The 457,247-nt window shown below is 66.7% G+C and carries 393 protein-coding genes, 4 tRNA genes and 14 pseudogenes (2 of these 411 cut by a window edge); 191 read left to right on the top strand and 220 right to left on the bottom strand.

Going from position 1 to position 457,247, the window contains the following annotated elements; all coding sequences use genetic code 11:
* The 4 genes in view from QFZ47_RS21160 to QFZ47_RS21145 are tightly spaced (at most 34 nt apart) and all read left to right on the top strand, a layout consistent with a single transcriptional unit that may run on beyond the window.
* On the top strand, positions 1-420 hold the end of the coding sequence (locus tag QFZ47_RS21160; protein WP_307657496.1) for a P1 family peptidase. Its footprint begins 630 nt before the window's first position; the window shows 420 of its 1,050 coding nt (coding positions 631-1,050); its start codon lies beyond the left edge, outside the window; it ends in the stop codon at positions 418-420.
* Positions 421-427: 7 nt separating this feature from the next.
* Entirely contained in the window at positions 428-1,822 is a 1,395-nt protein-coding gene (locus QFZ47_RS21155; RefSeq protein ID WP_307657495.1) for a TAXI family TRAP transporter solute-binding subunit, read from the top strand.
* A gap of 34 nt (positions 1,823-1,856) precedes the next feature.
* Positions 1,857-2,357 (top strand): MerR family transcriptional regulator, encoded by a 501-nt coding sequence (locus QFZ47_RS21150; RefSeq protein ID WP_307657494.1) that lies wholly within the window; start codon positions 1,857-1,859, stop codon positions 2,355-2,357.
* Positions 2,266-2,727 (top strand): carboxymuconolactone decarboxylase family protein, encoded by a 462-nt coding sequence (locus QFZ47_RS21145; protein ID WP_307657493.1) that lies wholly within the window; start codon positions 2,266-2,268, stop codon positions 2,725-2,727. The genes QFZ47_RS21150 and QFZ47_RS21145 overlap by 92 nt, the downstream gene beginning before the upstream one ends.
* A 3-nt stretch (positions 2,728-2,730) precedes the next feature.
* Here QFZ47_RS21145 and ettA read toward each other — a convergent pair whose 3' ends face one another.
* Positions 2,731-4,392, bottom strand: a complete 1,662-nt coding sequence (gene ettA, locus QFZ47_RS21140) for an energy-dependent translational throttle protein EttA (RefSeq protein ID WP_307657491.1) — start codon at positions 4,390-4,392, stop codon at positions 2,731-2,733.
* 309 nt (positions 4,393-4,701) lie between these two features.
* Here ettA and QFZ47_RS21135 point away from each other — a divergent pair, with 309 nt between their 5' ends.
* On the top strand, positions 4,702-6,543 hold the full coding sequence (locus QFZ47_RS21135; RefSeq protein WP_307657490.1) for a DEAD/DEAH box helicase: 1,842 nt from the start codon (positions 4,702-4,704) through the stop codon (positions 6,541-6,543).
* Between the two features lie 72 nt (positions 6,544-6,615).
* Here QFZ47_RS21135 and QFZ47_RS21130 read toward each other — a convergent pair whose 3' ends face one another.
* Positions 6,616-7,344: a YajG family lipoprotein gene (locus QFZ47_RS21130; protein WP_307657489.1), complete on the bottom strand. Its 729-nt coding sequence runs from the start codon at positions 7,342-7,344 to the stop codon at positions 6,616-6,618.
* A gap of 9 nt (positions 7,345-7,353) precedes the next feature.
* Positions 7,354-7,716 (bottom strand): hypothetical protein, encoded by a 363-nt coding sequence (locus QFZ47_RS21125; protein WP_307657488.1) that lies wholly within the window; start codon positions 7,714-7,716, stop codon positions 7,354-7,356.
* 258 nt (positions 7,717-7,974) lie between these two features.
* On the opposite strand from QFZ47_RS21125, the gene QFZ47_RS21120 reads away from it, so the two are divergent.
* Entirely contained in the window at positions 7,975-8,988 is a 1,014-nt protein-coding gene (locus QFZ47_RS21120) for an endonuclease/exonuclease/phosphatase family protein (protein ID WP_307657487.1), read from the top strand.
* On the opposite strand, the gene QFZ47_RS21115 is transcribed toward QFZ47_RS21120, so the two are convergent.
* The 5 genes from QFZ47_RS21115 to QFZ47_RS21095 form a co-directional block, all read right to left on the bottom strand.
* Positions 8,985-10,052, bottom strand: a complete 1,068-nt coding sequence (locus QFZ47_RS21115) for an ABC transporter ATP-binding protein (RefSeq protein WP_307657486.1) — start codon at positions 10,050-10,052, stop codon at positions 8,985-8,987. The genes QFZ47_RS21120 and QFZ47_RS21115 overlap by 4 nt on opposite strands.
* A 19-nt stretch (positions 10,053-10,071) precedes the next feature.
* Positions 10,072-10,923 (bottom strand): carbohydrate ABC transporter permease, encoded by an 852-nt coding sequence (locus QFZ47_RS21110; protein WP_307657485.1) that lies wholly within the window; start codon positions 10,921-10,923, stop codon positions 10,072-10,074.
* Positions 10,920-11,801 carry a carbohydrate ABC transporter permease gene (locus QFZ47_RS21105; RefSeq protein WP_307657484.1) on the bottom strand — a complete coding sequence of 294 codons (882 nt, stop codon included), beginning with the start codon at positions 11,799-11,801 and terminating at the stop codon, positions 10,920-10,922. Before QFZ47_RS21105 ends, QFZ47_RS21110 begins: the two co-directional genes overlap by 4 nt.
* Before the next feature lie 36 nt (positions 11,802-11,837).
* Positions 11,838-13,223 carry an ABC transporter substrate-binding protein gene (locus QFZ47_RS21100; protein ID WP_307657483.1) on the bottom strand — a complete coding sequence of 462 codons (1,386 nt, stop codon included), beginning with the start codon at positions 13,221-13,223 and terminating at the stop codon, positions 11,838-11,840.
* 99 nt (positions 13,224-13,322) lie between these two features.
* Positions 13,323-14,066: a FadR/GntR family transcriptional regulator gene (locus QFZ47_RS21095; RefSeq protein ID WP_307657482.1), complete on the bottom strand. Its 744-nt coding sequence runs from the start codon at positions 14,064-14,066 to the stop codon at positions 13,323-13,325.
* Between the two features lie 150 nt (positions 14,067-14,216).
* Between QFZ47_RS21095 and QFZ47_RS21090 the strand changes: the two genes are divergently transcribed.
* The 5 genes from QFZ47_RS21090 to QFZ47_RS21070 all read left to right on the top strand — a co-directional run bounded on the left by QFZ47_RS21090 (position 14,217) and on the right by QFZ47_RS21070 (position 18,752).
* Positions 14,217-15,953: an IlvD/Edd family dehydratase gene (locus QFZ47_RS21090; protein ID WP_307657481.1), complete on the top strand. Its 1,737-nt coding sequence runs from the start codon at positions 14,217-14,219 to the stop codon at positions 15,951-15,953.
* A gap of 1 nt (position 15,954) precedes the next feature.
* Positions 15,955-16,863: a 2-dehydro-3-deoxygalactonokinase gene (locus QFZ47_RS21085; protein ID WP_307657480.1), complete on the top strand. Its 909-nt coding sequence runs from the start codon at positions 15,955-15,957 to the stop codon at positions 16,861-16,863.
* Complete coding sequence (locus QFZ47_RS21080; protein ID WP_307657479.1) at positions 16,860-17,501, top strand: 2-dehydro-3-deoxy-6-phosphogalactonate aldolase; 642 nt, start codon at positions 16,860-16,862, stop codon at positions 17,499-17,501. Before QFZ47_RS21085 ends, QFZ47_RS21080 begins: the two co-directional genes overlap by 4 nt.
* Positions 17,502-17,535: 34 nt before the next feature.
* A complete protein-coding gene (locus QFZ47_RS21075; RefSeq protein WP_307657478.1) occupies positions 17,536-18,273 on the top strand; it encodes an aldolase in 738 nt (245 codons plus the stop codon).
* A 158-nt stretch (positions 18,274-18,431) separates the two neighbouring features.
* Positions 18,432-18,752, top strand: a complete 321-nt coding sequence (locus QFZ47_RS21070; RefSeq protein ID WP_307657477.1) for a hypothetical protein — start codon at positions 18,432-18,434, stop codon at positions 18,750-18,752.
* A gap of 33 nt (positions 18,753-18,785) precedes the next feature.
* On the opposite strand, the gene QFZ47_RS21065 is transcribed toward QFZ47_RS21070, so the two are convergent.
* The 3 genes from QFZ47_RS21065 to QFZ47_RS21055 all read right to left on the bottom strand — a co-directional run bounded on the left by QFZ47_RS21065 (position 18,786) and on the right by QFZ47_RS21055 (position 21,988).
* Positions 18,786-20,192 (bottom strand): MATE family efflux transporter, encoded by a 1,407-nt coding sequence (locus tag QFZ47_RS21065; RefSeq protein ID WP_307657476.1) that lies wholly within the window; start codon positions 20,190-20,192, stop codon positions 18,786-18,788.
* A 61-nt stretch (positions 20,193-20,253) separates the two neighbouring features.
* Entirely contained in the window at positions 20,254-21,489 is a 1,236-nt protein-coding gene (locus tag QFZ47_RS21060; RefSeq protein ID WP_307657475.1) for an MFS transporter, read from the bottom strand.
* Entirely contained in the window at positions 21,482-21,988 is a 507-nt protein-coding gene (locus QFZ47_RS21055) for a MarR family winged helix-turn-helix transcriptional regulator (RefSeq protein WP_307657473.1), read from the bottom strand. The genes QFZ47_RS21060 and QFZ47_RS21055 overlap by 8 nt, the downstream gene beginning before the upstream one ends.
* Before the next feature lie 55 nt (positions 21,989-22,043).
* On the opposite strand from QFZ47_RS21055, the gene QFZ47_RS21050 reads away from it, so the two are divergent.
* The 8 genes from QFZ47_RS21050 (at position 22,044) to QFZ47_RS21015 (ending at position 30,056) form a co-directional block, all read left to right on the top strand.
* A complete protein-coding gene (locus QFZ47_RS21050) occupies positions 22,044-22,589 on the top strand; it encodes a PaaI family thioesterase (protein WP_307657472.1) in 546 nt (181 codons plus the stop codon).
* 196 nt (positions 22,590-22,785) lie between these two features.
* Positions 22,786-23,847: a Fe(3+) ABC transporter substrate-binding protein gene (locus QFZ47_RS21045; protein WP_307657471.1), complete on the top strand. Its 1,062-nt coding sequence runs from the start codon at positions 22,786-22,788 to the stop codon at positions 23,845-23,847.
* A 79-nt stretch (positions 23,848-23,926) separates the two neighbouring features.
* Positions 23,927-25,579 (top strand): ABC transporter permease, encoded by a 1,653-nt coding sequence (locus QFZ47_RS21040; RefSeq protein WP_307657470.1) that lies wholly within the window; start codon positions 23,927-23,929, stop codon positions 25,577-25,579.
* On the top strand, positions 25,576-26,259 hold the full coding sequence (locus QFZ47_RS21035) for an ABC transporter ATP-binding protein (RefSeq protein WP_307657469.1): 684 nt from the start codon (positions 25,576-25,578) through the stop codon (positions 26,257-26,259). The genes QFZ47_RS21040 and QFZ47_RS21035 overlap by 4 nt, the downstream gene beginning before the upstream one ends.
* Before the next feature lie 102 nt (positions 26,260-26,361).
* Positions 26,362-27,042 (top strand): glutathione S-transferase family protein, encoded by a 681-nt coding sequence (locus tag QFZ47_RS21030; protein WP_307657468.1) that lies wholly within the window; start codon positions 26,362-26,364, stop codon positions 27,040-27,042.
* A gap of 44 nt (positions 27,043-27,086) precedes the next feature.
* Positions 27,087-27,527 carry a lactoylglutathione lyase gene (gloA, locus tag QFZ47_RS21025; RefSeq protein ID WP_307657467.1) on the top strand — a complete coding sequence of 147 codons (441 nt, stop codon included), beginning with the start codon at positions 27,087-27,089 and terminating at the stop codon, positions 27,525-27,527.
* Positions 27,528-27,828: 301 nt separating this feature from the next.
* Positions 27,829-28,998 carry a hypothetical protein gene (locus QFZ47_RS21020; protein WP_307657466.1) on the top strand — a complete coding sequence of 390 codons (1,170 nt, stop codon included), beginning with the start codon at positions 27,829-27,831 and terminating at the stop codon, positions 28,996-28,998.
* On the top strand, positions 28,995-30,056 hold the full coding sequence (locus tag QFZ47_RS21015; protein ID WP_307657465.1) for an acyltransferase family protein: 1,062 nt from the start codon (positions 28,995-28,997) through the stop codon (positions 30,054-30,056). The genes QFZ47_RS21020 and QFZ47_RS21015 overlap by 4 nt, the downstream gene beginning before the upstream one ends.
* 12 nt (positions 30,057-30,068) lie before the next feature.
* Here the strand turns inward: QFZ47_RS21015 and QFZ47_RS21010 are convergent, their stop codons facing one another.
* The 4 genes from QFZ47_RS21010 to QFZ47_RS20995 form a co-directional block, all read right to left on the bottom strand.
* Positions 30,069-30,797: a haloacid dehalogenase type II gene (locus tag QFZ47_RS21010; RefSeq protein ID WP_307657464.1), complete on the bottom strand. Its 729-nt coding sequence runs from the start codon at positions 30,795-30,797 to the stop codon at positions 30,069-30,071.
* 7 nt (positions 30,798-30,804) lie between these two features.
* Complete coding sequence (eda, locus tag QFZ47_RS21005; protein ID WP_307657463.1) at positions 30,805-31,440, bottom strand: bifunctional 4-hydroxy-2-oxoglutarate aldolase/2-dehydro-3-deoxy-phosphogluconate aldolase; 636 nt, start codon at positions 31,438-31,440, stop codon at positions 30,805-30,807.
* Between the two features lie 45 nt (positions 31,441-31,485).
* Positions 31,486-33,396 (bottom strand): dihydroxy-acid dehydratase domain-containing protein, encoded by a 1,911-nt coding sequence (locus QFZ47_RS21000; protein WP_307657462.1) that lies wholly within the window; start codon positions 33,394-33,396, stop codon positions 31,486-31,488.
* Positions 33,397-33,552: 156 nt separating this feature from the next.
* A complete protein-coding gene (locus QFZ47_RS20995; RefSeq protein WP_307657461.1) occupies positions 33,553-34,104 on the bottom strand; it encodes an OmpA family protein in 552 nt (183 codons plus the stop codon).
* Between the two features lie 48 nt (positions 34,105-34,152).
* On the opposite strand from QFZ47_RS20995, the gene QFZ47_RS20990 reads away from it, so the two are divergent.
* Both QFZ47_RS20990 and QFZ47_RS20985 read left to right on the top strand, forming a co-directional pair.
* The gene (locus QFZ47_RS20990; RefSeq protein WP_307657460.1) at positions 34,153-34,980 is read left to right on the top strand and encodes a gamma-glutamylcyclotransferase; all 828 of its coding nucleotides are present in this window, start codon (positions 34,153-34,155) and stop codon (positions 34,978-34,980) included.
* Entirely contained in the window at positions 34,977-35,519 is a 543-nt protein-coding gene (locus tag QFZ47_RS20985) for a superoxide dismutase family protein (protein WP_307657459.1), read from the top strand. Before QFZ47_RS20990 ends, QFZ47_RS20985 begins: the two co-directional genes overlap by 4 nt.
* Before the next feature lie 4 nt (positions 35,520-35,523).
* Here QFZ47_RS20985 and QFZ47_RS20980 read toward each other — a convergent pair whose 3' ends face one another.
* Positions 35,524-36,090, bottom strand: coding sequence for a nucleotidyltransferase family protein (locus QFZ47_RS20980; RefSeq protein WP_307657458.1), 567 nt, complete (start codon positions 36,088-36,090; stop codon positions 35,524-35,526).
* Between the two features lie 46 nt (positions 36,091-36,136).
* Here QFZ47_RS20980 and pdxH point away from each other — a divergent pair, with 46 nt between their 5' ends.
* Positions 36,137-36,814, top strand: coding sequence for a pyridoxamine 5'-phosphate oxidase (gene pdxH / locus QFZ47_RS20975; RefSeq protein WP_307657457.1), 678 nt, complete (start codon positions 36,137-36,139; stop codon positions 36,812-36,814).
* 109 nt (positions 36,815-36,923) lie between these two features.
* Here the strand turns inward: pdxH and QFZ47_RS20970 are convergent, their stop codons facing one another.
* A complete protein-coding gene (locus QFZ47_RS20970; RefSeq protein ID WP_307657456.1) occupies positions 36,924-38,135 on the bottom strand; it encodes an OmpA family protein in 1,212 nt (403 codons plus the stop codon).
* An 18-nt stretch (positions 38,136-38,153) separates the two neighbouring features.
* On the opposite strand from QFZ47_RS20970, the gene QFZ47_RS20965 reads away from it, so the two are divergent.
* Positions 38,154-38,516: a hypothetical protein gene (locus tag QFZ47_RS20965; RefSeq protein ID WP_307657455.1), complete on the top strand. Its 363-nt coding sequence runs from the start codon at positions 38,154-38,156 to the stop codon at positions 38,514-38,516.
* An 89-nt stretch (positions 38,517-38,605) separates the two neighbouring features.
* On the opposite strand, the gene QFZ47_RS20960 is transcribed toward QFZ47_RS20965, so the two are convergent.
* The 4 genes from QFZ47_RS20960 to msrA form a co-directional block, all read right to left on the bottom strand.
* The gene (locus QFZ47_RS20960; RefSeq protein WP_307657454.1) at positions 38,606-39,556 is read right to left on the bottom strand and encodes an AEC family transporter; all 951 of its coding nucleotides are present in this window, start codon (positions 39,554-39,556) and stop codon (positions 38,606-38,608) included.
* Positions 39,557-39,933: 377 nt separating this feature from the next.
* Positions 39,934-42,042: a TonB-dependent receptor gene (locus QFZ47_RS20955; protein ID WP_307657453.1), complete on the bottom strand. Its 2,109-nt coding sequence runs from the start codon at positions 42,040-42,042 to the stop codon at positions 39,934-39,936.
* A gap of 77 nt (positions 42,043-42,119) precedes the next feature.
* The gene (locus QFZ47_RS20950; protein WP_307657452.1) at positions 42,120-42,518 is read right to left on the bottom strand and encodes a hypothetical protein; all 399 of its coding nucleotides are present in this window, start codon (positions 42,516-42,518) and stop codon (positions 42,120-42,122) included.
* Between the two features lie 26 nt (positions 42,519-42,544).
* Positions 42,545-43,096, bottom strand: a complete 552-nt coding sequence (msrA, locus tag QFZ47_RS20945; RefSeq protein WP_307657451.1) for a peptide-methionine (S)-S-oxide reductase MsrA — start codon at positions 43,094-43,096, stop codon at positions 42,545-42,547.
* A gap of 100 nt (positions 43,097-43,196) precedes the next feature.
* Here msrA and QFZ47_RS20940 point away from each other — a divergent pair, with 100 nt between their 5' ends.
* From QFZ47_RS20940 to QFZ47_RS20925, 4 genes are all read left to right on the top strand, one after another.
* Positions 43,197-43,874 (top strand): TetR/AcrR family transcriptional regulator, encoded by a 678-nt coding sequence (locus tag QFZ47_RS20940; RefSeq protein WP_307657450.1) that lies wholly within the window; start codon positions 43,197-43,199, stop codon positions 43,872-43,874.
* Between the two features lie 90 nt (positions 43,875-43,964).
* Positions 43,965-44,642: a protein-L-isoaspartate O-methyltransferase family protein gene (locus QFZ47_RS20935; protein ID WP_307657449.1), complete on the top strand. Its 678-nt coding sequence runs from the start codon at positions 43,965-43,967 to the stop codon at positions 44,640-44,642.
* A 14-nt stretch (positions 44,643-44,656) separates the two neighbouring features.
* Positions 44,657-44,995 (top strand): rhodanese-like domain-containing protein, encoded by a 339-nt coding sequence (locus tag QFZ47_RS20930; protein WP_307657448.1) that lies wholly within the window; start codon positions 44,657-44,659, stop codon positions 44,993-44,995.
* Positions 44,996-45,016: 21 nt separating this feature from the next.
* The gene (locus QFZ47_RS20925) at positions 45,017-46,552 is read left to right on the top strand and encodes a TolC family outer membrane protein (RefSeq protein ID WP_307657447.1); all 1,536 of its coding nucleotides are present in this window, start codon (positions 45,017-45,019) and stop codon (positions 46,550-46,552) included.
* Between the two features lie 128 nt (positions 46,553-46,680).
* Here QFZ47_RS20925 and QFZ47_RS20920 read toward each other — a convergent pair whose 3' ends face one another.
* Both QFZ47_RS20920 and QFZ47_RS20915 read right to left on the bottom strand, forming a co-directional pair.
* Positions 46,681-48,063 carry a 3-deoxy-D-manno-octulosonic acid transferase gene (locus tag QFZ47_RS20920; RefSeq protein WP_307657446.1) on the bottom strand — a complete coding sequence of 461 codons (1,383 nt, stop codon included), beginning with the start codon at positions 48,061-48,063 and terminating at the stop codon, positions 46,681-46,683.
* Positions 48,064-48,068: 5 nt separating this feature from the next.
* Positions 48,069-49,451, bottom strand: a complete 1,383-nt coding sequence (locus QFZ47_RS20915; protein WP_307657445.1) for a phosphomannomutase/phosphoglucomutase — start codon at positions 49,449-49,451, stop codon at positions 48,069-48,071.
* A 112-nt stretch (positions 49,452-49,563) separates the two neighbouring features.
* On the opposite strand from QFZ47_RS20915, the gene QFZ47_RS20910 reads away from it, so the two are divergent.
* From QFZ47_RS20910 to QFZ47_RS20900, 3 genes are read left to right on the top strand one after another with little or no spacing between them, the layout of a single operon-like run.
* Entirely contained in the window at positions 49,564-51,162 is a 1,599-nt protein-coding gene (locus tag QFZ47_RS20910; RefSeq protein WP_307657444.1) for a DNA-3-methyladenine glycosylase 2 family protein, read from the top strand.
* A 6-nt stretch (positions 51,163-51,168) separates the two neighbouring features.
* A complete protein-coding gene (locus QFZ47_RS20905) occupies positions 51,169-51,663 on the top strand; it encodes a methylated-DNA--[protein]-cysteine S-methyltransferase (protein ID WP_307657443.1) in 495 nt (164 codons plus the stop codon).
* A gap of 31 nt (positions 51,664-51,694) precedes the next feature.
* A complete protein-coding gene (locus tag QFZ47_RS20900) occupies positions 51,695-52,666 on the top strand; it encodes a DMT family transporter (protein WP_307657442.1) in 972 nt (323 codons plus the stop codon).
* Here the strand turns inward: QFZ47_RS20900 and QFZ47_RS20895 are convergent.
* Positions 52,641-53,294 carry a DUF1345 domain-containing protein gene (locus QFZ47_RS20895; RefSeq protein ID WP_307657441.1) on the bottom strand — a complete coding sequence of 218 codons (654 nt, stop codon included), beginning with the start codon at positions 53,292-53,294 and terminating at the stop codon, positions 52,641-52,643. The two genes, QFZ47_RS20900 and QFZ47_RS20895, sit on opposite strands and share 26 nt — an antisense overlap.
* Before the next feature lie 223 nt (positions 53,295-53,517).
* Here QFZ47_RS20895 and QFZ47_RS20890 point away from each other — a divergent pair, with 223 nt between their 5' ends.
* The 3 genes from QFZ47_RS20890 to QFZ47_RS20880 all read left to right on the top strand — a co-directional run bounded on the left by QFZ47_RS20890 (position 53,518) and on the right by QFZ47_RS20880 (position 56,099).
* On the top strand, positions 53,518-54,357 hold the full coding sequence (locus tag QFZ47_RS20890; protein WP_307657440.1) for a hypothetical protein: 840 nt from the start codon (positions 53,518-53,520) through the stop codon (positions 54,355-54,357).
* A gap of 206 nt (positions 54,358-54,563) precedes the next feature.
* On the top strand, positions 54,564-55,346 hold the full coding sequence (locus QFZ47_RS20885) for a phosphate/phosphite/phosphonate ABC transporter substrate-binding protein (protein ID WP_307657439.1): 783 nt from the start codon (positions 54,564-54,566) through the stop codon (positions 55,344-55,346).
* Between the two features lie 48 nt (positions 55,347-55,394).
* Positions 55,395-56,099 carry a glutathione S-transferase N-terminal domain-containing protein gene (locus QFZ47_RS20880; RefSeq protein WP_307657438.1) on the top strand — a complete coding sequence of 235 codons (705 nt, stop codon included), beginning with the start codon at positions 55,395-55,397 and terminating at the stop codon, positions 56,097-56,099.
* A gap of 34 nt (positions 56,100-56,133) precedes the next feature.
* Here the strand turns inward: QFZ47_RS20880 and QFZ47_RS20875 are convergent, their stop codons facing one another.
* The 5 genes from QFZ47_RS20875 to QFZ47_RS20855 form a co-directional block, all read right to left on the bottom strand.
* Entirely contained in the window at positions 56,134-58,509 is a 2,376-nt protein-coding gene (locus QFZ47_RS20875) for a penicillin acylase family protein (protein WP_307657437.1), read from the bottom strand.
* 59 nt (positions 58,510-58,568) lie between these two features.
* Positions 58,569-58,808, bottom strand: coding sequence for a hypothetical protein (locus QFZ47_RS20870; protein WP_307657436.1), 240 nt, complete (start codon positions 58,806-58,808; stop codon positions 58,569-58,571).
* A gap of 141 nt (positions 58,809-58,949) precedes the next feature.
* Positions 58,950-59,468: a TolC family protein gene (locus tag QFZ47_RS20865; protein WP_307657435.1), complete on the bottom strand. Its 519-nt coding sequence runs from the start codon at positions 59,466-59,468 to the stop codon at positions 58,950-58,952.
* 249 nt (positions 59,469-59,717) lie between these two features.
* Positions 59,718-61,019 carry a lysine N(6)-hydroxylase/L-ornithine N(5)-oxygenase family protein gene (locus QFZ47_RS20860; protein ID WP_307657434.1) on the bottom strand — a complete coding sequence of 434 codons (1,302 nt, stop codon included), beginning with the start codon at positions 61,017-61,019 and terminating at the stop codon, positions 59,718-59,720.
* A 48-nt stretch (positions 61,020-61,067) separates the two neighbouring features.
* Complete coding sequence (locus tag QFZ47_RS20855) at positions 61,068-62,765, bottom strand: cyclic peptide export ABC transporter (protein WP_307657433.1); 1,698 nt, start codon at positions 62,763-62,765, stop codon at positions 61,068-61,070.
* Between the two features lie 205 nt (positions 62,766-62,970).
* Between QFZ47_RS20855 and fhuF the strand changes: the two genes are divergently transcribed.
* The 4 genes from fhuF to QFZ47_RS20835 all read left to right on the top strand — a co-directional run bounded on the left by fhuF (position 62,971) and on the right by QFZ47_RS20835 (position 68,119).
* Entirely contained in the window at positions 62,971-63,795 is an 825-nt protein-coding gene (gene fhuF / locus QFZ47_RS20850) for a siderophore-iron reductase FhuF (protein WP_307657432.1), read from the top strand.
* A 70-nt stretch (positions 63,796-63,865) separates the two neighbouring features.
* On the top strand, positions 63,866-64,693 hold the full coding sequence (locus QFZ47_RS20845) for a formyltransferase family protein (protein ID WP_307657431.1): 828 nt from the start codon (positions 63,866-63,868) through the stop codon (positions 64,691-64,693).
* A gap of 32 nt (positions 64,694-64,725) precedes the next feature.
* On the top strand, positions 64,726-65,808 hold the full coding sequence (locus QFZ47_RS20840; protein WP_307657430.1) for a GNAT family N-acetyltransferase: 1,083 nt from the start codon (positions 64,726-64,728) through the stop codon (positions 65,806-65,808).
* A gap of 145 nt (positions 65,809-65,953) precedes the next feature.
* On the top strand, positions 65,954-68,119 hold the full coding sequence (locus QFZ47_RS20835) for a TonB-dependent siderophore receptor (protein ID WP_307657429.1): 2,166 nt from the start codon (positions 65,954-65,956) through the stop codon (positions 68,117-68,119).
* 119 nt (positions 68,120-68,238) lie between these two features.
* Here QFZ47_RS20835 and QFZ47_RS20830 read toward each other — a convergent pair whose 3' ends face one another.
* The 11 genes and pseudogenes from QFZ47_RS20830 to QFZ47_RS20780 form a co-directional block, all read right to left on the bottom strand.
* Positions 68,239-69,075: a thioesterase domain-containing protein gene (locus QFZ47_RS20830; protein WP_307657428.1), complete on the bottom strand. Its 837-nt coding sequence runs from the start codon at positions 69,073-69,075 to the stop codon at positions 68,239-68,241.
* Positions 69,075-78,659, bottom strand: a complete 9,585-nt coding sequence (locus QFZ47_RS20825) for a non-ribosomal peptide synthetase (RefSeq protein ID WP_307657427.1) — start codon at positions 78,657-78,659, stop codon at positions 69,075-69,077. Before QFZ47_RS20825 ends, QFZ47_RS20830 begins: the two co-directional genes overlap by 1 nt.
* 13 nt (positions 78,660-78,672) lie before the next feature.
* Positions 78,673-79,650 carry a non-ribosomal peptide synthetase gene (locus tag QFZ47_RS20820; protein WP_307658984.1) on the bottom strand — a complete coding sequence of 326 codons (978 nt, stop codon included), beginning with the start codon at positions 79,648-79,650 and terminating at the stop codon, positions 78,673-78,675.
* A gap of 121 nt (positions 79,651-79,771) precedes the next feature.
* Positions 79,772-81,715: pseudogene (locus QFZ47_RS20815) on the bottom strand (AMP-binding protein); the annotation flags it as partial.
* Between the two features lie 71 nt (positions 81,716-81,786).
* A complete protein-coding gene (locus QFZ47_RS20810; protein ID WP_307657426.1) occupies positions 81,787-87,648 on the bottom strand; it encodes a non-ribosomal peptide synthetase in 5,862 nt (1,953 codons plus the stop codon).
* Entirely contained in the window at positions 87,645-92,243 is a 4,599-nt protein-coding gene (locus QFZ47_RS20805) for a type I polyketide synthase (protein ID WP_307657425.1), read from the bottom strand. The genes QFZ47_RS20810 and QFZ47_RS20805 overlap by 4 nt, the downstream gene beginning before the upstream one ends.
* The gene (locus tag QFZ47_RS20800) at positions 92,243-97,552 is read right to left on the bottom strand and encodes a non-ribosomal peptide synthetase (RefSeq protein ID WP_307657424.1); all 5,310 of its coding nucleotides are present in this window, start codon (positions 97,550-97,552) and stop codon (positions 92,243-92,245) included. Before QFZ47_RS20800 ends, QFZ47_RS20805 begins: the two co-directional genes overlap by 1 nt.
* A 9-nt stretch (positions 97,553-97,561) precedes the next feature.
* A complete protein-coding gene (locus QFZ47_RS20795) occupies positions 97,562-98,284 on the bottom strand; it encodes a thioesterase II family protein (RefSeq protein ID WP_307657423.1) in 723 nt (240 codons plus the stop codon).
* A 5-nt stretch (positions 98,285-98,289) separates the two neighbouring features.
* Positions 98,290-98,550: an MbtH family protein gene (locus QFZ47_RS20790; protein ID WP_307657422.1), complete on the bottom strand. Its 261-nt coding sequence runs from the start codon at positions 98,548-98,550 to the stop codon at positions 98,290-98,292.
* Positions 98,551-98,767: 217 nt separating this feature from the next.
* Positions 98,768-99,028: a DUF4880 domain-containing protein gene (locus QFZ47_RS20785; RefSeq protein ID WP_307657421.1), complete on the bottom strand. Its 261-nt coding sequence runs from the start codon at positions 99,026-99,028 to the stop codon at positions 98,768-98,770.
* Between the two features lie 88 nt (positions 99,029-99,116).
* Positions 99,117-99,650, bottom strand: coding sequence for a sigma-70 family RNA polymerase sigma factor (locus QFZ47_RS20780; protein WP_307658983.1), 534 nt, complete (start codon positions 99,648-99,650; stop codon positions 99,117-99,119).
* Positions 99,651-99,972: 322 nt separating this feature from the next.
* On the opposite strand from QFZ47_RS20780, the gene QFZ47_RS20775 reads away from it, so the two are divergent.
* The gene (locus QFZ47_RS20775; RefSeq protein WP_307657420.1) at positions 99,973-100,773 is read left to right on the top strand and encodes a 4'-phosphopantetheinyl transferase family protein; all 801 of its coding nucleotides are present in this window, start codon (positions 99,973-99,975) and stop codon (positions 100,771-100,773) included.
* A 30-nt stretch (positions 100,774-100,803) separates the two neighbouring features.
* A complete protein-coding gene (locus QFZ47_RS20770) occupies positions 100,804-101,649 on the top strand; it encodes a ParB N-terminal domain-containing protein (protein ID WP_307657419.1) in 846 nt (281 codons plus the stop codon).
* A gap of 30 nt (positions 101,650-101,679) precedes the next feature.
* Here the strand turns inward: QFZ47_RS20770 and QFZ47_RS20765 are convergent, their stop codons facing one another.
* A complete protein-coding gene (locus QFZ47_RS20765) occupies positions 101,680-102,264 on the bottom strand; it encodes a BPSL1445 family SYLF domain-containing lipoprotein (protein WP_307657418.1) in 585 nt (194 codons plus the stop codon).
* 323 nt (positions 102,265-102,587) lie between these two features.
* Between QFZ47_RS20765 and QFZ47_RS20760 the strand changes: the two genes are divergently transcribed.
* The 5 genes from QFZ47_RS20760 to QFZ47_RS20740 all read left to right on the top strand — a co-directional run bounded on the left by QFZ47_RS20760 (position 102,588) and on the right by QFZ47_RS20740 (position 111,144).
* Positions 102,588-104,381, top strand: coding sequence for a hypothetical protein (locus QFZ47_RS20760; RefSeq protein WP_307657417.1), 1,794 nt, complete (start codon positions 102,588-102,590; stop codon positions 104,379-104,381).
* A 190-nt stretch (positions 104,382-104,571) separates the two neighbouring features.
* Positions 104,572-106,677, top strand: a complete 2,106-nt coding sequence (locus tag QFZ47_RS20755; protein WP_370880644.1) for a TonB-dependent siderophore receptor — start codon at positions 104,572-104,574, stop codon at positions 106,675-106,677.
* Between the two features lie 82 nt (positions 106,678-106,759).
* Positions 106,760-108,055 carry an ArgE/DapE family deacylase gene (locus QFZ47_RS20750; protein ID WP_307657415.1) on the top strand — a complete coding sequence of 432 codons (1,296 nt, stop codon included), beginning with the start codon at positions 106,760-106,762 and terminating at the stop codon, positions 108,053-108,055.
* A gap of 83 nt (positions 108,056-108,138) precedes the next feature.
* Positions 108,139-109,377 (top strand): phosphatase PAP2 family protein, encoded by a 1,239-nt coding sequence (locus tag QFZ47_RS20745; protein ID WP_307657414.1) that lies wholly within the window; start codon positions 108,139-108,141, stop codon positions 109,375-109,377.
* 387 nt (positions 109,378-109,764) lie between these two features.
* A complete protein-coding gene (locus QFZ47_RS20740) occupies positions 109,765-111,144 on the top strand; it encodes a tyrosine-type recombinase/integrase (RefSeq protein ID WP_307657413.1) in 1,380 nt (459 codons plus the stop codon).
* Here QFZ47_RS20740 and QFZ47_RS20735 read toward each other — a convergent pair.
* From QFZ47_RS20735 to QFZ47_RS20670, 14 genes and pseudogenes are all read right to left on the bottom strand, one after another.
* Entirely contained in the window at positions 111,072-111,425 is a 354-nt protein-coding gene (locus tag QFZ47_RS20735; RefSeq protein ID WP_307658982.1) for a helix-turn-helix transcriptional regulator, read from the bottom strand. The genes QFZ47_RS20740 and QFZ47_RS20735 overlap by 73 nt on opposite strands.
* Positions 111,426-111,807: 382 nt before the next feature.
* A pseudogene (locus tag QFZ47_RS20730) lies at positions 111,808-112,081 on the bottom strand (aldehyde dehydrogenase family protein); the annotation flags it as partial.
* Positions 112,082-112,096: 15 nt separating this feature from the next.
* Positions 112,097-113,446: an allophanate hydrolase gene (locus tag QFZ47_RS20725; protein ID WP_307657412.1), complete on the bottom strand. Its 1,350-nt coding sequence runs from the start codon at positions 113,444-113,446 to the stop codon at positions 112,097-112,099.
* A 43-nt stretch (positions 113,447-113,489) separates the two neighbouring features.
* A complete protein-coding gene (locus tag QFZ47_RS20720; RefSeq protein ID WP_307657411.1) occupies positions 113,490-114,173 on the bottom strand; it encodes a cysteine hydrolase family protein in 684 nt (227 codons plus the stop codon).
* The gene (locus QFZ47_RS20715; protein WP_307657410.1) at positions 114,170-114,523 is read right to left on the bottom strand and encodes a nitrile hydratase accessory protein; all 354 of its coding nucleotides are present in this window, start codon (positions 114,521-114,523) and stop codon (positions 114,170-114,172) included. Before QFZ47_RS20715 ends, QFZ47_RS20720 begins: the two co-directional genes overlap by 4 nt.
* Entirely contained in the window at positions 114,520-115,113 is a 594-nt protein-coding gene (nthA, locus tag QFZ47_RS20710) for a nitrile hydratase subunit alpha (protein ID WP_307657409.1), read from the bottom strand. Before nthA ends, QFZ47_RS20715 begins: the two co-directional genes overlap by 4 nt.
* Before the next feature lie 3 nt (positions 115,114-115,116).
* Positions 115,117-115,794, bottom strand: coding sequence for a nitrile hydratase subunit beta (gene nthB, locus QFZ47_RS20705; RefSeq protein ID WP_307657408.1), 678 nt, complete (start codon positions 115,792-115,794; stop codon positions 115,117-115,119).
* An 8-nt stretch (positions 115,795-115,802) separates the two neighbouring features.
* Complete coding sequence (locus QFZ47_RS20700) at positions 115,803-116,555, bottom strand: ABC transporter ATP-binding protein (protein ID WP_307657407.1); 753 nt, start codon at positions 116,553-116,555, stop codon at positions 115,803-115,805.
* Between the two features lie 2 nt (positions 116,556-116,557).
* Positions 116,558-117,349 (bottom strand): ABC transporter permease, encoded by a 792-nt coding sequence (locus QFZ47_RS20695; RefSeq protein ID WP_307657406.1) that lies wholly within the window; start codon positions 117,347-117,349, stop codon positions 116,558-116,560.
* Entirely contained in the window at positions 117,346-118,020 is a 675-nt protein-coding gene (locus QFZ47_RS20690; protein WP_370880600.1) for an urea amidolyase associated protein UAAP2, read from the bottom strand. The genes QFZ47_RS20695 and QFZ47_RS20690 overlap by 4 nt, the downstream gene beginning before the upstream one ends.
* A gap of 12 nt (positions 118,021-118,032) precedes the next feature.
* Positions 118,033-118,836 carry an urea amidolyase associated protein UAAP1 gene (locus QFZ47_RS20685; protein WP_307657405.1) on the bottom strand — a complete coding sequence of 268 codons (804 nt, stop codon included), beginning with the start codon at positions 118,834-118,836 and terminating at the stop codon, positions 118,033-118,035.
* A 2-nt stretch (positions 118,837-118,838) separates the two neighbouring features.
* Positions 118,839-119,828: an ABC transporter substrate-binding protein gene (locus QFZ47_RS20680; RefSeq protein WP_307657404.1), complete on the bottom strand. Its 990-nt coding sequence runs from the start codon at positions 119,826-119,828 to the stop codon at positions 118,839-118,841.
* 126 nt (positions 119,829-119,954) lie between these two features.
* Positions 119,955-120,896 (bottom strand): LysR family transcriptional regulator, encoded by a 942-nt coding sequence (locus QFZ47_RS20675; RefSeq protein ID WP_307657403.1) that lies wholly within the window; start codon positions 120,894-120,896, stop codon positions 119,955-119,957.
* Between the two features lie 141 nt (positions 120,897-121,037).
* A complete protein-coding gene (locus QFZ47_RS20670) occupies positions 121,038-121,274 on the bottom strand; it encodes an Arm DNA-binding domain-containing protein (RefSeq protein WP_307657402.1) in 237 nt (78 codons plus the stop codon).
* Between the two features lie 349 nt (positions 121,275-121,623).
* On the opposite strand from QFZ47_RS20670, the gene QFZ47_RS20665 reads away from it, so the two are divergent.
* A complete protein-coding gene (locus QFZ47_RS20665; RefSeq protein WP_307657401.1) occupies positions 121,624-122,205 on the top strand; it encodes an IS3 family transposase in 582 nt (193 codons plus the stop codon).
* Positions 122,206-122,335: 130 nt separating this feature from the next.
* Here the strand turns inward: QFZ47_RS20665 and QFZ47_RS20660 are convergent, their stop codons facing one another.
* Entirely contained in the window at positions 122,336-123,283 is a 948-nt protein-coding gene (locus QFZ47_RS20660) for a LysR family transcriptional regulator (protein WP_307657400.1), read from the bottom strand.
* Positions 123,284-123,597: 314 nt separating this feature from the next.
* Between QFZ47_RS20660 and QFZ47_RS20655 the strand changes: the two genes are divergently transcribed.
* The 5 genes and pseudogenes from QFZ47_RS20655 to QFZ47_RS20630 form a co-directional block, all read left to right on the top strand.
* Positions 123,598-124,500 carry an NAD(P)H-dependent flavin oxidoreductase gene (locus tag QFZ47_RS20655; RefSeq protein WP_307657399.1) on the top strand — a complete coding sequence of 301 codons (903 nt, stop codon included), beginning with the start codon at positions 123,598-123,600 and terminating at the stop codon, positions 124,498-124,500.
* 10 nt (positions 124,501-124,510) lie between these two features.
* The gene (locus tag QFZ47_RS20650; protein ID WP_307657398.1) at positions 124,511-124,900 is read left to right on the top strand and encodes a tautomerase family protein; all 390 of its coding nucleotides are present in this window, start codon (positions 124,511-124,513) and stop codon (positions 124,898-124,900) included.
* Positions 124,901-125,015: 115 nt separating this feature from the next.
* On the top strand, positions 125,016-125,261 hold the full coding sequence (locus QFZ47_RS20645; protein ID WP_307657397.1) for a DUF485 domain-containing protein: 246 nt from the start codon (positions 125,016-125,018) through the stop codon (positions 125,259-125,261).
* Positions 125,258-126,846, top strand: a pseudogene (locus tag QFZ47_RS20640) (sodium:solute symporter family transporter). Before QFZ47_RS20645 ends, QFZ47_RS20640 begins: the two are co-directional and overlap by 4 nt.
* Positions 126,847-126,983: 137 nt before the next feature.
* A pseudogene (locus QFZ47_RS20630) lies at positions 126,984-127,178 on the top strand (transposase); the annotation flags it as partial.
* 128 nt (positions 127,179-127,306) lie between these two features.
* Here the strand turns inward: QFZ47_RS20630 and QFZ47_RS20625 are convergent.
* From QFZ47_RS20625 to mdeB, 23 genes and pseudogenes are all read right to left on the bottom strand, one after another.
* Positions 127,307-127,588: a DUF2274 domain-containing protein gene (locus QFZ47_RS20625; RefSeq protein ID WP_307657394.1), complete on the bottom strand. Its 282-nt coding sequence runs from the start codon at positions 127,586-127,588 to the stop codon at positions 127,307-127,309.
* Entirely contained in the window at positions 127,588-128,901 is a 1,314-nt protein-coding gene (locus QFZ47_RS20620) for a TraB/TrbI/VirB10 family type IV secretion system protein (protein ID WP_307657393.1), read from the bottom strand. The genes QFZ47_RS20625 and QFZ47_RS20620 overlap by 1 nt, the downstream gene beginning before the upstream one ends.
* The gene (gene trbG / locus QFZ47_RS20615) at positions 128,898-129,938 is read right to left on the bottom strand and encodes a P-type conjugative transfer protein TrbG (RefSeq protein WP_307657392.1); all 1,041 of its coding nucleotides are present in this window, start codon (positions 129,936-129,938) and stop codon (positions 128,898-128,900) included. Before trbG ends, QFZ47_RS20620 begins: the two co-directional genes overlap by 4 nt.
* Positions 129,935-130,651 (bottom strand): conjugal transfer protein TrbF, encoded by a 717-nt coding sequence (gene trbF / locus QFZ47_RS20610; protein ID WP_307657391.1) that lies wholly within the window; start codon positions 130,649-130,651, stop codon positions 129,935-129,937. The genes trbG and trbF overlap by 4 nt, the downstream gene beginning before the upstream one ends.
* Positions 130,652-130,677: 26 nt before the next feature.
* Positions 130,678-132,056 (bottom strand): annotated as a pseudogene (gene trbL, locus QFZ47_RS20605) (P-type conjugative transfer protein TrbL).
* Between the two features lie 4 nt (positions 132,057-132,060).
* Positions 132,061-132,369, bottom strand: a complete 309-nt coding sequence (locus tag QFZ47_RS20600; protein WP_307657390.1) for an EexN family lipoprotein — start codon at positions 132,367-132,369, stop codon at positions 132,061-132,063.
* Between the two features lie 9 nt (positions 132,370-132,378).
* Entirely contained in the window at positions 132,379-133,107 is a 729-nt protein-coding gene (trbJ, locus tag QFZ47_RS20595) for a P-type conjugative transfer protein TrbJ (RefSeq protein WP_307657389.1), read from the bottom strand.
* On the bottom strand, positions 133,104-135,596 hold the full coding sequence (gene trbE, locus QFZ47_RS20590) for a conjugal transfer protein TrbE (protein ID WP_307657388.1): 2,493 nt from the start codon (positions 135,594-135,596) through the stop codon (positions 133,104-133,106). Before trbE ends, trbJ begins: the two co-directional genes overlap by 4 nt.
* Before the next feature lie 30 nt (positions 135,597-135,626).
* Positions 135,627-135,911, bottom strand: coding sequence for a VirB3 family type IV secretion system protein (locus QFZ47_RS20585; protein ID WP_307657387.1), 285 nt, complete (start codon positions 135,909-135,911; stop codon positions 135,627-135,629).
* Positions 135,908-136,240 carry a TrbC/VirB2 family type IV secretion system protein gene (locus QFZ47_RS20580; RefSeq protein WP_307657386.1) on the bottom strand — a complete coding sequence of 111 codons (333 nt, stop codon included), beginning with the start codon at positions 136,238-136,240 and terminating at the stop codon, positions 135,908-135,910. The genes QFZ47_RS20585 and QFZ47_RS20580 overlap by 4 nt, the downstream gene beginning before the upstream one ends.
* Positions 136,237-137,217, bottom strand: a complete 981-nt coding sequence (gene trbB, locus QFZ47_RS20575; RefSeq protein WP_307658980.1) for a P-type conjugative transfer ATPase TrbB — start codon at positions 137,215-137,217, stop codon at positions 136,237-136,239. Before trbB ends, QFZ47_RS20580 begins: the two co-directional genes overlap by 4 nt.
* Positions 137,218-137,278: 61 nt before the next feature.
* Positions 137,279-137,749 (bottom strand): CopG family transcriptional regulator, encoded by a 471-nt coding sequence (locus QFZ47_RS20570; RefSeq protein WP_307657385.1) that lies wholly within the window; start codon positions 137,747-137,749, stop codon positions 137,279-137,281.
* The gene (locus QFZ47_RS20565; protein ID WP_307657384.1) at positions 137,746-139,746 is read right to left on the bottom strand and encodes a conjugal transfer protein TraG; all 2,001 of its coding nucleotides are present in this window, start codon (positions 139,744-139,746) and stop codon (positions 137,746-137,748) included. The genes QFZ47_RS20570 and QFZ47_RS20565 overlap by 4 nt, the downstream gene beginning before the upstream one ends.
* 256 nt (positions 139,747-140,002) lie before the next feature.
* Positions 140,003-140,890, bottom strand: coding sequence for a LysR family transcriptional regulator (locus QFZ47_RS20560; RefSeq protein ID WP_307657383.1), 888 nt, complete (start codon positions 140,888-140,890; stop codon positions 140,003-140,005).
* A gap of 277 nt (positions 140,891-141,167) precedes the next feature.
* Entirely contained in the window at positions 141,168-142,373 is a 1,206-nt protein-coding gene (locus QFZ47_RS20555) for a trans-sulfuration enzyme family protein (protein ID WP_307657382.1), read from the bottom strand.
* A 63-nt stretch (positions 142,374-142,436) separates the two neighbouring features.
* Positions 142,437-143,177 (bottom strand): amino acid ABC transporter ATP-binding protein, encoded by a 741-nt coding sequence (locus tag QFZ47_RS20550; protein WP_307657381.1) that lies wholly within the window; start codon positions 143,175-143,177, stop codon positions 142,437-142,439.
* Positions 143,178-143,218: 41 nt separating this feature from the next.
* The gene (locus QFZ47_RS20545; RefSeq protein WP_307657380.1) at positions 143,219-144,337 is read right to left on the bottom strand and encodes an amino acid ABC transporter permease; all 1,119 of its coding nucleotides are present in this window, start codon (positions 144,335-144,337) and stop codon (positions 143,219-143,221) included.
* 1 nt (position 144,338) lies between these two features.
* Entirely contained in the window at positions 144,339-145,511 is a 1,173-nt protein-coding gene (locus tag QFZ47_RS20540; protein ID WP_307657379.1) for an amino acid ABC transporter permease, read from the bottom strand.
* 87 nt (positions 145,512-145,598) lie between these two features.
* Positions 145,599-146,618: an amino acid ABC transporter substrate-binding protein gene (locus tag QFZ47_RS20535; RefSeq protein WP_307657378.1), complete on the bottom strand. Its 1,020-nt coding sequence runs from the start codon at positions 146,616-146,618 to the stop codon at positions 145,599-145,601.
* 268 nt (positions 146,619-146,886) lie between these two features.
* On the bottom strand, positions 146,887-147,729 hold the full coding sequence (locus QFZ47_RS20530; protein WP_307657377.1) for an aldolase: 843 nt from the start codon (positions 147,727-147,729) through the stop codon (positions 146,887-146,889).
* A 395-nt stretch (positions 147,730-148,124) separates the two neighbouring features.
* Positions 148,125-149,363, bottom strand: a complete 1,239-nt coding sequence (alr, locus tag QFZ47_RS20525) for an alanine racemase (protein ID WP_307657376.1) — start codon at positions 149,361-149,363, stop codon at positions 148,125-148,127.
* 249 nt (positions 149,364-149,612) lie between these two features.
* A complete protein-coding gene (locus tag QFZ47_RS20520; protein WP_307657375.1) occupies positions 149,613-150,524 on the bottom strand; it encodes a LysR family transcriptional regulator in 912 nt (303 codons plus the stop codon).
* Positions 150,525-150,616: 92 nt separating this feature from the next.
* Positions 150,617-153,280 (bottom strand): alpha-ketoglutarate dehydrogenase, encoded by a 2,664-nt coding sequence (gene mdeB, locus QFZ47_RS20515; protein ID WP_307657374.1) that lies wholly within the window; start codon positions 153,278-153,280, stop codon positions 150,617-150,619.
* A 105-nt stretch (positions 153,281-153,385) separates the two neighbouring features.
* Here mdeB and QFZ47_RS20510 point away from each other — a divergent pair, with 105 nt between their 5' ends.
* A complete protein-coding gene (locus tag QFZ47_RS20510; protein WP_307657373.1) occupies positions 153,386-153,856 on the top strand; it encodes an Lrp/AsnC family transcriptional regulator in 471 nt (156 codons plus the stop codon).
* Here the strand turns inward: QFZ47_RS20510 and QFZ47_RS20505 are convergent.
* The 8 genes from QFZ47_RS20505 to acuR all read right to left on the bottom strand — a co-directional run bounded on the left by QFZ47_RS20505 (position 153,848) and on the right by acuR (position 161,631).
* Complete coding sequence (locus QFZ47_RS20505) at positions 153,848-154,159, bottom strand: hypothetical protein (RefSeq protein WP_307657372.1); 312 nt, start codon at positions 154,157-154,159, stop codon at positions 153,848-153,850. The two genes, QFZ47_RS20510 and QFZ47_RS20505, sit on opposite strands and share 9 nt — an antisense overlap.
* Before the next feature lie 3 nt (positions 154,160-154,162).
* Positions 154,163-155,407, bottom strand: coding sequence for a CaiB/BaiF CoA transferase family protein (locus QFZ47_RS20500; RefSeq protein WP_307657371.1), 1,245 nt, complete (start codon positions 155,405-155,407; stop codon positions 154,163-154,165).
* Positions 155,367-156,557: an acyl-CoA dehydrogenase family protein gene (locus QFZ47_RS20495; protein WP_307657370.1), complete on the bottom strand. Its 1,191-nt coding sequence runs from the start codon at positions 156,555-156,557 to the stop codon at positions 155,367-155,369. The genes QFZ47_RS20500 and QFZ47_RS20495 overlap by 41 nt, the downstream gene beginning before the upstream one ends.
* The gene (locus QFZ47_RS20490) at positions 156,554-157,162 is read right to left on the bottom strand and encodes a 2-hydroxychromene-2-carboxylate isomerase (protein WP_307657369.1); all 609 of its coding nucleotides are present in this window, start codon (positions 157,160-157,162) and stop codon (positions 156,554-156,556) included. Before QFZ47_RS20490 ends, QFZ47_RS20495 begins: the two co-directional genes overlap by 4 nt.
* A 108-nt stretch (positions 157,163-157,270) precedes the next feature.
* The gene (locus QFZ47_RS20485; RefSeq protein ID WP_307657368.1) at positions 157,271-158,293 is read right to left on the bottom strand and encodes a Bug family tripartite tricarboxylate transporter substrate binding protein; all 1,023 of its coding nucleotides are present in this window, start codon (positions 158,291-158,293) and stop codon (positions 157,271-157,273) included.
* The gene (locus QFZ47_RS20480; RefSeq protein ID WP_307657367.1) at positions 158,284-159,924 is read right to left on the bottom strand and encodes a thiamine pyrophosphate-dependent enzyme; all 1,641 of its coding nucleotides are present in this window, start codon (positions 159,922-159,924) and stop codon (positions 158,284-158,286) included. Before QFZ47_RS20480 ends, QFZ47_RS20485 begins: the two co-directional genes overlap by 10 nt.
* Positions 159,925-159,961: 37 nt before the next feature.
* Positions 159,962-160,945 carry an acrylyl-CoA reductase (NADPH) gene (gene acuI, locus QFZ47_RS20475; protein WP_307657366.1) on the bottom strand — a complete coding sequence of 328 codons (984 nt, stop codon included), beginning with the start codon at positions 160,943-160,945 and terminating at the stop codon, positions 159,962-159,964.
* Positions 160,946-160,965: 20 nt separating this feature from the next.
* Positions 160,966-161,631, bottom strand: coding sequence for an acrylate utilization transcriptional regulator AcuR (gene acuR / locus QFZ47_RS20470; protein ID WP_307657365.1), 666 nt, complete (start codon positions 161,629-161,631; stop codon positions 160,966-160,968).
* A 275-nt stretch (positions 161,632-161,906) separates the two neighbouring features.
* Between acuR and QFZ47_RS20465 the strand changes: the two genes are divergently transcribed.
* The 4 genes from QFZ47_RS20465 to QFZ47_RS20450 are packed head-to-tail and all read left to right on the top strand — an operon-like array spanning position 161,907 to position 165,466.
* The gene (locus QFZ47_RS20465) at positions 161,907-162,890 is read left to right on the top strand and encodes a Bug family tripartite tricarboxylate transporter substrate binding protein (protein WP_307657364.1); all 984 of its coding nucleotides are present in this window, start codon (positions 161,907-161,909) and stop codon (positions 162,888-162,890) included.
* 28 nt (positions 162,891-162,918) lie between these two features.
* On the top strand, positions 162,919-164,118 hold the full coding sequence (locus QFZ47_RS20460; protein ID WP_307657363.1) for an acyl-CoA dehydrogenase family protein: 1,200 nt from the start codon (positions 162,919-162,921) through the stop codon (positions 164,116-164,118).
* Positions 164,115-164,777 carry a CoA transferase subunit A gene (locus QFZ47_RS20455; protein WP_307657362.1) on the top strand — a complete coding sequence of 221 codons (663 nt, stop codon included), beginning with the start codon at positions 164,115-164,117 and terminating at the stop codon, positions 164,775-164,777. The genes QFZ47_RS20460 and QFZ47_RS20455 overlap by 4 nt, the downstream gene beginning before the upstream one ends.
* On the top strand, positions 164,774-165,466 hold the full coding sequence (locus tag QFZ47_RS20450; protein ID WP_307657361.1) for a 3-oxoacid CoA-transferase subunit B: 693 nt from the start codon (positions 164,774-164,776) through the stop codon (positions 165,464-165,466). Before QFZ47_RS20455 ends, QFZ47_RS20450 begins: the two co-directional genes overlap by 4 nt.
* Before the next feature lie 67 nt (positions 165,467-165,533).
* Here the strand turns inward: QFZ47_RS20450 and QFZ47_RS20445 are convergent, their stop codons facing one another.
* From QFZ47_RS20445 to QFZ47_RS20440, 3 genes are all read right to left on the bottom strand, one after another.
* Positions 165,534-166,082, bottom strand: coding sequence for a helix-turn-helix domain-containing protein (locus QFZ47_RS20445; RefSeq protein ID WP_307657360.1), 549 nt, complete (start codon positions 166,080-166,082; stop codon positions 165,534-165,536).
* 126 nt (positions 166,083-166,208) lie between these two features.
* Positions 166,209-166,436, bottom strand: coding sequence for a 2Fe-2S iron-sulfur cluster-binding protein (locus QFZ47_RS28910; protein ID WP_370880598.1), 228 nt, complete (start codon positions 166,434-166,436; stop codon positions 166,209-166,211).
* A 98-nt stretch (positions 166,437-166,534) separates the two neighbouring features.
* The gene (locus tag QFZ47_RS20440; RefSeq protein ID WP_307657359.1) at positions 166,535-167,062 is read right to left on the bottom strand and encodes an XRE family transcriptional regulator; all 528 of its coding nucleotides are present in this window, start codon (positions 167,060-167,062) and stop codon (positions 166,535-166,537) included.
* 107 nt (positions 167,063-167,169) lie between these two features.
* On the opposite strand from QFZ47_RS20440, the gene QFZ47_RS20435 reads away from it, so the two are divergent.
* From QFZ47_RS20435 to QFZ47_RS20420, 4 genes are read left to right on the top strand one after another with little or no spacing between them, the layout of a single operon-like run.
* Complete coding sequence (locus tag QFZ47_RS20435) at positions 167,170-168,159, top strand: Bug family tripartite tricarboxylate transporter substrate binding protein (protein WP_307657358.1); 990 nt, start codon at positions 167,170-167,172, stop codon at positions 168,157-168,159.
* A gap of 30 nt (positions 168,160-168,189) precedes the next feature.
* Positions 168,190-168,840, top strand: coding sequence for a glutathione S-transferase family protein (locus QFZ47_RS20430; protein WP_307657357.1), 651 nt, complete (start codon positions 168,190-168,192; stop codon positions 168,838-168,840).
* 4 nt (positions 168,841-168,844) lie between these two features.
* On the top strand, positions 168,845-169,651 hold the full coding sequence (locus QFZ47_RS20425) for an aldolase (RefSeq protein ID WP_307657356.1): 807 nt from the start codon (positions 168,845-168,847) through the stop codon (positions 169,649-169,651).
* 44 nt (positions 169,652-169,695) lie between these two features.
* Positions 169,696-169,809, top strand: a complete 114-nt coding sequence (locus QFZ47_RS20420) for a helix-turn-helix domain-containing protein (RefSeq protein WP_307658979.1) — start codon at positions 169,696-169,698, stop codon at positions 169,807-169,809.
* Here QFZ47_RS20420 and pdxR (QFZ47_RS20415) read toward each other — a convergent pair.
* Entirely contained in the window at positions 169,806-171,308 is a 1,503-nt protein-coding gene (gene pdxR, locus QFZ47_RS20415) for a MocR-like pyridoxine biosynthesis transcription factor PdxR (RefSeq protein ID WP_307657355.1), read from the bottom strand. The genes QFZ47_RS20420 and pdxR (QFZ47_RS20415) overlap by 4 nt on opposite strands.
* 84 nt (positions 171,309-171,392) lie before the next feature.
* Between pdxR (QFZ47_RS20415) and QFZ47_RS20410 the strand changes: the two genes are divergently transcribed.
* The 5 genes and pseudogenes from QFZ47_RS20410 to QFZ47_RS20390 form a co-directional block, all read left to right on the top strand.
* On the top strand, positions 171,393-172,025 hold the full coding sequence (locus QFZ47_RS20410) for an FMN-binding negative transcriptional regulator (RefSeq protein WP_307657353.1): 633 nt from the start codon (positions 171,393-171,395) through the stop codon (positions 172,023-172,025).
* A 22-nt stretch (positions 172,026-172,047) separates the two neighbouring features.
* Positions 172,048-172,392 (top strand): antibiotic biosynthesis monooxygenase family protein, encoded by a 345-nt coding sequence (locus QFZ47_RS20405; RefSeq protein ID WP_307657352.1) that lies wholly within the window; start codon positions 172,048-172,050, stop codon positions 172,390-172,392.
* A gap of 71 nt (positions 172,393-172,463) precedes the next feature.
* On the top strand, positions 172,464-172,784 hold the full coding sequence (sugE, locus tag QFZ47_RS20400; protein ID WP_307658978.1) for a quaternary ammonium compound efflux SMR transporter SugE: 321 nt from the start codon (positions 172,464-172,466) through the stop codon (positions 172,782-172,784).
* Positions 172,785-172,960: 176 nt separating this feature from the next.
* Entirely contained in the window at positions 172,961-174,085 is a 1,125-nt protein-coding gene (locus tag QFZ47_RS20395; RefSeq protein WP_307657351.1) for a trans-sulfuration enzyme family protein, read from the top strand.
* Between the two features lie 47 nt (positions 174,086-174,132).
* Positions 174,133-174,246, top strand: a pseudogene (locus tag QFZ47_RS20390) (helix-turn-helix domain-containing protein); the annotation flags it as partial.
* Between the two features lie 82 nt (positions 174,247-174,328).
* Here QFZ47_RS20390 and QFZ47_RS20385 read toward each other — a convergent pair.
* Positions 174,329-175,924, bottom strand: a complete 1,596-nt coding sequence (locus tag QFZ47_RS20385; RefSeq protein ID WP_307657350.1) for an IclR family transcriptional regulator domain-containing protein — start codon at positions 175,922-175,924, stop codon at positions 174,329-174,331.
* Positions 175,925-176,097: 173 nt separating this feature from the next.
* Here QFZ47_RS20385 and QFZ47_RS20380 point away from each other — a divergent pair, with 173 nt between their 5' ends.
* The 6 genes and pseudogenes from QFZ47_RS20380 to QFZ47_RS20360 all read left to right on the top strand — a co-directional run bounded on the left by QFZ47_RS20380 (position 176,098) and on the right by QFZ47_RS20360 (position 180,166).
* Positions 176,098-176,907: an RraA family protein gene (locus QFZ47_RS20380; RefSeq protein ID WP_307657349.1), complete on the top strand. Its 810-nt coding sequence runs from the start codon at positions 176,098-176,100 to the stop codon at positions 176,905-176,907.
* 13 nt (positions 176,908-176,920) lie between these two features.
* Positions 176,921-177,373: a nuclear transport factor 2 family protein gene (locus QFZ47_RS20375; protein ID WP_307657348.1), complete on the top strand. Its 453-nt coding sequence runs from the start codon at positions 176,921-176,923 to the stop codon at positions 177,371-177,373.
* A complete protein-coding gene (locus QFZ47_RS20370; protein WP_307657347.1) occupies positions 177,370-177,663 on the top strand; it encodes a Dabb family protein in 294 nt (97 codons plus the stop codon). Before QFZ47_RS20375 ends, QFZ47_RS20370 begins: the two co-directional genes overlap by 4 nt.
* Before the next feature lies 1 nt (position 177,664).
* Complete coding sequence (locus tag QFZ47_RS20365; protein ID WP_307657346.1) at positions 177,665-179,260, top strand: aldehyde dehydrogenase (NADP(+)); 1,596 nt, start codon at positions 177,665-177,667, stop codon at positions 179,258-179,260.
* A pseudogene (locus tag QFZ47_RS28905) lies at positions 179,238-179,786 on the top strand (aldose epimerase family protein); the annotation flags it as partial. The gene QFZ47_RS20365 and the pseudogene QFZ47_RS28905, both read left to right, overlap by 23 nt.
* Positions 179,787-179,875: 89 nt before the next feature.
* On the top strand, positions 179,876-180,166 hold the full coding sequence (locus tag QFZ47_RS20360) for an aldose epimerase family protein (RefSeq protein WP_307657345.1): 291 nt from the start codon (positions 179,876-179,878) through the stop codon (positions 180,164-180,166).
* A 17-nt stretch (positions 180,167-180,183) separates the two neighbouring features.
* On the opposite strand, the gene QFZ47_RS20355 is transcribed toward QFZ47_RS20360, so the two are convergent.
* Positions 180,184-181,155, bottom strand: a complete 972-nt coding sequence (locus QFZ47_RS20355; protein ID WP_307657344.1) for a LysR substrate-binding domain-containing protein — start codon at positions 181,153-181,155, stop codon at positions 180,184-180,186.
* Between the two features lie 93 nt (positions 181,156-181,248).
* On the opposite strand from QFZ47_RS20355, the gene QFZ47_RS20350 reads away from it, so the two are divergent.
* From QFZ47_RS20350 to QFZ47_RS20315, 8 genes are all read left to right on the top strand, one after another.
* Complete coding sequence (locus QFZ47_RS20350) at positions 181,249-182,277, top strand: NAD-dependent epimerase/dehydratase family protein (RefSeq protein ID WP_307657343.1); 1,029 nt, start codon at positions 181,249-181,251, stop codon at positions 182,275-182,277.
* The gene (locus QFZ47_RS20345; RefSeq protein WP_307657342.1) at positions 182,274-183,353 is read left to right on the top strand and encodes an Ldh family oxidoreductase; all 1,080 of its coding nucleotides are present in this window, start codon (positions 182,274-182,276) and stop codon (positions 183,351-183,353) included. Before QFZ47_RS20350 ends, QFZ47_RS20345 begins: the two co-directional genes overlap by 4 nt.
* A gap of 42 nt (positions 183,354-183,395) precedes the next feature.
* Positions 183,396-184,220, top strand: coding sequence for a transporter substrate-binding domain-containing protein (locus tag QFZ47_RS20340; protein WP_307657341.1), 825 nt, complete (start codon positions 183,396-183,398; stop codon positions 184,218-184,220).
* 32 nt (positions 184,221-184,252) lie between these two features.
* Entirely contained in the window at positions 184,253-185,065 is an 813-nt protein-coding gene (locus QFZ47_RS20335; RefSeq protein WP_307657340.1) for a transporter substrate-binding domain-containing protein, read from the top strand.
* 237 nt (positions 185,066-185,302) lie between these two features.
* Positions 185,303-185,986: an amino acid ABC transporter permease gene (locus tag QFZ47_RS20330; RefSeq protein WP_307657339.1), complete on the top strand. Its 684-nt coding sequence runs from the start codon at positions 185,303-185,305 to the stop codon at positions 185,984-185,986.
* A gap of 13 nt (positions 185,987-185,999) precedes the next feature.
* Complete coding sequence (locus tag QFZ47_RS20325) at positions 186,000-186,647, top strand: amino acid ABC transporter permease (protein ID WP_307657338.1); 648 nt, start codon at positions 186,000-186,002, stop codon at positions 186,645-186,647.
* Complete coding sequence (locus QFZ47_RS20320) at positions 186,631-187,359, top strand: amino acid ABC transporter ATP-binding protein (protein ID WP_307657337.1); 729 nt, start codon at positions 186,631-186,633, stop codon at positions 187,357-187,359. The genes QFZ47_RS20325 and QFZ47_RS20320 overlap by 17 nt, the downstream gene beginning before the upstream one ends.
* Before the next feature lie 20 nt (positions 187,360-187,379).
* Positions 187,380-188,192 (top strand): transporter substrate-binding domain-containing protein, encoded by an 813-nt coding sequence (locus tag QFZ47_RS20315; protein ID WP_307657336.1) that lies wholly within the window; start codon positions 187,380-187,382, stop codon positions 188,190-188,192.
* A 46-nt stretch (positions 188,193-188,238) separates the two neighbouring features.
* Here QFZ47_RS20315 and QFZ47_RS20310 read toward each other — a convergent pair whose 3' ends face one another.
* From QFZ47_RS20310 to QFZ47_RS20290, 5 genes are all read right to left on the bottom strand, one after another.
* Positions 188,239-189,330, bottom strand: a complete 1,092-nt coding sequence (locus QFZ47_RS20310; RefSeq protein ID WP_307657335.1) for a mandelate racemase/muconate lactonizing enzyme family protein — start codon at positions 189,328-189,330, stop codon at positions 188,239-188,241.
* Positions 189,327-190,181: an NAD-dependent epimerase/dehydratase family protein gene (locus QFZ47_RS20305; protein ID WP_307657334.1), complete on the bottom strand. Its 855-nt coding sequence runs from the start codon at positions 190,179-190,181 to the stop codon at positions 189,327-189,329. Before QFZ47_RS20305 ends, QFZ47_RS20310 begins: the two co-directional genes overlap by 4 nt.
* Before the next feature lie 39 nt (positions 190,182-190,220).
* Entirely contained in the window at positions 190,221-191,033 is an 813-nt protein-coding gene (locus tag QFZ47_RS20300) for a transporter substrate-binding domain-containing protein (protein WP_307657333.1), read from the bottom strand.
* A gap of 149 nt (positions 191,034-191,182) precedes the next feature.
* On the bottom strand, positions 191,183-192,379 hold the full coding sequence (locus QFZ47_RS20295) for an L-talarate/galactarate dehydratase (RefSeq protein WP_307657332.1): 1,197 nt from the start codon (positions 192,377-192,379) through the stop codon (positions 191,183-191,185).
* A 52-nt stretch (positions 192,380-192,431) separates the two neighbouring features.
* Positions 192,432-193,400 (bottom strand): Bug family tripartite tricarboxylate transporter substrate binding protein, encoded by a 969-nt coding sequence (locus QFZ47_RS20290; RefSeq protein ID WP_307657331.1) that lies wholly within the window; start codon positions 193,398-193,400, stop codon positions 192,432-192,434.
* 212 nt (positions 193,401-193,612) lie between these two features.
* On the opposite strand from QFZ47_RS20290, the gene QFZ47_RS20285 reads away from it, so the two are divergent.
* The 7 genes from QFZ47_RS20285 (at position 193,613) to QFZ47_RS20255 (ending at position 200,504) form a co-directional block, all read left to right on the top strand.
* Positions 193,613-194,656 (top strand): LacI family DNA-binding transcriptional regulator, encoded by a 1,044-nt coding sequence (locus QFZ47_RS20285; RefSeq protein ID WP_307657330.1) that lies wholly within the window; start codon positions 193,613-193,615, stop codon positions 194,654-194,656.
* A gap of 183 nt (positions 194,657-194,839) precedes the next feature.
* The gene (locus QFZ47_RS20280) at positions 194,840-195,658 is read left to right on the top strand and encodes a helix-turn-helix transcriptional regulator (RefSeq protein WP_307657329.1); all 819 of its coding nucleotides are present in this window, start codon (positions 194,840-194,842) and stop codon (positions 195,656-195,658) included.
* 91 nt (positions 195,659-195,749) lie between these two features.
* A complete protein-coding gene (locus QFZ47_RS20275; RefSeq protein ID WP_307657328.1) occupies positions 195,750-196,262 on the top strand; it encodes a VOC family protein in 513 nt (170 codons plus the stop codon).
* Positions 196,259-197,581 (top strand): fumarylacetoacetase, encoded by a 1,323-nt coding sequence (gene fahA, locus QFZ47_RS20270; RefSeq protein WP_307657327.1) that lies wholly within the window; start codon positions 196,259-196,261, stop codon positions 197,579-197,581. Before QFZ47_RS20275 ends, fahA begins: the two co-directional genes overlap by 4 nt.
* Before the next feature lie 46 nt (positions 197,582-197,627).
* Entirely contained in the window at positions 197,628-198,575 is a 948-nt protein-coding gene (locus QFZ47_RS20265) for an MBL fold metallo-hydrolase (RefSeq protein ID WP_307657326.1), read from the top strand.
* Positions 198,576-198,585: 10 nt separating this feature from the next.
* The gene (locus tag QFZ47_RS20260; RefSeq protein ID WP_307657325.1) at positions 198,586-200,304 is read left to right on the top strand and encodes an FAD-dependent monooxygenase; all 1,719 of its coding nucleotides are present in this window, start codon (positions 198,586-198,588) and stop codon (positions 200,302-200,304) included.
* Complete coding sequence (locus QFZ47_RS20255; RefSeq protein WP_307657324.1) at positions 200,301-200,504, top strand: DUF2783 domain-containing protein; 204 nt, start codon at positions 200,301-200,303, stop codon at positions 200,502-200,504. The genes QFZ47_RS20260 and QFZ47_RS20255 overlap by 4 nt, the downstream gene beginning before the upstream one ends.
* 36 nt (positions 200,505-200,540) lie before the next feature.
* On the opposite strand, the gene QFZ47_RS20250 is transcribed toward QFZ47_RS20255, so the two are convergent.
* Positions 200,541-201,344 (bottom strand): helix-turn-helix transcriptional regulator, encoded by an 804-nt coding sequence (locus QFZ47_RS20250; RefSeq protein WP_307657323.1) that lies wholly within the window; start codon positions 201,342-201,344, stop codon positions 200,541-200,543.
* Positions 201,345-201,452: 108 nt separating this feature from the next.
* Between QFZ47_RS20250 and QFZ47_RS20245 the strand changes: the two genes are divergently transcribed.
* From QFZ47_RS20245 to QFZ47_RS20225, 5 genes are read left to right on the top strand one after another with little or no spacing between them, the layout of a single operon-like run.
* Positions 201,453-202,433, top strand: coding sequence for a Bug family tripartite tricarboxylate transporter substrate binding protein (locus tag QFZ47_RS20245; RefSeq protein ID WP_307657322.1), 981 nt, complete (start codon positions 201,453-201,455; stop codon positions 202,431-202,433).
* A gap of 3 nt (positions 202,434-202,436) precedes the next feature.
* Positions 202,437-203,165: an alpha/beta fold hydrolase gene (locus QFZ47_RS20240; protein ID WP_307657321.1), complete on the top strand. Its 729-nt coding sequence runs from the start codon at positions 202,437-202,439 to the stop codon at positions 203,163-203,165.
* Between the two features lie 10 nt (positions 203,166-203,175).
* Positions 203,176-203,574, top strand: coding sequence for a 5-carboxymethyl-2-hydroxymuconate Delta-isomerase (locus QFZ47_RS20235; protein ID WP_307657320.1), 399 nt, complete (start codon positions 203,176-203,178; stop codon positions 203,572-203,574).
* 3 nt (positions 203,575-203,577) lie between these two features.
* Positions 203,578-204,471 carry a DODA-type extradiol aromatic ring-opening family dioxygenase gene (locus tag QFZ47_RS20230; protein ID WP_307657319.1) on the top strand — a complete coding sequence of 298 codons (894 nt, stop codon included), beginning with the start codon at positions 203,578-203,580 and terminating at the stop codon, positions 204,469-204,471.
* Positions 204,437-204,736 (top strand): aromatic ring-opening dioxygenase subunit LigA, encoded by a 300-nt coding sequence (locus QFZ47_RS20225; protein WP_307657318.1) that lies wholly within the window; start codon positions 204,437-204,439, stop codon positions 204,734-204,736. Before QFZ47_RS20230 ends, QFZ47_RS20225 begins: the two co-directional genes overlap by 35 nt.
* 754 nt (positions 204,737-205,490) lie before the next feature.
* On the opposite strand, the gene QFZ47_RS20220 is transcribed toward QFZ47_RS20225, so the two are convergent.
* The 10 genes and pseudogenes from QFZ47_RS20220 to QFZ47_RS20175 form a co-directional block, all read right to left on the bottom strand.
* A complete protein-coding gene (locus tag QFZ47_RS20220) occupies positions 205,491-207,440 on the bottom strand; it encodes a DUF3363 domain-containing protein (protein WP_307657317.1) in 1,950 nt (649 codons plus the stop codon).
* A 375-nt stretch (positions 207,441-207,815) separates the two neighbouring features.
* Positions 207,816-208,349, bottom strand: a complete 534-nt coding sequence (locus tag QFZ47_RS20215) for a S26 family signal peptidase (protein ID WP_307657316.1) — start codon at positions 208,347-208,349, stop codon at positions 207,816-207,818.
* Entirely contained in the window at positions 208,346-208,891 is a 546-nt protein-coding gene (locus tag QFZ47_RS20210) for a DUF2840 domain-containing protein (protein ID WP_370880643.1), read from the bottom strand. The genes QFZ47_RS20215 and QFZ47_RS20210 overlap by 4 nt, the downstream gene beginning before the upstream one ends.
* Positions 208,891-209,154: a chromosome partitioning protein ParB gene (locus QFZ47_RS20205; RefSeq protein ID WP_307657314.1), complete on the bottom strand. Its 264-nt coding sequence runs from the start codon at positions 209,152-209,154 to the stop codon at positions 208,891-208,893. Before QFZ47_RS20205 ends, QFZ47_RS20210 begins: the two co-directional genes overlap by 1 nt.
* Entirely contained in the window at positions 209,151-209,909 is a 759-nt protein-coding gene (parA, locus tag QFZ47_RS20200; RefSeq protein WP_307657313.1) for a ParA family partition ATPase, read from the bottom strand. The genes QFZ47_RS20205 and parA overlap by 4 nt, the downstream gene beginning before the upstream one ends.
* A gap of 203 nt (positions 209,910-210,112) precedes the next feature.
* Positions 210,113-210,934 (bottom strand): annotated as a pseudogene (locus QFZ47_RS20195) (replication initiator protein A); the annotation flags it as partial.
* 26 nt (positions 210,935-210,960) lie between these two features.
* Entirely contained in the window at positions 210,961-211,257 is a 297-nt protein-coding gene (locus QFZ47_RS20190) for a helix-turn-helix transcriptional regulator (protein WP_307657312.1), read from the bottom strand.
* Positions 211,258-211,349: 92 nt separating this feature from the next.
* A complete protein-coding gene (locus tag QFZ47_RS20185) occupies positions 211,350-211,790 on the bottom strand; it encodes a DUF2285 domain-containing protein (protein ID WP_307657311.1) in 441 nt (146 codons plus the stop codon).
* A gap of 112 nt (positions 211,791-211,902) precedes the next feature.
* Positions 211,903-212,142, bottom strand: a complete 240-nt coding sequence (locus tag QFZ47_RS20180) for a transcriptional regulator domain-containing protein (RefSeq protein ID WP_307657310.1) — start codon at positions 212,140-212,142, stop codon at positions 211,903-211,905.
* A 126-nt stretch (positions 212,143-212,268) separates the two neighbouring features.
* Positions 212,269-212,610 carry a DUF2958 domain-containing protein gene (locus tag QFZ47_RS20175; RefSeq protein ID WP_307657309.1) on the bottom strand — a complete coding sequence of 114 codons (342 nt, stop codon included), beginning with the start codon at positions 212,608-212,610 and terminating at the stop codon, positions 212,269-212,271.
* 233 nt (positions 212,611-212,843) lie between these two features.
* Here QFZ47_RS20175 and QFZ47_RS20170 point away from each other — a divergent pair, with 233 nt between their 5' ends.
* Positions 212,844-213,134, top strand: a complete 291-nt coding sequence (locus tag QFZ47_RS20170) for a helix-turn-helix domain-containing protein (RefSeq protein ID WP_307657308.1) — start codon at positions 212,844-212,846, stop codon at positions 213,132-213,134.
* A 30-nt stretch (positions 213,135-213,164) separates the two neighbouring features.
* Here the strand turns inward: QFZ47_RS20170 and QFZ47_RS20165 are convergent.
* Positions 213,165-213,428, bottom strand: a pseudogene (locus QFZ47_RS20165) (DUF2958 domain-containing protein); the annotation flags it as partial.
* Positions 213,429-213,474: 46 nt separating this feature from the next.
* Entirely contained in the window at positions 213,475-213,816 is a 342-nt protein-coding gene (locus QFZ47_RS20160) for a DUF2958 domain-containing protein (RefSeq protein ID WP_307657307.1), read from the bottom strand.
* Positions 213,817-213,958: 142 nt separating this feature from the next.
* Between QFZ47_RS20160 and QFZ47_RS20155 the strand changes: the two are divergent.
* Positions 213,959-214,265: pseudogene (locus tag QFZ47_RS20155) on the top strand (helix-turn-helix domain-containing protein).
* A 24-nt stretch (positions 214,266-214,289) separates the two neighbouring features.
* Here QFZ47_RS20155 and QFZ47_RS20150 read toward each other — a convergent pair.
* From QFZ47_RS20150 to QFZ47_RS20130, 5 genes are all read right to left on the bottom strand, one after another.
* Positions 214,290-214,637 (bottom strand): DUF2958 domain-containing protein, encoded by a 348-nt coding sequence (locus tag QFZ47_RS20150; RefSeq protein ID WP_307657306.1) that lies wholly within the window; start codon positions 214,635-214,637, stop codon positions 214,290-214,292.
* A gap of 624 nt (positions 214,638-215,261) precedes the next feature.
* Positions 215,262-215,570 carry a DUF736 domain-containing protein gene (locus tag QFZ47_RS20145; protein ID WP_012747205.1) on the bottom strand — a complete coding sequence of 103 codons (309 nt, stop codon included), beginning with the start codon at positions 215,568-215,570 and terminating at the stop codon, positions 215,262-215,264.
* Between the two features lie 498 nt (positions 215,571-216,068).
* On the bottom strand, positions 216,069-216,530 hold the full coding sequence (locus tag QFZ47_RS20140; protein ID WP_307657305.1) for a thioesterase family protein: 462 nt from the start codon (positions 216,528-216,530) through the stop codon (positions 216,069-216,071).
* Positions 216,531-216,820: 290 nt separating this feature from the next.
* Positions 216,821-218,863, bottom strand: a complete 2,043-nt coding sequence (locus tag QFZ47_RS20135; RefSeq protein WP_307657304.1) for a ParB/RepB/Spo0J family partition protein — start codon at positions 218,861-218,863, stop codon at positions 216,821-216,823.
* Positions 218,864-219,289: 426 nt separating this feature from the next.
* Entirely contained in the window at positions 219,290-219,820 is a 531-nt protein-coding gene (locus QFZ47_RS20130) for a JAB domain-containing protein (protein ID WP_307657303.1), read from the bottom strand.
* A gap of 289 nt (positions 219,821-220,109) precedes the next feature.
* Here QFZ47_RS20130 and QFZ47_RS20125 point away from each other — a divergent pair, with 289 nt between their 5' ends.
* Complete coding sequence (locus QFZ47_RS20125) at positions 220,110-220,289, top strand: hypothetical protein (protein WP_307657302.1); 180 nt, start codon at positions 220,110-220,112, stop codon at positions 220,287-220,289.
* A 52-nt stretch (positions 220,290-220,341) separates the two neighbouring features.
* On the opposite strand, the gene QFZ47_RS20120 is transcribed toward QFZ47_RS20125, so the two are convergent.
* The 3 genes from QFZ47_RS20120 to imuA are packed head-to-tail and all read right to left on the bottom strand — an operon-like array spanning position 220,342 to position 225,605.
* The gene (locus QFZ47_RS20120; protein ID WP_307657301.1) at positions 220,342-223,464 is read right to left on the bottom strand and encodes an error-prone DNA polymerase; all 3,123 of its coding nucleotides are present in this window, start codon (positions 223,462-223,464) and stop codon (positions 220,342-220,344) included.
* Between the two features lie 10 nt (positions 223,465-223,474).
* Positions 223,475-224,821, bottom strand: a complete 1,347-nt coding sequence (locus QFZ47_RS20115; RefSeq protein ID WP_307657300.1) for a Y-family DNA polymerase — start codon at positions 224,819-224,821, stop codon at positions 223,475-223,477.
* Complete coding sequence (imuA, locus tag QFZ47_RS20110; RefSeq protein ID WP_307657299.1) at positions 224,763-225,605, bottom strand: translesion DNA synthesis-associated protein ImuA; 843 nt, start codon at positions 225,603-225,605, stop codon at positions 224,763-224,765. Before imuA ends, QFZ47_RS20115 begins: the two co-directional genes overlap by 59 nt.
* Before the next feature lie 167 nt (positions 225,606-225,772).
* On the opposite strand from imuA, the gene QFZ47_RS20105 reads away from it, so the two are divergent.
* On the top strand, positions 225,773-226,696 hold the full coding sequence (locus QFZ47_RS20105; RefSeq protein ID WP_307658977.1) for an SOS response-associated peptidase family protein: 924 nt from the start codon (positions 225,773-225,775) through the stop codon (positions 226,694-226,696).
* 395 nt (positions 226,697-227,091) lie between these two features.
* On the opposite strand, the pseudogene QFZ47_RS20100 reads toward QFZ47_RS20105, so the two are convergent.
* The 7 genes and pseudogenes from QFZ47_RS20100 to QFZ47_RS20070 form a co-directional block, all read right to left on the bottom strand.
* Positions 227,092-227,187 (bottom strand): annotated as a pseudogene (locus QFZ47_RS20100) (integrase); the annotation flags it as partial.
* A gap of 176 nt (positions 227,188-227,363) precedes the next feature.
* On the bottom strand, positions 227,364-231,155 hold the full coding sequence (gene dsr1 / locus QFZ47_RS20095) for an anti-phage defense-associated sirtuin Dsr1 (protein ID WP_307657298.1): 3,792 nt from the start codon (positions 231,153-231,155) through the stop codon (positions 227,364-227,366).
* Between the two features lie 490 nt (positions 231,156-231,645).
* Positions 231,646-233,706: a GAP1-N1 domain-containing protein gene (locus QFZ47_RS20090; RefSeq protein WP_307657297.1), complete on the bottom strand. Its 2,061-nt coding sequence runs from the start codon at positions 233,704-233,706 to the stop codon at positions 231,646-231,648.
* A 7-nt stretch (positions 233,707-233,713) separates the two neighbouring features.
* On the bottom strand, positions 233,714-234,571 hold the full coding sequence (locus QFZ47_RS20085; protein ID WP_307657296.1) for a TRAFAC clade GTPase domain-containing protein: 858 nt from the start codon (positions 234,569-234,571) through the stop codon (positions 233,714-233,716).
* The gene (locus tag QFZ47_RS20080) at positions 234,568-235,617 is read right to left on the bottom strand and encodes a TRAFAC clade GTPase domain-containing protein (protein ID WP_307657295.1); all 1,050 of its coding nucleotides are present in this window, start codon (positions 235,615-235,617) and stop codon (positions 234,568-234,570) included. Before QFZ47_RS20080 ends, QFZ47_RS20085 begins: the two co-directional genes overlap by 4 nt.
* Positions 235,614-236,717, bottom strand: coding sequence for a GTPase-associated system all-helical protein GASH (locus QFZ47_RS20075; protein ID WP_307657294.1), 1,104 nt, complete (start codon positions 236,715-236,717; stop codon positions 235,614-235,616). Before QFZ47_RS20075 ends, QFZ47_RS20080 begins: the two co-directional genes overlap by 4 nt.
* Complete coding sequence (locus QFZ47_RS20070) at positions 236,701-238,035, bottom strand: metallophosphoesterase (RefSeq protein WP_307657293.1); 1,335 nt, start codon at positions 238,033-238,035, stop codon at positions 236,701-236,703. The genes QFZ47_RS20075 and QFZ47_RS20070 overlap by 17 nt, the downstream gene beginning before the upstream one ends.
* Before the next feature lie 716 nt (positions 238,036-238,751).
* Here QFZ47_RS20070 and QFZ47_RS20065 point away from each other — a divergent pair.
* The 3 genes from QFZ47_RS20065 (at position 238,752) to QFZ47_RS20055 (ending at position 243,565) form a co-directional block, all read left to right on the top strand.
* Complete coding sequence (locus QFZ47_RS20065) at positions 238,752-240,254, top strand: HNH endonuclease (protein WP_307657292.1); 1,503 nt, start codon at positions 238,752-238,754, stop codon at positions 240,252-240,254.
* 163 nt (positions 240,255-240,417) lie between these two features.
* Positions 240,418-242,148, top strand: a complete 1,731-nt coding sequence (locus QFZ47_RS20060; protein WP_307657291.1) for an ATP-dependent nuclease — start codon at positions 240,418-240,420, stop codon at positions 242,146-242,148.
* Positions 242,138-243,565: a UvrD-helicase domain-containing protein gene (locus QFZ47_RS20055; RefSeq protein ID WP_307657290.1), complete on the top strand. Its 1,428-nt coding sequence runs from the start codon at positions 242,138-242,140 to the stop codon at positions 243,563-243,565. The genes QFZ47_RS20060 and QFZ47_RS20055 overlap by 11 nt, the downstream gene beginning before the upstream one ends.
* A gap of 280 nt (positions 243,566-243,845) precedes the next feature.
* On the opposite strand, the gene QFZ47_RS20050 is transcribed toward QFZ47_RS20055, so the two are convergent.
* Entirely contained in the window at positions 243,846-244,478 is a 633-nt protein-coding gene (locus QFZ47_RS20050) for a hypothetical protein (RefSeq protein ID WP_307657289.1), read from the bottom strand.
* A 434-nt stretch (positions 244,479-244,912) separates the two neighbouring features.
* Between QFZ47_RS20050 and ku the strand changes: the two genes are divergently transcribed.
* Complete coding sequence (gene ku, locus QFZ47_RS20045) at positions 244,913-245,848, top strand: non-homologous end joining protein Ku (RefSeq protein WP_307657288.1); 936 nt, start codon at positions 244,913-244,915, stop codon at positions 245,846-245,848.
* Positions 245,845-246,717 carry a tetratricopeptide repeat protein gene (locus QFZ47_RS20040; RefSeq protein ID WP_307657287.1) on the top strand — a complete coding sequence of 291 codons (873 nt, stop codon included), beginning with the start codon at positions 245,845-245,847 and terminating at the stop codon, positions 246,715-246,717. The genes ku and QFZ47_RS20040 overlap by 4 nt, the downstream gene beginning before the upstream one ends.
* Before the next feature lie 15 nt (positions 246,718-246,732).
* On the opposite strand, the gene QFZ47_RS20035 is transcribed toward QFZ47_RS20040, so the two are convergent.
* Positions 246,733-246,912 (bottom strand): DUF3606 domain-containing protein, encoded by a 180-nt coding sequence (locus QFZ47_RS20035; protein WP_145746479.1) that lies wholly within the window; start codon positions 246,910-246,912, stop codon positions 246,733-246,735.
* Between the two features lie 179 nt (positions 246,913-247,091).
* Between QFZ47_RS20035 and ligD the strand changes: the two genes are divergently transcribed.
* Entirely contained in the window at positions 247,092-249,674 is a 2,583-nt protein-coding gene (gene ligD / locus QFZ47_RS20030) for a DNA ligase D (protein ID WP_307657286.1), read from the top strand.
* A gap of 442 nt (positions 249,675-250,116) precedes the next feature.
* Here the strand turns inward: ligD and QFZ47_RS20025 are convergent.
* The 9 genes from QFZ47_RS20025 to folC all read right to left on the bottom strand — a co-directional run bounded on the left by QFZ47_RS20025 (position 250,117) and on the right by folC (position 257,423).
* A tRNA-Asp gene (locus tag QFZ47_RS20025) sits at positions 250,117-250,193 on the bottom strand.
* A 69-nt stretch (positions 250,194-250,262) separates the two neighbouring features.
* Positions 250,263-250,338 (bottom strand) — tRNA-Glu (locus QFZ47_RS20020).
* A gap of 51 nt (positions 250,339-250,389) precedes the next feature.
* A tRNA-Ala gene (locus QFZ47_RS20015) sits at positions 250,390-250,465 on the bottom strand.
* Positions 250,466-250,536: 71 nt separating this feature from the next.
* Entirely contained in the window at positions 250,537-251,928 is a 1,392-nt protein-coding gene (gltX, locus tag QFZ47_RS20010) for a glutamate--tRNA ligase (RefSeq protein ID WP_307657285.1), read from the bottom strand.
* 7 nt (positions 251,929-251,935) lie between these two features.
* Positions 251,936-253,165 (bottom strand): O-succinylhomoserine sulfhydrylase, encoded by a 1,230-nt coding sequence (locus QFZ47_RS20005; protein ID WP_307657284.1) that lies wholly within the window; start codon positions 253,163-253,165, stop codon positions 251,936-251,938.
* Between the two features lie 11 nt (positions 253,166-253,176).
* Complete coding sequence (gene purF / locus QFZ47_RS20000) at positions 253,177-254,679, bottom strand: amidophosphoribosyltransferase (protein WP_307657283.1); 1,503 nt, start codon at positions 254,677-254,679, stop codon at positions 253,177-253,179.
* A gap of 12 nt (positions 254,680-254,691) precedes the next feature.
* Positions 254,692-255,177, bottom strand: a complete 486-nt coding sequence (locus QFZ47_RS19995) for a CvpA family protein (RefSeq protein ID WP_307657282.1) — start codon at positions 255,175-255,177, stop codon at positions 254,692-254,694.
* An 18-nt stretch (positions 255,178-255,195) separates the two neighbouring features.
* A complete protein-coding gene (locus tag QFZ47_RS19990) occupies positions 255,196-256,053 on the bottom strand; it encodes an SPOR domain-containing protein (RefSeq protein WP_307657281.1) in 858 nt (285 codons plus the stop codon).
* Positions 256,054-256,115: 62 nt separating this feature from the next.
* Positions 256,116-257,423, bottom strand: a complete 1,308-nt coding sequence (gene folC / locus QFZ47_RS19985; RefSeq protein ID WP_307657280.1) for a bifunctional tetrahydrofolate synthase/dihydrofolate synthase — start codon at positions 257,421-257,423, stop codon at positions 256,116-256,118.
* Between the two features lie 57 nt (positions 257,424-257,480).
* On the opposite strand from folC, the gene QFZ47_RS19980 reads away from it, so the two are divergent.
* The 4 genes from QFZ47_RS19980 (at position 257,481) to argG (ending at position 260,329) form a co-directional block, all read left to right on the top strand.
* Entirely contained in the window at positions 257,481-257,837 is a 357-nt protein-coding gene (locus QFZ47_RS19980; protein WP_307657279.1) for an ArsC family reductase, read from the top strand.
* A gap of 58 nt (positions 257,838-257,895) precedes the next feature.
* Positions 257,896-258,507, top strand: coding sequence for a hypothetical protein (locus QFZ47_RS19975; protein ID WP_307657278.1), 612 nt, complete (start codon positions 257,896-257,898; stop codon positions 258,505-258,507).
* A 134-nt stretch (positions 258,508-258,641) separates the two neighbouring features.
* Complete coding sequence (gene ppnP / locus QFZ47_RS19970) at positions 258,642-258,968, top strand: pyrimidine/purine nucleoside phosphorylase (protein ID WP_307657277.1); 327 nt, start codon at positions 258,642-258,644, stop codon at positions 258,966-258,968.
* Between the two features lie 20 nt (positions 258,969-258,988).
* Entirely contained in the window at positions 258,989-260,329 is a 1,341-nt protein-coding gene (gene argG, locus QFZ47_RS19965; protein WP_307657276.1) for an argininosuccinate synthase, read from the top strand.
* Positions 260,330-260,400: 71 nt separating this feature from the next.
* On the opposite strand, the gene QFZ47_RS19960 is transcribed toward argG, so the two are convergent.
* Positions 260,401-261,240, bottom strand: coding sequence for a glycine-rich domain-containing protein (locus QFZ47_RS19960; RefSeq protein WP_307657275.1), 840 nt, complete (start codon positions 261,238-261,240; stop codon positions 260,401-260,403).
* A 4-nt stretch (positions 261,241-261,244) separates the two neighbouring features.
* Positions 261,245-262,298 (bottom strand): annotated as a pseudogene (gene murB, locus QFZ47_RS19955) (UDP-N-acetylmuramate dehydrogenase).
* Positions 262,299-262,342: 44 nt separating this feature from the next.
* Here murB and QFZ47_RS19950 point away from each other — a divergent pair.
* Together QFZ47_RS19950 and QFZ47_RS19945 are read left to right on the top strand one after the other, a co-directional pair.
* The gene (locus tag QFZ47_RS19950; RefSeq protein ID WP_307657274.1) at positions 262,343-262,828 is read left to right on the top strand and encodes a YajQ family cyclic di-GMP-binding protein; all 486 of its coding nucleotides are present in this window, start codon (positions 262,343-262,345) and stop codon (positions 262,826-262,828) included.
* A gap of 7 nt (positions 262,829-262,835) precedes the next feature.
* A complete protein-coding gene (locus tag QFZ47_RS19945; RefSeq protein ID WP_307657273.1) occupies positions 262,836-263,480 on the top strand; it encodes a retropepsin-like aspartic protease family protein in 645 nt (214 codons plus the stop codon).
* Between the two features lie 8 nt (positions 263,481-263,488).
* Here the strand turns inward: QFZ47_RS19945 and QFZ47_RS19940 are convergent, their stop codons facing one another.
* The 4 genes from QFZ47_RS19940 to QFZ47_RS19925 form a co-directional block, all read right to left on the bottom strand.
* On the bottom strand, positions 263,489-263,842 hold the full coding sequence (locus tag QFZ47_RS19940) for a RidA family protein (protein ID WP_307657272.1): 354 nt from the start codon (positions 263,840-263,842) through the stop codon (positions 263,489-263,491).
* Between the two features lie 5 nt (positions 263,843-263,847).
* Entirely contained in the window at positions 263,848-264,483 is a 636-nt protein-coding gene (plsY, locus tag QFZ47_RS19935; protein WP_307657271.1) for a glycerol-3-phosphate 1-O-acyltransferase PlsY, read from the bottom strand.
* A 72-nt stretch (positions 264,484-264,555) separates the two neighbouring features.
* Positions 264,556-265,047: an aminoacyl-tRNA deacylase gene (locus tag QFZ47_RS19930; RefSeq protein ID WP_307657270.1), complete on the bottom strand. Its 492-nt coding sequence runs from the start codon at positions 265,045-265,047 to the stop codon at positions 264,556-264,558.
* A gap of 22 nt (positions 265,048-265,069) precedes the next feature.
* The gene (locus tag QFZ47_RS19925) at positions 265,070-266,131 is read right to left on the bottom strand and encodes an aldo/keto reductase (protein WP_307657269.1); all 1,062 of its coding nucleotides are present in this window, start codon (positions 266,129-266,131) and stop codon (positions 265,070-265,072) included.
* 115 nt (positions 266,132-266,246) lie between these two features.
* Here QFZ47_RS19925 and QFZ47_RS19920 point away from each other — a divergent pair, with 115 nt between their 5' ends.
* Positions 266,247-267,176 carry an alpha/beta fold hydrolase gene (locus QFZ47_RS19920; protein WP_307657268.1) on the top strand — a complete coding sequence of 310 codons (930 nt, stop codon included), beginning with the start codon at positions 266,247-266,249 and terminating at the stop codon, positions 267,174-267,176.
* A gap of 17 nt (positions 267,177-267,193) precedes the next feature.
* Here the strand turns inward: QFZ47_RS19920 and QFZ47_RS19915 are convergent, their stop codons facing one another.
* Complete coding sequence (locus QFZ47_RS19915) at positions 267,194-267,886, bottom strand: aspartate/glutamate racemase family protein (protein ID WP_307657267.1); 693 nt, start codon at positions 267,884-267,886, stop codon at positions 267,194-267,196.
* 246 nt (positions 267,887-268,132) lie between these two features.
* On the opposite strand from QFZ47_RS19915, the gene QFZ47_RS19910 reads away from it, so the two are divergent.
* The 6 genes from QFZ47_RS19910 to QFZ47_RS19885 are packed head-to-tail and all read left to right on the top strand — an operon-like array spanning position 268,133 to position 275,770.
* Positions 268,133-270,523: a type VI secretion system Vgr family protein gene (locus QFZ47_RS19910; protein WP_307657266.1), complete on the top strand. Its 2,391-nt coding sequence runs from the start codon at positions 268,133-268,135 to the stop codon at positions 270,521-270,523.
* 14 nt (positions 270,524-270,537) lie between these two features.
* The gene (locus QFZ47_RS19905) at positions 270,538-271,005 is read left to right on the top strand and encodes a hypothetical protein (protein WP_307657265.1); all 468 of its coding nucleotides are present in this window, start codon (positions 270,538-270,540) and stop codon (positions 271,003-271,005) included.
* Positions 271,002-273,608, top strand: a complete 2,607-nt coding sequence (locus tag QFZ47_RS19900) for a DUF2169 family type VI secretion system accessory protein (RefSeq protein ID WP_307657264.1) — start codon at positions 271,002-271,004, stop codon at positions 273,606-273,608. The genes QFZ47_RS19905 and QFZ47_RS19900 overlap by 4 nt, the downstream gene beginning before the upstream one ends.
* 7 nt (positions 273,609-273,615) lie before the next feature.
* Positions 273,616-274,665 carry a pentapeptide repeat-containing protein gene (locus tag QFZ47_RS19895; RefSeq protein ID WP_307657263.1) on the top strand — a complete coding sequence of 350 codons (1,050 nt, stop codon included), beginning with the start codon at positions 273,616-273,618 and terminating at the stop codon, positions 274,663-274,665.
* A 38-nt stretch (positions 274,666-274,703) separates the two neighbouring features.
* A complete protein-coding gene (locus tag QFZ47_RS19890) occupies positions 274,704-275,348 on the top strand; it encodes a DUF3540 domain-containing protein (RefSeq protein WP_307657262.1) in 645 nt (214 codons plus the stop codon).
* A 29-nt stretch (positions 275,349-275,377) separates the two neighbouring features.
* Positions 275,378-275,770 (top strand): DUF4150 domain-containing protein, encoded by a 393-nt coding sequence (locus QFZ47_RS19885; protein ID WP_307657261.1) that lies wholly within the window; start codon positions 275,378-275,380, stop codon positions 275,768-275,770.
* Between the two features lie 34 nt (positions 275,771-275,804).
* Here QFZ47_RS19885 and QFZ47_RS19880 read toward each other — a convergent pair whose 3' ends face one another.
* From QFZ47_RS19880 to QFZ47_RS19865, 4 genes are read right to left on the bottom strand one after another with little or no spacing between them, the layout of a single operon-like run.
* Positions 275,805-276,158: a hypothetical protein gene (locus QFZ47_RS19880; protein ID WP_307657260.1), complete on the bottom strand. Its 354-nt coding sequence runs from the start codon at positions 276,156-276,158 to the stop codon at positions 275,805-275,807.
* A 22-nt stretch (positions 276,159-276,180) separates the two neighbouring features.
* The gene (locus tag QFZ47_RS19875) at positions 276,181-277,002 is read right to left on the bottom strand and encodes a MetQ/NlpA family ABC transporter substrate-binding protein (RefSeq protein WP_307657259.1); all 822 of its coding nucleotides are present in this window, start codon (positions 277,000-277,002) and stop codon (positions 276,181-276,183) included.
* 34 nt (positions 277,003-277,036) lie between these two features.
* A complete protein-coding gene (locus tag QFZ47_RS19870; RefSeq protein ID WP_307657258.1) occupies positions 277,037-277,699 on the bottom strand; it encodes a methionine ABC transporter permease in 663 nt (220 codons plus the stop codon).
* Positions 277,692-278,561, bottom strand: a complete 870-nt coding sequence (locus QFZ47_RS19865; protein ID WP_307657257.1) for a methionine ABC transporter ATP-binding protein — start codon at positions 278,559-278,561, stop codon at positions 277,692-277,694. Before QFZ47_RS19865 ends, QFZ47_RS19870 begins: the two co-directional genes overlap by 8 nt.
* A gap of 237 nt (positions 278,562-278,798) precedes the next feature.
* On the opposite strand from QFZ47_RS19865, the gene QFZ47_RS19860 reads away from it, so the two are divergent.
* From QFZ47_RS19860 to QFZ47_RS19835, 6 genes are all read left to right on the top strand, one after another.
* Positions 278,799-279,620 carry a MetQ/NlpA family ABC transporter substrate-binding protein gene (locus tag QFZ47_RS19860; protein WP_307657256.1) on the top strand — a complete coding sequence of 274 codons (822 nt, stop codon included), beginning with the start codon at positions 278,799-278,801 and terminating at the stop codon, positions 279,618-279,620.
* Positions 279,621-279,817: 197 nt separating this feature from the next.
* A protein-coding gene (prfB, locus tag QFZ47_RS19855; RefSeq protein WP_307657255.1) for a peptide chain release factor 2 occupies positions 279,818-280,922 on the top strand; the annotation gives its coding sequence in 2 pieces (ribosomal slippage) (positions 279,818-279,898 and positions 279,900-280,922; 1,104 coding nt in all).
* Between the two features lie 3 nt (positions 280,923-280,925).
* Positions 280,926-281,615: an HAD family hydrolase gene (locus tag QFZ47_RS19850; RefSeq protein ID WP_307657254.1), complete on the top strand. Its 690-nt coding sequence runs from the start codon at positions 280,926-280,928 to the stop codon at positions 281,613-281,615.
* Positions 281,599-284,325: an aminopeptidase N gene (gene pepN / locus QFZ47_RS19845; protein ID WP_307657253.1), complete on the top strand. Its 2,727-nt coding sequence runs from the start codon at positions 281,599-281,601 to the stop codon at positions 284,323-284,325. The genes QFZ47_RS19850 and pepN overlap by 17 nt, the downstream gene beginning before the upstream one ends.
* 23 nt (positions 284,326-284,348) lie before the next feature.
* Positions 284,349-285,365 carry a class 1 fructose-bisphosphatase gene (locus QFZ47_RS19840; RefSeq protein ID WP_021008448.1) on the top strand — a complete coding sequence of 339 codons (1,017 nt, stop codon included), beginning with the start codon at positions 284,349-284,351 and terminating at the stop codon, positions 285,363-285,365.
* Between the two features lie 25 nt (positions 285,366-285,390).
* Positions 285,391-285,466 (top strand) — tRNA-Thr (locus QFZ47_RS19835).
* A gap of 338 nt (positions 285,467-285,804) precedes the next feature.
* On the opposite strand, the gene QFZ47_RS19825 is transcribed toward QFZ47_RS19835, so the two are convergent.
* Positions 285,805-286,860 carry an HNH endonuclease gene (locus QFZ47_RS19825; protein ID WP_307657252.1) on the bottom strand — a complete coding sequence of 352 codons (1,056 nt, stop codon included), beginning with the start codon at positions 286,858-286,860 and terminating at the stop codon, positions 285,805-285,807.
* A gap of 38 nt (positions 286,861-286,898) precedes the next feature.
* On the opposite strand from QFZ47_RS19825, the gene QFZ47_RS19820 reads away from it, so the two are divergent.
* Both QFZ47_RS19820 and QFZ47_RS19815 read left to right on the top strand, forming a co-directional pair.
* Positions 286,899-287,939: a bifunctional enoyl-CoA hydratase/phosphate acetyltransferase gene (locus tag QFZ47_RS19820; RefSeq protein ID WP_370880597.1), complete on the top strand. Its 1,041-nt coding sequence runs from the start codon at positions 286,899-286,901 to the stop codon at positions 287,937-287,939.
* 179 nt (positions 287,940-288,118) lie between these two features.
* Positions 288,119-291,121 (top strand): transglycosylase domain-containing protein, encoded by a 3,003-nt coding sequence (locus QFZ47_RS19815; RefSeq protein ID WP_307657250.1) that lies wholly within the window; start codon positions 288,119-288,121, stop codon positions 291,119-291,121.
* A 7-nt stretch (positions 291,122-291,128) separates the two neighbouring features.
* Here QFZ47_RS19815 and QFZ47_RS19810 read toward each other — a convergent pair whose 3' ends face one another.
* Positions 291,129-291,434, bottom strand: coding sequence for a hypothetical protein (locus QFZ47_RS19810; RefSeq protein ID WP_307657249.1), 306 nt, complete (start codon positions 291,432-291,434; stop codon positions 291,129-291,131).
* 308 nt (positions 291,435-291,742) lie between these two features.
* Between QFZ47_RS19810 and QFZ47_RS19805 the strand changes: the two genes are divergently transcribed.
* From QFZ47_RS19805 to QFZ47_RS19790, 4 genes are read left to right on the top strand one after another with little or no spacing between them, the layout of a single operon-like run.
* On the top strand, positions 291,743-292,507 hold the full coding sequence (locus tag QFZ47_RS19805; RefSeq protein ID WP_307657248.1) for a 2Fe-2S iron-sulfur cluster-binding protein: 765 nt from the start codon (positions 291,743-291,745) through the stop codon (positions 292,505-292,507).
* Complete coding sequence (locus tag QFZ47_RS19800) at positions 292,504-293,496, top strand: FAD binding domain-containing protein (protein ID WP_307657247.1); 993 nt, start codon at positions 292,504-292,506, stop codon at positions 293,494-293,496. The genes QFZ47_RS19805 and QFZ47_RS19800 overlap by 4 nt, the downstream gene beginning before the upstream one ends.
* Positions 293,493-295,670, top strand: coding sequence for a xanthine dehydrogenase family protein molybdopterin-binding subunit (locus QFZ47_RS19795; protein ID WP_307657246.1), 2,178 nt, complete (start codon positions 293,493-293,495; stop codon positions 295,668-295,670). The genes QFZ47_RS19800 and QFZ47_RS19795 overlap by 4 nt, the downstream gene beginning before the upstream one ends.
* Before the next feature lie 55 nt (positions 295,671-295,725).
* On the top strand, positions 295,726-296,655 hold the full coding sequence (locus tag QFZ47_RS19790; RefSeq protein ID WP_307657245.1) for an SMP-30/gluconolactonase/LRE family protein: 930 nt from the start codon (positions 295,726-295,728) through the stop codon (positions 296,653-296,655).
* 25 nt (positions 296,656-296,680) lie between these two features.
* On the opposite strand, the gene QFZ47_RS19785 is transcribed toward QFZ47_RS19790, so the two are convergent.
* The 3 genes from QFZ47_RS19785 to QFZ47_RS19775 form a co-directional block, all read right to left on the bottom strand.
* Entirely contained in the window at positions 296,681-297,613 is a 933-nt protein-coding gene (locus tag QFZ47_RS19785; RefSeq protein ID WP_307657244.1) for a dimethyl sulfoxide reductase anchor subunit family protein, read from the bottom strand.
* Between the two features lie 4 nt (positions 297,614-297,617).
* Positions 297,618-298,346 carry a 4Fe-4S dicluster domain-containing protein gene (locus tag QFZ47_RS19780; RefSeq protein WP_307657243.1) on the bottom strand — a complete coding sequence of 243 codons (729 nt, stop codon included), beginning with the start codon at positions 298,344-298,346 and terminating at the stop codon, positions 297,618-297,620.
* A 101-nt stretch (positions 298,347-298,447) separates the two neighbouring features.
* Complete coding sequence (locus tag QFZ47_RS19775) at positions 298,448-301,393, bottom strand: molybdopterin oxidoreductase family protein (protein WP_307657242.1); 2,946 nt, start codon at positions 301,391-301,393, stop codon at positions 298,448-298,450.
* 82 nt (positions 301,394-301,475) lie between these two features.
* Here QFZ47_RS19775 and QFZ47_RS19770 point away from each other — a divergent pair, with 82 nt between their 5' ends.
* Positions 301,476-302,417: a LysR family transcriptional regulator gene (locus QFZ47_RS19770; RefSeq protein WP_307657241.1), complete on the top strand. Its 942-nt coding sequence runs from the start codon at positions 301,476-301,478 to the stop codon at positions 302,415-302,417.
* Positions 302,418-302,432: 15 nt separating this feature from the next.
* Here the strand turns inward: QFZ47_RS19770 and QFZ47_RS19765 are convergent, their stop codons facing one another.
* Positions 302,433-303,128 (bottom strand): GntR family transcriptional regulator, encoded by a 696-nt coding sequence (locus QFZ47_RS19765; protein WP_307657240.1) that lies wholly within the window; start codon positions 303,126-303,128, stop codon positions 302,433-302,435.
* 202 nt (positions 303,129-303,330) lie between these two features.
* Here QFZ47_RS19765 and QFZ47_RS19760 point away from each other — a divergent pair, with 202 nt between their 5' ends.
* The 5 genes from QFZ47_RS19760 to QFZ47_RS19740 are packed head-to-tail and all read left to right on the top strand — an operon-like array spanning position 303,331 to position 307,822.
* Positions 303,331-303,612, top strand: coding sequence for a UxaA family hydrolase (locus QFZ47_RS19760; protein ID WP_093135268.1), 282 nt, complete (start codon positions 303,331-303,333; stop codon positions 303,610-303,612).
* A 52-nt stretch (positions 303,613-303,664) separates the two neighbouring features.
* Positions 303,665-304,840, top strand: a complete 1,176-nt coding sequence (locus tag QFZ47_RS19755; RefSeq protein ID WP_307657239.1) for a UxaA family hydrolase — start codon at positions 303,665-303,667, stop codon at positions 304,838-304,840.
* 25 nt (positions 304,841-304,865) lie between these two features.
* The gene (locus QFZ47_RS19750; RefSeq protein WP_307657238.1) at positions 304,866-305,795 is read left to right on the top strand and encodes a hydroxyacid dehydrogenase; all 930 of its coding nucleotides are present in this window, start codon (positions 304,866-304,868) and stop codon (positions 305,793-305,795) included.
* Positions 305,792-306,793, top strand: a complete 1,002-nt coding sequence (locus QFZ47_RS19745; RefSeq protein ID WP_307657237.1) for an Ldh family oxidoreductase — start codon at positions 305,792-305,794, stop codon at positions 306,791-306,793. Before QFZ47_RS19750 ends, QFZ47_RS19745 begins: the two co-directional genes overlap by 4 nt.
* A gap of 36 nt (positions 306,794-306,829) precedes the next feature.
* Positions 306,830-307,822, top strand: a complete 993-nt coding sequence (locus QFZ47_RS19740) for a Bug family tripartite tricarboxylate transporter substrate binding protein (RefSeq protein WP_307657236.1) — start codon at positions 306,830-306,832, stop codon at positions 307,820-307,822.
* Here the strand turns inward: QFZ47_RS19740 and QFZ47_RS19735 are convergent.
* Together QFZ47_RS19735 and xsc are read right to left on the bottom strand one after the other, a co-directional pair.
* Positions 307,806-309,011, bottom strand: coding sequence for an acetate/propionate family kinase (locus QFZ47_RS19735; protein ID WP_307657235.1), 1,206 nt, complete (start codon positions 309,009-309,011; stop codon positions 307,806-307,808). The genes QFZ47_RS19740 and QFZ47_RS19735 overlap by 17 nt on opposite strands.
* Positions 309,008-310,831, bottom strand: coding sequence for a sulfoacetaldehyde acetyltransferase (xsc, locus tag QFZ47_RS19730; protein ID WP_307657234.1), 1,824 nt, complete (start codon positions 310,829-310,831; stop codon positions 309,008-309,010). The genes QFZ47_RS19735 and xsc overlap by 4 nt, the downstream gene beginning before the upstream one ends.
* A gap of 159 nt (positions 310,832-310,990) precedes the next feature.
* Here xsc and QFZ47_RS19725 point away from each other — a divergent pair, with 159 nt between their 5' ends.
* The 8 genes from QFZ47_RS19725 (at position 310,991) to QFZ47_RS19690 (ending at position 320,695) form a co-directional block, all read left to right on the top strand.
* Positions 310,991-311,824 (top strand): IclR family transcriptional regulator, encoded by an 834-nt coding sequence (locus tag QFZ47_RS19725; protein ID WP_307657233.1) that lies wholly within the window; start codon positions 310,991-310,993, stop codon positions 311,822-311,824.
* Positions 311,825-311,885: 61 nt separating this feature from the next.
* The gene (locus tag QFZ47_RS19720; RefSeq protein ID WP_307658976.1) at positions 311,886-312,833 is read left to right on the top strand and encodes an AAA family ATPase; all 948 of its coding nucleotides are present in this window, start codon (positions 311,886-311,888) and stop codon (positions 312,831-312,833) included.
* Entirely contained in the window at positions 312,830-314,581 is a 1,752-nt protein-coding gene (locus tag QFZ47_RS19715) for a cobaltochelatase CobT-related protein (protein ID WP_307657232.1), read from the top strand. The genes QFZ47_RS19720 and QFZ47_RS19715 overlap by 4 nt, the downstream gene beginning before the upstream one ends.
* A 250-nt stretch (positions 314,582-314,831) precedes the next feature.
* The gene (locus QFZ47_RS19710; protein ID WP_307657231.1) at positions 314,832-315,644 is read left to right on the top strand and encodes an IclR family transcriptional regulator; all 813 of its coding nucleotides are present in this window, start codon (positions 314,832-314,834) and stop codon (positions 315,642-315,644) included.
* A complete protein-coding gene (locus QFZ47_RS19705; protein ID WP_307657230.1) occupies positions 315,641-316,633 on the top strand; it encodes a tripartite tricarboxylate transporter substrate binding protein in 993 nt (330 codons plus the stop codon). The genes QFZ47_RS19710 and QFZ47_RS19705 overlap by 4 nt, the downstream gene beginning before the upstream one ends.
* Positions 316,634-316,651: 18 nt before the next feature.
* A complete protein-coding gene (gene sauS / locus QFZ47_RS19700; protein WP_307657229.1) occupies positions 316,652-318,088 on the top strand; it encodes an acylating sulfoacetaldehyde dehydrogenase in 1,437 nt (478 codons plus the stop codon).
* 2 nt (positions 318,089-318,090) lie between these two features.
* Positions 318,091-319,611 carry an AMP-binding protein gene (locus tag QFZ47_RS19695; protein WP_307657228.1) on the top strand — a complete coding sequence of 507 codons (1,521 nt, stop codon included), beginning with the start codon at positions 318,091-318,093 and terminating at the stop codon, positions 319,609-319,611.
* 13 nt (positions 319,612-319,624) lie between these two features.
* The gene (locus tag QFZ47_RS19690; RefSeq protein WP_307657227.1) at positions 319,625-320,695 is read left to right on the top strand and encodes a DUF2272 domain-containing protein; all 1,071 of its coding nucleotides are present in this window, start codon (positions 319,625-319,627) and stop codon (positions 320,693-320,695) included.
* A gap of 30 nt (positions 320,696-320,725) precedes the next feature.
* Here QFZ47_RS19690 and QFZ47_RS19685 read toward each other — a convergent pair whose 3' ends face one another.
* Entirely contained in the window at positions 320,726-321,541 is an 816-nt protein-coding gene (locus QFZ47_RS19685; protein WP_307657226.1) for an IclR family transcriptional regulator, read from the bottom strand.
* A gap of 96 nt (positions 321,542-321,637) precedes the next feature.
* Between QFZ47_RS19685 and QFZ47_RS19680 the strand changes: the two genes are divergently transcribed.
* Both QFZ47_RS19680 and QFZ47_RS19675 read left to right on the top strand, forming a co-directional pair.
* Entirely contained in the window at positions 321,638-323,296 is a 1,659-nt protein-coding gene (locus QFZ47_RS19680) for a GMC family oxidoreductase (RefSeq protein ID WP_307657225.1), read from the top strand.
* A complete protein-coding gene (locus QFZ47_RS19675) occupies positions 323,293-324,606 on the top strand; it encodes an MFS transporter (RefSeq protein ID WP_307657224.1) in 1,314 nt (437 codons plus the stop codon). The genes QFZ47_RS19680 and QFZ47_RS19675 overlap by 4 nt, the downstream gene beginning before the upstream one ends.
* A 15-nt stretch (positions 324,607-324,621) precedes the next feature.
* Here the strand turns inward: QFZ47_RS19675 and QFZ47_RS19670 are convergent, their stop codons facing one another.
* On the bottom strand, positions 324,622-325,122 hold the full coding sequence (locus QFZ47_RS19670) for a response regulator transcription factor (RefSeq protein ID WP_307657223.1): 501 nt from the start codon (positions 325,120-325,122) through the stop codon (positions 324,622-324,624).
* A 253-nt stretch (positions 325,123-325,375) separates the two neighbouring features.
* Here QFZ47_RS19670 and QFZ47_RS19665 point away from each other — a divergent pair, with 253 nt between their 5' ends.
* Both QFZ47_RS19665 and QFZ47_RS19660 read left to right on the top strand, forming a co-directional pair.
* The gene (locus QFZ47_RS19665; protein ID WP_307657222.1) at positions 325,376-325,600 is read left to right on the top strand and encodes a DUF1059 domain-containing protein; all 225 of its coding nucleotides are present in this window, start codon (positions 325,376-325,378) and stop codon (positions 325,598-325,600) included.
* 152 nt (positions 325,601-325,752) lie between these two features.
* Positions 325,753-326,787: a LysR family transcriptional regulator gene (locus QFZ47_RS19660; RefSeq protein WP_307657221.1), complete on the top strand. Its 1,035-nt coding sequence runs from the start codon at positions 325,753-325,755 to the stop codon at positions 326,785-326,787.
* Here the strand turns inward: QFZ47_RS19660 and QFZ47_RS19655 are convergent.
* The 4 genes from QFZ47_RS19655 to pdxR (QFZ47_RS19640) all read right to left on the bottom strand — a co-directional run bounded on the left by QFZ47_RS19655 (position 326,705) and on the right by pdxR (QFZ47_RS19640) (position 331,672).
* A complete protein-coding gene (locus tag QFZ47_RS19655; RefSeq protein WP_370880596.1) occupies positions 326,705-327,586 on the bottom strand; it encodes an ABC transporter permease subunit in 882 nt (293 codons plus the stop codon). The two genes, QFZ47_RS19660 and QFZ47_RS19655, sit on opposite strands and share 83 nt — an antisense overlap.
* Positions 327,579-328,367: a taurine ABC transporter ATP-binding protein gene (locus QFZ47_RS19650; protein WP_307657219.1), complete on the bottom strand. Its 789-nt coding sequence runs from the start codon at positions 328,365-328,367 to the stop codon at positions 327,579-327,581. Before QFZ47_RS19650 ends, QFZ47_RS19655 begins: the two co-directional genes overlap by 8 nt.
* A gap of 5 nt (positions 328,368-328,372) precedes the next feature.
* Positions 328,373-329,398, bottom strand: a complete 1,026-nt coding sequence (tauA, locus tag QFZ47_RS19645) for a taurine ABC transporter substrate-binding protein (protein WP_307657218.1) — start codon at positions 329,396-329,398, stop codon at positions 328,373-328,375.
* 750 nt (positions 329,399-330,148) lie between these two features.
* A complete protein-coding gene (gene pdxR, locus QFZ47_RS19640) occupies positions 330,149-331,672 on the bottom strand; it encodes a MocR-like pyridoxine biosynthesis transcription factor PdxR (protein WP_307657217.1) in 1,524 nt (507 codons plus the stop codon).
* A 137-nt stretch (positions 331,673-331,809) separates the two neighbouring features.
* Here pdxR (QFZ47_RS19640) and QFZ47_RS19635 point away from each other — a divergent pair, with 137 nt between their 5' ends.
* The 3 genes from QFZ47_RS19635 to QFZ47_RS19625 all read left to right on the top strand — a co-directional run bounded on the left by QFZ47_RS19635 (position 331,810) and on the right by QFZ47_RS19625 (position 334,215).
* Positions 331,810-332,208, top strand: coding sequence for a nuclear transport factor 2 family protein (locus QFZ47_RS19635; RefSeq protein ID WP_307657216.1), 399 nt, complete (start codon positions 331,810-331,812; stop codon positions 332,206-332,208).
* Between the two features lie 27 nt (positions 332,209-332,235).
* Positions 332,236-333,684, top strand: coding sequence for an NAD(P)/FAD-dependent oxidoreductase (locus QFZ47_RS19630; protein WP_307657215.1), 1,449 nt, complete (start codon positions 332,236-332,238; stop codon positions 333,682-333,684).
* A 66-nt stretch (positions 333,685-333,750) separates the two neighbouring features.
* Positions 333,751-334,215 (top strand): GNAT family N-acetyltransferase, encoded by a 465-nt coding sequence (locus QFZ47_RS19625; RefSeq protein ID WP_307657214.1) that lies wholly within the window; start codon positions 333,751-333,753, stop codon positions 334,213-334,215.
* Between the two features lie 28 nt (positions 334,216-334,243).
* On the opposite strand, the gene QFZ47_RS19620 is transcribed toward QFZ47_RS19625, so the two are convergent.
* Positions 334,244-334,591 (bottom strand): hypothetical protein, encoded by a 348-nt coding sequence (locus tag QFZ47_RS19620; RefSeq protein WP_307657213.1) that lies wholly within the window; start codon positions 334,589-334,591, stop codon positions 334,244-334,246.
* A gap of 262 nt (positions 334,592-334,853) precedes the next feature.
* Here QFZ47_RS19620 and QFZ47_RS19615 point away from each other — a divergent pair, with 262 nt between their 5' ends.
* Positions 334,854-338,090 (top strand): autotransporter outer membrane beta-barrel domain-containing protein, encoded by a 3,237-nt coding sequence (locus QFZ47_RS19615; protein WP_307657212.1) that lies wholly within the window; start codon positions 334,854-334,856, stop codon positions 338,088-338,090.
* Between the two features lie 33 nt (positions 338,091-338,123).
* On the opposite strand, the gene QFZ47_RS19610 is transcribed toward QFZ47_RS19615, so the two are convergent.
* Both QFZ47_RS19610 and QFZ47_RS19605 read right to left on the bottom strand, forming a co-directional pair.
* On the bottom strand, positions 338,124-338,783 hold the full coding sequence (locus tag QFZ47_RS19610) for an FABP family protein (RefSeq protein WP_307657211.1): 660 nt from the start codon (positions 338,781-338,783) through the stop codon (positions 338,124-338,126).
* A 39-nt stretch (positions 338,784-338,822) separates the two neighbouring features.
* The gene (locus QFZ47_RS19605) at positions 338,823-340,133 is read right to left on the bottom strand and encodes a hemolysin family protein (RefSeq protein ID WP_307657210.1); all 1,311 of its coding nucleotides are present in this window, start codon (positions 340,131-340,133) and stop codon (positions 338,823-338,825) included.
* Positions 340,134-340,156: 23 nt separating this feature from the next.
* On the opposite strand from QFZ47_RS19605, the gene QFZ47_RS19600 reads away from it, so the two are divergent.
* The gene (locus QFZ47_RS19600; RefSeq protein ID WP_307657209.1) at positions 340,157-341,008 is read left to right on the top strand and encodes a symmetrical bis(5'-nucleosyl)-tetraphosphatase; all 852 of its coding nucleotides are present in this window, start codon (positions 340,157-340,159) and stop codon (positions 341,006-341,008) included.
* Positions 341,009-341,014: 6 nt separating this feature from the next.
* On the opposite strand, the gene QFZ47_RS19595 is transcribed toward QFZ47_RS19600, so the two are convergent.
* Positions 341,015-341,731 carry a GNAT family N-acetyltransferase gene (locus QFZ47_RS19595; protein WP_307657208.1) on the bottom strand — a complete coding sequence of 239 codons (717 nt, stop codon included), beginning with the start codon at positions 341,729-341,731 and terminating at the stop codon, positions 341,015-341,017.
* Between the two features lie 114 nt (positions 341,732-341,845).
* Between QFZ47_RS19595 and QFZ47_RS28900 the strand changes: the two are divergent.
* A pseudogene (locus QFZ47_RS28900) lies at positions 341,846-342,023 on the top strand (PLP-dependent aminotransferase family protein); the annotation flags it as partial.
* A gap of 12 nt (positions 342,024-342,035) precedes the next feature.
* On the opposite strand, the gene QFZ47_RS19590 reads toward QFZ47_RS28900, so the two are convergent.
* The 8 genes from QFZ47_RS19590 to QFZ47_RS19555 form a co-directional block, all read right to left on the bottom strand.
* The gene (locus tag QFZ47_RS19590) at positions 342,036-343,010 is read right to left on the bottom strand and encodes an ABC transporter substrate-binding protein (protein ID WP_307657207.1); all 975 of its coding nucleotides are present in this window, start codon (positions 343,008-343,010) and stop codon (positions 342,036-342,038) included.
* Positions 343,011-343,045: 35 nt separating this feature from the next.
* Positions 343,046-344,209 carry a c-type cytochrome gene (locus QFZ47_RS19585; protein ID WP_307657206.1) on the bottom strand — a complete coding sequence of 388 codons (1,164 nt, stop codon included), beginning with the start codon at positions 344,207-344,209 and terminating at the stop codon, positions 343,046-343,048.
* 1 nt (position 344,210) lies between these two features.
* Complete coding sequence (locus tag QFZ47_RS19580) at positions 344,211-345,005, bottom strand: ABC transporter ATP-binding protein (protein ID WP_307657205.1); 795 nt, start codon at positions 345,003-345,005, stop codon at positions 344,211-344,213.
* Positions 344,999-346,081 (bottom strand): ABC transporter permease, encoded by a 1,083-nt coding sequence (locus QFZ47_RS19575; RefSeq protein WP_307657204.1) that lies wholly within the window; start codon positions 346,079-346,081, stop codon positions 344,999-345,001. The genes QFZ47_RS19580 and QFZ47_RS19575 overlap by 7 nt, the downstream gene beginning before the upstream one ends.
* The gene (locus QFZ47_RS19570; protein WP_307657203.1) at positions 346,078-347,091 is read right to left on the bottom strand and encodes an ABC transporter substrate-binding protein; all 1,014 of its coding nucleotides are present in this window, start codon (positions 347,089-347,091) and stop codon (positions 346,078-346,080) included. Before QFZ47_RS19570 ends, QFZ47_RS19575 begins: the two co-directional genes overlap by 4 nt.
* A gap of 22 nt (positions 347,092-347,113) precedes the next feature.
* Complete coding sequence (locus QFZ47_RS19565) at positions 347,114-347,938, bottom strand: class II aldolase/adducin family protein (RefSeq protein ID WP_307657201.1); 825 nt, start codon at positions 347,936-347,938, stop codon at positions 347,114-347,116.
* 134 nt (positions 347,939-348,072) lie between these two features.
* Positions 348,073-349,182: an LLM class flavin-dependent oxidoreductase gene (locus QFZ47_RS19560; RefSeq protein ID WP_307657200.1), complete on the bottom strand. Its 1,110-nt coding sequence runs from the start codon at positions 349,180-349,182 to the stop codon at positions 348,073-348,075.
* A gap of 30 nt (positions 349,183-349,212) precedes the next feature.
* On the bottom strand, positions 349,213-350,202 hold the full coding sequence (locus tag QFZ47_RS19555) for an ABC transporter substrate-binding protein (RefSeq protein WP_307657199.1): 990 nt from the start codon (positions 350,200-350,202) through the stop codon (positions 349,213-349,215).
* Positions 350,203-350,312: 110 nt separating this feature from the next.
* Here QFZ47_RS19555 and QFZ47_RS19550 point away from each other — a divergent pair, with 110 nt between their 5' ends.
* The 5 genes from QFZ47_RS19550 (at position 350,313) to QFZ47_RS19530 (ending at position 355,121) form a co-directional block, all read left to right on the top strand.
* Entirely contained in the window at positions 350,313-351,545 is a 1,233-nt protein-coding gene (locus QFZ47_RS19550; RefSeq protein ID WP_307657198.1) for an acyl-CoA dehydrogenase family protein, read from the top strand.
* A complete protein-coding gene (locus QFZ47_RS19545) occupies positions 351,542-352,522 on the top strand; it encodes an ABC transporter substrate-binding protein (RefSeq protein WP_307657197.1) in 981 nt (326 codons plus the stop codon). The genes QFZ47_RS19550 and QFZ47_RS19545 overlap by 4 nt, the downstream gene beginning before the upstream one ends.
* Positions 352,519-353,136 carry a cysteine dioxygenase family protein gene (locus tag QFZ47_RS19540; RefSeq protein WP_307657196.1) on the top strand — a complete coding sequence of 206 codons (618 nt, stop codon included), beginning with the start codon at positions 352,519-352,521 and terminating at the stop codon, positions 353,134-353,136. Before QFZ47_RS19545 ends, QFZ47_RS19540 begins: the two co-directional genes overlap by 4 nt.
* The gene (locus QFZ47_RS19535; protein ID WP_307657195.1) at positions 353,133-354,758 is read left to right on the top strand and encodes a rhodanese-related sulfurtransferase; all 1,626 of its coding nucleotides are present in this window, start codon (positions 353,133-353,135) and stop codon (positions 354,756-354,758) included. Before QFZ47_RS19540 ends, QFZ47_RS19535 begins: the two co-directional genes overlap by 4 nt.
* A 141-nt stretch (positions 354,759-354,899) precedes the next feature.
* Positions 354,900-355,121 (top strand): hypothetical protein, encoded by a 222-nt coding sequence (locus QFZ47_RS19530; RefSeq protein WP_307657194.1) that lies wholly within the window; start codon positions 354,900-354,902, stop codon positions 355,119-355,121.
* 129 nt (positions 355,122-355,250) lie between these two features.
* Here the strand turns inward: QFZ47_RS19530 and QFZ47_RS19525 are convergent, their stop codons facing one another.
* From QFZ47_RS19525 to QFZ47_RS19500, 6 genes are all read right to left on the bottom strand, one after another.
* Positions 355,251-356,711 (bottom strand): DEAD/DEAH box helicase, encoded by a 1,461-nt coding sequence (locus tag QFZ47_RS19525; RefSeq protein ID WP_307657193.1) that lies wholly within the window; start codon positions 356,709-356,711, stop codon positions 355,251-355,253.
* 131 nt (positions 356,712-356,842) lie between these two features.
* Entirely contained in the window at positions 356,843-357,730 is an 888-nt protein-coding gene (ypfJ, locus tag QFZ47_RS19520) for a KPN_02809 family neutral zinc metallopeptidase (RefSeq protein ID WP_307657192.1), read from the bottom strand.
* 97 nt (positions 357,731-357,827) lie between these two features.
* Positions 357,828-358,394 (bottom strand): dCTP deaminase, encoded by a 567-nt coding sequence (gene dcd, locus QFZ47_RS19515; protein WP_018905384.1) that lies wholly within the window; start codon positions 358,392-358,394, stop codon positions 357,828-357,830.
* 89 nt (positions 358,395-358,483) lie between these two features.
* The gene (gene guaD / locus QFZ47_RS19510) at positions 358,484-359,770 is read right to left on the bottom strand and encodes a guanine deaminase (protein ID WP_307657191.1); all 1,287 of its coding nucleotides are present in this window, start codon (positions 359,768-359,770) and stop codon (positions 358,484-358,486) included.
* Positions 359,771-359,847: 77 nt separating this feature from the next.
* Positions 359,848-360,831, bottom strand: coding sequence for a hypothetical protein (locus QFZ47_RS19505; RefSeq protein ID WP_307657190.1), 984 nt, complete (start codon positions 360,829-360,831; stop codon positions 359,848-359,850).
* Entirely contained in the window at positions 360,828-361,433 is a 606-nt protein-coding gene (locus tag QFZ47_RS19500; protein ID WP_307657189.1) for a short chain dehydrogenase, read from the bottom strand. Before QFZ47_RS19500 ends, QFZ47_RS19505 begins: the two co-directional genes overlap by 4 nt.
* A 100-nt stretch (positions 361,434-361,533) precedes the next feature.
* Here QFZ47_RS19500 and QFZ47_RS19495 point away from each other — a divergent pair, with 100 nt between their 5' ends.
* Positions 361,534-362,415, top strand: a complete 882-nt coding sequence (locus QFZ47_RS19495; protein ID WP_307657188.1) for a LysR family transcriptional regulator — start codon at positions 361,534-361,536, stop codon at positions 362,413-362,415.
* Here the strand turns inward: QFZ47_RS19495 and QFZ47_RS19490 are convergent.
* Both QFZ47_RS19490 and QFZ47_RS19485 read right to left on the bottom strand, forming a co-directional pair.
* Positions 362,412-363,513 (bottom strand): annotated as a pseudogene (locus QFZ47_RS19490) (BMP family ABC transporter substrate-binding protein). The gene QFZ47_RS19495 and the pseudogene QFZ47_RS19490 sit on opposite strands and share 4 nt — an antisense overlap.
* Before the next feature lie 89 nt (positions 363,514-363,602).
* The gene (locus QFZ47_RS19485) at positions 363,603-364,550 is read right to left on the bottom strand and encodes a LysR substrate-binding domain-containing protein (RefSeq protein ID WP_307658975.1); all 948 of its coding nucleotides are present in this window, start codon (positions 364,548-364,550) and stop codon (positions 363,603-363,605) included.
* Positions 364,551-364,648: 98 nt separating this feature from the next.
* Between QFZ47_RS19485 and QFZ47_RS19480 the strand changes: the two genes are divergently transcribed.
* On the top strand, positions 364,649-365,947 hold the full coding sequence (locus tag QFZ47_RS19480; protein ID WP_307657187.1) for an MFS transporter: 1,299 nt from the start codon (positions 364,649-364,651) through the stop codon (positions 365,945-365,947).
* Here QFZ47_RS19480 and QFZ47_RS19475 read toward each other — a convergent pair.
* From QFZ47_RS19475 to QFZ47_RS19465, 3 genes are all read right to left on the bottom strand, one after another.
* A complete protein-coding gene (locus tag QFZ47_RS19475; protein WP_307657186.1) occupies positions 365,908-366,969 on the bottom strand; it encodes an adenosine deaminase in 1,062 nt (353 codons plus the stop codon). The two genes, QFZ47_RS19480 and QFZ47_RS19475, sit on opposite strands and share 40 nt — an antisense overlap.
* A gap of 122 nt (positions 366,970-367,091) precedes the next feature.
* Positions 367,092-368,276: an amylo-alpha-1,6-glucosidase gene (locus QFZ47_RS19470; protein WP_307657185.1), complete on the bottom strand. Its 1,185-nt coding sequence runs from the start codon at positions 368,274-368,276 to the stop codon at positions 367,092-367,094.
* The gene (locus tag QFZ47_RS19465; protein ID WP_307657184.1) at positions 368,263-369,261 is read right to left on the bottom strand and encodes a GlxA family transcriptional regulator; all 999 of its coding nucleotides are present in this window, start codon (positions 369,259-369,261) and stop codon (positions 368,263-368,265) included. The genes QFZ47_RS19470 and QFZ47_RS19465 overlap by 14 nt, the downstream gene beginning before the upstream one ends.
* Before the next feature lie 44 nt (positions 369,262-369,305).
* Here QFZ47_RS19465 and QFZ47_RS19460 point away from each other — a divergent pair, with 44 nt between their 5' ends.
* Positions 369,306-370,457 carry a DJ-1/PfpI family protein gene (locus QFZ47_RS19460; RefSeq protein WP_307657183.1) on the top strand — a complete coding sequence of 384 codons (1,152 nt, stop codon included), beginning with the start codon at positions 369,306-369,308 and terminating at the stop codon, positions 370,455-370,457.
* A 9-nt stretch (positions 370,458-370,466) separates the two neighbouring features.
* On the opposite strand, the gene QFZ47_RS19455 is transcribed toward QFZ47_RS19460, so the two are convergent.
* Genes QFZ47_RS19455 through QFZ47_RS19435 form a run of 5 tightly spaced genes read right to left on the bottom strand, consistent with a single transcriptional unit; the run spans position 370,467 to position 375,444 of the window.
* On the bottom strand, positions 370,467-371,429 hold the full coding sequence (locus QFZ47_RS19455) for a Bug family tripartite tricarboxylate transporter substrate binding protein (RefSeq protein WP_307657182.1): 963 nt from the start codon (positions 371,427-371,429) through the stop codon (positions 370,467-370,469).
* Positions 371,430-371,453: 24 nt separating this feature from the next.
* Positions 371,454-372,326, bottom strand: coding sequence for an amidohydrolase family protein (locus QFZ47_RS19450; RefSeq protein WP_307657181.1), 873 nt, complete (start codon positions 372,324-372,326; stop codon positions 371,454-371,456).
* A gap of 10 nt (positions 372,327-372,336) precedes the next feature.
* Positions 372,337-373,530 carry a CaiB/BaiF CoA transferase family protein gene (locus QFZ47_RS19445; RefSeq protein WP_307657180.1) on the bottom strand — a complete coding sequence of 398 codons (1,194 nt, stop codon included), beginning with the start codon at positions 373,528-373,530 and terminating at the stop codon, positions 372,337-372,339.
* An 18-nt stretch (positions 373,531-373,548) separates the two neighbouring features.
* The gene (locus QFZ47_RS19440; RefSeq protein ID WP_307657178.1) at positions 373,549-374,541 is read right to left on the bottom strand and encodes a tripartite tricarboxylate transporter substrate binding protein; all 993 of its coding nucleotides are present in this window, start codon (positions 374,539-374,541) and stop codon (positions 373,549-373,551) included.
* 33 nt (positions 374,542-374,574) lie between these two features.
* The gene (locus tag QFZ47_RS19435) at positions 374,575-375,444 is read right to left on the bottom strand and encodes an HpcH/HpaI aldolase/citrate lyase family protein (protein ID WP_307657177.1); all 870 of its coding nucleotides are present in this window, start codon (positions 375,442-375,444) and stop codon (positions 374,575-374,577) included.
* Positions 375,445-375,521: 77 nt separating this feature from the next.
* Here QFZ47_RS19435 and QFZ47_RS19430 point away from each other — a divergent pair, with 77 nt between their 5' ends.
* Positions 375,522-376,418, top strand: coding sequence for a LysR family transcriptional regulator (locus QFZ47_RS19430; RefSeq protein ID WP_307657176.1), 897 nt, complete (start codon positions 375,522-375,524; stop codon positions 376,416-376,418).
* A 51-nt stretch (positions 376,419-376,469) separates the two neighbouring features.
* Here QFZ47_RS19430 and QFZ47_RS19425 read toward each other — a convergent pair whose 3' ends face one another.
* The 12 genes from QFZ47_RS19425 to QFZ47_RS19370 form a co-directional block, all read right to left on the bottom strand.
* On the bottom strand, positions 376,470-377,642 hold the full coding sequence (locus QFZ47_RS19425) for a BMP family ABC transporter substrate-binding protein (RefSeq protein WP_307657175.1): 1,173 nt from the start codon (positions 377,640-377,642) through the stop codon (positions 376,470-376,472).
* Positions 377,643-377,691: 49 nt separating this feature from the next.
* The gene (locus tag QFZ47_RS19420) at positions 377,692-378,612 is read right to left on the bottom strand and encodes an ABC transporter permease (RefSeq protein ID WP_307657174.1); all 921 of its coding nucleotides are present in this window, start codon (positions 378,610-378,612) and stop codon (positions 377,692-377,694) included.
* Between the two features lie 336 nt (positions 378,613-378,948).
* Positions 378,949-380,094, bottom strand: coding sequence for an ABC transporter permease (locus tag QFZ47_RS19415; RefSeq protein WP_307657173.1), 1,146 nt, complete (start codon positions 380,092-380,094; stop codon positions 378,949-378,951).
* Positions 380,087-381,619, bottom strand: a complete 1,533-nt coding sequence (locus QFZ47_RS19410; RefSeq protein WP_307657172.1) for an ABC transporter ATP-binding protein — start codon at positions 381,617-381,619, stop codon at positions 380,087-380,089. The genes QFZ47_RS19415 and QFZ47_RS19410 overlap by 8 nt, the downstream gene beginning before the upstream one ends.
* 94 nt (positions 381,620-381,713) lie before the next feature.
* The gene (locus tag QFZ47_RS19405; RefSeq protein WP_370880595.1) at positions 381,714-383,114 is read right to left on the bottom strand and encodes an NCS2 family permease; all 1,401 of its coding nucleotides are present in this window, start codon (positions 383,112-383,114) and stop codon (positions 381,714-381,716) included.
* Between the two features lie 78 nt (positions 383,115-383,192).
* Positions 383,193-384,185: a LysR family transcriptional regulator gene (locus QFZ47_RS19400; RefSeq protein ID WP_307657171.1), complete on the bottom strand. Its 993-nt coding sequence runs from the start codon at positions 384,183-384,185 to the stop codon at positions 383,193-383,195.
* A 126-nt stretch (positions 384,186-384,311) separates the two neighbouring features.
* The gene (gene xdhB / locus QFZ47_RS19395) at positions 384,312-386,762 is read right to left on the bottom strand and encodes a xanthine dehydrogenase molybdopterin binding subunit (protein ID WP_307657170.1); all 2,451 of its coding nucleotides are present in this window, start codon (positions 386,760-386,762) and stop codon (positions 384,312-384,314) included.
* A gap of 2 nt (positions 386,763-386,764) precedes the next feature.
* Positions 386,765-388,375, bottom strand: a complete 1,611-nt coding sequence (gene xdhA, locus QFZ47_RS19390; RefSeq protein WP_307657169.1) for a xanthine dehydrogenase small subunit — start codon at positions 388,373-388,375, stop codon at positions 386,765-386,767.
* 252 nt (positions 388,376-388,627) lie between these two features.
* Positions 388,628-388,837 (bottom strand): MbtH family protein, encoded by a 210-nt coding sequence (locus tag QFZ47_RS19385; protein ID WP_307657168.1) that lies wholly within the window; start codon positions 388,835-388,837, stop codon positions 388,628-388,630.
* 28 nt (positions 388,838-388,865) lie between these two features.
* Positions 388,866-390,185, bottom strand: a complete 1,320-nt coding sequence (locus QFZ47_RS19380; RefSeq protein WP_307657167.1) for a glycosyltransferase — start codon at positions 390,183-390,185, stop codon at positions 388,866-388,868.
* An 18-nt stretch (positions 390,186-390,203) separates the two neighbouring features.
* On the bottom strand, positions 390,204-397,697 hold the full coding sequence (locus tag QFZ47_RS19375; protein ID WP_307657166.1) for a non-ribosomal peptide synthetase: 7,494 nt from the start codon (positions 397,695-397,697) through the stop codon (positions 390,204-390,206).
* A 382-nt stretch (positions 397,698-398,079) separates the two neighbouring features.
* Positions 398,080-398,985, bottom strand: coding sequence for a LysR family transcriptional regulator (locus QFZ47_RS19370; protein ID WP_370880594.1), 906 nt, complete (start codon positions 398,983-398,985; stop codon positions 398,080-398,082).
* A gap of 128 nt (positions 398,986-399,113) precedes the next feature.
* On the opposite strand from QFZ47_RS19370, the gene QFZ47_RS19365 reads away from it, so the two are divergent.
* The 9 genes from QFZ47_RS19365 (at position 399,114) to mgtA (ending at position 410,072) form a co-directional block, all read left to right on the top strand.
* Positions 399,114-400,313, top strand: a complete 1,200-nt coding sequence (locus QFZ47_RS19365; protein WP_307657164.1) for a PQQ-dependent sugar dehydrogenase — start codon at positions 399,114-399,116, stop codon at positions 400,311-400,313.
* A complete protein-coding gene (locus QFZ47_RS19360) occupies positions 400,310-400,963 on the top strand; it encodes a c-type cytochrome (protein WP_307657163.1) in 654 nt (217 codons plus the stop codon). The genes QFZ47_RS19365 and QFZ47_RS19360 overlap by 4 nt, the downstream gene beginning before the upstream one ends.
* Before the next feature lie 109 nt (positions 400,964-401,072).
* A complete protein-coding gene (locus QFZ47_RS19355; protein ID WP_307657162.1) occupies positions 401,073-403,232 on the top strand; it encodes a thiamine pyrophosphate-dependent enzyme in 2,160 nt (719 codons plus the stop codon).
* Positions 403,233-403,240: 8 nt separating this feature from the next.
* A complete protein-coding gene (locus QFZ47_RS19350; RefSeq protein ID WP_307657161.1) occupies positions 403,241-404,857 on the top strand; it encodes an indolepyruvate oxidoreductase subunit beta family protein in 1,617 nt (538 codons plus the stop codon).
* A gap of 34 nt (positions 404,858-404,891) precedes the next feature.
* On the top strand, positions 404,892-405,881 hold the full coding sequence (locus tag QFZ47_RS19345; RefSeq protein ID WP_307657160.1) for a Bug family tripartite tricarboxylate transporter substrate binding protein: 990 nt from the start codon (positions 404,892-404,894) through the stop codon (positions 405,879-405,881).
* Between the two features lie 42 nt (positions 405,882-405,923).
* Positions 405,924-406,358 carry an acyl-CoA thioesterase gene (locus QFZ47_RS19340; RefSeq protein WP_307657159.1) on the top strand — a complete coding sequence of 145 codons (435 nt, stop codon included), beginning with the start codon at positions 405,924-405,926 and terminating at the stop codon, positions 406,356-406,358.
* Between the two features lie 9 nt (positions 406,359-406,367).
* Entirely contained in the window at positions 406,368-406,571 is a 204-nt protein-coding gene (locus tag QFZ47_RS19335) for a hypothetical protein (RefSeq protein ID WP_307657158.1), read from the top strand.
* Between the two features lie 320 nt (positions 406,572-406,891).
* On the top strand, positions 406,892-407,101 hold the full coding sequence (locus QFZ47_RS19330) for a hypothetical protein (protein WP_307657157.1): 210 nt from the start codon (positions 406,892-406,894) through the stop codon (positions 407,099-407,101).
* A gap of 205 nt (positions 407,102-407,306) precedes the next feature.
* Positions 407,307-410,072 carry a magnesium-translocating P-type ATPase gene (mgtA, locus tag QFZ47_RS19325; RefSeq protein WP_307657156.1) on the top strand — a complete coding sequence of 922 codons (2,766 nt, stop codon included), beginning with the start codon at positions 407,307-407,309 and terminating at the stop codon, positions 410,070-410,072.
* Positions 410,073-410,425: 353 nt separating this feature from the next.
* On the opposite strand, the gene QFZ47_RS19320 is transcribed toward mgtA, so the two are convergent.
* The 4 genes from QFZ47_RS19320 to xdhC form a co-directional block, all read right to left on the bottom strand.
* Positions 410,426-411,868 (bottom strand): NAD-dependent succinate-semialdehyde dehydrogenase, encoded by a 1,443-nt coding sequence (locus QFZ47_RS19320; protein ID WP_307657155.1) that lies wholly within the window; start codon positions 411,866-411,868, stop codon positions 410,426-410,428.
* A 183-nt stretch (positions 411,869-412,051) separates the two neighbouring features.
* Complete coding sequence (locus QFZ47_RS19315; RefSeq protein ID WP_307657154.1) at positions 412,052-413,392, bottom strand: glycerate kinase type-2 family protein; 1,341 nt, start codon at positions 413,390-413,392, stop codon at positions 412,052-412,054.
* 76 nt (positions 413,393-413,468) lie between these two features.
* On the bottom strand, positions 413,469-414,674 hold the full coding sequence (locus QFZ47_RS19310) for a urate hydroxylase PuuD (protein WP_307657153.1): 1,206 nt from the start codon (positions 414,672-414,674) through the stop codon (positions 413,469-413,471).
* A gap of 191 nt (positions 414,675-414,865) precedes the next feature.
* Complete coding sequence (xdhC, locus tag QFZ47_RS19305) at positions 414,866-415,672, bottom strand: xanthine dehydrogenase accessory protein XdhC (protein WP_307657151.1); 807 nt, start codon at positions 415,670-415,672, stop codon at positions 414,866-414,868.
* A gap of 52 nt (positions 415,673-415,724) precedes the next feature.
* Here xdhC and QFZ47_RS19300 point away from each other — a divergent pair, with 52 nt between their 5' ends.
* Positions 415,725-416,231 (top strand): hypothetical protein, encoded by a 507-nt coding sequence (locus QFZ47_RS19300; RefSeq protein ID WP_307657150.1) that lies wholly within the window; start codon positions 415,725-415,727, stop codon positions 416,229-416,231.
* 125 nt (positions 416,232-416,356) lie between these two features.
* On the opposite strand, the gene uraH is transcribed toward QFZ47_RS19300, so the two are convergent.
* Entirely contained in the window at positions 416,357-416,707 is a 351-nt protein-coding gene (uraH, locus tag QFZ47_RS19295; RefSeq protein ID WP_307657149.1) for a hydroxyisourate hydrolase, read from the bottom strand.
* 82 nt (positions 416,708-416,789) lie between these two features.
* Between uraH and QFZ47_RS19290 the strand changes: the two genes are divergently transcribed.
* From QFZ47_RS19290 to QFZ47_RS19270, 5 genes are all read left to right on the top strand, one after another.
* Entirely contained in the window at positions 416,790-417,464 is a 675-nt protein-coding gene (locus tag QFZ47_RS19290) for a GntR family transcriptional regulator (protein WP_503169954.1), read from the top strand.
* Positions 417,465-417,471: 7 nt separating this feature from the next.
* Positions 417,472-418,443 carry an allantoinase PuuE gene (gene puuE / locus QFZ47_RS19285; protein WP_307657147.1) on the top strand — a complete coding sequence of 324 codons (972 nt, stop codon included), beginning with the start codon at positions 417,472-417,474 and terminating at the stop codon, positions 418,441-418,443.
* Positions 418,440-420,218 carry a 2-oxo-4-hydroxy-4-carboxy-5-ureidoimidazoline decarboxylase gene (gene uraD / locus QFZ47_RS19280; RefSeq protein WP_307657146.1) on the top strand — a complete coding sequence of 593 codons (1,779 nt, stop codon included), beginning with the start codon at positions 418,440-418,442 and terminating at the stop codon, positions 420,216-420,218. The genes puuE and uraD overlap by 4 nt, the downstream gene beginning before the upstream one ends.
* Positions 420,219-420,229: 11 nt before the next feature.
* Entirely contained in the window at positions 420,230-421,456 is a 1,227-nt protein-coding gene (locus QFZ47_RS19275) for a M20 family metallopeptidase (RefSeq protein ID WP_307657145.1), read from the top strand.
* A gap of 93 nt (positions 421,457-421,549) precedes the next feature.
* Positions 421,550-422,461, top strand: coding sequence for an alpha/beta fold hydrolase (locus tag QFZ47_RS19270; protein ID WP_307657144.1), 912 nt, complete (start codon positions 421,550-421,552; stop codon positions 422,459-422,461).
* Here the strand turns inward: QFZ47_RS19270 and QFZ47_RS19265 are convergent.
* Both QFZ47_RS19265 and QFZ47_RS19260 read right to left on the bottom strand, forming a co-directional pair.
* Positions 422,424-423,740, bottom strand: coding sequence for an aminotransferase class V-fold PLP-dependent enzyme (locus tag QFZ47_RS19265; RefSeq protein WP_307657143.1), 1,317 nt, complete (start codon positions 423,738-423,740; stop codon positions 422,424-422,426). The genes QFZ47_RS19270 and QFZ47_RS19265 overlap by 38 nt on opposite strands.
* Before the next feature lie 2 nt (positions 423,741-423,742).
* A complete protein-coding gene (locus QFZ47_RS19260) occupies positions 423,743-424,636 on the bottom strand; it encodes an amino acid ABC transporter substrate-binding protein (RefSeq protein WP_307657142.1) in 894 nt (297 codons plus the stop codon).
* A gap of 141 nt (positions 424,637-424,777) precedes the next feature.
* On the opposite strand from QFZ47_RS19260, the gene QFZ47_RS19255 reads away from it, so the two are divergent.
* From QFZ47_RS19255 to QFZ47_RS19230, 6 genes are all read left to right on the top strand, one after another.
* Complete coding sequence (locus QFZ47_RS19255) at positions 424,778-425,698, top strand: LysR family transcriptional regulator (RefSeq protein WP_307658973.1); 921 nt, start codon at positions 424,778-424,780, stop codon at positions 425,696-425,698.
* A 31-nt stretch (positions 425,699-425,729) separates the two neighbouring features.
* Positions 425,730-426,200, top strand: coding sequence for an SET domain-containing protein (locus tag QFZ47_RS19250; RefSeq protein ID WP_307657141.1), 471 nt, complete (start codon positions 425,730-425,732; stop codon positions 426,198-426,200).
* A gap of 228 nt (positions 426,201-426,428) precedes the next feature.
* Positions 426,429-427,931 carry an NCS1 family nucleobase:cation symporter-1 gene (locus QFZ47_RS19245; protein ID WP_307657140.1) on the top strand — a complete coding sequence of 501 codons (1,503 nt, stop codon included), beginning with the start codon at positions 426,429-426,431 and terminating at the stop codon, positions 427,929-427,931.
* Between the two features lie 25 nt (positions 427,932-427,956).
* Positions 427,957-428,694: an aspartate/glutamate racemase family protein gene (locus QFZ47_RS19240; protein ID WP_307657139.1), complete on the top strand. Its 738-nt coding sequence runs from the start codon at positions 427,957-427,959 to the stop codon at positions 428,692-428,694.
* A gap of 49 nt (positions 428,695-428,743) precedes the next feature.
* Positions 428,744-429,499 (top strand): GntR family transcriptional regulator, encoded by a 756-nt coding sequence (locus QFZ47_RS19235; RefSeq protein ID WP_307657138.1) that lies wholly within the window; start codon positions 428,744-428,746, stop codon positions 429,497-429,499.
* A gap of 142 nt (positions 429,500-429,641) precedes the next feature.
* Positions 429,642-431,129 carry a nucleobase:cation symporter-2 family protein gene (locus QFZ47_RS19230; protein WP_307657137.1) on the top strand — a complete coding sequence of 496 codons (1,488 nt, stop codon included), beginning with the start codon at positions 429,642-429,644 and terminating at the stop codon, positions 431,127-431,129.
* Between the two features lie 7 nt (positions 431,130-431,136).
* On the opposite strand, the gene QFZ47_RS19225 is transcribed toward QFZ47_RS19230, so the two are convergent.
* On the bottom strand, positions 431,137-431,994 hold the full coding sequence (locus QFZ47_RS19225; protein ID WP_307657136.1) for an aldo/keto reductase: 858 nt from the start codon (positions 431,992-431,994) through the stop codon (positions 431,137-431,139).
* A gap of 121 nt (positions 431,995-432,115) precedes the next feature.
* On the opposite strand from QFZ47_RS19225, the gene QFZ47_RS19220 reads away from it, so the two are divergent.
* The 3 genes from QFZ47_RS19220 (at position 432,116) to QFZ47_RS19210 (ending at position 436,377) form a co-directional block, all read left to right on the top strand.
* Positions 432,116-434,260, top strand: a complete 2,145-nt coding sequence (locus QFZ47_RS19220) for a sensor histidine kinase (protein WP_307657135.1) — start codon at positions 432,116-432,118, stop codon at positions 434,258-434,260.
* Positions 434,257-434,871: a response regulator transcription factor gene (locus tag QFZ47_RS19215; protein ID WP_307657134.1), complete on the top strand. Its 615-nt coding sequence runs from the start codon at positions 434,257-434,259 to the stop codon at positions 434,869-434,871. The genes QFZ47_RS19220 and QFZ47_RS19215 overlap by 4 nt, the downstream gene beginning before the upstream one ends.
* A gap of 147 nt (positions 434,872-435,018) precedes the next feature.
* Entirely contained in the window at positions 435,019-436,377 is a 1,359-nt protein-coding gene (locus QFZ47_RS19210; protein WP_307657133.1) for an MFS family transporter, read from the top strand.
* Positions 436,378-436,399: 22 nt separating this feature from the next.
* On the opposite strand, the gene QFZ47_RS19205 is transcribed toward QFZ47_RS19210, so the two are convergent.
* From QFZ47_RS19205 to QFZ47_RS19170, 8 genes are all read right to left on the bottom strand, one after another.
* On the bottom strand, positions 436,400-437,329 hold the full coding sequence (locus QFZ47_RS19205) for a porin family protein (protein WP_307657132.1): 930 nt from the start codon (positions 437,327-437,329) through the stop codon (positions 436,400-436,402).
* The gene (locus QFZ47_RS19200; RefSeq protein WP_307657131.1) at positions 437,326-438,663 is read right to left on the bottom strand and encodes a glycosyltransferase family 2 protein; all 1,338 of its coding nucleotides are present in this window, start codon (positions 438,661-438,663) and stop codon (positions 437,326-437,328) included. Before QFZ47_RS19200 ends, QFZ47_RS19205 begins: the two co-directional genes overlap by 4 nt.
* Before the next feature lie 186 nt (positions 438,664-438,849).
* The gene (locus tag QFZ47_RS19195; RefSeq protein WP_307657130.1) at positions 438,850-442,146 is read right to left on the bottom strand and encodes a pilus assembly protein; all 3,297 of its coding nucleotides are present in this window, start codon (positions 442,144-442,146) and stop codon (positions 438,850-438,852) included.
* Positions 442,147-442,163: 17 nt separating this feature from the next.
* Positions 442,164-442,715, bottom strand: a complete 552-nt coding sequence (locus QFZ47_RS19190; protein WP_307657129.1) for a pilus assembly PilX family protein — start codon at positions 442,713-442,715, stop codon at positions 442,164-442,166.
* A complete protein-coding gene (locus QFZ47_RS19185) occupies positions 442,712-443,767 on the bottom strand; it encodes a PilW family protein (protein WP_307657128.1) in 1,056 nt (351 codons plus the stop codon). Before QFZ47_RS19185 ends, QFZ47_RS19190 begins: the two co-directional genes overlap by 4 nt.
* Positions 443,768-443,778: 11 nt before the next feature.
* A complete protein-coding gene (gene pilV, locus QFZ47_RS19180; RefSeq protein ID WP_307657127.1) occupies positions 443,779-444,396 on the bottom strand; it encodes a type IV pilus modification protein PilV in 618 nt (205 codons plus the stop codon).
* Positions 444,397-444,876: a GspH/FimT family pseudopilin gene (locus tag QFZ47_RS19175; protein ID WP_307657126.1), complete on the bottom strand. Its 480-nt coding sequence runs from the start codon at positions 444,874-444,876 to the stop codon at positions 444,397-444,399. It lies immediately after the preceding gene.
* Entirely contained in the window at positions 444,867-445,352 is a 486-nt protein-coding gene (locus QFZ47_RS19170) for a type IV pilin protein (RefSeq protein ID WP_307657125.1), read from the bottom strand. Before QFZ47_RS19170 ends, QFZ47_RS19175 begins: the two co-directional genes overlap by 10 nt.
* Positions 445,353-445,606: 254 nt before the next feature.
* Between QFZ47_RS19170 and QFZ47_RS19165 the strand changes: the two genes are divergently transcribed.
* From QFZ47_RS19165 to QFZ47_RS19145, 5 genes are all read left to right on the top strand, one after another.
* On the top strand, positions 445,607-446,944 hold the full coding sequence (locus QFZ47_RS19165) for a C4-dicarboxylate transporter DctA (RefSeq protein ID WP_307657124.1): 1,338 nt from the start codon (positions 445,607-445,609) through the stop codon (positions 446,942-446,944).
* Between the two features lie 5 nt (positions 446,945-446,949).
* Positions 446,950-447,654, top strand: coding sequence for a GntR family transcriptional regulator (locus QFZ47_RS19160; protein ID WP_307657123.1), 705 nt, complete (start codon positions 446,950-446,952; stop codon positions 447,652-447,654).
* Between the two features lie 91 nt (positions 447,655-447,745).
* Entirely contained in the window at positions 447,746-448,828 is a 1,083-nt protein-coding gene (locus QFZ47_RS19155) for an AI-2E family transporter (RefSeq protein WP_307657122.1), read from the top strand.
* Positions 448,829-448,990: 162 nt separating this feature from the next.
* Positions 448,991-449,422: a DUF2141 domain-containing protein gene (locus tag QFZ47_RS19150; RefSeq protein WP_307657121.1), complete on the top strand. Its 432-nt coding sequence runs from the start codon at positions 448,991-448,993 to the stop codon at positions 449,420-449,422.
* Between the two features lie 10 nt (positions 449,423-449,432).
* Complete coding sequence (locus tag QFZ47_RS19145) at positions 449,433-450,929, top strand: carotenoid oxygenase family protein (RefSeq protein ID WP_307657120.1); 1,497 nt, start codon at positions 449,433-449,435, stop codon at positions 450,927-450,929.
* 19 nt (positions 450,930-450,948) lie between these two features.
* On the opposite strand, the gene QFZ47_RS19140 is transcribed toward QFZ47_RS19145, so the two are convergent.
* Positions 450,949-451,851 (bottom strand): LysR family transcriptional regulator, encoded by a 903-nt coding sequence (locus QFZ47_RS19140; protein WP_307657119.1) that lies wholly within the window; start codon positions 451,849-451,851, stop codon positions 450,949-450,951.
* Positions 451,852-451,963: 112 nt separating this feature from the next.
* Between QFZ47_RS19140 and gcl the strand changes: the two genes are divergently transcribed.
* From gcl to QFZ47_RS19125, 3 genes are read left to right on the top strand one after another with little or no spacing between them, the layout of a single operon-like run.
* A complete protein-coding gene (gene gcl / locus QFZ47_RS19135; protein WP_307657118.1) occupies positions 451,964-453,757 on the top strand; it encodes a glyoxylate carboligase in 1,794 nt (597 codons plus the stop codon).
* Positions 453,758-453,771: 14 nt separating this feature from the next.
* Positions 453,772-454,551, top strand: coding sequence for a hydroxypyruvate isomerase (gene hyi, locus QFZ47_RS19130; protein ID WP_307657117.1), 780 nt, complete (start codon positions 453,772-453,774; stop codon positions 454,549-454,551).
* A gap of 28 nt (positions 454,552-454,579) precedes the next feature.
* The gene (locus QFZ47_RS19125) at positions 454,580-455,488 is read left to right on the top strand and encodes a 2-hydroxy-3-oxopropionate reductase (RefSeq protein WP_307642181.1); all 909 of its coding nucleotides are present in this window, start codon (positions 454,580-454,582) and stop codon (positions 455,486-455,488) included.
* A 3-nt stretch (positions 455,489-455,491) separates the two neighbouring features.
* On the opposite strand, the gene QFZ47_RS19120 is transcribed toward QFZ47_RS19125, so the two are convergent.
* Positions 455,492-456,829: an NAD(P)/FAD-dependent oxidoreductase gene (locus QFZ47_RS19120; RefSeq protein ID WP_307657116.1), complete on the bottom strand. Its 1,338-nt coding sequence runs from the start codon at positions 456,827-456,829 to the stop codon at positions 455,492-455,494.
* Positions 456,830-457,050: 221 nt separating this feature from the next.
* On the opposite strand from QFZ47_RS19120, the gene QFZ47_RS19115 reads away from it, so the two are divergent.
* Positions 457,051-457,247: the 5' end (the start) of an NADP-dependent malic enzyme gene (locus QFZ47_RS19115; RefSeq protein WP_307657115.1), read on the top strand. The gene runs 2,107 nt beyond the window's last position; the window shows 197 of its 2,304 coding nt (coding positions 1-197); its start codon is at positions 457,051-457,053; its stop codon lies off the right edge, out of view.

Here is a 457,247-nt window from a genome sequence, read left to right as displayed (position 1 = left end):
GGCGCGCGCACCGAAGACGGCCTTGCGCTGCTCGACACGCGCCGCGCCCTGCTGCGCGGCGAGCCGCCCAAGCCGCTGCTCGCGGGCACCAACACCACGCTCGGCGTGATCGCGACCGACGCGGTGCTGACCAAGGTGCAGGCCAACCGCCTCGCCAGCGTGGCGCACGACGGCCTCGCGCGCGCCATCAACCCGGTGCACACGATGAGCGACGGCGACACGCTGTTCGCGCTGGCCACCGGCCGCGTTCCGCTCGAAGGGCCCGCGTCCGAATCCAGGCCCGGCATGACCGTGCTCGGCACCATGGCCGCCGAAGCGGTGGCGCGCGCCACCTTGCGCGCGGTGCTGGCGGCGCGTTCCGTCACCGTTGGCGAGCTGCACGTCCCGTGCGCGGCCGACCTTCCAGCAACGAAAGTTTGAGCTCCCCATGGCCATGCCCAAGACGCTGAAACTGATCCTGCTGTCGATCCGCGACCTCATCGCCTCGGCAGGCCCGGTCGTGTTCCTCGTGATCGGCCTGCTGATCGCCGCCTACTGGTGGCTGGAGCCGCAGCCGCCCAAGCATGTGACGCTGGCCACCGGACCGACCGGCAGCGCCTATTCGCAGTTCGGCAAGCGCTATGCCGAGCTGCTCAAGACGAGCGGCATCGAGGTGGAACTCAAGGCCACCACGGGTTCTTCCGAGAACCTGGAACTGCTGCGCAGCGGCGGCGCCGACGTGGGCTTTGTGCGCGGCGGCAGCGCCGATCCGGTGGCCGACGAGAAAGCCGGGCTCACCTCCCTCGGCAGCCTGTTCTTCGAGCCGATCTGGCTCTTCTACCGCGCCGACAGCGCGCAGAAGATCGACCGCAAGACCGCCACCCTGACATCACTCGCCCAATTGCGCGGCCTGCGCGTGAATGTCGACCTGGCGGGCAGTGGCCTGCCCGAGATCATGGAAAGGCTCTTCAAGGCCAACCATCTCGAGCCCGAGGCGCTGCAGCTTTCCAACCTCGAACAGGCGGCCGCGGCCGAAGCGCTGCAGGCCGGCCTGCTCGACGCCATCGTGCTGGCTTCGGCGCCGCAGTCGCCGCAGGTGCAGCGGCTGCTGCGCGCGCCCGACATCAAGCTGATGGACTTCGGCCAGGCCGATGCGTACTCGCGGCGCTTTCCGTTCCTCTCGACGGTGACGCTGCCGCGCGGCGTGGTCGACCTGGCCAAAGACCTGCCGCCTACGGACGTCTCGCTGCTCGCGGCCACCACCTCGCTGCTCTCGCGCGACGAGACCCATCCCGCGCTGCGCCAGCTCTTCGCGCAGGCCGCGCAAGGCGTGCACAGCGACGCCGGCTGGTTCAACCGCGCACGCGACTTCCCCAACACGCGCACCAGCGAACTGCCCGTGAGCCCCGAAGGCGACCGCGCGATCAACGGCACGCCGCCGTTCTGGCAGCGCTACCTGCCGTTCTGGGCCAGTAATCTGATCGAGCGCATGTGGCTGGTGCTTGGCGGCCTCCTGGTGCTGATGCTGCCGCTGAGCCGCGTGGTGCCGCCGCTCTACCAGTTCCGCGTGCGGCGCCGCGTGTTCCGCTGGTATGCGCGGCTGCGCGACATCGAGACCAAGGTGGATACCCGCCAAGGCGGGCGCGACGAATTGCTCGACGAACTCGAGGAGCTCGACCGCGTGGTCAACAAGGTGGCCGTTCCGCTGTCATACGCGGACGAGCTCTACGCGCTGCGCAACAACATCCACACGGTGCAAAGGCGCGTGCAGATGCGCTGGCCGCAGCCGGGCGATTTCGCGCCCCGGACGCCGCCGCCCGCAGAAGCCGCAAAAAGCGCTTGACTTGGAGTGCGCTCCAACTTCGAGAATTCCCGCCATGGAAGCCCACTTGACCATTGCGGAAGTCGCGCGGCGCACCGGCCTCACGGCCGACACGCTGCGCTACTACGAGCGCATTGGACTGATCGCCGCGGTGCCTCGTGCACCGGGCGGCCAGCGCCGCTATGCGAGCGCCGACCTGGACTGGCTGGCCTTCCTGTTGCGCCTGCGCGAGACCGGCATGCCCATCCAGGGCATGCAGGCCTTCGCCAGGCTTCGAAGCCAGGGGGACGCCAGTGTCGGGGAGCGGCGCCAGATGCTCGAACAGCATCTTGCCGATGTCCAGGCCAAGGTGGCGGCGCTGCAGCAATCCATGCAGGCGCTGTCGCTGAAGATCGAGCACTACCGTGCCATCGACAGGAAGCGTCCCTCGTCACCGGGCACAGCCCCCGAAGGAAAGACGAGCAATGACCCAAGCACAAGCGGCAAGCCAGCACCGCAACGACGACAACCTGCGCTACGAGCGCGGGCTCGCCAAACTCCAGCAGATCGACGGTGAAGGCGGCGTCAAGGTCGTCGAAAGCCTGGCCGGCATCGCCCCTGATTTCGCGCGCCTCTTGATCGAGTTTCCGTTCGGCGACATCTACTCGCGCCCCGGCCTCGACCTGCGTTCGCGCGAGATCGCGGTGGTGGCCGCGCTCACGGCCATGGGCAACGCCGCGCCGCAGCTCAAGGTGCACATCCAGGGCGCGCTCAACGTCGGCGTCACGCGCACCGAAATCGTCGAGACCCTCATGCAGATGGCCGTGTACGCGGGCTTCCCCGCCGCACTCAACGGCCTGGCCGCAGCGCGCGAGGTGTTTGCGGCCGACGATGAAAAAAGCGCACGGCCCCTTGCGGAACCGCGCGCTTTTGCGGAAACGGCCTGAGGCTTACTTGAGCGCCTTGTAGCGCATGCGCTTGGGCTTGGCCCCTTCTTCGCCCAGGCGCTTCTTCTTGTCGGCTTCGTACTCCTGGTAGTTGCCGTCGAAGAAGGTCCACTGGCTGTCGCCTTCGGCCGCAAGAATGTGCGTGGCAATGCGGTCGAGGAACCAGCGGTCGTGGCTGATGACCATGACCGTGCCGGCGAATTCGAGCAGCGCGTCTTCGAGCGCACGCAGGGTTTCCACGTCCAGGTCGTTCGACGGTTCGTCCAGCAGCAGTACGTTGCCGCCCGCGATCAGCGTCTTGGCCAGGTGCAGCCGGCCGCGCTCGCCGCCCGACAGCGTGCCGACCTTCTTCTGCTGGTCGGCGCCGTTGAAGTTGAAGCGGCCCGCGTAGGCGCGGCTCGCCATCTGGAACTTGCCGACATTGATGATGTCCAGGCCGTTCGAGATGTCTTCCCACACGGTCTTGTTGTTGGCGAGCTCGTCGCGGTGCTGGTCGACGAAGGCCATCTTGACCGTCGAGCCGATGATGACTTCGCCGCTGTCCGCCTTCTCCTTGCCCGCGAGCAGCTTGAAGAGCGTCGACTTGCCGGCGCCGTTCGGGCCGATGATGCCGACGATCGCGCCCGGCGGCACGGTGAAGCTCAGGTTGTCGATCAGCATGCGGTCGCCGAAGGACTTGCTGACGCCGTGGAACTCGAACACCTGCTGGCCCAGCCGCTCCGCCACCGGAATGAAGATCTCCTGCGTCTCGTTGCGCTTCTGGTATTCCAGGTCGCTCAGCTCCTCGAAGCGGGCCAGGCGGGATTTGCTCTTGGCCTGGCGTGCCTTCGGGTTCTGGCGCGACCACTCCAGCTCCTTCTTCAGCGCCTTGGCGTGGGCTTCTTCGCTCTTCTGCTCCTGCGCCAGGCGTTCGCCCTTCTGCTCGAGCCAGGTGCTGTAGTTGCCCTTCCAGGGAATGCCGCGGCCGCGGTCCATTTCCAGGATCCACTCGGCCGCGTTGTCGAGGAAGTAGCGATCGTGGGTGATGGCCACCACGGTGCCCGTGAAGCGCTGCAGGAACACTTCGAGCCACTCCACCGATTCGGCGTCCAGGTGGTTGGTCGGCTCATCGAGCAGCAGCATGTCGGGCTTGGACAGCAAGAGGCGGCACAGCGCCACGCGCCGCTTTTCGCCGCCTGACAGCAGGCCGATCTTCGCGTCCCACGGCGGAAGGCGCAATGCGTCGGCGGCGATTTCGAGTTGATGTTCGGAATCGGTGCCGGCGGTGGCGATGATGGCTTCGAGTTGGGCCTGCTCGGCCGCCAGCGCGTCGAAGTCGGCGTCTTCGGCGCCATAGGCGATGTACACCTCTTCGAGGCGCGCCTTGGCCGCAAACACCGCACCCATGGACTCTTCGACCGATTCGCGCACCGTGTGCTCGGTGTTGAGCTTGGGTTCCTGCTCCAGATAGCCGATCGTCATCCCCGGCATGGGCAGCGCCTCGCCCTCGAACTCCTTGTCCACACCCGCCATGATCTTGAGCAGCGTGGACTTGCCCGAGCCGTTCAGGCCGAGCACGCCGATCTTGGCGCCGGGGAAGAAAGAAAGCGAAATGTCTTTCAAGAGCTGCCGCTTGGGCGGCACGGTCTTGCTGACGCGGTTCATCGAATAGACGTATTGAGCCATCTGTGAGGGTTACCTTGGGTAGCGGGATTCGGGAAAAATCGGAGAACGGCGCCGGCGCCCGAAGGAAGCTTTCGGGCGCGGCAAACCATGGATTATCGACTCATGCGACAATACACACCGTTGCCGGGTCCAGTTGCCCGCAACACCGGCTCTCTGCCGGGGACGAAGAAAGCGCCTTTCAACCCTCTTGCGAGGGCGGACTTTCCGGCTCCCACCCCTGACCTTCATCAGCCTTGACTGGCTCGGCGTCACCAAAAGACGCCAAGCGGGCCGATGCCACTGCGCCGTGTATGGCGCTTATTGTTTCCAATGAATTTTGACGAACTGAAGCTGGCTCCCGCCATCTTGAAGGCTGTGCACGAGCACGGTTACGACACCCCCACCCCCATCCAGGCGCAAGCCATTCCCGCGGTCCTCGAAGGCCACGACCTTCTGGGCGGCGCCCAGACCGGCACCGGCAAGACCGCTGCGTTCACCCTGCCCATGCTGCACAAGCTCAGCGTGGGCGCGAGCGCCACCAACAAGTTCGGCGGCATCGGCATCCGTGCGCTGGTGCTCACGCCCACGCGCGAACTCGCGGCCCAGGTCGAGGAGTCGGTCCGCACCTATGGCAAGTACCTGGAGCTCGACTCGACCGTGATCTTCGGCGGCGTGGGCATGAACCCGCAGATCAGCAAGCTCAAGAAGGGCGTCGACATCCTCGTGGCCACCCCCGGCCGCCTGCTCGACCTGCAGCAGCAGGGCATGCTCGACCTGAGCCAGGTCCAGATGCTGATCCTGGACGAAGCCGACCGCATGCTCGACATGGGCTTCATCCATGACGTGAAGAAAATTCTTGCGCTGGTGCCCAGGGAAAAGCAGAGCCTGCTGTTCTCGGCCACCTTCAGCGACGAGATCCGCGACCTGGCCGCCACGCTGCTCAAGAACCCGCAGAGCATCCAGGTCACGCCGCGCAACACCACCGTGCAGCGCATCACCCAGGTGATCCACCCCGTGGGCCGCGGCAAGAAGAAGGCGCTGCTCGCGCACATCATCAACGAGAACAAGTGGAGCCAGGTGCTCGTGTTCACGCGCACCAAGTTCGGTGCCAACAGCGTGGCCGAGTTCCTCACCAAGAACGGCATCGAGGCGATGGCGCTGCACGGCAACAAGAGCCAGAGCGCGCGTACGCAGGCGCTGGCCGGCTTCAAGAGCGGCGACATCCGCGCGCTGGTGGCGACCGACATCGCGGCCCGCGGCATCGACATCGACGAGCTGCCGCACGTCGTGAATTTCGAGATCCCGAACGTCAGCGAAGACTACGTGCACCGCATCGGCCGCACCGGCCGCGCCGGTTCGAGCGGCGAGGCCGTGAGCTTCGTCTGCCTGGACGAAGAAGGCTTCATGCAGGAAATCGAACGCTTCACCAAGCAGACGATTCCGGTGCAGTTCGTCGAAGGCTTCGGCCCTGAGGACGGCGAGCGCGCCGAACCGATCGCAATGGGTCGCCAGACGATCTGGGGCGGCGCCGGCCGTCCGCCGAGCCGCGACGTGATGCAGGCAGCTGCCAAGGCTGCCCGCACCGAAATGCTGTCGCGTATTCGCGAGAACAAGGCTGGCCAGGGCGGCGGCGAGCGCGCTGGAGGTGGTGGTGGTGGCGGCAACGGCGGCGGCCAGCGCCGCGGTGGCGGCCAGGGCGGCGGCGGTGGTCAAGGCCGCAACGCCAATGGTGGCGGCCAGGGACAGGGCCAAGGCCCGCGCAGCCAGGGCGCCCGCGCGCCGCAAAGCCGCGGACCGCAGGGCCCGGCACGCACGCCGCACCATGCACCTCAGCATCAACAACAGAATCATCTGCCGCATGACGAGCGCCAACCGCGCCATCACGGCAACAGCCACAGCCCGACGCAGGCCAACCAGGTGGCGCACCTGCGCGCCGAAGCAGTCGCGGGCGGCGACGGCCAGCCGGATCCGTTGCGCACGAGCGTCGACCACATGGGTGGCGGCCGCGGTCGCGGACGTCCGGGCGGTGGCGGTGGCGGCTACGGCGGCAATCGTTCGGGCGGCGGTGGCCGTTCGGGCGGCGGCGGCGGTGGTGGTTACGGCGGCGGCGGCGGTGGCAACCGCTCCGGCGGCGGTGGCGGTGGCGGTGGCGGCCGATCGTTTGGTCGCTGATCAGCGCCGCAGGTAGAACACCTGCCTCGCAAATGAACAAAGGGCACCTCGGTGCCCTTTGTCTTTTTTCCGTCAGCGCGGCGGCGCCGTGTTGGCCCGGATGTTCTTCGCGATCCTGATGGCCAGCGCGGCCACCGCATCGTCATAGCTGCGCGCCACCTCCTGCGGCTGCGCCACCAGTTCGCCGAAGCTGCCCCAGCGATCGCGCGCCTTCGCGGGCACGCTGCCGGAAGAATCGCCGCTGGCATCGGCACCGTAGTAGATGGTCTCGGAATACACGGTGTCGCCGTCCTTGGCGGTCATCAGGTAGGCGCTCAGGTTCACGCGCGGCACATAGTCGGTCGAGAAGCGCGCCGAATACATGCCGACCTCGTTGAAGTAGACGTGCAGCACCGGCTCCGAAGTCGGCAGCATTCCGTAGTCGATGTTGTCGGGCGAAGCCGCCGGCCTGGAAACGCCCTCGAGCGCCTGCGCCTGGTAGCCCTGCGCATTCAACTGCGCAACCAGTGCGGCCGTCATCTTCGGCCCCATGTCATTGCGGACGGCTTCCATGCGCTCGTTGAATTCGGAGCCCTTGACGCGATCGGCAATCGACTGCCACAGCACGCCGAGCGGGATGCCCTTGTTCTCGGTGTGAAGCTTCTTGATCGGTGCCACGGGGATCACCATGACGCGGGTGACGGTGGGAAGTTCCGGCACAGTTGCGGGCCTGGAGCCGCAGCCCGCGAGCACCAGGATGCCGGTAAGGGCCAGGGCCAGCACGACGCGGCGGGACGGCAGGCTGCGATCGACAGGCTTCATCGGCTTGCCTCAGAGCTTTCCGCTGTCCGCCGGGTTGTGCACGATCTGGATCAGCACGTCGGGCGTGTAGGCTCTGGTGCGCGAGATCTCGGCGATTTCGCCTCCTGCCGTGCCCGCGAAGACCAGCACGCCCTGCCCTTTGTAGGCCAGGTAATGGCGCCACCGGTCCGTTCCGTTGTAGGTGGGGATCCAGGCCTTGCCTGTGTTCCGGACCGTTTCGGCGTTCGGCTTGCCTGCGATCCTGACCGCCTCCGCATAGGTCATGCTGGGCCGAAGCTGCGCGAATGCCGTGCCGGGCACCGGCTGGCCAACCACGGTGCGTTCCTCGTCTTCCTGCGCCGCAACCAGAGCGCGCCGGCCGGGCTCGTACAAGGGGGCCGATTGGCAAGCGGCGAGCGTGAGGCACGCCAGGAGAACGGAACAGCTCGATCGAAATTGCATTTTTTCTCTTCCAGGAAGGACGCCGGATTGTCGACTTGCAAGTGCCGACACAAACGTTGGAGGATCACAAATCCAACACGTTTTCCGCGCTTTTTGTCAGCCAGGCAACACCCACGAAGCCGCGCTCTCGTGTTCGTTAATGCGAAAGGCGTCATCTCGCGCGAACCCGTGCGAACACAATTGCAAGCCATGCAAGACATCCCGCCCAACTACGCCACCCTCTTCGTCGCCACCTGCAACCTGCTGAATCTCGCCAACCCGCAACGGGTGTATTACGAGAACCAGGATGCCTACGACGAGCGCGAATACGAACGCAAGATCGCCTGGACCGGCGAGCGCTTCCACGCGCTCAATGCCGACGTGCTCGCGGTGCAGGAAGTCTGGGACGAGAGCGCGCTGAAGGCCGCCATTGCGCGCAGCGGCCTGCGCTACGACTTCGTCTCGGTGCCCGGCGCCGAGAACACGCCGCCGCACAACGGCGCGCAGGGCACGCCGCGGGTCGGCATCGCCACGCGGCTGCAGGTGGACCATGTCCAGTCATTCGTCGACTTTCCGCCGGGCTTCGGGGTCGAGGTGCCGGGCCTCGGCCCGCACACGCGCTTCGAGCGCCCGCCCCTCCTGGCCACGCTGCGCATGAAGCACGGGCAGCAGGTGCATGTGCTGACGGTGCACCTCAAGTCGAAGCGGCCGAAATTCCTGCAGGACGCGCAAGGCAATGCCCTGGAAGACCGGGAGGACCGCAAGGTCGGCGCAATGGCTTCGCTGCGCTCGCTCGTCATGCGGGGCGTCGAGGCGGCGGCCCTGCGCTGCATCGTGATCGACCTGCTGCAGGGCACGAACACGCCGCTGGTGGTGATGGGCGACTTCAACGACGAGCCGCACAGCGTCACCACGCAACTGGTGGCCGCCACCTCCGAGGTGGCCTACGACAAGGCCGCGCGCGACGTGGCGCTGTTCAATGCCTACGAGATGCAGGGCGAATCGGCGCTCAAGAAAGACGTGGCCTATTCGCACATCCACCAGGGCTTTCCGGCCGTGCTCGACCAGATCTTCGTGAGCGAGGAGTTCGTTGCGACGAGCCGGCGCAGCCTGGGCGACGTGCGCCGGGTCGACTACTTCAACGACCACCTGCACGAAGGCCGCGACCGCTCGCGCTCGGACCACGGCTTCGTGCGCGCGCTGCTCCGGCTGCGCACCGATTAGGGCATGCGCCGGCCGCTCTGGCGGTCGAACAGGTGCACGCGGTCGGCATCGATGGCCAGGCCCACGGTCTGGTCGGGCTGCGCGTCGACGCGGCCGTGCACCGCCAGCACCAGCTTCGCTTCGCCGACCTGCACCAGCAGTTCGGTCTCGGCGCCCGTGGGCTCGACCACGATCACCTGCGCATCGACGCCGCTGCCGCCGCCCAGCGTGATGTCGCCGGGACGGATGCCGTAGTGCACCGGCTGGCCGTCGGGTGCCGAGGTGGCCGGCGGCACGGGCCAGCGCGCGCCGTGGGCCTCCACCCAGCATTCGCCACCCGAGCGCCGCACCGTGCCCTCGATCACGTTCATCGACGGTGAGCCGATGAACTGCGCGACGAACAGGTTGTCGGGGCGGTCGTACAGGTCGAGCGGCGTACCGATCTGCTCGACGATGCCGTCGTGCATCACCACGATGCGGTCGGCCATGGTCATGGCTTCGATCTGGTCGTGCGTCACGTAGACCGTGGTGGTCTTCAGGCGCTGGTGCAGCGCCTTGATCTCGGCGCGCATGGCCACGCGCAGCTTGGCGTCGAGGTTGGACAGGGGCTCGTCGAACAGGAACACCTTGGGGTCGCGCACGATGGCACGCCCCATGGCCACGCGCTGGCGCTGGCCGCCCGACAGTTCGCGCGGATAGCGTCCGAGCAGCGCGTCGAGGTTGAGGATCTTCGCCGCCCGCGACACGCGCTCGTCGGTCACCGACTTCTCGGCGTTGCGCAGCCGCAGGCTGAAGCCCATGTTCTCGCCCACCGTCATGTGCGGATAGAGCGCGTAGCTCTGGAACACCATGGCGATGTCGCGGTCCTTCGACTCGAGGTCGTTGACCACGCGGCTGTCGATCATGATCTCGCCGCCGCTGATGTCTTCCAGGCCCGCGAGCATGCGCAGCAAGGTCGACTTGCCGCAGCCCGAAGGCCCGACCAGCACCACGAACTCGCCGTCGGTGATGTCGAAGCTCAGGCCCTGGATGATCTGGACCTTGCCGAAGGATTTCTGGATATTGCGAAAGGATACGGATGCCATTTTTATTCCCAGGGTTCGCTCAGCTCTTGACGGCACCAGCGGTGAGTCCGCCCACCATGTAGCGCTTGAAGGCGTAATAGATCGCCGCAGGCGGCAATGCGTAGATGAGGCCGGTGGCCATCAGCAGCTCCCACGGCGAATCGTCGGCCGACAGGAAGTTGCCGAGCGCCACCGCGAGCGTCACGCTCCTGTCGTTCGACAGCAGCAGGAAGGCGTAGAGGTATTCGTTCCATGCCAGCAGCAGCGAATAGGTGCCCACCGCCACCAGCGACGGCACCATCAGCGGCAGGTACACCAGGCGGAACAGCTGCAGCGGCGAAGCACCGTCCATGCGCGCGGCTTCGTCGAGTTCGTAGGGCAGCTTGTCGGAAGCCTGCTTCAGCACCCAGATGCAATACGGCGAGGCGATGGTCACCATGGCGAGGATCAGCGACCACTGGCTGTTGAGGAGACCATAGTTGCCCATGGTCTTGTACATGGGCACCGCGAGAAAGGCCGCGGGAATGAAGTAGGTGAAGAGCGCCAGGTTCATCACCGTGCGCCCGCCCCTCACGCGCAGCCGGCTGATCGCGAACGCAGCCGTGGTCGCGACGAACAGCGTGAGCGCGCCGACCGACACCGCGATCAGGAGCGAGTTCCACAGCTGCAGCCAGAAGTGGTCGAGGTAGAAGTGCTTCTGCTGGAACACGATGCGGAAGTTGTCCAGCGTCGGGTTCTTGGGCCACAGGTGGCCCGAGGTCGCGGAGTCTTTCGACGAGATCGCGAACAGCACCATGTGATAGACCGGGATCAGCGTCCACAGCAGCACCGGAATGCCAATCAGCAGCAGCTTGGCCTCGGTCGCTATGGCCTTGGGGGTCCAGCGTTTCATTTCGAGAGCCTCTTCATCATGAAGTAAACAAGCGGCAGAACCAATGGCAAGGCCACCACGATCGAAGCCATCGACAGATCCACCTGATCAAGGCGCAGATAGCGGATGCCCAGCGTCGCAAGCACATGCGTCAGGTCGGCAGGTCCGCCGCCGGTCAGCAGGTAGACGCTGTTGAAGTCGCCCAGCGTCCAGATCATCGAGAGGATCAGCGAGGTGATGTAGAGCGTCTTCAGCGCCGGCCAGCTCACGAAGCGGAATTTCTGCCATGACGAGGCGCCGTCGACCGAGGCCGCTTCGTACTGCTCGGTGGGAATGGCCAGCCGGCCGGCCACGAGGATGAGCGTCCAGAACGGCAGCGACTTCCACACGTGCACCACCATCGCGAAGGTGAGCGCCAGCGCCGGGTCGTTGAGCCAGTTGGGGCCGTCGGCGCCGGTCAGGCGGAAGATGGTGCTGTTGATCACGCCCCACTCCGGGTTGAGCATGAAGCGGATCGACAGGATGGTTGGAATCGAAGGCATCGCCCATGGCAGGATGAAGATCGCCGAAATGATCTTGATCCACCAGCGCGATGTCACGAAGAAGCCCGACAGCACCAGCGCGACGAGCATCTTGATGTTGATCGCCACGACCAGGAAGATGGCCGTGTTGATCACCGAGCGGAAGAAGATCGGGTCTTCGACCAGCTTCACGTAGCTTTGCGGATGGCGGGCGAGCCACAGCCCGTAGCCCACCGGGTACAGCACGAACACCACGAACACCAGCAGGTAGGGCACGACCATGACCGCGCCCCAGAACTGCCAGCGCGCATGCCGCGCTCCAAGATTGACGAGAGGCGCCGGAAGCGGCGCGGCGGTAGCGGTGGCAGTGGAGCTCATGCGAGTCAGCCCGGTGAAGGTGGTTCCGAGTGCGGCTTACTGTGCCGCCACCGTCTTGATGCGCGCGATCATCTCGTCCACGGCCTTGTCCACCGGCACCTTGTCGGTCACGACGCGGCTCATGGCCTTGGCCCAGACGTTCTCGTTGTTGAGCACGGTGAACTTGTAGTTCTTGGTGAATTCGAAGGTCACGGTGCCGGCGGCGTACTGGTTGAAGACCGAGAGGCGGTGCGGGTCAGCCTTCCAGAAGTCGCGCTGCTGCCCGGTCTTGGTCACGGGGAACCAGCGGCCCAGCGAACCCTCGACGTACGGCGTGAGGTTTTCTTCCTGCAGCAGGAAGGCCACGAACTCCTTGGCGCGCGCCTTGTTCTTGGCGTCCTTGAACACCACGCCGGTCTTCACCGCGCTGCGATAGACCATCTTGCTGCCGTCGGGCTTGCTCGGGAAGCCGGCCGTGCGGATGCGCTCGGTGTAGTTCTTGCGCGCTTCTTCGCGCTGCTCGGGCGTGAGCGAGGCGTTGTTCGAATCGTCGAGCCACTTGGCGGCAATGGAGATGGTCGCGTTGTGCGTCATCACGGTCGTCTTGTTGTGGAACGCGACGTTGTTGTCCGGGTCCTTCCAGCTGGTGGAAGAAGGCGGCGTGCAGCCCTTGGTGTAAGGCGCGGTGTAGTCGGTCAGCGCGCCGATCAGGCCGGTGCGCACCTTCGGGTCGTCGACCAGCAGCTTGCCGTTGTCGTCCACCAGCTTGACGTTGTAGGCGTCCATGAAGGTCAGGAACGAATAGAAGGAGTCGCTGGAGTCCACGCCCATCGGCATGCCGATGCCGAAGCTGCGCTTGCCGCTTTCCTTGCGGCTGGCGGGCTGTACCTTCTCGCACCAGAACGACCAGTACTCCTTCCAGGTGCCCGGAATGTCCGATTCCTTGAAGCCCGCTTCCGCCAGCATGTCGCGCCAGTACTCGACGTGCATCGTCTGCTGCTTGATCGGGAAGGCGTAGTAGGCCTTGTTCTTGGTCTGGTCGTTGTAGAGATAGGTGGTCTCCAGCGTGTTGGGCGCGAAGCGCTCCTTCATGGGCGCGAGCACGCTGCTGATGTCTTCGAGCTTGCCGTCGAAGGCCCACTTGCCGGTGACCTGGAAGTCGTACACATCGGCGTACGCCACGTCGGGCGGGCTGCCCGAGTCGAGCGCAGACACGGTCTTGGGGATCATGTCCTGGATCGGGTACTGCGACAGCTCGATCTTCACGTTCTTGTTCTTTTCCTCGAACTTCTTGATGGCGGCGAACAGCGCATCGTCCTCGGCCTTGTAGAAGCCCTTGACCCACCAGACGGTGAGCTTTTCCTGCGCGGCAGCGGGACCTGCCGCCGCCAACAACCCCAGCGCGAACAACGTCGGCGCTATCAGCGACTTGACGACTTTCATGGTGTCTCCTTCTTCTTCGGTGGAAATGCTCGAACACGAGCGTGGGTGAAAAAATCTGTTGCAACCTGCGCCGGCCGGCACCTGAACCCGGGCTGCCGGCTAGTTCGCTTTGAGCCGCGGCGGCGGACGGCTGAGCCGCGGCAGCCGGCGGCGCGAGCCGATCACGTCGTCGATGTCCTGCCGCGCGCCGTCGATCAGGCGGATGACCGCCTGCTCGGCCTTCGGCGGATCATGTGCAATCACCGCGTCGAGCACCGCGCGGTGCAGCGGCAGCGAAAGCGCGGGACCGTCGGGCTTGCTGGTCGAGATCTCGAAGCTGGTGCGAAGCAGCGCACTGAGCGCCTTGCTCATCTGCGCCAGCATCCGGTTGCGCGCCGCGCTCAGGAGGCCGGTGTGAAAGCGAAGGTCGAAGGTGACATAGTCGCCGCCGTTCTCCACGGCTTCCTTCATGCCGGCATAGGCGCGCTCGATCTCTTCGATGTCCTGCGTGCTGGCGCGCTCGGCCGCGAGCCGCACGGCCGCCGGCTCGACCACGCGCCGCAGGTCCTGCAGGTCGCGCAGGAACTCGGGCGTGAGCCCGGCGCGCGACTGCCAGGTGATGACATCGGGGTCGAACCAGTTCCACTTGTCCTGCGGCAACACCCGCGTGCCGACCTTCGGCCCCGTCACGATCAGGCCCTTGGCGGCAAGCGATTTGATGGCTTCCCGCACCACGGTGCGGCTCACGCCCAGTTCCTCGCCCAGAATGGGTTCGGCCGGTATCGACGCCCCGATCGCATAACGGCCGGCCACGACAGCTTCGCCGAGCAATTCGAGCGTGCGACCGTGGATGTTCTTGATCATGTGCGTGATGTGAAATTTGATATGCCGACGCTCGAAAACACTAAGGGTCCGGCCAGTTCTTCGCACTTATCATATGATGATTGAAATGGCCGATCGGCAGGACAAACCCTGAGGTTTGGGGCCGCAAGCGGTCGTAAATGGAGACAACCGATGAGCACTTCCCCCAAGAAAAAATCCAGCGACCTGCGCAGTCAGCAATGGTTCGGCCGCAACGACCGCGACGGCTTCATCTACCGCAGTTGGGTGAAGGGCAAGGGCGTGCCGCACGACCAGTTCGACGGGCGCCCCGTCATCGGCATCTGCAACACCTTCAGCGAGCTCACGCCCTGCAACTCGCATTTCCGTACGCTCGCCGAGCAGGTGAAGATCGGCGTCTACGAAGCGGGCGGTTTCCCTCTTGAGTTCCCGGTGATGTCGCTCGGCGAGACGCTGCTGCGCCCCACCGCCATGCTGTATCGCAACCTCGCGAGCATGGACGTGGAAGAAAGCATCCGCGGCAATCCGCTCGACGGCGTGGTGCTGCTCATGGGCTGCGACAAGACCACACCCGCGCTCATGATGGGCGCGGCCAGCGTCGACCTGCCGACTATCGGCGTCTCCGGCGGGCCGATGCTCTCGGGCAAATGGCGCGGCCAGGAGCTGGGCTCGGGCACCGGCGTGTGGCAGATGAGCGAGCAGGTGCGCGCCGGCACGCTCAAGCTGCAGGACTTCTTCGAGGCCGAGAGCTGCATGCACCGCAGCCACGGCCATTGCATGACCATGGGCACCGCGAGCACCATGGCCTGCATGGTCGAGTCGCTCGGCATCGGCCTGCCGGGCAACGCGGCCTACCCGGCCGTGGATGGCCGGCGCAACGTGCTGGCGCGCATGGCCGGCCGGCGCATCGTCGACATGGTGCATGAAGACCTGAACATGTCGAAGATCCTCACGCGCCAGGCGATCGAGAACGCCATCAAGGTCAATGCGGCCATCGGCGGCTCCACCAACCTCGTCATCCATCTGCTGGCCATTGCGGGGCGCATCGGCGTGGACCTTTCGCTCGACGACTTCGACCGGCTGGCGTCCGACCTGCCCTGCCTGGTCGACCTGCAGCCTTCGGGCCGCTTCCTGATGGAAGACTTCTGCTACGCGGGCGGGCTGCCGGTGGTCATCAAGGAGATCGCGCAGTACCTGCACAAGGACGCCATCACGGCCAACGGCCAGACGCTGTGGGACAACGTGAAGGACGCCGAGAACTACAACCCGCAGGTGATCCGCCCGCTGGCCGAGCCCTTCAAGGACAAGGCCGGCATCTGCGTGCTGCGCGGCAACCTTGCGCCCAACGGCGCCATCATCAAGCCCAGCGCCGCCACGCCCGAACTGCTGGTGCACAAGGGCCGCGCGGTGGTGTTCGAAAACGCCGACGACCTGCACAAGCGCATCGACGACGAGAACCTCGACATCGACGAGCACTGCGTCATGGTGCTGAAGAACTGCGGCCCGCGCGGCTATCCGGGCATGGCCGAGTCGGGCAACATGCCGCTGCCGCCGAAGGTGCTGCGCAAGGGCATCACCGACATGGTCCGCATCAGCGACGCGCGCATGAGCGGCACGGCCTACGGCACGGTGGTGCTGCATACGGCGCCCGAGGCGGCCGCGGGCGGGCCGCTCGCGGTGGTGCAGGACGGCGACATCGTCGAGCTCGATGTGCCCAACCGCAAGCTGCATCTGCATGTGAGCGACGAAGAGCTCGCAAGGCGGCTCGAGAAGTGGGTCGCACCCAAGCCGCCGCTCGACTCGGGCTATTGGAAGCTGTACGTCGACACGGTGCTGCAGGCCGATCAGGGCGCCGACCTGGCCTTCCTGCGTGGTCGCCGCGGGGCCTTCGTGCCGCGCGACAATCACTGACATGACAAGACTGGTCGCCATCGATTGGGGCACGAGTTCGCTGCGCGGCGCATTGCTCGATGCCAACGGCAAGGTGCTCGAAGAGCGCAGCGATGCGCGCGGCATCCTCAAGGTGCCGCAAGGCGGCTTCCCCGCTGTCTTTGAAGCGCTGTTCGGCGACTGGATGCATCTGGAAGGCGCGCGCTGCCTGATCTCCGGCATGGCCGGCAGCAAGCAGGGCTGGGTCGAGGCGCCGTACTGCGCCTGCCCGGCGGGCCGCGTCGAAGTGGGCCGCAGCATCATCGACATCGACGTGCGGCCGGGCTCGCGCATCTCCATGGTGCCGGGCCTCAGCGACGAGCATGACGGCGTTCCCGATGTCATGCGCGGCGAAGAGGTGCAGATCTTCGGCGCCATGTCGATCGCCGGGCTGGACGAGGGCGTCTTCGTGCTGCCGGGCACGCACAACAAGTGGGCCACGGTCAAGAAAGGCCGCGTCGCGGGCTTTCGCACCTACATGACGGGCGAGTTCTACGCGCTGCTGAGCCAGCACTCGATCCTGGCGCGCACGCTCGACGCGGCGGCGCCGCTCGACGAAGCGGCCTTCCTCGACGGCGTGACGCGCTCCGAGAACGGCCACGGCCTGCTGCACAACGCCTTCGGCACGCGCACGCTCGCGCTGTTCGAGCGCATGGCCACGCAGGAACTCTCCAGCTATCTCTCGGGCCTGCTCATCGGCGAAGAATTGCGCACGCAGTCGCTGCAGGCGGCCGGCGAGGTCGTGCTGATCGGCTCCTCCGCCCTCACCCAACGCTACGCCCTGGCGCTGCGCGCCACCGGCACCGCCACGCGCACGCTCGGCGCCGAAGCCACCTGGGCCGGGCTGCATGCGCTGTCCGGCTTTCTCGACGCAGACAGAATTCCGCCATGACCACACCGCAACAAAAATTCGAGGCCGCGATGCGCGAGCTGCCGCTGGTCGCCATCCTGCGCGGGCTCACGCCTGCCGAGGCCGCCGAGGTGGGCGATGCCATCGTCGAGTCCGGCTTCCGGCTGCTCGAGGTGCCGCTCAATTCGCCCAAGCCCTACGCCAGCATCACGCTGATGCGCACGCGCTTCCCGCACGCCCTGGTGGGCGCCGGCACGGTGCTCGACGTGCAGCAGGTGCGCTATGTGCATTCGGCCGGCGGCGAGCTGATCGTGTCGCCCAACTTCAATGCCGACGTGATCGCCGAAGCCATGCGGCTCGGCATGGTCTGCCTGCCCGGCGTGATGACACCGACCGAAGCCTTCGGCGCGCTGGCCGCGGGCGCGACCGGGCTCAAGCTGTTCCCGGCCGAACTGGCATCGCCTGCGGTGGTGAAGGCCCTGCTCGCGGTACTGCCCCAAGGCACGCCGCTGATGCCCGTGGGCGGCATCACGCCCGCCAACATGGCCGAATGGCGTGCGGCCGGCGCGGCCGGCTTCGGCATCGGCTCCGCGCTGTACAAGCCGGGCAAGCAGGCATCGGCCGTGCGCGCCGATGCGCAGAAATTCGTCGCGGCCTTCACGGGCGCGACCGCCATCTGAAAATCTTCTTTCCAACGTCCACGAGGGAGCGTCGATGTCCGCCGATTCAGCCTACGCCAGCCCCGCCATCCGCAAGCTGCGCGAAGACCTTGCGCTTGCATTGCGCGCCGCCGCCCACCACGGATTGTCCGAAGGGGTCTGCAACCATTTCAGCGTGCTGCTGCCCGGCGCACAGGACCGCTACCTGATCAATCCGCGCGGCCTGCACTGGAGCGAGATCGGCCCTGACGACATCGTGCTGATCGATGTGCACGGCGAAGTGCTGGCCGGCCGCCATAGGGTGGAGCCGACCGCCCTCTTCATCCACGGCGCGGTGCACCGCCTCACGGGCCACGCAGTCGTGCTGCACTGCCACATGCCCTACGCCACGGCACTCACGCTCACGGCCGATCGTGCGCTCGATCCCACGCTGAGCCAGAACGCGATGCGCTACATGAACCGCATCGCGATCGACGGGGTCTACAACGGCCTTGCGCTCGATGATGCCGAAGGCGAGCGCATCGCGCGCGCCATGGCGGGCAAGGACATCGCCTTTCTCGCGAACCATGGCGTGATCGTGGCGGGCGCCTCCATTGCGCATGCCTACGACGATCTCTACTATCTGGAACGCGCGAGCCTGCACCAGGTGATTGCGCAATCGACCGGGCGCCCCCTGGTCCCCGTCGATGCCAAACTGGCCGCGCATGTCGCGGCACAGATCCAGGGCGAGCGCGAGCAGTCGGACCTGTTCTTCGAGGCATTGCGGCGGATGCTGCCTCCGCCACGCGGCTGAGGTCCGTTCGGCCGATTTCGAATCGCAAAAGGGCGGCGCAGCATCGCGCAATGGGCGCGCAGCGGCTTACAGCTCTTCATCCGATTTCGCTCCAGCCTTACACAGCGTTCACATGGGGCCGCGACGATAGGGCTTCCAACCACTCCATGGGAGTCGCCATGAAAAAGCTCACTTACGCGATCGGCGCCGCAGCCCTGCTGTCGCTGGCTGCACTCAGCGCCCCGGCACAGGCACAGACCGGCGGCCGCTTCATCCAGGCCCAGGTCTACGTGGTGCCCGCACCGCCGCCGCGTCACCACTACTACGCGCCGCCGCCCCCGCGGCATCACTACTACGGCCCCGGCTACTACCACGGGCGCGACCGCTACGAGCATCGGCATCGCCACTGGGAAGAGCGCCGCCATGGCCGCAGAGACTACGACGGCGACGGCGTGCCCAACCGCTACGACCGCCGGCCCGAGAATCCCTACCGCTACTGATCCCGGAGGAGCGGCGCGGCGCTCGAAAGCAGCTCAGGCCCGCGCCACGCGTTGCAGCAGGCCGCGCGTCGTGCGCGGCCAGCCCACGCGGCCGAACCAGGCGCCGCCGGCGATCGCCGAGGCGATGACGATGCCGTACACCACCAGCGCCACGGCCTGTGCCGCGAACACGCCGGCCAGTCCGCCGCTCCAGCGCAAGGCCAGCCAGCCGCCCACGCCGGCCACCGCGAGCCGCGCGATGTTGCCGAGCACCGGCCACAGCAGGCGCCCGGCCCCCTGCGAGGCGAAATACAGCACCAGGCCGACGCCGAAGAAGCCGTAGAGCGGTCCCACCACGCGCAGGTAGTGCGCGCCGGTTTCGAGCATGGCGGGGTCGCTGCCGAACAGCAGCAGCCAGGGCCGCGGGAACAGCGCCGCGGCGAGGCCGATGGTTTCGGTGAGCGCAAAGGCCAGCGCCGCGCCGGCCCAGGTGGCGCGCAGCGCACGCTCGCGCTGGCCCGCGCCCATGCAGGTGCCCACCATCGCGACCAGCGGCGCACCAAGGCCGAACACCAGCGGCACCAGCAGGTACTCGAGCCGCGAGGCGGTGCCGTAGCCCGCCAGCGCGCCCGAGCCGAAGTGCCCGGTCAAGGCCGTGGCAATGCCGATCGACAGGTTGGTCGCCACCGTCGACACCGCACCCACCAGCCCGATGCGCAGGATGTCGCGGAACAGGGGCCAGCGCAGCTTCAGTACGGAGAGCGTGGGGCGCAGCAGGCTGCGCGGCGAGCGCAGGTAGACGATGAGCGCGATCGAACCCAGCAGGTAGTACAGCAGCAGCGCCATCGCGCCGCCCGCGATGCCCATGCCCGGCAGCGGTCCCCAGCCGAAGATCAGGAGCGGCGATGCCGGAATGAGGAACACCACGCCCACCACCGTCACGTTCGCCGGCACCGCCATGTTGCCAGTGCCGCGGATGATGGCCGAGAGCGAATTGAAGAGCCACACCAGCACCGCACCCGCGAACACCCAGTTCGAATACGTCAGGGCCGCGTCGAGCGCCGCGCCGGTGCCGCCCATGATTGCGTAGAGCCATCGCCCGCCGGCCAGCAATGCAAGCGAAAAGCACAGGCCGAATCCGATCGCGATGACCACCGCATGCCACACCAGCGCATCGGCGTCGCCGCGGCGGCGCGCGCCCAGCGCACGGGCGATCGACGAGGCGATGCCGCCGCCCACGGCGCCGGCCGAGGTCATCTGCATCAGCATGACGATGGGGAACACCAGTGCCATGCCGGCAAGCGCATTGGTGCCCAGCTTGCCGACGAAGTAGGTTTCGATGAGCCCGACGGATGCCTGCGCCACCATCACGAGCACGTTGGGCGCGGCCAGGCGCAGCAGGGTCGCCACGATCGGCGCTTCGAGCAGCATGCGCGTGCGCGGATCGAGTCCTCCGCTCATTGAAGAACCTCCGCGCTATGCGCTGCGGTGCGAGCCCCCTTCGGAGCGGCCGGGCGGGGGCTCATGCCACCACCAGCTTCGCACGCGCCAGCCGCGCTTCGCGGATCGGCAGGTGCACCAGCGCCGCGCCCGCGGCGAGCGCGATGTCGATGTACCAGACGATGTCGTAGTTGCCCGTGGCCTGGAAGACGTAGCCGCCCAGGTACGCGCCCAGGAAGCCGCCGACCTGGTGCGCCAGCATCACGATGCCGAACAGCATCGCCATGTTGACCGGCCCGAACATCTTGGCGACGAGGCCGGCGGTCGGCGGCACGGTCGACAGGAAGGTCACGCCCATCACGGCGGCGAACACCAGCATGACCACGGTCGTCTTCGGCGCCAGCAGGAATACCAGCACGGCAATGCCGCGCGTGGCATAGAGCAGCGACAGCAGCGACTTCATGCGCCAGCGTCCCACCGCCCAGCCCATGGCAAGGCTGCCGACGATGTTGAACAGCCCGATCATCGCGAGCGCCCAGCCACCGACCTCGGCCGGCAGTCCGCAGGCCGCGACGACGCCGGGCAGGTGCGTGGCGAGGAAGGCGACATGGAAGCCGCAGACCAGGAAACCCAGGCTCAGGTAGCGGTAGCTGGGTGTCGCGAGCGCCTGGCCGATAGCCTGGCGCGCACTCAGCGGCTTCATGCCCGATGCGGCCGCCGAGGCCGCGGCCATCGCGTTCGAATTGCCCTTGAGCACCCATGCGGCCGGCAGCGCCAGCAGCACCAGCACGCCGAGCCACTGCATGGCACCGGCCCAGCCCACGGCTGCCGTCAGGCCGACGGCGATCGGCGCCATCGCGAACTGTCCGAAGGAGCCGCCGGCGTTGACCATGCCGGTGGCCAGGCCGCGCTTTTCGGCCGGCACCAGCCGCGTGGTCGCGGCCATCAGCACCGAAGGGCCTGCCATGCCGGCACCGCCGGCCGCGAGCACGCCGATCGCGAAGATCAGGCCGGCCGTGCTCGTCATCAGCGGCGTGATCAGGGTGCCGACGGCGACCAGCAGCACGCCCAGGAACACCACGCGGCCGGTGCCGATGCGGTCGGCCACGGCGCCCGCGAAGGGCTGCGTGAGGCCCCACCAGAGCTGCCCGAATGCGAACGCCAGGCTGATGCTGCCGATGCCGAGCGCGGTCGAGGTGTTGAGTGCCGAGAGGAACAGGCCCATCGTCTGGCGCACCCCCATCGTGAGTGCGAAGGCGCCCGCGGCCGCCAGCAGCACGAGCCAGAGCGCATGGCGCCGCAGAAGGGTTTCATTCATTGCCGGCTCCCGTTGCGTCTTCCGGCTGTCCATCGCCCAGCCCCGCGCGTTGCAGCAGTTCCAGGCTCTCGTCGAGCAGGGCATGCAGCGCCAGCACGCGTTCCGTGCCGAGGATGTCGTTGAGCGCCAGCTGCGCGCCGTGCCACAGGCGCTGCGCCTCGGCTCGCTTCTCGCGGCCTGCGTCGGTGATCGCCAGCATGCGGCTGCGCGCGTCGGGCCCCTCCGTCTGCACCAGGAAGCCCGCCGCCAGCATCGGCTTGAGGTTGCGCGTGAGCGTGGAGGCGTCGACGTTCATCCCGCGCGCCAGGTCGACCGGACGCAGCGGCCCGAGATGCAGCACGTGCGAGAGCAGCGAATACTGCGTGGTCTTGAGCCCGCTGGGCGCAACGTGCACGTCATAGAGGCGCGACGCCAGCCTGGAGAGCCGGCGCAGGCGGAAATTGGTACATCCTTGGGGCTTCAACTGAGGCTTCAGCCGGGGCTTCAGAGCGGTGTTCATGCCGTTCATTGTAGCTACAATGGTTGCACCTACAACTATCAAGGAGCTTTTTTCCATGACCGAGTCCCATGCCATCGACGCCTGGATCGCCCAGGAGGCCGAGGTCGTCGAACGGCTGAACGCGGGGCCAGGCCCTGGCCTGGCCCGCCCAGAGCAGATCGCCGGCAAGACCGGGCTCCAAATGATGCAGGCCATGCTGAACGGCGACATCCCTTTTGCGGCCATCGCGAAGACGCTCGACTTCACGCTGCTTTCGGTGAGCCCCGGCGTGGCCGTGTTCCAGGGCACGCCCCTTGCGCAGCACCTGAACCCGCTGGGCACCATCCACGGCGGCTGGGTTGCCACCCTGCTCGATTCCGCGCTGGGCTGCTCGGTCCACGCCATGCTGCCGGCCGGGCGCGCCTACACGACCGCCGAGCTGAGCGTGAACTATGTGAAGGGCCTCACGCCCAAGGTGCAGCGCGTGCGTGCCGAGGGCAAGGTGATCCACTGCGGCCGGCAGCTCGCCACCGCTGAGGCGCGGCTGTTCGGACCCGACGGCACGTTGTACGCGCATGCCACCACGACCTGCCTGGTGTTCGAGATTCCCTCGTCACGCTGATCGGACGTCGCGCGCAGGGCTGGATCAGGTTTGCCGATGGGTGGATTAATCAACTAACCGGCGCCCTCGAGCAATCCTTGTAAGTGCAAGGACATAAGAAACCGCCGCAAGGGCAGTGATAATTGTTCGCATCGGCGCCGCAGGCCGGCCGCCGATGTTTCCCGAAGAACACATCACCGCTCCTGGAGGATTTTTCATGACCGAACGCTCTGGCGCTCAAGCCCGCGCCGCCCGCGCACTGATCGGCGTCACCGCCGCCTGGCTGGCCGCCGCCGCCCTGCCCGCCCACGCCGCCAACGACGAACTCACGCTCTACACCACGCGCGAAGCCGCGTTGATCCAGCCGCTGATCTCGGCGTTCAGTGCGCAGAGCAATATCAAGGTGAACACGGTGTTCGTGAAGGACGGCCTGCTCGAGCGCGTCAAGGCCGAGGGCGCGCGCTCGCCGGCCGACGTGCTGATGACGGTGGACATCGGCAACCTGATGGACCTGGTCGACGGCGGTGTGACGCAGCCGGTGAAATCGGCCGCGCTCGAATCGGCCGTGCCCGCCAACCTGCGCGGTGCCGACGGCCAGTGGTTCGCGCTCTCGCTGCGCGCGCGCGTGCTCTATGCCGACAGGAACCAGCCGCTCACCAGCTTCCGCTATGAAGACCTGGCCAACCCGAAGTGGAAAGGCAAGGTCTGCATCCGCGCGGGCCAGCATCCCTACAACACGGCATTGATCGCAGCCATGATCGCGCACGACGGCGAGGCCAAGGCCGAGCAATGGCTGCGCGGCGTCAAGGCCAACCTGGCCCGCAAGGCCACGGGCGGCGACCGCGACGTGGCGCGCGACATCCTGGGCGGCATCTGCGACATCGGCCTGGCCAACTCCTACTACGTCGGCCAGATGAAGAGTTCCAAGGAAGGCACCGACGCGCGCAAGTGGGGCGACGCCATCAAGGTGGTGCGCCCGACCTTTGCCAGCGGCAAGAGCGGCGGCACGCACGTCAACATCAGCGGTGCGGCCGTGGCCAAAAATGCGCCGCAGCGCACCAACGCGGTCAAGCTGCTCGAATTCCTGGTGTCGGAGCCGGCGCAGGCGCTCTACGCGCAGGCCAACTACGAATATCCGGTGCGCAAGGGCGTGGCGCTCGATCCGATCATCGGGGAAACCATCGGCGAGCTGAAGGTCGATCCGCTGCCGCTCACCGAGATCGCCAAGTACCGCAAGCAGGCCAGTGCGCTGGTCGACAAGGTCGGCTTCGACATGTGATGTTGCTCGCCCCCAGGCTTCGCGCCGGTTCCGTGGTGTTTTCCGAAGGAGCGGGAGCAATGGGAGGCCAGTGTTCTGCATGAGTTTCGGCGGCCTGCAGGCCGCGGGCCCGGTCTGGCGCTGTGCCTCTTTCGTCGTCGCCATTGGCGTGCTCGCGCCGGTGCTCATGCTCGCCTGGCTCGCCTTCGGCTCCGGCATCGCGCACTGGGGGCCGCTGTTCGCCCACGTGCTGCCGCAGGCCGCGCTCAACACGGCCCTGCTGCTCGCGGGCGTGGGCGCGCTGGTGCTGGTGATCGGCACCGGCTGCGCATGGCTCGTGACGGCCTGCGATTTTCCGGGGCGCCGCGTGCTGAACTGGGCGCTGCTGCTGCCGCTCGCGATGCCGACTTACATCGTCGCCTTTGCCTACCTGGACCTGCTGCATCCGATCGGCCCGGTGCAAGGCGCGATCCGCTGGGCGCTGGGCTTCGACAGTCCGCGCCAGTTCCGCCTGCCTGACCTGCGCTCGATGCCGGGCGCGATCTTCGTGCTGGGCTTCGTGCTCTACCCCTATGTCTACATGACCGCGCGCGCCATGTTCATGACGCAGCCCGCGCATCTGATGGAAGCGGCGCGCACGCTGGGCGAAAGCCGGCGCGGCGCCTTCTTTCGCGTGGCGCTGCCGCTGGCGCGGCCGGCGCTCGCGGTGGGCCTGAGCCTGGCGCTGCTCGAAACGCTCAACGACATCGGCGCCTCCGAATTCCTGGGCGTGAACACGCTCACGGTGGCGGTCTACACCACGTGGATCACGCGCTCCGACCTGGCCGGCGCGGCGCAGATCGCCTGCGCCATGCTGTTCGTGGTGGTGGCGCTGGTCTGGCTCGAACGCAACGGGCGCCGGCACCAGCGCTTCGGCTCGGCGCAGCGCATGCGCGCGATGCAGCCGCGGCGCCTGCACGGCAGCACCGCCTGGCTCGCCACTGCCACCGCGGCGCTGCCGGTGCTGATCGGCTTCGTGGCCCCCGCCCTCTACCTGGTCTGGGAAAGCGCCAAGCGGCTGCGCCAGGGCGGTGGCGTGTCGCAAGGTTTGCTGGCGAGCCTCGGCAACACGATCACGCTGGCCGCCGGCGTCACCGTGGCGGCCGTGGCCGCGGGACTGGTGGTGGCGTGGGCCACGCGCAGCCAGGGATCGCGCCCCAACCGCGCAAGGTGGCAGGCGCGCGCAGCCACGCTGGGCTATGCGCTGCCGGGCACGGTGCTCGCCATCGGCCTGCTCACGCCGGCGCTTGCGTTCGACGCCGCGCTTGCCGGCATGCTCGGCCTGCAGGGCTTGCCGCTCATGGGCGCGGGCATCGTGCTGGTGGCGGCCTGCGCGATCCGTTTTCTCGCCATGCCGGTCGGCGGCATCGAAGCCGGGCTCGCGCGCATTCCGCCCGCCATCGAGCAGGCTTCGCGGCTGCTGGGCGAGACCAGCGGCGGCACGCTCAGGCGCGTGCACCTGCCGCTTCTGCAGCCCGCCATTGCCACGGGTGCGCTGCTGGTCTTCGTCGATGCAATGAAGGAACTGCCGGCCACGTTGCTCTTGCGGCCGGCCAATTTCGACACGCTGGCCACCTGGCTCTATGCCGAGGCCGCTCGCGGCACGTATGAAGAAGGCGCGATTGCCGCGCTCGCCATCGTGGCGGCCGGCCTGCTGCCGGTGGTGCTGCTCGCGCGCAACCAACTGGGCACGCCAGCTGCAGAGACACAATGAGTTCCCCTCTTTCCATCGAATCGATCCACCTCGCCTACGAAACGCCGCGCGGCCTGCATGCCGTGGTCAACGACTTCTCGCTTTCGCTGCGGGCGGGCGAGATCGCGTGCCTGTTCGGCCCCTCGGGCTGCGGCAAGACCACGGTGCTGCGGGCGATTGCGGGCTTCGAGCCGCTGCGCGCGGGCACCATCCAGCTCGGCGAGGTGCTGCTCTCCTCGACCCGGGTGCACCTGGCGCCCGAGCAGCGCCGCGTGGGCATGATGTTCCAGGAGTACGCGCTGTTTCCCCATCTGTCGGCAGGCCAGAACGTGGCCTTCGGCCTGCGCCGCTCGAGCCGTGCGCAGCAACAGGCGCGCGTGGCCGAGATGCTGGCGCTCGTGGGCCTGGCCGATGCCGGCGAGCGTTTTCCGCATGAACTCTCCGGCGGCCAGCAGCAGCGCATTGCGCTCGCGCGCGCGCTGGCGCCTTCACCCGCGCTGCTGCTGCTCGACGAGCCGTTTTCGAACCTCGACGGCGGCACGCGCGAACGCCTCACGGCGCAGGTGCGCGGCATCCTCCAGCGCGCCGGGCAAACCGCGATCCTGGTCACCCACAACGAGGCCGAGGCCCATGCCATGGCCGACCGGATCGGCGTGATGCATGCGGGCCGCATCACGCATTGGCTGGACACCGGCAAATAGCACAAGCCGCCCGTTCGGCGAATGGGCTTTTCGGGAAAAGGTTGTTCGGGGCCGCAAGAATTGCCGCGGTCCCACTTTCAACTTTTCCGGAGCGCCAACGCCATGTCCAACAAGCCCCTCACTCTCGTCAGCCACCTGCTGTGCCCCTACGTGCAGCGCGCCGCCATCGCCCTGGCCGAAAAGAACGTGCCCTTCGAGCGCGTGGTGATCGATCTTGCGAACAAGCCGGACTGGTTCGTCGCGATCTCGCCGCTGGGCAAGGTGCCGCTGCTGCGGCTTCAGCGCCCCGATGGCAGCGAGGCGGTGCTGTTCGAGAGCAATGTGATCTGCGAATACCTCGAAGAGACCCAGCCCGGACCGCGCCTGCATCCCGAAGACCCGCTCACCCGCGCCGAGCATCGCGCGTGGATGGAGTTCGGCTCGGCGGTCCTGGGCGACCTGTGGGGCTACGAAACCACGCGCGATGCCGAAGTGTTCGAGCAGAAGCGCCTGGCGCTTGCCGCCAAATTCGAGCGCGTCGAAGCCGCGCTCGGCGCGGGCCCCTACTTCGCTGGCAAGGACTTCAGCCTGGTCGATGCGGTGTTCGCGCCGATCTTTCGCTACTTCGAGGTGTTCGACGAAATCAGCAATTCGCACATCTTCGATGCCTTGCCCAAGGTGAATGCATGGCGCCGCGCGTTGGCGGCGCGGCCGAGCGTGCGCAGCGCGGTGGTGCCGGAGTATGCGCAGCACCTGCGCGAATTCCTGCGCAAGCACGAGTCGCACTTGCTCGCGCTCGCCTAGAACCGACAATGGAAATTCTTCCCCGCAACCACAGATCCCACGAGATGCGACTCCTCCACACCATGCTGCGCGTCGGCAACCTCCAGCGTTCGATCGACTTCTACACCCAGGTGCTTGGCATGAACCTGCTGCGCACTTCGGAAAACCCCGAGTACAAATACAGCCTCGCCTTCGTCGGCTACGGCGGCGGCAACCCCGACCAGGCCGAGATCGAGCTCACCTACAACTGGGGCACCGAAAACTACGAACTCGGCACCGCCTACGGCCACATCGCGCTGGGCGTGCCCGACGCCTACGCGGCCTGCGAAAAGATCAAGGCCGCCGGCGGCAACGTCACGCGCGAAGCCGGCCCCGTGAAAGGCGGCACCACGGTGATCGCCTTCGTGACCGATCCGGATGGCTACAAGATCGAGCTCATACAAGACAAATCGAAGGCTTCCGGCGACGGCCGCCCGGCCACGGCGGACGCCCTGCGCGCATCCTGACCGGGATATTGTTCGATTCGTGAAAGGACGCGGCACCCCGCCACGGTGCCGGCGCCCGGCTTCCGCCTGCGCGCAGCGGGGGCCGAATTGAGGATACAAATGATCACCTTTTAAAGGCGATCGGCATATTCTTTGCTGGTATTTTCAAGGGGTAGTGCTGATGCAGGACGCATCACATTCTGATACCCGGAATCGCGATCAAAGAGCTGCACAGTTCAGCAAGATTGCCCATTCGGATGTGGCTCCGAATGCTCCTTATTCTTTGAACTATCTTCTACATGAGCGCTTTCTTCCAAGCGGAATGACATTGACCATTCTGAGCATACGCGGCAAGCCCATTGATCCGGCCATATCGCTGATCATCTTTTTCTTTTCCGCCCTGATTGTCGGCGTCATTCCGTTTCTCTACCACGACACGGCGGCTCAGAATTTTCCGGATGAAGAAACGCTTCTCAGCTTTTATGGCGCGGATTTGTGCCAGCTCACGTCCACCACGATCGAGGAAAGAAATTCCTATGCGTGCAGCGCATTCCTGCTGGAATCGGCCGGGCTGAGCGCCAAAACGGCGCCCATTGCCGGTGCGCTGCTGAGCGTCACGTTGACCGTCATACCCATACTCCAGTTCAGCCGAATACCCCTTGGCGTATTTCTGGTGTCGCTCGCATGGGGGTTCATCAGAGCCATTTTCCTGTCGGTCCTTTCGAAGGACATGCTGTCGGCCTGCGTGGTGCTGCTCTCGGTCGTGGCCGCGCAGCACAGCGGGTTCGGGCTGACGTGGTTCCTGTCGTCGACGATCTATGGCTGGGTGGTCAGAAAGTATTGGCTGTTGGTGAGTGCCGTCTGGCTCGGACTGCGGTTGATAAGAAAGCAACTCACCGTGTTCAGGCTCTTGGTCATCATCGTCCTGGTCTATATCGCGCTCGCGCTGACGTTCCAGATCGCACTCGGCGTCACCCTGGACTTTGCCCGGGCCACGGTCAACGAGAACCGCGACGTCGGCGCCGAAGGCTCGCGGACGGTCATCGAGGCGGTCATCGCTTCCGACAACGCCCTGCTGCAGGCGCTCAACGCCACGATCACATTCTTCCGGCTGGCGTTTCCGCTCGAACTTCTGCGCTTCGGGTCGGTCAGCCAACTGGCGTTCATCTCGATCATGCCTTTCACGTTCGTATGGATGGTGAAAGTCATTGTCGAAGGCGCCAAGTCGAGCAACAAGAGCCTGATCCAGGCGGGCAAGGTCGCCCTTGCGCCCCTGTCCTTCCTGATCATCGAAGGGGTGTTCGAGCCCGACTTCGGCTCGTTTGCTCGCCACTTCGCCATCGTGAGTCCGCTCGTCTTTTCTGCCATGGCGCTGGCGCAGAAAACCGAACTCGCCGAGAAGAGGCTCCTCCTGCGGCGCAGGCGGGCCGCCGCTGCCGTTTCAAGCAGCCCGCTCTTTGTTCGCCCCACCCATCAGGATCGCATTTCGTGAAATCCCAATCCATTGCGGTCGATCAGCCACAGTACGTCGAATCCATTCAGGCAGGCAGAGGCATTGCCGCGCTTCTGGTCGTGATTCACCATGCAGCGCAGAAAGCGCATGCGCTTTCTGGCGGCGCCATTCCGCTGTTCGATTTCGGGATCATCGGCGTCGACATATTCTTCATGATCAGCGGCTTCATCATCTACTTTGTCACGGCCAACAAGACCATGACCCATGTGGAATTCATGGAGAAGCGGATCGTCCGGGTGTTTCCCCTGTATTGGGGACTGTCTTTGCTGGCGCTGCTGGTCTTCATCTTTGCGCCGAAGCTGATCAACAGCAATGCCCAGTTGCCCACCGACATTGCCGCGTCGTTCTTTTTGTGGCCCACATCCGCCCCGTACCTGGTCAACAACGGATGGACGCTCACCTACGAGATCATTTTCTACGGCTTGTGGGCCTTGGTCGCACTGCCGAGCGCAAAGCCGAAGAATGCCTACCTCGCATGCCTGGTATTGGCCGCCGCATCGTTCACTGGATTGCTTTCCGGCATCGACTACAAGGTAATGAATTTTTCATTGTTTTTGGAGTTTGCATTCGGAGTGGCAATTGGCGTGGCGTTCAAGAAAGGGCTGATCCGGCGGAGCACGCCGGCATCCATCGTCTTGATGATCGCCGGGGCCTTTCTTGCGCACCTGGCAATTTCCGAAGGCCTTGGAAACAGCGAACTCAGAGGGTTTGCACTGGCGATTCCCGCCGCAATGATCTTCTTCGGGCTGATATCGCTTGGATCGTTCTGGGCCAGGCTGCGCGTGATACTGGCCATTGGGGACAGCTCGTATTCGCTGTACCTGTTTCACCCATTCATCCTGGTTGCGATTCCGCTCACGGTCAAACTGCTCGGCTTCGGCTCGGTGCTTCAGATCCTTGCCATTTCCGTTGCGATCTGTATCGCGTCGATCTGGGCTTCGCACATGGTCTACAGGTTCGTGGAATTCCCGCTCACGCAGATGATGCGCGGGATGATCAAGTCCGCGAAATCCTTCAACGCGGCAAGGGCAAGGTGATTGCGCCGCGGTTCAGCAGCCCAGCAGATCGGCCAGTTGCCTGATGTCGCGCGCGTGCAGGCTGTTGTCCGGATGCGGCGAAACGTCCTTCGGCTTGGCGCGGCCGAACTCGTGCGGACGCTCGATGTAGGCAGTTTTCAGGCCGCACACGCGCGCGGCGGCCAGGTCGTCGTGGTGTGCGGCGGCCAGCATCACCTGCCCCGGCGTTGCGTCGAACACGCCCGCCACGCCCAGATAGGTGCGCGGATCGGGCTTGTAGGCCTTGAACACTTCGGCCGACAGCACGCAGTCCCAGGGCAGGCCGGCGCGCTTGGCCATTTCGGTCAAGAGGCCAATGTTGCCGTTGGAGAGCGTGCAGATGGTGAATTTCTTCTTGAGGCGCGTGAGCCCCTCCACCGCATCGGGCCAGGCGGGCAGGCGGTGCCAGGCCCGGCTCAGGTCGCGCTTGGCGGCGGTATCGAGCCGGTCGGCCAGGCTGAAGTCGTGCAGCACCTGTTCGAGCATGCTCAGGTGCAGCTCATCAAGCAGCGTGAAGCCGCCCTCGCCCGCCGCGATGCGCTCCATCACGGATTTCATGGCGGGCTGGTAGCCCGCACGCCAGGCGAGCGCAAAGGCGGCGCCGTCGACGCCTGGCAATGCCCGCTCGGCCTCGGCGGCGATGCCGCTGTGCCAATCGACCACGGTGCCGAAAACGTCGAAGGCAATGACCTTCAGGTCACTGGCGTCGAAATCCGCGCGCATGGCCGGATCAGCGTGAGAGTTGGCTCGCCGCGCGTGCGAGCTGTTCGATGCGCGCCCAGTCGCCGTTGCGGATGGCGTCGGCCGGCACGATCCACGAACCGCCCACGCACGCCACATTCGAGAGCGCGAGAAACTCGGCCGCGTTGTCCGCATGGATGCCGCCCGTCGGGCAGAAGGTCACGTCGCCGAACGGGCCCTGCCACGCCTTCAGCATCGGGATGCCGCCCGCCTGCAGCGCGGGAAAGAACTTGAGTTGGGTGTATCCGTCTTCCTGCGCGGTCATGATCTCGCTGCCGGTGGCAACCCCGGGCAAGAGCGGCAGGCCGAGGTCGTGGCAGGCCTTGCCCACGGCGCGCGTATAGCCCGGGCTCACGCCGAACTTCGCGCCCGCCAGCGCCGAGGCCTGTGCGTCGGCCGCGCTGCGGATGGTGCCCGCGCCGGCCACGGCATCGGGCACGTCCCGGGCAATGGCCTCGATGCATTCGAGCGCCTGCGGCGTGCGCAACGTGACCTCAAGCATGCGGATGCCGCCAGCCACCAGCGCGCGCGCCAGTGGAATGGCATGTTTGACGTCGTGCAGCACGATCACCGGAATGACCGGTGCGTCGCGCATGACCTCGAGTGCGGTGAGTTTGTCTGTCATTTCATTGCTCCATTACGTGACGCATGCCTTCGGGCCTGAGCTTGCTCACAGCCATGAGCATGCGCCTTCTTCGGCGGTCAATGCATTGCGGCGCATCCCTGCGAACAGCTCGCGGCCGAGTCCATGGCCGTCGTCGATGCGCTTGGCCTCGGGCAGCTTGGCGATCTCGCGTTCGGCCCATTCGTCGTCGGGCACCAGCACTGCAAGCGTGCCCGCCACGGCGTCCAGGCGCACGACGTCGCCATCGCGCACCTTGGCCAATGGGCCACCCGCGGCGGCTTCCGGAGAAACGTGGATGGCGGCCGGCACCTTGCCCGAGGCGCCGCTCATGCGGCCGTCGGTGACCAGCGCCACGCGAAAGCCCTTGCCCTGCAGCACCGACAGCGGCGGCGTGAGCTTGTGCAGTTCGGGCATGCCGTTGGCCTGCGGCCCCTGCCAGCGCACCACGCAGACCACGTCGCGCTCCAGCTCGCCGGCGGTGAAGGCCTGGTGCAGCGCGGCCTGCGAATCGAAGACGCGCGCCGGCGCCTCGATCACATGGCGGTCGTCGGGCACCGAAGACACCTTGATCACGCTGCGCCCCAGATTGCCGTTGAGCAGCTTCAGGCCGCCGGTGGCGCTGAAGGGGCTCTCGACAGGCCGCGCGACGGTGTCGTCCTTGGACGGCGCGGCGGAAGTCCAGACCAGGCGCCTGTCGTCCGCAAGGGAGGGGATGTTCGCGAACTCGCGGATGCCGCCGGCGCGCACGGTCAGCACGTCGGCATGCATCAGGCCGGCGTCGAGCAGTTCGCCGATCACGAAGCCCGGACCGCCCGCGGCCTGGAACGCATTCACGTCGGCGCTGCCGTTGGGATAGACGCGCGTCAGCAGAGGGATCACGTCGGAGAGCCGGGAGAAGTCGTCCCAGTCGATCACGATGCCGGCCGAGCGCGCCACCGCCACCCAGTGGATCAGGTGATTGGTGGAGCCGCCGGTGGCCAGCAGCGCCACCATGGCATTGACGATGCAGCGCTCGTCGACCATTTCGCCGATAGGAGGGCAAGACCAGGCCCCCACGCTCGGCACTTCGTGTCCTCGCTGCCCCCCGAGGGGGCGCTCGCTTGCTTGGGGCGGCCCGGCGCGGCGCTCGACGCCGCCCACGCCCGACTTGCCCAGCACGGTGCGCACAGCCTCGCGCGTGAGCGTTTCGCGCATGGCGTCGCCGGGCTGGATGAAAGCGGTGCCGGGCACGTGCAGGCCCATGGCCTCGAGCAGCATCTGGTTGCTGTTGGCGGTGCCGTAGAAGGTGCAGGTGCCCATGGTGTGGTAGGCCGCCATCTCGGCGTCGAGCAGGCCCTGCCGGCCGACCAGGCCCTGCGCCGCCTGTTCGCGCACCTTCGACTTCTCGCCGTTCGACAAACCCGAGGGCATCGGACCGGCGGGCACGAACACCGTGGGCAGGTGCCCGAAGTGCAGCGCGCCAATCAAAAGGCCAGGCACGATCTTGTCGCACACGCCCAGCAGCAGGGCGCCGTCGAACATGTCGTGCGTGAGCGCGATGGCCGTGCCCATGGCGATCACGTCGCGGCTGAAGAGGCTCAGCTCCATGCCGGGCGTGCCCTGGGTCACGCCGTCGCACATGGCGGGCACGCCGCCGGCCACCTGCGCGGTGGCGCCGAGGCTGCGCGCTTCTTGCTTGATGATGTCGGGGTAGCCCTGGTACGGCGCGTGGGCCGAGAGCATGTCGTTGTAGGCGGTGACGATGCCGATGTTGGGCGCGCGCTCCGTCACCACCTTGAACTTGTCGTTGGCCGGGATGCCGGCCACGGCATGCGCGACGTTGGCGCAGCCCATGCGGTCGGAGCCCCGGTCGCGGCTGCGGATTTCCGCCAGCCGCTGGAGGTATGCGCTGCGCGGCCCCCGGCTGCGTTCGCGAATGCGATCGGTGACGTCAAGGACGGTGGAATGTGTGCTCATGGGGATGGTTTCGGTCGCGCTGCCGGCATCCGGTCACTGTCGCTTTTGCGACCTTCGACGTGGGAGTCAATGGTACCAAGACGCCACGGCCGAGGCCGATGGAAATCCGCACCCCGGCAATACGGATTGGCGAATCCGGATCTGCTGGCGGCCGGCTCAGTCGACCAGCTTGACTTCCACGCGCCGCGCCTCGGCGTCGTTGCCCGAACCCGCGGTGATGGCGGGCCTCTGCAGGTCGACCTTGCCGGCCGGCACACCCAGGCCCACCAGCACGTCACGGATTGTTTCGGCGCGTTTCTTCGCAAGCTGCTCGTTGATGGCCGCGTCGCCGGTGGTGTCATGAAAGCCCGAGACCACGGCCTTGCGCCCGCTCTCCACGCCCTTGATGACGGTGGCCAGCGCCTCGGCCGCGCGGGGCGCCAGGTCGGCGCTGCCGGTGGCGAAATAGAAGTTCACCACGCCGTCGGCCACGCGGATGCTGGCCCCGTCGGGAATGACGACCGTCACCGTCTCGGTCACTTCGGCTACTGTGGTGTTGGTGGCCGGCCCCGCGGCCACCGCCGCCACCGCGACGGCGGGCATGCCGGCCGCTGCCGGCCCATGGCTCTTGTGCCAGAGCACCACGCCCAGCACGAAGAAAATCACCAGCGCGATCAATGCCAGGAGAAATCCGAGGATGAAGTTTTGCTGGCTGTCGTCGTCGCTCATGAGGGGTCGTACTCCGTAAGAAGAGAGAGGTCGGTAAATAATGGTGCGGTGAACCATGATCGCGAAATTGTAGGCGCCGGCCCCTCGGGCCCCGCACCCGATCCCGGACCGCCGGGCCTGGACCCGCTGCCCAGGCCGCTGCGCGACCCGCAACCCATGCTCGAACAGGCCATTGCCGACTGGGGCGGCCGCGACGACCTCTGGCTCTTCGGCTACGGCTCGCTGATCTGGCGGCCTGAATTCGACTTCGCGGAGCGCCGCCCGGCCTGGGTGCATGGCTGGCACCGCGCACTCAAGATGTGGAGCCGCATCAACCGCGGCAGCGTCCAGACGCCTGGCCTCGTTTTCGGCCTGCTGTCGGGCGGCAGCTGCCGCGGCATGGTGTTCCGGGTGCCCTCCGCCCATGGGCTCGAAACGCTTCGCAGGCTCTGGCTGCGCGAAATGCCCACCGGCGTGTACGACCCCAGGTGGCTGAAATGCACCACGCCGGAAGGCGACGTGCGTGCGCTCGGCTTCACGCTCTCCAGGCGCAGCCCCAACTTCACCGGCGAGCTCAGCGATGAGCGCTATCGCCACATCTTCACGCATGCCGTCGGCCGCTACGGAAGCTCGCTCGACTACGCGCGCCAGACCCTGCTGGAACTGCGCCGCCATTCGATCCACGATGCGGCCCTGGCACGGCTGGTGGCGCTGGCCCACGAGAGGCAGGAGGAACAGGAGCGGCAGGAGGCACAGGAGCGGCAGGCAGAGGCCGGGACGGCGGCCGATTGCGGGATGGCGCCGGCTCCGGTATATGTTCCGGGGTCTCCGGACAAATCTCCTTTTTCCTCTTCCCTTCCCCAACAATCCTCCGGACCGTCCAAGGAAAAACCATGAACCATCGTCTTCTCGCCGCCACCGGCACCGCCCTTCTCGTCAGTGCCCTGCTTTCGGCCTGCGGCAGCATGATGGGCGGCAAGCCGAGCACGGCCGCCGAACTGATGCCTACCGCCGCGATCTCGCCCAACCCCACGCGGGGCACGGTGACCTTCACCGCGCTGGACCATGGCGTGCGCGTGGCGGGCGAGGTGCGCGGCTTCGCGCCAGGCAGCGAGCACGGTTTCCACATCCATGAAAAGGGCGACTGCGGCGACAACGGCAACGCCTCGGGCGGCCACTTCAACCCCGCCGGCGGCACGCACGGCAAGTTCAGCGCGCCCGGCAGCCATGCCGGCGAACTGCCGAGCCTGGTGGCCGATGCGAGCGGCGTGGCGCGCTTCAGCGTCGACGTGCACACGATCTCGCTGACCGAAGGCGCCGCCAACAACGTGGTGGGCCGCGCGCTCGTCGTGCACCGCGACCGCGACGATTTCACCACCCAACCGGCCGGCAACTCCGGCCCGCGCACCGCCTGCGCGGTGATCGCGCGGCGCTGACCGGCTAGCCCGAGAAGCGCTCCAGCCAGAGCGCCTCGGCGGCTGCCAGGGCCTCCGGCGTGTCGATGTCGGTCACGATGCCGACGTCGTCCACCACCAGGTCGGCCACCGCATCGATGGCGCGCATCGCCTTCAGGATGGAGGATGCGCCAAGCGTGCCCCTGAGCGCCGCGAGCTGCGCCCCGCAGCCGGCCGAAAAACCCACCGGATGGCCGCGCTCGCCCCTGTACTGCGGCTGCACCGCGCGCACCCGGCCGGCCAGCGCCCCCGCCACGGCGCGCAGCGTCTCCGGGCGCACCAGCGGCAGGTCGCCCGGAAGAATCAGCCAGCCGGCGGCGTCCGGCGTGGCGCGCACCGCGGCCGCAATCGAGTCGCCCATGCCCGGATGCCCGGCGTCTTCAACCCGCCACGGCAGGCCGCTCGCACGCACCGCGTCCAGCGTGCGTTCGAGCAGCGGCTTGCCCGCCAGCGGCGCCTGCAGTTTGGGGCCGGTGCCGCCGGCCGCGATGAAGCGCTCGCCGCGGCCCGAGGCCAGCACGATCACGCACGGAGAATTCGCCTTTGTCGCCATGCGCCGAGTATGTCCGCGGAACGCCCGCAGTGCCGCGCGGCGGTGCATGCGCAACAATGCCGGCATGAGTTCTTCTTCTCCAACAACCAACGAAACCCTGGCCGCGCTGCGCAAGAGCTACGAGCGCTCCGAACTCGGCGAAACCCACAGCGCCGACGATCCCCTCAAGCAGTTCGAGCGCTGGCTCGGCGAAGCCATCGACGCGCAGGTGCCCGAGCCCAATGCGATGACCCTGTGCACCGTGGGCGGCGACCTGCGGCCTTCGAGCCGCATCGTGCTCATCAAGGGCTATGACGCGCGCGGCATCGTCTGGTACACCAACTACGAAAGCCGCAAGGGCCGCGAGCTGTCGGGCAATCCGTATGCGGCCTTGCAGTTCCATTGGGTCGAGCTCGAACGCGTGGTGCGCATCGAGGGCCGTGTGGAAAAGGCGAGCGCGGAGGAAAGCGATGCCTACTTTGCGAGCCGCCCGCTCGATTCGCGCATCGGCGCCTGGGCCAGTCCGCAGAGCGAGGTGATCAGCGGCCGTGAGGTGCTGGTCAAGAACGCGGCCGTGGCCGCCGCCAGGCACCTGCTCTCGCCGCCGCGCCCGCCGCACTGGGGCGGCTACCGGCTGGTGCCGGACCGCTGGGAATTCTGGCAAGGCCGCAAGAGCCGCCTGCACGACCGGCTGCGCTACCGGCTCGAAGGCGCCACCTGGGTGCGTGAACGCCTGGCCCCTTGAGCTTCCCCGCCTTTTTCGCGGAACACCGCGGAACCGGCTTTGCCGGGCCGCAGGTGTTGCCCCCTTGAGGGGGAGGCGGCTACACGAAGTGAGCTGCTACGGGGGTGGGTCAAGTTTCGCAAGGCGCGACCTTGAACTCGACGCGGCGGTCGAGCGCATCGCTGGCATCGTCCGCACCCGTGCCCACGATGTTCTCGCGGAATCCCATGCCGGACTCGCGCAGCTTCTTCGACAGCGGCGGCGCCTCGCCCACCAGCCGGGTCTTCACGCTGACCGCGCGCTGCAGCGACAGGCGCTCGTTGACCGACTCCGAACCGGTGCGGCTCGTATGGCCCGTGACCACCACGCAGGAGTCGATCTGTGCGGCCTGGCGCGCGATCTGCCGCAGCCACATCGGATAGGCGGCGCTGATCTTCGGATCGGCCAGGAAATCGGTCGAGCCGGGCTTGAACAGGAACTTGACGCTCAGGTTGTTGGTTTCCAGCCCGAGCCGCGCCAGGGTGCCGAAGGTTTTTTCCGCATCGGCCGTTCGGCCGAGCTGGGCCTGCGTGAGATACAGGCCGCTGTAGATGCGCAGCTGCTGGCCGTCGGGCCGGCGCGAAGCGGCCTCATAGCGGCTGAGCGCCTCGCTCATGCGGCCGGCCTCGTAGGCGGTGGTGGCTTCCTGCAGCACGGTCGCCGTGGGCAGGCGCTCCAGGTAGAGCGCATCGGCGGCTTGCCCGGGCTGGGTTTCGGCGGTGCGGATGTAGCCTTCCACGCCGCGGTCCTTGCCGTTCACCGGGCTGTCGCGAAAGAAGGCCGTGGGACGCGTGTCGAGCGTCGCGTCGCTGATGCGCGCCACCGATTGCGCAATGACCACGCCGCTCTTGATCTCGGTCAGCGCCAGGTTCAGCCGGTAGCGCCCGTCGGTCGAATCCTTGTCGCGCACCAGCGTGCCGTTGAGCACGTACTGCGCGCGCTCGATTTCGGCGTTGTTGAAGGGCGTGACGGTGAACTGCTTGAACTGCGACTGCATGCGCTGCACGATGCGCTGCTCGGCCACGCGCGTGACTTCGGTCTGCTGGCCGCTCGCGCCTTCGAGCAATGGGTCGATCACGATGCGGCTCTGCTTGATCGACGATTCCACCTTGGCCAGGAAGGCCGGCAGCTTCTGCGTCTGCACGATCAGGTCGTCCACGGCCTGATCGACGGCCCGCTCGAAAGGCATGGCGTTGCCCGGCGCCGGCCGGTGCGCGCACGCAACGCAAAGCAGCGCGGCGCACGACAGCGCCAGCGCGCGCATGGCCGTGCGGATGGGGTGGGTGGTCTTCGTCATCAGCATTGGCTCCTCAATATCTTCATGTCCTCGTCCGACAGCGGCTCGCCGACCGCGGCACGCATGTTGATGTCGCTGCAGCGCCTGGAGAGCGGCTGCCTTTTGGGGGCGGCGGCCTTTTCCACCTCCGCTGTCGGCGGCGACGGCGGCGCAGCCACGGCAACCGCCTGCGGCCTCGGCTTGGCGCTCGGCCGCGGGGCTGCGACAGGCGCCGGCCTGGGCTCCACCGGGGCGGTCGCGGGCGCCGGCTCGCGCGGCACGGCGGCGGACAGGCATGGCGTCCGGCATGGCTTCGTCTCGGCCGCCGCCGGCATGGCGCCGGCGCACAGCGCGATCACCATCGCAATCGGCGCCATGGCGGAAAACGGCGAAGACCGCGGCGGGTAAATCATCAGCGGGCAAATGTAGAGCGAGAGGCGCCGCCCGCCATCTCGCCAAATGGCCACCCTGCCGAATGGCCTAGTGCTACGAAAGCATCAAGGCAGCCACTGCACCAAGGTCATGACCAACGTCAGAGTCGCGAGCGCAAGCACCGTCGACACCGCGACGCTGGCCGTGACCAGGTCTTCCGATGTGCGGTAGCGCTGCGAAAAGAGAAAGACATTGGCGCCGATCGGCAGCGCGGCCGCCACCACCATCACGGTGAGCGGTATGCCGCGCACACCCAGCAGCCAGCCGATGCCGGCCACCAGCAGCGGATGCAGCAGATTCTTCACCAGTGCCTGCACCATGGCATCGCGCCAGTGCCGCCCGATAGGCGTCAGCGCGAGCGTGATGCCCACCATCACCAGCGCCACCGGGCCGAAGGCCTGGCCGAGCAACGCGATCGGCTTGTCGAGGAATTCGGGCATCGCGAGCCCGGTCTGCGCGAACAGCAGCCCCGCGATGATCGGCATCGGCACCGGGTGGATGATGGCGTTGCGCAGGGCGCGCAGCACGGTGCCCGCCATGGAGCGCTTCTCTTCGCCGCTCACCGCTGCATGCTCGCGCGCCACGGCCAGTTCGAGCACGACCGTGGCGCTGGTCAGGAGCACCAGCGAATGCAGCGAGATCAGCGTGAGCAGCACGACCATGCCCGCCTCTCCGTAGGCGAGGCCGACCAGCGCGATGCCGATCATCACGGTGTTGCTGTAGGTGTTGGCCAGCGCGATGACCGCGGCCGTGCGGTTGAATCCGCGCAGCGCGAGCGTCGCCGCGAACAGCAGGCCGGAGGCGATGAAGTAGGCCGCCACGGGCTTGAGGCTGAGCTCTTCCACGTGCACCGTGCTCATCGCGCGGAACAGCAGCGCGGGCGCGAGCAGCAGGAAAATGAGGTTCGACAGGTCCTTGACGGCGTTACCGCCGATCCAGCGGCGCCGGCCCGCGAGGTAACCCACGGCAATGAGAAGAACGACGGGGAGCAGCGAGGAGATGACGAAAGAGTTCACGTCATCGAGGATAGCGTCTTGCTCTTTCTCGCTGCGACGAGTTCGCAGAGCTTGCGTTCTGGGTGCTTGTGTTCGGGGCGCTGTTGTCCAGGGCGCGTGCACAGGCCACCGGGTACTCCCCTCCGCGAATGTCCCCCGCCTTCGGCTCCTCCTTTATTTCGCTGCGGGGAGCACCCGATGCCCTGTGCACCAGGGCACGCTCTGGGTGCACAGCTGATCAACAACCGCTCTGCATAACGCTCCCGTCGATGGGGTGCCTTGCGCAGCGAAATAAAGGAGGAGGCCGCAGGCCGGGGGACATTCGCGGAGCAAGGTACCCCGTCGGCGGGAGCGCGCCCTGAACAGAGCGCAGAGCGCCCGCCGGCGCAAGACAAGGATCAGAACGTCACGCGCAACCCGACCTTCAGCGAACGCCCCGGCAGCGGCGCATTCGGGTACACCGTCGTCGTCAGGATCGACGTCGGGCTGTAGGCCAGCTTGTTCGTGATGTTGTCGATGCGCGCATACCAGGTGAGGTTGGCGCGCTGCACCTTCATGCGGTAGGAAATCGATGCGTTCCACAGCGTGTAGGCATCGGTCTCGCGCGCGCCGACGCTGGGCACGTGGCGCTGCGCCGCGTTGTAGTCGAAGCCGAAGCGCGCGCTCCAGGGGCCATTGCCGTAGGCCAGCGTCGCGCCCGCGCGGAACGGCGCGACGCGCGGCAGAGGCTCGCCGGTGTCGAGGTTCTTCGCACGCACCACATCGCCGCGCCATTCCAGGTCGAGCGTCGAGGCGTCCGCCAGCCGCGCGAAACCGTCGGTGCCCAGCAGGCGCAGGGTGCCACTGGCCTCGATGCCGGTGAAGCGCGCGCGCACGCCGCTGTAGAGGTACTCGGCCAGCGTGTCGGTGGCTTCGGGGTCGGTCACCACCTGGCCTTCTTCATCGAGCGCGCGGCCCGATGCCGTCAGGCCGATGTAGTTGCGAAACTGCGTGACGTAGGCGTTGACGCGGGCCGTGTTGGCGCCCGACTTCCATTGCGCGCCAACGTCGAAGCCGGTCGACTTTTCCTTGCCGAGGTCCGGATTGCCGACTTCCCACGCGGCCGTTGCCACGTGCGGGCCGTTGGCGAGCAGTTCGTAGTCCTTCGGTGCCCGCTCGGTGTAGGCCAGGTTCGAGGTGAGCTGCCACTGCGGCGTCAGGTTGACCAGCGCGCCCACGGCCGCGCTGTGCGGGTTGAACGTGCGTTCGCCAACGGCAAAGCGCGTCACCGTCGGATCTTCCGGATAGCCGAGCGAAGTGACGCGGACCTTCTCGGTGCGCGCGCCAAAGCTCAGCCGACCCCAGGAGGTGCCGAGTTCCTCGTACAGGAACAGCGCATTGGAGCGCGTGCGGCTGTGCGGCGCAAAGGCTTCCTCGCCATCGGCGGCGAAGCGGTTGCTTTCGCTCGCAAAGCCGACCAGGCCTTCGAAGTTGCCGATCTTCCGGTGGCGCGCCTCGATGCGCAGGTCGTTGCTCATGTTCGAGAAGGTGGTGCCGGCCTCGCCGCCTTCGTACTCGGTGTGGCGGTAGTTGGTGTGGCTGGCCTTGGCGTGGATGCTGCTGATGAAGCCGCCCGGGCGCCACTCGCCTTCGATCGCCTGGCGGTCGGACTTCATGCCGATGGTCACGTCGTCCTCGGCCACGGTGCCGTAGGTGCTGCGGTAGGTGCTGGCCGAGGCGCCGATCCAGCCCTGGTCGAAGAACAGCGTGCCGCCCACTGCGCCGCCGCGCGCCTCGTTGGCCGAATTGCAGATCTTGCGCGCGCGCCACGGCGAGCCGGGCTTGCTGCATTCCAGGTCGATGGGCACCGAGACGTCCTTGGAGTCGCGGCTGAACGCATCGACGTGCAGCGCGAAGCGGTCGTTGCCGCCTTCGAGCAGCACGCCGCCGTTCTTCTCCTTGTTGCCGGTGGAAAAGCCCAGGTCGGCGCGGCCGCCGAAGCCGTTGATCGGCTCGCTCGGAATGCGGTTGTCGATCACGTTGACCACGCCGCCCACCGCGCTGCCGCCGTACTGCAGCGCGGACGGGCCGCGCAGCACCTCGACGCGCTCGGTGACCAGCGCGTCCATCGGCACCGCATGGTCGTAGCTCAGCGACGAGGCGTCGGGCGCGCCGCCGCCGTTCTGCAGGATGCGGATGCGGTCGCCGTCCAGGCCGCGGATGATCGGCCGGCTCGCATTGGGGCCGAAGTAGCTGCTGCTCACGCCGGGCAGGTTGTTGAGCGTCTCGCCGAGCGTCGATTCGGAGCGCATCAGGAGCCGGTCGCCCGAGAGCGTGGTGGTGGGAGCGATCAGCTCGCTCGCGCCCAGCGGATTGCCGGTGACGGCGATCTCCGGAAGGGCTGGCGCAGCGGCTTCGGCGGGCTGCGCCTGGAGTACCGGCTGGGGCTCGGCCTGGGCCATGGCCGCGACGGAAGCCAGCAAAAGAACGGCAGCGCCGATGGCGTTGCGACGGAAATTGGGAATCATGATGAACACTCGTTGAACCAAGGGGCGATCGCCGCCATCCGCATCAACGCGGGGCAGCAACCGGAACACAGGGGGATTCAGCGAGTGGAAGGCGGGCCGCGCGCGTCGAACAGCGCAACCCAGCGGGCGACGGCTTCGCCCTGAAGGTAGGCAAAGGTGGCCGACGGCAGCAGCACCGGCAGCACCACCATCGGCACGCCGGGCGCGCCCGAACCATGCGACAGCTGGTCGTAGAGCCGGCATTCGGCGTCGGAGTGGTCGCCGAACAGGCCGCCGATGCCATGGGCCGCATGCGCGTGCGCGCCCTCCGGATGGGCCGCCAGCGCAGCCGCATGGGCCTGCGCCAGGCCGGGCACGTGCAGCGTCCGGTGCATCAGCCCCAGCGTGCCCGCGAACCACAGCGCAAGCACCAGCGCGATGGCGATCGCGCGGGTCGACGCAATCGTCCGGTTCGGGGCGGGGCTGGCGATGTGCACGGGAAGCGGGGCCTATAGGAGATCGATCAGGCCTTGACGCGCGAGGCGAAGGTCTTCTGGAACTTCTCGACCTTGGGGCCGACCACGAAGGCGCAGTAGCCCTGGTTCGGGTTGTTCAGGAAGTAGTCCTGGTGGTAGGCCTCGGCCGCCGAGTAGTTGGCGAGCGGCGCCACCTCGGTCACGATGGGGGCGCTGTAGGTCTTGCTCGCCTCGATCTCGCGGATGACCTCCTCGGCCACCTGCCTTTGCGCATCGCTCGTGAAATAGATGCCGCTGCGGTATTGCGTGCCCACGTCGTTGCCCTGGCGGTTCGGGGTCGTGGGATCGTGCACCACGAAGAAGATCTCGAGAATCTCGCGCAGGCTGATGGCCGCGGGGTCGAATTCCACCTTCACCACCTCCGCATGCCCGGTGCGGCCGGTGCACACCTGCTCGTAGCTGGGGTTGACCGCCTGGCCGTTGCAGTAGCCCGATTCGACGTCCACCACGCCCTGCACGCGATCGAACACGGCTTCGGTACACCAGAAGCAGCCTCCGCCAAGCACGATGGTTTCAGTGGGCGACGGTGAAGAGGACATGGCTGCTCCGGCAGGTGGGGAAAAAGCGAACCCGATATTGTCGCGGCTTGACGGGCCGGATGCCGGTCACTACATTACTAACCCGTTAGTCATTAATATCATGCCCACCCCCCGATTCTTTGCCGACAAGATCTGCCCGGTGCGCACCAAGCGCGAGCGCCGCAAGGAGGCGCGTCCGGGCGAACTGCTGGCGGCGGCGCTCGACCTGTTCGTCGAAAAAGGCTTTGCCGCCACCCGTGCCGAGGAAGTGGCGGCGCGCGCGGGCGTCTCCAAGGGCACGCTCTTTCTTTACTTTCCGAGCAAGGAAGAACTCTTCAAGGCCGTGGTGGTCGAGAACCTCGGAGGCCGGTTTGCCGAGTGGAACGACGAGTTCGAGGCCTTCGAGGGCACGACGGCCGACATGCTGCGCTACTGCATGCGCGTCTGGTGGGAGCGCGTGGGCATGACCAAGGCCTCGGGCCTGACCAAGCTCATGATGAGCGAGGGCGCCAATTTTCCCGAACTGGCCGAGTTCTACCGCAAGGAGGTGGTCCGGCCGGGCCACACGCTGCTGCGGCGCATTCTGCAGCGCGGCATCGATCGCGGCGAATTCGCGCCGGTCGACGTCGACCACGCCATCTACGCCGTGGTGGCGCCGATGATCTTCCTGATGCTGTGGAAGCACTCGGCCATGATCTGCGTCGACGGGGAAGGCTCGTTCGACCCCGAAAAATACCTTGCCACGCAGGCCGAGACCGTGCTTTACGGCCTCACGCGGCCGCCCGGAGCCGCGGCATGACGCGCAAATGCATCGCCGGCCAGCCGCGCGCCCGCGCCGCGCAACCTAAAATTGAAGGTTTGTCCTGAGCCCCACAAGGAAAAGCCTCCCATGAACCCCACCCCCTCCCTCGAGCGCCTGCGCTTCAACATGATCGAACAGCAGATCCGGCCCTGGGATGTGCTCGATCTGGAAATTCTCGACCTGCTGGCCGCGATCCGGCGCGAAGACTACGTGCCGCCCGCCCACCGCGCGCTGGCCTTCTTCGACATGGAACTCCCGCTGGGCGACGGCTCCGTTCCCGGCCAGGTGATGCTCTCGCCCAAGGTCGAGGCACGCATGCTGCAGGACCTGCATGTGCAGAAGCACGAGTCGGTGCTCGAGATCGGCACCGGATCGGGCTTCATGGCCGCCCTGCTCGCCCATCGCGCGGCCCAGGTGCTCTCGCTCGAGATCGACCCCGCGCTGGCCGCCCGTGCCGCCGAAACCCTGCGCCAGAACGGCGTGGCCAATGTCGAGGTGCGCAACGCCGACGGCGCCGTGCCGCTGCCGAGCGGCCCGAGCTTCGACGTGATCGTGCTCAGCGGCTCCGTGGCGCGCATTCCGCAGAACCTGCTCGGCTCGCTCAAGGTGGGCGGCCGGCTCGCCGCCATCGTGGGCGATGAACCGATGATGCGCGCCCACTTCGTCACCCGCAGCAGCGAAAGCAAGTGGGACACGGTCCAGCCCTGGGACACCGTGGCGCCCCGGCTGCTCAATTTCCCCGAGCCCTCGCGCTTCTCGTTCTGAACGGACGGCTCCGAATGATCGATCAAGTCCGCCCCGCCGATCTCGCTGCCTGGTTTGCGCAAAACCCCGGCGCGGCGCCCGTGCTGCTCGACGTGCGCGAACCCTGGGAGCTGCAGACGGCGAGCGTCGCGCCCCAGGGCTTCACGCTAGTGGCCATTCCGATGAACGAGATTCCGGCGCGGCTTTCCGAGCTCGAAGAAGGCCAGCGCATTGCGTGCCTCTGCCACCACGGTGCGCGCAGCCAGCGCGTGGCGGCCTTCCTGAGCCAGAACGGCTTTGCCGAGCTGGCCAACGTGGCCGGCGGCATCGACGCCTGGTCCGCACAGCACGATCCCTCCGTGCCGCGCTACTGATTCTTTCTTCAAGGACGTTCAATGCCTTTCAGGCCCAGGCTTTTGCCTCTTTCCGCAGCGCTCGCAAGTCTCTTTGCCACCCTGCTCGCGCTGCCCGCCCAAGGCCAGACACTGAACGAACTCTACGAATCCGCACGCGGCTTCGACGCCACCTACCAGGGCGCGCGGGCCCAGTACGACGCGAACGTGGCGCGCGCGGCCCAGGCCAAGGCCGGCATCCTTCCCGCCGTGGGGCTCACGGCCGGCGCCACACGCAACAACCTGGACATCGACACGCTCACCGGCGCCGGCCGCGGAACGACCACGCCGCGCGACTTCACCACGCAGAACATCGGCATCAACGCCACGCAGCCGCTCTACCGGCCCGCCAACTGGGCCACCTACGAGCAGGGCAAGCGCCAGGCCGAGATCGCGCAGGCGGTACTCACCATTGCCGAGCAGGACCTGATCGTGCGCGTGAGCCAGGCCTACTTCGACGTGCTCGCGAGCCAGGACAGCCTGGCGCTGGTGCGCGCGCAGAAGGTGGCCGTGGCCGAGCAGCTCGCGTCGGCCAAGCGCAACTTCGAGGTTGGCACCTCCACCATCACCGACACGCGCGAAGCCCAGGCCCGCTACGACCTCGTCATTGCGCAGGAGATCGCCGCCGAGAACGACCTGCAGGTGAAGAAGGTGGTGCTCGACCAGCTGGTCGGCCGCCCTGGCAGCGTGCCGGTGCCGCTGGCGCAGCCGGTGGTGCTGCCCACGGCCCTGCCGGCCAACATCGAAGCCTGGGTGGCGCAGGCCGACGAAGCACACCCGGCCATCCGACAGGCACGGCTCGGGCTCGACGTGGCCGGGCTCGAAATCCGCAAGGCCGAAGCCGGCCACAAGCCCACGCTCGACGCCAACCTGGGCTACAACATCACGCGCAATCCGGACGGCACCAGCACCAGCACCGTGGGCACGCGCATCAACGCCGCCTCCGTGGGGGTGGTGTTCAACCTGCCGCTTTTTGCCGGCTTTGCCACCGAGAACCGCATCAAGGAAACGCTCGCGCTCGAAGACCAGTCGCGCAGCGTGCTCGACGGCACCCGCCGCAGCGTGGCGCAGGCCACGCGCGCCGCCTACCTCGGGCTGGTGTCCGGCGCGGGGCAGGTCAAGGCCTTTGAAGCGGCCGAGGCTTCGAGCCAGAGCGCGCTCGATGCCAACCGGCTCGGCTACCAGGTGGGCGTGCGCATCAACATCGACGTGCTCAATTCGCAGAGCCAGCTGTTCCAGACCAAGCGCGATCTCGCGCAGGCGCGCTACAACGTGCTGCTGGGCAACCTGAAGCTGCGCCAGGCCAACGGCACGCTCACGGTCGACGACATGAACGCGATCAATGCGACGCTGGCAAAGAATGGCAGCACGGCTGCGCCATCGCTCGGCGAGCAGCCGCAAGCCGCGCCTTCGGTGCCGGTCACGCCGCCGCCCATTCCCGTGGTGCCGCCGGTCCCGGTGCCGCCATTCAATCCGCCGGCGCCGATGATGCCGTCGGCACCGGTGCCGCCGGTGATCCTCAATCCGCCAGTGCGCTGAGGATTTCTCCCTCCCCTCCCGGGGGAGGGCCGGGGTGGGGGCACGACGGCCTCGGCCCGATCATGGCGCTCGTTGGGCGCTCGCCCCCATCCCAGCCTTGCCCCAGCGGGGGAAGGAGCCATGCACACTCAGTCGAGTGTGGGTTCGGCGCGCGGCGCTTCGCTTTCGAGCGGCGCGTGTTCCGACGCCACAGGGTCCGCGGCCTGCGCGATGGCCAGCACCGCAACGGCGGTGCGCTCGGCCGCGCCGCGGTTCGATGACGAGAAAGCCAGCGCAGCCTCGGCCATGACGGCGCGGCGCTCGGGGTTCTCGACCAGCTTGAGCGCCGCGGTGACCGCCTGCTCCATGTTCTCGACGCGCAATGAGGCCCCGGCCGCCAGCGAAAGCTGTGCCGCTTCGGCAAAGTTGAAGGTCGAGGGGCCCATGACCACCGGACAGCCGCAGGCGGCCGGCTCGATCAGGTTCTGGCCGCCCAGCGGTTCGAAGCTTCCGCCCAGCAGCGCGACATCGGCCAGGCCGTAGTAAAGCGCCATTTCGCCGAGCGAATCGCCGAGCCAGATCTCGGCGTCGGAGGGCTCGCCCGCGGCGCTGCGGCGCGCCACGGCAAAGCCTTCGGATTCGATCAGCGCAGCCACCTCGTCGAAGCGCTGCGGATGGCGCGGCACGATCATCCACTGCACGTCGTGCACGCGCTTGGCAATCGAGCGGATGGCGCCCTGCTCGGGCGGCACGGGAGAGGTGGCGCCGAAGCGCCTGAGCACGTCGAGCAGCATGCGCTCCTCGCCGTCGCGCGAGCTTGCGAGCACCACCATCGGCTTGGGCAGCCGCTCGCGCAGCGTCACGGCCGCGGCCAGCTGGCGCGCGTCGGGCGAGGCGTCGAACTTGAGGTTGCCGTAGATGCCGGCCACCTTGGCGCCCAGCGACACCAGCCGATGGGCGTCGGCCTCGGTCTGCGCCCACACGGCGGCCAGCGCCGAATACGCGGGCCGCGCGAGCCAGCCGAGGCGTTCGGCCGCGGCCAGCGATTTTTCGTTGAGTCGCGCATTGGCCAGCACCAGCGGGATGCGGCGCTCGGCGCAGGCGGCGGCCATCTCGGGCCAGACCTCGGTTTCCATCAGCACGCCGATGCGCGGCTGGAAACGGTCGAGAAAACGCTGCACCGCGCCCGGCATGTCCCAGGGCTGCCAGACCTGCGTGTCGCCGGGTTCGAGCAGCTTGGCGCCCTCCTCGCGGCCGGTGGCCGTGCCGTGCGTCAGCAAGATCGGTATGCCCGGATACTGCCTGCGCAGTTCCTCGATCAGGATGGCGGCGGCGCGCGTTTCGCCGAGCGAGACCGCATGCACCCAGCACTGGCCCTCGCCGGTGGTGGCATCGTCGTAGTAGCCGAAGCGCTCCTCGACGGCCACGCCGTAGCCGGGCTCGGCCACCGCCCGGCGCCGCAGCTTGCGGCGGACCAGCGGTTGCACGACGGTGGTGAAGGCGCCGTAGAGACGCAGCAGCAGCGAACGCACGGGACTCAGTGCGACGCTTCGGCCAGCGTCGCGTCGGCTTTGACGGTTTTGAGGAGCGCGAGCATTTCGGCTTCGATGCGCTTGAGCGCCGCATCGGTCTGGCCCTCGAAGCGCAGCACCAGCACCGGCGTGGTGTTGGAGGCGCGGATCAGGCCAAAGCCGTCGGGCCAGTCGACGCGCAAGCCGTCGATGGTCGAGACCACCGCGGGTGCCGCGAAGCTCGCGCCTGCGACGAGTTTCTCGACCACCGCATGCGGCTCGCCTTCGGCGCACTTCACGTTGAGTTCGGGCGTCGAGAAGCTCGTGGGCAAGGCGTTGAGCGTGTCGCTCGCATTGGGCGTCTTGCTCAGGATCTCGAGCAGGCGGCAGCCCGCATAGGTGCCGTCGTCGAAGCCGAACCAGCGCTCCTTGAAGAAGATGTGGCCGCTCATCTCGCCGCCCAGCGGCGAATCGATTTCCTTCATCTTGGCCTTGATCAGCGAATGGCCGGTCTTGAAGATCAGCGGCTTGCCGCCCGCGGCCTCGATGGCCGGCGCCAGGCGCTGCGAGCACTTCACGTCGTACACGATGGTGCCGCCGGGCACGCGCGAGAGCACGTCCTGTGCAAAGAGCTGCATCTGCCGATCGGGGTAGATGTTCTGGCCGTCTTTCGTGACGATGCCCAGGCGGTCGCCGTCGCCATCGAAGGCCAGGCCCAGTTCGGCGTCGCCTTCGGCCAGCGCGGCCATCAGGTCCTTGAGGTTCTCGGGCTTGCTCGGATCGGGGTGGTGGTTGGGAAAGTCGCCGTCGACCTCGCTGAACAGTTCGGTCACTTCGCAGCCGATGGCGCGGAAGATGGCCGGCGCCGTGGCGCCCGCAATGCCGTTGCCGGAATCGACCACGATCTTCAGCGGGCGGGCCAGCTGGATGTCGCCAACGATGCGCTTCGTGTAGGCGTCGGTCACGTCGACCTTGCGCACGCTGCCGCCGGGCGCCAGCCTGGCGGTTCCTTCTTCCATGACCTTGCGCAGGCCCTGGATCTCGTCGCCGTAGATGGCGCGCCCTGCCAGCACCATCTTGAAGCCGTTGTAGTCCTTGGGGTTGTGGCTGCCCGTGACCTGGATGCCGCTCGTGCACAGCGTGTGGGCCGCAAAGTAGAGCATGGGCGTGGTCACCGCGCCCACGTTGATCACCTCGATGCCGGTCGCCATCAGGCCGCTGATCAGTGCTTCGACGAGCGCGGGCCCCGAAAGGCGGCCATCGCGGCCCACGGCCACGGTCTTTTCACCGGCGGCGCGGGCGGCGCTGCCGAAGGCCCGGCCGAGCGCTTCCGCGACCTCGGCATCGAGCGTGACGGGCACCACGCCTCGGATGTCATAGGCCTTGAAAATCGACGCACTGAGTTGCATGAAGAGGCATTCCCTGTAGGTTCTTGAGAACGGGCCATTGTAGGCACGCGCTCCGGCACCCACATGTCCGGAAACGGCCAGTTGAAACGAGTCGAAACCGTATCATTTGCCCATGCCTACCTCCCACGCATCCACCGAAGCACTCGAGAGCGACGCCTGCTACCTGGCGATGAAGACGCACGATGCGCGCTTCGACGGCTCGTTCTTCACCGCGGTGACCTCCACCGGCATCTACTGCCGGCCGGTCTGCCGCGTGAAGCTGCCGCGGCGCGAGAACTGCCGGTTCTTCCGCCACGCGGCGCAGGCCGAGGCCGAGGGCTTCCGCCCCTGCCTGCGCTGCCGGCCCGAGCTCGCGCCGCGGGCGGCGAGCTGGTCGACCGAAGATGCCTCGCGCATCCTCGCGCTGCAGGCCGCGCGGCTCATCGACGAGCCCGATGCCTGGTCCGAAGACGGGCCGGGCGCAGCACGGATCGCCGCACGGCTCGGCGTGAGCGACCGCCATCTGCGGCGCATCTTCGAGGTGCAGTTCGGCGTTTCGCCCTTGCAGTACCTGCAGACGCGCCGCCTGCTGGCCGCCAAGCAGCTGATCGCCGACACGCGGCTGCCGATGACGCAGGTGGCGCTGGCCAGCGGCTTCGCGAGCGTGCGCCGCTTCAACGCCGCGTTCCTGGAGCACTACGGCCTCAACCCGAGCGCGCTGCGGCGTGCCGGCGGCGCCGAGGGCGGCGAGGGAAAGGCCATCGAGGTGCGGCTGGGCTTTCGTCCGCCCTACGACGTGGGCGCGATGCTCGGCTTCTTTGCGCGGCGTGCGCTGCGCGGCGTCGAGGTGGCCACCACGGCCGATGGCAAGGAGCCCGCCAAGGGCAGCACGCCCACCTTCGTTCGCCTGGCCCGGACGCTGCGCGTGCAGCAGGGCGGGCAGACGCACGCCGGCTGGCTGCAGCTGCGCTTCGACATGGAACGCGAGCAGATGCTGCTGTCGGTCAGCGACTCGCTGGCCGCAGTGCTGCCGATCGTGATCAGCCGCGCACGCGCCATGCTCGACCTCGATGCCGAGCCGATGGCCATCAACGCCGCGCTGCACGAGGCCTTTCCGCACGGCGACGGCTTGCGCGTGCCCGGCACGGTCGATGGTTTCGAGCTGGCGGTGCGCGCGGTGCTGGGCCAGCAGGTCACCGTGGCCGCGGCGCGCACGTTGGGCTCGCGGCTGGTGGAGGCTTTCGGCGAAGCCATCGCCACGCCCATCGAAGGGCTGAACCGCCTGTTTCCCACGCCCGCGGCATTGGCGGCCGCGAGCGGCGATGCACTCGGCAAGCTCGGCATCGTGCGGCAGCGGCAAGCCGCGCTGCAGGCCATCGCCAACGAGGTCGCCTCCGGCAGGCTGGCATTGCATGCGGGCGCCGACGTGCCCTCGACCATCGCCGCGCTGCAGGAGCTGCCCGGCATCGGCGCCTGGACCGCGCAGTACATCGCAATGCGCGCGCTGCGCTGGCCCGACGCCTTCCCCGCGGGCGATGTCGCACTGCAGAAGGCACTGGGCGTGAGCACCGAACGCGCGGCCAGCCAGGCATCGCAGGCATGGCGGCCCTGGCGCAGCTATGCGGTCCTGCGCGCCTGGCATGCGCCGTCTTCTTCCGCTGCCGCCGCAACAGCCCCCTTGGCGGCGGCAGAACCTTTCAACAACCTCACAACGGCAGGCGCCTCCGCCTGAAATGTCATGAAGTTCAAGAGCAAAGTCATCTACACCTCGCACATCGACACGCCGCTCGGCGGCATCACGATGGCCGCCACTGACGAAGGCCTGGCCGGCGTCTGGTTCGACCAGCAGCGCCACTGGCCCGACACCACGGGCTGGCAGACCAGGGGCGACCATCCGGCGCTGGTCGAGGCCGGCGCCCAGCTGCGCGACTATTTCGCGGGCAGGCGCGACACCTTCGACGTGAAGCTCGATCTCTCGCACGGCACCGCGTTCCAGCAGAGCGTGTGGCAGGCGCTGCTGGCCATTCCGGCCGGCAAGACCATGACCTACGGCGCGCTGAGCGCGAACGTGGGCAACCCGGCCGCGGTGCGCGCCGTGGGCGCGGCCGTGGGGCGCAACCCGATCAGCGTGATCGTGCCCTGCCACCGCGTGCTGGGCGCCGACGGCTCGCTGACCGGTTACGCTGGCGGGCTCCATCGCAAGACCGCACTGCTGGAACTCGAAGCGAAATAGAGCCCGCCGCAGGGCCGCGAGGAACATATCCATGAGCACAACGACAAACGACAACACCGCCGCCACCCCATCGCCGAAACCCAAGGCCTGGCTCGTCGACCTCGTGCTGCTCGGCGCGCTCTGGGGGGCGTCCTTTCTTTTCATGCGCATCGGCGCGGCCGAGTTCGGTGCCTTGCCGGCAGCTGCCGTGCGCGTGGCGGTGGCCACGCTGTTCCTGCTGCCGCTCTTGTTCATGCGCGGCCACGGCGCGGCGCTGGCGCAGCACTGGAAGGCGTCGATGGCCATCGGCGTGCTGAATTCGGGCATTCCGTTCGCGCTGTTCTGCTTTGCGCTGCTGACCATCAACAGCGGCCTGGCGGCGGTGATCAACGCCACGGTGCCGATGTTCGGCGCGCTGGTGGCCTGGGCCTGGTTCCGCGACCGGCCCGATGGCTCGCGCATCGTCGGCCTGGTCATCGGCTTCGCGGGCGTCGCCATGCTGGCGAGCCGCAGCGCGGGCCTGCACGCCGATGCCGGCGGCAACGCCGCGCTGTGGGCCGTGCTGGCCTGCCTCGGCGCCTGCGCCAGCTATGGCGTGGCGGCCAGTGCCACGCGGCGCTACCTGGGCGGCGTGCCCGCGCTGGCCACCGCCACCGGCAGCCAGATCGGCGCCACGCTGTTCCTCGCGCTTCCCGCGCTGTGGTTTTGGCCCGCGCAGATGCCCAGCCTGCGCGCATGGCTGGCGTTGCTGGCCCTGGGCATCGCATGCACCGGCCTCGCGTACATCCTGTTCTTCCGGCTGATCGCCAATGCGGGACCGGCGCGCGCGCTGACCGTGACCTTCCTGGTGCCGGTGTTCGCGGTGTTCTACGGTGCCGTGTTCCTGGGCGAGAACATCACGCAATGGATGCTGATCTGCGCGGCCGTGATCGTCTGCGGCGTGGCGCTCTCCACCGGCATCGTGAAGCTCTGGCCGCGCGCGGACGGTAGCGCGGCCGCTACATCGCCGCCGCGACCACGTTGACCGACAGGGCGAGCACCAGCATGTTGAAGGCGAAGGCCAGCACGCTGTGCACCAGCGTGATGCGTCGCATCTCGCGCGAGGTGGCCTGCACGTCGGACACCTGCGAGGTCATGCCGACCACGTAGGCGTAGTAGAGAAAGTCGAAATAGTCCGGCTCCTGCTTGCCTGGAAAATCCAGCCCGCCGTCGGGCGAGCCGTCGCGCTGGTCGATGTAGTAGCGATGCGCGTAGTGAAAGGCGTAGATCGTGTGCATCGTCAGCCACGATCCCACCAGCGCCACCAGTCCCAGCGCAATGTGGCCCGCGCGCGCCGGCCCGCTCATCAGCTTGACCTGCTGCAGCAGCATCGCGATGGCCACCACGCTCGCCGCAATGACCACCAGCATCGACACCAGGATCACCACATTGGGCTGGTCCAGCGACTGCGCGCGCTTGCGGGTCTGCGCTGCGTCGAAGGTGCCGGCCAGCCACCACGCGAGCAGCAGGAACACCGCGGTGCCGGTGCACCAGCCCGCGAGTCCGCGCGCCATGGCGTCGAGCGTCCAGGGGATGGCCGCGGCGGCGGCGCCCGCCACCCCGGCATAGAGAAGACGCTGCGGGCCGGTGGTCGCGGAGAGATGTTTGCGCATCTCCAAAGCTTACCGTGAGTACTTTTTCAGGCGCGCGAACGCCGGGGTCGCCATCGTCCTACATGCACAGCGGCAATCGGCGCATGGGCTTTGCGCGAGGGGGCTATTAACTTGGCGGTCATCAATAGGGAGCAACCGCCCGGGAGCCCGGCGCGCACACAAATTGCGTGTCGAGCCCGAGGCGTATTTTTTTGTCTTCTTTCTTCCTCTTAAGGATCTCTCCATGCTGTTGCTCCGCTCCTGCCCGCTCGCCGGCCCCGCAAGGCTGACGAAGCTGGGCGCACTGGCTGGCGTCGGATTTCTTCTTGCTCCCGCACTGGCCTGGGCCGACCCGTCGCCCGCGCTGGACCGCTTCAGCTTCTCGGCCGGGGCCTTCAGCGCCGATCCCAAGTTCAATGCATCGGTCAGCTCGCCGTACGGTGCGCTGCGCACGCGCGACCTCGAGCCCGGCCGCGTGACCATGCCGCGCATCACGGCCGACCTGCTGATCGGCGACAGCCACGGCATCTCCTTCGACTACTACCGCTACAAGCGCGACTACTTCGGCCAGGCGGCGGGCAGCGATTCCTTCGGCGGGTTCGGCACCGTGACAGCGCTGGGCAATGCCAACCTCAACGTGAAGCTCGACTTCGCGAAGCTCTCGTACAAATGGTGGCTCGGCTCGGGCAACACGGTGTTCGGCCTGGGTGCCGGCGCCGCCTACTACCGCATCAACGTGGGCGCAAATGCCAATGTCGCGGTGAACGGACGGATCGGCACGCTGAACGAAGACTCGAGCGACGACGCCATCGCGCCCCTGCTCGAGGTGGGCGTGCGGCACGCCATCAATCCCGACCTGCGCCTCTTCGCCGACCTTTCCGGCGTGCGCAAGGGCGGCGGCCGCTTCCACGGCAACATCTACAACGCCAGCGCGGGCGTGGAGTGGTTCCCGGTGAAGAATGTCGGCCTGGTGCTGGCCTATGGCGTCACCAACATCGACCTGGCGCGCGAGACCAGCACCGCGGAGACCCGCGTCAAGGTCAAGCTGCACGGGCCTTCGGCCTTCGTCAAGGCGCGGTTCTGACGCCCCTTCGGCGCCGGCGCCATGCCACGGGCCGGCGGCTGAGCGCATAGGTGCTTGCGATCATCGGCGGCCGCGTCCCGGGCAACTATGATCTTTCGATGTACATCCCAGCCCCAATCCGCTCCGGCAAACCCGATGGATGCGCCGCCAGCGCGCGCCGCACCCGCCATCCACGCCCCCTTCGCCTTGCCGCCCCGGCGGCGGCGATGCTGCTGCTGGCAGCGGGCGTGCCGGCCCATGCGCTCGTCATCGGCGTGACCGAGGGCGTGAGCTACCAGGCCACCGAAAGCCAGATTGCACCCCGCTTCGAGCCCATTGCCGAAGTGCTGAGCAAGGCGCTGAAGCAGCCCGTGACCATCAAGGTGCTGATCTCCTACACCAGCGCGCGCGAAGCCTTGAAGGAGCAGCAGGTCGACCTGGCCTTCATCCATCCGGCCCATGTGGCGCTCGAAGCCATCAAGAGCGGCCGCTACCAGGCGCTGGCCTGGACCAGCGGCTTCACCGCGTACAAGGTGTCGCTGCTGTGCAAGGAGCCGCAGCCCATCTCCAACTGGAAGAGCATCGCGGGCAAGGGCCTGGTCATGCCCGACGCGGATTCGATCACCTCGGTGATCACGCGCGCCATGCTGCGCGAGCAGGGCCTGCAGCCCGCCGCGCTCAAGCTCACCAACACGCGCTACCAGGACGCAGTGCCCTTCTACGTGCAGAACGGCTTTGCCGCCTACGGCGCCACGGCGGCAGCGGGCGTGGTCAAGACCTGGAAGGATGGCGGCGGCAATGTCTGCGCGGAATCGCGCGCGGTGCCCATCAAGCAATGGCTGGCGTCGCGCAAGCTCGATGCCGCCACGGCCAGTGCCGCGCGCGAAGCCCTGCTCGGCCTCGCACAAAGCGAGGCCGGCAAGCGCGCGCTCGCCACATCGACCTACACTGGCTTTGTCGCACCCTCCGCCGAGGTCGAAACAGCCTTGATGACCTGGCTTGGCATCTGAAACCGGCGGGCGCGGCGTTCTCCCAACTCCGCTTTCGATGAACCACGCATGACCGACCTGTCCCGCTTTCCCATCACCAAGAAATGGCCCGCGCTCCAGCCCGACCGGCTGCAGCTGTATTCGCTGCCCACGCCCAACGGCGTGAAGGTGTCGATCATGCTGGAGGAAACCGGCCTTGCCTACGAGCCGCACCTGGTGAGCTTCGAAACCCACGACCAGATGTCGCCGGAGTTTCTCTCGCTCAGTCCGAACAACAAGATTCCCGCGATCCTCGATCCCGATGGGCCCGGCGGCAAGCCGCTGGCGCTGTTCGAATCGGGCGCCATTCTTCTGTACCTGGCCGACAAGACCGGCAAGTTCATTCCCGAAGACGCGGCGGGCCGCTACGAAACCATCCAATGGCTGATGTTCCAGATGGGTGGCATCGGGCCGATGTTCGGCCAGCTCGGCTTCTTCAACAAGTTTGCCGGCAAGGACTATGAAGACAAGCGACCGCGCGACCGCTATGTGGCCGAAGCGAGGCGGCTGCTTGGCGTGCTCGACAAGCACCTGGCCAACCGCGCATGGATCATGGGCGACGACTACACCATCGCCGACATCGCCTCGTTCCCGTGGATCCGCAATCTGATCGGCTTCTACGAAGCGGGCGATCTGGTGGGCTTCAGCGAGTTCAAGAATGTGGCGCGAGTGCTCGAAACCTTCGTCGCGCGGCCGGCCGTCGCCAAGGGCTTGGGCATTCCGAAGCGGGGCTGAGCCCCGCCGTGCCACCGCGCCGCGATCCGGAAATTCAGGGTTGCAGCTTGCGCCGCCGGAGCGCGGGATCGCGTGCGATGTCCTCCTCGCGGAACGGGAAGCGCAGCCAGTCCTTGCGCGCATAGCGCGCCACCGGCGCGATGCCCTCGCCGTTCGTCACCGCGGTTTCGCGTTCGCCGTGCGCGAGCAGCGTGCGCGCCTGCACGCCATGCCGGTCGAAGTACACGACCTGGAGGTAGGTGTTGCCATGGGAGCGATCGCCCATGGTGTAGTCGCCCTCGTTGGCGCAGGAGACGGTGAAGTAGCCCTCGGCATCGCAGCCGCCGAACAGCGGCACCTGGCGGCCTTCGCTGCGGGCGAAGCGCAGCGTGCCCAGCGGCGCGTCCAGCGCCCAGCCCTTCTGCTGCATGTCTTCGACCGCGCCAGCGAGCGCGCGCGCCACGCGCGGGTCTGCGGCATTGACACCGCCCGGCGTCTGCAACGGCGCCACGGCCGAGAACGCCTTCGTGTAGAACTCCCCCGCCGGAATCTTCTGCAGCCGGGTCCAGAAGGCGTCCCACAGCAGCGCGCCGCGGTCCTGCGCACCAGCGCGGTTCGACCAGTTGCGAAGCACCTGGCAGGCCTGCTGCAGGTCGAGTGCCGGCGCCCCTTCGCCCGAGGATTCACACGCCATGTCGAGCAAGGATTGCTTGAACTGATCCGCGGTATATGAACGGGCCTCCTGCGTCTTGTGCATCAAGCGGTCCGCCAGCAACTTGGCCGACGTGGCGCCCGCGCCCGCGAGTTCACCCGCGATGCGATGCCCTTCCCTCCCGCGCATCGAGAGCGCCCGCCCCTCGCCGCCGAGGATCGATGCGAAACCCGTCAACGGCTGCGCCGGGTTGGTCAGCCAATAGCTGTCGTTCAGGTTGGCAACATAGTCCTCGCGCAGCATGCTGGGCAGGCGGTCGGCGGGCATGCGGCCGGTTTGCACCGAAGCCTGCTCGGTTCGCCATTCGCATGCCGCCCGGCTGCCATCGAGCAGGGGCGTGTTCGGATCGATCGCGGCAAAGGCCTTCGACAGCGGTGTCGCGCAGGCCGCGCGCAGGTCGTCGGGCACGCCGGGCACTGCGCCGATGTCGGCATACCAGACACGGCCGTCGCCCCGTCCGATCGCAGCGGTGTTGACCCATGGCATTGCGCTCTCCTGCTTCTGGATCTCGATGAATTCGTCGAGCGAGTGCGCCTGGTCCCAGCGGAAGAAGTTCGGGAAGATGCGCGGGTTGTTCGCATTGACGTCACGCATGGCCAGCGCCTTGTGGGCGCTCCAGCCGAGCGCCGGGTTGCGCGCCCCCAAGTCGACCACGGGTCCAAAGCGCGTGCGGTAGAGCGTGCGGCGAATCTCCTCGAGCGTTCCGTCGGGTCGGCGCACCTCCACGGCCACCGGCTGGGCCTGCATGCGCTCGGACACGCCGTCGACCAGGTAGCGGGTGGGGTCCGCGGGGTCCAGCGCGAGCTCGAACAGCCCGAAGCGCCGCGCGGCCGACACCGTGTGGCTCCAGGCGACGTCGTTGTTGAAGCCGATCATGATCACCGGAATGCCGAGGAAGGACACACCCGCCACGTCCATCTTCCCCGGCAGCGTCAGGTGCGCCTGGTAGAAGCGGTCCGGCCCGCCCCAGTACCAATGCGGGTTGCCGAACAGCACGCTGCTGCCGCGCTCGCCGGTCGCTGCCTGGCCGAAAGCCAGCACATTGCTGCCGATGCCGCGCGCGTCGCCCACGGGAATCTCGAGCCAGGACGACAGCGAGAGCTTGTCCGCAGGTGCGGGCGGTGCGGCCGCGGCAGGTTTCGCATTCACGATCTCGGAGACGAAACGCGTGTACCCGCCTGCCAGCGCGGCAGCGATCATGCGCCGGTAGACATCGTCCGGCCCGATGGTCCGCACCCACGGTGCCCCGCTGCAGGCATGCCGTGCTGCGCCCTTGCCGCCCTGCTGGAGCGAGCGCACATGGCGGTTGTAGCCCTCCGCGTAGCCGGCAATGAGTTCGCTGAGATCGGCCGGCTGCTCCCGCTTGAGAGCCTCGATCGAGTCCGGGCCTGCAAAGGCCTTGAAGAAAAGGTCGAGATCGAGATTGACGGGATTGCCGAAGGTCGAGCGCGTGACCGGCCTCTTGTCGGCGCCGAAGTACAGGGAGCGCTGGCCGCTGTAGGTCACGAAGGCGTCAGCCAGCGTGCACAGCGCGTCCTCGGCCTGTACCTGGCCGTAGCCGATGCCCAGACCTCGCCAGGTGGTGGCGCGCACATGGGGGATGCCGTCGCCGGTGCGGCGTATTTCGATCGACGCCACCGGCGCTTCACGCCGGGCCCACGCTGGAGCGGCGCCGACGAATATGCCAGCCAGGGCGATGGCGGCGACGCAGCGACTCAACGCACGCGTTCCGGGTTTGAAGGTTGTTTTCACTTTTTTTTGAACAGTTGCCAGCTTGGCTATTGCAGATCGGAGCTGCTGTGCTGCGCTCCTTCCAACACGGGACTCAACAGGGCGGCGCCCGCGAGCGCCCACAGGGTGAGCGCCTCGTCGAACGCCCGCACATGCCGGGGGTCTTCGCCGAGCCACTGGACAAGCTGATCCGCATGGATGCACGAGGGGGCGTTGTGCAGCCGGCAGAAAAGCTCCCAGGCCCGGTCGACGGCGGCCTCTGGGGAAATGGAAGTTTTGGTGGCCATCGTCGACTGCGTTGAATCTGTGCCCGGGTTGGCTTCGTCTCTCGTATTGACGCAGCACCCACACATATGTTCATTCCAGCCAGTTCCGAAGAAGCAGGCGCTCACGTGGCGTGCGATGAGGGCAGCATTGGGCGAGAGGTTTCACCGTTCGCCCTGCGCGAGCAGGCGGTCATCGTCGCGCCATCCGCCGCCCAGCGCGCGGTACAGCGCAACGCGCGCCTGCAACCGGGCCTGCCGTAACTGGATTTCCAGGTCCTGCGCGGCATACAACACACGCTGCGCATCGAGCAGGACCAGCAGCGTCTCGGCGCCCGCCTCGTAGCGCAGTTCCGAAAGCTCCGCCGCGCGGCGCGCCTCCCGCAGTTCGTCGGCCTGCGCCGATGCCTGCGCATCGATGCCCCCGACCGCATGGAGCGCGGATTGCGCATCGGCGAAAGCGGCAATGACCGCGGCGCGGTAGGCGCCGAGCAGTTCCTCGCGCCGCGCCTCGGCAAGCTCGCGTGCGCCCGCGAGCCGGCCGCCGTCGAAGATCGGCGCCGCGAGTCCCGCGGCAAGGCTGTAGAGCGGATTGTCGAGCAGCCCGCCCGGCGCCTGTCCCTGCAGGCCGATGGAGGCGCTCAAGGTGACGCGCGGCAGCAGCGCCGCGCGTGCCGCCTGCACGTTCGCATTGGAGCGTCCCGAGCGCGGTGACGCTGGATTCGATGGTCGAGCGCACCACGGGTACGGAGTCGACCGCAGCGGCGGGACGACGCGCCCAGAGCAGCCCGGCACCGACGATGACCAGAAGAAGAACAAGAGCGAAAGGAACGATTCTGCGCATGGAGGGGGAAGCGGGACGTTCGGGCGCTCCCCGCCGCCGAAGCGTGGCACGCCCCGGAACAGGGGAGGAGACCCGCGGCTGGGCCGGAGCTAGATCTGGACGGCCTGCGGCGCGTCGCGCACAGTGCTGCGCGCACGGGACTGGGCGGCGAGCAATGCATTGCCGATCTCCCCCGTGCGAACGGAGGTCACTGAAAGCAGCGTGTCGCTCAGGCCGTGGCTGTCCTCGCAAGCGCCCTGCAGGTAGATGCCCGGGTGGAAATCGGGCGTGCCGTTCAGGCGGTAGTAGCGATCGACGTCGTGGTCCCCGAGGTACGGCGCGAGCGGCAGCAGCAGGTCCCTGTGCTGGTCGCGCGCATAGCCGGTGGCGAGCACCACGGCGTCGTAGCGAACCGTACTCTCGCGCCGCACGTCGCGGTCCAGCAGCGTGAGATGGACCCCATCCGAAGCGGCGCGGACCGCGCGCACATCGTGCTGGCGCAGCATGCGCAGGCGGTTGCCGCGCGCCACTTTCTGGTCATAGAAGACCTTGTAGATCTGCTGGATCAGGTCGAGGTCGGCCACCGCGTAGTTGGTCTGCGAGAACTCGTCGAGCAGCGCGGCGCGCTCATCGCTGCCGCGGCTGTACATGTAGTCGGTGAAGTCGGCATTGAACACTTCGTTCACGAAGGGGCTGTCGTCCGACGGCCGGATGGAGCGCGCACGCATGATGAGGTCGACCTGCGGCGCGCCCGCGCGCCCCTGCAGGTCCATGAAGATCTCGGCCGCGCTCTGGCCCGCGCCCACGATGGCGATCCTGCGCGCCTGCGGATGCCCTGCCATGTCCTTCAGGTAGCTGCTCGAATGGAACACGCGCGGATCGTCGCGCAGCCCCCGGAAGCCCTCGGGAATGTTGGGCACGCCGCCGATGCCGACCACCAGGTTGCGCGCGAGCCGCTCCTGCACCCGGCCGCCGGCGTCGCGCGAGCGTACGCGCAGCAGCGACACCTCGCCGCCCTGCTTCTCAGGCAGCACTTCAAACACTTCCTCGCCGTAGCGGCAGGCCTCCTCGAACTGGCCCGCGGCCCAGCGCAGGTAGTCGTTGAACTCGTGGCGGCTCGGAAAGAAGCTCTTGAGGTTGATGAAGTCCGTGAGCCGCCCCTGTTCGTGCAGGTAGTTCACGAAAGTGAAGCGGCTCGTGGGATTGCGCAGCGTCGCGAGGTCCTTCAGGAAAGAGATCTGCATGTGCGCCTGGTCCAGCAGCATGTGCGGGTGCCAGGCGAAGCTGGGCTGCCGCTCGATGAACAGCGCGTCCAGCGGCTTGCCGCCGTGGCGCTTCTCGTCGAGCGCGATGGCCAGCGCAACGTTCGACGGGCCGAATCCGATCCCGATCAGGTCATGGATGTGTTGCATGGGATGTCAACTCCTCTGTGTGTTGGATTGGGGCGGGCAGGCGCCCTCTCAGGCGGCCAGCCCCTGCGGTGCGCGTGCGCGGTCTTCCTCGATGCGCCCGGCCTTCATGGTGATCACGCGGTCGGCCAGGTGGAAGTAACGGTCGTCGTGCGAGATGACCACCAGCAGGTGGCCCTTGGCACGCAGCTCGGGAAGCAGCTCGGTGTAGAAGAGGTGGCGGAAGGTCGGGTCCTGGTCGGCCGCCCATTCATCGAACACCAGCACCGGACGGCCTTCGAGGTAGGCATGCACCAGCGCCAGCCGCTTGCGCTGGCCGGTCGACAGGTCGACGGTGCTGAACGAGCCGTCCTTGATGCTCACCTTGTGGGCGATCTCCAGGCGCTGCAGGTAAGGCAGCGCGGCTTGCGGCAGCGCGTGTGCGCCCTCTTCGCCCTTCTCGTTCGCGACCAGGTTCTCGAACAGATAGAAGTCGGAGAACACCGTCGTGAACAGCTGCCGGTAGTCGTCGCGAAACTCGGGCGTGACGACGGCGCCGTCGCGCAGCACTTCACCCTGCTGCGGCGCGTACAGGCCCAGCAGCAGCTTGATCAGCGTGGTCTTGCCGGAGCCGTTGTCGCCCACCACGAACACCATCTCGCCGCGCCGCAATTGCAGGTCGATGGGCCCGAGCACAAAAGGCTCGCCGCCATCCGGCGCGTCGAATGCATAGCGCACGCCGCGCATGCCGATGCCTTCGGACAGGGTCTGCGGACCGCCCGTGCGCTCCAGGTGCAGGTGCGGCTCGGGGCTTGCGAAGCGCGCCGACAGGTCGGCGATGCGCATGAAGGCGATCTTGGCCCGGCCCACGTTGGGCAGCGAGCGCGCGATCTGGTCGATCGGCCCCTTCAGGAACAGCAGCACCAGCACGAAGCCGCTGAGCACCACGGGCTCGGTCGTGCGGAATGCGGCCCACCCGAGGATCAACGCGATCAAGAGAAAGAACATGGCCGAGCCGAACGAGGTGGCCAGCACGAAGACGTTGATGGCACGGCTGTTGACGCTGCGGATGCTGTCCACGATGCGCTCGATCTGGCCGCCGAACATGCGGGTGCGGCGCTCGCGGTGCATGCGCAATTCCTTGGCGCCCTCGCTGATCGCCTGGTAGGCCTTGTGCAGCAGGTCTTCATGCTCGCGCGCCTTCCAGAAGCCGACCTCGGCGCGCGTCTGCGCCACGGTCTGGAAGGTGGCGCCCAGCACGAGTGCCACGAACAGCAGGCAAAAGAGCGGCAGCGACAGCCAGGCCAGGTAGGCCAGGCAGCCCAGCGCCACGGCCACCGCGATCAGCGCGGTGGACAGCACGAAGGCGGCGTCGCTGATCATGTCCACGTCCTGCGACAGCACCGGCATCAGGCGGTGCGTGCGGTAGCGCTCCAGCGCATCGATGGGCGCCGAGAGAATTTTTTGCGCGAGGCTCTTGCGCACCTGCGCCACCAGTTGCTGGCCGACGAAATTGGTGGAGATGTCGGACGCCATGCGGCCGAACAGTGCCACCAGGCACAGCCCGATGAAGGTCAGCAGCAGCCCGCCGGCCATGCTGCCCTGCTGGTTCAGCACCTGGTTGATGGTGCGCAGCAGGGCCACGGTGGCAATGCCCGCAAAGACGCCCGTGACCACGGACAGCAGGATCCACGGGAGAAAAGGTTTCAGCAGGCGCGCGACTTCCGCGCGATTGCCGCTGCCGGCACCAGTACCACTGGAAGATGTCATGCAAGGAGTCTTTCCGCCCATCGGGGCGATTGCGTTCATGCGGCGCGATGCCGCTCCTTGCATAGACGACCGGGGCCCGCCGATGTTCATGGCGATGCCGGCCCGGGGCTCTTCGATGCGTGCTCCTGTGAACATGCGGGCCGCTCGCGCGTCTTGAAGGCATGCACCCTGAGCGACGCCTCGCTGCGCTCTTGCGAGCCGGCCCATGATCCCGCTGCTGGCGCCCATCTTCCGGGGCGAACTGGCGCCGCTCGGCGAAGGGCTCCAGTGCGCGCCAGCCCCTCCCGCCGACGCCATGCGCGTGGCCGACCTGCTGCAGCCCGGCCCGCGCCTGGGCGAAGTGCTGCGCCGGCACGCGCGCTTCAGGGGCGACGCCGGCAGCGACCTGCGGGCTGTCGCCTCGGTATGGAGCCTCCGGTATCTCGAGGTTCTGCTGCCGCCCGTCGTGGCGGGGGCGAGCGTTCTGCAGCATGTCTTTCCGGTCTCGGCCGCGCAGGTCTGGGTACGGCTCGACGGCAACGGCGATGTGCTCGGTTTCCACATCGTCGAACTCGGCGAATCGCGGCACGGCGCCGCAACGTCGGAGCGCTACGGGCCGTTGCTGTGGCGGCACCTCGCACCACTGTTCGCTGAACTCACGCGGCTGACGCCGCTGGCGCCCAAGATCCTCTGGGGCAACGCGGCGCGCCGCCTCGAACCCATCCTTCAGCAGGGCCTGCAACTGACCGGCGGCTCGGCCACCATCGCGCAAGACCAGGCCCACCTGCTGCACACGGCCGCCTGGCCGGAAGCCGCCGACGGCCTCAACCCGCTGCACGGGCGCCAGCGCGAAGTGCCGTGGCACCACGAAGGCCGCACCGTTGCAATGAAGCTGCACCGGCACTGCTGCCTCTACCACCTGCTGCCGGGTGAGGGCTATTGCGGCGCCTGCCCGCTGGCGCCGCAGCATCGCCGGGGCAACGACGGCAACGGTGAAGACGGCGGTGAAGACGAAAACGCGGCCGAGGTCGGCGAGGCCAGAGGCGGGTGAACAGATTGCCGGGTATTTCGTCTCCCTCGGAGACCCGAACCATTCATCCCACGCCGACACCCCCACTTCCATGCCCAAGGCCAAGCTCGTCTACGTCCTCTCGCTGAGAAATGCCGCCGCCGACAAGGCGGGCCAGAACATCGACTACAGGGGGGAACCCCGCTACATGAAGTCGCCGCTCGAGTACCTCGCCGAGGCGCTCGACACCACGCCGCTCGGCGACGCCTACTCGCTCGAAGGCATCGTGTTCGACGACGACCCGCAGTCGCCGCGCGACCAGGCGGCGCTGGCGGACTACGGCTTTGCATGGCACCCCGAGCGAAAGTGGATCTTCCCGGGCGAGTTGCGCGCGCAAGGCCGGCTGCTGAAAGACATGCTGCACGCGGTGCCCTCGTCGTACCGGCGCCTGCCGATGAATTCGGCCGAGCGCGTGGCGGGCAAGAGCACCTTCGAACGCGCGCTGCTCGACAAGCTGCTGACGCTGCGCGCCGACGCGGTCGTGCTCGACGGGCTGCTGGTCATCCTCGACGAGCTGGTGCGGCCCGGTGCCCGCTTCCACCGCAAGATTGTCAACATCCACCCGGGCATCACGCGCCTCGAATCGCCGTTCCAGCGCCGCGGCGCCTGCGCCACGCTCGATGCGCTGCACGGCGCGCGAGGCGAGAAGGTGGTGGACTGGCAGACGATGGCCAAGGTGGCCACGAAGCCGGTCGTCAAGACCGGCGCGTCGCTGCACTACGTCGACAACGGTATCGATTCGGGCGAGGTCATCTTCGATGTCCTGGGCACCGACATCGGGCCGGAGGATTCGATTCTCGAGCTGCGCTGGAACAACTTCAACCGCAGCCTCTTCCCCGCCATGCACCAGGGCCTGGCCCTGCTGGCACCTCACCTCTGAGCCCATCCGACTCGGTTCACCCAAGGAGACATATGACGCTTGCCACCACGCGGCCCCCGGCGGCCCCTGCCCAGACCCGTTCGACCTCACCGCTGACCACTTACGTGGACGGTGCACCGCACGACGTCACGTACGACGGCCGCAGCCTCATGGTCCGCAACCGCACGAGCGGCTCGCAGTCGCAATGGAAACTCGACGGCACCGGCGACGGCTTGGTGCTGGCACAGGTCGAAGGCGAGGCGTCGAGCGCCACGCCGCACGTGCTCGCCGCGCTCGAAGCCGCGTTTGCGCACCACCCCGGCAGCAAAGCCCTCACGCTCGCCGGCGCCGACCTCTTCGATGAGCTGGCGCATGCCGGCGTGCTGCTGCCGGCAGAAGACGGCAGCGCGCGCGCCTACTGCGAACTGCTGTGGCAGCAGCCCAGGCTCTGGCTGCCCAACGTGCACACGCCAATGGCGCAGCAGTTCGTGCTGACCCACGGCAAGTACCACCCGCGTCGCCCGCCCAAGCCGCGCGGCACGCTCTACCAGCGGTTCATTCCCTGGCTCGGCAAGACCTTCTCTTTTCGCAGCATCGACTTCGAGCGCGACCTGCCGCTGTTCAACCGCTGGATGAACGACCCCGACGTGGCGAAGATCTGGGAAGAAGAAGGCGACCTCGACAAGCACCGCGCCTACCTCACGGCCATCGACCGCGATCCGCACATGTACTCGATGATCGCCAGCTTCGACGGCGAGCCCTTCGCCTACTTCGAGATGTACTGGGCCAAGGAAAGCCGCATCGCCCCCTTCTACGACGTGCAGGACTACGACCGCGGCTGGCACGTGCTGGTCGGCGACCCCGCATTCCGGGGCAAGGCTTATGCCACGGCGTGGCTCACCTCGATCTCGCACTACATCTTCCTGTGCGACCCGCGCACGCAGCGCGCCGTGGGCGAGCCGCGCATCGACCACGTGCAGCAGATCCGCAACCTCGACAAATCCGGCTACGCCAAGCTCAAGGAATTCAACCTGCCGCACAAGCGCGCGCAGCTGGTGGTGATGCTGCGGGAGCACTACTTCTGCGATGCCCTCTGGCTGCCGCGCGCGCCCGAAGCTGCAGCGCACGGCGCATAGCCGCGAGCGCCAGCGCCCCCGGCCTACGACGAACAAGAGAGCGGGATTTCTGTTGCTGCGGCACAACTGGGTTGTGAGAATTGAATATTAATAAGAACCATTCTCATTAAAATTCGCGAACCTAACTATTCGGGAGTCCTTTTTCATGCGTCCTCTTTCCCTGCCCCGGCAGCGCCTGCTGAACGTTTCGCTCATGGCCGCCTTCGGAACCGCAGCAGCGTTCTGGAGCCTCTGCGCCTCTGCCCAGACGGCCTCCCAACCCGAAGGGCAGCAGCCCAGGCTCCCGGCTTCCGCCGCGTCGCCGGGCACCGGCGGCAACACGCTGCCGGTGGTGACGGTGCGTGAAGAGCCGGAGGTCGCGAACGGTCCGGTGCAGGGCTACGTGGCACGCAGCAGTGCAACGGGCACGAAGACCGATACGCCCCTGATCGAGACGCCCCAGTCCATCTCGGTGATCGGCCGCGAGGAACTCGACGCACGTGGCGTGCAGAACGTCATGGAAGCCGTGCGCTACACCCCCGGCGTGGCCGTGGGCAACTGGGGCTACGACGCCCGCGGCATCGACTGGCTGCTGCTGCGCGGCTTCGACGCCACCAACGCGATGTACCGCGACGGCCTGCTGCTGCCGGCCTTTTCGCTGACCGAACCCTACGGCCTGGAGCGCATCGAAGTGCTGCGTGGCCCGGCCTCGGTGGCCTTCGGCCAGTCCGACGCGGGCGGCGTCGTCAACCGCGTGAGCAAGATGCCCAGCGCCACGGCCGTGCGCGAAGTCGAAGTGCAGCTCGGCAGCTTCGGGCGCAAGCAACTGGGCGTGGACCTGGGCGGCGCCATCAGCGACACGCTGAGCTACCGTCTGGTCGGCGTCGCACACGACAGCAACACGCAAGAGACCTACCCGAACGGCAGTGCCGTGAAGGTCAAGCGCGACTACCTGGCGCCTTCGCTGCGCTGGCAGCCCTCGGCCTCCACCTCGTTCACGCTGCTGGCCGAATTCCTGCAGAGCAAGGCCGGCGACGACACCGGCTACGTGGTCGGCCTGCGTGGCGTGCCCACCTGGGTCAAGGAAGGCGAGCCGCGCTACAGCTGGATCAAGCAGAAGCAGAATGCGCTCGGCTACATGTTCGAGCACCACTTCAACGACAGCTGGACCGTGCGCCAGAACGTGCGCTTCAACGACTTCGACACCGACAAGAACCACATGCGCACGGCCCTGCAGGCCGATGGCCGCACGCTCCTGCGCACTGCGCGGGCTGACCCTGAACGCGTCCACCAGCTAACGGCCGACACCAACGTGCAAGGCCGTGTGCGCACCGGCATCGTCGACCACGCGCTGCTGTTCGGCGTCGACTGGACCCGCATCAACTACTCGACCAAGTCGCTCACCGGCCCGGCGCCGAGCCTCGATCTGCTGTTCCCGGTCTATGGCCTGCCCGTTGCCGAGCCGACCAGGGTCGGCCTGAACGCCTCGCAGACCACCGAGCAACTCGGCGTCTACCTGCAGGACCAGATCAAGATCGCCGACCGCTGGGTCGTCACGCTCAGCGGCCGCCAGGACCATGTGAAGACCGACGCCTTCGATCGCCTGGCCGGCAAACCCAGCTCGCAGACCGACGACAAGTTCAGCGGGCGCGCGGGCCTGACCTACCTGTTCTCCAACGGCTGGGCGCCCTACTTCAGCTACGGCGAATCGTTCCTGCCGACCAGCGGCGTCGACGTCAACAGCCAGCCCTTCCGCCCGAGCCGCGGCAAGCAGTGGGAAGCCGGCGTGAAGTTCCAGCCTGAAGGCGCGCGTTCGCTGTTCACGGCCGCCGTGTTCGACCTGCGCAAGTCGAACGTGGTCACCTACGACCAGCAGACTTTCGAATCCCGCCAGATCGGCCGCATCCGCTCGCGCGGCATCGAGCTCGAAGGCAAGACCGAGATCGCGCGCAACCTGAACCTCACCGCTTCCTACACCTGGCTCGACATGAAGGTGCTCCAGAGCGCGGACACCAACGAGCTGGGCAACACTCCCATCCAGGTGCCCAAGCAGACCGCATCGCTGTGGCTCGACTACACGATGGACAACGGCTGGGGCGTGGGCGGCGGCATGCGCTACATCGGCCGCCGCTACAACGACGTGGCCAACACCTCGGCCGAGGGCGGCGTGACACTGCTGGACGCCACCGTGCACTACCGCCAGGGCCCGTGGCGCTTCTCGCTGAGCGCCACCAACTTGGCCAACCGCAAGTACGCGGCATCGCGTGCCTACGGCGGCTACTACCCGGGCAACGACCGTGCGCTGGTCGCGAGCGCGAAGTACCAGTTCTGAGAACGGGAGCGCCGGCTCCGGCCGGCATCCGCTCCTGAAGCAGCACAGGCCACGTGGCGCCCATCCGGCGCCACGTGGCCTGTTCCGTTTTCAAACCGCGAGGGCGGGCTGCGCGCAAGCTAGATGCGAACGCCCGCCTCTTTTTCTTCAGTCTCCACCGCTTCGAGTTCGCGCAGCACGGCCGCATGCAGCGTGCGATCGGCCAGCACGCCCGCGTGGTCGCTACCGGCGATCACTTCAGCGCCCTCGGTCCGCGCACCGGGACCCGCCGCCATTTCCTGAGACATCCAGCGGCGCACCGGCGCAGGCATTTCATCGCCCACCGCATGCACAATGCCCAGCCGCAGGCAATTGACGCGGCTCCAGAGCGTGTGCTCCTGCGAGCCGGCCGCCGGCCCGTCGACCGGCAGCGCCGCGCCGAAGGCGCGCACCACCTCGCGAAGGAACATATCGTGTTGCGGCCGTGCCATGCGGTCCAGCGTCTCCTGCCAGAGTCCGCGCATGGCCGAGCGCGCCATCCACTGCCGCAGCGCGGCGTCCAGCGGCTCGCGCTCAGCGGCATCGAGCGGCGGGGCACCGGCGAGCGCGGCGCGCATCTGCGGATAGGCCGCGATGTCGACGGCGCCCACCCACGCGATGTCGAAGCGTTCGCGCAGCCGGCGCGCGACCTCGAGCGCCACGAGCGCCCCCACGGAGTATCCGAACAACGCGATCGGACGCCGCTTCGCCTGCTCCCGCGATGCGATGGCATGCGCGTAGCGGTCGGCCATGGCGTCCACCGAATCGCCGGCCCAGTCGGCCTCTGCGCCGGGCTCGCTGACCACGGCAAGCGCCGGCACGGCATCCTGCAGCGCCGCGTATTCGTCGCGCTTCCAGGCGCGCGCAGGAAATGCATAGAGCGCAACACGTGCGGACGTCGCAGTCGCGGCCTCGTCAAAGACAGGTTGCCGGGTCATCAAAGAGTCTCCTCGAGAGTGGCCAGGGGCGCGGTGCGGCCCTCGTACGGATTCGCTCGCTCCCCCGGCAGGCACAAGGCCGCGGCCAGCTCGTCGAGCACGGGGTGTTCGAACACGTCGCGCAGGTGCATCGCGCCGGCCGGCAGGCCTTCGCGCTCCACCCGCTCGTTCCATTGCATGACCAGGCGCGCGGCCAGCAGCGAATCGCCGCCGAGCTCGAAGAAGTGCGCGCGCGGCGCCGCGGCAGGTGCCGACAGCACGCTGCGCCACACCTCGGCCAGCGCCGAGAACGCGACCGCTGGCAGTGCCCTGCGCGGTGCACCCGCAACCACGTCTTGCACCGGCGCACGCATCAACGCTGCGCGAGCGGCCGTCGGCGCCTCCAGCAGCGAAGCCACCGTGCGGCCGGTGCCTTGCAGCAGCGCCTTCATCGTGCGTTCCATCTGCGCCGCAAGCTCGGCAATGCCCTCGGGGTCGAACACCTCGCGGGCATGCTCGAAGCTCAGCCACATTTCCTCGCCCTTCGTCTCGACGATGAGCACCAGCGGCACCCCAAGCGTGCCGCGGCCCGACGAGGCCTGGATGCCGAGGCTCGGCCCCGCGCCACGCGAAACCGCTTCGTCCACCGGGTAGTTCTCGAAGATCACCAGCGTGTCGTACAGCGGCTGCCCCGGCGCGCCGAGCCAGCCTTGCACGACCGGCAGCGGCGCATGCTCGCGCTGGCGCAGCGCCAGGTTGGCCGAGACGATCTGCCGCAGCCATGCACCCACGCCCATCGCACCCGTCTCGCCGTCGAGGCGCAGCATGAGCGGCAGACTGTTGACGCACAGGCCCACCACGTCGTCGATGCCCGGCATCTCGAACGAGCGCCCCGACATCGTCACGCCGAAGCACACGCCCGGCCGTCCGGTGCGCTGCATCAGGAGCAGCGCCCACGCAGCCTGCACCAGCGTGTTGAGCGTCACCTGCTCGGCCTGCGCCATGGCGCGCAGCGCGCGGGTGGCGTCCGCATCGAGCACCACGCGGCGGCTGTCGCAACCGGCCGGCGCCCAGCGCTGCAGCGGCACGCCGCACAGCAGCGTCGGCGCGCGGCCAATATCGGCGTAGCGGTCCCGCCAGTAGGTCTTTTCCTCGTCCTTCGCGTCGCGCCCGTTGCGCACCGCGGCCACGAAATCGGCATATGGCTGCAGGGGCGACGCCACCTTTCCGCCCGCATACAGCGCAAACAGTTCGCCCATCACGCGCGACACGCTCCAGCCGTCGAACAGGATGTGATGCCAGGTCCAGGCCAGCCGCCAGGCGTTGTCGTCCACGCGCACCGCCATCCAGCGGGCGAGCGGCGGCCGGTCCATGTCGAAGCCGCGGCGGCGCTCTTCCTCGCACAGCACGTCCCAGGCCTGTTCCAGTGCCGCCTTGTCGCGGTGCCGGCCGCGCCAGTCGAGCAGCTGCACCGGCGCGTCGACCTGCTTCAGCACCACCTGCATCGGCGCACCGTCGGGCAGCCAATGGAAACCGCTTCGCAGCGCGGCATGGCGCGACACGGTGGACTGCCAGGCCGACTTGAGCCGCACTGGATCGAGGTCCACCATGTGCACCAGCGTCTGCACGACATTGATCTCCGTCCCCGGCGCAAGGGTGCTTTCGAACAGCATGCCCTCCTGGCCCGGCGTGAGCGGATGGATGTTCTCGATCTGCGTCGTGGCCTCGGGCAGGCGCGCCACCAATGCGTCGAGCGAACCTGCCTGCAGCGCCGCCAGCGGAAAATCGCTCGGCGTCACGCCCTGCGCATCCGCCAGGCCGCTGGTGCAATGCGCGATCAGCGCCAGCAGTTCCTGCCTGAAGCGGTCGACCCAGCCCTGGACGCTGGCCGTGTCGTGGCGCGCGCGGCTGAACATCACACGCAGCGCGAGTTCGCCGGCATACACTTGGCCGCTCACCTGAAACTCGTGTCCCATCGGTGCGCCTTCGTTCACCGCGACGCCCATGCCCTCGGCCGCCAGCGTCCATCGTGCTTCTTCGTCGAAGTCGCCGTCGAACTGGCCGAGGTAGTTGAAGACCACCTGCGCGCCCCGCGGCGCCGGCGTTCCCAGTGCCTGGCGCTGGCGCAGCAGGCCGAATCCCAGGCCCTTGCCCGGAATACCGCGCAGGCTTTCCTTCACCCGCATGAGCGCAGCGCCCGACTCGCCCAGCGGCGCGAGCGCCACCGGGAACGCACTGGTGAACCAACCCACCGTACGCGTGAGGTCGATGCCGTCGAACAGGTCTTCGCGGCCGTGCCCTTCCAGGTCGATCAGGATGCGCTCATGCCCGCTCCACGTGCAGAGCGCACGGCCCAGCGCGGTCAGGAGGATGTCGTTGACCTGCGTGCGGTAGGCGGCAGGCGCGTCCTTCAGCAGTGCCTCGGTGGCGGCCTTGTCCAGCCGCAATTCCACGCTCGACTGCTCGGCCGTGGTGGCCGCGCCCGCCGGGCGGTCGCACGGCAGTTGCAAGGGCACTTCGGCTAGCGAGCGCCAGTGCGCGAGTTCGCGTTCGTCCTGCGCGAGCTGCGACGCATGCGCCTGCAGGGCCTGCGACCAGTCCTTGTAGCTGCTGGTTTTTTCTGGCAGCACGATGGCCTCGCCGCGCAGCGCCTGCGCGCAGGCCGTGCCAAGGTCTTCGAGCAGGATGCGCCACGAGACGCCGTCCACCGCCAGGTGATGGACGGCGAGCAGCAGCCGCTGGCTGCCGTCGTCGACCTCGATCGCCAGCGCGCGCAGCAGCGGACCTTGCGCGATGTCGAGACTGCGCTGGGCTTCGTCGCACAGCGCCTCGATGTGCGCGGCGTCGCGCGCCTGCCGCACCCAGAGCAGCTCGTGCGCCGGGTGGCGCGCACTCGCGCCGTAGCGCTGCGTCCAGCGGCCCTGCGCATCGCGAACGAAGCGCAGCCTGAAGGCATCGTGGTGCGCAACCACGGCTTCCAGTGCCTTGCCCAGCGCGGCCAGTTCCACCGGCGTGCGCGGCTGCAGCAGCACCGACTGGTTCCAGTGGCCGGGCACGGGCAGGCCCGCATCCAGAAAGTCGGCCTGAATCGGTAGCAGCGGCACCTCGCCGTCGAGCAGGCTCGTGCGGCGCTGTGCCTCGTTGTTCACCGTCTGCGCGACGATGCCCAGCAGTGCCACCGTCTGCCGCTCGAACAGTTGCTTGGGGGTGATGCGCCAACCCGCCTTGCGCATGCGCGCCACGATCTGCAGGCTCAGGATCGAATCGCCGCCGAGTTCGAAGAAGTTGTCCTGCCGCCCCACGCGCACCACGCCCAGCACCTCGGCCCAGCTTTGCGCAAGCGCCGTCTCGGCCTCGCCCTGCGGCGCTTCGTAAGCTGCTTCGGCGCTGGCGGCCGTCGGTGCGGGCAGCGCCTTGCGATCGATCTTGCCATTGGCGTTGAGCGGCAGTTTGTCCAGCACGACGATGGTGCCAGGCACCATGTAGTCGGGCAGCGCCTCGCCGAGCGCCTGCTTCAGGCCCGGCACGTCCAGCGCCTGTTCCGCCCCGACATAGCCCACGAGCCGCGCGCCGCCCTGCCCCTCGAGCGCCACCACCACCGCCTGGCGAACGCCGGGCTGCCGCAGCAACTGGGCCTCGACCTCGCCAAGCTCGATGCGAAAGCCACGCACCTTCACCTGGTGGTCGATGCGCCCCAGGTACTCCAGCTGGCCGTCGCTCCCCCACTGCACCAGGTCGCCCGTGCGGTACAGGCGACCGCCCGGTCCACCGAACGGATCGGCCACGAAGCGCTCGGCCGTGAGGCCGGCGCGGTGCAGGTAGCCGCGCGCCAGGCCCGCGCCGCCCAGGTACAGCTCGCCGGGCACGCCGCGCGGCACCCGGTTCAGGTCCGCGTCGAGCACCAGCGCGCTGCGGTCGCCGACCGGCCGGCCGATGGGCGCATAGCCCGGCGCGCAGCGCTCGTCGGCGCCCACCTTCCAGAGCATCGGCGTCACCACCGCTTCGGTGGGGCCGTAGCCGTTGATCAGGATCTTCGGCTTCAGGTAGCGGCATACCGCCTCGAAGCCTTCGCGCGGCATCGCTTCGCCGCCGAACGAGTACAGGTGGATGGGCGGGCACTGCCCGCTGTCGCGCGCCTCGTTGGCCAGCTCGCGCAAATACACCGGTGGAAAGCCCGCGTTGGTCACACCATGGCGCTGCATGGCGGCCAGCGTCTGCTCGGGCGTCCAGAGCGAGTCGTCGCGCACGACCAGGCTGGCGCCGCAACCGAGCGCGGTGTGCAGCCGCTCGTGCGCACCGTCGAAGGCGAACGATAAAAAATGCAGCTCGCGTGAATGCGGCCCCATCTCGTAGAGCACGGCCGTGTCGCGGCAGTGCATGTCGAAGGGGCCATGCATCACGCTCACGCCCTTGGGCTTGCCGGTGGAGCCCGAGGTGTAGATCACGTAGGCCAGGCTGTGGCCGTGCAGCGGCACGCCAGGGTCGTGCGCGGGCAGGGCCGACAGGTCTTCGCTGTCGACGCGCAACACGGTGTCCTCGCCCTCGGGACGCGGCATCCGGCCCGCCAGGCTTTCGCTGGTCAGCAGCAGTCCGATGCCGCTGTCCTGCACCATGTAGGCCAGCCGCTCGGCCGGGTACGCCGGGTCCATCGGCACATAGGCGCCACCGGCCTTCAGGATCGCCAGGATGCCCACCACCATCTCGAAGGACCGCTCCAGCGCGATGCCCACCCGTGTCTCGGGCTTCACGCCCAGCGCGATCAGGCGGTGCGCAAGACGGTTGGCGCGCGCGTTCAGCGCGCCGTAGCTCAGCGCCTCCTCGCCGAAGATCACCGCCACCGCATCGGGTTGCGCCTGGGCCTGCGCCTCGAAGCGGCGGTGCACGGCACGCGCTTCATTCGCGGCGGCGGATGCGACGGCCGGCTCGGGCGCGTTCTCGCCCCACTGCATGAGCAGCGCCAATTCGTCGGCCGGCAGCACCTCCAGCGCGCTCATGCGCGTGGCGGGGCGCTCGGCCAGCGCCATCACCAGGCCGCGGATCGTCTCGGCCATCAGGCCGCACAGGCGCCGCGCGCCGACCGCCGCGGTGACCTGCGCACCGATCTTGAAGCCCTTTCCCTCGTCGTCCACGGCAATCGCCACCGGGTAGTTGCTCCGCTCCCGGCTGCCGAGCACCTCCATGCCCTCCCACGCAGCGGGCACCTCCCCCTCAATGGCTTCGGTATAGCGGTAATTGAACAGGACGGAGAACAAGGGCGTGCTGCCGATCAGTCCGCTGCAACGCTGTGCGCGCGACAGACTGGCGTGCTCATGGTGCAGGAGACCCGTGAGCGCCTTGTGCGTCTGCCGCAGGCATTCCTCGACGCTGTGCGTGCCCAGCCGGATTCGCACCGGCAGCGTGTTGATGAACATGCCCAGCGCACGCCCCGCATCTTTTCCGCTTTGCATCCGACCCAGCAGCACCGTGCCAAAAACGACGTCATCTTTCCCCGTTGTCCTGCCCAGCAACACGGCCAATGCGAGATGAAACAACGCCGCCGCAGTCACCCCATGGCGCTGCGCCTGGCGTCGCACCTCTTGCGCCAATGCGGTGTCCATCGGTTCCCGCGCCTCTTCTGCGTCCGTACCGTCGCCTTGTACGTTCAGCAGATCGAAGGGGGCCGTGGGCTCCTGAACGTCCGCGAGCATTTCCGAGAAGAAAGCATCGTGCGCGGCCTGGCTCACGCCAAGGCGTGCTTGCGCGACGTAGCGCCTGTAGGGCACGGGTTGGGGCAACTCGGCGTCACGGCCCTGCTGGACCAGCGCGATCTCTTCGACAAGCAACTCGAGCGTGGTGTGGTCCAGCACCAGGTGATGCGTCAGGAGCTGCAGCTGCCAACGCTTGCGGGCTGCGGAAAACGCCCCCATGGCGTGAATCATGGGAGCCTCGCGCACATCGACACGATGCTCCGCCCGGCGTTCGCCGTTCTCGAGGCTGCTCGCGCCGTCGCGATCTTCTTGCGCCCATTGCAGATGCAATCTTGCTTGCCTTTGAACGACCTGGACCGGCTCCCTCAAGCCCTCCCATAGCACGGCGGTACGCAGGATGTCATGCCGTTCGATGATCGTGTTGAAACTCTCGACAAAACGTTCAAGGCGCTCCCGGCTGTCGAAGCTCAGCACATGCTGCGTCACATAGGCATCGCCCTCGGTTTGCAGCATGTGGTGAAACAGCATGCCTTGCTGCAGAGGCGCCAGGGAATAGATGTCCTGGATGTTCGCGGCGCCACCAACAACCGACGCTTCGATGCTCTCGATCTGCCTGTCGTCGAGGTCGATCAAGGTCAGCATTTCCGGCCGGATCGCCTCGCATCCCATCGGAATGCCGTTCTCCGGAACAACGACTTCATCTCCCCCTCGCTCCTGCGCCAATGCCTGCACGAAAGCCGCGAAGCGAGGTTGGCGGAACAGCGTGCGCACCTGCACGCTCCACCCATGCGCCCGCATGCGCTCCAGCAGGCCCAGTGCAAGCAGGGAGTGCCCGCCGAGTTCGAAAAAGTTGTCGTTGCGCCCCACGCGAGGAACGCCCAGCGTTTCTGCCCAGATCGCGGCGAGCTTGATTTCCACATCGCCCTCGGGCGCTTCGTAGCTGCGCTCGTTCGCAAATTCCGGCGCGGGCAACGCCTTCCGGTCGACCTTGCCGTTCGCATTCAACGGCAGGGATGCCAGCACGACCACCGTGCCCGGCACCATGTAATCGGGCAGCGCCTGACCTAGCCTCTGCTTGAGCTGGGCCACATCGACTTCCTGCCCCGCGTGCACCGACAGGTAGCCCACCAGGCGCCCGCCCGCGGGGCCGTCGGCGATCACCACGGCAGCCTCCCGAACGCCTGCCTGGGCCAGTATCTGTGCCTCGATCTCGCCCAGCTCGATGCGAAACCCGCGCACCTTCACCTGGTGATCGGTACGACCCCGGTACTCCAGCTGCCCTTCGGCGTTCCAGCATGCAAGATCGCCGGTCCGGTACAACCGCAGCCCCCCGTCCGTCGCAATCAATCGCTCGGATGTCAGGTTGGCGCGGTTCAAATAGCCTCGCGCAAGGTTCACCCCGCCCAGGTACAGCTCACCCACAACGCCCACAGGGGCGGGATTCAGGTCCGCATCGAGCACCTTTGTTTGCGTCGCGTTGATCGGCCGGCCGATCGGCACCTGGCTCCGCCCGTCCTTGCGACAGGTCCAATGCGTGACATCGATGGCCGCCTCCGTCGGCCCATAGAGGTTGTAGAGCGTTGCCTGCGGCAGCCGCATGAAAGCCCGGTTCTGCGTCTCGGCAGGCAAGGCTTCGCCGCTGCAAACGATGCGACGCAAGCTCGTGCACGCCTCCACATCCTCATAAGCCAGAAAGGCCTGCAGCATCGACGGCACGAAATGCAGGGTGTCGACCTGGTGCTTCCTGATCAACGCCACCAGCCGCTCCGGCTCGCGATGATCACCGGGATTCGCCACGACGAGGCGGGCGCCGAACATCAAGGGCCAGAAGAATTCCCACACCGAGACGTCGAAGCTGAAGGGCGTCTTCTGCAGCACCGTGTCGCCTTCGCCCAACTGGTAAGCCTCCTGCATCCAGACGAGGCGGCTGCACAGCGCGCGATGCCTGTTGGCCGCGCCCTTCGGCTTTCCGGTGGAGCCCGACGTATAGATGACGTACGCAAGACTGTCGCCATGCAGCTGAATCTTCGGGTCGCTCGCCGGCTCGGCACGGGTGTCCAGCGTGTCCAGCGTGTCCAGCAGCAACATCCGCGAGCGGCCCAGCGTCGACATCCGCTCTGCCAGATGACCCTGCGTCAGCAGCAACTCGATGCCACTGTCCGCCATCATGTAGGCCAGCCGGTCCGCCGGATACTCCGGGTCGAACGGCACATAGGCACCGCCGGCCTTCAGGATCGCCATCAGTGCGACAACCATTTCAATCGAACGCTCCGCGGCAACGCCGACTAGGCTCTCGGGACCGACGCCTCGCCCCGTCAAATGGTGCGCAAGGCGATTGGCTCGCCGGTTCAGCTCGGCGTAGCTCAGCGTCTGATCGCCGAAGACCAACGCGATCGCCTCCGGCCGGGCAGACGCTTGGCGTTCAAAGAATCGATGCACAGGTTCGAAATCCGGGGTGCCTTTTTTTCCGTTCTCCCACTCTTTGAGTTGTTGGCGATCGGAAGCGTCTACGAGATCGAAATTTCCGATGCGGCAATCGGCGTCGGTCGCGAGCTGATTCAGCACCTCAAGGTAGGCTTTCGCCATTCGATCCACGGTGGTGCGTTCATACAGCGCCGTGTTGTATTCGAGCTGGGCCGTCACACCCGATCCAGAAATCGTCAGGTCCAGCGAGAGTTCGAACTTCGCGCTGCGGTGCGGTCTCTCCATCTGTTCGACATCAAGGCCTTCCAGGACGGGGCCCTGGGCGCCGTCTTCCATCTGCAGGCCGAACATCACCTGGAACAGCGGGCTGCGCCCCGGTTCGCGCCGGTCCGTGCGGCTCGTGAGCAACACGTCGAACGGCAGGTCCGCATGGTCGAGGCCGGCCAGCACGTCGGCACGCACCTGCCGGCAGGCCTCGCGCAGCGACATCCGTGGCGAGAGCCGCGCGCGGAACACCTGCGTGGTGACGAAGAAGCCCAGCAGCCCGTGCAGCTCTTCACGGTGCCGGCCCGCCGAGGGCACGCCGACCGCGAAGTCGTACTGGCCGCTGTAGCGCGCGAGCAGCACCTGCCACGCGGCGAACAGCACCACGAATGGCGTGCTGCGCTCGGCGCGGCAGAGCTTCATCAGTGCTTCCGATAGCCGCGCGTCGAGCGCGAAATGCGCCACCGCGCCGTCGAAGCCCAGTTGCTCCGGCCGCGCACGGTCGGTCGGCAGGTCAAGCGCGGGAACCTCGGTGCCCAGGTGCGCGTTCCAGTGGTCCAGGTCGCGCTGCATTGCGCCGGCGGCCGCGCGCGCGCGCTGCCAGCAGGCGTAGTCCGCGTACTGCAGCGGCAGGGCCGGCAGGCGCACGGGGCCCGGCGCGCGCAATGCGGCGCCATAGGCTTCGGCCAGGTCCTTCGCAAGGATCGGGTTCGACCACGCATCGGAAACGATGTGGTGCAGGCAGATGGCGAGCACGTGCGTCTGCTCGTCGAGCCGCACGAGCCGCGCCACGAGCGCGGGCGCCGTTGCGAGATCGAACACGTGCGACACCGTGCGGCGCACCGCTTCGTCCAGCTTCTCCTGGCGCGAGGCGGCCGCCTCGCCGCGCAGGTCGATGCGCTCGATGCCGAACGCGGCCTCTTCCTGCACGGTCTGCAGCGCCGAGCCGTCGCGGCTGAAGAAGCGCGTGCGCAACACCGCATGGCGCACCACCAGCGCCTGGAACGCGCGCTCCAGCGCGTCGGCGTCGAGCGGGCCGGTCAGGCGGAACACGCGCGGCAGGTTGTAGGCCGTCAGCCGAGGCTCGAGGTTCTGCAGGAACCACAGCTGCTGCTGCGCGAAGGACATCGCCACCGCCTCCCCGGGCACCGTGCACACGGTAATGGCGTCCGGGCCTGCTTCCGCTTCCCACTCCTGCAGCTTTTGCGGCATCTTCGTCGTCTCGTTCATCAAGCGTTTCCGTTCAAGAAGGTGTGGCCCCGGCTTCGAGGCGCCAGGTGTCCGCGAGTTGTTCGGTCTGCGCGAGGTCGGTGCTCGCCACGCGGACGGCCTGCGCCAACGTCGAGACGCTCGGGTGGTCGAACACCAGCCCCGGCGCAATGTCCACGCGCAGCAGTCGGCGGATGCGCGCGGCCAACTTGATCACCAACAGCGAGTGCGCGCCGAGCTCGAAGAAGTCGTCGTCCACGCCGATGGACGCGCGTCCCAGCAGCCCGGCCATGGCGCTGGCCAGCAGGTGCTGCAGTGCGTCGGTGGGCACGTCCGCCTCCCCGGATACCTGCTCGGGTGCGCTGGCCAGTGCCACGAGCGCGAGGCGGTCGACCTTGCCGTTCGCCAGGCGCGGAAACTCCACTACCCCGACGCAACGCGCCGGCACCATGTGGGCCGGCAACAGCGCGGCCAGCCGGTCGCGCAGCGTCTCGGCCACGCCGGTTTCGGCGACCAGGCAGGCCGCAAGTTCCACGTCACCCGCGGCAGTGGCAACAGGCAGGACCACGGCCTGTCGCACACCCGCCAGCGCCAGCAGCGCGGCCTCGATCTCGCCGGGCTCGACGCGAAAGCCGCGCACCTTCAACTGGTGGTCCGCGCGGCCGGCGATACGGATCGCGCCATCCGGCAACACGCACGCCAGGTCACCCGTGCGGTAGAGCCGCTCGCCGGGCAGGAAGGGGTCGCCCACGAATGCATCCGACGACACGCCGCCAAGGTAGCCGCGGCACAGCTGCGCACCGCCGACGTACAACTCGCCCAGCGCGCCCGTGGGCGCGAGCCGCAAGGCCGCATCGAGCACGCGCACGCGGTTGTTGGCCAGCACCTGCGACAACGGCAGCACGTCGGGAAAGGCGGCGCCGGCATCGAGCCGGTGCACCATCACCCCGACCGTGGTTTCGGTCGGTCCGTAGTGGTTGAACACCGTGCACCCCGGTGCGAGACGCGCGATGCGCGCCAGCAGCGAACGCGACGTCGCCTCGCCGCCCCAGTACCAGCAGGCGCGGCAGCACCGGCGCCTCGGCCTCCAGCAGCGCCTCGAGGTGCGAAGGCACGATCTTGAGCGCGTCGATGCGCCGCTCGGTCATGAAGCGGGTAAAGCCGGCGGCGTCTTTCGTGGCCTGCGCATCCGCGACCACGAGGCAGGCGCCGTTGAAGAAGGCACCGAACAACGCGGTGTTGCCCAGGTCGGCCGCCACCGTGCTGGTGAGTGCCCAGCGCCGGTAACCCTCGAGCTGCATCGCCGAAGAAACAGTCGCCACGTAATTGAGCAGTTGGGCGTGCTCGATCGCCACGCCCTTCGGACCACCGGTCGAGCCGGAGGTGTAGAGCACATAGGCCAGGTCGTTCGGACTCGCCGGCACGTCGGGTGCGGTGGCGTCGAAGCCCGACAGGTCGATGCCGCCAACCGCCGCCACGCGCCATGCGGGGGCTTCGGCGCTCTGCACAGCGTCCACCTGCAGCAGCAGGACGGGTTGCGCATCGGCCAACACCGCATGGCGGCGCGCCGCCGGCCATTCGGGTTCGAGCGGTAGGTAGCCCGCGCCAGCGCGCCAGGCCGCCAGCATCGCAACCAGCAGGTCGAGCGAACGCGGCAGCGCCAGCGCCACCAGCGCGCCGCGCTGCACGCCCTGCGCCTGCATCCAGCGCGCCAGGCGGTTGATGCCGGCGTCCAGCGCCGCATAGCTCAGGTGCTGTTCGCCGTCTTCGATCGCCGGGGCATCGGGCGTGGTTCGCGCCCAGTGGGCAATGCGGTCGGCAATGCCTTGCGTGCCCACGTCGAGCGTTGCGCCTTCCAGCGCGAGCAAGGACTGGCGTTCTGCGTCGTCGATGAGCGGCAGGTCTTGCAGGGGTGTGGCGGGGTTGTCGGCCACACCTTGCAGCAGGCGATGCAACTGCTGCAGCAGGCGCGCGAGCGCGGCCTCGCTGTAGCGGCTTTCATCGGCATGCAGGGAGAGCGCGGCGCACTGCGCCGACCATTCGGCTTCCAGCGCCAGTTCGAAGCAGGGCAGCGGCCCCGGTCGCTGCACCACCGGCCAGGACGACAGCGCGCCGTCCTCGGGCACATGCAGTGCGAAGCCGACGGCGAGATGCGGCGCATCGGCAAGACCGTCGAGCACGCAGTACTCTTGCGCCTCGACATGCGAACGCAACTGCGCAACCAAGGAGGAGAGACAGTCCGCGAACAGCTGCTGCGCATCGACCTCCACTCGCATGGGCAGCACCTTCTCGTAGACGCCGATGGCGACCTGCATCACCTCGTAGTCGCGCCGGCAGTCGTGCTGCCAGCCGGCGGCGAAGCAGGCAAAGCCGGTCAGGCGCGCAAGCAGCACCCACCACGCGGCCTGCAGCAGTTCGGGCGTTGCCACGCCTTGCGACCCGGCCAGCACATCGAGGCGCGCGCGCAGGCCGGTATCGACAGTCCGCGCCACCACACAGCGCGCGGGCGACCGCGAGGCATCGGCAGCTGCATCGGCGGCGGTCTGCCGCACGGCCAAGCGCGGCGCGGCCAGGGTTGCGGCGTTGTTCGTGTCGCCGGCCCAGTACGCGCGCCCCTTCACGGCGTCTTCTTCGTCGTCTTGCGCGAGCGACTCGCGCCATGCGGCGAACTGCGTGTACTGGAATGGCTTTTCCGGTTCGGCGGCAACGGGCGCATCGCCGCGCACCGCATCGGCGATGCGCGCGAGCAGCATCGCGAGACTCGTGCCGTCGGCGGCCAGGGGATGCGCCGACAGTGTCAGGCGATGGCGCGAAGCACCGAGGCGCTCCAGCCCGAGCCGGACCATGCCGCCCTCTTCCGGCCGCATCGGCGCATCGGCCTGCGCATGGGTGGCCGGCAGCGTGGCGCGCGGCTGCTGGCGCCAGCCGCTGGCGTCGGGCGCCTCGCGCAGCGCAAGCCGAAGCGACTCGTGGGCCTGCAGCACGTTCGCCGCGGCGGTGCGCAGGCGTGCCTCGTCGAGCGCACCCTCGATCTCCACCGCCATCGCGATCGGCCGCAACGCACCACCGCCGTGCATGGCCAGTACCGCGCGCTGCTCGGGGCTCAGCGGCAGGGCCGCCTCGAAATTCTCGAACCGGTCTTCCATCGTCATTCGCTCCCCGCGGTTTCGGCCACCGCCGCGGTGCCTGCCGCTTCGGCGGCCAGCAGCGTGGCGCGCTCGAACATCGCGCCCATGGCCACGACGATCTTGCGTGGCCCCTGGTAGGGGTCGCGCGCGTGGGCCGCGAGCATGTTGTCGAGCATGACCACGTCGCCCTTTCGCCAGTCGAAGCGCACCGCGCACGCCTCGTAGGTACGGCCCACGATGGCCATGGTCTCGTCGTCAATGGGCGTGCCGTCGCCGTAGCAGACGTAGCGCGGCATGCGCTCGGTACCCACGAGCGCCAGCAGGTCTTCGCGCACGTCGGCTTCGAGGCAGGCGGGGTGGTGCAGCTGCACCTGGTTGAAGAACACGCGCTCGCCGGTCAGCGGATGCTTCATGACGGCCGGGCAGTGCGTGCGCGTCTGCAACGTGTCGGGGTCGAGCCAGCGCCATTCGACGCCGCCGGCGGTGAGGCGGGCCTCGACTTCGACGCGCTGGTCGGTCTTGAAGAAATCGCGCCAGCTCACGTCCAGGTGCGGCGTGAAGGTTCGTACGTAAGTCAGCGCCTTGCGCTCGAAAGCCTCGACGATCTCCGCCGGCAGGCGGCGCAGCATCTCTCGGCAATCGACGATGGGTGTCGCGCCGCCCACGGGCGACGGCAGCTCGCAGTAGAACCACTGCTTGCGTGGCCAGCGCTCCATGTGCGAGCTCTCGTTGTGGTACAGGATCATCTGCCGCTCGGGGTACGGCGTGGAGCGGTAGGTGCGGCGTCCGCCTTCCTTCTTCGGAAGATCGCCGTAGCTGCCGTAGAGCTCGGGCTCGACGTTCTCGGCAAAGGCCTCGAAGTCCTGCGGCGTCTGCAGGCCGAAGTTGCGGAACAGCAGGCCGCCGTGGCGGGCCAGCGCGTCGTCGACGAAGTCACGGTGCCCGCGCACCCAGGCGAGCGCGTCGAAGTCGCTGCCCATCGCCTCGACGACGAGCGGAAACTCGCGGTCCGCGGACAGGAACGAGGTCTTGACCGGCGGCAGCGCCGTGGCGGGAATCGATGAGGTTGCAGGCTCGGCCGCAGCCGTCGCGATTGGCGTCTTCGCCGCGAATTTCTTGAGCTTGTCCAGCTTGCCGAGCTGGGGCGATGGCATCGGATTCATTGAGGATTCCTTGCGAGCAGGTGATGAAAATAGTTGCTCGACCCGCGCGTCGGGCGAGATGACCCATTGCCGCAGCAGCGCGCACCAGTCGGCAGCCCAGCGCCTGATCGATTCGCCGCGGTAAAGGCCGGTGTCGTAGACCCATTCGGCCGTCCACTCGGCCGGTCGGTCGCGCGGGCCTTCGTGCACGAAGACCGCGATGTCGAACTTCGAATGCCGCACGCGCTGCGGCACGACGTCGATGCGCAGGCCCGGAATCTCGAAGTGGCTGGCCGGCGTGTTCTGCATGACGAACAGCATCCGCACCGGCCCGCCCTGCGCGCGCGAGATGCCGGCGGCATCGAGGATGCGGTCGAACGGCACGCTGCCGTGCGCCAGTGCCGATTGCGTGGAGGCGTGCACCTGCGCCAGCCACTCGGTGAAGCGGATGTCGGCGTTGCGGCGCGAGCGCAGCGGCACCACGTTCACGAAGAAGCCCATGAGCTTTTCGAGTCCGGGGTGGTCGCGCCCCGCGACGTCGGTGCCGATGACGAGGTCGTCGACACCAGCCTCGCGGTGCACCAACGCCAGGAAGGCCGCAAGCATCACGGTGAAGCGCGAGGTCTTGTTCGCCAGCGCCAGCGGGTTGAGGGTCTCCACCAACGCGCCCTCGATCGGCACGCGCAGGCTGTCGCCGGCGTGCGCGGTGACAGCCTGCATCTGCTCGTCCGCAGGCAGGCGCGAGCCCTTGGGCGCGTTGTCGAGGTAGCGCCGCCAGAACGCCGTGTCCTGCGCGCGCGTGGCTTCGAGCATGCGGGCGTGCCAGACCGCGTAGTCGGCGTACTGAACGCGCAGCGGCGGCAGCGTCGAAGGACGGTCATCGCGCAGGGCCGCGTAGGCCGCCACGAACTCGCTCGCGAAGATCGCGCCCGACCATCCGTCGAACGCGATGTGGTGCACGCAAAGCAGGAGCGCATGGCGCCCCGGGCCCAGGTGCAGCAGCGCGGCGCGCAACGGCGCGGCGGCAGCCAGGTCGAAGGGTTCAGCCGCCATCGTGTCGAGCGCCGTGTCGATGCGGGCCGCTTCGGCTTCGGGCGCGACCGACGAATCGATCCACGGCAGATCGAACGCGGCCATGGGAGCGATGGTCGCGACCGGTTCGCCCTCGTCGTTCTCCGGGTAGGCCATGCGCAGCACCTCGTGGCGCGACACCAGCGTTTCCAGGGCACGCCGCAGAACGGCCGGATCGAGCGGCCCGTCGAAGCGCAGCGCGGTCGCCATGTTGTAGGCGGTGCGTCCGGCGGCGTCGGCCAGCCGGTCGACGAGCCAGAGGCGATGTTGCGTGGGCGAGAGTCCTATCTGCACCGCGCGCGCCACGGGCATCAGCGGCGGCGTGCCGGCCATCGGTTCCGCGGGCTGCAACCGCACCGCCATGTCGCGCAGCACGGGATGGTCGAACACCTCTTTCAGCGGCAGTTGCAGCGCCGCGCCAGCGCGCAGGCGGGAGACTAGCTGCGCCGCCATCAGCGAATGGCCGCCGAGCTCGAAGAAGTGCGCATGGCGCCCGACTTCGCTCACGCCCAGCAGCTCGCCCCAGACGCGTGCCAGCGTCTCTTCGAGTGCGCCGCTCGGCGGCTCGTGCGCACCCGTGCCGGCGTCCGTGGCCTGGACCAGCGGCAGCGCCTTGCGGTCGATCTTGCCGTTCGCATTGAGCGGCAGCGCCGGCAGCGTCATTAAGAGCGACGGCACCATGTATTCGGTCAGCGTGCGGCCGAGCCATTCGCGCAGCGCCGCCGCGTCGACGTCCTGCCCCGCATGCGGCGAGACATACGCCACGAGCCGCGCGCCGCCAGGCGCCTGCTGCGCCACCACCACCGCTTCGCGCACGCCGGGGTGTGCGAGCAGTTGCGCCTCGATCTCGCCGAGTTCGATGCGGAAACCGCGGATCTTCACCTGGTGGTCGAGCCGGCCGAGGTAGTCGAGCTGGCCCTGGCTGTTCCAGCGCACGAGGTCGCCGGTGCGGTAGAGCCGGCCACCGCGCTCCGCGTCGAAGGGGTCGGCCACGAAGCGCACGGCGGTCAGGCCCGGCCGCCCGACATAGCCGCGCGCAAGCCCGATGCCGCCCAGGTAGAGCTCGCCCGCCACGCCCGCGGGCACGAGGTTCAGCGAGGCGTCGAGCACATGGGTCTGGATGCCGGAGACCGGCCGCCCGATCGACACCTGGCTGCGCCCGTCGTCGCGGCAGGTCCAGTGCGTGACGTCGATGGCCGCTTCGGTCGGCCCGTAGAGGTTGTAGAGCTTCGCCTGCGGCAGGCGGCGCAACACCTCGTTCTGCGCCTCGGCGGGCAGCGCCTCGCCGCTGCAGACGATGCGCCGCAATGTGGTGCAGGCCTCGACGTCGGGCTGCGCAAGAAAGGCCTGCAGCATCGACGGCACGAAGTGCAGCGTGCACACGCGGTGGCGGCGGATCAGCGCGACCAGGCGGGCCGGATCGCGGTGATCGCCCGGCGCGGCCACGGCGAGCCGCGCGCCATACATCAGCGGCCAGAAGAACTCCCACACCGACACATCGAAACTGAACGGCGTCTTCTGCAGCACCGTGTCGCCGGGCGCGAGGCCGTAGGCCTGCTGCATCCACGCGAGCCGGTTGTGCAGCGCGCGGTGCCGGTTGGCGGCGCCCTTGGGCTTGCCCGTGGAGCCCGAGGTGTAGATCACATAGGCGAGGTTCTCGGCATCCAGTGCGACGGCCGGGTCGCTGTCGGCGAAGTCGCCGGCACCTAGCGCTTCAGGCGCATCGATGGCCAGCAACGGCACGCCGGCATCGGCCGGCAAGCGTTCGGCCAGGTGGCCCTGTGTGAGGACCAGCGCGAGCCCGCTGTCCTGCACCATGTAGGCGATGCGGTCGGCCGGGTGCTCGGGGTCCAGTGGCACGTAGGCGCCGCCGGCCTTCATGACGGCGAGCAGCGCGATCACCAGTTCGACGCTGCGCTCCAGCACGACGCCCACCAGGCTCTCGGGCCGCACGCCGTGCGCGATGAGCCGGTGCGCGAGCCGGTTGGCGCGGCGGTCGAGTTCGGCATAGGTAAGCACCTGGTCGCCGAAGGCCAGCGCCTCGTCGTGAGGGTGCGCGGCCGCCCGGCGCGCGATGACGTGGTGCACGGGCACGGCCTCGCCGTGGCCGTGCGCGTTGATGCCCCAAGCCGCGAGCTGCGCGTGCTCGTCGTCGCCCAGCAGCGCGATCGCACCCAGCGCCTGTTGCGGGTCGGCGGCCAGCGCTTCGAGCACCCGGTGGTAGTGGCCCGCGAGCCGCGCGATGGTGGCGGGCTCGAACAGCTCGGCCGCATAGCGGAACGCGCAGCGGATGCTGCCGTCGGCGCGCTCGATGGTTTCCAGTGTCAGCTCGAAGGGCGCGGCGCGCTCCTCGAGATCGATGCGGCGCACGCGAAGGCGCGGCCAGCCGCGCAGCGGGCGGTCGCCTTCGCCGAGGTGGTTGAACATCACCTGGAACAGCGGCGCGGCTGCGTTGCCGCCCTCGGCGCGCAATGCCTGGACCAGCCGCTCATAAGGCAGTTCCTGGTGCGCCTGCGCCTCGAAGGCGGTGTCGCGCACCTGCGCAAGCAGTTCGGCCAGGGGCATGCGCGTGTGCGGGCGCGCGCCCATCACCACGGTGTTGATGAAGGCGCCGACGACGCCGGCGGTCTCAGGCCGGTTGCGGCCCGCAACCGGCACGCCGACGCGAATCTCCTCTTGCCCCGTGTAGCGGAACAGCACGCCATGGAAAGCCGCGAGCAGCACCATGAACAGGGTGCCGCCCTGCGCGCGGGCCTGCCGCTTCAGTTCGCGCGCGAGCGGTGCGGGCACGTCGAGTGCGTGCTGCGCGGCGCTGTAGCCGGCATTCGCCGTGCGCGGTCGGTCGGTGGCGAGATCGAGCACCGGCTGGCTTGCGCCGAGCCGCTGGCGCCAATAGGCAAGCTGGCGCGCGCCCTCCTCGCCTTCGAGCCACCGGTGCTGCCAGCGGGCGAAGTCGATGTAGCGGATCTCGGGTTCGGGGCCCGATACCGCAGCAGCAGCCGCGGCGGCGTCGACCTGCTGCGCATACAGCCGGGCCAGTTCGTCGAGGATGAGCTCGACCGTCCACGCGTCGGAGACGATGTGGTGCAGCATCAGCAGCAGCTGGTGCTCGTCGTCGGCCATCTTCAGCAGCGCGCCGCGCAGCAGCGGCCCGGCCGTCAGGTCGAAGGGCGCGCGGCAGACCTGCACCACGGCTTCGCGATGGCGCGACGCGCGGGCCCCGGCATCGAGAAGGCTCAGGTCCGCGAAGGGAATGTCGATGCGGGCGGCCGGGTCGATGCGCTGTACAGGCAGACCGTCGGAGCCCGCGCCGAACACGGTGCGAAGGCTGTCGTGGCGCAGCACCAGCCGGCGCACCGCTTCCTGCAGCGCCCCCACGTCCAGCGGCCCCGAGAAGCCGAGGCCGCCACCGACGTGGTACGCCGTGTTGCCAGCATCGAGCTGCCAGAGAAACCACTGGCCCTGCTGCATGAAGGAGACGGGCGCACAGCCGCCATCGTCGGCAGTCCTGGCGATGCCTTCGGGCGACACGCGCGCGGCTGCTTGCGATGCGGCCTCGCCCGGCGCGGCGTCATCCGTGCCGTCGCGCCGCAGGCGGCGTTGCAGCAGAGCCAGTTGGGCCGGTGTCAGTTTGGCCCGGCGGGTGGCGATGTCGTTGCTCTCGCTCATGATGCAAAACTCGTGGTGGTGCCGGCCTCGGCGCGCTCGATCTCCTCGATCAGGCGCAGTTCCACCAGCGCGGCCAGTTCGGCGACCGTGGGCGCCTTGAAGAAGGCGGCGGGGGCCAGGTCCACGCCGTAGGCCTTGCGCACCTTCGACAGCAGGCGGATGGCCAGCAGCGAATCGCCGCCCAGCTCGAACAGGTTGTCGTGCACGCCCACGGGCGCGATGCCAAGCGCTTCGGTCCACAGTTCGGCGAGCCCCTCTTCGAGTTCGCCTTCGGGCGCCACGAAGAGCGTCTGCAGCACCGGGCGCGGATAGCCCGCACGCGCTTCGGACGGAGCGTCGGGCGTGTCGTCCATCGCATCGAGCAGGCTGCGCAGCGGGTGCAGGCGCGGCGCGAGCGGCGATGCGGACACCACCGTCTGCGGCAGGTCCGGCCCGTTGACGATGCGCTCGAAGGCCAGCACGCCGGTGCGTTCGTCCAGGCCCATGCCCTCGGGCATGTCCTTGCCGGCCGCGGCGCCCACGTCGCGCCAGGCGTCCCAGTTGACCGAGAACACCGGCAGCGCGGAGCTACGCCGGTGCGCGGCGGCGAAGGCATCGAGGTAGTCGTTGGCGGCGGCATAGTCGCTCAACCCGAGGCCGCCGAGCAGCGTGGCGATGGAAGAGCACAGGAGCACGAAGTCGAGCGGCTTCCGGCCGGATGCATCGGATACATCGGATGCAGCGAGCGCATCGAGCAGCGCCCGCGTGCCCGCGACCTTGGGTGCGAAGGCCGCCTGCACCTGCGCCGGCGTGCGCTGCGCGATCATCCCGTGGTCGGGTTCGATGACCGCGTGCACCACGCCGTTCAGCGCGCCGAAGCGCGCATGCGCCGCTGCCAGTGCGCTGCGCAGCTGGGCAGGATCGGTCACGTCGGCGGCGACGGTCAGCAACTCGGCGCCGCCCACTTCCAGTTCGATGAGTTGCCGCAGCCGGCGGCGCAGCGCCTCCGGCTGGTCGGCCGCTTCGGCCAGGCGCGCCCATTCCGCGCGCTCGGGCAAGGGCGTGCGCCCGAGAAGCACCAGCCGGGCCTGCCATGTCTTGCTCAGGTGGCGCGCGAGCGCGAGGCCCACGCCGCCCATCCCGCCAGTGATGAGGTACACGCCGCCCCGGCGCAACCGCTGCACGCCCGCGGTGTCGGCCGCGAGCGGCTCGAAGGCCCTGGTCCAGCGGTGCGGGCCACGGTAGGCGACGACAGCCTCGTCGTGCACGGCCACGGCCTCGTCGGCGACGCGGCGCGCGAGATCGGTTTCGGCCGCGCTCTCCGGCACGGGCAGCACCACGTCCAGCAGCCGGCAAGTGATCGACGGCGACTCCTGGCTCAGCACTTTTAAAAGTCCGCGCAAGGTCGCCTTCTCGGGTGTCAGGGCTTCGGTACCGGTGACGTCTTCGACGCCATCGGTGAGCACGTTCAGCCCCATGGGCGCACGCTGCGAGCCGTCGGCCGGGTCGAGGGTCTGCGCCAATGCGAGCAGGCTGAAATAGCCGGACTCGAAAGTCGCGGCAGGCGATGCGGCGGCACGACCGCCATCGAGGCTCCACAGGTGAAAGACCTGTGTCACCGGGCCTGCCTCGGCTTCGACCTCGCGCAGCAGGCGCGCATGGTCGGCGCGCTCGGAAGGCCGCACCGCGTATTGCAGCGCGGCCGTGCGCGCGAACGCCTTGCCGCGCAGCGCGACAGCCACCGGCGTTCCCCGCGCATGCAGCGTGCGCGCGAGCCGGTCGGTGAAGCTGTTCGCATCGCCGAGGATCAGCGTACAACCCGTGCTGCCAGTGCCTTGCGCCGCCGGCAGCAGCGGCGCGGTCCGCTTCCACACCGGGACGTGAAAGAGCCCCGCCGCCGGGTTCTGCGAAGGCGGTGCCGCCGCCGAGGGATCGACCCAGAAGCGCTGGCGTCGGAAGGCATAGGTCGGCAGCGGCACGCGGCGGCGGCTGGCGCCGTCGCGGCAGGCAGCCCAGTCGATATCGACACCCACGGTCCACAGGCCCGCCACCGCGTTCGCGAGTTGCGGCGCATTGCGCGCGAGCTGCTGCGGGTGCGCCTGGCTGGCCCAGATGCCGGCGGCCGAGGCGCTGCCGGAATGCTGGCGCGCCAGCCCGGCGAGCGTTTCGCCCGGCCCCACTTCGAGCACCGCGCGCCCCGGCGTGGCGAAGATCTCGCGCAGGCCGTCTGCGAAGCGCACCGTGCCGCGCAAGTGCCGCCCCCAGTACGCGGGGCTGGTGGCCTCCTCGGGCGCGATGGGCCGACCCGAGGCATTGGAGATGAACGGAATCGACGGTGCACGGCGAGGCACCGCGGCCACCACGCGCTCCAGCTCCGCGACGATCGGGTCGACCAGGCGCGAATGAAAGGCGATGGACACGTGCAGGCGGCGTGGCACGTGCTGCTGCGCGCGCAATGCCTCTTCCACGCGCTCGATCGCATCGAGTGGCCCGGCGAGCACGCTGAGCGCCTCGCCGTTCACCGCGGCGAGGTCGCAGCCCATGGCCAGGAATGGCGCCAGTTCTTCTTCAGGCAGTGACACGGCGGTCATCGCGCCCGGCTGCAGCGTCTGCATGAGGCGCCCGCGCGCGGCAACAATGCGCAGCGCGTCTTCGAGCGAGAACACGCCGGCCAGGCAGGCCGCAACGTACTCGCCCAGGCTGTGACCGAGCATGAGCGACGGCTTGACGCCGCAATGCATCCACCAGCGCGCCATCGCATAGCCGACGACGAACAACGCGGGCTGCGCGAATTCCACGCGCAGCAGCCGCTCGTTGGCGGCTTGCTCCTCGCCGGCCGGCGGAAAGAGCATCGGACGCAGGTCGACGCCGCTGTCGCGGCGCAGCGCGGCGATGCAGCGGTCCATCTCCTCGCGAAAAACAGTGCTGTCGCGGTAGAGGTCCGCGCCCATGAGCGCGTGCTGCGTGCCGCTGCCCGGGAACAGGAACACCACCTCGGGCGTCGCGTTCACCGCACGCGGCGCGAGGGCCGGGGGTGCGGCGAGCATGTCCGCGGCCAGCGACGGCTGATTCGCCACCACCGCGCTGCGCCAGGCGAAGGGCCGGCGGCCAGCCTGCAGCGTGTGGGCGACATCTTCGAGCGGTTGCGTTTCGGCATGCGCGCGCAGGTGCTCGGCCAGGTGCGCGCGGCCCACCTTCAGCGCGGCCTCGTCCTTCGCCGACAGCGGCAGCACCTGCCATGGCGACGCCTGCAGGATTTTCGCCTGCACGGACTGTGTGCGCGGCGCTTCTTCGAGCACAACGTGCACGTTGGTGCCGCCGATGCCGAACGAGCTGACGCCCGCGCGGCGCGGCGTGCTGCTTTCCGGCCAAGGCTGGCATTGCGCATTCACGTAGAACGGGCTGCCCGCGAAATCGATCTGCGGATTGGGTTTCTTGAAATGCAGGCTCGGTGGCAGCGTGCGGTGCTTGAGCGCCATCGCGGCCTTGATGAGGCCCGCGACGCCGGCGGCGGCATCGAGGTGGCCGACGTTGGTCTTCACCGAACCGACGGCGCAGAAGCCGCGCCGTTCGGTGTCGGCGCGGAAGGCCTGCGTGAGGGCGGCGATCTCGATCGGGTCGCCCAGCGCGGTGCCCGTGCCGTGCGCCTCGATGTAGCCGACGGTGTCGGCCGAGACGCCTGCGATCAGTTGCGCGGCGCGAATCACTTCGGCCTGCCCGTCGATGCTGGGCGCGGTGAAGCCGACCTTGGCCGAACCGTCGTTGTTGGCCGCGGTGCCCTTGATGACGGCGTGGATGGTGTCGCCGTCGTGCAGCGCTTCGTCGAGGCGCTTGAGCACGACCACGCCGGCGCCGCTGCCGATCACCGTGCCGGCCGCGTCGGCGTCGAAGGCGCGGCAATGGCCGTCGCGCGAGAGGATCGCGCCGGCTTGGTAGCGGTAGCCGCCCTCTTGCAGCAGGTTGAGCCACACGCCGCCGGCCAGGGCCATGTCGCAGTCGTGGCTCAGCAAGGCCTGGCAGGCGGTGTGCACTGCCGTGAGCGATGTCGAGCAGGCGGTCTGCACGGTCACGGCGGGGCCGCGCAGATTGAGCTTGTAGGCGACGCGCGTGCACAGCGAACCGCCAGAATTGCCGTTCATCAGGCCCAGCAAGTCGGCAATGCCGGTGTGCGCGCCCAGGCCGAAGGCGGGCAGCAGGTTGCGGATCAGGTAGACGTTGGCGCCCTCGCCCGCATATACGCCGATCTTGCCGGGCCAGCGCTCGGCGTCGCAGCCCGCATGCTCCAGCGAGGCCCAGGCGCACTCAAGAAAGATGCGTTGCTGCGGGTCGAGGTTCTCGGCCTCGCGCGGCGTGTAGCCGAAGAAGCCGGCATCGAACTGGTCGAAGCCTTCGAACATCACGCCGGCCTTCACGTAGTCGGGGTCGTCCAGCAGGCTTTGCGGCACGCCGCGTTCGCGCAACTGGTCGTCGGTGAAGCGCGACACCGACTCCACGCCGTCGCGGATGTTGCGCCAGAACGCATCGACGTCATTGGCGCCGGGAAAGCGCCCGGCCATGCCGACGATGGCGATCTCGAGGCCGGTGGGCTCGGAGGCGGCGTCATTGAAGGTGGACATCAGTTGACTCTCTCTGCCGCTTTGCGGCGTTGAAGCATTGCGGCGCGCTGGCGCAGCGCACGTTCGTTGCCACCCGCGGTGGACGCGGCAGCGGCTTGCGCTCCGCCCTGCTCGATCCACCGGGCCAGCGATTCGACGGTGGGGTACTTGAAGAGATTGACCAGCGGGAACGTAGCCTGCAGCCGGTCTTCCAGCAGCCGGTGCGCGCGGATCAGCAGCAGCGAATGCCCGCCGAGGTCGAAGAAGTTGTCGTGCAGGCCGACCTGTTCGACCTGCAGCACTTCGGACCAGATGGCCGCGAGCGTGCGCGCCGCATGGCCTTGCGGCGCTTCGTAGGTGCTCGCTCGGCCCAACCCCTCTGGTTCGGGCAGCGCCTTGCGGTCGACCTTGCCGTTCGCATTGAGCGGCAGCGCCGGCAAGGTGACGATGGCGCGCGGCACCATGTAGTCGGGCAGCACCTGCGCCAGTCGCTCGCGCAGTGCCGCGGTGTCGACGGCCCGGTCCGCATGCGCCGCGATGTAGGCCACCAGCGAGGCGCCGCCCGCGCCCTCACGGGCCACGACGACGGCTTCACGCACCTCGGGCTGCGCGAGGATCTGCGCCTCGATCTCGCCCAGCTCGATGCGAAAGCCCCGGATCTTCACCTGGTGGTCGATGCGGCCCAGGTACTCGATCTGGCCCTCGGTGTTCCAGCGCACGAGGTCGCCGGTGCGGTAGAGCCGGTCGCCCTGCCCGTAGGGGTTGGCCACGAAGCGCTCGGCACTCAGGCCGGGCTTGCCGAGATAGCCGCGCGCGAGGCTCACGCCGCCCAGGTACAGCTCGCCGGCCACGCCGCGCGGCACCATGTTCAGCGCCGCATCGAGCACGTGGCATTGGGTATCGCTGATCGGCTGTCCTATCGGCACCAGGCTCTGGCCGCTGCCATCGGACTCCAGGTGGCAGGTCCAGCGCGTAACGTGGATGGTGGCCTCCGTAGGGCCATACAGGTTCTGCAGCGTGGCGCCGCCGAGGCGCTGCAGCGTCTCCTTCTGCGTCTCGGCGGGCATGGCCTCTCCGCCGCAGATGATGTGCTGCAGCCGAGTGCTTGCCTCGATGCCCGGATGCGCCAGGAAGGCCTGCAACATGGAGGGGACGAAGTTCAGCGTCGTGATCTGGTGGCGCTGAATCAGCTGAACCAGCCGCTCGGGGTCGCGGTGATCCCCGGGGTTGGCAACGACCAGCCGCGCACCCGCGGTCATCGGCCAGAACATTTCCCATACCGACACGTCGAAGCCGAATGGCGCCTTGTGCAGCACGGTGTGGTCGCGGGTCAGGCCGTAGGTCTGCTGCATCCAGGCCATGCAGCTGTGCAGCGCCGCGTGGCGCACGGCCGCGCCCTTGGGCTTGCCGGTGGAACCGGAGGTGTAGATGACGTAGGCGAGGTTTTCTGCGTGCAGCGCGACCTGCGGGTCGTCTTCGGGCTGGTCGGCAAAGTAGCTGCCATCGACCTCCAGCTTGGCCAGGCCGGGGCGGCCCGCGATGAGGTCGCGCGTGGCACGGTGCACGAGCAGCAGCGCGATGCCGCTGTCTTCCACCATGTAGTCGAGGCGCTGCACCGGGTACTCCGGGTCCAGCGGCAGGTAGGCGCCACCGGCCTTGAGGATGCCCAGGATCCCCACCACCATCTCGACGGAGCGCTCCATCGCGATGCCCACGCGCATGTCGGGCCGGACGCCGAGCGCGATCAGCCGGTGGGCGAGGCGATTGGCGCGGCGGTCGAGCTCGGCAAAGCTCAGTGCCTCGTCGCCGAACAGCAGTGCGATGGCGTCGGGCTGCTGTGCGGCATGCCGCGCGATGGCGTGGTGCACCGGTTCCGGTTGCGGCTCGCGGTGCGCGTTCACGCCCCACTGCGCAAGCTGCGACTTCTCGGGGGCGCGCAGCAGGTCGATGTCGCCCACCGCGCAGCCCGCATCGGCGCAGAGCGCACCGAGCACCGCCACGTAGTGCTGCGCCATGCGCGCGATGGTCTCGCGCTCGAACAGGTCTTCGGCGTAGATCACGTCGAGCAGCAGGCGTCCGTCGGGCCGCTCGCGGGCTTCCAGCACCCAGTCGAACTGGGTCTGGAGGTCGGGCAGAACGTGGTCGCTCACCTCGACGCCATGCAGGCGCTGCAGCGCACGGCGGTCCTCGAACAGATGGTTGAAAATCACCTGGAACAACGGGCTGTGGCTCATGCTGCGCTCGGGCTGCAGCCGCTGCACCAGCTGCTCGAAGGGCAGGTCCTGGTGCGCCTGCGCGCCGAGCACCGCTTCCCTGGCCTGCGCGAGCACGCGTAACACAGGCGTGCGGCCATCGATCGGGTTGCGCAGCACCAGCGTGTTGACGAACAGGCCGATCACGTTCTCGAACTCCACGCGGTTGCGGTTCGCAATGGCGGCGCCGACGCGGATTTCCTCCTGGCCCGTGTAGCGGTGCAGCAGGGCCTGGAGGCCCGCCAGCAGCACCATGAACAGCGTGGCGTTTTCGGACTGCGCGAGATTGCGCAGCTGGCCGAGCAGTGGCGCGGGCAGTTCGAAGGCATGCCGCGCCGCGTTGTAGCTGGCCTGCGGCTTGCGCGGATGGTCGGTGCGCAGTTCGAGCACCGGATGCTCGTCGCCAAGCTGCGCGCGCCACCAGTCGAGCTGGCGCTGCGCCTCGCCGGCGGCCAGCCATTCGCGCTGCCACACGGCGTAGTCGGCGTACTGCACGCGCGGCACGGGAAGTGCCGCCGGCCGACCCAGCAGGCGCGCCGCGTAGCCCGCGGCGAACTCGTCGATCAGCACCTGCATCGAGGCGCCGTCTGACACGATGTGGTGCATCACCACAGCGAGCACCTGCGTTTCGTCCGCCAGGCGAATCAGCGCCACACGCAGCAGGCCGCCCTGGGTGAGGTCGAAGGGCGCGCTCTTGATGCGGCGGGTTTCGCCCTCGAGCCGGGCTTCGCGTTCGGCGGTGGGAACGTCGCGCAGGTCGATCACTTCCAGCGCGAGCATGCCGGAGGGCTTGATCCATTGCACGGCGATACCGTCGCTGCCCGCACGGAACACGGTGCGCAGCGATTCGTGGCGCGCGACAAGATCGTCCAGCGCGTCTTGCAGCGCATCGGCCTGCAAGGCGCCCGTGAGGCGGAGCGCGCCGCTCATGTGGTACGCCGCACTCGCCGGATCGAGCTGCCAGAGGAACCACTGGCGCTCCTGCGCATGGGACAGCGGCAGCGCATGCAGCCGGCGCTCGGCCGGCAGCAGCGCGATGGGCGCGGGCCGTGCGTGCACGCCCTGTTTCAACCGCTCCCGAATGGCCGCCGCACTCTCGTGCAGCCGCGGGCGCTCGAACATCAGCCGCACCGGGTAGTCGATGTCCCAATGACCGGAGATGCGTGCCGCGACCTGTGTGGCGGTGAGCGAGCTGCCGCCGCGTATGAAGAAATGCGCATCGCGCGCAAACGGCTTCGCATCGGCCGGCCGCAGCACTTCGCGCCAGACGGCGTCGACGGCGCGCTCGGTCTCGTCGAGTACGGGCACTTCGGCTTGCGTCTCGACCGGGCCGCCCTTGATAAAAGCGCCGCGTTCGTAGATGGCATAGGCGTCGGCGCTGCGGTCCAGCCAGCCGGCGCGGCAGGCGCTGCGCTGCAGCTTGCCGCTGGTGGTCTTGGGCATGCCGCCCGGGTTGAGCAGCAGCACGGCCGACAGCGGCTCGCCGAACACCTCGCTGACCGCGGCACTGAGCGCCTCGACCAGCACCTGCGGCGGCACCAGCTTCTGCATGCTGCGCGACACCTCGGCCGCGGCGCCGATGCCTTCGCCCGCCGGCCCGCTGGTTGCGAAGACCGCGACACGGCCCTTGCGCACCGCATCGACCTCGGCCTCGATGACGCGCTCGATGTCCTGCGGATAGATGTTGTGGCCACGCACGATGATCAGGTCCTTGATGCGGCCGGTCACATAAAGCTCACCGTCGCAGACGAAGCCGAGGTCGCCGGTGCGCAGCCAGCGCCGGCCCGCACGCTCGACGAAAGTCTCGCGCGACTCGAGTTCCTTGCCCCAATAGCCGGCGCCGATGCTCGGCCCGTGGGCCCAGATCTCGCCGATGCGGCCGGGCGCCGCAGTTGACAGCGTGGCGGGTTCGACGATCTCGATTTCATGGTGGACTGCGACGCCGCCGCAGCCGACCAGCAGCGTGCCGCCTTCGCTCGGCGTGCCGGCACCGCTGGCCAGGCCGTCGGCGCTGAAGCCGCGCGCGACCATGCCGCTGCCGCGCTGGCCGCCCGTCACGAACAGCGTGGCCTCGGCGAGGCCGTAGCAGGGATAGACAGCGCCGGGGTCGAAGCCGGCCGGTGCAAAACGCTCGATGAATTCGAACTCCGTGTCGGCGCGCACCGGCTCGGCACCGGTATAGGCCACGCGCCAGCTCGAGAGGTCGAGTTGCGCGATCTGCGCATCTTTCACGCGCTCCAGGCACAGGCGGAACGAAAAGTCGGGGCCGCCGCTGAGCGTGGCGCGATGGCGCGAGATCAGTTCGAACCAGCGCACCGGCCGCTCGAGAAAGTAGCGCGGCGAGGTCAGCACCAGCGGGATGCCGCTGTACAGCGGCTGCATCAGGCCGCCGATCAGGCCCATGTCGTGGTACAGCGGCGCCCACGAAACGAACTTGTCGTCGGGGCCGATGCCCATGCCGACCTGGATCGCATGCTCGTTGGCCATCAGGTTGCCGTGCGTCACGATGACGCCCTTGGGCGCCGAGGTCGAACCCGAGGTGTATTGCAGGAAGGCGACGTCTTCGTCCGCCGGCTCGAAGGGCTGCCACGCATCGGCGAGCGCGGGGTCGATCGCGTCGACGGCGACGAGGGCCACCTCGCCGAACTGGCTGCCGGCCGAGGCCATCGCTTCGCTGAAAGCGGTCGATGTCAGCACGCAACGCGCCTGCGAATCAGCCGCCACGCCGGTGAGCCGCGCGAGGTGCTGGGGCCGCGTCGACTCCGGCGGAAACACCGGCACCGCGATCACGCCGCAGTAGAAGCAAGCCAGCATGCTCACGGCATAGTGGTCGCCGTTGTCGAGCATGACGAGCGCGCGCTCGCCCTTGGCGAACTGCTGCTGCAGCCGTGCCGCGAGCGCACGAACGCGGCGCTCGAAGGCGGCATAGGTGATGGGCAGCTCGCTGTAGACGCCATCGGCCTCGTCGACCACGGTGAGCCAGACGTCGTCCGGACGCTGTTCGGCCAGTGCGCGCAGGTGTGCCACGAAATTGCGCGGGCGCGGGCCGCCGGATTGCGTCGCGAGCAGTTCATTCATATCGAGTCTCTAGTGCACGGGAAGATGTGTAGTCAGATGCCGTGCGAGCGCGGCGAGGAATTCGGTCTCGCGCTGCCGCAGGAAGAAGTGGCCGCCCTCGAACCAGTCGAGCGTGAAGACGCCTGCGGTCTCTTTCGACCAGGCGGCCATGGCTGGCACCTCGATGTCGTCCTGCCGGCCCGCGAAGACATGCACGGGCAGCGGCAGGGGCGGCGCGCCTGCCCTGGCGCGTGCGTCGTGGCTGCGGCAGACGCGGCGGTCGGCGCGCAGCGTGTCGAGCGTGATGCGCATGAGCTCGTCGCTGGCAAACACCTCTTCGGGCGTGCCGCCTTGCTTGCGCAGCTCGGCGGTCAGCGAAGCGTCGTCTTCTCCGCCGGCAAAGCGCTCAGGGTCGCGCCGCGAGGGTGCTGCACTGCCGGACACCAGCAGCGCGCGCGGCATCGGCCGCCGCGAGGCCTGAAGCCGGCGGGCCACGCCATGGGCCAGCTGCGCGCCCATGCTGTGGCCGAAGATCGCGAAGTCGCCGCGCATCGCCTCGGCCTGCTCGGTGCATATCCGCGCGACCATGGCATCGAAGTCTTCGACGAAGGCCTCGCCCATCCGCGCACCGCGCCCCGGCAGCTCCACCGGCACGATGCGGACCCACGGCGGAAGCAAGCGGCGCCAGCGCAGGTACATGGCGGCGCTGGCGCCGGCGCATGGCAGGCACAGAAGCGAAAGAGGCGCCTGCATGGCCATCAGCCGGCCGCGCGCTCCGTGGTCCGCTCGCCTTGTTGCTCTTCCTGCTGCTGCATCCATTCACGCAGGGAGCGCGGCCGCATGTCGGTCCAATGGCTCTCGACGTAGGCCAGGACGGCTTTCTTGTCGCCCTGCACACCTTCGACGGCGGTCCATCCGCCAGGCACGGCCTTCCAGTGCGGCCAGATGGAGTACTGGTCTTCGTGATTGACCAGAACAATGAAGGTCTCGTCTTCACGGTCAAAACAGCTCGTCGACATCGATGCATCCTTGTGTGATTGAACAGAAGGAGCGCCGGATGGCCGGTCGCGGACCGGATCGAATCGCAGCGCCCCTGCCAACAGGACGCTTCGCAAGCGAATCTGTTCATTTCACGAGGGAGCACTTGCGGGGACGTTGGCTGCATCCACCAACGCGGGCCGATGGGGCCATTGCACAAACGCGCGGCACGGCGCGCGCTGGCAGGGAAGTCTGGCTTTACTTGCCGGCGCGGGGCGCGCCGCCGATTGCGTCGTCGGGAGATTCGTCGCCATCGCCGAAATCATTGGCCGGCGGCACGAAGCCCGCAAGCAGCCAGAGTCGTGCGGCCTTGTCATAGGCGCGGCGATGCGAAGCCTCCGCCACCAGCCAGGCCGTCATTTCGGCGCGCGCCGCTTCGTCGAAGCTCTCGCGGTCGTGCTCGCGCTGTACCCAGTCCCAGGCGGTGTTCCAGATGGGATCGTCTTGTTCGTGTGTCATTCTCGAAGCTGCTCGCGGTTGCCCGTGTAGAACAACGCGCATTCTCGCGGGAAACCGGGCTGCTTCTTTCCCGTTCCCATTACAGCTTCTAGCGAGAGCCGCTCTCGAACAGCAGATGGCCGCACGACTTGATGGCCGTCGCAGCCTCGGCGATCAGGCCATTCACGAGCCCCAGCGCGCAACCCAGGCGCGCGGCAATCTCGCGCTGCGTCAGCCCTTCCAGCCGGTAGAGCTCGAAGACCAGGCGCGTTCTTGGCGCGAGCCCGGAAAGAACCTTGTCGATCGCAGTGATGACCTGGCGCTCGCACATCATGCGGTCCGGCGTGGCGGCAGCCGGCACATCGAGCAGTTCCACGTCGACATCGAAAGTGCGATAGCTGGCCTCGACGCGATGGCGGCGGCAGTAGTCGAGCGCCATGTTGCGCACCACCTGGCAGCAGTAGCCGATGGGACGGTCGGCCTGCCGAACGCAGGGGCCGTCGACGATCTTCAAATAGGCGTCCTGCACGACGTCGTCGGCCAGATCCGCCGTATTCACGATCTTGCGGGCAACGCGCCAAAGCTGGGCGCGATTGGCGATGAAGACCTCCCCGAGCGAAGGCTCGGACGAGCGCGATGGCATGTTCAACACCTCTTCCTCCAGTGAGCGAGCCGAAGCGGGCCGCAGGTCCGAATTACTACTTTCTCCGTAACAATCTAAATAAGAATCATTTCTATTTATAATTGGATTTCGAGTCACCCTGATGACCCTTCCAGATCAACGTTCAAACAAGTGGATTGAGGCTCCGAGATGGTCTCGGGCGGCGATGCGTGGGGCCTGAAGATCCGCGAAAAAATGCGGAATCCGGCTTCGCTCATGCGGGGGAGCGCAATGATAGACCACTTCGCTTCATGCCATCATCCGCAAAAAATTCCGTCCGCGGCCAATGCGCCGCGGCCAGTCCATGCCAAGCGCCGCCCCTCTCATCTCTCTGCCCGCGGGCGACATCCATCTCTGGTTCTGCTTTCACGCTGACACCGGCAACCCCGCGTTGACGGCGGAATATTTCTCTTTGTTAACACCCGAAGATCGATCGAAGCACGACCGCTTCCACTTCGCTCGCGACCGGCACCGCTACCTGTTGACGCGGGTGCTGGCGCGCTCGGTGCTGTCGCGCTATGCACCGGTGCAGGCGCAGGCCTGGCGCTTCGCCACCGGCCCCTTCGGCCGACCTCGGATCGAGGCGCCCCTCGCGGAAGAAGCCCATGGCCTGGACTTCAACCTGAGCCACACCGACGGCCTCATCGTGATGGCTGTTGCGCGTGAAATCGACCTGGGCGTCGATGCAGAAAACCTCGGGCGCAAGGCTGCGCTGGAGGTGGCTGGCCACTTCTTCTCGCCCTCCGAGTCGGCCGCATTGAACGCACTGCCGCACTCGCTGCAGGCAGAGCGCTTCTTCGAGCTGTGGACGCTGAAGGAAAGCTACATCAAGGCACGCGGCATGGGGCTGCAGATACCGCTCGACAGCTTCAGCTTTGCGCTGGACGACCCCGGCGGCATTGCATTCACGCTCGCAGATTCGCTCGACGGCACCGCGCAGCGCTGGCATTTCTGGCAGCTGCAGCCCACGCGCGAGCATCTCGTGTCGGTGTGCGCTGCGCCCGGCCATTCGTCCCCGGCGCGCATCGTGTGCCGCGAAGTCGCACCGCTGCAATGGGAGAGGCCGCTGGCGGTCCGCACGGCCCGCGCCAGCGGGTGCATCTAGAATCCCGCCCCTTTCCCCGATCCCTGCCCCATGAACATCGTCGTCAACGAAGAACTCAAAGCCTATATCGATCCATTGACTCCGGAGGAGCACGAGGCGCTGGAACGCAGCATCCTCACCGAAGGCTGCCGCGACGCGCTGGTGCTGTGGGGCGACGTGCTGGTGGACGGCCACAACCGCTACGGCATCTGCCAGAAGCACGGGCTGCCGTTCCAGACGGTGCAGAACACGCGCTTCAAGACCATCGAGGATGTGCACCTGTGGATGATCGACCAGCACCTCGGACGGCGCAGCATCTCGGACTTCCTGCGCGGCGTGCTGGCGCTGCGAAAGAAAGACATCGTCGACGAGCGCCGTGCGCGTGCGCTGGCCAAGACGGCACAGCCGGACGACGACGCGCCCTTCGGCGCCGATGCGCCCGCCACCGAGTCGTCTGCCGGCAGCGCCGCGGCCCTGCCCCCGCCTGCTCCCTTGAGCAGCCGCGAAGCCATTGCGAGGGCCGCGCGCCTGAGCAGCAACCAGGTCGTGATGATCGAGAAGATCCAGAAGCAGGCCGCGCCTGAACTGGTGGCGGCCGTGAAGTCGGGCGTGATTTCCATCAACACGGCGGCGGCCGTGGCCAGCCTGCCTGCGGAAGAGCAGGTGTCGGCGGCGAATGCGGGCAAGGACGAACTCAGGCAGGCCGCCAAGCGGGTTCGCGAGGCCAAGCGCAAGCCACGTGAGGAATCGGCCGAATCCACTGATTCGAATCCGGCCGATCAGGCGGCAAAGCCCGACACTCTCCAGTTGCTGGAGCAGCGTGTGGCCGAGCTGACGGCCGAGAACGATGCCTTGCGCAGGCAAGTCGCCGAGCTGCAGGCGCAGCTGGCGAACTAACCAAGGCGAGGCCTTCCGGCCGGTTGCCTGCTACAGCCGGATCTCTGTAATCTTCGCGCCCGACAGCGAAACGCCCGCTTCGAGCCCCACGTTGGTCAGCACGAAGCCGACCACGGGTTGGCGCAGCGTGTTGGTGTCGATGCTGCCGTTGGCGCCAATGGTTGCGGCGGCCACGGTGGCATCGGCGCCTGCCGTCCATCCCTTGCTGTTGCGGAACTTGTCGAGCGCAGCCTGCGTGGTGAACACATAGATCACGGCCTTCGACTGCGCGCCGGCCTGGAAGCCGATCGAGCCCGCGGTGGTGCTGTAGTAGGCCTGCGTGCGGCCGTTCACGCGCAGCGCGCCCCGGCCGTATTCGGCGCCGATGCCCATGCTGGCGCCGACCACGGCGGGAAACACCAGCACGCCGCTCGATGAGGAGACGATCTCGCGCGAGCCCTTGACGGAGTCGTACAACTTGGACAGTGCGGCGTCTACCTGGGCATCGATCGATGCGCGCGATGAAGCCGTGCTGGCCTGGTCCTGGGGCCGCGTGGTGGTGCAGCCCACCACTGCGGCGCCGCCCATTGCAACGGCACACGCGAGCGCAAGGCTTCGGAACTGGATGGATCGCATGACGCTCTCCTTTGCTGGCTGGAACGATGAAAAGGCCGAGGCGCTTTCTTTCGCGACCCTCGGCGGCCTGTTCGAACGTCCATGCTAAGTCCGCAAAATGCCGCCAAAGCCGACTTGGGAAAACGGCCTACGCGAAGTCAAGCCATCGAAGAACGAGGCCCTGTCGCAGGAAAACCGCTCTGTCGCCGCTGCACCCGAAGCGGCATCGGCCGCTTGACGTTGCCGATGGCATACTGGCGCGCCGGGTACGCCGCCCCCCGCAACGGATGAGTCCCGGCCGGCCGAAAGTACCTCCAGCGAAGCCGCCATGAACCACTTGCGAGATGCCTTGTCTGCACCTTTCAGGCCGCGCCAGCCCTGCACTGATGGGCATCGCGATCGAGGCACCTGACCGGCCTGCCGGGATGTACCCCGCCATGCTGCGCGCCGTGCGCTCATGCCTGCCGGTCTACCGCATCCTGCTGGCCCACACGCCGGGCCATGTGGTCCTGGTCGTGGGAACGGTCCTCGCATCGCAGCTGAGCCTGCTGATGACGCTCTGGCTGCCGTGGAAGCTCGTCGTCATGCTGACCGGCTCCCAGGTGCCCACGCTGCTGCCGCGAACCCTTTCCGACATGCCGCAGAAGACCCAGGTGCTGCTCGTCGGCGGCGCCATCGTCGCGGCCTATGTACTGCATCTGGCGGCCGAGAAGCTCATCGGCTGGCTGTGCGAGCGCGGCGCGCAGCAGCAATGGCAAGCCAGCGAGAAAACGGGCCTGTTCAACAACCAGTCGAAGACCGCGCGGCAAGCCTATCAACGCCTGCTGCGCAGCGCCGCCGCCCTGGTGTTCGCCGGCCTGGCCATGGCGGCATTGGCCGCTCTGTACCCCGCCATGCTGCTGGCGGCGCTGCTGTGGTGCGGCCTCGTGCCGTTGGCCCTGCACGTCGCCATTGCGTGGCGGCCGAGCCTGGCACATGGCGTGCGCGATGCGCTCAACCGCCTGATGAGCGGGTTCGTGCAGGGTGGATTCTTCTTCGCGCTGGCCTTCGTGGTCTGGCAATACTGGCACGATGCGCTGCCGCCGCTCTTCATGGTGCTGGTGGCACTGATTCTTCTGCGCCAGGCATTGCAGCAGATCGCCTTCGTAGTGCTTCACTTCGCCGCGCTGGACAGGCAGCGCAGCCAGGTTCGCGCCCTCTTCCTGCCCGGCGTGCAGTGGCAGGCACCCGCGGCGGTTCGCGGCCCATTCGACGAGCTGCTGGAACCGGCCCGGCGCGAGCAATGGATGCGCGAGATCCTCCGCGCGCAGCTCGGCCTGCCGCTCGACGGCATGCGGCTGGACGTGCAGACCCGGACCCTGGGTGCCGGCAACATCAAGGCACTGTTCGTGAGGCCGTTCGGCGGCGAAGGTGGTGCGAGCCATGGCTTTCTCTTCAAGCTCTTGGATCACGCGCGCGACGCGGCGGCCCAACAGGAAGCCGATCTGCTGGACCTTGGCGCGGCCGGACTGCCGACTTTCGAATGGCTCGGCAAGACGCGCGTGAGCGGCTTTGCCTGCCACCTGATGCGCTGGAACACCCAATCCCGGCGCACGAACGGAACGGAATATGCGCAGGGCGTCTCGGCATTGCGCATCCGGCTGATGGCGTTCGAGCCACCGCCCGGCCTTGTCGAGCGCTACCGCCGCTCGCGCGCCCTGCTGCCGGAGCGGCTTGCGCACATCCGCTTCGACGCATTGCTGGAAGCCGCCGCCCGCAACAAGGCGCAGGCGGACGCCATCGAATCGCTGCGGCTCGCCTGGCCCTCCCTGGTACAGGCGATGCAGGCCATGCCGCTGCAGCTGATGCTGCCCCACCTCTCCAGCAATGCAGTCTTCAGGGAAGAGGATGGCAGTTTTCGCATCCATGACTGGGCCGATTGGCGGCTGGAGCCATTGGGCGCCGGCTGGCCGCTTTCGCAGCACATGGCCAAGGATCTGGAGCACGCGCTGGCGCAGGCATCGGCCGTGCGCGCGCTGCCGGCGGGCGTGACGGCGCAGCAAGCCGGACTTGCTGCGCGGCTGCACGAATTCGAGCGCCGCCATGCGCGCGAGAACTATCAAGGCGCGGTCAACATGGTGGCTGGCCTGCTGCGTTGACGCACCGGAAAACCCCGGGGCAATCCGGAAGTTCTACAAGATTCCTCCCAACTCATGAATGATAATGATTGCTATTTATCTCCAGAGATAGCAATTGTTGAACCCAAGACTCAAGGGCGCGGCGCCAGCCGTCGCTCGCCCGGCACCAAGAATCGTCCCCTTCCCTTCCTTCAAGCACTCGACGCTCGGCCTGGGCACCGGCGCCACGCTGCTGGTCCTGTGCGCAGCCGCCCAGAGCGGCCGTGCCTATGCCCAGGAAGCCACCGACAAGGCCGCCGCCGCGCTGCCGACCGTCACGGCCACCGCGGTGGAAGAAACAACGCCCCAGCATCTCGGCGCCAAGGTGAGCAGCGGCGCCCTGGGCGCGCGCACGCAGCTTGAAACGCCCTTCTCCACCACCGTGGTCAGGAGCGAAGACCTGGCGGAGCGCCAGGTGTCCAAGCTGGGCGACGTGTTCGCGCTCGATGCCTCGGTCTCCGACAACAGCGGCGCCTACAGCAGCTGGGCCAGCTACATCACCGTGCGCGGCCTGCCGCTGGACTGGCAGAACGGCTACCGGATGGACGGCAAGCCCTTCCTGAGCTACGCCATCACGCTGCCCTACGAGCACTTCGAGCAGATCGAACTGCTCAAGGGATCGTCGGGCTTCATGTACGGCTTCGGCTCGCCGGGAGGCATCGTGAACTACGTGACCAAGAAGCCGACCGACCAGCCGGTGCGGAGCATCGACATCGGCTACAAGTCCAGCAGCATCTGGAGCGAGCATGTCGACCTGGGCGGGCGCTTCGGCGCCGACGACCGGTTCGGCTATCGGCTCAACGCGACGCACGAGGAAGGCAAGACCTTCAACGACGGCGGCATCCGCCGCGATTCGGTGTCGCTGGCGCTCGACGCCAGGCTGACGCGCGACCTGACCTGGACCTTCGACGCGCTGTACCAGAAGCGCAAGTCCACGGACCAGACGCCGTCGATCTCCACCAGCGCGTACACCGGCAGCCGCTTGCCCACCGCCGTGCGCGGCGACGACCAGCGGCTCCTGGGCCCCGGGCAGCACCTCGCCACCGATCTGCAGCTCTACTCGACGGGCTTGCAGTACAAGCTGACGCCCGACTGGACCCTGAGCACCAGCTACAGCCACAGCACTTCCAAGCGCAGCCGCAACGAGGGCATTCTTTACCTGCAGGATGCGAGCGGCACCTACGACGACTACCGCTCCGACACCCGCGAGGGCCATCGCTTCGACCAATGGCAGGCCATGGCCGAAGGCAAGCTGCGCACCGGCAGCATCGAGCACCAGCTGACGCTGGGCGCGTCGTGGCAGAAGCAGGTCAACGACTACAGCAGCAACAGCGTCTACCAGTGGATCGGCACCGGCAGCATCTTCGGGCAGAACACCAATGCCTATGCCAGCACGACCGACCTCGCGCTCTACCGCAACAGCGACATCGTGCAGCGCGCGGTCTTCGCGAGCGACACCATCAAGCTGTCGGACCGCTGGTCGGTGCTGGCCGGCCTGCGCAGCACCAACTACGAACAGAGCGGCTACGGCACCAACGGCGCCAAGACCTCGGAGTACGCCAAGAAAGGCGTGCTGACGCCCACGCTGGCGCTGATGTTCAAGCCCGCGCCGGACACCACGCTCTACACCAGCTATGTCGAATCGCTCGAGCAGGGCAGCTCGGTCAGCAACCTCTATGCGAATGAAGGCGAGCTGCTCAAGCCACTCAAGAGCAAGCAGTACGAGCTGGGCATCAAGACCGACCGCGAGCGCTGGAGCGCGACGGCCGCGCTGTTCCGCATCGAGCGCGGCGCCGAATACGCCAACAGCGCCAACGTGCTGGTGCAGAACGGCCAGTCGATCTACCAGGGCCTGGAACTGGCCGCTTCCACGCGCCTGGGATCGCAGTGGCAGATCGGCGGCAACCTGATGTTCCTCGACAGCTCGTACCGGCGCGGCAACGACAACATCGGCAACCGCGTGGCGGGCGCACCCAACTTCGTGGCCACGGCGCAGGTGTCGTATGCGGTGCCGCAGGTGCCGGGCCTGAAGCTCTCGGCCGACGCGAAGTACACGGGCAGCACCATGCTCAATGCCTCGAACCAGCTCAGGCTCCCCGGCTATGCCGTCGCGAACATCGGCGCGAGCTATTCGACGCGCCTCGGCGGCCACGACGCCACCTTCCGGGTGGCGGTGAACAACCTGACGAACAGGCGCTACTGGGAATACCAGTACGACAACTACATCAAGCCCGGCGATCCGCGCACCTTCAGCCTGAGCGCCAAGCTGGACTTCTAGGGCGTTGGCTGGGCGGCGCCCGCCGGGCGTGGAAGAATGACCTTCTTCTTCCAGCGCCGCCAACGCAGGCGGCCCCGACTCCATGCCCAAGCTCACCGAAGATCCAATCAGCGAAGCCGCCATCGTGGAGGCGGCCCACGCGCTGCGCGCGCCGGCCGTTCGAATGCTCGAGCAGCTCGTCGCGCATCCTTCGCTGCTGGGACACGAGCAAGGCGCGCAAGCCTTCATGGCCAAGTCCTTCGCGAAGCTGGGCCTGCACGTGCACCAGTTCGAGATCGACGAGCAAAAGATCCGTCAGCATCCGGGCTACTCGCCGTCCATCGTCTCGTACGAGGGGCGCACCAACGTCGTGGGCATTCACCAGCCCCGCGGGCCGCAGAAGGGCCGCTCGCTGATCTTCAACGGCCACATCGACGTGGTGCCGACCGGCGCCGAAGTGCTCTGGAAGCATCCGCCTTTCAAACCCGTGATCGAGGGGGACCGACTCTACGGCCGCGGTTCGGCCGACATGAAGGCCGGCATTGCGGCGTACACCATGGCGTATGCGGCGCTGCAGTCGCTGGGCCTCGAACCGGCATCGCCGGTGTATTTTCAGTCGGTGGTGGAAGAGGAGTGCACGGGCAACGGCGCGCTGGCCTGCCTGGCCGAGGGCTATCGCGCCGATGCGGCCATCATCCCCGAGCCGCTCGGCGGCGTGATGACCTGCCAGATGGGCGTGCTGTGGTTCGCGCTCGAGGTGCTGGGCAAGCCCGTGCATGCCTCGGTGGCGCAGACCGGAGTCGGCGCCACCGATTTCTCGCTGTACCTTTTTTCGGAACTCAAGAAGCTCGAGCAGCGCTGGAACGAGCCTGCCAATCGCTATCGAAGCTACGCGCACCACCCGCATCCCATCAACTTCAACCTCGGAAAGATCCAGGGCGGCGAATGGGCTTCGTCGGTTCCCTCGGCCTGCCGCAGCGACATTCGCATCGGCTTCTATCCCGACATGAACGTGGCCCGCGCCAAGGCCGAAGTCGAGACCGTGCTGGCTTCCGCGTACGCCGCGCATCCGGCCCGCGAGAGCCTGCGCTACCAGCTGATTTACGAAGGCTTCCAAGCCGACGGGTTCGACCTCGACCTGGGTTCGCCGATCGTCACCGAGCTTTCGAAATGCCACCAGGACATCGTCGGGCAGGCACTCGAACCCACGGCCTTCACGGGCACGACGGACGCGAAATTCTTCAACATCTACGGGCAGACTCCTGCGGTCTGCTATGGCCCCACGGGCTCCAGCATCCACGGCATCGACGAATGGGTTTCGATCGACAGCCTGATGCAGGTGAGCGCCGTGCTGGCGGTGTTCATGGCGCGCTGGTGCGGGGTCGAGCGCATCGGTTGATCTGGGCGAAGGTCGTTTTACGATGCATCCCACATGCTTCCGCATGAACGGCTCGAACGCGCAAGGAAAGTGAAACCAAAAGGATGCACCCACTGAATCTCGCCCTCTTCGATGCACTCGCGGCAGGCTTCTCTCCCTCGCCCGCGGTGCTTCGGTTCGCATCGGCCATCGCGCTGGGCTCGTCGTGGGCATGCGCGGCCGTTCTTGCCTGGGCCGCGTGGCGGCGTGTTGCGGAACGGCCTTGCGTGCTGGCGGTGCTGGCGGCCGGAGGAGCGGCCTCCCTGATCTCGCAGGAGATCGCCGCCGCCGTGGGCCTGCCACGTCCTTTCATGATGGGGCTGAGCCCTGCGCATGTCCCGCACGGGCTGCGCGCGGGGCTGCCCAGCACGCATGCCTCGGTGATGTTCGCCATGGCCTTCACGCTCTTGCTGCGACGCCCGATGCGCGACGTGGGGCTCGTCATTCTTGCCGCGGCCATCGCCACGTGCTGGGCGCGTGTTTACGTCGGCATTCATTTTCCGTTCGATGTCGCTGCAGGCGCGCTGCTGGGGGCGGGCATTGCCGCCGCGCTGCTTGCGCTGCAGGCTGCGGCACCGAGGCTCGCTCCCCAGGCTGCAGCAGCTCTCGCGCGGCCGCTGCGCGCCTTGGCCGACGGCAGGGCCGGACCTTGCCTGGTGCTGGTGTTCGTGCTCGCCGCCGCATGGGTCGGCTCGAACACACCCGGCATGATCGGTCCGGGCATGCTGGAGGAAGACGGGCCGGTCGAGAAAGGCACGGTGCTCCTGTACCTGGCCGCGGTGCTTTGCCTCCTGATGGTTCGCCTGGAATCTCTCTCGCGCCTGGACCGCACGGCCATCGGCGTCCTGCTTCTTGCCTTTGCGGCGCGCGAGGCGGATTGGCATCTGGCGCATTTCGGCGCCGGCATTTTCGAAGCGCCCCTTCCGCGGATGTTTGCCGGTGCGGCCATCCTCGCGGGCATTGCGGCCGCAGCCGGATGGCTGGCCAGGCGCGCATGGTCGGCCAGCCGCGCGATGCGCTCATGGCGCCAATGGCGCCCGGAAGCCGCCACTTCGCTGACCTTCGTGGCGGTCATCGGGGCCGCGATCATCCTCGACCAGTTGCCTGCTTCGCCTGCGGCGCCGCCGGATTTGTTCACCGCTGGTTCTTCTTCTTCCGCGGCCCTTCGCGGCTACCTGATGCTCAGCTTCGAGGAGATCCTCGAACTGGCCTTGCCGGTGCTGGCGCTCCTGGCCATTCTGCAGGCAAGATTGAGCGGGAGCCGGGATGCGGCTGCCAGTGGCATCGAGCGCTCGTACGCGTAGCGCAAGGCCCAAAGAAAACGGGTTGCACCATTTCTGATGCAACCCGTTCTTTGACTGGCGGAGTGGACGGGACTCGAACCCGCGACCCCCGGCGTGACAGGCCGTAAATTCGAGAAAATGCACCAACTTAGTGCAACAATCTGAGACGCTATGGAGCAGCCGCAATCACTCCAAGTCATTGTCTATAAAAGACTTTATCCTCTTGATAAGCACCAAGCGATCTGAAGGTGAATCTTTCAAGCGCGTGCAAATTGTTCCCACTGTGTTCCCACGGAGTCCATTTTTGAGCTATTCTGTTCCCAGATTACCGGGGGTCGCGGATCGACGCTGGAGTATGCGAACAAGTGCTCGGCCACCCCTCGCGGTCCCTTGACCAGGAACGACAGGATGGCTCACTTTCAACTGACAGATCGGGCAGTCAAGACCGCCAAAGCAACAGACAAAGAACGCCTGATGGCCGACGGCGGCGGGTTGTTTCTGCGTATCCTGCCAACGGGCTACAAGTCGTGGCTGCTGGTCTACGGGTTCAACGGCAAGCGCCAGAAACTGGCCCTGGGCAACGCCGCCGACGTGTCGCTCGCGAAGGCACGCCAAGCCGCCTCCGAGGAGCGCACCCGCATCGCCTCCGGTGCCGACCCGCGTGTGGCGATGATGGAACGCGAGGCCGAGCAGGTAGCTCAGCGCGAGGCCTTCATCGCTTCGGAAATTCAGCGCAAACGCGAGGCATCCACCCTGAGCGACATGTTCGATGCCTGGCTCGAGAACGGCGTCCAGCGCTCTGATGGCAACGCCGAACTGCGCCGCACGTTCGACAAGGACATCCTGCCCCGCCTCGGCAACAAGCCGGTACGCGGCATCACCGACATCGAACTGCGCGACGCGCTGCGCAAGGTCGGTCGCAGCCGTGGCCGCGGGCGCACGGCAGAGCGGATGCTGTCCGAGATCAGGCAGATGTATCGCTGGGCGATCAAGCGACAGCCTTGGAAAGCGCTACTCAGCGAGGGCAACCCGGCCGAGTTGGTCGAAACCAAGCAGGTGGTGCCCAGCGGCTACGAGCCGGTCATCCGCGAACGTGTCCTCAAGCCTGCCGAAATCCGCGAGTTGCGCGATATCTTCGCGACGACGTTGGCGCAGTATGAATCGGCCGAGAACCGGCGCAGCGCCGATCGTCCGCTGCAACGGGAAACGCAACTGGCCCTGTGGCTCTGCCTCGGCACCGCATGCCGCATCGGCGAGCTGCTGATGGCCAGATGGGAACACATAGACCTCGAGGCCGGCACCTGGTTCGTTCCGCGCGAGAACACCAAGACGCGCGTGGACTGGCAGGTTTACCTATCGGACTTCGCGCTTGGCCACTTCAAGGAACTGCACGGGCTCACTGGCGAAGGTGAAGGCAAGAGCGCGTGGTGCTTCCCTGCCCGTCAGAAAGAAGGGCATATCGACGTCAAGACCGTTTCCAAGCAGGTCGGCGACAGACAGATGGGCTTCAAGAACCGCAAGCCGCTCAAGAACCGCCGCAACGACGACACGCTGGTGCTGTCCAAAGGGGAGAACGGGGAATGGACCCCGCATGATCTGCGCCGTACCGCGGCCACGATGATGCAGTCGCTCGGCATCAGCCTGGATGTCATCGACCGCTGCCAAAACCACGTCATGCCGGGCAGCAAGGTGCGCCGGCACTACCTTCACCATGACTACGCCGACGAGAAACGCGAAGCCTGGCGCAAGCTGGGCGAGCGACTCGACGCAGTCCTGCTCGACGGCTGAAGCCCGCTTCGCTTCAGAGCATCTGTTGCCACCCTCCTCTCCCCTGGCGATGCTGGCATCACTGCAGCACCGTCATCACGTGGCGTGCGAGGTGCGCGGTAGCCGCCGGGATTGTCGATCCAGGCTTGGAGCGCTGCCGGCGTCCAGCCACAGGCCCGCCCACCCAAATGCACCGGTGGCGGGAAAATCCCGTCGGCGATCCGACGATACACCGTGGCGCGGCTCAAGGCGGTGATGCGCATCACGTCGGCGATGCGGAAGAAGGCCGGCGCAGCGGTCATCAGGTGTGGAACACCAGGACCGGCCTTTCGGGGGTCATCGGATTCAATCGTAGACAAGCTGCACACTCCTGAGAACATCAGGACAACAGAGTGCCCTGTAGTGCAGCCGAGAACGACCCATCAGGGCGCACAGCAGCGTAAGTACGCTCAGCTTAGTAGCTGGGGTGCCTTGTCAGCGACTTGGACTGATCGCAACTGTCGTAGTCCAGCTACGATTCAATCGCTCAAGCCAGTCTTTCCATTCTCGACCGGCCTCGTGGGCTTGATCCGCAGCGCCGCCTTGAATCCCCGATCGCACGCGATGAAGGTCGAGAGCATGTGGGGGTCAGTCCCACCGCATCCACCTGCCCGCGCAAACGACTGTGCACTCTGGGGCGGAATCCTAAGATCGCCGGCAGGGCGCCTCGAGAGCCTCAGGCCCCCTCCGAACCGTAGCCCGAGTCTTTCATGCTGCCGAAGGGAAGCTCTGCGGAGCCGGATGCAGCCTGATTGATCCAGAGCATCCCGACCTCCATGTCCCGCGTGAGCACATCGGCGGAAGTAAGAGATCGCGTGAAGGCGTATCCCGCAAGGCCGTGAGGAAGGCGATTGGATTCCTCGATCGCTTCTTCAAGGCGTTGGAACGTAGACAGTGCCGCGATCGGTCCAAACGGCTCGCGGCGCAAGCAAGTTCAAGCCTGGTACATCTCCCCGACCTGCAGAAGCTTGGAGTCATCGTGCCCACGCCCGACGAACATCATTCCAGTCGGCAGCCCGTCCGGGCGGAAGCCGTTTGGAATCGAGATTGCAGGCAACCCGAGAAACGGCGCGAAGTTCGTATAGTCGCCAAGGCTGGTTGAACCAAGGGCAGGATTCTCACGAACAAAGTCTCGGGTGTGGATCGTCGGTGAAGTCGGAACGCACAGAACATCGACTTGCGACCAAGTCTCCCGCTCGATTTGCCTTTCCAGCCTTTTGACCTCGTGGAGCATCGAGAAAGCATCGACTGCCGAAAACTTTGCAGCATTGACGATGGCATCGCGCACCACCGCGGTGTAGGTGGCATCCGGATGACTCGCGATGAAGTCACCCAGGACTGCGGTTCGCTCTGACATCGAGGGCCCGAAATAGGTCATGTCGGAGATGGCCTTGAATGGCTTGAAGTCGATCACCTTGGTCTGTGCACCCAGCGCTCGCAACCGATTCAGTCCCCGCTCGTACGCTGCACGTGCCTGCTTGTCGCCAAAGAACAGATCGTCCCGCGGCTCGAGGACCCCATAGACGGGAGCAGCAATCTGCGCCCCGCCATCCTGCACGCGAACGGAAAATGGATCGGCGCCATCGTAGGCAGCGGCAACCGCGAGCACCCGACGCACATCGTCCGAGCAGTTCCCAAAGATCGAGATGGTGTCAAGGGAGCGGGCGCATGGGACCACACCGGTTGCGCTCAGTACCCCGCTGGACGGTCTGAAGCCAACGATATTGTTGAACCCCGCTGGAATCCGCCCTGAACCAGCGGTATCAGTCCCCAAGGAGAACTGTACGATGCCGCAGGCGACGGCCACGGCCGAGCCTGAGCTTGATCCGCCCGACACATGGTCCGGGCTGTACGGATTGATCGGGCTGCCGTACACGGAGCGCATGCCGGTCAGTCCGGTCGCGAACTGGTCCAGGTTGCACTTTCCGACAAGCATGCCGCCAGCGGCCAGCAACCTCTGCACGACGAACGCGGTCTTCTCCGGAACGTAGGCGTACTCTGGGCATCCCGCAGTCGTGGGGATGCCCGCGACGTCGATGTTGTCCTTGACGGCGAAAGGTATGCCGAAGAGTGGCAACGACATGCGGTCCGCCGCGTTCAGCTTGGCAAGCTCGTGCGCCCTTTCGCGCAATGTTTCGGGGGAACTGGTCGCAATGAAAATGGGATTCTCACGATGCCGCTCGAGTCGGTGTATGACCTCTTCGGCGACGGTCAGCGGGTTCAGATCGCCTGTGTGCAATTTCTGCGTAAGGGCTTGGATGCTGGGTTCAATGGCGGAATTCATGTCAGTCGGATCTTGGGTTCTATGCTTGCCCGGCAGGGCACGTTTAATCACACTTCAGTGCGTCGGTCAGGGATGCGCTGTCCGATACCGCGGCGATGTACCCGCTTTCGACCTGCAGGAGCTCGAGTGCGATCTGGTGAGTTCGGGCGTTCGGCTCGGCGCAACAATCCGACAGCACGAGAACGTCGAAGCCTCGATCCGACGCCTCTCTTGCGGTGGTGGACACGCATACTCCCGTGGTGACGCCGACGAGTACGACTTGCGAGATGCGTGACGAGCGCAGCCGATGCTCCAGGTCTGTCGCATAGAACGCCCCGGTTCCGGGCTTGTCGATGACAGTCTCATTCGCGGAGGGAGTCAGTTCGGAGACGATGTCCCAACCGGGCTCGCCCCTGATAAGCAAGCGCCCCAGTCCTCCACTCGATCCGATCTCCGCACCCGCTCGGCAAGTCTTCGCCCGTTTGTTCTTCGGTAGATCCCCGAGGTTGGGGTGGTGGCCCTCACGGGTGTAGATCACATGCACGCCGGCGGCGCGAGCGGCGTCCCGCAACGACGAGATCCGTGGGATGAGCGATTGGGCGGCAGTCACGTCGTCCCCTCTACGCCCCATGTAACCCTCCTGATCGCAGAAGTCACGCTGCATATCGATAATGATCAGCGCCGTCTCCGGCGCACTGAAGGGGCCTTCAATAGGAAACTGATAAGGGCTTGCCTCGACCTTCTTCACAGGCTTCTCTCCGTATAGATGGGTGCAGGCTCATGGTCATGGTCGCCATGCACGTGGGTAGCTGCGATCAGGCTCTTCCGGATCCGATCTTCGAGCAGTTCGATTCGCGACATCGGGAAGCCCTTCGAATGGAGAAGGGCCGTCAGCGCTTCGATCCAGCAGTCGTAGTAGGACGCTTCATCGGCAATGCACGCGCCGCCGCGCTCATGATCAGAAATCGATCTGATCAGTTCGCGCTGGAAGTCCTTGAGGTCGATCCATTTAGATTGCGACAGCGCACTGACAAGTGCGAACGCTCGTGCAGCCCAGGGAGTTGGGAACGATTCGGGTATTGCTTCAATGCCAGTCATAGCACGACCCTCGCCACACCGATCATCGAGTCACGCGTCACCAGGGTGGCAAGCGCATCCTCGTCGAGCCCTTCCGACCCAGCCGGACGCTCAGGCAGAACAAGGTAGCGAATCTCTGAAACGCTGTCCCACACGCGGATCTCAACCGAAGGATCGATCACCAGCCCCATCTCGGCCAGAAGCCGGCGGGGTTCCCTCACCATGCGCGAACGGTAGGCGCTGGATTTGTACCAAGCTGGCGGCACACCCAGGATCGGCCAGGGGTAACACGAGCAAAGCGTGCAAACAACGGCGTTGTGAACGCTCGACGTGTTCTCCACCACATGCAGCTTCTCCGTCTCAGGGCCGCCCAATCCCAACTCGGCACAGGCTGCTAGCCCGTCGGCCAAAAGCCTTGTCCTGAAATCTGGATCCACCCAGGCTCGGGCAACAACACGCGCGCCGCCCCTAGGGCCAACGCGTTCCTCATAGTGGCGGACGAATTCGTCGACCTGTTCGGATTTGATGACACCGAGCTCTACAAGGAGGCTTTCCACTGCTTCGGTACGGAGCGCTTGCCAGGGTTTCTCTGGCGGGGTATGCGTTTTCATATGTCAAGGTTCCTCGAGGTGTTCCTCGCTGAGGTCAATAAACACGGTGGTGTTGGGTTCAGCTTGGGGCCCCCAGAGATCGGCCGCACAGAGTCGAATACCGTAGACCGCCTGAGTCCGCTCGCCCCTGTAGTGAGCTCTGGTGTCTGGGAAGACCCATGCCTCGGCGTTGACGCGATCAACAACGCCAACCTTTCCCCGTGCGTAGGCGGTGACGCGTGTGTGGCCCTCAGGGTGAATATTCCTGATGCGAACCTGTTGGCCTACGTGATACCGCGGACTGACGCTGTCCTCATGTCTCCACGCACCCCAACGAACCTTTTGGTCATCTCGCCTGGGCCAGTCCCTCGGCGCATCGCATACAGACAAGGACTCCACGTGCGTCGCCAGATCCTCGACCCGCCTCTCGATCTCAGCGCGCCGCAGGATGTTCTTGCGATCTAAGAGGCGTTCCATCGCGAATAGCCAGCGGCCGTAATAGCCCGAGCGAATGTAGTCATCAGGACTCATCAGTTCGATCTCATGGCGATGCTCGTCCAGGTTCCAAATCTCCTTGGTATCGAGAACCTGTGTCATACAGAACACTCGGCTCTCCCAGAAAGAATGGAAGACGGGCTCATTCACCTCTTGCTCGACCAGGCCGAACCCGTGGAGACCACCCATGTCATGTATCCCGTTCATTCCGAGCCTCAGTAGATGACGGCTTCGACGCGCTGTTGCAACGCAAGAAACTCCGGCGAGTACCGATCCTTCATGGCTCCTTCCGACGTGTCCGCATCGATCAAGACCTCGGCCGGGCGCCCTCCGAGGACGAGTACACGATGACCTACTTGGATTGCCTCTTCGATGCTGTGCGTGACCATCACCATCGTCGTCCCGGTCTTCTCCCAAAGATCGAGCATGAGAGCGTGCATGCGCCTGCGCAGACTGATGTCGAGCGCGCTGAAGGGCTCGTCGAGCAGCAAGACACGAGGACCCGAAACAAGGGCACGTGCAATGGCCGTGCGTTGGCGCATGCCTCCCGACAGCTCATGCGGGTACTTTGTCGCCGCCTCCGCGAGGCCCACGGTATGAAGCATCTCGTCCACGACTTTGGCCTTGCCGGATGATCTACCCTTGAACTTGAGTCCAAACTCCACGTTGCCTCGAACGGTCAACCAAGGGAAAAGATTGTTCTCCTGGAAGATCATCACGATGTCTGGCGTGGGCCCATTCAGGTACCGCCCTTCGAACAGGACACCTCCAGTATCCCGGCCGACGACAAAGCCGCCCAGCGACTTCAGCAGGGTTGTCTTGCCGCACCCAGAGGGACCGAGAAGGCAAGTGATCTCGCCTTTTCGAAGGGCTAGCGAGAAATCTTGGAGCGGTCCATGAGCAGCTCCAAAATCGACTGTGAGTCTTTCAACGCGAAATGCATCGCTGGCTTCAGATTTTTCGCTCACGCTCACACCCGCCACCACAAGACACGCTGCCCGATGAGAAGCAGGATGCGGTCGACGACATATCCAGTGATGCCAATGACCAACATACCGAACATCACGAGTTCGTTGTTGAAGAGGTTTCGCCCCATCATGATGATCGCGCCTAGCCCATCTCGAAGCCCAACCATCTCTGCGACGAGAACGGCCATCCATGCAGCGATGAAATTGGTTCGCAGGAGCACGAAGACGCCAGGCAAGATCGCCGGTAGGGTCACCCATATCCAGCGCTGCGCCGGTGTCGCGCCAAGGTTTCCCGCCACGATCTGAAACTCGGGCGGAATGCGCCGGATCTCATTCAACGTTGCAAGCGTGAGGATGAAGTAGACCCCCATGAACACGATGAAAATCGCGGTGATGTCACTGATTCCAAAGACCACGATAGCTGTTGGAATCCATGCGATGGGAGCGATGGGCGCGAGCAGCTGGAGGATCGGCGATAGGCTCCACGTCGCGACACGTGAAAGGCTCAGCAGAGCCCCTGTGAGAATCGAGGCGATGAAGGCAATTGCCATTCCGAGAAAGACGCGAAAGAAGGTTGCCGCAAGCGACTGCGTGACTGTCGCGGCCTGAGAACCCAGGCCGATTCGAAAGTTGCTTTGCGCAATGCTTCGTAGGAATTGGGAAGGCGGTGGAAGGACGCTTGCCAACGCTCCGCCGTGCATACCGGCGAGTTCCCATGCACCGAGGAGTGTTGCGATGGAAAGCGCGCCGATGATCAGCGGGGCACCCTTCCGCGGCTTCGTGTCGAAGGTCATGTGGGGCTCGCAACGGTGACGGGCGCGTCCCATACGAGATATCGGACAGGCGTCGGGTTGTAGCCATTTGCAGGGTTGTTGAGCTGCGGGCAGTTGGAGATGACAACAAGGACATCCATCTCCGCTCTCATTTCAACGTATTTACCTGGCCCCGAGATTCCATCCTCATAGGTGAGGCGGCCCGCTGACGTCATCGGTACGTTCATGAAGAAGTTGATGTTCGAGACGACATCCCGCTTTTGAAAGCCGGCCGGATGCTCGCCGATCGCGAGCATGAAGTTGTCGCGACAGCTGTGCATGAAGCGCTTGTCGAGCCCATGGCGAACTGTGTTGCTCTCGGAAGAGCAGCAGCCTCCGCCCACGGTGTCATGTCTTCCGCAGGTGTCAGCCGTGATCGTCATCATCGGCCTGTTCTCACTGGACATGATGGCGGTGCCGACCCCGAGGTACAGATTGTTTTGAGCCAGCATCGTGTGCAGCAGGCTGTAGCGTTCGCTCAGATCCGCCGCGTTATAGAACAGGGTATCGACGGCCTGATTGCCCTCGAGATCGACGATGCGGAACGTTTGCCCTGCCTTCACCAGCTTGACCCAGGGAGTGCCAGGTGGATGGACGGTGTCGATCAGTGCGTCGGCGGGATCAAGCGAGCTTTCGACAATTCGAATTTTCATAGCGAGGCGATCTCAGAGGTAATACCGTTCGGTGTTCATGAAGCCGCGCCTGTTCTCGGGCATGGCTTGGCGGCACGGGTCATCTTTCCCTGCGGTTCCTGAGCGCCAGCATTGAAGCTCCACCGTAGGGGGGGCGTATGTAGGACTGAGATCGAGCCTGTGAGGCGCGCTGGCGAGCACGACAAGCACATTCATCTCGAAGCGCAGGTCGACGAAGTCACCATCCTTGGAATGGGCTGGGGCAAAGCTCATGGCGCCGTCGTCGTCTACCTGCACCTTGCTGAAAAAGTTCACGTTGGGCACGAGATCTCGACGACCAAGACCCCACTTGCCGAGCTCTGTGAGGAACCCGTCGTGCGCGTTGCGGAACATGTCGTTGCGGTGTTCCTGAAATCTCCGAACGCCGTATCGCCGCTCCACGGTGGGGCCGTCGATCAGTCCACCAATGGTGTCGTGCCATGCACAGTTCGAATCAGCGACCGAGCAAAGTACCCTTCCCATGTCGGAGTAGCACACCAGCCCCTTGCGAATGAAAGCGGTACTTTGGATCTTCAAGGTGTCGGGCATGTTGTAGCGTTCGCCGCGATCCTCGAAGTTGTAGAACAGTGCAGACACATTGGCGTTTGCACCACGTGCGGTGACACGGAGGGTGTTACCACGACGCAGGAGACCGGACCAGTGGCAGCCGCCGGGCATCTCCTCGCGCCATAGCTCGAGTTCTGGCGAGTAGCGCGTCGAATGCTCGGGCACGGCGTCGCGGGCAAGTTTCGGAAGGTCTTCGAACATGAGAGCTGCGCCCGCTGCTTGGGTAGACATGCTCATTTCTTCTCCAAGGACTTGATGGTGTCGAGGCGGAAGATGTCCGAGGTCCCAACGGTGCCCTTGACGTATCCGAGCTTGGTCAGCTCATCCACCACGCTCTGAATCACCGCGATATCTGGCACGAAGCTCACTGGCGCGGGGGCAGACTTCAACGAGGAAAGCAAGACCTTCTCGTTCACCCGGAAGTAGTTGCCCGCGGTGAGGATTTGCGCTGCCTTCTCGGGTTGCTTGTTGATGATCTCGGCCGCGCATATCAGGCCCTTTAGATAGGCCTGGACGACCTGCGGGCGATCCTTGAGGGTTTTCTCGAGAACGCTGACCACTGTGTTCGGGGTTGTAACCGAGTACGTCTTGGCACTGGTCGTCAGCACAGTTGCGCCCTTGTTCACCACCATGTCAGTCGTGTATGGCTTGATGTGGCTGAGCATATCGACCTGCCCGCTACGGAACGCCTCAACCATGGCGATCAGGTCGTTGAAGTAGACCAGCTCGACGTCGTTTTCTGAGATTCCGAGGCGGCTGAAGTCGCGCTTCAGGATAAGTTCGAGCGTGTCACCTTGGAGGGTGGCGATCTTCAGCTTCCGCTTCTTGGCTTGGACATATGGCTTCAGGTCGTCCATCGACTTCAAACCGAGCTTGCCCTGGGCAACCACCTCCATCACGCCCCAGCCTCCTGCTGCGGAGACCACGCGAATTGGCACGCCGCTGTTCGCAGCGAAGAAGGGCAAGGTGAACGGATTCGTGCTGAAGTCGATCGCGCCACCGGCAAGCGCGGCGTTGTTGTCGCCTGGATTTGCGAAGAACAGAGTCTCGACGTCCAGGCCTTGGCTTGCAAAGCAGCCGCTCTCCTTGGCGACAAAAAGCGGCGCCATGTCGATGGCGACAAGATGGCCGGCCTTCACCTTGGTGAGCGGCTTGTCTGCCGCGTTCGCACCACCCCCGGCCAACGCAGCGGCGCAGGCCAATCCCACGAGGAACCTCTTCATTTCACGTCCTTTTCAGTCAGCGTCTGGTGCGGGCTGCGCCAGCTATTGCTGCTGAGAAGTCACTCTATCGAGGAGGTTGCCGCGGTTAAATTGCGGCGAATCGAAGTATGTTTGGAGTTTTTCGAACTACGCAGCCAGGCGCACCTGTACGGTGCCATCCAAATGCACCTTTGCGGCGCGCAGGCAACTGAGAAAGACATGCAGGGCGGGAACTGTGTGCTGCTGATCGGCCCTCGTCGCAATGGAGAAATGCGTGTCGCGATAGAGCTGATCAGGAAGAAGCTCGACCAGCTCACCCGAGTTCACCCACTGCTTGATGTAGTGCCGTGGCAGGAAGCCGATGCAATCACCGGTGAGAATCAGTAGCGCTGCTGCTTCGATATGGCTCACGCTGGTGATCATGGAGGCACCGCCTGGGCTTACAAACGGAAACTCATGAGTGCCTAGGAAAGACCTCAGCACCTTGTTGCTGGCCGGTAGTGCCTGTGCGAGTTCGATTTCGCTCTGGATCTGTGCGAGAGGGTGGTCACGATGACAGACCAGCACGTCTCGTTGCTGATATAGCTGTTCATACGCCAAACCTCGGAGCCGGCTGTAGAAGACACCGATCGCGACGTCAAGGCGATGCTCTTGCAGAGCTCGTTCTAGATCCTGAGGCGACAGCACCTCGAGCAGAAGGCGCGCGCGGTTCCTCGGGTGCCGGCGGAAGTCTTCGATCGCCCCTCGAAATGGCGACATCGGGTCCGTGATGATGTTGTCGATGAATCCGATGCGAAGTTGACCTTCCATTCCTCCGCGCAAAGACCCCGCTTGCACCTCAAAATTCTGTACGGACTGGAAGAGTTCAATAACGAGGCGGTAGAACGACTCGCCCTTTTCGGTCAGCCTGAAGCCACTTCGACCACGATGGCACAACACGTAGCCGAGCCTCGTCTCCAACTGAGACATTTGGGTGCTGATAGTCGAGGTTCCTACGTTGAGGATGGCTTGAGCATTTGCGAATCCTCCGGATTCGACAACAGCGCGAAAGACCTTCAACAAGCGGACGTCGATATCACTGACAACCACGTGCAACTCCGAAAAATGGCTGCACATGCAAGCCCGATGCCAACACTACACGGGGCACGCACCAGTCTGGTGACCGGTCACTAGAAATCGTCTTCTGAAACCGCGCGCCTCATCATTAGGGGTAGGGCCTGCACTCGGGCTTTACCTTGACTTCTCCCGCTGCTTCGGCACGCGCCTTCTTGCGCGCGGCGGCAAGCGCCACGACCGGGGTAGTGCCCCGAGACTGAGCTTGGCCTCCTTGCCGTGCCGCTTGTAGCGATAGACCCACACTTTGCCGGTCGGGCGCACGCGAAGGTATAGACCGTCGCCGTCCGCCAGCAAATATTCCTTGTCACAAGGCGCTGCCGCCTTGATCTGAAGCTCGTTGAGTTGCCCCATGGTGTACACAAAATCGACTGCGGTTGAAAAGCAGTCTGGGGTACACCGTAGGTACGTGCAAGAACGGGACGTTGTGGAATTCAGAGACACCGCTCGAGCCGCCTTTTTGAGGATAAGTCCTTGATTTACAAGGGCTTCTGAGCTGACTTGGGATCTACTGAGAAAGAAAGATGGTGGCTGGGGCGGAATCGAAAGAACCGCTACAGGTCGCGCCACTACTCGGGCAGGCGATCGCTCGGGATTGGGATTCTCCAACCTTGGCCTGTTCGCGAGGCTGTACAAGGAGCGCTTCGGTGAGTTGCCGTCGGCAACATTACAACGCTAGATCTGACGAGACCGCCAAGAAGGAATGGTTCGCTTCGTCCATCACCGGCCCGAAGCCTGCTCCATCCGACGGGGGTGCGAAGTGATCGAACTGCCGCGCAGCACGTTCTACTACCGCGCCAGCGAAGCCGGCACCGTCCTGAGCGACCTGCAGGTGGTGCAGTTCATCGAGAGCATCCGCGACGAACTCCCGGGCTACGGCTACCGCCGCGTGACAGACGAACTGCGCCGCCGTGGTCACCTCATCAATCACAAGCGCATCGCGCGCCTCATGAAGATGCATGGCTTGGGGATCAAGCCGCGCCGGCGGTTTGTTCGCACGACCGGCAGTGACCACGGTTCGCAGATCTTCCCGAACCTTTATCGCAACGTGATTCTCAGTCGCCCGGATCTCGTGCGGGTGGCTACGAGACCTTCGCTGACATGGCAACGCGATTGCCGCGGTTCATCGAAGAGGTCTACAACGCCAAACGGCTGCACTCGGCGCTCGGCTACCGTCCACCCACGAATTCGAATCCCAACTCGCTCAGCAGGCGGCTCGGTTTTGATGACCCGCGTGGTCCAGCCGCAGGGGTTTACTCCAATCAACAGTCCTTGTTCTGGCTGAGCTTGATCTTGCCCACCAGCCGTGATCTCGATCTCCATGCCCACGATCGCCTTAAGCATCATGTCGATGTACTCCTTCGAGCCGTCGCTCAGGCACCTGCACCGCACTTGAGCTCAATCCGGGGATGGAGCTAGTGAGGTCCGAAGGCCTGCAGCTCTGACTTGGAGGAAGCATCAAGGCTGATCAGCGGGTAGGGATTCGAGCCTGGCGATGACTTCGTCGCCAGGCACTCCACAAACGCTTTCATTGCCGCCGTTTCAAAAGCCTCTTTGCGGCGTATGAAGTAGGTCGGCGCTCTGGCAATGCTGACATCGACCTGGTGCACGAACAGCTCGGATTGCGAGGGGTACCTGTCCACCACCTGCTTCGGCAAAAGAGAGATGCCGACATCCGCCGCAACGCAACCGAGAATGCCATCGAGCGACCCGAACTCCAGGCGCTTGAACGATGGTTTGCCAATTTGGGCAAGCAACTGCTCCAGCCGTTGGCGATAAGAGCAACCGGTTCGGAAGAGAAGCGCCGTGATCGGGCTCGGGTCGTTGCGCAAGGCGGACAAGTCAGGCCAACGGCGCGACGTGACGAGGACGAGTTCCTCCTCGAATGCCCGTTCCACCTTCAACTCGGGATGGTCTACCGGACCTGCGACGAACGCAGCGTCGACATCGCTCGCCAGCACCTTCTCCAGTAGGTCTGCGGTAGGTCCTGTCTTCACCACAAGCTGCACGGCAGGGCATTGTGCACCGAAGGCCGCCAGGATGGGCGGCAGCCGGACGGCAACCGTCGTTTCCATCGTCCCGATCGTCAACGTACCTTTTGCTTCACCGTCTTCGCGCGTAATGGCCGTGGCCTCTTGCAATAGAGCCGCGGCCCGCGCAGCGTAGGGCAGCAACCGCTGGCCAGCGCTCGTGAGAACGACCCCTCGGCTATGCCGTTCAAACAACTGCACGCCGACCTCGTCTTCCAGCGCCTTAATGCGGTTGGTCACGTTGGATTGGACTGTGTGCAATTCCTTTGCCGCCCGAGTGATGCCCTCGCACCGCGCGACCGCCGCAAAGGTCGCCAAATCTGCCACTTCCATACGATTCCTTTTCGAGATGTTGGACCAACCCGACCATTTAAAAATCTGAACTCAGCAAGAAGAGTGCCGACCCAATCCACCTGTCGCGACGCACTTCAGTGCACGACGGCCTGCTCTTGGTGCAACCCGCATGACGATCCCGCACTGGATCCGACCATCGATTCTGAAGATAGGTTGTATCTCTATAAACCGTTTCTCGTGATCGGTGCTTCTCCCTAGCATCGCGGCCGAGTTCAACCATTGGAGAAGCTCAGATGCTCAGTACGCGGTTTGCGAAGCGCTTTGGTCTCAAGTACCCGATTGCCCTTGCCCCCATGGATCCCGCCTCCGGCGGCCTGCTCGCCGCAGCGGTGTCCAACGCGGGCGCGTTAGGCTTGATCGGCGGGGGCTACGGAGACCACCCAACCCTGCAGAAGGAATTCGACCTCGCGGGCGACGCGGCCATCGGTTGCGGGTTCATCACGTGGTCCATGGGGCGTGACATCTCGCTGCTGGACAAGGCGCTCGAGCGCCGCCCCCGCGCGCTGATGTTGTCCTTCTCCGACCCCGAGCCTTACGCCAGGAAGGTCACCGACGCAGGGGTACCGCTCATCTGCCAGGTGCAGACCCTGGACCATGTCCAACGAGCGCTTGATTGCGGTGCGTCCGTGATCGTTGCGCAAGGTACCGAGGCCGGTGGCCACGGGTTCGACCGCCAGACGACGATGACGTTCACCCCCGAGGCAGCGGACTACATCGCAGGAAAGTCGCCGGACACGCTCTTGCTCAGCGCGGGCGGCATCGCCGACGGCCGCGGCTTGGCGGCAGCCCTCTTGCTGGGCGCCGACGGTGTGCTGATGGGCACCCGATTCTGGGCCACCCAAGAAGCGCTGATCCACCGGAACGCGAAGGACCTGGTCGTTCAGGCCAAGGGCGGGCAAACGGTCCGGACATCGGTTTTCGACATTGCGCGCGGACGCGAATGGCCGCGTGAGTACACAGGCAGGTTGATGGTCAACAACTTCATTCGCAAATGGCACGGCAAAGAGGACGCGCTGAAAGCGGTACGGAGCGAAGAAAAAGTGCGCGTGGAAAGCGCGTACGAATCTGGGGACTACGACTGCGCCAACGTGACGGTGGGCCAGGCGATCGGGCTGATTGCCGACATTCCTCCCGCTGCGCTGGTCGTCCAACGCGTCGCCGAGCAAGCCGAGCACCTGCTTCGGTCGTACCGCTGAAGGATGTCCAGTGCCCCTGCTGAACTTCCACGTTTTCGAAGGCCGCGACTCCAAATCTGTCCGCGAGCTGATCGATGCAGGTCATCAAGCGATGGTCGAGGCATTCAACGTGCCGGTGACCGACCGCTATCAGACGGTGACGCGGCATCGAGCTGGCGAGTTGATTCTGGAGGACACGGGACTCGGCATGGCCCGGACGCAAAACGCAGTTCTGCTCACCGTGGTCACGCGCCCGAGACCGCAGGCCGAGAAGGTTCGCTTCTACGAACTTCTCAGCCGCTTCACGGCCGAGCGATGCGGACTTTCACCCGAAGACCTGGTGGTCTCACTGGTGGAGAACTCCGACTCCGACTGGTCCTTTGGGAAGGGACGTGCTCAGTTCCTGACTGGCGAACTCTGAGCGCCCGGACTCTCGGCCCGCGGCGAGCCCCTCCGCTCACCAAGGACGTAGCGCTTCACAAGTGCTGCGCGTTCCCTTTCACGTGTCCAAAGTAATCATTTCTCAAGAGGTTCGAATGAATCAAGTTTCCACGCAAGACGATGACAACGTCACCCTCGGGATGGCGCTCACGGCACTGCAGGTATTGACATACCTGTGCTTCGTCGCTGCTTGCTGCTTCGCTCCAGGTTTCATCCAAGGCCAGGCCCTCTCGAACGGCGTTCCCGTGTCCTTCGCAGCGGGACTGGGCGTCATTTCGCTTGGCGCGATCCTGACCATCGTCTATGTCGCCATCACGAACCGTGTGGAAGGTGTCGAATGAAAACTACGGCCCTCCTCATTGCCCTGCTTCTGACATGCGGCGCCGCAGCGGCGCAAGGGAATGGTGCTCCAGCGATCAGCTCGACCGCACTGTCGCTGTTCGGTGTTGTCATTCTCTCGACCTTGCTCATCACCTGGTGGGCCGCGAGACGCACCTCGTCGACCAATGATTTCTATGCAGCCGGTGGCAACATCTCGGGATTTCAGAACGGTCTTGCCATCACAGGAGATGCCCTTTCGGCCGGCGCTTTCCTCGGCTTGTCGGCCCTGGTGTTCAGCAGTGGCTTCGATGGGCTGTTCTATGCCATCGGCTACACCACAGGTCTTCCTGTGGTCGTGTTCCTGATGGCAGGAAAGCTCCGCAAGATGGGCAAGTACACGTTCACGGATGTCGTGTGCTCGAAGCTCGGCGGCAACGGAATCCGCATTTTTTCGGCCTGCGCCTCTCTCACCATCGTTTCGTTCTACCTGATTGCACAGATGGTTGGCGCCGGCCAGCTGGTGCAATTGCTCTTCGGTATCGACTACAGCTTCGCCATCGTGCTGGTCGGGATTCTAATGATTCTGTATGTGGCGTTCGGCGGCATGCTGGCTACGACCTGGGTGCAGATTGTCAAGGCGGTGCTCATGCTCTGCGTTGGCTGCGCAATCGCTTTCATGGTCATGGCCAAGTTCAACTTCAGCTTCACCGCACTCCTTGCGAGCGCGGTCGACGTCCATCCCAAGGGAAGCGCCATCCTGGGAACCACGACCATGGCGAAAGACCCGTGGTCGGCGTTCTCCCTGGGCCTCGCCGTGATGTTTGGAACTGCGGGACTTCCTCATGTGCTGATGCGCTTCTTCACCGTGCCGGATGCCAGGGCAGCTCGCAGCTCGGTGTTGTGGGCATCGGTTTTCATGAATGGCTTCTACGCACTTATCTTCATCATCGGGTTTGGTGCGCTGTCCCTGGTGCGTTCGGACAAGACCTATCTGGATGCCAGCGGGGCGCTCATCGGAGGCGGCAACACCGCGGCACTTCACCTGTCGCGCATCCTCGGCGGGGACGTGATGTACGGCATCGTTGCCGCAGTGGCATTCGCCACCATCCTCGCAGTGGTCGCTGGCCTGACGCTCTCGGGCGCGTCCGCGGTGAGCCACGACATTTATGGAGCCATTTTGAAGCGGCGCGTCACGACCGAACGCGAGGAGTTCCGGATCGTCCGCATCGCCACCGTTGTGCTGGGTGCGTTTGCGGTGGTCCTGGGCATTGCAAAGGACAAAACGTCGCCTACATGATCAGCCTGGCCTTCTCCATCGCATGCTCATCGACATTCCCTGTCCTGCTGCTCGCCATCTACTGGAAGAAGCTCACCGCGTCCGGTGCGATCCTGGGTGGCAGCGCCGGCATCATCAGCTCTCTCATCCTCACCGTGCTTGGCCCTTCGGTATGGGTCAAGGTCTTGGGCAACGCGGCCCCCATCGTTCCGTTGGACCCCCCTGCACTGGTGACCGTGCCGCTGGCCTTCCTGCTTTGCATCGTTGGAAGCTACATGAGCTCCGCGACCCAACCCACGCAAAACATGCTCTCCTCGGCCAAGTCGTAGCCCAGCGCTTTCACCTGGAAGGTCTCAGGGGCTGGGTCGCGATGGCAGAGTCGGGCCAAGCAGGTGCGCGCCGCTGTGCCGTTCCGATGAAAGCCTTGCGCCGTTACCGCGGCGGAACCCAGCGCAATTCGTCCTTGAAGGCCAGCGTGCGGGCAAAGGTGGAGCATCCGTTGCGGGTGATCAAGCGCCAGTTCGGTCTCGCGAAGGTGAGGTTCAAGGGGCTGGCCAAGAACACGGCGCATGTGATCACGCTGTTTGCGCTGTCCAATCTGTGGATGGCGCGCAAGAAACTGATGGCGATGATGGGACAGGTGTGTCCGCATACAGCCTGAGGGCGCTGGATGAGGGGCAGACTTCGTCGATTCGGGGCATCTGGCGGTGCGATTCATCACCATGCACACCATTGGCCTTCATCGCTCGCGCGTTCCCCATGATAGGCACGCTGGCGCTGGCGCAATCCCTAAGAACTGCTTTCCCCATGCTGTGTCACGCGAAGCGAAGATCGGGAAGGTCCATCGCAGAAACTTTCCTTGTTTCGCGTGAACCCTCGATCCCGTGCCATAAACGCCTCCAGCATGTGCGGGATCAGCGCTACCGCATCCACTGCCTCCCCATAGGTCTGCGCATGCAGCGCCGCATAGCGGTCCAACGCCGTCTTGAGGCTGGCCGGACAAGCGAAGGTCAGCTTGACACTCTCTGTCTTGGGCAATGGACCCAGCCGCAGCTTACGCGTCGTACTCATCAGTTTCCACCTCGCACGAAGAACAGCGGCTGGTACGGCCGCAGAACAAGATCCTTGCTCACCATCACTCGCATCGGGAACCCCGGCCGGATCGTCAGCGTCGGCTGAATGCTCGCGTTGCGTTTGGTGATTTCCTGCCCGACCTGGTTCACCGTGTCCTGCGCGCCCTCGCGCACCGCGATCACGACGCGATTGCCCTCTTGGCCGGGCCGGCTCTCCGGTTCCGCCAGTTCCGTCCCCACGCCCAGCAGCGTCGACAACGCCGCGCCCGCGAGGATGCGGTCCCAGTGCCAATCGACCCCATCCTCCAGTCCGGCATAACCGGCCGGATCGATCCCCGGCAACCGGTCCAGCGCCACCGACGACGTGTCGGGCAGGATCAACCGCGTCCACACCAGCAGCACACGCCGCTGCCCGAAGGCCACCTGGCTGTCGTAGCGACCGATCAGCCGCGAGCCCTGTGGGATCAGCAGGTGGCGCCCCGTGGCCGTGTCGTAGACCGCTTCGGTGACGGTGGCGATCACCTGCCCCGGCAGGTCGGAGTTGATGCCCGTCACCAGCGCCGCCGGGATGATGGTTCCCGCCATCACCTGGTACGGCGAAGCCGGCACCTGCAGGCTGCCGGGATTGCGGGTGGCCGTGTCACCGGCATTCGCAAGAAAGGCTTCCTTGCGGTCCTGGCGGTTCTGCGCCGCCGTAGGGTCGATGGACGAAGCCACGGCCGGGCTCATCGCGCCCAAGGGATCGAACGGCTGCTGCCCCGCGGCCAGCCCCGACGGATCGCCGACAGATGCGAGCATGGTCCGCTCGGGGACGGTCGCCCGCTTCGCAGCGGTACCATCCCCGCTGCGCCGGAAGAACACCGAGGAGCGCGCCGCCTCCTCGGCCGCCAACCGCTCGGCCTGCGCCGGATCGACGCCGTTGCCCACTGCGCGCACCTCCATCGGCTGCTGTGCCTTCACCATGGCCGACCCGAGATCTCCCGGCAGCGGCGGCCCCAGCACCGGTGGCGCCGGCTTCGACGCCGGCGGCATCCCGGCATAGTCCTTCGGCAGTTGGTCCAGTCCATCCGCCCGGGCCACGCGGTCCACGTTGTACAGCTCGGCGGCCGGGTTGCGCTCGCGTTTCTGCGACTGCAGCGACCACAGGGTGCCACCGAGCACGGCCGCGGCCAAGGTGCCGGCGCCGACCGCCAGCATGCGACGGTTAAGCCGCACGACCACCCGGGGCTGCGCGCGCAGGGCCACCGTCTCCGGAGCGACCTTGGACGTGACCTGGGACGACAGGGGCGACACGGTGTCCTCCGCACTCATGACCCATCACTCCGCGCACCCCGAGCGCTGCCGTTCGTGCCATCCGTGCGCTCGATGCGCACCACCTCGGCCTTACCGCCCTTGAAGCCCCCCAACCGCAACTCCGCCGCGCCGAAGAGGCGGTCCACCACGTAGTACGGCGAGCGGAAGCGATAGTTCACGAGCTGCCCATCGCCTTGCGGCCCGATCACGAACAGCGGCGGCAGCTCGCCCTGCGCGATGCCGCCGGGAAACTGGATGTAGACCCGCTGCCCGTCGTCGAAGGCGCGCAAAGGCTTCCATGGCGCGCCGTCACCGCTGATCGCATAACGGAACCGGATCTGTTCCACCGACAGGCCCGAATCCACAGGCGCCGCCGCCTGCGCCTCCCTCGCCTGCTTCTGCAACGCCAGCATCCGGTCCTTCGGATAGTCCCAGGACACCGACGCCATCCAGGCCTGCGACGTCGAAGACAGCTCCAGCAGATAGGTGCGCCGGTTCGTCGTGATAACCAGGTTGGTCTTCAGGCCCACGCGCGTGGGTTTCACGAGCACGTTGACTCGCTGGTTCGCACCGCTGCCGCTGACCGTATCCCCCACGATCCAGCGCACCGTGTCGCCCGCCGATACGGCCACCAGTTCCTCCCCGGGCTGCAACGCAATGACCGTCACGCGGCCCGGGCTCGTGTAGACCTGATAGAGCGCCCCATCCGCATACGGCCAGACCTGGATCGCATTGACATAGCCCTCGCGCGTCGGCGCGATCCGGGCCTCTTCGTTGGCCCGCGAGACCCGTACTTTCTCGTCGGCGGGCTCGGGCACCGGCTTCGCTTCCCGTTCGTTCGGCAGCGCCTTTATCTGCCCGGGCAGCGGCAAGGGCTTTGGCACCTCCACCACCTCGACGGGCGGGGCCGGTTCCGGCAACGGCTGCGCGGCAGCGGCCAGCGGCTCGTCCAGCGGGATCGCCGGCGGCGGCTTGCCCTGCGTGGCACAGCCGGCCAAGGCGGCCGCCTCCATCAGGATCAGCGCAGATACGTACATACGGAAATCCGTCTTCATGGCTTGGTTCCTTTCGTTGCGGCATCCGTCGCATCGAACTCGCGGCTCCAGGACAGGCCGTTGACGTAGATGCCGAGCGGGTTCTTGCGCAAGCGCTCCTCGGTGCGCGGCGCCTGCAGCACGATCGCCAGCACCGCGGTCCAGCGCTCGAGCCCCGCCGCCTCGCCGTTGACGTAGCGCCGCTCCGTCCAGCGCACCTGAAACGACGAATCGCTCGCGCGCACCACGCTGTTGATCTGCACGGCAATCGACTGCTGCCCGATGCGCGAGAACGGATCGTTGGCACGCGCATGGTCGTTCAGCGTCGAGGCGCCTCGGTCGGTCGTGTAGTCGTAGGCCTCGAGCCAGTTCTGACGCACCACGATCGGATCGATCGACAAGGACCGCACGTCGGTGACGAAGCGTGCCAGGTGGTGCGCGATCTGCGCGTCGCTGGGTTTGTAGGGCGTGGCGGCCTCGCCGACCGCGCGCACCTGCCCGGCGTTGTCCACCTCGACCACATAGGGCGTCACGATCGACTGGGCCGAGCGCCAGACCAGTCCGCCGGCCATCAGCAGGGCCAGCGAGAGACAGCCGAAGGCCATGACCCGCCAGTTCTTCGCCTGCACCCGCGCACTGCCGATGCGCTGGTCCCAGACCTGCGCCGCGGCTTGATAGGGAGTGACGGGCTCGGGCGTATCCGAGTAGCGCACCTGAGGTCGCTTGAATCGCATGGATGGTTCTCCTCAAAAGATCCGGATCAGGCGTTGGACTCGTCGCGCAGGCTCGGGCTCGTGCCGCTGCCGCCGTGGTCGCCCGAGCGCAGCACGTGCGCTGTCGTCGAGGCCGCATGGCTCAACTGCTGCTTGCGGCGCATCTGCCGGGCCCATGCCGGTTCGGGGGGAAGTCCGCCGGCCTCTTCCGCACCCGCAGATGCCGCATTCCCCGTAGCCGCGGGCGCAGCGGCATCGGCATCGGCCACGAAATTCGACACGCGCTCCTTCACGGCCCTGGCCCCGGACGCGACGCGTTGGCCGACGGCGCCGGCGCCGGTTTTCGCGAGATGGGCAAGACCGGCCCCGGCCGCGCGGACGCTTCCACCGCTGGATGCCGCAGCGCCCGTTTGGTAGGCTGACTTCGCACCGCTCGCCAGGCCACTGGCCGAGCGCGCGGCCGCAGCGCCGGCGCCAATGGCCGCACGCGCCGCGCCGGGCGCCATGCGCGCGCCCGCGGCCACGGCAGAACCCGCGCTCGCCACGGCCGCGCCACCGGCGACGGCCAGGCCCGCCGCACCCAGGGCCGTTCCCGCCGCCGTGCCAGCACCGAGCTGCGGCGCGCCCGACACCAGTCCGGTCGCGATCCCCGGTCCGAAGATCCCCAGCCCCAGCATCGCAAGCGCCGCCAGCATGACGGTCAGCGAATGGTCGATGGACGGCTCGGCCCCCGGCGGTGTGCGGAACTCCGCAAAAAGGCCGGTGCCAATCCCCACGATCACGGCCAGCACCAGCACCTTGATGCCCGAGGACACCACGTTGCCTAGCACCTTCTCGGCCAGGAACGCGGTCCTGTTCCACAGCGCGAAGGGCACGAGCACGAAGCCCGCCAGGGTGGTCAGCTTGAACTCGATCAAGGTGACGAAGAGCTGCACTGCGAGCACGAAGAAGCTCACGATCAACACCAGCCAAGCCAGGAATAGCACCGCGATGGTGTCCAGATGGGCGAAGGTTTCGGGGAAACCCGTCATCTCGCTGATCTGTTCCATGATCGGCCGGCCCGCCTCCATGCCGACCTGCGCGAGGCGCCCCGGCTGCAGGAACTGCGCCTGTGTCAGGCCGGAGCCCGACGCCACCAGGCCGAGCCCTGCGAACGAGCGGAATACGACACCGGCCAGCTGGTTGAAATTACCAATGATGAAAGCAAACGCCCCCACATAGAGCACCTTCCGGATCAGCCGGGCGATCACGTCGTCGCCCTGCCCTGCTGCATGACCCATGGCCCAGAACAAGCCGGCCAGCGTCATGTCGATGACGACCACGTGGCCGTCAGGAACGCCACCTCACCATGCAGCAGGCCGAAGCCCGAATCGATGTAGCGCGAGAAGACATCGAGGAAGCGATCGATGACCGCGACATCGTCCATGGCATCAGTCCTTGGCGTCCGCGCCGGCCGGCGCTGATGCAGGGGCTGCCGGCGGCGGCACCGGCTCGCCCGCGTAGGGCGATGGGCCGCCACGCATGAAGCGCTGGCGCGTGGCTTCGGCCACCGCATGGCACTGCGCGTCGCCCATCCGGGCATGATCGGCCTTGCACTGCGCCCGCAGTTCCTTCAGTCGCGCGGGATTCGCGACCAGGAATTCGACGGACTCGATCGCGGACCGGGAAGGCTCGGACTTGCCGCAGCCGGCGAGCACCAAAACCACAGCGGCAGTGATGAGGAGAAGAAGCTTCTTCATGGACGCCCCTCAGTTGCCGTAGAAGTTGACGCTGTAGGGCGTGTACGGCGTGCCGCTGCCCATGAAGCGCCGGCGCACCTCGCGCGCACGCTCCTGCACCGCCACCTGCCGCGCCTGCTCCAGCGCCGTGGCGCGGTCCTGCGTGATCTGCAGCTGCTGCGCCTGAATCGCCTGACGCGACTGCAGCGCCAGCAGCTGGTTGGTCGCCTGCATCGCCTGCAGGGCTCCCGTGGCCGACTGACTGCGGTTCACGAGGTCCGTGAGCGCCTGCTCGTCCGCCGCGAAGTTCTGCATCGCCTGCGACTGCACGTGGGTCGCCGTGCGCAGGGCTTCGAGCGAATGGCGCCAGCGCAAGCGCGCATCACCGACCATCTGCGCGCCCGACATGCCCGCCGAAAACGACTCCGGATAGAGGCGCTTGAACTCCTCTTCCATGCGCGAGACGTTGAAGGCCAGCCCCTGTGCCTGCTGGATCAGCTGGTTCGTGGCCGACAGGGTCGACCGGAGCTCGGACAGTGCGCTGAAGTCCAGGCTCGTCAGGTTTCTCGACTGATTCCTGAGCATCTCGGCCTGGTTCTGCAGCTGCTTGATCTGGTTGTTGATCTGCTCGAGGGTGTTCGCGGCCGTCATGATGTTCTGGATCAGATTGGTCGGATCGACGACGACCCATTGCGCGCGCGCAATGGGCATGGCGCCGAACCATGCGGCCGCGGCAATGACAAGGAAGCTCTTCTTCATGGCGATTTCTCCTGCGGTGTTGAGGATGGCGAAAACGAAGGGAGGAGGTCGGCGGCCCAGCCCAGGCCACGATGACGCAGCCAGGCCGCCGCGAAGACCGAAGGCATCCGCGCGAACGGCGACGCCAGCACCGACGCCTGCACGCGGTGGATCTCGCGCTGGTCATCGGGCGAGCCCGCGCCGGCAAACGCGAGCGCCACCGGTCCGAGCCTCAGTTCGAAGACCCGGTTGCCCAGCCGTGACTGGTAGTAGTAGTCGCGCTTGGGCTGCGCCGTGGCGACGATGTCGATCTGCCGGCTGTTGAGGCCAAAGCCCTCGTAGATCACCCGGATCTGCGGTTCGGTGGCCTGCGGGTTGGGCAGGAAGATCCGGCTCGCGCAACTCTCCACGATCGCCGGCGCGATGCTGGAGTTCTGGATGTCGGCCAGGCTCTGCGTGGCGAAGATGACTGAGACGTTCTTCTTGCGCAGCGTCTTGAGCCACTGCCGGATGCGCGCCGCGAACACCGGGTCGTCGAGGAACAGCCAGGCCTCGTCGAGGATCAGCAGCGTGGGCGCGCCGTCGAAGCGTTCGTCGAAGCGTGCGAAAAGGTACCCCAGCACGGCCAGCACCGCGGCCTTGCTGTGCATCAGCTCCTCCATCTCGAAACATTGGATGGAGGACGCGCCCAGCCGGTCCCGGTCCGCGTCCAGCAGTCGCCCGTGCGCGCCACCGAGCACATACGGCGCCAGCGCCTGGCGCAGGGTATTGGACTGCAGCAGCACGGCCAGGCCTGTCATCGTGCGTTGCTCCAGCGGCGCGGATGCAAGGCTGGCCATTGCCGACCACACCATCTCCCGCTCGGCCGGCCCGACCTCGAGGCCTTCCTGCCGAAGCCGTCCCTCCACCCACTCCGCCGCCCAGGTGCGGTACCCCTCCTGGTCGATGCGCGCCAGTGGCTGGAAAGCGATCTCGCCATCGGCCCCCAGGTCGTAATGCTCGCCGCCGAGCCCCAGGACCGTGGCGCGCATCGAGCGCCCCATGTCGAAGGCCAGAATGCGCGAGCCGGCATAGCGGCGGAACTGCAGCGCTAGCGTGGCGAGCAGCACCGACTTGCCCATGCCGGTCGGCCCGACGACGAGCGTGTGCCCGACGTCGCCGATGTGCGTGACCAGCCGGAACGGCGTCGCACCATCGGTGCGTGTGACGATCAGCGGCGGGCCATCGAGGTGCGCATTGCGCTCGGGCCCTGCCCACACGGCCGACACCGGCATCATGTGCGCGAGGTTCAACGTCGAGACGATGGGCTGGCGCACGTTCGCATACGCATGGCCCGGGATCGATGACAGCCAGGCCTCGACCGCGTTGAGCGTCTCGGGAATCGTGACGAAACCCCGGCCCTGGATCGCACGTTCCACCGCGCGCAGCTTCTCGTCGGCAACGGTGGCGTCGGCATCGAGCACGGTCACGGTAGCGGTCACAAAGCCGAAGGCCACCTGGTCGCTGCCCAGTTCCTGCAGCGCCGCGTCGGCATCCGCCGCCTTGTTCGAGGCGTCGGAGTCGACCAGCGCGCTCTCCTGCTGGAAGATGGTCTCGCGCAGCAGCGCGACGATGTTCTTGCGCTTGGCAAACCATTGCCGGCGCAGCCGCACGAGCTCCTTCTCCGCCTCGGCCTTGTCCAGGCACAGGAAGCGCGTGCTCCAGCGGTAGGCGAAGCCCAGGCGGTTCAGGTCGTCGAGCAGCCCCGGCCAGGTCGACGTCGGAAAGCCGCGCACCGACAGCACACGCAGGTGCAAGCGTCCGAGCATCGGCGCCAGCCCACCCGTCAGCGGTTCGTCGGCCAGCAGCGCATCGAGGTGCATCGGCACCTCGGGGACCGCGACCGCTTGCCGGCGCGTGGACACGCAGCCGTGCAGGTGGGTCAGCGTCTGCGCATCGTCGAGCCAGGCTATCTCCGGCATCACGCCTTCGAGCAGGCCGAGGAAGCGTTCGGTCTCGGCCACGAAGGAATCCAGCCGCCCTCCCCAATCCGTGCCGTTCGACTCCTTCGGTCCGCCCTTCCCACCCTTGCCTTCCGTCCCGGCGTTCTCGTAAAGCAGGCCCGCAGCGCGCGCCTTCGACTCCTCGGTCGGCAGGTACAGCAGCGTCAGGTGATAGCGGCTCTCGAAGTGGCTGGCGTCTTCCTCGAAGGCGGCGCGGCGCTCCTCGTCGACCAGCCAGGACAGAGCCTCGGGAAACGACGACTCCGGATAGCCGGCCGCCTCGCGCCGCTCGGCCTCCACGAACATCGCCCAGCCCGAACCGAGCCGGCGCAGCGCGTTGTTCAACCGCGCCGAGGTCGCGACGAGTTCGCCCTGCGTCGCGCTGTCCAGGTCCGGCCCGCGGAACCGGGCCGTGCGCTGGAACGATCCGTCCTTGTTGAGCACGACGCCAGGGGCGACCAGACCGGCCCAGGGCAGCCAGTCGGCCAGCAGCGCCGGTCGCTTGCGGTATTCGGCGAGGTTCAGCATGGCGTCTCCCCTGCTCGCTTCACGCATCCCCTAGACATCGAGAAGCGGCCGCTGCTTGATGTGCCGCGCGAAGACCTGCATGAACTGCGGATCGAGGCGCGCCCCCCAGACAGCCAGCGCGTGGCCGACGACCCAGAGCGCGATACCCGGCAGCCAGAGCTGCAGCCCCAGCCCCACGGCTGCGGCCAGCGTGCCGTTGGCGATCGCCACGGTGCGCGGCGCACCGCCCAGCAGGATCGGCTCGGTCAGCGACCGGTGCAGCGGAACCTCGAAGCCGGGCGAGAAGCCTGTTGAGAAAGCGGTCAATGTGCTCATGCCAGCACCGCCCCGCCAGAGAAGCTGAAGAAGGTTAGGAAGAAACTTGAAGCGGCGAACGCAATCGACAGGCCGAACACGATCTGGATCAACCGGCGGAAGCCTCCCGAGGTGTCGCCGAAGGCCAGCGTCAGGCCGGTCACGATGATGATGATCACCGCGACGATCTTGGCCACGGGTCCCTGGATCGAGTCGAGGATCGACTGTAGCGGCGCCTCCCAGGGCATGTTGGAGCCGGCTGCGTGCGCTGGCAGCGAGACGGCGAGCCAGAGCATTGCCGCTGCCGCCGCGTGCAGAAGCGGCTTTGCGGAACCGCGTGAAATCGTCATGGCGGTTCTCCAGAAGACGACGGGGTTGAAGGGGCAGGACGAGATGAAGAGAGCAAGGGAAAGCCAGGTACCACCGAGGTATCGAGCTGGTAGCCCTGGCTGTCGTGGCCGATGACGCGCGCGATCTCGCGCACCCGCCGGGCGCGGCCGCGGCCGGCGATGAAGACGATGACGTGGACCGCCTCGGCGATCAGGGCGCGCGGCACGGTCACGGAGACTTCCTGCACAAGCTGCTCCAGCCGCGTGAGCGCGCCCAGCGCGGAGCCGGCGTGCACGGTGGCAATGCCGCCAGGATGTCCGGTGCCCCAGGCCTTGAGCAGGTCCAGCGCCTCGGCGCCGCGCACCTCGCCGACCACGATGCGATCGGGCCGCAGCCGCAGGGTGGCGCGCACCAGGTCGGCCATGGTGGTCACGCCCGGTTCGCTGCGCATGCTCACGTGGTCGTCCGAACGGCATTGCAGCTCGACCGTGTCCTCGAGGATCAGCACGCGGTCGCGCGTCTCGGCGATCTCGTCGAGCAGCGCGTTCGCGAGGGTCGTCTTGCCCGTGCTGGTGCCGCCGGCCACGACGATGTTCAACCGCTCGCGCACCGCCTGCCGCAGGAATGCGGCTTGGTCTCCCGTCAGGATGCCGTCGGCCACGTACTGCGCCAGGCTCATGATGCGCAGCGCCCGCTTGCGGATCGCGAAGGACGGCGCGCGCACCACCGGCGGCAGCACGCCCAGAAAGCGCTCGCCGGTCTCGGGCAGCTCGGCCGAGAGGATCGGCAGGCCCGCATGCACCTCGGCGCGCACGTGCGTGGCGACCAGGCGGATGATGCGTTCGGCCACCGGTGACGGCAGTTTCGTGCCGGTGGGCGCAAGCCCGGTGCCAAGCCGATCCACCCACAGCGAACCGTCGGGGTTCAGCAGCACCTCGACCACCTCTGGGTCCTCGAGCGCGGCGGCGATCTCCGGTCCCATGGCCGTGCGCAGCATGCGGATGCGCCGGGCCGCGGCGCTGTCCGCGGCGCCGCCGGTCGACGAGCCGGAAGAAGGATCACGCGGCTGGACCATCAACGGCCTCCTCCGGTTCCTCCCGCCCTGCCTGCATCGGCACCGACTCGGGCTCGATCTCCTCATGAACTTCGCGCACCAGGCTGCGCCCGCGCTGGATGTGGCGCCCGAGCTGCTCGATGAACTGGGCAAAGCGGGCCCGCCCCTGCGCGCGGGCGGCGTCCTGCTGGCCCTCGGGCACCGGAATCGAGACGGTGAGGAAGTAGCGGACATAGAGCGCCACCGTCTCGATCAGCACGTTCTGGTCGCGCTCCAGCCGGTCGAACTGGCGCGAGAGTCGGTCCAGGCGCTTGGCGATCGCCGCCTCGCGCTGGTCGCCTCCGTCGGGTGACAGGAACGACGCCAACGCCGCGGCAACCACCGCAGACTTCGACACGCCCTTGTGCACCGCCAGTTGGTTCAACCGCTTGGCGTGCTCCGGCTCGACGAAGATGTTCAAACGGGTCCGACTCATAGAGCGATCCCGTCGTCAGGATCCAGCGCCGCGAGGCGCGCGGTACGCGTGAGTTGACGGTCCGCGTCTCTCGGGCGCAGAGGCACGTCGTCCTCGTCATCGAGCACCAGCAGTCCGTCCTCGTCCGGCGGCGCCGGCAGGTCGCGCAGGACCTCCAGCTCGGGCTTAAGCTGGTGGCCGCCCTCGTCGGCAAAGCCATCCGCATCGGCTGACGATAAATGCTCGGGAGCGATCAGCGGCACCAGTCCGCTCCAATCGTCCGGCCGTGTCGCAGGACGATCCGCGTAAAAGCCCAGAGCCAGCACCGGCGGCGCCAGCACACGCCGCGTGAAGTTGCGGTCCTGGTAGTAGCGCAGCTTCCTGGCCTTGATCGGCGGATGGCCCGAGACCATCACGACCGCCTCGTCTGACGGCAGCTGCATCACCTCGCCCGGCGTCAGCAATGGCCGCGCCGTCTCCTGGCGCGAGACCATCAGATGGCCCAGCCACGGCGCGAGCCGGTGCCCCGCGTAGTTGCGCTGCGCACGCAACTCGGTGGCCGTCCCCAGTGCCTCCGAGATGCGCTTGGCCGTGCGCTCGTCATTGGTGCCGAACGCAATGCGCACATGGCAGTTGTCGAGGATCGAGTGATTCAGGCCATAGGCCTTGTCGACCTGATTGAGAGACTGCGCGATCAGGAAAGCGCGAAGCTCGTATCCGGCCATGAACGCCAGCGCCGACTCGAAGAAGTCCAGCCGTCCCAGCGCCGGGAACTCGTCGAGCATCAGCAGCAGCTTGTGGAGGCGCGCGATGCCGTCAGATCCGTCGAGCGATTCGGTGAGACGTCGGCCGATCTGGTTGAGGATCAGGCGGATCAGCGGCTTGGTACGGCTGATGTCCGATGGCGGGACGACCAGGTACAGCGAAATGGGATGAGATGCAGAGATCAGGTCCGCGATGCGCCAGTCGCAGCGCGACGTGACCTCGGCCACCGTCGGGTCGCGGTACAGGCCCAGAAAGCTCATCGCGGTGGACAGCACGCCGGAGCGCTCGTTGTCACTCTTGTTGAGCACCTCGCGAGCGGCCGAGGCAACGACCGGATGAACTGCATCGCTCAGGTGCCGTGTCGTCATCATGCGATGTAGCGTGACCTCGAAAGGGCATGCGGGATCGGACAGGAAATTGGCGACGCCGCGCAGCGTTTTGTCCTCACCCGCGTAGAGCACATGCAGGATCGCGCCGACCAGCAACGCATGCGAAGTCTTCTCCCAGTGGTTGCGCCGTTCCAGCGCACCCTCAGGATCGACCAGGATGTCCGCGATGTTCTGCACGTCGCGGACCTCGTGCATGCCGCGCCGCACTTCGAGCAGCGGGTTGTAGGCAGCCGAGCGCGCATCGGTCGGGTTGAACAGCAGACAGTGCGAGAAGCGCGCACGCCAGCCGGCCGTGAGATTCCAGTTCTCGCCCTTGATGTCGTGGATCACGGCCGAGCCGGGCCAGGACAGCAGCGTCGGCACCACAAGCCCGACGCCCTTGCCGGATCGCGTGGGCGCGAAGGCCATCACATGTTCAGGACCGTCATGGCGCAGATAGGCTCCGCTCTTGTCCGAAGTCTTGCCGAGGAACACACCTGCCGGCTTCGTCAGGCCGGCCTTGGCGATCTCCTCGCACTCAGCCCAGCGGGCGGAGCCGTAGGTCGTGACGCGCTTTGTGAGGCGTGAGCGCCACACGGCCATGCCGATGGCGGCTCCTGTGGCGAGCACCCCGCTCGAAGCAGCGATGAGACTGCCTCGCTCGAAAACCTTGGGCGCATAGGCATCGTAGAAGTACCACCACTCGAACAGCTGCCATGGCCGGTAGACCGGTAATTCTGCGACTACGAACCAAGGAGAACCGAGGCGCGGTTGGTAACCCAACGCCTGCGCCGTCCACTGCGTGGCGGTCCATATGCCGGCGAGCGCAACGCCGAGCACCACAATCATTTGTCCGAACAGGATGCCGCTGGCCGACGTCGGCATGAACTATCTCCAGTTTGATTGGTGAGGCGCCGAACGGCACTTCTTCGACAAGTTTCGGCTCGCAGGCAAGAAGCGCCCACCCACCGGAGCGTGGCAGGGCGTAGATTGGCATAAGCACAGCTCGAGCATGACGGAAGGCGAAAGAACACAGCCGGCATAGCGCGGCATGCCCGCGATCAGCATCGCAATAATCGGCATCACGGTCCATGGCCATCGACGCGAGCGACACTCGCATCAAAGGCGGGCTGGCCAGTGCCTAGTGGAGTGCCCTGATGTTCGACAGGAACCGCCCAACAACCTCGGGAAGCTCCGGCCGTAACCGCTTGCGGACCGCGTAGGTCGTGATGCGAATGTCCTCTGCCAGAGGCACCATGACGATGTCTTTACGGCAGAGCGTTTCCATATGGCCGGCGTCAGCGACTCCCACGCCCATGCCTGCAGACACGCGTATGACATAGCCGGCCAACGTATGTGCCTCGCCCGAAATAATGGGTCTTGCGGCGTACTGCCGACGAACGACATCCATCTGGCGACGCAGGCCGGGCAGGCGATCGAGACGACAGGCAATCATGGGAAAGCGCAGAAGTTCGGAGATTGGCAGGACCCCACGTCCGGACAGCGGGTGATCGGCCTGGAGAATTGCGACCAGCGGGTACGACCACGCCTCTTCGTGCGCAATCGTTTCGTCGTCTGGCAAGCCAAAGGAGAATCCCACATCCACCTCCTCCCGCTTCAATGCGCCGAGCAATTCCGCCGCGCTCATCTCGGCGAGCTCGAGTGGAGCATCTGGATGAAATGTTCGCCACGCCGAAATGCATTCCGTCAATCTGGGCTGAGCAATGCCATCCGCAACACCGACGCGCAACGGCGGCCGGTACTGGGAATCGGTCTTACGCACTACGCTCCTGATTCTCTCCAGCCGGACGAACAGATGACGGGCATGGTGAAGTAGCTTCTCGCCCGCAGGAGTCAGCGCCAGCTTCCGCGCCGAACGGTCCAGTAGTCTGACGCCGAGCTTGCCCTCCAGGTCGCGGATGGAGCGTGACAAGGGTGTCTGGTCGATGTGAACACGCTCTGCAGCCTTTCGAAAATTAAGTTCTTCGGCAATGGCGACGAAATAGCGAAGATGGCGAAGTTCAAGCATCGTGGCTCAATGCGCTCCCATAAAAACATGGTTACTCATTTCTCGGCGTTCAACGCGGATCAGGACCCGACCGAGCAACAACTCCAAATGAACTCACACATCACCGTGCGCGTCGAGGCTTCGGGACATTAAAGAGGCCGCCTGCTCTTCGTCCTCGGGAGGGCCAGACGCCCTCCGACGCAGAGAGCAGAAGATCTCTGTTCACCACCTCAAAGGTTGCCGACATATCTTTCTTGCTGCCGGCTCATTTCCCCGAGACGCGAATCTGCCGGCCGGTCTACCGAATCGATTCGAGTGCTTGTCGCAAGTCGTTAATGATGTCGTCAGTGTCTTCCAGTCCGACAGAAAGCCGGATCAGGTCCATGGTGACGCCGGCGCTGAGACGTGCCTGTGGCTCGACCTTTTGCCGGGCTTTGATCAGTGTCCCCGGGTGGGTGATCAGGGTCTCTGTGTCACCCAGGCTGATGGCGCGTGACACCAACTTCAGGTTGTCGATCATCTGGATGGCGCCCTCGAGCCCACTATGCAACTCGAAAGAGAGCATGCCACCACCGCGGCTCATCTGAGTCTTGGCCAACTCGTAGTCGGCACCGCCTTCGAGAAAGGGATAGCGCACGAGCTTGACGGCCGGGTGTGCATTCAGCATCCCGGCGATCTTCAGTGCGCTCTCGCTGTGCTGGCGCATGCGCAGCGTCAAGGTCTTAAGACCGCGCAGCACGAGGAAACACAGCAGAGGGGACAAGGTGGCGCCAGTCATGTACTTCAAACCGACCGAACGTATTTTCTTGATGGTCGCCAAGTCACCGAGTACGACGCCTGCCAGCAGGTCGCCGTGGCCGTTGATGTACTTCGTCATTGAATGCACGACGAGGTCTGCACCATGCTCAAGCGTTCGTTGCAGCGCCGGCGATGCGAAGGTGGCATCCACCATCACCTTGACGTCGGCCCTGGTGTGGGCCACGTCCGCAAGCGCCCTGATGTTCAAAAGCTGCGCTGTCGGATTGACGGGTGTCTCGAAATAGACCAAGCGCGTCTTTTCGGAGAGGGCCTGTCGGAGGTTGTCAGGCTGTGTGAGATCGATCTTCCTGACCTTGATGCCCAAGCGCGGGAGGCCCTCGTCGACTAGCGATGTGGCCGTGGAATACATGGTGTGGTGCACGATCAACTCGTCGCCGACGGACAGGAGCGTCAGCAGCGTCGAGCAGATGGCGCCCATACCCGAGCCTGTGGCCAACGCCGCTTCGGCCCCTTCCAGATTGGCGAGGCGGGTCTCCAAGAGGTGCTGGGTAGGGTTGTGCTGTCGGCCGTAGACATAGCGCTCGCTCTCGCCCGAGAACACTGCCGCGGCATCCGCGGTGTTGTCGAACGCGAACGTCGACGTCATGTAGATCGGAGGCGACACGGCGCCGTACGGGTCCGACGCGTCGTGCCCATGGTGAAGAGCGCGTGTCTGAAATCCGAACTCGGAAGCGTTGTCCTGCATGTCAAAGTCTTTCTGGAGAGTTGCAAATGGTCTGTGCTCGCTCAGAGGCAGCAAAACTGCCCGCTAGTGCACGATCTGATCGAGAAACTGACGGGCGCGATCAGTCTGCGGGTTGCCGAAGAAGCGCTCCGGAACGTTCTGCTCCACGATCTCTCCCTGGTCCATGAAGATGACGCGATCGGCGACCTTGCGCGCGAACCCCATCTCGTGCGTTACACACAGCATGGTCATCTTGGTCTCCTGCGCAAGAGTGATCATGACGTCGAGCACTTCCTTGACCATCTCTGGATCCAGTGCCGACGTCGGCTCATCGAACAACATGATCTTCGGCGCCATGCACAGCGACCGGGCGATGGCCACGCGCTGCTGCTGTCCTCCCGACAACTGCCCCGGGTACTTGTGTGCCTGCTCCGGGATTCGCACGCGCTCAAGGTACTTCATCGCCTGTGCTTGTGCCTCTGCCAGGGGCTTCTTGAGGACCCAGGTCGGACCCAGCGTGAGATTCTCCAGGACCGTGAGGTGTGGGAAGAGATTGAAGTGCTGAAAAACCATTCCAACGTCACGCCGAACCGCCTCGATGCGCTTCAGGTCGTTGATCAACTCGGTGCCGTCGACGGTGATAGCGCCCGTTTGATGCTCTTCCAGTCGATTGATACAGCGGATCAGGGTGGATTTGCCCGACCCCGACGGGCCGCAGATCACGATTCGTTCTCCACGAGATACGGAGAGGTCGACGTCACGGAGGACGTGGAAGTCGCCGTACCATTTGTTGACTTTTTGAAGACTGACGATTGCGTCGCTCATCCTTGAATCCTTTGCTGTGTGACTAAGATGTGCTCGTCTGCCTATCGGTTGGTCGTAGCATCGTGGCCACGTGCCAACCCGCGCTCGAGCGAGCGGCTGTATCTTGAGATTGAAAAGCAGAACAAGAAGTAGATGAAGCCGATGAAGAGATAGGCTTCAACGGCAAAGCCGGTCCAGGCCGGGTCCGCCAGTGCGGCCTTGGCGGCCTGGGTGAGATCGAAGATCCCGATGATTACCACCAGTGATGTGTCCTTGAACAGGGCAATGAAAGTGCTGACCAGAGGAGGAATGACCACCTTCAACGCTTGCGGCAGAACGATCTTGCGCATCTGCTGCCAATACGTCAGACCCAGCGACTCGGCGCCTTCATACTGCCCTTTTGGAATTGACTGGAGCCCACCCCGCACGATCTCAGCGATGTAGGCTGCAGCGAAGAGGATGATGGCGATCTGTGCCCGCAGGAGCTTGTCGATGGAGAAACCCTCGGGCAGGAACAGCGGCAGCATCACGGAGGACATGAACAGCAGGCTGATCAAGGGAACACCACGAATCAACTCGATGTAGCCCACGCACAAGGCCTTGATCGCAGGCATTCGTGATCGCCGGCCCAGCGCCAGCAGCACGCCCAGGGGAAACGCAAACGCAATGCCGAAGGTCGAGAGGATCAGCGTCAGCGGCAGGCCGCCCCACCGGACGTTCTCGACAAAGCTCAGCCCCACCACGCCTCCCCACATCAGGATTGCGACAGCCGCTAATACAGCGGGCCATACCATCAGCAATCCACGGCCCTGGAAGCGCCGGATACAGGTGAAGACAATGGTCGCAATCAGGAGCATCGTCGCCAGCAAGGGGCGCCATTGCTCATCGTAGGGATAAGTGCCGAACAGGATGATGCGGTGTTTCTCTCGAATGAAAGCCCAACAAGCCCCGCCAGCTGCCCGGCAGAATTGCGCGTCGGGTGCCCGGAAGCTAGCCTTGACAAGAAGCCAGTCCAGCAAGGAAGGGGCAACCATCACCAGCAACCACACCAGCAGCAAGGTGGCTAGCGCACTCGACGGCGAATAGAACAGCCGCCGGCGCAGCGATTCCCAGAGGGTCACGCGGATCGATGGTGGTTTGGCTGAAGCAACGGGACTGAGCGCTCGATGCGCGTTATGCATGTCAACGCTCCACCAGCGCGATGCGCTTGTTGTACCAGTTCATGAGAAGAGACACAGCCAAACTGACGGTCATGTAGGCACCCATGATGATCAGGATGCCCTCGATGGCCTGGCCGGTCTGGTTCAGCGTCGTGTTCACGACCGCCACCAAGTCCGGATAGCCGATGGCCACGGCCAGGGAGCTGTTCTTGATCAGATTGAGGTACTGGCTGGTGGTCGGGGGCACGATGACGCGCAGGGCTTGGGGAAGTATCACAAGGCGCAGCACGCGACCGCGTGGCAAGCTCAGCGACTGTGCTGCCTCCCATTGGCCTCGGTCGACCGCCTGAATGCCCGCGCGAACGATTTCCGCGATGAACCCTGCCGTATAGGTGATCAATCCCACCAGCAAGGCAAATAGCTCGGGCGAAAGCGCCCAGCCACCTTCGAAATTGAAGCCCGTGCGGTGAGGCACCTCGACATGCATTTCCTGCCCTGTGAGCATCCATCCGGCCAACGGCAAGGCCAGGCACAGTCCCGCCAACCACGGCCAGAATCGATACTGTTTGCCGGTCGTGCGCTGAGCAACGCGCTGGCCACGGGCGATCAAGGCACTCGCGAGCAGCGCCAGGCCCAAGGCAATCGCAACTGCGAGAACAGAAGGGCCCTCGATCGAGGGTATGAGCAGTCCTCGGTTCGACATGTACACACCCGGCAGCGGATGTAGTGCCGAACGAGTGCCTGGCAGGAGCTCGACAACGATGGCGTACCAGATCAGCAGCTGCAGCAGCAACGGCACATTGCGGATGAACTCCACGTAGCACGAGGCAAGACGGGACACCAGCCAGTTCGATGAAAGTCTTGCGATGCCGATGACGACACCCAGGATTGTGGCAAACACAAGGCCGATCACCGACACGCGCAACGTATTGACGATACCGACGAGGATGGCGCGCCGATAGGTGTCCGAAGGAGAATAGGCGATCACGGACTCGCCGATGGCAAAGCCGGCTTCGCGGTCGAGGAAACCGAAGCCAGTGGCTATATTGCGCATGGCGAGGTTGTGCAGCGTGTTCGAGATGAGATACCACGCGGCGAGAGCCACCAAGCCAACCACGATGATTTGATAGAGGATGGCCCTGAACTCCGGGTGTTGCCACGAGAGCCGGAGTCGAACGCGTTGGGGGGATGTCATAGTCTTATGCTGGAGCTTCGATCGGAGGACGACGGGCGCCCCCGGCACCACTTAACGGTGGAATCAGGGGCGGCACACGTCGCGTCTTCAGCGGATCGGCCAGCCGTACATCAAACCGCCTTTGTTATAGAGCGCATTCAGGCCGCGATCGAGTTTCATCGGACTTGCTGCGCCGAGACTACGATCGAATATCTCACCGTAGTTGCCGACCTGCTTGATGATGTTGTAGGCCCACTTGTCATCCAGGCCCAGTCCCTTGCCCATGCCCGGGGTGGTGCCGAGAATGCGCTGAATGTGCGGTGCAGTGTTGGACTTGACCACCTCATCTACGTTTTTGGAGGTGAGGTTGTATTCCTCGGCCTCGAGCAACGCGTTGAGCGACCATCGGACCACGTTGAACCAGGCCTCGTCACCTTGGCGCACCATCGGTCCCAGCGGCTCCTTGGAAAGCGCTTCCGGCAGAATCACATACTTGTCCGCGTTGCCATAGTTGATGCGGGCGAGCGCCAACTGCGACTTGTCCATCGTGATGCCATCGCAGCGGCCCGAGGCAAACGCGCGTTTGATCTCGTCCACCGTGTCGAGCAACACCGGTTTGAAGGACATCTTGAGGCCACGGAACCAGTCGGTGAGGTTCAGCTCGGTTGTCGTTCCGGGAAGCACGCAGATGGTCGCCCCCGCGAGGTTCTTGGCGCTGGTGACATTGGCGTCCTTGGTGACCATGATGCCTTGGCTGTCGTAGAAATTCACTCCGACGCCGATGAGGCCCAAGGTGGTATCGCGGGACATCGTTTGTGTCGTGTTGCGCGTCAGAACATCCACTTCGCCGGATTGCAATGCGGTAAAGCGGGCTTGGGTGGTCAGGGGTACGACCTTGAACTTCTTCGCGTCGCCGAACATGGCTGCAGCGATCGCGCGGCATGTGTCTACGTCGATGCCCTGCCACTCACCCTTGCCGTCAGTGAAGGCGAAGCCAGGCAAGTTGGTGGATACGCCGCATTGCACGAATCCGCGCTTTTTGACTGCTTCAAATGTCTGGCCGGCTTGGGCGATGCCAGCGAGGCACAGGCTCAGGACGGCGGTCGCGGCGATGTGTACGATTTTCATGAATGTCTCCTTGTTGATTGTGGGTAAGCGAGGACCGGGAGGTACTCGAGTACATCTAGGGAAAAGCGCGGCACCTAGGACTTGTTTATTTGTCTCCTCTCTCAGGGTGGTCCGCACGAATAGGGCCCAATCGAAGTTCATCGAGAATAGTGGTCGATGAACCGCTTGCGAATCAGCTCTCGTGGCGTTCTGCTGTCGATCTGATAGCTGCTGGAAGAGGGTTGCATCACTTCAACTGAAGCGTGAGGTACCGCGGCGGCCTAACGCATCAGTCGACCCGAAGGGATGCGGTGTTCCGCGGAGAATCCGCCTCCGCTGCATGGTCGGAACGGCTCAAAAGCGATCTCGGCGCTCCGTGCGTTTGCCTGCACCAATAGTCGAAGGTGCTGTTGACGATGGAGGGCTTGAGCAGGTAGTCGTGGGCTTCTCGCGCCAGAGAATCGTCCACCGGCGTCAATGCACCGAACGCTGCTTGGGCGCGGATCTGCATACGAGCCGCGCGCTCAAGGTAGACAGATAGGTACGTGGCCTCCTGAATGGTCTTTCCGGCAGTCAGGTAGCCGTGGTGGGCCAGGATGATCGCGCGCTTGCTGCCGAGGGCGCCGGAGATCATGACGCCTTCGTCATCAGCGATCGGGACGCCGGGCCAGTCGGGCAGAAATGCACAGTCTTCATGCAAAGGGGTCATGTCCATCTGTGCAATGACCAGCGGCTGCCGGGCTGCTGCCAGTGCAGATGCCCACGGTGAATGGGTGTGGATGATCGACTGCACATCGGGTCGTGCACGGTAGACCCATAGATGGAAGCGGGTGGCAGGATTGGGCATTCCAGTTCCGGTCAAGGTATTCAGGTCCCCATCGACCTCGATGAAGTCATCCGGCGTTGCTTCATCAAAACCCAGGCCGAATCGCAGAGTCCAGTACGCACCCTCGCGCTCCGAACGCGCGCTGATCTGGCCTGCCAGACCGGCTTCTTGTCCTGTCATGGCCAGGATTCGACAGGCGTACGCGAGCGTCTCCTTCATATCCCGGCTCGGCGTGCTCAGGTGCTTCGCCATCTCCCGAGTCGCTCGGTCGTCGAAGTAGTTCTTGGGGCGCAGGTTCTCAGTCATGGGTGGTTTCTCCGGATTTACGATCCTCGGGACATAAAGCGCTGCCGTCAGATGACACAAAGTATCCTGGCTGAACTCAACCGATGCCATGCATTGCGCGGCATAGCAGCTATAAGCCCTCGCCAAGGGCATAGGAAGGAGCGCCGCTGACAGGGCCGGTCTGTAGGCCAACCCCCGTTTCTGGACGTCTCGCGGCCGTGGCCCAAATGGTTGCTAGTAGCGGAGCCGTCGAATGATCAAGCCAGACATGCCGTGGCTCGGTCAGGCCTCGAAGCCCAGAAATAGCTCTGTGCGAAGTTCATTTGATGTCTACCGGCGATGTGGTAGGCCCAAGAAGCCATCGCTCGGCCTGGTTCGACCAATCACCGGCAGAATCCGCGTCGAGCGTAGTTCGTTCAGCGCTGAGCGGAGCGCTTTGAAACCTGCGTTCTTGGATTGACGCTCCAGCGGGTCGTCATCTCGACCATTGACTCTTTGATGTACTTCTGGAGCTCGTCGCCTTGTATGGCCTGCCCCCCCTGCGATCCATAGAGGACGACTTCATCATTGGCTTGGATGTCGGGAAAATCAGTCACGTCGGCCATCAGCGTGTTCATCGTGATGGCGCCGACGATGGGGACCCGATGTCCACGGATCAGCACGTCTCCGCCGGAGTAGACCTTCCGATGACTGTCCGCATAACCGACGGGGATGTTGGCCAGCCGCGAGTCACGCCGCAGGACGTATGTGTGGTTGTACGTCACACCGGTGTTGGCCATGTATTCGTTGACCACGGCCACCCGCGACTTGAAAGACAAAAGCTTGGCGAACTGCGGGTAGCTGGAGTAGCCGTAGAGCACCCGGCCTGGGCGGATCATGTCGAAATGGCTCTCCGGCACCTCCATGGTTGCATAGGAGTTGGCGGCATGCAGCGTAATGTCCTGCCGTTTCAATCCAGCGGTACGGATCAGCCATTCGGCATCCTGTCCGAACTCGCGCGACTGCTCCCTCACCTTCTCCCGATCTTCGAGCGCAAAGTGGGTCATGATGCCCACCGGCTGTAGACCAGGCAGCTTCAGGATGTCCACCGCTTGCTGACGACTTCGCTCATTGCGCATCTCGACACCATTGCGATCCATTTGTCCCGAGTTGATCGCCAGGTGAATGCGGACTGTCACATTGCGGCGCCCTGCTTCCTGAGCCAAAGCGCGCGCCGCGTCGACGTTGCCTATCAGTTCCTCGAAGCCAAAGTCGAAACCCTTGACCATTTCCGGAAGTGATGCTGCACGCAGGCGCAGCAGCCGGCCCTTGAAGCCACTCCGCCGGACCAGCAAACCTTCTTCGTTACTGGCGACACCCACACAGGTGATGCCCATGCTGATGACCGAAGGCATTAGCAAGTCGAGGCCATGCCGATAGGCATCCCCCTTCATCGTCGCGCAGATCTGAGGTCCGGATCCCACATGCGCTCTCAGTTGCTCAATATTCTTCTCGAACTTGTCCGAATCCACTTCGATCCAGGCATTGGACCAATTCTGGACGTCGGCGCCAAACACGGCAACTGGAGACGGCCTCGTGGACGCGTCGGTCATAGCGCAACCGGAGATTGCGATGACGATCGCTGAGAGTACCAGCGACTCGAGGGGATGCTTCATTTGAGATGTCTCCATCGGATTGGAACCGATGGCATTTGCCGGACCGCAATGCCATCTGACGGAGAGTGTCGATCCCGCTCAGCTAAAGGTCCATGACGTGGATGCCATATCAGCTATAAGCCGCAGTCATCCAGCAAGCCATTCCCACGACGTCGGAATGCGCAACGAAGCGGGGAATGGCGCCACCCCGTAAGAACACGGGGTCAAGAAAGCGATGCTGCAGTGCTAACGCACCAGCGGCAGCCGCACTCAGCGAGTCAAACGAAGCACATCATGGGCGGACAAGCCTGCAGCGCCCGCAACTTCAATGGCTGTCAACAGAAGCTTCTGCATCACGGCCAGTTCCTGGCGGTCCGCGCGCACAATCGCAACGACCCTGCGCGACATCCTCGGGCTGCCGATGAGTACTTTGCGCAGTTGGTACTGCCCCAGAATTCGGTCCGGGATGCGCTGCGGAAGTATGCAGCTGCCGACACCAGATGCCACCATCTCCAGCATGGCATCCACCGTTTCGGCCTCCGCCACGAAATGTGGATTCAGCCCGCTGCTGTGCACCATCTTCCGCAACGCGTAGTGCGAAGGAAAACCGACTAGCTTCGGCATGCTCCGTATCAGATCCACGCCATCTTTTACATGGCAGCCCGGGCCGACTACAAGACACATCTCGTCATCGAAAAGCGGTGTCGATACGATCTTCTCGGACGCGACCGCTGCATCGTAGACGAAGCCAAGGTCGGCTTTTCCGCTCTCGACAAGCTCCACCACTTCGGGTGAACTCCGCCCCATCACCGACAGGTTGATGCCAGGGTATCGACCAGTGAACTTCTTCGCCAATTCGCCGACGAAGTAGTAGCTCAGCGTGTGCACACTGGCCACCTTTAACGCACCGTGCACTTCATTGCGATCTTGCAGCATGCCGATCGAGGCATCAATGGTTGCAAACGACGGGCGCACTTCCTCCAGAAGCCGCTTCCCGTAGTCTGTGAGATCCATTCCCCGGCCCGTTCTCACGAACAGAGAGCAACCGAGATGCGCCTCCAGCGACGCCAGCTGGCGACTGAGCGCCGGTTGAGTGCAATTGAGGTCATCGGCCGCGCGAGACAACGACTTGACTTCAGCAATCTTGATGAAGTAGCGCAGCTGTTTGTCGAATGTCTCCATAATGCCTGTCTCCTACTGCGTCCATGAGGACAATGGCTCTATCGGCTGCACGTTGACCCGCATCATAGGTGTGGGGGTTCGCCAGGGGAGCGCTACTGCAGCGCCATCCTTGCCGCCTTGGCGATGCTCGCCGCATCCACCCCGAAAAACTTCCGCAGCGCGGCGCGCGTGTCGCTGCGCCCGAACCCGTCGGTGCCCAGCGTGAGGTAGCGGCGGCCTTCGGGCAGGAAGGCGCGCACGCTCTCGGGCACGGCGCGCACGTAGTCGGTGGCGGCGATGATCGGTCCCGTGCCGGCGCCGAGCTGCTGCGCGATGAACGGCACGCCGGCTTCTTTCTTCTCGCCCGCGATCGCGCGCTGCTCGCAGGCCTGCCCGTCGCGCGCGAGTTCGCTCCAGCTCGTGACGCTGAACACCTCGGCCTCGATGCCTTCGCCGGCCAGCAACTGCGCGGCCTTGACGACCTCGGTGAGGATCGCGCCCGAACCCATGAGCGTGACCTTCTTCTTTTTCGCTTTGCCTGAAGCCGGCGCGTACACGCCAAAGCGATAGCAGCCGCGCAGGATGTCCGCCTCCGCGCCTTGCGGCACATCGGGCTGCGCGTAGTTCTCGTTCATGAGCGTGACGTAATAGAACACGTCCTTCTGCTCGACCATCATTTCTCGGATGCCCGCATCGACGATCACCGCCATCTCGCCCGCAAAGGCGGGGTCGTAGGCCTTGCAGTTGGGAATGGTGGCGGCCACGAGGTGGCTGCTGCCGTCCTGGTGCTGCAGGCCTTCGCCGCCGAGCGTGGTGCGGCCCGAGGTGGCGCCCAGCAAAAAGCCGCGCGCGCGCTGGTCGGCGGCGGCCCAGATCGCATCGCCCACGCGCTGGAAGCCGAACATCGAGTAGTAGATGTAGAAGGGCAGCATCGCCAGGCCGTGCACGCTGTAGCTGGTGGCGGCTGCCGTCCAGCTCGCGATGGCGCCGGCTTCGCTGATGCCCTCTTCGAGGATCTGGCCGTCGGTGGCTTCGCGATAGCTCAGCACCGAGCCGATGTCTTCGGGCGCATAGCGCTGACCCACGCTCGAATAGATGCCGACCTGCTTGAACAGGTTGGCCATGCCGAAGGTGCGCGCCTCGTCGGCCACGATGGGCACGATGCGCGGGCCCAGGGCCTTGTCCTTCAGCAGGTTGCCGAGCATGCGCACGAAGGCCATGGTGGTGCTCATTTCCTTGCCGGCGGCCGCTGTCGCGAACTGCGCGTAGCTCGCGATGTCGGGCTTGGGCACCACCTCGCAGGCGGTCTCGCGGCGGGGCATGGCACCGCCGAGTGCTTCGCGGTGCTGGCGCAGGTAGCGCATCTCGGCGCTGTCTTCGGGCGGGCGGTAGAAGTCCATCGCAATGGCCTGCGCGTCGGTGAGCGGCAGGCTGAAGCGGTCGCGGAATTCGAGCAGATCGACATCGCCCATCTTCTTGTGCGAGTGCGTGGTCATCTTGCCCTGCGCGGCGCTGCCCATGCCGTAGCCCTTCTTGGTGTGAGCCAGGATCACGGTGGGCTGGCCCTTGTGCGCAGCAGCGGCTGCGTAGGCTGCGTGAATTTTCACGAGGTCATGGCCGCCGCGCTTCAGGCGGTCGATCTGCTCGTCGGTCATGCCTTCGGCCAGGCGCGCGAGTTCGGGGTTCTGGCCAAAAAAGTTGTCGCGATTGAAGCGGCCGTCCTTGGCCGCGAAGGTCTGCATCTGGCCGTCGACGGTGTTGGCGAACACGCGCGCCAGCGCACCGCTCGCGTCCTGCGCGAACAGGCCGTCCCAGTCGCTGCCCCAGACCAGCTTGACGACGTTCCAACCCGCACCGGCAAAGAGCTTCTCGAGCTCGTCGATGATGCGGCCGTTGCCGCGCACCGGGCCGTCCAGGCGCTGCAGGTTGCAGTTGACGACCCACACGAGGTTGTCGAGCTTCTCGCGCGCGGCCAGCGTCAGGGCGCTCATCGATTCAGGCTCGTCCATTTCGCCGTCGCCGAACACACCCCACACTTTTCGGCCTTCGCAGTCGAGCAGGTTGCGGTGCGTGAGATAGCGCATGAAGCGCGCGTGATAGATCGAGCTGATGGGGCCGATGCCCATCGAGCCGGTCGGAAACTGCCAGAAGTCCGGCATCAGGTAGGGATGCGGATAGCTGCTGAGTCCGCGCGCGCCGGTGCCCTGCGTGAAGGCGGGCGCAGTCAGCTCCTGGCGATAGTGCTTCAGGTCTTCTTCGCTGAGGCGGCCCTCGAGGTAGGCACGCGCATAAACGCCGGGCGCGCTGTGCGGCTGGAAGAACACCAGGTCGCCTCGATGGGTGTCACTGCGCGAATGGAAGAAGTGATTGAAGCCGGTTTCGAACAGATCGGCCGCGCTCGCATAGCTCGCGATGTGGCCGCCGAGTTCGCCATACGCCTGGTTGGCCTTGGCCACCATCGCGAGCGCGTTCCACCGCATCAGCGAGGCGAGCTTTTCTTCGATGGCCAGGTCGCCCGGGAACGGTGGCTGGTCTTCCACCGCAATAGTGTTGACGTAGGGCGTCGCAAGCTCGGGCTGCCAGCCGATGCGCTGCTGCCGCGCGAGGCGGGCGAGCTCCATAAGCATCTGCCGCGCGCGCTGCGGGCCATGGGCCTGCGCGAGCGCGAGGAAGGCCTCGCGCCATTCGGCGGTTTCGGCAGGGTCGGGGTCGCGGTCATGGTTCAGCGCGGCATCGTTCAGGGCGCGCATTTGCTCGGCTGGAAGGGAAGCATTCATGAACGCACTTTACGCCGCACAAGCCAAAATATGCTGCTTTCGTGAACTCTCACAAGCACCTCTTACAGCATAAACTGCGGCCATCTGAAGCACCGGCAGCATTCCATGAATCTCGACGACATCGACCTTCGCATCCTGGCAGAACTGCAGCACGACGGCTCGCTGTCCAATGTGGAACTCTCCCGTCGTGTGCATCTATCGCCGTCACCGTGCCTAGTACGTGTGAAGGCCCTCGAGGCCGCTGGCGTGATCGACCGCTATGTGGCCCTGGTCAATGCCCACGCGGCGGGCTTGGAGCTGAACGTGTTCATTTCGATCAGCCTGAAGGCTCAATCAAAGGACGCTCTTGGCGAGTTCGAACGACGTATTGCCGAGCACGACGAGGTGATGGAGTGCTATCTCATGACCGGCGACAGCGACTACCTGATCCGGGTCGCCGTGGCCGACATCGCGGCGCTCGAGAAGTTCATCCTCGAGCAACTCACATCCATCCCCGGCATCGAGAAGATTCGCTCCAGTTTTGCCCTCAAGCAAGTGCGCTACAAAACGGCCCTGCCTCTGCCGACATCAGCGTGAAACGTCCACACCCTCCCCGTAGGACGATTCTTCGAAAGAGGGCTTCACTGCGAAGTGCTTTGAGCAGGCTGATTGGCCTCGCCTAAGGTCCGTATGTCGATCCAGGGCCCGCCTTACGAGGTCTGCCATTGCCAACGCGCTTTCGGAACCCTCGGCCGCAAGCCCGGTGATCGTGCCCAACCTGCCTTGTAGGTCTTCATCCTGGCTTGCTTTCAACTTGCCGATCAAGCGGTCGATTGGAATTTCGATGCCAACCACCGCTCGGAGCAGCTTGTCGATGAAGCCCGATGGCGAATCCGTCATCTTTCAAGGCGCCTTTCTCGGAGACTTATTGATCGCCGTAAGCCGTTCAGTGGCCTGATCGATCAATGACTCACCGACACCGAATTGCCGGCATACGGCAATCGAATCTTGTCCGATCCCCGGCGATCGGCATCGATTCGGTCGCGGCGCACCTATGCCCGGCAAGCTTACGAGCGGCAGCTGGCCAAGGGCGCCGGCATTCATCCAGCGATAGGCTCCCATCGCAAGAACCTGCTCGTTGTTCAGCCATTCACCATAGGACTGCACTCGCTCGACAAGCACTCCCACGTCCTGAAGCGCCTTGAGAAGCGCCGCGGTTGTCCAAGGCTGCGTCAACTGCGCAAGCACTTGCATGAGCATGGTCTCGTTTCGAACCCGGTCCTCGCCGAACTTGAAGCGCACGTCGCTTGTTAGATCCGCACGCCCAAGCACCTGGCAGAGCAGAGCATAGTGTTCTTCCTTCCGGCAGGAGACAGAAACACCTCCGTCGCAGGTTGGAAGGTATCCGACAGGCCCATAGAAGGACTTTGGTTCGCCTCCGCTGGCATGAAACTCCGCGATCTTCGCACCTTGAAACGCAGCGGCAGCCTGCATGAGGCTGAGGTCCAGATATCCGCCTTCGCCGGTTTGTTGCCGCGACGCAAGCGCAGCCGTCAAAGAGGAGAACACATAGAGACCCGTCACAACGTCGGCGGCGACCATGCCTTGACGCTGGGGCACGCCTTCGGCCGTGCGGTTCATCACCATCATTCCCGAGAAACCCTGGATCAAGGAATCCACTGTCCCGCGCTGGCTGTATGGGCCCGTCTGTCCGAACCCGGAAACCGAAACATAGATCACGTCGGGCCGGATTGCCTTCACAGCTTCATAGGAGAAGCCCAGGCGCGATATCACCCCGGGCCTGAAGCTCTCGATAAAGATGTCGCACTGGCTCGCGATCTTCGTCAGGATTTCCTGGCCAGCCGCAGCTTTCAAGTTCAGCGCAATTGACTTCTTTCCAAGGTTGTAGTGCCACGAATGCGCGCAGTGGTCCTCGCATTGAGGGCCCAGCAGTCGCCCCCAGTCGCCCACGGGGGGTTCCACCTTGACGACCTCCGCTCCATACTGAGCCAGCAACATTGTCGCGTGCGGTCCCGCGATTCCCTGGCTGAGATCACAGACGCGAATCCCCTCGAATGACTGACTCAAGTCCATCGCAGGTTCCTTTTCACGGATATCGCCGAACCAGATGGCTGCCGATCCGTTCATTCAGGATTTCGGTCGTTCCATCCGCATAGCTCGCCATCTTGATCTCTGCCAGTTGCCGGTGCAGTCCATGCTCGCGCGACAGCGCATTTGCCCCCATGCTTTGCATGCAGCGCTCGATGCCCGAGACCACCCTGGAGGTCGCAAACTTCTTTGCGTGCGCGGCTGGGAGCTCAGCGCTCTCGCCAGCGTTGATCAGTCGTGCTGCGCGCAGAACGAGCGCATTCGCCGCCTCCAGTTCGTTCGCCACTTCGGCGAGTTGCCAGCGCAATCCTTGATGCTCGAGGAGAGGTTCGCCAAACACGGCCCTGCGCTGCCCATAGCTCACCGCCACTTCCAATGCACGCTCAAGACAGGCCGTCGCCATGGCGGCAACATGCACCCTCGCCCCGTTGATAGCCGACATCGAACGCTTGAATCCCTCCCCCGGTCGCTCCAGAAGATGGTCCTCCGGAACAAAGGTGTCACTGAACCTCAGAGCGCCGACACCACTCGCTGAGCCCGCGTCCAACGGGTGGGCGCCCAGTCTCTCCGCTCCTCGCCCCTGCAAGGGCACCAGGAATCGTCCGATGCCCTTCGTCCCGGCTGCGGTCTGCGCGCCAACCACGGCAAGATCGGAAATCGTCGCATTGGTGATCCAGGCCTTTTCGCCGTTGAGGATCCAGCCGCCCGAGACCTTCTTTGCGGTAGTTTTCATCGCGGCCAGGTCACTGCCGCCGCCGCGCTCGGTAAGTGCAATACAGGCGACCAGCTTCCCGGAGAGCAGATCACCCAGATATCGTTCTCTCAACTCCGCCGAAGCCTGGGTCGCGATCATGTGGACCATGCTGTGCGAATTGTTCAGGCTGAACGCTGCGGCAAAAGCCGAACGTGCCAACACTTGCACGACCCGAATCTTTGCCAAGTAGGAGGCCCCTTGGCCACCGAGCTCGCGTGGGGTCTGCAATCCTTGAAGGCCGAGCGCTGCCCAGGATTGAACGAGCTCTCTGGGAAGTGCGTTGCCAGTCCGATGGGCATGCTCGGCGAAAGGAATCAACTCCGAATCACAGAAGGCCTGCGCCTTTCGGACGAGACCTGCTTCCTCCGGTGCAAGAAGGGCGTCCCATTCGTCATAGATACTCGATGGGTGGTTGGCCTCCGATATGGCGCTCATGATCCAAGAGCCCTGGAGATGGTCTTGTCCAGCATGTCGAGTCGATCCTGGCCCCAGAAGGCTTCGCCGCGGAAAAAGTAGAAAGGGGCTCCGAAAACGCCACGCTCTATGGCTTCATTCGTGTACTTCATGTAGGTCAATTCAGTGCGAGGATCTTGAGCCGCTTTCAGAATCTTCGTCCCCTCGAGCCCCATCTCCTCGCCAATCGACACCAGCGTGGCCGGATCCTCAGCGTCGCGGTCTTCGACCCAGATCGCCCGCATGATGGCTTGGCTCAGGTCCGCGACGTCATGCCCCAGCTCTTGCGCTGCTATCACGAACCATGACGGCAGATGCCCCGTGACGCAAAAATACTTTGGCTCAAGGTTGATGGGCATGCCGAGAATTTCGCGAAATCGCTTCATCTCCAGAAGGCGGTAGTTCTTTCGTTCCGCCGAGCGGTATGGAAGCTTTATGCCGCCCGTACGTGCATAGACAGTCGCAAGATCCACCGGACGGTGGTTGACCTTCAGGCCATGGCGCTCACCCATGGCCTTCAGGCGTGGGCCTCCGAAGTACGCCCAGTCCGAATGAATCCAATAGAAGGCGTCGATCGAATCGGTCATCTATCATTTCTCCTAATCGATAGTTCGTTGCTTTCAACCTGAGTCGGGCAAAGGCTCCTGCTGATCGTCGGGCTGCTTGTCGACGGCCGCCGAGCCGATCGCATCTCCTTACTCATCAGGCTTCAAGACACCCTTCTGAACCAGATGCTCGGCGTCGCGATAGTCTGCCCGCGCTCGATCCGTGAAGCCCTTCTGGTCGGTCGCCAGGACAACGAAGGTCGATGCTTCGAGTTGTTTCCTGACGGCGTCGCTCATCATCACCTTCTGCACTGCGGTCTGAAGACGGCCGAATACCTCGCTGGACAAACCTTTGGGTGCCACGATGCCGACCCAAGCGGTCGATTCGAAACCGGGGATGGCGCTGCTCATCGCCGGGACCCCGGGCAGCGCGGCCAGTGGCTTCACCGCTCCAACCGCCACCGCATTGACCTTCTTCGATTGAATCAGCGGCAGGGCCGCCGTGACCGACACCAGAGCTATGTCAATTTGCCCACCCACCAGCGCCTGCAGGGCTGGGGCCACTCCCGAGAAGGGAACGTAAGTCACCTTGGTGCTCATTGCCTGGTGAAGCAGCTCAGGCTTGAGGACGCTGGCCGCCCCGGGTCCGGTAATGGCTTGGTTGAGTGCTCCAGGCCTTTCTTTCAACGCCGTGATCAGCTTGGGCAGCGTGTCCAGGCCAGACTGCGTGGACGTCGTCAGCACGAGAGGGGAATAGCCCAACAGCGAGATGTAGTCGAACGATTTGAAAGCGTCCCACTTGAAGTTCTTGTAGAAGAGATTGGTCGTCGCGTGCGTTTCGTAGACGAGCGACAACGTGTATCCGTCGGCCTTGGCGCGAGACAACTCGTTGGCGGCTATGTTGCCGCCGGCTCCCGCCTTGTTCTCGATGACGATCGGCTGGCCGAGTTCCTGGCCCAATGGAATGCCGACGACACGCGCCACGAAATCGACAGGCCCACCCGGCGGATAGGGAACGACCAGCCGGATGGGGGCGCTCGGAAAATCACTTGCCTGCACCTCGCTCAAAGCGAAAAGCATGAAAAGGCCAATGACCGCACTCGACGACTTCATTGACATCTTCTTCTCCTGGAGGCTTGCTTTGCAAAACGCCGGATGGGTGTTCAATTCCATTTGAGGGAGCGTTCAACCGAGATGTCTGGATCGCTGCAGACTTCAATCAACACCGGTCCCTTGACGCTCATGGCTTGCTCGACGATGCCTACGGCATCCTTGGAGTGCTCGATCCTGAATCCGCGGGCTCCAAATGCCTCGGCAAGCTTCGCGAAGCCGGGATTCGCCAGATCGGTGCCGCTGACGCGATTGGGGAAGTGCCGCTGTTGGTGCGTGCGGATCGTTCCGTATGACCCGTTGTTGGACACCACCACGCGAAGGTTCAGCTTCCTGTCGACCGCAGTAATGAGTTCGTTGCCGTTCATGAGGAATCCTCCATCGCCAACGAAGGCGAGAACTTCCCGGCCTGGATAGCGCAAGCCAGCTGCCACTCCCGCTGGGACGCCCGTTCCCATGGCTCCGCAAGCCGAGCCGAGCAGCCGATTCGCCGGCGTCATCTTGAAGATGCGGTGAACCCAGGCTGCAAAGTTTCCTGAATCGGTCGTCAAGACCGCATCGCTTCGGGCCAGCCGTGCAAGCGCCATGATCGTGTGGCCCATGACGTCATTCGCCACCACGTTCTCCGGCTGCCACCCGTGCGCACGATCGGCAGCCTCGCGCACGCGTTGCAGCCACTGGCTGGACGGCGATGCCGAGCCACCATGGCGCAGTGCGGCGCGCACGAAACCATGTGCCGTCGAGACGATCGGCACTTCCGTCGGGAAGTGGCGCCCGATCATGGCCGGATCGGGATACACGTGAACGAGCGTCTGCGGATTCGCACCTTGCCGCGGAAAAGCGAATCCTAGAGACGACACATCGCCCATGCGGCTGCCGATCGCCACGAGCAGGTCCGCTTCACTGAAAAGCGCCGTGTGGGCGGGCGAGGTGAAGAAGCTCAGTTGGCCAATCCAGCGCGGGTCGGTATTGGCGAACTGGTCCTGGTTCTTGTTGGTGAGCGCGATGGGAATGCCCCACCGATCGACAAGTTCCCGGAGATCATCGCGGAAATCATCGGTCCGGCACTCCCCGCCCACGACCAAGATCGGCCGGCTGGCCTTGGAAAGCAGGTCGTGCACACGCGCCACGTCTTCCAGGGTCGCTTCCGCGATCGCCACGCCGTGGACGCGTGCGGGCTGCCTGTTGACCAGCTCAGTCAACGTGTCTTCGGGCAGCTCGACGGCGACCGGACCCGGAGTGCCCGAGGCGGCCGCAGCAAAGGCTCGGGCCATCACTTCAGCGGTGCCCGCCGCCTTGTCGATGCGCCCCGACCACTTCAGCAAGCCGGAGAAAGCTTTTGAAGAGTCGATTTCCTGAACCGCACCCCGACCCAGGTTCGGCGTTTCGACCTGGCCGATCAGGAGGATCAGCGGAACCGCTTCTTCTGCTGCAACGTGGACTCCGATCGCGGCATTGAAGGCCCCGGGGCCCCTGCTCGCCATGACGATGCCGGCCCGCCCGGTCAACTTGGCGTCCGCGATTGCCGCCAAGGCCGCAGAACCTTCGTGGCGGCATGTCACCAGATCGAAGTCCTCTCTCGCATGAAGCGCGTCGAGGAGCGCCAGGAAACTTTCACCGGGGACGCTGAATGCTCGGTCCGCCCCATGCGCGACCATGCTGTCAACGATCGCATCGGCAACTCGATATGTCATGTCTGTCCTTTTGCGAGTCCCATGGGGAAGCCCTGCTCTACGCGTTCACGTTGACAACGAGGCGGCCCCGGATCTCACCCCGCATGAGCTTCGCGGCAGCTTCGACCGACTGCGCCAGTGGGATCTCGCCCGCAATGTCGTCCAGGATCGGGCCATGCAGGTCCCGCGCCAGCCGCTCCCAGGCCGCGACGCGATCTGCCTTTGGACGCATCACACTATCGATACCCATCAGGCTCACACCGCGAAGAATGAAAGGTGCAACCGAGGCAGGCAGGTCAAGGCCTTGTGCCATGCCACAGGCAGCGACCACCCCGTTGTAGCGAAGTTGCGCGCAAACGTTGGCCAGCGTGTGGCTGCCGACAGAGTCCACGGCGGCGATCCAGCGCTCCTTCTGCAGCGGCTTGCCCGGTTCGCTCAACTCCCTGCGATCGATCACGTCGCTGGCGCCGAGCCGCCGAAGATAGTCGGCCTCATCGAGCCGCCCCGTGGACGCGGTGACCTTGTACCCGAGCTTGGCCAGCAGAGCGATTGCAACGCTTCCCACGCCGCCGTTGGCACCCGTCACGAGCACCGGCCCATCCGTCGCCTTGAGCCCGTGCCACTCCAAGGCCATCACGCACAGCATCGCGGTATACCCGGCGGTACCGATTGCCATGGCGTCCCTGGCGCTGAAACGCTTAGGAAGCGAAATCAACCAGTCGCCCTTCACGCGCGCTCGCTGTGCGAGCCCGCCCCAGTGCGTCTCGCCGACTCCCCAGCCGTTGAGCACCACGGGGTCGCCAGCCTTGAATTCGGGGTGGTCGCTCTGCTCCACCACCCCTGCGAAGTCGATGCCCGGAACCATCGGAAAGCTCCGGACAACCGGTCCCTTTCCTGTGATGGCCAGCCCGTCCTTGTAGTTCAGGGTGCTGTATTCGATGCGGACCGTGACGTCGCCAGCAGGCAGGCGGCTCTCATCGATCTCACCGAGCGAGGCTCGGTAGCCTTCGGCGTCCTTTTCCACAACGATGCCTTTGAACATGTTCTTTCTCCAACAAGAGATTAGTGATCCGCTGCATTGCGGGGGGCAGCCTGAGCGCATACACCCAGGCTGGACAGGAAAGCCTCGATGAAAGTCACCAGGGGCCGGTCCGACTGCACCAGCCTGGCTCTAAGCACGGCTCCCTCCCAGGCGATCCAGAAGAACTCGGCGAGCTGTTCGACATTCAGCGTTGCCGAGATGGTTCCTGCGACCTGAGCCTCCTTGAGGCAGCGCGCCACCCGCTCCTGCCAGCCGACAAGAATGGCATCGAGGCGTTCACGGAAATCCGCAGGGAGAGCACCCAGTTCCTGGCTCAGGTTGCCGACCAAGCATCCCCGTGTGAAGCGGTGCTTGCGCATGCCTCTGGATGCATCGGCGATGAAGTCGGCAAGTCGATCAAGTGGTTCGCGTTCCTGGTTCAACAGCCATCGATCGAGCTTGCGTTTGAAGTAGTCGTCATAGGCGTCCATCACGGCCGCTCCGAACGCGTCCTTGTTCGCGAAGTAGTGATAGAACGAGCCTTTGGGCACGGTCGCCCGCTTCAGCACGGCATCCAGGCCCGTCGAACTGAAGCCCTGCTCGGTGAGCAGCTCCATCCCGCATCGGATCAGTACATCGCGTGTTGCCGCATACGCCGGCGACGGCCTTCGGCCGCGCGTCACGGCCACCTTGGGTTTTTCATTCATTCGGCAATTCTAGACCGATCGTCTAGAAAGTAGCTACCGGTTTCTCCATGCGGGGCGCACACCTACAAGAATCGCACCAGATCAGCCCACACGCGCCCTCTCCCTGTGCAATTTGCGCTTCATCATGGAGGAATGAACATGGAAATCATCGATCTCGCCAGTTTCATGGCGGGCCCAACTCTTGCTCGACAACCCTAGTATGAGTCCTAGTTGACACAATGTGTCCTTGACCTCAATACTTCCGTCACCTCCTCACCTTTGCAGAAGGAAGCCCAATGAAGCTCAACTCCATCAGAAAATGGCTTGTCGCCACCGGCCTCGCCTGCCTGGCTATCGCACCCGCGCTGGCGGACGAACCGTATCCGTCGAAGCCGATCAAGCTTGTTGCGGGCTTCCCCCCCGGGGGGCCCACGGACATCATTGCCCGCGTCATCGCACAGGCCCTCGGTAAGGAACTCAATAGCACGGTCATCATTGACAACCGCGCCGGCGCCGGCGGCGTCATCGGCGCCGACGCCGTAGCCAAGTCGAAGCCGGACGGTTACACCCTGCTTGTTGCTGTCGAGTCCTCGCAAACGCGAGGGCAAGCCCTGAATCCGGGCCTGCCTTATGACCAAGTCAAGGACTTCACCTATATCAGGAATGTCGCCAAGCAGCGCAATCTGGTCGTTGTGAATCCCGACGTGCCGGTCAACAGCATCAAGGAACTCATCGCCTTTGCCAAGGCGAACCCCGGAAAACTGAACTTCGGAGGCACGTTCGGCGCTACGTCGCATATCGGCGGCACGCTCTTCGACGCGCGCAACGGCACGCAACTGACCTTTGTGAACTACAAGGGCGGCGCGCAACCCATCACCGACCTCATGGCGGGCGTGGTGCAGGTCGGCTTCTTCACCGAGGCGACAGTCGCCCAGCACATCCGCGCCGGAAAGATCAAGGCCCTTGCGGTCGCCGCGCCGGAGCGCTCGCCCGCATTCCCGGATCTTCCGACCATCCAGGAAGCCGGCAGCAAGCCAGTCGACCTTTCCCCTTGGTTCGGCATTGCAGCTCCTGCCGGCATGCCGAGCGCAATCGTCCAGAAGATTGCGGCCGCGCTCGACAAGGTGGTAACGAGTCCCGACTTCCTCACGCAGCTGGAATCACTCGGTGCCGTTCCGGTGAAGGAGTCGACACCCGATCTGTACACCAAGCAAGTGGCCAAGGAGATCGTGTTCTGGAACGACTGGGCGAAATCGTTGAAGACACCCCTGGCTCGCTGAGCAACCAACCAGAGAGCATCCGATTCCGATGAGCTTCTACGACCTCTACGACCAGAGGCTGTCCGCTGAAGAGCGTGCGCTCGTGGGAGCCGCAGGCGACTTCTGTCGCGGCGAATTCAATGCTCACCTGCTGGAATCCCACACGCAGGGTCGCGCCTACGATGTTTCATGGATCCACCGGTGGGCAAAGGAAGGCTTCCTGGGACTTCAGGTTCCAAGGGACTTTGGCGGCCACGATGCGTCTTTTCTTTGCAAAGTCCGCATCGCGCAGACGATGGCGGAACATGGATTTGCAGCTGCTTTTGCGATCAACAACTTGCAAGGCTCCGTGACACGCGTTGCGCGATCTGGCTCCGAGAAGCAACGCGCCGAGTTTCTCGATGGCATGCTGAGCGGACGGACGCTGTGTGCCGCGGCCATGTCGGAACCTGACGGCGGGAGCGACCTGGGGACATTGAAGACAAAGGCACAGCGGGTGGACGGCGGATGGTTGATCAGCGGCACGAAGTCGTGGGTCACCAACGGTTTGATCATCCAGTCTGCGAACCTGCTGGCGAGAGTTGATCCTGTCGGCGCGGAAGCCGGCGATATTGCCTCTTTTCTGGTGCCGCTCACCGACGGACCGACGCTTCGCAGGGAAGAGCTCGTCATGCCGGGCGCCCGATCCTTCCGGCTGTCGTGCCTGATCTTCCAGGATCACTTCGTTCCTGACTGGTGCCTCTTCATCCAGCCCGGGCAAGCGCTCAAATCTTCCATGGCATCGGTCAATGCAGCGCGCGTTCACGTCGCGGCCATGTGCGTGGCTTCTGCCAGGGCTGCCTTGTCGGAAGCGGTTGGCTATGCCGGGACAAGGCAGGCCTTCGGCAAACCACTGCTCGGGCACCAGGGCTTCGGATGGGAACTTGCAGAGGTATCCCTGCGTCTGGAAGCGGCCAATGCGCTCGTCCTGCGCGCAGCAATCGCCGTGCAAGCCGGAACTGCGGCGCTGACCCTGGCTGCACAAGCCAAAAAGTTCGCAGTCGACGTTGCTGTCTGGGCACTTGACCAGTGCCAGCGTGCAATGGGCGCCGCCGGGGCGAGCGCCGATCACCGCCTCGCCATGCTGTCGAGCGAAACGCGGCTGGCGGCATTCGGCGACGGGACCAACCAGATGTTGCTTGACCGAATAGCCAAGGGCTTGGCAAAGGAATACGGGTGTTCGCCCGTGCAGAAGGAATTTCATCCATGAGGAATGTGATCGTCAAGGATGCGCACACCGCCGTCGGTGGTTTGCGCGACGGAGACACGGTGATGGTCGGGGGGTTCGGCGGCGCGGGTGTTCCGCGCGGAATGATCAAGGCCGTCCTGGACTTGGGAGTGCGCGAACTGACCGTCATCTCCAACAATGCAGGCTCCGGCGGCCAGGACCTCTCACTGTGGTTCGGCGCGCGCATCGTCAGGAAGATCATCTGTTCCTATCCGCGAAGTGCGGACGTGTTCGCCGAACAATACCGGGCCGGCGAGGTCGAACTCGAGCTGGTTCCGCAGGGCACACTGGTCGAGCGCATAAGGGCCGGCGGCGCAGGCCTTGGGGGATTTCTGACGCCGACGGGCGTGGGTACCGTGTTCGAAAAGGGCAAGCAAAAGGTCGTGGTCGACGGCCGCGAGTTCCTGCTGGAGACACCGTTGCGCGCTCAATTTTCGCTGCTGAAGGGCCGCCAGGCCGATGCCCTCGGCAACCTGAACTACAACAAGACGGCGCGCAATCACTCGGTCGTGATGGCTACCGCCGGTGAGGTGGTCGCAGTAGAGGTCGACGAACTCCTGGAACCCGGCGAGCTCGACCCCGAAGGCATCGTTACCCCCTGCATCTTTGTTGACCGCGTATTTCTCTCGAGGCAAGCATGAACTCGTTATCCAGACTGGAACTCGCACGCCTGGTTGCCAACCAGCTTCCCAAGGAAGGGTTCGTCAACCTCGGCATCGGAGCGCCGACAAGCGTCGCAGACTATCTTCCTTCCGATACCTCGGTCATGCTTCACAGCGAGAACGGTATTCTCAACGTCGGGCCCAAGCCGGCCGAGGGACAAGAAGACCTGGACCTGATCAATGCCGGGAAGATGCCCGTTACCCTCGCCTGTGGCGGGTCCTTCTTCGACTCGAGCCTGTCGTTCTCGATGATGCGCGGTGGGCACCTTGACATCGCAATCCTGGGTGCATTCCAAGTTTCCCAGCACGGAGACCTGGCCAACTGGACCACTGGCGATCTGCACGGTGCGCCTCCGGCGATCGGCGGAGCCATCGATCTTGCCGTAGGGGCGAAGCAGATATGGGTGATGATGGAGCACACCACCCGCGAAGCTCAGCCGCGCCTAGTCGAGCGTTGCACCTTGCCGCTGACGGCGGTGGGGGTTGTGGCCAAGGTATTCACAAACCTCGCGATCATTGACGTCACCTGCGACGGATTCGTCGTGCAGGCGCTTTTCGAGGGCGCATCGCTTGAATCCGTGCAGCAGCTCACCGGGGCAGCCCTGAAAACGGCGCCAACCCTGAAGCGATTCTCCTCTGACGGGGTGCTGACACCGCCGCCTGGCTGAGGCTGCGAGTCAAAGAAAAAGCCGCGACAAGGTCCAGCAGCCGCGCCGAACCGCGCCTATTCCATACCTATGTGGTCGCGGCAATCACGACAAGCGCAGAGGCCGCCTCGTCAGTGAGCGCGGTCAGCTTGTGCGGAATCGTGGAATCGAACTGCACGCAATCGCCGGGCTCCAGGCGCTCCTTGCGTGCTCCGATCTGCATTTCGATATGGCCGGTCAGAACGAAGAGAATTTCTTCCCCTTCATGATGACTCATGATCCGACCGCGCTTCTGGGTTTTTCCGGGCCGCACGATGAATGCCCGCATCACGCGGTCGTTGCGAAGGCCCGCGACCAGCGAGAGATGCGTCGTGGGATCTCCCGCAATGGATCCATTGCCCCGGACGATCGAAACGACGTCTTGCTCCGGCTGTTGCCCGAAGAGCCGGTCCACCGTCACACCCAGCGCCTTGGCGATATTAAGTGCGGACTCGATCGACGGCGTAGAAACGCCACGCTCGATCTTCGATAAATAGCTGCGCGTCAGCCCCGAATCCCGAGCCAGATTTTCTAGTGTCAGTCCGCTTTGGACGCGCAGGTATTTGAGATGTAGTGCCAAGGCCTTGAACGGGTCCACGGCAGGCTGATCTGCTGGCCGAAACCCACCGGAAATTGCTGTGGGGCCCGATTCTGGCACGACTATGTCGACCATCGTCCCGACCAGGTCCGGCACAGCACGCTTGCTGATCTCCAAAGCCCGGACCTACAAATCGAGCACGAGGCGCGATCCTGCACACTCCGCAACGCACACGATCCCCTCGTGCGCACGTTCCTGAGGACTCAGGGCGCGGTCGCGATGGATCGGCGGCCCCTCGATCCAGCGTGTACGGCATGCACCGCAAATGCCTCCTGCGCATGAGACCGAAATGTCGGCGATAGGAAAGCCCTTCCGATCACCGAGCTGCGGTTGGTGGGCGACTGCCGCAAGCATGTAAGACGCTCCTTGATAACGGCTTCCAGCCGGTCTGATAAGGGAACGTCATTATAGGACACTTTGTGTCCTATAAAACTCTCAAGCATCCAGCAGGATCATTCCTCTTGAGCTACTACGAGGAGCACCAGAGCCGGCCGCTCTCCGATAGACGTGATCTTATGGGGGATGCCCGCGTTGAAGTGCACGCTATCACCCGCATGCAGCGTCTCAACACGACGTGCCAAGCGAAAACTGATGCTGCCCTTGAGGACATACAGAAGCTCTTCGCCCCGATGATGGCTCATCGGGTGGTCGCGTACGGACTGATCGCCAGGCGTCACGACGAACCCAATCATTTTGTGGTTCGGCAGCGCGCCGGTAATGACACGGGGCGGCTGTGGGGATGCATCGCGACGGTTTGGCGCGCGCCGAATTGCAACCGAATCATCATCCAGAGCCTCTGAAAACAACTCTTCCGCCGTCACGCCCAACACTCTCGCGAGCTTCAACCCGGCACCAATGGATGGCGTCGAGAGGCCTCGCTCCAGCTTGGATACGTAGCTCTTTGTGAGATCAGTAGCGCGCGCCAGTTCTTCGAGCGTCAGCCCAGCCTGTAAACGTAACAACTTAAGTTTCAGCGACATCGCTTCCCGTCGAGGACACAAGTGTCCTATAATAAACATGTTTCTTCGAGGAGAGCGCGAACCGCCCCTCGGAGCCGACCTGACTCGCTCAATAGAAGGGGTATGGTATGTCGCTGCGCCCGCGGATCCGCGAACTAAGTGTCCTTGGCTTTTGCTTGGTTGCCGCACTGCTTTCATGGCCTGAGCCTGTGGCAGCCCAGTCCTACCCGGCCAAGCCAATCAGGCTGATCATTCCCTTTGGCGCAGGCGGCATTACAGACGTCTCGGGACGTCTTGTCGCACAGTATTTGGGCGAGGAACTCAAGCAGCAGGTCATCGTCGACAACAAGCCTGGCGCAGGTGGTTCGATCGCTGCGCAGTCGCTGGCGCAGGCGCAGCCGGACGGCTACACCCTCATGCTTGGCACCGTGGGGACTCAGGTGGTAAACAAGATGTTGTACCGAAGACTGAACTACGATCCGGCTGCGCTGACTCCGGTGTCGCTAGTGAGTAACTCTCCATATGTAATGGCGGCAGCCGGCATCGATGGCGTTGACAACCTGCAGACGTTGGTGAAGTACGCAAAGTCTCATCCGGGAGCACTCAATTTCGGATCGGCGGGGAACGGCAGTTCTCCCCATCTGGGCATAGAACTCTTCAAGCTGACCACAAAGACGAACATTGTTCACGTGGCGTTCAAGAGCGGCGCCGAGGCTGTGAACGCAGCGATTGGCGGCCAAGTGCAATTGGTCATCGACGCAATACCGGTGATCCAGCCTCAGGCGAAGGCCGGGCGCCTGAAGATGCTCGCGATCGCTGCCAGCACTCGAAATGCGGCGGCGCCCGACGTCGCAACCAGCGCGGAGCAGGGCTTGGCGGAATTTCAGATTGGCTCGTGGAATGCGCTCGTGGGACCTCCCGGTTTGTCCAAGGACCACGTGAAGGTCCTTGGCGAAGCGCTCGCCCGCGCGCTGAAGCGTCCCAACTTGGCAAAGCGATTGGCGGACATGGGGATAGAGACCATGCCATCCGGCGTGGCTGCGTACGACGCGCACGTACGTAGCGAGACAGGCAAATGGGCCAAGGTCATTCAAGCCGCAGGTACGCAGCTTGATTGAAATGCCAATAGCCAACCGAGTCCAGACACGATGATCCTCTACGACACACTGCGCTCGGGAAACGCATGGAAAGTGAGACTGCTGGCAAGCCTCTTGGACATTCCACTTGAACGCCGCACGCTCTCCATAGATCGCGGCGACCTGAAGCAACCGGCCTTTCAAGCGATTGCGCCACTTGGACAAGTACCGGTCTTGGAACTGCCCGATGGCAGCCATCTCGCCGAATCGATGTCCATTCTCTTTTACCTCGCGCAGGGTACGACGTGGTGGCCAGCCGACTGCCAGACACAAGCCAGGGTACTGAGTTGGATGTCCTTCGAACAGGAGCATCACATGAAGCCGCTCGCGCAGCTACGGTTGCACCTGGCGCTGCATCGAGATCGCGATCCGATGTCAGAGGAGTTCACGCGCCATGCCGAGCAAGCAAAACGCGCCCTGGAACTGATGGAGCGCCAACTTGATCGCCAAAGCGCGCATGGCTGGATCGCAACGTCAAACGCGCCAAGCATTGCGGACGTGGCACTCTATCCTTATACCTGCATGGCACCAATGGGTGGCATCGCATTGGAATCGTCCCCATCTGTCCGCGCCTGGCTGCGGAGAATCGAAGCCCTGCCAGGATATCAGGCGCTGTTTCCGGCCGAGCCTGAGAGAAACCACTCCACTCAAGAAAGGCCTTAAGTCTATGAACACAAGACTAGATACCTTTGCACTCGACAAGTCGACACTTGTTTCGCAGTCGACTCGACGTATGGATCAACAATTTGAGGACAGCCCTTACTCGCTTCGGCAGAAGCTTGCGTTGACGTGTCGAATTCTCTTCGACAACGGACATGACTCTGGGCTTGCGGGCCAGATCACTGCTCGCACGGGGACGCCGGGCGAGTTCTATACACAACGGCTGGGACTGGGGTTCGACGAAATCTCGGAGGACAATCTTCTATTGGTCGACGAAGACTTGAATGTGCTCGAAGGCGATGGAATGCCAAACCCAGCCAATCGCTTCCACTCCTGGGTGTACCGAGCACGTCCGGACGTGAATTGCATCATCCATACTCACGCTGTTCACACAGCCGCCTTAGGTATGTTGGAGCAGCCTCTGCTGATATCGCACATGGACAACTGTGTGCTGTATGACGATGTCGCGTTCGTTGCCAACTGGCCGGGTATCCCGGTAGGCAACGAAGAAGGTGAGTTCATCGCCGCGGCCCTGGGAAAGAAGCGCGCGCTGCTTCTTTCTCATCATGGGCTCTTGATTGCTGGTTCCACGGTTGAGGAAGCATGCGTGCTTGCGATCGCGTTTGAACGAGCAGCGCGCATGCAGTTGCTTGCCAACGGCGCTGGTGAGATCAAGCCCATCGATCCTTCGCTCGGAGCTGAGGCCCATGACTGGGTTCTGCGTCCGAAACGAAACACAATAGCCTTCGAATACTACGCGCGCAGGTCACTCAAGAATCCGCAAAATTCGGATTGCCTTCGCGCCTTGGCGTAGGCGTTTCCGGCAGCCGCTAACTTGATCGCGAGCGCGATGCCTGCATACAGAAGACGCTCGCGGAGACCGCCGGCGACAAGGACGGAGCCGCGCGCCGGCTGGGCATCAGCCGCGCGACGCTGTATCGGGAGCTTCGGCGCTTGCCCGCTTTGCCTTAGCGGCTACGTGCGGCTTCGGACCCCTGCTCGGCGATCACCGCTGCGAGAACGCGTATTCCCTGATCGATCTCCCCCACCGATAGGCTGGCATATCCCAGGATCAGTCCGGCCGGCCGGGGTTGCATGCGCGATTGCGGCTTGGCGAACAGAGGCGACACCGAATAGACGCCCACGCCCTTGGCGCGAACAGCAGCCGCGAGCGCAGGCTCGTCCTGAGGCCGCAGGAACGGCAGCCAGAGCACCACATGCAGGCCGGCCGCCGCGCCGATGACCGTGGCGCTGGCAGGCAGGTGGCGCGCAATGGCATCGAGCAGCGCCGCCCGTCGGCGTTCGTGCTCGCGGCGCGTGCGCCGCACGTGACGCTCGTAGGCGCCGCTGTCGATCAACGACGCCAGCACACGCTGCTCCAGCACGGGCGCATGGCGGTCGGCCAACCGCTTGGCCTGCCGGAACACCGGCACCAATTCAGGAGGCAGCACCAGGTAGCCCAGCCGAAGCTGCGGCGACAGCGCCTTGGAGAAGGTGCCGATGTAGATCACGCGACCTTCGGTATCGATCGACTGCAACGCGTCGATCGGGCGCTGGCCATAGCGAAACTCCCCGTCGTAATCGTCCTCGACGACCCAGGTGCGGTGTGTTCGTGCCCAACGAAGCAGTTCCAGACGCCGGCCGATGGGCAGCACACCTCCGAGCGGAAACTGGTGCGATGGCGTCACATAGGCCAGGCGTGCGCGCTCGTCTTTTGGCAGCCTGGCCGTGTCCAGGCCATGGGCGTCCACCGGTATCGCCAAGGCCTCGGCGCCCGTGGCCTCGAAACACCGGCGTGCCATCAGGTAGCCGGGCTCCTCGAAAACGAAGGTGTCGCCGGGATCAAGCAGAAGCCGCGCACACAAGTCGATGGCCTGCTGCGAGCCGTGCACCACTAGGATCTGCTCGGCATCGCAGGCGAGGCCCCGCGCGCGCCGGAGGTACCCCTGCAGCGAACGTCGCAGCGATGCGTCGCCTTCGGGCGCAACGTAGTAGAGCCTACGTTGATGGCGCAGCAGTTCAGCCTGGTAGGCACGCCGCCAGGCCAGTGCCGGAAAATCGCGAGAAGCGACCGCGCCGTAGAGGAAGTCGATGCGACAAGGTTCCGCAGGAGCAAGCCCGGGCATGTCGATCGCCGCCACGCGGCGGCCGAACGCCGAGACCGCCGGCGCAATCTCGATTCGTCGTTTCAGCTTCGCGGTGGATTGTGCGGCCGCAGCCAGCGGACTCGCGACGCGGGCAACGCGACCGGCCGAAGTGGCGAGGAAGCCCTCGGCCGCGAGTTGCTCATAGGCCGCGGTGACGGTGGTGCGCGACACCCCGAGATCGGCCGCCAGGGCACGCGTGGACGGCACCTGCGCGCCTGCGGCGAGCGTGCCGTCGGCGATCTGGGAACGCAGCAAGTCGTAGATGCGGCGTCCGGACCCGTTGGCACCGGAACTCGTGGTCGGTCGCGTACGAAACTGGTTCATGCAAAAGAAATAAAACTGGACCTTCCCATTGTTCCAGTTCCGCGCGAGAGTACCCGCTGCCCACATCATTCCCGCCCTCCCCCGATGTACATCCCCACGCACTTCGCCGAAACAAGACCCGAGGAACTGAATCGCATCATCCGGGAGCATTCGCTGGGCGCGCTGGTCACGCACGGGACCTCGGGGCTGGACGCCGATCACCTCCCTTTCGAGTTCGATCCCGACGTGGGAACGCATGGCTTGCTGTCGGCCCACATCGCTCGCGCCAATCCGCTGTGGCAGCGTTGCCCCACGGGAACTCCCGTGATGGTCGTCTTCGGCGGCGCCCAGGCCTACATCTCGCCCAATTGGTACCCCTCAAAGCACGAGGCGCACCGCCAGGTGCCGACCTGGAACTACGAGGTGGTGCACGCGCACGGCGTGCTCACCGTGCATGACGACGAGCGCTTTGCGCGCCGCATCATCGCGCGCCTGACGCGGCGCCACGAGGCGGCCGAACCAAGACCATGGAAGATGGGCGACTCCGCGCCCGAGTACATCGACAGCATGGTGCGCAACATCGTGGGCATAGAGATCGCCGTCACCTCGCTGGTGGGCAAGTCCAAGCTCAGCCAGAACAAGGAAGCGCGCGACCGCCTCAACGCCGCGGACACCTTGGAGGCGCGCGGACGCGACGAACTGGCAGGACTGATGCGCAGTGCCGGCGGAACGAGCTGACGAGGCCTGCACAAACAAACCCATGTACACCTCCACCTTCACTTTCTCAAAGGGCGAGTTCGACGACGAGTTCCACGCCTTGGACAACCTCATTGCACAGCTTGCCAGGTCCATCACCGGCTATCTCGGCGAAGAGAGTTGGGAAAATCCTGCAACAGGGCTCGTCTCCAACGTGTACTACTGGAAGACGATGGAGGCGCTCCAGGAGCTCATTGGGCACCCGGCCCACATCGCTGCAAAGCAGCGCCAGGCGCTTTGGCTCAAGGGCTACCAGGTGGTCATTGCACAGGTTGTGCGCTGCTACGGCGATGGCGGCATTCCGCACCCGCTCGCTGGCGTAACCCAATCAGCACCTTGCGTCCGCTGAATTTCGGCGGTCGTATGAACAGCAACGGAGTCGATCGAATGCGGCGTCTGGTTCGCCGAATGGAGAGTCATATGGCGTGGATGCTTCTGCTTGTCGCCGGTCTTCTTGAAGTGGGCTGGGCCATCGGCCTGAAGTACACAGATGGATTCACCAAGTTGTGGCCAAGCATCTTCACGATCGCAGCTATGGTCATCAGCGTCGTGTTGCTGGGGATCGCCATGAAGTCCCTACCCGTTGGCACCTCGTACGCCATCTGGGTCGGCGTCGGGGCAGTCGGCACAGCAATCCTCGGCATTTTCCTGTTCGGGGAATCCGCAGCACCTGGTCGGTTGGTCAGTCTGGGCCTCATCGTTGCCGGTATCGCCGGCCTCAAACTGGCAAGCTCAGCGTAGTCTGCTTGGCTGCAGGTGCGAGCTTCCGGGTACAGCGCGAAGCGTGCCCGCATCATCAACGCCGTGCACCGCAGGCAAGTTGGTAGCCAAATCGATACCAACCCAGGCATAGGCCACGGGATCCTCAGAACTCGCATCAATAGTTCCGCATCACAGATTTTCTGGAGGTACTGAGAATGGAAAAGCACACTTCTGCAATCAAGCTGGAATCGTGGCTCGTCACGGCAGGCCGTGCCTCTGAGCACGGCGCTCCGTTGAACGTGCCGCTGATCCCAGCATCAAACTTCATCATCGGCAGCGGGCGGGAGTACTCGCGGGACGACGGCACCCCTACCTGGGAAGCACTCGAAGATGTCGTGGGTGGCCTCGAATCTGGTCAGGCCGTGGCGTTCGCTTCTGGCATGGCCGCCATCGCTGCAGTGTTTGACCAGCTTAAGGCTGGTGCGGTTGTGGTGCTTCCCGATGATTGCTATCAAGGTGTTGCAGGCCTCGCCGAGGCCGGGGTCGAAAGAAAGCGCTGGTCCGTGCAGCGGGTGGCGGTGGACGATACAGCAGGTTGGATCCGTGCCTGCGCCGCCGCTGACCTGATCTGGCTTGAATCGCCTTCAAACCCTTTGCTGACCGTGGCGGATTTAGAGGCGATATGCGCTGCACCACGCAAGCCCGGAGCGATCGTGGCGGTGGACAACACCTTCGCCACGCCCTTGAATCAGAAGCCGCTCGACTTCGGTGCCACGGTGTCTCTGCAATCGGCAACCAAGTTCATCGGCGGCCACTCCGACTTGCTTGCGGGGGTCGCGACGACAAAGGACGACGGGTTGTGGCGCGCCCTCAGGAAGTCCCGCGAGTTGACTGGCGCGACACCAGGAACGCTCGAAGCCTTTCTTGCCATCCGTGGCGCGAGAACCCTTTCGCTTCGTCTTCAGCGGGCCCAGCAAACTGCTATGGTGCTTTCGGACCGGCTGGAAGGGCACCCGCTGATTACTCGTGTCCGGTACCCGGGCCTGCCGTCGCATCCGACGCATGCCATTGCTAAGCGTGTGCTCAAGGGCTTCGGAACCATTATTTCGTTCGACATGCGTGGAGGGCCTGATTTTGCTGACGGTGTCTGCAAAAATGTCAGGCTGATCCGCCATGCGACAAGTCTCGGTGCCGTGGAATCAACGATGGAAAGAAGAGCTGCGATCCCCGGACAGGGCCATCTTCCACCTTCGCTTCTGCGGCTCAGTGTCGGCATCGAGGATGCGGACGATCTCTGGAGCGACCTCGACTCGGCAATACGTTCTGCTGCACTGAAATAGCCAATTTCGACCACGCACACAGCGACCAGCCAAGAAATACCAAGGCGATCGAAACACTCGACCGACCGCTGCGGTATTTCCTTTGCATTGCGGAGCTGGGCTCCCTCTCCAAGGCGGCCGACAAGCTCGACCAAACACAGTCCGGAATGAGCAAGCAACTGGGTGTATGAAGTGGGTTCATGCACAGTCCGGCTTGAGCAAGCAACTGGGCACGCCCCAGTCGATCTTTGGTTGCAGACTCGTTCATATATCAACTGCAAGCAGCCGCCCCGACAGCGGTGCGCTTGTTAGCGTGTCGAGAGGCACACTGTGCCGCGCGGTCGTGATGACCAGCCTTTCCCGCTCAGCGCCCGCGCGAGCCGGTGAGATCGCCAGGTCGGTCGCACACGGCACCGGCAGGCCGATCACCCGGTCGAGCTGCCCATCGGCGGTGAAACGCACGACGCTCCAGCCGTCGCACAGCGCGGTCCAGATTCCTCCCTGTGCATCAAACGCCAACCCGCTCACGCGTCCCGATCCCTTGGGCACGGTCGCCAAGCGGCGCATCGCGCCCTGTCCCGTCTGAAGCCGAAGGATCGAGCCAGAGCCCGGCGCCGTGGCGTAAAGGGTCTGCTCCTGCGCGTGCCAGCCGAGTGCCTGCACTGTCTCGCCCATGCGCCATTGCACATCGAGCGTGCCGTCGCTGCGCAGTCGGCCGATGGCGGAGCCGGCCTCGGGCAGGGCCAGTGCAGCCCAGACCGTGCCGCTCTCGCCGTTGCAGGCCGCGAGCACCTGCCCCGCAAGCCATGGCTCGAAAGGCGACGACTGCCCGTCGGCCGAGATGCGCTGTACGCCGCGCTCGTGCACCACGATCACGCCGTCTTCATGACGCAGCAGGGCGACCACGGGCGCCTCGACCGTCGCTACCTCGTGGTCTTGCCCGTTCGCATGGAGGTGCACCGAGGGCGCGAGCACATCGGCCCACCAGAAGCGGCTGCCATCGGCCGACCACAGCGGATGCGCGCCATGAAACGCCCAGTGTCCGGGCAGTGCCGTCAACGCTGCTTCGGTGCTCGGCGTCGGGTCGGTTCCAGCCGGCTGCAACTGCGCACCGACACGGCGCGCGGCCTCGGCCACCTCGGGCCCGAGCAACTCGAGCCGGGCGCGCGTGAGCCGGTAGGCCGGTCCCGCCACACTGATCGCCCCTCGCACCTGCCCCGCGGCATCGACCACCGGCGCGCCCACGCAGCGCACGCCGAGCACGATCTCCTCGTCGTCGATGGCGTAGCCGCGCGCGCGGGTGATGCGCAGTTCAGCCTGCAGGCGGCGCCGGTCGGTGATGGTGAGCGAGGTGAACGGCTTCAGCACCGCGTCGCGCACCATCGCGTCGCGCGCCTCGTCGGGCATGGCCGAGAGGATCGCCTTGCCCTGGCTGGTGCAATGCACTGGCTTGCGCTGGCCGAGCACGGCGGCCGAGCGCTGGCTGTGGGCGCCGTCGCAGCGCTCCAGCGAGATGACTTCGCGGCCATCGAGCGCCGCCAGGTAGCTCGTCTCGCCCGTGAGGTCGCGCAGCGCGCGCAGTTCGAATGCGGCGGCCGCCACGAGGTCGGGCATGGCATAGGCCTGGCGCGCCATCTCGAAGCAGCGGAAACCGAGGCAGTAGACCTTGCGCAGCGGATCGCGCCGCACCAGCCCGCGCGCGACCAATGTGGCGAGCAGGCGGTAGACGGTGGTGCGCGGCAGGTCGAGCTGTTCGGCCAGCTCGCTCTGGCCCAGCCCTTCGGGCGCGGAACCGATGGCATCGAGCACGTCGAGTGCCTTTTCGAGGGCACCGGTGCCCTCGCCCGGAGTGGTGGCCATGGTGATGAAGCCCTTGTTTGCTGTTTGTCTCAGATAGCGGTACTGGGTGTGCCGCGCATGGCAGCAACGCAGTTGCGGCTCATTCTATTTTTGGACCTGTCTCCTTACAGTGAGCATTCCACCCTTGCGACGACCTGTGGTCTCGCCCGATCCCACCATTTGAGACAGCCTTCATGACGACGTCCCTGCCCAAGCCGCTGGCCAGCATTCCCCAGCGTGCCCCTGCTCCGTTCGTGCCCGACGCGGTGCTCGAGCGCCTCGCCAAGGCCACGAGCGGTTCGCTCACCACGCAGCTCTACATCAAGGGCTTTCGCCAGCCGGTGCTGCACGGCTTGACACCGCTGAACAGGAAGATCAAACCATTCGCAGGCAGGGCCTACACGATGCGCTTCATTCCCGCGCGGGAAGACGTCGACATGTATGGCAACCTCACGACCGAGCCCAGCGCCGACAACCTGCAGTGGGTGGGCGTGGAGCAGATCGAACCCGGCCATGTGCTGGTGATCGACAGCAACAAGGACGGCCGCGCCGCATCGATGGGCAACATGCTCATCACACGCATGATGATGCGCGGCGCGCGCGGCGTGGTCACCGACGGCTCATTCCGCGACGGCATCGAACTGAAGGAAATGGACTTTCCGATCTGGTGCACCGGCGTGACCGCGACCACGCGGCTGTCCTACCACCACGTGGCCGACCTGCAGGTGCCGATCGGCTGTGCCGGCGTGGCCGTGTACCCCGGCGACGTGATCCACGGAGACGGCGACAACATCACCGTGATCCCCGCGCATCTGGCCGAGGAGATGGCAGACCTGTGCGAGAAGCGCGACGACATCGAGGCCTACCTGGCCCTGCGCGTGCAGGCCGGCGAGGCGCTGTGGGGCCTGTACCCGCCCAGCGACGCGACGCGCCGCCAGCACAAGGAATGGGTGGCCGCCGGCCGCCCCGAGATCAAGCCCGTGCAGCCCGCCGGCGCACGCTGAACCGGAAAGAGACATGACCTACGCCCCCGACTACTACGACGGCCTGGTCCGTCGCTACTTCGACGCCTGCAATGCGGCCGACTACCAGGCGCTGATCGACTGCTTCACGCCCGACGCGGTGCACTACTTCCCGGCCGGCCTGCCCGAGGTGCCCTGGCGCACGGCCGACACCATCGCGAAGAAGTGGATCTGGTGCGTGGAGACGCTGGGTTCGCAATGGACCATCGAGCGCATCCTGATCAGCCACGACAAACCCGAGGCCATGATCGAGTGGACGCACTGGAAGAACAAGAGCGGCACGGCGCTGCGCGGCGCCGAGTGGTACGACTTCGAGAACGGCAAGATCAAGGAGATCCGCGCCTACTACGCCTCGCCGGCCGACAAGGGAACTCCCATCAACGAGCTGGTCGATTTCGACTACGCCGGGCGTGGCTACGCGCTCAAGAGCGAAGGGACTGCCAAGTGATCCGCCACGTCGTGCTCTTTCGCCGCAAGACGGACGTCGAGAAGGACCTGGCGCGCGAAGCCGCGCTGGCCGAGCGCATGGCTGCCCTGGGCGCGCAGATTCCGGCGATCCGCCACTGGCGCGTGGCCGCGAACGAGCTCGTGCGGCCGATCAGCTGGGACTACGTGCTGGAGTCCGAGGTCGAGAGCGCCGCAGCGCTCGACGAGTACCTGTTCCATCCCCTGCACCAAGCCTTGGTCGCAGATCTCAAGCCCTACTTCGACTGGGCCGCCGTCGACTACACCGTTTGACATGACCACCATCACCCTCACCGGCGACATGCTCATCGGCGCCAGCGCCGTGCGTGGCAGCGCAGGCACCCAGCGCGCCTTCAACCCCGCCACCAACGCCGAGATCGACGAGCCCAGCTTTGGCCTGGGCGACGCGGCCGACGTGGACCGCGCGGCCACGCTGGCCGCCGCGGCGTTCGACACCTATCGGAGCTTGCCGCTGGCCACGCGCGCGGCGTTCCTGGAAACCATCGCCGAGAACATCCTGGCGCTCGGCGACACGCTGATCACACGGGCGCACGAAGAATGCGGCCTGCCCATCGCGCGCCTGCAAAGCGAGCGAGGCCGCACGGTGGGCCAATTGCGCCTGTTCGCCAAGATCGTGCGCGACGGCCACTTCCTCAAGGCCACGATCGATCCGGCCCAGCCCGCGCGTCAACCACTGCCGCGCGCCGATCTGCGCCTGGCCAAGCTGCCGCTGGGCCCGGTGGCGGTGTTCGGCGCCAGCAACTTCCCGCTGGCCTTCTCGGTGGCCGGCGGCGACACTGCCGCCGCGCTGGCCGCGGGCGCGCCCGTGATCGTGAAGGCGCACAGCGCGCACCTGGGCACGTCTGAACTGGTGGGCCGCGCGCTGCAGCAGGCGGTGCAGGCCCACGGCCTGCCCGAGGGCGTGTTCTCGCTGCTGATCGGCGCCGGCCGCCAGATCGGGGAGGCGCTGGTGGCCCACCCAGCCATTCAGGCCGTCGGCTTCACCGGCTCGCGCCAGGGCGGCCTGGCGCTGCAGAAGATCGCCAATGCACGGCACCAGCCCATCCCGGTCTATGCCGAGATGAGCAGCATCAATCCCGTGTTTCTGCTGCCGGCGGCGCTGGCTGAGCGGGCCGAATCCATCGGCAAGGGCTTCGCGGCCTCGCTGGCCCTGGGCGCGGGCCAGTTCTGCACAAACCCCGGTCTGGTGCTGGCCTGCGATGGCCCCGGCTTTGCCGGTTTTCTGCAGGCCATGCACGATGCGTTGGCCGCCACACCCGCGCAGACCATGCTCACGCCCGGCATCCACGCGGCCTACCAGACCGGCTCGCAGAAAGTCGGCGCCACGCCCGGCGTGGAAACGGCGGTGTTGGGGGCCGGGGCGGGCGATCGGCCCAATGCCGCGCAGGCCGCGCTGTATGTGACCGATGCCGCACGGTTCCTGGCCACGCCCACGCTCCGCGAAGAAATGTTCGGCCCCGCCGCCATCGTCGTTCGCACACGCGACATGCAGGAGATGCTGCAGGTGGCGGAGCAGCTGGAAGGCCAGCTGACCGCGACCTTGCAGCTGGACACCGCCGACCATGCGGACGCGCGCCGCCTGCTCCCGGTGCTCGAACGCAAGGCTGGCCGCATCCTGGTCAACGGCTTCCCGACGGGCGTCGAGGTCTGCCACGCGATGGTGCACGGCGGCCCGTTCCCGTCCACCTCGAACGCGATGTTCACCTCGGTCGGCGCCGAGTCCATCGAGCGCTTCCTGCGCCCCGTGTGCTACCAGGACCTGCCGGACGCGCTGCTGCCCGCTGCGTTGCAGCAGGCCAATCCGCTGGGCCTGTGGCGCATGGTCGATGGCGCTGTGCGCCAGCCCTGATCGCGGCTTGGCCATGAACCCCGTCAGGCTGCGCGCCGGCCGCGCCGAGTTGCGCCTGCTGCCTGCCGCCGGTGGGCGCATCACCGCCTGCACGCTGGCGGCACCGGACGGCACGCTGCAGCAGGTACTGCAGCCCTACCCCGAGCAGCACGACGACCTTGACCGATGGGCCAAGGGAGGCATCTACCCGCTCGTGCCCTACAACGGGCGCATCCGCGATGCCCGGTTGCGCCACGCTGATCACGATTGGATGCTGACACCGCACGCGGGCAGCCCCCACACGCTGCACGGCATCGCCCAGCGCCGGCCCTGGCAACTGCTGGCGTGTGACGCCAGCCGGGCGCGCCTGGCCTATGTGCACGCCGCCGACACGCACTGGCCGTGGGCATTCGAGACTGCCATGGACGTCGCGCTGGACCCGGGCCGCGTGCGCATCGCGCTCACACTGCGCAACACGGGCAGCGCGGACATGCCAGGCGGCGTGGGCCTGCACCCGTACTTCGTGCACCGGGCCGACAACCAGGTGCGGTTCGATGCCGGCCCGCTTGGCCGTTCGACATCGACTACCTGCCGCGAGAGCCCGCGGCCGATGGCAGACATCGCCGGCCCTGGACCGTGGGCGCAGCGGACTTCGCGGCTGGCGAGGTCACGCACTTCATTGCGGACTGGTCCGGCACGCTCGATATCCGTTCTGCGCAGGCCAGACCCGTCCGGCTACTCGCCAGCGGCGCGATGGACCAGCTCGTCATCCATCGGCCCGCGAACGCACCACACGTCTGCATCGAGCCCGTCAGCCATCTGCCCGACGGCTTCAACCTGCATGCGCGCGGCGTGGCGGGCACAGGCACCCGCATCCTGGCGCCCGGCGCGCAGCTGCAGGGGCAGCTCGACATCGTGCTGGGGTGAACCGGCGCGCCGCGCCATCAACCGCGGCGCGGCCTCTTGCGCGCGAGGCGCTGCAGGATGGCCATCATGTCCTGCGCAGTCGATGTGAGTTCCATGCCACGCCGCGTGACGATGCCGTAGGGCGACAGCGCGCTTTTCAGCCGCACCGGCAAAACGCGAAAGCGCTCGCCTTCGTTGTCGACCATGGCGCGCGGCAGCACGCCGACCATGCCCGCCTTCTCGACCATGTTGAGCATGGTGTAGACCGACGACACGCGCACCAAGTCGGCCGGCAATCCCAGGCCTTCGCCGCCGAACTCAGCTTCCAGCAAGCGCCGCGTCGGCGTGGGCGAATCCTGGATCACCCAAGGCAGGCCATGCAGGTCGGCCAGGCTGCGCGAGCGCTGCGAAACCGGGCCATCGCGGCCCGTGAAGATGCACAGCGGCTCGTCGCTGAGCGGCAGCAGTTCGAATTGCAAACTGTCCTGCGGCCGCACGAAACGCGCGAGCACGAAGTCGAACTCGTTCTTCGCCAAGTCCGCCAGTAGCCGGTCGCTGGAGGACTCGACGATGCGCACCGAGACTGCCGGCCGCGTCTTCTTGAGCTCCAGCACCGCTGCCGGCAGCAGACCGGCCGCCGTCACCATGATGGCGCCGATGGTCAGCGTGCCGTGGCCGCTGCGCACCAGCGTGTCCAAGTCGGCACCGAAGCGTTGCGTCTCGCCGAGCACGCGGCGCGCGTACACGGCCACGAAGCGGCCAAAGTCGTTGATCTCGATCGCGCGCGCGCGCCGCGTGAACAGCTGCACGCCCAGCACATCCTCCAGGTCCTGCAGGATCTTGGTGGCCGCCGGCTGCGTGAGGCTCATCGCCACTGCCGCCTGCCGCAGGCTGCTGGTGCGCGCCAGCGCGTCGACGAGGCGCAGATGCTTGAGCCGCAGGCGGCCCACCAGTCGATGCCGCGCGCGCTCCGCGGCCTGTTCCTGCGCGTCGTCTCTGCTGATAACCATTGCGTATCAAATCCGGAAATTTCTTCAATATTAATTGGATGGTGTCCCTCCTACAGTGCGAGCCGGTTCAACACACTCGAAGGAAGACATCTCATGCAGGTTTTCGTCTCAGGCGCCACGGGGCGCGTCGGTGGCACGCTCGCGCGCGCCTTGCTGGAACGGGGCTGGCGCGTGCGCACGCTGGCACTGCCGCAGGACCGCAACCTGGCGGCCACGCGCGACGCCGGCATCGACTGCGTGGTGGGTGACCTGGCCGAGCTGTCCGCGGTGCGCCAGGCCATGGAAGGCGCCGATGCGGTATTCCACATGGCGGCCGCCATCTCGTTCCAGCCACAGGCGCGCGACCAGATCTGGAGCGCCAATGTGGTTGGCACCTACAACGTGCTGCGCGCCGCTGCGGAGCAGTCTGCCAAGCGGCCGGTGCGCCTCGTGTTCGCGTCCAGCGACCAGGTCTACCCCACGCGCTTCGCGCGCTACCGGCCCACCGACGAGCTGCACCCGCGCGAGCCCTACACCTTCTATGGGCTGAGCAAGCTGCTGGGCGAGGACATGGCCGCGTTCTACGCGCGTTCCGAGCCCGACCTGAAGATCAGCACGGCGGTGTTCTCGCACATCGAGGCTGCGCACGAGCTGCTGGACCCGAACGGCGAATACTCCAGCGCGGCGTTCTACGTGAACGGCCGCGTGCGCAGCCTGAAGGCCAGCAGCACGCACCATGCGGGCGCCACCAGCCAGGCCGAACTGCGCAGCATCCTGGACGTGCTGGAGCCGCTGGTCGCGCCCGACGAACCGCTGCTGCTGGCACGCGACGCCGACGGCAAGCCGCACACGCAGGAACTGGTCGACGTGCGCGACATCGTGCAGGGCCTGCTGCTGATCCACGACAAGCCCGAGGCCATCGGCGAGACCTTCAACCTGGCGCCCGCCACGCCGGTCAGCTTGGCAGAGTTCATACCCTATCTGGCCGAGGCCACCGGCCGGCGCTACGTCGAGGCGCGCATCCCTGCGGAACTGGGCCGCACGCACGGCAGCGCGGCCAAGGCGCGCGCACTGCTGGGCTATGCGCCGAAGTACTCGTTGTTCGACATGGTCGACGAAGCCGCCGGCAGGAGCGCACGGTGAGCGAGGGCCTGCGCTACGACGTCGCCGCCGTCCGCGCGTTCGCGCGCCAACTGTTCGAGGCGGCCGGTCTCGGGCCCGACAAGATCGACAGCGTGGTGCGCTCACTGGTCACGGCCGACATGATGGGCCACGCGACCCACGGGCTGGCCATCGCCCCCTGGTACCTGCAGGAGGCACGCAGCGGCGCCATGGCGTTGCACGGCGAGCCCGAGGTGCTCTCCGACCGCGGCGCCTGCGTGGCCTGGAACGGCCGGCGCCTGCCGGGAGCCTGGCTCATCGACCGCGCGATCGACGTGGCGCTGGAGCGCATCGAGGCGCGCGGTGTCATCACCTGCACCATCGCGAACGGCTATCACACCGGCGCGCTGGCAACCTACCTGCCGCGCCTGACCGAGCGCGGGCTGATGGTAGTTCTGGCCTGCTCGGGCCCCGCGCACAGCGGCGTTGCTCCTTTTGGCGGCACGCGCGGTGTATTCACCCCCAACCCCCTGGCCGCCGGCATGCCCAGCGGCGGCGACCCTGTGCTGCTGGACATCAGTTGCTCCATCACCACCATCAAGCGTTCGACGCAGGTGGCCAAGGCCGGCGGCCGGCTCCCGGGCCAGTGGGTGATGGACGCACACGGCGAGCCCACGGACGACCCTGCCGTGCTGCTACAGGGCAACGGCAGCCTGCTGCCCATCGGCGGGCTGGACCACGGCCACAAGGGCTACGCAATGGCCTTGCTCGTCGAGTCGCTGACGCAGGGCCTGTCGGGCTACGGCCGCCGCGACGGTCCCACCGGCACTGTGATGAACACCTTCCTGCAGGTGCTGGATCCGGCAGCCTTCGGTGGCCGCTGCGCATTCACCGACGAGACCGACTGGCTGATCGAAGCCTGCCATGCCAACCCGCCACGTCCCGGCGTGGACCGTGTGCGCGTGCCTGGCGACCAGGCCATGGCGCTCCAGCGTACGGCGCTGGCCGAGGGCGTGGTGCTGGACCAGGCAATCCTCGACGGCCTGGCGCCGTACGCCTCGGCCTGTGGCCTGGCGCTGCCGCAGGCCCTGAACCAGCGCGACACCCAGACGGCCTGAACCCATTTCCCTTTCACCGGCAACACGACCAAGAGACAAGACATGCACCACCGTCCCATACCCAACCTGCGCCGCACCTGGCTACATGCCGCCCTCGCCTGCACGCTCGCCGGCGTGGCCTGGGCGCCTGCCCATGCCGACGCGCTGGACAGCATTGCCAGGAGCGGTGTGCTGCGCATCTCGATCGACCCGGCCGCGCCACCCTACTCCGCCAAGGACGCCAGGCTCGCGTTCGCAGGATCGGAGGTCGAGGTCGCCGAACTTCTGGCCAAGGACCTGGGCTTCAAGCTGGAGATCGTGCCGACCAATCCGGCGAGCCGCATCCCGTACGTGCTGACCGACAAGACCGATCTGGTGATCTCCACCCTGTCGATCACGCCAGAACGCGAGAAGGTGATCGATTTCTCGGTGCCGTATTCCGGCATCCAGGTCATCGTGGGCGCACCGCGCGCCACACCGCTGGCCCGCGTGGACAACCTGGTGGGCCGCAAGGTGGCCGTGGTGCGCGGCAGCACCAACGACACCGAGCTGACCAAGGTCGCCAAACCCGGCACCGAGGTCGTGCGCTTCGACGACGATGCGACGGCCATCACCGCGGTTCTCAGCGGCCAGGCCGAGTTCTATTGCACGGCGCCCGCCCTGCTGGCTCCGATCAACCAGCGCCGGCCGGAGCTGGCGATGGAGCCCAAGCTGGTGGTCAAGACCAACCTCACCGGCATCGGTATCCGCAAGAACGAGACACGCCTGAAGGCCCGCGTGGATGACTGGGTGCGCGAGAACCTGCGCAACGGCAAGCTCAATGCGATCTACCGCAAGCACCACAACGCCGACCTGTCGCCTGAGGTCGCGCGTGCCGCAGGCGCCTGACCCCAACCAAGACCGACTTCAAGGACATCGCCATGACCATGCGCCATTCCGGCTGCTTCCTCGGCGCCCTGTGCGCCGCCGTGTTCACCCTGTGGGCGCCTGCCGCCTTGGCCCAGTCCGATACGCTCGCCAAAGTGAAGGAGAGCCGCAAGATCCGCATCGCGATCGATCTCAACGTACCACCCTGGTCGTACAAGAACGACAAGCTGGAGGTGACCGGCTCGGAAGCCGAGACCGCCCAGTTGCTGGCCAAGGACCTGGGCGCGGAGTTGGAGATCGTGACCACCAACGGGGCGAACCGCATTCCGCTGCTGATCACCAACCGCGCCGACATCGTGATCTCGGCCATGACCATCACGCCCGAGCGCCTGAAGGCGATCGACTTCTCCATTCCGTACTCCGGCATCTCCACGTTCGTGGCCGCACCGAAGTCCATGGTCATCCGTACGCCGGCGGACCTGGCGGGCAAGCGCATCGCCGTCACGCGCGGCACCACCAACGACGCCGACGTGACAAAGCTTGCGCCGCCCGGCGCCGAGATCGTGCGCTTCGAGGACGAGGCCACGACCATGACCGCTGTGGTCAGCGGCCAGATGGACGTGATCGCGCAGGCCACCACACTGATCGCCCTGATCAACCAGAAGGCGCCCGCGCGGCAGCTGGAGCCCAAGCTGCCCTTGCAGGAATCCCTGTTCGGCGTCGGCCTACGCAAAGGCGACACACGCATGAAGGAGTGGATCGACCGCTGGATCCAGGCACAGCTCAAGAACGGCAAGCTGCAGGCGATCTACCGCAAGCACCAAGGTGCGGATCTGCCTGCGGCGGTGCTCAAGTCCGCTTCCTGAAGGCTGCTGCGCACGCCAACGCAAGGGGGTTGCGTCCCACCCATCGGGACGATTCCGGGCGACTCGGGTTAACCCCGAACGTCCCGAATACCGGGGTGCTCTTTAGCATTCCCGGCACGCGTCTTCCATCACCTGTCCGGATGGTGGGACGCCCTCTCCTCGCACCATGAGCTCTGCCTTCTTTCTTCTCCGCTGCCGGCCCCGCGCCACGCAGCGGCCTCACCCGAGGTCCACTCCTTGAACTACGAATTCGATTTCGGCGCCGTGCTGGCGTTCTGGCCGCTGTTCGCCGAAGGCGCCTGGGTCACGCTGCGGCTGGCCTTCTTCGCCACGGTCATCGGCTTTCTGTTCGGCACGCTGTGCGCCATCGCGCGCACCAGCGGGCCGACCTGGCTGCAGCACATCGTGGCCGGTTATGTGGAAGCCATCCGCAACACCCCGCTGCTGATCCAGAGCTACTTCCTGATCTTCGGCATGGCCAGCATCGGCCTGCGCCTGCCGATCCTGGTGGGCGCCACGATCGCGCTGGTGGTCAACATCGGCGCCTACACCACCGAAATCATGCGTGCGGGCATCGACTCGATCCAGCCGGGCCAGCTGGAGGCGGCGGAATGCCTGGGCTTGTCGCGCACGCAGGTCTACCTGCATGTGGTGCTGCGCCCGGCCATGGAGCGCGTGTACCCGTCGCTGGCCAGCCAGTACGTGCTGCTGATGCTGGCCTCCAGCATCCTGTCGTCGGTCGGGGTCGAGGAACTGTTCGGCATCTCCAATCGCGTGCAGAGCGACACCTTCCGCAACTTCGAGGTGTTCGTCGTGCTCGGCGTCGTGTACCTGGCGCTGTCGATGCTGCTGCGCGCGATCTTCTGGCTGCTGAACTTGGCGCTGTTCACACGCCGGCGCAAGCTCGGCACGCCGATCTGAAGGAGCCCGCACCATGAACATGCAATACATCGGCTCGCTGCTGCAGGGCCTGTGGGGCACAGTGCTGCTGAGCCTGCTGACCTTCCTGTTCGGCGGCCTGTTCGGCCTGGTCATCGCGCTGGCGCGCATCTCGCCGCTGCGCGTGGTCGCCCGTGTCACGCAAGCCTACATCCAGTTCATGCAGGGCCTGCCGCTGCTGGTGCTGATGGGCCTGTGCTTCTATGGCCCCAGCCTGCTGGGCATGCAATCGGTCAACCCGCTGTTCGCGGCCACGCTGGCCATGACCTTCTACGCCGGCGCCTACCTGGGCGAGATCTGGCGTGGCTGCCTGGAGGCCGTGCCCAAGTCGCAGTGGGAGGCTGCCGAATGCCTGGGCCTGTCGCGCGGGCAGCGCATGCGGCTGGTGGTGCTGCCGCAAGGCCTACGGCTGGCCACGCCGCCCACCGTGGGCTTCATGGTGCAGATCGTGAAGAACACGTCCGTGGCCTCGCTGGTGGTGGGCTACACCGAGCTCTCCTACAACGCCAAGGTCCTCAACAACACCACGTTCCAGCCATTCCTGTACTTCGGGCTGGCCGGTCTTCTGTATTTCGCGGTCTGCTATCCCTTGTCCCGGCAGGCCCGCAAGCTCGAAAGGAAGCTCAATGTCAGCCGTCGTTGAACTCAGGAACATCCACAAGACCTTTGGCACCAACCATGTGCTGCGCGGCGTCAGCTTCGAGGTGGAACGGGGCCAGGTGGCCGCCATCATCGGCCAGAGCGGCTCGGGCAAGAGCACGGCGCTGCGCTGCATGGACCGGCTGGAGACGATCGACGAGGGCGAGCTGACGGTCTGCGGCCATGCGCTGCACGACCCGCGCCTGGACGTGAAGAGGCTGCGCCGCGACGTGGGCATCGTGTTCCAGAGCTACAACCTGTTCCCGCATCTGACGGTGGAGCAGAACGTGACGCTGGCGCCGCGCACGGTCAAGGGCATCAAGGCATCCGAGGCCCGCGAGATCGCCACCGCGGTGCTGGCCAAGGTCGGCCTGCAGGAAAAGATGTCGGCCTACCCCGAGCAGCTCTCGGGCGGCCAGCAGCAGCGCGTGGCGATCGCCCGCAGCCTGGCGATGGAACCCAAGCTGATGCTGTTCGACGAGGTGACCTCCGCGCTCGATCCGCAGCTCACCGGTGAGGTGCTGCGAGTCATGGAGCAGTTGGCCAAGGACGGCATGACCATGGTGCTGGTCACGCACGAGATGGCCTTTGCGCGCAACGTGGCCCACAAGGTGATCTACATGCGCGACGGCAAGGTGCACGAGAGCGGTACCGCCGACATCCTGCGCAAGCCCTCGACGCCCGAGCTGGCGCAGTTCGTCAGCGCCGACGACTGATTTCTACATAAGGAGCAACCGTGATTTCTCGGCGACACATTTTTCCCCTGGCGGCCCTCGGCGCGACTTGCCTGCTGGCCGGTGCCCGGCCCGCCCACGCGCAGCAGGACACCCTCGCTGCCATCCGCCAAGCCAGGACCCTCAAGGTGGCCCTGGAGTTCGGCCGCCCGCCATGGGGATACAAGGACGACAAGCTCAAGATGACCGGCTCGGACATGGAGGCCGCCGAATTGCTGGCCGCCGACCTGGGCGTGAAGCTGGAGATCGTCGAGGTGACGGGCCCCAACCGCATCCCCTTCCTGCAGACGCGCAAGGCCGACGTGGTGCTGTCGACCTTCTCGATCACGCCCGAGCGGCTCAAGGTGATCGATTTTTCGCAGCCCTACGCCAGCGCTGTGCAGATCGTCGGCGCGCCGACGAGCGTGGTGCTCAAGAGCAAGGCCGACCTCAAGGGCAAACGCGTAGGCGTCACGCGCGCCACCACCGGCGACGTGGAACTGACCAAGAAGGCCAAGGATCTGGGCGTGGAGGTGCTGCGCTTCGATGACGAATCGACCAACATGACGGCGCTGGCCAGCGGCCAGGTCGACATCGTGGTGCAGGAGCCGGCGACGTTGACGGCCGTGGCCGCGCGCAACCCGGCCCGCCAGATCGAACCCAAGTTCATCTTCGCGCAGTTCCCAGTGGGCATCGGCCTGCGCAAGAATGACACGGAACTCAAAGCCTATCTCGACCAATGGGTCAAGGGCCACATGGCCGACGGCAAGCTGAATGCGATCTACCGCAAGTTCCACGGCACGGACCTGCCGGCCGAACTATTGAAAGGCAGCTGAAGCCGCCCGGCCGCTCCTGTGTGCGGGAGCGGCCATGCTCACGGGGTCAGATGCGGTAGCGCGCCAGCACCTGCGCGTCGGGCACGAAGCCGTGGCCCGGCACCTGCGGAATGCGCACCACGCCGCGCACCGGCAGCGGCGTGCCGCCCTCGGCCAGGTCGGCCGCAGGCTTCACGTACAGGTGCTCGAACAGCGGCTCGCCCGCCAGGCCCGCGCCGAGCTGCAGCGTGGCGAAGTAGCCGGGGCCGAAGTACGGCGAATGCGGCATCACCGACACACCCTGCGCCTCGGCGAGGGCCGCAACGGCCACGAACTCGGTAACGCCGCCGACCTTGATCACCGAGGGTTGGGCAAAGCGCACGGCGCCTGCTTCCAGCATGCGCGCGAACTCGTGGCGCGTGCAGGCGTTCTCGCCGGCGCCGAGCGGGAACGTGCTGTTCAATTGCGCCTGGGTGCGGATGTCCTCTGGTGGAAACACCGGCTCCTCGACCCACATCGCATCCACCTCGCGCAGCACGGCGATACGCTCCCGGGCCTGCTCGGTCGACCAGGCGCAATTGACGTCCACCGACAGGCCGATGCCCGGCCCGCTGGCGGCGCGGCCGGCACGGAGGATGTCGGGCTCGATCTCGTGCAGCTTGATGTAGCGGTAGCCCTGGGCAACGGCTTCGCGGCAGTATTTCTGCACCAGCTCGGCGTCGCCGTAGCGCACCAAGCTCGCATAGGCCGGCATCTCGCTGCGCCGCGCGCCGCCCAGCAGGGCATGCAACGGCTTGTCCTGCGACTTGGCGGCGATGTCCCACAGCGCGATATCGAAGCCGGAAATGGCGAACATCGTGATGCCGTAGCGGCCGAACAGGTGCAGCCGGCGCTGCAGCTCCAGCGTCAGCGCCTCGGGCGTGGCCGGCAGCTCGCGCCCCTGCAGCAAGGGCGCGACCATGCCGCGCGCGGCCGCCGCCACCGCAGCGCGGCAGGAGTAGGCGAAGCATTCGCCCCAGCCGACGAGGCCGGTGTCCGTCTCGACGCGCACCAGCACGAACTCGAGCGAGTCCCAGCGGCCCGGCGTGATGCCCAGGCCGCTGCCGCCGTCGTCGAACGGAATGGCCGCCTCGATGACCTCGATGTGCGCGATCTTCATGCGGCGCTCCTCGTGCGCCGCAATAGCCGGTCGGTGTCGCCTTCGTATTCGGATTGCGAGAACTGACCGCCCAGCGTCAGCTCGGCCGCGGCGAGCGCCGCCGTGTTGGCGGGGGTGGGCGGCGGATCGTCACGCAGCACCTGTTCGTTCCAGCCCTCGGAGCTGTCCTGCGGCACATAGCCCAGTGCGTAGGCCGTGGCGTTGTCGTAATGGCGGCCCTCGGCGTCGGAAATGCCGTAGACGATGTCGAAGCCGATGTCCGGATGCTCGATGCCGATGGCCACCAACTGGCCCAGGTCGCGCCAGCTGAGCCAGCTGCCTAGGCGGCGCCGGTCGATCGGCCGCGTGTTGACATTGCCGATGCGCACTGCCAGCACCTGCATGCCGTACTTGTAGGCGTACAGCGCACCGAGGGACTCGCCGAAGGCCTTGCCCACGGCGTAGCGGCTGTCGGGCCGCAGGATGGCCGTGTCGCCCATGCGCGGTCCGTGCGGCGCGCGCGGGTGCAGGCCGACCACGTGGTGTGAACTGGCGTAGACGACGCGGCGCACGCCGGCATCGCGCGCGGCATCGAACACGCTGATGCAACCCTCGACGCTAAGCTTGACCTGCTCGGGCCAGGGGGCATCCGTGGTGCAAGCCGCGAGATGCACGACGGCGTCGCAGCCCTGCAGGTGCCGCGTCATAGCCGCCTGGTCGGTGATGTCGACGACGGCAGCTTCCTCATGGGCCGCAATGTCCTGGATCGGCTTGATGTCCAGCGACAGCACGCGGTAGCCGCGCTTGAGCAGTTGCGCGCGCAGGCCGGTTCCCACCAGTCCTGCGGCGCCCGTGATGGCAATACGTTTCATCTTTGAAGAGGTTTCTGTTGAGCCCGCGTCGCGGGGGGTCTAGCGCGCGGCCTGCACCACCGCGTCGGGCAGGTCGACGCCCTGATTCTTCTTGAACACCGCGGCCAGCTTGCCGTTGGCCATGTTGGTCCGCACCCATTGGTCGATCCACTCCTTGAGCCGCACGTCATTCTTGCGCATGCCCATGCCGTGCAGGCTGTTGCGCATCACGATCTTGGCTTCCAGCGCCTTGGCAGGGTCACGCTTGTTGACGGTCTCGTTCAGGGTGACCGACTGCGCGACGATGTCGACCTGCCCGCTCAGCACCGCGGTCAGCGTGGTCGCCTCGTCCTCGAAGCGCACGATTTCCACGCCCTTGGGGGCGGTGGCGGTCAAGTCGGTGTCCATGACGGTGCCGCGCGCGACGCCGACGCGCTTGCCGATCAGGTCGGCCATGGTCTTGATGGCCATGCCGTGCGGCGCGGAGACCGCCGTGGTCGTGCCCGAGTACGGCAGTGAAAAGTCGATGACCTTCTGCCGCTCGGCGGTGATCGTCATCGCGGCCACCACGATGTCAGCCTTGTCGGTGATCAACTGCGGAATGCGGTTGGCGCCGTTGGTTGGCACCATCTCCAGCACAACCCCGAGGTCCTGCGCCAGCATCCTGGCGGTCTCGTATTCGGACCCGCTCATCTCGAGCTTGTCGTTCTTGTACGACCAGGGCGGGATGCTGGGGTCGAGCGCAATGCGGATCTTCCTGGCCTGCTGGATGCGCGCCAGGGTGCCACCCTGCGCATGGGCGGCCATAGTGCCGAATGCCAGCGCGCCCGCAAGGGAGGCACTGGCGATGGTGAAAGTGCGTCGGTCGATCATGGTGTCTCCTGTGGATCGCGATCGGGACGGCGAACGAGGTCCCGCGCCCCGCCGATGCTAGGAGGCCCGCGCCGCCGCGGCACATGGCCGCGCGGGTACGGTGGCCCAAAATCCCCACGGGCTGGGACTCGGTGGCGGCGACCGCAGATTCAGGGCCGCTTGCCGAACTCCTGCGTCTCGGTGGTCCAGCGCAGCGCCTGCTCGCTCAGGCTGAAGCCCAGGCCCGGGCGGTCGGACACATGCATGCGGCCGTCCTTCAGGTGCATCTGCTCGTTGAACATCGGGCCGAGCCATTCGAAGTGCTCGAGCCAGGGCTCGATCGGGTAGGCCGCGGCCAAGTGCAGATGGATCTCCATCGCGAAGTGCGGCGCCAGCTTGCGGCCCTTGAAGGCGGCCAGGTTCATGATCTGCAGGAACGGCGTGATGCCGCCCACGCGCGGCGCGTCGGGCTGGATGAAGTCGCTGCCCTCGGCCATGATGAGCTGCGCGTGCTCGCCGAAGCTGGTGAGCATCTCGCCGGTGGCAATGGCGGTGTCAAAGCGCGCGGCGAGCTGGGCGTGACCCTCGAAGTCGTAGGCGTCGAGCGGCTCCTCGATCCAGGTCAGGTCGAAGTCTTCGAAGGCGCGGCAGGCGCGCGTGGCTTTCTGGCGGTCCCATTGCTGGTTGGCATCGACCATCAGCGGGAACGAGTCGCCCAGCAGCTTGCGCACTTCGCCCACGCGCTGGATGTCGATGGCGAGGTCGGGCTGGCCCACCTTGAGCTTGATGCCGCCGATGCCGCTCTCGCGCGAGATGGCCACGTTCTTGAGCACCTGGTCGAGCGGCGTGTGCAAGTATCCGCCCGAGGTGTTGTAGCACTGCACCGAGTCGCGCTCTGCGCCGAGCAGCTTGGCCAGCGGCAGCTTCGCGCGCTTGGCCTTCAGGTCCCAAAGCGCGATGTCGAAGGGTGCGATGGCCTGTGTCGTGAGGCCGCTGCGACCCATGCTCGCGCCGGCCCACAGCAGCTTGGTGAACAGGCGCGAGATGTCGTTCGGGTCTTCGCCCAGCAGGTTGGGCGCGAGCTCCTTGGCATGCGCGTACATGCCGGGGCCGCCCGCGCGTTTGGAGTAGCCGAAGCCGATACCTTCATGGCCGTCGCGCGTGCGGATCTCGGCAAAGATGAAGACGATTTCGGTCAGCGGCTTCTGGCGCCCGGTGAGCACCTTGGCATCGCTCACCGGCGTGGCGAGCGGCAGGTACATGAGCGAGACCTTGATCCAGTCGATGCGGTCGACCGCGTCTGCTGCGGTGCGCGCGCCCTCGGCCACCTTGGCATAGGAAACGATGTTGGATTCGACGGCTTTCATACGGTCACTTTCGGAAGAGAAACAAGGAAGAAAAAAGGGCGAGATGCGAGGTTCAATCGAGCTTGAGGCCGGCCTTCTGCACGACTTGCGTCCAGCGCGCGGTTTCATCCTGCACGAAGCGCGTGTAGTCCGCCGAGTGCGAAGCCACGACCACGAAGCCGTTGGATTCCAGCTTGGCGCGCACGGCCGGGTCCGCAAAGCCCTTGACCATGGCGGCCTCGAGCTTGTCGGCGACGGCCTTCGGCGTGCCCTTGGGCGCCGACAGGCCGGTCCACGACACGGCGCTGAAACCGGGGTAGCCCGACTCGGCCACCGTAGGCACTTCGGGGAACAGCGGGTTGCGCTGCGCACTGGTGACGACCAGGGCTCGCAGCTTGCCGGCCTTGATGTGCGGCAGCACCGAGTCCTGGTTCGTGAACATGCCGGGAATCTGGTCGGCCAGCACGTCGTTGAGCGCGGGTGCGCTGCCCTTGTATGGAATGCCAACCATATCGAGTCCCGCCACCTGCTTGAGGTATTCGGTGGTGACGTGGCCGGACGAGGCGTTGACCTGCCCGTAGCTGAACTTGCCCGGGTTGGCCTTGACCCAGGCGACGAACTCCTTGAAGTTCTTCGCCGGGAACGACGGGTTCACCACCAGCACGTTGGGCCCGGCCGCAAGCTGCGACACGTGGACGAAGTCGCGGTTCGAGTCATACGGCGGCTTGGGCGAGAAGCCGTGGATGATCGCGTTGCTGCCGATGCCTGACAGCAGCAGCGTGTAGCCGTCTCCCGGCGCTCTGGCCGCCTGCTCGGTGCCGATGGCGCCGCCCGCCCCGCCCTTGTTGTCGACGATGAACGGCTGCTTGAGCTGCCGCCCGAGCACCTCGGCAATCAGGCGACCCATGATGTCGCTGGTACCGCCCGCGGGGAACGGCACGATGAGCTTCACGGGGCGCGAGGGGTAGTCGTCCTGGGCGTGGGCTGCGCCGGCCAGCAGGCCGGCGACGGCCAGGGCGGCAAGAAGGGTTCTGCGGAACATGGATTTGTCTCCTGTGCGTTGGATTCGCTTGTTCGGTGCATGTTGATGGAAGCGCTTTCATTTTGGCTTTCATGCGAGGTCTTGCAGGTCGTGCATATCTGGAGACTCTCTTCTAAATCCCAACACATGGGACCCGGGAAGCTTGGCTGGTAGCGCTTTCGTTGCAGGGTGTGTCGCGGACCACCGAAGGCTATGATCGATAGCGTTTCGCCATGCCCTCTTCCAAGATCCACATTCCCGAAGAAACCGCGCTGCCAGGCACCGCTCGCATGAGCGACGTGGCGCGCGAAGCCGGCGTGTCGCTGGTCACCGTCTCGCGTGCCATCAACACACCCGGCAAGCTTTCGCCCTACACGCTGGCGGCCGTGCGCGCTGCAGTCGAGCGGCTCGGCTACGTGCCCAATCTCATGGCTGGCAGCCTGGCCTCGAAGCGCTCACGCATCGTGGCGGCGATCGTGCCGACCATTTCGAATCTCGTGTTCTCCGAAACTCTGGAGGCGCTGGCGCAGACGCTCGCCGATGGCGGCTACCAATTGCTGCTGGGCCAGAGCGCCTACCGCCACAGCGAAGAGGCTGCTCTCGTCGACACTTTCCTCGGTCGACGCGTTGACGGGCTCGTGCTCACGGGCCTTGCACAGCCCAGCGCCCTGCGGCTCAAGCTGCGCCGCGTCGGCGTCCCGGTGGTGCAGACCTGGGATCTACCCGCCGCTGGCGGCGAAGCGCCGGTTGACATGCTGGTGGGCTTTTCGAACATCGGCGCGGGCCGCGCCGCAGCGCGGCACCTGCTGGCGCGCGGGCACAAGGTGCTGGCGTTCATCGGTGCCGAAGAAGAACGCTCGCGCCTGCGTCTCGCAGGCTTTCGCGCCGAAGCAGTCGCGCATGGTGCGGGCGATGTGCCCGCCGAACTGATCCGCCCGCCGGTGCAGATCGACGACGCCGGGCCGCGCCTTGCACAGCTGCTCGCGCGGCGCCCCGACATCACCGCCGTTTTCTGCAACAACGACCTGCTGGCCGCCGGCCTGCTCTTTGAGTGCCAGCAACGCGGCTGGAACGTGCCCGGACGCCTCGCGGTGATGGGATTCGGCGACATGCCGATTGCGCGCGCCGCGTCGCCGCGCCTCTCCACCGTGCGCATTCGCCGCGCCGAGATGGGCGAACGCGCGGGGCAGATGCTGCTTGCGCGGCTGGCTGGCGAGGATCCTGGGGCGCAGTTCGTGGACATCGGCTTTGAGGTGATCGAGCGAAGCAGTACATGAACCGTATCAAGAGCGTGATACGCATGACGGTCACCCTGGAATCTGATGCCCGACCGCATCTCCGAGGTCGCTTAACGTTTGACAACGCGTTTTGCCGATCAAGCCAGATGCCGCCGATAGAATGACTTTCAAAGAAAACACTGGTTCCAGCACGAAGCGGCACGGCAGCACAGGAGACAAACGATGATCATCGAAATCAGCCACAGTGCGAATGCACTGGACGCGCATGCCCTCGCGCCGGTGGTCCGAACACTGGGAAAAGCGCCCTTTGGCGATACGTTGCTGGAGGCCGTAAGCGCCAGCGTCGGTGCTGAGTTGTTCACGGCCTTCTCGATCGACGAGAGTGGTCAGCCGACATACCGTGTCGCCCGCGCCGTCGATGCCCTGGGCAACCTGTTTGCGGAACGCGCTGCGCAACGCTATGTTGAAGGCTACTGGCACAACGATCCCGCCTTGGGGCAACTGATGCGCGCGCAGCAACACTGCGGCACGGCGGTGCTGTGCCAACAGGCGTGGGACCAGATCACGCATTCGCGCTACCGTGCGTTCTGCTATGAAGGGCCGCACCTCGTGGATCGGATATCGATCCTTGCGGCCCAGAGCCATCGGCGCATGATCTTCAGCGCCTATCGGCGCGCCACCCGCGGGCCGTTCGCGCTCGACGAAGTGCATCAGTTCGCGACCCAGGCGGAGACGCTGCTGGCCCTTGTGGACAGGCATGTCGAACTGCTTGACCAAGGCGCAGCGCCGCCGCTACGGGACACCGTCGCCTTGATCGAGGAACGCCTGGCATCGGCCTTCACGGCGCTGAGCCGGCGGGAACGCCAAGTGTGCGCGGGCCTGCTCGCCGGCTTGGCGGCCAAGGAGATCGCCCTCTTCTGCGATGTCGAGGCCAGCAGCATCGTGACTTACAAGAAGCGTGCGTTCGAGAAGCTGGGCGTGGCGAACCGTCGTGCCCTCCAGAACCTATGGAGTGCGACAGTGGCACATCAGAGCCACTGAGGGCTCTGCGCTGTCCCCATTGCAGCGGGACAGACGCGCCAGGGACCAAAACCTAGAGTGAGGACTCGTTTCTCACTCATCGGTCCCACCCATGTCGAGCCCTTCGAAGATCCACCGACTGCACCACTACGCCACCCGCTGCAAGAACGCCGAGCAGACGCGCAGCTTCTACGAGGATTTGCTTGGCCTACCGCTGGCACACGTCATCCGCGCGGACACCGTGCCGAGCACCGGCGAGCACAGCCCCTACGTACACCTCTTCTTCCGGCTCGAAGACGGCTCGTTCATCGCGTTCTTCGACCTCGGCGACGGCCAGGCGGCGGAGCCGTCGCCGAACACGCCGGCCTGGGTGCAGCACATCGCCTTCACTGTCGAATCAGAGGCCGCGCTGGCGGTAATGCGCAAGCGCCTGACCGAGTCAGGCATTGACGTCATCGGCCCGGTCGAGCACGGCTTTGTGCGCTCGATCTACTTCTTCGATCCGAATGGCGTTCGTCTGGAGCTGACCACTTCCACCGCCACCGAGGCCGACCTCGCTGCCTTCGAGCAAGAGGCGCACGCCCACCTGGCCGCCTGGACCGCCGATCGGACAGCTCGGCCATGAACCTGAACGACACGCACGACCCGGCGCGCAGCAGCTGGGTTGCATCGGCGCGGGAGCCAGACACCGACTTCCCCCTGCAAAACCTTCCCTATGGCACCTTCTCGGCCATCGGCGACGCGGCGCAAAGGGTCGGCGTCGCGATCGGCGACCAAGTGCTCGACCTTGGCGCGGTGCACCGCGCCGGCCTGCTGCACGGCGATGCTGCAGATGCCGCAGCCCTGGCCGCGCGAGATGGCCTGGCCGCGCTGATGGCGCTGCCGCCGCAACCCCTTTCCGCCCTGCGCGCCGCGGTCTTCTCACTGCTGTGCAATGGGACCGAGACATCGGCGCGAGCGCAGGCACAAGCTGCGGATCTGCTGCAGCCGGCGCGCCGGCTGCATCTGCACCTGCCTTGCCAGGTGCGCGGCTACACCGACTTCCTGGCCTCGGAGCACCACACGGCCCGCAACGGGCAGCTCAAGGGCCTGGCGGACCCGGTGCCGGAGAACTACCGCTGGGTGCCCGTGGCCTACCACGGACGTGCCTCTTCCATCGTGGTGAGCGGTACACCGGTGGTGCGCCCCCATGGCCAGTGGAAGACGGCAGGCGGCGAGGTGGTGTTCGGCCCGGTCGATGCGCTGGACTTCGAACTGGAAATGGGCGTGTTCGTCGGCCGCGGCAATCCGCAGGGAACGCCGGTGCGCACCGCAGAGGCCCACGCGCATATCTTCGGCCTGTGCCTGCTCAATGACTGGTCGTCGAAAGCGGTGCAGTGGTGGGAGCAGATGCTCGGCCCCTTTCTCGGCAAGAACTTCGCGACGTCGATCTCTCCATGGATCGTGACCCAAGAGGCGCTGGAACCCTTCCGCATCGCCGCGCCTGCACGTCCGTCCGGGCTGCCGGCTCTGTTGCCGTACCTGCGAACCGAAGGCCACGCCAAGGCCGGCACCTGGAACATCAGCCTGAGCGCCGCGCTGCAAACGGCGTCGATGCGTGACCGCGGGGCGCCGCCAGCGGTCGTGAGCCGCACCCACTTGCGCCACCTGTGCTGGACGCCAGCGCAGATGCTCGCGCATCACACTAGCAACGGCTGCAACCTCCAAACCGGCGACCTGCTGGGCACCGGAACCATCTCAGGGCCGGACGACGAAAGCCGCGCCTGCATGACCGAGCTGACGCGCGCCGGGCGCGAGCCGGTTGAACTGCCCTGCGGCGAACGCCGCCCCTGGCTGGCCGATGGCGACGAGGTCGTGCTGCACGCCCGGGCCGAGGTGCCCGGCTTCGTCCCGATCGGCTTCGGTCAATGCCGCGGCGTGATCGCGCCGGCGCAGCCCTACTGACCCGTTCAACCACGATCAACCACCACGAAAGAAAGACCTTCCTCACATGACAACTCCCTTTGCCTCCACCGCCGACCGCACCGACCAGCGCCCTCAGGTCGTGCCGCTTGCGCCTGACGTCTATGGCTACATCAGCCCCTCGGATCCAAACTGCGGCTTCGTGGTTGGCCGCGACGCCGTGCTGGCGGTCGATACCACTGCCACGCCGGCCGCCGCCCGTCGTTGGCTGCAGGAGATCCGCGAGGTCACCGACAAGCCGGTGCGTTACGTCTTCCTCACCCACTACCACGCGGTGCGCGTGATGGGAGCCGCTGCCTTCGAAGACGCCGTCATCGTCGCCAGCGAGAACACCGGATCGTTGATCCGCGAGCGCGGCTTGGCGGACTTCGAATCAGAACAGGCGCGCATGCCTCGCCTGTTCGCCGATGGATCGGCCGCGCCCGTACTCTCGACACCGCACATGCTGTTCAAGGACCATCTGACGCTCGACCTCGGCAACCTGAAGGTGGAGTTCAGGCATCTGGGCCGAGGCCATACCGCCGGCGACTCGGTGTGCCGCATTCCGCAGGCAGGCGTGGTGTTCGGCGGTGACCTGATCGAGAACCACTGCGGCATCTACTGTGGCGATGCCTATCTGGGCGATTGGCTGCAAACGCTGGAACGTCTGCGCGCCCTCCAGCCCGACGTTCTGGTGCCGGGCCGCGGCAGCCCGCTGCGCACGCCGAAGGACGTGGCAGACACCATCGACAGCCACAAGGACTTTCTCGTGACCCTGCTCGCCACGGTGCGCCATGGCCTGTCGCAGGGCCTTGACCTCAAGGGCTGCTACCGGCTCGCCGACCAGCAGTTGACCCCGCGCTTCGGCGACTGGCCGGTCTACCGCCACGTGCTGCCCTTCGATGTCGCTCGTGCCTTCGACGAACTGCGCGGCCTGGAACATCCGCAGATCTGGACGTCCGAGAAGGACCGCCAGCTCTGGGAAGACTTGGCCTGAGGGCGCCGCCGTGACAGCAAACACCAGCACCTACGCGGCTGCAGCCTATACCAACGGCTACGAGTTCAGCGAGGGCAGCGGCTACCAGCTGCCGTGCTATCCCTTTGCCGCCCCGCCGGAGCTGCTTGAGGGCCGCGTAGGCCGTTGCGCCGTGGCCATCGTCGGTGGCGGCTTGGCGGGGCTCACGCTAGCCTGCGCCCTGGCGCGCGAGGGCATCGCCGCGGTGCTGCTCGATGAGGACGACACCGTTGGCGTCAAGGGCGCCTCATCGCGCGGCATCTGCTACACGCAGAAGTCGCTCGAGATCTTCCAACGCCTAGGAATCTACGAGCGCATTGCCGCGAAGGGCGTGCAGTGGAGCACCGGGCGCACCTTCCGCGGCGATGAGGAGGTGTATGGCTTCGACCTGCAACGCCAGCCGGGTTTCGAGCTGTCGGTGCAGCCGCCATTCATCAACCTGCAGCAGTTCTACATCGAAGGTTTTCTGGTAGAGCGCATCGCTGAGTTGGGCCATGTGGATCTGCGCTGGAGCCAGCGCGTCACCGGCTTCCAGCAGCGCGACGACGGCGCGCTGCTGGAGGTGGAGACGCCCGCCGGCAGCTACCGCCTGCTCGCCGAGAACGTGGTCGACGCCACAGGCTCGCGCAGCCCGTTGCGGCAGTGGGCTGGCGCCCGCATGACCGGTCATAGGAGCGACGACCGCTGGTGCATCGCCGATATCCGCTTCGCGGACCCGCCACCACTGGAGCGGCACACCTGGGTCGAGGCGCCCTTCAACGAAGGCCGTGCGGTCTGGCAGCACCTGATGGGGGACGGCGTCTGGCGCATCGACTACCAGATGGCCCCCGATGCCGATCCGCGCGAGATCAGCCGCGAGGACGTGGTGCGCGAGCGGCTGGCGCGCCAGTTCGGCGCCGAGCGCGAGGTGGAGGTCATGTGGGTCGGCCCGTGGATGTACCGCAGCGAGTGCATCGACGCCATGGTCCACGGCCGGTTGTTCTTCATTGGCGATGCTGCGAAGGTGGTCAGCCCGTTCGGCGCACGCGGCGGCAACACCGGCATCGCCGATGCCGACAACCTGGCCTGGAAGCTCGCCGCAGTGCTGCGCGGGCAGGCACCTCGGGCGCTGCTGAACACCTTCCACGACGAGCGCCACGAGGCGGCACGGGAAAACCTATGCGTCAGCGACCGCACTGCGCGCTTCATGCGCGCGCCAGCGGGGCCTGAGCGGGTCTTCCGCGATGCCGTGCTGGCGCTGGCGCGCAACTACCCCTTCGCCCGCGCGTTCGTCAACACCGGACGCATGGCGGTGGCCAACCGCTACACCCGTTCCCCCGCCTGTGGCGCCGGCGGCGGCGTGTCGGTGCAAAACGTCGCCCTGCGCCGGGGCGATGGCAGCGCTTGCGTGCTCAACGACTTGGTGCCTCGCGGTGGCCCGCAGGTATTGCTTCTGTGCCTGTTCGGCGTCGGCAGCGAGGCTGCACTGGAGCTCGCACAGCGGCTGGCGCCCTACCCTGTGCACTGTATCTCGGCGGTCGACCGCCCCCCCGGTCAGATCATCGATGCCGAGCACTCGCTGCGCCGCGCCTGCTTGCTACCGCCGGGACCCGCTTGGGCCCTGCTGCGGCCCGACAGTTACTTGGCCGCCGCCGGCACATGGCCGCACGATGACCCACTAGCCGCCGTGCGCAGCTCGCTGTGCCTGGACGCCCCGGAGACGACGCCATGAAGACCGAGATCACCCTGCGCGATCCGGATGCCGTCTACGAAGCGCTGATGGATGCGCATCTGGGACTGAGTGGCGAACAGTCGCAGTTGCTCGACGCTCAGCTGATCCTGCTTCTGGCCAATCAGGTCGGAGACGACGCGACCGTGGACGCCTGCATCCGCGCCGCCCGCGAAGGCGTCGAAATGCCGCCACCGCGATGAACCCCTCGGGCCTCATCCTGCTTGGGCGACATCGCCCTATGTCTCGCGCCACTGCGCGACCAGCGCGCGCTGGTTGGGCAGTCCGAGCTTGGCCAGCGCGCGCTTTTTATAGGTGATCACGCTACTCGGCTCAATGTCACAGGTTCTGGCGATGTCCTTGACCGCTAGGCCCCGGACCATGCCCGCGCAGATTTGCCGTTCGCGAAGGCTGAGTGCCGGAAACCGCTCGGCCAACTGCTCTTCCAATGCTGGCAGCGCGCAGGCGGAAGCCTGCACCTGTGCAGCCGCAAGATCGACGTGTCGGCTGACGAGCGCCATGAGCACGTCGGCATTCGAAGCGAAACGCCGGACCTCGCTGGGCCGGAAGCATCCGTGCACCGCGCGACGATACGCGCTGAGGAGGAACAGCTGCCCCCCAACGGCGCCGAGGACTGAGACTCGGTCGACCAGCTGCGGCTGCTCGTAGCACACGGCACGGTACCAAGCGTGCGGTATCTGATTCCAGGCCTGCTGGCACACCACGGTGCCCGAGCCTGCATGATGGGCCTGCACCAGGTGATTCAAGCCCGGATCGCTCTGCCAGAAATCACTGGCATAGCGGGCACCATTTCGCTGCGCAGAGCTGTCGCCGAGTTCGTCGACCGCCGACGAGAGCCGGTAATGCGGCCTGCAATCCTCATCGATGGAGAAGGCCGACACCAAGTCCGCGCCGACAAAGACATGGGCGACGTTCAGCAGAGCATCCGCGAACGCCGGGTGGCCCATCGCGAGGATCGGCCTGGCAAGCAGGCCGGCGAGCTTGGCGCCGTCATCGACATATGCATGGCTGCTGAGGATCATGGGGCTTCTATGTTCGTACTCCATGATAGGAGATACATGTCCCCTGCGGAAGGGGACAGACATGGCAACTGCTGCTAAGGACACTATGCGCCAAGAAGGAGACACCTTATGAACCGTACCCGCTTGAGCCGCCGCGACCTCCTGGCTTGGACGGCCTGCGCCGTCGCCGCCAAGACCGCGCCCGTCCTGGCACAGGAAAACAAGTTGATCGAATGGGTGGTCGGCGCCGCGCCGGGGGGTGGCTCGGACTTGGTGGCCCGCACTTTTGCCGAACCGATGGCCAAGAGCCTTGGCCGGCAGATCGTGGTCGTCAACAAACCGGGCGCCGGTACTAATTTGGCGGCCGACTACGTCGCCAAGGCGCGCGATGTGGAACATGTACTGTTGACGGCCGACTTCGCCGCCCTCGCAGTGAACCCGTGGCTATACAGCAAGCTGCCATACAACGCCCAGAAGGACTTGGCGAACGTCGGCATGCTGGTGCGCTTTCCGCTGGTCATCGTCGTGTCCGCGCAGCACCCGGCCCGCACCTTCCCGGACCTTTTGTCGTGGATCCGGTCGCAGGGCGGGCCCGTGGCCTTCGCCTCGCCGGGTGCCGGCACGCCCCACCATCTCGTTACGGAGCAACTGCTGCGCAACCTGGGCGTGCAGGCGACGCACGTGCCTTACCGCGGCGCAGCGCCGGCGGTGCAAGATGTCATCGGCGGCCAGGTGCCCTTCATGCTGGTGGATTCGGCCAGCGGCATGCCGATGATCAACGGCGGCAAGCTGCGTGCGCTGGCCGTCTCAACCGCCGTGCGGATGAAGACTCTGCCGGACGTACCCACGTTGCAGGAACAAGGCCTCAAGGGCTTCGAAGGGTTCGCCTGGCAGGGGCTGGCCGTCCCGATGGCCGCGCCCAAGTCCCACGTGGCCCGCGTGAGCAGCGCGCTGCTCGAGGCTTTCAACAACCCCCTGGTCGAGGCGCGCCTGCAGGCCTTGGGTGTGGAGCCCTTGTCCGGCACGCCGGCCGAGATGGACCGTTTCGTCAAGGCCGAACGCGAGCGCTGGGGCACCGTGGTCCGCGACCTGCAACTCAAACTGGATTGAGACATGAAGACACCGTTGATCCTGGTTTCCGGAATGCTGTGCGACGCGACCGTTTGGGAGCCGACCACCACGCTGCTGCACGACGCGGCAGATATTCGTGTCATGACTTTGGGCGGCACCGATTCCGTTGGCGCGATGGCCGACAGGGTGCTGGCCGCAGCGCCCGCGCAGTTCGCCCTCGCGGGACATTCGCTCGGGGGACGTGTGGCATTGGAGGTGGTTCGCCGCGCGCCGCAGCGCGTACGGCTGCTCGGCCTGTTCGGCACTGCGTACAAGGCGCGCGCGCCGGGCGAAGCGGGGCAGTCCGAGATCGCAGCGCGGGAAGCGATGGTCGCGCGGGCCAAAGCCGAGGGGCTGGCCGCCTTCGCCCCGCAGTGGGTATCCCGCATGGTGGACGCGCGCTGGGCGGCCCAGGTCGACAAGCTGCAGCCGCTGATTGCCATGGTTGCCCGCCAATCACTCGAAGACGTACGTGCGCAGGTGCGCATGGGCCTGTCCCGCCCCGACTTTTCATCGATGTTGCCGGACATCACCTGTCCCACGCTGGTGCTGGCGGCCAGAGGCGATGCAGCGATGCCGCTGCCGCCGCACGAGGAAATGGCTGCGGCCATTCCCGCTGGGTATCTGGCCGTTGTCGAAGATTCTGGGCATCTGATGACCTTCGAGCAGCCGCAGGCATGCGCCGCGGCGATCCGTCCTTGGTTGGCCGGTTTTTCCTTGATTGCAACCTGATTGCACTCCCATGCCGCACATCATCATTGAGGCCACGGCGTCGGCCATTTCCCTCGTCGATCCGCAGACGCTTACCCGCACCTTGCACGAAGCGGCCTGCGGGATTGACAGCTACCCGAAACCCGGCGTGCGTACCCGCTTGCACGTGCTGGAGCACTTTCGCCTCGCGGACGGCAGCCCCGACGCAGGGTTCGTGCACGTCAACATCCGCATTGGCACTGGCTTCTCCACCGAGGCGCGCCGCGCCGCGGCCGAGGCGCTCGCGAACCAACTCTCCGCGTTGTTCGCGCCTTATCTCGCCGCCACGCCGATCGCGCTGTCCGTTGAGGTGACCGAACTCGACGTCACCACCCGCGTAAACCGCAGCAACGTCGCGCAGGTCCTGACCGCGCGAACGGCTGGCGCTTGATCAATGGGCGTCGTCTTCCTCGGCATCATGAGCCATGCACCCGGGCTGACCGGGCGCATCGGCCAAGCACCGGCGGCGGACCGCGAGGCGGTCTTCGAAGGATTCGCGCAAATGCGCGCCCGCCTGGAAGCCTCCCGCCCCGATCTCCTGGTGGTGGTCGCGGCCGAGCACTTCGCCAATTTCTTCATGGACAACATGCCGGCCTACGCGATGGGCATGGCCGATCGATACGAAGGACCGATAGAAGATGAAAAGTGGCTAGGCATACCGCGTACCGTGGTACCCGGCAATGCGGCTGCATCGCGCGCGATCGTCCAGCAACTGATCCACGAGGTAGACCTGGCGTATTGCGAGGAGTGGAAGTTTGACCACGGAATCATGGTCCCTCTGCACTACCTCACGCCTCATTTCGGCATCCCGATCGTGCCGATCAACATCAACTGCCAGCAGCCACCGTTCACGCCGCTCGCGCGCGCCTGGGCTTTCGGACAGGCGCTGCGGCGCGCCTGCGACGCGCTGCCGCAGCGCGTGGCGTTGCTGGGAACGGGCGGCATCTCGCACTGGCCGGGTTCCACGCAAATGGGCCAGATCAATGAGGACTTTGACCGGGAGTTTCTGCAGCGCTGGACCCGCAACGACCGCGACGCCCTCCTCGCCTATGCAGACGAGGACGTCCTGCGCGAAGCCGGCCACGGTGGTATCGAGATCAGGACACTCGTGGCCATCGCGGCTGCCGGCGGCGGCAGTCCTGGTGAATTGCTCTTCTACCACGGCACACCGGCGTTCTCGATCGGCTCTTGCGCGGCGGTGATTCCAGTGCTGCCCGCGGGGCCTGCGCACACATCTTCTCTGGAGGCCGGCGATGCCGCTGTACCAGGTCCAAAAGCTCCTCTATGACCTGAACAGGACCGCTTCCCTGCAGGAGCGGTTCAGAGCCAACAGGCAGGCAGTGTTGCAGCATCGCGCGCTGAGCGAGGAGGAGCGCGATGCCTTCGCGCGCGCCGACATAGGCCTGCTCTACGTGCTGGGCGCCCATCCTTCGCTGCTCGTCCATTTCGCCGGGATCGTGGGTGTCCCGCTGGTCGAGCACCGCCGGCACCTGATCGACGGGCTGGAACGCTACGGCCCGGTGCGCGAAGGCATCCTGGCGCCGCCCGGATGAGACGGTCCGCGGCCTCGACGTTTTTTCCTCCCGAGAAGGAGCTCGCATGGACGCGCGGCTCGGGTGCCGGGAGGTCGCCTCGAGGAAAAAAACTCAAAGCTCGACATGATCCGGGATGCACCCGGTGTCAATGTCCGGCGGCACCCGCGTGAAGTGTCGACCCAATGGATTCCATCACCTCCAGCCAGCGCGACGTGTCCTTGCACACTCGAGTTAGCCATCGTGGTCGTGATGAAATCAGGGGGCATCCGCTTCCGGTCGCGGGCACAGGACGATTGGGGGCGCTGAAGCGCCACAGCCCTTCCCGAGCGACGCCTGTCCTATCAAATCGAGCACCGGCAAATCGTAGGCGCCCTGACCGACCGAGACTTAGTGCGCGCGACAGCATGAGTCCGGGACCATCTATTGCACGTGCGGAGGAATCTGATGGGCTCATAAGTCAAAAGAACAACGGACCAACTCAGGAAGGCTTCCGCCATTGCTTCTACGGTGTACAACTTACCCTGATATCGGGAGATTCGGCCCATGCGCTTGAGGACGACGAAGTCGCGCGTGTACATCGTCGATGGCGCGCGTACGCCGTGATCAGCCTGCACTCATGACGAGTTGGACTCACGATCGCGGCCCGACTGCTGTGGACCAATGCGCCCTCCCGGTCGACCCTGAAAGGATCGCGCCCGCGGTAGCGCAGCACCAGGATGGCCAGTCGTTGGCCGGGCGCGCTGAGGGCGGTGCATGCCCTTCCTTCACCTCGTCAAACGGACATGCCTAGCTGGCGTCCAAACTGCCAAGTGACGGACTGACCACGCACGACGGCAGCAATATGTTGACCCAAGCGCTGCTCAATCACTGGCCGCCAAGGCACCAGTCTGAAACCCATGCCGTCGTCGAGCATGGCGAAACGACCACTGGCAAGTTGGATGGAACGGAGGTAGACGCCGCTGGCGCGCCCACCATCTCGTAGCGGCAGGTAGATCAGCCCGGTCTGGTTTTGCAGAGATTTCCCGGCCACCGTTAGTTCGCGGTCACGCAAGGTGGACAGCAGGTTACGCGAGAACACCATGCGTTGGCCTCGGCGTTCGGCCAGTCCCTGCTCGACCAGGAAATCCGCGCGGCCGCGCATCGCCTCGCGTACCTGAGCACCGAAGCCCTGCGCTGCAAGCCCATGGCCCTCGCCGATCAATTGCCTGTCCAGCCAGGTCGCACCGATGGCACGCACCTGTTGGTCAACGGGAAGGTGCGAGCGCAATTCGACGGTCGGACCCGTTCCCTTCTGTGCTTCATGCTGCTGGGCCTTTAGCGCCAAGTCCGGCGGCACCTGCCAGATCCCTTCGGCCACGCGCGCCACGACACCGCTGCGGCGCAGCGCTTCGAGCCGGCGCACGTGGACATCGACCGTGGCCTGCGGATCGCGGTCTGCCTCCTGCTCCAGCCGGGTCAGGTGATCGGCGGTCTTGTAGATGCCCTCCTGGGCGATTGCGGCGATGGTGCGGTCCACGGTGCGCCCACGCCCTGGCGGCTTTGCTTCGACGATGCCGTTCACCGGCAGTGCCGACAGATCAGCGCCGGCCGGCAGTGTCAGGTAATGCGCCCGGCCATCGATGCCATCGACCACCAGATAGCCTCGGTCGTGCAACTCGTCGGCCAGTCCTTTGCCCGCGATGCGACCCACTACAGGGGCAGTCGACGCGCCATCCACGACGCATTCGCGCTGCTGGCCCTTGAGTGCCCGGCGCACGATGTCCAACGCATCGTCACGCTCGCCCATCGCGGTCAATGTCCGCGCCATGTCCGGCGCCAGCCGCCAGCGGTTGGCATCGATCCGTTCAACCAGCGCTAGGGCTTCGAGCCGCTGCAGCCGCGCCCGCAGCAGGTTCTGGCGTTGCCGGTCCTCTGGCCGGCCCGTCAGATCGACGGCATCTGCCACGGCCTGGCTCAACAAGGCGCGGTCCAGGCCGGTGAGCCGCTGCTGCCCGATCTCGCGCTGCAAGCTATGCCGGATCTCGGTCTCGGTGCGCAGCCCCAGCCATTCGGTGGCGATCTCGCAAGCGCGCATGCGCATCCCATGCGCCATGTAGTCCGGCGCGATCACCAGGTCCTCCTTGTTGGCGGTCCGCCCGTTCAGCACGATGTGGGTATGCGGGTTGTCGGTGTCCCAGTGATCGACGGCCACCCAGTCCAACGGCGTTTCCAGATCGACCGCCATGCGCTGCATCAATTGCCGGGTGAAGCCGCGCAGATCTTCCAGGCCGACCGCGTCCTCGGCCGAGACGATGAAGCGGAACTGGTGGCGATCTCCCCTTCCCCGCTCTTCGAAGGCCTGGACGTCGGCCGTATCGGTGTCGGGGCCGTAGGCTTGGCCGCGCTGCCCGTCGCGTGTCACCCCATCGCGCTCGATGTAGCGCAGGTGCGTGGATACCGAGTTCGCGCCGGCTTTCCTGAGCACTACGAAGCGGGCCTTGGTGACCACGCGCCGAGCCTGCGCGCCCAGGCGACTGCCGCCGGCCATGCCGGCCGCGACGCGGCCTCGGCCAAAGGTGGATGCGGGCCGCCCCGCCCGCTGGCCGAACGCCTTGGCGCCGGCCTTCGAGACTTCCTTGAGCACCTGAGAGACGAAGCGCTCCGGGCGCGGTCCCGCGCGGGACTTCGGGGCCGCTGGCCGAACGCGAAAGCGCTCGCCATCCAATTCCCTACGCGTGGCCATGGTAGGCACTCCAGCGCAGGGGGGCGCAAAGGATCGGAAGCGGCACGCGCGCAATGTCCCGGTGGTGCGGCATTGCGCACTGGCGCGGCACCGACAACAGCAGGTGCCGTGCCGCGCCCACCCCACGTGCAGACTGGCTTTGCGGGTGGCGGCGTGCCACCCCTTTTATCTGGCCCTCCGTCTTCGCCTCCCGCATCCGCTCCCGGCTCCGACCTGCCGCCAGCCGCGCACAGGGAGCGCAACACTGCCCGAGGGGCAGCGGCGGTGCAGCTCGCGCTGCACGCTGGCGGCCGGCTCTCTGCACGAAAGGGTGCAGCACGAACGCACGTCCGGCTGCAGTTCGGCAGCATGCTTGGTCGCAGGAAGCCGCGAAGTTCATGGCGCACTCCATGTCCACAAGGGCTGAGCAACGCCGAGCACGGCCGACGCCGCAATGGGCCCGAAATACCGGCTGTCGAACGACGCCGGGTTCGTGTCGCCGAGCAGGAACAGCTCACCCGCCGCGAGGAGACGGCATTGCGACCAAGCTCGCAGCGGGCGATGCGCGCCGTCATGCGCTCGCACGGTCGCCACCATCGTGCCGTCGATGTGCACGAAGTGCCCTCGAACACACACCGATTGCGGCGCGAGGGCGCCGATGCGCTTGAGGATCGGCACGCCGCCCGGCAGGTAGCCGCGCTGTGCCGCGAAGGCGGCCACGTCGGCGGGAAGCCGTGTCAGCACGATGCTTCCGACCTGCAGCGAGGCTGCGCTTCCAATGCGCGCGATGCGGTACCAGCCGCGCGGTACGCTGTCGCTCGGGTTGTAGACCACGAGCACGTGATCGCGTGTTGCCATCGGCATGGCGGCTGGCGCGCACAGCGCGGCCACGCCGATACCCATGCAAGCGAAGAGCAGGCGCGGCGTCATCGCAGCACCCCGTGCGCCAGATGCGCCGCATGCCGCTCCATGGTGTAGGCCGGCAGCGGCTGGCGGGCAGCCAGCCGGTTGCCGACCGTGCGCCAGTACGTGACAGCCGCCGCGCACGGATCGATGCCCAGCGCCTCGATGGCATCGATCACTTCGAGCACCGCCTTGACCCGCGCCTCGCCATCGGCGCGCAGCAGAATGCGCGCACCCGGTTGCACACCGGCAACGCGCTGCGCACCCTCGAACGGCATGGGCGCCTGCAGCACCATGAGCTGCCACAGCGCCGTGCCATAGTCGTTGCCGATCCACTTGATGCGGCAGCAGACCGCGTCCGGCTCGAAGGTCGCGACACGCCGCCATCGGTCGAGGATGGTCTCGCGCATCGGCCAGCCGAAGCGCAGCCAGACGTTCACGCGATGCTCGACGAAGGCCAGCGACACCCGCATGTGAGTGGGCTTGCGTGCGGCCCCCGGTGACACTGCGGCTGGGGGCGAGGGTCGCGCAGAAAGCGGCTGCGGCTGCGGCTGCGGCTGCGGCTGCATCATGGTTCACCTCCGCCGTACTCGCGCTCCAGCAACTCGCGCAGCATCTCGGCCGCGGTCACGCCGCGTTTGAAGGCGACGACCTTGATGTGTCCACGCAGCGCGGGCGTCACGTCGATGGTCAGGCGCGCGGTATGGATCGACGCTTTGTCCGCAGCCGTCGGTTCATCAGCGCGCCGCACCCAGGCCAACGCCGGATCGGCCGCCGGCTTGCGGCCGATCGGTGCGCGCTTCGGCGATGCGGATGGCGCCTGTGCGGTCATCGCAGAATCTCCCGCACGGCCTGCGTCAGCGCCGCGATCTCGCGCGCCGCGGCGCACGTCGGCGCTGCTTCGCAGGCGAGCCGCCCGGCAGCAACGCTGTCGGCGAACACGATGCGCTGCGAGATTTCGGCGCGCAGCGCAGCGAACGGCTGATCGGCCAGCGCCGCACGCGCCTCACGCCCGATGACCGTCCCCACCACGCGCCGGTTGATCACGAAGGCCGCGCGCAGTTGCGGCCGAAACACCCTCGCTTCGATGACGAGCTGCACCATCTCGTAGCTGGCCCACACGTCGTAGGCGCTGGGCTGCACCGGGATCAGCACTAGATCGGCCGCCAGCAGCGCGGAGCGCGCGAGGGCCGCGACCCGGGGCGGGCCATCGATGACCACGTAGTCGGCCTGCGAGGCGATCTGCGGCGCTTCCTGGTGCAGCGAGTCCCTCGCGAGCCCGAAGACGCCGTAGAGCCGCTCTCGGCCGTTCTGGACCCGCCGCTGCGCCCAGTCGAGCGCCGAGCCCTGCGGATCGGCATCGAGCAGCGTGACGCGCTGGCCCTGCATCGCCAGCTCGCCGGCCAGGTGCGTCGCGAGCGTCGTCTTGCCTGCGCCGCCCTTCTGGTTGAGCAGCGCGATCACCTTGCCGGGCCGTGGCCCGCTGCCTGGCGAGCGGTTCTCCGCTGTCCGGCCTGCTCGGGCTGCCTCGGCAGAAGCACTGCCCGTTGTTTGAGCACCTTCGGCTCGCGCGCGCGTGACTTCCATTTATGTATCCCTTTAGATGTTTAGGGAGCGCCGAAACCGTTGCCGGGCGCGGCCTCCGGACCGATCCGTGCGGGCGATCCACCGATGTTTCTGCGGGTGATCCACCGAGGGTCGTGCGGGCGATCCACCGAGCCCGTCCCCACGTCATCCACAGGTTCTTCAACAGAAACTGTGGATAAGTCGCTTTGAAACGGTTCGTCCGCCATCGGTCGGAAAGCCAACCACTCCATGCCACCACAGCGCTCGATCGACAGCCGATAGCCCGGCAGCGCCTGGCGCCTCACCAGTTGGCGCACTTGCAGCGCGAAGTCGGAGCGGCGCTGCAGGCTTCCGGACTTCAGATGCAGGTGGCGCATCTCGAAGCGCCAGCCCGCAGGCTGGCGCCCGCCGTGCTTGCGCACCAGCCGGTACAGCCAGCGCTCGATGCCCCCGGAAAGCCGGAAGTACGTGGGATCGAGCGTGAGGACCAGGGTCTCGTCCATCACGCCCGAGAAGAACCAGTCGGCGAGGATCAGCTCGATGCCATCCGACCGCCCATCGGGCCGGATGTACTCCTTCCACTCGTTGATCCACGAGAAGCGATGCGCGCGCACCGCGCCGTCCGGGCGCTCGCGCTGGCGCAGCGTGGTGGCGACGGTGGTGGACTGCAGCCGGTCGAGTGCAGCGCGCAGCGCCAGGTAGTCGCTGCGGCCGGTCCCGCGCTGCGTGAAGCGCAAGATCTCGTAGGGCGTGACCACCATCAGGCGCGAAGGCGCGATGCCTTCCTTCCTGGCCTGGACGATCTGGCTCGCGGCCCAGATCAGCACATCGGCATCCCAGATCGTGGCAATGCCGTGCTCCGGTACCCCCTCGACGGTGAGCGACACGCCGCCAGCCTCGAAGCGGATCGGCACGATGCGCGGCGACTTGGCGAGCGAGAAGAAGGGATAGGTCATCAGGTCCTGCGCATCGCGCAGCGCCATGTCAGCGCCCGGCAGCGCGCGGAACAGCGACAGCTGTTCGCGTTCGCTCGGACGCTTCGACATGGTGGTGCCCCTGGCTTGCGCGCCGGTCAACGGACGGAGTCGCGCTGCACGTAGCCGGGATCGGAAGTCATTTCATAGGCCCGGCTGTTCGCCCAGGCTCGCAGATCGTCGACCGCGTAGACCACACGCGCGCCGAACTTCCGGAAGCGCGGCCCCCCGCCCAGCACGCGGTGCTTTTCGAGCGTGCGCGGCGACAGGCGCAGGAAGGCGCCGGCCTCGTCGGTGGTGAGGAACTCCGGGTTGGCCGGTGCGGCGGGCACCGCAAGGGGCCGCGGCGCAGCCGCCGCAGCGCGGGCGGGAAACAAGGAACTGGCACTTGCCATGAGGGCCTCCATCGTTGTCGCGGGGCCGCGAACCATTCGCAGCCCAGTGGAGGCAGTCTCGGAAGCAACGGTCTTTCTGCGTAGGGAGATATTCAGCGCATCGGTTCGTCTCCGGGGGCATCGGCTGCACTTCGCTGTATGCCCGCGAGGCTCAGATAGCCACCGCTCATGTACGCCTCGGCGCGCCGCAGCAGGTGCCGGACTGCGGCGCGCAGTTCGCCATCGGCATGCCAGCGCACCACGGCCTCGAGACCGAACAGGGCTTGGGCGATGTCGCGCTGCGACGCGCCGGCTTGCGCGCCGTCGAGCGCCTGCAGGGCGCGAAGATGCAGCAGCGCAGCACGGGTGACAGTCCGCGTGAAATTCTCGACCGGCGCATGGCCCTGAAGAGCCTGTGCCTGCGCGTTGAACACATCCAACTGGCCGCGCAGGCCAGGGCCGAGTGGGACGACGCAGGTGAAGGCCGCGCCATCGCAGAGGTCGTCGGCCAGTGACATGCGCAGCCGCTGCGCGGACACCTCGGTCAGCAGCATCAGACCAGTGCCATCGAGCGCCAGGCGCTTGCGGCCGGGCACACGCCAGAGATCGAAGGTCGGTCGGGTCGGCGCACCGTGCGCGCGCGAAGCACGCACGTGCAGCAACTCGTCAGCCGCCGCGACCCAGAACGGCCGCGCTTCGCGCGCATCGAGACGGGGGTCTTCGGCGCTGTCGCAATCCCCAGCGCTCGAGCGATGCGGCGCGCCGCGCCCAGTCCGCCTGGTACTGCGGATGGCGGCGCAGGTACTCCCACGCGAGCGCGGGGCTGTCGAGATCGAGCGTGTAGAGGTAGGCCGCCGACGCGCGCCAGGGCGCGCTCGGCAGGCCTTCGGCCTTGCGGTCGGTCATGGCAGAACTCACTTCTTCTTGCTTGCGCGAAGACTGCCACGGGCACGGCCGGCATGGCTGGCTTTTGCAGCGATGCGCTGTCGCTCGAGCGGCGACGATCCCGTGCGCCCCGCCCGTCAAGGAAGTTCAGTCGTTGATCGATGCGTCGCACTGCGCGTCGGCCGCGTAGCCGGACAGCGGCTGCCGTGCCCTGAAATGCGGATCGGCGACGATGCGCAGTCCCTGGGGACCGCGCACGTGCTCGAGCGCCGACAGGCTCACGTGCCCGAGTTCGGGGAAGCCTGTGCCGGCATCTGTCAGCCCATAGGCGCGATCGCCATCGGCATCGAGCTCGGTGAGCAGCCAGCAGGCAGGGGCGTCCAAGGTGTACAGCTTGACGACGGGATAAGGATCGACGGCGCGGCCATGGGTGCGGGCTGCGCCGTTGGCCAGCATCTCGGCGCGCTGTTGTTCGGTGAGGAATGCCATGGCTTCGAGAAGAGACCTTGGAATGCTAGGGCGCCGACGCGGATCTGTAAGTCAAATTGGTGACTTCATGCGACACAAAGCTTGCGAGATGCCTCGCTGTCGAATCGCATTCGGCAACGCCTTCCGCGCCGACGCAAAGACAATGCCTCGATGAGAATGCGTTTTGAACACTATAGATTGTAGCCCTATAGAGGTCGATAGGGTGTCATCGCCGTTCCCCGCCGAACGACCGAATGACCTCCACCACACACTCTTTCCCCGCGGCCCTCAAGGCTGTCCGGAAAGCCCGTGGCCTAAGTCAGGAAGCGTTTTCCGATGTGTCGAGTCGCACGTACCTGAGTTCGCTCGAGCGCGGCCTGAAGAGTCCGACCCTCAGCAAAGTGAGCGAGCTGTGCGAGGTCATGGACGTGCATCCACTCACACTGCTGACGCTCGCTTACGCCGGCAACGACAAGGCCAGAGACAAGCTCTTCGAGCGTGTACGGCGCGAGTTGGCAGAAATCCAAGGCTCGCAAGCAGAATGAAAGCGCGGCCGATTGGCCGCGCCTTTGGCGCTACGTCACGATGCGCCCGGCCAGCCGCGTTTCGCGCGCGTAGCCGCTCAGCGGCTTGTCGGCGATGAAATGGAGATCGCGCTCAATCGGCAGGCCCCACTTCTCGCCGAAGCCCTCCAGTTCCGTCAGGCTCACGTAGCCCAACTCGGGAAAGCCTTGCACGAGGTCGCAGAGGCCGAACGCGCGGTCATCATCCTCGCGATCGATCTCACACAGCAACCAGGTCGCACCTGCGTTGGGCGTGAACAGCTTGACCACCAGCGCCGTCGCGCGGCCGGCAACGATCCGGTACTCCCACCCGCCATGAGTTTCAGTCGTTGATCGATCCGTCGCGCTGCGCGTCGGCCGCATAACCGGACAGCGGCTGCCGCGCCCTGAAATGCGGATCGGCGATGATGCGCAGGCCCTGGGGACCGCGCACACGCTCGAGCGCCGACAGGCTCACGTGCCCGAGTTCGGGGAAGCCGGTGCCGGCATCGGTCAGCCCATAGGCGCGATCGCCATCGGCATCGAGTTCGGTGAGCAGCCAGCACGCTGCGGCGTCCAGCGTGTACAGCTTGACGACGGGATAGGGGTCGATGGCTTGGCCGCGGGCGCGCGCCGTACCGTTGGCCAGCATCTCGGCGCGCTGCTGCTCGGTGAGAAAAGTCATTGGACCCTCAAAAAGATGACGGGGTGCTAGTGCCACAAGGACAGGTGCAGAAGGATTTCTGCGCGCGGATAGACTCCGAAAACAACGATATGAGTTAAAGATAACGTGGTTTAAATTGTGCTGAAACGAGACGCTTCTGTCCATGCAGAAGCGAGCTATTCAGCGAGGACGCCCTACCGGTGCGACGACCTTCGAGGTCGCGCCGGCACTGGCGTTCGGCGCTGTGGTGCGCGCACTGAGAACCGAGGACGGCATCGCCCAGGAAATGCTGGCGCACCTCGCCGGCATCGAGCGCTCTCACATGGGCAAGATCGAGCGCGGCGAGCACATGCCCACGCTGGTTCTGGTGCTCAGGATCGCCCGGGGCGCTGGGCCGCAGCGCCGGCGAGCTGATGCTGGAAACGGAAGCCAGGCTTCAGAAGGAATGGCACCGGCCGCAGGAACGTTGATCCTGTGGCCGATGCCTGCGGCGCCTACGCCACGATCCTCCCGACGAACCGGGCTTCTCGTGCATAGCCGCTGATCGGCTTGTCGGCCATGAAGTACAGATCGCGCTCGATGGGCAGACCCCATCGTCCGCGCAAGCCCTCCAGCTCCGTCAGGCTCACATAGCCGAGCTCGGGAAAACCTTGCCCGAGGTCGCAGAGTCCAAACGCGATGTCTTGATCGTCCGGATCGATTTCGGTCAGCAACCACGTCGCACCTGCGTTGGGCGTGAACAGCTTGACCGCCGGCAGCGGGTCGAAGTGAGGGTTCTCGACCGATTTCCGGCCGTTGGCCAGCAGCAGCGCGCGTTGTTCGTCGGTAATGAGCTTCGTCATGGTCTTTCTCCTTGGAAGAATTCCGGGCGGAATTGCCCGAGACCGGAAGCAGCACGGCGCAGCGCAGCCGTCAGGGTTCGAGAGACGGCCGCCGGCCGCAAGCGCACGACGTGCGCGCAGACCTTGACGGCGAGAACGCCGTGAACGATGAAGGGAACAGCAAGCAAGCCCTCCCCTGCCTCGTGGCAAGCGAAGCGCGCAGGCCGGGAGCGCAGTGAAGGCCGCAGGCGTCAGGGATGGAAGCCCGAAGGGGGCGAGACGCCATCGGCGGCTCGATGCGCCGCACGACAGCCCGGCCCGGCATCGCCGGCAGACGCACGCATTTCTTCGACGCCGAACCGTATGCACGCCGATTCGCACAACCTGCGACCCGTCTTTGCACAAACCCACGGATTCGCAGAACCGCCTGCGCACATCCACAGCGACTCGTACATCCGTGGAACCGCAAAGCCGGAATGGCGACGATCCACAGATCAGGAAATCAGGAAGTACGGACTGACGCCAATCCGTACTTCCGCAATTCGGTACGGGCTCGCAGCAGTTAAACGGCCCGTGACAAGCGCGGGCCGTTGGTGAAACTCAGAAGTGAAGCGCCCCGCCGGCTGGCGGGGCGCCGGGCGACGCTCAGTCGCCCTTGCTTCGCGACCAGATCAGGTTGTGCGCGCCGTCGTCGCCTTCGACCAGGCGGGCGTAGATGGTCGCCGGGAACGACGGGTCATCGAGCGTCACCGACAGGTAGGGCCGGTCCGCCTTGCTGACCTTCTTCCAGGCCGCGCCGATCTCGTAGCCGGTGCCCGCCACGATGCGGTAGTCCGGGGCGTTCTCGCTTTCCTTGTCGCTGGGCGCGATCTTGACCTTGACGTTGAGCGTCAGGGTGCGCACCGTGCCGGTGAAGCCGTTGTTCTGTGCGGTGAAGGTGCCGATGTTGGCCATGATGAAGTCCTTTCGAAGTTGACCAGGTCCGCGCCCATCGCGGCCTTGGCGTGATCCGGACGGCGCGGGTCCGGGCGCGCCGCACCGAAGGCCGCAACGCGAGTGGAGGACCGTACGGCCCGAGAAATTTGCCTCGCGAGGAAGACCGCAGGTCGGGGAAATTTGTCGGGCGGGACGGTTGCGGCGAGGAAGCCCGAGGCGAAGCGCAACGAAGAGAAGCGCCGCCGTGCCCGCGCCAGGATTCACGACACATACAAGGCCGTGGGCGTGCACCTGATCCCGAAAGGATCCATGGTCCAAGCACCGGGACCGCAGCACCGGCGTTCCGGCATGGTCCCGGACGCCATCCAGGTCCAAGCCGGCTGACCGGGAAAGCGCCACCGGAACGTCGCGCAGCATCGAGGCAGCAGACGCGATCGGCATCGACGGCATGAAGGAAGTCAGCGAGCACGGCGAGAGACCTGTCCATGACGCTCGATGACCCGTCGTTCCCAACCGTCAGACCCGCTGCCCGCCGCGGGCGGCCTCCAGCGCACCGACCTTCGTGGCGATGCGCGACTCGATGCGGGCCCGCTCGGCCGCTACCAGCGTGACCGTCCCGTCGAGCACCGGCTCGTGGTCGTCGTGTGCCTGGATGCGGAAGGTCGCGCTGCGCTCGCCCAGCCCCTCGACCCATCCCCGCAGGCGCAGGCGTGTCTTCGGTGGAATGGGGCCGCGATGCTCGATATGCACGGTGCGGCCGACGACCACCTCCACCACCGGATCGACATGCCTCTGCATTTCGCGGATGCAGATGGATTCGACCACCGCGACCAGGTACCCGGTCGCCAGGCATTCGATCAGCGTCTGCGCGTAGTCGCCGCCATGCGGCAGTCGCGCGAACAATGACCGCGCGGTCTGGTCCTGCGGGACTGCGTAGGTTTCTTCGAAGCAGATTTCGCTGACGCCTTGGTGATTCATGAGGATGGGAGGATTGAAATCGTCGAGCTCTCCGGATTCGGGCGAGATGCGCACGCAACCGGATTGGAGTTGTCACGATGCTCACGCGACGCGCTGGCGCAGCCAACCCGTCGGAGCATGCCGGGACGTACCACGGCGCAGGCGATCCCGATGGCTCGAGGCACCCATGCCGCCCCGGCGTGCCCACCGCCCTCCTCTCGTCCGCAAACAAGAACGCGCGCGGCACACCTGCCGCGCGCGTTTTTTTGGCTTGCTATCCAAGGCCCCGGCCTCGGGCCGGAGCCTCATGCCTAGGCGGCTGCCAGTTCCTCGCGGTCCTCGGCCACCGCAGCGGCTTCGTCCGCCTCTGCCTGCGACTCTTCCGCTGCCTCGGTCCCCGACGATGCCGTCGTCTCCGGACTCGGCTCCGCCTCGGCCCTGAACATCACCGGCAGCCACCCGGTCCCGGCCGCGAGCCTTTCCGCCTCGCTCGCGATCTCGGCCTTCTTGAGCTTGGACAGCCGGGTCACGTGATCCGGCGCAAAGGCCAGCACCGCCTCCAGCGCCTTGGCCTTGGAGACATGCGCGAAGTAGCCTTCGGCGGTCGGCGTCCACCAGTCGCGCATGTCGAGGCTCACGGCCTCGGCCAACTCGGCAGCAGGCGCCTCGTCTTCGCGGGATGCCAGCACGCTGACCGTGGAAGCCACGCACACCGCCAGCAGCGACAGCAGCTCGCCCTGCGGCAAGGCCAGCAGTTCGGCAAAGAGGGCCTTGGGCTCTTTCGGCAGGCGCGCCGCCCATGCCTCGCGGACCTTGCCCATGCCCACCGCCGCAGGCGAATCCCCGATATCGGGTGCGTGCAGCGCGAGCCCATCCTGCGGCGTGGCGATGATATCGACGGGCGACCCGCCGGAACCGTAGCTGTCCAAGACCACGCGTAGCGCGAGCCGGTGCACCACCGCCACCAACGCCACCTGCGGATGCCGGGCGACCTCGGCCTGCAAGGCAGCCGTCCGGTGGGCGCTCAACCGCTTCGCCAGCTTCTCCGAGATACCGGGCTTGGCCGCCTCATCGGCATCGCCCTCGTGGCCGTCGCGCCCCCCACCCGCCGCGCGGGCTTCCTGCCGCTCCTGTGCCCGCAGCGCCTTGGCCTGTTCCTCGCGCAGCAGGCCACGGTGCACCACCACGCCGCCCATGTGATCCACGGACACCACGGCACCGGCCATTTCCACCGCACCGGGCGGGTAGCCTGTCAGGCTCTGCTCGATGGCTTCCAATTCGTTGCCGAGGCGATCCAGTTCCTCCTGCAGCGCGCGCACGCCATCCTCGCTCAGGTCCGCATCCTCGTCGTCGAGCCGGTCTTGCAGCTCGTTCTGTTTCCGTTCGAGCTTCGCGATGCGTTTGGCCTCGGTCCTGCTCGGGTTGCGGCGCGTGCGCCGCACCCGCTGGAACACGTGCAGTTCGGCAGCCGTCGCACGCGGCGCGGCCTCCGCCCACCCCCAGCCCTCCAGTTGGACCTGCTCGACGACAGCGGCGAGCTTGTGGCGCGCGAGTGTCTCCAGCAACCCGGGATCGGTGAGGTAGCACCCTTGCCGGTCGTCCGAGAACAGGTCGCGGCGCACGCCGCCCCCTGCGGCTTCGTAGGCCTCCAGCCCGACGAAGCGCGCCAGCGCATCGCGGCTGGCGTCGATCTCTTCATGGGTCAGATGCTCGCGCAGCGCCTCGGGGCTGCGCTGCCACGCCGGGCTGTCGTAGAACGCGGCCTCCTGCGCCGCGTGGTCGTCGGTGATGGCGAGCGCCATCAACTGTTCGAGGGTCACGGCCTCGGCCTCGTAGTCCGTCAGCAGGCGCGGCGAGACGTTGGCGAGCCGCAGACGCCGCTTGACCACCAGCGGCGTCACGCCGAAGTCCGCCGCGATGGCCTCGACCGAGCGGCCTTCGGCCACCAGGGCTTTCCATGCGCGCAGTTCGTCCACGGGCGCCATGGCCTCCCGCTGCACGTTCTCGGTGAGACTGGCCGTGCGCGCCACCGTGTCGGCCACCAGCAGGCAGGGCACCGGCCGATCCTCGGGGATGTGCCGCTTCTTCGCGAGCAGCTTCAACGCCGCGAGGCGCCGCCCGCCGGCGACGACCTCGAAGTCCCCGCCGTCGCCAAAAGGAATCACGGTGAGGTTCTGCAGCAGGCCCAGACGCCGGATGCTGGCCGCCAGCGCCGCAATCGACGTGCGCGCCTTGCGGCGCACGTTGCGCTTCGAGGGGCGCGAACGCAGCCGCGACAGCGGCACCAGCACGATGTTCTGCGCCGGTACGGCCGCTTCAAGGGTGGAATCTTCTGGCGTATCAACAGTCGTCATGATCGAACTCCTGTCCCATGTCGGGACGTTGGAAAACAAGAACTGGAAAAACAAAACCGGAACTGAATTCAGGGTGTGGGTCTGTGCATAGGCGCTCTCCTTGGGTGCTGGGCTCCACAGGGGCCGCGAAGCCCTTTCGCGGCCATGCAGGCCGGCTGGGGCCGGCGCGGGTGCGCCGTCAAGGGAGAACAGCGAAGGCGCTGGCGCGGCCCGCAGGCGAAGCCGAGGACACGGGTGCCGCAGCGGCCCTTGACGGGAGGAGCGCCCGCAGAGGCCAGGCAAGCCACAGACAGCGGCGCGCAGGTGGCGGGTACCGCCACCGGAGAATGAAAGAGAGAGGACATCGGCCGCACCGGCCGCCGGCCAGATGCACGCGCGCAGCGCGCATGCGAGTGAAAAAGCGAAAAGGGGCCGAAGCCCCCTCGCCTAGATCAGCCCATGCTCGGCCATGGAATAGACGGTGGACCCGCCGACGATCAGGTGATCCAGCACGCGGACGTCCACGAGCGAGAGCGCGGCCTTGAGAGTCTTCGTAAGCGCCTGATCGGCCGGCGACGGCTCGGCCAGGCCCGAGGGATGCCCATGCACCAGAAGCAGCGCAGCGCTGTTGCGCGCCAGCGCGTCCTTGACCACCTCACGCGGGTACACCGAGCTCTGTGCGACGGTGCCGCGGAACATCTCCACATAGTCCAGCACGCGGCATTGCGCATCCAGGTGCACGACGGCGAACACCTCGTGTTCCAAGGCCCCATGCCGCAGGCGCAGGAAGTCCCGCACCAGCGCTGGTGAAGTCAGCGCGTGGCAACCACGCACCCGCCGCGCCAGCAGCCGCTGGGCCGCGAGCAGCACTTCGTCGGCCTCGGCCGGACGGTATTCGCCCGCGGCGTCGCGAACGAGCAGAGGAACAGAGGCAGTGAACTCGAAGGAAGCGAGAGAGGAAAAGAGATCGTGCGACATGGTCGGCTCCGTGAATCGGGCGGGATTGCCCGAGACCGGCCGCGGCACGGCGCAGCGCAGCTGTCAGGGTTCGAAGACGGCCGCCAGGACGCCAGCGTGCAAGGCACGCGCAGACCTTGACGGCGAGAACGGCGCGCTACGGTGAAGGGAACAGCAAGCCAGCCCATCCACCCTCCTCTTCTGCCTTCTCACAGCGCCGCGCAGAGGCCCGGAAAGTCGGAGTCAAGGATGTGAGCGCGGACGCCATCGAAGGCTCCCGTCTGCTTAGGACGTCTTCTCTACGGTCATCATGTGCATGGTCGTCTTGATGTACACCTTTTCGGCGTGCGCGATCAATGTCGGCGCGCTCGGCTTGGGGGCTACCGCCTACCGCGAAGCCCGTTTTCAGCGCGTGGATGTCCGGGTGGGTTTCGGGCAGCAGCATCTTGAGTTGTCGGCAGGTCAGATGCGCACGACGATTTTCAGCTGAGGCTGAAGTGCATGTAATCGAAGGAAATCTTCTCGCCGCAACGATGGAATGTTTAACGAAAATCCCGGCTCACAGTCGCTGAAGCCAAACGCCCTAGCAGCGGCGTCAAGTCTTCCAAGCGCATAGCAATCAGGTTCTTCACCGCCCCCTCGCGCTGCCATGTGCCGTGCACGACCATGAGACGCGCACCGAGCAGTTCCTGCCGCTGCACGTCCCTGAGGCTCTTCCACACGATCACCTGCACCACGCCCGTCTCGTCTTCCAGCGTCAGGAAGATCGTGCCCTTCGCGGTCTCGGGCTGCTGGCGCAGGGTCACGATGCCGCAGTGGCTCACCTGTTCCCCGTTGTCGATCTCCTCGAGATCCCGCGCCGTCATCAGGCCGCGCCGCGCCAGGCGCTCGCGCAGCAGTGCGAGCGGATGCCTGCGCAAGGTCAGCCCGGTCGAGGCGTAGTCGAACACGATCTCCTCTCCCTCCGGCGCCGCGTCGAGCTCCAGCAAATCCTCATCGACCGGCGCGCCACGCAGCAATTCGGGTGCCGCGTGCAGCCCCGCCGCTTCCCAGACCTGCTGGCGCCGGTGACCCGAAAGGCTCATCAGCGCATCGGCCGCCGCCAGCAGCTTCATCTCGTGCAGTTCCAGCCGCGCACGCAGCGCCAGGTCCTCCGCGCTGTCGAACACCTGGTGCCCGCGGGCCTCGACGATGCGGTCGGCCGAGGCCGACTTGAGCCCCCCGATCATGCGCAGCCCGAGCCGCACGGCCGGCTCGTGCGCCAGGTCTTCCAGGGTGCAGTCCACGTCGCTGTACATCACGTCGACCGGCCGCACCTCGACACCATGGCGCCGCGCGTCCTGCACGAGCTGCGACGGCGAATAGAACCCCAGCGGCTGCGAGTTCAGCATCGCCGCCAGGAACTCCGCGGGGTGATGGCACTTGATCCAGCAGCTCGCGTAGACCAGCAGCGCGAACGACGCCGCATGGCTTTCCGGAAACCCGTATTCGCTGAACCCCTTGATCTGCTCGAAGATCGCCTTCGCGAAACCCTCCTCGTAGCCGCGGTCGGTCATGCCATTCACGATCTTCGCGTAGTAGTGCTCCAGCCCTCCCTTGCGCTTCCAGGCCGCCATCGAGCGCCGCAGGCCGTCGGCCTCCCCGGGCGTGAAGCCAGCGGCCAGGATGGCGATCTGCATCACCTGCTCCTGGAACACCGGCACGCCCAGGGTGCGGCCGAGCGCTTCCTTGAGGGCCTCGCTCGGGTAGACCACCGGCTCCTTGCCCTGGCGCCGGTTCAGGTATGGATGGACCATGCCGCCCTGGATCGGCCCCGGGCGCACGATGGCGACTTCGATGACCAGATCGTAGAAGCAGCGCGGCTTCAGCCGCGGCAGCATGCTCATCTGCGCACGGCTCTCGATCTGGAACACGCCGACCGTGTCGGCCTTGCAGATCATGTCGTAGGTGGCGCTGTCCTCGGCCGGAATGTCCTGCATCCCGAACACGCAGCCCCTGCGCACCCCGATCAAATCCAGCGCCTTGCGGATCGCCGTCAGCATGCCCAGCGCGAGGCAATCCACCTTGAGCAAACCAAGCGCATCGAGGTCGTCCTTGTCCCACTCGATTACCGTGCGGTCGGGCATCGAGGTGTTCTCGATCGGCACCATGCGGCACAGCGGCCCCTTGGTAAGCACGAAACCGCCCGTGTGCTGGCTCAGGTGCCGCGGGAAGCCGATCAGCTGCTCGGTCAGGTGCAGCAGCTGCTGCACCTGCAGTGATTCGGCCGAAAGACCCACCTCCTGCAGCCGCTCGGGCATCACCGCACGGCCGTCCCACCACTGGTGCCCCTTGGCGATCGCGTCCACCGTCTCCAGCGACATCCCCAGGGCCTTGCCCACGTCCCGGATCGCGCTCTTGGGCCGGTAGCTGATCACCACCCCGGTGATGGCGGCGCGGTCGCGCCCGTACTTGGCATAGAGGTACTGCAGCACCTCCTCGCGCCGCTCGTGCTCGAAGTCGATGTCGATGTCCGGCGGCTCGTTGCGCTCCTTCGAGATGAAGCGTTCGAACAGCACGCTCATGCGGCCCGGGTCGACCTCGGTGACCCCCGTGCAGTAGCAGACCACGCTGTTCGCGGCGCTGCCGCGGCCCTGGCAGAGGATGTGCCGGGATCGCGCGAACATCACGATGTCGGCCACCGTGAGGAAGTAGTGCTCGTACGTCAGCTCGGCGATGAGCGCGAGTTCGTGCTCGATCTGCCCCTGCACCTTGGCGGGAATGCCATCGGGCCAGCGGCGTCCGGCCCCCTCGTAGGTGAGGCGGCGCAGGTACCCGCCCGGCGTCTCGCCCGCGGGCACCACCTCGTCGGGGTACTGGTAGCGCAGCTCGTCGAGGCTGAAGCGGCAGCGCGCCGCCACCTGGAGCGTCTCGGCGAGCAGCTCGGGCGCATAGGTCTGCGCGAGCCGCAGCCGGGTGCGCAGATGCCGCTCCGCATTGGGCTGCAGTTCGAGCCCGCAGTCGGTCAGCGGCCTGCCCAGGCGGGTCGCGGTCATCACGTCCTGCAGCGGCTTGCGCGAGCGCACATGGAAGTGCACGTCGCCCGCGGCCACGAGCGGGATCTCGGTGGCGGCGCTGACCTCGCCCAGCCGGTGCAGCCACATCTCGTCGTCGAGCAGGCGCAGCTTCTCCACGGCGAACCAGCAGCGGCCGAGGAACTCGCGCAGCAGCCAGGTGCCGAGCCAGGCCAGCTGCGCCGGCGTCGCCATGCGCTGGGGCGAAGCCAGCACCACGCAGCCCGCGAGTTCGGCGCCGCGGATCTGCGCGAGCGGCAGCTTGTACGTTCCTTTCTCCGAGCTGCGGCGCAGCTTGGTGATGAAGGCCGAGAGATTGCCGTAACCCTCGAGATGGCATGCCAGCACGGTGAGCGTGAAAGGCCCGGCCTCCGGGTCCAGCTGTTCATCGGGCTCGACCAGGAACTGGCTGCCGATCAGCAGCTTGAGGTCATGGTCCTTGGCCGCCACGTGCGCACGCACCACCCCCGCCAGGCTGCACTCGTCGGTGAGAGCCAAGGCGGTGTAACCCAGCTGCTTCGCGCGCTCGACCAGTTCGTGCGGCTGGCTGGCGCCGCGCAGGAAGCTGAAATTGCTCACGCACCGCAGCTCGGCGTAGTCGGGCAGGTCCATGGAAGGTCTCTCAGGCGAAGGTGCCGTGCAGGAACCACGCGGTCTCGTCCTGCGCCAGGCGCATCTGGAAGATCCACAGCACGCCGGCATGCTCGCTCACGGCCACCCAGTAGTCGCGCGAGGCCTGCCGCGTGGTCTCCTGCCCGCCGGTGTTCCCATCGCCCTCGACGGTCGTGCGGTCCCACCACCCGCCCTCGACGCGGTGCGGACCCGCAAGCAACTGCAGGACCCCCTGGTAGATCGGGCGGTTGTGCTGGGTCGCGAGGCGCAAGGGCTTCGGCAGGATGAAGGTCGGCTGCGGCACGTCGACCGTGCGGCACGTCGCGCGCGGCGCTGGCTCGGGCGCCGGGCGCCAGCGGCACATCCATTCCAGGCGGTGGTCCTCGAGGATGACGGGGCGCAGCACGCGGTCGGGCCCGAGGCGCGCCGCGATGCGCTCGAGCACCAGCGCCAGGCTCTCGCCCGACTGCCGGGCCTCGGGCAGCATCGAGAGGCTCTTCTCCTCGAGCGACTGCACCTCGGTCGCCAGCAGCGCCAGGTCGCCCACGGGCGCCAGCAGCTCGATCTTGCCCAGGTGCTCGGCCAGCAGCCGCATCAGGTGTTCGGTGTCGCGCGTGGCCTGGGCGGTGCGGACGGTGAGTTCGCCGCCGTCGCCGGCGGTCTTGCTGCGCATCGCGTCATGGCACCAGCGCAGGGTGAACGCGGTCACCCCGGATCGCCTTGCCATGAGCCAGCCGGCCATCTGCAGCATCAGCCGGCGTGCGCCGAACAGCAGGGCGGGCGCATGCTCGACCCTCGCCATCAGCTCGAGCTTGGCGTGGAAGGTCTCCGACAACTGGGCCCAGGGGTAGGTCTCCGGCCTCAGCCCGTAGGCTTGGTCGAGGGTCGCGAGCAGCTGGGCGTCGAAGCGGCGGCTCAGCCCGCCGCGTGGCAAGGCGCGCACCTGGCCCAAGGTCCGGCACCCGAGGCGAGCAAGGGTCGCCTGGTGGGCGGCGACCTGCGTCAGGGTTTCGATCGGCAGCGCATCGAGCAGCTGGGCGAGCGGCTTCGAAAAACCGTTCGACAGCCCAGCCCTCGCCACCGCGAGCGCGGCCAGGCTCGTCGGCGCCCAGCTCAGCTGCCGCACGCCAAGGTCGGGGCATTCCTCGCGCACGCGCTCGACCAGGCGGCGCTTGCCACCGAACAGGCGCAGGCTCTGTTCGAGTTCCATGACGACCGCGGGGCACTCCAGCAGCGCTTCGAGGACCGCGACGCGGGGCGTGAACTGCAGGCACCACGTCGCGAGGCCGTCGAGCGCCTCAGTGCGCGGCTGCGGGTCGGCCGGCAGGCTGTCGGGAAGAAGGGCTGCCCACAGCATGGGAAAGCTCCCGGGATTGGCGCGCCGCAATCAGGCGGCTCGGATGGCGAAGACGCGGCGTCAGGATGGCTTCGAGGCCGCCGGGCACCGAAGGGAGCGTCAGTTCCCCCTCGTGCGGCGGCCCCTTGCGCTTGAGCAGATGGATGCGCAGCTCCCAGTCGACGCCGAAGCGTGCCTGCAGCCGCAGCGGCGCGGCCGAGGCCTCGTGCTCGGCGGCGGCCGGCCGGCACAGGATGACGGGGCCGTCGCAGCTTTGGGCGCAGACCTGCAGGCGGCGGATCTGCTCCTGGCGGGCTTGCGGCAGCCAGCTGACCAGCATGCCGGCCGCGTTGGCCTTGATGAGCTGCTCGGTCGCCCAGAGGCGCTCGACCGGCTTGTCGGCGGCAATCCAGACCAGGTGGCGCTCGTCCAGGCCGAGGTGGTGCAGGCCCGGCAGATGGGGCGCCTTCGGCGGCCCGATGACCACGATCTGCCTGCCTTGCGCGACCAGCGTGCGCATGGCCGGCGCGAGCAGCCGCCATTCGAGCACCGAGGGCTGGACCTGCAGCACCTCCGTCAGGGACTGGCAGGGCCAGCCGCCGCCCGGCAGTTCGGCATCGAGGCGTTCAAACCCGGTGCCTACGGCCGAGGTGACCGGCGTGCCGAGCGCATCGCCGCGCCAGATGGCTGATTCGATGGCGTGCGGCAGCGCGAGCGGCGGACGCCGCGGCTGCGCCGACGGGACGGAAATCTGCGGGGCCGAGGACGCTTCATCGCCATCGGCCCAAGACAGGGGGATGGCCACGAGGACTCCAATAACTGTATGGACATACAGTATCATTCCGCTCAGGGAAGTGAGCAAGAAGGTTTACAAATTTGCGCCTGGCGATGCCGCAAAGTGAAATGGGTCGCCGCGGCGGTCCTGATGAAACCCTGCCCACCACGGCTGAAATCGTCGCCACAATGGGACGCATGTGCTATTCAGCCCAGATCCGTGCGGACTACAAGCGGTTCTTTCGCCTGTTCGGCGGTGTCCTGTCGCTGCGGGCATTTGCCAAGCTGTACTACGAGCGCCAGAGCAACCCGAGGATCAAGATTCCGAAGGCCATGGATGCCGCCTTCATGAACCCGGAGTCCGACGAGGAGCGGGAGATCAAGGGCCTAATCGATGCCTTCAACGCCGAGCAGGCCACCAAGCTCGAACAGGAGCTCTTCGTGCAGCGCAAGCGTCTGGCCGACGCCGAGCGCAAGCTCCAGGTCAAGACGACGAAGAAGGCGACGGAGGACGTTCGGATCGCCACGGCCAAGGTCGAATGGGGACTGGGCAAGCTGGCCGATCTCAGGCGGACCGAGCCCGACCCGCGAGACGCAAGGATCTTTCCGGGGGTGTACGCGCCGGTGATGATCTGGGAGGAGGGCCAGCGGGTGGTCAAGCCGATGCGCTACCAATGCCGGCCCGCCGGCAAGCCCGCGAAATACGACATCCTCTATCCGGGCACCTACAACGCCAGGCGCGACAACCTGGAGGGTTTCTGGAAGGACCTGTTTGGCTTGTCGCACGGGATCATGGTTGTGAATGCCTTCTACGAGCACGTCAAGCGAGACGGCGAAGATGTGGTGCTTGAATTCAGGCCGCGGCCGCAGCAGGACATGCTGGTCGCATGTCTCTGGTCGGAGTGGTCAGGGCCGGGCGAGCCGGACCTGCTCTCGTTCGCGGCGATCACCGATGACCCGCCGGAGGAGATCGCCGCCGCCGGCCAGGACCGCTGCATCATCCCGATCAAGCCGGAGAACGTCGACGCCTGGCTGAAGCCGGATCTCGCGAACCTGAAGGCTTCGTATGCGATTCTCGAGAATTGCGAGCGGCCGTATTACGAGCACAGATGGGCGGCGTAGGCCTATGGCAACTGACGTTTGCCTATGGCAACTGACGAGACTGCTGATGCGATAACCAGTCCTTCGTGCTTCAAACTCGCGCCAGGCCGCTGGTCGACCGGAACCAGTCGTTCAGGAAGACTTGCCGCCGAGCTGTCACTAACGGTTGCTCTCCCGCGAAGGGAACTGACGTCCTGCGCCCGAAACTATTGTTCGAGGCGCCGAAGTCGACGCCTCATAGCTGCCGTTCGACTCCGACCATTGTCCAGAGAGCCGAGCTTGGCTCCTCAATTTGCGCCCACGCGGCTGACCCCTCCAGCCCTGATCGTGTCCTCCTCTGGCGCTCTTGATCAACGACAACCGGAGCGCCCGGGGCACTGCCCGCGCTTAGCCAACGCTGCTGTCACCGAAGATGCAGCCCAGATGTAATTGAGCTTGAAAGGCGCCTTCTGCCCAACGATCTTGCCCTTATTCCACGGCTCGTGATGATCGGTAGTTCCTGCCGTTCCCATGATGGTCTCCCATCGAGTTGAGAGCCTCACAGGATGCGCTGTCGAGTCGTCTGCCGATGCCCTTCGTCCAGCTAGGAAAGGCCGACATCGCGTGCTGATCGTCAGCCTAGGAGCGAGCGGGCTGAGTCACGCTGCAGCCACCAGCGGTCTTAAATATCCCACGCCGCTTCTTGCCGTCAGGTCCCAAATTTCCTTGCTATTTCGTCCAGCCTCATAAATCTGCGATCCCGAAGAAGATCCGGCGCTGCTTGACCGATGACCTCAAGGCACTGGCGCAATTTCGATGATAGCCACGATGGCTGGTCGCCCAAGATGGTAAATAGCAACCGCAGTGCGTCTTCTGGGAAACGGGCGGATAGCCCGGATTCCTGCAATCTATGAATCACGTAGTCGGGATGCTGAACCACGCGCAACCAGTTTCCAATCGCCGCCATCGCTGATGGAAATTCACCGCTTGCCGCGACACAAAGGCGAGCCAGCGATTCGGCGTTAGCGCCCGATGCCTGATCGTTGGATTTCGGCCAGATCTTTTCCCAAAACGGCAAGACCCGATTCTTCCAGTAGTCTTCGCGCTGGTCGCCTGCGCCTTCGAGCGCCCGCACCAAGGCTTGAGCTGATTTGCGCAGACCGTCAGCAGGAAGTGCGCGGATGGCAGTGGTCAGTTGCGCCATGGTGAAAGTGTCGCCGGGATCGAGCGCTGCGAACGTTAGGAACGTCGCGAACTGCTCATTGTGCTTGCCCAATTGCGCATAGTGATTCACCGTGTCGAGAAAGGCGGGCTTGATCGCTTCCATCAACGGGCGATACAGCCTTGGTGACCAAAGGAAGCCTGCCCACGCTGCCTGTGCTTCGGTCTCGGACTGATTCCAGTCAAGCAGTGGCAGAAGGTGCTGCTTCGACCAAGCCTTGTCCACCCTGAACAACGAGAGGGCATGGGCCGACAGCAATACCCGCCCGTGCTTGAACTTGGCGACCTGCGTATCGCAAAGCTCCGTGAAGATGGGCTTGATGAGTTCTGGCAGCCCTTGTCCGTCGTTTAGTTCTTGGCGATACCACCAGTCCAGCAATGCCTGCGTCACATGGCCGACGGGATGATTGATGGCGCGGAAGACCGGATCGTCAGTATCGCCATCGTCCTCGAAATCCAAGCCCAAGATGCGCTGAGCAAGCGTCAGGAAGTGGTCTTCATGGCCGTTGAAGGTTTTCGCCACAGCTCGTAGCCACAAACTGACGCCATGGGACAGGGCTTGCACCAAGTCATCAGGGGCATCGACGATAGCTGGAGCCATGAATCGCCATGAACGGTCACGCATCGCTTCTTCTGCCCAGGCTTGCAGCGCATCGCGCCAGCGTTCGACCGGCCAATTGTTCTGCTGCGCGAGCTTGCATAACGCGTAGGCCGTTGCCTGAAACATCTCCGAACACAGCTTGCGCCAGTCATCCTGCTGCGAGTCTTCCAAAGCGGGATGCACTAACAGATAGTTCAGAACACCACGCCGTGTGCGCGGAATAGGAGTAAATGGCTTCCACGGATCGCGGTCACCGACCCAACCGCCTCCCATCCAGATGGGAAATTCGTCACTCTCATCCGTTGCAAGCTGCCACGGGTTCTGTGCTGAGAGGGCATGGAGCCGTGACTGTCCCGCTTCGCTGAGGGTTGCGCCTGCTTGGATCATTTTCGCAAGCCGCAGCCATACGCCGTGATCAACGATGTTGTTCCAAGCATCGGGCTCGATATTGTCGCGGTACAGATCGCGGGGCGGCCCGGACAGAATGGCCTGCTCCAGTTCGACCAGCATCGCTGCATCCAGTTGCGGTGCCAAAGAAACCAGCAGGCGCATGGTTTCGCGTCTGGTCTCCTCCGACCAGAGCCACCGCCGCTCATCCGCCAACAGCCAGTCGAGAGCTTGCCGAAGCGAAATGACACGCCCCTGTGCGGCGGCAAACAGCGCGAGGCGTCGAAATACCGGATACGCCACGTGCGCCCAAGTCTCGGCCACGATGCGCGCTCGTTCCGGCGACTTCGCGGCGGCGGCCAACCACGCATCGCGGGTCAGTTCGATCAACGCCGTCCAGTCGTGGAAGTCCTTGTTCTGTGAGTGATCTGAAATCGAAGGTTGATGGACATACGAATGATCGTTCTCGCTATCCACACCGCCAAGCTCACGCATCAAGTCGAGCGCGTCGCGCAGCAACGCGCTGAAGTCGCTCAGCAGTTCCGGCAGTGCCGCGGTCCACTGTTCATTCTTGGGCATGTCGCGCAGGCCGGAATGGACGTGATCCGATGCCAGCACAACTTCCCACTCCACAATGTTCTTGATGCGATCCTGCGCTTCGTCGTCATCGTCCGCGCCAGACCAGCGGAACGGCTCGCGCAATGACAGGCAAGGTGCCAAAGTTTCGCGAAGAGCCAAGCGCACGCTAGCGGTCAATCCATAGTGCTTGAATTGATCGCGCCAACGGTAGAGGCTTAGTTCACGCAGCCCGGATCTCATATGCCCGTTGAGCACCAAGCGCCAGAGCGTTCGCATCGCGGAACGGGGAATGGCATTGGGTGCATTCGCTCGAATGCGATCCAATTCGGTGGTGTTACCGCCGTTTGCGAGCTTGTCCAGTTCGTCGAGACGGCGTTCGATCAACCAGATCAATTGGTCGTGCAATTGACCACCGCGCTTGGTCAGCCAGATCAACAGCTTTGGGTCGTCGAGGTGACGGAGCAGCCAACGGGCAAGTTGGAACATCACCGCATCCCAGCCGCTGCTGCGATGCCCAGCGTCGACAATCCTCATCCACGGCGCGAGCGGGTATGGGCTGGGCCTGCTGATCAAGCTGTAGGCAAGCTTGTCGTTCACCGCAGTTTGGGGCAACACACTGAATCGTCCCAGGTCGGCATGGCGATAGAGTTCCTCACTCAGCGGCTCCAGCCAGTCCAGCGACGGTACGGGGTCGAGTTCCGCGAACCGCTTTGCGGGCAAGCCGCCCGGATCGCTCAACACCCACAACATCCGCCCGACGAAGTCGTCCTGCTTCGTGCTCGCCAATGGGAGGGCGATTGCGCATTCGACGACGATACGTTCCTTGCCGCGTACGCCGTCGCGGTAAGTGTTGGCCCAAGCGCGCAGGGTCTTGTGTAAATAGGTGTGATGCTGGTGCTCGCGATAGAGAATGGGAGTGACGTTCTTCGCCTTCCACTCGCTGGCGCGATCCACCTCCTTACCTTTGGAATAGCTGCCGAAAGCGAACATCTCCGGCGGAGACTCCCCAAGCAGACGGTCGGCGGCCAACGCATCCATCATGTAGCGCAACACCGGATCGTTGATGCTGTAGCCGACGAAGCAGACGGTGAAGTTGCGAAACAGTTCGCTCACGAAACGTGCGGCCCAGCGTTCTGTCAGGTAGGCCAGCCCGAAGTCTCCGCTGGAAACCACCAGCCGATCCAGATCGCCTACCGCTGCCGTAACAGGCAACAGCCCGTGTAGATACACCAGGCCGTCCCATCGGGTTTTCGGCACGGGGAGTAGAGGAGCCTTGAAGTCTGGAAACGACAGCGATTTCGCCGTCTTGACTTCCTCGAACAGACGGTCGAAGTTGGTGGTGATGAGTCGTGTGCGGCCCTCGCGGTTGTGCGCCAGCGTCAGCAGGGCTTCGTGTGTGGCCATCGCGTTCGGGGCCGTGAGGTTAGGCGTCAGGATGGTCGCCAGTTCGCTGCGCACTCTTCCTCGGCCACCGACGACATCCGCTTCCAACAGGCCGATGGCGGTGTCGAACTGCCCGGCCTTGATCGCGGACTGCTGCACCAGATTGGGCGTGAACGAAAGGGCTTGATAGAGCCTCTCCACCAGACCGGAAAAGCCGGGCAGCCGCGCGGGGTACGAAATACCCGCGCCACAGAAGAACACTACGCGCCCGTCTTCGTGAGCCTGCAAAAGCCGTTCGGGGATATCGGGGCCGTGACGAACAAATTGCATCTCAGATGACGTGTGCTAACAAGTTAACGGATCATGCCATCACCCGACGGAACTGGGAAAACTCACGACACCACAGCTTGCAGAACTGGCTCGCGCTATCTAGGAAGATAGCGCGGCATCGACGTTAGGAACGCAGGAAAGGCCAGAGCCCGCTTTGGGTCTGGACTGCGAGTTCGAACAGCCTCGAAGCAGTCGCTGGCGTAGCGCCAACTGCTCCTTGCAGGTCCTGCGACTGGATCACCTCGTACAGCGGCCGTTCGGTACCGTGCGAGGCGCCGGATCGAACGACTGCAAGGTGGCAGTCATCGTGATCTCGCCCGTCGGCAGTGGTCGACAGCAACCGCTGCGTAGCCGCCCTTCAGGTGTGCCCGCTCCAGACTGAGAGCGGTCATGCGCAGGCAAGCCGGCGAGTGACTGCTCTCACGGTGGAGCCGACGTCTATATAGGGGTATACAGCGCTAATTCGACGTTCCGCAGAGTACCGCCGCCACTATTTCCACCAACGTGAGTGCCGGTCGATGTAACTCACCAGGAGTGTGCAACGCGGAATCAACTGTGACTCAGAAGTTTCCTGTAGTTCTTCGGCAATCTTCTTCAGATAACGTTGACCACCCCAATGCTCCCAAGTTGCAGTCATCAGGGACAGGAACACTTGGTCGTCCGCTGTGATCCCGACATAGTCCTCGGCGCGTACTGCCGCCTCGACGCTTCTCTTCCCTACGGCAAGTCGCAAGCGCAAAGCAACATCCCAAGCATCGGCTGGTTTCACCCAAGGAAGAGAATCGCGAAATTGCTGCCACTTCGTGTCATTGAATGAGCCGGCTATCGCGGAGCAATGCATGGCGTCGAAGGTCAGACGCAGCAGAGGCCCTGCGCTTCGTGTACGGTAGCCAAGGCCTCGCCTGAATCCGTAGGCAACGATCTCGAGCGGTAGAGTCCCCTGACTCTGCAGGTCGGCCAGGGCCGTGAACCAGGGGTCGATTCCGTAGTCATTGGGAATTGCGTCCGGCGCAAGTTCATTCGAGATGGCACCGACTAGTTGCGCGCTCGGCGTCCTGACGTGGGCGAGGAAGCTGGCCGCACCACCAACATCGCGGCAAGCATGCTTTACCCACGTTAGAACCTGAGGTAACTCTTGCAAGGTTGTCATCAGCCGCTGAAGAGTCTCGAGCACAGCAAGTGCCCCGAAACAACGGGCGACTGACTCAATGGCGAGTTCATCGTGAAGCCCTAATACAGCTGACTCCAGCGTGATGCCTCCCTGGAGTTTGATCCCCGCATCTTCGATTTCAGAGGCGCGCGGCTGTGTTCGCCGCCAGAACTCCGGTGTCTCGGTCAGGTCGGGACGCACCTGAAGCAAGCGCCACAGCCATTCCGTCCCTGGAACCAGACTCTGGGCAAGTTCCGCAACGCTGATGTCTTGTGCAGCTTCCCGTATCGCAGCCTGCACGGTCGGGCGCTGGTCGAAAAGCAACTCCACCAGTCTTGGCGGCGAGCTCGTCCAAAGGCTGCGCGCAAGCCGGCTGGCGTGTTGAGCGAGTTCTTCGTCGCTCACAAGGTCTAGGTTGGTCACGACATACCCGAGCGCGTCCGGACTGAGTTCGTCCGAACGCGAGAGCACGGCGCTGACGACCATCACCTGCGCGACCTTGGAGGAGGACAGAGGTGCACTGGACTGAACCAATGCGATGGCTTCCTCAACTGCCGCAGGCTCACGCCGTGCGAGGACTGCTTGCAAGCTGCAAATCGACCGCATTGCTTCGCGCCCGCCAAGCACGTCGGTGCCCAGCAAGCGTAGGGCCTCTCGGAACCCGGTAGCGGAGGGACGGTCGGCGTACTCGACGAGTTGTACTAGCCATGGCTCAATAGAGATCGTGTTGGCTTCAATGCCGTCGGCTTGCTCTGGAAACCTCAGTCGGGGCAAAGACTCGGCACACAGCTGCAAGTCGAACAGCGAGCCCTCCTGTGAACGGTCGCGCGTCGTCAGGGTACAGAACCTGAACGACCGCCTCAGACGCGGCCACTGCAGGTCCCAGAGCCGAAGTACCATGTCGTCAACGAATCTGTCGCCGGCTCTTCTCGCCCACACCTGCTCGCGCGGATGTTCGTACAGTGCGGTGGCGAGCCGCTGGAACAGCGACACCTCATTGGGCGTGAGTGCGCGGGTGGCGGGAGCGGCTGCAGTGAGGTCCACACTGACGCCGTAGGTTCTCGACGTCTCGACCGATGGAACCCTGAACAATTGCTCGAGCTGTGACGGACTATCCAACAACGCTAGGTCGGCGAACTCGATAAACAGCGTGTGCGTCCAGACGCATCCAGGCCTCGGCATCTCTGGCGCCGGCCAGGTACGCGCCAGGGCATAGAGCCCGGACTCCTGTAGCGGGTAGCCCGTAAGGTAGGAGATGCCTTCTGCGGTCACGCCGGCTCCCGACGAATCGCTCATAACGAGGACATGGCGCGCGTCGTTGGGGGCCAATTTGGCGGAGCACGCGAACTGCCTATGGCCCTCGGAATAGCCGTGCAGAGCTTGATGGACGGTGGTGCCCACAACTACCTCAAGCCAGCAGCCACTGAAGTGGCTCCGTCAGGTCATGCGACCGGCCGCCAGCGGAGACGACCGAGATGCGCTCGGACGGAACGTCCATTTCCCTGATGCGTTGGGCCTCATCCTTTACTGGCTTGCCCTGTTCATCGTAGACCCCGCCTTGAGCGCTGACCCCAAACACCTTCATGTTCCATGCCTTGTCGAGACCGTGCTTCAGATATTGCTGGAGCAGCGGCAGGTGTGCCGCCAGGTAGGCGTCGGGTTGCCTTCCAGCGCCTGCGGCTTTGTCCCATGCGGATAGCACGATGGCCACGCGACGGGGGCCGACGTCCAACGTTGCGGACTGCAGTGACTGGAGGAGGTCGACGAGCTTGACCTGTGTCGGTGCAAGGCGTGCGGACCAGGGAATTGGCTTCCCAGGTTCGATAGTAAGCCCCATCGCTTCCGCATCTTCAATGTCGTCGATGATCCAGCCGGGCGGTTTGATTTTGTCCGCATGGACGAACAGCAGCACGCCGCTGCTACGCATTGATGCCGCGACCTCAGGCGAGCATTCGCGACCCTCCCACATCTCCTGAAACGACTCGCCTGCGAGGTCTGGAAACGACAGTTGAAACTCCGGGTCGCCCTCTGCTTGCAGCCACATCGTCACGGTGCGGTCGCCCGCATGGAGGGTGCGCTCCTGAACCTTGGCCTTGCGCCAAAGGGCCGCAATCTCGTTGAGATGCGCCGATTGGTCAGCCTTCAATCTAACGAGGTTCAACTTCGTGCTGACTTCACCGGACGTCAGGAGATGCCACAGCGCTGCGAGGAAGGTAGTCTTACCAGACCCTGGCAGACCTAACACTACGATGTCTTGTACGGTCATGAACCGGTCCTCGCGGCCATTGGAAGAAGTCTTCCGAACGCGCGCTCCGCGGGCACGATTTCCTTCGCGATGGCGTTAGGTACATTGCGGCACGGCTCTGCCATCCAGTACCTGAGAAGCTCAGCCATTCCCTCTCCGCGTTGAGCGTTGGTGGTTTTGGGCGAGGCGGCGACCTTGAAATCCTGGACCTGAGCGAACTTGGCGGCGTACTCCAGCCGCACATTGGCGACGAGTGTTTCGAAATGGCGTAGCGCACCGTCGCGAGCTGCATCGTCCTTGCGGATCGCGTCGAGCTTGGTGAGAACCAGCGCTAGGCGTTGGCAGGGCGGCGCCACGCCGACCTCCACGAACGCTCGCAGCGTCATACGGACCTGAGAGCGCACTTGATGGCGCTCGCCGGCATCGAGCAGCTTGGCGCCGTCAACCAACACAGTCAGCACGTCAGAGCGTTTCAGTTCCGGGTAGTTCTTCGCCCGGTCGAGCTCGTCATGAACGAGTGTGTACTCTTCCCCAGCACGATTGCCAAACAACGCCGAGCGCTTGACGTCGCGCTCTTCGTCGACCAAGTCGACGTGGAAGAAGAGCACCTCGCCTCGCTCAGTTCGTTCCATGTGCGCCTCGCCGCGCTCCGACTCGCGCCTGGAGTCGTGGCAAGCACGTTCAAACGAGTGCATCGTGGACGATCCAGCGAAAGCGTAGCCGCCTACCGGTCCCCGTTGGAGCAGGTCGTACATGCCCGCGATCAGGGTGGTCTTGCCTGAATCGAACGGTCCCACCAGGGAAATCACGTTGCACGGCCCCTTGCCGAGCAGGTTGGTCGCTTCGCTAATGGACAGCGCCTCAGCATGCGGCAGTCTCACTCCCGGACGGGCAGATAGTGCGCCAGTTGGCGCAGCGGCTGGGACGATGAGTAAAGCCTTGCCGAACTGAGGGCATGCGGAGGCCTCGGAAAAACCTTCCAGGCAGCGACCACCAGACGCGATCTTGCAATCGGGATTTGAGCATTGGGTCGCGGGAGCTTCGTCTTCCTCCTCCATGGCGCTCATCCCAACGTCACCTGAAGCAGCTCGCGGTACAACGCTTCGCAGAGCTGCAGAGCAGGCAACGGTGTCGTCTGGTCAATGCCTGTCACCGTACTCCACACCGCAGCCCAAGTATCTGCGCCATCAGCCTCTTGTCGCCGGCGGACGGCTTCCAGGATCGGGGTCGTTGTCGTGGACACCTTGCCTGTGTGATCTTCTGGCAGAACACGCGCGAGCCACTCCTGCGGCAGGCCTTGGACCGCAGCCGGGATGGTCAGTCGAACGGTGTTGTCGACTCCCGCACGGACCAGCAAGGAAGAAAACGCGGTCGGTCCCGGCAGCGCCCTCGTCAGCGCCGCGAGTTCGACGGCGAAGACGATTGGGCGGAATTCAGGCTGAACCTCTGCGAAGGGCAACCCGAAGCGAACGCACTGACCACCTTGCAGCCACCAGAGGATGTCGAGCTCCTCATCCTGAACCCGCACGTAGCCCTGTACGGCCGTCTCGAATGAGCGCTGTCTTGACGCCATGGCAGAAAGAATCTTGGTGGTAGCTCCACTGAGGGCCTCCAATGCTGCGCGAACCGTGGTGATGTTCCCATCCGCCAGCGCGTCGAGGTTGGCAGTGACATCTAGCTGAGGATTGACGAGCTTTTGCTGCTCGAGAGATGGCCTGCGGCGCGCGGTTTCCGAGAGGTGGGCCTGTGCGTTCACAGCCATGCCCACGAGGTCCATTGGCTGTTGCAACCCTCGAAGACCAGCGCACGATGCGCCGGTGACAAGCGCAGCAGCTTTGGCGGCCGTCGTGTCTCTCTCATCGAGAATCAGTGCGAGCGCCATTGCGGCGATGAGAGCGGCTTCCTCATCCTGTAGCGCAGGACCGCCCTCAGCCAACTGGGTGCGGACTTGGCCCGCCTCAGCGGCCAAAGGCTGTAGCTTCGTACGAAATGCCAATCGCGTCAGCACTTCCAGCCTTGTGTCGGTCGGGTTCTTTGCGATGCTTTGGATGCTGGCCCACCGCCGCGAGCGGACATCGGCGTTCTCGCTGAACTCCATGCCGCTATACCAACTGTCGAATTGATCCTGCACGGTCTCCCCCTCCTTCGGTTTAATGGCTGTTTTCAACGCGTTCGATTTCGCTGGCCAGTTCGGCTAGGAGGCCGCGGGCCGCGGCCAGTTTGAACGCCTTCTTGTAAAGCTCTGGCTCCGGCACGCGAAGATCGGCGACGTCGATCAGAGCGAGCTTCAACATGATGTCTCGGCGCTCAGCAATTGACAGGTCCCAGAACCGGAAAATGAGGTTGCGCGTGGACGGGCCTTGCATCGTTACCTCCGGTTTGAGTTCCGCTGGAACTGCGATAGCGGCGGCCGCATGTACGGCTACCGCCACCGCGGTGGCAGGGTATGGCGCAATCGGTTCAACCTTCGCAGCAGGCTCGCCCAACGGCGGCAGATGCGGAAGTGGCATGCTGTGTGTCCAAACTTCCTGGAATCGATCCGGTCGTAGTGCGACGAACATCTCAGGTGCCTTCTGGAAATGCCGTACAAATGCGCGGACGTCCAAAGTTCGATTCAGGCCTTCACCGCGCACGGAGATGTCGAGCAAGTTGTACCCCGGCTTCCAGTCCCGCTCGTGAACGTCCGGGTTCACAGCTCCAGCCTGGAATCGCATGTAGGTCGGCGTGGGTGTGCAGCGCTGTCGATGCTCATGCCCGAAGAACTGCAGTTTGGCTCGATCATTGATGTTGTCGTCGGTGTCGTCTCGATCAGAGAACCACAATGGCGGGTGATGGCACAGCACCAGATTGACTACATCTTGCTCGGGATTCAGCACCGTCTGCAGCCTGCCAAGGTACAGCCGTCCTGGGCCATCGTCGCGCCCACCCAACCCAGAAATGAGCGTCGACGTCAGTCCGAACAGGCGAAGGCGTACGCCCATATCCAGCTCGACTTCGTCTATCCAAAAAGGAAGCTCGGGATACACGCTGCAGTCGAACCCCGCGGCGAACTCGTTGTAGGCGGCCATTGGCTGAAACAAGGCTTGGCCTAAGGTTCCATCCGCGAGCTGACGTTTCATCATCGACTCACGCTCATCATCCGACGCCTTAGCGATGGCGTCCTGCGCGATGGAAATGGTCAGCGACTTGGCGCATACCCCCCGATCGATATCATGGTTGCCTGGGACGACGTAGATGCCCTCCGGTGAACAGCCGCATTGATGTGCAAGGCCGAGCAACCATGCGCGTGCCACCCCGTATTCAGCGGGGTCACCCTTGAAGGCGATGTCACCTCCGACCAGAATCGCGTCGACCGGGCCGCCTTCGCGGCAGAGCTCGACCGCATCCTGTGCAAGCAGCGTTCGATACGGCTGATTGCGGTCGGTGGTCAGGGTCTCGCAGTCGGGTGAGCGAAAGTGGATGTCAGACAGATGCAGAAGGCGCATTCTGTGCATCTTAACAATCAGATACTTTAATCGCGGCCGGAGCATCTGACTTGCGAGCAGCTGGGTTGCTCTGCGACCGTTCGGCGACTCCCGCGGGGTTGCAGGACAAGTTCGGTCCGTTCACTCCGAGCGTAAAGACATCGTCTGCAGCAGTGCGGGCGGCATGGGTGTAGGCACCGGACAAAGCGATGCGCCTCGAGCGCCATCAAACCGAACGGCAGCATTGAACGTTCGCAACCAGCCAAGCGCCGCCATCCAGCTTTAGGCTTTGACTGGCGGCAACCGCTGCGTAGCCGCCCTTCAGGTATGCCCGCTCCAGACTGACTGCGGTCCGTCGCTCTCGAGCGCTCGATGACTGGCCTTGACGGGAGCGGACGGTCAGCCACCGACGATGCATCCTGAACGGCCTGATCGCTCAGACTTGATCCTCTGCGACCTCGGCGACAATCAAAACATCAGCACTGTTCGTGACGATCGGTGCTTCCTGGCCTTTGAGGATTAGCCGGTCGACGGCAATACCTGTCTGTTCCTAACAGCCTGAGCGGCCGTGCATATGCCCCGCCGAGCTCCGGCGGCGCTGACTACGACTCGCCAGCGCAGCGGAAGGACCGCTGCCAGCAGATAGGATTCAAGGCGTCGGGCCATGCCCGACCAAAACGTGACGCGGGGCTGCCGCCTGGCGTCTCTTGTGGTCTAACGCACGATAACAGTAGTCGATGGACGCCAACCTCTTGAATCAGTACCAAGCAGCCGCGTTGCTGCGCATGTCGCCGGAGCTCCTCCGGCACATGGTAGGCCACCAAGTAAAGTGGAAAGACAAGCGACGTCTTTCCGCGTCGAAGGAGGTCGACGGCGTCTACCACTTCGAGGGGGCAGAACTGCGTGCCTACGACAAATGGCTGCGCGCCCCGTGGCCAGTTCCTTCCGGCAAATCGCGGCCGGGCATGCCCGAACAGATCAGGAATGAGATTCGCGTGGAGGCGAACTTGGAGTGTGCCCTTTGCAAGACCTCCGGCCAGGCTGGAGAAGCGGCTCACATTGAGCCGGTGCACATCAGCAAAAACAACCATCCTCACAATCTGATCTGGCTATGTGCCAACCATCACACCAAGCTCGATAACGGTTCATTTGGTCCGAAAGGCGCCGATAACGAAACCATTGTCGGATTGAAGATCGGCCTGCAGCACTTCCGACGTGCTGCTTGGCTAGGGCAGGCTGAAATTGGGATTCAGATCGCAGCGACGTTGTCGTTGTGCAAGCTCATGCACAGGCAACTAATTTCGGCGAAGACGAGTGTCGAAGTTCATGCGTTCGAGCAGCTGGCCACTCAGACCTTAACGCTGCTTCCCCAGCTAGCTTCGCAATCAAAGGTCGCGGAGGTTCAGCCCCTACTGACGCAGATGGCGAACGACTTGGAGGCTGCAGGTGGTTCCTCGGCCGGCATCGAAGACCAGTTGGCGGCAGCGGCGGCCTACGAAGTTGAGTTCTTGGAGAAGAGCGGACTGGTCTCTTGCCCGCTATGCCACGGGTCAAAAACTCACAACGGCTACGAGTGTCCAGTGTGCAGCGGTGACGGTGCCGTGGCGGAAGGGATGAAGATTGACCTGAGTGACTTCGAGCTTATTGCCTGCCGGCTTTGCAATGGCTCTGGCCGCCACGAAAGCGAGTCCTGCCCTGCGTGTGGAGGCGAGGGTCAATTCGAGAAGCGAATCGCCGATAGGATTGACTTCACCGAATTCGAGATGGTCCAGTGTCCCTTGTGCGAGGGGGCCAGGCGCTGGCAGGGCGAGGATTGTCCAGAGTGCGGAGCAGAGGGCGAGATGCCTGCTTGGGCGGCCAATCGAGTGGACCTCTCGCAGTACGACGAAGTTAAGTGCCCGCTGTGCGAGGGTGATGGGCGCTACGAGGGAGAGACCTGTCCAGAATGCCATGGCGAACGAGCGATGCCGCGCCGTAGCGCGGATATGGTCGAAGTGTCTAAGTACGATCTACAGCCTTGTCCGCTGTGCGGCGGGTCGGGCTCCTTCCTTGACAACGACTGCCCCCCATGCGGAGGCGAAGGAAAGATGCCTGCAATCGCTGTGGAGCGTCTAGATCTAACTCCGTTCGACTTGGTGAAATGCCCACCTTGCCAAGGCACCGGCGTGTTGCACGGAGACTACTGCCCTCACTGTGCGGGGAACAAACGCATCCTGCGCATGTATGCAGAACAGCTGTAGGCTACCCGTTCAGCGAGTCGTCTGAGCGGTCATTGCCGGTCAGTGTCGTCTCAGCCATTACCAGCAGGCAGTCCGCAACAACTCGCGTACATCGGGTCGGAACTGGCACCTTGGCCATGGCACGTCCCGAAAAGCTGACAATTACTATCCCTTGGAGTTGCTCTTGCCCCGCATCCGACGCCTTGAAATTCAAAACTTCCGGTCCATCCAGTCGCTCAACTGGGCACCGTCCGCTGGCGTCAACTGTCTCATCGGACCCGGGGACAGCGGCAAGTCCACGATTCTCGATGCCATTGACCTCTGCCTCGGTGCCCGTCGCACCAGCGCACTGGGGGACATGGACTTCTTCGCCATGAATGTCGACGTGCCAATCACCATCTGCGTGACGCTGGGGGAACTGCCCGCTTCGCTTATGGACATTGATGTCTACGGCGAGTTCTTGAGAGGCTTCAACCCAGTGATCGGCTTGGTGGAGGATGAACCTGGGGTAGGCATCGAGACCGTCATCACGCTTCGCCTGCAGGTGGCAGCCGATCTGGAACCCACTTGGTCGCTCTTCTCCGTGCGTGCGGAGCAACAGCGGCTCGAACGCACGCTGCCCTGGAAAGAGCGCTCCGCCTTGGTACCGGCCCGCATCGGAAGCTTTGCGAGCTCCAACTTGTCCTGGAGCCGTAGCTCGGTCCTCAACCGCATTACAGACGAACGGGTCGAACTGGGCGCTGAGCTCGCGCGCGCAGCAAGACAGGCGAGGGCGAACTTCGGAAACCAGGCAGCCGCCCATCTCAGCCAGACGTTGGAGGTGGTCCGGCAGACCGCCAACAGTCTGGGCGTTCCGGTTGGGGCCATGCCTCAGGCGCTCCTGGACGCCCATTCCGTGTCAATTGGCGATGGCGCCATCGCCTTGCACGGAGAGACTGGCATTCCGCTCCGTTCGCTTGGGACGGGATCCTCGCGGCTGCTCGTGGCAGGCCTTCAACGGGCGGCGGCTGGCACAGCACCAATTGCGCTGGTTGATGAAGTCGAGCACGGGCTTGAGCCTCATCGGCTCATGCGGTTCCTTGATTCGTTGGGGGCGAAAGAGGCGGCGGCACCACCACTACAGGTGTTCTTAACCACGCACTCGCCCGTCGCGCTGCGCGAGCTGTCTGGCAGTCAACTGTTCGTTGTCCGATCCATGGGTGGCCACCACGTCGTCAAGCTCGCAGGAACCAGCAACGAGGTGCAGAGCACGCTTCGTGCTGATCCAGAGGCTTTTCTGGCAAGGTCCGCCATCGTGTGCGAGGGAGCTAGTGAGGTCGGGTTCGCTCGTGGACTTGATCAGGCCTGGTCGCACGCAGGAGCACGCTCGTTCCTGGCCCTCGGCGGGTCGTACGTCAACGCGGGCGGGGGGAGTCCGGACAACAGTTTTGCGCGAGGTACAGCGCTGCTGAATCTGGGCTATCGAGTGCTTGTGTTCGTGGACGCTGACAAACCGTGTGCGCCGGGTGTGCCGGAGGCGTTCGTGGCCGCTGGCGGTCAGGTGCTTACGTGGCGGCCGGGTTTGACGCTTGAGGACGAGATGTTCCGCTACCTCCCTGACGCCGCTCTCGACGCGCTTCTAATGAAAGCCGAGGAGTTGGCCGGCGTCGACTTGATGAACGACCACATCCGGACGAGGTCCCAGGGCCAGCGCGCTCTGGCTGACATCAGGGCTGAACGCCAACGTGGAGCCTATCAGGTCGCCACTCGGGAACTACTCGGCGCCGCCTCACGAATCCGGAACAACGGATGGTTCAAGTCGTTGACCACCTATCAAGAGGTCGCGAAGGATGTTGTCTGGCCAATGCTTGACCAAGCTGAGCCTGGCTTTAAGGCGGTAACTGACCAACTCTGGGCCTTCACCAGTGCCGCCTGAAATCGACCTTTTCGCCATCGGGAGGGGCTCGGTCACGGCTCCTGCAGGTTGCGGGAAGACGCAGTTGATCGCCGAGACCCTCGCATCCCACACGCAGCCGCGGCCGATACTTGTTCTTACGCACACAAACGCGGGCGTGACGGCTCTACGCACGAGGCTGAAGCGAGCGGGCGTTTCAGCTGCCGCATACCGCGTCTCAACAATCGACGGCTTCGCGATGAGGCTGATCGCGAGGTTTCCCGCGAGGAGCGGTCACAACCCTGAAATTCTGGAGTTGCACCGTCCCGGCACGGACTACCCGGCGATTCGCGAAGCCGCCAGGCGGCTGCTAGCGGCGGGTCACCTTGTCCAGCCGCTGCGAGCGACGTATGCGAGGCTGCTCGTCGACGAGTACCAAGACTGCAACGTGGTCCAGCACGCCGTCGTCTCTGGGCTTGCGCAGACGCTGCCGACCTGCGTGCTCGGTGATCCGATGCAGGCGATCTTCGGATTCGGCGCGAATCGCCTGGTCCATTGGGACAACGAGGTCCAGGTTGACTTTCCGGGCGCCGGTCAGCTCGATACGCCATGGCGGTGGCGCCTTGCTGGTGCAGAAAATCTCGGGCAGTGGTTGCTCGCGGTTAGGCAGCAGCTGCAGGCGGGGCAACCGGTTGACCTGCGTACTGCGCCGGCCGAGGTTCGCTGGGTACAGCTCAATGCAGGAACTGAAGTTCAGCAGCGCCTTTTCGCAGCTCGGACCAACGCTCCCAATGCACAGGGGACCGTGCTTATCATCGGCGATGCCATCAACGCGCAAGGACGCTATCAGGTCACGAGTCAGACCCCCGGCGCGATGACCGTCGAGTCCGTCGATCTACGCGACCTTGTGAATTTTGCTGGGCAGTTCGACCTGCAAGGTGCGGAACCGTTGTCGCAACTCGCCGAGTTCGCATCGAGCGTAATGACCGGCGTCGGCCCCGCAGCCTTACTGCCGCGCGTCGAGTCTTTGCGGAATGGGAGAGCGCGGACTCCGCCGACACCAACTGAGGCAGAGGCCGTAGCGTTCGTCGCGGAGCCGACCCTGAAACGCGCGCTGCGCGTTTTAGAGGCCCTCTCAAACCAGCCTGGCTCCCGCGTGTACCGCCCTGAGGTGCTGCATGGCTGCCAATCAGCCATGCAGGCTGCTGCGAGTGGCGAGATCGATCTGCTGAGCGCCGCGGTCCAGGCCCGCGAGCGCAACCGTCACCGTGGACGCCCGATTGCGCGACGCTCCGTGGGAAGCACTCTCCTGCTCAAAGGGCTCGAGGCAGACGTCGCAGTTGTCCTTCATCCGGAACTGATGACGGCTCAGAACTTGTACGTCGCGTTAACGCGCGGTGCGCGCCATGTCGTTGTCTGCTCGCCAACCCCAGTCCTTACGCCGGTGCGCGCTCGATAGGCGATCGTCCGGCACCTAGCGGACGAGCTTGTCGCGGCACCTAAGCACGAACTGCTCGTAGAGCGGAACGAACAAGTGGGCCTGTTCATTGAGCACGCGCGCCTCTTCTCTCACCCAGTCGGGCCGAGGGCCGAGAGCTCTGAGACTGTCCGGAAACACGGACGCGAAGGTACCGTTTCCGACGGGAACGGTCTTTTCCACAAGGTGGTCAGATAGCTCGGCCGCGGCCTTGTAGAGCGCCTCGAGGCCTGCCTGCAACTCCTTGTCGATAAACTGCTTCTCAGGAGAGTCCCAGGTTTCGTAGAAGTCGAAAAGTGGCTGGATTGCGTTGCGTTGAAACGGCCCCCCGAAATCGTGGTCGCGAAGGAGTCTTATCGCCGGCTCGAACCCGAGAGTGGCTTTTGAGGGCGTCGTACAGGCGCTGGTCGTGCGAGGGCTCTTGTGCAGCGACCGCCCCGCCGCGCAGATGGGGATAGTGCTGAAACAGCCTGGACTCGTCGCGCGTCAGATCGAGCCAGACGTCTGGCCAAAACAGGACGGCGACCTCGAAGCTGCCGGCCTTTAAACGCTGCTCAGACAATTCGCGCACGAATTCCTGCAAGTGCTTGTCTGTGTCGGCGGTGGTAACCACGAAAAGCTGTTGGAGCGCAGGCTTGAAAGACTCGGCCTTCTCCACCTCGGCGCTGATAGTTGCGTCCGTGAGACCATCCAGAGTGTTCTTACACTGAAGGCCCACCAAGCGGCCCTTGTCATCCTGGCCGAAGACATCTACGCCGTTCTGCCGCTGGCCTTGCCTGCCATGGCGAGTGAATTCAGGGTTTCCCCAACGATTCTTCGCTGCGGAGCACACAATGGCCTCGAATTCGTCCCACGATCTGGGCGGTGGCATGCGGAAGTCGGCGAGGGTTGGCATACGGCATTATCGGAGCGAGCACACGGCGAGGCTTTAACATCGCAGCGAACGGTGACCAAGCGGTGGGGCGTTGATCCCTCCCGTGACGAGTTCATTTTTTTGACCAGTCCGACGCACGGACATGGAGAAGCCTGAGGCACCGTGTCACGAACGTTGATGCCTGGTCAGCGCTTCAGTGGCAGCAATCGGTCACAGAGCTGACGTTGGCGCCGCGGACTCAACGGACAGCAATCGCTACAAAGCGGAAAACCCAGTGCTTCCTATCCTTATGTTTCCGCACGAGGTGGTTGCCCTTTCGCAGCTGTGAGGCAGAAGTTCTCCTACGGACCATGGAGCTGTCGGCCATTGACGCGCTGCAATACCGAGGCCTAGCATCTTCTCTCGCCTGCGTCGGGCAGGCGGCGTTTCGCCTTTAAAGGCGTTGAGGAGTCCGCATGGCAGCCCGTTCGATCGCGTCGCTCACGCTCAGCTTCGGCCTGGTCTCGATCCCCGTGCGCCTCTACTCCGCCACGGAGAGCTCCAGCGAAATCCGCTTCAACATGCTCACCAAGAAGGGCGAGCGCGTGAAGCAGCAGTACATCTCCGAGAAGACCCGCAAAGTGGTCGAGCGATCGGAGATGGTCAAGGGCTACGAGTTCGAGAAGGACCATTTCGTCCTCTTCACTCCCGAGGAGCTGAAGGCCCTCGAGGAGGGGAGCAGCCACGTCATCGAGATCGTGGCCTTTGTCCCGATCAAGACCATCGACCCGGTGTTCTACGACAAGGCCTATCTGCTGGCGCCGGACAAGCGCGGCGGCAAGCCCTATGCGCTGCTCGCCGACGCGATGCGCAAGAGCGGCCGCTGCGCGCTGGCGAAGTGGGCATGGAAGGCCAAGCAGCATGTCGTGCAGGTCCGCCCCGTCGAGGACGGTCTCATCCTGCAGCAGCTCCTGTACGCCGACGAGGTCCGCTCCCTGCGGGACCTGGACATCGAAAAAGTCACGGTCGCGCCGGCCGAGTTGCAGCTCGCGCTCCAGCTCATCGAACAGATCTCGCAGGAGACCTTCGATCCGACCCAGTTCGAGGACGAGGAGAAGCAACGGGTCCTCGCGGCCATCGACGAGAAGATCGCCGGCAAGCAGATCGTGGCCTCCGCCCACACCGAGGATGCCACCAGCGGCCAGGTCATCGACCTGATGGATGCGCTGAAGGCCAGCCTCGGCAGCAAGGCCGCCTCGGGCGGAGATCGGTCGGGCAAGCCGGCCGCCAAGTCGGCGCGGACCAACGTCACGCCGATGCTGGAGGCGAAGGAGCGCAAGTCGGCACGCCGCGCGCCGGCGAGCACCCCAGCTCCCGCCCCGGCGCCCTCCCGCGCACGAGCGAAGAAGTGAAGTCCGAGGCGAGCGAAGGCTACACCGTTCGAAGGGTCCAGCAGATGCTGGGCATCTCGAGGGCGATCATCGATCGCCTGGTGCGTGCAGGCTTCGTGTCGCCGACCCGCGGGCGCCGCAACGAGCATCGCTTCGAGTTCCGGGACGTCATGCTCCTGCGCACGGCCTACGACCTCCAGCAGGCACACATCCCCCCTCGCAAGATCCTGCGCTCGCTGCAAAGCCTCAGGGCCTCCCTGCCGCGAGAGCTGCCACTCACGGGCCTGCGCATTTCCGCCGTGGGCGAGGAGGTCGCCGTGCGGACAAGGGACAGCACCTGGGAGGCGACCTCGGGGCAGATGCTGATGGATTTCGAGGTGACGTCGAACGGTGGGGAGCTCGCCTTCATCGATCCGAGGACCCCCGAGAAGCCCGCGAGCGTCACCGACCAGACCCCCGAGGCGCTCGTGAACCTCGGTGCATCGCTGGAGGAAACCGACCCGGCAGGCGCCGAAGCGGCGTACAGGTCGGCCCTCGAGGCCGCACCCGATTTCGTGGACGCCGTCCTGAACCTCGGAGCGCTGCTGTGCGACACCCACCGCTGCGCCGAGGCGGTCCAGCTGTACGAGAAGGCGCTTCCAACCATCGCGGACTCCGCGCCCATGCACTTCAACTACGCCATTGCGCTGGAGGATGCGGGCCAGCTCGCGGCCGCGGCGCAGGCTTATGCCCGCGCGCTCGAACTCGACCCGGGGCTAGCGGATGCCCACTACAACCTGGGGCGGCTGCACGAGCAGCTTGAAGATCCCCAGGCCGCCCTGCGGCACTTCAGCGCCTACCGGCGCCTCACGCGCGAGTCGCAGGCACCCTCGGGCGACGAAGGCACCTAGCGCGATCAACGCCCTCTATTTGCCCTTGAGATGCTTTTCGACCGCCTCGGCACTGGTGCCGACGGCCTTGACCGCGGCCTTCAACTGCTCGGGCGTGACGCCGAGCTTCTTCGACCAGTCGCGCAGTTCGTAGTCCTCGTTCACGTTGATGCGTGTGCGGTCCTGGCCGCCCGGTTTGCTCTTGTCATCTGCCATGGGGGTCTCCTGCGATGCGTTCTCCGTCGACGACCATGTCGACAGCGAGTCCTCAAGGTGATGGGGTGCAAGGAAGCGCAGCGACGGACGGAGGCGAGTTCCGTTGGAGGGCACGTCCCACAGCCGGATGCGCCGGCGACCGTCTTGCGCGCCGGTTGCCCGTTCCGACAGTTGCCACCATGGCCGCCCGCGACACCACCGCCGACCCGCTGGCCCGGTACTGGGCCAAGCGGGATTTCGCGGTCACGTCCGAGCCGCGCGGGCAGCGCGCCAGGCCCGGCAAGGCCCTGTCCTTCGTGATTCAGAAGCATGATGCGTCGCGTCTCCACTACGATTTCCGGCTGGAACTCGACGGCGTCCTCCTCTCCTGGGCCGTGCCCAAAGGGCCGAGCTACGACCCCGCCGACAAGCGGATGGCGATCCATGTGGAAGACCACCCGCTGTCGTACGGCTCCTTCGAGGGGACCATTCCTCCGAAGCAATACGGCGCCGGCACGGTGATCGTCTGGGACCACGGGACCTGGGAGCCCGTCGGCGATCCGCACGAGGGCCTCGCCAAGGGAAAGCTGGTCTTCCGCATGCATGGCCAGAAGATGGAAGGGCTCTGGGAGCTCGTGAAGATCGCCAAGGGCGGCGAGAAGCAGGAGCCCTGGCTGCTGTTCAAGAAGCGCGACGAGTTCGCCCGCGCCAAGGCCGACTACGACGTCGTGTCCGCGCTGCCCGACAGCGTCATTGCGAAACCGCTGCGCGCGGTGAGGCCGCCGACGCCCGCGCCGCGCGCCAAGGCGAAGACGGGCGAGATCGCGCCGAGCCCAAAGAAGACTGCCAAGGGGCGCGCTGCCGTTCCCGGCGCGAAGAAGGCGCCTATGCCTGCCACCATTTCGCCGCAGCTCGCGACGCTGGCGACCGGGGTGCCGGCCGACGGCGAGTGGGTCTACGAGATCAAGTTCGACGGCTACCGCGTCATGGCCCGGATCCAGGGCGGCAAGGCGTCGCTCATCACCCGCGGCGGCCATGACTGGTCCGCCAGGATGCCGCGGCTGGTCCAGGAACTGGAGCAGATGGGCCTCAAGTCCGCCTGGCTCGACGGCGAGATCGTGGTGCTGGACGCGCAGGGCCTGCCAAGTTTCAATGCGCTTCAAAAAGCCTTTGACCGCGGCGCCGGCAGCGACGCGATCGTGCTGTTCCTGTTCGACGTGCCGTACTTCGAGGGGTATGACCTGCGGGAGGTGGCGCTCGGCGCCCGGCGCCAGTTGCTGAAGGCGCTGCTGGACGAACGGGCCACGGAACACGTCCGGTACAGCGCCGATTTCGAATCCGACCCGGCCTCCATCCTCAGTTCGGCCTGCCGGATGAACCTCGAGGGCGTGATAGCCAAGCGCCTCGACGCGCCCTACGTGTCCAGGCGATCGGAGACCTGGCTCAAGCTCAAGTGCAAGCAGCGCCAGGAGTTCGTGGTGTGCGGCTACACCGACCGGACCGACGGGTCGCCGCAGATCGGCAGTCTCCTGCTCGGCGTGCACGGGCCGAACGGCGACCTGGTTTCCGTCGGCAGCGTCGGCACGGGCTGGGATTCGGCCGAAGCGCAGGACATCAAGCGCAAGCTCGCCAAGCTCGAAGTGCCCAAGCCGCCGTTCGCCGCCGGCGCCAGCAAGCCGGGGCGGTGGTCGAAGCGGGTGGCGGGCAGCGAACGGTGGGTGAAGCCGGTCACGGTCGCCGAGGTCGAGTTTGCCGAGTGGACGCCCGAGGGGCAGATCCGGCATGCGTCGTACGTCTCCCTGCGCACCGACAAGCCGGCCAGCGTCATCGTGCGCGAGACGGCGAAGCAGGTGGGCCCTGGACCGTCGAAACCGGCCGGCAAGGCGGCGGCCGGTAGCGTCAAGGTCAGCAACGCCGAGCGCGTCATCGACCCGAGCACGGGCCTCACGAAGCTCGACCTGGTGCGCTACTACGAGTCGGTGGCCGAATGGATGCTGCCGCATCTCCAAGGCCGACCCTGCTCGCTGGTGCGAGGACCCACCGGTGTCCAGGGTGAGCTGTTCTTTCAGAAGCATGACGACAAGCTGAGCATCCCCGGCGTCAGGGCGCTCGACGAGAAGCTGTGGCCCGGTCACGCGGGGCTGCTCGAGGTGGGCACGGCCCAGGCGCTGGCGAATGCGGCGCAGATGAACGTCATCGAGTTCCACACATGGAACTCGCTCGCGAAGAACATCGACAAGCCGGACCGGATGATCTTCGACTTGGACCCAGGCGAAGGCACGTCCTGGCCGCATGTGCAGGAGGCCGCCACGCTCGTGCGCACGCTGCTGTCGGAGTTGGGCCTGGCGTCCTGGTTGAAGACGAGCGGTGGCAAGGGGCTCCATGTCGTCGTGCCGTTGGCGCCAAGGCTCGACTACGACACGGTCAAGGCGTTCTCGCAGGCGGTCGTGCAGCACCTGGCGCGGGCGATACCTTCGCGATTCGTCGCCAAGAGCGGTCCGGCCAACCGAGTCGGCAAGCTGTTCGTCGACTACCTGCGCAACGGGCACGGCGCGACCACCGCGGCCGCGTTCTCCGCGCGTGCCCGGCCGGGTCTCGGCGTGTCCGTGCCTGTCAGCTGGGACGACCTCGCCACGCTGAAAAGCGGTTCGCAATGGACCATCGCCACTGCGCGCGAGCATCTGTCATTCCAGACCGGCGATCCCTGGGAGGGCTACTGGAAGGCCAGGCAGACGCTCACGGGGTCGATGAAGGTGCTTGGGTTCGCGAAGAAAATCGGGTGATGTATTGACGAACGCGCTGCTCTGCGCGTCCGACCGCTGCTTCATCCTAGGCGTGTCGCGCTCGGGTTCAACTGCTCCGATGGCGGGCCGAGTTCCCCGCTATCGGCCACCCATGCTTTTTGAGTCCCACCGCACCGGCCCGTCGCTGCCAGTACCGGGGTAGATCTCGTCATCGCCGAAATTAATTTCGGCTTCCGCGCCAGCGTCACCACCGCTCACGCGGCCTCGGGGCGGCGGATTGGGGGCGTGAGGGCATCGCCAGGATCTTGTGCTCGCTTGAGATGCCTACTCCGATAGGCATCAAGCATGCTCAATCTAAAGGTCTACGCTCTGATCCGCACTCAACATTTAAACCAAGTTCAAGTGTTCCCATAGGTGTTCCCACGGCGACGGGCAAAGAAAAACGGGTTGCGGCATTTCTGCTGCAACCCGTTGATTTTATTGGCGGAGTGGACGGGACTCGAACCCGCGACCCCCGGCGTGACAGGCCGGTATTCTAACCAACTGAACTACCACTCCTGGTAGACAACGTTCACTCCCTGCGGAGCCAAGTGCTGACGACTTGTGCCTGCTTCACTTGCGCGAAACTGGCGACCCTACGGGGATTCGAACCCCGGTAGCCACCGTGAAAGGGTGGTGTCCTAGGCCTCTAGACGATAGGGTCAAAACCTTAGGAACCGTGCTGCGATCAGCACTTATCTTCTCGACACTTTGATGGTGGAGGTAAACGGGATCGAACCGATGACCTCTTGCATGCCATGCAAGCGCTCTCCCAGCTGAGCTATACCCCCATTTGACTTTCAGGCTCTTCTTTTCAGAATCACCCTGCGTCGTGTTGAGCCTCAAATTATAGCCCGAAAAATCAGGCCCTTTTCAAACGCTCTATAACTTTTTCACGAGAAAAGATGGCGAGCACCGAATCGAGGGATGGCGTCTGCGGTGTTCCCATCAGGAGGACGCGAACCGGCATCGCCAACACAGGCATTTTCACCGAATGGGCGGCCAAAACTTCCTTGATGGCCGCGGCGATCGAAACTTTTTCCCACGTTGCCACGCTGGCGAGCTTCTCGGCGAGCGTTGCGATGACGGGCTTCACCGCATCGGTGACGTGCTGCGCGAGATCGGCTTCGCTCGGCGCCACGTCCGTGTAGAACGCGGCGGCCCAGTCGGCCAGCGCGACCGTGGTTTCGCAACGGTCCTTGAAGAGCGCGCAGATGGCGGGCAGGCGCTCGTCGGCGGCGATGCCGCGCTTTTGCAGCTGCGCAGCCACGAGCGGCGCGAGCGCATCGTCGGGCTTGGCCTTGATGTATTGCGCATTCACCCACGCCAGCTTCGCGGCGTCCCACTGCGCGGGGCTCTTCGACAGGTGCGAGCCGTCGAACCAGCTCACCATCTGCTCGCGGGTGAAGAGTTCGTCGTCGCCATGGCTCCAGCCAAGGCGCGCGAGGTAGTTGAGCATGGCTTCGGGCAGGTAGCCGTTCTCTTCGTAGGCGGTGACGCTCACGGCGCCGCGGCGCTTGGAGAGCTTCTGCCCGTCGTCGCCCAGGATCACCGGCACATGGCCGAACGCGGGCAGCGGCGCGCCGAGCGCGCGGAAGATGTTGATCTGCCACGGCGTGTTGTTGATGTGCTCGTCGCCGCGGAACACGTGCGTGATGGCCATGTCCCAGTCGTCGACCACCACCGCGAAGTTGTAGGTGGGCACACCGTCGGGCCGCAGGATGATGAGGTCGTCGATCTCGCGGTTGTTGATGGTGATCTCGCCCTTGACGAGGTCGTTCCAGCTCACGTCGCCTTCGGGCGGGTTGCAAAAGCGCACCACGGGCGGCACGCCTTCGGGCACGGGCGGCAGCACCTTGCCGGGCTCGGGGCGCCAGCGGCGGTCGTACAGGGTCTTCTCACCGCGCGCGCGCTGCGCCTCGCGCATTTCGTCGAGCTCGGCCGGCGTGCAGTAGCAGTGGTAGGCCGTGCCGGCCGCGAGCATCTGCGCGATGACTTCGCGGTAGCGCAGAAGGCGCTGCATCTGGTAGATCGGGCCCTCGTCGTAGTCGAGGCCCAGCCAGTGCATCGAAGCGAGGATCTGGTCGGTCGAGTCCTGCGTGGAGCGGGCCACGTCGGTGTCCTCGATGCGCAGCACGAACTCGCCGCCATGGTGGCGCGCGTAGGCCCACGAGTAGAGCGCGGTGCGGGCCGTGCCCAGGTGAAGGAAGCCGGTGGGAGACGGAGCGATGCGGGTGCGAACTTTGCCGGTCATGGATGAATCAGGATTTCTGTGTGCCCAGGCCACCGAGACCTCGTGAGAGATCGGCCTTGATGTCGTCGATGTGCTCCAGGCCGACCGCGAGGCGGATGAGCCCCTGGCCGATGCCGGCGGCCTGGCGCTGCGCTTCGGTCAGGCGGCCATGCGAGGTGGTGCCGGGGTGCGTGATGATGGTCTTGGTATCGCCGAGGTTGGTGGCGATGCTCACCACGCGCGTGCTGTTGATCACGTGGAAGGCATTGGCGCGCGCGGTGTCCGGGTCGTTGCCGACCACGTCGAAGGACACCACCGCCCCGCCCTGCCCCGACTGCTGGCGCATGGCCAGTTCGTGCTGCGCGTGCGAAGCCAGGCCCGGGTAGTAGACGCGCGCGATGCCGGGCTGCGTTTCGAGCCACTGAGCGACGGCCAGCGCGTTGGCGCACTGCGCCTGCATGCGGATGCCGAGCGTCTCCAGCCCCTTGAGCACCACCCACGCATTGAACGGCGAGAGCGCCATGCCGGCGGTGCGCACCACCGGGCCGAACACGTCGACGATGAGCTTCGAGGGGCCGCAGATCGCGCCGGCCATCACGCGGCCCTGGCCGTCGAGGTACTTGGTGCCCGAATGAATGATGAGGTCGGCCCCCAGTTCGGCCGGCCGCTGCAGCGCGGGCGTGCAGAAGCAGTTGTCGACCGCGAGCAGCGCGCCGGCGCCGTGCGCCAGGTCGGCCAGCGCGCGGATGTCGCACACCTCGGTCAGCGGGTTGGTCGGCGTTTCGGCGAACAGCAGCCGGGTGTTGGGCTTCATGGCCGCGCGCCATTCGGCCACGTCGGTCTGCGAGACGAAGGTGGTCTCGACGCCGAACTTGGCGAACTCCTTGCCGAACAGGTTGAGCGTGGAGCCGAACACCGAGCGCGAGCAGATCACGTGGTCGCCGGCCTTGAGCAGGCCCATGCACATCATGAGGATCGCGCCCATGCCGGTCGAGGCGCCGATGGCGGCTTCCGTGCCTTCGAGCGCGGCCAGGCGCTGCTCGAAGCTGGTGACGGTAGGGTTGGAGGTGCGCGAGTAGGTAAAGCCCGCCTCGGTGCCGGCAAAGCGGCGCGCCGAGGTCTCGGCGTCGGGCTGCACGAAGCCGCTGGTCAGGAACAGTGCTTCGGAGTGCTCGCCATGCTGGCTCGGTGCCAGGCCGGTGCGCAGCGCGAGCGTGTCGCGGTGCAGTCCGGGCGGCAGGGTTCGTTCATCGGTCACTGCTTCGGCTCTCACTCGCTGTGGTTGGGAAGCGCCAGGCGCGAAGAATCTTCTTCGGTCTCCTCGATGCGCGGACGGTTGCCGTTCATACGCGAGATGGCTTCGGTGTCGATGTCGCCGGTCACGTACACGCCGTCGAAGCAGGAGGCATCGAAGCCGTCGAGCTTGGGGTTGAGCGAGCCGATGGCGCGCTTCATGGCATCCACATCCTGGTAGATCAGCGCGTCGCAGCCGATCAGCTCGCGGATCTGCTCGACCGTGCGGTCGTGCGCTACCAGTTCGTCCTTGGTGGGCATGTCGATGCCGTAGACGTTGGGGTAGCGCACCGGCGGCGCGGCGCTGGCCAGGTAGACCTTGCGGGCGCCGGCGTCGCGCGCCATCTGCACGATCTCGCGGCTGGTGGTGCCGCGCACGATGGAGTCGTCGACCAGCAGCACGTTGCGGCCCTTGAATTCGCTGGCGATCACGTTGAGCTTCTGGCGCACCGACTTCTTGCGCACGCCCTGCCCCGGCATGATGAAGGTGCGGCCGACGTAGCGGTTCTTCACGAAGCCTTCGCGGTACGGCACGCCCAAGAGGTGCGCGAGCTGCGTGGCGCTCGGCCGGCTCGATTCAGGGATGGGAATGATCACGTCGATCAGGTTCGGCGGCACGGTGGAGACCACGCGCTTGGCCAGCGTTTCACCCAGGTTGAGCCGCGCCTGGTAGACCGAGATGCCGTCGAGCACCGAGTCGGGCCGCGCCAGGTAGACGAATTCGAAGATGCAGGGGTTCAGCGTGGGCGACTCGGCGCACTGCATCGAGTGCACATTGCCCTGCAAGTCGATAAACACGGCTTCGCCGGGCGCGATGTTGCGCTCGAACACATGGCCCGAGCCTTCGAGCGCCACCGATTCGCTGGCCACCATCACGGTGCCGTCGGCGCTGCGGCCCATCGACAGCGGACGAATGCCGTACGGATCGCGGAAGGCCAGCAGTCCATGGCCGGCGATCAGCGACACCACCGCATACGAGCCGCGCAGGCGCTTGTGCATGTTCTTGACCGCGGCAAACACCTCGGCCGGATTCAGTGGCACGCCGCGCGATGCGCGCTCGAGCTCGTGCGCGAGCACGTTGAGCAGCACTTCGGAGTCGCTCTCGGTGTTGGTGTGGCGGTGGTCGGTGGAGAACAGCTCCGAACGCAGCGCATGCGCGTTGGTCAGGTTGCCGTTGTGCACCAGCACGATGCCGAACGGTGCGTTCACGTAGAAGGGCTGCGCCTCTTCCTCGCTGTAGGCGTTGCCCGCGGTCGGGTAGCGCACCTGGCCCAGGCCCACGCTGCCCGGCAGCGCGCGCATGTTGCGCGTGCGGAACACGTCGCGCACCATGCCCTTGGCCTTGTGCATGAAGAACTTGCGCTCCAGCAGGGTGACGATGCCGGCCGCATCCTGGCCGCGGTGCTGCAGCAGCAGCAAGGCGTCATAGAGCAGCTGGTTGACGGGTGCGTTGCTGACAACGCCGACGATTCCACACATGAACGATTCCTCTCAGGGCAGGTAGCTTGCCAACTTTTCAGGCAGCGCGGGTTTCAGGCCCTGCAATGCCGCATCGAGAACATTGGCGCTGTGCGATTCGTGCCACCAGGCACTGTCGCTCAACGCCAGCAAATGAACAATGACCGCCAGCACGAGCAGGGCAACCGCACCCCGCGCCGCTCCGAAGGCCCCACCCAATATCCGGTCCACCGGCCTGAGGCCGACAGCCGCAATCAGCTTTCGCGTCAGCGCCGCCACCAGGCCCACGCCGAACGCCACCGCCACGAACACCAGCACAAAGGCCAGCGGATAGCGCCAGGTGGCCTGCGGGTCGCCGAACGGCAGCCACGCCGCCACATCCGACGCCAGCCACTGGGCGGCGATGAATGCAGCCACCCAGCCCGCCAGCGAAATCACCTCGAACACCAGGCCCCGCATGAGGCCGAACAGCATCGACACGACGATGAGCGTGACGGCGATCCAGTCGAGCAGGGCCACGGCAGCAGGCGATGGCTACTACAAAGTGAGGATGGCGGCCGACAAAGACAAGCCCTTGACCTTCTCGGCGGCCTTGTCCGCCTCGGCGCGTGAGCCGAACGGGCCGACACGCACACGCGTGCGCTCGCCATCGGCCGTCTTGGCCACGTGCACATAGGTCTTGAGGCCGGCCTTCTCGAGTTTCTGCCGCACTTCGCGCGCCTTGTCGGCATCGGCAAAGGCGCCGACCTGCACCACGAAGCGGCCGCCGTCTTCGGCTGCGGCGGGCTTGGTGCTGGTGTTGGACGGCTTGCCTTCGAGCAAGGCGCGCGCGCGGTTGCCGTCTTCGGCCGAGGCCGGCTTGGGGGCTGCGGGCTTGGGTTCGGGTTTGGCTTCGGGCTTTGGCTTCGGCTCGGGTTTGTGTTCCGGCTTGGCTTCGGGCTTGGGTTCGGGCTTGCGCTCCGGCTTGGCTTCGGCGGCGGGCCGGGTCTCGGCCGGAGGCGTGCTTGCCGCCGGCTTGCCGGGATCGATTTCGGTGCCGTCGGCGCTCTCGGTGATCATGCCGCCGCTGCCGGACGGGGCCGCGGCCACGCGGGTGCCGCTGTCGGCAGCGCCGGTAGTGGGTGCGGCGGGCGGCGGTGTTGCGGGCACGGGCAGCGGTTTGACCTTGTTGCGGTCGGGAATCTCGATCGGAATGTCGACCGCAATGGGGCGCGGCTGGGTGTCGAACAGCAGCGGAAATCCGATCACGCCAAGCAGCACCAGGACCGCCGCGCCCACCAGCCGGTGGCGCGCACGGCGACGCATGGTTTCCACACTTTCCGCGGGGACGGCGGCCGGTGCGTTGCGTCCTTCGTTGCCTTGCGGGCCGCGCGTGCGGAACTTGAAAAACGCCATGAAGTTCGATCCCTGAAGGAGTGCAGCGAGGTGTGTGCCAGATGGTGCGGACGGGCCGGCGATCAGCCGCCGGGCAGCAGGTGTTTGGCTTGCAGCCGCGGAGTGCCATGCTCCAGCACGCCACCCACGGTGAAGAACGATCCGAAGACCACGATTCTATCAGCGGGGTCCGCGTGCTCGATGGCCGCGCGCAGCGCTTCCATCGGGTTGGCGTGCACGCTGCCGGAGACGTCGGCGCGCGTGTTCTGCGCCTGCCAGCGCGCGAGCAGATCGCCGGCCTTGGCGGCGCGCGGGGTCGGCAGATCGGTGAAGTACCAGCGGTCGATCATCGGGCCGATGCGCGCGAGGATCGGGGCCAGATCCTTGTCGGCCATGACGCCGAACACGCCGTGCGTGGTGGGATAGAAGCCCATCGCGTCGAGGTTCTCGGCCAGCGCCGCCACCGCGTGCGCGTTGTGCGCCACGTCGAGCACCAGCGTGGGCTCGCCCGGCACGATCTGGAAGCGGCCCGGCAGCTCGACCATCGCGAGCCCCGTGCGCACCGCCTGCGCGGTGATCGGCAACCGGGGCCGCAGCGCCTCGAGCGCCGCGAGCACGCCCGCGGCATTGAGCAGCTGGTTGGCGCCGCGCAGCGCCGGATAGGCCAGCCCGCTGTAGCGCCGGCCGCGGCCCGACCAGCCCCACTGCTGCTTGTCGCCCGACACGTTGAAATCGTGCCCGAAGCGCCAGAGGTCGGCGCCGATGGCCGCCGCGTGGTCGATCACGCTTTGCGGCGGCATCGGGTCGCTCACGATGGCCGGCCTGCCCGCGCGCATGATGCCGGCCTTCTCGAAGCCGATGCTTTCGCGGTCGGGCCCGAGATAGTCCATGTGGTCGAGGTCGATGCTGGTGATGACCGCGCAATCGGTATCGATGATGTTGACCGCGTCGAGCCGGCCGCCGAGGCCGACTTCGAGAATGGCCACGTCGGGCTTCTCTTCGGTCATACAGCGCAGGATGCCCAGCGTGGTGAATTCGAAGTAGGTCAGCGGCATGTCGCCCCGGGCCACCTCCACTGCTTCGAAATTTGCTATCAATTTTGAAGCGTCGACCGCCTCGCCCGCCAGCCGCAGCCGTTCCTCGAAGCGCACCAGGTGCGGCGACGTGAACACCGCCGTGCGGTAGCCGGCATGCGTGAGGATCGATTCGAGCATGGCGCAGGTCGAACCCTTGCCATTGGTGCCGGCCACGGTGATCACCGGGCAGTCGAAGCGCAGCCCCATGCGGGCAGCCATCTCCTTGGCGCGGTCGAGGCCGAGCTCGATGTTCTTCGGATGGAGGTGCTCGGCGCGTGCGAGCCAGTCGTTAAGGGTTTCCATGGAGCCCGGCATTGTCGCCGACCCGGAAAGCGCCGGGCGCCCTGCGTTTTATCGGCATCATTGGCGTCCATGACAACCCTCTACGGCATTCCGAATTGCGACACCGTCAAGCGCGCCCGCGCCTGGCTCGACGACCACGGCGTCGCCTACACCTTCCACGATTTCAAGAAACAGGGCGTGCCCGAGGCCGAACTCGACCAGTGGCTGAAGACGCCCGGCTGGGAGGCGCTGGTCAATCGCCGCGGCACCACCTGGCGCAAGCTCGACGAAGCCGCCCGCAACGCGGTGGTCGACGCCGCTTCTGCCCGCGCCGTGCTGCTGGCCAATCCCAGCCTGATCAAGCGGCCGGTGGTCAACTGGGGGCCGAAAACGGGCGTTACGACAGGGTTCGACGCCGAAGCCTGGGCTGCCGTGAACGCCGTGTAAACGCCGGAACCCTGTCTCGCCGGCCGGCCTCCAACCCCGATCTGCAGGAGAGAACACCATGAACACACACGTTTTTCGCACCCTTGCGGGTCTTTCCGTGGCCGGTTTGCTGGCGACAGGCGCCAGCGTCGTACAGGCCCAGCAAGTGGTCCAGGCCCGGGTGATTTCCGCGACCCCGATCCGCGAAACGACCGGCAGCGACGTCAGCTACAACGTCACCTACGAATACAACGGCCGCCAGTACACGACCCGCACCAACAGCCGGCCAGGCGCCACCATTCCGATCGAGGCCAGCGCCTACGGCGTGACGACGGCACCGGTCGCACCGCAGCCGCAGTTGCAGCCCTATCCGGTCGAGGCCAACAGCGGCCAGCAGCAGTACCAGCAGCAGCCGCAATACGCGCAGCCGGGCGGCTCGCCTTGGGACAACGTCGTGCCCGAACCCGGCGTGGTGGTTTCCAACGCGCCGCCCGCGCCGGTGTACGCGCAGCCCGCCCCCGTCTATGTACAGCCGGCGCCCGTCTATGCGCCGCCGGTGTACGTGCAGCCGGGATACGCCTACCCCTATGCGCAGCCGTACGTGTACCCGCCGGTCGGCATTTCGCTGAACCTCGGCTATTCCAGGGGCTGGGGCGGCTATCGCGGATACGGCTACCGCCACTGGCGCTGAGCCGCGCGATGCGCTGGCCGGGCGGCAAGTGCCGGCCACCCCCTAAAATCGAGGACTTTTCCAACCCCCAAGGGGTGCGCCGCCGCGGTGGCGCGTCCTCGACAAGCCGATCGCGCATGCGCCGGCGCCATCCAATGACGACGACTACCGACACTCTCAACAGCGCTGCAGTGGCGACCAAGGCCAATGTGTATTTCGACGGCAAGTGCGTGAGCCACAGCCTCACGCTGGCCGACGGCACCAGGAAATCGGTCGGCGTGATCCTTCCGGCCACCCTGACCTTCAACACCGGCGCGCCCGAAATCATGGAAGGCACGGCCGGCAGCTGCGAATACCAGTTGGCGGGAACCACCGAATGGATCGCCTCGGGCGCCGGACAGAAGTTCAGCGTGCCAGGCAATTCGAGCTTCCAGATCCGGGTCACTGGCGAGCCCTACAGCTACATCTGCCATTTCGGCTGAACCGCGAACCGGACACCCACATGTCGACCATTCTCCAAAACGTTCCCGCCGGCCAAAAGGTCGGCATCGCCTTTTCGGGCGGCCTGGACACCAGCGCGGCACTGCACTGGATGAAGCTGAAGGGCGCGATTCCCTACGCCTACACCGCCAATCTCGGCCAGCCCGACGAGCCCGACTACGACGAGATTCCGCGCAAGGCGATGCTCTATGGCGCCGAGAACGCCCGCCTGATCGACTGCCGCGCGCAGCTCGCCAACGAAGGCATCGCCGCGCTGCAGGCCGGCGCCTTCCATGTCACGACCGCGGGCGTCACCTACTTCAACACCACGCCGCTCGGCCGCGCGGTGACCGGCACCATGCTGGTGTCGGCCATGAAGGAAGACGACGTCCACATCTGGGGCGACGGCAGCACCTACAAGGGCAACGACATCGAGCGCTTCTACCGCTACGGCCTGCTCACCAACCCCAACCTGAAGATCTACAAGCCCTGGCTCGACCAGCTGTTCATCGACGAGCTCGGCGGCCGGGCCGAGATGTCGGCATTCATGACCAAGGCCGGCTTCGGCTACAAGATGTCGGCCGAGAAGGCCTACAGCACCGACTCCAACATGCTCGGCGCCACGCACGAGGCCAAGGACCTGGAGAACCTCGACAGCGGCATGCAGATCGTGCAGCCGATCATGGGCGTGGCGTTCTGGAAGGACGAAGTCGAGGTGAAGCGCGAAACCGTCAGCGTGCGCTTCGAGGAAGGCCGCCCGGTCGCCCTGAACGGCGTCGAGCACGCGAACCTCGTCGACCTGATCCTGGAAGCCAACCGCATCGGCGGCCGCCACGGCCTGGGCATGAGCGACCAGATCGAGAACCGCATCATCGAGGCCAAGAGCCGCGGCATCTACGAAGCCCCCGGCCTCGCGCTGCTGTTCATCGCCTACGAGCGCCTGGTGACCGGCATCCACAACGAGGACACGATCGAGCAGTACCGCGACCACGGCCGCAAGCTCGGCCGCCTGCTCTACCAGGGCCGCTGGTTCGACCCGCAGGCCATCATGCTGCGCGAGACGGCACAGCGCTGGGTGGCGCGCGCCATCACCGGCGAAGTGACCATCGAGCTGCGCCGCGGCAACGACTACTCGATTCTCAACACCGTCTCGCCGAACCTCACGTACAAGCCCGAGCGCCTGAGCATGGAAAAGGTCGAGGGCGCGTTCACGCCGCTGGACCGCATCGGCCAGCTCACGATGCGCAACCTCGACATCGTCGACACGCGCGAGAAGCTGGCGATCTACACCCGTACCGGGCTGCTGTCGCCGGGCCAGGGCACCTCGGTGCCGCGGCTCTCGAACGACGACGAGAGCAAGTAAGCCGACGCGCTTTCCAATGACGAACGGGCCCTGAGGGCCCGTTTTCATTGGTGCGTTGTACGCGTTGTCGGTCAGTCGCCGCCGCCGCCTCCGCACCCCCCACCGCAGCCGCCGCCGTCGCCGCCGGAGGAGTCCCCTCCTCCGCTGCCGCCATCACCGCCGCCGCTCGATTCGCTGCCGCCGAAGCCGCCGGCATCGCCCGCGCCGCCGCCATCCGACGACGACTCGCCGAAGCTGCTGCCGCAGTGGGCATCCGAACCGGCATGCCGATCGACAGCCTTGCAGTCGGGCACGTAGTCGAAGCCGCCCGGAACGCCGAATTTGACGTCGAGCGCAAACAAGAGCGGCAGGCGCGCCGGCGTGCGCGGATCGATGCTTTCTTCCTTGCAGGCCCAATACCAGCTGCGGCGCAGGCCGTCGTTGCGCTTCGGGTCCTTGCCCAGCACCTCGGCCGGGCTGTGGTGCAGCATGCCGCCGAAGGCCGCCTTGCACCAGTTCTGGTAGCCCTGCGTGTGCAGGATGAATTCGTGCCAGGCCGTGTCGACCACCTTCGACGGCATGGCGACGAACTTGCGGCCGCTGCGCAGATGCGCCATGAAGAACTGCCGCAGCCCGCGCAGCACCAGCTCGGCATCGCGCCGGCTGAGCCCGGGGTGCGCCGCGCGCAGCTTGCCGACCAGGAAGGGCGGCATGCGTGCCTCGCGGATGAACTGGCGGCGCAGGCTGGTTTCCATGAAGCCCAGCGCGGCCGCCAGCGCCCAGGCGGCCAGGATCAGCGGCACCAGCGCCAGCCAGCCGTGGCGGAAGGCGAAGAACACCGAGACCAACGCTCCCGCCACCACCGCCCGGCGGGCCCACACCAGCGCCGCGATGCGCCGCCGATAGTTCAGGTGGAGAAAGTCGAGATCCACCGCGTCAGACGACCACCGGCTCCGGCTCCAGCCGAATGCCGAAGCGCTCGTACACGCTGGTCTGGATGGCCTTGGCAAGTGTCATGACTTCGCCGCCCGTGACCGGGTTCTCCGTGCCGCCGCGGTTCACCAGCACCAGCGCCTGCCTTTCGTAGACGCCGGCATTGCCGACCGACTTGCCCTTCCAGCCGCAGGCGTCGATGAGCCAGCCGGCCGCGAGCTTGATGCTGCCGTCGTCCATCGGGTAGTGCACGATCTTGGGGTCGCGCGCAATGATGTCGGCGCACTGCTCGGGCGTGACCGTGGGGTTCTTGAAGAAGCTGCCGGCATTGCCGAGCACGCGCCAGTCGGGCAGCTTGGCGCGGCGAATGGCGCAGACCCAGTCGAACACGTCGGAGGCGCTGGGCGTGAAGTTGCCGGTTTCCCCCATCTTGCGTTCGAGATCGAGATAGCCCACCACGGCTTTCCAGGGCTTGGGCAGGCGAAAGCGAACGCGGGTGATCAGCGCCCGGCCCGACAGGCCGAAATCGTTCGGCCCGCTGCGCACATGCTTGAACACCGAGTCGCGGTAGCCGAAGGCGCACTGCGCGGCGTCCAGCGTAAAGCTGCGCCCGGTGTCCAGGTCGATGGCGTCGAGCGAATCGAAGCGGTCCTGCAGCTCGACGCCGTAGGCACCGATGTTCTGCACCGGCGCCCCGCCCACCGTGCCCGGAATGAGCGCCAGGTTCTCGAGCCCCGGATAGCCGCGCGCGAGCATCCATTGCACCGCGTCGTGCCAGATTTCGCCTGCGCCGGCCTCCACGATCCAGGCGCGCGGGGTTTCCTCGACCAGCCGCAGCCCCTTGATCTCGACCTTCAGCACCAGCGGCTTGACGTCGCCGGTGAGCACGATGTTGCTGCCGCCGCCCAGCACGAAGCGGGGCGCGTCGCGCCAGCGGGGGGTCGGCCCGCAGCTCGGCCACGTCCGACTCGCTGGCGATGCGCACCAGGTTCTGCGCGCGCGCGACGATGCCGAAGCTGTTGTACGGCTGCAGCGGGACGTTGTTCTCCACGATCATGGGAGAATTGTCGCATCCAGCACCCCGTGAATTCAGGAGAGCCCATGCCGTCGTTCGATACCGTCTGCGAACCGAATCTGCCCGAAGTGAAGAATGCGGTCGAAAACACCGCCAAGGAAATCGCAACGCGCTTCGATTTCAAGGGCACGGCCGCCGCCGTCGAGCTCAAGGACAAGGAAATCACCATGATCGGCGACGCCGAGTTCCAGCTGGTGCAGGTCGAGGACATTCTTCGCGCCAAGCTCACCAAGCGCAGCGTCGACGTGCGCTTCCTCGACAAGAGCGACGTGCAGAAGATCGGCGGCGACAAGGTCAAGCAGGTCATCAAGGTGAAGAGCGGCATCGAGAGCGAGCAGGCCAAGAAGATCACCCGCATCATCAAGGACAGCAAGCTCAAGGTGCAGGCCGCCATCCAGGGCGACGCGGTGCGCATCACCGGCGCCAAGCGCGACGACCTGCAGGCCGCCATGGCACTCATCAAGAAAGACGTGCCCGACATGCCGCTGTCGTTCAACAACTTCCGCGACTGACCCGCGAATGAAATCCCTCCTGGTCGCGGCGCAGCTGCTGGCTGCCGCTGCAGGGGCGCATGCGGCCAGCTCCGTGATGCTGACCGGCACCATCGGCAGCCGCGCGATCCTGATCGTGAACGGCGCGCCGCCCAAGACGGTGGCGGTCGGCGAGACTTTCCAGGGCGTGAAGCTGGTGTCGCTGCAGGCCGAGCAGGCGGTGGTCGAGCTCGAGGGCAAGCGCGTCAACCTGCGCATGGACACGCCGGTCAGCATTGGCGGCGGCGGCGGTTCGGGCGCCGGCGGCAGCCGCATCGTGCTGCCGGCCGACAGCCGCGGCCATTTCATGACGCAGGGCGCCATCAACGGCCGCCCCGTCACCTTCATGCTCGACACCGGTGCCACGTCGATCGCCCTGTCGGCCGACGACGCCCAGCGCATCGGCCTGGACTACAGCAAGGCGCAGCGCGTCCAGATGAACACCGCCAACGGCGTGTCCACCGGCTACAGGCTGCGGCTGCAATCGGTGCGCGTGGGCGATGTCGAGGTGTACGACATCGACGCCATCGTCTCGCCGCAGCCCATGCCCTTCGTTCTGCTGGGCAACAGCTTCATCAACCGCTTCTCGATGCGCCGCGACGCGGACCAGATGGTCCTGGAAAAACGCTATTGACGTCCGCGTCAGGCCTGTGCGGCCGTGACCACGATCTCGATCTTGTAGGCCGCATTGGCCATCTTGGCCTGCACCGTTGCGCGCGGCGGGGTGTTGCCGGCGGGAATCCATGCGTCCCACACCTCGTTCATGGCCGTGATGTCGGTGATGTCGGCCAGGAAGATCTGCGTCATGAGGATGCGCGACTTGTCGCTGCCGGCCTCGGCCAGCAGGCGGTCGACCATGGCCAGCACCTGCGTGGTCTGGCCGCGGATGTCCTGCGTGGTGTCGTCGGGCACCTGGCCCGCAAGGTAGATGGTGCCGTTGTGCACGGCTGTCTCCGACAGGCGCGGACCGACGTGGAAGCGGGTGATGGAAGCCATGATGTTCAAGCCTTTTTCTTCGAGCCGAGTTTCGACTCCGTGCCGGCCGCGAGCCGGCGGATGTTTTCGCGGTGCCGCCAGACCAGCAGCAGACTCATGATGATGACCGCAATCAGCACCGTGCGGTCGAGCGGCCACGCAATGTTGCCGCCCAGCAGGTAATAGGCCGGCGCAAAGAAAGCCGCCGCCAGCGACGACAGCGACGAATAGCGGAAGAACACCGCGATGATCAGCCAGGTGGCGCCGGTGGCCAGCCCCAGCCAGGGCGCAACGCCCACCAGCACGCCCGCTGCCGTGGCCACGCCCTTGCCGCCCTGAAAGCCGAAGAACACGGGGTAAAGGTGGCCCAGGAAGGCCGCCAGGCCCGCCAGCGCGGCCACGCCCTCGCCCAGGCCCCACTGCGCGCCGAAATGGCGGATCAGGAACACCGGCAGCCAGCCCTTGAGCGCATCGAGCAGCAGCGTGGCCAGCGCCGCGCCCTTGTTGCCCGAGCGCAGCACGTTGGTGGCGCCGGGGTTCCCGCTGCCATAGCTGCGCGGGTCGGCCATGCCGAGCGACTTGCTCACGATGACCGCGAAGGACAGCGAGCCGATCAGGTACGAGGCCACGATGGCGATGAGGGACGGCAGGTGAAAGCTCAAGACGGCGCTCCGCGGGGGATGGTTGTTCTTTTATTCGGCGACGCCGGCCCGGGCCGGGCTGCGTCGCGCCGGCTATTCTGCCAGCGCGCACTGCACGGGCCTGGCGCCCAGCAGGCCGACGCACATCTGCGGATCGATGCCCACCAAGTAGCCGCGCCGCCCGCCGTTGATCGCGATCCTCGGCAGTTCGAGGATGGTCGACTCGATGTAGACCGGCATCTGGCGCCGCGTGCCGAAGGGCGAAGTGCCGCCCACCATGTAGCCGCTGTGGCGCTGCGCGACCTCGGGCTTGCAGGGCTCGACCGACTTGGCGCCGATCTGCCGCGCCAGGTTCTTGGTCGACACGGTGCGGTTGCCATGCATCAGCACGATCAGCGGTTTGGCGTCCTGGTCCTGCATCACCAGCGTTTTCACCACCGTGAACGGGTCGAAGCCCAGCACGGCGGCGCTGTGCTGGGCGCCGCCATGCTCCAGGTACTCGTACGGATGCTCGGTGAAGGCGACCTTGTTCTCGCGCAGCAGTTGCGTGGCGGGCGTTTCTGAAACGTGCGCCTTCTTGCTCACTGCTGCACCCTTGGCGCTGCGCTCACGTCGCGGGATCCCGGATTTCCCAGCGGATCTTGTCGATCTCGGCCAGCACCTCGGGCGAGAGCGTGGTGCCCCAGGCATCGATGTTTTCATCGAGCTGCGCCACCGTCGTCACGCCGATGATGGTGCTCGCCACCTGCCACTTGGTGTAGCAGAAGGCCAGCGCGAGCTGAACGGGCGTCAGGCCGTTGTCGCGCGCGAGCTGGTTGTAGCGGCGTGCCGCCCTGAGTGCATCGGGCCGGCCCCAGCGCTGCTTGCGCACCGATTCGTAGCTCGAGATGCGCGCACCTTTCGGTGCATCCGGGCCCTCGATGCCGCCCTTGTCGTACTTGCCGGTCAAGAGGCCGAAGGCCAGCGGCGAGTACGCCAGCAGCGACACGCCGAGCCGGTGCATCGTCTCGTCGAGCCCGTTCTCGTGCCCCCGGCTCACCAGGCTGTAGACGTTCTGCACCGAGGCCACGCGCGGCAGGCCGTGCTGCTCGGCCAGCCGCACGAACTCATGCACGCCGTAGGGCGTTTCGTTCGACAGGCCGATCTCGCGCACCTTGCCGGCCTTGACCAGCCCGCCGAGCGCTTCGAGCTGCTCGCGGATCGGGGTCTGCGAACTTTCCCTGGACGGGTCGTAGTAGATGTTGCCGAAGGCCGGCACATGGCGCTCGGGCCAGTGGATCTGGTACAGGTCGATGACGTCGGTCTTCAGCCGCTTCAGGCTGGCATTGCACGACGCCACGATGTCGGCCGCCGTCATGCCCGCGCCTTCGCGCACCCAGGGCGTGCCGCGCACCGGGCCGGCCACCTTGGTGGCAAGCGTGATCTTCTGGCGCGTGCCGGGGTTGGCCGCGAACCAGTTGCCGATGATGGTTTCGGTGACGCTGTAGGTTTCCTGGCGCGTGGGCACCGAGTACATCTCGGCCGTGTCGATGAAATCGACGCCGCGCTCGAGCGAGCGGCTCAGGATGGCATGGGACGTGGGCTCGTCCACCTGTTCGCCGAAGGTCATGGTGCCCAGGCAGATCGGGGTAACGTGCAGGTCGCTCTGGCCGAGTTGGATTTTTTTCATGCGCGGGATGCTACCGCCCTCCCCTGCAATGCGCTGGCCACGAGCCGAAAACCCGAGCGGGCGCTGTCCTGTGCCGGACTGCGCCGCGGCGCCGGGCTCCTTATCATCGACGCCCATGTACCAAGCCCTCCGTCCCTCGCGCAGCGAATTCGTGCCCGTGCGCAACCTCCGCTACCACGTGCGCCTCTGGGGCGAGCCCTCGCCCCACAAGCCGCCATTGGTGCTGCTGCATGGCTGGATGGACGTGGCGGCGTCCTGGCAGTTCGTGGTCGATGCGATGGCCGAGGAGCGCTTCATCGTCGCGCCCGACTGGCGCGGCTTCGGCCTCACCGACGGCGGCGGAGCCGACAACTACTGGCTGCCCGACTACCTGGCCGATCTCGAATGGCTGCTCGACCACTACGCGGGCGAAGGCGATGCGCAGCGCCCGGTCGACCTGGTCGGCCACAGCATGGGCGGTAACGTCGCCATGCATTACGCGGGCACCAGGCCCGGGCGCATCCGCCGCCTCGTCAACCTCGAAGGCTTCGGCATGCCGGCGCGCAAGCCCGAGGAAGCGCCTGCGCGCTACGGCCAGTGGATCGACGAACTGAAGAGCCTGCACCGTGGCGAGAAGGCGCTCGCCGGCTACTCGGCGGTGGACGGCGTGGCCCGCCGCCTCATGAAGACCAATCCGCGCCTCACGCCCGACAAGGCCGGCTGGCTTGCCGGCCATTGGTCGGCGCTCCAGACGCAGGCCGACGGCAGCGAGCGCTGGCAGATCCTCGGCGACGCCGCGCACAAGATCATCAATGCGAACATCTTCCGGGTCGACGAAACGCTCGCGCTCTATGCGCGGATCTCGGCGCCCACGCTGATGGTCGAGGCTGCCGACGACAGCCTGCACGGCTGGTGGAAGAACCGCTTCACGCTCGAAGAATTCCACGAACGATTGAAGTCCGTGCCTTCGGTGCGCATCGAGCAGTTGGCCGACGCCGGCCACATGCTGCACCACGACCAGCCGCAGCGCGTGGCCGAGCTGATCGAGCAGTTCCTGGCCGGCTGAAGCGGCAGGCAGGCGCCTCAGGCCACCGCGCGCCGCAGCGCCGCGCGCGCCAGCAGCCGCGTGGAGTCGAGCGTGGGCAGCGGCGAATTCACGTCGTTCATGATCAGCGGAATCTCGGTGCAGCCAAGCACGACCGCATCGCAGCCGTCGTCGTCCTTCATGCGCTGTATGACGCGCCGGAACGCCAGAACCGCGTCGGGCGTGAACACACCGCGGACCAGCTCGTCCATGATGATGCGGTTGATCTCCTCGCGCTCCAGGGCGGTGGGCCGGACGTATTCGAGGCCCCTGGCCGAGAGCTTCTCCGGATAGACCTCGCTGTCGACCAGCCAGCGCGTGCCGGTGATGGCGAGGCGCCGGAAACCGCGCCGCGCGGCCTCGTCGGCCACGCACTGCGCAATATGCAGCCACGGCAGCGGCGAGCGCGCCTCGATGAAGGGCAGCGCCTGGTGGATCGTGTTGTCGGGACAGACCAGAAAGTCGGCGCCGATCTTCGCGAGCTTGCTCGCCGAGGCAAGCATCACCTCGCCCACGGCATGCCAGTCGTTGCGATAGATGTGCGCCATGTAGTCCGCGAGCGACGGCGTGTGCATGGCCACTTCGGGATGGGCATGCGGGCCGAGCAGCCCGGCTCCTTCCACGCAGATGGTCTGGTAGCAGAGCGCCGCGCCTTCGGCGGAACACCCGACGATTCCGATGTGCTGGGTCATCCGCGCATCCTACAAGCGGCGTCGCCGAAGCCGCAACACGGCCGAGGCCCGGCGCACGCTGGCCTGCTACTTGCAAAGAAGCGGACATGCCAATGCAAAGGGCCCAACGATGAAGCAGCTCTGGCCCCATGCGGGTTCACCGGCGAACAAGCGGTTCAAACATAAGTTCGCAATCACAGCCTCGGCCACAATGCGGTGGTCGATGCTGGTGCAGGGAGTGCGCTCTTGAACAAGAGAGACTTTCGCATGGCCCGGGTCGTACGCGCACACACGCCGCTGGGCGAAGACCAGCTCATGTTCCGTTCGATGCACGGAACCGAAGGACTGTCGCAGCTGTTCGAGTTCGAAGTCGAGCTGCTCAGCCCCAGCGTGTCGATCGACATGAAAGCCGTGCTGGGCAAGCCGCTGGCGCTCGAAATACAGACCGCGGGCGCGCCGCGCTTCCTGAACGGCCAGATCGTCCGCTTCACGATGATCGGCAAGGAGGGCGGCACCTCGCGCTACGTGGTCTACCGCGCCACGGTGCGGCCGTGGCTCTGGTATCTGACGCGCACCAGCGACTGCAAGATATTCCAGAACAAGTCGGTGGTCGACATTCTCGAAGAAGTGTTTGCGGACTACGGCTTTGCCTTCGAGAAGAAACTCGCCGCCAGCTACCGGCAGTGGGAGTACTGCGTTCAATACCAGGAAACCGATTTCGCCTTCGTGAGCCGCCTCATGGAGCACGAAGGCATCTACTACTACTTCAGGCACGACAAGGACCAGCACACGCTGGTGCTGGCCGACGACATCGGCGCGCACGAGACCCTGCCCGGCTACGCGAAGATCAGCTATCTGGCCACCGACCGCGGCGCCGACCCGTGGCAGGAAGTGATCGACCAGTGGCAGGTCACCGAGGAGATCCGCCCCGGTACCTACGTGGTGGATGACTTCGATTTCAAGAAGCCCCGCGCCGACCTGATGAACGTGCGCAGCCAGCCGCGCAGCAACGACCACGGCCAGTACGAAATGTACGAATGGCTCGGCGGCTTCAGCGAGGCGGAACAGGGCGAGCACTACTCGCGCATCCGCCTCGAGGAAGCGCAGGCCCAGGCCGAACGCGACATCGGCCACACCAACGTGCGCGGCATGGCGCCCGGCTACCGCTTCACCATGCAGAACTGCCCGCGACAGGAAGACAACCGCGAATACCTCGTGGTGTCGGTGTCGTATGCACTGCGCGAAGGCGGCTATGCCAGCGGCGGCGCCGAAGGCCACTACAGCTTCGACTTTGCCGTGCAGCCCACCACCCACGTCTTCCGCGCGCCGCGCGTCACGCCGCTGCCGCGCGCCAACGGGCCGCAAACGGCCACCGTGGTCGGCAAGGCGGGCCAGGAGTTCTGGGTCGACCGGTACGGCCGCGTGAAGGTGCAGTTCCGCTGGGACCGCTACGGCAAGAGCGACGAGAACAGCTCCTGCTGGGTGCGCGTCTCCAGCGCCTGGGCCGGTTCCAACTACGGCGCCGTCAATCATCCGCGCAAGGGACAGGAAGTGGTGGTCGACTTCATCGGCGGCCACCCCGACCGGCCGATCATCATCGGCCGGGTCTACAACGCCGACCAGATGCCCCCGCTCGAACTGCCGGCGCAGGTGACGGTGAGCGGCTTCGTGAGCCGCAGCCAGGACGGCTCGCCGGCCAACGCCAACGAATTCATCCTGGACGACGCGCCGGGCTGCGAGCTGGTGCGCATCCATGCCGAGAAGAATTTCGAGATCGACGTCGAGAACGACTTCGACATTCACATCGAGGGCAACGAAACCGAAACGGTCGAGGGCAACCGCACCACCCACATCCAGGGCACCGACACCCTCACCGTCGACAAGACGCGCGACACCACCATCAAGAAGAAGGACACGGCCGAGTACCGCAACGGTTCCAAGCTCACCGTGTCGGGCGCGCTCACCGAGCATTTCTTCGACAACCGCATCGAGACCACCACCAAACTCGGCTCGAAGGAAACCGTGCTCACGGGCGATTCGGAAGTCATCGTCAATGCCGGCCTGCGCCACGAAACCTTCGACAAGGGGCTGCTCGTCGACGTCAAGCTCGGCATGGACGAAGAGGTGCACACCGGCGATTCGATCCTCAAGACACTGGCGGGCAACCGGCAGGAAAGCTACCAGACCGGCTGGCAGAGAACCATCGTGGGCGGCGGCGGTTCCGACACCATCACGGGCGGGCTCACGGAAACCATCAAGACCGGCGACCACATTTCCACCGTGTCCGACGGCAACTACTCGGGCAAGGCCAAGGCCGTGACCATCGAGGCCACGGCCGGCGACGTCAACGTCAAGGCCAGCGGCGACTTCACCTTCGAGGGCAACAAGGTCAAGCACGTGAACCGCGTGCTGCTGTGGGACTGGTCGCCCACGGCCATCACGGCCTTCGGTGCCTCCAGCGCCACTTATGGCGTCAACAACAGCAATTCGCTCTTCACATTCACATCCAACGTCAAGAAGATGGACGCCACGGCGCAGATCCTGAACATGTACGCGCACCAGGCCAATTTTGGACAGGTGAGCTTCTCGAACGTGGTGGCCTCGGCGCATAGCGGGGGCTTCTGGGGCGCACTCAAGGGCTTCGTGCTGTTCGGCTGAATGCACCACCCTGCATGGCGACTTCCAGCTTTTCGGTCTGGTGGATTCTTGTTCCGGTGCTCGCATGGACCGCGTTCACGCTGGGCGTCACGCTGCTGCGCGAATACCGCAGGCACCAGCTGCAGTCGTCACGCGCGCAACGCGCCGCCGAGCTGCTCGAACGCGGCGAGCCCGCCGTGGCCGAGGTGATCGCGCTCGCCGACACCGGACAGCGCCGCTCCGCGAGCGGGACCGTCTGGGCCGTGGCAAGGCTCGAGCTTCGGGTGCGGCCCGCCGGTGCAGCCGAGCCCTTCGACGTGGAGCAGACCACCTCGATTGCCGTTGCCGACCTGCCCGGCCACGCCCCCGGCAAGACCATTGCCGTACGCTTCGATCCCGCAAGCCGCGAGCTGGCCGTCGAGCGCCGCGCCGGCTCGCCCGCCTACTACGGCGCCGATGTGTCCCGGCCGCGTGCGGCCGCCAGCGAAACAGCCGGCGCATGAAAACCGTCAAGCCGCTGCGGCTCGGCATCCTCACGCGACCCTACCGCTGGCAGGGCGCCGATCACCTGGGCGTTTCCGTCATGGCGCTGGCCAGCATGGACGCCGAACCCCGCCTCATGGCCGACCAGGAACTGTGGCAGACCGTGGGCGAGGAGATCGGCAGCTCGGGCGTGTTCGACATGGGCATTCCCAAACGCGCACCGGAAGTTCTGGCGAGCGGCTACGGCTACACCCGCCATCAACAGGACAAGACCGCGTGCGCGGTGCGCATCCGCGTTGCCGACATCGAGAAGTCGTTGTTCGTGTCCGGCGACCGCTACTGGCTCGATGGACGGCTCACGGCGCCCCAGCCCTTCGAGCAGATGCGCCTGGACTGGGCCCATGCCTACGGCGGCCCCGGCGTGCCCGAAAACCCCGCGGGCATCGGCGCGTTCGACGAACTGGTGAACGGAGTTCACACACGCCGCGCGCCCAACGTGGAAGCCGTTGGCGCACGCGTGAGGTCGCGCGGTCAGGCCGTGCGCCCCGCCAGCTTCGGCGCCGTGCCGGTGGAGAGCCCGCAGCGCATGGCCCTGATGGGCAGCAGGTACGGCCAGGACTGGCTGCAGCACCAGTTCCCCGGTTTCGCCGAGGACATGGACTGGCGCTTCTTCAACGCCGCCCCCGCCGACCAGCAATGGCCCGGCCGCCAGGAACTGCCGCCCGGCGCGGCCTACGAGATTCTCAACATGCACCCCGAACAGCCGGTGCTCAGCGGACACCTGCCCGACTGGCTCGCGCGCTGCTTCGTGAGCCTCGACAAGCAGGGTCGCGATCTGCGGGAAATTGCGCTGCGGCTCACCACCGCCTGGTTCTTTCCGCACCGCGAACGCGTGGCGCTGGTCTGGCACGGAACGCTGCCGGTGCGCGAGGACGACGCGTCCGACGTCCGGCACATCATGCCGGCGCTCGAACTCCGGCACGAACCCCGGACGCTTGCGCACTACCAGTCGGTGCTGCTGCAGCGGCTCGACCCGGCGCGCGGCGCCCTGCTGGCGTTTCGCGACAGCGACCTCGCCCCCAAGGCCATCCTCGGGCGCTGGAGCGCCATCGACATGCCCGACCCGATGGCGCGGCCGCTGCTTCGCAACCTGCGCGCCGGCCAGCAGCGCGACCACGAAAACCGCCGCGCCGAACTGCTGGCGCTGGATGTCGATCCCGAGAAGTACCTGCCAGCGCCCCCGCCCCCGGCCGAGCCGCTGGCATTCGACGACGTGCCGAAATATTTCGAGCGCATGCAGGAAGACATGATGAAGACCCGGCAAGAACTGCAGGCGCATGCCGAACGGATGCACAGGGAGCAGGAAGAAGAAATCGACCCGGCCTTGCGGCAGCAAAGCCGCAGCCAGCCGCAGCGCTTCGACCCGGACGAGTTGCTGCTTCGACTCGAGGAGCTCGCGGCGCTGGCTCCACAGAGCCCGGCCAACGCCGCAGCTGCGCCTGCTGCGCTCATTGCCGCCAACGCGAAGGAGCGCATGAGCGCGCAGATCGAGCTCGGCTATCTCTATGGAGCGCACCTGTTCGACGCCGCTGCGCCGATGCCCTCCTACCGCTCCGCCAAGATCCGGCGCCGCCTGGCCAAGGCCGCGCCAGGCGAACGCAATTTCGCGGGCATGCGCCTGATCGGCGCCGATCTGTCGGGCATGGATCTGCGCGGAGCCGACTTCTCGGGCGCCTCCCTCGAAGACGCCAACCTCGATGCGGCCCTGCTCGACGATGCCAATTTCAACGGTGCGGTGCTGGCGCGCGCCCGGCTCTCGCGCACGTCGCTGATGAACGCCACGTTCAGGAACGCCAATCTCGGCGGCGCGCAATGCGAGTTCGCCAACTTCGCCGGCGCCGACCTGGGCGGCGCCCTTTGCGAGAAGACGCGCTTCAAGTCCTGCAACATGGCCAACACCCAGTTCGACCAGACGCGGCTCACCGAAGCCGAACTCAGCCAATGCGACTTTCGCGGCTCCGACTGGCAGCAGGTCTTCCTGATGAAACTGCGCATGGACGGCATGGCTTTCGACGGCGCCTCGTTCAACCAGGTGGTGTGGCTCGAATGCACGTTGCAGGACGTGCGCTTTGTCAACGCCACGCTGGTGCGCTGCGGATTCGTCACCACCGATTGCAGCGAGGCGGTCGATTTCTCCGATGCCCGCATCGACGGCAGCAGCTTCGCGCATGGGAGCTCGCTGGCCGGCGCCGTGTTCCGCCGCGCCGCGCTCAAGCAATGCGGCTTTCGCACCACGCCGCTCGCTGGTGCCGATCTTGGCGAGGCACGGCTGGACAACTGCGATTTCTCGGAGTGCGACCTGCGCGGCGCCAGGCTCGAGCGCATGGCGGCGGGCGAAAGCCTTTTCGTGCGCGCCGACCTCAGGGGCGCGTCGCTGCGCGGCGCCAACCTCATCGACGCCAATTTCTCCAAGGCCGACTTCACGCAGGCCGACCTGAGCGGCGCCAACTTGTTCCGCACCGACGTGTCGCAGAGCCTGATCGACGGCACCACCCATCTACTGGGCGCCTACACGCAGCAGACGAAGATCTGGCCGGCGCGGCGCGCTGAAGCGCCCGAATGACCCCGGAATGACGCGCGATGACTTCGTCGACAGGATCCGCCACGGCATACAGATCGGCAGCGCCGATTGCAGGGGGTGGGACTTGAGCGGCCTCGACCTCTCGGGCGCACTGCTGGACGACGTCGATTTCAGCGGCGCCAGTTTTGCGCAGGCCAATCTCGAAGGCAGCGCGCTGTCGCACTGCAACCTGTCGGGCTGCGAGTTTTCCGGCGGCAACCTGAAGGAACTGCAGTTCTTTCGCTGCCGCATGAACGGCGCGCGCTTCGATGCGGCCACGCTCGAAGGCGCAGCCTTCGTCGAGTGCCAGGCGCTGCAGGCAAGCTTTCGCGAAGCCCGGCTGGACCTGGCCAACTTCTTCCGCTGCGAGCTGACCGGAAGCTTTCTGCAGTCGCGGCACTTCGAACGGGCGAGCTTCCTGGAATCGCAGCTCGACCGGGTCGACTTCGGCGGCGCCGCGCTGAACTTCGTCACCTTTCACCGCCTCGACCTGAGGACGTCGGTCTTTGCCAAGGCGCAGTGCCTGAGCGTCATGTTCCTGGAATGCGACCTGCGCGGGCAAGGCTTCGCGGGCCTGTCGCTGCGCCTGTGCCAGTTCACCGACAGCCGGCTCGACGATGCCGATTTCAGCGGCGCCACGCTCACGCAGGGCAACTTCAAGGGGGCATCGCTGCAGCGCGCGAATTTCTCGCAAGCGGATGCCTGCCAGGCGCTGTTCCCGGAAGCCGACCTCACGGACGCGAACTGCGGCGGCGGGCGCTTCGACCAGTCGATCTGGGTGGAAGCCGTGCTGGAACGCACCGATTTCAACCACGCCCGCCTGCCGCTGTGCGTCTTTCACCGTGCACGCTGCGCCGGGGCCAACTTGCGCGGCGCCGACCTGCAGGACGCGGATCTTTCATACGCCGACCTGAACGGCGCCGACCTGGGCGGCGCCCATTTCCTGCGCACCCGTTTTCATCGCGCGCTGCAGCAAGGCGCCCGCTTCACCAGCCGCAGCGGAATCATCGACAGCGAGCCGGAGCTCTTCAAGGCCCAGGCATGGTCCGACGCGCATTGAAGGCCGACCAACAAATCAACAGCACGAAGGGAATCCCGATGAATGTCGTTCCACTCCGCCCCGCTGCCGCCGCGTCCGCAGCCGCACCGGTTCATTTCATGGGCCGCCTCGTTGCGGCGCTGCCCGATTCGCGACTCTTCGAAGTCGAGGACGAGGACGGCGCTGCCTGGCGCTGCCGGCGCGCCGCCAGCTGCCTGCTCAAGCCCGAGGTGGGAGACACCGTGCTGCTCTGCGGCCCCGACAGCCACAAGGTCTATTTGATTGCCGTGCTCGAACAGGCCGACGCCACGCTCAGCCGCATCGATGCGCCCGGCGCGGTCTCGATCGAAAGCCCCGGCGATGTGCGCCTTCAGAGCGGCGGCCAGCTGCTGATGAAGGCCGCGCAATGGAACCTGCAAGCCGCCGGCGCCCATTGCCGCGTCGACGACATGCGCTACACCGGCCAGGCGCTCGACGCCACCGTCGGCCGCCTGCGGCTGGTCGGTCGGGTCTTCGAATCGGTGGCCGACCGCATCGTGCAGATGGCGCGCAGCGCACTGCGCGTGGTGGACGAAACCGAACAGGTGCGCGTGGGCCACCTGGACTGCGAGGCCACCGGAACCACGCGGCTGCATGCCAGGCACACCGTGCTCACGGCCAGCGAGCTCGTCAAGGTCGACGGCGCGCAGATTCACATGGGCTGATGCGCGGCCCGCTTCAAGGAGAACCACCGATGTTTGCCAACTGCCAGCTGATGGGAATGGACCTGGCTTTCCCGGATGTCTGCAAGACGCCGCCCGCGGCCATGGCGCCCATTCCGTACCCGAACATGGCGTTCGGTCCCACGGCGGTGCCCAACGCATGGAACATCCTCTTCATGGGCATGCCCGCGCACAACATGGCCACCACCACGCCCATCACGCTGGGCGACACCACTGGTGCCGGCGGCGGCATTGTCTCGCAGACTTTCATGAGCCAGTCGCGGCACCTGACCGGCGCGTTCACGGTGCTCATCAAAGGCACGCCGGCCACGCGCATGACCAGCCTGAGCACGCAGAACCGCAACAACATGGTCGGCATGCGCATCGTGCCGAGCCAGTGCAAGGTGATGATTCTTTCGCCCTGAGGCCGCCGGGCACGGCCCCGGATCGGCCGCCTCTTCACTCTTCGTCGGCGTCGTTGCCCGTCAGTGACAGCACTTCCTCGACGAAGGCTTCGAAGAGCGGCAGCGCGGCGGGCAAGCCATCGAGAGCCATCGCCTCGCCGGCGTCGAAGAAATGCGGCTTGTCGGCTGGAATGCCGACCCACTCGCCTCCTTCGAACAGCAACCCCAGGTAGCCGTCCGCCGTGGGCAGGTAGAACAGCCCCGCCGCCTTGAGCGCGCGCTGCCCCTTCTTCGCCTTGCCGCGCCCCCAGCTCACGCCCTGCTGCGCCAGGTGCTCGGTGATCCAGCCGTCGCACACGTGCGTGTCGCGCCAGCTTCCTTCCGCATCGAAAACGGCGAGCACGGGCATGGAGGGATTCCTCGGTTGAAAGTTACTGCAGGAAGCTGGGCTTGGCATAGCCCTGGAACTTGGTGTCCACCACCGTCTTGAATTCCTTCGAATGGTAGGCCTCGACGATGTCCCTGGCCCAGGCGGTGTTCTTGTCGGCACTCTTCACGGCCACCACGTTCAGGTAGTAGTCGGGCGTCTTCTCGAGCACCACGGCTTCATTGAGCTTCAGGCCCGACGAGATCGCGAAGTTGCCGTTGACGATGGCGTATTCGGTGTCGCCCAGCGAGCGCGGCAGCTGCGCGGCCTCGAGCGGAATGAACTTGAGCTTCTTCGGGTTCTCGGCCACGTCCTTTTCGGACGCGCGGATCGGGTCCACGCCGGGCTTGATGGTGATCAGCTTGTTCTGCTCCAGCAGCACCAATGCGCGGGCCTGGTTGCTGGGGTCGTTCGGCAGCGTGACGCGGTCGCCCTCCTTCACCTCGGCCAGCGTCTTGCGCTTGGTGGAGTACACGCCCAGCGGCGCGATCGGGCCCTGCACCAACTCGGTGAGGTCGAGCTTCTGGTCGGCCGAGAACTTCTTCAGGTAGACCTGATGCTGGAAGAAGTTGGCATCGAGAGACCCTTGCGCGAGCGCGAGGTTGGGCTGCACGTAGTCGTTGAACTCGACCAGCTTCACCTTGTAGCCCTTCTTCTCGAGGATGGGCACGATGCCGGCCTTGAGCTGGTCGATGTTGGAGCCGGCGGTGCCGCCGATCACGAGGTTCTTCTTGGCTTCCTGGGCCTCTGCCAGCGAAAGGCCGCCGAACGACAGGGCAACCAGGGACAGGGCGAGGACGGAGCGGCGCAGCAGTGCGGTTTTCATGAAATGAGCTGGGAAAGAGGAAAAAAGAAAAGAATCAACGCTTGTCCAGCCTGCGCGCCGCGGTGTTGCCCACGAACTGCAGGATCTGTACCAGCACCACGAGCAGCGCCACCGTGAGTACCATCACGTCGGTCTGGAAGCGGTAGTAGCCGTAGCGGATGGCGAGGTCGCCGATGCCGCCGCCGCCCACCACGCCGGCAATCGCCGAATAGGAGAGAAAGCTCACCGCCAGCACCGTGAGCGCGAGCACCAGGCCCGAGCGCGCCTCGACCACCAGCACGCGCCAGACGATCTGCAGCTCGGAGGCGCCCATGGCATGCGCCGCCTCGATCACGCCGCGCGGCACTTCGCGCAGGCACTGGTCGACCAGCCGCGCAAAGTAGGGAATGGCCGCGAACGACAGCGGCACCGCGGCCGCCAGCGGCCCGATGGAAGTGCCCGCGATCACCCGCGTGAACGGCACCAGCGCCACCAGCAGGATGATGAAAGGAAACGAGCGCACGGTGTTGACGATCCAGTTCAGCACCAGGAACGCCGGCTTGTTCTCCAGCGACTGGCCGGGACCCAACAGGAACAGCAGGATGCCCAGCGGCCCGCCGATCAGCACCGCGGCCGAAAGGCCGATGGCCAGCATCAGGAAGGTCTGGCCCGTGGCGGTCCAGAGCTCGGGAAGGATGGGGGCGATGTTCTCAAACATAGGCCACCTCCTGCGGATTGCGCCGCAGCGACGAAGGACGCGGCTCGATCGGTTCGCGCGCCTCGCGCTCGCGCCGGCGCACCAGCGCGTCGATCTCGCGGCCCAGCGCGGTCTGGCGCTCCTCGCTCGGCGCATCGACCGCGAACTGCTCCACCAGCCGGCCCTTCTCCAGGATGGCCACGTGGCGGCACAGCACCTCGACCACCGACAGTTCGTGCGTGACGATCACGATGGTCACGCCGATCTTCTGGTTGATGTCGCGCAGCGTCTCGAGCAGCGCGCGCGTGGTTTCGGTGTCGAGCGCCGAGGTGGGCTCGTCGCACAGCAGCACCTGCGGGCGCGGCGCCAGCGCGCGCGCAATGGCCACGCGCTGCTTCTGGCCGCCCGAGAGCTGGGCCGGGTAGGTGTCGATCTTCTCGGCCAGGCCCACCAGGGCCAGGCACTCGCGCACGCGGGCATCGATCTCGGCGCGGGAATGGCGGCCGTGGATCTTCAGCGGAAAGGCCACGTTGTCGAACACCGTGGCGTTCTGCAGCAGGTTGAACTGCTGGAAGATCATGCCGATGTTCTGGCGCGTGTCGCGCAGCTCGCGGCGCGAGAGCGTGGTGAGGTCGCGCCCGCCGACAAAGACCTGGCCCGCATCGGGCCGCTCCAGCAGGTTGATGAGGCGCAGCAGGGTCGACTTGCCGGCGCCGCTCTTGCCGATCAGGCCGAACACGTCGCCCTGGTGGATGTCGAGCGAGAGCGACTGCACGGCGTCGAACACCTCGCCGCTGGGCAAGGCGAAGGACTTCTGCACCGATTGAAGGCGGATGACCGGCTCCGCGTTGCCGCGGGCCGCATCGGGCGATGGGTGGGTCATGGAAAAGATGCGCGGCCCGCGTGAAAGCGCGGTCGCGGGAGTTCGCAAAAGGGCCCGAGTATGAAAACAAAGGCGGCAAAAGGGAACGAACAAATCGGCGCTTGCTTATGCATGAAAACGCATAAGCCTTTCGAAACGCTTGCAGCGAACGCCATATCGATATGCGTATTGGTTCGTTCCCAAACGCGGGTGGCAATGCCACATTCGCGCCTTCATTTTTTGATTTCGCGCAACAACATGCACACCACTTTCCGCCGCCGCACGCTCGCCCTTGCAACGCTCGCCACGCTGGCCGCCGCCCTTTTCGCCGGCGGCGCCGCGCTCGCGCAAGACAAGAACACGCTCAAGGTCGGCGTCTCCGTCGGCAACGGGGAGCAGATCTTCGAGGTGGTCAAGAAGGTGGCCGCCAGGGACGGCCTGAACATCCAGGTCGTGGTGTTCAACGACTACCAGTTGCCCAACGCGGCGCTGGCCTCGGGCGACCTCGACGCCAACGCGTTCCAGCACCAGCCCTTCCTCGACAACCAGAACAAGGCGCGCGGCTTCGACATCGTGCCCGTGGGCCTGACCATCACCGCGCCGCTGGGCTTCTACTCGCGCAAGATCAAGGCCATCGACCAGCTGCCTGATGGTGCCTCGGTCGGTATCCAGAATGATCCGTCGAACGGCAACCGCGCGCTGCTCTTGCTGCAGACGGCCGGCCTGATCACGCTGAAACCTGAGGCGGTGAAGAACAACACGGCCACGCCGCTGGACGTGGTGAGCAACCCGAAGAAGCTCAAGCTGGTGGCGCTCGACGCCGCCCAGCTGCCGCGCTCGCTCGACGACCTGGCCATTGCCGCCATCAACAACGACTACGCCGAGAAGGCGGGCCTCTCGCTCGACAGGGACGCCGTGATCAAGGAGGCCCCGAAGAGCCCGTACGCCAACCTGATCGCCGTGCGCCGCGCGGACAAGGACAAGCCCTGGGCGAAGCGGCTGGTGGCGGCTTATCAGTCGCCCGAGGTGAAGAGCTTCATCGAGACGCAGTTCAAGGGTTCGCTGGTTCCCGCCTTCTGACTTTCTCCCTCCCCTCCCGGGGGAGGGGAGGGGTGGGGGCACGCCGGCGCCAAAAAGACAAGCCGCGCCGAATGCGGGGGCAGCCCCCATCCCAGCCTTCCCCCAAAGGGGGAAGGAGCAATACAGGGGCTCTGCAGGGCGGGTTACCGGAGCGTGAGAAAATGCCCGGTTTCCCCCGAACACAGTCAGGACACCCCATGGACGCAGAACAAATCAACCAAATCGGCGCAATGCTCGCGGACCTGAGCGTCCGTACGGTCGATTTACGGAGGTATCTTTGACTACGATGCCAAAGCCGAACGTCTGAGGACGGTCAACGCATCGCTCGAAGATCCCAACGTCTGGAACGACCCCAAGAAGGCCCAGGAACTGGGCCGCGAGAAGAAATCGCTCGACGACGTGGTCGTCACGCTCGACCGCCTCACCAACGGGCTGTCGGACAACACCGAGCTCTTCGAAATGTCGAAGGCCGACGGCGACATGGACGGCCTGCAGTCCATCGCCGATGACGCCGCCACGCTCGAAGCCGACATCAAGCAGCTCGAATTCCGCCGGATGTTCAACAACCCGGCCGATCCGCTCAACGCCTTCGTCGACATCCAGGCCGGCGCCGGCGGCACCGAGGCCTGCGACTGGGCCAGCATGCTGCTGCGCCAGTACCTGAAGTACGCCGAGCGCAAGGGCTTCAAGACGCAGATCGAAGACGAAACCCCGGGCGACACCGCGGGCATCAAGGGCGCGACCATCAAGGTGGAAGGCGACTACGCCTTCGGCCTGCTGCGCACCGAGACCGGCGTGCACCGCCTGGTGCGCAAGTCGCCTTTCGACTCGTCGGGCGGGCGCCACACCAGCTTTGCGAGCATCTTCGTGTACCCGGAAATCGACGACTCGATCGAGATCGACATCAACCCCTCCGACGTGCGCACCGACACCTTCCGCGCCAGCGGCGCGGGCGGCCAGCACATCAACAAGACCGACTCGGCCGTGCGCCTGACGCACATCCCGACCGGCATCGTGGTGCAGTGCCAGGACGGCCGCAGCCAGCACAGCAACCGCGACGTGGCGTGGAAGCGCCTGCGCTCGCGCCTGTACGACCACGAGATGCGCAAGCGCCAGGAAGAACAGCAGAAGCTCGAGGACAGCAAGACCGACGTGGGCTGGGGCCACCAGATCCGCAGCTACGTGCTGGACAACAGCCGCATCAAGGACCTGCGCACCAACGTCGAAGTCTCGGCCACGCAGAAGGTGCTCGACGGCGACCTCGATGTGTTCATCGAAGCCTCTCTCAAGCAGGGCGTGTAAGCGATGAGCCTGCCCCACGACAAGGTCGAAGCCCTGATCTTCGACATGGACGGCACCATGATCGACTCCATGCCCTGGCATGCGCGCTCGTGGGTGGAATTTGCGGAACGCCACGGCCTGAAGCTCGACGTGAGCGACATTCTTGCGCGCACCACGGGCCGCACCGGCACCGAGTGCATGCGCGAGCTGTTCGAGCGCGAGCTTTCCGACGAAGAGTGCTTGGGCCTGGTGCACGAGAAGGAAGAGATCTACCGCGCCCTCTTCCACGACAACTTCGCCGAAGTGGCCGGCTTCACCGCCTTTGCCAGGGCCGCCGTCGCACGCGGCCTGAAGGTGGCCGTGGGCACCGCCGGCGACCGGCACAACATCGAGTTTGCGATGTCGCGCCTGAAGATGGACCCGCTGCCGCTGGCCATCGTCGGCGGCGACGAAGGCTTTGCCGGCAAGCCCACGCCCGAGATCTTTCTGGAAGCCGCACGCCGCATCGGCGTGGCGCCCGAGCGCTGCATCGTCTTTGAAGATGCCCCCTTCGGCATCGAGGCCGCGCGCCGCGGCGGCATGCGCGCCGTGGCCGTGTGCAGCACCCATTCCGCCGCCGAGCTTGCCGGCCCCCATGTGATTGCCGCGGTTCGCGACTACGACGAACTCGCCCATTCGAATTTTCTGGAGACACTCGATGCTGCTGCAGCGTGACGCCCAAGGGCAACCGATTGCCATTCGCCGCGAAGACTATGCCGCTCCGGCATTCTGGATCGACACCGTCGACCTCACCTTCGACCTCGACCCCGCCAAGACCCGCGTGCTCAACCGCATGCAGCTGCGCCGCAACCCCGACGCGCCGGCGCAGCCCCTGCGCCTGGACGGCGACGAGCTGAACCTGGCGCGCGTGCTGGTCAACGGCCAGGGCGCCTCCTTCCGCATGGAAGGCGACCAGCTCGTGCTGGACGGTCTGCCGTCCGCCGAAGAAGGGGCCTTCGAGCTCGAGATCTTCACCACCTGCTGCCCCATCAAGAACACCAAGCTGATGGGCCTGTTCGTGAGCGAAGACACCTTCTTCACGCAGTGCGAGGCCGAGGGCTTCCGCCGCATCACCTATTTTCTCGACCGTCCGGACGTGATGGCGATGTACACCGTCACGCTGCGCGCCGCCAAGGCCGCCTACCCGGTGCTGCTGTCGAACGGCAACCTCGTCGAGCAGGGCGAGCTGCCCGAAGGCCGCCACTTTGCCAAGTGGGTCGACCCCTTCAGGAAGCCCTGCTACCTGTTCGCGCTGGTGGCCGGCAAGCTGGTGGCGCGCGAGCAGCGCATCACCGCGCGCAGCGGCAAGGAACACCTGCTGCAGGTGTACGTGCGCGCCGGCGACCTCGACAAGACCGAGCATGCGATGAACTCGCTGGTCAACTCCGTGCTGTGGGACGAAGCCCGCTTCGGCCTGCCGCTGGACCTGGACCGCTTCATGATCGTGGCCACCAGCGACTTCAACATGGGCGCGATGGAAAACAAGGGCCTGAACATCTTCAACACGAAGTACGTTCTGGCCAACCAGGCCACCGCCACCGACGCCGACTACAGCAACATCGAAAGCGTGGTCGGCCACGAGTACTTCCACAACTGGACCGGCGACCGCGTCACCTGCCGCGACTGGTTCCAGCTCTCGCTGAAGGAAGGCCTCACCGTCTTCCGCGACCAAGAGTTCAGCCAGGACCTGTGCGCCGACGCCTCGGCCCGCGCCGTGAAGCGCATCGAGGACGTGCGCGTGCTGCGTACCGCCCAGTTCCCCGAAGACGCCGGCCCCATGGCCCACCCGGTGCGGCCCGACAGCTACATCGAGATCAGCAACTTCTACACCGTCACCATCTACGAAAAGGGTGCCGAGGTGGTCCGCATGATGCAGACGCTGGTCGGCCGCAAGGGCTTCGAGAAGGGCATCACGCTCTACTTCGAACGCCATGACGGCCAGGCCGTGACCTGCGACGATTTCGCCCAGGCCATTGCCGACGCCAACCCCGATTCGGAACTGGCCCGCCTGCTGCCCCAGTTCAAGCGCTGGTACAGCCAGGCCGGCACGCCCCGCCTGGCCGCGCACGGCGTGTACGACACGCAGAACCGCAGCTACACCTTGAGCATCGTTCAAAGCTGCCTGCCCACGCCGGGCCAGCCGGCCAAGGAACCCTTCGTCATTCCGGTGAACATCGGCCTGCTCGATGCCAGCGGACGCGAACTGCCGCTGCAGCTCGAAGGCGAAAGTGAAGTGACTCGCGGCGCGCCAGGCACGCCCTGCACGCGCACCGTGGTGCTCTCGCGCGCCGGCGAGCAGATCACCTTCGTGGGCCTCGACGCCGAGCCCGTGCCGTCCATCCTGCGCGGCTTCAGCGCGCCGGTGATCCTCGACTTCGAATACACCGACGCCCAGCTGCTCACCCTCCTGGCCAACGATCCCGACCCGTTCAACCGCTGGGAAGCCGGCCAGCGCCTGGGCCTGCGCGCCGCGCTGCAGGGCATTGCCGCCCTGGCCACCGACACCACCCCGGTGCTGAACGACGCCTACATCGACGCCATGCGCAGCGTGCTGCGCAACCCCAAGCTCGATGCCGCCTTCAAGGAACTGGTGCTCACGCTGCCTTCGGAAACCTACATTTCCGAGCAGCTCGACGTGGTCGACCCGCAGCGCGTGCACCTCGTGCGCGAAGCCATGCGCGCCCAGCTGGCCATCGCCCTCTTTGCCGACTGGCAACAGGTCTACGAAGAAAACCACGACACCGGCGCCTACACGCCCGACCCGACCTCGTCGGGCCGCCGCGCGCTGGCCGGCATGGCGCTCAACTTCCTGTGCCTGGCGGCGCGCTCATCGGGCGACACCGTGTGGCCCGGCAAGACGCTGCAGCGCTTCAAGGATGCCGGCAACATGACCGACCGCTTCAACGCGCTCAATGCGCTGGTGTCGTCGGGCCACACGCTGGCAGCGCAGGCGCTCGCGCGCTTTCACGCCATCTTCAAGGACGAGGCGCTGGTCATCGACAAGTGGTTCTCGCTGCAGGCTGGCGCACCCGACCGCGGCGGCGACATCCTGCCGCTGGTCAGGCAGCTGATGAAGCACCCGGACTTCTCCATCAAGAACCCCAACCGCGCGCGCAGCGTGATCTTCAGCTATTGCAGCGCCAACCCCGGCGCGTTCCACCGCCCCGACGCGGCCGGCTACGTGTTCTGGTGCGAGCGCGTCATAGAGCTGGACGCCATCAACCCCCAGGTGGCCGCCCGCCTTGCCCGCGCGCTCGACCGCTGGAGCAAGCTGGCCGAGCCCTACCGCAGCGCCGCGCGCGAAGCGATCGCCCGCGTGGCCGCCAAGCCTGACCTGAGCAAGGACACCCACGAAGTGGTGACCCGCGCCCTGGCCGGTAACTAAACAGCAAGGAACACAGAAAGCACATGGCTCAACAACAAAAGATTTCCCTCACCCGCTACCTCGTCGAACAGCAACGCGCCGACGGCCTCATTCCCGGCCAGCTGCGCCTGCTGCTCGAAGTGGTGGCTCGTGCCTGCAAGAGCATCAGCCAGGCCGTCAACAAGGGCGCGCTCGGCGGCGTGCTCGGCACGGCCGAAACCGAGAACGTGCAAGGCGAGATCCAGAAGAAGCTGGACATCATCGCCAACGAAGTGCTGATCGAGGCCAACGAATGGGGCGGCCACCTTGCGGCCATGGCCAGCGAGGAAATGGACAGCATCTACGTGGTGCCCAACCGCTACCCGCAGGGCGAATACCTGCTCATGTTCGACCCGCTCGACGGCAGCAGCAACATCGACGTGAACGTGAGCATCGGCACCATCTTCAGCGTGCTGAAGAAGCCCGACGACACCCCCGGCGTGCAGGAAGCCGACTTCCTGCAGCCCGGCACCCAGCAGGTGGCGGCCGGCTACTGCATCTACGGCCCGCAGACCACCCTGGTGCTGACCGTGGGCAACGGCGTGGCCATGTTCACGCTCGACCGCGAGCAAGGCAGCTTCGTGCTCACGCAGGAAGACATCCAGATTCCGGCCGATACGAAAGAATTTGCCGTCAACATGAGCAACATGCGCCACTGGGACGAGCCCATGAAGCGCTACATCGACGAATGCCTGGCCGGCAAGGAAGGCCCGCGCGGCAAGGACTTCAACATGCGCTGGATTGCCAGCATGGTGGCCGACGTGCACCGCATCCTGATGCGCGGCGGCGTGTTCATGTACCCGTGGGACAAGCGCGAGCCCGAAAAGGCCGGCAAGCTGCGCCTGATGTACGAGGCCAACCCGATGAGCTGGCTGGTCGAGCAGGCCGGCGGCGCGGCCACCAACGGCAAGCAGCGCATCCTGGAGTTGCAGCCCACCAAACTGCACGAGCGCGTGAGCGTGATGTTGGGTTCGCGTAACGAAGTCGAGCGTTTGACCAAGTACCACGCCGAAAAGGCCTGACGGTGTTGCTATAATCCGAGGCTTCGCCGGTGTAGCTCAGTCGGTAGAGCAGCTCATTCGTAATGAGAAGGTCGGGTGTTCGATTCATCTCTCCGGCACCAATCTAAAAAGCCCGTTGCTATTTATTCGATAGCAAGGGGCTTTTTTCATGGGCGCTTGGCGGCTGATGAAGAGGATTTTGTAGTCCCTGGCAGACCTCAGGTCATTCGCCTTGTCGCGCGCACGGCACTCTTCTCTCCAAAACTTTGCGGGGCACCACAGTCAACGAAGCGATGCTCGATGACATCGACTGGCGTGATGCACTCGCGTCGCCCTCGCTGGAGTTCGTCATGGGCACCAACGATTCGGAGTTTGTGCCCATTGCGCACAGCCTCTGCGGGTGGAGCGGCTCATGCTGTCTGATGGCACTGCAGCGCGGTTGGTCGAAACGCTTTAGCTGCTATCCGAAGTGCTTTTCGCGATGGCAGTTTGGGCAGAGGGCCCAAGCGTTGTCGACGGTGTCATCACCACCTTGCGCCAACGGCGTGATGTGATGCACCTCAAGGTATGGATCGCCAGTGGCCTTGCTGACAAACGGAGCAGGCTTCTTGCACCCTTCGCATTGCCCCTCTGCTCGAAAGAGGACCTCGGCAACCACATCGGGATTTCTCACGAACGCCGTTGAAACAGTTCGAATGGTCTTGGGCTTCTTCGGCGCGTTGGCCAAGCGGGCGAGGCGCTCTTTCCTTGGTCGCGTTGAGGCTTGAACCACACGGTCTTGCAACTCTTGCTGCACATAGCCCGCGTCGGCGATCAAATCATCAGAGCTCGTGAGCGCAAGCTCAAACCACTTCGCACCGTCCGGCTCTTCGTGCATCTGTTGACGCGAGAAGGCTCCCGCATAAACGAATGGGTCGCCCTCCGCTTGTCGAACGAAAGCGAGTACTGGCAATCCCGGCACGTTCAAGACCGCCGCGTTGGGCTTGAAGTGCTCACCAAATTGCACGACGCCGTTCCGAGTGATGCTCTTCAGGTAGTACTTCAGCCGTCGGCCCTCTTCCAGCCACGCGTTGTTGTACTTGCCGCCGCTCATGGTCGCCTTGATGACGACTGCCGTTGGTTGATCACCTGATTCAATGACCAACATCCCTTCAGTGCGGGTGTCGTAGATCCCTGCAAAGATCAGGATGTCATGCGAGCTGTACGTCTCGCCGATGACGAAGTCCGATGCGCGAAACCGATCACCAACCCAATCGGCGAATCGCCTTTCAAAGGGGTCAACGATGTCTTCGAACGTTTGGAGTCCAAGCGCGCGCATCTCATCAGAGAGGCCGTCTTGTGTACTCCCGTTGAATCGCTTCAGGTATGCGAACAAGTCCCCTACCCGTCTGAAACGGCTCACCCATATGCCGGCGCTACGGATCTTGAACTTGATCGAATCGGGCAGAGCGCTAGCGAGCGCGGGCTTCTGAACAGCTTCTAAAACGTATTCGCGCGCCGCGTGGATGGGGCTCATTGTGTTCATTGCTTGGAATGGACACATTGTGGTGTAACTTGTTAACTGTTTGCTTCGGGGAAACATTCGTTGTCGCCTCTCCGCACCTTCCGCTACGCACCGAACACCCATCCTCCGGAGCCCGCATGGCCCCCTCCTCCTCCGCCTCCCACCCCCACTACGACCGCCTCATCGCCGCCGCCCGCGCCCTCCCTCCCCTGCGCGTCGCGGTCGTCCACCCAGCCAACGCCGTGTCGCTCGAAGCGGCGCTAGCTTCAGCCGCGCTGGGCCTCATCGCTCCCACGCTGGTCGGCCCGCGCGCAAAGATCGAGGCCGCGGCACGCGAAGCCGGAGCTGATCTCTCTGCCATCCCCATCGTCGACGCCCCCCACAGCCACGCCGCGGCCGACGCAGCCGTCGCCATGGCCTTGCGCGGCGAGGTCGATGCGTTGATGAAGGGCAGCCTGCACACCGACGAGCTGATGGGCGCGGTGGTGCGGCGCGAAGGGGGCCTGCGCACGTCGCGGCGCATCAGCCACTGCTTCGTGATGGATATTCCGGGCCATTCGCAGCCGCTGATCATTTCGGACGCCGCCATCAACATCGCGCCCACGCTCGAAGAGAAGGTCGACATCGTGCAGAACGCGATCGACCTTGCGCATGCGCTGCTGATGCCGGCGGTTCGCGTGGCGATTCTCTCGGCCACGGAAACGGTCAACACCAAGGTGCCTTCCACGCTGGATGCCGCCGTGCTGTGCAAGATGGCCGATCGCGGCCAGATCACCGGCGCGCAGCTCGACGGGCCGCTGGCCATGGACAACGCCATCGACGCCGAGGCGGCGCGCATCAAGGGCATCGTCTCGCCGGTGGCAGGCCGCGCCAACGTGCTGATCGTGCCCAGCCTGGACGCGGGCAACATGCTGGCCAAGAGCCTCACCTTCCTGGGCGGGGCGTTTGCGGCGGGCATCGTGCTGGGCACGAAGGTGCCGGTGATCCTGACGAGCCGCGCCGACTCGGAACCGGCACGCCTGGCCTCGTGCGCGGTGGCGTCGATGCTGGCCAAGGCGGGGCGCGAACGGCTCATCAAGGCGGTGGGCTGAGAAGGCCACGTCTTGTTGCCGATAAGACAATCCAACTACATCTTGTATGCCAATGCAGCGCTGATTCGCCATAGGTAGTTCTCCGGCATCGAAGAACGCCGTGCACATGCGCCAAGCGGCCGCGGAAAGCGCATCATCACGATGCACGAACCCGTGGTTCAGACTGTTTGCGAGGCAGCATGACAAGGTTCAAAAAGGTCTTGTGGATGGGTGGCGGGCTCACCGTGCTGGGTGCGCTTGCCGCATACGCGGTTGTCAACGAGCTGAAGACTTCCCGATGGCAATCGGCCTTCTGGCGCGACTTTGCCAGCGGCGCCGGCTTCAGCGTCAGCGCCGGTGCCAGCGATGCCATCCGCTTTCCCCACACGGGGCCATACGACGAGCGGCTCGGCTACCACGATCTTCCCGAATTCATCCAGCGCCTGGAGCCCCACGGCTATGCCATCACCCGCCAGGCGCGCCTGTCGCCGCGGCTGATCGAACTGCAGGAGCGCGGGCTTTTCATGCCCTACCGCGAGAAGAACCAGGCCGGCCTGACCGTGCGCGACTGCCGCAATGCGGCGCTGCTGAACACGCGCGTGCCCCAGCGCGCGTACGAGCGTTTCGAGGATGTGCCGCCGCTGCTGGTGAGCGCCCTGCTGTTCGTCGAGGACCGCCACCTGCTGGACGCGGAGCCGGCGCAGCGCAACCCCGCGCTCGATCCGGAACGCTTTGCCAAGGCCGCGGTCGAGCAGGGGCTGCGGGTGTTCAACCCGGGCGGGTCGGCGACGGGCGGCAGCACGCTGGCCACCCAGATCGAAAAGTACCGCCATTCGCCGCAGGGCCGCACCGGGTCGGTCCGCGAAAAGCTGCGCCAGATGATGTCTGCCTCCGTGCGCGCCTACCAGGACGGCGACGACACGCTGGCGCGGCGCCGCCAGATCGTCGTCGACTACCTCGACACCGTGCCGCTGGCCGCGCGCCCGGGCATGGGCGAGGTGCACGGCCTGGGCGACGGCCTGTGGGCCTGGTACGGACGCGACTTCCGCGAAGTGAACCGCCTGCTCGCCGACAACGCCGAGGGGGCGGCGCCCACGCCCGAAATGCTCCAGCGCCAGGCCGAGGCTTTCAAGCAGTCGCTGTCGCTGATGATCGCGCAGCGCCGCCCGTCGCAGCACCTGCTCGGCGACGGCGCGGGCCTGGCCCGGCTGACCGACAGCTACCTGCGGCTGATGGCCGAGGCGGGCCTGATCGCGCCCACGCTGCGCGATGCGGCACTGCCGCTGCCGCTGCATCTGAGGCCCGACCTGCCCTCGACGCCGCGGCCGGACTTCGTGCAGCGCAAGGCCGCGACCGCGCTGCGCACCCACATCTCCACCCTGCTCGACGTGCCGCGTGCCTACGACCTGGAGCGCCTCGACCTGGAGGCCGAAACCAGCCTGGACAGCGAAGCGCAAGCCCTGGCGGCGCGGGTGCTGGCCGGCCTGCGGACGCCCGCCGCAGCCAAGGCCGCGGGATTGTTCGGCTCCCACATGCTCGACCCGGGCGCGGACCCGAGCCCGCTGATCTACAGCTTCACGCTGTTCGAGCGCGGCGCCCAGGCCAACCTGCTGCGCGTGCAGGCCGACAACATCGACCAGCCTTTCGACGTGAACCAGGGCGCGCGGCTGGACCTGGGCTCGACCGCCAAGCTGCGCACGCTGGTGAGCTACCTCGAGCTCGTGGCCGAACTGCACGCGGACTGGGCCGGGCTGAGCCCCGCCCAGCTGTCGGCGCTGGCGCCCAACCCGCGCGATCCGCTGGGCGAGTGGGCGCGGCAGTACCTGCTGCGTGCCAAGGACCGCCGTCTGGTGCCAATGCTCGAGGCGGCCATGGAGCGCAAGTATTCGGCGAACCCGGGCGAATCCTTCTTCACCGGCGGCGGCCTGCACCAGTTCGAGAACTTCGAGCGCTCGCGCAACAACGAGTCGATGACGGTGCGCGAGGGCTTCAAGCATTCGGTCAACCTGGTGTTCATCCGCCTGATGCGCGACCTGGTGCGCCACCGCATGTTCGGCGGCGCGTCGGGCGCCGAGCGCCTGCTGAAGGACCCTGCCGATCCGGGCCGGCGCGAAATGCTCGAGCGCTTTGCCGACCGCGAGGGCTCGGCCTTCCTGATCCGCTTCTATCGCAAGTACCAGCGCCTGCCCGCGGCCGAGGCCGAAGCGCTGCTGATGCGCGGCATCCGGCCATCGGCGCCACGCCTGGCGAGCGTACTGTTCACGATCGAGCCCGAAGCCAGCGAAGCCCAGCTCGACGAGCTGCTCACGCAGCGCCTGGGCCGCGGCGCCGGCTCGCCGCGCGCACTGCGGGCGCTGCGCACCACCTACGCCGGCCTGTCGCTCGCCGATCGCGGCTACGTCGCGCGCGTGCATCCGCTCGAACTCTGGCTGGTGGGATTCCTGCGGCGCCACCCGGGCGCAACGCTGACCGAGGTGCTGGAGGCGAGCGAGCGCGAGCGCCAGGAGGTCTATGCCTGGCTCTTCAAGACGCGCCACAAGAGCGCGCAGGACAAGCGCCTGCGCGAGCTGGTCGAGCTCGACGCCTTCGCGCAGATCCATCGCTCGTGGCAGCGCCTGGGCTACCCGTTCGCATCGCTGACGCCGTCGTACGCAAGCGCCATCGGCGCGTCGGGCGACCGGCCGGCCGCCCTGGCGGAGCTGATGGGCATCATCGCCAGCGATGGCGCGCGGCGGCCGGTGCAACGGGTCGGCGCACTGCACTTCGCGCGCGACACGCCCTACGAAACGCGGCTGGAGCCGCGCGACGCGGCCGCCGAGCAGGTGCTGCCCCCCGAGGTGGCCGCAACGGTGCGCCGCGCGCTGATCCAGGTGGTGCAGGACGGCACGGCGCGGCGCCTGAAGGACTCGCTCGTGGACGCGAATGGCCGCGTCATCGAGATCGGCGGCAAGACCGGCACCGGCGACCATCGCTACGGGCACAACGGCCGCGGCGGACGGGCGGGCCCGGAGCGCAAGATCAGTCGCTCGGCCACCTTCGTGTTCATGATCGGCGACCGCTACTTCGGCACCATCATGGCCTACGTGAACGAGCCGTACGCCGCCCGCTACCGGTTCACGAGCGCGCTGCCCACGCAGTTGCTGAAGTCGCTGGGGCCGCAGCTGCTGCCGGTGCTCGAGGGCAGCGGGTGCGGGGGGGATTGACCGGCGACTACGCGCCGTAGATTGCCAGCATGACGACGAAGGTCAGCCACATCGCGGCCCATCCCAAGAGGAACATGACGCCCAGGAAAGCAGCAAGGTAGCCAGCTCGGCGCCACATGCCTGGCGTGCCCGGCACACAGCGCCAATAGATCACGCCGGCCCACAGTGAAAGCACGACTGCGGTCATCGGAGCCATGTGATTGGAGATCGAGAGAATCCTGTGGCTTTCGAGTGCCGCCGCTGAAACGAAAAGCACTGGCATGGCCAGAAACCACGCGAACACGTTCAGCGCAAGGCGCAGGCCGGCTGTCATCGAATCGCCTCACATGTGGAAGCCTTGTTCGGCTTCCAAGGCTGCGCTTGCGCCACGGCATTCGAATTTGTCGACATATCTTCTCCCTGGATTCGCCCTTCCATGGAGCGATTCCACCAAATCATATCGACCGGCACGCAGTGCAGGATGACTTGGGCAAACCCCGCAGGTATAAAAAAAACCGATGCCTGCAACAAGTTATCGATAGCTAAGCTGAGAAATCGACGCCTCGGAAAAAAAGCGCACGGGCCACCGCCTGCGCGACGAGGTTCCTTCATCGATCGATCGACCAGCACTTGCCACACACGATGACATCCCTCCTTTCCGATGAACGGCAGGCCGATGAGTTGCCTGACGACGACAGCAGCCCTCTTCTCCCCCCGCTCGCCGGCCAGCTGACCCGCCGCGCCTTCCTTGCGGAAAGCGGAACGACCGGCATCGCCGGCATCCTGGCGTCGGCGCCCATGGCGGCGTCGGTGGCATCGGCCGCGCAGGCGGACGCCGATGCCGCGCCGCCTTCTTCTTCCATGGCCCTCGCCCTGCGCGTCAACGGCAAGCCGCATGCGCTGCAAGTCGATCCGCGCACGACCCTGCTCGACCTGCTGCGCGAGCAGATGGCGCTGCCGGGTACGAAGAAAGGCTGCGACCACGGCCAATGCGGCGCGTGCACGGTGCTCGTCAATGGGCGGCGCATCAACTCCTGCCTGGCGCTCGCACTCTCGCACGACGGGGCGGAGATCACCACCATCGAGGGGCTCGCGCGCGGCAACGAGCTGCATCCGATGCAGGCCGCCTTCATCAAGCACGACGGGTTCCAGTGCGGCTATTGCACCTCGGGGCAGATCTGCTCGGCCGTGGGCATGCTGCGCGAAGCGGAGCAAGGCGCGCCCAGCCATGTCACGGCCGATGTGCGGCGCACCGGGCCGGTGGCGCAGCTGAGCGACGCCGAGATCCGAGAGCGCATGTCGGGCAACATCTGCCGCTGCGGCGCCTACCCCGGCATCGTGGCCGCGGTGCGCGAAGTGAGCCTGACGATGCCGCGCCGCGCCAACAGCCGAAGGAGCCGCGCATGAAACCCTTCGCATTCACCCGTGCAACCGACGTGGACACGGCCGTTCAGGCGGCCACGCAGCCGGGGGCACGATTCCTGGCCGGCGGCACCAACATCGTCGACCTGATGAAGGAAGGCGTGGAAGCGCCCGACCAACTGGTGGACATCAACCGCCTGCCGCTCGCGGCCATCGAGGCGCAGCCCGCGGGCGGGCTTCGGCTGGGCGCGCTGGCACGCAACAGCGACACGGCCAACCACCCGCTGCTGCGCACGCGCTACCCGCTGGTGGCGCAGGCCATTCTTGCGGGCGCCTCGGGTCAGCTGCGCAACGCCGCCACCAACGGCGGCAACCTGCGCCAGCGCACGCGCTGCCCCTACTTCTACGACGTGACCCAGCCCTGCAACAAGCGCGAGCCGGGCACGGGCTGCAGCGCGCTGCAGGGCTTCAACCGCAACCACGCGGTGCTGGGCACCAGCGCGAAGTGCATCGCGAGCTATCCGGGCGACATGGCGCAGGCGCTGCACGCGCTCGATGCAGTGGTTCAGCTGCAGGGGCCGTCAGGCCGCAGGACGATTCCGATTGCGCAGTTCCACCGCCTGCCGGGCGACGCGCCCGAGCTCGATGCCAACCTGGCGCCGGGCGAGCTGATCACCGCCATCGACCTGCCGGCCGAGAGCGCCCGCTTCGCGCAGCGCTCGCACTACCTGAAGGTGCGCGACCGGGCGAGCTATGCCTTTGCGCTGGTGTCGGTGGCGGCTGCGCTCGACATGGAGGGCAGCCGCATCCGGCAGGCGCGCATCTGCCTGGGCGGCGTGGCACACATGCCCTGGCGCGCGCGCGAGGCCGAGGCTTTGCTGCAAGGCGCCGAGCCCGGCACGCCGCTGTTCCGGCAAGCGGCGGAAGCCGCGCTGGCCGGTGCCACGGGCTTCGAGCACAACCGATTCAAGATCGAACTGGCCAAGCGGAGCATCGTGCGAGCGCTGGAAACCACGACGAGGAACACCGCATGAACAGGCAACAAGCTCTCCCCCTCATCGGCCAGCCGGTTGACCGCGTGGACGGCCGCCTCAAGGTGACCGGCCGGGCGCGCTATGCGGCCGAGTTTTCCTACCCGGGCCTGGTGTATGGCGTTGCGCTGGGCAGCACCGTTGCGGCCGGGCGCGTGCGCGACATCGACAGCGCGGCGGCAGAACAATCGCCTGGCGTGCTGCTGGTGCTGACGCACAAGAACGTTCCCAGGATGCCGCCACCCGCGCCCGAGACGCCGCAGAACCGCTTCACGCGCGCCACGCCGTTGCTGCAGGACACGGCCATTCACCACCACGGCCAGCTCATCGGCTTCGTGGTGGCCGAGACCCTCGAGCAGGCACGCCATGCGGCCACGCTGGTGAAGGTGAGCTACGACGCGGCCCAGCCCCGCATCGGCTTCGACGCTCATGTGAAGAACGCCTATGCGCCGGCAGCCGTCAACGCCGGCTACAAGACCGACACGCGGCGCGGCGATCTCGACCAAGGCCTGCGCGCCGCGGCAGGCACGGTCGATGCGGTCTACAACACGCCCATCGAGCACCACCACCCGATGGAGATGCACGCCACGGTCGCTGTGTGGGAGGGCGACAAGGTCACGGTGCACCATTCGCTGCAGATGGTGAGCGATGCCGCTCCCGCGATTGCCGCCACCTTCGACATTCCGCGCGAGAACGTGCGGGTGGTGTGCCCGTTCGTGGGCGGCGGCTTCGGCAGCAAGATCCTCACGCGCGACAACGCGATGCTGACCGTGCTGGCCGCGCGCCTCGTGAAGCGGCCGGTCAAGCACGTGCTCACGCGGCAGCAGATGTTCATGGTGGTCGGCCTGCGCCAGCACAACCGCCAGCACATGCGGCTGGGCGCCGACGCCAGCGGCCGGCTCACGGGGCTGGGCCACGACACCGTCGCCCACACTTCGGTGCACGAGGAGTTCGTCGAGCAGACCGGCGTCATCTCGCGAATGATGTACGAGGTGCCCAACTCGCAGGTCACGCACCGCGCCTTCCGGCTCAACGTGCAAACGCCCAAGTGGACCCGCGCACCGGGCGAGGCGCCCGGCAGCTTTGCGCTCGAATCGGCGATGGACGAGCTTGCCGAGCAACTGAAGATCGATCCGGTGGAGTTGCGCATAAGGAACGATGCCAGAACCGACCTGGACACCGGCAAGCCCTTCGGCAGCCGCTCGCTCGTCGAATGCATGCGCATCGGCGCCGAGAAATTTGGCTGGAGCAATCGCAGCGCCATGCCGCGTAGCCGAAGGCAGGGCCACTGGCTCGTGGGCTACGGCATGAGCGCGGCATCGCGCGGCGCACCGCATCGCGGCGCCTCGGCCAACCTGCTGCTCACGCGCAGCGGCCGCGACGTGCGCGCGGTGGTGGAGATGTGCGCGACCGATCTCGGCACCGGCAGCTACACCGTCATTGCGCAGACCGCCGCCGAGACGCTGGGGCTGCCGCTCGACAAGGTCCAGGTGCGGCTCGGCGATTCGGCCCTTCCGCCCACGCCCGGCTCGGGCGGCTCCTGGGGCGCCAACACCTTCTGCACCGCGGCGCTCGCGGTCTGCGAAGCGGCCAAACAGCAACTGCGCGAGAAGGTCAACCTGCGCTTCGTTCGCGAACCCAGCGTGGCCGAGCTGCTGCAGGCGGCCCAGCTGAACGAATGGCGCGCCAGCAACACGGCCACGCCGGGCGCGGACATCGCCGCCTGGTCGCACTACGCCTTCGGTGCCAACTTTGCCGAAGTGTGGGTCGACGAAGACCTGGGGCTGGTGCGCGTGCCGCGCTACCTGGCGGTGATTGCGGCCGGGCGCATCCTCAACCCCAAGACCGCGGCGTCGCAGATCATCGGCGGCATCGTCTGGGGCATCGGCAACGCGTTGATGGAAGAGTCGGTGCTCGACGAACGCAGCGGCCACTTCGTCACGCGCACGCTGGCCGACTATCACGTGCCCGTGAACGCGGACGTCGGCGACGTGCAGGTGCTCTTCGCGCCCGAAACCGACACCCGGGTCAACCGCATGGGCGTGAAGGGCGTGGGCGAGATCGGCATCACCAGCGTGGCCGCCGCCATTGCCAACGCGGTGTACAACGCCACCGGGCGCCGCGTGCGTGACCTGCCCATCACGCCCGACAAACTGCTGACGCCGATGCAGGCGTGACGAAGCAGCCAGGAAGAAGCAAACTCCGAGGCCTTGCAAAGAAAAGGGGCCTCCGATGCACATCCGCGAACTCGCCACCGGCCTGCAGTTTCCCGAAGGGCCCGTTGCCATGGACGACGGCTCCGTGCTGCTGGTCGAAATTGCCCGCGGCACGCTCACGCGTGTGCGGCACGACGGGCTGGTGCAGGTGGTGGCCGACCTGGGCGGCGGGCCGAACGGCGCGGCCATGGGGCCGGACGGCGCGGTGTACGTGTGCAACAACGGCGGCTTCCGCTGGCACACCGAGGCCGACGGCTGCCACCGCCCGGTGGGCCAGGCCGACGACTATTCGGGCGGACGCATCGAGCGCGTGAACCTGGCCACGGGCCGGGCCGAGCGGCTCTACGACACGGCCGACGGCGGCGCGCTGTGCGGGCCGAACGACATCATGTTCGACGCGCAGGGCGGCTTCTACTTCACCGACCTGGGCAAGACGCGCGAGCGCGACATGGACCGCGGCGGCGTGTTCTACGGGCACAGCGACGGCAGCGGCGCGCATGCGATCGCGCGGCCGGTGATGACGCCCAACGGCATCGCGCTGTCGCCCGACGGCCGCACGCTCTACTACGCCGAGACCGAAGGCGCGCGGCTCTGGGCCTTCGACATCACGGCGCCGGGGCGCGTGCGCAAGGACGGCTGGCCGTCACCGCACGGCGGCCGCATGCTGTGCGCATCGCCGGGCGGGCACTACCAGCGCTTCGACTCGATGGCAACCGATGCGCTGGGCAACCTGTGCGTGGCCACGCTGCTGCACGGCGGCATCACCATCGTCGCGCCCGACGGCAGCAGCTGCGAGCACGTGCCGCTGCCCGACCGCTACACCACCAACATCTGCTTTGGCGGACGCGACATGCGCACGGCCTACATCACGCTGTCGGGCAGCGGGCGGCTGATTGCCATCGACGACTGGCCGACGCCGGGGCTGCGGCTGAACTTCCAGGCCTGACCGAAGGCATGTACGGGTTGCGCTGTCAGGACACCACCTGGTAATACAGGTTCTGCGGGTGCTTCGCCTGCGCGAAGAAGAACCAGCGCTCCGCCAGCAGGCCGGGCGCCTGCACCAGCACCGCGAGCAGCCACGGCCACACGGCGGCAGTCGCAATGCCCCACAGCAGCAGCAGCGAAGGCAGCACGAAGGCCAGCAGCAGGAAGCCGAGCTTCATGTTCCTGAGCCCGGCCAGCGTGGCGCCATGAAAGAACTCGCGCGTGTTGAACGAGCCGGCCGACATGCCCATCGACTTTTGCGTGAGCTTCTCGGCGCGGATGCCGGTGGCCGACTGCAGCGTCGACTTGTGGCGGATCGCCGCGTTCCGCCTGAGCGCCCCGCCGCGTGCGGCCCATGCCGCGAGCGTGGCGGCGAGCGCACACGGCCCGAACAACTGCACGAAGCGCGACTCGCCCGCCAATGCGGCCATCGCACAGGCCAGCACCAGCCCCGACGACAGGCCGATGAGCGTGAAGTTGACGACCGTCAGCGGATGCGCCCATTCCTCGATGAAGCGCAGGCAGGCGTAGATCATGGCGGTGCAGTACCAGAGCGCGGCCGCGCCACACAGCACCAGCACCGGCAGCAGCCACGACCATGGCGCGCCGGCGCCGAAGCGCAGCGACAGCCACCACAGCGCCACCAGCGCGATGAAGCCCGGCAGCACGATGACCTCGCGCGACATCCACGAGGTGCGCCACATCAGCACCGCGCGCCATGCGCGGCTCTTGCGGCCCAGGTGCATGAACGAGGCCGCGAGCCCGGCCCCGAGCAGCACTTCGGCCACGCCCAGCGCCAGCGCGAGAAAGCCGGGCGCGAGCCCCAGGCCGAACAGCACCGCGAGCGCGAGCGCGACGACCAGGCCCTGCGCGGCGCCGGCGAGAGTGGTGAAAAAAAGAATGGAGAACGCGGGATGCATGCCCTTATTCCTCCTGCCCTGCGGTCTGCTGCGTGATGCGGCGCGGCAGGTACTGGTTGGCCGGGCTGGTTTCCCATTCCGGCATCAGTTGGTAGCCGCCGCGTTCGCGGATGGCCTTCGACACTTCGGAGTCCGGGTCCTTCACGTCGCCGAACAGGCGCGCCCCGGTGGGACAGGCCTTCACGCAGGCGGGCTTGCGGTCTTCCTTGGGCAGGTGCTCGTCGTAGATGCGGTCGACGCACAGCGTGCACTTGGTCATGACCTGGCGCTCTTCGTCGAGTTCGCGTGCGCCGTAGGGGCAGGCCCATGCGCAGTACTTGCAGCCGATGCACTTGTCGTAGTCGACCAGCACGATGCCGTCTTCCTTGCGCTTGTAGCTGGCACCCGTGGGGCACACGGGCACGCAGGGCGGGTCTTCGCAGTGCAGGCAGCTCTTGGGGAAGTGAACCGTCTGCGTGGCCGGGAAGGTGCCGGCCTCGTAGGTCTGCACGCGGTTGAAGAAAGTGCCGGTGGGGTTGGCACCGTAGGGCTGCGCATCCGCGAGCGGGCCGGCGCTGCCGGAGGTGTTCCACTGCTTGCACGAAGTGACGCAGGCATGGCAGCCGACGCAGACGTTGAGGTCGATGACGAGGGCGAGTTGCTTGGCGAGGGTTTCGCCCGGTTCGGCGCGTACGCTGGCATTCCTCCCTCCCCTCTCGGGGGAGGGTTGGGGTGGGGGCACGGCGGCTTTCATCGCCGCATGGCTGCCGGTTCCAACGCCGCTGCCCCCACCCCTGCCCTCCCCCGGAAGGGGAGGGAGCAGATCCGGGGCCATCAGGTCCTTGAGCCACTGCATCATTTCTTCCCCCTCCCCGCAAAGTACGTCAGCACACTCGCCGCCTTCCCCAGCACCCCCGGCGCGCTCGGCATGCTCGCCATCTGCGGAAAGCTCTCTTCCGGCTCGCCCGGTTCCGCGGGCCGTATGCGCACCCGCACGTCGTACCAGCCCGCCTGCCCGGTGATCGGGTCGGAGTTGCTGATGCGCCCGCTCGCGGTGCCCGCGCAAGGCAGCTCCTCGCTGATCAGGTGGTTGAGCAGGAAGCCCTTGCGCGCCTCGTCCGCGCCGGGCGCCAGCTGCCATGCGCCATCGGCCTTGCCGATCGCGTTCCAGGTCCACACGGTGCCGGGCTCCACCGCCTCGCTGTAGCGCAGCATGCAGCGCACCCTGCCCCACTGGCTCTCCACCCAGCACCAGCCGCCGTCGGCAATGCCCGCGGCCTGCGCGGTGAGCGGGTTCACGTGAAGGTAGTTGTGGCTGTGGATCTGCCGCAGCCACGCGTTCTGCGAATCCCACGAGTGGTACATCGCCATCGGCCGCTGGGTGATGGCGTTGAGCGGATAGGCGTCGAGATCGGTCGAGGCCTCTTCGAGCGGCGGGTACCAGAAAGGCAGCGGATCGAAGTAGGTGTCGATGCGCTCCCGCAGCGCATCGGGCGGCTGCCGGCCCGCGCTCTTGCCTTGCGCGGCCAAGCGGAAGCTCTGCAGCGTGTCGGAGTACAGCGCCAGCTGCACCGGGTCGTTGCGCTGGCGCCAGCCCTTGTCCTTTGCAAAGTCGAGGTACTCGCGGTTCCAGTTGCGCATGTAGTGCATGGTCTCTGGCATGTGGTACTGGAACACGCAGTTGTTCTCTGCATACGCTTCCCACTGCTTGGGGTTGGGCTCGCCGCGCAGGTGCTCGGTGCCGTCCTTGCCGCGCCAGCCCATCAGAAAGCCGATGCCCGGCTGCGGCTGGAAGTTGACGACAAAGTCCGGATAGCCCGTGAACTTGCGCCCCCCTTCTGGCGTGGTGAAGGCCGGAAACTTCAGGCGCGAGGCCAGTTCGATCAGCACTTCCTGGAAAGGCTTGCACTGGCCGGTGGGCGGCACCACAGGAATGCGCACCGAATCGACCGGCCCGTCGAACTCCGAGATTGGCCGGTCAAGCATGCTCATCACGTCGTGGCGCTCGAGGTAGGTGGTGTCGGGCAGCACCAGGTCGGCAAAGGCCACGGTCTCGCTCTGGAAGGCGTCGCACACCACCAGGAAGGGGATCATGTGCTCGCCCTGCTCGTCCTTGCGGTTGAGCATCTCGCGCACGGCCATGGTGTTCATGCTGGAGTTCCAGGCCATGTTGGCCATGAAGATCAGCAGTGTGTCGATGCGGTAGGGGTCGCCCTTGACCGCGTTGGTGATCACGTTGTGCATGAGCCCGTGCGCCGACAGCGGGTGCTCCCACGAGAACGCATGGTCGATGCGAATGGGCGAGCCGTCGGGGTTGATGGCCAGCTCCTCCGGGTTGGCCGGAAAGCCCAGCGGCGCGGCATTGAGCGGCGTGTTGGGCTGGATCATGCCGGGGTCGTTGAAGGCCCGGTAGTTGGGCACGATGTGGCGCGGATACGGCGCCTTGTGGCGGAAGCCGCCCGGCGCATCGATGGTGCCGAGCACGCTCATCAGCACCGCCAGCGCGCGCACGGTCTGGAAGCCGTTGGAATGCGCCGCCAGCCCGCGCATGGCGTGGAAGGCCACGGGCCGCGCCTGCGTGGTCGCATGCTGCTTGCCCCAGGCATCGGTCCATGGAATGGGCAGTTCGAAAGCCTGCCTGAGCGCGGTCTCGCCCATCTCGCGCGCGAGCTTGCGGATGCGCTGCGCGTCGATGCCTGTGATGGCCTCGGCCCATTCGGGCGTGCAACTGGCCACGCGATCGCGCAGCAGTTGGAACGACGGCGCCACCCGCGTGCCGTCGGCCAGCGTGTAGTGGCCTTCGAGCGCGGGGTCGCAGCCGTCGGCAATGCCTTCGGGGTAGGCGTTCTTCACGCTGCCGCTGCTTTTGTCCCACACCAGCTTGTTGTGCGGGTTGCGGCCGTCGCCGGGCGGCCCGCGCGTAGGGTCCGGGTCGAAAGCGAAGAGGCCCTGGCGCTCGCAGTCGTCCAGCACCACGAGCTGCGGCGCGTTGGTGAAGCGCTTCAGGAAGGCATGGTCGATCAGCTCGCCGGCAATGAGCTCGTGCAGCAGCGCCATGAACAATGCGCCGTCGGTGCCGGGCTTGATCGGGATCCACTCGTCGGCAATGGCTGAGTAGCCCGTGCGCACCGGGTTGATCGAAATGAAGCGGCCGCCTGCGCGCTTGAACTTGCTGATCGCGATCTTCATCGGGTTGCTGTGATGGTCCTCGGCCGTGCCGATCATCACGAACAGCTTGGCGCGGTCGAGGTCGGGCCCGCCGAACTCCCAGAAGCTCCCGCCGATGGTGTAGATCATTCCCGCGGCCATGTTGACCGAGCAGAAGCCGCCGTGCGCCGCATAGTTGGGCGTGCCGAACTGGCGCGCGAACAGGCCGGTGAGCGCCTGCATCTGGTCGCGGCCCGTGAAGAGCGCGAACTTCTTCGGATCGGTCGCGCGGATCTTGCCGAGCCGCTCGGTCAGCATGTCGAAGGCACGCTCCCAGCTGATGGGCTCGAACTCCCCGGCCCCGCGCTCGCTGCCGGCCTTGCGCAGCAGCGGCTGCGTAAGGCGCGCGGGCGACACCTGCTTCATGATCCCCGACGAGCCCTTGGCGCAGATCACGCCCTTGTTCAGCGGATGCTCGGGGTTGCCGTCGATGTAGCGCACCTCGGGGCCGTGCTCGCCTTCGCGCAGGTGCACGCGGATGCCGCAGCGGCAGGCGCACATGTAGCAGGTGGTGGTCTTGACCTGGGTGTCCGCCGTAGGTGTCGGGGCGTCGAGCGGATCGTGGACGGGCTCTCGGGACAGGAAACTGAACACTGGCGGTCCTTTGTCTTCATGCGGGGCTGGGCCGATGTTAGAGAGCATCGATCAAACGAAAAAGCGGAGAATATCGCTCACGATGACCGGAAAAACAGATCAGCAGCAACAGCACAGCGCGCAGCGGCTTCGGCTCAACCTGCGCCAGCTCGAAGTGTTCGTGGCCACGGCCCGGGGGGGCAGCACGCGCGCCGCGGCCGACCGCATCGCGCGCTCGCAGTCGGCCGCGAGCAGCGCGCTGGCCGACCTGGAGTCTTCCGTCGGCGCCCTGCTGTTCGACCGGCTCGGCCGCCGCCTGGTGCTCAACGAGAACGGCCGCGCGCTGCTGCCCAAGGCCCAGGCACTGCTCGACCAGGCCGGCGAGGTGGAGGCGCTCTTCAGCGGCGAGCATGCGGCGCCGCTGCGCGTGGCGGCCAGCTTCACCATCGGCGAATACCTGCTGCCCGAGCGCGTGTCGCAATGGACGGCGCTGCATCCGCAGAGCCAGGTGCACCTGCACATTGCCAACACGCGCGACGTGATCGAGGCGGTGGCGGGGTTCGACGTCGATGTCGGCTTCATCGAGGGGCCGCAGACCCACCCCGACCTCGTGGTGCGCGCATGGCGCGAGGACGAGCTGGTGATCGTCGCCGCGCCAGGGCATCCGCTCGCAAAGCGCACCGCCACGCACCGCCAGCTCTCGCAGGCCACGTGGGTGCTGCGCGAGCATGGTTCGGGCACGCGGCAGGTCACCGATGCGTGGCTGATCCAGAACCTGGAGCAGGTGCGCGTGGGCTTCGAGCTCGGCAGCACCGAGGCCATCAAGCGCGTGGTGGCTTCGGGCACCGGGCTGGCCTGCCTCTCGCGCTACACGGTGGCGCAGGCGCTGGAAGACGGCCACCTGATCGAGTTGCGCACGCGGCTGCCGGCCGGCATGCGGCGGCTGGCCACGGTGATGCACCGCGACAAGCTGCTCGGCCGCGCGACGGCGGATTTCTTGCGGCACTGCGGGGCGACCGTACCGCGCGCTCCATCCGCGCGCTAGGCCGCACGAAGCCGCTCAGGCCGGCCGCGACAGCTGGTGCACGTACTCGTATTGCGCCGTGTTGATGATCGACACGCGGTACTCCACCGGCTTGTCGCCGAAGGTGAGCGCGGTGCGCCGCACCTCCATCACCGGCGCGCCCGGCGCCACGCCCAGGATGCGCACCACGCTGCGGTCGGCCGCCATCGCGCGTGCGCGCTCGCGCGCCAGCGTCACCGTGATGCCGAACTCGGTCTGGTAGAGGTGGTAGATGGTGCTCGGCCGCTCGCGAAAGCGCTTCTCGGTCAGGCCCTTGAACAGCAGCGCCGGCAGCGTGAGCCGGTCGTGGATCGCCGCCCTGCCCTGCAGCAGCAGCCGGTTGTCGATCTGGATGGCGGGCTCGCCGGTTCGCAGGCCCAGCGCCTGCGCGGGCTCCTCGTCCATGCGCACGCGCTCGAAGGCGACGAACTCCACCTGCGGCGCCTGCCTGAGGCCGTCGCTGCGCTCCACGTGGAAGAACTGGAACATGAAGCGGTCGTCGTTGTGCACCGCAACGAAGGTGCCGCGCCCCTGCCGCCGCACGAGGATGTGCTCGGCCACGAGATCGTCGGTGGCATGGCGCAGCGTGCCGATCGACACGCCGAGCGCCGCCGCCAGCTTGCTCTCGCTCGGCAGCACGCTGCCGGCCGCGCAACGCCCCGATTCGATGGCGCGCAGCAGCGAACGCTTCACGAGCCGGTAGAGCGGCGCGCCCGCCGCATCGGCGTGAATGGGTTCGAACGCGGGAAATGTCTGTCGAGCGGAGCATGGCGCATTGTGATGGCCGCGTCGCCATTCATCCAAGTCATCCATATGACCTGTTTGACATGCGGAGACGCGCACTCGGACACTGGCCCGGCTGCAAATTCTCAGCGAGTCACAACAGGAGACAACGATGATTCATTTCGTTCTGCACGACGCGAAGGACACGGTCGCGGTCGTGGTGGTGGAAGGCGTCAAGGCCGGCATGTCGCTCAGCGGCTGGATCATGGACGAGGACCGCATGACCAGCGTCGATGCGCGCCAGGACATTCCGATCGGCCACAAGGTCGCGCTCCGGGACATGGCGCCCGGCGACACGGTGTGGAAGTACGGCATCGACATGGGCAAGGTGGTGGCGCCGATCAAGGCCGGCGAACACGCGCACGTGCAGAACATCAAGACCAAGCGCTGGTAGGACACCGCCCCGCTTCGCCCACTTCCATTCCCCACGAATCAGAAAGCACAGCATGTCCATCATTTCCAAAGACACCACCTTCCTCGGCTACCGCCGCGAAAACGGCCGCGTCGGCGTGCGCAACCACGTCATCATCCTGCCGCTGGACGATCTCTCCAACGCGGCCGCAGAAGCCGTGGCCCACAACATCAAGGGCGCGCTCGCCATTCCGCATCCCTACGGCCGCCTGCAGTTCGGCGCCGACCTGGAGCTGCATTTCCGCACGCTGATCGGCGCGGGCTGCAACCCGAACGTGGCGGCGGTCGTCGTCATCGGCATCGAGGACAGCTGGACGCAGAAGGTGGTCGACGGCATCGCCACCACGGGCAAGCCGGTGGCCGGTTTCGGCATCGAGGGCCACGGCGACCACGACACCATCCTGCGCGCGAGCAAGGTGGCGCGCGAGTTCGTGCAGGCGGCCAGCGAAAAGCAGCGCGAGCCTTGCGGCATCCACGAACTCTGGGTCTCGACCAAGTGCGGCGAGAGCGACACCACCTCGGGCTGCGGCTCCAACCCCACCGTGGGCAACGCCTTCGACAAGCTCTACGAGACCGGCAACACGCTGGTGTTCGGCGAGACCTCCGAGATCACCGGCGGCGAGCGCATCGTGGCCGACCGCTGCCGCACGCCCGACGTGAAGGAGCGCTTCATGTTCATGTTCAACCGCTACCAGGACATGATCAACCGCCACAAGACCAGCGACCTGTCGGACTCGCAGCCCACCAAGGGCAACATCGCGGGCGGCCTGACGACCATCGAGGAGAAGGCACTCGGCAACATCCAGAAGATCGGCAAGAAGTGCATGGTGGACGGCGTGCTCGACAAGGCCGAGGTGCCGACCGCCCCGGGCCTGTGGTTCATGGACTCGTCCAGCGCGGCCGCCGAGATGGTGACGCTGTGCGCCGCATCGGGCTACGCAGTGCACTTCTTCCCCACGGGCCAGGGCAACGTGATCGGCAACCCGATCCTGCCGGTCATCAAGATCTGCGCCAATCCGCGCACCGTGCGGCTCATGAGCGAGCACGTCGACGTCGACACCTCGGGCCTGCTGCAGCGCGAGATGACGCTCGACCAGGCCGGCGACCAGCTGCTCGAATGCATGCTGCGCACCGCCAACGGCCGGCTCACCGCGGCGGAAGCGCTGGGCCACCGCGAGTTCGTGCTGACGCGGCTGTACGAGTCGGCCTGACGGCGCCCGCGCGATGGCAGGCATCATGAAGCGAATAGTGATTGCGGAGTTCATGGACGCCGCCGCGGTTGCGCAATTGCGCGCGCGACACGACGTTCTCTACGACGTGGCGCTGGTGGACGACGGCACCCGGCTCTACAAGGAAGCGAAGTGGGCCCATGCGCTGATCGTGCGCAACCGCACGCAGGTGCGCGGCGAACTGCTGGACGCACTCACACAGTGCACGGTGGTGGGCCGCCTGGGCGTGGGCCTCGACAACATCGACGTGGCGGGCTGCGAAGCGCGTGGCATCCGGGTGATTCCGGCCACGGGCGCCAATGCACTGAGCGTGGCCGAGTACGTGATTGCGAGCGCCATGATGCTGCTGCGCGGCGCCTACGGCTCCACCGCCGCGGTGGCCGCGGGGCGCTGGCCGCGCAACGCGCTGTCGAACGGGCGCGAGCTGGCGGGCAAGACGCTCGGGCTGGTCGGCTTCGGCGCCATCGGGCAGCTGACGGCGCGGCTCGCGCAGGCGCTCGGCATGCGCACGGTGGCCTTCGATGCCATGATGGACGGCAGCCATCCGGCCTTCGGTGCAACGGGCACGCAGCCGCTGGGTCTCGACGCGCTGGTGGCGCAGGCGGACGTGGTGAGCCTGCACCTGCCGCTGGTGGACAGCACGCGCAACCTCTTCCATGCGGAGCGCATCGCGGCCATGAAGGGCGGCGCGGTGCTCGTCAACACCTCGCGCGGCGGCATCGTCGACGAAGCCGCCGTGGCGCTTGCGCTGCGCGAAGGCCGGCTCGGCGGTGCGGCGCTCGACGTGTTCGATGCCGAGCCGCTCGCGGCCAGCCCGCATTTCGAGGACTGCCCCAACCTGCTGCTGACTCCGCACATCGCGGGCGTGACGGCCGAATCGAACGAGCGCGTGAGCAACCTGATTGCACAGAAGGTGCTGGAGGCGCTGGAACCATGACGATGCTGAGTCTTCCGCAAGCGCGGGACGCCGTGGCCGCGGCCTTGCGCGCGGCCGGCGCCAACGAGGCGATGGCGGCAGCCACCGCACGCGCACTGGTGCTGGCCGAGGCGCAGGGCCTGGGCTCGCACGGCCTCGCCCGCGTGGCCCAGTACGCCACGCACCTGCGCAACGGCCGGGTGAACGGCGACGCGGTGCCGGCGCTGCGCCGCCAGAAAGGCGCAGCGGCGCTGATCGATGCACACGAAGGCCTTGCCTTCGCCGCCTGCGAGATGGCCATTGCCGAAGCCATCGGCCGGGCGCGCGACTTCGGCATTGCCATTGCGGGCGTCACGGGCAGCCACCATTGCGGCGTGGTGGTCGACCATTTGCGCCCGGTGGCCGAGGCCGGCATGGTCGGGCTCGGCTTTGCCAACTCGCCGGCCGCGATGCCGGCGGCCGGCGGGCGCCATCCCATCTTCGGGACCAACCCGGTGGCGGCGGTGTTCCCGCGCCGCGGTGCGCTTCCGCTCGCCATCGACCTGAGCCTGTCGGAAGTGGCGCGCGGCAAGGTCATGGTGGCCGCGAAGCAAGGCAAGGCCATACCGATCGGCTGGGCCATCGACCGCCACGGCCAGCCGACCACCGACGCACAGGCCGCGCTCGAAGGCTCGATGCTGCCCATAGGCGCGGCCACCAGCCCCAAGGGCGCGATGCTGGCGCTAGTGGTCGAGCTCTTGGTCACGGCGCTGATCGGTGCGCAGTTCGGCTTCGAGGCATCGAGCTTCTTCGAGGATGCCGGCAACCGGCCGCGCATCGGCCAGGCCTTCATCGTCATCGATCCCGGCGCGCTCGCGGGCTCGGCGAGCTACCTCGACCGCGTCGAGGTGCTGGTCGCGGAGATGCTGCGCGACGACGGCGTGCGCCTGCCCGGTGCGCGGCGCGAGGAACTGCGGCTGCGCGCCGAGGCAGAGGGCATCGAGGTGCCCGAGGCGCTGCTCGCGCAGTGGCGAAGCTAGGCGCCACGACCCCACACAACAACAGGAGACAACACGATGAAACGACGCGAATGGATGCAGGGGACCGCCGCCCTGGCTGCGGCGGGATCGCTGGGCGCGCTCATGCCGATGCTTGCCAGGGCGCAAGGCGGCGACTACCCCAAACCGGACGCCACGCTGCGCTATGTGGTGCCCTTTCCGCCTGGCGGCCTGACGGACGTGATGGCGCGGCAGATCGGCCAGCAGCTGGGCGAGCGCTGGAAGGTCAACGTGCTGGTGGACAACCGGCCCGGCGGCAACGGGCAGATCGGCGCCGACCTGGTAGCCAAGGCGCCGCCCGACGGCAACACGCTGCTCGCGGTCACGCTGACGCATGCGGCCAACGTCACGCTGTTCCCGAAGTCGCCGTTCAGCTTCCAGAAGGACCTGCGGCCGGTGGCGCTGCTGGCCGGCAGCCCGATGCTGATCGTGGTGCCCGCGGCCAGCCCGATCCAGGACATGAAGGGCCTGGTCGCGGCGGCGAAGGAGCGCAAGCTCAACGCGGGCTCCAGCGGCAACGGCACGCCGCCCCACCTGACGCTCGCGCTCTTCAACGACCTCAACAAGTCGACCATCCAGCACGTGCCCTACAAGGGCGGCGCGCCGTGCATCACCGATCTCATCGGCAGCCAGCTCGACGTGGTGTTCTCGAACCTCCCGGAGTCGATCGCGCACGTGAAGGGCGGCAAGCTGCGCGCGCTCGCCATCGCGAGCAAGACCCGCTATCCGCTGCTGCCCGAGGTGCCGACGACCGCCGAAGCCGGCATGCCCGAGCTGCAGGTCGAGAACTGGACCGGCATGATGGCGCCGGCCGGCATGCCCGACGCCGCGGTGCAGAAGCTGGGCGCGGAGGTGGTGAAGATCCTCGCGCAGCCCGGCCTGGACGAACGCATGCGCCAGCAGGGTTTCGTGATCGATGCGCGCGGGCCGGACCGCTTCGCTGCGTTCCTGGCCGACGAGATCGCGCGCTGGGCGCACGTCATCAAGGCGGCGGCTATCCAGCCTGGCTGAGCCGCAGCAGCCGCGCGGTGTGCCGCGCGATCACGGCCTCTTCGTCGGTGCGCAGCACCCAGGCGCTGACGGGGCTTTCAGACGTGGTGAGCCGCGCATGTCCTGCGCGGTTCGCCTCCGCGTCGACGCGAAGGCCGAGCCAGCCGCACTGCGCAAGGATGCGCTCGCGCAGCCCGGCGGCGTTCTCGCCGATGCCGCCGGTGAACACGATGGCATCCACACCGCGCAGCGCCGCGGCCAGGCTGCCCATGTGCTGCACCACCTGCTCGACGAAATGCGTGATGGCTTCGGCGGCGGCGGGCGCGGCCGAAGCCTCCAGCTCGCGCATGTCGCTGGAAATTCCCGACAGCCCCAGCAGGCCCGACTCGCGGAACAGCAGCTTCTCTACATCGTCCGCCGACATGCCGTGCGAGCGCATCAGGTACAGCACCACGGCCGCATCGAGGTGCCCGCAGCGCGTGCCCATGGTGAGGCCGTCGAGCGGCGAGAAGCTCATCGTCGTTGCGACCGACCGGCCTTGCGCCATGCCGCACATCGACGCGCCGTTGCCCAGGTGCGCGACGATCACGCGCTGCTGCGCGAGCTGCGGCGCCAGTTGCGCGAATTGCGTCACGATCGATTCGTAGGAAAGCCCGTGGAACCCGTAGCGCCGCACGCCCGCATCGTGCAGCGCGCGCGGCAGCGCGAAGCGGCGGTTCACATCGGGCTGGCTCGCGTGAAAGGCGGTATCGAAGCACGCCACCTGCGGCACGCCATCGAAAGCCTTCATGGCCGCACGCACGCCCGCAAGGTTGTGCGGCTGGTGCAGCGGCGCAAGCGGCTCGAGCGCAGCCAGTTCGGCAAGCACCGCATCGTCGATGCGCACCGGCTCTATGAAGTTGGCGCCGCCATGCACGATGCGATGGCCGACCGCTGCGATGCGGCCACCGCCGCCCTGCTGCGCATGCCATTCGAGCAGCGCGGCCAGCGCGCCCTGGTGCGAGCGGCTGTCGCCTTCCAGCGCCGCATCGTGCAGCGTGCGGCCCTCGGCATCGCGCACACGCAGCCGCGCCTTCAGCCCCGCGCCCAGGCCATCGGCCTGGCCCGACCAGCGCGCCGCGGGCAGCGCGCCGCCCTTGCCGGCCGCATCGAACAAGGCGACCTTGATCGACGACGACCCGGCGTTCAGCGTGAACAGCGATTCGCTCAAACGTAGTCCTTGTACTTGTCGAGGAAGCGCACCGGCTTGGCCAGCGCATCGCGGCGGAACGGATCGCCGAGCTCGCGGGTGCACATGATCTCGATCACGCAGGTCTTGCCCTGGTTCATCTGCATGTCGATGGCCTTCTTGAGCGCAGGGCCCACGTCTTCGAGCCGGTCGACCACGATGCCCTCGGCGCCCATGGCCTTGGCAATGCCCGCGAAGCTCTCGCTCTCGAGCTCGCCCGCGACGAAGCGGCGGTTGTAGAAGTCGACCTGGTTCTTCTTCTCGGCGCCCCACTGGCGGTTGTGGAAGACCACGGCCGTGACCGGGATGTCGTGCCGCACGGCGGTCATGATCTCGACCATGCTCATGCCCCAGGCGCCGTCGCCGGCATAGGCCACGGCCGGTCGGTCGGGTGCCGCGCACTTGGCGCCGATCATGGTCGGCAGCGAGTAGCCGCAGTTGCCGAAGCTCATCGGCGCGAAGAAACTCCTCGGCTCCTCGAAGCGCAGGTAGCTGTTGGCAATAGCGTTGATGTTGCCGATGTCGGTGGAGACCATCACGCGCGGCGGCATGGCCTTCTCGAGCTCGCGCAGCACCTGGCGCGGGTGCAGGTAAGTGCCGCCGGTGGGCGTCTTCTCGCCCTTGGCCTCCTCGATGGCGTCGAGGCTGAATTGGTCGCGCTCGTGGGTCCACTCGTCGAGCTCTTTTTCCCACGCGGCCTTTTCGGCCTTGATCTTTTCAGCGCGCTGGGCCTTGGTGGCGTCGCAGGCGAGCGTCTTGCCAGCCAGCCGCTTGAGCAGTTCATTGGCCGTGGCCTTGGCGTCGCCGTGGATGCCGACGGTGATCTTCTTCACGAGGCCGAGGTTGGTGTGGTCGGCCTCCACCTGGATGATCTTCGCGTCCTTCGGCCAGTAGTCCATGCCGTGCTGCGGCAAGGTGCCGAAGGGGCCCATGCGCGAGCCGAGCGCGAGCACCACGTCGGCCTGCGCGATCAGCTTCATCGCGGCCTTGGAGCCCTGGTAGCCCAGCGGGCCCGCGGCGAGCGGATGGCTCGCGGGGAACGAATCGTTGCGCAGATACCCGTTGGCCACGGGTGCACCCAGGCGCTCGGCCAACGCCTTGCACTCTTCGACCGCATCGCCCATCACCACGCCGCCGCCCGAGAGGATCACCGGAAACTTCGCCGAGGCCAGCAGCTCGACGGCCGCGTTCAGGCTCATCTCGCCGCCCGCGCCGCGCTCCACGCGCATGGGCTTCGGGATCTCGGTGGTGATCTCGCCATAGAAATAGTCGCGCGGAATGTTGAGCTGCGTCGGGCCCATCTCGGAGATGGCGCGGTCGAAACAGCGCGCCGTGTACTCGGCCATGCGCTTGGGGTTGTTCACGTGGCCCTGGTACCTGGTGAACTCCTGGAACATCGGCAACTGGTTGGCTTCCTGGAAGCCGCCCAGGCCCATGCCCATGGTGCCGGTCTCGGGCGTGATCATCACGACCGGGCTGTGCGCCCAGTAGGCGGCCGCGATGGCCGTCACGCAGTTGCTGATGCCGGGGCCGTTCTGGCCGATGACGACGCCGTGGCGGCCCGACACGCGCGCATAGCCGTCGGCCATGTGGGCCCCGCCCTGCTCGTGCACCACCGGGATCAGGCGGATGCCGGCAGGCGCGAAGATGTCCATCGCGTCCATGAAGGCCGAGCCCATGATGCCGAAGATGTCGGTCACGCCGTTGGCGACCATGGTTTCGACGAAGGCCTCGGAGGGCGTCATCTTCTGCACGCCGGCGACGGCTTCGCGGGTGGGTGCGGCGGGTTGCTTCTGGCTCATGGAAGGCGTCTCCTGAAAGGAATGGGGCGATCGGCGGGTTTCAAAAGCCGGAACCAGTTGTTCCGAATTTCGTTCCGGCGGAATATAGGACGGCAAGGCCATTGCGTCAAACAATTTACAAAAATCGGTACGTCTTGTCTTGTTTTTTGTAAAAAGACTATGATCCGGCCCATGAAAATCGTCAAGGGGCTCGCGCCCGAAATCCCTGAACCGGCGCCGGGCGACACGCCCACCATGCGCCTGTTCGGGCTGCTCGAAGTCATGGCCGCCAAGGACCAGCGCTACTCGCTGCAGGGCCTGGTGGAAGAAACCGGCATGCCCAAGCCCACCCTGCATCGCATGCTCCAGCAGCTCGAAGGCGCGGGCCTCTTGCAGCGCGAGGGCGACGGCCGCCACTACGGCATCGGCACGCGGCTGCGGCGGCTGGCCGAGAACCTGCTGCTCAACGACAGCCTCCACGGTGCGCGCCATACGGTGCTGCGTCAACTGGTGGAAGAAATCGGCGAGAGCTGCAACCTCACCGCGCTCTCGGGCAGCGAGGTGGTGTACCTCGACCGCGTGGAAACCGCCGCGCCGCTGCGCTTCTACCTGCATTCGGGCTCGCGCGTGCCGGTGCACTGCTCGGCCAGCGGCAAGATCTTTCTCGCGCAGATGAGCGCGGCGCAGCGCCGGCGGCTGCTCTCCAACGCGCCGCTGGAGCCCTACACGCCACGCACGCTCACCGACCCCGACGCGCTCGAAAAGGAAGTGCAGCGCGTGCGCAAGGACGGCTACGCCATCGACAACGAAGAGTTCCTGCCCGGCCTGCTGTGCATTGCCGCGCTGGTGCCGTCGGGCGACGACGGCCCCTCGAACCTGTGCATCGCGGTGCAGGCGCCGGTCATGCGGCTCGACGTGGCCAAGGCGAAGACGCTGCTGCCCGCCCTGCAGCGCGCCGCAGAGGCGCTGAGCCGCATCGATGCCGACGCGGGCACCGACCGCGCGCAGGCCTGACCCCCACCATTCCCGAAAGCCCACCGTGACGATCGACATCGCAGACCTTCGGCCCGACCGCATGCTGAGCGTGCGCGAGGTGTTCGGCATCGACACCGAGCTGCAGGTGCCCGCCTTCAGCGAACGCGACGACCACGTGCCCGAAGTGGATGCGGTCTACCGCTTCAACCCCGACGTGACGCTCGCCATCCTCGCGGGCTTCATGCGCGACCGGCGCGTGATGGTGCAGGGGCTGCACGGCACCGGCAAGTCGAGCCACATCGAACAGGTGGCGGCGCGGCTGAACTGGCCCTGCGTGCGCCTGAACCTCGACGGCCACATCAGCCGGCTCGACCTCGTGGGCAAGGACGCGGTCGTGCTGCGCGAGGGCCAGCAGGTCACCGAGTTCCAGGAAGGCATCGTGCCGTGGTCGCTGCAGCGGCCGGTGGCGCTGGTGTTCGACGAGTACGACGCGGGCCGGCCCGACGTGATGTTCGTGATCCAGCGCATCCTGGAGCGGGACGGCAAGTTCACGCTGATGGACCAGAACAAGGTGCTGCGCCCGCATCCCTTCTTCCGCCTGTTCGCCACCGCCAACACAGTGGGGCTGGGCAACCTCAACGGCCTGTACCACGGCGCGCAGCGGCTCAACCATGCACAGATCGACCGCTGGAACATCGTCGCTTCGCTCAACTACCTGCCGGCCGGCGAAGAGATCGCGATCGTGCAGGCGCGCGTGCCGTCGCTGGCGGGCGACGCGGGCCGCACGCTGGTCGCATCGATGGTGGCCGTAGCCGATCTCACGCGCAAGGGCTTCGCGGCCGGCGACCTCTCGACGCTGATGTCGCCGCGCACCGTGATCACCTGGGCCGAGAACGTCGAGATCTTCAAGGACCCGGCACTCGCGTTTCGGCTGTCCTTCGTCAACAAGTGCGACGACGCGGAGCGGCCCCTGGTGGCCGAATACTTCCAGCGCTGCTTCGACCAGGAACTGAAGGAGTCGCACGAGCTGTCGGGACCGCGCGAATGACCGACGCGCCTGCCCCCGCCACTGCATCTGCCAGCGCCATGCAGCGCCGCGTGCGGCAGGAGGAACAGGTGGCCGAACTCTGCGCGGGCGTGGTGCGCGCCCTCAGCGGCGAGCGCGACCTGCACTTTCGCGGCCGGCGCCTGCATCGCGGCCGCGTGGCGCTGCCGTGGTTCGCACCGCACCTGCATCCCTCGCCCGAGATCGACGACTTCGCCTCGTTTCGCGGCGTGGCCGACGGATTGGCGCTGCGGCTCACGGCATCCGATGCCGCGCTGCACGAAAGCCTGCGGCCCGGGGATCCGGTCGAGCGCATGCTGTTCGAAATGTTCGAGCAGTTCCGCGCCGAAGCGATGGTGCCCGACATCATGGCGGGCATGCGCCGCAACCTTCGGCATCGCCATGAACAGTGGTCGCTGGCCTTCCACCATTCGGGGCTGACCGACACCGCGCGCGGCCTGCTGCTCTATGCCGTGGCGCAGATCTGCCGCGCCCGCGTGAGCGGCCAGCAGGTGGTGGAAGAAACCGAGGACATGCTCGAAGCCACGCGCTTCGCGCTCGCGCCGCTGATCGGCCACCAGCTGGCCGGCCTACGCCGCGACCGTGCCGACCAGGCGGCCTATGCGGTGCATGCGCTGTCGATCGCGCGCACCGTGGCCGCGATGCTGCACGAGGCCGGAGGCGAAAGCGAGGCCGCGCGCGACCCGCATGTGGACGACAAGCGCAGCGTCTTCAGCCTCGTCGCCGACATGGACCAGGAGATCATCGAGCGCTTCACCACCGCCGAATCGGGCCGCAGCGCCGTGCTTGACGACGCGGGCGGCGCCTACCGCGTCTTCACCGCCGCCTACGACCGCGAACACGACGCCGCCGCGCTCGCGCGCAGGGAGGTGCTCGCCGGCCACCGCGAGAAGCTCGACCGCCGCATCGCCGCGCAGGGCGTGAACATCGCCCGCCTGGCGCGCGAGCTGCGCGCGCTGCTGGCCGACCCCACGCGCGACGGCTGGGACGGCGGCCAAGAGGAAGGCCTGATCGACGGCCGCCGGCTCGCGCAACTCGTGGCCTCGCCGACCGAGCGCCGCCTGTTCCGGACCGAACGCATGGAGCCGGCGGCCGACTGCATCGTGACGTTCCTGATCGACTGCTCGGGTTCGATGAAAGAGCATGCCGAATCGGTCGCGATGATGGCCGACGTGTTCGCACGCGCGCTCGAGCAGGCCGGCGCGGCCAGCGAGGTGCTGGGCTTCACCACCGGCGCCTGGAATGGCGGCCGTGCGCAGCGCGAGTGGGTGCGCGCCGGCAAACCCGCTCACCCCGGCCGCCTCAACGAGCGCTGCCACATCGTCTTCAAGGCCGCCGCCACGCCCTGGCGCCGCGCGCGCCCGGCGATGGCCGCGCTGCTGAAGGCCGACCTGTTCCGCGAAGGCATCGACGGCGAGGCGGTCGACTGGGCCTGCGCGCGCCTGCGCCAGCGGCCGGAGGCGCGCAAGCTGCTGCTGGTGATTTCCGACGGTTCGCCGATGGACAGCGCCACGCACCTGGCCAACGACGCGCACTACCTCGACCATCACCTGCGCGACGTGGTGGCGCGGCAGGAGCAGCGCGGCGACATCGAGATCGCGGGTGTTGGGGTCGGCCTCGACCTGAGTCCGTACTACAGCCGCAGCCATGTGCTCGACCTTGCAACGTCTACCGGTAACACGATCTTCCGCGAAGTGATTGATTTGATGGCGGGGCGGCACAGGCGCTGATTGACTGTCTGTGGTCTATCGGGGCGCTGCTGTTCAGGGCGCGCTCCCGCCGACGGGGTACCTTGCTCCGCGAATGTCCCCCGCGCGGAGGGGAGTACCCGGTGGCCTGTGCACGCGCCCTGAAAAAAAGCAAGACCTGAAACGTTTAGACCTACATCCAAGTCCCCGATTGACAAACCGGACGATCAGTCCAAACATTGCGTCTCATATCCAGGAACAACGTTCCAATATTCGGAACATCTAAAGCCTCATGGATTCCACCCTCGCCAAAGGCCTTGCCGCCATCGAATGGATGACGCGGCAACAGCGCGACTGCCGCGTCACCGACCTGGCCCAGGCCTTCGGCATGGCGCGCAGCAATGCGCACCGCACGCTGCAGACCCTGGTCGATTGCGGCTGGGCCGTGCAGGACCCGGCCACCAGCGCCTACCGCCCGAGCCTGCGCCTGTTCGAGCTGGGCGCGCTGGTGTCCGAGGCCACCGACATGGGCTCGCTGCTGCGGCCGCACCTCGCCGCGCTGGCACAGCAGACCGGCGAGACCATCCATCTTGCGGTGCTCGACGGCGCCGAGATCGTCTACCTCGACAAGTTCGACAGTCCCCTGCCCGTGGCCGCCTATTCGCGCGTCGGCGGGCGGGCGGCGGCGTATTGCGTGGCTTCGGGCAAGGCCCTGCTCGCCGCGGCCGCGCCGGATCTTTCCGCGCTGCACGAGCGCCTCGGCACGCTCACGGCGCACACGAAGAACAGCATCACCAGCTTCGATGCACTTCTCTCGGAACTCGAACGCACGCGCGTTCGCGGCTATGCGGAAAACCGCGAGGAATGGCGCCTGGGCGTCTGCGGTCTCGGCGTGCCGGTGTTCAACGCGCGCGGCGAGGCGGTCGCGGCCGTCGGCATGAGCGTGCCCTCGATCCGCTTCGCGCGGACGCAGGCGCGCGGACTGGCCGACCGCCTGTTGGCCTGCGCGCGCGACGCGAGCGTCACGCTGGGCTACCGGGCAAGCCCGGTGCCGGCCTCGGCGCCGCTGCCGGCATCCACCACAAGGAGAAGGAGACTCGAATGAAGCTGTTGTTCCCCGCCCCCTGGCTGCGCGCCGCGCTGCTGGCGGTCGCCACCCTGGCCGCGCCTTTTGCTGCGCAGGCGCAAAACGGCACCGACTACCCGAACAAGCCGATCAGGCTCATCGTTCCGTACCCGCCCGGCGGCGGCACCGACGTGATCGCGCGGATCGTGCAGGAGCGCTTCTCGGCGCTGCTCGGCCAGCAGGTGCTCATCGACAACCGCGGCGGCGCGGCCGGCTCCATCGGCACCGAGATCGCGGCCAAGGCCGCACCCGACGGCTACACGGTGCTGTTCACGCTGTCTTCGCACACCATCAACCCGGCGATCTACGCCAAGCTCTCGTTCGACACCGCGAAAGACTTCGCGCCCGTGGGGCTGGTGGCCTCGCTGCCGCAGATCCTGGTGGCCAACACGCAGTTCGCGCCCAACACGGTGGCTGAACTGGTGGCGCTCGCCAAGGCCAAGCCGGGATCGTTGTCCTTCGCCTCGGTGGGCAACGGCTCTCCCGGGCACCTGGCGGGCGAGCTGCTGAAGCTGCGCACCGGCACCCAGATGACGCACATCCCCTACCGCGGCGGCGGCCCGGCCGTGACCGACGTGATGGGCGGGCAGGTGCCGCTGCTGTGGGTGTCGATTCCCGCGGCCGCGCAGTTCGTGAAGGCCGGCAAGCTCAAGGCGCTGGCGGTGTCGACCACCCGGCGCAGCGCCGCCTTTCCCGACGTGCCCACGATGCAGGAAGCGGGCATTGCCGATTTCGACGTCGACTCCTGGTACGCGGTGTTCGTGCCCGCGAAGACGCCGCAGCCCACCATCGACAAGCTCAACCGCGTGATCAACACGGTGGTCAAGGAACCGGAGATCCGCGACAAGCTGCTGGCGCAGGGCAGCGAAGGCGTCGGCGGCACGCCGGAGCAATTGGGCAAGGTGGTGGCCACGGAACTCGTGCGCTGGCAGAAGCTTGCGAAAGAGGCCAGCATCAAAGTGGACTGACTGCAAACAGGCATGCACATGGAAAACCATTCCCCCTCCTCCCCCATCGCCGAGCTGGTGGCGCGCGCGCGCGCCGCACAGCGCATCTACGAAACCTGGTCGCAGGCGCAGGTCGACACCGCCGTGGTCGCCGCGGGCTGGGCCATCATCGAGCCGGCGCGCAACCGCGAACTGGCCGAGCTGGCGGTGGCCGACACGGGCGTGGGCAACGTCGAAGACAAGGTGCGCAAGAACCACCGCAAGACCTTCGGCCTGCTGCGCGACCTGCGCGGCGCGCGCTCGGTGGGCGTGATCTCCGAAGACCCGGCGCGCGGCATCGTCGAGATCGCGCGGCCCGTGGGCGTGGTGTGCGCGGTCACGCCGTCCACCAACCCGGGCGCCACGCCGGCCAACAAGATCATCAACGCGCTCAAGGGGCGCAACGCGGTCATTGTCGCGCCCTCGCCCAAGGGCTGGTCGACGGCGGCGCGGCTGATCGAATTCATCCACGCGCAGTTCGACCGCATCGGCGCGCCGCGCGACCTGGTGCAGCTGCTGCCGTCACCGGTCAACAAGCAGTCGACGGCCGAGCTGATGCGCCTGTGCGACCTGGTGGTGGCGACCGGCTCGCAGGCCAACGTGCGCGCGGCCTACGCCAGCGGCACGCCGGCCTTCGGCGTGGGGGCGGGCAACGTGGCGGGCATCGTCGACGAAACGGCCGACGTGAACGCGGCGGCCGATCGCATCCTGCTGTCCAAGACCTTCGACAACGCGACCAGCTGCTCGTCGGAGAACAGCCTGGTGATCGTGGACGCGGTGCGCGCCCGGATGCTCTCGGCGCTGAAGGACCGCGGCGCATTCATGCTCGCGGCCGCGCAGAAGGCCACGCTGCAGTCGCTGATGTGGCCCGATGGCAAGCTCTCGGCCGCCGTCATCGGCCAGTCGGCGCGCGTGATCGCCGAGCGCGCGGCCGCCCTCGACGGCGCCAACCGCGAGGGCTGGCTGGCCATTGCGGCGAGGGATCCGCGCATCCTCATGGTGGCCGAGGACGGCGTGGGCCACGAGCATCCGTTCTCGGGCGAGAAACTGAGCCCGGTGCTGGCGATCTATTCCGCACGCAATTTCGACGAAGCCGCCGCCACGGTCGCACGCATCTACGCCTACGAAGGCGCAGGCCATTCGGTCGGCCTGCACAGCACGGTGCCCGAGCGTGCATTGACGCTCGGCCTCACGCTGCCGGTGTCGCGCGTGATCGTCGACCAGGCGCACTGCATCGCCACCGGCGGCAGCTTCGACAACGGCCTGCCGTTCTCGCTGTCGATGGGCTGCGGCACCTGGGGCAAGAACAACTTCTCCGACAACATGACCTTGCGGCACTACCTGAACATCACGCGCGTGTCGCGGCCGATTCCGGAACGGGTGCCGAGCGAGGACGACATCTTCGGCGCCTTCTTCGCCGAGTACGGTGCGGGCTGAACGTGGCGGCCTCCACCGTTCATGAACTGATCGAGCTGCAGGCGGCGGCGCAGCCGCAGGCGGTGTATGCGTTGTCCACCGAGAGCGGACGCAGAAGCATCGGCTTCGGCGAGCTCGCGCGCGGCTGCCGCACGGTGGCGGCGGTGCTGCGCGCGCATGGCGCGCGGCCGAGCGACACGGTGTCGGTGGTCATGCCCAACGGGCTGCAGACGCTGCGCGTGCTGCTCGGCGCCATGCACGGCGGCCTGTGCGTGAACCCGGTCAACCTGCTGTCGCAGCCCGAGCAGATGCGCTACGTGCTCGCACATTCGGATTGCCGCGTGGTGTGTGTCGCGCCCGAATGGGAAGCACGCGTGCGCGCGATGCTCGAAGGCATCGGCCGGCCGGTCGAGGTGCTGGTCGCCAGCCCCGACGCCGATGCACTGCCGGGCGAGGCGCAGGCACCGCCCGACGAGGAAACGCCGCAACCCGCGGCCGGCGACGTGGCCCTGCTGATGTACACCTCCGGCACCACCGGCATGCCCAAGGGCGTGATGCTCACGCAGGGCAACCTCACGGCCAACGCGCATGCGATCAGCGCCGAGCACGCGCTGCAGCCCACCGACCGCGTGCTGGCCGTGTTGCCGCTCTATCACATCAACGCCTTCGCCGTGACCATGCTCGCGCCGCTCGCCCATGGCGGCAGCCTCGCGATGCCACCGAAGTTCTCGGCCGGCCGCTTCTGGGAGCAGGCGTCGGGCACGGGGTGCAGCTGGATCAACGTGGTGCCCACCATGATCTCGTACCTGCTCGAAGGCGAAGAGCCGCGGCCCGCACAGACCGCGTCCATCCGCTTCTGCCGCTCGGCATCGGCCGCGCTGCCGCCGGAGCACCACCGCGCCTTCGAGCAGAAGTTCGGCATCGGCATCGTCGAAACCATGGGGCTCACCGAAACCGCGGCGCCGTCCTTCTCCAACCCGCTCGACCCCGCGCTGCGCAAGCTGGGCTCGGTGGGCCGCGCCTCGGGCTGCGAGGCGCGGGTCATCGACGCCGCGCTGGCCGAGGTGCCCGACGGCACGACCGGCGAGCTGGCGATCCGCGGCGCCAACGTGATGCGCGGCTACTACAAGAACGACGAAGCCACGCGCGCGAGCTTCACGCCCGATGGATGGCTGCGCACCGGCGATCTCGGCCACCGCGATGCGGATGGCTTCTTCTTCGTGACCGGCCGCATCAAGGAGCTGATCATCAAGGGCGGCGAGAACATCGCGCCGCGCGAGATCGACGAGGCGCTGCTGCGGCATCCCGCGGTGCTCGAGGCGGCGGCCGTCGGCGTGCCCGACCGCCACTACGGCCAGGAGATCGGCGTGTGCATCGTGCTGCGCGAAGGCTGCGCCTGCACTGAGGACGAACTGCGCGCCTTCTGCGCCGACACGCTCGGCCGCTACAAGGCGCCGGGCCACTACCGCTTTGTCACCGACCTGCCGCGAGGCCCGTCTGGCAAAGTGCAGCGCCTGAAGCTGCTGCCGCTGTTCGGGGCATGACGGCGGCGGCCGTGTGGGCACTGCCGCATCGCTCTGGCCTGGCTATGCTGCGCACGACATGCTGCCTTCTTCATCATTCTTTCCTGGGCCACCGGCGCGCACGCTGGCGGCGGCCGCGGTGCTTCTGCTCGCATCGGCAGCTGCCGCGGCCGAATCGGCATGCCTGGACACCGCCGTGCGGACGCCGCCACCCGCGCGTGCCCTTGCGATGGCCGACGCCGCGCAGCGCGAGCACGAAGCCTTCGGCGCACAGACGATGGACGCCGAAGGGCGGCTCGTCGAGCCCGGCCGTTCAGAGGCCGAGGATTCGCGTCCCACGCTCGCAGCCCCCGCGCCGTGGCAGCGCGTGCTCGGCTATTGGGAGGCGGTAGCGCAACCTCGCACTCCGCTGCCGTCGCTGGTGCGCTTCGGCGCGCTGCAGCCAGCCGACCGCACGCTGCTGCAGCAGGCGCTCAACCAGGCCAGCGCCTCGCACCTGCAGGGACTGGGCGTGGGGCCGGACCAGGGCCTCGACGCGGCCGAGCTGCGCGCGATGGCCACCGCGGTGAACCGCGTGGCGGCGATCGACACGCCATGGTCGGCGGCTTTCGTGAGCTGGCTCGCGCAGCAGGCGGGACTGGGCGCGGACGAATTCGTGTTCTCGGAAGCGCATGCGGACTACGCGGGCGCCGCCTGGCAGGCCGGCGCGGCCGAGGCGGCTGGCCTCGAGACGCGCTACGCGATGCGGGCCTGCGATCTCGCGCACACGCCGCCGCGCGTGGGCGACCTGGCCTGCCATGCGCGCAGCGCGGCATCGGAGCTCGACAGCTTCGAAGGGATCGGCGGCGTGCTGGCGGCGCGGGCCACGGGCGGCGAGCCGCTGCCGATGCACTGCGACGTGGTGGTGAAGGTCGACGACCGGGGCTTCGACACCATCGGCGGCAACGTGCTGCAGTCGGTCACGCGCAGGCGGCTGGACTTCGCGCCCGGCACGCGGACCCTCGATCCCAGCTACCTGCCCGCCGGCTGCGACATCGGTGCGGCGGGCTGCACCGACCGCCACATGAGCTGGCAGCCGTGGTCGCTGCTGCTGCAGTGGCGCTGAGGCGGCGCGCCGGCGGCGAAGGGCCCGGGCTCAGAGCAGTGTGCTCATTCGCGCCGCGGCGGCCTTGAGCGCATCGATGCGCTTCACCGCTTCTTCCATCGACATGCGCGCGGTCGGCGCATGCACTGCGAGCGCCGCGCGCACCTGCCCTGCCGCATCGCGCACCGGCACGGCCACGGCCACCAGCCCCGCGATGAATTCCTCGCAGTCGCGCGAATAGCCGCGCCTGGCGATCGCATCGCACTCGGCGCGCAGCGCATCGGGCTTGACGAGCGTGTTGGCCGTCATGCGCGCGAGCGGCAGCCGGTCGATGAGCGCATCGCGCTCCTTCTTGGGCATCTGCGCCAGGAACAGCTTGCCGCTCGCGGTGCAGTGCAGCGGCACGTGCGAACCGACGTCGAGCGTGAGCCGCAGCGGCCACTGCGCCTCCACGCGGTCGAGGTAGAGCACCTGGGCGCCGTCGAGCGTGGTGAGGTTGCAGGTCTCGCCGACCTGCCGCACGAGTTCGGACAGCACCTGGTGCCGCAGGCCGCGCACCGTGCCATGGTTCAGGGTGTCGAAGGCGAGCTTGCGCAGCGCGGGGCCGACGCTGAACGAACGCTCGTCCACGTCGCGCGCCAGGAAGCCGGTGGCCAGCAGCTGGGTGCAGATGCGGTGTGCCGTGCCCTTGGGCAGCCCCAGCTGCGCGGCCAGCTCGGCGAGCGTGAGGGCGCGGCCTTCGCTGGCCAGCAAGGCCAGCAGGCGAAGGCTGCGCTCGGCCGACGAGCCGGAGGCCGGCTCCTCCGCGGCAGGCACGGAAAGCGATGGCGAAGACACGGCGGCTGCGGAGCGCGCGGAACGTGGCATGCGGGTAAACCTTAAAAATGGAACATTGCGTTCCGAAAAACATTAACCTAGGATGCAAGCAAGCCAAGCGATTGTTCCACTCCCCGGGTGCCATGCATGCGTGATGAAGAGTTCGACTACATCGTAGTGGGCGCCGGTTCGGCCGGCTGCGTGCTGGCCGGCCGGCTGAGCGAAGACCCGGCCACGCGCGTGCTGCTGCTCGAAGCGGGCCCGGTGGACAGGTCGCTCTGGATCCACCTGCCCATCGGCTACGGCAAGACGATGTGGAGCCCCACCTACAACTGGCGCTTCGAGACCGACCCCGACCCGAACATGAACGGCCGGCGCATCTACTGGCCCCGGGGCAAGACGCTGGGCGGTTCGAGCGCGATCAATGGGCTGATCTACATCCGCGGCCAGCGGGAGGACTACGACCACTGGGCCGCGCTCGGCAATGCGGGCTGGGGCTACGACGACGTGCTGCCCTACTTCATCCGCTCCGAAGGCAACCAGCGCGGCGCGAGCGCCTTCCATGGCGGCGACGGGCCGCTGAAGGTGTCGGACATCGCGGCGAAGCACGAACTCATCGAGGCCTTCATCGGCGGCGCGCAGCAGATCGGCGTGCCGCGCACCGACGACTTCAACGGCGCCGCTCAGGAAGGCGCGGGCTACTACCAGCTCACCACGCACAAGGGCTGGCGCTGCAGCACGGCCAAGGCCTACCTGGTGCCGGCGCGGAACCGGCCCAATCTGCGCATCGAGACGGAGGCGCTGGCCAACCGGCTGGTGTTCGACGGCCGGCGCGCCGTGGGCGTGAGCTACCGCCAGGGCGGAGAGACAAAGACCGCGCGCTGCCGCGCCGAGGTGCTGCTTTCGGCGGGTTCGATCCAGTCGCCGCAGCTGCTGCAGCTCTCGGGCATCGGCCCGCGCGCGCTGCTCGAGCGCATGGGCATCGCGCCGGTGCATGTGCTGCCGGGCGTGGGCGAGAACCTGCAGGACCATCTGCAGATCCGGCTGGGCTACGAATGCAGCAAGCCCATCACCACCAACGACCAGCTCAACTCCTGGTTCGGCCAGGCGAGCATGGGCCTGGAATGGCTGGCGCGCCGCACCGGCCCGCTCGCGGTGGGGATCAACCAGGGCGGCTGCTTCATGCGCGCGCTGAAGGACGACAGCGGCCGGCCGGTGGCCGCCACGCCCGACATCCAGTTCCACGTGGCCACGCTCTCGGCCGACATGGCGGGCGGCAAGGTGCATCCGTACTCGGGCTTCACGATGTCGGTGTGCCAGTTGCGGCCCGAGTCGCGCGGCCATGTGCGCATCCGCTCGCTCGACGCGGCCGAGCCGCCCGAGATGCAGCCCAACTACCTGGCCACCGAGCTCGACCGCGCGACCACCGTGGCCGGCGTGAAGGCAGCGCGCGCCATTGCGCAATCGCCCGCGATGCAGCCCTACGTGAAGCGCGAGGTGAAGCCCGGCCCCGATGCCGCGAGCGACGCCGACCTGCTGGAGTTCTGCCGCAACAACGGCGCCACCATCTTTCACCCCACGGGCACCTGCCGCATGGGCAACGATCCGCTCGCGGTGGTCGATGCGCGCCTCTGCGTACACGGCGTGGCCGGGCTGCGCGTGATCGACTGCTCGGCCATGCCCACGCTGGTGTCGGGCAACACCAACGCACCCGCCGTGATGATGGCCGAGAAGGCCGTCGACATGATCAGAGAGGACGTGAGGGCGGCAGCCGCCGCGACAACCACATCGGAGACAAAGACATGAGCGCAAGCGACGAGAAAGCGATTCGCAGGGTGGTGGTTTCGGCCCTGGTGGGCGCCACCATCGAGTGGTACGACTTCTTCCTGTACGGCGTGGTGGCCGGCATCGTGTTCAACAAGCTCTACTTCCCGGGCAGCGACCCGGTGGTGTCGACCCTGCTGGCCTACACCACGTTCGCGGTGGGCTTTGTCACGCGGCCGCTGGGCGGCGTGATCTTCGGCCATTTCGGCGACAAGATCGGCCGCAAGAGCATGCTCATCATCACCTTGATGATCATGGGCGTGGCCACCTTCCTGATCGGCCTGGTGCCCACTTACGCGCAGATCGGCATCGCAGCGCCCTTGCTGTTGTTGCTGCTGCGCGTGGCGCAGGGCATCGGGCTGGGCGGCGAATGGGGCGGCGCGGTGCTGATGGCGTACGAATACGCGCCGAAGGGCAAGCGCGGCTTCTATGCCTCGCTGCCGCAGATCGGGCTGGCCATCGGCCTGTGCATGGCCTCGGGCGTGGTAGCGCTCCTGTCATGGCTGCTGACCGACGAGCAGTTCCTCGCATGGGGCTGGCGCATCGCGTTCCTGATTTCCGGCGTGATGGTGGGGGTGGGCATGTACATCCGCCTGCACGTGCAGGAGACGCCGGAGTTCGCGGCTGTGAAGGCGCGCAACGCCGAGCTGCGCATTCCGTTCATGGACATGCTGCGGCGCTATCCGGGCAACGTGCTCAAGGGCATGGGCGCGCGCTACATCGACGGGGTGTTCTTCAACATCTTCGGCGTGTTCTCCATCAACTACCTGACCGGCACCCTCAAGATCAGCCGCACCGACGCGCTGCTGGGCGTGATGGCCGCTGCCGTGGTGATGATCTTCTTCATTCCCTTCTTCGGCCGCCTGTCCGACCGGATGGGGCGCGGCAAGGTCTACATGTGGGGTTCGCTGATCACGGCAGTGTCGGCGTTTCCGGGCTTCTGGCTCATGACGCACAGCGGCGGCAGCGTGCTGCTGGTGTGGCTCGCGATCATCATCCCCTTCGGCATCCTGTATGCCTCGGTGTACGGGCCGGAGGCCGCGCTGTTCTGCGACCTGTTCGACGCCAAGGTGCGCTACACGGGCATCTCCTTCGTCTACCAGTTCTCGGGCATCTTTGCCTCGGGCATCACGCCGATCATCGCGACCGCGCTGCTCAAGTCGGGCGGCGGCCAGCCGTGGCAGATCTGTCTGTATGTGCTGTTCGCGGGCGTGGTGTCCGCCGCGTGCGCGTGGATGATCGGGCGGTCCGCGTCGCCGGCCGATGCGCCGGTGGCAGTGGCCTCGCGCTGACTTTGTCCTTATTCCTCAGGAGGTCCTGCCCATGGCGAGCGCACGCACCACGGCCGCGGTGCGCGTCTCGACGCCGAGCTTCACGTACACATGCTCCAGGTGCTTGTGGACGGTGCGCGGGCTGATCTCCAGCAAGGCGGCGATCTCGGCGTCGGTCTTGCCGCGCGAGAGCCAGTGCATCACATCGCCCTCGCGCGGCGTGAGGCCGGCCAGCGGTACATCGGGCGACGGCGCATCGGGCAGCGGCGCATGAGGCAGCGGCGCCGCGGCGCGGCAGGCCAGCCGGTACAGGAAGGCCACCGCCACCGCATGCTCCAGTCCCGCGCGCCGGTAGCGGTCGGCCTGCCCTGCGGCGCGGCGGAACTCGCCGCGGCCCGGCGCCTTGGTGGCGCTGCCGGGGCTTGCGCGCAGGCCGTTGCTGCCTGTGCCATGAGGCCGCATGGGCGAATGCCCGGACTCCAGCTGCTCCAGCAGGCGAAGCGCGCCCGCTCGATCATTGCGCGTCAGATGCGTCATGGCATGCCCCTTTCACGGTGCATACGCATTGCTGCGTATGGCGCCTGCAAGCATCGAGACGCAGGATGCTCGCAGGCCCTTTGCCGCGACCCAGTATAGGCAGGCAAGGCGCGCGCAGGCTGCTTCCTGCGAAAGGATACACATGGCCATCGACGAAACAAGGCTTGACGCTTACATGGGTAGCCTTGCGCCAGCCTCTTTTCGACCTGCCTGATCTTCGAAACACGTCCGCGAGGACATTCCAGGAGCCACCATGTCACGCCAATACATCGACTGCCGCGAGTTTCCAAGCACGATGAACTGCAGTGTCGCGCTCTCCGCCGATACCGAGAGCGAACTGCTCGAAGCCGCCGTCCAGCACGCCGTGGCCGTCCACGGCCATACCGACACGCCGGAATTTCGCCAGCAACTGGCAAGCATGTTCAAGACCGGCACGCCGCCGCTGCAGGCGCCGCCCGCGCAGAAGGTTCCTGCCTGAGGCCGGCGGGCCCCGGCCACCACCGCCGGGGGCGATGAACACCTTCGGGTGCTTTCGGGAGCCGCCGGGAGCCGCTGCCGCGATTCGGGGGAAAAGGGGGATGCCCCTACGGCCTGCGCCCCAACCCCCGATGCTGGAACAATGCGGCCACCATGGACGGCCTCGATCTCATCAAAACTTTCCGCGAAGTGGCGTTTCGGCGCAGCTTCTCCCGCGCCGCCATTTCGCTCGGCATGTCGAAGGCCACGGTCAGCCGCTACGTGGCGGAACTCGAAACCCGCAGCGGCGTGCGCCTGCTCAACCGCTCCACCCGTTCGCTGAGCCTGACGGATGCCGGGCAGGTGCTGCTCGACCGCAGCACCGAGCTGGTGGCCATGGCCGAGAACACACTCAACGACCTGCAGGCCCACGGCTCGCACCCGCAGGGGCGGCTGCGCATGAGCGCGCCGCACGGGCTGATCGCGGGCTGGCTGTCCGACGTGATCGCCGAGTTCATCAAGCTCTATCCGGACGTGTACGTGAGCCTGGTGTTCACCAACAGCGAGATCGACCTGATCGAGGAAGGCATCGACATCCACCTGACGGGCGGGCGCATCGATGACATGAACCTGATCGTGCGCCGGCTGGTGCCTTTCGACATGGTGGTCTGCGCGAGCCCGGCCTACTGGGCCCGGCGCGGCATTCCCAGGGTGCCCGAAGACCTGGGCCGCCACGACGTGCTGAGCTACTCGGCCAAGCCCACCACCCACCTGCCCTTCGAGACCGGCGGCAAGGCGGTCGACGTGCCGGTGCACAGCCGCATGGAGGCCAACGACGCCGTTGCGCTCATCGAGCTGGCGCTGCGCGGCGCGGGCGTGGCCTACGTGCCCGAGCCGCTGGCGCAGTCGCACCTGGAGCGCGGCGCGCTGGTGCCGGTGCTGCGCGAGCACATGCCGCGCGACCACTGGCTGTATGCGGCCTACTCGCAGCGCCGCCACAACAGCGCCGCGATGCGCACCATGCTCGACTTTCTCGAGCAGTCGATGGTTCAGCACGGCAATCCGCCCGCGATGCCGCCGCTGCCGCCCGCATCGCAGGTGCTGGCTTCCCCTCCTTCTGTTGCGGCTACATGCGCCCTTTCCAGGGCACCAGGCGCCGCTCGAGCCACCGCATCAGCAGGTCGAACAGATAGGCCACCACCCCGATGACGATGATGCCCATGATGACGATGTCGGTGCGCAGGAAGTTCGACGCGTTCAGCACCATCTGGCCCAGCCCCATGTTGGCCGCTACCATCTCGGCGGCCACCAGCGTGGTCCAGCCGAAACCGATGGCAATGCGCATGCCCACCAGGATGTCGGGCAGCGCCGACGGCAATATGACGTGCCGGATCACCTGCATGTAGCTCGCGCCCATCGAATACGCGGCGTTGATCTGCTCCTGCGACGCGCTGCGCATGCCCGAGCGCGCGGCCAGCGCCAGCGGCGCAAAGCAACTCAAAAAGATCAGCAGCACCTTGGGCAACTCGTCGATGCCGAACCAGATGATGATCAGCGGCAGGTAAGCCAGCGGCGGCAGCGGCCGGTAGAACTCCAGCGGCGGATCGAAGATGCCGCGCCAGAAGCGGCTCATGCCCATTGCAATGCCCACCGGAATGGCCGTGGCGCAGGCCAGCAGGAACGCCGAGAACACGCGGAACATGCTCGCGAGGAAGTGCTGCCACAACGGCTTGTCGTTGGCCTGCCCCGTGAGGTACTCGTAGAACTGCTGGAACACCGCCTGCGGCGTCGGCAGGAACAGCGGCTTGACCCAGCCCATGTTGGTGACGAGGAACCACAGCGCGACCAGCGCCACCACCGTGACCACGCTGATGGTCACGCTCGAGCCCTCGCCCGGCACCTTGAAGGCGCTGGTCTTGAGCTTGGTGCCGGCCGGCGCAGGCGGCGGCGCGGCGGGCTTGGAGGGTGGCGTCATGGCGACAGGCGATGCAATGGTGGCCTCAGGCATGGGCAGCCTCGCGATGATGAATGATCGAAAGAACCTCTTCGCGCATGCGGATGAATTCGGGTTCCGATTTCACCTTGCGCGAGTCGCCATGCGAGAGGAACTGGCGCGAGAACGGAACCTCGTCGTACACGTGCGAGATGCGCCCCGGGCTCGGGCTCATCACGACCAGCCGCGTGGCCAGGAACAGCGCCTCTTCGACCGAATGGGTGATGAAGAACACCATCTTGTTCGATCTGGACCAGGCCTTGAGCAGGATCTCCTGCACCTGTTCGCGCGTGAACGCGTCGAGCGCGCCCATGGGCTCGTCCATGAGCAGCACGGCCGGGTCGCTGGCCAGCGCACGCGCAATGCCCACGCGCTGCTGCATGCCGCCCGAGAGTTCGTACACCGTGCGCTCCGCGTACTGCTGCAGGCCCACGAGCGCGAGTTTTTCTTCCGCGATGCGGTCGCGCTCGGCCTTGCCGGCGCCGGCCAGGCGCAAGCCCAGCGCCACGTTGTCGCGCACGTTGAGCCAGGGCATCAGCGCATGCTTCTGGAACACCACGCCGCGATCGGCGCCGGGGCCGACCACGGGCTTGCCGTCGAGCAGGATCTGTCCGGTGGAAGGCGGCAGGAAGCCGGCAATGCTGTTGAGCAGCGTGGTCTTGCCGCAGCCCGAGGCGCCGAGCGCCACGACGAAGTCGCCGTCGCGCATCGTGAGGTTGACCGGCGCGAGCGCCTGCAGCGTGCCGCCCTTGACGGCGTAGTTGACCGTGAGGTCGCGAATGTCGAGCGTGGGCATGCGGCCTACTTTCCCATGGCTTTCTCGACGTAGGCCGTGGTCACGAAGGCGCTGTAGTCGGGCTTGACCTCCTGCACCCGGCCCTGCTCCTTCAGGAACGCCGCCGTGCCCGCCATCGCCTTGGCCGCGCCACCGCCCAGCCACGTGGGCGAGACCTGTTCAGCCATGGTCGGAAAGGTGTAGAGCGCCATTGCGGCCGACACGTCCTTGGGGTCGGCCTTGGTCCACTTGGCCATGGCCTTGGTCTGCGGCGAGTCGGGCGTCCAGCTCTTTCCGCTGGCCTTGTATTCCTCGTTGGCGCGGTTGAGCGCCTTCACGAAGGCGATCATGAACGGCTCGTTGGCCGCGGCCCACTTGGCGTTGACCACGATGCCCTCGAAGGTGGGCGCGCCGCGCTTGCCGATGCTGCCCGAGGTGGCGATGGTCTTGCCCGTGCCCTTGATCCTGGAGAGCACCGGGTCCCAGATGAACGTGGCGTCGATGTCGCCGCGCTCCCAGGCCGCCGCGATCTCGGGCGGGCGCATGTTCATCACGTTGACGCTCTTGGGGTCGACGCCGTCCATCTTCATGCCGGCCATGAGCTGGTAGTGCGCAGTCGAGACGAATGGCGTGGCCACCTTCTTGCCGGCCAGGTCCTTCATGCTGTTGATGCCCGATGCATTGCGCGCAACCAGCGCCTCGGCGTTGGCGATGTCGGCCGAGATCCAGAACAGCTTGATGTCCTGCCCTTGGCTGGCCGCGGCCGTGAGCGGGCTGGAGCCGGTTTCGCCCATCTGCACGTCGCCCGACGCCATGGCCCGGATCACGTCGCCGCCGCCCGAGAACATGCGCCAGTTGATCTTGTAGCCCGTGGCTTTTTCGACCTCGCCCGATTCCATGACCAGGCGCAGGGGGACCAGCATGTCCTGGTGGGCGAAGGTGAGCTCCTTGGCCTGCTGCGCGAATGCGGCGCCGCCGCTGCTCATCAACATCAGCATCGCGGCGGCTGCGAGCGCTGCGCGTTTCAGGGAAAGACGTCGGGGCATGGTCATTCTGTTTTCTCCTGTGGATGGGTCTGGGCGGACTTTGCACCTGTTGTCTCTTTGCAGGAAGTACCAGCGTTGTGGGTGGTATGGAGCCAGCTTGTCGGTGAATACCCTTGTTCTGGTGCGATGCCTGTTGGTGTGCACGGGGGAGGTGCGTTTTTTTTGTTCCGGGGCCGGGACTCGCCCCGGCGGGCGACTCACTTTCTTTGCTTCGCCAAAGAAAGTAAGCAAAGAAAGGCGACCCCTACTGTCTGCGACCCCTTCGCTGCGCTACGGGGCAACCTGCGGTGCTCGCGTTTCGCGGGGTCCGCAGAACTCGCTTCGCTCGAACAGCTGCGGCCCTGATCCGCGAAACGCTCCGCTCCTCGGCGCATACAGAAGGGGTGGGAGCGGGTGGCCTTTGCTTCGCTCGGCCCCAATACCAACAGCCAATACCAACAGCCGATACCAACCACCGCGGCGCGCAGCGCCGCGGTGGCCTGGTGGCCGAGCGAAGCAAAGGCCCGTGTGGTCTGCCCTCCCCTCTGGCTGCGCCGAGGAGCGGAGCGTTTCGCGGATCAGGGCTCGCCCTTGTCTGAGCGAAGCGAGTTTGGGCGAGACCCCGCGAAACGTGAGCACCGCAGGTTGCCCGCAGCGAAGCGAAGGGTCGCAGACAGTGGGGTCGCCTTTTCTTTGCTTACTTTCTTTTGGCGAAGCAAAAGAAAGTGAGGCCGCCGCCGGGCGGAATCCCGGCCCCCGAACCCAAAACAAAACAAATCAATGCGCCCTCACCTCCCCCCGAGCCAACGCCAGTTCCTCAACCGCCACCCCCAAAGCCCGAATCCCCAACGGAATCTGCCCCGCAGCAATGGACGACAACCGCAGCCGAAAGAACGGGCACGGATAAGGCGGCTTCGCAAAGAACACATCGCCCGCCTCGATCAGCACCCCATGGTTGCGGGCCATCAACGACAGCTCCGTCGCATCCACCCACGTCGGCGCCTGCACCCAGATCGAAGCTCCGCCCGAGGGCAGCCGGAACTCGAAATCGGGCAGGTGCTCGCGCAGCGCCTGGGCGGCCAGCGCAAGCCGCTCCTGCATCGCGTGGTTCACGCGCCGCGCATGCGACTCGTGGTGCCCCAGCGAGAGAAACAGCGCATACGCGTGCTGCAGGAAGGCGCTCGGGTGCCGAACCATCGCATGCCGGATCACGCGCAGCTCCTTGATCAACGCACGCGGCGCCACGATGAAGCCCAGCCGCAAGGCCGGCGACAAGCTCTTGGACACCGACCCCACGTAGATCACCCGCCCCGTCTTGTCCAGGCTCTTGAGCGCGGGCATGGGCGTGCCTTCGTACAGGTTCTCCGCCTCGTAGTCGTCCTCGATGATCACGAAGTCCTGCAGCTCGGCCTTGCGCAGCAGCCACTGCCGGCGTTCGAGGCTCAGCGTCGCGGTCGTGGGGCTTTGGTGCGAGGGCGTAACGAACAGGTAGTCGGCCGCCGGCAGTGCATCGACCACCAGCCCGTCTTCATCGACATTCACCTCCACCCACTTCGGCTGCCGCAGCGAGAAGCTGTTGCGCGCATGCGGATGGCCCGGCTCCTCCAGCCCCACGCGCGTCTGCTCGTCGAACAGCGCCTCGGCCAGCAGGTAGTAGGCATGCTGCGCGCCCATCGTGACCAGGATCTCTTCCTTGAGCGCAAATACCCCACGCTTGGGCAGCAGCCGCGTGCGGATCTGCTCGATCAGATCGGGCACGTCGTCGGTCTCGAAGTCGGGCGTCCAGTGCGGCAGCTGCGAGCGCGCCAGGCTGCGCGCGCAGCACTCGCGAAAGTCTTCGGTGGGAAACAGCTGCGGGTCGTGGTTGCCGTAGACGAACGGGTATGGATAGTCGCGCCAGTGGTCGGGCTTCGACAGCGTGGGCTTGTCGACCAGCGAGCGCAGCACGCGATCCGACCAGTCGGGCGGCTGGCTCGCCTGCCCGCTGCGGCCCACCAGCGGCTCGGCGCGCACGGCCGACAGCGGACGGGCATCGTGCGCCACGAACACCCCGCTGCGCGGACGCGCTTCCAGAAAGCCTTCGTCGATCAGCTGCAGGTAGGCCGAGGTCACGGTGTTGCGGCTCAGGCCCAGCAGCGCCGCAAGCTCGCGCGACGAAGGCAGCGGCGCGCCGGGCGCCAGGTGTTCTTCGAGGATGGCCTGCACCACGGCGGCGCGCAGGCGGGCCTGCAGCGGCAGCGCCGGTTGATCGGGCAGTGCGAAGAGCTGCGCCCACTGGGTGGCTCGCGGATTCGGGGGCATGGTGCGCCGCAGTTTAGGGCAGCGCACACGGTCCGTGGTGCTCTGGCTTGGTCGAATCTTCCCAACTGGCCCTATCGCGCCGGCGGGCGGCTGCCTACGCTTGCCGCATCAATTTCCGGAGTTCCCGCGTGACCGCAATGCCTTCCTCCACTGCCGTGACCACCGACACCCTCGCCGCCTTCAGCGACGCCTGGAACCGCCACGACATCGACGCGCTGATGAGCTTCATGACCGAGGACTGCATCTTCCAGACCGCCGCCGGACCCGAGGCCTGCGGCACCCGCCACGTGGGCACCGAGGCGGTGCGCAAGGCCTTCGCGGCGGCATGGCAGGCGGTGCCCGATGCGCAATGGATCGATGGCCGCCATTTCGTGCACGGCGATTTCGGCACCTCGCAGTGGACCTTCACGGGCACCGCGGCCGACGGCAGCCGCATCGAGACCGATGGCATCGACGTCTTCACCTTCAGGGGCGCAAAGATCCACCTGAAGAACGTGTTCCGCAAGGCCCGCCCCACCCTGCCGGCGGCCCGCTAGGCCCGCCGCACCGGGAGCCTTCACATCATGACCCCGTCCGGCACCGCCTCCTTCTCCGCCTCGCAACCGCAGCAGCAATCCGCGAGCCGGCCCTACGACCCGCGCTACGACCCGCTGGTCGCGCCCGACCCCGGCGCAGGCCGCGCCTATGCGCCCACCTGGTGGGTGGCCAGCGCCGGCACGCCGCCCGAGGACGACGGCCCGCTGCTGCGCGACATCGATGTCGACGTGGCCATCATCGGCTCGGGCGCCACCGGCATGTCGACCGCGCTCTACCTGGCACAGGAGCATGGCATCCAGGCCACGGTGCTCGAGGCCAACCAGGCGTCGTGGGGCTGCTCCAGCCGCAGCGGCGGCCAGGGGCAGAACGCCAGCGGCCGGCTCAAGCGCTCGCAGTGGATCCAGCGCTGGGGCCTCGACACCGCCAGGCGGCTCGACGCCGAGATCCGCGGCGGCTTCGAGAACTTCAGGCACCTCACCACGCAGATCGACTGCGACGCCTTCGACGGCGGCCATCTCCATCTTGCGCACCGGCCCGAAAAGCTCGCGGTTCTCGAAGCCGAGGCGCGCCTGATGCGCGAGCAGTTCGGCTACGCCACGCGCATGCTGACTGCCGAAGAGCTGCGGCGCGACTATTGCGACGAGCGCGAGGCAACCGGCGCCATGTTCGAGCCCGAAGGCGTGGGCATCCACCCGTTGAAGTTCACCTTCGGCCTGATGCGCCGGGCCCGTGCGCTGGGCGTGAAGGTGCACACATCGAGCCCCGTGCAGGGCTGGCAGACCATCGACGGCGTGCACCACCTGCAGACGCCCGGCGGCGTGGTGCGCGCGCGCCGCGTGGCGGTGTGCACCGGCGGCTACACCGGGCAGGCGCTGAGCCCGCTGCTGAAGAACCGCATCATGCCGATCCTCTCCAACTCGGTGGTCACGCGGCCGCTCACCGAGGCCGAGCTGCAGGCCACCAACTTCAGGTCGCTGACCTTCCTGACCGACACGCGCACGCTGCGCTTCTACTACCGGCTGCTCAAGGGCAACCGGCTGCAGATCGGCAGCCGCAGCTCGGTGAGCGGCGCCGATGCCGAGCACCCGGTGCACCTGAAGCTGCTCACCGACGCCATCGCGCGCAAGTTCCCGCCGCTGGCGGGCATCCGCATCGACTACTCGTGGTGGGGCTGGGTCGACATGAGCCACGACATGATGCCGCGGATCACGCAGCCCGAGGCGGACAGGAAGATCTGGTATGCGGTGGGCTACGGCGGCAACGGCGTGTCCTTCTCGACCTGGGCCGGCAAGCGGCTGGCCGAGCGCGTGGCCGGCAAGGACGCGGGCAAGGACGTGTTCGAGCTTCCCATCTACAAGTCCGCGCTGCCCTTTCCGAATGTGCTGGGGCTGGTGGAGTCGCCCGCCTTCGCACCGTTCCGGCGCATCGGCCAGCGCATGCTCTACAAGTGGTATTGGTTGCGCGACGAGAAGTAGCAGCAGCCGCCACGCCGGGCCGGGCTGTGTTGCAATCGCATGTTTTCAACGTGCAGGCACCGACGCATGACGACCTCTTCCCTCCTGATCCGCCCTCCGGCACCGGACGACTACGCGGCATGGAAGCCGCTATGGGACGGCTACAACGCCTTCTACCAGCGTGAGGGCCCCACGGCCCTGCCCGACGAGATCACGCGGGTGACCTGGCAGCGCTTCTTCGATGCCTACGAGCCGGTGCACGCGCTGGTGGCCGAGCGCAACGGCCAGCTGGTGGGCCTCACCCACTATCTCTTTCACCGCAGCACCACGCGCATCGAGCCGAACTGCTACCTGCAGGACCTGTTCACGCTGCCGTCGGAGCGCGGCCGTGGCGTGGGGCGGCATTTGATCGAAGGCGTCTGCGCGCACGTCAAGGGCGTGGGCGCGCACCGCCTGTACTGGCAGACGCACGCGACCAACACCGCCGGGCGCGCGCTCTACGACAAGGTTGCCACGCACGATGGATTCATCGTGTACGGCACCTTCGTCTGAACCTCTGCTGAAGAAGATCGGTACCTGATCAGTACTTGATGGTCACACCGGCCTTCACGCCGTTGTTGGCCTTGCCATCCGTCAGCACGCCGCCCGTGAGCGACACGTTGCCGCCCGTGCTCGCGCCCAGCGAGTAGGTGGGCCGCGGCGTGGAAGTGTCGGTGCCGATGTAGCTCCCGCTCCCGTCGGGCCGCTGCACGCCGATCGTCGCGCCCTTGGTGTAGGCCGAGGTTTCGGTGGAATTGACGTTCGGCGCCACGTAGACCGTGCCCTTGTCGTCGCTGTCGACGGGCAGTTTCACCGGCTCCGCCATCGCGGTGGCGGCTGCGCAGCAGGCGGCCGCGCCCACCCACGCAAAGATCATCGATTTGCTCATGCCCCGATCCTCGCGGCTGGGCGGCGCGGCGCCTGTAGGACAAGAGGCAAGCCGGCCTTGGCTGGCAGGCGCTTTGTCATGGTTGCGCCGTGCACGGGCGGGGACGCTTGTCTCCCGCCAGAAGGGGCGCACCGCCCATGTGCGCAGGCGGCGCAATTCCTACAGTGATTTCACGGGCGAAGGCGCTTGGGTCCGGCATGGACGACGAGCAACGCCAGCTGGCACATCACTTGGGAAAACAAGCCGTGAAAAAGGTAAATCCATGAACAAGACATTCCGAACCCTCTGGAATCCGGCGCTCGGCGCATGGGTGGCCGCGCCCGAAATCGCACGCGGCCACGCGCGGTCGGCTGGTGTGCGTGCCGTCGCCATGGCGGTGCTGTGCCTGAGTGCCGGCTCGACGCTGGCCGAGGGCGGCGCGGGTGGCCAGCCTGTGGACAGCGCGCTGCACGCGGGCACCGGTGGCAGCAACGGCAGCGGCGGCGCTGGCGGGCTCAACGACGCCTCCGTCGCAGCGCATGGCGGGGATGGCGGGTCGTCGACCGATGCCGGCGTCACGGCAGGGTCCGCGGCCGACATCGGCGCCTTCGGCGGCGCCACCGCGGGCGCGGGCGGTGCGGCGGGCAGCTCCAGCACCGTGGTCTCCCCCGGTGTGCTGCAGGGAGCCAGCGGCGGCGCGGGCGAATCGCAGACCGGCGATTTCAGCAACGGCAATGGATACGGCGGCGGCGGTGGCGGCGGCTACTACGGCTTTTTGATGGGCTCCGGCACCATCGCGTCCTGGGGCAGCTACACCGGCGGCAGCGGAGGCGCGGGTGGCAATGGCTATTGGGCAGCCGGCGGCGGCGGCGCCGGAGGCTATGGGTCCACGCTGATTGGCCTGGTCAACAACTACGATGCGGCCGGCACTTCCACCGGTGGCGCCGGCGGCAAGGGCGGCGATGCCTACTCGCAGGCCGGTGGCGGCGGCAGTGGCGGCGGCGGATTCTTCATCAGCGCGGCAACGCCGGGACTCGGCTTCGGCAACAGCGGCACGCTCGCGGGCGGTGCCGGCGGCGCGGGCGGGTCCGAGCTGCTGCCGGCCCGAAGCAATGCCGCGGGCGGCGGCGGCGGCGCGGGCGGCGCCGGTGCCACGCTGGCCGGCAGCACCCTGGCCGTGACCAACGTCGGCCAGATCACCGGTGGCGCCGGGGGCGCTGGCGGTACGGGTGGCGGCGGCGCGGGCGGCACCGGTGCGCCCGGCAGCGGCGGCGACGGCGGTGCCGGCCTTCTCTCCACCGGCAGCAGCGCGACCATTGCCAACAGCGGCACCATCGCCGGTGGTGCGGGCGGCATTGGCGGGGCCAACAGCAACGGCGGCGCAGGCGGTGCCCACGGCGCCGGCGGTGCAGGCGTGACAGGCGCCAACCTGAGCATCGCCAACAGCGGGACCATTTCAGGCGGCCTCGGCGGCGACGGCGCCACGCGCGCCTCGGCCGTGTCGTTCACCGGCGGCAGCAGCAACAGCCTGACCGTGAATGCGGGCTCATCGATGCTGGGCGCCATTGCCATCCAAAGCGGTGCCAGCGCCAGCATCATTGCGGGAGCCGACGGCCTGAGCCTGGGCAATGCACTGCTGCTGGGCGGCACAGGCACCATCGACACCAACGGCCACGGCATGGGCTGGTCGGGCCCGATCTCGGGCACCGGCGACCTGGTGAAGGTGGGCGCAGGCACGCTGACGCTGGCCGGCGCCAACACATACAGCGGCGGCACCAACGTCGCGGCCGGTACCTTGCGCGCCGGCGCGGCCGACACCTTCAGCAGCGCGAGCGCCTTCACGGTCGGCGCGGGCGCCACGCTCGACCTGGCGGGCCACAGCCAGACCATCGCGTCGATGACCAGCAGCGGCACCGTTTCGCTGCTGAGCGGCACACCCGGCGCCACACTCACGGTGCGGGGCCCCTGGGTGGGCAACGACGGCACGCTGCGCCTGGGCACGGCGCTCGGCACCAGCGCCAGCCTGAGCGACCGGCTGATCCTCAGCGGCTGCACCGCCATTGCCAGCGGCAGCACCAACATACAGATCACCAACCTGGGCGGCCTGGGCGCGCTGACCATCGGTAGCGGCATCGAAGTCGTGACCGCGATGAACGGGGCCACGACCACGGCGCAGACCACCCGCGACGCCTTCCGCCTGGCGGGCGGCCACGTCGACGCCGGTGCCTACGAGTACCGGCTGCACGCCGCCGACGCCACCGGCGCGGGCGAGAACTGGTACCTGCGCTCCGGCATCATCGTCGCGCCGCCGCCGCCGCCTCCACCACCACCTCCACCGCCGCCTCCTCCACCGCCGCCTCCTCCACCGGCACCTCCGGCACCTCCGGCACCTCCGGCGCCACCTGCGCCACCGGCACCTCCGGCACCACCAGCGCCTCCCGCGCCTCCCGCGCCTCCGGGCGATGGTGGCGCCCCCCCGCCGAGCGGCGGCGAGCCCCCGCGAAGCGCCGACGGCGGCACCCCGCCGGCCGCTGCCGGCGTGACGGTGCCTACCTACCGTGCCGAAGTGCCGCTGTATGCGGCGCTGCCCGAGCAGTTCCGCCAGTCCAACCTGGCGATGGTGGGCAACCTCCACCAGCGCGTGGGCGACGACGGCGCGGCCGGCCTCGCCACCGCCACGCCGGAGCAGGGCTACCGCCAGGGCTGGGCCCGCGTCATCAGCACGGACCGCACCATCGGCCAGGCCGGCACCGTCAGCCCTGTCAGCAAGGGACGCCTCACGGGGTTCCAGGCCGGCAACGACCTGTGGGCCGATCCCAGCTGGCGCGTCGGCATCTACGTCGGCCAGCTCGAGGGCGACATGCGCGTGAACGGCTTTGCCCGCGGCGTGCAGGGCTACGCGGTCGGCTCCAGCGACCTGCGCAGCCAATACCTGGGCGCCTATGCCACCTGGAAGAACGACAGCGGCCTGTACGTGGACGGCGTGCTGCAGGCCGGGCGCCACCGCTACACCGCGGCCACCACCCTGGGCTCGGCCGGCTCGGGCAAGGGCCACAGCCTGCTGGCCTCCATCGAGGTGGGCCAGGGCTTCCGCATCTCGCCGGAGTGGATCGTCGAGCCGCAATTGCAGCTGGTGCATCAGCGCGTGAGCTTGGACGACGCCGGCATCATCGGCGCCGTGGTGCAGCAGCACAGCCACAGCGGCTGGCTGGTGCGCGCCGGCGTGCGGGTCAAGGGCGAGATGACCACCAGCGCCGGTCCGCTGCAGCCCTATGCGCGGCTGAACCTCTACCGCAGCAGCAGCGGCACGGACGTGACGCGCTTCGTCGGTCCGGCGGCCTACACCGACATTGCCAGCCGCACCGGCGGCACGAGCACCGAACTGGCGGCAGGCGCCACGCTGCAGCTCACGCAGAGCATGAGCCTGTATGGCGAGGTCGGCAAGTTCTGGGCCTCGGGCGGCGACGCGCGCGTGAAGAGCGGGCTGAATGCCAGCCTCGGCCTGAAGATCCGCTGGTGAACCCGGAGCGCCCGGCGGGCGCTGCGGCCGCCGCTATCTTTGCTGCACGGCCACGGCGGCCGGCGCATCGGGCATCGCGAGCGGATTGCGCCCCGGCGCCTCGACGCGCGTCAGCGTGTTGCGGTCGGTGTGATGGAAGGGCTCGGCCTGGCCCTGGATCTGCATCACCGTGTCCTGGTCGTAGGACCAGGTGCCGTCGGCATTGATGGTCACTGTGATGTTCCATGCCAGCGTGGTGAAGGCGTGCTCGATGAAGGGGTTCGACACGATGCCGTTCACCAGGCTGCCGCGCTCGGCGCTGAGCGTGAAACGCGTGTCGTCCGCCTTGGCATGGCCGCTTGCCATGGCCACCTGCCCGCGCGGTATGGCCAGCGTGTGCAGCACCGTGCCGGTGGCCGGCTCCCAGAGCCAGTAGCCCACCTGGTCGTGGTACATCTTGGCGAGGCCGGGCTTGTGGATGTAGGTGTGGTAGCGCAGGCCGTACAGCAGCTGGGGGCCGTTGGTCTGCGGATCGATCGGCTGCAGTTCGTAGCGCTCCACGTAGACCTGCGTCTTGGGGCCTTCGCGCTTGGGCTTCACGTCCACGCCGCGGCTGCCCTCCCAGATGCCGGCCATGGCGCGCAGCGGCCCGAGGTTGGCGAGCGTGTCGGGGTCGGCGTTCGGCTCGGTGTAGATGTCTTCGGTGGGGTTCATGGTGTGTGGACTTCGGATTTCTGATCTGGTGAACGTGCCCTAGTCGTCCTGCGACGCCGACTTGTCGACCATGGCCAGCACCCTGTCGATGCGGCGCCCCTCGAGCGCGGCAACCTCGAAATGCCAGCCCGCGCAGTCGATGATTTCACCGGTCTTGGGCAGATGGCCGGAGACGGCCATCAGCAGGCCGGCCACGGTGTTGTAGCGGCCGCGCTCTTCCTCCGGCAGCTCGCGGATGCCGAGCCTGGCGCGCAGCTCGGACACCGGCATCAGCCCGTCGAGTTCCCACACGCCGTCGGGCCGCTCGCGCGCCCACGCATCGGTCAGGATGCCGGGCTGCAGTTCGCCGGTGATGGCTTCGAGCATGTCGCGCGGCGTCATGAGGCCCTGCACCACGCCGTACTCGTCGACCACGAACACCAGCCGGCCGCCGCGTTCGCGGAACTGCTCGAGCAGCTCCATGCCGGTGAGCGTCTCGGGCACGAACACGGCCGGCGCGGCCTCCTGGCCGAGCACGCCGACATGGCCGGTGCCCAGGCGCAGCAGGTGCGCCACGCTGATCACGCCGACCACGTCGTCGAGCGAGTTGCGGCACACCGGGTACCAGGAATGCACCAGGTTGAGCGCGCCCGCATCGGCCACCTTCTGCAGCGCCTCGGCCACGGTGTCGGAAGCGTCGAGCCATTCGATGTCGGCGCGCGGAACCATCAGCGACGACAGCCGGCGGTCGTCCAGGTGGAACACGTTGCGCACCATCTGGTGCTCGTGCTGCTCGATCACGCCGGCGTCCACGCCCTCTTCCAGGCTGGCCGAGATTTCTTCCTCGGTCATGGAGCGCGCGGCGTTGGCGTCGATGCGCAGCAGCTTCAGCACGGCGGCCGTGGCGCTCGCGAGCAGCCACACGAACGGCTTGGCGCCCTTGGCGAGCCCGCGCATCGGGCGCGACACCCAGAGCGCCACGGGCTCGGGATAAAGCTGGCCGATCCGCTTGGGCACCAGCTCGCCGAAGATGATGGTGAAGAAGGTGATGCCGGTCACCACCACGGCGGTGGAAGCCACGCTGGCCGTGCCGTGGCCCAGCCCCAGGTTTTCCATCCAGACCGCGAGCGGCTCCGCAAAGGCGGCCTCGCCCACGATGCCGCTGAGCATGCCGATCGACGTGATGCCGATCTGGACGGTCGACAGGAAATGGGTGGGCTCCTCCATCAGCCGCAACGCCGCCTCTGCGCCGGTATCACCCGTCTCGGCCAGCGCTGCCAGGCGCGCGCGCCGGCTGGTTGAAAGGGCCATTTCGGACATTGCAAACAACGCATTCAGCGTGGTCAGCATGGCCAGCAGGAGAACATCCATGAACGGGGGGTGAAAATGAGGACATGGCACTTTACTTGATCGGAGATATCCAGGGCTGCGACGCCGCCCTCCAGAAACTGCTCGACAAGATCGGTTTTTCCCCCAGCCGCGACACCGTCGTGCTGCTGGGCGACCTGGTCAACAGGGGCCCCGACTCGGCCGCCGTGCTGCGGCGCGTGCAGGGCTACGGCGCCTCCGCGCTGAGCCTGCTCGGCAACCACGACCTGCATCTGCTGGGCGTGGCGCACGGCGCGCGCAAGTCCAGCCGCAAGGACACGCTGGCCGGCCTGCTCGAAGCGCCCGACAGCGAAGCCATGCTCGAATGGGTGCGCCAGCAGCACATGGCGCTGCACATGCAGATCGGCGGCGGCGACCTGCTCATGGTGCATGCCGGCGTGCTGCCGCAGTGGACGGTCGGCGACACGCTCGCGCTGGCGGCGGAGGTCGAATCGGTGCTGCGCGGCCCGGCGCTGGGCGAATTTTTGCTCGGCATGTACGGCAACGAGCCGGCGCAGTGGAGCGACTCGCTGAACGGCGGCACGCGGCTGCGCGCCATCGTGAACGCGCTCACGCGCATTCGCTTCTGCACCGCCGAGGGCGTGATGGAATTCGAGAGCAAGGACGGCATGCTGCCCGGCCCCGAGGGCTTCATGCCGTGGTTCGACGTGCCCGGCCGCAAGACCGCCAACGCCACCGTCGCCTTCGGCCACTGGTCCACGCTGGGCTGGCTCTCGCGGCCCGACCTGCTCTCCACCGACACCGGCTGCGTCTGGGGCGGCTGCCTCAGCGCCGTGCGCATCGGCGCCACGCTGGACGAGCGCGAACTGATCCAGGTGAAGTGCGAGCAGGCGCAGAAGCCCGGCAAGCCGGACTGACCGGCCTCAGCCGCGCGGCAGCCTGAAGCGGTCGAGCGCCATGCGCTGCCGGCCCTCGGCATCGAAGTTCTCCGGCGCGAGCCAGCGCTCGAAGGCCGTGCGCAATGCAGGCCACTCGCCGTCGGTGATCGAGAACCATGCGGTGTCGCGGCTGCGGCCCTTGTAGACCACTGCCTGCCGGAAGATGCCTTCGAACCGGAACCCCAGGCGCGCGGCCGCACGCTTGGACGGCTCGTTGAAGTTGTCGCACTTCCATTCGTAGCGCCGGTAGCCGAGTTCGTCGAAGGCCAGCTTCATCAGCAGGTACTGCGCTTCTGTGGACATCGGCGTCTGCTTCAGCAGCGGAGAAAAAGTGACGCTGCCGACCTCGATCGCGCCGTGGGCCGGGTCGATGCGCATCAGCGCGAGCGTGCCGACGGCCCGGCCGCTCTGCCGGTCGATCACCGCGAAGTGCATCGGATCGACGCTCTGTGCGGCGCGTTCGATGTGGGCCCGAGTGCTCACCAGATCGATGGGCCGCTCGACGAACAGGTAAGTCCAGTCGCGGCCGTCGGGCGCCTGCGCATAGGCGGCGTGGAGGTCGTCGATGTGCTTGGCGGCATCGAGCGGTTCGAGCACGCAGTACCGGCCTTCGATGGGGCGGCGCGGCGGCAGGGAACGTGGAGTCCATTCGGGCACCAGGGGCCCGATGGGTTGGCCGTATTCGTTGTGGCGAGCTGACATGGGAGGCTTTCGGAAGCAATGAGGTGGCAGTGCCAGGGAACGATAAAGTACGCCCGGTGTGGCGCCACAGGAAGCACCACGTCTTGTCCATTTCATGGTGCCACGTTTTCATTCATGAGCAACCCGCCCCACCTTGCCTCCGCGGCACTGTTCGAATCCCCTCTGGTCAAGGATCGCGAGGCCGGCCCGATGCAGCGCCAGCTGCACGAGCGCCTGAAGCGCGCCATTCTCGACGGCGGCCTGGCACCTGGCGGCCGAAGGCTATGTGCAGCCCGACCGGCAGGGCACGCGCGGCCGCGGATGATCAACCCTGGACCGCCACGCCAAAGCCCGTGTCGAAGGTGCCCTTCACATCCAGCGGCTGCCTGATGAGCCCCACCTGGCGGTAGAAATCCGCCGTGCCCTGCTGGTCGGCAATGACCTGCGCATCGATGGGCACCCACTTCTGCTGGCGGCGCTCGAACTGCAGCCTGGCCGCTTCGGGCGGAATGCCGATGATGCGGGCCAGCGCGGCCGAGTAGGCATCGACGTTGCGGTACGACCAGAGCTGGGCCTTCACCACGCGCTGCAGAAAGTCCTGCAGCACCGGCCGCTTGGCGGCAATGGCGGCGTCGGTGGCCGCGAGGTAGCTGAGCCCCGGCAGCAGCCCGCGCCCGCCCACGAGCACGCGCGCATGACGGCTGACTTCGGCCAGTGCGGTGTAGGGCTCCCAGGTGGCCCAGGCGTCGACCGAGCCCTGCGTGAGCGCGAGCTTGGCATCGGCCGGCGCAAGGAAGCGGATGTTCACCTCCTCGGGCTTCAGGCCGGCCGCGGTGATGGCCTTGAGCGTGACGTAGTGGCCGATGGAGCCGCGGTTGGTCGCGATGCTCTTGCCCTTGAGGTCCGCGGCGGTCTTGAGCGGCGAATCGGGCCGCACCAGCACTGCCGTGCCGTACGAATCCGAACGGTTGGCGCCGATGGCCTTGACGCGCGTGCCGGCTGCGAGCGCGAAGATCAGCGGCGCATCACCGATGGGGCCGGAATCGACCGCCGCGGCATTCAGCGCCTCAGCCAGCGGCGCGGCCGCGGGGAACTCGGACCACTGGATGTCGTAGCCCAGGCCTTCGAGCCCGCCCGCCGCTTCGAGCAGCGCGCGCAGCCCGCCCTTCTGGTCGCCGGCCTTGAGAACGGGGCGGCCCTGTGCGCGTGCCTGCCATGAGAAGGCGGGCAAGGCCACTGCTGCGGCTGCGAAGCCGCGTGCGAGGAGCTGTCGGCGTGATCGGTTGTGGTGTGGGTTCATGGGTTCTCCGTGTTCAGTCGAGACAAGAAAAAAAGTCAGTGGATGAAGCCGCCCTTGACGAAGCGCACCGGCTGCGCGTCCATGCGGGCGATCAGTGCGCCCAGGCCATCGGCGGGCAGTGCTGCGTCCTGCCCCGTCGTGGCGGGCGCGCGTTCGCTGCGGCACAACAAGTCGTCGTCCGACCAGCCCGCCTTGCCGGGCGCACCGCGTGCGCGCAGCCAGCCGTCGCGATCGGCAATGAGCTGGGTGCCGGCCAGTTGCTCGGTGCCGGCGATGAGCGCCAGTGCTTCCCATGCGGCGGCGGAATCGGCCACGCAGTCGGCGGCCGTTGCAACCGCGCTCGAAGGCGGCCGCAGCAGCACGGTCACGAGCCGCGGATCTTCGGCCGGTGCTGCGCCGCCCGCCACGATGCGCACGCGCTGCCCGCGCCAACTCGCGAGCAGCCGCGGCGGCTGCAAACCGCAGCGCACCGTCATGTCAGGCAGGCCGATGGGCTGCGGCCAGCTGCCAAGCGCACGCAGGCTCTGGCCCGCGCCCTGCGCCTTCATGTAGTCGACCAGTGCCCAGGCGTCGGCCTCGTCGAGCTTTCCGGCGAAGCCGGGCATCGTGGGTTGGCCGCCCCGCTGCGCACCGCGCGTGCCGTGGAGGATGCGCCAGAGCAGATCGCCATCGGCGCGCCGCCACAGCAGCGGGCCGCTGAGGTCCGGCGGCCATACCGCCAGCGAAGCTGCGAGCGGCCCTTCGCCCTTGCCGTCCGCGCCGTGGCAGGCCGCGCAGTTCTGTTGGTAGAGCACGCGGCCTTGTGCGATGGATGCGGCCGTGAAGCCGGTCGGCGAGGTCTGGAAGCTGGTAGGCGTTGCGGGCACCAGCACCACGCGCGACTCGGGCCAGGGCGCGGCGATCAGTAGCATCGGCACCAGCGCCAGCAGGTAGTAGCGCGGACGCCGCCAGAGCAGCGCGAGCAGCAACGCGAGCACCGCCACAGCGACGAACACCAGCGTCCACGCAAGGCTGCGCGCCTGGCCCAGGTCGATCAGCAGGTTCTCGCCCGACAGGCGGTGCGCCCACGGCCATGCTGGCTGGCCGTGCGCCTGCTGCGCGAGCCCCAGCGCATCGAGCACACGCAGCAGCTGCAGCTGCGCGCCCTGCAGCAGGCCGATCAGCAGGTTGAGCCAATCGGCCTCGGGCGTGCTGTTCATCTCACCAGGTGGCGTCGAGCCCCAAATGCCTCAACGCTTCGTGTCTCAACTCGGCCAGACGCGCATGCCCACGATGGCGCGGATACGGCAGGTCGACCACGATCTCGGCCGCAATGCGCGCCGGCCGGTCGCTCAGCACGATCACGCGGTTGGCGAGGAACAGCGCCTCCTCCACATCGTGCGTCACCAGCAGTGCCGAGAAGCCGGCGCGCTGCCACAGGTTGACGAGCTCGCTCTGCATTGCGATGCGCGTGAGCGAATCGAGCTTGCCGAGCGGCTCGTCGAGCACCAGCAGCTGCGGATCGTTGACCAGCGCACGCGCCAGCGCCACGCGCTGTGCCATGCCGCCCGAAAGCTGGTGCGGAAAGGCCTTGGCAAAGTCGGTGAGGCCGACAAGCTTCAGCGCCTCGTCGACGCGGCCACGCTGCGACTTGAGCACGCCGCGCGCCTGCAGGCCCAGCGCCACGTTGTCCCACACGCTGCGCCAGGGGTAGAGCGTCGGGTCCTGGAACACGACGATGCGCGACGGGTCGGGCCGCGTGATGGCCGCATCGTCCTGCGTGATGCGGCCGGCCGTGGCGGGCTCGAGCCCGGCCACGAGGCGCAGCAGCGTCGACTTGCCGCAGCCGCTCGGTCCCAGCAGCGCGACGAATTCGCCGGGCTTTACCGTCAGGTCGATGTCGTCGAGCACCTGCAGCGGGCCGGCCGGCACATCGAACCAGTGGCTCACGCCGCCGATGTCGATATGCGCGCCGGCCCGGCGCACGCCCGCTTCAGCAACGGCGCTGGCTACCATTTCACAGTCCCCTTCTGCCACGACAGCACACGGTCGCGCACCTTGAACAGCAGCGTGATCAGGCCCGAGCACAGCACGGCCATCACGATCAGCGCGGCGTACATGTTCGAGTACGAAGCCCAGCCCTGTGCCCACGAAAGATAGAAACCGAGGCCGGCTTTCACGCCCATCATCTCGGCCGTGACCAGCACCGAGAACGCCGCGCCCAGCCCCATGAAAAGGCCCACGAATACCTGCGGCAACGCCGCCGGAATGGCCACGCGCAGCACCAGGAAGCGCTCGCTCGCGCCCATGGTGCGCGCCACGTCGTAGTAATTGCGGTTGACGCCCGCGACGCCCGACCAGGTGAGCACCGCCACCGGAAAACCAGTGGCGAGCGCGATCAGGAACACCGCGGCCGCATAGCTCGATGGAAAGAAGAAGAACGCGAGCGGCAGCAGCGCCGAAGCCGGCACCGGCCCCACGAAGCGCAGCACCGGATGCACCCAGTAGCCCGCGATGCGCGACCAGCCGATGGTCACGCCCGTGAGAAAACCCGCGAGCGCGCCCAGCACGAAGCCATGCGCGAGCAGCCGGGTCGAATGCAGCAGGCTTTCGCCGAGGCGGCGCCAGTCGTCGATGTAGGTCTCCACCAGGCTTTGCGGCGGCGCAAAGAATGGCCTGGGGAGCAACGCGAGCTTGGCGGTCGCGATCTCCCAGATGGCGAACAGCACGGGCAGCGCGACAAGCCATGGGCCCGCGGGCTGCAGCGCAAGCGCGACGCGGCCGGCGCGCGGCCCGAGCGATGCGGCGGCCAGCAGCAGTGCGCCCACCGCGATGGCGGCGATGCCGAACTCGTCGGTGTAGGCCCAGTCGCTGAAGCCCACCGCCTTGTTCGGCCAGTAGATCGTGAGCAGGCCCAGGGCGAACCATGTCGCAGCGGCGGCGAAGCCGATGCGCCATGCGGGCAGAGCCACCGAGCTGCGGGGCAATGCCGAAGCAGGAGCCGGTGGACGTTCACACGCCGCGGCCCCCTCCCTGGCCCTCCCCCGGAAGGGGAGGGAATCGAAGCCGAATGCGGGGTCGGGGGTGCTCATGCCAGCGGATCGAAAGAGACATGCTCGGCGAATTTCACCGGATCGGTGGTCTTCTTGAGCACGCCGACGCCGCGGAAATCGCGCGCATAGAACTCCACCTCGTCGCGCAGGTTCCTGCCGAGCGGATGGTGGTTGTGCGTGAGCGTGCCGAGCAGCGCGCGCAGGTCTTCCACCGGCACCTTGGGCGAATACTTAGCGAAGAGCCTGGCCGATTCGTTCGGGTTCTCGGCCACGTAGTCGGAGGCCTGCGCGATGGCGCGCACCAGCGCGGCCACGGTCGGCTTGTCCTTGCGCACCAGTTCGCCGCGCGCGCCGACGATGCAGCAGACCTTGTCCTTGTATTCGCCCGAGAGGTTGCTCGCAATCTCCACGAAGGCCCCCTTGTTGCGCTTCTCGATCAGGTAGACGTTGGGGTCGCCATCGGCAATCGCGTGGATCTCGCCCTTCTGCACCGCGATGTCGAGCAGGTCGGCCGGGTACTGGCGCCAGGTCACGTCCTTGTCGGCATCGATGCCGTTCTTCGCGAGCAGGATCGAGAAGAAGTTCTTGCCCGGGCTCGCGATGTCCGACACGCCGATGATCTTGCCCTTGAGGCTCGCGAGGCTGGTGGCGCCCGCGCTCTTCGCGCCCACCAGCCGCACGCAGCCGCCGTGCGAGCTGCCGACGATCTTCACGTCGAAGCCCGACTCCAGCGGCTTGAGCCAGCGGTGGATCATGCCCACCGCCGCATCGGCCTTGGCCGTCGCCAGCGACTCCAGCAGCTGGTCGGTGGAGCCGGTGTAGTTGATCAGGTCCACCTGCAGGCCGTTGCGCTCGAAGTAGCCGCGCTCCTGCGCGACGACGACGGGCGAGAGGCAGAACGCGGCGGCGTTCCATGCGAAGGTGAGCTTGCGCGCCTGCTGCGAAAACGCCTGCGAGGCGATCAGGCCACCCGAGGCAACCACGGCGGCAGCGCCGCCTGCGCGCAGGACACCCCGGCGCGATACGGGGCGTGAAAGAGATGCGGTCATCGAGAGTTCCAGTGGTTTTTCTTCAGAGCAGCAGCTCGGGCTCCGCTTCGACCAGGCCTTCGTAGAGGCTGTCGAAGGAATGGATGGCCCCCTCCGGGCCGCCGATCTGGCTGTGCGTGTGGCGCGCGGTTGCTTCGTCGATGGGCTGCGGCTTGCCGGCGGCCTCAGCCAGCAGCTGCGTGTGGCAGGCGTTGTCGAGCGCGATGTACCACCAGGCGGCGGCCTCGACCGTGGGGCCCGCCGTCAGGATGCCGTGATTCTTGAGGATCGCGCCCTTCTTGTCGCCCAGCGCCTGCGCGATGCGCTCGCCCTCGCTGGTGTCGACCACCATGCCGGTGAAGTCGTCGAACAGCGCCACGTCGCCATGGAACACGCAGCTGTCCTGCGTGATCGTGTCGAGCTTGCGGCCCAGCGTGGACCAGGCCTTGCCGTAGGTCGAATGCGTGTGCGCGGCGGCGATGATCTTCGGGTTGTGCTCGTGGATCGCGGCGTGGATGGCAAATGCGGCCTTGTTGAGCGGCCGGTCGCCGATCACCGTCTCGCCCTTCGAGTTGACCAGCAGCAGGTCGGAGACCTTGATGCGCGAGAAGTGGACGCCCAGCGGGTTGACCCAGAAGTGATCGCTGAGCTCGGGATCGCGCGCGGTGATGTGGCCCGCAAGGCCCTGCGCAAAGCCGAAGCGCGCAAACAGGCGGAACGCACCCGCGAGGCGCTCCTGCCGGTGGCGGCGCTCGGCCTGCACGCTGGTGCGCGGTGGGATCGGGTCGAACCAGTACTTCTGCTGCGGGTGGGGGTTGAGCTTCAGCGGCTGGGCCGCGTTGCGGTCGATGGAAAGAACGGCACTCATGAGAGATTTCCTTGCATTGCTCCTTCCCCTTCCGGGGGAAGGCTGGGATGGGGGAACGACGGCACTACCGGTGGTGACGCGGCTGGCCCCCACCCCGGCCCTCCCCCGGAGGGGGAGGGAGAAAAAGACCGGACTCAGGCGGCCTTGCGGATGGAAGCCGCGCGCTGCGCCACGAGTTCACGCGTGCGCGGAATCAGCTCGCGTCCATAGTCGATCGCGTCTTCCAGCGGATCGAAGCCGCGGATCAGGAAGGTGGTCACGCCCAGGTCGTAGTAGTCGAGCAGCGCATCGGCCACCTGTTCGGGTGTGCCAACCAGGGCCGTGCTGTTGGAGCGCCCGCCGATCTCCTGCGCCACGGCCGTCCACAGCCGCTTGTCGAGCCGCGTGCCCTTCTCCGCCGCTGCGAGCAGGCGCTTCGCGCCCTCGCTCTGCTGCGGCCCGCCGCGGTTGTAGCCCTGCACCACGCGCAGGCGTTTCGTCTCGGCCAGGATGCTCTCGGCGCGCGCCCACGCGGCTTCTTCGGTCTGCGCGAGGATGGGGCGGAACGACACCGAGAAGCGCACGCTGCGCCCATGCTTCGCGGCCTCGGCGCGCACGCGCGTCGTGAGCTCGCGCGCCTGGTCGAGCGACTCGCCCCACAGCGCATACACGTCGGCGTATTTGCCGGCGACCGGAATCGCCGCTTCCGACGCGCCGCCGAAGTACACCGGCACATGCGGCCTGCCGTTGCGCGTCTGCAGCGGCTTCACTTCGGAGAAAGCGTTCTGGTAGCGGTAGTGCGCGCCTTCGTGGTCGAAGGGCTTCTCGCTGGTCCACACCTTGTGCAGCACGTCGAGGTATTCGTCGGTGCGCGCATAGCGCTGGTCATGGCCGAGCCAGTCGCCGTCGCGGCGCTGCTCTTCATCGGAACCGCCCGAGATGTAGTGCACGCCGAGCCGGCCGCCGCTGAACTGGTCGAGCGACGCGAACTGCCGCGCCGCCAGCGTGGGCGACACGAAACCCGGCCGATGCGCGAGCATGAAGTGGATGCGCTCGGTCACCGAGGCGGCATAGGCCACCGTCAGCGTGGCGTCGGGGCCGGTCGAATGGTGCGGCACCAGCACGCGGTCGAATCCCGCGCTCTCGTGCGCCTGCGCGAAGGCGCGCACGTACTCGCGGTCGATGGCCGGTCCCTTGGCCGCATGGATCTCCGAGACCTTCTGGCCCTGGATCATGCCGATGAATTCAACGTCGTTCTGGCTCATGGTGTCCTCGTGTTTTCGGGTAGGAATGGATCAGGCGGTGGGCAGGCGCAGCAGGTTCTCGAAGCGGCGGTCCCACAAGGGCTTCACGTCGGCGGGCCCGTCGAGCACGCCGATCTTCAGGAAGGTGTCGGCCACCTCTTGGTGGCTGCGCACCACGGCGTCAGTGACCGGGCCCAGGCTGTAGTCGCCGCTGCGGCCGTTGAAGAGCTCGACCAGGTCGCCGACCGGCACGCGCGTCTCGGCCGACTGCGCACGCGCATAGGCCAGGAAGTTGCCGTTGATCCATGCGAAGGCGCGCTGCAGGCGCTGCAGCAGGTCGCCCAGCGCCGCACGGCGCAGCTCGTCGTCGAGCGCACGCGGGTTGGCGTAGATCGGGAAGTTGCCCGAGAGGTAGCCCACGCCGGTCTTGATGGTGCGCGCGCCGTATTGCGTGCGCGCGAGCTGGCCGTTGTAGCCGTAGATGGCCCAGGCATCGAGATCGCCGCGCGCGAAGGCCGAGAGGCCGTCCGAAGGCGTGAGGCTCACGGCCTGGATGTCGCTGAACGACAGGCCCGCCTCGGCCAGCTGCTTGGCCAGGTAGTAGTGCGAGGTGGTGGCGCGCACATAGCCCACGCGCTTGCCCTTGAAGTCGGCGATGCGGCGGATCGGCGAATCCTTGCGCGCCAGCGTGGCCTGGTTGTTCAGGTCTTCGTGCGTCACGGCCACCAGCCGCACGCTGGATTTCTGGCGCGCCGCGAACACCGGCGGGATCTCGCTGCCCGAGCCCAGGTCGAGCGCATCGCCGTTGATGGCCTCGATGTGCAGCACGCCGTTGTTGAGCTCGCGCCAGTCGATCCTGTACGGCGTGTTGGCTTGGCCGGAAGCCTGCAGCAGCGGGCGCCAGAGGCCCTTGTAGGTGCCCACGCGCAGCGTGACGCCAGAGAGGTCGCGCGCCGGCGCCGCACCGGCCGCGGCCAGGGCACTCCAGCCCGCGGCGGCCTGGAGCAGGCGTCGCCTGTCGATCGGAAAGTCAGATGTCATGCACCGGACCGTACCGAGGCAGGCGGCAAAAGCGAACGCAGAAAAACGAGTTTGCATATGCGGGATGCGTCGTTTTCCGTCCCGGGCCGTCCCGTTACCGTGCAGGCACCATGAGTGCACTCCCCTTGCGCCGCCCGTCGGCCACGCCTGAAGAAACCACACCCGCCACCGTCGATGCCGCGCTGCTGGCCGGCCTGTCGGCCCAGTTCGCCGCCACCGCGGCCGACCACGACCGCAGCGGCGCCTTTCCGCGCGAGAACTTCGAGGCGCTGCAGGCGCGCGGCCTCATCGGCCTGGTGGCGCCCGCGGCCTGCGGCGGCGGCGCTGCCACGCTGGCGACCGCGCGGCGCGTGATCGCGGCCGTGGCGCGCGGCGAGCCGGCCACCGCGCTGATCCTGACGATGACCTATCTGCAGCACCATGCGCTCGCGCGCAGCGACGGCCGCTGGCCGCCGCACCTGCGCGAACGGGTGCTGCGCAGCGCGGTGGAACGCGGTGCGCTCATCAACGCGCTGCGCGTCGAGCCCGCGCTCGGTTCGCCCGCGCGCGGCGGGCTGCCCGCGACGGTGGCGCGCCGCGAAGGCAGCGGCTGGAGGATCGACGGCCACAAGCTCTACACGACGGGCATCGAAGGCCTCTCGTGGCTCGCCGTGTGGGCGCGTACCGACGAGCCAGTGCCGCGCACCGGCGTGTTCCTGGTGCCGCGCGATGCGCCCGGCGTGCGCGTGATCGCGAGCTGGGACCACCTGGGCCTGCGCGCATCGGGCAGCCACGAGGTGGTGTTCGAGAACGTGGCGATCGAGCTCGACCACGCGGTCGACCTTCGCGCACCGGCCGACTGGGCGCCCGACGCCGGCAGCCAGACCGACATCGATGCCCACGCCGCGCAGCAGGCCTGGATGACGGTGCTGCTCGGCAGCCTCTACGACGCGGTGGCGCAGGCCGCGCACGGCTGGCTGGCGGGTTTTCTCAACCAGCGTGCGCCCGGCAACCTGGGCGCGCCGCTCGCGAGCCTTGCGCGCGTGCAGGAGCATGTGGGAGAGATCGAGGCGCTGCTGCGCACCAACCGCGTGCTGCTCGACGATGCGACGCGCGCCATCGACGAAGGCCGCGCGCAACCGGCCACCGACAGCGGCCTGCTGAAGTACACCGTGACGAACAATGCCATCCGCGCGGTCGAACTCGCGCTGCAGCTGAGCGGCAACCACGGCCTCACGCGGCAGAACCCGCTCGAGCGGCACTACCGCGACGTGCTGTGCAGCCGCATTCACACGCCGCAGAACGACGCGATCCTGGTCGCGGCAGGCAAGCGCGCACTGCTTTCGACGGGAGCCGCCGCATGAGCGATCTCTTCTTCTCGAAAGCCTCGCGCCGCAACTGGCTCAAGCAGGGTGCCGCACTCTCCTTGGCAGCCACCGGTCCGCTGCGCGCATGGGCACAATCGCAGACCGTGCTGGTGCTCGGCGACCAGGCCGGCGGCCTGCGCGCACTGTTCGAGGCCTCGAAGGCCCTGGAGGGTGCGCCCTTTGCCTACCGCTGGGCCAACTTCCAGGGCGCGGCCCCGCTGTTCGAGGCGCAGCGCAGCGCGGCCGTCGACACGGCCGTGGCCGGCGACCTGCCGGTGCTGGCTGCGGCCGTCGGCCGGACGCCGCTCAAGATCGTCGCCACGCGCGTCGGCAAGGCCGATGCACTGGGCATCGTGGTGCAGCCCGACTCACCGCTGCGCAAGGTGGCCGACCTGCGCGGCAAGACCGCGATCGTCTCGTCCGCGCGCGGCAGCATCTCGCAATACCAGCTCTATGGTGCGCTCGAGGAAGCCGGCGTGCGGCGCGACGAGGTCACGGTGAAGTTCGTGCTGCCGACCGATGCGGCCGCGGCCTTCGCCTCGAAGCAGATCGACGCCTGGGCCGTGTTCGACCCCTACTACACGATCGCGCTGCAGCAGGGCGGGCGCATCCTGCGCGACGGCCGCGGCATCAACACGGCGCTGGGCTTCATCACCGCGAGCGAGCCCTCGCTGGCCGATCCGGCAAAGCGCGCTGCCATCGTGCAGTTTCTCGACCGGCTGGCGCGCGCGGGCGAATGGGCGCTGGCCAACCCCGAGGCCTATGCGCAGGCCTACAGCCAGCTCACACGCCTGCCAATCGAATCGGCGCGCATCATCACCGCGCGCGCCTCGGTCACGGGCCGGCCGGTGTCCGAAGCCGACATTGCGGCCCTGCAGACGGTGGCCGACCGCTCGGCGCGCGACGGTATCCTGCCGGTGCGCGTGGACGTACGCGCCATCACCGATGCGCAGCTGTGGAGGCGCCCCGCGTGAGCGGCACCTCGGCGATCGCACCGCTGCGCGAATTCGTCATCGCGTTCGGCCGCCTGCTCGACAGCGGCCCGGACGAGCCGCGCATCCTCTCCGAAGGCGGCGCCCTGCTTCGCACGCTGGTGGCACGCGACGACTGGCTGCCCGGCGCCTTTGCCCAACCCGACCCCGCGCGCTACCAGCAGTTCCTGCTGCATGCCGACAGCACTGAACGCTTTTCAGTCGTGAGCTTTGTCTGGGGGCCGGGGCAGGCGACGCCGGTGCACGACCACACGGTGTGGGGCCTGATCGGCATACTGCGCGGCGCCGAATACAGCCAGGGCTACGCCGTCGGCAGCGATGGCCGCGCGCAGCCGCAAGGCGAAGCGGTGCGGCTCGACGCCGGCGAGGTGGAAGCCGTGTCGCCCGCCATCGGCGACCTGCACCGCGTGCACAACGCGCATGCGGACCGCGTGTCGATCAGCATCCACGTGTACGGCGCCAACATCGGCGCCGTGCGGCGGCATACTTACCCGAACGAAGGCGGACGCAAGCCCTTTGTCTCGGGCTACTCCAATGCGCTGCTGCCCAACCTGTGGGACCGCAGCGCCGAACCTCGAAAACCGGATCCAGCATGACGACAGCCGCCTTCCCCCTTCTGCCCTTCGCCGCCGTGCGAGAGCGGCTCGTCGCGCGCGAGGAAACCGCGCTGCTCGACGTGCGCGAGGAAGACCCCTTTGCGCAGGCGCACCCGCTGTGGGCCGCGAACCTGCCGCTCTCGCGCATCGAGATCGAAGCCTGGCGGCGCATTCCGCGGCGGGACACCTTCATCGTGCTGTACGGCGCGCATGAAGGCACCGACCTGGCGCCGCCGGCCGCGCGCACCTTCGCCGCACTGGGCTACACGAATGTGCACCTGCTCGAAGGCGGCCTCGAAGGCTGGCGTGCGGCCGGCGGCGAGCTGTTCCGCGACGTGAACGTGCCGAGCAAATCGTTCGGCGAACTGGTCGAGCACGAGCGGCACACGCCGTCGCTCACCGCGCCCGAGGTGAAGGCACTGATCGACGGCAAGGCCGACGTGGTGGTGCTCGACGCGCGCCGCTTCGACGAATACCGGACCATGAGCATTCCCTCGGCCACCAGCGTGCCCGGCGCGGAACTGGTGCTGCGCGTGCGCGAGCTCGCACCCGATCCGGCGACGCAAGTGATCGTCAATTGCGCGGGGCGCACGCGCAGCATCATCGGCACGCAATCGCTGGTGAATGCGGGCATTTCGAACCCGGTGGCGGCGCTGCGCAACGGCACCATCGGCTGGAAGCTCGCGGGCCAGGTGCTCGACCACGGCGCGGACCGCAAGGCGCCGGCCGTGGTGTCCGATGCGCACCGCGCGCAGGCGCAGGCCGACGCGCGCCGCGTGGCCGACAAGGCCGGCGTACGCCGCATCGCGCTCGATGCGCTGCATGCGCTGGAAGCCCCGGGGCGCACCGTGTACCGCTTCGACGTGCGTACGCCCGAGGAATACGAGGCCGGCCACCTGCCCGGCTTCGCGAGCGCGCCGGGTGGGCAGCTGGTGCAGGAAACCGATCACCAGGTGCCGGTGCGCGGCGCGCGCATCGTGCTGGCCGACGATGACGGTGTGCGGGCCTCGATGAGTGCCTCATGGCTCGCGCAGATGGGCTGGGAGGTCTACGTGCTCGACCCGCTGCCGCCAGCTTCGGCCTTCGCCGAGACGGCGGCGCCGCCGCCCGCCTATCCGCCCGCCGCGGCCACCGTGCCAGAGATCTCGCCCAGGGAGCTGGCGGCCTTGCTGGAGCAGCAGATCGGCACGGCGGTGATCGACGTGACCACCAGCGCCAACTACCTGAAGTGCCACATTCCCGGCGCCTGGTATGCCATCCGCGCCCACCTCGCGCAGGCCGTCGATGCGGCCATCCCGCCCGCGCAGCGCTATGTGCTGACCTGCGGCAGCAGCCTGCTCGCGCGCTATGCCGCGGCCGACCTGCGCCAGGCGCTCGATGCGCGCGGGCAGCGCGACGTGGAAGTGCTGGTGCTGGCCGGCGGCAACGCGGCATGGTTCGCGGCCGGCCTGGAAGCCGAAACCGGCGAAACGCGCCTGGCGACACCGCGCACCGACCGCTACCGCCGGCCCTATGAAGGCACGGATGCGCCGGCCGAGGCCATGCAGGCCTACCTCGAATGGGAATACGGGCTTGTCGCGCAGCTGGCGCGCGACGGAACGCACCATTTCCACGTGATCTGAAGGGGCGCAGCAGCTCACTTCTGCGAGGCCGACCTGCAACGGGCCGGTCACATTATTTCGTCAGGGTAAAGGACGTCATCCGCTGGTGGCGCGGGGCGTTTCCTGGGAACAACGATCACAACTCGTCCCAGGAGCATCGCCATGAAACTGCCTGTTCTCGCCCTCTCGGCCGCCGCGCTCGCGGCCACCTTGACCGGTTGCGTGGTCGCACCGGCGCAACCCGTCTATGCCGCGCCTCCGGGCGTCGCCTATGTGGCACCGACCTATGTATCGCCGGGCGTGGGTTTCGTGTGGAACTACCACCCGCGCTACGGATATGGCTGGCACCACCCGCGCTACGGATGGCACCGCGGATGGAGGTAGAGGCAGGCTCGCCCCCAGTCTTCGCGCACTTCGTGTCGCTACGCCAACCCCCTACCGGGGGCAACACCAGCGGCCCGGCAAAGCCGGTTCCGCGGTGTTTCACGGAAAGACAAGCCCAGCGGTTGGGAATCAGTTGGTTTCGGCACTCTTGAAGAGGGCCGCAACCTTGCGCTTGGTCTTGATGTTGCTCGAGATGCCGCGCGAAGGCGCCGCCTTGGCGGCAGCTTCCCAGGCAGGCGTGGCTTCGGCCTGGCCCGGTTCGTAGGGCTTGTCGAAGAACGGATCGCGCGGCGCCGAGGGTGCGCGATGCGGGCGTCCGCCGCCCCGCCGGGCTTCGGCCTCGCGGCGCTCGCGCGGCTGGTCGAGCACGTCGCGTGCATCGCCGGCTTCGCCTTCTTCGCGCCAGTGGCGGCGGCCGTCGTTGATGCGGCCGCGCGGGGTGTCTTCCTCGAACTCGACAGGTTCGAGCTCGATCTTCTTCTTGATCAGCTTCTCGATGTCGGCCACCAGGCGCACATCGTTGCCGCCGCTGGCAAAGCTCACGGCCAGGCCCGAGGCGCCGGCACGGCCGGTGCGGCCGATGCGGTGCACGTAGTCTTCGGCGTTGAACGGGATGTCGAAGTTGAAGACCGCGGGCACGTCCTTGATGTCGAGGCCGCGGGCTGCGACGTCGGTGCACACCAGGAGGTCGACCTCGCCGGCCTTGAACGAGGCAAGCGCCTTCAGGCGCTCGTCCTGGCTCTTGTCGCCGTGCAACGCGGTGGTGCGAAGACCTTCGCGCTCCAGCGAGCGTGCGAGGCGCGCGCAGCCGAGCTTGCTGTTGACGAACACGAAGGCCTGCGTGATGCCGCGCTGCTTCACGATCTGCTTGAGCGCGCGGCGCTTGTCGTCGTCGGTCACGCTGTAGAAGTGCTGCTCGACGGTGGAGGCCGTTTCGTTCGGCCGCGCCACCTCGATGGTGACGGGGTTCTGCAGGTAGCTGCCCGCAAGCCGCTTGATCTCGGGCGAGAAAGTGGCCGAGAACAAGAGCGTGGTGCGCTGCTTGGGCAGGTAGCTCAGGATGCGCTGCAGGTCGGGCAGAAAGCCGATGTCGAGCATGCGGTCGGCCTCGTCGAGCACCACGTACTCCACCTGGTTGAGCACCGCGTTCTTGGCTTCGATGTGGTCGAGCAGCCGGCCCGGCGTGGCCACCAGCACTTCGACGCCTCTCTTGAGCTCGAGCGTCTGAGGCTTCATGTCGATGCCGCCGAACACCACCGTGCTGCGCAGGTTGGTGTACTTGGCATACAGCTTGACCTGCTGGGCCACCTGGTCGGCCAGTTCGCGCGTGGGCAGCAGCACCAGTGCACGCACCGGATGCCGCGCAGGCGACGTGGACGAGTTCTCGTGCTTGAGCATGCGCTGCAGCAAGGGCAGCGAAAACGCCGCGGTCTTGCCGGTGCCGGTCTGCGCGGCCCCCATCACGTCCTGGCCCGAAAGCACGACCGGAATGGCCTGCTCCTGGATGGGAGTCATGGTTTCGTAGCCCATTTCGGCTACGGCGCGCGCCAGCGGTTCCGCCAGCGATAGATTGGAGAAGGAGCTTGTCATTAAGCCCTCTATTGTCGCACTGCCGCAAAAAATGGCAGTGACAGCGGCGCGACAACGTCCGCGCCGCCCGCATTGCTATTTATTTCATAGCAACAAGTTCTTTGTTCACGGGCGCTTCACGCCCTCGATCCTCAAAGGCTGCGTGCGTTGAAGGTGTCGCAGGACTTGACGTCGCCGCTTTGGTAGCCCGCGCCGAACCAGCGCTGGCGCTGCGCGCTCGACCCGTGCGTGAAGCTGTCGGGCACCACGGCGCGGCCCGCGGAACGCTGCAGCGCGTCGTCGCCGATCTTCTGCGCGGCATTCATCGCGGCCTCGATGTCGCCCGGGTCGAGCCACTTCTTCGACTCCTGCGAATGGTGTGCCCAGATGCCGGCAAAGCAGTCGGCCTGCAGCTCGACGCGAACGCTCAGCGCGTTGTTCTGCGCCTGGCTCAGGCGCCCGCGCATGCCGTCGACCTTGGCGGTCACGCCGAGCTCGTCCTGCACATGGTGGCCGACCTCGTGCGCGATGACGTAGGCCTGCGCGAATTCGCCGGGCGCGCCGAGCTGGTTCTTGAGCGTTTCGTAGAAGCCGAGGTCGATGTAGACCTTCTTGTCGCCGGGGCAGTAGAACGGCCCCATGGCCGCCTGGCCGGTGCCGCAGGCCGTGGGCGTGGCACCGCGGAACAGCACGAGCCGCGGCGGCTGGTAGCTGCCGCCGTTCTGCCGGAAGATGCCCGTCCAGACCACCTCGGTGTTGCGCAGCACGGTCGACACGAAGGCCGCCTCGCGGTCGCTCGAGGGCGGCTTGGGCGCGGGGCCTTGCTGCTGTTGCACCTGGGCCTGTTCGCCACCGCCGCCGCTCAGGAGGCTCAGCACGGTCAGCGGATTGATGCCGAAGATCCAGCCTGCGATCAGCGCGACGGCAATGGTGCCGATGCCGATGCTTCGCCCGCCGATGAAGCCGCCGCCACCACCGCCGCCGCCTTCACCACGGCGGTCTTCGACGTTGTCGGATTGTTCGTTGCCTTCCCATCTCATCGCAGTCTCCTTGCCGGCCTTGCGGGTTTGCCGGATCGCCTCTGGATGGTACTTGGCCCGGCCGCCTGCTGCGTAACCGGCGGTCAGAATGCGCGGATCAGGTCTTGGGCAGCGTGACGCCGCGCTGGCCCTGGTACTTGCCGCCGCGGTCCTTGTAGCTGGTCTCGCAGACTTCGTCGCTCTCGAAGAACAGCACCTGCGCGCAGCCCTCGCCCGCATAGATCTTGGCGGGCAGCGGCGTGGTGTTGCTGAATTCGAGCGTCACGTAGCCTTCCCATTCGGGCTCGAACGGCGTCACGTTGACGATGATGCCGCAGCGCGCATAGGTGCTCTTGCCCAGGCAGATGGTGAGCACGTTGCGCGGGATGCGAAAGTACTCGACCGTGCGCGCCAGCGCGAAGCTGTTGGGCGGAATGATGCAGTAGTCGCCGTGCATGTCGACGAAGCTCTTCTCGTCGAAATTCTTCGGGTCGACCACGGTGCTGTGGATGTTGGTGAAAACCTTGAATTCAGGCGCGCACCGGATGTCGTAGCCGTAGCTCGAGGTGCCATAGCTGATGATCTTGTGGCCGGCGGCCTCGCGCACCTGGCCGGGCTCGAAGGGCTCGATCATGCCGGTCTGCTCGGCCATGCGCCGGATCCATTTGTCGCTCTTTATGCTCATATGCGGTCGCTGATGCTGCTGCGGGGAGGAATGGCGCGAATTGTGGCATGCGCCATGCCCCACCCCCTCCGGCTGCGGCGAGCTTGCGGCTATCCCGCCTGCGAGATCACCGTGCGCTCGACCAGGCGGTCGTCGCCGAGCACGATCATCGCGAACAGCAGCTCCTCGAGGCTGTTCGCGCGCGCGGCCTTGCGCGCCAGCAGGGGCGTGGCCTGGGGGTTGAGCACCAGGAAGTCGGCCTCGCAGCCGGGCTGCAGATTGCCGATCACGCCACCCAGCCCCAGCGCGCGCGCCGCGCCACCGGTGTGGCGCCACCAGAGTTCGGAGGGCGCGATGCTCAGGCCGGCCTTGGTCTGGCCCTCGCGGCCCACGTAGTAGGCCGCCATCATCGTATGGAAGGGGCTGAAGCTGGTGCCGCCTCCCACGTCGCTGGCCAGCCCGTACGGGTAGCCCACGCGGTCGGCCGCGCCGAAATCGAAGAAGCCGCTGCCCAGGAACAGGTTGCTGGTCGGGCTCACGGCGGCGGCCGTCTTCGTGTCGCGCAGCAGCGCGCGGTCTGTGTCGTCCAGGTAGATGCAATGCGCGTACACGGCGCGTTCGCGCATCAGCCCGAAGCCAGCGTACACGTCGAGGTACGAACGCGCCTGCGGATAGAGCTCGCGCACCCACGCCACCTCGTCGCGGTTCTCGGCCACGTGCGACTGGATCCAGGTGTCGCCGTATTTCGCGGCCAGTTCGCCCGCGCCGCGCATCTGGGCGTCGGTGCTCGCGGGCGCAAAGCGCGGCGTGATGGCATAGCCCAGGCGGCCGGTGTTGTGCCACTTGCGGATCAGCGCCTCGGAGTCGATGAGGCTCTGCTCGGTCTGGTCGCGCACGCCGTCGGGCGAATGCCGGTCCTGCAGCACCTTGCCGCTGATCATGCGCAGGCCGCGGCGCTGGGCGCCCTCGAAGAAGGCATCGACCGAGGCCACGTGCGAGGTCGCGAAGGCCAGCGCGGTGGTGACGCCGTTGCGCAGCAGCTCATCGAAGAACACATCGGCCACTTCGTTCGAATGCGCCGGGTCGGCGAACCTCGCTTCCGCCGGAAAGGTGTAGTTCTCGAGCCAGGGCAGCAGGCCCGGCGAGGGCGAGCCGATGATGTCGGTCTGCGGAAAATGGATGTGCATGTCCACGAAGCCGGGTGCGAGGATGCGGCCCGGCAGGTGCGTCACCTGGGCATCGGGATGGCGCGGTGACACGGCGGCATGGCTGCCGGCGTCGAGCACGCGCTGGCGGCCGGCGCTGTCGGGCGCGACGACCAGCAGCCCGTCTTCATCGAAAACGGGCAGGCCGGCGTCGTCGAATCGCAGGAGGGAGGCGCGGTAGGCTTTTTTCATCGTGGTGGCCGAGGGTAATCCAGCCCCGGGCCGCTGCAATTTCCATGCGCGTATGAGTGCTATATGGCGAACGCACTTCAATCCGGCGGCAAGGCGCGCGACTGAATGTCGAAAGGCACGCCGCGGGGAACGGCCGCGTCGTCGTCCTTGTGTTTGAGCAACAGGCCGTACTTCGACTCGATGAAGTAGACGCGGTCGCCCAGCACCGCCCCGGAGGAAGGATCGTTGAGCCCGCCCACCACTGTCCGCAGCCCGAGCTTCACGCCGTCGATGCGCGCCAGCGTGACCTGCCCGCCGTAGGGTCCGTCGCCGAAGGCATTGCTCTCGAACAGCACCAGCCGGCCGGGTTTCCAGGCGCGGATCGCGTCGACGTTCTTCATCACGCGCGGCGCATCGATGCGCGTGACCTCGCCGGCGCCGCCGTCGGCGTTCAAACCGATGCGCAGCAGATGCGATGCAGCGGCCACGAGGCTCACGTAGATGTCGCGGCCGTCATCGATCGCAATGCCGTTCAAGCCCTTGTACGGCCCTTCGCCGGCCAGTGACGGGCTTTCCTTCCAGACCGTGAGCGCCGTGGCATCGGGCGCGAGCCGCAGCACGCGCGGATGAAAGGAGTCGGTCACGTAGATGTTGCCGCGTGCGTCCTGCGCGAGATCGTTGCAGTAGCCCGCGTCAGGCATCGCATAGCTCGCGCGCGGCGCGCCTGTCGCCAGGTCGTAGCGCTTGAGCGCGCTCGGCGTCTGCGGCACGGTGGTGAAGCCGCTGTTGCCCGAGCAGACCCACAGGGCCCGGCGCTTCGCATCGACCAGCACGCCCTGCCCGTTCGCCAGGCCGTTGGCGCCGGGCTTGACCAGCACCTCGGCCTTCGGCGCGACACCCGGCTTCAACCTGGCGACCGCCCCCTGCCGCCAGCTGCCGACATAGAACGCACCGTCCGGCCCGATGGCGACGCTTTCCGGATACCAGTCTTCGGGCAGCGCCTGTACGGCGGGCGGTGCGGCAATGGCCGCCGTCGTGGCGAGCGCGAGCAGCGCGCCGGCCAGCCGTGTGCGCCTGCTCATTGCCACACGCGAAAGACGCGCCCCGTCAGCGGGCCTTCGACGCTGCGCACATAGGCCAGCGCCACACGCGCGGCCGGTACGGTTTCGACGCCCGGAAAGAGCGCGCCATACGCGGCCAACGATTCGGTCAGCAACGTCGGACTCACCGCATTGATGCGCAGGCCGCGCGACAGCTCGATCGCTGCGCCTTTCACGAAACCCTCCACGGCTGCATTCACGGCAGCCGCATTGCCTCCCCCGCGAACGGGGTCGTCGGCGGCGACGCCCGTGGTCAGCGTGATCGAGCCGCCATCGGCCAGCACATGCTGGCCCAGCAGCGCGAGCCGCACCTGGCCCAGCAGCTTGTCCTGCAGGCCGATGTTGAAGTCGGCCGGCCGCATTTCGGCGATCGGCCCGAAGAACAGCCCTCCGGCCGCCGAGACGATCGCATCGACGCGCCCCACCGCCGCATACAGCGCCTCGACGCTCGCATCGCTCGTGATGTCGACCTGCCGGTCGCCGCGCGTGCGGCCCGCGCGCACCACCTCGTGCCCGCGTTCGACCAGCACGTCGGCCACCGCACTGCCTACGGCACCCGTAGCGCCCACGACAAGAATCTTCATGACAACCTTCCGAATGAAATCAGGAAGTGCATTGTTTTGCGAATGGATAGTTTGATAAATTGCCATCCGGTTCGGCAATTCGAAACCCTGGGTTCTCAATATGGACAAGCTGCGCGCCATGGAAGTCTTCGTCGCGACGGTGGACGCGGGCAGCTTCGCCGCCGCCGCAGAGGCGCTCGATCTCTCGGCCGTGATGGTCGGCAAGCACATCCGCGCACTCGAAGCGCAACTGGGCGCGCGCCTGCTCGAACGCACCACCCGGCGCCATGCGCTCACGGAAATCGGCGCGGCCTACCTGGAGCGCTGCCGCGACGTGCTCGCGAGCGTGCACACCGCCGACGGCGTGGCCGAGTCGCTGCGCGCCATGCCGCAGGGCGTGCTGCGCGTCACGGCGCCGGTGGCCTATGGCGCGCACCGGCTCACGCCGGTCATCGCCGAATACATCGCCGCTTATCCGCAGGTGAAGGTGGACCTGAACCTCAACGACCGCGTGGTCGATCTGGCCGAAGAGGGCTTCGACTGCGGCATTCGCTCCGGCGCAGCGGTCGATGAACGGCTCATCGCAAGGCCGCTCGCGTTGGCGCGCATGTTCGCGGTGGCCAGCCCCGCATGGGTCGCACGCCACGGGCGGCCGAAGCACCCGTCCGAACTGGAGGCTTTCCCGCTGCTCGGCTTCGCGGCGTGGGGCCCGAACCATTCATGGCGCTTCACGCGCAACAGGCAAACGGTGCATGTGCCGGTGCGCGGCCCGCTCAGCACCAACAACGGGCAGGCGCTGCTGGCTGCGGCGATGGCCGGCGTCGGCGTGATCGTGCAGGCCGATGCGCTGCTCGGGCCGGCCCTGGCCTCGGGCCAGGTGGTTCAGCTGCTGTCCGAGTGGGAGCTGCCGACGCGCCCGGTGCACATCATGCGGCTGCCCGAAGCACGGCCGAGTGCCAAGCTGCGGACCTTCGTGGATTTCGTGGTCGAGCGGCTGGGTTAGCGCGCCACGCGCCCCTGCACGCCCTCGACGAGCCAGTTCATCTTGAGGATCTGCTCGTCGTTCAGCTGCGCACCCTTGGCGATGACGGTGCGGCCTTCGTTGTCGCGCACGTCGCTGTTCACCGCGCGAAACGGCTGCAGCCTGCCGACAGCGATGTCCTTCTGCCGCGCCAGCACTTCCTGCTGCACTGCCTGGGGCACCTTGCTGCCGAAGTCGCCGACGCGGATCATTCCTTCCTTCACGCCGCCCCAGACGTTGCCGCTTTTTCCAGCTGCCGTCGAGCACCGCCTGCGCGCGCTGCACGTAGTAGCCGCCCCACTGGTGCGTGACGGCGACGATCTGCGCGTCGGGCGCGGTCTTGCGCATGTCGGAGTGGTAGGCCACGGCCATCTTGCCCCGCTCCTGCGCAGCGGCCATCACGGCGGTGGAGCCGGTGTGGAAGGCGACCACATCGGCGTTCTGGTTGAACAGCGCCATGGCGGCATCGCGTTCCTTCGGCGGATCGAACCACTCGTTGAGCCACACCACGATCACCTTGGCGTTCGGATTCACGGACCGCATGCCGAGCGTGAACGCGTTGATGCCCTGCAGCACCTCGGGAATCGGAAAGCCCGCCACGTAGCCCGCAATGTTGGTCTTCGTCATGCGGCCGGCCGCGATGCCCGCGAGGTAGCGGCCTTCGTAGTAGCGCGCGTTGGCGGTGGCAACGTTGGGCGCGCCCTTGTAGCCGGTGATCGATTCGAACTTCACGTCGGGAAAGTCGCGCGCCACCTTGAGCGTCGGCTCCATGTAGCCGAAGCTGGGCGTGAAGATCAGCCGGTTGCCCTGCTGCGCGAGGTCGCGGATCACGCGCTCGGCGTCGGCGCCCTCTGGCACGTTCTCGACGAAGGTGGTCCTGACCTTGCCGCCGAGCGCCGCATCGACGGCCTTGCGGCCCTCTTCATGCTGGCGCACCCAGCCGGCATCGGTGACCGGCGTGACGTAGACGAAGCCGATCTTCAGCGGCTCCTTCGAAGCCTGCGGTTGCGAAAAGGCGGGAGATAGAAAACAAGCGGCTGCCCACGCCAGAACGGCGCGGCCCGCGAGGTTTTTGTACATGGTGGTCCTCTACATGGCCCCGGAAAAGCAAAAAAACCGCAGCCGGCCGGGACGCCCGGCTGCGGGGTGCGGATTTTAGCGGCGGCCGTTCAGTGCAGCTGCACCGGTTCGGCCTGCACATGCTCGCGCACGGCTTCCAGCAGCAGCGTGGCGAGCCGGCCCACCGGCGCCTCGGCCGCAGCCTGCGCGCGATAGAGCATGAGCGACATCTGCGGCAGCGCGGGCAGGCCGACGGCCGTGCGGTCGATGGCGCGCACATGCGCCGGCAGGCCGAAGGGCGTGCGCACCGACAGGCCCAGGCCGGCCGACGTGGCGGCCCACAGCGCGGCCAGGCTGGCACTGCCGAACGCATGGCGCCACGGCGTGCCGGCGCGGTCGAGCGCGGCAACGACGATGTCGCGCAGCGGGCATGGCGCGTCGAGCAGGACCAGCGGCAGCGGTTCCTTCGACTTGCGCGCGCTGGTGCCGCGGCGCTCGCGCTCCTTCCACCAGGCTGCATCGAGCGCATCGGGCGCCCTGGGGCCGATCCATTGCAGCGGCAGGCGCGCCACGCGCTCGCCGTGCGGCGTCATCTGATCGCCGGTGTCCCACGCCAGGGCGAGGTCGAGCTGCCGCAGTTCGAGCCGTTCGCGCAATTCGGCGCTGCGCGCCACGCAGGCTTCGATGCGCACCTTGGGATGGGCGCGTGCGAAGCGGCCGAGCACCGCGGGCAGCAGCGTTTCGCCGAAGTCTTCCTGCAGGCCGAGCCGCACCCAGCCCTGCAGGTCCGCACCGCGCATGGCGGCGCCCGCTTCCTCGTTGAGTTCGAGCATGCGGTGGGCATAGGCCAGCAGCGTTTCGCCCGCGTCGGTGAGCTCCAGGCCGCGGCCGGCCTTGCGGAACAGCGCAGTGCCGGCCTGCGCCTCGAGCTTCTTCAACTGCGCGCTGACCGCCGAGGTCGAACGGCCCAGCCGGTCGGCCGCGCGCGCATAGCTGCCCAGCGCGATGCCGGTGGAAAAACTGCGCAGCACGTCGAGATCGAACATCACCTGGGACATGGATTCACCCTTCATTGGATCGTCCTGTTTTTTGGAACGATTCGCTCATTATTTTCTGATTTTCAAAACCTTTGCAACGGCGGACACTGCGCCGCAAGATGACTCATTCGACCTCCTCCGTTTCATACTCGCCGCGCCACCGCTGGAAGGTGCTGGCTGCGGGCGTCGCCGCCAACGCGGCGTTCTCCGTGGCCGTCAACGGCATTCCGATGACGGCCGTGCTGATGCGCACCGGCTACCGGCTCGACAACGCCATGCTCGGCCTCGTGCTCGGCCTCATGGGCCTGGGCATCGCCATCAGCGAACTGCCGTGGGGCCTGTTGACCGACCGCTGGGGCGACCGGCCGGTGCTGCTCATGGGCCTGGGCAGCATGGCCGTGGCGCTGGTGGCAATGGCACTGTGGGCCGTGCCTGGCGGCGCGCACATTCCCGGCCTGGGTTGGCTCGGCGGCGGGCTGCTGCTGGTCGGCCTCTTGGGCGGCAGCGTCAACGGCGCCAGCGGACGCGCGGTGATGACCTGGTTCGACGACAACGAGCGCGGGCTCGCGATGAGCGTGCGCCAGACGGCCGTGCCGCTTGGCGGCGGCATCGGTGCGCTGGTGCTGCCGTTCGTGGCACTGCACTTCGGCTTTGCCGCGTTGTATGGCCTGCTCGCGCTGCTGTGCGCACTGGGCGCGGCAGCGAGCTGGGCCTGGGTGCACGAGCCGCCCGTCGCGCCGCGCAGCAACAAGCCCGTGGAAGCGGCGACGGCGGCCAAGGCAGGCCCGCTGCGCGACGCCCGCGTGTGGCGCATCGCGGCCGGCATCGGCATTCTGTGCGCGCCGCAGTTCGCGGTGCTGTCCTTCGGCACGGTGTTCCTGCACGATTTCGGCCATGCGGGCCTCGCAGCCATCACGGCCACGATGGTCCTGGTGCAGGTCGGCGCGATGGTGATGCGTGTGTGGAGCGGCCGCTGGACCGACCGCCGCCGCAACCGGCCCGCCTACCTGCGCGCCTGCAGCGCGCTCAGCGTGGGGCTGTTCGCAGGGCTCGCGCTGCTGGTGATGGCGGCAGGCACGCACGCGGCCGATTCCGCGGCGCTGCGCATGGCGCTGGTAGCGTTGCTCGCGGCCAGCGGTGTCTGTGTGTCGGCCTGGCACGGCGTGGCCTATACGGAGCTGGCCACGCTGGCCGGCGCGGCCCGCGCGGGCACGGCCCTGGGCATGGCGAACACCAGCGTGTTCCTGGCCTGCTTCCTCACGCCGCTCTCGATCCCGCACCTGCTCGCGCTGCAGGGCTGGCCGCTGGTGTGGCTCGTGGCCAGTGCCTGCGCGCTGGTGGCAATGCCGCTGCTGGTGCCGCGGCCCGCCGTGGCCGATCAGAAGCTCGCGAAGACTGCGTTGAGCCGATCGACGTAGGCACGCTTGGCGGCAGCGTCGATGAAGCTGCCTTCGAAGCTGTTGGCCGCAAGCTGCCAGGCCTGCTGCACACCGAGCCCGGTGGCCGCGAAGGTCTGCGTGAAGTTCTGGTTCATGTAGCCGCCGAAGTAGGCTGGGTCGTCCGAATTGACGGTGGCCACCAGCCCCGCATCGAGCAGCGCGCCGAGGTTGTGCTGCGCCAGATCAGGGAACACGCAGAGCTTGAGGTTGGACAGCGGGCACACGGTGAGCGGAATGCGGTCCTGCGCGAGGCGCTTCATCAGCGCCGGGTCCTTTGCGCTCTGCACGCCGTGGTCGACGCGCTCCACCTTGAGCACGTCGAGCGCGCTCCACACATAGGCCGGCGGCCCCTCCTCACCCGCATGCGCGACAAGGTGAAAGCCCAGCTCGCGACAGCGCGCGAACACGCGCGCGAATTTCTCGGGCGGATGGCCGAGCTCGCTCGAATCGAGCCCCACGCCGAGAAACAAGTCACGAAATGGCAGGGCCTGCTCCAGCGTTTCGAAGGCCTCTTCCTCGCTCAGGTGGCGCAGGAAGCACAGGATCAGCGCCGCGCTCACGCCGAGCTTCGCCTGTGCATCGGCGCAGGCGCGGTGCAGGCCGTGGACGACGGTCTCCATCGGCACGCCGCGCGCGGTGTGGGTCTGCGGGTCGAAGAACATCTCGGTGTGCACCACGTTGTCGGCCGCGGCGCGTTCCAGGTAGGCCCAGGCCATGTCGTGGAAGTCCTGCTCCTTCAGCAACACGCTGGCGCCGGCGTAGTAGATGTCGAGAAAGCTCTGCAGGTTGGTGAAGGCGTAGGCGCGGCGCAGCTCTTCGACGCTGGCGTACGGCAGGGCCACGCCGTTGCGCTGCGCGAGCGCGAAGATCAGCTCGGGTTCGAGCGAGCCTTCGATGTGCATGTGCAGCTCGGCCTTGGGCATGGCGCGCAGCAGTTCGGGCAGGCGGTCGGCGGCGATCTTGCCGAAGCTCTGGTCGAAGGCGGGGCGAAAGTCGGTCATGGTGGGGATATCTGGGTTGTGGTTGCGCACAATATAAGCGTAGCGGCCCCCCCGGGGAATGCGTCAGAACGTATACGGCCCATGCCTCCCATGCAGGCCAGCCGCCGCTGCCCTGCAACCCGTCACCATCCCGCCTCGCCACCCTGCAGTGCGCGCTGCGCGAGCAGAAAAGTCGCGGCGTTCCAGCTCTGGCCCGCCATGCCCATCGGCGCCAGCGTGCGGCCGTGGAACCACTCGGTAAAACGCCAGCCGCCGAGCTGGTTCACGTGCGCAAGGCGCGCAAGCTCGGACCAGCCCATGTCATGCAGGCCCAGGCGGGCGAGCGCCATCACCCAGAAGCCGCCCACGAAAGGCCAGATGCCGCCGTTGTGGTACTGGTGCACCACGTTCTGCTGGTGGCGCGCCATGTACGGCCGCCAGAGGGCATGTTCGCGCGTCAGCGGATGCAGCACCACGCGCACCGGATAAGGCTCGCAGGCACCTGCCGCGGCAATGGTCCTGACGATGCGGTTCGCCATCTCCGAATCGGCCAGCCCGCTCTGAATGGCCAGCACGTTGCCGAACACGTCGCCCTCGTTGCCGGCGAATGACAGGTTGACGAAGCTGAGGTACAGGCCCGAATCGGCTCGCCCGCGGCGCGCATAGTGCCGCAGCAGCCGGGCACGGTGGTATTCGGGCAGGTCCTGCTGGAACGGATTGAACAGGTGGTTGAAGTGGTGCTCGGTGGCTTCGGCGTGGTCCAGCGCGAAGCGGCGCTTCACGTCGTACCAGAGCGCATTGCTGTACAGCACGTAGCCCGAGCGCGGCATGATGTCGGCCCAGTCGCTGGCCTCGTTCTGCTGCAGCAGCCGGAAGTGCTGGTGCTCCTGCGCCAGCAGCCAGCCGATGGCGCTTTCCACCTCGCTGCTCCAGTGCGAGGCGCCAACGCTTCCATGGCGGCGCACATGGTCCACCGCGATCAGCCACCACAGCGTGGCGTCGATGCAGCCCAGGTACCAGAAGTCGGCATCCTGGCCATCGGGGTCGACGTACTTGGGAATCTGCCCGTTGGCCGCCTGCTGCGCGGCCAGCGCGTCGAGGCTGGCCACCGCGCCCTGCTCCAGTGCGGGCACGCCGCTGCCGCACATGGCCATCACGCAGATGGCCGCGTCGCGCCCGAAGATGCGCGTGTAGCGCCGCGCCACGGCGGCCTCGGTGCGGCTCGCGGCCAGGATGCCGTGCGGCGTCAGGTTGCGCTCCAGGAGTTGCAGCGAGGCTCGGGAACAGTCGTCGATCAGTGCGAGGGAAGAAGCGTCAGGTGTCGTCATGGGTTCGATAGGCTTGCGGCGTCAGGCCGTGCTGCCGCGCGAAGGCGCGCTGCAGCGCGTCCACCGAGCGGAAGCCGCTGCGGCTCGCGATGCGGTCCTGCGGCCACCGCGTCTGGCGCAGCAGCTGCGCGGCGGCGGCCACGCGGACCTGTTCGACAAAGCGCGCCGGCGTGCAGCCGGTCTCGGCCGCGAAGGCGCGCGCGAAATTTCTCGGGCTCATCTGCACGCGCCCGGCCAGAGCCTCGACCGACAGGTCGTCCTGCGGATGCGTGCCGATCCACGCTACCAGTTCGCGCAGGCGGTGGCTGGCCGAGGCTTGCGCCTGGAGCGCCTGCGTCAGCTGCGGCTGCGCCCCGCCGCGCAGCATCGGCAGCGCCAGCGTGCGGGCGATCTCCATCGACACCGCATGGCCGAGGTCGTCCTCGACCAGCGCAAGCGCGAGCTCGATGCCGGTGGTGACGCCGGCCGACGTCCACACGGGCCCGTCGCGCACATAGATGCGCTCGCGCTGCACCCGCACCTGCGGCCGCAGCGCCTGGAGCTGGTCGCACACGCGCCAGTGCGTGGTGGCCTCGCGGCCGTCGAGCAGCCCGGCCGCAGCCAGCGCGAAGGCGCCGCTGCACACGCTCGCCATGCGGCGCGTGCGCGGCGCCACCTGCCTGAGCCAGGCGCCGATGTGCTGCTCGAGGATGGCCGCGCGCACCGCCGGCTCGTCACCGCCGGCCACGATCAGCGTGTCGATCGACGCGGGCAGCTGCTGCAGGCTGCAGGTGCCCGCAAAGCTCAGGCCGCCGTTCGTCGCCACGGTGCCGCCGGCCGGGGAGGCGATGTGCAGGCGGTACCGGCCGGGATGCATCTGCCCGGCCTTGCTGAACACGCTGGCGGGACCGGCGACGTCGATCACCTCGACGCCGTCGAACACCACCAGCACCACGTCGCTGGCAGAAACCGCGGTTTCTTCGTCCTTGCGGGTCAGGGGCGGCATTCGTAGCCTCTGGGCATCGTCATCTAGTCGACAGGGGAACGGCCATGTGGAGATCGGTAGGAGCGCTGATCGCTGCAAGTATTGCAGCCTTTGTGCTGGCAGGCTGCACGGGGGGCGCGCCGCCGCTGCCGCCCGCGCAGGCCGATGCGGCCCGCAGCGAGCGCGAGAAGCAGGCTTTCGTCGAGGCGCTGAAGCCGCACCGCGCCGGCCGGCCCGTGGTCGCCGTGCTCGCGCTGAACGAAGGCACGGAAATGACCGACCTGCTGCTGCCGCATGCGGTGCTCCAGCGTGCCGACGTGGCCGACGTGCGGATCGTGGCGCCGCGCGCCGGGCGGGTGAGCCTGTATCCCGCACTGGAGGTCGATGGCGCGCAGGACTTCGCCGGCTTCGACCGGCTTCATCCCGTGGGCGCCGACTATGTGATCGTGCCGGCGATGATTGCCGACGACAATCCTCAGGTGGCGGCCTGGCTCAAGCAGCAGGTGGCGCGCGGCGCGCGGGTGATCGGCGTCTGCTCGGGCGCACGCGTGGTCGGCCGCGCCGGCCTGCTCGACGGCCGGCGTTTCGCGGGCCACTGGTACGACCGCGGCACGCTGCTCGCGCGCCACCCCGGCGCCAGCTACGTGCCGCACCAGCGCTACCTGATCGACCGCGGCGTGGCCACCACCACGGGCATCACCGCCTCGGTGCCGGCGATGCTGGCGCTGGTGGAGGCGATCGGCGGAGAGGAGAAAGCCAGGGCCCTTGCAACGGAACTCGGCGTGGCTTCATGGACGCCGGCGCACGACAGTTCGCCGTTCTACCTGGACGCCGGACGCAGGGCGGACTTTTTGCTCAACAAGGCCGCGTTCTGGCGCGGCGAGCGCTGGCGCGTGGACGTGCAGGACGGCGCCGACGACGTCGCCCTCGCGCTGGCCGTCGATGCATGGACGCGCACCGGGCACATCGACGTCGATGCCGCATCGGCCTCGGGCCCGGTCCGGCTGCGCAGCGGGCTGGTGCTGCTGGCGCAACCGGCTCGCGAAGGGGCGAGTCGCCTGTCCCTCTCTTCGTCGCTGAAGCCGGTGCCGCAGCTGGACCGCACGCTGTGCGAGATCGGCGAGCGCTACGGCACGGGGCGGCGCGACTGGGTCATGCAGGAAATGGAGTACCCCGGGCCGGTCGCTGCCTGCGCAGGCCGACCCGCGGCCGCATGAAGGCCAGATTCAATCGACCCGGATATTGCGCGCCTTCACCAGCGCGCCCACCCTGCCCGTCTCGTTCTGCACGAATTTCGCGAAGGCCTCCGGCGTGGTGCCGGCGGGTTCCAGGCCGAGCTGCAGCAGCTTCTGCCTCACCTGGGGCTCGTTGACCGCCGCCTGCACTGCCTTGCCGAGCCGCTGCACGATGTCGGGCGGCGTGCCCTTGGGAAGAAACACGCCGTTCCACTCGACCACGTTGTAGCCCGGCAGGCCCGACTCGGCGAGCGTCGGCGTGTCGGGCAGGCCGGGCACGCGCCTGGCGGAACTCACGGCCAGCGCGCGCAGCTTGCCCGACTGCACATAGCCGAGCGTCGACGCCACGTTGCCGAAATAGGCCGACACCTGTTCGCCCATCACATCGGTCAGCGCGGGTGCGCCGCCCTTGTAGGGCACGTGCATCAGGCTGAGCCTGGCCTGCTCGTTGAGCGCCTCGCCGGCCAGGTGCGAGCCGGTGCCGCCGCCGGCCGAGGCAAAGCTCAGCTTGCCGGGGTTCTTGCGCGCGAAGTCCAGGAACTGCGCCACCGTGCTGTACGGCGCCGTGGCAGGCACGACGAGGATCTGCGGCGCGGTGGCGACCAGCGAGACCGGAATGAAGTCTTTCGCTGCATCGAACGGCAGCTTGCGCAGCGACGGGTTCACCGAGAACGCCGAGGCGTCGTAGAGCACGGTGTAGCCGTCGGCGGGCGCCTTGGCCACGTTGTCTTCGCCGATCACGCCGCCCGCGCCCGGCCGGTTGTCGATCACGATCTGCTGGCCGAGCGCGATGCTCATCTGCTGCGCGACGACGCGCGCGGTGTTGTCGGCGCCGCCGCCCGCGGCATACGGCACCACCATGCGGATCGGCTTCTCGGGCCATGCGGCCCAGCCGAGCAGCGGAACGCAGGCGGCCAGTGCAGCGATGGATTTCAGGAGGGGTCTCTTCGTCATTCGGTCGTCTCGGTCTTTGTCGTTTCAGGAAAAGTCGTAAAGCAGCGCGGGGTTGTCGACCAGCACGCGGCGGCGCTGGGCCTCGTCGGGAATCCATTGGCCCAGCAGGTCGAACAGCACCGCGTCGTCGGGCTTGTTGGCGACGGACTCGGTCGGATGCGGCCAGTCGCTGCCCCACACCACGCGCTCCGGCGCCTGCCGGACCCAGGCCTGCGCGATGGCGCTCGTGTCTGCATAGCCACCTGCGGCGCCGGTCTTCGAGTCGAGGTAGGCGCCCGAGAGCTTGATCCAGGTGCGGCCGTTGTCGCGCAGCCGGCTGACGACGCCGAACGCGGGATGTACCTGCGCATCAGGCAGCGGCAGCCGCGCGAGGTGGTCGAACACGATCGTGCACGGCAGCCGCGCGAGCAGATCCGCATGCGCGGCGATCTGATCGGCGCTCCAGTGCAGCTGCACATGCCAGCCCATGGCATGCACGCGCTGCGCGAGCGGCTCGACCATTTCGAAGCCGGTCGCCGCATTGGCGGCCGTATAGAGCGTGAAGCGGATGCCGCGAATGCCGCCCGCATGCAGGCGTTCGAGTTCGGCATCGGCCACGTCGGGCCGCACCACCGCAACGCCTCGGGTGTGCGCAGGTCCGAGCGCATGGATGGCGTCCAGCGTCACGCTGTTGTCGGTGCCGTGAATGCGCGGCTGCACGACGACCGTGCGCTGCGTGCCGATGCGCTGCTGCAGCAGGCGGTAGTCGGCGGCCGTGGCGTTGTCGACCATGGCATCGGGCGATCCGTACAGCGCGAAGCGGCGGTCGTAGACATGCATGTGCGCATCGCAGGCGCCTGCCGGTGCCGTGCTGGCGGGCTTGCGCGTGCCGCTGCTGTGGGGATAGGCGATGCTCATTCCGCGTCGCTCAGCCGGCCGCATCTCCGGCCCTGCGGGTGTTGAGCACCGTCTCCGTGTGCTGCCCCAGCGTGGGCGCCGCAAAGGGCTCGGGGCCGGGCGTGCGGCCGAACTGCACGGGCCGCGTGAAGCCGCGGTAGGACCCGAGCGTGGGATGCGCGAAGTTCGCCACCATGTTCTCGGCCAGCACCTGCTCGTTGTCGAACATGTCCTCGACCGTGCGGGCCGCGGCGCAAGGCACCTCCTCGCCGAACAGCTCTTCCCATTCGAGCGCGCTGCGCGCGGCCAGCGCCTCGCGCAGGCGCGGCACGATCTCGGAAAAATGCCGCGCGCGCTTGCGCACGGAGTCGTAGCGCTCGTCGGCCGCGAGCTCGGGCAGGCCCACCTTGTCGCACAGAGCGCGCCAGAAATGCGGCGTGTTGGCCGAGATGTAGAGGTGGCCCTCGCGCGTCGGGTGGATGCCCGTGATGCCGCCCGATCGCATGTCGCGCCCCACGTCCTTGGGCTCGCCCTCGGCCCACACCATGCGCGCCGACTGCATCGTGAGCGCGGAGCGCAGCAGCGACACGCCAACGAACTGGCCCTCGCCGCTTTTTTCGCGCTCGTACAGCGCCGAGGCCACGCCGGCGGCCACCAGCGCCGCCGCGTAATAGTCGACCACCGAGCCATAGATGATCTCGGGCGGCTCGCCGCGCCTGCCCTGCAGCGCGCACATGCCGGTCATGGTCTGCAGTACCTGGTCGTAGCCCGCCTTCTCGCGCAGCGGACCGGTCTCGCCATAGCCCGTGAGGCTGCAATAGATCAGCCGCGGATTGACGGCCTTCAGCTGCTCGTAGGCGATGCCCAGCCGCGGCGGCACGCTGGGCCGGAAGTTGTGCACCAGCACGTCGGCCGTGCGCACCAGCGCCATCAGCGCCGCAAGGTCATCGGCCTTCTTCAGGTCGAGCACCACGCCGAGCTTGCTGCGGTTCACGCCGATGAACGCGCGGCTCTCGGCTTCGAGCGTCGACGGGTACTTGCGCAGGTTGTCGCCCGTGGGCGGTTCGATCTTGATGACTTCGGCGCCCTGGTCGGCCAGCAGCGAGCAGCCGTACGGGCCCGCGATGTAGGCACTGAGGTCGAGCACGCGCAGGCCGCTGAGCGGGCCGGTGGGGCCGTTGCGTGCTGGCAGGCGTGCGTCGTCTTTGGTGGCGTCGAAGCTCATGGATATTTTCTTTCTTCCTCAGTCGGCGGTGATGTTCTGTTGCTTCGCCAGTTTCTTCCAGCGCTCGACGTCTTCGGCGATCACCGCGGCGAATTGCGCTGGCGCGAGCGGCGTGGCAATGGCGCCTTCGCGCAGGAAGTTGGCCGCGATCTCGGGCTTGGCCAGGATCTTGTTGACGGCGGCGTTGAGCTTGCCGACCACTTCACGCGGCGTGCCGGCCGGCGCCAGCAGGCCCCACCAGAGCTCGAACTCGTAGCCCGGCACGGCGGTGGACATCGGCGTGAGGTCGGGCGCAATCGGGCTCGGCTTCAGGCTCGTGATGCCCACGGCGCGCAGCTTGCCCGCGCGCACCATCGGCAGCAGCGAAGGCCCGCTCGAAATCAGCAGCTGGGTCTGGTTGCCGACCAGGTCGGTCACGGCCGGGCCCATCCCCTTGTAGGGAATGTGCGCGATCTGCAGGTCGCCCACCTTGGCCTTGAGCAGTTCGGTGCCGAACTGGTTGACGCTGCCCAAGCCGGACGATGCGTAGTTGTACTGCCCCGGCTTGGCCTTGATGGCGGCGATCAGCTCGGCCGGCGTCTTGGCGGGAAACTCGTTGTTCACCGCGACGATGAACGGGCCCTTGGCGAACATGGCCACGGGTGCGAGTCCGTTGATCGGATCGAACGGCAGCTTGGACTGCACGGCCGCATTGGTCGTCATGCTCGATGACACCGCCACCAGCGTGTAGCCGTCGGGCGCGGCCTTGGCGACCTGGCCGGTGCCGGTGTTGCCGCTCGCGCCGGGGCGGTTGTCGATGATGACCGGCTGCTTGAGCTCGTCGCCCAGTTCCTTGGCCACCTGGCGCGCGAAGGTGTCGTTGGAGCCGCCCGCCGGATAGGGCACCACGATCGTGATGGTCTTGGCCGGGTAGGCCGCGGTCTGCGCGAACGCAGCGCTGCTCAACAGCAAGGCGCCGGCGAAAGCGGCCACCGCGAGCGCGCGCGGGCGAAGGGGCGAGGGAATGTGCATCTGTCTTGTCTCCTGGTTTTGTTTGAAAAAGGCTCAGCCCGGCAGCAGGCCGAGGCTGCTCGCGCTCGCGACGATGGCGCGCGCGCGGATCACGAAGGGAATGTCGATCATCTTTCCGTCCACCACATAGGCGCCCACGCCGCCGGCGTCGGCCTCGCGGGCAGCCTCGACCACCTTGCATGCGTGCGCGATTTCCTCGTCAGTGGGACGGAACACTTCGTTGGCGATCGCGATCTGGCTCGGGTGGATGCAGGTCTTTCCGAGGAAGCCGAGGTTGCGCGCCAGCATGGCCTCGGCGCGGAAGCCCTCGACGTCGCGGATGTCGGCGAACGCGCCGTCGTAGGCATAGACGCCCGCCTCGCCCGCGGCCATGCGCATCACGAACATCGCCTGCTGGATGGCGGCCGGCTCGCGCCGCGCGATGCCCAGCGGCTCGAACAGGTCGCCCAGGCCCAGCTGCAGCCCCGCCACGCGCGGATGCGCCAGCGCGAGCTGCGCGGCCGTGCGCAGGGCGGCGGGCGCCTCGATGTTCAGCAGCAGGCCGATGGGCGTGCCCACGCTGTTGGCCTGCTCGGCGCGTTCGATGGCCTCGACCGCGGCGCGCACATGCGCCGGGCTTTCGGGCTTCGGAATGTTGATCAGGTGCACGCCGGGCTGGGCCACCGCCGCGATGTCGTCCGCGAAATGCGCCGTGTCCATCGCGTTGACGCGAACGATCACCGTCTTGCCCGACGCGGCCGGCTCGCCGCTTCGCAGCAGCTGCCGCACGGCATCGCGCGCCTCGGCCTTGCGTGGCTCGGACACCGCGTCTTCCAGATCGAAACACACGCCATCGGCCGCGCCGCCCAATGCCTTGGCGAACAGCTCGGGACGCGTTCCGGGAACGAAGAGTTTGCTTCTCATGCGCCGCAGTGTCTGCGGTTCATGCGTCCGAAAAAACACATGCGACCTACGATCAGATGATAGAAAATCTATCTTTCATGGAAACAGCCTACCTGCAAAGCTTTCTTCTGGTGGTGGAATCGGGTTCCATGTCGGAGGCCGCGCGCCGCCTCGACCTGACGCCCGCGGCCGTGGCGCAGCAGATCCGCACGCTGGAGCGCGAACTCGGCGCACCGCTCGTGGCCCGCGCCGGCCGCACGGTGCAGCCCACTGAAGCGGGGCACCAGCTGGTGCAGCGCGCGCGCAACCTGCTGCGCGAGGTGGGCGACATCAAGGCGCTGCTGGGCAGCGACTCGGCCGGCGGCGAGCTGCTCGTCGGCACCATCAACACGGCCATCCACAGCCTGCTGCCGGACATCCTTGCGCGCTTCGTGAAGACGCATCCCGGCGTCAAGGTGTTCCTGCAGTCGGGCACCACGGCCACGCTCTACAAGGCCGTTCAGCAGGGCGATCTCGATGCGGCCGTGTGCCTCTATCCACCGTATGCGCTTGCCAAGACCTTCGACTGGTCGCTGCTGCGCGAGGAGCCGCTGGTGCTGCTCGCGCCGAGCCGCCTCGCGCGGCGCGATCCGCATGAGCTGCTGCGGACCTCGCCGCTCATCCGCTACGACCGCGCCCTGGGCGGCGGCAAGCAGGCCGACCGCTATCTGCGCGCGGCGGGCATCGTGCCGCAGGAGCGCTTCGAGCTCAGTTCGCTGCTGGCCATTGCCATGATGGTCGACCGCGGCTTGGGCGTCTCGCTGGTGCCAGACATTGCCTCGCCGCTGCTCGACGGCCAGCGCGTGGCGAAGATCCCACTGCCGCTGCCTTCGGAGCCACGGCGCTTCGGCGTGCTGTGGCAGCGCGCATCGCCGCGCCTGCGATTGATCCAGGGCTTTGTCGACAGCGCGCGGATGGTGACCGAAGGGAAGCCGCGCGGCGTGAACCACAAATAAAAAAAGGCCGCCCGCAGGCGACCCTTTTCATGCGTGCAAGGCGCGCAGCGATTACTTCTTGTCGCCGCCCGGGACCTTGCCCTCCACGCCCTTGACGTAGAAGTTCACGCCAGACAGGAACTTGTCGTCGGCCACCGCGTCCTTGGCGACCACTTCCTTGCCGTCCTGGCCCAGGATCGGGCCCTTCCAGATCGCGAAGCTGCCGTCCTTCAGGCCCTTTTTCACTGCCTCGACCTTGGCCTTGGTTTCGGCCGGCACGTCCTCGGCGATCGAGACGATGTCGATGGCGCCTTCCTTCACGCCCCACCAGGCCTGGCCCGTGGCCCACTTGCCGTCGAGCGCGTCCTGCGTGGCCTTGATGTAGTACGGCGCCCAGTTGATGGTGGCCGAGGCCAGGTGCGCCTTGGGACCGTAGGCGGTCATGTCGGAATCCCAGCCGAAGGCGCGCTTGCCCTTTTCCTGCGCGGTCTTGAGCACGGCCGGCGAGTCGGTGTTCTGGAACAGGATGTCGGCGCCGCCGTTGATGAGGGCGGTGGCGGCTTCGGTTTCCTTCGGCGGGCTGAACCATTCGTTCACCCACACCACCTTGGTGGTGATCTTCGGGTTGACCGACTGCGCACCCAGCGTGAAGCTGTTGATGTTGCGCAGCACCTCGGGAATCGGCACCGAGCCGACCACGCCGAGCGTGTTGCTCTTGGTCATGGCGCCGGCAATGACGCCGGCCATGTAGGCGCCTTCATACGTGCGGCTGTCGTAGGTGCGCATGTTCTCGGCGGTCTTGTAGCCGGTGGCATGCTCGAATTTCACGTCCTTGCTGTCGGTGGCCACTTTGAGCATCGGCTCCATGTAGCCGAAGGTGGTGCCGAAGATCAGCTTGTTGCCCTGCCCGACCATGTCGCGGAACACGCGCTCGGCGTCGGCGCCCTCGGGCACGCTCTCGACGAAGGTGGTCTTGATCTTGTCGCCGAATTCCTTCTCGAGCGCCTTGCGGCCGTTGTCGTGCGCGAAGGTCCAGCCGCCGTCTCCCACCGGGCCGATGTATGCGAATGCGATGTTGAGCGGCGCAGCCGGTGCCGGTGCGGCGGCAGCGGGCGCCGGTGCCGGCGCGGGGGTCGCGGCCGGTGCAGCCGCTTCCTCTTTCTTGCCGCAGCCGATCAGGGCCGCCGAAGCGACCGCCGTGAGGGCGGCCAGCTTGAGCAGGGAGCGCTTGTTCAGATCATTCATTGTCGGAAATCCTCAAAAAGGACAGGTTGGCGGAAAACGAGAAGCGAGATTATGAGCCGGGGTAGAACGGTTTTCCGATCGAAGCGGGCATGTTGATGCGAATGAAGGCCGGGTTGCGCGAGATCAGCGCCAGCACCACGATGGGCGCGATGTACTGCAGCATGCTGAGGAACTGCGGCGGCACGTCGACACCGCTGCTCTGCAGGTGGAAGCCCAGCATCGAGACGCCGCCGAACAGGTAGGCGCCCAGCAGCACGCGGATCGGCCGCCAGGTGGCAAAGGTGGTGAGCGCCAGCGCGATCCAGCCGCGGCCCGCGACCATGCCTTCGACCCACAGCGGCGTGTAGACGGTGGAGAGGTACGCCCCTGCCAGCCCGCACAGCGCGCCGCCCGCGATCACCGCCATGAAGCGGATGCGCCGCACGGGGTAGCCGAGCGCATGCGCCGACTCGGGAGACTCGCCCACCGAGCGCAGCACGAGCCCGGCGCGGGTGCGGTAGAGAAACCAGATCAGCCCGAAGGTCAGGACGACCGCGAAATACACCATGGGATGGTGGCGGAACAGCGCAGGCCCGACGAGCGGAATGTCGCCGAGCACCGGCAGCGCGTACGACACGCTTTCGGGCAGCTTGGCCTGCACGAAGTTGATGCCCACGAAGGCGGAAAAGCCGACGCCGAACAGGCTGAGCGCAAGCCCGGTGGCGTACTGGTTGGTGTTGAGCCAGATCACCAGCACGCCGAAGAAGGCGGCAAGCAAGGCACCGGCGGCCATGCCGGCCAGGAAGCCGAGCCAGGGGTCGTGGGTGACGACCACCGTCGCAAAGCCGGCGATGGCGGCACAGAGCATCATGCCCTCGGCGCCCAGGTTGACGATGCCGGCCTTCTCGTTGATGAGGAGGCCGAGTGCCGCGATGGCGAGCACGGTTCCGGCGCTCAATGTGGAACCCAGCAGGAGTGCGTAGCTGTCCATTTTCAGTTGCTCCGGCGCGGGTTGCTTGTTTGATGCTGTTGTTCAGGGCGCGTGCACAGGCCACCGGGTACTCCCCTCCGCGAATGTCCCCCGCCTTCGGCTCCTCCTTTATTTCGCTGCGGGGAGCACCCGATGCCCTGTGCACCTGGGCACGCGGCCGGTGTACCGCTGATCAACCAGCGCTCTGTCCAACGCTCCCGCTGATGGGGTGCCTTGCGCAGCGAAATAAAGGAGGAGGCCGAAGGCCGGGGGACATTCGCGGAGCAAGGTACCCCGTCGGCGGGAGCGCGCCCTGAATGACGAACGGCGCGACACAACGAAAAGCAAGGCTTCATGCTAGAGCGCTCCTTCGTTCGGCCGCGCAACGGGCGCAGTGAGCGGCGTGCTGACTTGCAGCGAGCCCGTCGTGAGCGTGACGGCCTTGGCAGCGGCCTTCCGGCGGATGCGGTAGGCAATGAGCGTGTCGCAGGCCAGCAGCGTGAAGAGCAAGAGGCCCTGGAACACGCCGGTAAGCGACTTGGGCAGGCCGAGGCGCGACTGCGCAAGCTCGCCGCCGATGTAGAACATGCTCATGAGAATGGCCGAGAACACCATGCCCACCGGATGCAGCCGGCCGACGAAGGCCACGATGATGGCCGCGAAGCCGTAGCCCGCCGGCACGTAGGGCGTGAGCTGGCCCAGCGGGCCGGCGACTTCGAGCGCACCGGCCAGGCCCGCCGCGCCACCCGAGGTCAGCAGCGCGATCCACACCGCGCGCCGCGCCGAGAAGCCCGCGTAGCGCGCGGCAGCCGGTGCGAGCCCGCCGACCTGCTGCGCAAAGCCCGCCCGCGTGCGGAACAGGAACACCCAGAGCGCGCCCACGCCCAGCAGCGCGATGATCAGCCCGATGCTCACGCGCGAACCCTTGAAGAGCCGCGGGATCTGCGTCACGGCCTCGAAGGTTTTCGACTGCGGAAAGTTGTAGCCGTGCGGGTCTTTCCAGGGGCCGAACACCATGTAGCCCAGCAGCAGCGTGGCCACGTACACCAGCATCAGGCTCACCAGAATTTCGTTGGCATTGAACCGGTCGCGCAAAAAGGCCACGATGCCGGCCCACACCATGCCGCCGACGGTGCCGGCGATGAGGATGGCCACCACGATCCACGAGCCCGTGGTCTTGTCGGCCATCAGCGCGACGCCGCCCGCGGCGATGGCGCCGAACACGAACTGGCCCTCGGCGCCGATGTTCCAGACGTTGGAACGGAAGCACACCGCCAGCCCGAGCGCGATGATGAGCAGCGGCGTGGCCTTGATCGTCAGCTCGCCGATCGCGTAGCCGCTCTTGATCGGTTCGTAGAAGAACACCAAGAGGCCCTTGACCGGGTCCTTGCCGAGCGCGGCGAACAGCGCCACGCCGATCAGCACGGTGATCAGCAGCGCGAGGATCGGCGAGGCAAAGGTCCAGAAGCGCGACAGCTCCGGGCGGGGTTCGAGCTTAAGCATGGGCGGCCTCTTTCTTCTTCTCGTTCTGTCCTTGCCAGAGGCCGCTCATCCATTCGCCGATCTGCGGCAGCGTGGCGGCCGCGCGGTCGATGGAAGGCGACAGCCGGCCCTTGGCAATCACATGCAGCCGGTCGCTGATGTCGAACAGCTCGTCGAGCTCCTCGCTGACCACCAGCACCGCGCAGCCGGCGTCGCGCAGCGCGAGGATCTCGCCGCGGATCAGCGCGGCCGCACCCACGTCCACGCCCCAGGTCGGCTGCGAGACGATGAAGAGCTTGGGGTTGGCGTCGATCTCGCGGCCGACGATGTATTTCTGCAGGTTGCCGCCCGAAAGCGAGCGCGCCGCCGCGTTCGGCCCGCCGGCCTTGACGTTGAAGCGCGCAATGATGGCCCTGGCGTGCTTTTCGAGCGCCGCCGTGCGGATCCAGCCGCCCTTGCCCACCGCATTGCCGCGCGTGAGCAGCAGGTTGTGCGCGAGCCCGAGCGTGGGCACCGCGCCGCGGCCCAGCCGCTCCTCGGGCACGAAGTGCAGGCCCATGGCACGCCGCGCGCGCGGCCGCAATCGGCCGGCGGGCTTGCCGAACACCTGCACCATCGCAGGCTCGGCGCGCACGTCTTCGCCCGAGAGCGTGTAGAGCAGTTCCTTCTGCCCGTTGCCGGACACGCCCGCAATGCCGAGCACCTCGCCGGCCCGCACCTCGAACGAGATGCCGTCGAGATCGACGCCGAACTGGTCCTCGCGCGCCAGCGTGAGCGCGTCGACGCGCAGCGCCACCGCGCCCGCATGCACCGGCCGGTGCTGCAGCGGCGGCGGCTCGCTGCCGATCATCAGCCGCGAGAGCGATTCGTTGCTTTCGTTCTGCGGATTGCACACGCCCGTGACCTTGCCGCCGCGCAGCACCGTGCAGGCCGTGCACAGCTCGCGGATCTCGTGCAGCTTGTGGCTGATGTAGAGGATGCTGCAGCCTTCGGACGCGAGCTTGTTGAGCACCGTGAAGAGCTTGATGACGGCCTGCGGCGTCAGCACCGAGGTCGGCTCGTCGAGGATCAGGAGCTTGGGGCTGGTGAGCAGCGCGCGGATGATTTCCACGCGCTGCATCTCGCCCACCGACAGCGTGTGTACCGGCCGCGAGGGATCGATGTCGAGGCCGTATTCGCTCGCCTTGGCCGTGATGCTGCGCGCCACCTCGGCCAGCTGCAGCGATTTGTCCAGGCCCAGCCACACGTTCTCGGCCACCGTGAGCGTGTCGAACAGGCTGAAGTGCTGGAACACCATGCTGATGCCCAGCGCCCTCGCCTGCTGCGGGTTGCGCAGGTTGACGGCCTGGCCGTCGAAAACCACCGTGCCTTCGTCGGGCTTGACCGAGCCGTAGATGATCTTCATCAGGGTCGATTTGCCGGCGCCGTTCTCGCCGAGCACGGCATGGATCTCGCCGGGTGCCACGGCCAGCGAGATATCGCTGTTGGCCACCACCGCGGGGTAGCGCTTGGTGATGTTGGCGAGCTGGAGTCTGGGGGTTGTCATGCCGGGTTTTCGTGGGTTGGCTGGCTCGTTCAACATCAAAGGCGGGGACAGTTTAATAGCGTCCCCGCGGCCACCGCCCCCGGCGGCGCCACGCTCAATGTCCGCCGATGTAGGCGAACTTGAACAGGAACACGGCGGCAATGACCCAGACCATCGCATGCACTTCCCGTGCCCGGCCGGTGCACAGCTTGAGCACCGCGTAGGTGATGAAGCCGAAGGCCAGCCCATTGGCGATCGAATAGGTGAAGGGCATGGCCAGCGCGGTCACGGCCGCGGGGATCACCTCGGTCGTGTCTTCCCAGTCGAGCTCGACCAGGTCGCGCAGCATCAGGCAACCCACGAAGAGCAGCGCCGGCGCGGTGGCATAGGCCGGCACCGAGCCCGCGAGCGGCGAGATCATCAGGCAGGCGAGGAAGAGCAGCGCCACCACCACCGCCGTGAGGCCGGTGCGCCCGCCCGCCTGCACGCCGGCCGCGCTTTCCACATACGCCGTGGTGCTCGAGGTGCCGAGCAGCGAGCCCGCGAAGATGGCGCCGCTGTCGGCCAGCAGCGCCTTGTTCATGCGCTCCATCTTGCCGGGCACCAAGAGCCCGGCGCGCTTGGCCACGCCCATCAGCGTGCCGGTGGCATCGAACATCTCGACCAGGAAGAACACCAGCACCACGTTCAGGATGCCGCCCTTGAGCGCACCGAGGATGTCGAGCTGCATGAAGGTGGGCGCGATGGACGGCGGCGCATCGAACACGCCATGGAACTTGTTGCCGCCGAAGAAGAACGACAGCACCGTCACCAGCATGATGCCGATCAGGATGGCGCCCCGGACCTTGAGCCGGTCGAGCGTCACGATGACGAGGAAGCCCACGGTCGCCAGCACCACCGGCGCCGAATGCAGGTCGCCCAGCGTGACGAAGGTGGCTGGCGAGGCGGCGACGACGCCCGCGCTCTTGAGCGCGATGAGCGCCAGGAACATGCCGATGCCCACGGTGATCGCCGTTCGCAGCGACTGCGGTATGCCCTGTATGAACAGCTCCCGCAACCCGGTGACCGTGACGATCAGGAACAGGCAGCCCGAGATGAACACCGCGCCCAGCGCCACCTGCCACGTGTAGCCCATGCCCAGCACCACCACGTAGGCGAAGTAGGCGTTGAGCCCCATGCCCGGCGCCATGGCGATCGGGTAGTTGGCGTAGAGGCCCATGATCAGCGTGCCCAGCGCCGCGATCAGGCAGGTGGCCACGAAGACCGCGCCCTTGGGCATGCCCGCATCGCCGAGGATCGACGGGTTCACGAAGATGATGTAGGCCATCGTCAGGAAGGTGGTGAGCCCCGCGATGACTTCGGTGCGCACCGTGGTGTTGTGCTCGCCGAGCTTGAACATGCGTTCAAGCAGGCCCGAGCCGCTTGCGCCGCCCATGGCCGCGCGCGGACGCGCGGACTCGACATGCCCCGACACGCGGGGCTCGGCGCCTTTGGGCGCCTGTTCAAACGTACTCATTTCGCTCGTCTCCAGCTGTTGTATCGGCGGTTGCTTCATCGTTGCTCCGCTCGCGACGCCGGCGCGAGCGGGGATCTCTCAGGGATCGGAGGTTTCAGGCGCGGTGGGCAGGTGCGCCAGGGCGGCCGGCAGCGCGGAAACCGGTGGACGCAGCGACGCCGCCACGTCCTTGATGCATTCGCGCAGCCAGCGCGCGGAACTCGACGAATGGGTGCGCTCGTGCCAGAGCTGGTAGTACATGAGGCGCGGCAGCGCGACCGGGCAGTCGAGGATCTTCACCGGCAGCCGCGCGGCAAAACGCTCGCAGTACTGGCGGCCGGTGGTCAGCACCAGCAGGCTCGATGCGACCATGTCCGGAATCAGGCTGAAGTGCGCGCAGCGCGCCGTGATGTTGCGCTGCCGGCCGAGCTCGTCGAGCATCTGGTCGATGATGCCGCGCCCGCCCGGGTGCATGGGCGTGGGCGCGATGTGCTCGGCCGCGAGCCAGGTCTCCAGGTCCCAGCCGCGGCGCACGGCCGGATGGTCCTGGTTGACCAGCGACACCACCTCGTCGCCGAAGAGCCGCGCCATGTGCAGGTCTTCCGGGGGCTTCTGCCAGTTGCCGATCACCAGGTCGACCTGGCCGAGCGCCAGATGACCGTGGTAGTCGGAGTCGGGCGAGAGCGCGTGGATCTCGATCTGGCACAGCGGTGCCTCGCGCTTGACGTGCGCCACCAGCATCGGCAGGAACAGCGGGTCCATGTAGTCGCTTGCGGCGATGCGGAAGGTGGTGGCCGCCGACTGCGGCTCGAAGCCGCGCGCATCGGAGAACAGCATCTCGGCCGCGCGCAGGATGCTCGCGGCCGGCTCGATCATCCGCAGCCCCGCATCGGTCGGCACCATGCCCGAGCCCGAGCGCACCAGCAGCGGATCGCCCGACAGTTCGCGCAGGCGCTTCAGTGCGGCCGAGACGGCCGGCTGGTACATGCCCAGGCGAATGGCGGCGCGCGAGACGCTGCGGTCGGTCAGCACGGTGTGAAGCACCCTGATCAGATGAAGATCGATCTTGTCGAAAAGCGCCTGGTCACGCATGGCGTTCTCCCCGGACAGCCGGCAACACCAGCGGCCCGGCAAAGCCGGTTCCGCGGTATTTCGCGAAGGAGATCAGGGAGTAGGACATTAAGAAAACTTTGGACATGCGCCAAAGTCTACGAGTGGCTAGGCAGACTGGACGGCGGTGATGGCGCGAAGGATCGACTCGCTCGTGGCCGGCGCCTTCAGCGGCGGATCGATCTTGTGGCCACCGGCCGCCGACACCGCATCGCGGATCGCGAAGAACACCGAGAACGGCAGCAGCAGCGGCGGTTCGCCCACAGCCTTGCTGCGGTGGATCGAGTCCTCGAAGTTCTGGCCTTCGAACAGGCGCACGTTGAAGACGGGCGGGCAGTCGTTGGCCGTTGGAATCTTGTAGGTGCTGGGCGCATGCGTGGTGAGCATGCCGCTTTGCGGATGCCACACCAGCTCCTCGGTGGTGAGCCAGCCCATGCCCTGGATGAAGGCGCCTTCGACCTGGCCGATGTCCACGGCCGGGTTCAGCGACTTGCCCGCGTCGTGCAGGATGTCGGCGCGCAAGAGCTTCCATTCGCCGGTGAGCGTGTCGACGATCACCTCGCTCACTGCCGCGCCGTAGGCGTAGTAGAAGAACGGGCGGCCCTGCATCTTGTCCTTGTCCCAGCTGAGGCCCGGCGTGGCGTAGAAGCCGTCGGACCAGAGCTGCTTGCGGTCGAGGTATGCCTCGCCTACCACGGTGCTGAAGGCCAGCGAACGGCCGTTGACCTCGACCTTGTCGTTGGCAAAGCGCACCTCGCCCGCCTTGCCGCCGTGGCGCTCGGCCGCGCTCTCTGCCAGCCGTTCGCGGATCTGCCGCGCCGCATCCTGCGCGGCCTTGCCGTTCAGGTCGGCGCCGGTCGATGCGGCCGTGGCCGAGGTGTTCGCCACCTTGGTGGTGTCGGTCGCGGTCACGCGCACGCGCTCGAAGCTCACGCCCAATTCATGCGCCACCACCTGCGCCACCTTGGTGTTGAGGCCCTGCCCCATCTCGGTTCCGCCGTGGTTCACCAGGATCGAGCCGTCGGTGTACACATGCACCAGCGCGCCGGCCTGGTTGAAGTGCTTGACGTTGAACGAGATGCCGAACTTGAGCGGCGCGAGCGCCAGTCCGCGCTTGAGCACCACGCTCTTCTGGTTGAAGGCTGCGATCTCTTCGCGCCGCGCGCGGTAGTCGCTGCTGGTTTCGAGGTCGGCCACCAGTTCGTGAATGATGTTGTCGGTCACGGTCTGGCGGTACGGCGTGACGTTGTTCTGGTCCATGCCGTAGAAGTTGGCGCGGCGCACATCAAGCGGATCGCGCTTCAATTCGCGCGCCACCGAATCCATGATGTTCTCGATGGCAATGGCACCCTGCGGCCCGCCGAAACCGCGGAAGGCGGTGTTGCTCTGCGTGTTGGTCTTGCCCGAATAGCCGTGCATCGCCACGTTGGGCAGCCAGTAGGCGTTGTCGAAGTGGCACAGCGCGCGCGTCATCACCGGGCCCGAGAGGTCGGCCGAATGGCCGGCGCGCGAGACCATGGTGATCTCCGCGCCGAGGATGCGGCCCTCGTCGTCATAGCCCACGTCGTACTCGTACCAGAAGCAGTGGCGACGGCCGGTGACCATGAAGTCGTCGTCGCGGTCGAGCCTGAGCTTGACGGGGCGCTGCAGCTGCCGCGCCGCGATGGCCGCCACGCAGGCGAACAGCGCCGACTGCGATTCCTTGCCGCCGAAGCCGCCGCCCATGCGCCGGCATTCCACATGCACTTCGTTCGATTGCAGGTGCAGCGCATGCGCCACCAGGTGCTGCATTTCGCTCGGATGCTGCGTCGAGCAGTGGATGTGCAGCGCGCCGCCTTCCTTCGGAATGGCGTAGCTGATCTGGCCTTCGAGATAGAACTGCTCCTGCCCGCCCACGTCGAGCGTGGCTTTGTGGCGGTGCGGTGCGTGGGCGATGGCGGCGCGCACTGCGGCTTCGTCGCCTTCGTTGGCTGCGCCACCGCTGCGCACGATGTGCATCGGCGGCACCACGTACTGGCCGCGCGCATGCGCCTCCTGCGGCGTGAGCACAGGCGGCTCGGCCTCGATGGTCATCGCGTCCTTCGCCTTGGCGGCGGCACGGCGCGCGGCCTCGCGCGTTTCGGCGATCACGGCGAACACGGGCTGGCCGAGGTAGCGGATCTGGCCGCCATCGTTCACGGGCAAAAGGATCGGATCGTCGTGAACGATCGAGCCGCAGTCGTTGGTGCCGGGAATGTCGTCGGCCGTGAGCACCGTGACCACGCCGGGCATTGCGCGGATGGCGTCGAGCGACAGCGCCGTGACGCGGCCGTTGGCGGCGGGCGACAGGCCGAGCGCGCAGTGCAGCGTGCCGGTGATTTCGGGAATGTCGTCGATGTAGGTCGCTTCGCCGGCCACGTGCAGGTGCGCCGATTCGTGCGGCCGGCTGATGCCGACGCGCGCGCCAAGATCGTGCGCGATCGCTTCGGCCACGGGGTCGATGCGCGCGGCGGTGTTCTTGAGGTAGTCGGCAAAGGCCTCGGCGGGCTGCAGCAGGCGGGCGTCGATGGGTTTGTTCATGGTCAGGCTCCTTCGGCCGCGGCTTTGGCTGCGGCATGAGGCATCACGCTCCACACGCTGGTCTCTTCGAGCGAGAGCGCGTCTTCGGTGCGCGTTTCGAGCCAGAGGCGCTGGACGAGGTTCTGCGCCACCTGCAGCCGGTAGTCGGCCGAGGCGCGCATGTCCGACAGCGGCTTGAAGTCCTGCGCGAGCGCGAGCCTGGCGGCGGCAACGCTGGCCTGCGTCCACGGTTTGCCGACGAGTGCCGCTTCGGCATTTGCGGCGCGCTTCACGGTGGCGGCCATGCCGCCGAAGGCCAGGCGCACGGCCTTCACTGTGTCGCTGCCCGCTTCGAGCTCGATCGCGAAGCCTGCGCACAGCGCCGAGATGTCGCAGTCGAAGCGCTTGCTGATCTTGTAGGCGCGCACCTGGCGGCGCATGGCGGCCAGCGGAACCGCCAGGCCCTGCACGAACTCGCCGGACTGCAGCTGGTTCTTCATGTAGTCGATATAGAAATCGGGCAGCGGCATGCGGCGCACCGCGTCGCCGCGGCGCAGCTCGATCTCGGCATCGAGCGACATCAGCACCGGCGGCGAATCGCCGATGGGCGAGCCGTTGGCCACATTGCCACCCATGGTGCCGGCATGGCGGATCGGCGGCGAGGCGAAGCGCAGCCACACGTCCGCGAGGCTCGGCACGCGCTGCACCAGGGCTTCGAAGGCGGCTTCGAGCGAAGCGCCGGCGCCGATGTAGAGCTCGCCCCCTGCGTCGTTCGGACGGGTCTCGATGGTCTTCATCTCGGCCACGTCGCCCACGTAGATGATGTCGCCGAGGTCGCGGAACTGCTTGTTGACCCAGAGGCCGACGTCGGTCGAGCCGGCCAGCAGCTGGGCGCGCGGCTTCTGCTCGCGCAGCGCGGCGAGCTGGGCCAGGGTTTTGGGCGCGTGGAAGTGGTCGATGCGGGCGCCGAGCGGCGCGGCGTAGTCCAGGCCGTCGTTCTGCAGCGCGGCGAGCGCAGCCACCACGGGTTCCGTGTCGAGCCGCACGGCCGGCAGGTCGAACATGCGCTGGCCGGCGTCGAGGATCGGCCGGTAGCCGGTGCAGCGGCAGAGGTTGCCCGACAGTTCGTCGGCCAGCTGCTGGCGCGTGGGCTGCGTGCCTTCGGCCTGGTGGTGCTCATAGGCGGACCACAGCGACATCACGAAGCCCGGCGTGCAGAAGCCGCACTGGGAGCCATGGCAGTCGACCATCGCCTGCTGCACCGGGTGCAGGTGGTGCACGGGGTGCTTCTTGTCCTGCGGCTGCGCCGCGGCGCACTGCGCCTTCAGGTCTTCGACCGTGAAGAGCGCCTTGCCGTGCAGCGTGGGCAGGAACTGGATGCAGGCGTTGACCGTCTGCAGCTGCAGCCCGCCGACGGCGCCGGGCGCGTTGGCGTCGCTGGCCAGTTCGCCGATCACGACGGTGCAGGCGCCGCAGTCGCCCTCGTTGCAGCCTTCCTTGGTGCCGGTGCAGTGCGCGTCCTCGCGCAGCCAGTCGAGCACCGAGCGGGTCGGATGCACGCCGCTGACGTCGACGATCTTGCCGCGGTGGAAGAAGCGGACGGGTTGGATGTTGTTGCTGCGCTCTGTACTCATGCTCTTCGGCCTCGTGGGCGGCCTGGTTTTCCCGGCCAAGCCTGGACGTTAGCCGCTTGTGCCGCGGCCCACATACCGCGGGAGCCATATTGCGTATGTGGACGCGGGTATGCGACCTAGGGGGAAACCCTGGAGAGCGAGAGCAATTCCCGGGCCATGGACATGAGCCGCCGGGCCGTTCCCAAGGCGATTACCGCAGCGCGCAGCGCGGAGGTTGCCTTATGGGCGTGCCCATGGCGAGGGTCCGTGGCGTCAGCCGCCGCCGGCCGCCGCCAGCGAGCGCGGCCGCATGTCGACCCAGTTCGCTTCGATGAATGCGTCGCAGGCGGCCCGCCCGGTCGCTGCCAGCGCCACCTGCCAGCCGGCGGGCACGGCGATGAAGGCGGGCCACAGCGAATGCTGCCCTTCGTCGTTCACCAAGACCTGGAAGTTGGCGTTCTTGTCGTCGAACGGGTTGCTCATTGTCGAGTTCCTTTTTCTTGCGCGGCGTTCAAGCCGTTTCCGCGGATGCGGGGGTGGTTTGCGGGAGCGCCGCGAGGGCGTCCGCGATGTCGTTCAGTGCGTGATGGCGCGCAAAGTTCTCGCGCAGCGCAGCCGCGCGCCGCCGGTAGCTGGAATCCCCCAGCACCTTGCGCACGGCGTCGCTGATCTGGCGCGCGCCCGGCTGGCCGGTGCCCAGGTTGATGCCCGCGCCCGACCAGGCCACGCGCGCAGCGATCTCGGGTTTCTCTTCGCTGGTTCCGGCCACCACCAGCGGCACGCCCAGGCTCAGCGCATGGTTGACCGAGCCGTAGCCGCCGTTGGTGACCATCGCATGCACCTTGGGCAACAGCCGGTCGTAGGGCAGGAACGGCAGCACGCGGGCATTGGCAGGCACATTCGCGCTCAGCGCCGGCGGCACCGGGCCGCCGGTGGTGGCGATGACGAGGATGTTGCTGTCGCCGGCCAGCGCCTGCAGCGCCGGGCCGATCAGCTGCGCCGGGTTCTGGTTGGCCAGCGTGCCCTGCGTCACCAGCACCACCGGGCGGCCGTCGTCCAGCTCGTGCCACCAGTCGGGCGGCGTGAAGCCGCGGCTGGCGGGCGCGAGCAGCGGGCCGACGAAGCGCACCGATGCGGGCAGGTCGCTGCGCGGATATTCGAAGGAAGGCGCCGTGAGCTGCAGGTACAGGTCCGGCAGCTTGACCATGGCGTCGATGAAGAACTCCGGCAGCACGGGCGAACCCGAGCGCGCCAGCAAGCCGTCGAAGTAACGCTGCACCTCGCCGAACATCGCCTGCTGGAGGTTGGCGTTCATCGCGCGGTTGCGCGCGCGCCCCTCCGGGGTGCTCGACGGCGGCAGCGCGGTGCCGAAGAAGGCGGTGTCGCAGCTGGACAGCGGCAGCGCCGAGATGCCGATGGCGACGACAGCCGGGCGCTCTTCACGCGACCCCAGCAGCAGCGGGAAGGTGCCGCAGAACATGGTGTCGACCACGATGGCATCGGCCTCGAACCCGTCGAGGATCGAACGCAGGCCCTTCAGTTGCGCCGCCATGGCGTCGGCAAAGAAATGCTTGAGGCCGAAGCACAGCTGCGCATGCGCCGACGAGAGCCGCCGGCGCTCGGGAAAGCGCTCGTCGAGCTGGCGGTAGTCGTAGTCGATCGCGGGCTCGAAAGCGGTGAACGTTGCGCCGGTGGCCTCGGCCTGCGCCCTGAACTGGCTCGCGGTGTGCACCCGCACTTCGTGCCCCTGGCCCACGAGGTGCTGCGCGATCGCCAGCATCGGCAGCACGTGACCCGGCAAGGCGGTGGCCGCGATGAGATAGCGTGCCATTGCGTTTTCTTCTCCTTCCTACGAGGTGGTGGTTTCCGCGGCGCGGCGCGGCTTGGTGTCGATGCCCAGGTCGACGAAGTAGCGCTGCAGCAGCTCGCGGTCCACCGGGCGGATCGGCGCGCCGATGGCTTCGAGCTGCGCCTGCGTGGCCGCGCCGCTCACCTGCGGCGGCGTGGCCGAGGTGTCGTAGCGGTCGAGAATCGCCAGCACCGCGGCCAGGTCGCGGTCCTGCCCGGTGGCCAGCCTTTCATGCGCGCGCTCGAGCCACGGCTCGAGCCCCACCGGCTCCAGCCGCATGCCCATGCGCTCGAACACCGGCGGAATGTCGCGCACCCGCAGCGCCTCCTGGCTCATCAAATGGAACACCTGGCCCCACGAGGCCTGCTGCCCCGCAAGGCCCAGGATGGCGCGCGCCACGTCGTCCACCGGTGTCAGGTTGAGCGGCAGGTCCATGTCGGGAATCGCTTCCAGCTCGGCATAGAGGTGCGCCACGCGCCAGATCAGGTCGTCGGCGTTGCAGATCGCATGCGTGTGGTCGCCGGTGACGGCCCCGAGCCGATAAATGGCCACCGGCATGCCGCGCGCCTGCGCCTCGCGGGCCAGCGCGTCGCCGACCCACTTGCTCTGGCTGTAGCCGTCGACCAGCCCGCTCCACGAGGCCAGCGTCGATTGCTCGGTGATGGTGTCTTCCTTGTTGTTCTGGTCGATCACCGCAAGCGTGGAGACGTAGTGCATGCTCTTCGCGCGGCCGTGCGCTGTCCATTCGAGCAGCGTGACCACGCTGTCAACGTTCGCGGGCTTGAGGCTCGCATAGGGATGCAAAAAGTCGACTTGCGCGGCGCAGTGGTAGATGGCGTCGCAGCCGTCCCGCACCAGCTGCACGGCGCTGTCGTCGAGGCCCAGGCGCGTCTTGCCGAGGTCGCCCGTGACCACCTTGATGCGCGCGTCGTCCCACACGGCGCCGAGTTGGCGCTGGGCCAGCGTGCGCTTCAAACGAAGCACGCCGGCCTGCTCGTTCTCGGCGCGCACGTGGCACACCACGCAGGCCGCGGTATCGCGCAGCAGCGCGGCCAGCAGGTGGCTGCCGACGAAGCCGCTGGCACCGGTGAGGAACACGCGCTTCGCAGCCAGCGTCGGCGCAACGCCCTGCGGGCGGATGTGCGCGGGCAGGTCGAGTTCGCGCGACAGATCGAGCGCCTGCGCCCCAACGCCGGCGTTGTCGTCGATCCACGCGGCCAGCTCGGCAATCGAGGGGCGGTTGTAGACCTCGGCATGCGGGAAGTCCGCGCGCACCTGCTGGCGGATGCGCATGCCGAGCTGGATGGCCATCAGCGAATGCCCGCCGATCTCGAAAAAGTTGTCGTGGATGCCGACGCGCTCCAGTTGCAGCGTTTCCGCCCACAGCCCCGCGAGCAGCTTCTCGGTGGCCGTGCGCGGTTCCACGTACTGCGCACCCGCCTGCGGCTCTCCGGGTGCGGGCAGCGCCTTGCGGTCGAGCTTGCCGCTCTGCGTCAGCGGCAGCGACGGCAGGTGCACGAAGGCCGAGGGCACCATGTAGTCGGGCAGCGCCTTCGCCATGTGCGCGCGCAGCTCGACCGGCTGCGGATCATCGGAGGCGGCGGCGAAGTAGGCCACCAGGCGCTTGTCGCCCGGCACGTCCTCGCGCACGACCACGGCCGCCTGCGTCACCTGCGGGTGCTTCAGCAGCACCGACTCGATCTCGCCGGGCTCGATGCGAAAGCCCCGGATCTTCACCTGCTGGTCGGCACGGCCCAGGAAGTCGAGGCTGCCGTCGCTTCGCCAGCGCGCAAGGTCGCCGCTGCGGTACATGCGGCTGCCCGGTTCGCCGAAGGGATTGGCGATGAAGCGTTCGGCGCTCAGCACGGGCCGCTTCAGGTAGCCGCGCGCCACGCCGCTGCCGGCGATATAGAGCTCGCCCGCCACGCCGGGCGGCACCGGCCGCAGGCTGTCGTCGAGCACGTACATGCGCGTGTTCCAGATCGGCCGGCCAATGGACGGCGGCTCGTTCGCATTCATCGGCGCGCTCATGCTCGCGCAGATGGTGATTTCGGTCGGGCCGTAGGCGTTGACCATGCGGCGGCCCTGCGACCAGCGCGCGGCCAGCGCGGCAGGACAGGCGTCGCCGCCCACCACCAGCGTTTGCAGCTGCGGGAATTCGCCGTGCGGCAAGGTCGCGAGTGCGGCGGGCGGAATCAGCGCATGGCTGACGGCCTGCCTTTCGAGCAGCTCGGCCAGGTCCGTGCCCAGCAGCTGCTGCGCCGCGGGCAGCACCAGCGCGGCGCCGGCGTGAAAGGCCATCAGCTGGTCCATCACCGAAGCGTCGAAGCCGCTGGAGGAAAACTGCAGCACGCGCGAATCGGGCGTGACCGCGAGCCGCTCCATCATGGCGGCGCCCAGGCTGGCGAGGCCCGCATGCGGCACCACCACGCCCTTGGGCACACCGGTGGAGCCGGAGGTGTAGATGACGTAGGCGGCATCGCGCGGATCGGCCGCTTGCGCCGGCGGCTCGTCCGACTGGATGGCCAGCGCGGCCACTGTTTCATCGCTGTCCATCGTCATGCAATGCGGAACGCCGGCCAGTTGCGGCAACAGCGCGGCATGGGTCAACACGGCAGCGGGCGCCGCATCCTCGAACACGAAGGCGCTGCGTCCGGCCATGTGGTTCGGGTCGATGGGCAGGTAGGCCGCACCGGCCTTGATGATGGCCAGGTGCGCCACCACAAGGTCGAGCGAACGCGGCAGCACCGTCGCGACGATGGCGCCGGTACCGATGCCCCGGCCGCGCAGCAGGTGGGCGAGCCGGTTGGCGCGCACATCGAGCTCGGCATAGCTGACGGTGGCATCGTCGAGCACCACCGCCGCCGCGTGTGGACGCTCGGCGGCATGCGCCTGCACCATGGCGGCGAGCGAAAGCGGTGCCAGCTCGCGCGTGGGGCCGCTCCAGTCCTCCAGCAGGCGGCGGCTTTCCTCGGCGCTCAGGATGGCCAGGCTGCCGATGGGCTCGTCGGGTGCGTCGCATGCTTCTTCGAGCAAGCGCGCGAGCCGCGCCGCGATGGCCTCGACCGTGCCGCGGTCGAACAGGTCGGTGCTGTACTGGATGCCGCCGGCAATGCCGCCCGGCAGGCCGTCGGCGCCGCGCTGCTCGTCGAGGATGAAGGACAGGTCGAACTTCGCGGTGTCCACGGCCACCGGCTGCGGCGTGATCGACAGGCCCGGCAGGCTGAACGACAGGCGGTTGCTGCCCTGCTGGAACCCCAGCATGACCTGGAACAGCGGCAGGTTGGCGCCCGAGCGCCCCGGCCGCAACAGCTCCACGATGCGGTCGTACGGGAGCTCCTGGTTGGCGTAGGCCGCCAGGTTGGTGGTGCGCACCCGCGCGATCAGCTCGCGCAGGCTCGGCTGCCCCGAAAGGTCGGTGCGCAGCACCAGCGCGTTGACGAAACAGCCGATCAGCTCGTCCAGCGCGTGATCGCTGCGCCCGGCCACCGGCGTGCCGATGGCGATGTCGTCGCCGGCACCCAAGCGATGCAGCAGCCCCGCGAGCGCGGCCTGCAGCACCATGAAGACGCTGGCCTGGCCGTCGCGCGCCAGCTGCAGCATGCGTTCGTGAACGCGCGGCGCGATCTGCATCGGCACCACGTCGCCGCGGTAGCTGGGCACCGCCGGATGCGGGCGGTCGACCGGCAGGCTCAGCCGCTCGGGCAGGGCGCAGAGGGTCTCGCGCCAGAACTCGCGCTGGCGGCCGGCCATGCTGTCGGGGTCATCTTCGCTGCCGAGCAGTTCGTGCTGCCACAGTGCGTAGTCGGCATATTGCAGCGGCAGTGGCGCCCAGCCCGGCGCCTTGCCTTCGCATCGCGCCGCATAGGCCACGCTCAGGTCGCGCGCCAGCGGCAGCAGCGACGCGCCGTCGCCGGCGATGTGGTGCGTCAGGAGCAGCAGCACATGCTCGTCGGCGGCCAGTTTGAACAGGTGCGTGCGCAAGGGCGGCGTGGTGCCGAGCGCAAAGCCGCGGTGCGCCGCGCCATGCAGCTGCGCGGCGATCTCGTCCTCGCTGCTGCCGGCTTCGATCACCGCCGGCCGCGCCTCGGCACCATCGAGGATGTGCTGGTACGGAAGCCCGTTGTCGTTCGGATAGATGGTGCGCAGGCTTTCGTGGCGCTGCACCAGGTCGCCCAGCGCCTCGTGCAGTGCCGCGCGGTCCAGCAGGCCCGAAAGCCGCAGCGCGAGCGGCATGTTGTAGGCCGGGTTGCCCTCCTCGAGCTGGTTCATCAGCCACAGGCGGCGCTGCGCGAACGACAGCGGAATGCGCGCCGGGCGCGGCATCGGTGCAATGCTGGGGCGCGCGACCGTCTCCTGGTCGAGCAGCTCCGCGAGGCCCGCGATGGTGGAGACCTGGAACAGCGTGTCCAGCGGCAGGTCGATCATGAACTGCTGCCGGATCATCGAGATCAGCTGCACGATCATCAGCGAGTGCCCGCCAAGCTCGAAGAAGTTGTCGTGGATGCCCACGCGCGGCAGGTGCAGCGTCTCGGCCCAGAGGCCGGCCAGGATCTTCTCGGTGGGCGTGCGCGGCGCGGCATATGGCGTGGCGGCCTGCAGCTCGGGCGCCGGCAGCGCCTTGCGGTCGAGCTTGCCGCTCGGGCCCAGCGGCAGCGCCGGCAGGTTCACGAAGGCCGAGGGCACCATGTACTCGGGCAAGGCCTGCGCCAGGTGCGTGCGCAGCTCGGCGGCCTGCGGGTCGGCCGCATCGGCGGCCACCACGTAGGCCACCAGGCGCTTCTCGCCTAGCGCGTCCTCGCGTGCAACTACCGCGGCCTGCGCCACCTGCGGGTGTTTCAGCAGCACCGATTCGATCTCGCCGGGCTCGATGCGCAGGCCGCGGATCTTCACCTGCTGGTCGGCGCGGCCGAGGAAGTCGAGGCTGCCGTCGCTGCGCCAGCGCGCGAGGTCGCCGCTGCGGTACATGCGGCTGCCGGGCTCGCCATAAGGATTGGCAATGAAGCGCTCCGCGCTCAACAGCGGGCGCTTCAGGTAGCCGCGCGCCAGGCCGATGCCCGCGATGTAGAGCTCGCCGGCCGTGCCCGGCGGCACGGGCTGCAGGCCGCTGTCCAGCACATGCATCTGCGTGTTCCAGATCGGGCGACCGATGGGCACGCTCGCCGATGCGGCCGCGGCTTGCGGTTCGCGCGGGCATTCCCATGAAGTGACGTCGACGGCGGCCTCGGTCGGCCCGTAGAGGTTGTGCAGCTCGCAGGCCAGGCGCTGCTGGAACTGCGACACCAGCGCGGGCGACAGGGCTTCGCCGCTGCAGATCACCCGCCGCAGCGTGGTGCATGCGGATGCCGCGGGCTCGCGCAGGAAGACCTCGAGCATCGACGGCACGAAGTGGATCGTGGTGATGCCTTCGCCGGCAATCAGCCCGGCCAGGTACGCCGCATCCTTGTGGCCGCCCGGCTTCGCGAGCACCAGCGTGGCCCCGTCGATCAGCGGCCAGAAGAATTCCCAGACCGACACGTCGAAGCTCGAAGGCGTCTTCTGCAGCACGCGATCGTCGGCCCGCAGGCCGTAGCGGTGCTGCATCCAGCGCAGCCGATTGACGATGGCGCGGTGCGACACCACCGCGCCCTTCGGCGTTCCGGTGGAGCCCGAGGTGTAGATCACATAGGCCGGATGCGAAGGGTCGATCGCGACGGCGGGATCGGTGTCGGCGCAAGTCCCCAGTTCGGCAATCGTTTGCGGCAGGTCGAGCAGCAATGGCGACGCGTCGCCCGGCAGTGTCTCCGCGAGCGCCATGGTCGTGACCAGGCACACCGGCCGCGCATCGCCGAGCATGAAGGCGATGCGCTCCTGCGGAAAGTCCGGATCGACCGGCAGGTAGGCGGCGCCGGTCTTCAGCGTGGCCAGCAGGGCCACCATCAGTTCCATCGAGCGCGGAATGGCCAGCGCCACGGTGCGCTCCGGCCCTGCGCCGCGTGCGCGCAGCAGGTGCGCGAGCCGGTTGGCGCGGCGGTTCAGTTCGTCGTTGCGCATCGCCTCGCCTTCGAAGCAGAGGGCAATGCCTTGCGGGTTGGCTGCAAGCTGCGCTTCGATCAGTGCCGTCAGCGTCGTGTCCGGCACCGCGTACGCCGTGTCGTTCCACACCACCAGCAGCTGCCTGCGCTCGTCGGCACTCAGCAGGTCGACGCGGCCGACTGCCTGGTCCGGCTCGCGGATCACCGCGGCCATGAAGGCGAGCAGGCGGCGCTGGTGATCGGCCAGCCCTTCTGCGCTGTGCACCGCGGGGTTGGCGTCGAAGTCGATCTGCAGGTCCTGCCCGTTGCCGCGCTCGTACAGGAAGATGCCCAGGTCCTCGGCCGTGCCGTTCGACAGGTTGCGCGGCCTGGCGGCATGGCCCGCAAAACGGAAGTCGTAGTCGAAGGGCTCGACGTTGACCACCGTGGTGAACAGCTGCCGGTTGGCGACCAGCATGTGGAGGTCGCTGCGCAGGTGTTCGTAGCGATAGCTCTGGTGCCGCAGGATCTGCCGCATCTGCCGGCCGACCTCGCGGATCAGTTCCGGAATCGGCAGGTCCGCGCGCATGGCCAGGCGCAGCGGCAGTGCGTTGGCCACCATGGCCGGCACGCGCCGCATACGGTCGTTGTGGCGCGCCGTCACGGGGATGCCGATCACCATGTCCTCGATGCCGGTGGCGCGGTACAGATAGGCCGCGGTAGTGGCGATGAGGATCTGCGGCAGCGTGGTCCCGAGGTCTTGCGCAATGGCCTGCAGGGCCTGCACGCTGGCGGCCGGCAGGTGCACGGTCTGGCGCAGCAGGCCGCCGATGTTCACGGAACGCTGCGACGCCAGGCTCAGCGGATCCGGCGCATCGCCGAAGCGCTCGACCCAGTACTGGCGGTCGCGCGGGAAGCGGCCGGATTCGCGGTAGGCGTTGTCTTCTTCCGCCAGCTGCGAGACCGGCGCGAGGCGCGATTCATCGGGAACGGCGGCGCTGCCGGCGGCCATCGCGCTGTAGACGTCCGCGAGGCGGCGCGCAATGAGTCCGCCGCCAAAGCCGTCGAGCACGATGTGGTGGCTGCGGTGATACCAGATGTGGCGGTCGGGCGCGAGGCGGATCAGCGCGGACAGCCACAGCTGCCCGTGCGCGAGGTCGATGTTGCGCGTGAAGTCAGCGCGCATCCAGCGCTCGGCCTCGGCCTGCGGATCGGCCTTGCCGCTGAAGTCGAGGCAGGGGATCTCGCCGGTGAAGGTGGGCGCCACGACCTGGCGCGGTCCTTCGCCCGTGTCGATGAAACTCAGCCGCGTGGCCTCGGCTTCGTCGGCCACTTGGCGCATGGCGGCAAGGAAGATGGCGGGGTCGATGGGGCCATCGATGTCGATGGCTTCGGCAAGATTGAAATTGGTGTCGGGCGACGCGAATTTTGCGCCGAGCCACATCGCCATCTGACCCGAGGTCAGGGGCGCGGTGCGGCCCAGATGATCGGCGGTAGTCATGCACTTCTCCAGCTCTTGAATGAATTCGGCAACGGTGCATGTGCGCGTGAAAGAGACGCGCGAGGCACCCGCCGTTCAATGAGAAATGCTGAGGGCCCGCAGTGACGATCCGCTCACATGGCCAAACCAATGTACAAGTGGTTGCAACAATTTCGATGACGCTTTTTTGGAGCCAAAGCCCTTGGAAAACGCACTGAGCGCAAAAGGACTCATCGAGAAGACCGCATTCGGTTGGCCGATCTCGAAATGCGAAGGCTTTCATCGTAGTTCGGCAGAAAAACGCGCCGATTCCATGTTGCTGTGCAACAACTTGGTCTATTTTCCGTAGGGGAATCGATGCGCCTGGCCGCGCGTACTTTGGTGGTCGCGTGGGAGCTTTCTTCTACGGGCGTTCCGAGAACAGCGCGGTGATCACCAGCCGCAGCCATTGGTTGGCCGGGTCGGCCTCGAAGCGCTTGCTCCAATGCAGCGAGACCGTGAAGTCGCGCAGCGGAAAAGCCGGTTCGACGATGGCATAGCCGCCTTCCTCTGCAAATCCGCGCGCAATGTTGCGCGGCATCACCACCGCCAGGTCGGTGGCGCGCACGATGGCCGGCAACACCATGAAGTGCTCGGTGGTGAGCCGCACGCGCTCCTCCAGATTGAGCAGCTGCAGGATGCGCAGCGTCTCCGCATGCGTGCGCACCGCCACGTACTCGAGCGTCTGCAGCGCCTCGATGAGCGCCTGGCTGCTGCGCCGCCCGCGCGCGAACGGATGGCCCTTGCGCAGCAGCACGATGTAGCGGTCCTTCAGCAGGTGCCTGCGCTGCGTGTCGCGCACCTTGGGCAGGAAGCCGAAGGCAAAGTCGATGCGGCCGCTGTCGAGCGCGGGCGCTATGTCGGTGGGCGGCAGCGGAAGCGTCTCGACCCGCACGCCGGGCGCCATCTCGCCGAGCCGCGCCATCAGCGCGGGCAGGAAGCGCCCCTCGCCGATGTCGCTCATGTGGATGCGGAAGGTCTTGCGCGAGCCCTGCGGCTCGAAGCGGTCGGGCTCGCTCAGCGCTTCTTCCAGCGTGCTGAGTGCAGCCTGCACCGCGGTGGCCAGCCGCTCGGCGCGCGGCGTCGGCGCCACGCCGCCCGGGGCGCGCGTGAAGAGCGCGTCTTTCAGCAGCAGGCGCAGGCGGCCGAGGCCGTGGCTCGCCGCCGGCTGCGTCAGGCCCAGCGCCTCGGCCGCGCGGCTCACGCTGCGGGCGCGGTAAACGGCATCGAAGAGGCGCAGCAGGTTGAGGTCCATCGTCTGTATATGCATGCCATGCATATTACTTAGCTCGATTATTTTATTGAAGAGCGCGCTCCAGGCCCGCACACTGGCCGCCGTCGCCGATCGACATTCGGCGAACACAAGAAGAGCACCCCACAACGAGAAGGAGACACGACATGGCCAGACTCCGTCCGCATGCGGCAATCGCCGCCCTGCTTTGCGTTGCCGCCACCGCCGCCTGGGCACAGCAGCTCCCGGCCGAGGAGCCGGGCTGGGCCAAGGGCCGCCCCAAGACCGAGGCCGCCACGCGCATGGCGCCGGTGCCCTCCTTCCCGATCCCGACCGCGCCTGACCAGCTGCCCACCGCCAGGTTCAAGCTGCCGCCGGGCTTCAAGGTGGAGACCTGGGCCTCGGGCGTGCTCGATGCGCGTTCGCTGCGCCAGGGCGACAAGGGCACGGTCTTCGTGAGCACGCTGTTCGTGGGCAACAAGGTCTATGCCATTGCGGAGAAAGGCGACCGCAAGCCCAAGACCATCGTCGACAAGACCGAATTCGCCACCGGCATCGAGTTTCACAAGGGCGCGCTCTATCTGGCCACGCACAAGCAGATCGTTCGCTACGACGGCATCGAGGACAAGCTCGACAACCCCGGCACGCCCGCGCTGCTCAACGACAAGCTGCCCGGCGGGCAGGACCACAGCTGGCGCTACCTGCGCGTGCACGACGGCAAGCTCTACTACGCCGTGGGCGCGCCCTGCAACATCTGCGACCCCGACGAGGCGCATGCGCGCATCTTCCGCATGAACCTCGACGGCAGCGGCATCGAGACCGTGGCGCGCGGCGTGCGCAACACGGTGGGCTTCGACTTCGACCCCAAGACCGGCAACCTCTGGTTCACCGACAACGGCCGCGACTGGCTCAGCGAAGACCTGCCGAACGACGAGCTGAACGTGGTGGCCAAGCCCGACCAGCATTTCGGCTATCCGTATTGCCACCAGGGCAACATCGCCGACCCCGAATTCGGCTGGGGCAAGAACTGCGGCGAGTTCACCAGGCCCGCCGCCCTGCTCGGCCCGCACGCCGCCTCGCTGGGCCTGGCCTTCTACAACGGCAAGATGTTCCCCACCAAGTACCGCGGCGCGATGTTCATCGCCCGCCACGGTCCGTGGAACCGCACCGTCAAGTACGCCGACATTGCGGTGGCATGGCCCGACGGCAAGGGCGGCGCGAAGGTCGAGCCCTTCATGACGGGCTTCGTCGAGAACAACAACTACCTGGGCCGGCCGGTGGACTTCCTGGTGCTGAAGGACGGCTCCATGCTCGTGAGCGACGACCACGCCGGCGCGATCTACCGCATCAGCTACAGCGGCCGATGAGCAAGGGTCTCGCCATCACGCAGGCCATTGCGGGCATCGCCATGACGACGCTCCTCGCTTCAGCGGCACCGCTTGCCGGCGCACAAGGCACGCAGGCGGCGCAGGGCACCTATGCGCAGCGCTACGCGGCCGTGTGCGCCTCGTGCCACGGCGCGGATGGGCGCAGCGACATGGCGGGAACGCCGGTGCTCGCGGGCCAGCATTCGTTCTATGCCATCACGCAGCTGTTCCTGTTTCGCGAAGGCCGGCGCGACAACCCCGCCATGTCGGCGGTGGCAAAGACCATGAAGGACGAGGACCTGCGCGGCTTCTCGGAGTTCATCGCCACGCTGGCGCCGGTGCCCGCCGCGCCGCCGGCCGCGGCGCCCGATGCGGCGCGCATGGCACGCGGCCAGGCGCTGGCGCAAACGCATCGCTGCGTGATCTGCCACGGCGCCGACCTGAGCGGCGGCCAGCAGGTTCCTCGCATCGCGCAGCAGCGCGAAGACTATCTGCAGCTGACCCTGCACGGTTTCCGCACGGGCAAGCGCCCGGGCTACACGCAGGCCATGACCGAAGCGCTGAGCGGCATCCCGCCGGAGGACCTGGACACCCTTGCCTACTACGTGGCGCGCTTTCCCGGCGCAGCCGCCAAGCCGCCCGGCAAGTAGGGAGCCGCCACCACCACACGGCGTCGGCGAAGCGCGGCGCGGGCAGAGCGCTTGCCGCTCCGCGCCATCGCCACCACTCAATCCCCATCCATCAACGGAGTCGAATCTCTTGGAAGTTTCATTCAGCAAGGAAGTCGAGTTGCTGCGCCTGGGCGCCGGCGACACTTTTCATGGCGAGGGCATCCTCGCAATCACCAAGGGCCTGTTGCAGTCGGGCGTGGCCTACGTGGGCGGCTACCAGGGCGCGCCTGTCTCGCACCTGCTCGACGTGATGGTGCAGGGCAAGGCCTACATGGACGAGCTCGGCGTGCACGGGGAGGCCTGCTCCAACGAAGCCTCGGCTGCAGCCATGCTCGGCGCCTCCATCCACTACCCGATGCGCGGCGCGGTCACCTGGAAGTCGATAGTCGGCACCAACGTGGCGGCCGATGCGCTCTCCAACCTGTCGTCGCCGGGCGTGACCGGCGGCGTGCTGGTGGTGGTGGGCGAGGACTACGGCGAAGGCGCCAGCGTGATCCAGGAGCGCACGCACGCCTACGCGCTCAAGTCGAGCATGTGCCTGCTCGACCCGCGGCCCGACCTCGGCGTGATGGTGCGCATGGTGGAAGAAGGCTTCCGCCTTTCGGAGGCCTCCAGCATGCCCTGCCTGATGGAGCTGCGCATCCGCACCTGCCACGTGCGCGGCAGCTTCGAGTGCAAGGACAACGTCGCACCCGCGGTGTCGACCCGCGCGCTGATGAGCGAGCCCGCGGGCTTCGATTACATGCGGCTCGCGCACCCGCCCGTCACCTTCCGCCATGAAAAGCTCAAGGGCGACGAGCGCATTCCGGCCGCGCGGCGCTACATCGTGGAGCACGGACTCAACGAGCTGATTCCGGGCGGCCGGCATGCCGACCTCGGGATCGTGGTGCAGGGCGGGCTCTACAACGCGCTGATCCGCAGCCTGCAGCAGCAGGGGCTGGCCGATGCCTTCGGCGAGACAGACATTCCGATCCTGGTGCTCAACGTGACCTACCCGCTGGTGCCCGAGCAGGTGGCCGACTTCTGCGTGGGCAAGCGCGCGGTGCTGGTGGTGGAAGAAGGCCAGCCCGAATACATCGAGCAGGACATCGCCACCCTGCTGCGCCGGCGCGACATCCAGACGCCGCTGCACGGCAAGGACATGCTGCCTTCGGCCGGCGAATACGGCGTCGAGGTGCTCGCGGGCGGCCTCGGCGCGTTCGCCGCGAAGTACATCGAGACCAGCGAGGCTTTGTCTTCCGCGCAGGCCTGGCTGGCCGGCAACCGCGAGCGCCGCGAGGCCGTGGCGCGCCAGCTCGAGACGCTGCTGCCCAACCGGCCGCCGAGCTTCTGCATCGGCTGCCCCGAGCGCCCGGTGTTCTCGGCGCTCAAGCTCGCGCAGCAGGAAACGGGGCCGGTGCACATCGCGGCCGACATCGGCTGCCATGCCTTCGGCACCTTCGAGCCCTTCTCGATGGGGCACTCGATCCTGGGCTACGGCATGAGCCTGGCGAGCCGCGCAGGCGTGGCGCCGATGATGAACCGCCGCACCCTGTCGATCATGGGCGACGGCGGGTTCTGGCACAACGGCCTGCTCACCGGCGTGCAGAGCGCGCTCTTCAACGACGACGACGCGGTGCTGCTGATCTTCAAGAACGGCTACACCTCGGCCACCGGCACGCAGGACATCATCTCCACGCCCGACGACGAGATGAAGGAGCGCGCCGTCGACAAGCAGCAGAGCCTGGTCGACAAGAACCAGACCATCGAAGCCACGCTCACGGGCCTGGGCGTGAAGTGGATGCGCACCGTCACCACCTACGACGTGGAGCGCATGCGCAAGACGCTGACCGAGGCGCTCACCAGCGACTTCAACGGCCTGAAGGTGGTGATCGCCGAGGGCGAATGCCAGCTCGAACGGCAGCGCCGCATCAAGCCGTGGATTGCCGGCCTGTTGAAAAAGGGCGAGCGCGTGGTGCGCGTGAAGTACGGCGTCGACGAGGATGTGTGCAACGGCGACCACGCCTGCATCCGCCTGTCGGGTTGCCCCACGCTCACGCTGAAGGACAACCCCGATCCGCTCAAGGTCGACCCTGTCGCCACCGTGATCGACGGCTGCGTGGGCTGCGGCCTGTGCGGCGAGAACGCGCACGCGGCCACGCTGTGCCCGAGCTTCTACCGCGCCGAGGTGGTGCAGAACCCGAAGTGGCACGAGCGGCTGCTGCATTCGCTGCGCGGCGCCGTGGTGCGCGCGCTGCAACCCGCATGAGACACGGCATGGAACACAACCGCCCCATCTCCCTGCTCGTCTGCGCCCTCGGCGGCGAAGGCGGCGGCGTGCTCACCGAATGGCTGGTGGAGATCGCGCGCCACGCCGGCTACGCGGCGCAGAGCACGTCGATTCCCGGCGTGGCGCAGCGCACCGGCGCCACCACCTATTACATCGAGGTGTTCCCGGTGCCGCTCGCGCAGCTCGCCGGCAAGCGCCCCGTGTTCAGCCTGAGCCCGGTGCCGGGCGCGCTCGATGCCGTCGTGTCGTCGGAGCTGCTCGAGACCGCACGCCAGATCGGCAACGGCATGAGCGCGCCGCTGCGCACGCTGGTCATCAGCTCGTCGGCGCGCATCTTCACCACCGCCGAGCGCATGGAACCGGGCGATGGCCGCGCCGATGCGCAGCGCCTGCTCGACGTGGTGAAAGCCTTCAGCCGCGAACACCATGTGTTCGACATGAACGCCGTGGCGCGCGAGACCGGCACAGTGGTCAGCGCGGTGATGCTCGGCGCCATCGCGGGCAGCGGCCTGTTTCCGTTCCCGCGCGGCGCGTACGAGCATGTGGTGCGCGGCGGCGACACCCGCGCGCCCCAGAAGCTCGGCAAGATGGCCGCGGCCAGCCTGCGCGGCTTTGCGGCCGGCTTCGAGGCCGTGAGCGCGCCACGCGCGCAGGCCGCCTTCGTGAACAGCGTGATGGCCGCCGACACCCGCGACGCGCCGCCACCGCCGTGCGCATTGCCGGACGAACTGGCGCGGCGCTTTCCGCCGGCCGTGCACGACATGCTCGCGCTCGGCCATGCGCGCGTGCTCGACTACCAGGACGCCGCCTACGCCGCGCTCTATGCCGCGCGGCTGGCCAGGGTGCTCGATGCCGAGCGCATGGCCGATCCGGCCGGCGCACAGGGCTTTGCCATCACCCGCGAGGCCGCGCGCTGGCTCGCGCTGTGGATGGCTTTCGACGACATCGTGCGCGTGGCCGCACTCAAGGGCCGTGCCAGCCGCGCACAGCGCGTGCGGCAGGAAGTGCGCGCGGGCGACGAAGACATCGTGAAGGTCTATGACCACTTCAAGCCCGGCGCGGCCGAGTTCGCCGCGCTGCTGCCGCCGGGCCTGGCGCGCCGCGTCACCGCCTGGGACCGCGGCAGGCAGGCACGCGGCCTTGCGCCCTGGGCGCTGCCGCTCAAGGTGGGCAGCCACTCGGTTTTCGGCATGGCCTCGCTGCGCCTCTTGTCCTCGCTGAAGTGGCTGCGTCGCCGCGGCCACCGCTTTGCCGAGGAGCAGGCGCTGATCGAACGCTGGCTCGCGGCGGTGGAGGCCGGCACGCGCGAAGCCTGGGCGCTGGGCCACGAGCTTGCGCTGTGCGGCCGGCTCATCAAGGGCTATGGCAGCACCAACGAGCGCGGCAAGCACAACCTGCTGCACGTGATCGACGAACTCGCGGGCCGCGCGGCGCTGCCGGCGCCGGGGCGCGCCGAGGCCATCGCCGCCGCGCGCGCGGCCGCGCTCGAGGACGAAGGCGGCAAGGCGCTCGATGCCGCGCTGGTGCGCCACGGCGCCGCCCCGCGGCCGGTGCAGGCGCAGCCTATCCGCTGGATGAAGCGGCCGCCGTCCACCAGCGCCTGATCCTGATTCCATAACAACCTAGGAGACACCGCACATGCCCCACCATGCCCTTCCTTGGCGGCGACGCCTGCTGCTCACCGCCGCCTGCGCGCTGCTGGCTTGCGCGCACGCACAGACGCATGCCGACACATGGCCCGCCAAGCCGATCAAGGTGATCGTCAACTTTCCGCCCGGCGGCGCCGCCGACCAGATCGCGCGCGCGGTTTCGCAGCCGCTGCAGGAATTCCTCAAGCAACCCGTGGTGATCGAGAACCGCGCGGGCGCCAACGGCAATGTCGGCGGCGAGGCGGCGGCGCGCGCACCCGCGGACGGCTACACGTTGCTCCTGAGTTCGGGCGGCATGGTGTCGGTGAACCCGCACCTGTATGCGCGCATGAGCTTCGATCCCGCGAAGGACCTGGTGCCGGTGGCCGCGGCCGCGCGCGTGCTGGTGTTCCTGGTGACCAGGCCCGCGCTGCCGCCCGCGAACGTGCGCGATTTCATTTCGTACGCCAAGGCCAACCCGGGCAAGCTGTCGTACGGCTCGCCGGGCAGCGGCAGCTCGCCACACCTGGCGGGCGAAATGTTCAAGAACCAGGCCGGGGTCTTCGCGCTGCACGTGCCCTACCGCGGCGCGGCGCCCGCGCTGCAGGACCTGCTCGCGGGCCAGATCGACTACGCCTTCGATCCGGGTATCGGCCTGCAGCAGGTTCGCGCCGGCAAGCTGCGGCTGCTGGCGGTGGGCAGCCCGCATCGCTCGCCGCTCTTTCCCGACGTGCCCACGCTCGACGAGGCCGGACTGCGCGGCTTCGACGCCGACACCGTGTTCGGCTTCTACGCGCCCGCAGGCACGCCGCCGGAAGTAGTGGCGCAACTCAATGCGCAGATCAACCGCGCGCTCGCGCTGCCGGCCGTGAAGGAACGCATCGCCTCGCTCGGCGGTGAAGCGGTGCCGGGCTCGCCGGCCGAGTTCCAGCAGCGCGCGGCGGCCGATTCGCAGCGCTTCGGCGCGCTGATCCGCGAGCGGAAGATCGTCGCGGATTGAGCGCGCCATCGCCCCGTGGCTGCCGGCGAGAATGAACTGATGATGAGCAACAACAGCAAAGAGATCACCTACACCGCGCGCGTCGAGTTCGGCGACTGCGATCCGGCCGGCATTGTCTGGTTTCCCAACTTCTTCCGCTGGATCGATGCGGCCTCGCGTCACTTCTTCGCCGAGTGCGGCGTGCCGCGCTGGGAAGAAACGGCGCAGACGCTGGGCGTGATCGGCACGCCGCTGGTCGACACGCACACGCGCTTCGTCAAGTCCGCGAGCTACGGCGACACGCTGCAGATCGCGGTGCGCATCCCCGAGTGGCGCGACAAGAGCTTCGTGCAGACCTACCGCGTCGCACGCGGCGAGGAGCTGATCCTCGAATGCGAGGAGGTGCGCATCTTCGCGGCGAAGCGCGAGGGCGGCGGCATCCGCGCGGTGCCCATTCCACCTGCGATCCGCGCGCTCTGCGAGCAGGCCGCGTCTTAGAATGGCCCGATGAACTGGCGCACTCTTCTCCCGCTCGCTTTGCTCGCCACCGGCTGCTCGGTGCCGCCCAACCAGGTGGTGCCGTTCCGCGAAGGCGTGCTGCGCGCACCCACGTACACGCAGGCCGCCGACCATTGCAGCGCCAACGGCCAAACGCCGCGCTGGCTCGGCAAGGCACCCGCGGAATCCGGCGTGCTGTTCCAGTGCAACTGAGCCTAGCAGGGACATAACCGAAAAGGTTGACGCCCATTGTGATGCAGTGCAACAATTCGGTATCTTCATTTCGGAGCCTCGTGCGTGGACAGTGCCAGTTGGATCAGTGACAAAAAGACGCGTGCCTCGGCAGGCGTGACACATCCGGCCCTCTAGCGCAGGCTTTCCCGCGCTGTGGCCGCCGTGTCCGCAGCGTGACCCGTTCGCCGTTCAGGCCAGCGGTTCTTCCCTTCCGAATCCCGTCGTTCTGCGTCACTGACTTTTTCAGTCAGCTTGCGTGTGTCCGTGCGCGAGGCCCTTCAGCGCGAAGGAGCCTTGCCATGCGTCAATCTCAACTTCATCAACAGCAGCAACAGCAGCCGGTGCAGCAGCAACCTGCCCGCCAGCCGGCGCAGGCGCCTGCGCGCGCGGTCACGGCGCAGGATGTGGAGAACGAAACGCTGGACCGCGCCGCCGCGCTCTGGACCACGCGGCGCATCCGCAACTTCTTCCTGCTGCTCGAGCGGCCGCCGCGCGCAGGGCAGCGCTGAGGCGCCACACCGCACCGCACCACCCGGTACGCAAGAAACAAGGAGGCCTCGATGGACCCCGCTTCTCGCTGGCGCCCCTGCGCGCCGCCCATGCTCCGCCCGATCGACAACCACCAAGTGCAGCGCGCCGCGCCGCAAGGGAACTCCCACGCCTGATTGACGCGGGAGGTTCTTCCCTTCGCGGCGGGCGCCGTGAAGGAAAAAAATGAAGAACGTCCTGAAGTCCTTTTTCGAGAGCTTCCTGCGCAGCCGCCGCATGCTGCATCACTTCGAGCGCTGGCAGACGCTGCTGGGCTCGAAGCCCGTCGGCGTGGCCTCGGCCGCGATGCCGCCCGACATCGCAAACGCACTGGCCGCCGCCTCAGGCACCGAGGCCGGCGAGATGCTCCGGAGGCTCGGCAGCTCGCCGCAGGGCCTGAGCGAAGGCCACGCGCAGTTGCTGCGCAAGCGCCTGGGCAGCAACGAGGTGCGCCACGAGCAGCCGCTGCCGTGGTGGACGCACCTGTGGCAGTGCTACCGCAATCCGTTCAACCTGCTGCTGACCGTGCTGGCGCTGGTCTCCTGGGTCACGGAGGACATGAAGGCCGCGCTCGTGATCGGCAGCATGGTGGTGCTGTCGACGGTGCTGCGCTTCCTGCAGGAGTCGCGCTCCAACAAGGCGGCCGAGCGGCTCAAGGCCATGGTGAGCAACACCGCCACGGTGCTGCGGCCCGCGCCAGGCCGCGGGGACAGTGCCGCGGACAGCGACGGCTTCGACGCCACGCACGCCGACACGGTGCGCGCCGAGGTGCCGATGCGCGACCTGGTGCCGGGCGACGTGATCGCCCTTTCGGCCGGTGACATGATCCCGGCCGACGGCCGGCTGCTCGCCGCCAAGGACCTGTTCATCAGCCAGTCCGCGCTGACCGGTGAGGCCATGCCGGTCGAGAAATTCGCCATCGATCGCGGCGGCCCCGAGGCCGGCGTGCTCGAGCGCGAGAACCTGCTCTTCATGGGCACCAGCGTGATCAGCGGCACCGCCACCGCACTCATCGTGCACACCGGCAACCGTACCTTCTTCGGCGCGCTCGCGCAGCGCGTGGCCGCCGCCGACCGCGGCACCAGCGCCTTCCAGGCCGGCATCAACCGCGTGAGCTGGGTGCTGATCCGCTTCATGCTGGTGATGGCGCCGCTGGTGCTGGTGATCAACGGCGTGGCCAAGGGCGACTGGTGGGAGGCGGCGCTGTTCGCGCTGTCGATCGCGGTCGGCCTCACGCCCGAGATGCTGCCGATGATCGTGACCGCCACGCTGGCCAAGGGGGCGGTCGTGATGTCGCGCCAGAAAGTGATCGTGAAGCGGCTCGAAGCCATTCACAACTTCGGCGCCATGGACGTGCTGTGCACCGACAAGACCGGCACGCTGACGCAGGACCGCATCGCGCTGGAGCGCCACACCAACGCATGGGGCGAAGGCTCCGACCACGTGCTGCAGCTCGCCTACCTGAACAGCTTTCACCAGACCGGCCTGAAGAACCTGCTCGACAAGGCCGTGCTGAGCCACGCCGAGATGCAGCTCGAAACGCGGCTGCAGACGGCCTGGCGCAAGATCGACGAGGTGCCCTTCGACTTCTCGCGCCGCCGCATGTCGGTGGTGGTGGGGAACGGCGGCAGCGAGCACCTGCTGATCTGCAAGGGCGCGCTGGAAGAAATTTTGTCGGCCTGCACATCGGTCGAGCGCGCAGACGAAGTGCTGCCGCTCGACGCCGATCTGCTTGCGCGCATCCACCGCGTGGCTTCGGAGCTCAACGCGCAGGGCCTGCGCGTGGTGGCGGTGGCCAGCCGCACGCTGAGAGCCGAGGCGCGCAAGCCGGCCTACGCGGTGGCCGACGAAGCGGAGCTCACGCTCTTGGGCTACGTGGCGTTTCTCGATCCGCCGAAGGAATCGACCGCACCCGCGCTGCGCGCGCTGGCCGAGCACGGCGTGGCGGTGAAGGTGCTCACGGGCGACAACGAGCTGGTCACGCGCAAGGTCTGCGGCGATGTGGGCATCGCGGCCGGCCGCGTCGTGCTCGGCCGCCAGATCGAGGCACTGGGCGACGCCGAGCTGCGCGCGCTGGTCGAAGAGCACCAGGTGTTCGCCAAGCTCACGCCCGCGCACAAGGAACGCATCGTGCACGCGCTGCATGCCAACGGGCATGTGGTCGGCTTCATGGGCGACGGCATCAACGATGCGCCGGCCCTGCGTGCGGCCGACATCGGCATCTCGGTGGATGGCGCGGTGGACGTGGCCAAGGAATCGGCCGACATCATCCTGCTGGAGAAGAGCCTGATGGTGCTGGAACAGGGCGTGGTGGAAGGCCGCCGCACTTTCGCCAACATGCTGAAGTACATCAAGCTCACCGCGAGTTCGAATTTCGGCAACGTGTTCTCGGTGCTGGTGGCCAGCGCGTTTCTTCCGTTCCTGCCGATGCTGCCGCTGCACCTCTTGGTGCAGAACTTGCTGTACGACGTGTCGCAGATCGCGATTCCGTTCGACAACGTGGACACAGAGTTCCTGAAGACGCCGCAGCGCTGGAATCCGGCCGACCTGGGGCGCTTCATGGTGTTCTTCGGGCCGCTGAGCTCGGTGTTCGACATCCTGACCTACACCGTGATGTGGGTCGTGTTCTCGGCCAACACGGTGGCGCACCAGACGCTGTTCCAGTCAGGCTGGTTCATCGAGGGGCTGCTGTCGCAGACATTGGTGGTGCACCTGATCCGCACGCGCAAGATCCCGTTCCTGCAAAGCCGCGCGGCCTGGCCGCTGCTGGCCATGGGCGCCGCGATTGCCACGGCGGGCATCTGGCTGCCGATGGGGCGGCTCGCGCACTATTTCAAGCTGCAGGCGCTGCCGCTGGCGTACTTTCCGTGGCTGGCGCTGATGCTGGGCGGCTACGCAACGCTCACGCAGACAGTCAAGGGCTGGTATGCGCGGCGGTATGGGTGGCAGTGACGTTTTGCTTTGTTCAGGGCGCGTGCACAGGACACCGGGTACTCCCCTCCGCGAATGTCCCCCGGCCTTCGGCCTCCTCCTTGATTTCGCTGCGGGGAGCACCCGATGCCCTGTGCACCTGGGCACGCTGCTGGTGTATCGCTGATCAACCACCGCTCTTTCCAACGCTCCCGTCGATGGGGTGCCTTGCGCAGCGAAATTAAGGAGGAGCCCGAAGGGCGGGGGACATTCGCGGAACAAGGTACCCCATCGGCGGGAGCGCGCCCTGGAAACAAGGGCATAAAAAAAGCGACACCGCCGCGAAGCGATGCCGCCTTTCCGAAGAAAGAAACGCCGGCAGACCGAACGGCTGCTTAGACGCTCATGATCGAAACAGCCTTGGTGTTCAGGTAAGCCTCGAGCGCCTCCGGGCCGCCTTCCGAGCCGTAGCCTGAATCCTTCACGCCGCCGAACGGCATTTCCGGCGAGGGCGTGGCGGGCTGGTTGATCCAGAGCATGCCGAGTTCGAGCTTCTGGCTCAGCAGGTGCGCGCTCTTGATCGACTTGGTGAAAGCGTAGCCGGCCAGGCCGAACGGCAGGCGGTTGGCTTCGGCGATCGCTTCTTCGAGCGTGTCGAAGCCGCGGATCGCCGCGATCGGGCCGAAGGGTTCGTTGTTGAACACGTCGGCGTCGAGCGGCACGTCCGTCAGCACCGTGGGCGCGAAGAAGTTGCCCGAGTCGCCGACGCGTTCGCCGCCGGCGACCACGGTTGCGCCCTTCTTGCGCGCATCGTCCAGCACGTGGGCCATGGCCGTGAGGCGGCGCGCATTGGCGAGCGGGCCGAGGGTCGTGCCTTCGGCCAGGCCGTCGCCAAGCTTCAGGCCTTCGGTGTACTTGACCAGCGTGCGGGCGAATTCCTCGCGCAGGCTGTTGTGCACCAGGAAGCGGGTGGGCGAGATGCAGACCTGGCCCGCATTGCGGAACTTGGCGGCACCCGCGGCCTTCACGGCCAGCGCCACGTCGGCGTCCTCTGCCACGATCACCGGTGCGTGGCCGCCCAGTTCCATGGTGACGCGCTTCATGTGCGAGCCGGCCAGCGCGGCCAGCTGCTTGCCGACCGGCGTGGAGCCCGTGAAGGTCACCTTGCGGATGATCGGGTGCGAGATCAGGTAGTTGGAAATTTCGGCCGGGTTGCCGAACACCAGGCCCACGGTGCCGGGCGGAATGCCGGCATCGACAAAAGCCTGCAGCAGCGCGGCGGGCGAGGCCGGGGTTTCTTCGGGCGCCTTCACCAGGAACGAGCAGCCGGTGGCCAGCGCGGCGCCGAGCTTGCGCACGATCTGGTTGATGGGGAAGTTCCAGGGCGTGAACGCGGCGACCGGGCCCAGCGGCTCCTTGATCACCAGCTGCTGCGCATTCAGGTTGCGCGAAGGCACGATGCGGCCGTAGACGCGGCGGCCTTCGTCGGCGAACCATTCGATGATGTCGGCAGCGGCCAGCGTTTCGCCCTTGGCTTCGGCCAGCGGCTTGCCCTGCTCCTGCGTGAGCAGCCGGGCGATTTCAGGCGCGCGTTCGCGGATCAGGCCAGCGGCGCGGCGCATCACGGCGGCGCGCTCGTTGGCGGGCGTGTTGCGCCACTTTTCAAAGCCGCGCTGGGCTGCGGCCAGGGCACGGTCGAGGTCGGCGATGCTGGCGTGCGCCACCTTGCCGATGGCCTTGCCGGTGGCCGGGTTCACGACGTCCAGCGTCTTGCCGCCGGTGGCGTCGACCCATTCGTTGTCGATCAGCAGGCGGGTGTCGGTGTAAGTGGCGGTCATGGCGAACTTTTCCTTCGGGGACTGGATGATGGTGAAAAGGGGAAATCTGGATGGGTGCGCGGCGCGGCACCCGGAAGGTGCGCTTGCGACAACGGCGGCAAATTGCCGCCGGGTGCATAGATTAACCCGAGTTCGCGAAGCCCGCCGGCGCCGGGAAACCGGCCCCTTTTGCCGTTGCAGCCGCTACAGGATCAGCAGCGCGCGGAAGTCGTTGACGTTGGTGTTGGTGGGGCCGGTCACAAACAGGTCGCCGATCGCGTCGAAGTAGCCGTAGGCGTCATTGCGGTCCAGGTGGTCCGACAGCTTCCTGCCGGCCGCGGAGGCGCGCGCCAGCGTGTCGGGCGTGACGAAGGCGCCGGCGTTGTCTTCCACGCCATCGATGCCGTCGGTGTCGGCGGCCAACGCCCAGACCTGCGGCTGGCCCATCAGCGCGCCGGCCAGGCCCATGCAGAGTTCGCCGGCGCGGCCGCCGCGGCCCTTGGCTTGGCCCGGCTGGCGCGGGCGGATCGTGACCGTGGTCTCGCCGCCCGAAAGAATGACGCAGGGCCGCGCGAACGGCTGGCCGCGGTGCGCCACGGCGCGCGCCAGCGCCGCATGCACCTTGCCGACCTCGCGCGATTCGCCTTCGATCTCGTCGCTGAGGATGTGCGCCTCGATGCCGGCCTCGCGCGCCGCCCTGGCCGCGGCTTCGAGCGACTGCTGCGGCGTGGCGATCAGGTGGACTTCATGGCCCGCGAACACCGCGTCGCCCGGCTTCGGGGTTTCGAGTTCGCCGCTCTCGAGCTGCGCACGCACGGGCGCCGGCACCTCGATGCTGTAGCGGTCGAGGATGGCCAGCGCCTCGGCGCAGGTGGTGGCATCGGGCACCGTGGGGCCGCTGGCGATGACGGCCGCGTCGTCGCCCGGCACGTCGCTGATGGTGAGCGTGACCACCCGGGCCGGCGCGCAGGCCGCCGCAAGACGGCCGCCCTTGATGCGCGACAGGTGCTTGCGCACGCAGTTCATCTCGCCGATGCCGGCGCCGCTGTCGAGCAGCTGCTTGTTGATGCGCTGCTTGTCGGCCAGCGTGAGGCCTTCGGCCGGCAAGACGAGCAGCGACGAGCCGCCGCCGGAAATGAGGCACAGCACGAGGTCGTCGGCCGTGAGGCCCTGCGTGAGCGCGAGGATGCGCGCCGCCGCCTGCTGCCCGGCCGCATCGGGCACCGGGTGCGCGGCCTCGACGATCTCCACGCGCTGTGGCACGCCTTCCGGGCGCGGCGGAATGTGGTCGTAGCGCGTGACGACCAGGCCCGAGAGCGGCGCATCGGCCGGCCACAGGGCTTCGAGCGCCTGCACCATCGAGCCGCCGGCCTTGCCGGCGCCCAGCACCAGCGTGCGGCCCTTGGGCGGCTTGGGCAGATGCGCGCCCAGCGTGGACAGCGGCAGCGCGCGGTCCACCGCCACGCGGTAGAGATGTTCGAGAAAGGCGCGCGGTGCTTCGCGCGGATCGGGTGCGGGTCCGAAGGACGGGTTCGATGCGGTCATGGCTTGCTTTGTCTCCATCCGGCGATTGTGCTGCGAACGGCGGCCCACGCTCTTGACCGCGGTCTATCCGATCCAGCTAGTTGGTCTTGGCCCCGGCCTGGAACCAGCGGCCGATCAGTGCGCGTTCTTCTTCGGTGATGCCGGTCGCGTTGTTCATCGGCATGATCTTCGTGACCACCACCTGCTGGTAGATGGCCTGCGCATGCGCCGCCACCTGGTCGGGCGTGTCGACGCGCACGTTCTTCATCTGCACGGCCTCGCCGTGGCACATGAAGCAGCGCTGCTCGAGCACCTTCTGCACGTCCTTGAACGCCACCGCGGGCGCCGCTGCGGTCGCCGCGGGGGTAGCGGCCGGCTCGGGTTTCATCCACACGATGGTGAGCCCCAGCACCACGATGCCGATCAGCGCATAAGGCAGCGGGTTGCCCGCGTTGCCGAGCTTGAAGCGGTGCCGCACCACGAAGAACTGGCGAATGGCCGCGCCGCCGAGCATGATCAGCAGCAGCACGATCCAGTTGTACTTGTGCGTGTAGGTGAAGCTGTAGTGGTTGCTCAGCATCGCGAACAGCACCGGCAGCGTGAAGTAGGTGTTGTGCACGCTGCGCTGCTTGCCGCGCTGCCCGTGCACCGGATCGACCGGGCGGCCCTCGCGCAGCGCCTGCACGTTCTTGCGCTGGCCCGGAATGATCCAGAAGAACACGTTGCCGCTCATCGTGGTGGCCATCATCGCGCCCACCAGCAAAAAGGCCGCGCGGCCCGCGAACCACTGGCAGGCCAGCCAGGTCGCGAAGACGATGAACACTGCGATCAGCACGCCGACGATGGTGTCGCCGTTCTTGCGGCGACCGAAGATCTGGCAGATGCCGTCGTAGACCATCCAGAACACGACGAAGAAGGCCAGCGCCACGCCGATGGCCGCGCCGGGCTGCCAATCCATCTTCGACTTGTCGATCAGGTAGGTGCTCGCGTTCCACAGGTACGACATGGTGAAGAGCGCAAAGCCCGTGAGCCACGTGCTGTAGCTCTCCCAGTACGACCAGTGCAGGTGGTCCGGCAGCCTCTTGGGCGCCAGCGCGTACTTCTGCATGTTGTAGAAGCCGCCGCCGTGCACGGCCCACTGCTCGCCGCCCACGCCCTTGTCGAGCGACTCGGGGTCCTGCGGCTTCTCGAGGCTGTTGTCCAGCATCACGAAGTAGAAGGAGGCGCCGATCCAGGCGATGGCGGTGATGACGTGGACCCAGCGCAGCAGCAGGTTGGCCCAGTCGAGGTAATAGCTTTCCATGTGTGGTGCTCTCTCTCAACCCTGGCGGCGCATCGTGTCGCCGCGAAGGGGTTTCAGCCTGCTCACCACTGCGGGCGCTGTAAGCAGAGAAAGTGCCGCGAACGCAGGCTCCATGAAATGGGCCTCGCTCCGCTGCGGCTTGTTGTGGACCGAAAGTGTATACAGTTTTGGCAAAGGGCGGGGCTTTTTTGTTAGCCCAGCGATTGCAACAACTGTGCCGCCACCGCGACCGCGATCACTTCGGGCTCCTTGCCCGTGATGCCGGGCACGCCGATCGGACAGGTGATGCGCGCCAGCTCGTGGGGCGTGAAGCCGCGGGCCTCGAGCCGGTGGCTGAAGGTGGCCCACTTGGTCCGGCTGCCGATCAGGCCGATGTAGGGCAGGTCGTTGTGCGTGCGCAGGCGCTTGAGGCAGGCGATGACGATGTCCAGGTCTTCGGCGTGGCTGAAGCTCATGATCAGCACGCGGCTGCCCGGTGCGAGTGCGGCCACGGCGTCCTGCACGGGCTCGGAATGCTCGGTCTCGATCTGCGCCGGCAGTGCATCGGGGAACACGCCGTCGCGGCTATCGATCCAGCGCACCGAAAACGGCAGGCCGGCCAGCAGCCGCGCGAGCGCGGCACCCACGTGGCCGCCGCCGAACAGCGCCACGGGTTCGAGTTGCGCGACCAGTTCGCGCTGCAGTGCCGGCGCATCGGCCGCCGTGATGCGGCGGTAAGAGAGAAACACCACGCCGCCGCAGCATTGGCCCAGGCTCGGGCCGAGCGGATAGCGCTGGACGCCATCGATGGCGCGCTGGCCGTGGAGCAATTCGCGCGCCTCCTGCGTGGCCTGGAACTCGAGCTGGCCGCCGCCGATGGTGCCCGTGAGCCTTTCGGCCCACACCGCCATCCAGGTGCCGGCCTCGCGCGGCGCCGAGCCCTGCGTGGATTCGACGCGCACCAGCACCGCGTCTTCGCGCGCGAGACGGGCCAGCAGCTGATCGACCATGCCGTTCATTTCCGATACCTTCGGTTGCGGGTTTGCACGAGACTCACGGTATAACCCGACGATGAAACGTCAGCTTACGCCGCGCCGCCTTGCATTGGCGGCATCCGTTCTTTCTTCCTCGCTCTGGCTCGCCGGCTGCGGCAGTCCCGGGGCCGTTCCCGGCCAATTGAGCGAAACCAAGACCGAGCCGCGCGCGGCGGCAGCCGTCGCCGGCGCCGTGCCGCGCCCATCGAATGCGGCCACCGCGCGCGAGTACCGCCGCGACGCCGCGCGCCACGTCTACGAAGCCAACAGGTCCCGCATCTACAGCGGCCAGCTGCCGCCCATGCTCTATGCCGTCGGCACGCTGCAGGTGAATCTCGACGCCGGCGGCAAGGTGGTGTCGCTGCATTGGATGCGCGCGCCCAAGCATGCGCCCGAGGTCATCGCCGAAATCGAGCGCGCCGTGCTGCAGGCCTCGCCCTTCCCCTCCGCCACGCGCCTCGGTGCGGTCACCTGGACCGACACCTGGCTCTGGGACAAGAGCGGGCGCTTCCAACTCGATACCCTGACCGAAGGGCAGCAGTAACTGGCTCTCCCCCAGTCTTCGCGCACTTCGTGTCGCTCCGCCAACCCCCTCGCCGGGGGCAACACCAGCGGCCCGGCAAAGCCGGTTCCGCGGTGTTCCACGAAGCTGCTGAGGACAAGAGCGAGTCACGACCCGCGGTAGGTGGAGTAGCTCCACGGGCTCACGAGCAGCGGCACGTGGTAGTGCTGGTCGGTGTGCGCCACGCCGAAGTCCAGCGACACCTTGTTCAGGAAGTTGGGCTCGGGCAGCTTGACGCCGCGCGCCTTGAAGTAAGCCGCCACGTCGAACACCAGCCGGTAGGTGCCGACCTTGAGCGAGTGGTTGTCGTAGAGCGGCGCGTCGCTGCGGCCGTCCGAATTCAGCGTGAAGCGTTTCACCAGCGTGGCGGCGTCGCCTTGGGTGGTGTAAAGCGCCACCTCCATGCCGGCCGCGGGGCCGCCGTGCATCGTGTCCAGTACGTGAGTGCTCAAGCCCATGGGGCGCTCCTTCAATGATGGAATCGGGTGCGGGAAATTCCGGTGGACAAAAGTGTATACAGTTACCGGCTTTGGGTCTATCATGAAAAACATGGAGTCCTCCACCACCCGTTCGATCGTCGACGCGCTCACCAAGGCGATCGTCGAGCACCGGCTGCAGCCCGGCACCAAGCTGGCCGAGCAGAAGCTGGCCGACCACTTCGGCGTGTCGCGCACGCTGGTGCGCCAGGCGCTGTTCCAGCTCTCGCAGAACAAGCTCATCCGCCTGGAGCCCGCGCGCGGCGCCTTCGTGGCAACGCCGGCCGTCGACGAGGCCAGGCAGGTGTTCGCGGTGCGCCGCATGCTCGAGGCCGAGATGACGCGAGAGTTCGTGCGCACCGTCACGCCGGCCAAGATCAAGGCGCTCAAGGAACACGTGGCGCTCGAGAAGTCCGCCGTGTCGGGCGAGGACATCTCGGGCCGCACCGAGCTGCTCGGCGACTTCCACGTGCGCATGGCCGAGCTCATGGGCAACCAGGTGCTGGCGCAGATCCTCGGCGAGCTGATCTCGCGCTGCGCCCTCATCACGCTGATGTACCAGAGCACCAGCGCGGCCGAGCACTCCAACGACGAGCACGCCGACATCGTGAAGGCGCTGGCCGCGCGCGACGAGGAGCGCGCCGTGCGCCTCATGACCGAACACCTGGAACACGTCGAGGCCAACCTGACCTTCGACCGCAAGGTTCCAACCAACGACATCTCGCTTGCACTGTCCTGAAAAGCCTATGACCGTCTACGACACCACCCTGCCCTACCCGCGCGACCTCGTCGGCTACGGCCGCAATCCGCCGCATGCCCAATGGCCGGGCGGCGCGCGCATTGCGGTGCAGTTCGTCCTCAACTACGAAGAGGGCGCAGAGAACGCCACGCTGCATGGCGACGCGGGCTCCGAGCAGTTCCTCTCCGAGATGTTCAATCCGGCGAGCTTCCCGGACCGGCACATCAGCATGGAAGGCATCTACGAATACGGCTCGCGTGCGGGCGTGTGGCGCATCCTGCGCGAGTTCGAGAAGCGCGGCGTGCCGCTCACCGTGTTCGGCGTGGGCATGGCGCTGGAGCGCTACCCCGAGCTGGCCGCGGCCTTCAAGGAACTGGGCCACGAGATCGCCTGCCACGGCTGGCGCTGGATCCACTACCAGAACCTCGACGAAGCCACCGAGCGCGAACACATGCGCTTGGGGCTGGAAGCCATCGAGAAGCTCACGGGCGAACGCGCCCTGGGCTGGTACACCGGCCGCGACAGCCCGCGCACGCGCCGCCTCGTGGCCGACTACGGCGGCTTCGAGTACGACAGCGACTACTACGGCGACGATCTGCCCTTCTGGATGAAGGTGCAGAAGACCGACGGCACCGTGGTGCCGCAGCTCATCGTGCCCTACACGCTCGACTGCAACGACATGCGCTTTGCGCTGCCGCAGGGCTACTCGCACGCCGATCCGTTCTTCCAGTACATGAAGGACAGCTTCGACGCGCTCTATGCCGAAGGCGATCCGCAAGGCGACAACAGCCCCAAGATGATGAGCATCGGCATGCACTGCCGCCTGCTCGGGCGGCCCGGCCGCATCACCGCGCTGCAGCGCTTTCTCGATCACATCGGCCAGCACGAGGACGTGTGGGTCTGCCGGCGCCTGGACATCGCGCGCCACTGGAAGCAGGTTCATCCCTTCGAAGCGGCCGCCACAGGAGACCCGTCATGAGCCTGACCCTCGACCAACTGAACGCAGCAACGCCGGCCGATGCCCTGGCGCTGCTCGACGGCACCTACGAACATTCGCCGTGGATCGCCGAGCGCGCGCTCGCGGTGCGCCCGTTCCGCTCGCTCGCACAGCTGAAGCACGCGCTCGTGAAGGCGGTGGCATCGGCCTCGGCCGACGAACAGCTGGGCCTGATCCGCGCCCACCCCGAACTCGCGGGCAAGGCCATGGTCAGCAAGACGCTCACGGCCGAATCGACCCATGAGCAAGGCAGGGCCGGCCTCACCGACTGCACGCCCGAAGAGTTCGCAAAAATCCAGCAGCTCAATGCCGACTACAACGCCAAGTTCGGCTTCCCGTTCATCCTCGCGGTGCGCGGGCCGCGCGGCACCGGGCTTTCCAAGCGCGAGATCATCGACACCTTCGAGCGCCGGCTGCACCATCACCCGGCCTTCGAGCTTGGCGAGGCGCTGCGCAACATCCACCGCATCGCCGAGATCCGGCTCGACGACAAGTTCGGCGCCGACGTCTCGCTCGGCAACGACGTCTGGGACTGGCAGGAAGCGCTCTCGGTGCACACCGATCCGGGCTATGCCGAGAAGGGCCAGCTCACCGTCACCTACCTGACCGACGCGCACCGCGCCTGCGCCGCGCAGATCTCGGGCCTGATGCGCGATTGCGGTTTCGACTCGGTGCACATCGATGCGGTCGGCAATGTGGTCGGCCGCTATGAAGGGGCCACGCCCGACGCGAAGGCGCTGCTCACCGGCTCGCATTACGACACCGTGCGCAACGGCGGCAAGTACGACGGACGCCTGGGCATCTTCGTGGCCGTAGCCTGCGTGCGCGAACTCGCGCGCCAGGGCAGGCGCCTGCCGTTCGCGTTCGAGGTGGTCGGCTTCGCCGAAGAAGAAGGCCAGCGCTACAAGGCCACCTTCCTGGGCTCGGGCGCGCTCATCGGCCACTTCGACCCGCGCTGGCTCGACCAGAAGGATGCCGACGGCATCACGATGCGCGAGGCAATGCAGCACGCCGGCCTGAAGCAGGAAGACATCCCGAAGATCCAGCGCGATCCGGCACGCTACCTCGGCTTTGTCGAGGTGCACATCGAGCAGGGCCCTGTGCTCACCGAGCTCGACATTCCCCTGGGCATCGTCACCTCCATCAATGGCGGCGTGCGCTACGTGGGCGAGATGATCGGCATGGCCAGCCATGCCGGCACCACGCCGATGGGCCGGCGCCGCGATGCCGCCGCCGCGGTGGCCGAGCTGATCCTCTTCGCCGAGCAGCGCGCAGCGAAGGACGGCGACTCCGTCGCCACCGTGGGCATGCTCGAAGTGCCGAGCGGCTCGATCAACGTGGTGCCCGGACGCTGCAAGTTCAGCCTGGATATCCGCGCGCCCAACGATCCGCAGCGCGACGCCGTGGTGCGCGACGTGGTGGCCGCGCTGCAAGAGATTGCCGACCGCCGCGGCGTGCGCTTCGTGATCGAGGAGGCCATGCGCGCAGCCGCCGCGCCCAGCGCGCCCGAATGGCAGCAGCGCTGGGAAAAGGCGGTCGAATCGCTCGGCGTGCCGCTCTTTCGCATGCCCAGCGGCGCCGGCCACGACGCGATGAAGCTGCACGAGGTGATGCCGCAGGCCATGCTCTTCGTGCGCGGCATCAACTCGGGCATCAGCCACAACCCGCTCGAATCGAGCACCAACGACGACATCCAGCTCGCGGTGCAGGCCTTCCAGCATCTGCTGGACAACCTCGCCACCGAACAAGCCCACTGAAAAGAAGACACATGACCGACTACGCCAAGCTCGACGCCTGGATCGACGCCCACTTCGACGAGGAAGTGCGGTTCCTGCAAGAACTGGTGCGCGTGCCCACCGACACGCCGCCCGGCAACAATGCGCCGCATGCCGAGCGCACGGCCGAGCTGCTGAAGGACTTCGGCCTCGACGCCGAGAAACACGCCGTGCCGACGCAGGAAGTGAAGGACTACGGCCTCGAATCGATCACCAACCTGATCGTGCGCCGCAAGTACGGCAACGAAGGCCGCACCGTGGCGCTCAATGCGCACGGCGACGTGGTGCCCCCGGGCGAAGGCTGGACGCACGATCCGTACGGCGGCGAGATTGCCGACGGCAGCCTCTACGGCCGCGCCGCCGCCGTGAGCAAGAGCGACTTCGCAAGCTTCACCTTCGCGCTGCGCGCGCTCGAAGCCGTGGCCAAGCCAACGAAGGGCAGCGTCGAACTGCACTTCACCTACGACGAGGAATTCGGCGGCATCCTCGGCCCGGGCTGGCTGCTCAAGCAGGGCCTCACCAAGCCCGACCTGATGATCGCAGCCGGCTTCAGCTACGAAGTGGTCACCGCGCACAACGGCTGCCTGCAGATGGAAGTGACGGTGCACGGCAAGATGGCCCATGCGGCCATTCCGACCAGCGGCGTCGATGCGCTGCAGGGTGCGGTGAAGATCCTCAATGCGCTCTACGCACAGAACACGCTCTACCAGCAGGTGACGTCGAAGGTCGAGGGCATCACGCACCCCTACCTCAACGTCGGCCGCATCGAAGGCGGCACCAACACCAACGTGGTGCCGGGCAAGGTGGTGTTCAAGCTCGACCGCCGCATGATCCCCGAAGAGAACCCGGTCGAGGTCGAAGCCACGATCCGCCAGGTGATTGCCGATGCCGCGGCCGAGAGCATCGGCATCACGGTCGACATCAAGCGCCTGCTGCTCGCCAATTCGATGAAGCCGCTGGCAGGCAACAAGCCGCTGGTCGACGCCATCCAGAAGCACGGCCAGGAACTGTTCGGCGAGCCGATCAAGGCCATGGGCACGCCGCTGTACACCGACGTGCGCCTGTATGGCGAAGCCGGCATTCCGGGCGTGATCTACGGCGCGGGCCCGCGCACCGTGCTCGAATCGAACGCCAAGCGCAGCGACGAGCGCGTGGTGCTCGAAGACCTGCGCCGCGCCACCAAGGTGATCGCGCGCACGCTGAGCGACCTGCTGGCCTGATCGCAAGCCGCCGCCCGCATTGCGGGCGTCCGACGCCGCGCATCAGTCGGCGCCTACAACCGCCGCCGCGCATCGGCGTGCAGCATGGGCTGCATGACCGAACGCAGTTCCACGCCCACGCTGACCGCCGATGCCCACGCGGTGGCGCATCGCTTCGCCGATGTCGACGGAATGCAGATCTTCTACCGCGAAGCCGGCCCGCGCGACGCGCCGGTGCTGCTGCTGCCGCACGGCTATCCGTGCTCGTCGTTCCAGTACCGCCGGCTCATGCCGGCGCTGGCGGACAAGTGGCGTCTCGTGGCGCCGGACTATCCTGGCTTTGGTCTGAGCGACACGCCGCCCGCCGATGCCTTCGGCTTCGACTTCGATGCCTATGCGGGCTTTCTGGAAGCCTTCTGCCGCAAGCTGGGCCTCGACCGGTACGCGCTCTACCTGCACGACTACGGTTCGCAGATCGGCCTGCGCCTGGCCATCCGCCGGCCTGAACGCGTGGCTGCGCTGATCATCCAGAACGGCGACATCTACGAAGACACGCTCGGCCCCAAGTACCGCGCCATCCAGGTGTTCTGGCGCGATCCATCCGACAGCAACCGGGCAGTGCTCGAAGAGGCCGTGAGCGAAGAAGGTTTTCGCGCCGAGTTCGTCGGCGAGGTTTCCGAAGCCCAGGCCGCGCAGATTCCACCCGACCTGTGGAAGCTTCATTGGCCGTTGATGAACACGCCGCAGCGCCGCGCGCTCGCGCTCAAGCTGATGGAGGGCCTGAAGCAGAACCTCGAATGGTTCCCGCGCTACCAGGCCTACCTGCGCGAACACCAGCCGCCCGCGCTCATCGTCTGGGGACCGAACGACGGCTACATGCCCGAAGCCTCCGCGCGCGCCTACCTGCGCGACATCCCGCAGGCCGAGCTGGTGCTGACGGATGGCGGACACTGGCTGCTCGAGACGCACCTCGAGCAGGTGGTTCCGGTCATCCGCCGGTTCCTGTCCGCGACCCCTTCGCGCTGAGCGCAATCTCCTGCGTCACGCGCAGAAACTTCTCCATGTCGGCCGCCGAATGGCAGTGCAACGGCGAAACCCGCACCGTGCCTTCAAGGCCGAAGGAATCGAGCATGCGCTTCGAGTAGATGCTGCTCGCCACGCGCTCGTAGACCGTCACGCCGCGCAAGCCGTACTCGACCACGGCCTGCGTGCAGTCGAGGTGTTCGAAGCCGATGCCGATGATCAGGTCGCGCTTCGTCAGGTCCGGGTGGTCAAGAAAGACCTTCACGCCCTCGATGCTGCGCAGGCCCGCGGCGCCGCCGCTTCCGTCCAGCAGCGCCGCCAGCAAGGCCCGCTCGTGCAACTCGATGTGCGCGATGCCTGCTTCGAACAGCGCCCGCCGCTCGGTGTCGTCCGAAAAATGGCCGCCGAGCCAGCACACGTAGTCCACAATCTCGGTGAGCACGGCAAACTGCCACGGTGCCGAGCTGCCCAGGTCCCAGAAGTCGGGCTTCTTGCCCGCGAGCCTGTGGTGCGGCAGCAGCGCCGCGCGGTCCGACACCCACGACAGGCCCGAGCCGCGGCAGCCGAAGAACTTGTAGGGCGCCATGTTGATGCCATCTACCGGCGTCTTCTGCAGGTCGATCAGCCCATGCGGCGCATGCTGCACGGCGTCCACCACGATGTAGAGGTCGGGCTTGATCTCGCGCGCGCGCCGCACGATCTGCTCCATGTCGAGCTTGGCGCCCGAGATGTTCGATGCGTAGATCACGTTGAGCAGGCAGGTGTCCTGGTCCACCAGCCGCACGATCTCGTCGGCATCGACACCGCCGGTCTCGGGGTTGCTCCTGGCCACCCGCAGTTCGCGGCCGGACTTGCCGGCATAGAGGCTCATCGCGTCGAACGACGAGGGATGCTCGAGCACGGTGGTGACCATGTTCGTGCCCGGCACGTTCTCGGCGATGGCGCGCACCATGTCGAACATCGCGCCCGATGCCGTCAGCGATGCATAGACGCTGCCGCCCCGCGCGTTGAGGATGGTGCGCACATCGGCCGCGGCCCTGGCCTGGATCTGCTGCAGCTCGACGGCGGTGGCGTGGATGCGCTCGGCGTTGTCGGGAATGGCATCGACCTGCATGAAGCGCTCGGCCGCCGCCTTCAGCCGGAACGAGCCGCCCGCGTTGTCGAAGTAGAGGCGCTCGCGCCCGTGGTGGTCGTGGTCGACATGGAGAAAGCGCTGCTTCACCTCGCGCATCAGCGCGTCGGAAAACGCCAGCCCTCTGGCATGGTGTGTGTTTGCCGGCATCTTCAAACGCCCTTGTTGTTCGGGTTCTTGTAGGCCTCGCGCACGGCGTCGGACATCGGGAAGTTGAGGTTCACGTTGCGCGGAGGAATGGGCGCCATGAACCACTTGGCGTAGAGCTTGTCGATGGCGCCCGACTTCATCATCTCGGTCACGGCCTGGTCGACGATGGCCTTGAACTCGGGGTCGTCCTTGCGCATCATGATGCCGTAGGGTTCTTGCCGCAGCACGTCCTTCAGCAGCTTGTAGTCGGAGGCGTTGGGCTGGTTGGCGATGAGGCCGGCCAGCTGCACGTCGTCGAGCACGTAGGCCACGGCGCGGTCGCTCGCGAGCAGCAGGAAGGCATCGGCCGTGTCCTTGCCCGCGATTTCCTGCACCTCGATGTTCTCGGTCTTGCGAAAACCGCGCAGCAGCTGCATCGACGTGCTGCCGGCCACCGTGGCCACGGTCTTGCCCTGCAGGTCGGCGATCGAGTTGATGCCGGAGTTCTTCTTCACCGCGGCGGTGATGTTGGTGACGAAATGGCTCGGCGCGAAGTCGACCTGCTGCTGGCGCTGCACCGTGTTAGTGGTGGTCGCGCAGTCGAGATCGACCGTGCCGTTCTGCACCAGCGGAATGCGGTTGGTCGAATTGAGCAGCGTGTAGCGCACCTCGATCTTCGAAAGGCCGAGCTTGGCCTTGATGGCGTCGACCACCTTCAGGCAGATCTCGTTGGTGAAGCCGATGGGCGCGCTCTCGGCGCCGGTCTTGTAGGAGAACGGAATCTGCGTGTCGCGGCTGCCGATCTGCACCGTGCCGCTTTCCTTGATCTTGCGCAGCGTGGGGCTCTCCTGCGCGGCCGCGGCACCGCAGAGCAGCGCGATGCTGGCACCCAGCGCGAGGGACAGTTTGAAGTTCATGGAATGTTCCTTTGAAGAAGAGGCAGGGGCGACATGGGGCAATACGGGCGCATCTTCGGCTCGGCTTCAAATTTCCAAAAGCGATTTTTTGTGATTGAATAAGATGAATAAAAGTACTCAATCAAAAGAGCACGCACCGTGATGACCTTCAAGCAGCTCGAAGCCCTGTACTGGATCGCCAGGCTGGGCGGCTTCGCGCAGGCGGCCAACCAGCTTCATACCTCGCAATCGGCCGTGTCCAAGCGGGTGCATGAGCTCGAGCTGCTGTTCGACACCGAGCTGTTCGACCGCAGCCAGCGCACCGCACGGTTGACCGAAAAGGGCGAGGAGATGTTCGTGCTCGCGTCCCGGCTGCTCGAGCAGCGCGACGCCGCCGTCGAGCAGTTCAGCAAGCCGGGCGTGGTGGAGCGGCGGCTGCGCATCGGCGTGACGGAGCTCACGGCGATGACGTGGCTGCCCCGGCTGGTGGGCGTGATCCAGCGGCACTACCCCAAGGTCGTTCTCGAGCCCGACGTGGACGACAGCCTGCAACTGCGCGACAAGCTGCTGGCCGACGAGCTCGACCTGGTGATCGTGCCCGACACCTTTGCCGACTCGCGCATGCAGAGCAAGGCCATCGGCAAGGTGCAAAGCGCCTGGATGTGCAAGCCCGGCGTGGTTGCCGCCGCCGGCACCGTGCGGCTGCACGAGCTCGCGCGCCACCGCATGCTGGTGCAGGGCAAGAGCTCGGGCACCGGGCGCGCCTATGACGCCTGGATGAAGGACCAGGGCGTGCAGCCCGCCGACACCATCGTGGTGAGCAACCTCGTGGCGCTGACCGGGCTCACGGTGTCGGGGCTGGGCGTGAGCTACCTTCCACGCCAGTGCCTGGACCCGCTCGTTTCGGCCGGCATGCTCGCGGTGATCGACGTGCTGCCCGCCCTGCCGGTGGTGCGCTACGTGGCCATGCACAAGGGCGAGCACCGCAGCGCGCTGACCTCGTCCATCGTGATGCTGGCGCAGGAATGCTGCGATTTCACGCGCATGTTCCAGGCGCAAGCGGACGAAGAGCCTGCAGAATGAGCGCGTCTCCAATCCATCGGCTCTTCCGCACATGAAACCCCGCAAGCAAACCTCGTCCACGCCCAACATCCGGGTCGCGCCCAGCGGGGTGCATGGGCTCGGTGCGTTTGCGACCTGCGATCTCCCGGCGGAGGCCTTCCTCGGCCTCTACGAAGGCCGCCGCTACACGCAGCAGGAGATTGCTGCCAAAACGTGGAACGACCAGCTCACCTACCTGTTCACGCTCTCCAACCAGGAAACCATCGACGGCGCCAAGGGCGGAAACGGCACGCGCCACCTGAACCACGCCTGCGACCCCAACTGCGAAGCGGTCGAGGAGTACGACGACGCGGGCGACCTGCTGCTGAAGTTCCAGACTCTGGTTCCCGTAGATGCCGGCGACGAGCTGTTCATCGACTATTCGCTGACCGCCGACGACGGTTCGACCGCCGAGAAATACCCCTGCCGCTGCGGCTCGCCGAACTGCCGAGGGACGATGCTGGCCCCGGTCGAGGCGGATTGAGCACCCGCTGGCGCCGCCCGCCGTCGAAAGGCGCCTTGGTCGCAAGCCAAGGCGCCTTTTCTCATTGCGCGCCGCCCAAGCATCTCAGGGAATCTACGGATATATGATTCGCCGGATAGGCTTGATTGCACACGGTTTTTGTATACAAATAACGCACCCGATACCCGGTGCGGAATCTGCGCTGGAAACGGTCCCTCAACCCACCATTCATTCGCACGAGGAAAGACCATGAGCACAGTCGTCAGCCAGGCCCCCGCGGGGGCGAGCGAAGCCGGCCATGCGCCGCATGCCGAATCCAACGCGCTGATCAAGCCCGGCTACCACCCGCGCCTGACCAACGAAGACCTGGCCCCGCTCAGGAAGCAGACCTGGGGCCAATACAACATCTTTGCGTTCTGGATGTCCGACGTGCACAGCGTGGGCGGCTACATCACGGCAGGCAGCCTCTTTGCGCTCGGGCTCTCGAGCTGGCAGGTGCTGGTGTCGCTGCTGGTGGGCATCGTGATCGTGCAGTTCTTCTGCAACCTGGTGGCCAAGCCGAGCCAGGTGACGGGCGTGCCCTACCCCGTGGTGTGCCGCGCCTCGTTCGGCGTGCTGGGCGCCAACATCCCGGCCATCATCCGTGGGCTGATCGCGGTGGCCTGGTACGGCGTGCAGACCTATCTCGCCTCGGCCGCCTTCATGGTGCTGGCGCTGCACCTGTTCCCGAACCTCGCGCCGTATGCCGACGTGGCCCAGCACGGCTTCGTGGGCCTGTCGACGCTGGGCTGGGTGGCGTTCATGATCATGTGGGTGCTGCAGGCCTTCGTGTTCTGGCACGGCATGGAAGCGATCCGCAAGTTCATCGACTGGGCCGGCCCGGCCGTGTACGTGGTGATGGCCGTGCTGTGCGGCTGGCTGGTGTGGAAGGCCGGCTGGAGCAACATCGACCTGAACCTGGGCGGCATCAAGTTCCAGGGCTGGGACGCGCTGCCGGTGATGCTCTCGGCCATTGCGCTGGTGGTGAGCTACTTCAGCGGCCCGATGCTCAACTTCGGCGACTTCTCGCGCTACGGCAAGAGCTTCGATGCGGTGAAGAAGGGCAACTTCTGGGGCCTGCCGATCAACTTCGTGTTCTTCTCGCTGCTGACGGTGATCACCACCGCGGCCACGCTGCCGGTGTTCGGCGAGTTGATCACCGATCCGGTGCACACCGTGGGCAAGATCGACAGCACCACCGCCGTGGTGCTGGGCGCGCTGACCTTCATGATTGCGACCATCGGCATCAACATCGTCGCCAACTTCGTCTCGCCGGCCTTCGACTTCTCGAACGTGGCGCCGCAGCACATCAGCTGGCGCACGGGCGGCATGATCGCGGCGGTGGGCTCGGTGTTCCTCACGCCGTGGAACCTCTACAACAGCCCCGAGGTCATCCACTACACGCTCGATGTGCTGGGTTCGTTCATCGGACCGCTGTTCGGCATTTTGATTGCCGACTACTACATCGTGCGCAGGCAGCGCATCGACGTGGACGCGCTCTACACCATGAGCAAGCAGGGCGAGTACTGGTACAGCGGCGGCTACAACCCGAAGGCGATCCAGGCGCTGATCCCCTCCGCACTGGTGCCGATTCTTTGCGTGATGGTGCCGGTGCTGCGCGGTGGCGCGAACTATGCATGGTTCATCGGCATGGGGCTGGGCTTCGTCCTGTACGTGCTGCTGAACCGCCATACAAAGACCTTCAAGACTTGAAACTGAAAACAGAAAGGGCCGCGCCGTGCGCATCAAGATCATCAATCCCAACACCACCTGGAGCATGACCGAGAAGATCGGCGCCTGCGCCCGCGCGGTGGCGCATGCCGGCACGGAAATCGTCGCGGTCAGCCCGGCCATGGGGCCGGTCTCCATCGAGAGCCACTACGACGAGGCACTGGCCGTGCCCGGCCTGCTGCAGGAGATTGCGGCCGGCGAGCGCGAGGGCATCGACGGCTACGTGATCGCCTGCTTCGGCGATCCGGGCCTGAAGGCCGCGCGCGAACTGGCGCGCGGCCCGGTGGTGGGCATTGCCGAAGCGGCGATGCACCTGGCCAGCATGGTGGGCAGCCGCTTCAGTGTGGTCACCACGCTGGGCCGGACCATGGGCCAGGCCTGGCACCTGGCCGAGATCTACGGCATGGAACGCTTCTGCGCCAAGGTGCGCGCCTGCGAGCTGCCGGTGCTCGAGCTCGAGGAGCCGGGTTCCAGGGCACGCGAGCGCATCGTCGACGAATGCCGGCGCGCGCTCGACGAAGACGGTGCCGACTGCATCGTGCTCGGCTGCGCCGGCATGACCGACCTGTGCGAGCACATCGGCGGCCTGCTCGGCGTGCCGGTGATCGACGGCGTGGCCGCGGCCACCAAGCTCGTCGAGTCGCTGGTCACACTGAAGCTTTCGACCAGCAAGCACGGCGAGCTGGCCCACCCGCTGCCCAAGGCCATGAAGGGCGCGCTCGAAGGCTTCACGCTGCGCGGCTGACGGCGCCCGGCGCAAGCGCGGCAGCCAGCCGCTGAGCCACAATCTCCGCATGCCCCGCGCCAGCACCAAATCTTCTGCCTCTCCCGTCACCGCCGCTCCGGCCGAAAACGGCGCGGCTGCCGCCGACAAGGGCAGCTCCATCGAAAGCATCGCGCAGGACATCGCCACCGCCATCGTCGAGAAGCGCCTGCCGCCCGGCACCTGGCTGCGCGAAGAGGCGTTGGGCCGCGTCTATTCGGTGAGCCGCACCAAGATTCGCGCGGCCTTGCTGATGCTCTCGAAGGACAAGCTCATCGAGATGATTCCCGACAAGGGCGCGTTCGTCTGCCAGCCCACGGTGCAGGAAGCACGCGAGGTGTTCGCGGTGCGCCGCATCCTCGAGAGCGAGGTGGTGCGCCTGTTCATTGCCAATGCGCGGCCACGCGATTACCAGGTGCTGGAGCAGCACATCAAGTTCGAGCGCACCGCGCTGCGCCAGACCACCACCACGGGCACCGTGCGCGAAAAAGTGCTGGGCGATTTTCACGTGGCGCTGGCCGAGGCCACGGGCAACAAGACCCTGGCCGAGCTGGTGCGCGAGCTGGTGGCGCGCAGTTCGCTGATCGCGATGCTCTATCACTCGTCGAACGACCCGCACTGCTCGTCGGACGAGCACTCCGATTTCCTGCGCATCTGCCGCAAGGGCGATGTGGAAGGTGCCGTGGCCTGCATGATCGACCACCTGGAACGCATCGAGGCCAGCCTGGAGCTCGGCACCGAGAAGCCCGACCGGCAGCTCGATCTGGTGAAGGCGCTGCTCGCCTGAAAAAACGCGGGCACTGCGATGCGGGTTTTCCTGCATCCGGATTGCCGCATAAATTGTATACAGTTTGGCGTACACAACGAGTGGACGCCACGCGCACCCGCGCCGTCCACACCTTTCCCCTTGCCGCTGCAGGAGAAACGCAATGACGGCCGACACCTCTTCCACAGTCCATCCCGTGGACCAGCGGCTGCCTTCGGGCAAGCTCGCGGCACTGGGCCTTCAACATGTGCTGGTGATGTACGCGGGGGCCGTTGCGGTGCCGCTGATCGTCGGCCGTGCGCTCAAGCTCTCGCCCGACGAGGTGGCGCTGCTGATCTCGGCCGACCTCTTCTGCTGCGGCATCGCCACGCTGATCCAGGCGCTGGGCGCCACGCAGTGGTTCGGCATCAAGCTGCCGGTGATGATGGGGGTGACCTTCGCATCGGTTGCGCCCATGGTGGCCATTGCCAATGCCAACCCGGGGCAGAACGGCGCGCAGCTGCTGTTCGGCGCCATCATCGGCGCGGGCGTGGTGTCGATACTGATCGCGCCGCTGGTGAGCCGCATGCTGCGCTTCTTTCCGCCGGTGGTCACGGGCACCATCATCGCGGTGATCGGCATCAGCCTGATGCGCGTGGGCATCAACTGGATCTTCGGCAACCCGGTGGGGCCGACGGCACCCGCGCTGGTGGACCCGGTGTATGCCAAGTGGCTCGCGGAAGTGACTTCGCCGGGCAGCTCGATTCCGGCGGTGCCCAAGGGCTTTGCCATCATGCCGACGGTGCCCAACCCCAGGTACGCGGATCTGCCGGGCTTCGGCGTGGCGGCGCTGGTGCTGGTGTCGATCCTGCTGATCGTCAAGTACGCGAAGGGCTTCATCGCCAACATCTCGGTGCTGCTGGGCATCGTGATCGGCGCGGTGGTGGCCTCTGCCACGGGCCTCATGACCTACGAGAAGGTCGGCAAGGCGGCCTGGGTGGACGTGGTGCTGCCCTTCCACTTCGGCATGCCGCAGTTCGACCCGATCCTGATCCTCACGATGACGCTCATCATGATCGTGGTGATGATCGAGTCGACCGGCATGTTCCTCGCGCTCGGCGAAATGACCGACCGCAAGATCGGGCAAAAGGACCTGGCCCGCGGCCTTCGCACCGACGGCCTCGGCACGCTGATCGGCGGCATCTTCAACACCTTTCCGTACACCAGCTTTTCGCAGAACGTGGGGCTGGTGGCCGTCACGGGCATCAAGAGCCGCTATGTCTGCGTGGCCGGCGGCGTGATCCTGATCGTGCTGGGCCTGCTGCCCAAGATGGCGGCGCTGATCGAATCGCTGCCCACGGTGGTGCTCGGTGGCGCGGGCCTGGTGATGTTCGGCATGGTGGCAGCCACCGGCATCCGCATTCTCTCGGGCGTGGACTTCAAGACCAACCGGCACAACGCGATGATCGTGGCGGTGTCGATCGGCATCGGCATGATTCCGCTCATTGCACCCAACTTCAAGCAGTGGATGCCGCATGCGATCCACTCGCTGATCGAGTCGGGCATTTTGCTGGCGTCGATCAGCGCGGTGCTGCTGAATCTGTTCCTCAACGGTGCGAAGCACGACGAGCAGGCCGTGATCGCCGCGGCCAAGCAGGCCGAAGCACACTAGAAACTGCTCAGATCATCGCCAGCGGTGTCTTGCGGCTTGGCGGCGGATGCAGGCGGTCGAGTTCGGCAAGGGTTGCCGCATCGAGCTTGAGGTCGGCGGCGGCGAGGTTCTCTCGGAGGTGCGCGCTGCGCACGGCCTTCGGGATCGCGGCGACACCGGGCCGCGCGATCACCGCGGCCAACGCGAGTTGCGCGGCGCTCACGCCGAGCCGCCCGGCCAGTTCTTGCAGGGCCTCGTCCGCGGCCAGCGCGCCCTGGTCGATCGGGCTGTAGGCCATCAGCGGCATGCCGCGTTCGCGCAGCCAGGGCAGCAGGCTGAACTCCGGGCCGCGTTCGGCCAGCGACAGGTACACCTGGTTGGCCGCGCAGCCGGGACCTGAACCGATGAGGGGCGCCAGCTCTTCCATGTCGTCGGTGTCGAAATTGCTCACGCCCCAACGCGCGATACGCCCCTTGGCCACCAGCGCCTGCATCGCATCGACCGTTTCGCGCAGCGGATGGCTGCCGCGCCAGTGCAGCAGGTACAGGTCGATTGTGTCGAGACCGAGCCGCTTCAGGCTGCGCTCGCAGGCCTCGGGCGTGTCGCGCCGGCTCGCGTTGTGCGGGTAGACCTTGCTGACGATGAAGAGCTCGCCGCGCCGCACGTCGCCCGCGCGCAGGGCCTCTGCAATGGCCTGGCCGAGCACGGTTTCGGCTCCGCCCTCGCCGTACATCTCGGCGGTGTCGATCAGCCGGTAGCCCGTGGCGATGGCTTCGCGCACCGCGGCAACTTCGGCCGCATGGCGGCCCGCGATCTCGCCCATGCGCCAGGTGCCGAGGCCGAGCACCGGCCTCTCGCCGCCGGCCGGGAGTGAAAGGGTTCGCATGAGGGCGATGGTACGGCGGCCCTGCCGGCCGATCCGGGGATCAGGGCAAAATCCCGGTCGCCGCTCCGGTCGGCCCCCGCCTCCCATGCCGCCCCTGCCTCCCCTCCCGCCCGAAACGCCAATGGCTCGCGCCCGCCCCGGCCGATGGCGCACGCTGCTCGCCTGGACGGCCGCTATGGCCGTGGCGCTGCTGCTGATCGGCGCCGCCGGCCAGTGGGCCGCGGCCCGCGAGGCCAGCTTCCAGGCGGACTCGATCCGCCGCGCGATGGAAGTCCACGTGCTGGGCCTGCGCGATGCCGCCGGCAAGTACGGCTATCTGCCGCGCACCGCGGGCATGCACCCCGACGTCTTCGACGTGCTGGCCCATCCGCGCGACCCGGCTGCGCAGCAGCGTGCCAACCGCTACATCGAGGAAGTGAACCGCCACGCGGGCTCGGACGCGCTCTACCTGATCGACCTGCAAGGCCTCACGCTGGCAGCGAGCAACTGGGCCACGCCGCAGAGCTTTGTCGGCGAGTCCTATGCCAACCGGCCCTACTTCATCGACGCGCGCGCGGGCCGCAGCGGCCTCTTCTACGGCGTGGGCCAGACCACCGGCGAGCCCGGGCTCTTCATGTCCGCGCCGGTACGCTCCGAGGCCGGCGCCGTGCTGGGCGTGCTGACGGTCAAGATCAGCCTGCGGCAGCTCCAGGAGGCCTGGACCTTCGCGCGCGAACCGATCCTCTTGGCCGATGCGCGCGGCATCGTGTTCCTGAGCTCGGTGCCGGCGTGGATGTACCAGGCCACGCGGCCTCTCGCCGCCGCCGACCTGGAGGGCATGAAGCGCGACCAGCAGTACGGCGCCCGCACCGGCTTCTCACCGCTGCCATGGACGGTGGAGCGCGAAAAGGGGCACCCGGGCTACCTCGTGCGCACCGAGATCGGCGGCAAGGCGCGCCGCTTCCTCGCGCTGGACGAACCGCTGCCCGACCTCGGCTGGACGCTGACCGTGATGGCCGACCACGCCGAGGTCACCCGCGCACGCGAACGCACCTGGATGCTGGGCCTGCTGTGCGCGGGCGTGCTGCTGCTGGGCGGGCTGTACTGGCAGCTGCGCGAGCGCCGCTTCGCCGAACAGCGCGACGCGCGGCGCGACCTGGAGCTGCGCGTGCGCGAGCGCACTCACGCGCTGGACGAGGCCCACGCGTTTCGCAAGGCGATGGAAGATTCGCTGCTGGTGGGCATGCGCGCACGCGACCTCGAAGGCCGCATCATCTACGTCAACCCGGCCTTCTGCGAGATGACCGGCTACGGCGCCGACGAACTGCTCGGCCGGCTGCCGCCCTACCCCTACTGGCATCCCGACGACGTGGCGCAGCATTGGCTGCACTACCAGGCCATGATGAGCGGGCAGCCCGCGCGCTCGGGTTTCGAATCGCGCCTGCGGCACCGCGACGGGCACGAGGTGATCACCATGGTCTACACCGCGCAGCTCATCGATGCCGATGGCCGCCACAGCGGCTGGATGAGCTCGGTGGTGGACATCACCGAGCAGAAGCGCGCCGAGCTGCGCCAGCGCCAGAACGACGAGCAGCTGCAGCATGCGCAGCGCCTGGCCAGCCTGGGCGAGATGGCCTCCACCCTGGCCCACGAGCTGAACCAGCCGCTGATGGCGCTGAGCAATTTCGCGAGCGCCGCCAAGGCCTTCGCGGAACAGGGCAACCAGGCGCTGCTGGCCAGCAGCCTCGACGAGACCGTGGCGCAGGCCCGGCGCAGCGCCGAGATCGTGCGGCGCATCCGCGGCTTCGTGCGCCAGCGCACCGCCGGCACGGAAGATTGCGCGGTGGCGGCACTGGTCAGCAATGCGCTGGCGCTGCTGCGGGGCGAGATGCGGATGCGCCAGGCGCGCGCCGAGGTGCGCCTGCAGGCGGATCTGCCCGAGGTGCGCGGCGACCGCGTGCTGCTGGAACAGGTGCTGCTGAACCTGCTGTCCAACAGCCTGCATGCCATGCAGGCCGTGCCGCCGGAACAGCGGCTGGTGGAAATCGACGCCGAGGTCCGCGAAGGTCGCATGCACGTCCACGTGGCCGACCGCGGGCCGGGCATCGACGCCGCGCTGGCCGAACAGGTGTTCGCGCCCTTCTTCACCACCAAGGCCGGCGGGCTGGGGCTGGGGCTGAACATCTGCCGCACCATCGTCGAAGCCCACCGCGGCCGGCTGTCCTTTGCCAATCGGGCGGGCGGTGGCACAGTTTTCACCCTCGAACTGGAGATCTCGGCCCCGTGACCGCTCTTGCCAACCACCTGTGCGTCGTCGACGACGACGAGGCCGTGCGCCGCTCGCTGGGCCTCCTGCTGCTGTCGCGCGGCCATGCGGTGCAGGCCTTTGCTTCGGGCGAGGCCTTTCTGGCCGGCGCCGACCTGCAGCGCCCGGGCTGCGTCGTGCTGGACCTGCGCATGGAGGGCATGAGCGGGCTGCAGGTGTTCGATGCGCTGCGCGCGCAGGACAGCCCGCTGGTGGTGATCTTCCTGTCCGGCCACGGCGACATTCCGATGGCGGTCGAGGCGGTGCAGAACGGCGCCTTCGGCTGGCTCGAGAAGCCCTGCAACGACGAGCGCCTGCTCGAGAGCATTGCCAAGGCGCTGCAGAAGGCCGAGGAGATCGCCGTGCGCCGGCAGGCCCGCCAGGCCGCCGAGGCCCTGTGGTCCAAGCTGACGCCGCGCGAGATGCAGGTCGCCCGGCTGGTCGCCCAGGGCCTGCCCAACAAGCGCATTGCGCAGGCGCTTGCGCCGCTGGAGCAGCGCACGGTGGAAACGCACCGCGCCCACGTGTTCGCCAAGCTCGGCCTGTCGAACAGCCACGAACTCGACCGCTTCCTGCGCGAGCACGCGTTGTAGCTCTTTCTAGGTATTTACCCTTGCGTACACGTACGCAGCGGCGCGGCGGGCGGCTACGGACGACGGCGCGCCCTTGGCGCGACAGACTCCCGGGCACGGCTTTCCGCGGCTCCGCGGGGGGCCACAGCCAGAGACAAGGACCCCCGAATGACCGCTATTGCCAGCGCCAGCGCCACCGCCGGTGCCTCCAGTCCGGACGCCACCAGCGCCAACGCTCCCAACACCACGCCCTACACCTTCGAGGAAAAGCGCAAGCGCATCTTTGCCATCTTCGCCGCCTCGTCCGGCAACCTGGTGGAGTGGTTCGACTTCTACGTCTACGCCTTCTGCGCGATCTACTTCGCGCCCTCGTTCTTTCCCAAGTCAGACCCCACGGTCCAGCTGCTGAACACGGCGGGCGTGTTCGCCGCCGGCTTCCTGATGCGCCCGATCGGCGGCTGGCTGTTCGGCCGGCTGGCCGACCGCAAGGGCCGCAAGACCTCGATGGTGACCTCGGTCGTCATGATGTGCGTGGGTTCGCTGGTCATCGCCTGCCTGCCCACCTACGCGCAGATCGGCGCCTGGGCGCCCGCGCTGCTTTTGGCCGCGCGCCTGCTGCAGGGCCTGTCGGTCGGCGGCGAGTACGGCACCACCGCCACCTACATGAGCGAAGTGGCCATGCGCGGCCAGCGCGGCTTCTTCTCGTCGTTCCAGTACGTGACCCTGATCGGCGGCCAGCTGCTGGCCGTGGTGGTCGTGGTGGTGCTGCAGCAGGTGCTCGACGAGGCCGAGCTCCGGGCCTGGGGCTGGCGCGTTCCCTTCGTGCTGGGCGCCGTGGCCGCCATCGTGGCCCTGATGCTGCGCCGCACGCTGACCGAGACCGCCAGCACCCAGACCCGCGCCGCCAAGGGCGCCGGCAGCGTCGCCGAGCTGTTCAGGCACCACAAGCGCGCCTTCTTCGTGGTGCTGGGCTACACGGCCGGCGGCTCGCTGATCTTCTACACCTTCACCACCTACATGCAGAAGTACCTGGTGAACTCGGCCGGTATGTCGATCAAGACCGCCAGCAACGTGATGACCGCCTGCCTGTTCATCTACATGTGCATGCAGCCGCTGTTCGGCGCGCTGTCGGACCGCATCGGCCGCCGGAGCAACATGCTGCTGTTCGGCGCGCTGGGAGCGCTGATGACCGTGCCCGTGCTGAGCAACCTGCAGAGCGTGGGCAGCCCGCTGATGGCCGGCGTGCTGATCACCGTGGCGCTCGCGGTGGTGAGCTTCTACACCTCGATCAGCGGCATCGTGAAGGCAGAGATGTTCCCGCCCGAAGTGCGCGCGCTGGGCGTGGGCCTGTCGTATGCCGTGGGCAATGCCATCTTCGGCGGCAGCGCCGAATACGTGGCGCTGGGCCTGAAGTCGATCGGCCACGAGTCGTACTTCTACTGGTACGTGACCGCGATGATGGGCGTGGCCTTCATGGTGAGCCTGCTGCTGCCGAAGCAGGCGAGCTATCTGCATCACGACAAGTAGCCGGGCAAGAGGGGCCTCGGCCTCAGAAAAGTATCACCCACTCCCCGCGCAGGTAGCGGTACTGGTAGCTGGGCCCCGAAAAAGTGGTGCTGCGGCTGTAGCCGGCGCCAAAACGAAAGACCTGCGAGCCCCTCACTGGGCTTTGCAGGTTCACGTCCAGCAATCGCGTCGGCTGCCGGAACTCGTGGTTGATCGTCTCGGTGCCGAGCCCCGCCGTGACAGCGAGGGTCCAGCCCTGGAAACGCTGCCGCCAGCCGACCGCGAGCATCGCCTCGCTGTAGTTCTTCGGATTGAAATAGGCCCGGTCCACATCCTCGTGGCTGCTGCGATATGTTCGATAGCGCGCCTGCAGGGTCAGCCCCAGGTCGAGCGACGGCTGGTAGATCAGCCGCAGGCGGCCGTGGTCGCGCCGGTTGCCGTCGGAAAAATACTGCTGCGCCGCCAGCCCGACCAGGGTCACGTGGCTTCCAAGCCCCTGATCCACGGCCACCCCTACAAATGAAAAATCGATGCCGCGGTCCAGCGACTTCGGGGTTTCGACCCAGTCGCGCGTCACCAGGAACTCCACCGCCGTGCTCTTGGTAGGCGACAGGCGGTAGCTGCCGTCGAGCGTGAGCAGCGTATGCCCGCCCTGCTCGAACGCGCCAACCTCGATCGCGCCTCCATCGGTGGTCTTCGTTTCGACCGAGCGGGCCAGGAACGAAATCTTCTTTCCGGCCCTTTGCCAGTTGTCCTGCCTGTATTGATAGTCGCCGAGCCGGAACCCCAGGTAGCGGTCGGCATTTTCAAAGGCGGGAAAGAATTCCACCGACACCCGGCGCGACTGAAAATCATCGCTGTCGCCCGTGACGAAGAATTCCGTGCCAAAGGCCATGCCTTCCGCCCGGCAGGGAGCGATCAGCACCAGGCATCCCAATGGAACCGCGGCAAGATACTTCAAGAGCCCGGTCATTTGGTTCCCCAGGCCTTGGGCTTCCTGAACAATTCATCGAGATAGCCGAGCACGCTGGCGGGCTGCAGGATCAGGCTGTACAGCAGCACGTAGACAAAGAATCCCTGGACATTCTTTCGCACCACCAAGCCTGTTTTCCTGAACATCCGGCGTTCGATCCTGAACATGAGCAGGCTCAATGCGAACGTGGCCGGTATCAGCGCCAGTGTCATGATCCCCACGATCCAGTGATAGCCGAAAAGGGCAAGCACGATTCCCGGAATGAAGCCGATGGTGCAGGCCAGGTCCAGCCACGGGAACAGCAGGTTCCAATAGATGAAGAACGTCGACAGCCGCGGCTTGACGAGAATGCCCGGGTGCTTGAGGAAGGCTTCCGCCATGCCGCGCGCCCACCGCTGGCGCTGCTTGACCAGCTGCTTGACGGTGGTGGGCACGTTGGTGAACAGGCACGCATCCTCGCAGTGGCCCACCCGGTAGCCGGCTTTCAGCAGGGCCCAGGTGAGCACGATGTCCTCGCCCACGCACTCGGGCCATCCGCCGACCTCGACCAGCGCAGCGCGGTCGTAAATGGAAAATGCGCCTTGCGCAACCAGAGTGCCCTGAAACAGCGATTGCACGCGCTTGATGGCGGCAATTCCATGGAAATAATCCCATTCCTGGCAGCGCGTGATCCAGTTCTGCCGTGAATTTCGCACCAGGATTTTTCCCGCAACCGCGCGTGTATGGGGCGGATCGGCCCGATAGCGCTCGACGATGCTGGTCAATGCTTCCCGATATAGAAAAGAGTCGGCGTCGACGGTGATGACCAAGTCATGCGCCACTTCCTTGAACCCGATGTTCAGGGCACGCGCCTTGCCCCCGTTTTTTTCCAGATCCAGGAAGGTCAGCCACGGGTATCGCCCCCGCGCACGCTCGACGACAAGAGACGTGCCGTCCGTGGATCCGTCATTGATCACGATCACCTGGATTTCGCCAGGGTAGTTCTGCCGATCGATGCTGACGAGCGTCTCGTCGATGGAAGCTTCTTCGTTGTAGGCGGCAATCAGGATGGAAATCGGCGGATAGACCGCCAGCACGGGATGCGGCGGCCGCCTGTCCAGCAGCAGGCTGATGGCCAAGAACGCATTCATGAAGCCCGGCACGATGGCAATGCCATACACCAGGAAAATGGCCAGGGCGGTGCCGACCTGGTTTTTCAGATCGGCCAGCCAATGATCGGCGGCCCATATGGAAAACACCATCCACGCGCAGGCGCCAATCAACGCAATAAAAAATTTGCCCGACACCGGGAGGTAGAACGTCGGTTGCAGCGTCTTCTGGCTCTCTTCGTTCATAACGGCTTTCGACAATCCAACGAATGTAAGGCTCACGGAACAATCCGCACAGTCTGGTTACATTTTTGGAGGCAAGCCAGCAACGATGAAGCGAGGAGTGCGGCTGACCGAGGCAGCCTGGGAGCCCCCAGCCTGCACGCCATCAACAAATCGGGGGAGATTCAAATCTCCCCGGTTCGCCCTCTTTCAGCGATCGGTTTCGCGGAACCAGTAGGTTCTCTTTCGCGTGGCCCTGAGCGGAATGATCGGCTTCTGGGCGCCGAGGCCCGATTTCCCGTCTGCACCGGAGCCACCGCCGCCGCCGATCAGGAACGGCAACTGACGATCCGTGCCGCCGACGTTGACCGTGACGATGCCGAACACCGGCGAAGGCGCCAGCCCGCCGCCGTCGAGCAGCCTGGAGGTCGCACTGCCCGTCAGGAAATTGACGCCATAGCTGCGCGCAGCACCCAGGTTCGCCAGGCAGCTGGTGGTGCTCGGGACGATGGGCTGATTGGTGCCGAAATAGACGGTGCCGCCCACGGTGGTCGGCGCATTCACGCCCTTTTCTCCCGATCCGCTCAGGGTCCTGTAGAACCCGCCCAGCGTGCCGTCGTACGGGGTGGAATCAGTGACGTGAAACAGCGCGAGCGGCGCTGCGTCCGCGGTGCTGCTGGTGTCATCGCGCACGGGCGTCCAGGTGGACGCGTTGCCGCCCACGTTGGTGTCCTTGAGCATGTAGAAGCGGTTCACGATGCTGGTGGCCTTCTGGGTCAGCAGCGGGTGCTCCCGGTCGCCGGTGATGTCCAGCACCACGTCGTAGTTCTTCGTCAGCACCACGTCGGGCGGGGAGAAGAACTTGCGCTTGGTCGTGCCGGTTCCGCCCAGCGCCGCAAACTGCGTCGCCTGCCAGGTGCTCAAGTCGCCGGTGCCCGTGGGCTGGAGATCGACGCGCCAGATGTTGCCGCCGGTGTCGGCCGCATAGAGCCGATCGATGTAGCCGTCGAAATCGCGATCCACCAGCGTGACGTCGCCCGGAATTGCATAGTTCATGCCCGCCAGCGTGCAGGGGTTGCCGGTGCACGTCGTACCGCTACCGCCAGGGCCGGCCTGCCAAAGCATGGCACCGGTGACCGCGTCGACAATGAAGATCCCGCGGCCCATGGTATCGGCCACGGGCGGTTCAGCGTCTTCGTTGGTGTCGTAGCCGGCACCGAAGATCAGCACCGGGTTCGTGCGGCCCTTGATCATTGCCACCTTGGGCTGCGACCAGGTCTGCCCGAGTTCCCCAAAGCCGGTATCGGTATTGGTGCGCTTCCACATGAACTTCGGGTTGGCCGGATCGCTCACGTCCAGTGCATAAAGCAACCGGCCGCCGCGGCGCGCCGACAGGAAGAGGTAGGCTTTGCCTGTAGTGCTGTTCTGGTAGACGCCCGGCGCGCCATCGAAGAAGTAGGTCTTCGGCGTGCCCGTGGAGGAGTTGCCCAGCTTGAGCGCCGGGCTGTTCTGGTAAAGCCGCTGAAGGCCCGAGTAAAACTCCGAGGGAACGAAGCTCCACAGCTCGCCGCCTGGGGGCACGCTGGCGGTGGCACCGGTGGCGTCCTTCACGGTGATGGCGCACGTCGTCGACACCGTGCAGTTGCCCTTGGGCTTGGTTTTGTCGGTCGGATTGTTGGGTTGATTGCCATTGACGGCGCGGAACATGCCGTCATTCGCGCCGTAGAACACCACCACGCCGGTCGTGCCGCCATAGTCGATCACCGCGGGCCGCGAGTGCAGCACGTCGCCATGCACGGAACCACGGATCGTGATGCTGGAATCTGGCAGGGTGCTGCCCTCAGTCCCTGCCGCGGAGTCGCCTGCTGCGAACGTGTCATCGCCCCGAGCCCAGTTGATCAAGTTGACGGCCGTTATAGAGCTCGACGCCGGGATTCCAAGCGCGGTTGACGTGAGGTTCGTGTTACCGGCCTTGAAAGGCATCGTGCTCAATGCCGCATTGGCGGTGCAACCGGTGCCGACGCATGTGTAAACGTTGCGCGCCGTTGTCGCGCTTGCCGTTGACGTCTGGGGGTAGCTGTCTTTCAGGTACTTGAGGCGGATCTGCTGCCCGACGCCGCCTTTTTCGACGATCTGTCCGTCCGCCCAGTCGTAGCCGTCTGCGGCGCCTTGCGCCTTGAACGCATTGAGCCAGAAGCCGCCCTTGGAGTCAGGAAGCGAAGCGATGTTCTTGGAGGTCCAAAAGCTGACCGCCGAGGGCGAGATGAACCCGGTGCCCGCTGCGCTCAACGCCCGGTTGGCGTTGGTGCCTTCGGAATAGTTGGGGTCACCCCATGAGGCGTCAGCGAGAAACAGCTGTGGCGCGGTCGGATCGGTGATGTCCACGCCGAACTGGTACTGCTTGAGATTGCCCATCCAGCGCGGGTTTTCGGAGCCGTCGGGGCGGAACATGCCCATGTAGATCTGGTTGACGTAGGTGCCCTGCGTGTTGGCACTCACCGGCAACACAGGCGCTGCGAACACGCTGTTGACGGCCTGCACGTCCGTGAACACCCGTTTGATGGCATCGGCCAGTCCTTGGACGTCGCCGAGCTTCACTACGTAGTAAGCGCCGCCGCCCTGGTTGGCCATGCTGACCATGAGCTGCTCGTAGTCCGGGTTGCTACCGTCGCTCAGGATGATGGTGTAGGTGGTGATGGCCGGATAAGGCGTCTTGAGGTTGGGCGAAGTCCCCGTGTACATGAAGTTCGCCCACTCGTCGGAGTAGTCGCTCTGGTACTTGCCCGCCGCCGTCTTCCATGCTGGCAGCGCCACCTGGGCGGGAAGCGCGGTCAGGGCTTCGGCTGTCTGCAACGCCGAACCACCCACATTGCCGCTGTCCTGCGGTTTCTGATTGTTGGTGGCGAGCGTGATGTAGAGAACGAAATTCCTGGAACAGGCCTGCTGGTTCGTCAGCCCCGGGTAGGCGGTGCCGGATAGGCCGGTCTTGCCCTGGTAGAAGGCCCATGCTTCCTGCATGGCCTGGGCAGTCTGGTTGTTGTTGCTCTTGTCGCTGGCAAGGCTCAGTGCAGCGACCCGCGTGAGCATCTGGTTGACACCGTTGCCGTCGGAGCCGTTGCCATCCATCAGCCGCAGCGAATTCGGCGCCGGCGACGCCGCAGGCAGAACGAAGGTGCCGCCGTTGGTTCCCCCGGTGGGCAAATACATCAGGCCCAGGCTAATGTTGCCGTTCAGGGAAGCGTCCGTGGCGACGGACTTGATGGCGCTGTACAGCCCGCATTGCTCGAAGCCCAGGTTCTTCGACGGATCCTTCACTGTCAAGTCGGGGCAGGTGAAGCTCGAACTCGCACTTGCCGCGGCCGAGTTGTCGAGGAGCAGCAGCAGATTGGGGGCGCCACCGCTGGTCGTGCCCTGATAGATGTCGATGTCGTCGGCCCGCGCTCCCGCGCTTGCCAGTGCAAGCAATGCCAGGGCACCCAACTGCCAGAAATTCGAGGGCTTCTTCATGTCCAACTCCCGTTCGATCAACATGCCGCGCCCACTGCGACGCGCACTGCAATGCCCTGGTGAGTCGGGGCCGTGGCAGCGCCACCGGCGGGCGGCGTGGTGCTCGCACTGACGTCCCAGTTCGAGTTCGAGCACAGCGAATTGCCGCCCGCGCTGCTGCCGGCGATGCCCGTGTTCTGCGAGGCGCCGCTCACGTAGCAGGGCTGGTCGCTGGTCAGGCTCGCATCCAGTTCACTGAGCTTGATGGGCTTGATCCCGGTACAGACGGGCGCTGCCACCGCGGCGGAATAGGAGGAGCCGGTCTGGCCGCTGTTGTTGATGTCCACCGCGATGGTGCTGGCCACGGGCATCGAGGTGAAGTCTCTGCTGATCGTCGTTTCGATGGCCTGCATCGCGGCCGCATTGGCCTCTTGCTCGGTCTGCATGTTGCCGACCAGCTTCGTGTTGACGTTGGTGACCTTGACGGCCGAAACGACCATGAGCGTCAGCACCACCAGGAAGATCATGGAGACCAGCAAGGTCGCACCCGATTGGCCCCCGCGCGGGCAGGCGTTGTTCGAACGGTTCATGGGACTTCTCTCTGGCCCGAGCTGTTGTTAAGGCGGGCCACCGTGCTGTAGACGTGCCGCTTGACGTGGTCGTTGAACGGGCCGGCCGTTGGCGTGGCCAGGCCCATGTCGTAGGTTCTGGTGTCGGTCCAGCCGCCGCTGGCCTCGGTGTTGCGCGCCAGCAAGTGAATGCGGATCGCCATCACGTTGGCCCAGTTGGCCGCGGCCGCCGTCCAGTCGTAGGCAGGCGACGTTTGCGGGCAAACCGCCACCGCGACTTCCGCTGCGGGGGGGCTGCCCGGGTTGCTGGTGTAGCAGTCGGGCGAGCCACTGGAATCCATGTCGACGCCGTAGTCGAACTGCAGGTTCTCGATGCCTTCCACCAGCGGCGTGACGGTCATCGCGCCGTTCAGGTATTCGGCCATCTTGAGCGTGGGCGTGGTGTCGGTGCCGCACACGTTGCAGGTGCTCACGAAGTACACGTGCTGCACGACCTTGCGCAGCGGCGCGAGATTGGCCGCCAGGCAGTCCTTCTTCCTCAGCGTGAAGCTCGACGCCGAAGAGCCGGCCGCAGCCACGAAGGGCAGCAAGTCGTTCGCGCAGGCGGAGATCTGCAGGTAACGCTCGCCGCTGACAGCCGACGCCACGTTCACGGCATTCGTGCTGACGCGCGTGACGACCAGCATGGCGGTGCCGGACATGACGTGGTCGAGGCAACTCGGAACGCTGCCCAGCGCGTAGACCGGCAACGGGACGCTGGAGGTACCGGGACTCGTCGTTGCCGCATAGCCCAAGTCGGCAATGCTCGCCGGGCAGCCCACGGGGGTCGAGGTGGAAAAGGCCGTGCTCGAAGATGCGCCGACAAAGCCGGCCAGCTGCAGGTCTTCGCTGAGCACCTGCAAAGCGTAGCGCCCGTTGTCGATCTGGCGCGAAGACTTGTCGAGCTCCGAGCGCGAGCTCACGGTGGACACCAGCAGGCTGCTCAGGCCGATCAGAAGGAACAGGCCCAGGGTGATGGCCACCATCAACTCGACCAGCGTGAAGCCGCGGCCGGTTCGCCGGCAATGGAACATGGTTCGCCTCCTCACGACAGTGCCCCGATCCGGACCTTGGTGGTGACGACCCGATGCATTTTTTCGTCGCTGTAGGCGCCGCTGCCGCAGGGAAACGCAGTGGTGCCATCTGCCAGGGTCGGGGCGGCCGTCTTGACGAGGCCTTGCCACGACACGGCGATCATGTAGATGTTGTTGGCGGGGTCGTCGAGGGTCACGCAGCCGACGGCGCCGATCATGGCGCCAAGCTTGGCGCCCGCCTGGATCTCGGCCTGCCCCTTGAGCATGTTGTCCCAGGCCGTGAGATCGGCCGCGGCCCGCGCCTGTTGCTGCGCATCGCCCGCAGCGCAGCTCGCAACCCCGGTGTTCCCCGTGCCGGTGCCCAACTGCACGCCGGTCGCCCCATTGGAATAGCAGGTGGCGACCTTCCGGTTGGCATTGAGGCGGTCCGACATGTCCTGCACGAGCTGCAGCGCCTGGATCCGCTGGTAGGACTCCATTTCGGCCATGCTCGAACGACTGCTCACCCCCACCAGGCCGAGCAGCCCGAACAACAGGATGACGAGCGAGACCAGCACTTCGATCAGCGCGATCCCTTGCTGGGGTGCCGCCACCTGAAGCGGGTGGCCACAAGCGGTATGGTGCGGCATCTAGCAGACCCCCGTGCTGCTGCTCGGCACGCCGCTCAAGCCGATGGAGACACAGCGGGAACTCACGCCGCTCAGAGCGGGCGACGGCGCGATGGTGAATTTGGTGCCGGTTGTCACGGCACGGCCGTCCTTGCCGTAGGTGATGGCGCCCAGACCTTGCGAATCGGTGATCGAGAGGTTCTTGTAGGCCTCCTGGTTGTGAAACGTGAGGGTTCCGTCACTGACTCTCCAACCGCCGTCCCAGGCGGTCCCGATCTTCTGCAGGGACACGTTGGTGTTGCGGGTCACGGCTTGGCTCCGGGCGAGCGTGATGGCGGCCATCAGGTCGAAGGAGACGTTGCGCACGCGCTGGTTGGCGATGAACGCGCTGAAGGAGGGCACCGCGATGCCGGCCAGGATCGCCATGACCGTGATGACGGTGATCAGCTCGATCAGCGTGAAGCCACGCGTGCGGTGCTTCGAACGGCGGCCTACCAGCATCCCGCCACTCCGTTGGAGCCCGACGCGGTCTTCGTGCCTGCCTCGTCGATGGTCAGCGTTCCGCAGACAGTGTCCCGCGCCAGCTGGCTGCCGATCGGCGTGGCCGTGACCGTGAAGCCCGGCAGCGTCGTTCCGGTCTTGAGCGGCGTGGTGACCGTGTAGTTGGACGACACATGGGAGGGAACGCTCGAATTCAGTGCTGTGAGGGTGGCGGCATAGGTCCGCGCGTCCAGCAGATAGCGCTGCTGGAGGTTGCTGAGCTCCAGCATGTACCCCTGCGCCGCCGATCGGTTGGAGCGCACGATGTAGCTGGTGTACGACGGATAGGCGATAGCCGCCAGGATGGCGACGATCGCCACCGTGACCATCAGTTCGATCAGCGTGAAGCCACGCGCCCCCGCCGGCCCGGGCCGGAAGCCGTGCAAGCTGCTGGCATGCACCGATGCCGTCGTCGATTTTCTTGAAAACTGATACATGAGACTGCATCCATTCGCCACCCGATCTCCAAATAAACCGGGAGCAGGCTCGGAAGTCCTTGAATGTGACTATATGTGAGGAATGTGAAAAAGTCACACTAATTCACATTGGTTGTGCGAGCGCGACGGCTTCCAACCCTGGCACCGGGGAATACCCTCTGGCCATGCTGCAGCCTACTTGCCTACATTTCTTGTATGCAAGACAAAGGAATCCTTGCATGCAAACACCGCCCAGACATACAAGGAGACTCCTGATGCCTCGCTTCGTCAAATCCCTCTTCGGCCAGGTCGTCATCGCGCTGGCGCTCGGCGTGCTTGCCGGCCTCTTCATGCCGGAGTTCGCCGTCAAGCTCAAGCCGCTCGGCGACGGCTTCATCAAGCTGATCAAGATGATCATCCCGGTGCTGGTGTTCTGCGTGGTGGTGCACGGCATCGCGGGCGCGGGCGACCTGAAGCGCGTGGGGCGGGTCGGCGTGAAGGCGCTGATCTACTTCGAGGTGCTCACCACCATCGCGCTGGCCATGGGCCTGGTGCTGGCCTTCGTGTTCCAGCCGGGCGTCGGCATGAACGTGGATCCGGGCAAGCTCGACGCCACGGCCATGAGCGCCTATGCCTCGAACGCCGACAAGCTCACCAGCGGCGGCACGGTCGAGTTCCTGATGAAGCTGATTCCCACCACGGTGGTCAACGCCTTTGCCACCGGCGACGTGCTGCAGGTGCTGCTGTTCGCGGTGCTGTTCGGCTGCGCGCTGTCGCTGCTGGGCGAACGCGGCAAACCGGTGGGCGCGGTGGTGGACGCGCTCTCGCTGGTGCTGTTCAAGATCATGGGCATCCTCATCAAGCTGGCGCCGCTGGGCGTGCTGGGCGCCATTGCCTTCACGGTGGGCAAGTACGGCATCGGCTCGCTCAAGCAGCTGGGCATGCTGGTCGCCCTGTTCTACGGCGCGGTGCTGATCTTCGTGTTCGTGGTGCTCGGGCTGGTCATGCGCATGTCGGGCTTCAGCCTCTGGAAGCTGCTGCGCTACCTGCGCGAAGAGCTCGCCATCGTGTTTGCCACCACCTCGTCGGACAGCGTGCTGCCGCAGATCATGGCCAAGCTGCGGCGCATGGGCATCCGCGATTCGACGGTGGGCCTGGTGATTCCCACGGGCTACTCGTTCAACCTCGACGCCTTCTCGATCTACATCACGCTCGCGGCAGTGTTCATCGCGCAGGCCACCAACACGCCGATCTCGATGGCGGACCTGCTGACCATTCTTGCGATTGCGCTGGTCACCTCCAAGGGCGCGCATGGTGTGCCGGGCTCGGCCATCGTGGTGCTGGCCGCCACGCTGCACGCGATTCCCGCCATTCCGGCGATCGGCCTGGTGCTGGTGCTCTCGGTCGACTGGTTCATGGGCATTGCGCGCGCGCTGGGCAACCTGATCGGCAACTGCGTGGCCACGGTGGCCATCGCGGCCTGGGAAGGCGACATCGACCGCGAGCGCGCCCATGCGGTGCTTGACGGCTCCTACTCGCCCGACGACGAACCGCTGGCCGAACCCGACGAGCCGCCGGCAGTGCCTTTGGCCGCGCGCGCCGGCAGCCATTGAAGCCGATGGCCGCCGACGTCAATCCCACCTCCATCGCGGAGCGCGTGGTCGAAGCCATCCTGGCGCAAAAGCTCGCACCGGGCGAGCGGCTGGGCGAGCAGGCGCTGGCCGAGAACTTCGCGGTAAGCCGGACCATGGTGCGCGAGGCGCTCATGCAGTTGCAGGCGCGCGGCTTCGTCGAGGTGCAGTCGCGCCGCGGCTGGTACGTGGTGGAGCCCTCGGCCGAGGAAGCACGCGACGCCTTCTCGGCGCGGCGCATCGTCGAGGCGGGCATCCTGGCCGAAAGCGAAGGCCGGCCGCTGCAAAAAGCCATCCGCAAGCTGCGCGACCACATTGCCGACGAGCGGCGCGCCATCGAGGGCGCCGATGCCGCCACGCGCGCCTTCCTGCTGGCAGACTTCCACGTCTGCCTGGCCGAGCAGATGGGCCACCAGCTGCTGGTGGACGTGCTGCGCGACCTCACGGCCCGCACCACGCTGGCCGCGACGCTCTACCAGTCGAAGCACGAAGCCGGCCAATCGTGCGCCGAGCACGGCGCCATCGTGGCCGCGCTGGAGGCCGGCGACACGGCCCAGGCGCGCCAGCTGATGATCGAGCACATCGGCAATGTCGAGCGCTCGCTCGAGGTCGAAACCGCGGCAGAGCCCGACGCCCCCGCCCGGCTGCGCGCCACGCTGGCGCCAGTGGCGCTGCCGCGCGCCAGGCGCTGATCCCGGCGCCGCAGCACCCGGGTGCTACCGCACAAGGGCGTGCCGACCGACACGGGGGTGCATTCGGGCTCGGCTACAGTCCGAATCACCTATGAATTCACCCCAACTCCAGCGCGGCGTCTTCCTCGCCCTGCTCGCTGCCGTCACTGTCGCCTTCCTCTGGGTGCTGATGCCGTTCTTCGGCGCGGTGCTGTGGGGCGTGGCGCTGGCCATCCTGTTCACGCCGCTCTACAAGCGGCTGCTCAAGGCAATGCCCGGCTGGCACAACGCTGCGGCGCTGTCGACACTGGCCATTTGCCTCTTCATCGTGATTCTTCCGCTGGCCATGGTCGGGGTGTCGCTGGTGCAGGAAATCGTGCAGGTCACGCAGAGCATCCGTTCGGGGCAGATCAATTTCGCGGCTTACTTCCAGCAGATCCTCAACGCCGTGCCGCAATGGCTGCTGAATCTCTTCGACCGCTTCAACCTCGGCGACATGGAGGCCTGGCAGGCCCGCATTTCCGCAGGCGCCGCGCAGGGCAGCCAGCTCATCGCCGGGCAGGCACTGACCATCGGCCAGAACACCTTCGACTTCGTCATCAGCTTCTTCGTGATGCTGTATCTGCTGTATTTCCTCGTGCGTGACGGCGCGGCGCTTTCGAAGTCGATGCGTGAGGCCGTGCCGCTTGCCAGGCCGCACACGCACTACCTGCTCAACAAGTTCACCACCGTGATCCGCGCCACCGTCAAGGGCAACGTGGCGGTGGCCATTGCGCAGGGCGCGATCGGCGGGCTGACGTTCTGGCTGCTGGGCGTGCAGGGCGCGCTGCTGTGGGCCGTGCTGATGGCCTTTCTCTCGCTGCTGCCCGCGGTGGGCGCGGCGCTCATCTGGGGGCCGGTGGCCATCTATTACCTGGCCACCGGCCATTTCTGGCAGGGCGGCATCCTGATCTTCGTGGGCGTGTTCGTGATCGGGCTGGTCGACAACATCCTGCGCCCGGTGCTGGTGGGCAAGGACACGCAGATGCCCGACTACATCGTGCTGATGTCGACCATCGGCGGCATGGCGATCTTCGGCATCAACGGCTTCGTGATCGGTCCGGTGATTGCGGCGCTGTTCATGGCGGCGTGGAGCCTGTTCGTGGAGTCGGGCCAGCTGGAGACCGCCCCCGGCGAGGACAAGAAGAGCAACTGAAGACCGGTTCGCGGCCGCCGGCCTGAGGGGCCGAAGCGGGCGCGCCCTGCGCCGGCTGCGTGCATCTTGCGCGGGCGTTTGCGCGTTTCGTCGCATCGCGCTGGGCGGCGCGCGGCGCTTGCGGGATCGTCGAGGCCTCCAACTTCCGACGAGGTCTCTCCCATGAACATTCTTCTGTCCCGGCCCCGCGTGCGCGCCCTGTGCGCCGCCGCGCTGCTTTCTCCGCTGGCCGCGCTGGCGGCCGACTTGAGCGTGAACGTGGCCGACGGCCCGGCCGCCGACGCCACGCTCTACCTGGCGCTGTACCACGACGCCGCCAGCTATGCCGAGAGCAAGGCCGTGGCCTCGCAGACCGCGCCGATGCAGGGCGGCAAGGCCCGGCTCGTGTTCGCGGGACTGGCGCCGGGGCGCTACGCGCTGCGGGCCTTTGCCGACGAGAACGGCAACGGCAAGCTCGACACCAACCTCATGGGCATGCCGACCGAACGCTACGGCTTCTCGAACGACGCAAAAGGCAACCGCGCCGCGCCCGCCTTCGAAGCCGCGGCAATCAGCGTCGATGCCGACCTGCAGACCATCATTCACCTGCGCTGAGGAGGCCGCCATGGAACGACGCGAACTCCTGCGCCTGCTGGCTTCGGCCGGCGCCCTGCCCCTGCTGGCACCGCTGGCCCGCGCAGCCGGCACGGACGACTGGCAAGCCCAGTTCGAAGCCGCCGGCTCGCCCTGGAAGGCCGGCTTCGCCACGCCCCCGGACGACCTGCCGCTGACCCGCGCCACGGTGCGCGGACGCTTCCCCGATGCCCTGGCCGGCACGCTGTTTCGCATCGGCCCGGCCGGCCACGACCTGGGCGGCGAGCGCTACCACCACTGGTTCGACGGCGACGGCATGGTGCATCGCTTCGTGATCGACGGGGCCGATGTGCGGCACCAGGGCCGCTATGTCGCCACGCCCAAGCGCGTGGCCGAGGTGCGGGCCGGCCGCCGCCTGTTCGAGGCCTTCGGCACCACGCCGCCGGGTGTCGAGCCGCCGACCTCGGCCGACAGCATCAATGTCGCCAACACCAGCGTGCTGCCGCTGCGCGGCGAGGTGCTGGCACTGTGGGAAGGGGGATCGGCCACGCGCATCGACGCGCGCACGCTGCACACGCTGGGCGTGAAGACCTGGCGCACCGACCTCGCGGGCATGCCGTTCTCGGCCCATCCCAAGGTCGATCCGGACGGCACGGTGTGGAACTTTGGCGTGAGTTCCGGCCAGGGCCTGCTCGCGCTGTACGAGATTGCGCCCCACGGCGCGCTGCGGCGCGCAGCCGTGGTGCCGGTGGCCGACATGCCGATGGTCCACGACTTCGCCGTGACCGGGCGGCACCTGGTGTTCCTGATGCCGCCGCTGGTCTACGACGGCAAGCGCAAGGAGGCCGGCGCGAGCTTTCTCGACGCCCACGTCTGGCGGCCGGAACTTGGCATGCGCGCGCTGGTGATCGACAAGCAGAACTGGGAGCGGCGCCAGATGCTCACGCTGCCGGCCGGCTTCCTGTTCCACGTGGGCAATGCCTGGGAAGAAGACACGCCCCGCGGCACGCTCGTCCACATCGACTACGTGCGTTCGGACAACGCCGATTCGGTGTTCACGACCAACCGCGAAGTGATGCGCGCGCGCCGCGTGAAGAGCATCGACCCGCGCCTGACCGTCGCCACGCTGAATCTCGGCACCGGCAAGGCCACGCAGCAGGCGCTGGCGCAGGAAGCCGAGTTTCCGCGCATCGACCCGCGACGCGTCGGCCTGCGTCACCGCCATGTGGTCCATGCCACGCAGACGCGCCCCGATGTGCCGGGCTTCGGCGCGATCGCGCGCACCGATGTCGAAAGCGACCGCAGCCAGCGCTTCAGCTACGGCACGCAGGCCCTGGTGGAAGAGCATGTCTTCGTGCCGGACGGCACCAGGCCGGGCTGGGTGCTGGGGACGGTGTTCGATTTCGGCCGGCAGAAGACAGTGCTGTCATGCTTCGCGGCCGACCACTTGGCGGCGGGACCGGTGGCGCAGGCCACGCTGCCGTACGCACTTCCATTGGGCCTGCACGGCGCCTTCGTGCCGGCCTGAAGCGCATCGTGGGGCACGTTCAGCCCGCCCACCACCCTTCGTCAAACCGCCCCTGCAGAAAGGCCACGAAGCCCGACACCTTCCCCGGCACCAGCTTGGGCGAGGGAAAGACGGCGTGGATCTCCTGCTCGGGCAGCGCATGGTCGCCCAGCACTTCGAGCACCTTGCCCGAGGCCAGCGATTCGCTCGCCACGTAGCGCGGCATCAGCGCAATGCCCAGCCCGTCGCGCGCCGCGGCCAGCACGGCCGAAAGGTTGTTGGAGCGAAAGCGCCCCGAGACCGGCACCGTCACCGGATCGCCCTTGGGCGTGTGCATGCGCCAGAACTCGTCGCCCACCACGCTGCTGTAGATCAGCGCCACATGCGCGCTCAGGTCTTGCGCGCGCCTGGGCGTGCCGTGCTTCTTCAGGTAGCCCGGCGCCGCGACCATGGCCCACGGGTTGGTGCCCAGGTAGCGCGCGCCCAGCGACGAATCGGCCAGCTTGCCCATGCGGATCGCCACGTCGATGCCCTGCGTGATGAGGTCGACGTAGCGGTCCTCGAAGCTCAGGTCGAGCTGCACCTGCGGATGCCGGCGCATGTATTCGAGCGCCAGCGGCACCACCACGCGGCGGCCGAAGGCCACCGAGGTGCCGATGCGCAGCAGCCCCTGCGCCTGGTTCTGGCGCAGCTGCACGATGCTCTCGGCCTCCTCGGCCTCGCGCACGATGTTCTTGCACTTCTCGTAGTAGAGCGCGCCCGGTTCCGTGAGGCTCACGCCGCGCGTGTTGCGGTTGAGCAGCCGCACCTTCAGGCGCGCTTCGGTGGCCGCGACCTGCTTGGTCACGGTGGGCTGCGTGGTGTGGAATTCGAGCGCCGCCTTCGAGAAGCTGCCGGTCTCGACCACGCGCACGAACATTTCCATTGCCAGCAGTCTGTCCATGGCCGGATCGTAAACCAGTTATTCCATAGCGGAATAGGTTTTATGGCCTGCAGCCGTCTTCTTCGAATGGTCTGCGCTTCCTACAGTGGACCTCACTCAAGGAGACAGTCCCATGGCAAAAATGAAAGCAGTCCAGGCCGCCGTGCTGGTGATGGAAAAGGAAGGCGTGACGCAGGCCTTCGGCGTGCCCGGCGCCGCCATCAACCCGATGTATTCCGCGCTGCGCCAGCGCGGCACCATCTCGCACATCCTCGCGCGCCACGTCGAGGGCGCCTCGCACATGGCCGAGGGCTACACGCGTGCCGTGGCCGGCAACATCGGCGTGTGCATCGGCACCTCGGGGCCGGCGGGCACCGACATGATCACGGGCCTGTATTCGGCCTGGGCCGATTCGATCCCTATCCTCTGCATCACCGGCCAGGCGCCGCGCGCGCGGCTCTACAAGGAAGACTTCCAGGCGGTCGACATCGAGTCGATCTCCAAGCCCGTCACCAAGTGGTCGGTCACCGTGCGCGAGCCCGGCCAGGTGCCGCAGGTGTTTCAGCAGGCCTTCCACCTGATGCGCTCGGGCCGCCCGGGCCCCGTGCTGGTCGATCTGCCTTTCGACGTGCAGATGGCCGAGATCGAGTTCGACATCGACAGCTACGAGCCGCTCACCCCCTACAAGCCGGCCGCCACGCGGGCCCAGATCGAGAAAGCCATCGGCATGCTCCAGGCCGCCGAGCGCCCGCTGATCGTGGCCGGCGGCGGCGTCATCAACGCCGATGCGTCCGACCTGCTGGTGCGCTTTGCCGAAGCCACCGGCGTGCCGGTGATTCCCACGCTGATGGGCTGGGGCGCGATCCCCGACGACCATCCGCTGATGGCCGGCATGTGCGGCCTGCAGACCAGCCACCGCTACGGCAACGCGACCATGCTCGCGAGCGACTTCGTGCTGGGCATCGGCAACCGCTGGGCCAACCGCCACACCGGTTCGGTCGACGTCTACACCAAGGGCCGCAAATTCGTGCATGTGGACATCGAGCCCACGCAGATCGGCCGCGTGTTCACACCCGACTTCGGCATCGTGTCCGACGCCAAGGCCGCTCTCGAGCAGTTCGTGGCCGTGGCCGAAGAGATGAAGGCCGCCGGCAGGCTGCGCGACCGCCGCGAGTGGGCCAGGTCGTGCATCGAGCGCAAGAAGACCATGCTGCGCAAGACCAACTTCGACGACGTGCCGATGAAGCCGCAGCGCGTGTACCAGTGCATGAACAACAACTTCAGCAACGACACCTGCTACGTGAGCACCATCGGCCTCTCGCAGATCGCGGCGGCGCAGTTCCTGCACGTGTACAACCCGCGCCACTGGATCAACTGCGGCCAGGCCGGCCCGCTGGGCTGGACCATCCCGGCCGCACTCGGCGTGCGCGCCGCGGACCCGACGCGCAAGATCGTCGCGCTCTCGGGCGACTACGACTTCCAGTTCATGATCGAAGAGCTGGCCGTGGGTGCGCAGTTCAAGCTGCCGTACATCCACATCGTGGTCAACAACTCCTACCTCGGGTTGATTCGCCAGGCGCAGCGCGGCTTCGAGATGGACTACTGCGTGCAGCTCGCGTTCGACAACATCAACGCGGGGCCCGATGCGGGCATCGAAAGCAGCTACGGCGTGGACCACCTGAAAGTGGTCGAAGGCCTGGGCTGCAAGGCGATCCGCGTGAACAAGCAGGAAGAGATCGCGCCAGCCATCCAGCGCGCCGAAGCGCTGATGGCCGAGTTCAGCGTGCCGGTCGTCATCGAGGTGATGCTGGAGCGCGTGACCAACATCGCGATGGGCACCGAGATCGACAACATCACCGAGTTCGAGCCCCTGGCCGAGCATCCGGCCGATGCGCCGACCGCCGTCGCGGCCGAGATGCTGGACTGAGCAGGGAGAAGCACATGCCCAAGTTCGCAGCCAACCTCACGATGCTCTTCACCGAGCTGCCGTTCATGCAGCGCTTCGAGGCCGCCGCCAAGGCCGGTTTCGAGGCGGTGGAATATCTGTTTCCCTACCCCTTCGAAAAGAAGGAGCTCGCGGCCGCGCTGCGTGCCAACGGCTTGCAGCAGGTGCTGCACAACCTGCCGGCCGGCGACTGGGACAAGGGCGAGCGCGGCATTGCCTGCCATCCGGAGCGCACCGGCGAATTCCGCGAAGGCATTGCCATGGCCATCGACTACGCCACGGCGCTGGGTTGCCCGCAGCTCAACTGCCTGGTCGGCAAGCTGCCTGCGGGCGTGAGCACCGAGGCCGCGCACAAGACGGTGGTCGAGAACCTGCGCCTTGCCGCCAGCGAGCTCGAAGCGGCGGGCCTGCGGCTCCTGATCGAGCCGATCAACACCTTCGACATCCCGGGCTTCTTCCTGACGCGCACCGACCAGGCACTGGCGCTGATCGACGAGGTGGGCTCTTCCAACCTGCGGGTGCAGTACGACATCTACCACGCGCAGCGCATGGAGGGCGAGCTCGGCAACACGCTGTCGAAGCACGTCGCGCGCATCGGCCACATCCAGCTGGCCGACAACCCTGGGCGCGGCGAGCCGGGCACGGGAGAAATCAACTATCCGTGGCTCTTCAAGCATATCGATGCGATCGGCTACGACGGCTGGATCGGCTGCGAATACAAGCCGCGCAGCGACACCGTGAACGGCCTCGGCTGGCGCGAAGCGCTCACGCAATAAAAGACAACTTCAAACCGGAAACAGAGACATGTCGCAATCGCAAAAAATCGGATTCATCGGCCTCGGCATCATGGGCGCGCCCATGGCGGGCCACCTGCTCGACGCGGGGCACCAGCTCTTCGTGAACACCCAGGGCAACACGCCCGAGCCCTTCATCTCGAAGGCCACCATCTGCGCCTCGGCGGCCGAGGTGGCGCGCCAGGCCGACATCATCTTCATCATGGTGCCCGACACGCCCGACGTGGAAAAGGTGCTGTTCGGCGAGCCGGGCACGCAGGGCGTGGCAGAGGGCCTGAAAGACTCGCGCGGCAAGATCGTGGTGGACTGCAGCTCCATCGATCCGATTGCCACCAAGGGCTTCGCCAAGCGCATCATCGCGCTCGGCTGCGGCTACATCGATGCGCCGGTCTCGGGCGGCGAAGTGGGCGCCAAGGCCGCGAGCCTCACCATCATGTGCGGCGGCGACGAAGGCACCTTCGGCCAGGTGCGGCCGCTGCTCGAGAAGATGGGCAAGAACGTCACGCTCGTGGGCAACGTGGGCGACGGCCAGGTCTGCAAGGTGGCCAACCAGATCATCGTGGCGCTCAACATCGCGGCCGTGGGCGAGGCGCTGCTGTTCGCCTCCAAGGCGGGCGCCGATCCGGCCAAGGTGCGCCAGGCGCTGATGGGCGGCTTCGCGAGTTCGCGCATCCTCGAGGTGCACGGCGAACGCATGATCAAGCGCACCTTCGCGCCCGGGTTCCGCATCTCGCTGCACCAGAAGGACCTGAACCTGGCGCTGCAGAGCGCACGGGCGCTGGGCGTGGCGCTGCCGCAGACGGCGGGCGCGGCGCAATTGATGAACGCCTGCGCGGCGTTGGGCCATGGCCAGCAGGACCACTCGGCGCTGGTGCGCGCGCTCGAGGCGCTGGCGCAGCACACGGTCACGCCAGACTGAGGCTCAGGTCTTCGCGGCTTCCAGAGACTCTTTCAGGTTGCGCCGGCGCCATGCCCAGGTCTTGATGGCCTGCGGCAGGATGCCGATGCACGAGGCGTAGTAGGTGATCTTGAAGCCCCAGAAGCGCGGGCCGATGGGTGTGTCGCGGAACAGGTCGCCCGCCAGGATGGACAGCAGCGCCTCCTGCATGCGCCAGATGTTGCGCGGGTTCATGAACAGCCGGCGGATGGCCGGCGAGGTGATGCGGTAGATGAACCACGAGAACATCTTGGGGCCGTGCTTCATCACCTTGTCGAAGCGGCGGAAGGCCTTCTCGGCTTGCTTCATCTCGCCCTTGAGCCAGAAGTCGGCCGCTGCGGCGCTTTCGAAGGCGCTGTTCATCGCCAGGTACACGCCCGACGAGAACATCGGGTCGACGAAGGCATAGGCGTCGCCCACCATCATGAAGCGGTCGCCGCGGCAGAACTTGGAGTCGTAGGCGTAGTTGCCGGTGGTGGTGGCGCCTTCCATCAGCGTGGCGTTCTTCAGGCGCGCGGCCAGCTTGGGCGCGAGCGCGATGGTTTCCATCAGGAATTCTTCCAGCGAGCCCTTGCGGTTCTTGAAGTACGCGGGCGAAGCCACTGCGCCCACGCTCACGGTGCCGTCCTTGAGCGGGATGTACCAGAACCAGCCGTGGTCGAACCAGAAGAGCGAGATGTTGCCTTCGTAGCGGCCGGGCCGACGTTCCGCGTTGGCAAAGTGGCCGAACAGGGCCGCGCTGGCGTGCCGGGGGTTGCGCTGCTTGGCATCGAACTGGTTCGACAGCACGGTGTCGCGGCCGCTCGCATCGATCACGAAGCGCGGGCGCCAGCTGGTTTCGGTGCCGTCTTCGGCCTTGATCTTCACCAGCGCGCGGTTGTCCGCGCCCTTGCCGGCGTCCATGTCCACGCCGGTGACGCGCTGGCCCTCGAAGGTGCGCGCGCCGCGCCCGGCGGCATGGCGGAACAGCAGCTCGTCGAACTCCGAGCGGCGCACGTGCACCGCATACGGAAAGCTCTTGTCCATGGCCTCGCCGAAGAAGAAGTGGCTGGTGTGGTCATGCCAAGGCGAGACGAACTCGGCGCCGTGCTTGGCAATGCCGATGGCCTCGACCTCGGTGCGCACGCCCAGCCGGTCGAACAGCGGCATGTTCATCGGCAGCAGCGATTCGCCGATGTGAAAGCGCGGATGGTGCGCCTTCTCGAACAGCACCACATCGTGGCCCTTGTCCGCCAGCAGCGCGGCCACGGTGGAGCCCGCCGGGCCCCCGCCGATGACCACGACGTCGGGCTCTGTACTCGTGAAAGGTCCGGGCGTCTTCATGCGCTCCCCTCCTGGGTCGTTCTTCGTTGTTGACGATGGCCGGCCGCAAGGCCGATGCACGGGGTGTTCGCCAAGAGTTAATCTTGGTAACAGTCGGGAGTTTAGCGAGTCGGCATGCCGGGAATTCACGCCCGCCGCACCAAAAACCCGTGCCCACCCGGGGTGGATGCGGCGCTTTTTTGCGGTAGCCTCATTGCCCGCAAGAAACAAGGAGACTTTTCATGGCTGCTCCCCTGTCACCCGCCGAAGAATCACTTCGCGAAGCAGCGCGCGAATACCACCGCTCGCCCGTCAAGGGCAAGATTTCGATCAGCCCGACCAAGCCGCTGCTGAACCAGCGCGACCTGTCGCTGGCCTATTCGCCCGGCGTGGCCTACCCCTGCCTCGACATCGCGGCCGATCCGGCCATGGCGGCCGA

The sequence above is a fragment of the Variovorax paradoxus genome (assembly GCF_030815975.1).
Classification (GTDB): Bacteria; Pseudomonadota; Gammaproteobacteria; order Burkholderiales; family Burkholderiaceae_C; genus Variovorax; species Variovorax paradoxus_N.
The sequence above is the reverse complement of the archived record's forward strand: the minus strand, read 5'-3'. Positions and strand labels throughout refer to the sequence as shown.

Coding starts and splice junctions, on each gene's coding strand:
- QFZ47_RS21155 (WP_307657495.1), top strand. CDS start 428: ATGGCCATGCCCAAGACGCTGAAACTGATCCTGCTGTCGATCCGCGAC.
- QFZ47_RS21150 (WP_307657494.1), top strand. CDS start 1,857: ATGGAAGCCCACTTGACCATTGCGGAAGTCGCGCGGCGCACCGGCCTC.
- QFZ47_RS21145 (WP_307657493.1), top strand. CDS start 2,266: ATGACCCAAGCACAAGCGGCAAGCCAGCACCGCAACGACGACAACCTG.
- ettA (WP_307657491.1), bottom strand. CDS start 4,392: ATGGCTCAATACGTCTATTCGATGAACCGCGTCAGCAAGACCGTGCCG.
- QFZ47_RS21135 (WP_307657490.1), top strand. CDS start 4,702: ATGAATTTTGACGAACTGAAGCTGGCTCCCGCCATCTTGAAGGCTGTG.
- QFZ47_RS21130 (WP_307657489.1), bottom strand. CDS start 7,344: ATGAAGCCTGTCGATCGCAGCCTGCCGTCCCGCCGCGTCGTGCTGGCC.
- QFZ47_RS21120 (WP_307657487.1), top strand. CDS start 7,975: ATGCAAGACATCCCGCCCAACTACGCCACCCTCTTCGTCGCCACCTGC.
- QFZ47_RS21115 (WP_307657486.1), bottom strand. CDS start 10,052: ATGGCATCCGTATCCTTTCGCAATATCCAGAAATCCTTCGGCAAGGTC.
- QFZ47_RS21110 (WP_307657485.1), bottom strand. CDS start 10,923: ATGAAACGCTGGACCCCCAAGGCCATAGCGACCGAGGCCAAGCTGCTG.
- QFZ47_RS21105 (WP_307657484.1), bottom strand. CDS start 11,801: ATGAGCTCCACTGCCACCGCTACCGCCGCGCCGCTTCCGGCGCCTCTC.
- QFZ47_RS21100 (WP_307657483.1), bottom strand. CDS start 13,223: ATGAAAGTCGTCAAGTCGCTGATAGCGCCGACGTTGTTCGCGCTGGGG.
- QFZ47_RS21095 (WP_307657482.1), bottom strand. CDS start 14,066: ATGATCAAGAACATCCACGGTCGCACGCTCGAATTGCTCGGCGAAGCT.
- QFZ47_RS21090 (WP_307657481.1), top strand. CDS start 14,217: ATGAGCACTTCCCCCAAGAAAAAATCCAGCGACCTGCGCAGTCAGCAA.
- QFZ47_RS21085 (WP_307657480.1), top strand. CDS start 15,955: ATGACAAGACTGGTCGCCATCGATTGGGGCACGAGTTCGCTGCGCGGC.
- QFZ47_RS21080 (WP_307657479.1), top strand. CDS start 16,860: ATGACCACACCGCAACAAAAATTCGAGGCCGCGATGCGCGAGCTGCCG.
- QFZ47_RS21075 (WP_307657478.1), top strand. CDS start 17,536: ATGTCCGCCGATTCAGCCTACGCCAGCCCCGCCATCCGCAAGCTGCGC.
- QFZ47_RS21070 (WP_307657477.1), top strand. CDS start 18,432: ATGAAAAAGCTCACTTACGCGATCGGCGCCGCAGCCCTGCTGTCGCTG.
- QFZ47_RS21065 (WP_307657476.1), bottom strand. CDS start 20,192: ATGAGCGGAGGACTCGATCCGCGCACGCGCATGCTGCTCGAAGCGCCG.
- QFZ47_RS21060 (WP_307657475.1), bottom strand. CDS start 21,489: ATGAATGAAACCCTTCTGCGGCGCCATGCGCTCTGGCTCGTGCTGCTG.
- QFZ47_RS21055 (WP_307657473.1), bottom strand. CDS start 21,988: ATGAACACCGCTCTGAAGCCCCGGCTGAAGCCTCAGTTGAAGCCCCAA.
- QFZ47_RS21050 (WP_307657472.1), top strand. CDS start 22,044: ATGACCGAGTCCCATGCCATCGACGCCTGGATCGCCCAGGAGGCCGAG.
- QFZ47_RS21045 (WP_307657471.1), top strand. CDS start 22,786: ATGACCGAACGCTCTGGCGCTCAAGCCCGCGCCGCCCGCGCACTGATC.
- QFZ47_RS21040 (WP_307657470.1), top strand. CDS start 23,927: ATGAGTTTCGGCGGCCTGCAGGCCGCGGGCCCGGTCTGGCGCTGTGCC.
- QFZ47_RS21035 (WP_307657469.1), top strand. CDS start 25,576: ATGAGTTCCCCTCTTTCCATCGAATCGATCCACCTCGCCTACGAAACG.
- QFZ47_RS21030 (WP_307657468.1), top strand. CDS start 26,362: ATGTCCAACAAGCCCCTCACTCTCGTCAGCCACCTGCTGTGCCCCTAC.
- gloA (WP_307657467.1), top strand. CDS start 27,087: ATGCGACTCCTCCACACCATGCTGCGCGTCGGCAACCTCCAGCGTTCG.
- QFZ47_RS21020 (WP_307657466.1), top strand. CDS start 27,829: ATGACATTGACCATTCTGAGCATACGCGGCAAGCCCATTGATCCGGCC.
- QFZ47_RS21010 (WP_307657464.1), bottom strand. CDS start 30,797: ATGCGCGCGGATTTCGACGCCAGTGACCTGAAGGTCATTGCCTTCGAC.
- eda (WP_307657463.1), bottom strand. CDS start 31,440: ATGACAGACAAACTCACCGCACTCGAGGTCATGCGCGACGCACCGGTC.
- QFZ47_RS21000 (WP_307657462.1), bottom strand. CDS start 33,396: ATGAGCACACATTCCACCGTCCTTGACGTCACCGATCGCATTCGCGAA.
- QFZ47_RS20995 (WP_307657461.1), bottom strand. CDS start 34,104: ATGAGCGACGACGACAGCCAGCAAAACTTCATCCTCGGATTTCTCCTG.
- QFZ47_RS20985 (WP_307657459.1), top strand. CDS start 34,977: ATGAACCATCGTCTTCTCGCCGCCACCGGCACCGCCCTTCTCGTCAGT.
- QFZ47_RS20980 (WP_307657458.1), bottom strand. CDS start 36,090: ATGGCGACAAAGGCGAATTCTCCGTGCGTGATCGTGCTGGCCTCGGGC.
- pdxH (WP_307657457.1), top strand. CDS start 36,137: ATGCGCAACAATGCCGGCATGAGTTCTTCTTCTCCAACAACCAACGAA.
- QFZ47_RS20970 (WP_307657456.1), bottom strand. CDS start 38,135: ATGCTGATGACGAAGACCACCCACCCCATCCGCACGGCCATGCGCGCG.
- QFZ47_RS20965 (WP_307657455.1), top strand. CDS start 38,154: ATGTCCTCGTCCGACAGCGGCTCGCCGACCGCGGCACGCATGTTGATG.
- QFZ47_RS20955 (WP_307657453.1), bottom strand. CDS start 42,042: ATGATTCCCAATTTCCGTCGCAACGCCATCGGCGCTGCCGTTCTTTTG.
- msrA (WP_307657451.1), bottom strand. CDS start 43,096: ATGTCCTCTTCACCGTCGCCCACTGAAACCATCGTGCTTGGCGGAGGC.
- QFZ47_RS20940 (WP_307657450.1), top strand. CDS start 43,197: ATGCCCACCCCCCGATTCTTTGCCGACAAGATCTGCCCGGTGCGCACC.
- QFZ47_RS20935 (WP_307657449.1), top strand. CDS start 43,965: ATGAACCCCACCCCCTCCCTCGAGCGCCTGCGCTTCAACATGATCGAA.
- QFZ47_RS20930 (WP_307657448.1), top strand. CDS start 44,657: ATGATCGATCAAGTCCGCCCCGCCGATCTCGCTGCCTGGTTTGCGCAA.
- QFZ47_RS20925 (WP_307657447.1), top strand. CDS start 45,017: ATGCCTTTCAGGCCCAGGCTTTTGCCTCTTTCCGCAGCGCTCGCAAGT.
- QFZ47_RS20915 (WP_307657445.1), bottom strand. CDS start 49,451: ATGCAACTCAGTGCGTCGATTTTCAAGGCCTATGACATCCGAGGCGTG.
- QFZ47_RS20910 (WP_307657444.1), top strand. CDS start 49,564: ATGCCTACCTCCCACGCATCCACCGAAGCACTCGAGAGCGACGCCTGC.
- QFZ47_RS20905 (WP_307657443.1), top strand. CDS start 51,169: ATGAAGTTCAAGAGCAAAGTCATCTACACCTCGCACATCGACACGCCG.
- QFZ47_RS20900 (WP_307657442.1), top strand. CDS start 51,695: ATGAGCACAACGACAAACGACAACACCGCCGCCACCCCATCGCCGAAA.
- QFZ47_RS20895 (WP_307657441.1), bottom strand. CDS start 53,294: ATGCGCAAACATCTCTCCGCGACCACCGGCCCGCAGCGTCTTCTCTAT.
- QFZ47_RS20890 (WP_307657440.1), top strand. CDS start 53,518: ATGCTGTTGCTCCGCTCCTGCCCGCTCGCCGGCCCCGCAAGGCTGACG.
- QFZ47_RS20885 (WP_307657439.1), top strand. CDS start 54,564: ATGCTGCTGCTGGCAGCGGGCGTGCCGGCCCATGCGCTCGTCATCGGC.
- QFZ47_RS20880 (WP_307657438.1), top strand. CDS start 55,395: ATGACCGACCTGTCCCGCTTTCCCATCACCAAGAAATGGCCCGCGCTC.
- QFZ47_RS20870 (WP_307657436.1), bottom strand. CDS start 58,808: ATGGCCACCAAAACTTCCATTTCCCCAGAGGCCGCCGTCGACCGGGCC.
- QFZ47_RS20860 (WP_307657434.1), bottom strand. CDS start 61,019: ATGCAACACATCCATGACCTGATCGGGATCGGATTCGGCCCGTCGAAC.
- QFZ47_RS20855 (WP_307657433.1), bottom strand. CDS start 62,765: ATGACATCTTCCAGTGGTACTGGTGCCGGCAGCGGCAATCGCGCGGAA.
- fhuF (WP_307657432.1), top strand. CDS start 62,971: ATGATCCCGCTGCTGGCGCCCATCTTCCGGGGCGAACTGGCGCCGCTC.
- QFZ47_RS20845 (WP_307657431.1), top strand. CDS start 63,866: ATGCCCAAGGCCAAGCTCGTCTACGTCCTCTCGCTGAGAAATGCCGCC.
- QFZ47_RS20840 (WP_307657430.1), top strand. CDS start 64,726: ATGACGCTTGCCACCACGCGGCCCCCGGCGGCCCCTGCCCAGACCCGT.
- QFZ47_RS20835 (WP_307657429.1), top strand. CDS start 65,954: ATGCGTCCTCTTTCCCTGCCCCGGCAGCGCCTGCTGAACGTTTCGCTC.
- QFZ47_RS20830 (WP_307657428.1), bottom strand. CDS start 69,075: ATGACCCGGCAACCTGTCTTTGACGAGGCCGCGACTGCGACGTCCGCA.
- QFZ47_RS20825 (WP_307657427.1), bottom strand. CDS start 78,659: ATGAACGAGACGACGAAGATGCCGCAAAAGCTGCAGGAGTGGGAAGCG.
- QFZ47_RS20810 (WP_307657426.1), bottom strand. CDS start 87,648: ATGAGCGAGAGCAACGACATCGCCACCCGCCGGGCCAAACTGACACCG.
- QFZ47_RS20805 (WP_307657425.1), bottom strand. CDS start 92,243: ATGTCCACCTTCAATGACGCCGCCTCCGAGCCCACCGGCCTCGAGATC.
- QFZ47_RS20800 (WP_307657424.1), bottom strand. CDS start 97,552: ATGAATGAACTGCTCGCGACGCAATCCGGCGGCCCGCGCCCGCGCAAT.
- QFZ47_RS20795 (WP_307657423.1), bottom strand. CDS start 98,284: ATGCAGGCGCCTCTTTCGCTTCTGTGCCTGCCATGCGCCGGCGCCAGC.
- QFZ47_RS20790 (WP_307657422.1), bottom strand. CDS start 98,550: ATGTCGACGAGCTGTTTTGACCGTGAAGACGAGACCTTCATTGTTCTG.
- QFZ47_RS20785 (WP_307657421.1), bottom strand. CDS start 99,028: ATGACACACGAACAAGACGATCCCATCTGGAACACCGCCTGGGACTGG.
- QFZ47_RS20780 (WP_307658983.1), bottom strand. CDS start 99,650: ATGCCATCGCGCTCGTCCGAGCCTTCGCTCGGGGAGGTCTTCATCGCC.
- QFZ47_RS20775 (WP_307657420.1), top strand. CDS start 99,973: ATGCCAAGCGCCGCCCCTCTCATCTCTCTGCCCGCGGGCGACATCCAT.
- QFZ47_RS20770 (WP_307657419.1), top strand. CDS start 100,804: ATGAACATCGTCGTCAACGAAGAACTCAAAGCCTATATCGATCCATTG.
- QFZ47_RS20765 (WP_307657418.1), bottom strand. CDS start 102,264: ATGCGATCCATCCAGTTCCGAAGCCTTGCGCTCGCGTGTGCCGTTGCA.
- QFZ47_RS20760 (WP_307657417.1), top strand. CDS start 102,588: ATGCCTTGTCTGCACCTTTCAGGCCGCGCCAGCCCTGCACTGATGGGC.
- QFZ47_RS20750 (WP_307657415.1), top strand. CDS start 106,760: ATGCCCAAGCTCACCGAAGATCCAATCAGCGAAGCCGCCATCGTGGAG.
- QFZ47_RS20745 (WP_307657414.1), top strand. CDS start 108,139: ATGCACCCACTGAATCTCGCCCTCTTCGATGCACTCGCGGCAGGCTTC.
- QFZ47_RS20740 (WP_307657413.1), top strand. CDS start 109,765: ATGGCTCACTTTCAACTGACAGATCGGGCAGTCAAGACCGCCAAAGCA.
- QFZ47_RS20735 (WP_307658982.1), bottom strand. CDS start 111,425: ATGACCGCTGCGCCGGCCTTCTTCCGCATCGCCGACGTGATGCGCATC.
- QFZ47_RS20725 (WP_307657412.1), bottom strand. CDS start 113,446: ATGAATTCCGCCATTGAACCCAGCATCCAAGCCCTTACGCAGAAATTG.
- QFZ47_RS20715 (WP_307657410.1), bottom strand. CDS start 114,523: ATGACTGGCATTGAAGCAATACCCGAATCGTTCCCAACTCCCTGGGCT.
- nthA (WP_307657409.1), bottom strand. CDS start 115,113: ATGAAAACGCATACCCCGCCAGAGAAACCCTGGCAAGCGCTCCGTACC.
- nthB (WP_307657408.1), bottom strand. CDS start 115,794: ATGAACGGGATACATGACATGGGTGGTCTCCACGGGTTCGGCCTGGTC.
- QFZ47_RS20695 (WP_307657406.1), bottom strand. CDS start 117,349: ATGACCTTCGACACGAAGCCGCGGAAGGGTGCCCCGCTGATCATCGGC.
- QFZ47_RS20690 (WP_370880600.1), bottom strand. CDS start 118,020: ATGAAAATTCGAATTGTCGAAAGCTCGCTTGATCCCGCCGACGCACTG.
- QFZ47_RS20685 (WP_307657405.1), bottom strand. CDS start 118,836: ATGTCTACCCAAGCAGCGGGCGCAGCTCTCATGTTCGAAGACCTTCCG.
- QFZ47_RS20680 (WP_307657404.1), bottom strand. CDS start 119,828: ATGAAGAGGTTCCTCGTGGGATTGGCCTGCGCCGCTGCGTTGGCCGGG.
- QFZ47_RS20670 (WP_307657402.1), bottom strand. CDS start 121,274: ATGGGGCAACTCAACGAGCTTCAGATCAAGGCGGCAGCGCCTTGTGAC.
- QFZ47_RS20665 (WP_307657401.1), top strand. CDS start 121,624: ATGGTTCGCTTCGTCCATCACCGGCCCGAAGCCTGCTCCATCCGACGG.
- QFZ47_RS20660 (WP_307657400.1), bottom strand. CDS start 123,283: ATGGAAGTGGCAGATTTGGCGACCTTTGCGGCGGTCGCGCGGTGCGAG.
- QFZ47_RS20655 (WP_307657399.1), top strand. CDS start 123,598: ATGGATCCCGCCTCCGGCGGCCTGCTCGCCGCAGCGGTGTCCAACGCG.
- QFZ47_RS20645 (WP_307657397.1), top strand. CDS start 125,016: ATGAATCAAGTTTCCACGCAAGACGATGACAACGTCACCCTCGGGATG.
- QFZ47_RS20625 (WP_307657394.1), bottom strand. CDS start 127,588: ATGAGTACGACGCGTAAGCTGCGGCTGGGTCCATTGCCCAAGACAGAG.
- QFZ47_RS20620 (WP_307657393.1), bottom strand. CDS start 128,901: ATGAGTGCGGAGGACACCGTGTCGCCCCTGTCGTCCCAGGTCACGTCC.
- trbG (WP_307657392.1), bottom strand. CDS start 129,938: ATGAAGACGGATTTCCGTATGTACGTATCTGCGCTGATCCTGATGGAG.
- trbF (WP_307657391.1), bottom strand. CDS start 130,651: ATGCGATTCAAGCGACCTCAGGTGCGCTACTCGGATACGCCCGAGCCC.
- QFZ47_RS20600 (WP_307657390.1), bottom strand. CDS start 132,369: ATGAAGAAGCTTCTTCTCCTCATCACTGCCGCTGTGGTTTTGGTGCTC.
- trbJ (WP_307657389.1), bottom strand. CDS start 133,107: ATGAAGAAGAGCTTCCTTGTCATTGCCGCGGCCGCATGGTTCGGCGCC.
- trbE (WP_307657388.1), bottom strand. CDS start 135,596: ATGCTGAACCTCGCCGAATACCGCAAGCGACCGGCGCTGCTGGCCGAC.
- QFZ47_RS20585 (WP_307657387.1), bottom strand. CDS start 135,911: ATGAGCACATTGACCGCTTTCTCAACAGGCTTCTCGCCCGGCTTCGAG.
- QFZ47_RS20580 (WP_307657386.1), bottom strand. CDS start 136,240: ATGACGATTTCACGCGGTTCCGCAAAGCCGCTTCTGCACGCGGCGGCA.
- trbB (WP_307658980.1), bottom strand. CDS start 137,217: ATGCTGCGCACGGCCATGGGACCGGAGATCGCCGCCGCGCTCGAGGAC.
- QFZ47_RS20570 (WP_307657385.1), bottom strand. CDS start 137,749: ATGAGTCGGACCCGTTTGAACATCTTCGTCGAGCCGGAGCACGCCAAG.
- QFZ47_RS20565 (WP_307657384.1), bottom strand. CDS start 139,746: ATGCCGACGTCGGCCAGCGGCATCCTGTTCGGACAAATGATTGTGGTG.
- QFZ47_RS20560 (WP_307657383.1), bottom strand. CDS start 140,890: ATGCTTGAACTTCGCCATCTTCGCTATTTCGTCGCCATTGCCGAAGAA.
- QFZ47_RS20555 (WP_307657382.1), bottom strand. CDS start 142,373: ATGCAGGACAACGCTTCCGAGTTCGGATTTCAGACACGCGCTCTTCAC.
- QFZ47_RS20550 (WP_307657381.1), bottom strand. CDS start 143,177: ATGAGCGACGCAATCGTCAGTCTTCAAAAAGTCAACAAATGGTACGGC.
- QFZ47_RS20545 (WP_307657380.1), bottom strand. CDS start 144,337: ATGCATAACGCGCATCGAGCGCTCAGTCCCGTTGCTTCAGCCAAACCA.
- QFZ47_RS20540 (WP_307657379.1), bottom strand. CDS start 145,511: ATGACATCCCCCCAACGCGTTCGACTCCGGCTCTCGTGGCAACACCCG.
- QFZ47_RS20535 (WP_307657378.1), bottom strand. CDS start 146,618: ATGAAAATCGTACACATCGCCGCGACCGCCGTCCTGAGCCTGTGCCTC.
- QFZ47_RS20530 (WP_307657377.1), bottom strand. CDS start 147,729: ATGACTGAGAACCTGCGCCCCAAGAACTACTTCGACGACCGAGCGACT.
- alr (WP_307657376.1), bottom strand. CDS start 149,363: ATGAAGCATCCCCTCGAGTCGCTGGTACTCTCAGCGATCGTCATCGCA.
- QFZ47_RS20520 (WP_307657375.1), bottom strand. CDS start 150,524: ATGGAGACATTCGACAAACAGCTGCGCTACTTCATCAAGATTGCTGAA.
- mdeB (WP_307657374.1), bottom strand. CDS start 153,280: ATGAATGCTTCCCTTCCAGCCGAGCAAATGCGCGCCCTGAACGATGCC.
- QFZ47_RS20510 (WP_307657373.1), top strand. CDS start 153,386: ATGAATCTCGACGACATCGACCTTCGCATCCTGGCAGAACTGCAGCAC.
- QFZ47_RS20505 (WP_307657372.1), bottom strand. CDS start 154,159: ATGACGGATTCGCCATCGGGCTTCATCGACAAGCTGCTCCGAGCGGTG.
- QFZ47_RS20500 (WP_307657371.1), bottom strand. CDS start 155,407: ATGAACGGATCGGCAGCCATCTGGTTCGGCGATATCCGTGAAAAGGAA.
- QFZ47_RS20495 (WP_307657370.1), bottom strand. CDS start 156,557: ATGAGCGCCATATCGGAGGCCAACCACCCATCGAGTATCTATGACGAA.
- QFZ47_RS20490 (WP_307657369.1), bottom strand. CDS start 157,162: ATGACCGATTCGATCGACGCCTTCTATTGGATTCATTCGGACTGGGCG.
- QFZ47_RS20485 (WP_307657368.1), bottom strand. CDS start 158,293: ATGGAATTGAACACCCATCCGGCGTTTTGCAAAGCAAGCCTCCAGGAG.
- QFZ47_RS20480 (WP_307657367.1), bottom strand. CDS start 159,924: ATGACATATCGAGTTGCCGATGCGATCGTTGACAGCATGGTCGCGCAT.
- acuI (WP_307657366.1), bottom strand. CDS start 160,945: ATGTTCAAAGGCATCGTTGTGGAAAAGGACGCCGAAGGCTACCGAGCC.
- acuR (WP_307657365.1), bottom strand. CDS start 161,631: ATGAATGAAAAACCCAAGGTGGCCGTGACGCGCGGCCGAAGGCCGTCG.
- QFZ47_RS20465 (WP_307657364.1), top strand. CDS start 161,907: ATGAAGCTCAACTCCATCAGAAAATGGCTTGTCGCCACCGGCCTCGCC.
- QFZ47_RS20460 (WP_307657363.1), top strand. CDS start 162,919: ATGAGCTTCTACGACCTCTACGACCAGAGGCTGTCCGCTGAAGAGCGT.
- QFZ47_RS20455 (WP_307657362.1), top strand. CDS start 164,115: ATGAGGAATGTGATCGTCAAGGATGCGCACACCGCCGTCGGTGGTTTG.
- QFZ47_RS20450 (WP_307657361.1), top strand. CDS start 164,774: ATGAACTCGTTATCCAGACTGGAACTCGCACGCCTGGTTGCCAACCAG.
- QFZ47_RS28910 (WP_370880598.1), bottom strand. CDS start 166,436: ATGCTTGCGGCAGTCGCCCACCAACCGCAGCTCGGTGATCGGAAGGGC.
- QFZ47_RS20440 (WP_307657359.1), bottom strand. CDS start 167,062: ATGTCGCTGAAACTTAAGTTGTTACGTTTACAGGCTGGGCTGACGCTC.
- QFZ47_RS20435 (WP_307657358.1), top strand. CDS start 167,170: ATGTCGCTGCGCCCGCGGATCCGCGAACTAAGTGTCCTTGGCTTTTGC.
- QFZ47_RS20430 (WP_307657357.1), top strand. CDS start 168,190: ATGATCCTCTACGACACACTGCGCTCGGGAAACGCATGGAAAGTGAGA.
- QFZ47_RS20425 (WP_307657356.1), top strand. CDS start 168,845: ATGAACACAAGACTAGATACCTTTGCACTCGACAAGTCGACACTTGTT.
- pdxR (WP_307657355.1), bottom strand. CDS start 171,308: ATGAACCAGTTTCGTACGCGACCGACCACGAGTTCCGGTGCCAACGGG.
- QFZ47_RS20410 (WP_307657353.1), top strand. CDS start 171,393: ATGTACATCCCCACGCACTTCGCCGAAACAAGACCCGAGGAACTGAAT.
- QFZ47_RS20405 (WP_307657352.1), top strand. CDS start 172,048: ATGTACACCTCCACCTTCACTTTCTCAAAGGGCGAGTTCGACGACGAG.
- sugE (WP_307658978.1), top strand. CDS start 172,464: ATGGCGTGGATGCTTCTGCTTGTCGCCGGTCTTCTTGAAGTGGGCTGG.
- QFZ47_RS20395 (WP_307657351.1), top strand. CDS start 172,961: ATGGAAAAGCACACTTCTGCAATCAAGCTGGAATCGTGGCTCGTCACG.
- QFZ47_RS20385 (WP_307657350.1), bottom strand. CDS start 175,924: ATGGCCACCACTCCGGGCGAGGGCACCGGTGCCCTCGAAAAGGCACTC.
- QFZ47_RS20380 (WP_307657349.1), top strand. CDS start 176,098: ATGACGACGTCCCTGCCCAAGCCGCTGGCCAGCATTCCCCAGCGTGCC.
- QFZ47_RS20375 (WP_307657348.1), top strand. CDS start 176,921: ATGACCTACGCCCCCGACTACTACGACGGCCTGGTCCGTCGCTACTTC.
- QFZ47_RS20365 (WP_307657346.1), top strand. CDS start 177,665: ATGACCACCATCACCCTCACCGGCGACATGCTCATCGGCGCCAGCGCC.
- QFZ47_RS20355 (WP_307657344.1), bottom strand. CDS start 181,155: ATGGTTATCAGCAGAGACGACGCGCAGGAACAGGCCGCGGAGCGCGCG.
- QFZ47_RS20350 (WP_307657343.1), top strand. CDS start 181,249: ATGCAGGTTTTCGTCTCAGGCGCCACGGGGCGCGTCGGTGGCACGCTC.
- QFZ47_RS20340 (WP_307657341.1), top strand. CDS start 183,396: ATGCACCACCGTCCCATACCCAACCTGCGCCGCACCTGGCTACATGCC.
- QFZ47_RS20335 (WP_307657340.1), top strand. CDS start 184,253: ATGACCATGCGCCATTCCGGCTGCTTCCTCGGCGCCCTGTGCGCCGCC.
- QFZ47_RS20325 (WP_307657338.1), top strand. CDS start 186,000: ATGAACATGCAATACATCGGCTCGCTGCTGCAGGGCCTGTGGGGCACA.
- QFZ47_RS20320 (WP_307657337.1), top strand. CDS start 186,631: ATGTCAGCCGTCGTTGAACTCAGGAACATCCACAAGACCTTTGGCACC.
- QFZ47_RS20310 (WP_307657335.1), bottom strand. CDS start 189,330: ATGAAGATCGCGCACATCGAGGTCATCGAGGCGGCCATTCCGTTCGAC.
- QFZ47_RS20305 (WP_307657334.1), bottom strand. CDS start 190,181: ATGAAACGTATTGCCATCACGGGCGCCGCAGGACTGGTGGGAACCGGC.
- QFZ47_RS20300 (WP_307657333.1), bottom strand. CDS start 191,033: ATGATCGACCGACGCACTTTCACCATCGCCAGTGCCTCCCTTGCGGGC.
- QFZ47_RS20295 (WP_307657332.1), bottom strand. CDS start 192,379: ATGAAAGCCGTCGAATCCAACATCGTTTCCTATGCCAAGGTGGCCGAG.
- QFZ47_RS20290 (WP_307657331.1), bottom strand. CDS start 193,400: ATGTTCCGCAGAACCCTTCTTGCCGCCCTGGCCGTCGCCGGCCTGCTG.
- QFZ47_RS20285 (WP_307657330.1), top strand. CDS start 193,613: ATGCCCTCTTCCAAGATCCACATTCCCGAAGAAACCGCGCTGCCAGGC.
- QFZ47_RS20280 (WP_307657329.1), top strand. CDS start 194,840: ATGATCATCGAAATCAGCCACAGTGCGAATGCACTGGACGCGCATGCC.
- QFZ47_RS20275 (WP_307657328.1), top strand. CDS start 195,750: ATGTCGAGCCCTTCGAAGATCCACCGACTGCACCACTACGCCACCCGC.
- fahA (WP_307657327.1), top strand. CDS start 196,259: ATGAACCTGAACGACACGCACGACCCGGCGCGCAGCAGCTGGGTTGCA.
- QFZ47_RS20265 (WP_307657326.1), top strand. CDS start 197,628: ATGACAACTCCCTTTGCCTCCACCGCCGACCGCACCGACCAGCGCCCT.
- QFZ47_RS20255 (WP_307657324.1), top strand. CDS start 200,301: ATGAAGACCGAGATCACCCTGCGCGATCCGGATGCCGTCTACGAAGCG.
- QFZ47_RS20250 (WP_307657323.1), bottom strand. CDS start 201,344: ATGATCCTCAGCAGCCATGCATATGTCGATGACGGCGCCAAGCTCGCC.
- QFZ47_RS20245 (WP_307657322.1), top strand. CDS start 201,453: ATGAACCGTACCCGCTTGAGCCGCCGCGACCTCCTGGCTTGGACGGCC.
- QFZ47_RS20240 (WP_307657321.1), top strand. CDS start 202,437: ATGAAGACACCGTTGATCCTGGTTTCCGGAATGCTGTGCGACGCGACC.
- QFZ47_RS20235 (WP_307657320.1), top strand. CDS start 203,176: ATGCCGCACATCATCATTGAGGCCACGGCGTCGGCCATTTCCCTCGTC.
- QFZ47_RS20230 (WP_307657319.1), top strand. CDS start 203,578: ATGGGCGTCGTCTTCCTCGGCATCATGAGCCATGCACCCGGGCTGACC.
- QFZ47_RS20225 (WP_307657318.1), top strand. CDS start 204,437: ATGCCGCTGTACCAGGTCCAAAAGCTCCTCTATGACCTGAACAGGACC.
- QFZ47_RS20220 (WP_307657317.1), bottom strand. CDS start 207,440: ATGGCCACGCGTAGGGAATTGGATGGCGAGCGCTTTCGCGTTCGGCCA.
- QFZ47_RS20215 (WP_307657316.1), bottom strand. CDS start 208,349: ATGACGCCGCGCCTGCTCTTCGCTTGCATGGGTATCGGCGTGGCCGCG.
- QFZ47_RS20210 (WP_370880643.1), bottom strand. CDS start 208,891: ATGCAGCCGCAGCCGCAGCCGCAGCCGCAGCCGCTTTCTGCGCGACCC.
- QFZ47_RS20205 (WP_307657314.1), bottom strand. CDS start 209,154: ATGACCGCACAGGCGCCATCCGCATCGCCGAAGCGCGCACCGATCGGC.
- parA (WP_307657313.1), bottom strand. CDS start 209,909: ATGGAAGTCACGCGCGCGCGAGCCGAAGGTGCTCAAACAACGGGCAGT.
- QFZ47_RS20190 (WP_307657312.1), bottom strand. CDS start 211,257: ATGGCAAGTGCCAGTTCCTTGTTTCCCGCCCGCGCTGCGGCGGCTGCG.
- QFZ47_RS20185 (WP_307657311.1), bottom strand. CDS start 211,790: ATGCTGCTGACCGAGGTGTCCGCGCAGCGGCTGCGCATGTCACTGGCC.
- QFZ47_RS20180 (WP_307657310.1), bottom strand. CDS start 212,142: ATGACCGACCGCAAGGCCGAAGGCCTGCCGAGCGCGCCCTGGCGCGCG.
- QFZ47_RS20175 (WP_307657309.1), bottom strand. CDS start 212,610: ATGGCATTCCTCACCGAACAACAGCGCGCCGAGATGCTGGCCAACGGC.
- QFZ47_RS20170 (WP_307657308.1), top strand. CDS start 212,844: ATGACCTCCACCACACACTCTTTCCCCGCGGCCCTCAAGGCTGTCCGG.
- QFZ47_RS20160 (WP_307657307.1), bottom strand. CDS start 213,816: ATGACTTTTCTCACCGAGCAGCAGCGCGCCGAGATGCTGGCCAACGGT.
- QFZ47_RS20150 (WP_307657306.1), bottom strand. CDS start 214,637: ATGACGAAGCTCATTACCGACGAACAACGCGCGCTGCTGCTGGCCAAC.
- QFZ47_RS20145 (WP_012747205.1), bottom strand. CDS start 215,570: ATGGCCAACATCGGCACCTTCACCGCACAGAACAACGGCTTCACCGGC.
- QFZ47_RS20140 (WP_307657305.1), bottom strand. CDS start 216,530: ATGAATCACCAAGGCGTCAGCGAAATCTGCTTCGAAGAAACCTACGCA.
- QFZ47_RS20135 (WP_307657304.1), bottom strand. CDS start 218,863: ATGACGACTGTTGATACGCCAGAAGATTCCACCCTTGAAGCGGCCGTA.
- QFZ47_RS20130 (WP_307657303.1), bottom strand. CDS start 219,820: ATGTCGCACGATCTCTTTTCCTCTCTCGCTTCCTTCGAGTTCACTGCC.
- QFZ47_RS20125 (WP_307657302.1), top strand. CDS start 220,110: ATGTGCATGGTCGTCTTGATGTACACCTTTTCGGCGTGCGCGATCAAT.
- QFZ47_RS20120 (WP_307657301.1), bottom strand. CDS start 223,464: ATGGACCTGCCCGACTACGCCGAGCTGCGGTGCGTGAGCAATTTCAGC.
- QFZ47_RS20115 (WP_307657300.1), bottom strand. CDS start 224,821: ATGCTGTGGGCAGCCCTTCTTCCCGACAGCCTGCCGGCCGACCCGCAG.
- QFZ47_RS20105 (WP_307658977.1), top strand. CDS start 225,773: ATGTGCTATTCAGCCCAGATCCGTGCGGACTACAAGCGGTTCTTTCGC.
- dsr1 (WP_307657298.1), bottom strand. CDS start 231,155: ATGCAATTTGTTCGTCACGGCCCCGATATCCCCGAACGGCTTTTGCAG.
- QFZ47_RS20085 (WP_307657296.1), bottom strand. CDS start 234,571: ATGACCGTACAAGACATCGTAGTGTTAGGTCTGCCAGGGTCTGGTAAG.
- QFZ47_RS20080 (WP_307657295.1), bottom strand. CDS start 235,617: ATGAGCGCCATGGAGGAGGAAGACGAAGCTCCCGCGACCCAATGCTCA.
- QFZ47_RS20070 (WP_307657293.1), bottom strand. CDS start 238,035: ATGCGCCTTCTGCATCTGTCTGACATCCACTTTCGCTCACCCGACTGC.
- QFZ47_RS20065 (WP_307657292.1), top strand. CDS start 238,752: ATGGACGCCAACCTCTTGAATCAGTACCAAGCAGCCGCGTTGCTGCGC.
- QFZ47_RS20050 (WP_307657289.1), bottom strand. CDS start 244,478: ATGCCAACCCTCGCCGACTTCCGCATGCCACCGCCCAGATCGTGGGAC.
- ku (WP_307657288.1), top strand. CDS start 244,913: ATGGCAGCCCGTTCGATCGCGTCGCTCACGCTCAGCTTCGGCCTGGTC.
- QFZ47_RS20035 (WP_145746479.1), bottom strand. CDS start 246,912: ATGGCAGATGACAAGAGCAAACCGGGCGGCCAGGACCGCACACGCATC.
- ligD (WP_307657286.1), top strand. CDS start 247,092: ATGGCCGCCCGCGACACCACCGCCGACCCGCTGGCCCGGTACTGGGCC.
- gltX (WP_307657285.1), bottom strand. CDS start 251,928: ATGACCGGCAAAGTTCGCACCCGCATCGCTCCGTCTCCCACCGGCTTC.
- purF (WP_307657283.1), bottom strand. CDS start 254,679: ATGTGTGGAATCGTCGGCGTTGTCAGCAACGCACCCGTCAACCAGCTG.
- QFZ47_RS19990 (WP_307657281.1), bottom strand. CDS start 256,053: ATGGCGTTTTTCAAGTTCCGCACGCGCGGCCCGCAAGGCAACGAAGGA.
- folC (WP_307657280.1), bottom strand. CDS start 257,423: ATGCCGGGCTCCATGGAAACCCTTAACGACTGGCTCGCACGCGCCGAG.
- QFZ47_RS19980 (WP_307657279.1), top strand. CDS start 257,481: ATGACAACCCTCTACGGCATTCCGAATTGCGACACCGTCAAGCGCGCC.
- QFZ47_RS19975 (WP_307657278.1), top strand. CDS start 257,896: ATGAACACACACGTTTTTCGCACCCTTGCGGGTCTTTCCGTGGCCGGT.
- ppnP (WP_307657277.1), top strand. CDS start 258,642: ATGACGACGACTACCGACACTCTCAACAGCGCTGCAGTGGCGACCAAG.
- argG (WP_307657276.1), top strand. CDS start 258,989: ATGTCGACCATTCTCCAAAACGTTCCCGCCGGCCAAAAGGTCGGCATC.
- QFZ47_RS19950 (WP_307657274.1), top strand. CDS start 262,343: ATGCCGTCGTTCGATACCGTCTGCGAACCGAATCTGCCCGAAGTGAAG.
- QFZ47_RS19945 (WP_307657273.1), top strand. CDS start 262,836: ATGAAATCCCTCCTGGTCGCGGCGCAGCTGCTGGCTGCCGCTGCAGGG.
- QFZ47_RS19940 (WP_307657272.1), bottom strand. CDS start 263,842: ATGGCTTCCATCACCCGCTTCCACGTCGGTCCGCGCCTGTCGGAGACA.
- QFZ47_RS19925 (WP_307657269.1), bottom strand. CDS start 266,131: ATGAAAAAAATCCAACTCGGCCAGAGCGACCTGCACGTTACCCCGATC.
- QFZ47_RS19920 (WP_307657268.1), top strand. CDS start 266,247: ATGTACCAAGCCCTCCGTCCCTCGCGCAGCGAATTCGTGCCCGTGCGC.
- QFZ47_RS19915 (WP_307657267.1), bottom strand. CDS start 267,886: ATGACCCAGCACATCGGAATCGTCGGGTGTTCCGCCGAAGGCGCGGCG.
- QFZ47_RS19910 (WP_307657266.1), top strand. CDS start 268,133: ATGGCCCGGGTCGTACGCGCACACACGCCGCTGGGCGAAGACCAGCTC.
- QFZ47_RS19905 (WP_307657265.1), top strand. CDS start 270,538: ATGGCGACTTCCAGCTTTTCGGTCTGGTGGATTCTTGTTCCGGTGCTC.
- QFZ47_RS19900 (WP_307657264.1), top strand. CDS start 271,002: ATGAAAACCGTCAAGCCGCTGCGGCTCGGCATCCTCACGCGACCCTAC.
- QFZ47_RS19895 (WP_307657263.1), top strand. CDS start 273,616: ATGACGCGCGATGACTTCGTCGACAGGATCCGCCACGGCATACAGATC.
- QFZ47_RS19890 (WP_307657262.1), top strand. CDS start 274,704: ATGAATGTCGTTCCACTCCGCCCCGCTGCCGCCGCGTCCGCAGCCGCA.
- QFZ47_RS19885 (WP_307657261.1), top strand. CDS start 275,378: ATGTTTGCCAACTGCCAGCTGATGGGAATGGACCTGGCTTTCCCGGAT.
- QFZ47_RS19880 (WP_307657260.1), bottom strand. CDS start 276,158: ATGCCCGTGCTCGCCGTTTTCGATGCGGAAGGAAGCTGGCGCGACACG.
- QFZ47_RS19875 (WP_307657259.1), bottom strand. CDS start 277,002: ATGAAAACCGCACTGCTGCGCCGCTCCGTCCTCGCCCTGTCCCTGGTT.
- QFZ47_RS19870 (WP_307657258.1), bottom strand. CDS start 277,699: ATGTTTGAGAACATCGCCCCCATCCTTCCCGAGCTCTGGACCGCCACG.
- QFZ47_RS19865 (WP_307657257.1), bottom strand. CDS start 278,561: ATGACCCACCCATCGCCCGATGCGGCCCGCGGCAACGCGGAGCCGGTC.
- QFZ47_RS19860 (WP_307657256.1), top strand. CDS start 278,799: ATGCACACCACTTTCCGCCGCCGCACGCTCGCCCTTGCAACGCTCGCC.
- QFZ47_RS19850 (WP_307657254.1), top strand. CDS start 280,926: ATGAGCCTGCCCCACGACAAGGTCGAAGCCCTGATCTTCGACATGGAC.
- pepN (WP_307657253.1), top strand. CDS start 281,599: ATGCTGCTGCAGCGTGACGCCCAAGGGCAACCGATTGCCATTCGCCGC.
- QFZ47_RS19840 (WP_021008448.1), top strand. CDS start 284,349: ATGGCTCAACAACAAAAGATTTCCCTCACCCGCTACCTCGTCGAACAG.
- QFZ47_RS19825 (WP_307657252.1), bottom strand. CDS start 286,860: ATGAGCCCCATCCACGCGGCGCGCGAATACGTTTTAGAAGCTGTTCAG.
- QFZ47_RS19815 (WP_307657250.1), top strand. CDS start 288,119: ATGACAAGGTTCAAAAAGGTCTTGTGGATGGGTGGCGGGCTCACCGTG.
- QFZ47_RS19810 (WP_307657249.1), bottom strand. CDS start 291,434: ATGACAGCCGGCCTGCGCCTTGCGCTGAACGTGTTCGCGTGGTTTCTG.
- QFZ47_RS19805 (WP_307657248.1), top strand. CDS start 291,743: ATGACATCCCTCCTTTCCGATGAACGGCAGGCCGATGAGTTGCCTGAC.
- QFZ47_RS19800 (WP_307657247.1), top strand. CDS start 292,504: ATGAAACCCTTCGCATTCACCCGTGCAACCGACGTGGACACGGCCGTT.
- QFZ47_RS19795 (WP_307657246.1), top strand. CDS start 293,493: ATGAACAGGCAACAAGCTCTCCCCCTCATCGGCCAGCCGGTTGACCGC.
- QFZ47_RS19790 (WP_307657245.1), top strand. CDS start 295,726: ATGCACATCCGCGAACTCGCCACCGGCCTGCAGTTTCCCGAAGGGCCC.
- QFZ47_RS19785 (WP_307657244.1), bottom strand. CDS start 297,613: ATGCATCCCGCGTTCTCCATTCTTTTTTTCACCACTCTCGCCGGCGCC.
- QFZ47_RS19780 (WP_307657243.1), bottom strand. CDS start 298,346: ATGAAAGCCGCCGTGCCCCCACCCCAACCCTCCCCCGAGAGGGGAGGG.
- QFZ47_RS19770 (WP_307657241.1), top strand. CDS start 301,476: ATGACCGGAAAAACAGATCAGCAGCAACAGCACAGCGCGCAGCGGCTT.
- QFZ47_RS19760 (WP_093135268.1), top strand. CDS start 303,331: ATGATTCATTTCGTTCTGCACGACGCGAAGGACACGGTCGCGGTCGTG.
- QFZ47_RS19755 (WP_307657239.1), top strand. CDS start 303,665: ATGTCCATCATTTCCAAAGACACCACCTTCCTCGGCTACCGCCGCGAA.
- QFZ47_RS19750 (WP_307657238.1), top strand. CDS start 304,866: ATGAAGCGAATAGTGATTGCGGAGTTCATGGACGCCGCCGCGGTTGCG.
- QFZ47_RS19745 (WP_307657237.1), top strand. CDS start 305,792: ATGACGATGCTGAGTCTTCCGCAAGCGCGGGACGCCGTGGCCGCGGCC.
- QFZ47_RS19740 (WP_307657236.1), top strand. CDS start 306,830: ATGAAACGACGCGAATGGATGCAGGGGACCGCCGCCCTGGCTGCGGCG.
- xsc (WP_307657234.1), bottom strand. CDS start 310,831: ATGAGCCAGAAGCAACCCGCCGCACCCACCCGCGAAGCCGTCGCCGGC.
- QFZ47_RS19725 (WP_307657233.1), top strand. CDS start 310,991: ATGATCCGGCCCATGAAAATCGTCAAGGGGCTCGCGCCCGAAATCCCT.
- QFZ47_RS19720 (WP_307658976.1), top strand. CDS start 311,886: ATGCTGAGCGTGCGCGAGGTGTTCGGCATCGACACCGAGCTGCAGGTG.
- QFZ47_RS19715 (WP_307657232.1), top strand. CDS start 312,830: ATGACCGACGCGCCTGCCCCCGCCACTGCATCTGCCAGCGCCATGCAG.
- QFZ47_RS19710 (WP_307657231.1), top strand. CDS start 314,832: ATGGATTCCACCCTCGCCAAAGGCCTTGCCGCCATCGAATGGATGACG.
- QFZ47_RS19705 (WP_307657230.1), top strand. CDS start 315,641: ATGAAGCTGTTGTTCCCCGCCCCCTGGCTGCGCGCCGCGCTGCTGGCG.
- sauS (WP_307657229.1), top strand. CDS start 316,652: ATGGAAAACCATTCCCCCTCCTCCCCCATCGCCGAGCTGGTGGCGCGC.
- QFZ47_RS19685 (WP_307657226.1), bottom strand. CDS start 321,541: ATGCCACGTTCCGCGCGCTCCGCAGCCGCCGTGTCTTCGCCATCGCTT.
- QFZ47_RS19680 (WP_307657225.1), top strand. CDS start 321,638: ATGCGTGATGAAGAGTTCGACTACATCGTAGTGGGCGCCGGTTCGGCC.
- QFZ47_RS19675 (WP_307657224.1), top strand. CDS start 323,293: ATGAGCGCAAGCGACGAGAAAGCGATTCGCAGGGTGGTGGTTTCGGCC.
- QFZ47_RS19670 (WP_307657223.1), bottom strand. CDS start 325,122: ATGACGCATCTGACGCGCAATGATCGAGCGGGCGCGCTTCGCCTGCTG.
- QFZ47_RS19665 (WP_307657222.1), top strand. CDS start 325,376: ATGTCACGCCAATACATCGACTGCCGCGAGTTTCCAAGCACGATGAAC.
- QFZ47_RS19660 (WP_307657221.1), top strand. CDS start 325,753: ATGGACGGCCTCGATCTCATCAAAACTTTCCGCGAAGTGGCGTTTCGG.
- QFZ47_RS19655 (WP_370880596.1), bottom strand. CDS start 327,586: ATGCCTGAGGCCACCATTGCATCGCCTGTCGCCATGACGCCACCCTCC.
- QFZ47_RS19650 (WP_307657219.1), bottom strand. CDS start 328,367: ATGCCCACGCTCGACATTCGCGACCTCACGGTCAACTACGCCGTCAAG.
- tauA (WP_307657218.1), bottom strand. CDS start 329,398: ATGACCATGCCCCGACGTCTTTCCCTGAAACGCGCAGCGCTCGCAGCC.
- pdxR (WP_307657217.1), bottom strand. CDS start 331,672: ATGCCCCCGAATCCGCGAGCCACCCAGTGGGCGCAGCTCTTCGCACTG.
- QFZ47_RS19635 (WP_307657216.1), top strand. CDS start 331,810: ATGCCTTCCTCCACTGCCGTGACCACCGACACCCTCGCCGCCTTCAGC.
- QFZ47_RS19630 (WP_307657215.1), top strand. CDS start 332,236: ATGACCCCGTCCGGCACCGCCTCCTTCTCCGCCTCGCAACCGCAGCAG.
- QFZ47_RS19625 (WP_307657214.1), top strand. CDS start 333,751: ATGACGACCTCTTCCCTCCTGATCCGCCCTCCGGCACCGGACGACTAC.
- QFZ47_RS19620 (WP_307657213.1), bottom strand. CDS start 334,591: ATGAGCAAATCGATGATCTTTGCGTGGGTGGGCGCGGCCGCCTGCTGC.
- QFZ47_RS19615 (WP_307657212.1), top strand. CDS start 334,854: ATGAACAAGACATTCCGAACCCTCTGGAATCCGGCGCTCGGCGCATGG.
- QFZ47_RS19610 (WP_307657211.1), bottom strand. CDS start 338,783: ATGAACCCCACCGAAGACATCTACACCGAGCCGAACGCCGACCCCGAC.
- QFZ47_RS19605 (WP_307657210.1), bottom strand. CDS start 340,133: ATGGATGTTCTCCTGCTGGCCATGCTGACCACGCTGAATGCGTTGTTT.
- QFZ47_RS19600 (WP_307657209.1), top strand. CDS start 340,157: ATGGCACTTTACTTGATCGGAGATATCCAGGGCTGCGACGCCGCCCTC.
- QFZ47_RS19595 (WP_307657208.1), bottom strand. CDS start 341,731: ATGTCAGCTCGCCACAACGAATACGGCCAACCCATCGGGCCCCTGGTG.
- QFZ47_RS19590 (WP_307657207.1), bottom strand. CDS start 343,010: ATGAACCCACACCACAACCGATCACGCCGACAGCTCCTCGCACGCGGC.
- QFZ47_RS19585 (WP_307657206.1), bottom strand. CDS start 344,209: ATGAACAGCACGCCCGAGGCCGATTGGCTCAACCTGCTGATCGGCCTG.
- QFZ47_RS19580 (WP_307657205.1), bottom strand. CDS start 345,005: ATGGTAGCCAGCGCCGTTGCTGAAGCGGGCGTGCGCCGGGCCGGCGCG.
- QFZ47_RS19575 (WP_307657204.1), bottom strand. CDS start 346,081: ATGAGCACCCCCGACCCCGCATTCGGCTTCGATTCCCTCCCCTTCCGG.
- QFZ47_RS19570 (WP_307657203.1), bottom strand. CDS start 347,091: ATGACCGCATCTCTTTCACGCCCCGTATCGCGCCGGGGTGTCCTGCGC.
- QFZ47_RS19565 (WP_307657201.1), bottom strand. CDS start 347,938: ATGAGTGCCGTTCTTTCCATCGACCGCAACGCGGCCCAGCCGCTGAAG.
- QFZ47_RS19560 (WP_307657200.1), bottom strand. CDS start 349,182: ATGAGCCAGAACGACGTTGAATTCATCGGCATGATCCAGGGCCAGAAG.
- QFZ47_RS19555 (WP_307657199.1), bottom strand. CDS start 350,202: ATGACATCTGACTTTCCGATCGACAGGCGACGCCTGCTCCAGGCCGCC.
- QFZ47_RS19550 (WP_307657198.1), top strand. CDS start 350,313: ATGAGTGCACTCCCCTTGCGCCGCCCGTCGGCCACGCCTGAAGAAACC.
- QFZ47_RS19545 (WP_307657197.1), top strand. CDS start 351,542: ATGAGCGATCTCTTCTTCTCGAAAGCCTCGCGCCGCAACTGGCTCAAG.
- QFZ47_RS19535 (WP_307657195.1), top strand. CDS start 353,133: ATGACGACAGCCGCCTTCCCCCTTCTGCCCTTCGCCGCCGTGCGAGAG.
- QFZ47_RS19530 (WP_307657194.1), top strand. CDS start 354,900: ATGAAACTGCCTGTTCTCGCCCTCTCGGCCGCCGCGCTCGCGGCCACC.
- QFZ47_RS19525 (WP_307657193.1), bottom strand. CDS start 356,711: ATGACAAGCTCCTTCTCCAATCTATCGCTGGCGGAACCGCTGGCGCGC.
- ypfJ (WP_307657192.1), bottom strand. CDS start 357,730: ATGAGATGGGAAGGCAACGAACAATCCGACAACGTCGAAGACCGCCGT.
- dcd (WP_018905384.1), bottom strand. CDS start 358,394: ATGAGCATAAAGAGCGACAAATGGATCCGGCGCATGGCCGAGCAGACC.
- guaD (WP_307657191.1), bottom strand. CDS start 359,770: ATGAAAAAAGCCTACCGCGCCTCCCTCCTGCGATTCGACGACGCCGGC.
- QFZ47_RS19505 (WP_307657190.1), bottom strand. CDS start 360,831: ATGAGCAGGCGCACACGGCTGGCCGGCGCGCTGCTCGCGCTCGCCACG.
- QFZ47_RS19500 (WP_307657189.1), bottom strand. CDS start 361,433: ATGAAGATTCTTGTCGTGGGCGCTACGGGTGCCGTAGGCAGTGCGGTG.
- QFZ47_RS19495 (WP_307657188.1), top strand. CDS start 361,534: ATGGACAAGCTGCGCGCCATGGAAGTCTTCGTCGCGACGGTGGACGCG.
- QFZ47_RS19485 (WP_307658975.1), bottom strand. CDS start 364,550: ATGTCCCAGGTGATGTTCGATCTCGACGTGCTGCGCAGTTTTTCCACC.
- QFZ47_RS19480 (WP_307657187.1), top strand. CDS start 364,649: ATGACTCATTCGACCTCCTCCGTTTCATACTCGCCGCGCCACCGCTGG.
- QFZ47_RS19475 (WP_307657186.1), bottom strand. CDS start 366,969: ATGACCGACTTTCGCCCCGCCTTCGACCAGAGCTTCGGCAAGATCGCC.
- QFZ47_RS19470 (WP_307657185.1), bottom strand. CDS start 368,276: ATGACGACACCTGACGCTTCTTCCCTCGCACTGATCGACGACTGTTCC.
- QFZ47_RS19465 (WP_307657184.1), bottom strand. CDS start 369,261: ATGCCGCCCCTGACCCGCAAGGACGAAGAAACCGCGGTTTCTGCCAGC.
- QFZ47_RS19460 (WP_307657183.1), top strand. CDS start 369,306: ATGTGGAGATCGGTAGGAGCGCTGATCGCTGCAAGTATTGCAGCCTTT.
- QFZ47_RS19455 (WP_307657182.1), bottom strand. CDS start 371,429: ATGACGAAGAGACCCCTCCTGAAATCCATCGCTGCACTGGCCGCCTGC.
- QFZ47_RS19450 (WP_307657181.1), bottom strand. CDS start 372,326: ATGAGCATCGCCTATCCCCACAGCAGCGGCACGCGCAAGCCCGCCAGC.
- QFZ47_RS19445 (WP_307657180.1), bottom strand. CDS start 373,530: ATGAGCTTCGACGCCACCAAAGACGACGCACGCCTGCCAGCACGCAAC.
- QFZ47_RS19440 (WP_307657178.1), bottom strand. CDS start 374,541: ATGCACATTCCCTCGCCCCTTCGCCCGCGCGCGCTCGCGGTGGCCGCT.
- QFZ47_RS19435 (WP_307657177.1), bottom strand. CDS start 375,444: ATGAGAAGCAAACTCTTCGTTCCCGGAACGCGTCCCGAGCTGTTCGCC.
- QFZ47_RS19430 (WP_307657176.1), top strand. CDS start 375,522: ATGGAAACAGCCTACCTGCAAAGCTTTCTTCTGGTGGTGGAATCGGGT.
- QFZ47_RS19425 (WP_307657175.1), bottom strand. CDS start 377,642: ATGAATGATCTGAACAAGCGCTCCCTGCTCAAGCTGGCCGCCCTCACG.
- QFZ47_RS19420 (WP_307657174.1), bottom strand. CDS start 378,612: ATGGACAGCTACGCACTCCTGCTGGGTTCCACATTGAGCGCCGGAACC.
- QFZ47_RS19415 (WP_307657173.1), bottom strand. CDS start 380,094: ATGCTTAAGCTCGAACCCCGCCCGGAGCTGTCGCGCTTCTGGACCTTT.
- QFZ47_RS19410 (WP_307657172.1), bottom strand. CDS start 381,619: ATGACAACCCCCAGACTCCAGCTCGCCAACATCACCAAGCGCTACCCC.
- QFZ47_RS19405 (WP_370880595.1), bottom strand. CDS start 383,114: ATGAGTACGTTTGAACAGGCGCCCAAAGGCGCCGAGCCCCGCGTGTCG.
- QFZ47_RS19400 (WP_307657171.1), bottom strand. CDS start 384,185: ATGCGTGACCAGGCGCTTTTCGACAAGATCGATCTTCATCTGATCAGG.
- xdhB (WP_307657170.1), bottom strand. CDS start 386,762: ATGAACAAACCCATCGACGCCCGCCTGCTGCAGCCCGCCGAGGCCTTT.
- xdhA (WP_307657169.1), bottom strand. CDS start 388,375: ATGAGTACAGAGCGCAGCAACAACATCCAACCCGTCCGCTTCTTCCAC.
- QFZ47_RS19385 (WP_307657168.1), bottom strand. CDS start 388,837: ATGAGCAACCCGTTCGACGACAAGAACGCCAACTTCCAGGTCTTGGTG.
- QFZ47_RS19380 (WP_307657167.1), bottom strand. CDS start 390,185: ATGGCACGCTATCTCATCGCGGCCACCGCCTTGCCGGGTCACGTGCTG.
- QFZ47_RS19375 (WP_307657166.1), bottom strand. CDS start 397,697: ATGACTACCGCCGATCATCTGGGCCGCACCGCGCCCCTGACCTCGGGT.
- QFZ47_RS19370 (WP_370880594.1), bottom strand. CDS start 398,985: ATGCATATACAGACGATGGACCTCAACCTGCTGCGCCTCTTCGATGCC.
- QFZ47_RS19365 (WP_307657164.1), top strand. CDS start 399,114: ATGGCCAGACTCCGTCCGCATGCGGCAATCGCCGCCCTGCTTTGCGTT.
- QFZ47_RS19360 (WP_307657163.1), top strand. CDS start 400,310: ATGAGCAAGGGTCTCGCCATCACGCAGGCCATTGCGGGCATCGCCATG.
- QFZ47_RS19350 (WP_307657161.1), top strand. CDS start 403,241: ATGGAACACAACCGCCCCATCTCCCTGCTCGTCTGCGCCCTCGGCGGC.
- QFZ47_RS19345 (WP_307657160.1), top strand. CDS start 404,892: ATGCCCCACCATGCCCTTCCTTGGCGGCGACGCCTGCTGCTCACCGCC.
- QFZ47_RS19340 (WP_307657159.1), top strand. CDS start 405,924: ATGAGCAACAACAGCAAAGAGATCACCTACACCGCGCGCGTCGAGTTC.
- QFZ47_RS19335 (WP_307657158.1), top strand. CDS start 406,368: ATGAACTGGCGCACTCTTCTCCCGCTCGCTTTGCTCGCCACCGGCTGC.
- QFZ47_RS19330 (WP_307657157.1), top strand. CDS start 406,892: ATGCGTCAATCTCAACTTCATCAACAGCAGCAACAGCAGCCGGTGCAG.
- mgtA (WP_307657156.1), top strand. CDS start 407,307: ATGAAGAACGTCCTGAAGTCCTTTTTCGAGAGCTTCCTGCGCAGCCGC.
- QFZ47_RS19320 (WP_307657155.1), bottom strand. CDS start 411,868: ATGACCGCCACTTACACCGACACCCGCCTGCTGATCGACAACGAATGG.
- QFZ47_RS19315 (WP_307657154.1), bottom strand. CDS start 413,392: ATGACCGCATCGAACCCGTCCTTCGGACCCGCACCCGATCCGCGCGAA.
- QFZ47_RS19310 (WP_307657153.1), bottom strand. CDS start 414,674: ATGGAAAGCTATTACCTCGACTGGGCCAACCTGCTGCTGCGCTGGGTC.
- xdhC (WP_307657151.1), bottom strand. CDS start 415,672: ATGAACGGCATGGTCGATCAGCTGCTGGCCCGTCTCGCGCGCGAAGAC.
- QFZ47_RS19300 (WP_307657150.1), top strand. CDS start 415,725: ATGAAACGTCAGCTTACGCCGCGCCGCCTTGCATTGGCGGCATCCGTT.
- uraH (WP_307657149.1), bottom strand. CDS start 416,707: ATGGGCTTGAGCACTCACGTACTGGACACGATGCACGGCGGCCCCGCG.
- QFZ47_RS19290 (WP_503169954.1), top strand. CDS start 416,790: ATGAAAAACATGGAGTCCTCCACCACCCGTTCGATCGTCGACGCGCTC.
- puuE (WP_307657147.1), top strand. CDS start 417,472: ATGACCGTCTACGACACCACCCTGCCCTACCCGCGCGACCTCGTCGGC.
- uraD (WP_307657146.1), top strand. CDS start 418,440: ATGAGCCTGACCCTCGACCAACTGAACGCAGCAACGCCGGCCGATGCC.
- QFZ47_RS19275 (WP_307657145.1), top strand. CDS start 420,230: ATGACCGACTACGCCAAGCTCGACGCCTGGATCGACGCCCACTTCGAC.
- QFZ47_RS19270 (WP_307657144.1), top strand. CDS start 421,550: ATGACCGAACGCAGTTCCACGCCCACGCTGACCGCCGATGCCCACGCG.
- QFZ47_RS19265 (WP_307657143.1), bottom strand. CDS start 423,740: ATGCCGGCAAACACACACCATGCCAGAGGGCTGGCGTTTTCCGACGCG.
- QFZ47_RS19260 (WP_307657142.1), bottom strand. CDS start 424,636: ATGAACTTCAAACTGTCCCTCGCGCTGGGTGCCAGCATCGCGCTGCTC.
- QFZ47_RS19255 (WP_307658973.1), top strand. CDS start 424,778: ATGACCTTCAAGCAGCTCGAAGCCCTGTACTGGATCGCCAGGCTGGGC.
- QFZ47_RS19250 (WP_307657141.1), top strand. CDS start 425,730: ATGAAACCCCGCAAGCAAACCTCGTCCACGCCCAACATCCGGGTCGCG.
- QFZ47_RS19245 (WP_307657140.1), top strand. CDS start 426,429: ATGAGCACAGTCGTCAGCCAGGCCCCCGCGGGGGCGAGCGAAGCCGGC.
- QFZ47_RS19235 (WP_307657138.1), top strand. CDS start 428,744: ATGCCCCGCGCCAGCACCAAATCTTCTGCCTCTCCCGTCACCGCCGCT.
- QFZ47_RS19230 (WP_307657137.1), top strand. CDS start 429,642: ATGACGGCCGACACCTCTTCCACAGTCCATCCCGTGGACCAGCGGCTG.
- QFZ47_RS19225 (WP_307657136.1), bottom strand. CDS start 431,994: ATGCGAACCCTTTCACTCCCGGCCGGCGGCGAGAGGCCGGTGCTCGGC.
- QFZ47_RS19220 (WP_307657135.1), top strand. CDS start 432,116: ATGGCTCGCGCCCGCCCCGGCCGATGGCGCACGCTGCTCGCCTGGACG.
- QFZ47_RS19210 (WP_307657133.1), top strand. CDS start 435,019: ATGACCGCTATTGCCAGCGCCAGCGCCACCGCCGGTGCCTCCAGTCCG.
- QFZ47_RS19205 (WP_307657132.1), bottom strand. CDS start 437,329: ATGACCGGGCTCTTGAAGTATCTTGCCGCGGTTCCATTGGGATGCCTG.
- QFZ47_RS19200 (WP_307657131.1), bottom strand. CDS start 438,663: ATGAACGAAGAGAGCCAGAAGACGCTGCAACCGACGTTCTACCTCCCG.
- QFZ47_RS19195 (WP_307657130.1), bottom strand. CDS start 442,146: ATGAAGAAGCCCTCGAATTTCTGGCAGTTGGGTGCCCTGGCATTGCTT.
- QFZ47_RS19190 (WP_307657129.1), bottom strand. CDS start 442,715: ATGAACCGTTCGAACAACGCCTGCCCGCGCGGGGGCCAATCGGGTGCG.
- QFZ47_RS19185 (WP_307657128.1), bottom strand. CDS start 443,767: ATGTTCCATTGCCGGCGAACCGGCCGCGGCTTCACGCTGGTCGAGTTG.
- pilV (WP_307657127.1), bottom strand. CDS start 444,396: ATGCCGCACCATACCGCTTGTGGCCACCCGCTTCAGGTGGCGGCACCC.
- QFZ47_RS19175 (WP_307657126.1), bottom strand. CDS start 444,876: ATGCTGGTAGGCCGCCGTTCGAAGCACCGCACGCGTGGCTTCACGCTG.
- QFZ47_RS19170 (WP_307657125.1), bottom strand. CDS start 445,352: ATGTATCAGTTTTCAAGAAAATCGACGACGGCATCGGTGCATGCCAGC.
- QFZ47_RS19165 (WP_307657124.1), top strand. CDS start 445,607: ATGCCTCGCTTCGTCAAATCCCTCTTCGGCCAGGTCGTCATCGCGCTG.
- QFZ47_RS19160 (WP_307657123.1), top strand. CDS start 446,950: ATGGCCGCCGACGTCAATCCCACCTCCATCGCGGAGCGCGTGGTCGAA.
- QFZ47_RS19155 (WP_307657122.1), top strand. CDS start 447,746: ATGAATTCACCCCAACTCCAGCGCGGCGTCTTCCTCGCCCTGCTCGCT.
- QFZ47_RS19150 (WP_307657121.1), top strand. CDS start 448,991: ATGAACATTCTTCTGTCCCGGCCCCGCGTGCGCGCCCTGTGCGCCGCC.
- QFZ47_RS19145 (WP_307657120.1), top strand. CDS start 449,433: ATGGAACGACGCGAACTCCTGCGCCTGCTGGCTTCGGCCGGCGCCCTG.
- QFZ47_RS19140 (WP_307657119.1), bottom strand. CDS start 451,851: ATGGACAGACTGCTGGCAATGGAAATGTTCGTGCGCGTGGTCGAGACC.
- gcl (WP_307657118.1), top strand. CDS start 451,964: ATGGCAAAAATGAAAGCAGTCCAGGCCGCCGTGCTGGTGATGGAAAAG.
- hyi (WP_307657117.1), top strand. CDS start 453,772: ATGCCCAAGTTCGCAGCCAACCTCACGATGCTCTTCACCGAGCTGCCG.
- QFZ47_RS19125 (WP_307642181.1), top strand. CDS start 454,580: ATGTCGCAATCGCAAAAAATCGGATTCATCGGCCTCGGCATCATGGGC.
- QFZ47_RS19120 (WP_307657116.1), bottom strand. CDS start 456,829: ATGAAGACGCCCGGACCTTTCACGAGTACAGAGCCCGACGTCGTGGTC.